The 454,259-nt window shown below is 70.5% G+C and carries 412 protein-coding genes, 1 tRNA gene, 1 other RNA gene, 27 pseudogenes and 3 riboswitches (2 of these 444 cut by a window edge); of the genes and pseudogenes, 239 read left to right on the top strand and 202 right to left on the bottom strand.

Annotated elements, in window-relative coordinates; all coding sequences use genetic code 11:
• Positions 1-269, bottom strand: partial view of a regulator gene (locus HJD23_RS31160; protein WP_171115549.1) — the 5' portion only. Its footprint begins 1,168 nt before the window's first position; 269 of the gene's 1,437 nt are visible here — the first part of the coding sequence; it begins with the start codon at positions 267-269; its stop codon lies off the left edge, out of view.
• Positions 270-517: 248 nt separating this feature from the next.
• On the opposite strand from HJD23_RS31160, the gene lipB reads away from it, so the two are divergent.
• The 6 genes from lipB (at position 518) to HJD23_RS31130 (ending at position 5,939) form a co-directional block, all read left to right on the top strand.
• A complete protein-coding gene (gene lipB / locus HJD23_RS31155) occupies positions 518-1,315 on the top strand; it encodes a lipoyl(octanoyl) transferase LipB (protein WP_171115550.1) in 798 nt (265 codons plus the stop codon).
• Positions 1,316-1,421: 106 nt separating this feature from the next.
• A complete protein-coding gene (gene lipA, locus HJD23_RS31150) occupies positions 1,422-2,387 on the top strand; it encodes a lipoyl synthase (protein ID WP_171115552.1) in 966 nt (321 codons plus the stop codon).
• Between the two features lie 276 nt (positions 2,388-2,663).
• Positions 2,664-2,864: a hypothetical protein gene (locus HJD23_RS31145; protein ID WP_171115554.1), complete on the top strand. Its 201-nt coding sequence runs from the start codon at positions 2,664-2,666 to the stop codon at positions 2,862-2,864.
• A 50-nt stretch (positions 2,865-2,914) separates the two neighbouring features.
• Positions 2,915-3,616, top strand: coding sequence for a DUF4191 domain-containing protein (locus HJD23_RS31140; RefSeq protein ID WP_171115556.1), 702 nt, complete (start codon positions 2,915-2,917; stop codon positions 3,614-3,616).
• A gap of 144 nt (positions 3,617-3,760) precedes the next feature.
• Complete coding sequence (locus HJD23_RS31135; RefSeq protein WP_171115558.1) at positions 3,761-4,843, top strand: right-handed parallel beta-helix repeat-containing protein; 1,083 nt, start codon at positions 3,761-3,763, stop codon at positions 4,841-4,843.
• 100 nt (positions 4,844-4,943) lie between these two features.
• On the top strand, positions 4,944-5,939 hold the full coding sequence (locus tag HJD23_RS31130; protein ID WP_171118923.1) for a methyltransferase: 996 nt from the start codon (positions 4,944-4,946) through the stop codon (positions 5,937-5,939).
• A 75-nt stretch (positions 5,940-6,014) separates the two neighbouring features.
• On the opposite strand, the gene HJD23_RS31125 is transcribed toward HJD23_RS31130, so the two are convergent.
• The 7 genes from HJD23_RS31125 to HJD23_RS31095 are packed head-to-tail and all read right to left on the bottom strand — an operon-like array spanning position 6,015 to position 11,221.
• Positions 6,015-6,347, bottom strand: a complete 333-nt coding sequence (locus tag HJD23_RS31125) for a TcmI family type II polyketide cyclase (RefSeq protein ID WP_171115560.1) — start codon at positions 6,345-6,347, stop codon at positions 6,015-6,017.
• Between the two features lie 21 nt (positions 6,348-6,368).
• The gene (locus HJD23_RS31120) at positions 6,369-6,848 is read right to left on the bottom strand and encodes an SRPBCC family protein (RefSeq protein WP_171115562.1); all 480 of its coding nucleotides are present in this window, start codon (positions 6,846-6,848) and stop codon (positions 6,369-6,371) included.
• A gap of 1 nt (position 6,849) precedes the next feature.
• Positions 6,850-7,104 (bottom strand): acyl carrier protein, encoded by a 255-nt coding sequence (locus HJD23_RS31115; protein WP_141313559.1) that lies wholly within the window; start codon positions 7,102-7,104, stop codon positions 6,850-6,852.
• 22 nt (positions 7,105-7,126) lie between these two features.
• Entirely contained in the window at positions 7,127-8,371 is a 1,245-nt protein-coding gene (locus HJD23_RS31110) for a beta-ketoacyl synthase N-terminal-like domain-containing protein (RefSeq protein ID WP_171115564.1), read from the bottom strand.
• A 7-nt stretch (positions 8,372-8,378) separates the two neighbouring features.
• The gene (locus HJD23_RS31105; RefSeq protein WP_171115565.1) at positions 8,379-9,638 is read right to left on the bottom strand and encodes a beta-ketoacyl-[acyl-carrier-protein] synthase family protein; all 1,260 of its coding nucleotides are present in this window, start codon (positions 9,636-9,638) and stop codon (positions 8,379-8,381) included.
• On the bottom strand, positions 9,635-10,099 hold the full coding sequence (locus HJD23_RS31100; RefSeq protein ID WP_229864854.1) for a cupin domain-containing protein: 465 nt from the start codon (positions 10,097-10,099) through the stop codon (positions 9,635-9,637). Before HJD23_RS31100 ends, HJD23_RS31105 begins: the two co-directional genes overlap by 4 nt.
• Positions 10,100-10,135: 36 nt before the next feature.
• Positions 10,136-11,221: a SchA/CurD-like domain-containing protein gene (locus HJD23_RS31095; protein WP_171115567.1), complete on the bottom strand. Its 1,086-nt coding sequence runs from the start codon at positions 11,219-11,221 to the stop codon at positions 10,136-10,138.
• Between the two features lie 200 nt (positions 11,222-11,421).
• Here HJD23_RS31095 and HJD23_RS31090 point away from each other — a divergent pair, with 200 nt between their 5' ends.
• Positions 11,422-13,068, top strand: a complete 1,647-nt coding sequence (locus tag HJD23_RS31090; protein ID WP_171115569.1) for an FAD-dependent monooxygenase — start codon at positions 11,422-11,424, stop codon at positions 13,066-13,068.
• Between the two features lie 89 nt (positions 13,069-13,157).
• Here HJD23_RS31090 and HJD23_RS31085 read toward each other — a convergent pair whose 3' ends face one another.
• Positions 13,158-13,625 carry an RDD family protein gene (locus HJD23_RS31085; RefSeq protein ID WP_171115571.1) on the bottom strand — a complete coding sequence of 156 codons (468 nt, stop codon included), beginning with the start codon at positions 13,623-13,625 and terminating at the stop codon, positions 13,158-13,160.
• A 207-nt stretch (positions 13,626-13,832) separates the two neighbouring features.
• Here HJD23_RS31085 and glnA point away from each other — a divergent pair, with 207 nt between their 5' ends.
• Complete coding sequence (gene glnA / locus HJD23_RS31080) at positions 13,833-15,242, top strand: type I glutamate--ammonia ligase (protein ID WP_171115573.1); 1,410 nt, start codon at positions 13,833-13,835, stop codon at positions 15,240-15,242.
• A 131-nt stretch (positions 15,243-15,373) separates the two neighbouring features.
• On the opposite strand, the gene HJD23_RS31075 is transcribed toward glnA, so the two are convergent.
• A complete protein-coding gene (locus tag HJD23_RS31075; RefSeq protein ID WP_171115575.1) occupies positions 15,374-15,625 on the bottom strand; it encodes a hypothetical protein in 252 nt (83 codons plus the stop codon).
• A gap of 181 nt (positions 15,626-15,806) precedes the next feature.
• Between HJD23_RS31075 and HJD23_RS31070 the strand changes: the two genes are divergently transcribed.
• From HJD23_RS31070 to HJD23_RS31060, 3 genes are all read left to right on the top strand, one after another.
• Positions 15,807-16,064 carry a hypothetical protein gene (locus tag HJD23_RS31070; protein ID WP_171115577.1) on the top strand — a complete coding sequence of 86 codons (258 nt, stop codon included), beginning with the start codon at positions 15,807-15,809 and terminating at the stop codon, positions 16,062-16,064.
• A gap of 152 nt (positions 16,065-16,216) precedes the next feature.
• Positions 16,217-17,134, top strand: coding sequence for a zinc metalloprotease HtpX (gene htpX, locus HJD23_RS31065; RefSeq protein ID WP_171115579.1), 918 nt, complete (start codon positions 16,217-16,219; stop codon positions 17,132-17,134).
• 2 nt (positions 17,135-17,136) lie between these two features.
• The gene (locus HJD23_RS31060) at positions 17,137-17,721 is read left to right on the top strand and encodes a hypothetical protein (RefSeq protein WP_171115580.1); all 585 of its coding nucleotides are present in this window, start codon (positions 17,137-17,139) and stop codon (positions 17,719-17,721) included.
• A 7-nt stretch (positions 17,722-17,728) separates the two neighbouring features.
• On the opposite strand, the gene HJD23_RS31055 is transcribed toward HJD23_RS31060, so the two are convergent.
• The gene (locus HJD23_RS31055; protein WP_171115583.1) at positions 17,729-18,010 is read right to left on the bottom strand and encodes a hypothetical protein; all 282 of its coding nucleotides are present in this window, start codon (positions 18,008-18,010) and stop codon (positions 17,729-17,731) included.
• 401 nt (positions 18,011-18,411) lie between these two features.
• On the opposite strand from HJD23_RS31055, the gene HJD23_RS31050 reads away from it, so the two are divergent.
• Entirely contained in the window at positions 18,412-19,602 is a 1,191-nt protein-coding gene (locus HJD23_RS31050) for a winged helix DNA-binding domain-containing protein (RefSeq protein ID WP_171115585.1), read from the top strand.
• A gap of 152 nt (positions 19,603-19,754) precedes the next feature.
• Here the strand turns inward: HJD23_RS31050 and HJD23_RS31045 are convergent, their stop codons facing one another.
• Positions 19,755-20,069: a hypothetical protein gene (locus HJD23_RS31045; RefSeq protein WP_171115587.1), complete on the bottom strand. Its 315-nt coding sequence runs from the start codon at positions 20,067-20,069 to the stop codon at positions 19,755-19,757.
• 392 nt (positions 20,070-20,461) lie between these two features.
• Between HJD23_RS31045 and HJD23_RS31040 the strand changes: the two genes are divergently transcribed.
• The 5 genes and pseudogenes from HJD23_RS31040 to HJD23_RS31020 all read left to right on the top strand — a co-directional run bounded on the left by HJD23_RS31040 (position 20,462) and on the right by HJD23_RS31020 (position 25,565).
• Complete coding sequence (locus HJD23_RS31040; protein ID WP_171115589.1) at positions 20,462-21,133, top strand: hypothetical protein; 672 nt, start codon at positions 20,462-20,464, stop codon at positions 21,131-21,133.
• Positions 21,134-21,444: 311 nt separating this feature from the next.
• A complete protein-coding gene (glnII, locus tag HJD23_RS31035) occupies positions 21,445-22,473 on the top strand; it encodes a glutamine synthetase (protein WP_171115591.1) in 1,029 nt (342 codons plus the stop codon).
• Between the two features lie 133 nt (positions 22,474-22,606).
• A pseudogene (locus HJD23_RS31030) lies at positions 22,607-23,630 on the top strand (SDR family oxidoreductase).
• 36 nt (positions 23,631-23,666) lie between these two features.
• Positions 23,667-23,836 (top strand): annotated as a pseudogene (locus HJD23_RS31025) (DNA-binding response regulator); the annotation flags it as partial.
• 223 nt (positions 23,837-24,059) lie between these two features.
• Positions 24,060-25,565, top strand: coding sequence for a DUF1996 domain-containing protein (locus HJD23_RS31020; RefSeq protein ID WP_171115593.1), 1,506 nt, complete (start codon positions 24,060-24,062; stop codon positions 25,563-25,565).
• 86 nt (positions 25,566-25,651) lie between these two features.
• Here HJD23_RS31020 and HJD23_RS31015 read toward each other — a convergent pair whose 3' ends face one another.
• A complete protein-coding gene (locus HJD23_RS31015; protein WP_171115595.1) occupies positions 25,652-26,044 on the bottom strand; it encodes a hypothetical protein in 393 nt (130 codons plus the stop codon).
• 114 nt (positions 26,045-26,158) lie between these two features.
• Here HJD23_RS31015 and HJD23_RS31010 point away from each other — a divergent pair, with 114 nt between their 5' ends.
• Together HJD23_RS31010 and HJD23_RS31005 are read left to right on the top strand one after the other, a co-directional pair.
• Entirely contained in the window at positions 26,159-28,078 is a 1,920-nt protein-coding gene (locus HJD23_RS31010) for a hypothetical protein (protein ID WP_171115597.1), read from the top strand.
• Positions 28,079-28,155: 77 nt separating this feature from the next.
• The gene (locus HJD23_RS31005; RefSeq protein ID WP_171115599.1) at positions 28,156-28,845 is read left to right on the top strand and encodes a TetR/AcrR family transcriptional regulator; all 690 of its coding nucleotides are present in this window, start codon (positions 28,156-28,158) and stop codon (positions 28,843-28,845) included.
• Between the two features lie 25 nt (positions 28,846-28,870).
• On the opposite strand, the gene HJD23_RS31000 is transcribed toward HJD23_RS31005, so the two are convergent.
• On the bottom strand, positions 28,871-29,227 hold the full coding sequence (locus HJD23_RS31000) for a 5-carboxymethyl-2-hydroxymuconate Delta-isomerase (RefSeq protein WP_171115601.1): 357 nt from the start codon (positions 29,225-29,227) through the stop codon (positions 28,871-28,873).
• A 44-nt stretch (positions 29,228-29,271) separates the two neighbouring features.
• Positions 29,272-34,680, bottom strand: coding sequence for a pullulanase-type alpha-1,6-glucosidase (gene pulA / locus HJD23_RS30995; protein ID WP_171115603.1), 5,409 nt, complete (start codon positions 34,678-34,680; stop codon positions 29,272-29,274).
• A 242-nt stretch (positions 34,681-34,922) separates the two neighbouring features.
• Between pulA and HJD23_RS30990 the strand changes: the two genes are divergently transcribed.
• The gene (locus HJD23_RS30990; RefSeq protein ID WP_171115605.1) at positions 34,923-35,666 is read left to right on the top strand and encodes a hypothetical protein; all 744 of its coding nucleotides are present in this window, start codon (positions 34,923-34,925) and stop codon (positions 35,664-35,666) included.
• Between the two features lie 13 nt (positions 35,667-35,679).
• Here the strand turns inward: HJD23_RS30990 and HJD23_RS30985 are convergent.
• The 7 genes and pseudogenes from HJD23_RS30985 to HJD23_RS30955 form a co-directional block, all read right to left on the bottom strand.
• Positions 35,680-36,048 (bottom strand): annotated as a pseudogene (locus tag HJD23_RS30985) (GNAT family N-acetyltransferase); the annotation flags it as partial.
• 178 nt (positions 36,049-36,226) lie between these two features.
• Positions 36,227-37,588, bottom strand: coding sequence for a transposase (locus HJD23_RS30980; RefSeq protein ID WP_240980861.1), 1,362 nt, complete (start codon positions 37,586-37,588; stop codon positions 36,227-36,229).
• A 171-nt stretch (positions 37,589-37,759) separates the two neighbouring features.
• The gene (locus HJD23_RS30975) at positions 37,760-39,130 is read right to left on the bottom strand and encodes an alpha-amylase family protein (protein ID WP_171115607.1); all 1,371 of its coding nucleotides are present in this window, start codon (positions 39,128-39,130) and stop codon (positions 37,760-37,762) included.
• Positions 39,131-39,265: 135 nt separating this feature from the next.
• Entirely contained in the window at positions 39,266-40,933 is a 1,668-nt protein-coding gene (locus HJD23_RS30970; RefSeq protein ID WP_171115610.1) for a glycoside hydrolase family 13 protein, read from the bottom strand.
• Between the two features lie 174 nt (positions 40,934-41,107).
• A complete protein-coding gene (locus tag HJD23_RS30965) occupies positions 41,108-42,016 on the bottom strand; it encodes an ABC transporter permease subunit (protein ID WP_171115612.1) in 909 nt (302 codons plus the stop codon).
• Positions 42,017-42,029: 13 nt separating this feature from the next.
• On the bottom strand, positions 42,030-43,034 hold the full coding sequence (locus tag HJD23_RS30960; protein WP_171115615.1) for a sugar ABC transporter permease: 1,005 nt from the start codon (positions 43,032-43,034) through the stop codon (positions 42,030-42,032).
• A gap of 109 nt (positions 43,035-43,143) precedes the next feature.
• The gene (locus HJD23_RS30955) at positions 43,144-44,412 is read right to left on the bottom strand and encodes an extracellular solute-binding protein (protein WP_171115617.1); all 1,269 of its coding nucleotides are present in this window, start codon (positions 44,410-44,412) and stop codon (positions 43,144-43,146) included.
• Between the two features lie 382 nt (positions 44,413-44,794).
• Between HJD23_RS30955 and HJD23_RS30950 the strand changes: the two genes are divergently transcribed.
• Together HJD23_RS30950 and HJD23_RS30945 are read left to right on the top strand one after the other, a co-directional pair.
• On the top strand, positions 44,795-45,829 hold the full coding sequence (locus HJD23_RS30950; RefSeq protein ID WP_277347782.1) for a LacI family DNA-binding transcriptional regulator: 1,035 nt from the start codon (positions 44,795-44,797) through the stop codon (positions 45,827-45,829).
• 206 nt (positions 45,830-46,035) lie between these two features.
• A complete protein-coding gene (locus HJD23_RS30945) occupies positions 46,036-46,887 on the top strand; it encodes a phosphatase PAP2 family protein (RefSeq protein WP_171115620.1) in 852 nt (283 codons plus the stop codon).
• A gap of 51 nt (positions 46,888-46,938) precedes the next feature.
• Here the strand turns inward: HJD23_RS30945 and HJD23_RS30940 are convergent, their stop codons facing one another.
• Entirely contained in the window at positions 46,939-49,932 is a 2,994-nt protein-coding gene (locus tag HJD23_RS30940) for a bifunctional [glutamine synthetase] adenylyltransferase/[glutamine synthetase]-adenylyl-L-tyrosine phosphorylase (RefSeq protein WP_171115622.1), read from the bottom strand.
• A 137-nt stretch (positions 49,933-50,069) separates the two neighbouring features.
• Here HJD23_RS30940 and HJD23_RS30935 point away from each other — a divergent pair, with 137 nt between their 5' ends.
• From HJD23_RS30935 to HJD23_RS30885, 12 genes and pseudogenes are all read left to right on the top strand, one after another.
• On the top strand, positions 50,070-50,606 hold the full coding sequence (locus HJD23_RS30935; protein ID WP_171115624.1) for a pyridoxamine 5'-phosphate oxidase family protein: 537 nt from the start codon (positions 50,070-50,072) through the stop codon (positions 50,604-50,606).
• The gene (locus tag HJD23_RS30930) at positions 50,606-51,055 is read left to right on the top strand and encodes a VOC family protein (protein ID WP_171115627.1); all 450 of its coding nucleotides are present in this window, start codon (positions 50,606-50,608) and stop codon (positions 51,053-51,055) included. Before HJD23_RS30935 ends, HJD23_RS30930 begins: the two co-directional genes overlap by 1 nt.
• 204 nt (positions 51,056-51,259) lie before the next feature.
• Positions 51,260-52,381: a sigma-70 family RNA polymerase sigma factor gene (locus HJD23_RS30925; protein ID WP_171115629.1), complete on the top strand. Its 1,122-nt coding sequence runs from the start codon at positions 51,260-51,262 to the stop codon at positions 52,379-52,381.
• Between the two features lie 141 nt (positions 52,382-52,522).
• Positions 52,523-54,010 (top strand): hypothetical protein, encoded by a 1,488-nt coding sequence (locus tag HJD23_RS30920; protein WP_171115631.1) that lies wholly within the window; start codon positions 52,523-52,525, stop codon positions 54,008-54,010.
• Positions 54,011-54,040: 30 nt separating this feature from the next.
• On the top strand, positions 54,041-55,324 hold the full coding sequence (locus HJD23_RS30915; RefSeq protein ID WP_171115633.1) for a hypothetical protein: 1,284 nt from the start codon (positions 54,041-54,043) through the stop codon (positions 55,322-55,324).
• Positions 55,325-55,352: 28 nt separating this feature from the next.
• Positions 55,353-55,700 carry a hypothetical protein gene (locus HJD23_RS30910; RefSeq protein ID WP_171115635.1) on the top strand — a complete coding sequence of 116 codons (348 nt, stop codon included), beginning with the start codon at positions 55,353-55,355 and terminating at the stop codon, positions 55,698-55,700.
• Positions 55,701-55,937: 237 nt separating this feature from the next.
• Positions 55,938-56,063 (top strand): annotated as a pseudogene (locus HJD23_RS44260) (DNA primase); the annotation flags it as partial.
• A gap of 576 nt (positions 56,064-56,639) precedes the next feature.
• Positions 56,640-57,281: an HAD family hydrolase gene (locus HJD23_RS30905; RefSeq protein WP_171115636.1), complete on the top strand. Its 642-nt coding sequence runs from the start codon at positions 56,640-56,642 to the stop codon at positions 57,279-57,281.
• A 64-nt stretch (positions 57,282-57,345) separates the two neighbouring features.
• Complete coding sequence (locus tag HJD23_RS30900; RefSeq protein ID WP_171115638.1) at positions 57,346-58,059, top strand: helix-turn-helix transcriptional regulator; 714 nt, start codon at positions 57,346-57,348, stop codon at positions 58,057-58,059.
• 44 nt (positions 58,060-58,103) lie between these two features.
• Positions 58,104-58,430 (top strand): DUF397 domain-containing protein, encoded by a 327-nt coding sequence (locus HJD23_RS30895; RefSeq protein WP_180686645.1) that lies wholly within the window; start codon positions 58,104-58,106, stop codon positions 58,428-58,430.
• Positions 58,411-58,932, top strand: a complete 522-nt coding sequence (locus tag HJD23_RS30890) for a hypothetical protein (RefSeq protein WP_171115640.1) — start codon at positions 58,411-58,413, stop codon at positions 58,930-58,932. The genes HJD23_RS30895 and HJD23_RS30890 overlap by 20 nt, the downstream gene beginning before the upstream one ends.
• Positions 58,933-58,951: 19 nt before the next feature.
• Entirely contained in the window at positions 58,952-59,848 is an 897-nt protein-coding gene (locus HJD23_RS30885; RefSeq protein WP_171115642.1) for a cupin domain-containing protein, read from the top strand.
• A gap of 74 nt (positions 59,849-59,922) precedes the next feature.
• Here HJD23_RS30885 and panB read toward each other — a convergent pair whose 3' ends face one another.
• On the bottom strand, positions 59,923-60,798 hold the full coding sequence (gene panB / locus HJD23_RS30880) for a 3-methyl-2-oxobutanoate hydroxymethyltransferase (RefSeq protein WP_171115644.1): 876 nt from the start codon (positions 60,796-60,798) through the stop codon (positions 59,923-59,925).
• Positions 60,799-61,014: 216 nt separating this feature from the next.
• Between panB and HJD23_RS30875 the strand changes: the two genes are divergently transcribed.
• From HJD23_RS30875 to HJD23_RS30860, 4 genes are all read left to right on the top strand, one after another.
• On the top strand, positions 61,015-62,643 hold the full coding sequence (locus HJD23_RS30875; protein WP_197973066.1) for an MFS transporter: 1,629 nt from the start codon (positions 61,015-61,017) through the stop codon (positions 62,641-62,643).
• Positions 62,640-63,269 carry a TetR/AcrR family transcriptional regulator gene (locus HJD23_RS30870; RefSeq protein WP_171115646.1) on the top strand — a complete coding sequence of 210 codons (630 nt, stop codon included), beginning with the start codon at positions 62,640-62,642 and terminating at the stop codon, positions 63,267-63,269. The genes HJD23_RS30875 and HJD23_RS30870 overlap by 4 nt, the downstream gene beginning before the upstream one ends.
• Before the next feature lie 184 nt (positions 63,270-63,453).
• Positions 63,454-64,506 carry an endonuclease/exonuclease/phosphatase family protein gene (locus tag HJD23_RS30865; protein ID WP_171115648.1) on the top strand — a complete coding sequence of 351 codons (1,053 nt, stop codon included), beginning with the start codon at positions 63,454-63,456 and terminating at the stop codon, positions 64,504-64,506.
• 88 nt (positions 64,507-64,594) lie between these two features.
• A complete protein-coding gene (locus tag HJD23_RS30860) occupies positions 64,595-65,809 on the top strand; it encodes an MFS transporter (RefSeq protein ID WP_171115650.1) in 1,215 nt (404 codons plus the stop codon).
• Between the two features lie 162 nt (positions 65,810-65,971).
• Here the strand turns inward: HJD23_RS30860 and HJD23_RS30855 are convergent, their stop codons facing one another.
• The 3 genes from HJD23_RS30855 to HJD23_RS30845 form a co-directional block, all read right to left on the bottom strand.
• On the bottom strand, positions 65,972-67,726 hold the full coding sequence (locus HJD23_RS30855) for an NAD+ synthase (protein ID WP_171115652.1): 1,755 nt from the start codon (positions 67,724-67,726) through the stop codon (positions 65,972-65,974).
• A gap of 161 nt (positions 67,727-67,887) precedes the next feature.
• The gene (locus HJD23_RS30850) at positions 67,888-68,514 is read right to left on the bottom strand and encodes a DUF305 domain-containing protein (RefSeq protein WP_171115654.1); all 627 of its coding nucleotides are present in this window, start codon (positions 68,512-68,514) and stop codon (positions 67,888-67,890) included.
• Between the two features lie 22 nt (positions 68,515-68,536).
• Positions 68,537-69,202, bottom strand: coding sequence for a DUF3105 domain-containing protein (locus HJD23_RS30845; RefSeq protein WP_171115656.1), 666 nt, complete (start codon positions 69,200-69,202; stop codon positions 68,537-68,539).
• Positions 69,203-69,499: 297 nt separating this feature from the next.
• Here HJD23_RS30845 and HJD23_RS30840 point away from each other — a divergent pair, with 297 nt between their 5' ends.
• Positions 69,500-70,861: a glutamine synthetase family protein gene (locus tag HJD23_RS30840; RefSeq protein WP_171115658.1), complete on the top strand. Its 1,362-nt coding sequence runs from the start codon at positions 69,500-69,502 to the stop codon at positions 70,859-70,861.
• Between the two features lie 228 nt (positions 70,862-71,089).
• Here the strand turns inward: HJD23_RS30840 and HJD23_RS30835 are convergent, their stop codons facing one another.
• Positions 71,090-71,494, bottom strand: coding sequence for a type II toxin-antitoxin system VapC family toxin (locus tag HJD23_RS30835; RefSeq protein WP_171115660.1), 405 nt, complete (start codon positions 71,492-71,494; stop codon positions 71,090-71,092).
• Positions 71,495-71,500: 6 nt separating this feature from the next.
• Positions 71,501-71,698 (bottom strand): hypothetical protein, encoded by a 198-nt coding sequence (locus HJD23_RS30830; protein ID WP_171115662.1) that lies wholly within the window; start codon positions 71,696-71,698, stop codon positions 71,501-71,503.
• 167 nt (positions 71,699-71,865) lie between these two features.
• Here HJD23_RS30830 and HJD23_RS45065 point away from each other — a divergent pair.
• Positions 71,866-72,045: pseudogene (locus HJD23_RS45065) on the top strand (site-specific integrase); the annotation flags it as partial.
• Between the two features lie 518 nt (positions 72,046-72,563).
• Entirely contained in the window at positions 72,564-73,019 is a 456-nt protein-coding gene (locus HJD23_RS30820; RefSeq protein ID WP_171115667.1) for an ankyrin repeat domain-containing protein, read from the top strand.
• Here the strand turns inward: HJD23_RS30820 and HJD23_RS30815 are convergent.
• Positions 73,013-73,582, bottom strand: a complete 570-nt coding sequence (locus tag HJD23_RS30815; RefSeq protein ID WP_171115668.1) for a DinB family protein — start codon at positions 73,580-73,582, stop codon at positions 73,013-73,015. The two genes, HJD23_RS30820 and HJD23_RS30815, sit on opposite strands and share 7 nt — an antisense overlap.
• 109 nt (positions 73,583-73,691) lie before the next feature.
• Between HJD23_RS30815 and HJD23_RS30810 the strand changes: the two genes are divergently transcribed.
• A complete protein-coding gene (locus tag HJD23_RS30810; protein WP_171115670.1) occupies positions 73,692-74,711 on the top strand; it encodes an ATP-binding cassette domain-containing protein in 1,020 nt (339 codons plus the stop codon).
• Positions 74,708-75,520, top strand: coding sequence for an ABC transporter permease (locus tag HJD23_RS30805; RefSeq protein ID WP_171115672.1), 813 nt, complete (start codon positions 74,708-74,710; stop codon positions 75,518-75,520). The genes HJD23_RS30810 and HJD23_RS30805 overlap by 4 nt, the downstream gene beginning before the upstream one ends.
• A gap of 5 nt (positions 75,521-75,525) precedes the next feature.
• Here HJD23_RS30805 and HJD23_RS30800 read toward each other — a convergent pair whose 3' ends face one another.
• Positions 75,526-78,879 carry a BTAD domain-containing putative transcriptional regulator gene (locus HJD23_RS30800; RefSeq protein ID WP_171118927.1) on the bottom strand — a complete coding sequence of 1,118 codons (3,354 nt, stop codon included), beginning with the start codon at positions 78,877-78,879 and terminating at the stop codon, positions 75,526-75,528.
• 164 nt (positions 78,880-79,043) lie between these two features.
• On the opposite strand from HJD23_RS30800, the gene HJD23_RS30795 reads away from it, so the two are divergent.
• Positions 79,044-79,844 carry a site-2 protease family protein gene (locus HJD23_RS30795; protein ID WP_171115674.1) on the top strand — a complete coding sequence of 267 codons (801 nt, stop codon included), beginning with the start codon at positions 79,044-79,046 and terminating at the stop codon, positions 79,842-79,844.
• On the opposite strand, the gene HJD23_RS30790 is transcribed toward HJD23_RS30795, so the two are convergent.
• The 3 genes from HJD23_RS30790 to HJD23_RS30780 are packed head-to-tail and all read right to left on the bottom strand — an operon-like array spanning position 79,834 to position 81,936.
• The gene (locus HJD23_RS30790; protein ID WP_171115676.1) at positions 79,834-80,079 is read right to left on the bottom strand and encodes a hypothetical protein; all 246 of its coding nucleotides are present in this window, start codon (positions 80,077-80,079) and stop codon (positions 79,834-79,836) included. The two genes, HJD23_RS30795 and HJD23_RS30790, sit on opposite strands and share 11 nt — an antisense overlap.
• Positions 80,080-80,083: 4 nt before the next feature.
• Positions 80,084-80,803, bottom strand: coding sequence for an NADPH-dependent F420 reductase (gene npdG, locus HJD23_RS30785; RefSeq protein ID WP_171115679.1), 720 nt, complete (start codon positions 80,801-80,803; stop codon positions 80,084-80,086).
• Positions 80,800-81,936 carry a sialidase family protein gene (locus HJD23_RS30780; protein ID WP_171115681.1) on the bottom strand — a complete coding sequence of 379 codons (1,137 nt, stop codon included), beginning with the start codon at positions 81,934-81,936 and terminating at the stop codon, positions 80,800-80,802. The genes npdG and HJD23_RS30780 overlap by 4 nt, the downstream gene beginning before the upstream one ends.
• 187 nt (positions 81,937-82,123) lie before the next feature.
• On the opposite strand from HJD23_RS30780, the gene HJD23_RS30775 reads away from it, so the two are divergent.
• Positions 82,124-82,726 (top strand): hypothetical protein, encoded by a 603-nt coding sequence (locus tag HJD23_RS30775; protein WP_171115683.1) that lies wholly within the window; start codon positions 82,124-82,126, stop codon positions 82,724-82,726.
• 112 nt (positions 82,727-82,838) lie between these two features.
• Positions 82,839-84,158 carry an MFS transporter gene (locus HJD23_RS30770; RefSeq protein WP_171115685.1) on the top strand — a complete coding sequence of 440 codons (1,320 nt, stop codon included), beginning with the start codon at positions 82,839-82,841 and terminating at the stop codon, positions 84,156-84,158.
• Between the two features lie 673 nt (positions 84,159-84,831).
• On the opposite strand, the gene HJD23_RS30765 is transcribed toward HJD23_RS30770, so the two are convergent.
• The gene (locus HJD23_RS30765) at positions 84,832-85,065 is read right to left on the bottom strand and encodes a hypothetical protein (RefSeq protein ID WP_171115687.1); all 234 of its coding nucleotides are present in this window, start codon (positions 85,063-85,065) and stop codon (positions 84,832-84,834) included.
• A gap of 59 nt (positions 85,066-85,124) precedes the next feature.
• Between HJD23_RS30765 and map the strand changes: the two genes are divergently transcribed.
• Both map and HJD23_RS30755 read left to right on the top strand, forming a co-directional pair.
• Positions 85,125-85,982: a type I methionyl aminopeptidase gene (gene map, locus HJD23_RS30760; protein ID WP_171115689.1), complete on the top strand. Its 858-nt coding sequence runs from the start codon at positions 85,125-85,127 to the stop codon at positions 85,980-85,982.
• Positions 85,983-86,112: 130 nt separating this feature from the next.
• Positions 86,113-86,760 carry a biliverdin-producing heme oxygenase gene (locus HJD23_RS30755; RefSeq protein WP_171115691.1) on the top strand — a complete coding sequence of 216 codons (648 nt, stop codon included), beginning with the start codon at positions 86,113-86,115 and terminating at the stop codon, positions 86,758-86,760.
• A 22-nt stretch (positions 86,761-86,782) separates the two neighbouring features.
• On the opposite strand, the gene HJD23_RS30750 is transcribed toward HJD23_RS30755, so the two are convergent.
• Positions 86,783-87,460 carry a PhzF family phenazine biosynthesis protein gene (locus HJD23_RS30750; protein ID WP_171115693.1) on the bottom strand — a complete coding sequence of 226 codons (678 nt, stop codon included), beginning with the start codon at positions 87,458-87,460 and terminating at the stop codon, positions 86,783-86,785.
• A 118-nt stretch (positions 87,461-87,578) separates the two neighbouring features.
• On the opposite strand from HJD23_RS30750, the gene HJD23_RS30745 reads away from it, so the two are divergent.
• From HJD23_RS30745 to HJD23_RS30735, 3 genes are all read left to right on the top strand, one after another.
• Positions 87,579-88,619 carry an iron ABC transporter permease gene (locus tag HJD23_RS30745; protein WP_171115695.1) on the top strand — a complete coding sequence of 347 codons (1,041 nt, stop codon included), beginning with the start codon at positions 87,579-87,581 and terminating at the stop codon, positions 88,617-88,619.
• A complete protein-coding gene (locus HJD23_RS30740; protein ID WP_171115697.1) occupies positions 88,616-89,440 on the top strand; it encodes a heme ABC transporter ATP-binding protein in 825 nt (274 codons plus the stop codon). The genes HJD23_RS30745 and HJD23_RS30740 overlap by 4 nt, the downstream gene beginning before the upstream one ends.
• A 101-nt stretch (positions 89,441-89,541) precedes the next feature.
• Entirely contained in the window at positions 89,542-90,543 is a 1,002-nt protein-coding gene (locus tag HJD23_RS30735; RefSeq protein ID WP_171115699.1) for a hypothetical protein, read from the top strand.
• A gap of 16 nt (positions 90,544-90,559) precedes the next feature.
• Here HJD23_RS30735 and HJD23_RS30730 read toward each other — a convergent pair whose 3' ends face one another.
• Together HJD23_RS30730 and HJD23_RS30725 are read right to left on the bottom strand one after the other, a co-directional pair.
• Positions 90,560-91,294: a bifunctional DNA primase/polymerase gene (locus tag HJD23_RS30730; protein ID WP_171115701.1), complete on the bottom strand. Its 735-nt coding sequence runs from the start codon at positions 91,292-91,294 to the stop codon at positions 90,560-90,562.
• A gap of 149 nt (positions 91,295-91,443) precedes the next feature.
• Positions 91,444-92,076 carry a TetR/AcrR family transcriptional regulator gene (locus tag HJD23_RS30725; protein ID WP_171115703.1) on the bottom strand — a complete coding sequence of 211 codons (633 nt, stop codon included), beginning with the start codon at positions 92,074-92,076 and terminating at the stop codon, positions 91,444-91,446.
• A 119-nt stretch (positions 92,077-92,195) separates the two neighbouring features.
• On the opposite strand from HJD23_RS30725, the gene HJD23_RS30720 reads away from it, so the two are divergent.
• Positions 92,196-92,390, top strand: a complete 195-nt coding sequence (locus HJD23_RS30720) for a DUF6243 family protein (RefSeq protein ID WP_171115704.1) — start codon at positions 92,196-92,198, stop codon at positions 92,388-92,390.
• A gap of 49 nt (positions 92,391-92,439) precedes the next feature.
• On the opposite strand, the gene HJD23_RS30715 is transcribed toward HJD23_RS30720, so the two are convergent.
• The gene (locus tag HJD23_RS30715; RefSeq protein ID WP_171115706.1) at positions 92,440-93,420 is read right to left on the bottom strand and encodes a small ribosomal subunit Rsm22 family protein; all 981 of its coding nucleotides are present in this window, start codon (positions 93,418-93,420) and stop codon (positions 92,440-92,442) included.
• A gap of 104 nt (positions 93,421-93,524) precedes the next feature.
• On the opposite strand from HJD23_RS30715, the gene HJD23_RS30710 reads away from it, so the two are divergent.
• The gene (locus HJD23_RS30710; RefSeq protein ID WP_171115708.1) at positions 93,525-93,896 is read left to right on the top strand and encodes a hypothetical protein; all 372 of its coding nucleotides are present in this window, start codon (positions 93,525-93,527) and stop codon (positions 93,894-93,896) included.
• On the opposite strand, the gene HJD23_RS30705 is transcribed toward HJD23_RS30710, so the two are convergent.
• Positions 93,872-94,441: a DoxX family protein gene (locus tag HJD23_RS30705; RefSeq protein WP_171115710.1), complete on the bottom strand. Its 570-nt coding sequence runs from the start codon at positions 94,439-94,441 to the stop codon at positions 93,872-93,874. The genes HJD23_RS30710 and HJD23_RS30705 overlap by 25 nt on opposite strands.
• A gap of 137 nt (positions 94,442-94,578) precedes the next feature.
• Here HJD23_RS30705 and HJD23_RS30700 point away from each other — a divergent pair, with 137 nt between their 5' ends.
• Entirely contained in the window at positions 94,579-94,905 is a 327-nt protein-coding gene (locus HJD23_RS30700) for a nuclear transport factor 2 family protein (protein ID WP_171115712.1), read from the top strand.
• Positions 94,906-94,980: 75 nt separating this feature from the next.
• Positions 94,981-95,967, top strand: coding sequence for an aldo/keto reductase (locus tag HJD23_RS30695; protein ID WP_171115714.1), 987 nt, complete (start codon positions 94,981-94,983; stop codon positions 95,965-95,967).
• A 258-nt stretch (positions 95,968-96,225) separates the two neighbouring features.
• Here HJD23_RS30695 and HJD23_RS30690 read toward each other — a convergent pair whose 3' ends face one another.
• Entirely contained in the window at positions 96,226-96,990 is a 765-nt protein-coding gene (locus tag HJD23_RS30690; protein WP_171115716.1) for an SDR family oxidoreductase, read from the bottom strand.
• A 134-nt stretch (positions 96,991-97,124) separates the two neighbouring features.
• Here HJD23_RS30690 and HJD23_RS30685 point away from each other — a divergent pair, with 134 nt between their 5' ends.
• Positions 97,125-98,768 carry an alkaline phosphatase D family protein gene (locus tag HJD23_RS30685; protein WP_171115718.1) on the top strand — a complete coding sequence of 548 codons (1,644 nt, stop codon included), beginning with the start codon at positions 97,125-97,127 and terminating at the stop codon, positions 98,766-98,768.
• Here HJD23_RS30685 and HJD23_RS30680 read toward each other — a convergent pair.
• Positions 98,755-99,791 (bottom strand): annotated as a pseudogene (locus tag HJD23_RS30680) (Gfo/Idh/MocA family oxidoreductase). The gene HJD23_RS30685 and the pseudogene HJD23_RS30680 sit on opposite strands and share 14 nt — an antisense overlap.
• Positions 99,792-99,902: 111 nt before the next feature.
• Between HJD23_RS30680 and HJD23_RS30675 the strand changes: the two are divergent.
• Entirely contained in the window at positions 99,903-101,189 is a 1,287-nt protein-coding gene (locus HJD23_RS30675; protein WP_171115722.1) for a multidrug effflux MFS transporter, read from the top strand.
• A complete protein-coding gene (locus tag HJD23_RS30670; protein WP_171115724.1) occupies positions 101,147-102,316 on the top strand; it encodes a serine hydrolase domain-containing protein in 1,170 nt (389 codons plus the stop codon). Before HJD23_RS30675 ends, HJD23_RS30670 begins: the two co-directional genes overlap by 43 nt.
• A 147-nt stretch (positions 102,317-102,463) precedes the next feature.
• Here the strand turns inward: HJD23_RS30670 and HJD23_RS30665 are convergent, their stop codons facing one another.
• Positions 102,464-103,111 (bottom strand): response regulator transcription factor, encoded by a 648-nt coding sequence (locus tag HJD23_RS30665; protein ID WP_171115726.1) that lies wholly within the window; start codon positions 103,109-103,111, stop codon positions 102,464-102,466.
• Positions 103,112-103,113: 2 nt separating this feature from the next.
• Positions 103,114-104,310, bottom strand: coding sequence for a sensor histidine kinase (locus tag HJD23_RS30660; RefSeq protein ID WP_171115728.1), 1,197 nt, complete (start codon positions 104,308-104,310; stop codon positions 103,114-103,116).
• 180 nt (positions 104,311-104,490) lie between these two features.
• On the opposite strand from HJD23_RS30660, the gene HJD23_RS30655 reads away from it, so the two are divergent.
• From HJD23_RS30655 to HJD23_RS30625, 7 genes are all read left to right on the top strand, one after another.
• Positions 104,491-105,006 carry a YceI family protein gene (locus HJD23_RS30655; protein ID WP_171115730.1) on the top strand — a complete coding sequence of 172 codons (516 nt, stop codon included), beginning with the start codon at positions 104,491-104,493 and terminating at the stop codon, positions 105,004-105,006.
• The gene (locus HJD23_RS30650; protein WP_171118929.1) at positions 105,003-105,932 is read left to right on the top strand and encodes an ABC transporter ATP-binding protein; all 930 of its coding nucleotides are present in this window, start codon (positions 105,003-105,005) and stop codon (positions 105,930-105,932) included. The genes HJD23_RS30655 and HJD23_RS30650 overlap by 4 nt, the downstream gene beginning before the upstream one ends.
• On the top strand, positions 105,929-106,738 hold the full coding sequence (locus HJD23_RS30645) for an ABC transporter permease (RefSeq protein WP_171115732.1): 810 nt from the start codon (positions 105,929-105,931) through the stop codon (positions 106,736-106,738). The genes HJD23_RS30650 and HJD23_RS30645 overlap by 4 nt, the downstream gene beginning before the upstream one ends.
• A gap of 128 nt (positions 106,739-106,866) precedes the next feature.
• Positions 106,867-107,334 (top strand): Asp23/Gls24 family envelope stress response protein, encoded by a 468-nt coding sequence (locus HJD23_RS30640; protein ID WP_171115734.1) that lies wholly within the window; start codon positions 106,867-106,869, stop codon positions 107,332-107,334.
• A gap of 88 nt (positions 107,335-107,422) precedes the next feature.
• Positions 107,423-107,839 (top strand): Hsp20/alpha crystallin family protein, encoded by a 417-nt coding sequence (locus HJD23_RS30635; RefSeq protein WP_171115735.1) that lies wholly within the window; start codon positions 107,423-107,425, stop codon positions 107,837-107,839.
• Positions 107,840-107,956: 117 nt separating this feature from the next.
• Positions 107,957-108,334 carry a hypothetical protein gene (locus HJD23_RS30630; protein ID WP_171115738.1) on the top strand — a complete coding sequence of 126 codons (378 nt, stop codon included), beginning with the start codon at positions 107,957-107,959 and terminating at the stop codon, positions 108,332-108,334.
• 153 nt (positions 108,335-108,487) lie between these two features.
• A complete protein-coding gene (locus tag HJD23_RS30625) occupies positions 108,488-108,892 on the top strand; it encodes a J domain-containing protein (RefSeq protein ID WP_171115740.1) in 405 nt (134 codons plus the stop codon).
• 38 nt (positions 108,893-108,930) lie between these two features.
• Here HJD23_RS30625 and HJD23_RS30620 read toward each other — a convergent pair whose 3' ends face one another.
• Positions 108,931-109,086, bottom strand: a complete 156-nt coding sequence (locus HJD23_RS30620) for a hypothetical protein (protein ID WP_171133952.1) — start codon at positions 109,084-109,086, stop codon at positions 108,931-108,933.
• 248 nt (positions 109,087-109,334) lie between these two features.
• Here HJD23_RS30620 and HJD23_RS30615 point away from each other — a divergent pair, with 248 nt between their 5' ends.
• The 3 genes from HJD23_RS30615 to HJD23_RS30605 all read left to right on the top strand — a co-directional run bounded on the left by HJD23_RS30615 (position 109,335) and on the right by HJD23_RS30605 (position 111,890).
• Positions 109,335-109,748: an SRPBCC family protein gene (locus HJD23_RS30615; protein ID WP_171115741.1), complete on the top strand. Its 414-nt coding sequence runs from the start codon at positions 109,335-109,337 to the stop codon at positions 109,746-109,748.
• Positions 109,749-109,767: 19 nt separating this feature from the next.
• Positions 109,768-110,076 carry a hypothetical protein gene (locus tag HJD23_RS30610; RefSeq protein WP_171115743.1) on the top strand — a complete coding sequence of 103 codons (309 nt, stop codon included), beginning with the start codon at positions 109,768-109,770 and terminating at the stop codon, positions 110,074-110,076.
• Positions 110,077-110,165: 89 nt separating this feature from the next.
• Complete coding sequence (locus HJD23_RS30605; RefSeq protein ID WP_171115745.1) at positions 110,166-111,890, top strand: RecQ family ATP-dependent DNA helicase; 1,725 nt, start codon at positions 110,166-110,168, stop codon at positions 111,888-111,890.
• A 9-nt stretch (positions 111,891-111,899) separates the two neighbouring features.
• On the opposite strand, the gene HJD23_RS45060 is transcribed toward HJD23_RS30605, so the two are convergent.
• The 3 genes from HJD23_RS45060 to HJD23_RS44250 form a co-directional block, all read right to left on the bottom strand.
• Positions 111,900-112,238 carry a hypothetical protein gene (locus HJD23_RS45060; protein ID WP_180686635.1) on the bottom strand — a complete coding sequence of 113 codons (339 nt, stop codon included), beginning with the start codon at positions 112,236-112,238 and terminating at the stop codon, positions 111,900-111,902.
• 117 nt (positions 112,239-112,355) lie between these two features.
• Positions 112,356-113,249, bottom strand: coding sequence for an alpha/beta hydrolase (locus HJD23_RS30595; RefSeq protein ID WP_171115747.1), 894 nt, complete (start codon positions 113,247-113,249; stop codon positions 112,356-112,358).
• Positions 113,250-113,316: 67 nt separating this feature from the next.
• Complete coding sequence (locus HJD23_RS44250) at positions 113,317-113,556, bottom strand: hypothetical protein (protein ID WP_232108008.1); 240 nt, start codon at positions 113,554-113,556, stop codon at positions 113,317-113,319.
• Between HJD23_RS44250 and HJD23_RS44245 the strand changes: the two are divergent.
• Positions 113,479-113,739, top strand: a pseudogene (locus HJD23_RS44245) (p-hydroxycinnamoyl-CoA synthetase); the annotation flags it as partial. The gene HJD23_RS44250 and the pseudogene HJD23_RS44245 overlap by 78 nt on opposite strands.
• 171 nt (positions 113,740-113,910) lie before the next feature.
• On the opposite strand, the gene HJD23_RS30585 reads toward HJD23_RS44245, so the two are convergent.
• Together HJD23_RS30585 and HJD23_RS44240 are read right to left on the bottom strand one after the other, a co-directional pair.
• Positions 113,911-114,252, bottom strand: a complete 342-nt coding sequence (locus HJD23_RS30585) for a hypothetical protein (RefSeq protein WP_240981003.1) — start codon at positions 114,250-114,252, stop codon at positions 113,911-113,913.
• 12 nt (positions 114,253-114,264) lie between these two features.
• A pseudogene (locus HJD23_RS44240) lies at positions 114,265-114,462 on the bottom strand (transcriptional regulator); the annotation flags it as partial.
• A 427-nt stretch (positions 114,463-114,889) separates the two neighbouring features.
• On the opposite strand from HJD23_RS44240, the pseudogene HJD23_RS30580 reads away from it, so the two are divergent.
• Positions 114,890-115,144: pseudogene (locus HJD23_RS30580) on the top strand (alpha/beta hydrolase fold domain-containing protein); the annotation flags it as partial.
• A 30-nt stretch (positions 115,145-115,174) separates the two neighbouring features.
• Here HJD23_RS30580 and HJD23_RS30575 read toward each other — a convergent pair.
• Together HJD23_RS30575 and HJD23_RS30570 are read right to left on the bottom strand one after the other, a co-directional pair.
• The gene (locus tag HJD23_RS30575; RefSeq protein ID WP_171133956.1) at positions 115,175-115,327 is read right to left on the bottom strand and encodes a hypothetical protein; all 153 of its coding nucleotides are present in this window, start codon (positions 115,325-115,327) and stop codon (positions 115,175-115,177) included.
• Between the two features lie 20 nt (positions 115,328-115,347).
• Positions 115,348-115,824 (bottom strand): MarR family winged helix-turn-helix transcriptional regulator, encoded by a 477-nt coding sequence (locus tag HJD23_RS30570; protein ID WP_171115750.1) that lies wholly within the window; start codon positions 115,822-115,824, stop codon positions 115,348-115,350.
• Between the two features lie 225 nt (positions 115,825-116,049).
• Between HJD23_RS30570 and HJD23_RS30565 the strand changes: the two genes are divergently transcribed.
• From HJD23_RS30565 to HJD23_RS30550, 4 genes and pseudogenes are all read left to right on the top strand, one after another.
• A complete protein-coding gene (locus HJD23_RS30565) occupies positions 116,050-117,174 on the top strand; it encodes an amidohydrolase family protein (RefSeq protein WP_232108001.1) in 1,125 nt (374 codons plus the stop codon).
• Positions 117,175-117,512: 338 nt separating this feature from the next.
• A pseudogene (locus tag HJD23_RS30560) lies at positions 117,513-118,280 on the top strand (IS256 family transposase); the annotation flags it as partial.
• Positions 118,281-118,335: 55 nt separating this feature from the next.
• The gene (locus HJD23_RS30555; protein WP_171116290.1) at positions 118,336-120,420 is read left to right on the top strand and encodes an ISAzo13 family transposase; all 2,085 of its coding nucleotides are present in this window, start codon (positions 118,336-118,338) and stop codon (positions 120,418-120,420) included.
• Between the two features lie 7 nt (positions 120,421-120,427).
• Positions 120,428-120,910 (top strand): annotated as a pseudogene (locus tag HJD23_RS30550) (transposase); the annotation flags it as partial.
• A 294-nt stretch (positions 120,911-121,204) separates the two neighbouring features.
• Here the strand turns inward: HJD23_RS30550 and HJD23_RS44235 are convergent.
• On the bottom strand, positions 121,205-121,336 hold the full coding sequence (locus HJD23_RS44235; RefSeq protein ID WP_240980860.1) for a MarR family transcriptional regulator: 132 nt from the start codon (positions 121,334-121,336) through the stop codon (positions 121,205-121,207).
• A gap of 88 nt (positions 121,337-121,424) precedes the next feature.
• Positions 121,425-121,889, bottom strand: a complete 465-nt coding sequence (locus tag HJD23_RS30540) for a MarR family winged helix-turn-helix transcriptional regulator (protein ID WP_171111195.1) — start codon at positions 121,887-121,889, stop codon at positions 121,425-121,427.
• A 157-nt stretch (positions 121,890-122,046) separates the two neighbouring features.
• Here HJD23_RS30540 and HJD23_RS30535 point away from each other — a divergent pair, with 157 nt between their 5' ends.
• The 3 genes from HJD23_RS30535 to HJD23_RS30525 all read left to right on the top strand — a co-directional run bounded on the left by HJD23_RS30535 (position 122,047) and on the right by HJD23_RS30525 (position 124,519).
• A complete protein-coding gene (locus tag HJD23_RS30535; RefSeq protein ID WP_171111193.1) occupies positions 122,047-122,991 on the top strand; it encodes an NmrA/HSCARG family protein in 945 nt (314 codons plus the stop codon).
• Between the two features lie 143 nt (positions 122,992-123,134).
• A complete protein-coding gene (locus HJD23_RS30530) occupies positions 123,135-123,515 on the top strand; it encodes a DoxX family protein (protein ID WP_171111191.1) in 381 nt (126 codons plus the stop codon).
• Between the two features lie 32 nt (positions 123,516-123,547).
• Positions 123,548-124,519 (top strand): pirin family protein, encoded by a 972-nt coding sequence (locus HJD23_RS30525; protein ID WP_171111189.1) that lies wholly within the window; start codon positions 123,548-123,550, stop codon positions 124,517-124,519.
• A gap of 133 nt (positions 124,520-124,652) precedes the next feature.
• Here the strand turns inward: HJD23_RS30525 and HJD23_RS30520 are convergent, their stop codons facing one another.
• From HJD23_RS30520 to HJD23_RS30500, 5 genes are all read right to left on the bottom strand, one after another.
• A complete protein-coding gene (locus HJD23_RS30520; protein WP_171111187.1) occupies positions 124,653-125,837 on the bottom strand; it encodes an XdhC/CoxI family protein in 1,185 nt (394 codons plus the stop codon).
• Positions 125,838-125,989: 152 nt separating this feature from the next.
• On the bottom strand, positions 125,990-128,179 hold the full coding sequence (locus HJD23_RS30515; protein WP_171111185.1) for a xanthine dehydrogenase family protein molybdopterin-binding subunit: 2,190 nt from the start codon (positions 128,177-128,179) through the stop codon (positions 125,990-125,992).
• Positions 128,176-129,156, bottom strand: a complete 981-nt coding sequence (locus HJD23_RS30510; protein ID WP_171111183.1) for a xanthine dehydrogenase family protein subunit M — start codon at positions 129,154-129,156, stop codon at positions 128,176-128,178. Before HJD23_RS30510 ends, HJD23_RS30515 begins: the two co-directional genes overlap by 4 nt.
• A gap of 12 nt (positions 129,157-129,168) precedes the next feature.
• Positions 129,169-129,807, bottom strand: coding sequence for a (2Fe-2S)-binding protein (locus HJD23_RS30505; protein ID WP_171111181.1), 639 nt, complete (start codon positions 129,805-129,807; stop codon positions 129,169-129,171).
• 184 nt (positions 129,808-129,991) lie between these two features.
• Complete coding sequence (locus HJD23_RS30500; protein ID WP_171111179.1) at positions 129,992-130,780, bottom strand: SDR family NAD(P)-dependent oxidoreductase; 789 nt, start codon at positions 130,778-130,780, stop codon at positions 129,992-129,994.
• A 109-nt stretch (positions 130,781-130,889) separates the two neighbouring features.
• Here HJD23_RS30500 and HJD23_RS30495 point away from each other — a divergent pair, with 109 nt between their 5' ends.
• The 3 genes and pseudogenes from HJD23_RS30495 (at position 130,890) to HJD23_RS30485 (ending at position 131,928) form a co-directional block, all read left to right on the top strand.
• Positions 130,890-131,339, top strand: a complete 450-nt coding sequence (locus HJD23_RS30495) for a MarR family transcriptional regulator (protein WP_240980859.1) — start codon at positions 130,890-130,892, stop codon at positions 131,337-131,339.
• 137 nt (positions 131,340-131,476) lie between these two features.
• Positions 131,477-131,656 (top strand): annotated as a pseudogene (locus HJD23_RS30490) (hypothetical protein); the annotation flags it as partial.
• A 125-nt stretch (positions 131,657-131,781) separates the two neighbouring features.
• Entirely contained in the window at positions 131,782-131,928 is a 147-nt protein-coding gene (locus HJD23_RS30485) for a hypothetical protein (RefSeq protein ID WP_171111178.1), read from the top strand.
• A 513-nt stretch (positions 131,929-132,441) separates the two neighbouring features.
• Here HJD23_RS30485 and istB (HJD23_RS30480) read toward each other — a convergent pair.
• The gene (gene istB, locus HJD23_RS30480) at positions 132,442-133,287 is read right to left on the bottom strand and encodes an IS21-like element helper ATPase IstB (protein WP_171111176.1); all 846 of its coding nucleotides are present in this window, start codon (positions 133,285-133,287) and stop codon (positions 132,442-132,444) included.
• Complete coding sequence (istA, locus tag HJD23_RS30475) at positions 133,287-134,546, bottom strand: IS21 family transposase (RefSeq protein ID WP_240981002.1); 1,260 nt, start codon at positions 134,544-134,546, stop codon at positions 133,287-133,289. Before istA (HJD23_RS30475) ends, istB (HJD23_RS30480) begins: the two co-directional genes overlap by 1 nt.
• Positions 134,547-135,205: 659 nt before the next feature.
• On the opposite strand from istA (HJD23_RS30475), the gene HJD23_RS30470 reads away from it, so the two are divergent.
• The 5 genes from HJD23_RS30470 (at position 135,206) to HJD23_RS30450 (ending at position 138,730) form a co-directional block, all read left to right on the top strand.
• Positions 135,206-136,525 carry a helix-turn-helix domain-containing protein gene (locus HJD23_RS30470; protein ID WP_171111174.1) on the top strand — a complete coding sequence of 440 codons (1,320 nt, stop codon included), beginning with the start codon at positions 135,206-135,208 and terminating at the stop codon, positions 136,523-136,525.
• A complete protein-coding gene (locus tag HJD23_RS30465) occupies positions 136,507-137,094 on the top strand; it encodes a helix-turn-helix domain containing protein (RefSeq protein WP_171111172.1) in 588 nt (195 codons plus the stop codon). The genes HJD23_RS30470 and HJD23_RS30465 overlap by 19 nt, the downstream gene beginning before the upstream one ends.
• A 189-nt stretch (positions 137,095-137,283) precedes the next feature.
• Entirely contained in the window at positions 137,284-137,997 is a 714-nt protein-coding gene (locus HJD23_RS30460; RefSeq protein WP_171111169.1) for a ParA family protein, read from the top strand.
• Positions 137,994-138,437: a hypothetical protein gene (locus tag HJD23_RS30455; RefSeq protein ID WP_171111167.1), complete on the top strand. Its 444-nt coding sequence runs from the start codon at positions 137,994-137,996 to the stop codon at positions 138,435-138,437. The genes HJD23_RS30460 and HJD23_RS30455 overlap by 4 nt, the downstream gene beginning before the upstream one ends.
• Positions 138,434-138,730, top strand: a complete 297-nt coding sequence (locus HJD23_RS30450; RefSeq protein ID WP_171111166.1) for a hypothetical protein — start codon at positions 138,434-138,436, stop codon at positions 138,728-138,730. The genes HJD23_RS30455 and HJD23_RS30450 overlap by 4 nt, the downstream gene beginning before the upstream one ends.
• A 123-nt stretch (positions 138,731-138,853) precedes the next feature.
• Here the strand turns inward: HJD23_RS30450 and HJD23_RS30445 are convergent, their stop codons facing one another.
• Positions 138,854-139,009: a hypothetical protein gene (locus HJD23_RS30445; protein ID WP_171111164.1), complete on the bottom strand. Its 156-nt coding sequence runs from the start codon at positions 139,007-139,009 to the stop codon at positions 138,854-138,856.
• A gap of 69 nt (positions 139,010-139,078) precedes the next feature.
• On the opposite strand from HJD23_RS30445, the gene HJD23_RS30440 reads away from it, so the two are divergent.
• From HJD23_RS30440 to HJD23_RS30430, 3 genes are read left to right on the top strand one after another with little or no spacing between them, the layout of a single operon-like run.
• Complete coding sequence (locus tag HJD23_RS30440; RefSeq protein ID WP_171134068.1) at positions 139,079-139,378, top strand: transposase; 300 nt, start codon at positions 139,079-139,081, stop codon at positions 139,376-139,378.
• The gene (locus HJD23_RS30435; protein WP_171133993.1) at positions 139,375-139,953 is read left to right on the top strand and encodes an IS3 family transposase; all 579 of its coding nucleotides are present in this window, start codon (positions 139,375-139,377) and stop codon (positions 139,951-139,953) included. Before HJD23_RS30440 ends, HJD23_RS30435 begins: the two co-directional genes overlap by 4 nt.
• A complete protein-coding gene (locus tag HJD23_RS30430) occupies positions 139,950-140,261 on the top strand; it encodes an integrase core domain-containing protein (protein ID WP_171133994.1) in 312 nt (103 codons plus the stop codon). The genes HJD23_RS30435 and HJD23_RS30430 overlap by 4 nt, the downstream gene beginning before the upstream one ends.
• A 320-nt stretch (positions 140,262-140,581) precedes the next feature.
• On the opposite strand, the gene HJD23_RS30425 is transcribed toward HJD23_RS30430, so the two are convergent.
• The 4 genes from HJD23_RS30425 to HJD23_RS30410 all read right to left on the bottom strand — a co-directional run bounded on the left by HJD23_RS30425 (position 140,582) and on the right by HJD23_RS30410 (position 144,969).
• Entirely contained in the window at positions 140,582-142,513 is a 1,932-nt protein-coding gene (locus tag HJD23_RS30425) for a hypothetical protein (RefSeq protein ID WP_171111871.1), read from the bottom strand.
• A complete protein-coding gene (locus HJD23_RS30420) occupies positions 142,510-143,076 on the bottom strand; it encodes a hypothetical protein (protein WP_171111873.1) in 567 nt (188 codons plus the stop codon). Before HJD23_RS30420 ends, HJD23_RS30425 begins: the two co-directional genes overlap by 4 nt.
• Positions 143,073-144,449, bottom strand: a complete 1,377-nt coding sequence (locus HJD23_RS30415; RefSeq protein ID WP_171111875.1) for a hypothetical protein — start codon at positions 144,447-144,449, stop codon at positions 143,073-143,075. The genes HJD23_RS30420 and HJD23_RS30415 overlap by 4 nt, the downstream gene beginning before the upstream one ends.
• A gap of 199 nt (positions 144,450-144,648) precedes the next feature.
• Positions 144,649-144,969 (bottom strand): hypothetical protein, encoded by a 321-nt coding sequence (locus HJD23_RS30410; RefSeq protein WP_171111877.1) that lies wholly within the window; start codon positions 144,967-144,969, stop codon positions 144,649-144,651.
• Positions 144,970-145,151: 182 nt separating this feature from the next.
• Here HJD23_RS30410 and HJD23_RS30405 point away from each other — a divergent pair, with 182 nt between their 5' ends.
• The 4 genes from HJD23_RS30405 to HJD23_RS30390 all read left to right on the top strand — a co-directional run bounded on the left by HJD23_RS30405 (position 145,152) and on the right by HJD23_RS30390 (position 148,083).
• Positions 145,152-145,322, top strand: a complete 171-nt coding sequence (locus HJD23_RS30405) for a hypothetical protein (protein ID WP_171111869.1) — start codon at positions 145,152-145,154, stop codon at positions 145,320-145,322.
• A 306-nt stretch (positions 145,323-145,628) separates the two neighbouring features.
• Positions 145,629-145,997 (top strand): BlaI/MecI/CopY family transcriptional regulator, encoded by a 369-nt coding sequence (locus HJD23_RS30400; protein ID WP_171111879.1) that lies wholly within the window; start codon positions 145,629-145,631, stop codon positions 145,995-145,997.
• Positions 145,994-146,908: a M56 family metallopeptidase gene (locus HJD23_RS30395; protein ID WP_171111881.1), complete on the top strand. Its 915-nt coding sequence runs from the start codon at positions 145,994-145,996 to the stop codon at positions 146,906-146,908. The genes HJD23_RS30400 and HJD23_RS30395 overlap by 4 nt, the downstream gene beginning before the upstream one ends.
• Before the next feature lie 146 nt (positions 146,909-147,054).
• Positions 147,055-148,083, top strand: a complete 1,029-nt coding sequence (locus tag HJD23_RS30390; protein WP_171111883.1) for a C40 family peptidase — start codon at positions 147,055-147,057, stop codon at positions 148,081-148,083.
• Between the two features lie 64 nt (positions 148,084-148,147).
• On the opposite strand, the gene HJD23_RS30385 is transcribed toward HJD23_RS30390, so the two are convergent.
• The 9 genes from HJD23_RS30385 to HJD23_RS30345 form a co-directional block, all read right to left on the bottom strand.
• The gene (locus HJD23_RS30385; protein ID WP_171133996.1) at positions 148,148-148,966 is read right to left on the bottom strand and encodes an IS5 family transposase; all 819 of its coding nucleotides are present in this window, start codon (positions 148,964-148,966) and stop codon (positions 148,148-148,150) included.
• A gap of 453 nt (positions 148,967-149,419) precedes the next feature.
• Positions 149,420-150,841, bottom strand: a complete 1,422-nt coding sequence (locus tag HJD23_RS30380) for an NADH-quinone oxidoreductase subunit N (protein WP_171111790.1) — start codon at positions 150,839-150,841, stop codon at positions 149,420-149,422.
• Between the two features lie 5 nt (positions 150,842-150,846).
• Entirely contained in the window at positions 150,847-152,355 is a 1,509-nt protein-coding gene (locus tag HJD23_RS30375; RefSeq protein ID WP_171111788.1) for an NADH-quinone oxidoreductase subunit M, read from the bottom strand.
• Between the two features lie 5 nt (positions 152,356-152,360).
• On the bottom strand, positions 152,361-154,211 hold the full coding sequence (locus tag HJD23_RS30370; protein ID WP_171110575.1) for a proton-conducting transporter membrane subunit: 1,851 nt from the start codon (positions 154,209-154,211) through the stop codon (positions 152,361-152,363).
• Positions 154,208-154,513 (bottom strand): NADH-quinone oxidoreductase subunit NuoK, encoded by a 306-nt coding sequence (gene nuoK / locus HJD23_RS30365; protein WP_171110574.1) that lies wholly within the window; start codon positions 154,511-154,513, stop codon positions 154,208-154,210. The genes HJD23_RS30370 and nuoK overlap by 4 nt, the downstream gene beginning before the upstream one ends.
• The gene (locus HJD23_RS30360; protein ID WP_171110573.1) at positions 154,510-155,079 is read right to left on the bottom strand and encodes an NADH-quinone oxidoreductase subunit J; all 570 of its coding nucleotides are present in this window, start codon (positions 155,077-155,079) and stop codon (positions 154,510-154,512) included. Before HJD23_RS30360 ends, nuoK begins: the two co-directional genes overlap by 4 nt.
• 7 nt (positions 155,080-155,086) lie before the next feature.
• Positions 155,087-156,028, bottom strand: a complete 942-nt coding sequence (locus tag HJD23_RS30355; RefSeq protein ID WP_171110572.1) for an NADH-quinone oxidoreductase subunit H — start codon at positions 156,026-156,028, stop codon at positions 155,087-155,089.
• Positions 156,021-157,454 carry a hypothetical protein gene (locus HJD23_RS30350; protein ID WP_171110571.1) on the bottom strand — a complete coding sequence of 478 codons (1,434 nt, stop codon included), beginning with the start codon at positions 157,452-157,454 and terminating at the stop codon, positions 156,021-156,023. The genes HJD23_RS30355 and HJD23_RS30350 overlap by 8 nt, the downstream gene beginning before the upstream one ends.
• Entirely contained in the window at positions 157,445-157,795 is a 351-nt protein-coding gene (locus tag HJD23_RS30345; protein WP_232107730.1) for an NADH-quinone oxidoreductase subunit A, read from the bottom strand. The genes HJD23_RS30350 and HJD23_RS30345 overlap by 10 nt, the downstream gene beginning before the upstream one ends.
• A gap of 149 nt (positions 157,796-157,944) precedes the next feature.
• Here HJD23_RS30345 and HJD23_RS30340 point away from each other — a divergent pair, with 149 nt between their 5' ends.
• Positions 157,945-158,163, top strand: a complete 219-nt coding sequence (locus HJD23_RS30340) for a heavy-metal-associated domain-containing protein (protein WP_171110570.1) — start codon at positions 157,945-157,947, stop codon at positions 158,161-158,163.
• Positions 158,164-158,457: 294 nt separating this feature from the next.
• On the opposite strand, the gene HJD23_RS30335 is transcribed toward HJD23_RS30340, so the two are convergent.
• Together HJD23_RS30335 and HJD23_RS30330 are read right to left on the bottom strand one after the other, a co-directional pair.
• Positions 158,458-159,222 carry a CbtA family protein gene (locus tag HJD23_RS30335; protein WP_171110569.1) on the bottom strand — a complete coding sequence of 255 codons (765 nt, stop codon included), beginning with the start codon at positions 159,220-159,222 and terminating at the stop codon, positions 158,458-158,460.
• A 16-nt stretch (positions 159,223-159,238) separates the two neighbouring features.
• Positions 159,239-159,460 (bottom strand): CbtB-domain containing protein, encoded by a 222-nt coding sequence (locus HJD23_RS30330; protein ID WP_171110568.1) that lies wholly within the window; start codon positions 159,458-159,460, stop codon positions 159,239-159,241.
• 61 nt (positions 159,461-159,521) lie between these two features.
• A riboswitch (cobalamin riboswitch) is annotated at positions 159,522-159,613 on the bottom strand.
• A 113-nt stretch (positions 159,614-159,726) separates the two neighbouring features.
• Here HJD23_RS30330 and HJD23_RS30325 point away from each other — a divergent pair.
• Positions 159,727-160,320 (top strand): histidine phosphatase family protein, encoded by a 594-nt coding sequence (locus tag HJD23_RS30325; protein ID WP_171110567.1) that lies wholly within the window; start codon positions 159,727-159,729, stop codon positions 160,318-160,320.
• A gap of 85 nt (positions 160,321-160,405) precedes the next feature.
• On the opposite strand, the gene HJD23_RS30320 is transcribed toward HJD23_RS30325, so the two are convergent.
• A complete protein-coding gene (locus HJD23_RS30320) occupies positions 160,406-161,044 on the bottom strand; it encodes a DUF3105 domain-containing protein (protein ID WP_171110566.1) in 639 nt (212 codons plus the stop codon).
• 172 nt (positions 161,045-161,216) lie between these two features.
• Entirely contained in the window at positions 161,217-163,115 is a 1,899-nt protein-coding gene (locus tag HJD23_RS30315; protein ID WP_171110565.1) for a copper resistance protein CopC, read from the bottom strand.
• 410 nt (positions 163,116-163,525) lie between these two features.
• On the opposite strand from HJD23_RS30315, the gene HJD23_RS30310 reads away from it, so the two are divergent.
• The 4 genes from HJD23_RS30310 (at position 163,526) to HJD23_RS30295 (ending at position 166,610) form a co-directional block, all read left to right on the top strand.
• The gene (locus tag HJD23_RS30310) at positions 163,526-163,966 is read left to right on the top strand and encodes a hypothetical protein (protein WP_171110564.1); all 441 of its coding nucleotides are present in this window, start codon (positions 163,526-163,528) and stop codon (positions 163,964-163,966) included.
• 488 nt (positions 163,967-164,454) lie between these two features.
• A complete protein-coding gene (locus tag HJD23_RS30305; RefSeq protein ID WP_171110563.1) occupies positions 164,455-165,108 on the top strand; it encodes a hypothetical protein in 654 nt (217 codons plus the stop codon).
• 372 nt (positions 165,109-165,480) lie between these two features.
• Complete coding sequence (locus HJD23_RS30300) at positions 165,481-165,852, top strand: hypothetical protein (RefSeq protein ID WP_171110562.1); 372 nt, start codon at positions 165,481-165,483, stop codon at positions 165,850-165,852.
• Between the two features lie 86 nt (positions 165,853-165,938).
• Positions 165,939-166,610: a DUF3784 domain-containing protein gene (locus tag HJD23_RS30295; protein WP_171110561.1), complete on the top strand. Its 672-nt coding sequence runs from the start codon at positions 165,939-165,941 to the stop codon at positions 166,608-166,610.
• Positions 166,611-166,634: 24 nt separating this feature from the next.
• On the opposite strand, the gene istB (HJD23_RS30290) is transcribed toward HJD23_RS30295, so the two are convergent.
• The 7 genes and pseudogenes from istB (HJD23_RS30290) to HJD23_RS30260 form a co-directional block, all read right to left on the bottom strand.
• Entirely contained in the window at positions 166,635-167,426 is a 792-nt protein-coding gene (istB, locus tag HJD23_RS30290; protein ID WP_171110560.1) for an IS21-like element helper ATPase IstB, read from the bottom strand.
• A pseudogene (gene istA / locus HJD23_RS30285) lies at positions 167,426-168,963 on the bottom strand (IS21 family transposase). Before istA (HJD23_RS30285) ends, istB (HJD23_RS30290) begins: the two are co-directional and overlap by 1 nt.
• A gap of 769 nt (positions 168,964-169,732) precedes the next feature.
• On the bottom strand, positions 169,733-170,953 hold the full coding sequence (locus HJD23_RS30280; protein WP_171110559.1) for a DUF1015 domain-containing protein: 1,221 nt from the start codon (positions 170,951-170,953) through the stop codon (positions 169,733-169,735).
• A gap of 82 nt (positions 170,954-171,035) precedes the next feature.
• Positions 171,036-172,337, bottom strand: a complete 1,302-nt coding sequence (locus tag HJD23_RS30275) for an MFS transporter (RefSeq protein WP_171110558.1) — start codon at positions 172,335-172,337, stop codon at positions 171,036-171,038.
• Positions 172,334-173,476, bottom strand: a complete 1,143-nt coding sequence (locus HJD23_RS30270) for a PLP-dependent cysteine synthase family protein (RefSeq protein ID WP_171110557.1) — start codon at positions 173,474-173,476, stop codon at positions 172,334-172,336. The genes HJD23_RS30275 and HJD23_RS30270 overlap by 4 nt, the downstream gene beginning before the upstream one ends.
• 141 nt (positions 173,477-173,617) lie before the next feature.
• Positions 173,618-173,809: a hypothetical protein gene (locus tag HJD23_RS44230; RefSeq protein ID WP_232107731.1), complete on the bottom strand. Its 192-nt coding sequence runs from the start codon at positions 173,807-173,809 to the stop codon at positions 173,618-173,620.
• 1,014 nt (positions 173,810-174,823) lie between these two features.
• The gene (locus HJD23_RS30260; protein WP_171110556.1) at positions 174,824-175,789 is read right to left on the bottom strand and encodes a hypothetical protein; all 966 of its coding nucleotides are present in this window, start codon (positions 175,787-175,789) and stop codon (positions 174,824-174,826) included.
• A gap of 174 nt (positions 175,790-175,963) precedes the next feature.
• Between HJD23_RS30260 and HJD23_RS30255 the strand changes: the two genes are divergently transcribed.
• The 5 genes from HJD23_RS30255 (at position 175,964) to istB (HJD23_RS30235) (ending at position 181,639) form a co-directional block, all read left to right on the top strand.
• Entirely contained in the window at positions 175,964-176,239 is a 276-nt protein-coding gene (locus HJD23_RS30255) for a heavy-metal-associated domain-containing protein (protein ID WP_171110555.1), read from the top strand.
• Between the two features lie 80 nt (positions 176,240-176,319).
• Positions 176,320-178,581, top strand: a complete 2,262-nt coding sequence (locus HJD23_RS30250) for a heavy metal translocating P-type ATPase (RefSeq protein WP_171110554.1) — start codon at positions 176,320-176,322, stop codon at positions 178,579-178,581.
• A 27-nt stretch (positions 178,582-178,608) separates the two neighbouring features.
• Positions 178,609-178,890: a metal-sensitive transcriptional regulator gene (locus HJD23_RS30245; RefSeq protein WP_171110553.1), complete on the top strand. Its 282-nt coding sequence runs from the start codon at positions 178,609-178,611 to the stop codon at positions 178,888-178,890.
• A gap of 332 nt (positions 178,891-179,222) precedes the next feature.
• The gene (gene istA / locus HJD23_RS30240; RefSeq protein WP_171111782.1) at positions 179,223-180,857 is read left to right on the top strand and encodes an IS21 family transposase; all 1,635 of its coding nucleotides are present in this window, start codon (positions 179,223-179,225) and stop codon (positions 180,855-180,857) included.
• On the top strand, positions 180,854-181,639 hold the full coding sequence (gene istB, locus HJD23_RS30235) for an IS21-like element helper ATPase IstB (protein ID WP_171134091.1): 786 nt from the start codon (positions 180,854-180,856) through the stop codon (positions 181,637-181,639). The genes istA (HJD23_RS30240) and istB (HJD23_RS30235) overlap by 4 nt, the downstream gene beginning before the upstream one ends.
• 83 nt (positions 181,640-181,722) lie before the next feature.
• On the opposite strand, the gene HJD23_RS30230 is transcribed toward istB (HJD23_RS30235), so the two are convergent.
• Both HJD23_RS30230 and HJD23_RS30225 read right to left on the bottom strand, forming a co-directional pair.
• Positions 181,723-182,370: a dihydrofolate reductase family protein gene (locus HJD23_RS30230; RefSeq protein WP_171134090.1), complete on the bottom strand. Its 648-nt coding sequence runs from the start codon at positions 182,368-182,370 to the stop codon at positions 181,723-181,725.
• Between the two features lie 130 nt (positions 182,371-182,500).
• A complete protein-coding gene (locus tag HJD23_RS30225; protein WP_171114384.1) occupies positions 182,501-182,749 on the bottom strand; it encodes a hypothetical protein in 249 nt (82 codons plus the stop codon).
• A 9-nt stretch (positions 182,750-182,758) separates the two neighbouring features.
• On the opposite strand from HJD23_RS30225, the gene HJD23_RS30220 reads away from it, so the two are divergent.
• Positions 182,759-183,331 carry a PIN domain-containing protein gene (locus tag HJD23_RS30220; RefSeq protein ID WP_171114385.1) on the top strand — a complete coding sequence of 191 codons (573 nt, stop codon included), beginning with the start codon at positions 182,759-182,761 and terminating at the stop codon, positions 183,329-183,331.
• A 153-nt stretch (positions 183,332-183,484) separates the two neighbouring features.
• Here the strand turns inward: HJD23_RS30220 and HJD23_RS30215 are convergent, their stop codons facing one another.
• A complete protein-coding gene (locus tag HJD23_RS30215; RefSeq protein ID WP_171114386.1) occupies positions 183,485-184,927 on the bottom strand; it encodes an MFS transporter in 1,443 nt (480 codons plus the stop codon).
• A 220-nt stretch (positions 184,928-185,147) separates the two neighbouring features.
• Positions 185,148-185,629: pseudogene (locus tag HJD23_RS30210) on the bottom strand (transposase); the annotation flags it as partial.
• 47 nt (positions 185,630-185,676) lie between these two features.
• Between HJD23_RS30210 and HJD23_RS30205 the strand changes: the two are divergent.
• Positions 185,677-187,164: pseudogene (locus HJD23_RS30205) on the top strand (ISAzo13 family transposase); the annotation flags it as partial.
• 269 nt (positions 187,165-187,433) lie between these two features.
• Positions 187,434-187,760, top strand: coding sequence for an HTH domain-containing protein (locus HJD23_RS44225; RefSeq protein ID WP_240980858.1), 327 nt, complete (start codon positions 187,434-187,436; stop codon positions 187,758-187,760).
• A gap of 15 nt (positions 187,761-187,775) precedes the next feature.
• Here HJD23_RS44225 and HJD23_RS30200 read toward each other — a convergent pair.
• Positions 187,776-188,542 (bottom strand): annotated as a pseudogene (locus HJD23_RS30200) (IS256 family transposase); the annotation flags it as partial.
• Between the two features lie 289 nt (positions 188,543-188,831).
• Between HJD23_RS30200 and HJD23_RS30195 the strand changes: the two are divergent.
• The gene (locus HJD23_RS30195; RefSeq protein WP_171110817.1) at positions 188,832-189,272 is read left to right on the top strand and encodes a TIGR03618 family F420-dependent PPOX class oxidoreductase; all 441 of its coding nucleotides are present in this window, start codon (positions 188,832-188,834) and stop codon (positions 189,270-189,272) included.
• A 74-nt stretch (positions 189,273-189,346) separates the two neighbouring features.
• Here HJD23_RS30195 and fxlM read toward each other — a convergent pair whose 3' ends face one another.
• The 12 genes from fxlM to HJD23_RS30135 form a co-directional block, all read right to left on the bottom strand.
• A complete protein-coding gene (fxlM, locus tag HJD23_RS30190) occupies positions 189,347-191,686 on the bottom strand; it encodes a methyltransferase, FxLD system (protein ID WP_171110819.1) in 2,340 nt (779 codons plus the stop codon).
• A 159-nt stretch (positions 191,687-191,845) separates the two neighbouring features.
• Positions 191,846-192,331, bottom strand: coding sequence for a DUF6082 family protein (locus HJD23_RS30185; protein WP_171110821.1), 486 nt, complete (start codon positions 192,329-192,331; stop codon positions 191,846-191,848).
• A gap of 123 nt (positions 192,332-192,454) precedes the next feature.
• Positions 192,455-193,507, bottom strand: coding sequence for a phosphotransferase (locus HJD23_RS30180; RefSeq protein WP_206326050.1), 1,053 nt, complete (start codon positions 193,505-193,507; stop codon positions 192,455-192,457).
• Positions 193,507-194,310: a class I SAM-dependent methyltransferase gene (locus HJD23_RS30175; RefSeq protein ID WP_171110825.1), complete on the bottom strand. Its 804-nt coding sequence runs from the start codon at positions 194,308-194,310 to the stop codon at positions 193,507-193,509. Before HJD23_RS30175 ends, HJD23_RS30180 begins: the two co-directional genes overlap by 1 nt.
• Positions 194,307-195,191 (bottom strand): aminoglycoside phosphotransferase family protein, encoded by an 885-nt coding sequence (locus HJD23_RS30170; RefSeq protein WP_171111821.1) that lies wholly within the window; start codon positions 195,189-195,191, stop codon positions 194,307-194,309. The genes HJD23_RS30175 and HJD23_RS30170 overlap by 4 nt, the downstream gene beginning before the upstream one ends.
• Positions 195,192-195,371: 180 nt before the next feature.
• Positions 195,372-196,616: a cytochrome P450 gene (locus tag HJD23_RS30165; RefSeq protein ID WP_171110827.1), complete on the bottom strand. Its 1,245-nt coding sequence runs from the start codon at positions 196,614-196,616 to the stop codon at positions 195,372-195,374.
• Positions 196,617-196,628: 12 nt separating this feature from the next.
• Positions 196,629-197,798 (bottom strand): cytochrome P450, encoded by a 1,170-nt coding sequence (locus HJD23_RS30160; RefSeq protein WP_171111823.1) that lies wholly within the window; start codon positions 197,796-197,798, stop codon positions 196,629-196,631.
• 62 nt (positions 197,799-197,860) lie between these two features.
• Positions 197,861-198,463: an ATP/GTP-binding protein gene (locus HJD23_RS30155; protein WP_171110829.1), complete on the bottom strand. Its 603-nt coding sequence runs from the start codon at positions 198,461-198,463 to the stop codon at positions 197,861-197,863.
• Positions 198,441-198,782, bottom strand: a complete 342-nt coding sequence (locus HJD23_RS30150) for a DUF742 domain-containing protein (protein WP_240980857.1) — start codon at positions 198,780-198,782, stop codon at positions 198,441-198,443. Before HJD23_RS30150 ends, HJD23_RS30155 begins: the two co-directional genes overlap by 23 nt.
• Positions 198,779-199,210, bottom strand: coding sequence for a roadblock/LC7 domain-containing protein (locus HJD23_RS30145; RefSeq protein WP_171110831.1), 432 nt, complete (start codon positions 199,208-199,210; stop codon positions 198,779-198,781). The genes HJD23_RS30150 and HJD23_RS30145 overlap by 4 nt, the downstream gene beginning before the upstream one ends.
• Positions 199,207-200,484 (bottom strand): sensor histidine kinase, encoded by a 1,278-nt coding sequence (locus tag HJD23_RS30140; protein ID WP_171110833.1) that lies wholly within the window; start codon positions 200,482-200,484, stop codon positions 199,207-199,209. Before HJD23_RS30140 ends, HJD23_RS30145 begins: the two co-directional genes overlap by 4 nt.
• Positions 200,485-200,619: 135 nt before the next feature.
• Complete coding sequence (locus HJD23_RS30135) at positions 200,620-200,814, bottom strand: hypothetical protein (RefSeq protein ID WP_171110834.1); 195 nt, start codon at positions 200,812-200,814, stop codon at positions 200,620-200,622.
• A 677-nt stretch (positions 200,815-201,491) separates the two neighbouring features.
• Here HJD23_RS30135 and HJD23_RS44220 point away from each other — a divergent pair.
• The 5 genes and pseudogenes from HJD23_RS44220 to HJD23_RS30115 all read left to right on the top strand — a co-directional run.
• A pseudogene (locus HJD23_RS44220) lies at positions 201,492-201,893 on the top strand (helix-turn-helix transcriptional regulator); the annotation flags it as partial.
• 150 nt (positions 201,894-202,043) lie between these two features.
• Positions 202,044-203,066 carry an XRE family transcriptional regulator gene (locus HJD23_RS30130; protein WP_240981031.1) on the top strand — a complete coding sequence of 341 codons (1,023 nt, stop codon included), beginning with the start codon at positions 202,044-202,046 and terminating at the stop codon, positions 203,064-203,066.
• Positions 203,063-203,791, top strand: a complete 729-nt coding sequence (locus HJD23_RS30125) for a haloacid dehalogenase-like hydrolase (protein WP_171110836.1) — start codon at positions 203,063-203,065, stop codon at positions 203,789-203,791. Before HJD23_RS30130 ends, HJD23_RS30125 begins: the two co-directional genes overlap by 4 nt.
• A gap of 226 nt (positions 203,792-204,017) precedes the next feature.
• Positions 204,018-205,376: a helix-turn-helix transcriptional regulator gene (locus HJD23_RS30120; RefSeq protein ID WP_240980856.1), complete on the top strand. Its 1,359-nt coding sequence runs from the start codon at positions 204,018-204,020 to the stop codon at positions 205,374-205,376.
• Positions 205,377-205,474: 98 nt separating this feature from the next.
• A complete protein-coding gene (locus HJD23_RS30115) occupies positions 205,475-206,248 on the top strand; it encodes a phosphotransferase (RefSeq protein WP_240980855.1) in 774 nt (257 codons plus the stop codon).
• Positions 206,249-206,650: 402 nt separating this feature from the next.
• On the opposite strand, the gene HJD23_RS30110 is transcribed toward HJD23_RS30115, so the two are convergent.
• Positions 206,651-206,914 carry a hypothetical protein gene (locus tag HJD23_RS30110; RefSeq protein WP_171110842.1) on the bottom strand — a complete coding sequence of 88 codons (264 nt, stop codon included), beginning with the start codon at positions 206,912-206,914 and terminating at the stop codon, positions 206,651-206,653.
• A 320-nt stretch (positions 206,915-207,234) separates the two neighbouring features.
• Here HJD23_RS30110 and HJD23_RS30105 point away from each other — a divergent pair, with 320 nt between their 5' ends.
• Both HJD23_RS30105 and HJD23_RS30100 read left to right on the top strand, forming a co-directional pair.
• A complete protein-coding gene (locus tag HJD23_RS30105) occupies positions 207,235-211,524 on the top strand; it encodes a hypothetical protein (RefSeq protein ID WP_171110844.1) in 4,290 nt (1,429 codons plus the stop codon).
• A 264-nt stretch (positions 211,525-211,788) separates the two neighbouring features.
• Positions 211,789-212,619, top strand: a complete 831-nt coding sequence (locus tag HJD23_RS30100; RefSeq protein ID WP_171110845.1) for an RNA methyltransferase — start codon at positions 211,789-211,791, stop codon at positions 212,617-212,619.
• A 10-nt stretch (positions 212,620-212,629) separates the two neighbouring features.
• Here HJD23_RS30100 and HJD23_RS30095 read toward each other — a convergent pair whose 3' ends face one another.
• From HJD23_RS30095 to HJD23_RS30040, 12 genes and pseudogenes are all read right to left on the bottom strand, one after another.
• Positions 212,630-213,631, bottom strand: coding sequence for a glycosyltransferase (locus HJD23_RS30095; RefSeq protein ID WP_171110849.1), 1,002 nt, complete (start codon positions 213,629-213,631; stop codon positions 212,630-212,632).
• Positions 213,628-214,527, bottom strand: coding sequence for a glycosyltransferase (locus HJD23_RS30090; protein WP_171110850.1), 900 nt, complete (start codon positions 214,525-214,527; stop codon positions 213,628-213,630). Before HJD23_RS30090 ends, HJD23_RS30095 begins: the two co-directional genes overlap by 4 nt.
• Entirely contained in the window at positions 214,524-215,279 is a 756-nt protein-coding gene (locus HJD23_RS30085; protein ID WP_171110852.1) for an HAD family hydrolase, read from the bottom strand. The genes HJD23_RS30090 and HJD23_RS30085 overlap by 4 nt, the downstream gene beginning before the upstream one ends.
• On the bottom strand, positions 215,276-216,298 hold the full coding sequence (locus tag HJD23_RS30080; RefSeq protein WP_171110853.1) for an NAD-dependent epimerase/dehydratase family protein: 1,023 nt from the start codon (positions 216,296-216,298) through the stop codon (positions 215,276-215,278). Before HJD23_RS30080 ends, HJD23_RS30085 begins: the two co-directional genes overlap by 4 nt.
• Before the next feature lie 110 nt (positions 216,299-216,408).
• Positions 216,409-217,632, bottom strand: coding sequence for a polysaccharide pyruvyl transferase family protein (locus HJD23_RS30075; protein ID WP_171110854.1), 1,224 nt, complete (start codon positions 217,630-217,632; stop codon positions 216,409-216,411).
• Positions 217,629-218,684, bottom strand: a complete 1,056-nt coding sequence (locus tag HJD23_RS30070; protein WP_171110855.1) for a glycosyltransferase — start codon at positions 218,682-218,684, stop codon at positions 217,629-217,631. Before HJD23_RS30070 ends, HJD23_RS30075 begins: the two co-directional genes overlap by 4 nt.
• Positions 218,681-219,682 (bottom strand): glycosyltransferase family 2 protein, encoded by a 1,002-nt coding sequence (locus tag HJD23_RS30065; RefSeq protein WP_240980854.1) that lies wholly within the window; start codon positions 219,680-219,682, stop codon positions 218,681-218,683. The genes HJD23_RS30070 and HJD23_RS30065 overlap by 4 nt, the downstream gene beginning before the upstream one ends.
• Positions 219,683-219,720: 38 nt before the next feature.
• Complete coding sequence (locus HJD23_RS30060; protein ID WP_171110857.1) at positions 219,721-220,431, bottom strand: phytanoyl-CoA dioxygenase family protein; 711 nt, start codon at positions 220,429-220,431, stop codon at positions 219,721-219,723.
• Positions 220,428-221,421, bottom strand: a pseudogene (locus tag HJD23_RS30055) (NAD-dependent epimerase/dehydratase family protein). Before HJD23_RS30055 ends, HJD23_RS30060 begins: the two are co-directional and overlap by 4 nt.
• A 603-nt stretch (positions 221,422-222,024) precedes the next feature.
• Positions 222,025-222,897 carry an aldo/keto reductase gene (locus HJD23_RS30050; RefSeq protein ID WP_171110859.1) on the bottom strand — a complete coding sequence of 291 codons (873 nt, stop codon included), beginning with the start codon at positions 222,895-222,897 and terminating at the stop codon, positions 222,025-222,027.
• Complete coding sequence (locus tag HJD23_RS30045; protein WP_171110860.1) at positions 222,831-224,042, bottom strand: cupin domain-containing protein; 1,212 nt, start codon at positions 224,040-224,042, stop codon at positions 222,831-222,833. The genes HJD23_RS30050 and HJD23_RS30045 overlap by 67 nt, the downstream gene beginning before the upstream one ends.
• Positions 224,043-224,130: 88 nt before the next feature.
• Positions 224,131-224,292, bottom strand: a complete 162-nt coding sequence (locus HJD23_RS30040) for a hypothetical protein (protein ID WP_171110862.1) — start codon at positions 224,290-224,292, stop codon at positions 224,131-224,133.
• Between the two features lie 502 nt (positions 224,293-224,794).
• Between HJD23_RS30040 and HJD23_RS30035 the strand changes: the two genes are divergently transcribed.
• From HJD23_RS30035 to HJD23_RS30025, 3 genes are all read left to right on the top strand, one after another.
• A complete protein-coding gene (locus tag HJD23_RS30035) occupies positions 224,795-226,228 on the top strand; it encodes a helix-turn-helix transcriptional regulator (protein WP_171110863.1) in 1,434 nt (477 codons plus the stop codon).
• A 99-nt stretch (positions 226,229-226,327) separates the two neighbouring features.
• The gene (locus tag HJD23_RS30030; protein WP_346770320.1) at positions 226,328-227,305 is read left to right on the top strand and encodes an asparaginase; all 978 of its coding nucleotides are present in this window, start codon (positions 226,328-226,330) and stop codon (positions 227,303-227,305) included.
• A gap of 34 nt (positions 227,306-227,339) precedes the next feature.
• On the top strand, positions 227,340-227,807 hold the full coding sequence (locus HJD23_RS30025; RefSeq protein WP_171110866.1) for a PPC domain-containing DNA-binding protein: 468 nt from the start codon (positions 227,340-227,342) through the stop codon (positions 227,805-227,807).
• Between the two features lie 51 nt (positions 227,808-227,858).
• Here HJD23_RS30025 and HJD23_RS30020 read toward each other — a convergent pair whose 3' ends face one another.
• Positions 227,859-228,707 (bottom strand): hypothetical protein, encoded by an 849-nt coding sequence (locus tag HJD23_RS30020; RefSeq protein ID WP_171110868.1) that lies wholly within the window; start codon positions 228,705-228,707, stop codon positions 227,859-227,861.
• 393 nt (positions 228,708-229,100) lie between these two features.
• Between HJD23_RS30020 and HJD23_RS30015 the strand changes: the two genes are divergently transcribed.
• On the top strand, positions 229,101-229,646 hold the full coding sequence (locus HJD23_RS30015; RefSeq protein WP_171110869.1) for a hypothetical protein: 546 nt from the start codon (positions 229,101-229,103) through the stop codon (positions 229,644-229,646).
• A gap of 121 nt (positions 229,647-229,767) precedes the next feature.
• On the opposite strand, the gene HJD23_RS30010 is transcribed toward HJD23_RS30015, so the two are convergent.
• From HJD23_RS30010 to gltX, 3 genes are all read right to left on the bottom strand, one after another.
• Positions 229,768-230,319: an ATP-binding protein gene (locus tag HJD23_RS30010; protein ID WP_171110871.1), complete on the bottom strand. Its 552-nt coding sequence runs from the start codon at positions 230,317-230,319 to the stop codon at positions 229,768-229,770.
• 194 nt (positions 230,320-230,513) lie between these two features.
• Entirely contained in the window at positions 230,514-231,188 is a 675-nt protein-coding gene (locus HJD23_RS30005; RefSeq protein WP_240980853.1) for a non-canonical purine NTP pyrophosphatase, read from the bottom strand.
• 259 nt (positions 231,189-231,447) lie between these two features.
• The gene (gltX, locus tag HJD23_RS30000; protein ID WP_240980852.1) at positions 231,448-232,815 is read right to left on the bottom strand and encodes a glutamate--tRNA ligase; all 1,368 of its coding nucleotides are present in this window, start codon (positions 232,813-232,815) and stop codon (positions 231,448-231,450) included.
• 216 nt (positions 232,816-233,031) lie between these two features.
• On the opposite strand from gltX, the gene HJD23_RS29995 reads away from it, so the two are divergent.
• From HJD23_RS29995 to HJD23_RS44210, 3 genes and pseudogenes are all read left to right on the top strand, one after another.
• Positions 233,032-234,015, top strand: a complete 984-nt coding sequence (locus HJD23_RS29995; RefSeq protein ID WP_171110875.1) for a phosphotransferase — start codon at positions 233,032-233,034, stop codon at positions 234,013-234,015.
• Positions 233,958-234,269: pseudogene (locus HJD23_RS44215) on the top strand (transposase); the annotation flags it as partial. The gene HJD23_RS29995 and the pseudogene HJD23_RS44215, both read left to right, overlap by 58 nt.
• 31 nt (positions 234,270-234,300) lie before the next feature.
• On the top strand, positions 234,301-234,459 hold the full coding sequence (locus tag HJD23_RS44210; RefSeq protein ID WP_240981030.1) for a hypothetical protein: 159 nt from the start codon (positions 234,301-234,303) through the stop codon (positions 234,457-234,459).
• 43 nt (positions 234,460-234,502) lie between these two features.
• Here HJD23_RS44210 and HJD23_RS29985 read toward each other — a convergent pair whose 3' ends face one another.
• The 3 genes from HJD23_RS29985 to HJD23_RS45050 all read right to left on the bottom strand — a co-directional run bounded on the left by HJD23_RS29985 (position 234,503) and on the right by HJD23_RS45050 (position 237,467).
• Positions 234,503-234,814: a hypothetical protein gene (locus tag HJD23_RS29985; RefSeq protein ID WP_171110879.1), complete on the bottom strand. Its 312-nt coding sequence runs from the start codon at positions 234,812-234,814 to the stop codon at positions 234,503-234,505.
• Positions 234,815-235,238: 424 nt separating this feature from the next.
• Positions 235,239-236,510 (bottom strand): tetratricopeptide repeat protein, encoded by a 1,272-nt coding sequence (locus HJD23_RS45055; RefSeq protein WP_346770319.1) that lies wholly within the window; start codon positions 236,508-236,510, stop codon positions 235,239-235,241.
• A 366-nt stretch (positions 236,511-236,876) separates the two neighbouring features.
• Positions 236,877-237,467, bottom strand: coding sequence for a hypothetical protein (locus tag HJD23_RS45050; RefSeq protein ID WP_346770318.1), 591 nt, complete (start codon positions 237,465-237,467; stop codon positions 236,877-236,879).
• A gap of 95 nt (positions 237,468-237,562) precedes the next feature.
• On the opposite strand from HJD23_RS45050, the gene HJD23_RS29975 reads away from it, so the two are divergent.
• Positions 237,563-238,371, top strand: a protein-coding gene (locus tag HJD23_RS29975; RefSeq protein ID WP_171111832.1) for an IS5 family transposase whose coding sequence is annotated in 2 segments (ribosomal slippage) — positions 237,563-237,905 and positions 237,905-238,371 — 810 coding nt in all. Because the reading frame shifts where the segments join, the coding sequence is not laid out codon by codon here.
• Here HJD23_RS29975 and HJD23_RS29970 read toward each other — a convergent pair.
• Positions 238,331-238,771 (bottom strand): helix-turn-helix transcriptional regulator, encoded by a 441-nt coding sequence (locus tag HJD23_RS29970; RefSeq protein ID WP_240980851.1) that lies wholly within the window; start codon positions 238,769-238,771, stop codon positions 238,331-238,333. The two genes, HJD23_RS29975 and HJD23_RS29970, sit on opposite strands and share 41 nt — an antisense overlap.
• An 82-nt stretch (positions 238,772-238,853) precedes the next feature.
• On the opposite strand from HJD23_RS29970, the gene HJD23_RS29965 reads away from it, so the two are divergent.
• A complete protein-coding gene (locus HJD23_RS29965) occupies positions 238,854-239,051 on the top strand; it encodes a hypothetical protein (protein WP_171110881.1) in 198 nt (65 codons plus the stop codon).
• A gap of 458 nt (positions 239,052-239,509) precedes the next feature.
• Here the strand turns inward: HJD23_RS29965 and rnpB are convergent.
• Both rnpB and HJD23_RS29955 read right to left on the bottom strand, forming a co-directional pair.
• Positions 239,510-239,922: RNase P RNA component class A (rnpB, locus tag HJD23_RS29960), an RNA gene on the bottom strand.
• Positions 239,923-239,955: 33 nt separating this feature from the next.
• The gene (locus HJD23_RS29955; protein ID WP_171110882.1) at positions 239,956-240,534 is read right to left on the bottom strand and encodes a Uma2 family endonuclease; all 579 of its coding nucleotides are present in this window, start codon (positions 240,532-240,534) and stop codon (positions 239,956-239,958) included.
• Between the two features lie 159 nt (positions 240,535-240,693).
• On the opposite strand from HJD23_RS29955, the gene HJD23_RS29950 reads away from it, so the two are divergent.
• A complete protein-coding gene (locus tag HJD23_RS29950) occupies positions 240,694-241,440 on the top strand; it encodes a MerR family transcriptional regulator (RefSeq protein ID WP_171110884.1) in 747 nt (248 codons plus the stop codon).
• A complete protein-coding gene (locus HJD23_RS29945) occupies positions 241,440-242,057 on the top strand; it encodes a hypothetical protein (protein WP_171110887.1) in 618 nt (205 codons plus the stop codon). Before HJD23_RS29950 ends, HJD23_RS29945 begins: the two co-directional genes overlap by 1 nt.
• Here the strand turns inward: HJD23_RS29945 and HJD23_RS29940 are convergent.
• On the bottom strand, positions 242,008-243,444 hold the full coding sequence (locus HJD23_RS29940; RefSeq protein WP_171110889.1) for an RNB domain-containing ribonuclease: 1,437 nt from the start codon (positions 243,442-243,444) through the stop codon (positions 242,008-242,010). The two genes, HJD23_RS29945 and HJD23_RS29940, sit on opposite strands and share 50 nt — an antisense overlap.
• Before the next feature lie 75 nt (positions 243,445-243,519).
• Here HJD23_RS29940 and yaaA point away from each other — a divergent pair, with 75 nt between their 5' ends.
• Both yaaA and eda read left to right on the top strand, forming a co-directional pair.
• Positions 243,520-244,302, top strand: coding sequence for a peroxide stress protein YaaA (gene yaaA / locus HJD23_RS29935; RefSeq protein WP_171110891.1), 783 nt, complete (start codon positions 243,520-243,522; stop codon positions 244,300-244,302).
• Positions 244,303-244,364: 62 nt separating this feature from the next.
• Positions 244,365-245,060, top strand: coding sequence for a bifunctional 4-hydroxy-2-oxoglutarate aldolase/2-dehydro-3-deoxy-phosphogluconate aldolase (gene eda / locus HJD23_RS29930; RefSeq protein WP_171110893.1), 696 nt, complete (start codon positions 244,365-244,367; stop codon positions 245,058-245,060).
• On the opposite strand, the gene HJD23_RS29925 is transcribed toward eda, so the two are convergent.
• The 3 genes from HJD23_RS29925 to HJD23_RS29915 are packed head-to-tail and all read right to left on the bottom strand — an operon-like array spanning position 245,035 to position 248,062.
• Positions 245,035-246,456, bottom strand: coding sequence for a bifunctional RNase H/acid phosphatase (locus tag HJD23_RS29925; protein ID WP_171110895.1), 1,422 nt, complete (start codon positions 246,454-246,456; stop codon positions 245,035-245,037). The two genes, eda and HJD23_RS29925, sit on opposite strands and share 26 nt — an antisense overlap.
• An 11-nt stretch (positions 246,457-246,467) precedes the next feature.
• Entirely contained in the window at positions 246,468-247,211 is a 744-nt protein-coding gene (locus HJD23_RS29920) for a C4-type zinc ribbon domain-containing protein (RefSeq protein ID WP_180686367.1), read from the bottom strand.
• Entirely contained in the window at positions 247,208-248,062 is an 855-nt protein-coding gene (locus HJD23_RS29915) for a Nif3-like dinuclear metal center hexameric protein (protein WP_171110903.1), read from the bottom strand. Before HJD23_RS29915 ends, HJD23_RS29920 begins: the two co-directional genes overlap by 4 nt.
• A gap of 267 nt (positions 248,063-248,329) precedes the next feature.
• Here HJD23_RS29915 and HJD23_RS29910 point away from each other — a divergent pair, with 267 nt between their 5' ends.
• Positions 248,330-249,559 carry a hypothetical protein gene (locus tag HJD23_RS29910; protein ID WP_171110904.1) on the top strand — a complete coding sequence of 410 codons (1,230 nt, stop codon included), beginning with the start codon at positions 248,330-248,332 and terminating at the stop codon, positions 249,557-249,559.
• 108 nt (positions 249,560-249,667) lie between these two features.
• Positions 249,668-249,823, top strand: coding sequence for a hypothetical protein (locus HJD23_RS29905; protein WP_171110906.1), 156 nt, complete (start codon positions 249,668-249,670; stop codon positions 249,821-249,823).
• A 67-nt stretch (positions 249,824-249,890) separates the two neighbouring features.
• Here the strand turns inward: HJD23_RS29905 and HJD23_RS29900 are convergent, their stop codons facing one another.
• The 3 genes from HJD23_RS29900 to HJD23_RS29890 form a co-directional block, all read right to left on the bottom strand.
• The gene (locus HJD23_RS29900) at positions 249,891-250,823 is read right to left on the bottom strand and encodes a 3-oxoacyl-ACP reductase (RefSeq protein ID WP_171110908.1); all 933 of its coding nucleotides are present in this window, start codon (positions 250,821-250,823) and stop codon (positions 249,891-249,893) included.
• Positions 250,824-250,914: 91 nt separating this feature from the next.
• Positions 250,915-251,991 (bottom strand): Zn-dependent alcohol dehydrogenase, encoded by a 1,077-nt coding sequence (locus HJD23_RS29895; RefSeq protein ID WP_171110910.1) that lies wholly within the window; start codon positions 251,989-251,991, stop codon positions 250,915-250,917.
• A gap of 30 nt (positions 251,992-252,021) precedes the next feature.
• The gene (locus HJD23_RS29890; RefSeq protein WP_171110911.1) at positions 252,022-252,921 is read right to left on the bottom strand and encodes a MaoC/PaaZ C-terminal domain-containing protein; all 900 of its coding nucleotides are present in this window, start codon (positions 252,919-252,921) and stop codon (positions 252,022-252,024) included.
• 243 nt (positions 252,922-253,164) lie between these two features.
• On the opposite strand from HJD23_RS29890, the pseudogene HJD23_RS29885 reads away from it, so the two are divergent.
• Positions 253,165-253,611, top strand: a pseudogene (locus tag HJD23_RS29885) (response regulator); the annotation flags it as partial.
• Between the two features lie 626 nt (positions 253,612-254,237).
• Here HJD23_RS29885 and HJD23_RS29880 read toward each other — a convergent pair.
• Positions 254,238-255,668: a DHA2 family efflux MFS transporter permease subunit gene (locus HJD23_RS29880; RefSeq protein ID WP_171110914.1), complete on the bottom strand. Its 1,431-nt coding sequence runs from the start codon at positions 255,666-255,668 to the stop codon at positions 254,238-254,240.
• A gap of 166 nt (positions 255,669-255,834) precedes the next feature.
• Here HJD23_RS29880 and HJD23_RS29875 point away from each other — a divergent pair, with 166 nt between their 5' ends.
• The 7 genes from HJD23_RS29875 (at position 255,835) to HJD23_RS29845 (ending at position 263,934) form a co-directional block, all read left to right on the top strand.
• Positions 255,835-256,407, top strand: coding sequence for a TetR/AcrR family transcriptional regulator (locus tag HJD23_RS29875; protein WP_171110916.1), 573 nt, complete (start codon positions 255,835-255,837; stop codon positions 256,405-256,407).
• 78 nt (positions 256,408-256,485) lie between these two features.
• A complete protein-coding gene (locus tag HJD23_RS29870; RefSeq protein ID WP_171134150.1) occupies positions 256,486-257,658 on the top strand; it encodes a GDSL-type esterase/lipase family protein in 1,173 nt (390 codons plus the stop codon).
• A gap of 129 nt (positions 257,659-257,787) precedes the next feature.
• Complete coding sequence (locus HJD23_RS29865; RefSeq protein ID WP_171110919.1) at positions 257,788-259,527, top strand: MFS transporter; 1,740 nt, start codon at positions 257,788-257,790, stop codon at positions 259,525-259,527.
• Between the two features lie 448 nt (positions 259,528-259,975).
• Complete coding sequence (locus HJD23_RS29860; RefSeq protein ID WP_171110921.1) at positions 259,976-260,626, top strand: class I SAM-dependent methyltransferase; 651 nt, start codon at positions 259,976-259,978, stop codon at positions 260,624-260,626.
• A 268-nt stretch (positions 260,627-260,894) separates the two neighbouring features.
• Positions 260,895-261,863 (top strand): N-acetylmuramoyl-L-alanine amidase, encoded by a 969-nt coding sequence (locus tag HJD23_RS29855; RefSeq protein WP_171110923.1) that lies wholly within the window; start codon positions 260,895-260,897, stop codon positions 261,861-261,863.
• 158 nt (positions 261,864-262,021) lie between these two features.
• Positions 262,022-262,828, top strand: a complete 807-nt coding sequence (locus HJD23_RS29850; RefSeq protein ID WP_171110925.1) for a DUF5336 domain-containing protein — start codon at positions 262,022-262,024, stop codon at positions 262,826-262,828.
• A 95-nt stretch (positions 262,829-262,923) separates the two neighbouring features.
• On the top strand, positions 262,924-263,934 hold the full coding sequence (locus HJD23_RS29845; protein WP_171110927.1) for an LLM class F420-dependent oxidoreductase: 1,011 nt from the start codon (positions 262,924-262,926) through the stop codon (positions 263,932-263,934).
• A gap of 4 nt (positions 263,935-263,938) precedes the next feature.
• On the opposite strand, the gene HJD23_RS29840 is transcribed toward HJD23_RS29845, so the two are convergent.
• From HJD23_RS29840 to HJD23_RS29815, 6 genes are all read right to left on the bottom strand, one after another.
• A complete protein-coding gene (locus HJD23_RS29840; protein WP_171110929.1) occupies positions 263,939-264,691 on the bottom strand; it encodes a hypothetical protein in 753 nt (250 codons plus the stop codon).
• Complete coding sequence (locus HJD23_RS29835) at positions 264,678-266,252, bottom strand: VWA domain-containing protein (protein ID WP_171110931.1); 1,575 nt, start codon at positions 266,250-266,252, stop codon at positions 264,678-264,680. Before HJD23_RS29835 ends, HJD23_RS29840 begins: the two co-directional genes overlap by 14 nt.
• Positions 266,249-267,520, bottom strand: a complete 1,272-nt coding sequence (locus tag HJD23_RS29830; RefSeq protein ID WP_171110933.1) for a hypothetical protein — start codon at positions 267,518-267,520, stop codon at positions 266,249-266,251. The genes HJD23_RS29835 and HJD23_RS29830 overlap by 4 nt, the downstream gene beginning before the upstream one ends.
• Positions 267,521-267,725: 205 nt before the next feature.
• A complete protein-coding gene (locus HJD23_RS29825) occupies positions 267,726-268,796 on the bottom strand; it encodes a prenyltransferase (protein ID WP_171110935.1) in 1,071 nt (356 codons plus the stop codon).
• Positions 268,793-269,539 (bottom strand): class I SAM-dependent methyltransferase, encoded by a 747-nt coding sequence (locus tag HJD23_RS29820; protein ID WP_171110937.1) that lies wholly within the window; start codon positions 269,537-269,539, stop codon positions 268,793-268,795. The genes HJD23_RS29825 and HJD23_RS29820 overlap by 4 nt, the downstream gene beginning before the upstream one ends.
• Positions 269,533-271,269, bottom strand: a complete 1,737-nt coding sequence (locus tag HJD23_RS29815; protein ID WP_240980849.1) for a glycosyltransferase family 4 protein — start codon at positions 271,267-271,269, stop codon at positions 269,533-269,535. Before HJD23_RS29815 ends, HJD23_RS29820 begins: the two co-directional genes overlap by 7 nt.
• A 231-nt stretch (positions 271,270-271,500) precedes the next feature.
• Here HJD23_RS29815 and HJD23_RS29810 point away from each other — a divergent pair, with 231 nt between their 5' ends.
• Complete coding sequence (locus HJD23_RS29810) at positions 271,501-272,142, top strand: TetR family transcriptional regulator (protein WP_171110940.1); 642 nt, start codon at positions 271,501-271,503, stop codon at positions 272,140-272,142.
• 48 nt (positions 272,143-272,190) lie between these two features.
• Positions 272,191-272,305, bottom strand: a riboswitch (TPP riboswitch).
• Positions 272,306-272,483: 178 nt separating this feature from the next.
• On the opposite strand, the gene HJD23_RS29805 is transcribed toward HJD23_RS29810, so the two are convergent.
• Positions 272,484-272,717, bottom strand: coding sequence for a ferredoxin (locus HJD23_RS29805; protein ID WP_171110942.1), 234 nt, complete (start codon positions 272,715-272,717; stop codon positions 272,484-272,486).
• 6 nt (positions 272,718-272,723) lie between these two features.
• Positions 272,724-274,181, bottom strand: a complete 1,458-nt coding sequence (locus HJD23_RS29800; protein WP_171110944.1) for an aldehyde dehydrogenase — start codon at positions 274,179-274,181, stop codon at positions 272,724-272,726.
• Positions 274,182-274,307: 126 nt separating this feature from the next.
• Between HJD23_RS29800 and HJD23_RS29795 the strand changes: the two are divergent.
• Positions 274,308-275,329 (top strand): annotated as a pseudogene (locus tag HJD23_RS29795) (MBL fold metallo-hydrolase).
• 55 nt (positions 275,330-275,384) lie between these two features.
• Entirely contained in the window at positions 275,385-278,129 is a 2,745-nt protein-coding gene (locus tag HJD23_RS29790; RefSeq protein ID WP_171110946.1) for a SpoIIE family protein phosphatase, read from the top strand.
• Positions 278,130-278,222: 93 nt separating this feature from the next.
• Here the strand turns inward: HJD23_RS29790 and HJD23_RS29785 are convergent, their stop codons facing one another.
• Positions 278,223-281,597 (bottom strand): pyruvate carboxylase, encoded by a 3,375-nt coding sequence (locus HJD23_RS29785; RefSeq protein ID WP_171110947.1) that lies wholly within the window; start codon positions 281,595-281,597, stop codon positions 278,223-278,225.
• Between the two features lie 184 nt (positions 281,598-281,781).
• Positions 281,782-281,882, top strand: a riboswitch (cobalamin riboswitch).
• Positions 281,883-282,014: 132 nt separating this feature from the next.
• On the opposite strand from HJD23_RS29785, the gene HJD23_RS29780 reads away from it, so the two are divergent.
• From HJD23_RS29780 to HJD23_RS29755, 6 genes are all read left to right on the top strand, one after another.
• Positions 282,015-283,253 (top strand): prenyltransferase/squalene oxidase repeat-containing protein, encoded by a 1,239-nt coding sequence (locus tag HJD23_RS29780; protein ID WP_171110949.1) that lies wholly within the window; start codon positions 282,015-282,017, stop codon positions 283,251-283,253.
• Between the two features lie 2 nt (positions 283,254-283,255).
• Positions 283,256-283,891, top strand: a complete 636-nt coding sequence (locus HJD23_RS29775; protein ID WP_171110951.1) for an SCO2322 family protein — start codon at positions 283,256-283,258, stop codon at positions 283,889-283,891.
• Between the two features lie 157 nt (positions 283,892-284,048).
• Positions 284,049-285,074 (top strand): energy-coupling factor transporter transmembrane protein EcfT, encoded by a 1,026-nt coding sequence (locus HJD23_RS29770; protein ID WP_240981000.1) that lies wholly within the window; start codon positions 284,049-284,051, stop codon positions 285,072-285,074.
• Complete coding sequence (locus tag HJD23_RS29765; RefSeq protein ID WP_171110955.1) at positions 285,071-286,789, top strand: ABC transporter ATP-binding protein; 1,719 nt, start codon at positions 285,071-285,073, stop codon at positions 286,787-286,789. Before HJD23_RS29770 ends, HJD23_RS29765 begins: the two co-directional genes overlap by 4 nt.
• A gap of 41 nt (positions 286,790-286,830) precedes the next feature.
• Positions 286,831-287,727 (top strand): ECF transporter S component, encoded by an 897-nt coding sequence (locus tag HJD23_RS29760; RefSeq protein WP_232107905.1) that lies wholly within the window; start codon positions 286,831-286,833, stop codon positions 287,725-287,727.
• Between the two features lie 260 nt (positions 287,728-287,987).
• Positions 287,988-288,404, top strand: a complete 417-nt coding sequence (locus HJD23_RS29755) for a transglycosylase SLT domain-containing protein (RefSeq protein WP_171110960.1) — start codon at positions 287,988-287,990, stop codon at positions 288,402-288,404.
• An 84-nt stretch (positions 288,405-288,488) separates the two neighbouring features.
• On the opposite strand, the gene HJD23_RS29750 is transcribed toward HJD23_RS29755, so the two are convergent.
• Together HJD23_RS29750 and HJD23_RS29745 are read right to left on the bottom strand one after the other, a co-directional pair.
• Positions 288,489-290,543 carry a serine hydrolase gene (locus tag HJD23_RS29750; RefSeq protein WP_171110962.1) on the bottom strand — a complete coding sequence of 685 codons (2,055 nt, stop codon included), beginning with the start codon at positions 290,541-290,543 and terminating at the stop codon, positions 288,489-288,491.
• 174 nt (positions 290,544-290,717) lie between these two features.
• On the bottom strand, positions 290,718-291,953 hold the full coding sequence (locus HJD23_RS29745) for a cytochrome P450 (protein WP_171110963.1): 1,236 nt from the start codon (positions 291,951-291,953) through the stop codon (positions 290,718-290,720).
• A 219-nt stretch (positions 291,954-292,172) separates the two neighbouring features.
• On the opposite strand from HJD23_RS29745, the gene HJD23_RS29740 reads away from it, so the two are divergent.
• Complete coding sequence (locus tag HJD23_RS29740) at positions 292,173-293,342, top strand: steroid 3-ketoacyl-CoA thiolase (RefSeq protein ID WP_171110965.1); 1,170 nt, start codon at positions 292,173-292,175, stop codon at positions 293,340-293,342.
• On the opposite strand, the gene HJD23_RS29735 is transcribed toward HJD23_RS29740, so the two are convergent.
• Together HJD23_RS29735 and HJD23_RS29730 are read right to left on the bottom strand one after the other, a co-directional pair.
• The gene (locus HJD23_RS29735) at positions 293,326-293,604 is read right to left on the bottom strand and encodes a DUF397 domain-containing protein (RefSeq protein ID WP_171110967.1); all 279 of its coding nucleotides are present in this window, start codon (positions 293,602-293,604) and stop codon (positions 293,326-293,328) included. The genes HJD23_RS29740 and HJD23_RS29735 overlap by 17 nt on opposite strands.
• A complete protein-coding gene (locus HJD23_RS29730) occupies positions 293,564-294,412 on the bottom strand; it encodes a helix-turn-helix transcriptional regulator (RefSeq protein WP_171110970.1) in 849 nt (282 codons plus the stop codon). Before HJD23_RS29730 ends, HJD23_RS29735 begins: the two co-directional genes overlap by 41 nt.
• Positions 294,413-294,504: 92 nt before the next feature.
• On the opposite strand from HJD23_RS29730, the gene HJD23_RS29725 reads away from it, so the two are divergent.
• The 3 genes from HJD23_RS29725 (at position 294,505) to HJD23_RS29715 (ending at position 297,895) form a co-directional block, all read left to right on the top strand.
• Positions 294,505-294,939 carry an ATP-binding protein gene (locus HJD23_RS29725; RefSeq protein ID WP_240980848.1) on the top strand — a complete coding sequence of 145 codons (435 nt, stop codon included), beginning with the start codon at positions 294,505-294,507 and terminating at the stop codon, positions 294,937-294,939.
• 298 nt (positions 294,940-295,237) lie between these two features.
• Complete coding sequence (locus HJD23_RS29720) at positions 295,238-295,717, top strand: hypothetical protein (protein ID WP_232107906.1); 480 nt, start codon at positions 295,238-295,240, stop codon at positions 295,715-295,717.
• 54 nt (positions 295,718-295,771) lie between these two features.
• Positions 295,772-297,895, top strand: a complete 2,124-nt coding sequence (locus HJD23_RS29715) for an FG-GAP-like repeat-containing protein (protein WP_240980847.1) — start codon at positions 295,772-295,774, stop codon at positions 297,893-297,895.
• A gap of 71 nt (positions 297,896-297,966) precedes the next feature.
• Here the strand turns inward: HJD23_RS29715 and HJD23_RS29710 are convergent, their stop codons facing one another.
• The 3 genes and pseudogenes from HJD23_RS29710 to HJD23_RS44770 form a co-directional block, all read right to left on the bottom strand.
• Positions 297,967-300,378 (bottom strand): ALF repeat-containing protein, encoded by a 2,412-nt coding sequence (locus tag HJD23_RS29710; RefSeq protein ID WP_240980846.1) that lies wholly within the window; start codon positions 300,376-300,378, stop codon positions 297,967-297,969.
• A complete protein-coding gene (locus HJD23_RS44775) occupies positions 300,306-301,235 on the bottom strand; it encodes an ALF repeat-containing protein (RefSeq protein WP_277347813.1) in 930 nt (309 codons plus the stop codon). Before HJD23_RS44775 ends, HJD23_RS29710 begins: the two co-directional genes overlap by 73 nt.
• A 22-nt stretch (positions 301,236-301,257) precedes the next feature.
• A pseudogene (locus HJD23_RS44770) lies at positions 301,258-301,310 on the bottom strand (hypothetical protein); the annotation flags it as partial.
• A gap of 694 nt (positions 301,311-302,004) precedes the next feature.
• On the opposite strand from HJD23_RS44770, the gene HJD23_RS43095 reads away from it, so the two are divergent.
• From HJD23_RS43095 to HJD23_RS29700, 3 genes and pseudogenes are all read left to right on the top strand, one after another.
• The gene (locus HJD23_RS43095; protein WP_180687208.1) at positions 302,005-302,247 is read left to right on the top strand and encodes a hypothetical protein; all 243 of its coding nucleotides are present in this window, start codon (positions 302,005-302,007) and stop codon (positions 302,245-302,247) included.
• Positions 302,190-302,450: pseudogene (locus HJD23_RS44200) on the top strand (IS1380 family transposase); the annotation flags it as partial. The gene HJD23_RS43095 and the pseudogene HJD23_RS44200, both read left to right, overlap by 58 nt.
• A gap of 23 nt (positions 302,451-302,473) precedes the next feature.
• Positions 302,474-303,115 carry a transposase family protein gene (locus HJD23_RS29700; RefSeq protein ID WP_171112110.1) on the top strand — a complete coding sequence of 214 codons (642 nt, stop codon included), beginning with the start codon at positions 302,474-302,476 and terminating at the stop codon, positions 303,113-303,115.
• Here HJD23_RS29700 and HJD23_RS29695 read toward each other — a convergent pair.
• Entirely contained in the window at positions 303,096-303,392 is a 297-nt protein-coding gene (locus HJD23_RS29695) for a hypothetical protein (protein WP_171112111.1), read from the bottom strand. The two genes, HJD23_RS29700 and HJD23_RS29695, sit on opposite strands and share 20 nt — an antisense overlap.
• Positions 303,393-303,539: 147 nt before the next feature.
• On the opposite strand from HJD23_RS29695, the gene HJD23_RS44195 reads away from it, so the two are divergent.
• Positions 303,540-304,259, top strand: coding sequence for an RICIN domain-containing protein (locus HJD23_RS44195; protein WP_240980845.1), 720 nt, complete (start codon positions 303,540-303,542; stop codon positions 304,257-304,259).
• A 30-nt stretch (positions 304,260-304,289) separates the two neighbouring features.
• On the opposite strand, the gene HJD23_RS29685 is transcribed toward HJD23_RS44195, so the two are convergent.
• Positions 304,290-306,326 carry a bifunctional glycosyltransferase 87/phosphatase PAP2 family protein gene (locus tag HJD23_RS29685; RefSeq protein ID WP_171112113.1) on the bottom strand — a complete coding sequence of 679 codons (2,037 nt, stop codon included), beginning with the start codon at positions 306,324-306,326 and terminating at the stop codon, positions 304,290-304,292.
• A gap of 375 nt (positions 306,327-306,701) precedes the next feature.
• Here HJD23_RS29685 and HJD23_RS29680 point away from each other — a divergent pair, with 375 nt between their 5' ends.
• Complete coding sequence (locus HJD23_RS29680) at positions 306,702-307,178, top strand: MarR family transcriptional regulator (RefSeq protein ID WP_171112114.1); 477 nt, start codon at positions 306,702-306,704, stop codon at positions 307,176-307,178.
• A gap of 56 nt (positions 307,179-307,234) precedes the next feature.
• On the opposite strand, the gene HJD23_RS29675 is transcribed toward HJD23_RS29680, so the two are convergent.
• Positions 307,235-307,885 carry an NAD(P)H-dependent oxidoreductase gene (locus HJD23_RS29675; protein ID WP_171112115.1) on the bottom strand — a complete coding sequence of 217 codons (651 nt, stop codon included), beginning with the start codon at positions 307,883-307,885 and terminating at the stop codon, positions 307,235-307,237.
• 139 nt (positions 307,886-308,024) lie between these two features.
• Here HJD23_RS29675 and HJD23_RS29670 point away from each other — a divergent pair.
• From HJD23_RS29670 to HJD23_RS29640, 7 genes and pseudogenes are all read left to right on the top strand, one after another.
• Positions 308,025-308,684, top strand: a pseudogene (locus tag HJD23_RS29670) (nitroreductase); the annotation flags it as partial.
• A 218-nt stretch (positions 308,685-308,902) separates the two neighbouring features.
• Positions 308,903-309,877: a patatin-like phospholipase family protein gene (locus tag HJD23_RS29665; RefSeq protein WP_206326247.1), complete on the top strand. Its 975-nt coding sequence runs from the start codon at positions 308,903-308,905 to the stop codon at positions 309,875-309,877.
• Complete coding sequence (locus HJD23_RS29660) at positions 309,874-311,097, top strand: macrolide family glycosyltransferase (RefSeq protein ID WP_171112117.1); 1,224 nt, start codon at positions 309,874-309,876, stop codon at positions 311,095-311,097. The genes HJD23_RS29665 and HJD23_RS29660 overlap by 4 nt, the downstream gene beginning before the upstream one ends.
• Positions 311,098-311,100: 3 nt before the next feature.
• Positions 311,101-311,586, top strand: a complete 486-nt coding sequence (locus tag HJD23_RS29655) for a hypothetical protein (protein WP_206326248.1) — start codon at positions 311,101-311,103, stop codon at positions 311,584-311,586.
• Positions 311,583-312,509 (top strand): hypothetical protein, encoded by a 927-nt coding sequence (locus HJD23_RS29650; protein WP_171112119.1) that lies wholly within the window; start codon positions 311,583-311,585, stop codon positions 312,507-312,509. The genes HJD23_RS29655 and HJD23_RS29650 overlap by 4 nt, the downstream gene beginning before the upstream one ends.
• Positions 312,510-312,535: 26 nt before the next feature.
• Positions 312,536-313,264: an NAD(P)H-binding protein gene (locus HJD23_RS29645; RefSeq protein WP_171112120.1), complete on the top strand. Its 729-nt coding sequence runs from the start codon at positions 312,536-312,538 to the stop codon at positions 313,262-313,264.
• Positions 313,265-313,393: 129 nt separating this feature from the next.
• Positions 313,394-314,065: an O-methyltransferase gene (locus HJD23_RS29640; RefSeq protein WP_171112121.1), complete on the top strand. Its 672-nt coding sequence runs from the start codon at positions 313,394-313,396 to the stop codon at positions 314,063-314,065.
• A 6-nt stretch (positions 314,066-314,071) separates the two neighbouring features.
• Here the strand turns inward: HJD23_RS29640 and HJD23_RS29635 are convergent, their stop codons facing one another.
• The gene (locus tag HJD23_RS29635) at positions 314,072-314,464 is read right to left on the bottom strand and encodes an FHA domain-containing protein (RefSeq protein WP_171112122.1); all 393 of its coding nucleotides are present in this window, start codon (positions 314,462-314,464) and stop codon (positions 314,072-314,074) included.
• A gap of 98 nt (positions 314,465-314,562) precedes the next feature.
• Here HJD23_RS29635 and HJD23_RS29630 point away from each other — a divergent pair, with 98 nt between their 5' ends.
• Positions 314,563-314,973: a DUF1992 domain-containing protein gene (locus HJD23_RS29630; protein WP_171112123.1), complete on the top strand. Its 411-nt coding sequence runs from the start codon at positions 314,563-314,565 to the stop codon at positions 314,971-314,973.
• A gap of 6 nt (positions 314,974-314,979) precedes the next feature.
• Here the strand turns inward: HJD23_RS29630 and HJD23_RS29625 are convergent, their stop codons facing one another.
• Both HJD23_RS29625 and HJD23_RS29620 read right to left on the bottom strand, forming a co-directional pair.
• Entirely contained in the window at positions 314,980-315,489 is a 510-nt protein-coding gene (locus HJD23_RS29625; RefSeq protein WP_197973497.1) for a hypothetical protein, read from the bottom strand.
• Positions 315,490-315,494: 5 nt separating this feature from the next.
• Complete coding sequence (locus tag HJD23_RS29620; RefSeq protein ID WP_171112125.1) at positions 315,495-316,166, bottom strand: hypothetical protein; 672 nt, start codon at positions 316,164-316,166, stop codon at positions 315,495-315,497.
• Between the two features lie 93 nt (positions 316,167-316,259).
• Between HJD23_RS29620 and HJD23_RS29615 the strand changes: the two are divergent.
• Positions 316,260-316,690 (top strand): annotated as a pseudogene (locus HJD23_RS29615) (GNAT family N-acetyltransferase).
• Positions 316,691-316,998: 308 nt separating this feature from the next.
• Here HJD23_RS29615 and HJD23_RS29610 read toward each other — a convergent pair.
• Positions 316,999-319,056: an MFS transporter gene (locus tag HJD23_RS29610; RefSeq protein WP_171112126.1), complete on the bottom strand. Its 2,058-nt coding sequence runs from the start codon at positions 319,054-319,056 to the stop codon at positions 316,999-317,001.
• 234 nt (positions 319,057-319,290) lie between these two features.
• On the opposite strand from HJD23_RS29610, the gene HJD23_RS29605 reads away from it, so the two are divergent.
• A complete protein-coding gene (locus HJD23_RS29605) occupies positions 319,291-320,205 on the top strand; it encodes a peptidoglycan-binding domain-containing protein (protein WP_171112127.1) in 915 nt (304 codons plus the stop codon).
• A gap of 56 nt (positions 320,206-320,261) precedes the next feature.
• On the opposite strand, the gene HJD23_RS29600 is transcribed toward HJD23_RS29605, so the two are convergent.
• Complete coding sequence (locus HJD23_RS29600) at positions 320,262-320,939, bottom strand: HAD-IA family hydrolase (RefSeq protein WP_171112128.1); 678 nt, start codon at positions 320,937-320,939, stop codon at positions 320,262-320,264.
• Between the two features lie 170 nt (positions 320,940-321,109).
• Positions 321,110-321,691 (bottom strand): TMEM165/GDT1 family protein, encoded by a 582-nt coding sequence (locus tag HJD23_RS29595; protein WP_171112129.1) that lies wholly within the window; start codon positions 321,689-321,691, stop codon positions 321,110-321,112.
• Positions 321,692-322,097: 406 nt separating this feature from the next.
• Between HJD23_RS29595 and HJD23_RS29590 the strand changes: the two genes are divergently transcribed.
• The 5 genes from HJD23_RS29590 (at position 322,098) to HJD23_RS29570 (ending at position 328,033) form a co-directional block, all read left to right on the top strand.
• Positions 322,098-322,742: an HNH endonuclease family protein gene (locus HJD23_RS29590; protein ID WP_171112130.1), complete on the top strand. Its 645-nt coding sequence runs from the start codon at positions 322,098-322,100 to the stop codon at positions 322,740-322,742.
• A gap of 152 nt (positions 322,743-322,894) precedes the next feature.
• The gene (locus HJD23_RS29585; protein ID WP_171112131.1) at positions 322,895-324,535 is read left to right on the top strand and encodes an alkaline phosphatase D family protein; all 1,641 of its coding nucleotides are present in this window, start codon (positions 322,895-322,897) and stop codon (positions 324,533-324,535) included.
• A gap of 295 nt (positions 324,536-324,830) precedes the next feature.
• Complete coding sequence (locus HJD23_RS29580) at positions 324,831-326,732, top strand: FAD/NAD(P)-binding protein (RefSeq protein ID WP_171112132.1); 1,902 nt, start codon at positions 324,831-324,833, stop codon at positions 326,730-326,732.
• 79 nt (positions 326,733-326,811) lie between these two features.
• The gene (locus HJD23_RS29575; RefSeq protein ID WP_171112133.1) at positions 326,812-327,279 is read left to right on the top strand and encodes a DoxX family protein; all 468 of its coding nucleotides are present in this window, start codon (positions 326,812-326,814) and stop codon (positions 327,277-327,279) included.
• A 124-nt stretch (positions 327,280-327,403) separates the two neighbouring features.
• A complete protein-coding gene (locus HJD23_RS29570) occupies positions 327,404-328,033 on the top strand; it encodes a VTT domain-containing protein (protein WP_171112134.1) in 630 nt (209 codons plus the stop codon).
• A gap of 581 nt (positions 328,034-328,614) precedes the next feature.
• Here the strand turns inward: HJD23_RS29570 and HJD23_RS29565 are convergent.
• Positions 328,615-328,848 carry a DUF2277 domain-containing protein gene (locus HJD23_RS29565; RefSeq protein ID WP_171112135.1) on the bottom strand — a complete coding sequence of 78 codons (234 nt, stop codon included), beginning with the start codon at positions 328,846-328,848 and terminating at the stop codon, positions 328,615-328,617.
• 156 nt (positions 328,849-329,004) lie between these two features.
• Here HJD23_RS29565 and HJD23_RS29560 point away from each other — a divergent pair, with 156 nt between their 5' ends.
• Positions 329,005-329,907, top strand: a complete 903-nt coding sequence (locus tag HJD23_RS29560) for a 2-dehydropantoate 2-reductase (RefSeq protein ID WP_171112136.1) — start codon at positions 329,005-329,007, stop codon at positions 329,905-329,907.
• 294 nt (positions 329,908-330,201) lie between these two features.
• On the opposite strand, the pseudogene HJD23_RS29555 reads toward HJD23_RS29560, so the two are convergent.
• Positions 330,202-331,324, bottom strand: a pseudogene (locus HJD23_RS29555) (MFS transporter).
• 399 nt (positions 331,325-331,723) lie between these two features.
• Positions 331,724-332,464: a DUF6193 family natural product biosynthesis protein gene (locus HJD23_RS29550; RefSeq protein ID WP_171112137.1), complete on the bottom strand. Its 741-nt coding sequence runs from the start codon at positions 332,462-332,464 to the stop codon at positions 331,724-331,726.
• A gap of 139 nt (positions 332,465-332,603) precedes the next feature.
• On the opposite strand from HJD23_RS29550, the gene HJD23_RS29545 reads away from it, so the two are divergent.
• On the top strand, positions 332,604-332,954 hold the full coding sequence (locus HJD23_RS29545; protein ID WP_171112138.1) for a hypothetical protein: 351 nt from the start codon (positions 332,604-332,606) through the stop codon (positions 332,952-332,954).
• 94 nt (positions 332,955-333,048) lie between these two features.
• Here the strand turns inward: HJD23_RS29545 and HJD23_RS29540 are convergent.
• Positions 333,049-333,123 (bottom strand) — tRNA-Val (locus HJD23_RS29540).
• 225 nt (positions 333,124-333,348) lie between these two features.
• Between HJD23_RS29540 and HJD23_RS29535 the strand changes: the two genes are divergently transcribed.
• The 4 genes from HJD23_RS29535 to HJD23_RS29520 all read left to right on the top strand — a co-directional run bounded on the left by HJD23_RS29535 (position 333,349) and on the right by HJD23_RS29520 (position 336,649).
• On the top strand, positions 333,349-334,185 hold the full coding sequence (locus tag HJD23_RS29535) for a DUF4097 family beta strand repeat-containing protein (RefSeq protein ID WP_171112139.1): 837 nt from the start codon (positions 333,349-333,351) through the stop codon (positions 334,183-334,185).
• Between the two features lie 74 nt (positions 334,186-334,259).
• Positions 334,260-335,651, top strand: coding sequence for a hypothetical protein (locus HJD23_RS29530; RefSeq protein WP_171112140.1), 1,392 nt, complete (start codon positions 334,260-334,262; stop codon positions 335,649-335,651).
• Positions 335,652-335,833: 182 nt separating this feature from the next.
• On the top strand, positions 335,834-336,418 hold the full coding sequence (locus HJD23_RS29525) for a DUF4383 domain-containing protein (RefSeq protein ID WP_171112141.1): 585 nt from the start codon (positions 335,834-335,836) through the stop codon (positions 336,416-336,418).
• A 9-nt stretch (positions 336,419-336,427) separates the two neighbouring features.
• Complete coding sequence (locus HJD23_RS29520; RefSeq protein WP_141312291.1) at positions 336,428-336,649, top strand: zinc ribbon domain-containing protein; 222 nt, start codon at positions 336,428-336,430, stop codon at positions 336,647-336,649.
• A 738-nt stretch (positions 336,650-337,387) separates the two neighbouring features.
• Here HJD23_RS29520 and HJD23_RS29515 read toward each other — a convergent pair.
• Genes HJD23_RS29515 through HJD23_RS29505 form a run of 3 tightly spaced genes read right to left on the bottom strand, consistent with a single transcriptional unit; the run spans position 337,388 to position 342,115 of the window.
• Positions 337,388-338,200: an HAD family hydrolase gene (locus HJD23_RS29515; protein ID WP_171112142.1), complete on the bottom strand. Its 813-nt coding sequence runs from the start codon at positions 338,198-338,200 to the stop codon at positions 337,388-337,390.
• Positions 338,200-340,890, bottom strand: a complete 2,691-nt coding sequence (locus HJD23_RS29510; protein ID WP_171112143.1) for a phosphoribosyltransferase — start codon at positions 340,888-340,890, stop codon at positions 338,200-338,202. The genes HJD23_RS29515 and HJD23_RS29510 overlap by 1 nt, the downstream gene beginning before the upstream one ends.
• A 55-nt stretch (positions 340,891-340,945) precedes the next feature.
• A complete protein-coding gene (locus HJD23_RS29505) occupies positions 340,946-342,115 on the bottom strand; it encodes an HpcH/HpaI aldolase/citrate lyase family protein (RefSeq protein ID WP_171112144.1) in 1,170 nt (389 codons plus the stop codon).
• A 209-nt stretch (positions 342,116-342,324) separates the two neighbouring features.
• Between HJD23_RS29505 and HJD23_RS29500 the strand changes: the two genes are divergently transcribed.
• Positions 342,325-343,212 (top strand): TerD family protein, encoded by an 888-nt coding sequence (locus tag HJD23_RS29500; protein ID WP_171112145.1) that lies wholly within the window; start codon positions 342,325-342,327, stop codon positions 343,210-343,212.
• A gap of 56 nt (positions 343,213-343,268) precedes the next feature.
• On the opposite strand, the gene HJD23_RS29495 is transcribed toward HJD23_RS29500, so the two are convergent.
• From HJD23_RS29495 to HJD23_RS29470, 6 genes are all read right to left on the bottom strand, one after another.
• Positions 343,269-344,006, bottom strand: a complete 738-nt coding sequence (locus tag HJD23_RS29495) for a Tellurium resistance (protein WP_171112146.1) — start codon at positions 344,004-344,006, stop codon at positions 343,269-343,271.
• Between the two features lie 122 nt (positions 344,007-344,128).
• Positions 344,129-345,265: a DUF475 domain-containing protein gene (locus tag HJD23_RS29490; protein ID WP_171112147.1), complete on the bottom strand. Its 1,137-nt coding sequence runs from the start codon at positions 345,263-345,265 to the stop codon at positions 344,129-344,131.
• Positions 345,266-345,424: 159 nt separating this feature from the next.
• On the bottom strand, positions 345,425-346,000 hold the full coding sequence (locus HJD23_RS29485) for a TerD family protein (protein ID WP_141312282.1): 576 nt from the start codon (positions 345,998-346,000) through the stop codon (positions 345,425-345,427).
• 101 nt (positions 346,001-346,101) lie between these two features.
• Complete coding sequence (locus tag HJD23_RS29480) at positions 346,102-346,677, bottom strand: calcium homeostasis/redox stress adaptation protein (RefSeq protein ID WP_171112148.1); 576 nt, start codon at positions 346,675-346,677, stop codon at positions 346,102-346,104.
• A 112-nt stretch (positions 346,678-346,789) separates the two neighbouring features.
• Positions 346,790-347,248 (bottom strand): peroxiredoxin, encoded by a 459-nt coding sequence (locus HJD23_RS29475; protein WP_171112149.1) that lies wholly within the window; start codon positions 347,246-347,248, stop codon positions 346,790-346,792.
• A 110-nt stretch (positions 347,249-347,358) separates the two neighbouring features.
• On the bottom strand, positions 347,359-347,796 hold the full coding sequence (locus HJD23_RS29470) for a DUF3052 domain-containing protein (protein WP_167529716.1): 438 nt from the start codon (positions 347,794-347,796) through the stop codon (positions 347,359-347,361).
• A gap of 385 nt (positions 347,797-348,181) precedes the next feature.
• Between HJD23_RS29470 and aceE the strand changes: the two genes are divergently transcribed.
• Positions 348,182-350,929 carry a pyruvate dehydrogenase (acetyl-transferring), homodimeric type gene (gene aceE / locus HJD23_RS29465; protein WP_171112150.1) on the top strand — a complete coding sequence of 916 codons (2,748 nt, stop codon included), beginning with the start codon at positions 348,182-348,184 and terminating at the stop codon, positions 350,927-350,929.
• A gap of 72 nt (positions 350,930-351,001) precedes the next feature.
• Complete coding sequence (locus HJD23_RS29460; protein ID WP_171112151.1) at positions 351,002-351,763, top strand: potassium channel family protein; 762 nt, start codon at positions 351,002-351,004, stop codon at positions 351,761-351,763.
• Between the two features lie 129 nt (positions 351,764-351,892).
• Here the strand turns inward: HJD23_RS29460 and HJD23_RS44190 are convergent, their stop codons facing one another.
• Both HJD23_RS44190 and HJD23_RS29455 read right to left on the bottom strand, forming a co-directional pair.
• A complete protein-coding gene (locus HJD23_RS44190; protein ID WP_232108188.1) occupies positions 351,893-352,198 on the bottom strand; it encodes a small hydrophobic protein in 306 nt (101 codons plus the stop codon).
• 266 nt (positions 352,199-352,464) lie between these two features.
• Positions 352,465-354,081 carry an MFS transporter gene (locus HJD23_RS29455; RefSeq protein ID WP_171112152.1) on the bottom strand — a complete coding sequence of 539 codons (1,617 nt, stop codon included), beginning with the start codon at positions 354,079-354,081 and terminating at the stop codon, positions 352,465-352,467.
• A 115-nt stretch (positions 354,082-354,196) separates the two neighbouring features.
• On the opposite strand from HJD23_RS29455, the gene HJD23_RS29450 reads away from it, so the two are divergent.
• From HJD23_RS29450 to HJD23_RS29440, 3 genes are all read left to right on the top strand, one after another.
• A complete protein-coding gene (locus tag HJD23_RS29450) occupies positions 354,197-354,856 on the top strand; it encodes a TetR family transcriptional regulator (RefSeq protein WP_171112153.1) in 660 nt (219 codons plus the stop codon).
• Positions 354,857-355,315: 459 nt separating this feature from the next.
• Positions 355,316-356,533 (top strand): alpha/beta hydrolase, encoded by a 1,218-nt coding sequence (locus HJD23_RS29445; RefSeq protein WP_171112154.1) that lies wholly within the window; start codon positions 355,316-355,318, stop codon positions 356,531-356,533.
• Positions 356,534-356,590: 57 nt separating this feature from the next.
• Positions 356,591-357,448 (top strand): DUF4429 domain-containing protein, encoded by an 858-nt coding sequence (locus HJD23_RS29440; protein ID WP_171118537.1) that lies wholly within the window; start codon positions 356,591-356,593, stop codon positions 357,446-357,448.
• Between the two features lie 97 nt (positions 357,449-357,545).
• Here the strand turns inward: HJD23_RS29440 and HJD23_RS29435 are convergent, their stop codons facing one another.
• Complete coding sequence (locus HJD23_RS29435) at positions 357,546-358,562, bottom strand: aldo/keto reductase (protein WP_171112155.1); 1,017 nt, start codon at positions 358,560-358,562, stop codon at positions 357,546-357,548.
• Positions 358,559-359,089, bottom strand: coding sequence for a MerR family transcriptional regulator (locus tag HJD23_RS29430; RefSeq protein ID WP_171112156.1), 531 nt, complete (start codon positions 359,087-359,089; stop codon positions 358,559-358,561). Before HJD23_RS29430 ends, HJD23_RS29435 begins: the two co-directional genes overlap by 4 nt.
• A gap of 138 nt (positions 359,090-359,227) precedes the next feature.
• Between HJD23_RS29430 and HJD23_RS29425 the strand changes: the two genes are divergently transcribed.
• Both HJD23_RS29425 and HJD23_RS29420 read left to right on the top strand, forming a co-directional pair.
• Positions 359,228-359,701, top strand: a complete 474-nt coding sequence (locus tag HJD23_RS29425) for a GNAT family N-acetyltransferase (protein WP_171112157.1) — start codon at positions 359,228-359,230, stop codon at positions 359,699-359,701.
• Positions 359,702-359,720: 19 nt separating this feature from the next.
• The gene (locus HJD23_RS29420) at positions 359,721-360,539 is read left to right on the top strand and encodes a serine hydrolase domain-containing protein (RefSeq protein ID WP_171112158.1); all 819 of its coding nucleotides are present in this window, start codon (positions 359,721-359,723) and stop codon (positions 360,537-360,539) included.
• A gap of 26 nt (positions 360,540-360,565) precedes the next feature.
• Here HJD23_RS29420 and HJD23_RS29415 read toward each other — a convergent pair whose 3' ends face one another.
• Positions 360,566-361,216 carry a pirin family protein gene (locus tag HJD23_RS29415; RefSeq protein WP_171118538.1) on the bottom strand — a complete coding sequence of 217 codons (651 nt, stop codon included), beginning with the start codon at positions 361,214-361,216 and terminating at the stop codon, positions 360,566-360,568.
• A 307-nt stretch (positions 361,217-361,523) separates the two neighbouring features.
• Between HJD23_RS29415 and HJD23_RS29410 the strand changes: the two genes are divergently transcribed.
• The 6 genes from HJD23_RS29410 to HJD23_RS29385 all read left to right on the top strand — a co-directional run bounded on the left by HJD23_RS29410 (position 361,524) and on the right by HJD23_RS29385 (position 368,973).
• The gene (locus HJD23_RS29410) at positions 361,524-362,729 is read left to right on the top strand and encodes a helix-turn-helix domain-containing protein (RefSeq protein ID WP_171112159.1); all 1,206 of its coding nucleotides are present in this window, start codon (positions 361,524-361,526) and stop codon (positions 362,727-362,729) included.
• An 89-nt stretch (positions 362,730-362,818) separates the two neighbouring features.
• Positions 362,819-363,730, top strand: coding sequence for an ACP S-malonyltransferase (locus HJD23_RS29405; RefSeq protein WP_171112160.1), 912 nt, complete (start codon positions 362,819-362,821; stop codon positions 363,728-363,730).
• Between the two features lie 34 nt (positions 363,731-363,764).
• A complete protein-coding gene (locus HJD23_RS29400) occupies positions 363,765-364,766 on the top strand; it encodes a ketoacyl-ACP synthase III (RefSeq protein WP_171112161.1) in 1,002 nt (333 codons plus the stop codon).
• An 81-nt stretch (positions 364,767-364,847) separates the two neighbouring features.
• Positions 364,848-365,096, top strand: a complete 249-nt coding sequence (locus HJD23_RS29395; RefSeq protein WP_141312265.1) for an acyl carrier protein — start codon at positions 364,848-364,850, stop codon at positions 365,094-365,096.
• A gap of 83 nt (positions 365,097-365,179) precedes the next feature.
• Positions 365,180-366,451 (top strand): beta-ketoacyl-ACP synthase II, encoded by a 1,272-nt coding sequence (gene fabF / locus HJD23_RS29390; protein ID WP_171112162.1) that lies wholly within the window; start codon positions 365,180-365,182, stop codon positions 366,449-366,451.
• Between the two features lie 143 nt (positions 366,452-366,594).
• The gene (locus tag HJD23_RS29385) at positions 366,595-368,973 is read left to right on the top strand and encodes a SpoIIE family protein phosphatase (protein WP_171112163.1); all 2,379 of its coding nucleotides are present in this window, start codon (positions 366,595-366,597) and stop codon (positions 368,971-368,973) included.
• A gap of 14 nt (positions 368,974-368,987) precedes the next feature.
• Here the strand turns inward: HJD23_RS29385 and HJD23_RS29380 are convergent, their stop codons facing one another.
• From HJD23_RS29380 to HJD23_RS29370, 3 genes are all read right to left on the bottom strand, one after another.
• Positions 368,988-370,349 carry a DUF1254 domain-containing protein gene (locus HJD23_RS29380; protein ID WP_197973500.1) on the bottom strand — a complete coding sequence of 454 codons (1,362 nt, stop codon included), beginning with the start codon at positions 370,347-370,349 and terminating at the stop codon, positions 368,988-368,990.
• Between the two features lie 155 nt (positions 370,350-370,504).
• Entirely contained in the window at positions 370,505-371,128 is a 624-nt protein-coding gene (locus HJD23_RS29375) for a hypothetical protein (protein WP_171112164.1), read from the bottom strand.
• 355 nt (positions 371,129-371,483) lie between these two features.
• On the bottom strand, positions 371,484-371,978 hold the full coding sequence (locus tag HJD23_RS29370; protein WP_171112165.1) for a DUF3145 domain-containing protein: 495 nt from the start codon (positions 371,976-371,978) through the stop codon (positions 371,484-371,486).
• A 247-nt stretch (positions 371,979-372,225) separates the two neighbouring features.
• Between HJD23_RS29370 and HJD23_RS29365 the strand changes: the two genes are divergently transcribed.
• Positions 372,226-373,119 (top strand): SGNH/GDSL hydrolase family protein, encoded by an 894-nt coding sequence (locus tag HJD23_RS29365; RefSeq protein ID WP_171112166.1) that lies wholly within the window; start codon positions 372,226-372,228, stop codon positions 373,117-373,119.
• A gap of 10 nt (positions 373,120-373,129) precedes the next feature.
• Positions 373,130-374,110 carry an aldose epimerase family protein gene (locus HJD23_RS29360; RefSeq protein ID WP_171112167.1) on the top strand — a complete coding sequence of 327 codons (981 nt, stop codon included), beginning with the start codon at positions 373,130-373,132 and terminating at the stop codon, positions 374,108-374,110.
• An 86-nt stretch (positions 374,111-374,196) separates the two neighbouring features.
• Here HJD23_RS29360 and HJD23_RS29355 read toward each other — a convergent pair whose 3' ends face one another.
• Positions 374,197-376,635, bottom strand: a complete 2,439-nt coding sequence (locus HJD23_RS29355; RefSeq protein WP_171112168.1) for a glycoside hydrolase family 3 C-terminal domain-containing protein — start codon at positions 376,633-376,635, stop codon at positions 374,197-374,199.
• Between the two features lie 102 nt (positions 376,636-376,737).
• Between HJD23_RS29355 and HJD23_RS29350 the strand changes: the two genes are divergently transcribed.
• Together HJD23_RS29350 and HJD23_RS29345 are read left to right on the top strand one after the other, a co-directional pair.
• Positions 376,738-377,313: a TetR/AcrR family transcriptional regulator gene (locus HJD23_RS29350; protein WP_171112169.1), complete on the top strand. Its 576-nt coding sequence runs from the start codon at positions 376,738-376,740 to the stop codon at positions 377,311-377,313.
• 111 nt (positions 377,314-377,424) lie between these two features.
• A complete protein-coding gene (locus tag HJD23_RS29345) occupies positions 377,425-378,678 on the top strand; it encodes a pyroglutamyl peptidase (RefSeq protein WP_171112170.1) in 1,254 nt (417 codons plus the stop codon).
• A 1-nt stretch (position 378,679) separates the two neighbouring features.
• On the opposite strand, the gene HJD23_RS29340 is transcribed toward HJD23_RS29345, so the two are convergent.
• Positions 378,680-379,468: an EI24 domain-containing protein gene (locus HJD23_RS29340; RefSeq protein ID WP_171112171.1), complete on the bottom strand. Its 789-nt coding sequence runs from the start codon at positions 379,466-379,468 to the stop codon at positions 378,680-378,682.
• A 186-nt stretch (positions 379,469-379,654) separates the two neighbouring features.
• Between HJD23_RS29340 and HJD23_RS29335 the strand changes: the two genes are divergently transcribed.
• The gene (locus HJD23_RS29335; RefSeq protein WP_240980844.1) at positions 379,655-382,216 is read left to right on the top strand and encodes a M14 family zinc carboxypeptidase; all 2,562 of its coding nucleotides are present in this window, start codon (positions 379,655-379,657) and stop codon (positions 382,214-382,216) included.
• A gap of 52 nt (positions 382,217-382,268) precedes the next feature.
• Positions 382,269-383,420 (top strand): serine hydrolase domain-containing protein, encoded by a 1,152-nt coding sequence (locus HJD23_RS29330; RefSeq protein WP_171112172.1) that lies wholly within the window; start codon positions 382,269-382,271, stop codon positions 383,418-383,420.
• A gap of 119 nt (positions 383,421-383,539) precedes the next feature.
• On the opposite strand, the gene HJD23_RS29325 is transcribed toward HJD23_RS29330, so the two are convergent.
• Both HJD23_RS29325 and HJD23_RS29320 read right to left on the bottom strand, forming a co-directional pair.
• On the bottom strand, positions 383,540-383,959 hold the full coding sequence (locus tag HJD23_RS29325; RefSeq protein ID WP_171112173.1) for an organic hydroperoxide resistance protein: 420 nt from the start codon (positions 383,957-383,959) through the stop codon (positions 383,540-383,542).
• 109 nt (positions 383,960-384,068) lie between these two features.
• On the bottom strand, positions 384,069-385,091 hold the full coding sequence (locus HJD23_RS29320; RefSeq protein WP_171112174.1) for an NADP-dependent oxidoreductase: 1,023 nt from the start codon (positions 385,089-385,091) through the stop codon (positions 384,069-384,071).
• 113 nt (positions 385,092-385,204) lie between these two features.
• Between HJD23_RS29320 and HJD23_RS29315 the strand changes: the two genes are divergently transcribed.
• Positions 385,205-385,645 (top strand): MarR family transcriptional regulator, encoded by a 441-nt coding sequence (locus HJD23_RS29315; protein WP_171112175.1) that lies wholly within the window; start codon positions 385,205-385,207, stop codon positions 385,643-385,645.
• A gap of 113 nt (positions 385,646-385,758) precedes the next feature.
• Positions 385,759-386,478 (top strand): class I SAM-dependent methyltransferase, encoded by a 720-nt coding sequence (locus HJD23_RS29310; RefSeq protein ID WP_171112176.1) that lies wholly within the window; start codon positions 385,759-385,761, stop codon positions 386,476-386,478.
• Positions 386,479-386,493: 15 nt separating this feature from the next.
• Here the strand turns inward: HJD23_RS29310 and HJD23_RS29305 are convergent, their stop codons facing one another.
• Genes HJD23_RS29305 through wecB form a run of 4 tightly spaced genes read right to left on the bottom strand, consistent with a single transcriptional unit; the run spans position 386,494 to position 392,303 of the window.
• On the bottom strand, positions 386,494-388,677 hold the full coding sequence (locus HJD23_RS29305; protein ID WP_171112177.1) for a glycosyltransferase: 2,184 nt from the start codon (positions 388,675-388,677) through the stop codon (positions 386,494-386,496).
• Positions 388,674-390,593, bottom strand: coding sequence for a hypothetical protein (locus tag HJD23_RS29300; protein ID WP_171112178.1), 1,920 nt, complete (start codon positions 390,591-390,593; stop codon positions 388,674-388,676). The genes HJD23_RS29305 and HJD23_RS29300 overlap by 4 nt, the downstream gene beginning before the upstream one ends.
• Positions 390,593-391,222 (bottom strand): class I SAM-dependent methyltransferase, encoded by a 630-nt coding sequence (locus HJD23_RS29295; protein ID WP_171112179.1) that lies wholly within the window; start codon positions 391,220-391,222, stop codon positions 390,593-390,595. Before HJD23_RS29295 ends, HJD23_RS29300 begins: the two co-directional genes overlap by 1 nt.
• Positions 391,215-392,303: a UDP-N-acetylglucosamine 2-epimerase (non-hydrolyzing) gene (wecB, locus tag HJD23_RS29290; RefSeq protein WP_171112180.1), complete on the bottom strand. Its 1,089-nt coding sequence runs from the start codon at positions 392,301-392,303 to the stop codon at positions 391,215-391,217. The genes HJD23_RS29295 and wecB overlap by 8 nt, the downstream gene beginning before the upstream one ends.
• Before the next feature lie 38 nt (positions 392,304-392,341).
• Between wecB and HJD23_RS29285 the strand changes: the two genes are divergently transcribed.
• The 3 genes from HJD23_RS29285 to HJD23_RS29275 are packed head-to-tail and all read left to right on the top strand — an operon-like array spanning position 392,342 to position 396,344.
• A complete protein-coding gene (locus tag HJD23_RS29285; protein ID WP_171112181.1) occupies positions 392,342-393,793 on the top strand; it encodes a glycosyltransferase family 4 protein in 1,452 nt (483 codons plus the stop codon).
• Positions 393,794-393,838: 45 nt separating this feature from the next.
• On the top strand, positions 393,839-395,146 hold the full coding sequence (locus tag HJD23_RS29280) for a nucleotide sugar dehydrogenase (protein ID WP_171112182.1): 1,308 nt from the start codon (positions 393,839-393,841) through the stop codon (positions 395,144-395,146).
• Positions 395,147-395,180: 34 nt separating this feature from the next.
• A complete protein-coding gene (locus HJD23_RS29275) occupies positions 395,181-396,344 on the top strand; it encodes a glycosyltransferase (protein WP_171112183.1) in 1,164 nt (387 codons plus the stop codon).
• Here the strand turns inward: HJD23_RS29275 and HJD23_RS29270 are convergent.
• Positions 396,300-397,106 (bottom strand): hypothetical protein, encoded by an 807-nt coding sequence (locus HJD23_RS29270; protein ID WP_171112184.1) that lies wholly within the window; start codon positions 397,104-397,106, stop codon positions 396,300-396,302. The genes HJD23_RS29275 and HJD23_RS29270 overlap by 45 nt on opposite strands.
• 257 nt (positions 397,107-397,363) lie before the next feature.
• Here HJD23_RS29270 and HJD23_RS29265 point away from each other — a divergent pair, with 257 nt between their 5' ends.
• The 8 genes from HJD23_RS29265 (at position 397,364) to HJD23_RS29230 (ending at position 407,673) form a co-directional block, all read left to right on the top strand.
• Positions 397,364-398,530, top strand: coding sequence for a mandelate racemase/muconate lactonizing enzyme family protein (locus HJD23_RS29265; protein WP_171112185.1), 1,167 nt, complete (start codon positions 397,364-397,366; stop codon positions 398,528-398,530).
• Positions 398,527-399,531, top strand: a complete 1,005-nt coding sequence (locus HJD23_RS29260; RefSeq protein WP_171112186.1) for an alcohol dehydrogenase catalytic domain-containing protein — start codon at positions 398,527-398,529, stop codon at positions 399,529-399,531. Before HJD23_RS29265 ends, HJD23_RS29260 begins: the two co-directional genes overlap by 4 nt.
• A gap of 135 nt (positions 399,532-399,666) precedes the next feature.
• Entirely contained in the window at positions 399,667-400,635 is a 969-nt protein-coding gene (locus tag HJD23_RS29255; RefSeq protein ID WP_171112187.1) for a hypothetical protein, read from the top strand.
• 87 nt (positions 400,636-400,722) lie between these two features.
• Positions 400,723-401,844: a multiple monosaccharide ABC transporter substrate-binding protein gene (gene chvE, locus HJD23_RS29250; RefSeq protein ID WP_171112188.1), complete on the top strand. Its 1,122-nt coding sequence runs from the start codon at positions 400,723-400,725 to the stop codon at positions 401,842-401,844.
• A 36-nt stretch (positions 401,845-401,880) separates the two neighbouring features.
• Entirely contained in the window at positions 401,881-403,431 is a 1,551-nt protein-coding gene (mmsA, locus tag HJD23_RS29245; RefSeq protein ID WP_171112189.1) for a multiple monosaccharide ABC transporter ATP-binding protein, read from the top strand.
• Complete coding sequence (gene mmsB / locus HJD23_RS29240; protein ID WP_171112190.1) at positions 403,428-404,672, top strand: multiple monosaccharide ABC transporter permease; 1,245 nt, start codon at positions 403,428-403,430, stop codon at positions 404,670-404,672. Before mmsA ends, mmsB begins: the two co-directional genes overlap by 4 nt.
• A 55-nt stretch (positions 404,673-404,727) precedes the next feature.
• Positions 404,728-405,876 (top strand): aldose epimerase family protein, encoded by a 1,149-nt coding sequence (locus HJD23_RS29235; protein WP_171112191.1) that lies wholly within the window; start codon positions 404,728-404,730, stop codon positions 405,874-405,876.
• Between the two features lie 102 nt (positions 405,877-405,978).
• A complete protein-coding gene (locus HJD23_RS29230) occupies positions 405,979-407,673 on the top strand; it encodes a histidinol-phosphate transaminase (protein WP_171134088.1) in 1,695 nt (564 codons plus the stop codon).
• A 117-nt stretch (positions 407,674-407,790) separates the two neighbouring features.
• On the opposite strand, the gene HJD23_RS29225 is transcribed toward HJD23_RS29230, so the two are convergent.
• On the bottom strand, positions 407,791-407,952 hold the full coding sequence (locus HJD23_RS29225) for an RICIN domain-containing protein (RefSeq protein WP_240980843.1): 162 nt from the start codon (positions 407,950-407,952) through the stop codon (positions 407,791-407,793).
• On the opposite strand from HJD23_RS29225, the gene HJD23_RS29220 reads away from it, so the two are divergent.
• The 10 genes and pseudogenes from HJD23_RS29220 (at position 407,940) to HJD23_RS29175 (ending at position 420,602) form a co-directional block, all read left to right on the top strand.
• The gene (locus tag HJD23_RS29220) at positions 407,940-408,272 is read left to right on the top strand and encodes a sigma factor-like helix-turn-helix DNA-binding protein (protein WP_171111889.1); all 333 of its coding nucleotides are present in this window, start codon (positions 407,940-407,942) and stop codon (positions 408,270-408,272) included. The two genes, HJD23_RS29225 and HJD23_RS29220, sit on opposite strands and share 13 nt — an antisense overlap.
• A gap of 103 nt (positions 408,273-408,375) precedes the next feature.
• Positions 408,376-409,566: a lycopene cyclase family protein gene (locus HJD23_RS29215; protein ID WP_171112192.1), complete on the top strand. Its 1,191-nt coding sequence runs from the start codon at positions 408,376-408,378 to the stop codon at positions 409,564-409,566.
• A gap of 19 nt (positions 409,567-409,585) precedes the next feature.
• Positions 409,586-410,314, top strand: a complete 729-nt coding sequence (locus tag HJD23_RS29210) for a methyltransferase (RefSeq protein ID WP_171112193.1) — start codon at positions 409,586-409,588, stop codon at positions 410,312-410,314.
• Positions 410,311-411,867 (top strand): FAD-dependent oxidoreductase, encoded by a 1,557-nt coding sequence (locus tag HJD23_RS29205; RefSeq protein WP_171112194.1) that lies wholly within the window; start codon positions 410,311-410,313, stop codon positions 411,865-411,867. The genes HJD23_RS29210 and HJD23_RS29205 overlap by 4 nt, the downstream gene beginning before the upstream one ends.
• 408 nt (positions 411,868-412,275) lie before the next feature.
• Positions 412,276-413,755, top strand: a pseudogene (locus HJD23_RS29200) (SDR family oxidoreductase).
• Positions 413,756-413,968: 213 nt separating this feature from the next.
• On the top strand, positions 413,969-415,342 hold the full coding sequence (locus HJD23_RS29195; protein WP_171112196.1) for a deoxyribodipyrimidine photo-lyase: 1,374 nt from the start codon (positions 413,969-413,971) through the stop codon (positions 415,340-415,342).
• Between the two features lie 487 nt (positions 415,343-415,829).
• The gene (locus HJD23_RS29190; protein WP_171112197.1) at positions 415,830-417,035 is read left to right on the top strand and encodes a polyprenyl synthetase family protein; all 1,206 of its coding nucleotides are present in this window, start codon (positions 415,830-415,832) and stop codon (positions 417,033-417,035) included.
• On the top strand, positions 417,032-418,585 hold the full coding sequence (crtI, locus tag HJD23_RS29185) for a phytoene desaturase family protein (protein WP_171112198.1): 1,554 nt from the start codon (positions 417,032-417,034) through the stop codon (positions 418,583-418,585). Before HJD23_RS29190 ends, crtI begins: the two co-directional genes overlap by 4 nt.
• Positions 418,582-419,598: a phytoene/squalene synthase family protein gene (locus HJD23_RS29180; protein WP_171112199.1), complete on the top strand. Its 1,017-nt coding sequence runs from the start codon at positions 418,582-418,584 to the stop codon at positions 419,596-419,598. The genes crtI and HJD23_RS29180 overlap by 4 nt, the downstream gene beginning before the upstream one ends.
• Positions 419,595-420,602: a DUF5914 domain-containing protein gene (locus tag HJD23_RS29175; protein WP_171112200.1), complete on the top strand. Its 1,008-nt coding sequence runs from the start codon at positions 419,595-419,597 to the stop codon at positions 420,600-420,602. The genes HJD23_RS29180 and HJD23_RS29175 overlap by 4 nt, the downstream gene beginning before the upstream one ends.
• Before the next feature lie 368 nt (positions 420,603-420,970).
• On the opposite strand, the gene HJD23_RS29170 is transcribed toward HJD23_RS29175, so the two are convergent.
• Positions 420,971-422,404, bottom strand: a complete 1,434-nt coding sequence (locus HJD23_RS29170) for a family 43 glycosylhydrolase (RefSeq protein WP_171112201.1) — start codon at positions 422,402-422,404, stop codon at positions 420,971-420,973.
• Positions 422,386-423,372 (bottom strand): arabinan endo-1,5-alpha-L-arabinosidase, encoded by a 987-nt coding sequence (locus HJD23_RS29165; protein ID WP_171112202.1) that lies wholly within the window; start codon positions 423,370-423,372, stop codon positions 422,386-422,388. The genes HJD23_RS29170 and HJD23_RS29165 overlap by 19 nt, the downstream gene beginning before the upstream one ends.
• Positions 423,373-423,379: 7 nt before the next feature.
• Here HJD23_RS29165 and HJD23_RS29160 point away from each other — a divergent pair, with 7 nt between their 5' ends.
• From HJD23_RS29160 to HJD23_RS29150, 3 genes are all read left to right on the top strand, one after another.
• Positions 423,380-424,039: a DUF4328 domain-containing protein gene (locus HJD23_RS29160; RefSeq protein WP_240980842.1), complete on the top strand. Its 660-nt coding sequence runs from the start codon at positions 423,380-423,382 to the stop codon at positions 424,037-424,039.
• A 65-nt stretch (positions 424,040-424,104) separates the two neighbouring features.
• Positions 424,105-424,410: a hypothetical protein gene (locus HJD23_RS29155; protein ID WP_171112203.1), complete on the top strand. Its 306-nt coding sequence runs from the start codon at positions 424,105-424,107 to the stop codon at positions 424,408-424,410.
• A 104-nt stretch (positions 424,411-424,514) separates the two neighbouring features.
• Complete coding sequence (locus HJD23_RS29150) at positions 424,515-425,612, top strand: hypothetical protein (protein WP_171112204.1); 1,098 nt, start codon at positions 424,515-424,517, stop codon at positions 425,610-425,612.
• Between the two features lie 20 nt (positions 425,613-425,632).
• On the opposite strand, the gene HJD23_RS29145 is transcribed toward HJD23_RS29150, so the two are convergent.
• The 4 genes from HJD23_RS29145 to HJD23_RS29130 all read right to left on the bottom strand — a co-directional run bounded on the left by HJD23_RS29145 (position 425,633) and on the right by HJD23_RS29130 (position 430,392).
• Complete coding sequence (locus HJD23_RS29145) at positions 425,633-427,144, bottom strand: alpha-N-arabinofuranosidase (RefSeq protein WP_171112205.1); 1,512 nt, start codon at positions 427,142-427,144, stop codon at positions 425,633-425,635.
• 136 nt (positions 427,145-427,280) lie between these two features.
• Positions 427,281-428,129, bottom strand: coding sequence for a carbohydrate ABC transporter permease (locus HJD23_RS29140; RefSeq protein ID WP_171112206.1), 849 nt, complete (start codon positions 428,127-428,129; stop codon positions 427,281-427,283).
• Positions 428,126-429,067 (bottom strand): sugar ABC transporter permease, encoded by a 942-nt coding sequence (locus HJD23_RS29135; RefSeq protein WP_171112207.1) that lies wholly within the window; start codon positions 429,065-429,067, stop codon positions 428,126-428,128. The genes HJD23_RS29140 and HJD23_RS29135 overlap by 4 nt, the downstream gene beginning before the upstream one ends.
• On the bottom strand, positions 429,064-430,392 hold the full coding sequence (locus HJD23_RS29130; protein ID WP_171112208.1) for an extracellular solute-binding protein: 1,329 nt from the start codon (positions 430,390-430,392) through the stop codon (positions 429,064-429,066). The genes HJD23_RS29135 and HJD23_RS29130 overlap by 4 nt, the downstream gene beginning before the upstream one ends.
• 243 nt (positions 430,393-430,635) lie before the next feature.
• Between HJD23_RS29130 and HJD23_RS29125 the strand changes: the two genes are divergently transcribed.
• The 3 genes from HJD23_RS29125 to HJD23_RS29115 are packed head-to-tail and all read left to right on the top strand — an operon-like array spanning position 430,636 to position 433,848.
• A complete protein-coding gene (locus HJD23_RS29125) occupies positions 430,636-431,211 on the top strand; it encodes a toxin-antitoxin system, toxin component family protein (protein ID WP_171112209.1) in 576 nt (191 codons plus the stop codon).
• Positions 431,212-431,228: 17 nt separating this feature from the next.
• Entirely contained in the window at positions 431,229-432,452 is a 1,224-nt protein-coding gene (locus HJD23_RS29120; protein WP_171118546.1) for an MAB_1171c family putative transporter, read from the top strand.
• Complete coding sequence (locus tag HJD23_RS29115; RefSeq protein WP_171112210.1) at positions 432,445-433,848, top strand: FAD-dependent oxidoreductase; 1,404 nt, start codon at positions 432,445-432,447, stop codon at positions 433,846-433,848. Before HJD23_RS29120 ends, HJD23_RS29115 begins: the two co-directional genes overlap by 8 nt.
• 32 nt (positions 433,849-433,880) lie before the next feature.
• Here HJD23_RS29115 and HJD23_RS29110 read toward each other — a convergent pair whose 3' ends face one another.
• The 4 genes from HJD23_RS29110 to HJD23_RS29095 all read right to left on the bottom strand — a co-directional run bounded on the left by HJD23_RS29110 (position 433,881) and on the right by HJD23_RS29095 (position 436,819).
• Positions 433,881-434,372: a tetratricopeptide repeat protein gene (locus tag HJD23_RS29110; protein ID WP_171112211.1), complete on the bottom strand. Its 492-nt coding sequence runs from the start codon at positions 434,370-434,372 to the stop codon at positions 433,881-433,883.
• Positions 434,373-434,382: 10 nt separating this feature from the next.
• Positions 434,383-435,228: an SMP-30/gluconolactonase/LRE family protein gene (locus tag HJD23_RS29105; protein ID WP_171112212.1), complete on the bottom strand. Its 846-nt coding sequence runs from the start codon at positions 435,226-435,228 to the stop codon at positions 434,383-434,385.
• Entirely contained in the window at positions 435,225-435,998 is a 774-nt protein-coding gene (locus tag HJD23_RS29100; protein WP_171112213.1) for an IclR family transcriptional regulator, read from the bottom strand. The genes HJD23_RS29105 and HJD23_RS29100 overlap by 4 nt, the downstream gene beginning before the upstream one ends.
• 200 nt (positions 435,999-436,198) lie before the next feature.
• A complete protein-coding gene (locus HJD23_RS29095) occupies positions 436,199-436,819 on the bottom strand; it encodes a TetR/AcrR family transcriptional regulator (RefSeq protein ID WP_171112214.1) in 621 nt (206 codons plus the stop codon).
• 74 nt (positions 436,820-436,893) lie between these two features.
• Here HJD23_RS29095 and HJD23_RS29090 point away from each other — a divergent pair, with 74 nt between their 5' ends.
• The 12 genes from HJD23_RS29090 to HJD23_RS44765 all read left to right on the top strand — a co-directional run bounded on the left by HJD23_RS29090 (position 436,894) and on the right by HJD23_RS44765 (position 451,058).
• Positions 436,894-437,631: an LmeA family phospholipid-binding protein gene (locus HJD23_RS29090; RefSeq protein ID WP_171112215.1), complete on the top strand. Its 738-nt coding sequence runs from the start codon at positions 436,894-436,896 to the stop codon at positions 437,629-437,631.
• 101 nt (positions 437,632-437,732) lie between these two features.
• A complete protein-coding gene (locus HJD23_RS29085) occupies positions 437,733-440,042 on the top strand; it encodes an MMPL family transporter (protein ID WP_171112216.1) in 2,310 nt (769 codons plus the stop codon).
• 355 nt (positions 440,043-440,397) lie between these two features.
• Positions 440,398-441,483, top strand: coding sequence for a 3-oxoacyl-[acyl-carrier-protein] synthase III C-terminal domain-containing protein (locus HJD23_RS29080; RefSeq protein WP_171112217.1), 1,086 nt, complete (start codon positions 440,398-440,400; stop codon positions 441,481-441,483).
• A gap of 69 nt (positions 441,484-441,552) precedes the next feature.
• The gene (locus HJD23_RS29075; RefSeq protein ID WP_171112218.1) at positions 441,553-442,680 is read left to right on the top strand and encodes a sulfotransferase; all 1,128 of its coding nucleotides are present in this window, start codon (positions 441,553-441,555) and stop codon (positions 442,678-442,680) included.
• Positions 442,677-443,225 (top strand): adenylyl-sulfate kinase, encoded by a 549-nt coding sequence (gene cysC / locus HJD23_RS29070; RefSeq protein ID WP_171112219.1) that lies wholly within the window; start codon positions 442,677-442,679, stop codon positions 443,223-443,225. Before HJD23_RS29075 ends, cysC begins: the two co-directional genes overlap by 4 nt.
• Positions 443,222-444,130: a sulfate adenylyltransferase subunit CysD gene (gene cysD / locus HJD23_RS29065; RefSeq protein ID WP_171112220.1), complete on the top strand. Its 909-nt coding sequence runs from the start codon at positions 443,222-443,224 to the stop codon at positions 444,128-444,130. The genes cysC and cysD overlap by 4 nt, the downstream gene beginning before the upstream one ends.
• Before the next feature lie 151 nt (positions 444,131-444,281).
• Positions 444,282-445,532 carry a GTP-binding protein gene (locus HJD23_RS29060; protein ID WP_171118548.1) on the top strand — a complete coding sequence of 417 codons (1,251 nt, stop codon included), beginning with the start codon at positions 444,282-444,284 and terminating at the stop codon, positions 445,530-445,532.
• Positions 445,519-446,673 (top strand): ABC transporter substrate-binding protein, encoded by a 1,155-nt coding sequence (locus HJD23_RS29055; protein WP_171112221.1) that lies wholly within the window; start codon positions 445,519-445,521, stop codon positions 446,671-446,673. Before HJD23_RS29060 ends, HJD23_RS29055 begins: the two co-directional genes overlap by 14 nt.
• A gap of 56 nt (positions 446,674-446,729) precedes the next feature.
• Positions 446,730-447,518, top strand: a complete 789-nt coding sequence (locus tag HJD23_RS29050) for an ABC transporter ATP-binding protein (protein WP_171112222.1) — start codon at positions 446,730-446,732, stop codon at positions 447,516-447,518.
• The gene (locus tag HJD23_RS29045) at positions 447,505-448,401 is read left to right on the top strand and encodes an ABC transporter permease (RefSeq protein ID WP_171112223.1); all 897 of its coding nucleotides are present in this window, start codon (positions 447,505-447,507) and stop codon (positions 448,399-448,401) included. Before HJD23_RS29050 ends, HJD23_RS29045 begins: the two co-directional genes overlap by 14 nt.
• A gap of 61 nt (positions 448,402-448,462) precedes the next feature.
• Positions 448,463-449,734 (top strand): helix-turn-helix domain-containing protein, encoded by a 1,272-nt coding sequence (locus HJD23_RS29040; RefSeq protein ID WP_171112224.1) that lies wholly within the window; start codon positions 448,463-448,465, stop codon positions 449,732-449,734.
• Between the two features lie 208 nt (positions 449,735-449,942).
• Positions 449,943-451,058 carry an MBL fold metallo-hydrolase gene (locus tag HJD23_RS44765; RefSeq protein WP_171112225.1) on the top strand — a complete coding sequence of 372 codons (1,116 nt, stop codon included), beginning with the start codon at positions 449,943-449,945 and terminating at the stop codon, positions 451,056-451,058.
• 252 nt (positions 451,059-451,310) lie between these two features.
• Here the strand turns inward: HJD23_RS44765 and HJD23_RS29030 are convergent, their stop codons facing one another.
• Together HJD23_RS29030 and HJD23_RS29025 are read right to left on the bottom strand one after the other, a co-directional pair.
• Positions 451,311-452,597 (bottom strand): helix-turn-helix domain-containing protein, encoded by a 1,287-nt coding sequence (locus HJD23_RS29030; RefSeq protein WP_171112226.1) that lies wholly within the window; start codon positions 452,595-452,597, stop codon positions 451,311-451,313.
• A 3-nt stretch (positions 452,598-452,600) separates the two neighbouring features.
• Positions 452,601-452,753, bottom strand: a complete 153-nt coding sequence (locus HJD23_RS29025; RefSeq protein ID WP_171112227.1) for a hypothetical protein — start codon at positions 452,751-452,753, stop codon at positions 452,601-452,603.
• 309 nt (positions 452,754-453,062) lie between these two features.
• On the opposite strand from HJD23_RS29025, the gene HJD23_RS29020 reads away from it, so the two are divergent.
• Entirely contained in the window at positions 453,063-454,214 is a 1,152-nt protein-coding gene (locus HJD23_RS29020; protein ID WP_171112228.1) for a glycosyltransferase family 4 protein, read from the top strand.
• Between the two features lie 5 nt (positions 454,215-454,219).
• Positions 454,220-454,259: the 5' portion of a class I SAM-dependent methyltransferase gene (locus HJD23_RS29015; RefSeq protein WP_171112229.1), read on the top strand. The gene runs 782 nt beyond the window's last position; the window shows 40 of its 822 coding nt (coding positions 1-40); it begins with the start codon at positions 454,220-454,222; the stop codon falls past the right edge of the window.

Here is a 454,259-nt window from a genome sequence, read left to right as displayed (position 1 = left end):
GCGCAGGCGTCCAGGCCCAGGTCCTGGGCGGTGAGGCGGCGGCCGAGCCGGCGGGTGAACACCTCGGCGATGAGCGCGGGCGTCGTCCCCCTGGGCTGCTGTCCGCGCAGCCAGCGGGTGACGGAGGTCTTGTCGTATCTGAGATCGAGTCCGTGTTCGAGGCCGAGCTGGTCCACGCGACGGGCGAGACCTGCGTTGGAGAACCCCGCTTCTGCGATGAGCGCGGCGAGCTGGCGGTTGGGAGTGCGCTGCGCGGGTCGTTCCGTCATCTGCGGTGCGGTCTCCTGCCTTCGGGCTTTCGGCGCTTACGCCGCCGTGTTGCCCGGATTGCCTGTGAGCAGCCCTTATGGCCTCGTGAACGGCGCGAATGTAGCGGAGAGTGAGCAGCTGATCGCACACTTCGACATTCATTCATCCGATCGTGTGAGGATTGCCACCAGGGCTGACGCACCTCGGGCAGTCGTACAGTGGCGTAGGCGCGTTTCATGCCTTACGACCTTCTAGGGAGGCGCTTGCCGTGAGTGAGTTGCGGTTCGTCCGTATGGGATTCGGTGCGGACGCCGTCGAGTACCAGGACGCGTGGGACGAGCAGCGCCGGGTGCACGCGGCGCGGTTCGCCGACGAGATCCCCGACACCGTCCTGCTGCTCGAACACCCCCCGGTCTACACGGCGGGCCGCCGCACGGCGGACAACGAGCGGCCCCTGGACGGCACGCCGGTCATCGACGTGGACCGCGGTGGCAAGATCACCTGGCACGGCCCGGGCCAGCTGGTCGGCTACCCGATCCAGAAGCTGCCGCGCCCGGTGGACGTCGTGGCACACGTACGGCGGCTGGAGGAGGCCCTGATCCGCACGTGCGCGGAGTTCGGCCTGGAGACCACGCGTGTGGAGGGCCGTAGCGGGGTGTGGGTCCTGGGCGACCCGGTCGAGCGGCGTCCGGCCCTCGGCGGACTGTCCCTGGACTTCGACCCGCGTCTCACCGACGAGGAGTTCGACCCGCGCCTGAACGGTCCGGAGTACGCCCCGTCCAACGCGGGCCAGCGCCGTGAGGACCGCAAGATCGCCGCGATCGGCATCCGCGTCGCCAAGGGCGTCACCATGCACGGCTTCGCGCTGAACGTGAACCCGGACAACAAGTGGTTCGACAAGATCATCCCCTGCGGCATCCGTGACGCGGGCGTCGCCTCCCTCGCGAACGAGCTGGGCCGCGACATCACGGTCGAGGAAGTGGTCCCGGTCGCCGAGCGCCACCTGAGGGACGTACTGGAGAACGCCGAACCGAAGCCGCGGGAGATCGAGAAGGCGACCGCCTGACGCCGGGAATGGGCCCTGCGGCGATGGGGTTGGCCTGACGGCAGGGCCGAGTAAACACGGGCGTACCCTGGTGTACGCCGAAGAATCGAAGCACAGGGAGCCGGTCGTGTCCGCAGTCGCACCCGACGGACGCAAGATGCTGCGCCTGGAGGTCCGCAACAGCCAGACCCCCATCGAGCGCAAGCCCGAGTGGATCAAGACCCGGGCGAAAATGGGCCCCGAGTACACGAAGATGCAGAACCTCGTGAAGAGCGAGGGCCTGCACACGGTCTGCCAGGAAGCCGGCTGCCCCAACATCTACGAGTGCTGGGAGGACCGCGAGGCGACCTTCCTCATCGGCGGCGACCAGTGCACCCGGCGCTGCGACTTCTGCCAGATCGACACCGGCAAGCCCGAGGCGCTCGACCGCGACGAGCCCCGCCGGGTCGGCGAGTCCGTGGTCACCATGGACCTGAACTACGCCACCATCACCGGCGTCGCCCGCGACGACCTGGAGGACGGCGGGGCCTGGCTCTACGCCGAGACCGTGCGCCAGATCCACCAGCAGACCGCGCACCGCGAGGCCGGCCGGACCAAGGTCGAGCTGCTCGCCCCCGACTTCAACGCGATCCCGGAGCAGCTCGAGGAGGTCTTCTCCTCCCGCCCGGAGGTCTTCGCGCACAACGTGGAGACGGTCCCCCGGATCTTCAAGCGGATCCGCCCCGGCTTCCGCTACGACCGCTCCCTGAAGGTCATCACCGCGGCCCGCGACTACGGCCTGGTCACCAAGTCGAACCTGATCCTCGGCATGGGCGAGACCCGCGAGGAGATCAGTGACGCGCTGAAGCAGCTGCACGACGCCGGGTGCGAGCTGGTCACCATCACCCAGTACCTGCGGCCGTCCGTGCGCCACCACCCGGTGGAGCGCTGGGTGAAGCCGCAGGAGTTCGTGGAGCTGAAGGAGGAGGCCGAGCAGATCGGCTTCTCCGGTGTGATGTCCGGCCCGCTGGTGCGCTCCTCGTACCGCGCCGGGCGGCTGTACCAGATGGCCATCGAGAAGCGCGGCACGTACATCGCGGCCCAGGCTGTCTGACACGGCGTCACCCGCCCTGCCCCGTACGGCGCCTGCCAAGCGTGTGAATTCGCGCACAAGTTGCTACCCACGAGTAGTGACCGATTCGACGCGGTCCTGACCGTCCTCGCAGATGAGGGCGTACGTCAGGGCCGCGTCGGCGTTCGGGGCCGTCGCATCAAGGCTTCATTGGTGTTTGACCGGTCGGACACGCCCTGGTAACACCAATCAGTGACGCTGGACTCACACCACGTACACCCGTCCCAGCAGCCGTCTCGTCGAGGGGGGACCTCCGCCATGCAGGCCGCGCCCGTTCGCGCCACCGCCATTCCGTCCTTCACCACCGCCCTGCGCGCCGTGGAGTCGCTGCTGATGAGCAGCGGCCAGCGCACCGCCCGTCGCAACGCCTGGACCTCCGTGCTGGAGGACCGCCGCCGGGCCAAGGACCGGATCGAGGCGCAGCGGATCGTGGAGCAGACCCTCGCCCGTCGCCCATGACAGCCGCACCGCCGTCGAAGGCGGTGCGCGAGCCACGTAGACTTCGTGGCATGGCGAGGAAGGAAACCGCAGCGGACGCTGCGAACCCCGGGCGACTGAAGCAGATCGCTCTGACCTACAAGATGACCCGCAGGGCCGACAAGAAGATCGGTCTTGTACTCGCGGCAGTCGGAATCGTCACCTTCGGTGTCTTCCTCGCGATCGGTTTCTTGATCGGTCACCCCATCTATCTCGGCATCCTGGGCCTGCTGCTCGCCTTCCTCGCGACGGCGATCGTCTTCGGGCGCCGCGCCGAGCGGGCCGCCTTCGGGCAGATGGAGGGCCAGCCGGGTGCCGCCGCGGCCGTGCTCGACAACATCGGCCGGGGCTGGACGACGACCCCCGCGGTGGCGATGAACCGCAGCCAGGACGTGGTGCACCGGGCGGTCGGCAAGGCCGGCATCGTGCTGGTCGCCGAGGGCAACCCGAACCGGGTGAAGTCCCTGCTGGCCGCCGAGAAGAAGAAGATGAACCGGGTCGTCGCGGACGTGCCGGTGCACGATCTGATCGTCGGCACCGGCGAGGGCACGGTCGAGCTGAAGAAGCTGCGCACGACCATGCTGAAGCTGCCGCGGGTGCTGACCGGCCCGCAGGTGACCGCCACCACCGACCGGTTGCGGGCGATGGGCGACCTGATGAGCAACATGCCGCTGCCGAAGGGGCCCATGCCGAAGGGGATGCGGATGCCGAAGGGCGGGCCGAAGGCCCGCTGAACCTCGGTCACGGATCATGAGTACGGGCTGAGCCCGGGCGCGCAGGGCGCCCGGGCTCAGCCCGTACTGACCTCCACGGAGTGACACGCCGTCGAACGGAGCATCCGGCCGGTAATCGGCTGATGCGCTCCTAGCCTTCGGCATGTGACAAAACGCCATATTACGTATCTCGCATGCACGACCGCGCTCCTCGGCGCGCTCGTCGGTACCGCCCCGGCCTCGGCCGCCCACCGGACCCACGTGGTGGCGCCGGGTGAGTCGATCCAGCAGGCAGTGAATGCCGCCCAGCCCGGCGACACGGTGCTCGTGCTGCCCGGCGTCTACCACGAAAGCGTCACGGTGAAGACGCCGGGACTCACCCTGCGCGGCGCGGGCCAGAGCACGGTGATCGAGCCGGCCCAGAAGAAGGCCACGTCCAAGGCGAAGAAGGCCACCATCAGCTGCGCCGAGGAAGGCAACGGCATCTGCGTGGTCGGGGAGAAGGACAAGGCCCTCCCGGACGTCACCATCGCCGACCTGAAGGTGACCAACTTCCCCAAGATCGGCCTGTTCTCCCTGGGGACCGACCGCCTGACCGTGAAGCGGGTGATCGCCGACAACAACGGGCAGTGGGGCATCGCCCAGGAGAACTCCACCCGCGGTGTGTTCCGCCAGAACACCGCCCGGGGCAACGGTGACGCTGGTCTCTTCCTCGCCAACAACGTGAAGGCCGAGGTGGGCGCCACGGACACCAAGGGCACCGTGATCGAGCGGAACGTCCTGGAGGACAACCGGATCGGCCTCACCGTCCGACGGCTGCGGAACCTGATCGTGAACCGCAACCATGTCGCCGGCAACTGCGCCGGCATGTTCGTCGTCGGCGACGAGAACAAGCCGAGGGCGGGCGCCATCACCGTCAGCCGCAACCACGTCGAGCAGAACAACAAGTACTGCGCGGAGACCGAGAGGCTGCCGTTCCTGCAGGGTTCCGGCATCGTGCTGACCGGCGCCGAGAACACCCTGGTCAGGCGGAACGTGGTCACCGGCCACTCGGGCGAGTCCCCGCTGTCGGGCGGCATCGTGCTGTTCAAGAGCATGGTGGGCGTCACGAGCGAGCGGAACCTGATCACCGGCAACTACCTGCTGGACAACGCCCCGGCGGACCTCGTCAACCAGGAAGCCACCGAGAGCGCCAACACCTTCAACGCCAACACCTGCGGGGCCTCCAAGCCCGCGGGTCTGTGCTGACCGGACGCCGTACCCCACCCACGCAAGGAAGGAAGGAAGGCGGCACATGACCGCACCATCCCCCGAGCTCTCGGCTCCTCCCCCACCCCCGCCGCCGTCGATGCGGCTGAGAGAGCTCGTGTTCGGGGCGGCGTGTGCCGCCGCCGTCCGCGCGGCCGCCCGGCTGGGCGTCGCCGACGCACTCGGGGACACCCCCATGACCGCGCAGGACCTCGCCGCCGCGGTGAAGACCGAGCCGAAGCCGCTGCGCCGGCTGCTGCGCGCCCTGTCCTGCTACGGCGTCTTCGCCGAGCGGCCCGACGGAACGTTCAGCCACACCGAGATGTCCCGGCTGCTGCGCGAGGACGACCCGAACAGCCTGCGTGACATCTCCCTGTGGTGCACCGAGCCGTGGACCTGGGACGCCTGGCCGAAGCTGGACGAGGCGGTGCGCACCGGCCGGAACGTCGTCGAGGACCTCTACGGCAAGGAGTTCTTCGTCTACCTCAACGAGGACGCCCCGGAGTCGGCCGACGTCTTCAACCGGGCGATGACGACCTCCAGCGAGCAGTCGGCGCGCGATGTCGCCGCGCTGCTGGACCTGTCCGGCGCCGCGTCCGTCGCGGACGTCGGCGGCGGCCAGGGGCATGTGGTGGCGAGCCTGCTGGACAAGTACCCGTCGATGCGGGGCTTTCTGCTCGATCTGCCGCGGGTGGTGGAGAACGCCGTGCCGCGGCTGCGCGAGGGCGGCGATCTCGCCGACCGGGCGCGCATCGTGCCCGGCGACGTCCGCGTGTCCGTCCCGGTCGCGGCGGACGTCTACATCATCAAGAACATCCTGGAGTGGGACGACGAGTCCACGGCCAGGCTGCTGCGCAACGTCATCGAGGCGGGCGGTCCCGGCACCCGGGTCGTGGTCATCGAGAACCTCGTCGACGACACCCCGTCGATGCGCTTCAGCACCGCCATGGACCTGCTGCTGCTGCTGAACGTCGGCGGGGCCAAGCACACCACCGAGAGCATGGTCGGGCGGCTGACCGACGCGGGCCTGACCGTCGGAGACATCCGGCCGGTCAACCCCTATCTGCACGCGTTCGACTGCACGGTCCCCGGGTGAGTGTCCCGCATCCGGAGAACACCGGTGCCGGGCCCGCGTCGGACGCGGGCCCGGCACCGGTGGCCGGACGGGGGGTCAGGCGCGGGCGTCGCGCTCCCAGAGGTAGAAGCGCTGCGCCATCGCGTCCTTCGGGGACCGCCAGGTCTCCGGGTCGTATGCGCTGACGTACGCCGAGAGGCGCTCGCTGACCTCCTTGAACTCGGGGTGCGAGGTGACCTTGGCGATGGCTGGTCCGGGTTCGCGTTCGGACTCGATGAGGTGCATGTACACATCGCCGAACTGGAAGAGGCTGCGCCGGACGACTCCGACGAGGTGGGGCAGCTCTCCCCGGTCGGACTCCGCGAACACCTTGGCGATGTCGGGGGCGGAACCCGGGGCCATGCGGGCGACGATCAGGGCCTGGTGCACGGTCTTCTCCTGTCGTCCGGCTCAGTCGGCCAGGGCCGGGGCGGGCCGGTGACCGGCGGCCGCCTGCTCGATCCTGTCCCGGATCAGGGCCATCTGGATCTTGGAGTTCTTGTTGATGTTGTCGGTCATCCAGGCGTCGTCGACGGGCGCGTCCGGCTTCATCGCGAAGTCCTGCGTCCAGACCATCCGGGTGCCGGCGGGGACCTCCTCGTAGCGCCAGTGGATGTTCATGTGGTCGAAGGGCCCGGTCTCCACCCGGCGCGCCTTGACGGTGAGGGTGTCGCGGTCCGGCTCGCGCTCGGAGACCCAGCTCCAGACGGTGCCGTTGTCGTCCGGGTGCATGGTCAGCCGGAACGTCGTCCTGTTCCCCTCCCGGGAGAGGATCTCGACGGACGCGTACTCGCTGAACAGCTGCGGCCACCGCTCCAGGTCGTTGGTCATGTCCCAGACCAGGTCCAGCGGGGCGGCGATGGTGATCTCGTTCTCGGTGTGTCCTGCCATCTCAGGCTCCTGCCATCAGGGTGCTGTTGACGAGGTTGAGGAACTGCTGGGGCGTCTTGCAGCGCTCCGCGTCGACCGGCAACGGGGTGCCGTGAACGTTCTCCAGCTCGCCGACGATGCCGAGCAGGCCCAGCGAGTCGACGCCGAGGACGTCGAAGCCGGTGTCCGGCTTCTCCTGGAGCTGCTGCGGGCTGACGGTGACCCCGGCGGCCTTCTTCATGAGCGCGGCGAGTTCCTCCACGGTGATCTGGGACATGTGCCTTCCTCCTTTGCTGTGCTCACTGCACGGCGCCGTGCCGCAGCACGAGCGCCGAGTTCGACCCCATGAGTCCGCGGCTGAGGACCAGAGCCGTGCGCAGCTCGGCGGCTCGGGCGCGGCCCGTCACGAGGTCGAGGTCGTGGCAGACGTCGATGACGTTCGGCGTCGGCGGGATCAGCCCGTGCTCCATCGCGAGCACGGCCGCCGCGGTGTCCAGCACGGGGGCCGCGCAGTACCCCCGGCCGATTCCGGTCTTCGGCGCCGTGACCGGCACCCGGGTGCCGTGCCCGCCGAGGGCGTCGGCGAGCGCCAGCGCCTCGGCGCGGTCCGCCTCCGGCACTCCGAGGGCGTCGGCGAAGACGACGTCGACCTCCTCGGGTGCGCAGCCGGCCTCCCGAAGGGCCTGCCGGATCGCCTGGGCGAGCCCCTCCCGGGACTCCGCCCAGCGGGAGGCGCCGGTGAAGGTGGCCGCGTGGCCCGCCACTACGGCCCGGACCTCGGCGCCGCGTTCCCGGGCGGCGCCCGCCGCCTCCACCACGAGCATCGCGCCGCCCTCGGCCGGCACGAACCCGCATGCCGCGTCCGTGAACGGGCGGTAGGCCCGGGTCGGATCCGTCTCGCGGCTCAGCTCGTCGTAGCCGAGCTGGCAGACCACCGAGTACGGCGCGAGCGGTGCCTCGGTGGAGCCGGCCACGATCACGTCGGTGCCGCGTCGCACCGCCCGTGCCGCGTGCGCGAGGGCATCCAGGCCGCCGGCCTCGTCGGAGGCGACGACGGAGCAGGGCCCCTTGAAGCCGCGGCGGATGGACACCTGGCCGGTGCTCGCGGCGTAGAACCAGGCGATGGACTGGTACGGCCCCACGAACCGGCTGCCCTTGCCCCACAGTCGCTGCAGCTCGCGCTGGCCGAACTCGCCGCCGCCGGAGCCGGCGGCGGTGACCACGCCGATGGAGTACGGCGCGTCGGGGGTGTCCGCCAGCCCGAGCCTGGCGTCGTCCAGCGCCAGGTCGGCCGCGGCCATGGCGTAGTGCGTGAACCGGTCGGTCTGGACGAGGAAGCGCTCCTCGATCGTCGCCGCCGGGTCGAAGGCGCGGACCTCGCCGGCCACCTTGAGGGGAAGGTGCTCACAGCCCTCGCGGGTGACCCGGTCGAGGACGCTGAGGCCTTCCCGGATGGCCTTCCAGAAGGTGTCGGGGTTGGTGCCGTTGGGCGCGACCACCCCGATGCCGGTGACGGCCGCACGCCGGTCCTGTGGTTCGCTCATCCTGTCCTCACTCCCTTGGCCGGGTCAGGACCACCGCTGACTGGAAGCCGCCGAACCCGCTGCCCACGGACAACACGCTGGTCAGCTTCCGTTCGCGGGCGACGCGTGGGACGTAGTCCAGGTCGCACTCGGGGTCGGGGATCTCGTAGTTCGCGGTCGGCGGTACGACCTGCTTGGCGAGGGCCAGCACACAGGCGACCAGTTCGATGGCGCCGATCGCCCCCAGGGAGTGCCCCACCATGGACTTGATGGAGCTCATCGGGGTGTCGTAGGCGTGGTGGCCGAGCGCCCGCTTCACGGCCGCCGTCTCGTGGCGGTCGTTCTGCCGGGTCCCGGAGCCGTGTGCGTTGACGTAGTCGATCGCCGTCGGGTCGAGCCGCGCCTGGTCGAGGGCGGTGTCGATGGCCCGTGCCATCTCCAGGCCCTCCTTGGTCAGACCGGTCATGTGGTAGGCGTTGCCGAAAGTGGCGTAGCCGCCGAACTCGCAGTACACGTGGGCACCGCGGGCCCGGGCGTGCTCCAGTTCCTCCAGGACGAGCACAGCGCCGCCCTCGCCCATGACGAATCCGTCACGGTTGTTGTCGAAGGGCCGGGAGGCGTGCGCGGGGTCGTCGTTGTTCGGAGAGGTGGCCTTGATCGCGTCGAAGCAGGCCATGGTGATCGGGGAGATCGGGGAGTCCGAGGCCCCCGCTATGCATATGTCGGCCCGGCCTTCCTGAACGGTGTGGAAGGCGTACCCGACGGCGTCCAGACCGGAGGTGCAGCCGGTGGACACGGTCTGCACGGGCCCCTGGGCGAAGAAACGTTCCGCCACCGCGGAGGCCACGGTGCTCGGCGAGAACGCCCGGTGCAGCTGTGGCTGCGCCTCGGTGTGGTCGACGTTCCAGCGCTGCCCGCGATGGCTGACCAGGACGTAGTCGTGCTCCAGCCGGGTGGTGCCGCCGACGGCGGTGCCCAGGGAGACGCCGACCCGCCAGGGATCCTCCCGGCCGAGATCGAGCCCCGAGTCCCGCACCGCCTCCTCGCCGGCGACCAGGGCGAACTGTATGTACCGGTCCGCCCGTTCGACCTGTTCGGCATCCAGGCCGTGCGCGGCGGGATCGAAGTCGCACTCGGCGGCGATCCGGGAGCGCAGCCCGGCCGGGTCGAAGAACGTGATGCCCCGCGTCGCGGTACGGCCGTCGGCGAGCAGCTTCCAGAACGCCGGTACACCGATCCCGCCCGGAGCCACTATGCCTATGCCAGTGACCGCCACGCGCCGGGTCATGACCGGACCTGACCTCGGTCGTGGGCGGCACCCGCCGCAGCGGGCTCCGTGGCCACCGCGGCGGCCCCGATGACCTCCGTCTCCTCCGTGTCGACGTGTCCCAGGCTCGGGCGTGGGGCCAGCGGTCCCAGGTGGAAGACGATGCGCGCCTCCACATTGCCCACGTTCCGGAAGCGGTGGCGCATGTGGGCGGGGATCATCAGCCCCTGCTCCGGCCGGAGCGGGTGCGGTTCGCCGTCCAGGTCCACCTCCAGCTGCCCGCAGACGACGTACACGAACTCCTCGGAGTATGGGTGGTAGTGCTCAGCGATGCGGTCGCCGGGCTGCACGATGGCCACGCCCATGAAGCCGCTGGTGGAGCCCACCGTGGTCGGGGTGAGCATGGCGCGCAGGTCGCCGCCGCGCCGGGTGTTGGGCTCGACCTCGCTGAGGTCCACGATCTTCGGAATGGGTTTGATCACGACGTTCCTCCGTGGGTGTGCTGCGCCTGACGGGGGTCAGGCATCCGGCGAGCGACGGTCGGTGATGAGCTCCATGCGGACGACGTCGCCGTCCAGCAGGGCGTGCAGCGGGGCCGGGGCCCCGGGCTTCGGCAGGGCGGTGTCGGTGCCCAGACCGGGGCGCACGTCGATCAGCCGTACGACGACGTCGTCCCGCTGGAAGATCGTGCTGCGCAGGACCGGGCCGGCGGGGTCATCCGCAGCCTGCTCGTCCTGCCGCGCGAGCGCCTCGGCCAGCTGCAAGCCCTGACCCGGCCGGGCCGGGTAGTACAGGGCGTACCGCTCGCCCTCGGGCAGTTCGTCCAGGCTGACGTGGTGCACGGCGGGCAGCGCCGCCCGGGTGAAGAACACCCGCGCGGACTCGTCGTCGCTGAGATCCCGCTCCTGCTCCAGGTACGGGTTGATGGCCTCCTCGACCGCCCGTACCTCGGGCTGCCGGGCGACGTGACGCAGTGCCACGAGCAGGTCGCCGCGGACCTCGATGGCCCGCACGACCCGGTTGCCGTGCATGAACAGAGAGGTGCGGACCAGACGGGTGGTCTCGTCGACCCGCGTCTCGGGCGAGGCGTAGTTCGCGAGGATCTTCGCGACCTCCGGCTCGCTGCCCGGTGTGACCGTGAAGGTGAGCGCGTGGCGGATCACGCCGTCGCCGATCCGGGGGGACACCTGCAGCCGACGATCTGCCGCCCCGGCCGTCGCCACCGCGCCGCCCGTCTCGCGGACGACCTGGAAGCGCAGTGAGCGGGTGTCCCGTACGCAGCTGTGCAGCGGTCGCACCATCTGCACGTGCTCCTCGCTGTTCACCCAGGCGAGGAACGGCGGGGCGCTCTCCCACTCACTGGTGATGAGCCATTGGGAGGGATTCTCGATGGACTGGCACAGCTGGTCGCTGATGTGACCGGGTGTGGAGGCCACCTGGCTGCACAGTTGCTCGTATGCCTCCAGGAACTGCTGCTGGGCACCGTCGTATACGTCGACCAGCAGGACGACCCGGAGGGGGGAGCCGTCGAACACGGATTGGGAGACCCGTTTCGACGCCTGTCGCGTCGGCTGCTGCGAAACCTTTTCCGGCGTGGTGGTCATGCTGCGCAATCTCCTTCTCTGGAGGCAGTGGCGAACGCCGGCCGCCGATGACGCGACGTCAGCGCTTCTTGATCCTCTGCCGGTCCCCCTCAGTGCGCGACTCGCGTGAACCACGCGGGTGATTGCGCACGCGGAACGCCTCCCAGAGGGCATGGAAACTCCAACGCTCCCCACACCCCCCACTGCCTCAGGAGTCCTTGATGCAGCAGAAAGCCGATCACCAGGTTCCCGTCCTCGTCGTGGGCGGCTCTCTGGTGGGCCTGTCCCTGTCCCTCTTCCTGGGTCGTCTCGGCGTACCCCACATGCTCGTCGAGCGGCACGCCGGAACCTCGATCCACCCCCGCGGCCGCGGCAACAACGTGCGGACGATGGAGCTGTACCGGGTGGCCGGCATCGAGCCGGACATCAAGACGGCGGCCTCCCTCCTCGCGGACAACCACGGCATCATGCAGACCCCGACCCTGGTCGGGGACGCCGGTGAGTGGCTGTTCAAGGAGATGGACCCCGGCGGCGGCCTAGCGCGGTTCAGCCCGTCGGGATGGTGCCTGTGCAGCCAGAACGACCTGGAACCGGTGCTCAGGAACGGGGCCCAGGCACTCGGCGGCGACCTTCGCTACTTCCACGAGCTGGAGTCCTTCGAACAGGACCCCGAAGGAGTGACGGCGTTCGTCCGGGACCGTGACAGCGACGAGCTCTACACGGTCCGCGCGGGCTACCTGGTCGCGGCCGACGGCCCGCGCAGCCCCGTCCGGCACAGGCTCGGCATCGGGCAGAGCGGCCCCGGCGACCTCTTCGCCAACGTGAGCGTCACCTTCCGGTCCAAGCTGCTCGCCGACGTCGTCGGTGACCGGCGGTTCATCTGCTGCTACCTCACCAACCCGGAGGCCGACGGCGCGCTGCTGCCCGTCGACAACAAGGAGAACTGGGTCTTCCACGCCCCCTGGCACCCGGAACACGGTGAGACGCTGGAGGAGTTCACCGAGGAACGGCTCCAGCGGCACATCCAGCAGGCCGTCGGTGTCCCCGACCTCGACGTCGAGATCACCGGAAAGGCGTCCTGGCGCGCCGCCGAACGGGTCGCCGACCGGTATGCGTCCGACCGGGTCTTCCTCGCCGGCGACTCCGCCCACGAGATGTCCCCGACCGGCGCCTTCGGCTCCAACACCGGCATCCAGGACGCCCACAACCTGGCCTGGAAGCTGGCCGCCGTCCTCGGCGGCTGGGCCGGCCCGGGACTGCTGGAGACGTACGAGGCCGAGCGCCGGCCCGTCGCCCTGGCCACCAGCGCCCGCGCCTCGGCCCGCTCGGTGGAGCACAGCCACCCCGGTTTCGCCCCGCCTCCCGGCATCGGCGGCGGCAAGGGCGGCGGCATCCTCAACATCGTCCTCGCCTACCGCTACCCGCAGGGCGCCGTCGTGGGCGCCGACCCGTCCCAGCCGGTCGTACCCGACGGGATGCGCCTGACCGCGGAGCCGGGCAGCCGGGCCCCACACATGTGGCTGCGCCGCGCGGGCGAACGGGTAACCACGCTCGATCTGTACGAGCGCTCACTGGTGCTGCTCAGCGACGCCGCGTCGAGCGAGGGCGCGGCCTGGCACGCCGCCGCCCGGCGCATCGCCGACACGGACGGCGTACGGCTGGACGCGTACCGGATCGGTGCGGAAGCGGATGCCGAGCTGGGGTACGACGCGGAGGGCGACGACTGGGCGGCGGTCCACGGCACGTCGGCCGACGGGGCGGTGCTAGTGCGGCCGGACGGGTTCGTGGCCTGGCGCTCGCCCGGTGCGGTACCGGATCCGGAGGGCGAGCTGCGGCAGGTTCTGGGGGCGGTCCTGCACCGCCGCTGAATCCGGCGCAATCCGACCGCTGAGGAGGCGAAGGCCACCCGCACCGGGCCGTGCAGGTGGCCTTCGCCGTGTTCGGGGACTCCCGGCCGTCAGATCCGTACTTCGACCGTCTGCGCGATCCGGTCGTGCAGCCCGCGGCCGTCCCGGTCCCAGACCAGGGCGGGGACGGCGAGGCAGAGCAGGACCGTGCGCAGCAGGGCGCGGCCCGGGTGGACGGTGCCGGTGCCGAGGGCGACCACACGCAGACCGAAGAGACGCTTACCAGGGGTGACGCCGATCGTGCCGACGGTCAGGACACTCATCACGAAGAAGATCAGCAAGGCCCAGTTCCCGGTCGTCTGGCCGTAGCCGTCCGTGATCAAGCTGTATGCGATCATGAGGCACAGCCCCCAGTCCACGGCCAGCGCACCGAGCCGCCGGCCCGGGCGGGCGATCGAGCCCGGCCCCTCCTCGGGGAGCCCCAGCTGCTCGCCCCGGTAGCCGAAGTCCGCACCGGCGTCCTCCATGGCCGCGCGGGGCCCGGAGAGCCATGATCCGATTGCTTGCCTCTTGTCCACCCGACTAAGGTACTGCGCCCGGATTTGACCGGGGTACGTCGGGGTCGGTCCGCGTTACGGTGGAACGGAGCCGGTTAACTTCTGCGAAACAAATGGGTCACGCACGAGAAATGACGCGTCCCTAGGGTCGAGGTCAGCGTGTGCCACCGCACTGGCCGCACGAACGAACTACCACCCCGGCGGGACGTCGGGAGTAGGAGGAGCTGGATGTTCCAGAACGCCGACGAGGCCAAGAAGTTCATCGCGGACGAGGACGTCAAGTTCATCGACGTCCGCTTCTGCGACCTGCCGGGCGTCATGCAGCACTTCACGGTGCCCGTCGAGGCGTTCGACCCGGACGACGAGCTCGCCTTCGACGGATCCTCGATCCGCGGCTTCCAGGCCATTCACGAGTCCGACATGGCCCTGCGCGCCGACCTGTCGACCGCCCGCGTGGACCCGTTCCGCCGCGACAAGACGCTCAACATCAACTTCTTCATCCACGACCCGATCACGGGCGAGCAGTACTCCCGTGACCCGCGCAACGTGGCGAAGAAGGCCGAGGCGTACCTGGCCTCCACCGGGATCGCCGACACCGCGTACTTCGGCCCCGAGGCCGAGTTCTACGTCTTCGACAGCGTCCGCTTCAAGACGTCCGAGAACGAGTCCTTCTACCACATCGACTCCGAGGCGGGCGCCTGGAACACGGGCGCGCTGGAGGAGAACCGCGGTTACAAGGTCCGCTACAAGGGCGGTTACTTCCCGGTCCCGCCGGTCGACCACTTCGCCGACCTGCGCGCCGAGATCAGCCTGGAGCTGAACCGCGCCGGTCTGCAGGTGGAGCGCCAGCACCACGAGGTGGGCACCGCCGGCCAGGCCGAGATCAACTACAAGTTCAACACGCTGCTCGCCGCCGCCGACGACCTGCAGCTCTTCAAGTACATCGTGAAGAACGTCGCCTGGCGCAACGGCAAGACCGCGACGTTCATGCCGAAGCCGATCTTCGGTGACAACGGCTCGGGCATGCACGTCCACCAGTCGCTGTGGAGCAACGGCGACCCGCTGTTCTACGACGAGCAGGGCTACGCCGGCCTGTCGGACACCGCCCGCTACTACATCGGCGGCATCCTCCGGCACGCTCCGTCGCTGCTCGCCTTCACCAACCCGACGGTGAACTCGTACCACCGCCTGGTCCCGGGCTTCGAGGCGCCGGTCAACCTGGTGTACTCGCAGCGCAACCGCTCCGCCGCGATGCGTATCCCGATCACGGGTTCGAACCCGAAGGCCAAGCGCGTCGAGTTCCGCGCGCCCGACTCCTCCGGCAACCCGTACCTGGCCTTCTCCGCCCTGCTCCTCGCGGGCCTGGACGGCATCAAGAACAAGATCGAGCCGGCCGAGCCGATCGACAAGGACCTCTACGAGCTCGCCCCCGAGGAGCACGCGGGCGTCCCGCAGGTCCCGACCTCCCTCCCGGCCGTCCTCGACTCCCTGGAGGCCGACCACGAGTTCCTCCTCCAGGGCGACGTCTTCACGCCGGACCTGATCGAGACGTGGATCGACTACAAGCGCACGAATGAGATCGCCCCGCTGCAGCTGCGTCCGCACCCGCACGAGTTCGAGCTCTACTTCGACGTGTGATCGACGCCGTGTGATCGACGCCTGATCGGCGTCCGATCGGCGTCCGAGACGCGGTGAGGGCCGCCACCTGGAGTGTTTCAGGTGGCGGCCCTCGGGCTTTCGCCCCCGGTCCGGTGGAGTCGCTACTGCCTTCAGCGGACCACGATCACGACGGGAACGCTGCCGAAGTGGTTGAAGGGGTCGAAGAAGCCGTGGCCGCCGAAGAAACCCCCGTAGCCGAACCGGTGGTGGCCCCACCAGTCGTCATCGCCCCAATTCGCGGGAACGTTGGTCGTGGTGGTGGCTGCCGATGCCGTGCCGGCTGTGCCGATCGCGGCGCCACCGGCCATCAGTACACCGATGGCGGACATCGCGAAGAGACGCCGAGCGCGTGGTGCTTTCATGAAGAAACCTTCCTTCCATCCCAGCGTGCGGGACACGAGCTGGACGGATGGCCGTGGATGCGCCCTACTGAAAAAGGCTAAGCCCGCCACCGATCATTCGGCATCCTGAACGGGCTTCCCAGGAGTCCGGCACAGGGGGGATGATCGACCCGGAGACTGTTGTTCGAGAGAGGTAACGGGGATGTCCGAACCGGACGACGCGGAGAAGGAGTTCGACATCAAGTGGGCGGACAGCGCCGAGCACAAGGAGCCCTCGGCGCGGGCCCGGATGCTTGCCGCGCGCTGGAAGCACAATCCGCCCGGGCCGGTACCGTTCCGGGCGGAACCGGAAGGGCGGGCACGGCCGCGGTCGGCGTGGATATCGACGACCGTGGTGCTGGGGTGCGTGGTCGCGGTGATCCTGTTGCTCGGCTACATCAACTTCCGGGCGCCCTACTGATCCTTTACCGGTCCGTGATCCTTTGCCGATCCGTGATCCTTTGCCTGTCCGTGATCCTTTACCGGTCCTGGGACTGATCACGACCGCCTCATGGGGTGGGGCGGGTGCACACTGGGCAGTGGGACGAGTGCCTGAGCGCAGGATGGTGTTCCATGCACAGCCGCTTCCGGAGTGACCCGAAGCTGACCGCGCGGATGACGGTCACGCTCTTTCTGCTCGGATTGTTGTACGTGGCGTTCATCGCCGCGTTGATCGCGCTGCTGAAGTCCTGGGTGCTGGTCGTGGTGATCGCGGCGGCGCTGCTGGGCGCGCAGTACTGGTTCTCCGACCGGATCGCGCTCTACGCGATGCGCGGGCGGGTCGTGGAGCGGGAGGAGTATCCGGAGCTGCACGGCGTGGTCGACCGGCTGTGTGCGGTGGCGGACATGCCCAAGCCGGTGGTCGCCGTGTCCGACATGGAGATGCCGAACGCGTTCGCGACCGGGCGGAACGCCGACCACGCGGTGGTCTGCGTGACCACCGGGCTGCTGCGGCGGCTGGAGCCGGCGGAGCTGGAGGGGGTGCTCGCGCACGAGCTGTCGCACGTGGCGCACAAGGACGTCGCCGTGATCACGGTCGCCTCATTCCTCGGGGTGATCGCGGGGCTGATCGTGCGGTTCGCCTTTTACTCTCAGCTCTTCGGCGGCGGGCGGCGCGACCAGAACACCGCCGTGGTCTTCCTGGGGATCATGGGCGTCTCCGCCGCCGTGTACGCGATCAGCTTCCTGCTGATCAGGGCGCTGTCGCGGTACCGGGAGCTGGCGGCCGACCGGGCGGCGGCGCTGCTGACCGGGCGGCCCTCGGTGCTGGCGTCCGCGCTCACCAAGGTGACCGGGGACATCGCGCGGATCCCGACGAGGGACCTGCGGACCGCGCAGGCCTTCAACGCCTTCTACTTCACGCCCGCGCTGGGCCGTGGTTCGGATGTCGCGCGGCTGTTCTCCACCCACCCGAGCCTGGAGCAGCGGCTCGAACAGCTGGGGCGGATCTCCGCCGAGTTGGGTGAGGCGGCGCCTCCCGGAAAGGCGTGAGCATGGGATTGCTGGACATCCTGCTCGGTCGTACGAAGCCGGTCGTACCCGATCTCGACCAGTTGTTCGCGCTGCCCTCGGCGGCGGTGACGCTGGAGGCGGCGGCGTCCTTCACCCCGACCGGGCACGGCGCGGTGTGCTTCGCGACGGTCGAGGGTGCCGCGTTCGACCAGACGCACCGTGAGGTGCGGGCGCTGCTGGACGCGGACACCGAGCGGACCGGGCCGCCGGTGGAGCTGGAGCGGGACGCGTACGGGTACTCCTGGCTGGTGTCCCGCCGCGCCCCCGACGAGTTGTCGCTGCTGGTCAACGATCTGCACGCGGTGAACAGCTCGATGGAGATCAACGGTTTCGGGCCGCAGCTGCTGTGCTCGCTGGCCGGTTTCCGGGACGATTCGGGGCGGTCGCTCGCGCTGGTCTATCTCTACAAGCGCGGCACCTTCTACCCGTTCGCGCCGCTGCCCGGTACGGGGCAGCGGCGCGACAACGCGCTGGAGCTTCAGGTGAAGGCCGCGCTGGCGGGTGATCTGCGGATCGAACAGGATCTGGGGCGGTGGTTCCCGGTGTGGGGTGCGCCAGGGCTGTGACCCTGTCCTACTTGCTGCGCTCGCGCTCCTGGCGGCGGGACTCCAGCGGCCGCTCGCGGCGGTAACGGCGCTCCCACTTGGCCTGCTGGTCGCGGCGCTCGCGGTATGCCTTGTAGGTCGTGGGCGCGGGCCCGGGCGACGAGGGGGTCGAGGTCGACGATGTCGAGGACGCGTCGCGCCCGTACTGCACGTAGAGGAAGAGCAGGGCGACGGCGGCGAGCCAGTAGAGGTGGTTTCCGAATCCCAGGACGACCAGGACGACCGTCCCGGAGATGACGATGGTGCCCATGACGGGACTCCCTGGGAGGTGTGTTGTTCGGTGCACCGAGAGTAGCGCCGGGGATATGGGTGGCCGCATCTCCTTTTTCGTGAGGTTCCTCTTTCGTGAGGTGGGGCCCGGGCCGCCGTGAGTGAATGGCGCCATGCATGCCCTCTCCCGTTTCACGCGTTTCACGTATGCCCACGACGGCGAACGACTCAGCGGAGTGAGTGGCGGCGCTGAGAATGTGCGCGCCCGCGGTGCGGTGCTGGCTGTACCGGGGACGGACGCGGTGATCCCGTCGGCGGTGACGGAGGTGGTCAGCGGGACGGGCGAGATTTCGCAGGTGGGGCCCGTTGTCAGTGGTGGTCGGCAGGATGGGTGACAGGACGTCGTCGGGCGTGGAGTGAGCGGAACGGGTGGAGGCCGGGATGGGTGCTGCGGGGTTGCCGTACGTCGGGGTGGTGGAGCGGCGGGCTCGGGTGGCGGTGCGGCATCGGCTGGCGGTGGGGGCGCGGGCCGGACGGCCCGAGGAGGTCGCTGACGCGCTGGTCGCCCTGCACGGTACGGATCCCGCGACGGTGTATCTGGCGGTGGGGGCGCGGCTGGCGGAGGCCGCGGGGACCGTGGCGGAGACCGAGCGGGCGTTGTACGGGGAGCGGACGCTGGTGCGGATGCACGGCATGCGGCACACCGTGTTCGTGTTCCCGACGGAGCTGACCGCCGTGGTGCACGCCTCGACGGGGCTCGCGGTGGCCGCGCGGGAGCGGGCCTCGTTGGTCAAGGACATGGCGAAGGTGGGGGCGCCGGACGCGGCCTGGCTGAAGGAGGTCGAGGAGTCGACGCTGGCCGTGCTGGGGCGGCGCGGGGAGGCCACGGCGGCCGAACTCGCCGGGGACGAGCCGCGGTTGCGGGAGCAGTTCGCGTATGCCGTCGGGAAGAGCTACGAGGGCGTCCACACCGTGTCGACCCGGCTGCTGCGGGTGCTGGGGGTGGAGGGGAAGGTCGTACGGGGGCGGCCGCTCGGCTCGTGGACGTCGAGTCAATTCCGCTGGGCCCTGGCGCCCGAGCATCCCGAGCTGGACATCGCCGAGGCGCAGGCCGCGCTGCTGCGCCGCTGGCTGACGGCGTGCGGGCCGGCGACCGAGGCCGACCTCAAGTGGTGGACGGGGTGGCGGGTGACCGAGGTCCGTAGAGCGCTGGCCGCGATCGGGGCGCAGGAGGTACGGCTGGACGAGGGCACGGGGTACGTCGTCGAGGGCGACGTCGAGCCGGTGGCGGGGCCCGTCGAGCCGTGGGCCGCGCTGCTGCCGGCCCTCGACCCCACGGCGATGGGCTGGCAGCACCGCGACTGGTTCCTCGCCCCCGAGCTGCGGCCCGCCCTGTTCGACCGCAGCGGCAACGTCGGGCCGACGGTGTGGTGGGACGGACGGATCGTGGGCGGCTGGGCCCAGCGGGCCGACGGGGAGATCGTCTGGCGGGTGCTGGAGGAGAAGGGCGTGGGCCGGGATGCGCTCACGACAATCGAGGGGGAGGCGGAGCGGCTACGGCAGTGGGTGGGGGCGACCAGGATCACACCGCGCTTCCGGACGCCGTTGGAGCGGGAGTTGGCGGCGGGGTGAGGGGGCGGCGGTGGGCGGCGGTGGGCGGCGCGGCGCCCCGCACCGCACCGCACGAGCGAACGGACTGAGACGTGCGCCGGACGACGCCAGTACGATCGGGCCGAGAGGTACGCCGGGTGCCGCCGCAAGCGGGCCGCGCCCGGCGCCTCGGCTCACCGCGTGTAGCGCAGCAGCGCCCGCACCATGTGGCACGTCGTGTCGGACGGCGGGTGGACGCCGATGAGCTCCGCGGTGTCGCGGATCGTCTCGTTGCGTGCCTGGTTCGGCACGTACACCCCCGAGTCGAGCAGCGCGATCGCAAGGCGCATCGCCTTGAGCCGGCGGTTGTGCGAGACGTACCACTCACGCGGACGCCCCGGCGGCAACGGCCGCTTCTCCACGGGTGCGTAGGGAAGGTCGAGCAGGACGGGGCGCTTCGCGGTGGACTGGGTCGGCAACGGCTTCGGCTTCAGTGCGGCAGCGGGCACAGGCATCCTCCTGTCGCGGTCAGGGCGCCGACCGGACACCCCGGCGACACCCTCGAACACTGCTTCTAGTTTAGTGCCCGGCACTGACATTCACGGCGTCAGAACGTCCAGCAAATCAGCTGGTCAGCACCGAAACTGTCGCCGTGTCACCCGCGGGCAGAGGCAGTTTCGCCCTTCACTCTGAAACGTTATAGGTACCCAACGCCGCGCAGGACTCCAAGACTGATCGGACACGCCTTCCGCATGGTGTGCCGGCCTAGTCCGCAATAGGCATTGAGTGACAACTCCCTTGTGACGCACGACACTTCAACGTACTCCTGTAACCACTGAGTAACCTCGTTCGGGATCTCGTACATAGCGGCGTACGCTCCCCGACCTCTCAGGAGGCGCGCATGTCGCGTAGGAGAACTCTCAGTACGAAGAAGAAGCTGGCCCTGCTGGTCAGCGCGGCGTCGGTGGCGGGCGGTGGTGCGTTCGTCATGGCGAGCACATCGAACGCCGCCCAGTCCGCGGCGGACTCGACGGTCTGCCAGGGCCTCGCCACCGCCCTCGGCAACAACCAGCGGTTCATCGAGGGCCAGCGGGCCAATCCGGACGCGCAGTCCGCGGCGCGGATCGCCAACCGCGAGGCCGTCATCGCCCAGATCCAGCGTCAGCAGGAAGCGTCCGGGTGCGAGGTTGGGGAGTCGGCTCAGGGCTCCCAGGCCGCGCAGCCCGGCCAGCAGGGCGAGGACGCGGGTCAGGGCGCCGGTGAGCAGGCCGCGCAGCCCTCCGAGCCCGCCGCCCCGGGCGACGGCGGTGGCGCCGCCGCCTCCGGGGAGCAGGTCTGCAACGGCTCCACCGTCACGCTCTCCGGCGAGGGCGGCGCCCCGGCCGCGTCGAGCAACCAGTTCCCGGCGGGTACGAAGCTGAAGGTCACCAACCTGGACAACAACAAGTCCACGACGGTGGAGGTCACTTCGGTCTCGGGCAGCTGTGTCCTGCTCAACAACGCGGCCTTCGAACAGGTCCGGGAGCCCGGCAAGTTCCTGATCCGCCGAGCCGTGATCGAGAAGGTGGGGTGAGGTAGGGGTTCTGCGGGTCCGGTCCTGCTGCTCGCGGCCGCGAGCAGCAGGACCGGCACGTTCCCGCCCCTCACCCCCAACCCCACTCCCAAGCCCATCGCATACAGCGCACTGCCGTCCCCCGCGCGCACGCGCCGCGGCCTCACAGCGTGAGGTGGGCCACACCACCACCAGGTAACACGGGGTTCACAAACGGGCAATGACCGGGAAATCGCCTGTTGACAGGCTCCCGGGCAGAAGGCGGCGTCCCGGCGCCGCAGCGCCGCCGCACCCGCAAGCGCGCCCAGACCCACCCCCGAAGGATGAGGCCCGTGACCTTCAAGGCTGAGTACATCTGGATCGACGGCACCGAGCCGACGGCCAAGCTTCGTTCCAAGACGAAGATCCTGGCCGACGACGCCAAGGGTGCCGAGCTGCCGATCTGGGGCTTCGACGGGTCCTCCACGAACCAGGCCGAGGGCCACGCCTCGGACTGCGTGCTCAAGCCGGTCTTCTCCTGCCCGGACCCGATCCGCGGCGGTGACGACGTCCTGGTGCTGTGCGAGGTCCTCAACACGGACATGACCCCGCACGCCTCCAACACGCGTGCCGCGCTGGCCGAGGTCGCCGAGAAGTTCGCCGCGCAGGAGCCGATCTTCGGCATCGAGCAGGAGTACACCTTCTTCGACGGCGCCCGCCCGCTCGGCTTCCCCGAGGGCGGCTTCCCGGCCCCGCAGGGCGGCTACTACTGCGGTGTCGGCGCCGACGAGATCTTCGGCCGCGAGATCGTCGAGGCCCACCTGGAGAACTGCCTGAAGGCGGGCCTGGGCATCTCCGGCATCAACGCCGAGGTCATGCCCGGCCAGTGGGAGTTCCAGGTCGGCCCGCTGGCCCCGCTGGAGGTCTCCGACCAGCTGTGGGTGGCCCGCTGGCTGCTCTACCGCACCGCCGAGGACTTCGGCGTCTCCGCCACCCTCGACCCCAAGCCGGTCAAGGGCGACTGGAACGGCGCCGGCGCGCACACCAACTTCTCCACCAAGGCGATGCGCGAGGGCTACGACGCGATCATCACCGCCTGCGAGGCGCTCGGTGAGGGCTCCAAGCCGCTGGACCACGTCAAGAACTACGGCGCCGGCATCGACGACCGCCTGACCGGCCTGCACGAGACCGCCCCGTGGGACAAGTTCTCCTACGGCGTCTCCAACCGCGGTGCCTCGGTCCGTATCCCGTGGCAGGTCGAGAAGGACGGCAAGGGCTACATCGAGGACCGCCGCCCGAACGCCAACGTCGACCCGTACGTGGTGACCCGCCTGCTGGTCGACACCTGCTGCTCCGCCCTGGACAAGGCCGGCCAGGTCTGATCCACTGCGCTGTGCCCGAGGGGGCGTCCACCGTCACGGTGGGCGCCCCCTTCCGGTCTGCCCACACACCTGATCGTCTGCTGTCGGCAGAACCCGGTTCCCTCCCGCCGTCCCCCCGGGGAGAGTCACCGGCATGAGACTGCTGATGCTGGGTGGGACCGAGTTCGCGGGACGGGCGGTCGTGGAGGCGGCGCTCGGGCGCGGTTGGGACGTGACCGCGTTCCACCGGGGACGGCACGCGGCCCCGCCCGGGGTGCGGGAGGTGCACGGCGACCGCACCGCGCCCGACGGGCTCGCCGCCCTCACGGAGGCGGACGGCGACTGGGACGCCGTCGTCGACACCTGGTCGGCGGCGCCCCGGGCGGTGCGGGACGCGGCGCGGCTGCTGCGGGACCGCGCCGGGCGGTATGTGTACGTGTCGAGCTGCTCGGTGTACGCCTGGGCCCCGCCCGCCGGGTACACCGAGGACGCGCCCCTGGTCGAGGGCGCCGAGGCCGGCGCGGACCACATCGACTACGCCCGCGACAAGCGGGGCGGCGAGCTGGCCGCCGTCGAGGCCTTCGGCGCGGATCGCTCGCTCCTGGTGCGGGCCGGCTGCTGCTCGGGCCGTACGAGAACGTCGGCCGCCTGCCCTGGTGGCTGACCCGCATCGCCCGCGGCGGCCCGGTGCCGGCGCCGGGTCCGCGCGAGCTGCCGGTGCAGTTCGTCGACGTCCGCGATCTCGCCGAGTGGATCCTGGACGCGGTCGAGCAGGAGCGCAGCGGGCCGTACAACCTGGTCGGTCCCCGTGGGCACACCACCATGGGCGAGCTGCTTCAGGCATGTGTACGGGTGACCGGCGCGGCGGCCGAGCTGCGCTGGACCGAGCCCGAGGTGGTGCTGGGGCGGGCATCGAGCCGTGGAGCCGGCTGCCGGTGTGGGTGCCGCCGGGCAGCGAGCTGCACGACGCCCTGCACGGCGCGGACGTCTCCCGCGCGCTCGCCGCCGGGCTGCGCTGCCGACCGGCCGGCGAGACCGTCGCCGACACCTGGCGCTGGCTGCGGGAGATCGGCGGAACGGCCCCGCAACGGCCGGACCGGCCGCCGGTGGGCCTGGACCCGGAGGTGGAGGCGAAGCTGCTCGCGGGCGGCGCGGGTGTACCTGGCACCACCCCTTGACAACTCCGGGCCCGCTGGGCCCGGCCGGGGCTGCAGAGCGAGCAGTTCGTGGACGCCGTACGACGGGTCGCGGCGGGCGGTACGGCGATGGATCCGCGATCGCCCAGCACACCTCCAACATCTTCGCCAAACTGGGCCTGGAGGTGTCGGACGACGACAACCGTCGCGTCCTGGCGGTTCTCGCGTATCTCGACCACGGTCGCTGATATTCGACCAGGGTCACCGAAAACGGCCCCACTCACTCACTCGCCGTGGACGATCAACAACTCCCGGTACTCCAGAGGCAGTTGGTTCCACAGTGCCCTCACGAACTTCTCATCAATTTCCGCGACGGCTGAACACCCCTGGGACGGACTCCGTATGGGAAGGAGCCGCTTCACTCCTGTCGGGCGCCTCGATGCTGCCCCGCAAGGAAGTCAGAGGAGTTCCATGGGACGCAATACAAGAAAACGCCGCACGCCGCTGGCCACCAAGGTCATTGCCGCATCGGCGGCCCTAGCGCTCGGTGGGGGCGGGCTGGTCTGGGCGAACTTCTATGCCTCGGCACACGAGGAGAACCGCTGGTCGAACAACACAAGGTCGGCAGGGGCCCAGATCGCCACGATCTCCTGCCCCGACGTCGGCCTGAAACTCAGGAACGTGCCCAGGAAGGCGCGCTACGGCGTCGCCCGGGAACTCGCCAACCTGGACAAGCAGATCACCGACGCGTACACCCGTCTCGCCTCCACGCGGCAGGCGCAGGCGGGCGATCCCGGATTCGTCCAGAACGCGATCCTCGGTCCGCTGAAGTCCAAGCGCGTCGCGGCCATCGACCGGATCAACATCAACATCCAGCGTGTAGGCGGCACCGCTCCGCGGGGACTGGAGAGGCTCGCCCAGTGCAAGGGCGTGCCGGCCGAGCAGCCGCAGCCCAATGACGGCAACGGCGGACAGGACAACGGCGGACAGGACAACGGCCAGGATCAGGGCCAGGACAACGGCCAGGGTCAGGACAACGGCAACGGTGCCGCCGGTCCGGTGGCCGACGACTTCGTCGACATCACCACCGTCCAGCCGAACACGCCCCCGTCGAACGGGAACGGGTTCAAGGCCAACGGTGACACCGGTTCGACGGGCAGCTTCACCACGTTCTGCGGCGTCAACGAGAACAACAACTTCAACACCGACAACCTGATCGTCGCCCCCGGTGTCGACAACGGCGCGCGTCACACGCACGACTACGTCGGCAACCAGGGCAACAACGCCTTCGCCAGCGACCAGGATCTCGCCAACGCCAATACCAGCTGCCAGAACCAGGACGACAAGTCGACCTACTACTGGCCGGTGCTGCGACTCCAGGACGGCACCGCGGAGTTCGACCAGAACGAGCTGGGCGGTGGCGCCGAGGGCAACCTCGGCCGGATCCTGAAGGCCGAGACGGCGGAGATCAAGTTCGTCGGCAACAAGCAGGGCGACGTCGTCGCGATGCCGAAGTTCCTGCGCATCATCACCGGCGCCGCCAACGCCTTCACCGGCGGCGACGCGAACGCCAACGCATCCTGGAGCTGCACCGGCTTCGAGGACAGGCAGCTGACGGACAAGTACCCGATCTGCCCCCAGGGCAGCAAGGTGGTCCGCACGGCCAACTTCCAGAGCTGCTGGGACGGCCAGAACATCGACAGCGCCAACCACCGCACCCACGTCGACTTCGTCGAGGCGGACGGCTCTTGCGCGAACGGCTTCCAGGCCATCCCCCAGCTGCAGATCCGTCTGGTGTACGACGTGCCGGCCCCGGTGATCGAGAACGGACAGGTGCGGACCCCGTTCGCGGTGGACGGCTTCCCCGAGGAGCTGCACAAGCCGATCACCGACCACAACGACTTCATCAACGTCATGGACGAGGACCTGATGAACCGGGTGGTCGAATGCATCAACAGCGGTCAGGACTGCCAGTGACGCGGTAGCCGGTGACCATGAGAAGGCCGGCGGTGGGAGATCCCACCGCCGGCCTTCTCACGTCCTCGCCGAAGAGCGCCGGAAAGTCAGTGGTGGCCGGAATGGTCGGCCCCGATCTCCAGCGTCCCCCCGAGTTCCCCGCCCAGGTCCGCCACGACGTCCTGGTGGCCGACGGCGACCCACTTGCGGCCGACGAGGAAGAAGCCCCCCATGCGCTTGGACTCGTTGATCCACTCGCGCTGGCCGCGGTCGGTGGCGAAGGTGGCGAGGATGTACTTCTCGTCGCCGTCCGTGCAGAGGGCCTGGCGGAGCTCGTCGGCGTCGATCTGGATGTTCGGCGTGCACTTCACCTCGGCGGCCAGCTGTTCCAGGCTGCCGGTCGCCGTCTCGGCCGCCTGGTCACCGTTGGAGCCGCAGCCCGCGAGCGCCAGCACCGCAACCGCGCCGCTCACGGCGAGCATCGGACGGGTGAACCTCATCTGTTCCTCCGGTCGGTCAGGGAGGGCACACACCTGTGCCCCCGTTCGATACGGCTGGGGATCGTTCGGTGCTCAATCCGGTGACCTCACGCTGATTCGCTCGTTCTGCTGAACGTGCAGTCACAGGATGTCGCCCCGCGCCCCACGTCTTCCGCTTCCGCCCCGGTCGTCGACGTCGAACAGGTCGAGGCCGCGCTCGTCGAGCACTATCCGCGGCTGGTCCGCCTCGCCTACTTGGTGCTGCCGCCCGGTCTGGGCCGCAACCGGCGTGTCCTGACGGCGCACGCGCTCACCCAGCGCGCGCTGCCCCGCGGCCGCGCCGCGGCGTCGGTGATCCCGGCCCAGTCCACCGGCCGCGACGGCGACCCGGGCTACGCCTTCGTCCGCCTCCAGGTGCTGCGTACGGCACTGGAGGCGGGCCTGCCGCTGCGGCGCAAGGCGTGGCCCAAGCGGTCCCAGCTGCCGCCGCTGCTGCCCCAGGTATGGGGCCTGCGCCTGTTCCCGCGCTCGGGCGGCGCCGAGGAACTCGCGCTGGACCAGCACCTGTCCGCGCTCTCCGCCCCCGCCCGCGCCGCCTACGTCCTGCGCGGCCTGGAGCGGCTCCCCGACAGCGATGTGCACCATGTCCTGCGCACCGCGGGTGTCGCCGACCCGGACGCCGCGCTCCAGGAGGCCGACGGCGTCCCCGCGCAGTACCCGCTGCTCGACTCCCCCGAGTTCGACCCCTGCTCGCTGCAGGCCCGGCCCACCGACCTGATGCGCCGCCGCCAGCACCTCAAGGCCGCGCTCGCCGCCGCCGCGGCCCTCGCCGTGTGCGGGGTGCTGCTCGCCCTCCCCGGCGACGGCTGGGGTCCCGACGGCGCCGCGGCTCCGCCGTACGCGCAGAACCCGGCCGCCCAGGCGGCCCTCGACCCCAGCAGGCTGCTGAAGGTCTCCCCCGGCGCCTGGCGGTCCGCCACCCGTACCGACTTCTCCGTGTGGCCCGCGCGCGGCGACCTCACCACCGACCGTGCGCTGCTGCGCCGCGCCCTCGCCGTCTGGGCGCGCCCGGGCGAGACGGTCCGGGTCTCGGCGACCCGCGGCACTCCGTCCGGCGGCCCGGCCGGCCCGCCCCAACTGCTCTTCGCCGGGAACGTCGACAACGCGCGCGTGGTGGTCTTCTACGACGGTCTGCGCATCACCCGCTACGCCGAGCCGAAGGACGGCACGGCCGGCGCCGCCCTCGACTTCTCCCGCGCCGACGGCGCGACCCGTATCGAGGCGAGCGCGGTGCTGGTGAGCCGGACCGACGGCAACGTCCGCTATCTGACCGCGCCGTGGGTGAAGAAGACGGCCGAGCGGGACCTGCTGAAGCCGGGCTCCGGCGCGATGAACCTCGCCCTCACCGACGGCATCACCGCACCGCTGGCCAGCCCCGTCGCCCAGACCGGCGGCTGCACCTCCTGGAACGTCCTGCAGATCACCGACGACTCCGGTACGCGGCTGATGGCCGACCTCGGTGAACTCCTCCCCGCCCGCCTCACCACCGGCCGCCCGGGCAAGACGCACGACGCGGCCGGGTCGGAGGCACTGCGCACCTGGGCGCCGTTCGGCTGCTCGCTGGCCGACCTGCGCGGGCACGGCGTACGGTCGGTGAACGCCTGGCAGTACGCCTCGCAGCCGCTGCCCGACGCGAGCGGCACGGCGGCATGGGTGTGCACGCGCGGGGAGACCTGGCGGGGCGGCGGCGAGCGGGTGCTGGCGCAGTTCCACACGCCGGGCGGGAAGTACGGGGCGGTGGCCGCGAAGGCCGAGAACGTGGCGGCCTGCGGGCCACGCGATCCTCATGTGCTGGCCGGGGTGCTGTGGAAGTCCGAGGCGGGCCCCTGGTATCTGCTGGCGGCGGGCAGCCGGGACACCGCGTCGATCAGCACGACGGGCGGGGTGGAACGGACCGCGCAGGGCAACGTGCTGGCCGCGAAGACGAAGCAGGGCGTCAAGGCAGAGCTGAAGGGAACCCTGACGGACGGGCGCTCGATCAACGGCCTGGGGTAGCCGGCCGGCGAGTGCTGCCGAACACCCCGGATCGGTTCTGTCCGTTCAAGGCTGGATCCGATCGGTAAGGTGTTCGTATGTCTACCGGGGTTCGCCGCAGGATGGGTGTCGAGGAGCGGCGGCAGCAGTTGATCGGCGTCGCCCTCGAACTGTTCAGCCGCCGTTCCCCCGACGAGGTCTCCATCGACGAGATAGCGTCCGCCGCGGGCATCTCACGCCCGCTGGTCTACCACTACTTCCCCGGCAAACTCAGCCTGTACGAGGCCGCGTTGCGGCGGGCGGCGGACGATCTGGCGGGCCGGTTCGTGGAGCCCCACGAGGGACCGCTGGGGGCTCGGCTGCTGCGCGTGATGTGCCGGTTCTTCGACTTCGTCGACGAGCACGGCCCCGGTTTCTCGGCGCTGATGCGGGGCGGCCCGGCGGCGGGGTCCTCGACGACGAACGCCCTCGTCGATGCCGTACGGCAGGCCGCGTATGACCAGATCCTTTCGCATCTGGGCGTCGAGGATCCGCCCGCGCGGCTGGAACTGGTCGTGCGGTCGTGGATCTCGCTCGCCGAGTCGACGGCGTTGATCTGGCTGGACGGCCGACGCATCCCGCGGGCCGAGCTGGAGTACCAGCTCGTGCACGACTTCGCGGCGCTGGCGGCCGTCAGCGCGGCCCACGACGAGGAGATGGCGATGCTGATGCGCCAGGTCCTCAAGGACGAGCCGTTCGACGGGCCGTTCAGCGATCTGGCGGCCCGCCTGATCGCGCTGGCGTCCTGAGAATCCCCTTTTTCAGGCGCCGAACTCAGGCCTCGAACTTCCGGTACGACGCATCGAGGTCCCGCACCTCGGCCGACGCGTGCAGGTCGAGACCCCCGTCGGGCTTCACGTACTGCCGCAGCAGCTCCAGTACGGCCTCGGTGAGTCGCGCCTTGGTCTCGTCGGTACGCCCGGCCAGGAGGCCGATGTGCACATGCACCACGGCGTGCCCCTCGGTGTCGGGGCCGACCGTGGTGTTCTCGGTCCGGCGGAACTGCGTCTTGCACGCCGGGGGCTTCGCCGCCGCGATGTCGACCACGGCCGCGTGCAGCGCCTTGGCGAATCCCGGCCGATCGAAGCCCTCGGCGAGCTGCTCGGAATAGTCGACGGTGATCTGCGGCATGGGTGCTCCTGTTTCTCCGGCGGACAGGAGCACCCTAACCGCGGTCAGCCGGCGCGGGTGAAGACGGCCACCGTGCGGGCCGGGACGGTGAAGGTTCCCGAGTCCGCCGCGTAGGCCGCATCCTTGACGGTGGCGTCCGCGCCCGTCGCCTGGACCGGGTGCAGGCGGTAGTCCGCCCCGGCCAGTGCCGCGACGCGCTGCTCCTGGCGTTCCGGCGTCGCGTTGAACACGACGACCAGGTCACCGAGCCGCATGGTGATCACGCCGGGCGTCTCGTCCCTGCCGGACAGCGGGAAGGAGAGCCGCTGCTGGACCTGCTCGGCCGTGTCGAGGGAGAAGGCGCCCTCCATCGTACGGATCTTCAGCAGATCCCGGTACGCGGCCGAGGCTCCCTCGATCTGCTCGCAGCCGACCTTCACCGTGCCCAACAGGGGTTTGCCGTAAGCCCACTTGGACGCGTTGTCGGCCGCCATCGGCAGCCCCCGTCCGAAGCCGTTGCCGTCGGCGCAGTTCCAGTGGATGGCGTTGAACCAGTCCCCGCTGTCGTACGAGTTGCGGTCCAGGGACTTGGAGCGCAGCAGGTCGGTGCCCGCCTGGGAGAGGGCCGGGCCCTGCGAGAGGGTGGCCGTGGCCATGGCGAGGACCTGCATCCGGGCGCGGTCGGCCGCGCTCGTGGAGGCGGGCAGCTTGAAGGCGAGCGCGTCGAACAACGACTCGTTGTCGTGGGCGTCGGCGTAGGCGAGGGCGTCACCGGGGGCCGCCGCGTATCCGGCGGGCCGGCCGTTGTAGTCGACCTCGGAGCCCTTGACCTGCCGGCCGGTGGTGTCGGTGAAGCGGTATCCGGCGAGGTTTCCGGAGAGGCCGACCTTGATGAGGTCCTGGTAGTGCAGGAGGCGGGCCCTCTGCTCGGTCGGAGTGCCGTTGTTCGCCGAGGAGTTGGGCTCGGTGTAGAGGCCGGACGCGAAGCCCTGGATGCCGGGGTCCTCGTCGAAGGGGCCGCCGCCGCGGACGGCGTCCCGGGCCCGGTCGGAGAACGTGGCGATCCCGGTACCGGCCATGTTCTGCTGCGTGGCCTGCTCGAAGCGGGCGTCGTCGGCGATCTCGCCGAAGTTCCAGCCCTCGCCGTACAGGATGATCCTCTTGCCGTCGACACCGTCCTTCTCCAGGGTCAGCGCGTCGAGAGCCGCGCGGACGGCGAGCATGTTGGCCTTCGGGTGGTGGCCCATGAGGTCGAAGCGGAAACCGTCCACCTTGTACTGCTTGGCCCAGGTGACCACCGAGTCGACGACGAGCTTGCCCATCATGGCGTTCTCGGGCGCGGTGTTGGCGCAGCAGGTGCTGTTGGCGACCGTGCCGTCCGCGAGGAGCCGCTGGTAGTAGCCGGGCACGATCCGGTCGAGCACGGAGGTCCGGGCCTGGCCGCCGGCCGCCGTGTGGTTGTAGACGACGTCCATGACGACCCGCAGGCCGTCCTCGTTCAGCGCCTTGACCATCTTGCGGAACTCGACGGTACGGGCCGTACCGTCCGGGTCGGTGGCGTAGGAGCCCTCCGGGACCGTGTAGTGGAACGGGTCGTAGCCCCAGTTGTAGGCGTCCTTGGCGGCGATCGCGGACACGCATTCCTGCTGCCGCTCGGAGTCCGCCGGGAAGGCGGCGAGGTCGCAGCCGACGGTCGCCTGGTCGGACTTCTTCTCCGGGATCGTGGCGATGTCGAAGGCCGGGAGGAGATGGACGTAGGAGGTCCCGGATTCGGCGAGCCTGCGCAGGTGCTTGCTGCCGTCACTCGCCCGGTCGGTGAAGGCGAGGTAGGTGCCGGGGTGCTCGGCCGTGCTGTCCTCGACGGAGAAGTCCCGGATGTGCAGCTCCTGGATCTGGGCGTCCTTCAGCGGTACGGCCTCGGGCTTCTTCAGGGTCGTCCAGCCGCTGGGCTTCAGCGACCTGTCGGCGAGGTCGACGACGAGGCTGCGCTCGGAGTCGGCGGTGAGGGCGAGCGAGTAGGGGTCGGTGACCTTGTTGGTGACGACCTCGCGGACGCTGGGGGCCCAGACCTTCACGACGTACCGGTACGGCTTGTTCTTCCAGGACGCGGGGCCGGTGACGGACCAGACGCCGGTGTGGTCGTCGCGCCGCATCCGCTTCAGCGAGCCGTCCAGCTCGAAGGAGACGGACTGGGCCGTCGGCGCCCAGACGGAGAGGGTGGGGCGGCCCTTGTGGAACGTCGGGCCGAGGTCCGCCTTCGTCGCGTCGTACAGATCGTCGAGTACGCCGGCGATCTGGACGCCGGTCGCGGCGAGCACGGCGCCGTTCGCGGCGCGCTGGGACGCGACGACCTGGCCGCGCAGGGCCTCGCGGACCCGGTCACGGTCGCGGGGGTCGACGGACCAGGCGGTGTAGTCCTTCAGGTGCGGGAACTCTGCCTTCTGGGCGTCGGTGAGGGTGGTCTTCGACAGGCGGAGCCACTGGGCGTCATCGCCGGTGAGCGTGCCGTTCTCCACCTTGATCGAGCCGTCGCGCGAGGCCAGCAGCTGCGTGGACGCGGCGGCGTCGGAGCCGTTCCAGGCCACCGTGTTCCGGTCGATCCAGATCGCCTTGGCGGTCGTCAGGTCGAGCGCGGCGGCACTGCCCGCGGGCTGCGGCAGCAGGTACTTCTCCTGGCCGCTCAAGAGCCACACCTCATGACCGTTGGCCTTGAGGTCGAGGGCCTGGTCGGCGGACAGGTCCTTCTCGTCGCCCTTGTGAATGATGTAGCTGAGGCTGGTGGCACCCTCGGTGAGCGGCACCTCGAAGACCGCGCCATAGGAATCAGTCTTCACCGGCATCAGCGGCTTCGACCAGTCGGTGGGCTGCGCGGCACCGCTCCAGACGTGGATGCCCCAGCCGTCGTAGGCGCCGTCGGCCCGGTGGTAGTGCAGTACCGCCTTGGACGTGTCCTGCGCCGGGTACTCCGGGCGCTCGGTACGGACGGTCTCCTTGCCCTGCTCGATCCAGACCTCGCCGGTCTGCGTCACATCGATCGTGCGGTCGGCGGCGACGTCCTTGTTGCCGTCCTTGTCGATGACCAGGAAACCGACGGTCGAGGCGCCGGGCTTGAGCTTGACGTAGGCGAAGGCGCCGTAGGCGTCGCGGCCGGTGAAGGGGTGGCTGTCCGGCCAGGTCGTCGACTCGCCGTCGGCGAGGTCGCCCCAGGCGTACAGGCCCCAGTCGGCGTAGTTCCCGTCGGGGCGGTGGTAGTGGACGATCGCGTAGTCGCGGGAGGAGGCGGTGGGGGGCTGCTCGGTGGGCGGGGTGCCGGTGGTGGAGGCGGCCGTGGCACTCGCCGTACGGCCCTTGGAGTCGATCACCACGGCCTTGTAGCGCAGGGCGGTGCCGGGCTCGACGTCCTTGCCGATGGTGTGGGTGACCTTGTACGGGGCGTGGTCGGCGGAGCCGAGGGTCTTCCACTTCCCGGTGCCGGTCTGGGCGGCGAAAACGACGCGGTTGAGCTGCCCGCCCTCGACGTCGGCCGTCAGCTCGACGGTGCCGGTGGCGCCGGGGGCCGGGGCCTTCAGGGTGAGGGTCGGCTCGGTGGCGGGGGCGGGGAGCTTGCCGGTGGCCTTGTAGACGACGGCGGAACCGGCCGGGACAGTGACGGTCATCTTCCCGTCGGCGTCGGACTTCAGGTTCTGGTCGGTTCCGTGGATCCCGGCGAAACGCATGTCGGCGGAGCCGGTCGCGAAGGTCGCCGTCTTCGCCTCGCCCGCGTTGTTGAAGGCGACGACGTATTCGGTGCGGGTCTTCGCGTCCGTGCGGGTGACGGCGTAGACGCCGGGGCCGTCGGCGGCGTACCGCTCGGTCTGGACTCCGTCGGCGAGGGCGGGGTGGGCCTTGCGCAGCTTGGCGAGCGCGCTGATCTGCCGGTAGAGCGGTGCTCTCGTGTCGTAGGCGTCGTCGGCGTGCGTACGGTCCGTGCCGAGCTGGTCGTCGTCGAGGTAGTCGGCGACCTCGGAGCCGAACATCGTCTGCCGGGCGTCCTTGTCGCCGCCCGCGCCGGTGAAGCCCTGCTCGTCGCCGTAGTAGATCACCGGGTTGCCGCGGCTGAGGAACATCAGCTCGTTGGCCAGCCCGGCCTTCCTGAGCAGCTCGGCGTCGGTCGCACCGGGGTTGTCCTGCTTGAGGAAGGTCCCGATGCGGCCCATGTCGTGGTTGCCGAGGAAGGTGACCTGCTCGTACGCGTTGGCCCTGCCGGTCGTGTACTTGTAGTCGTCACCGAAGACCGAGGCGAGCCGCTGGGCGCTGCCGCCCTGGGATGCGTACGCGCGGGCCGCGTCCTGGAAGGGGAAGTCGAGCGTGGAGTCGAGGCGGCCCTGGGTGACGTACGGGGCGGTGACGTCGGTGTCGGCGGAGTAGACCTCGCCGAACATGAAGAAGTCGTCCCGGCCCTTCTTGGCCGCGTACGCGTCGAGGGCGGTGGCCCACTGGGTCCAGAACTCCATGTTGACGTGCTTCACGGTGTCGATCCGGAAGCCGTCGATGTCGAAGTCCCTGACCCACCGCTGGTAGATCTTCTCCATGCCCTCGACGACCTCGGGACGCTCGGTCCACAGATCGTCGAGACCGACGAAGTCGCCGTACGTCGCCGACTCACCGGCCCAGGTGGAGTCGCCTCGGTTGTGGTACATCGCCGGGTCGTTGAGCCAGGCGGGGACCTTGAGCTTCCGCTTGGCGTCGGGGACGACGGGGGTGCGCGGGAAGGAACCGGTATTGGTCCTGGGGAACTTCCGGGTGCCGTCCGCGTAGTCGGCGTCGTCGAAGGGCTCGCCGTCCTTGGTCAGGTAGGGGAAGGCGCCTTTGGAGAGATAGTCGTAGGACTTCTCCTCGTAGTCGACGACGTCGGCGGTGTGGTTGGTGATGACGTCGAAGAAGACCTTCATGCCCTTGGCGTGCGCCTTGTCGATGAGGGTTTCGAGGTCCTTGTTGGTGCCGAAGTGCGGGTCGACCTGGGTGAAGTCGGTGATCCAGTAACCGTGGTAGCCGGCGGAGGCGTTGTCGCCCTCTCCCTGCACCGGCTGGTTCTTGAAGATCGGGGCGAGCCAGATCGCGGTGGTGCCGAGGCCCTTGATGTAGTCGAGCTCGCGGGTCAGGCCCTTGAGGTCGCCGCCCTGGTAGAAGCCCTTGTCGGTGGGGTCGTAACCGGTGGTGAGGCGTGAACCGGTGAGGCCGCCGCGGTCGTTGCGCTTGTCCCCGTTGGCGAAGCGGTCCGGGAGGACGAAGTAGAACTGCTCGCGGGTGAGGTCGTGCCGGGCGGGCTCGGCGGCGAGCTTGGCGTCGGACGGCGGCGGTGGCGGGGGCGGGGTGGCGGCTCCGGCGGCGAGGGGTTGGACGAGTGCTGCGGCGAGCGCGGCCACGGTGACGGCCGCGACTCGTCTGACATGGGCGGTACGGCGCGTGCGGGGCGCCGGCCATCTCGGTATCACGAACGTGAACTCCTTGCGATTGCGGCTCTTTTTGAGTCCTTGAGTCCGACCCCTGCGCCGCGGCACGGCTGCGTCGCCGGGCGCCCGGCGCGACCGTATCGCCGACGAAAGGTTTACAGCAAGAGTGTTGAAACACTTAGCAAGAAGTTTCAGGGGCGCCGGGAGGCCGGTGGGGCGGGGCTCATCCGGTCCGGGACCCCTCCCAGCACCGAACGGCTACGTTTCCGGGCATGTTCGCGGCCATGGGTGAATGGCTCCTCTTCCTGACGATGCTCCTGCTTTTGGGGCTGGGACTCGCGGCCGGACTTGGCCTCACTCAGCTGCTCTTCGAGCTGGTCGGCGACTTCCTCCTGTCCCCCTACGAGGCCCGGACAGTCTGGACGGCGTGGGTGGTGCGCCTCATCGCCGTGGTGCTGCTGCCCGTCCTGTGTGCGGCGTACGTGACGGCCGCGCTGTGGCTGGTTCAGGCGAGCACGGTGACACGCCTGCTGCTGACACTGCCGTTCATCGCCATCGCCCTACCGCTGTTCCTGTCTCCCTTGTTGCTCTGGGACGACCTGGGGTCGCTCCTCATGGCGGTGGCGGCGTACGCGCTGCTGTGCGCTGCCTTCGCCGGGGGCTGGGCAGTACAGCTGGGGCTGCTGGAGTGGCGGGGCAGCGAGACCGTGTGCACGGTGTCCGGCCGCGGCGAGCACATCACCCCCACTCCCGATGGTGGCGAGATGGCGCTGTACACCTATGCGTTGGACTGCGCGGCGGACGACGCCCCGGACGAGATGACGTCGTACACGCCGGTGCCGGACGGGCGTATCCCCGTCGTGTACGACCCCTCCGGTCTTGCCCGCGCCCTCCCGGCGGCCGAGCTGGACCAGCTCACGCTCACCGCGTGGATCGCGGGCGGAGGGGCAGTCCTGTGGACGCTGCCGAGCGTCGGCAACGTGCTGTTCGGCATCCCCCTCGCCCGAAACCCGAACGCCTGGCCATAGAGGCCCTTGCCGGTCAGCGCAGGTCGAGCCGCATCAGGATCCGGGGATGACCGGCCAGTACGGAGGTGGTGTCGGCGGCGTGGACGAAGCCCGCGCGCTCGAAGTTCCTGCGGAGCCCGGCGTACGCCATGGTCAGGTCGACCTTGGCGTCACCGTTGTCGAGGGGATAGGCCTCGATCGCCGGGGCGCCGTGGGCGCGGGCGAACTCGACCGCGCCGGCGATGAGAGCGTGCGTGATGCCCTGCTTGCGGTGGCCGGGGCGGACGCGGATGCACCACAGCGACCAGACGGGCAGGTCGTCGACGTGCGGGATCTTGCGGTTGCGTGCGAAGGACGTGTCCGACCGGGGCGCCACGGCGGCCCAGCCGACCGGCTCGTCACCGACTGCCCCGCGTTGCGGAAGGCGACCATGCGCTGGATTTCCGGCCAGGCGTGCTGACACTTCCAGCCGTGCCTGGCCCCCGTTGTTCGCCCGGTCCGCGGCGTCGACGTGCTTCGGAGCGTCGACGCGGTAGCCGTCCACGCTCAGCGAGCGAGAGCAGGTCGTTCATTTGACGTCCTCACCCACGTGAACGTGGGCGATTCCAGCCTGCCCCGCCGCGTGCAGCAACGGGGCTTCGGGTGGGTTCCTGCTTCACCGAGCGCTGCCCCGGCTTGCGAGGTCTGACGTGCTCTCCACAGGCGTTTTGACGCTCCGCTTCGTGCCGCATTTCAGCAGCACGTTTCCGTCCAGCGGCGCGTAGGTTGGCCTCAGCGTTCTCGTCACGGTCGTGCCTGGTTCCGCAGTCTGTGCACGTCCACACGCGGACGTTCAGCTGCTCGCGGCCCTTCGGACCAGTAAGGCTCCCGCACCCGGTGCGGGAGCACAGCTGGGTGGAGGGGAACCACCGGTCGATCCTGACGAAGGTCCGCTCGTACCGGGCGCACTTGGCCTCCAGGGTGCGGACAAACCTGCCGAGGGATTGGTCATGGACGCTCTTGCCGAGCCTGCCGCCGCGGGTGGCCATGCCCTTCACGTTCAGGCCCTCCACATAGACCGCTTGGCTCTCGCGAACGATGCGGGTGGTCTCCTGCTCGATGAAGTCGCGTCGCTGGTCCGCGATGCGGGCATGGACCTTCGCGACGGCCAGCTTGGCCTTGCGTCGATTGTTTGATCCTTTCTGCTTACGGGACACAGCCCGCTGAGCTCTTCTGAGCTTGCGCTCCTGACGGCGGAAGAACTTCGGGGAGGCGATCTTCCGGCCGCGCAGCACGGCATAGCAGGCCAGGCCTAGGTCGATCCCGGTGTCCGTCTCCTCCACGTCCAGCTCGGGCAGCGGCTTGTCGTCCGCCTCGACCACGAAAGAGGCGAAGTACCGGCCGGACGGATCCTTGATGATCGTCACCGACGACGGTCGTGCGGGCAGCTCGCGTGACCAGCGCACCTCGATGTCGCCGATCTTCGGAAGTCGAAGCTTGCCGGCCTTGGTGATGGACCAGCGGGCGTTCGCGGTGAACCGGATCGCCTGTCGGGCGGTCTTCTTCTTCGCCTTCGGCGGGCCCATCTTCGGGCCCTTGCGGGTGCCGTTCTTCGAGGCGAAGAAGTTACTGTACGCGGTCTCCAGGTCGCGCAGCGACTGCTGGAGTACCACGGCGGACACCTCACCGAGCCAGGCCCGTCCCGGAGTCTTCTTGGCCTCGGTGATGGCCCGCTTCGACAACTCGGCCGCCGTCGGGCGCGGCAGACCCTGCGCAGAGGCATCATGACGTAGTCGAAGGGCGTCGTTCCACACGACGCGGGCGCACCCGAACGCCCTCGCCAGACTGCCCCGCTGAGAAGCGCTCGGGTACACCCGGACGTTGTACCGGAGCTTCATACCGATCACCGTACGGGCACATGGTCGACCCACCGCGCCAAAGATCACATTCGGCCGAAGCTGCACGCACCATGAGCAAGTGCGTACCAACACCTGCGATCACACGACGGTTCGAATCCTCACTGGGCGCTGGATTCCTCATCGGCGCCCGGTCATCAAGCCCTCCGCCTCCAAGCCGACCAGGAGAACGCCTGGAGAACACTCCCACTTGGCCGGTTCGATATGCGCATCAGGGACTCAGCAGCTCGACTTCCCCGCGTAGAGCGCCAGGGCCGTGTTCGAGCCGAGGGTGGCCGTGAACTGCCCACCGGAGTTCACCGTCACGGTCGTGTTGTTCTGCACGTTGCAATAGGTCCCGGCAGGCAGCGACGTCTGATAGGTCCGGCTCAGCGAGCCCGACTCGTGGTTGATGGCCACGAAGCCTTTACTCCCCCGCCCGAACGCGATCGCATCGTTCCCGTTGTCCCACCAGTTGGTGACGGCCTCACCGCGCGCGGCGTTACGGAAAGCGACCATGGACTTGATCTCCGGCCACGCGTGCTGGCACTTCCAGCCGTCCTGCCAACAGGCGCTCACCGCACCGCCGTTGGGTGGACCGGCGTCCGAGTTGGACCACTCGTAACCCGAGTTGATGTCGGGTGCGCCGTACGGCCAGGCCAGCATGAAGACGTTCGCCAGCGTGTAGTTGGCGTTGTCCTGGTAGCTCAGCGTGGACCCGTTGCGCTCCGTGTCGTGGTTGTCGACGAAGACGCCCGCCACGCCGCTGCTCATGTAGCCCCAGCCCTCGCCGTAGTTCTTCAGGTACGCGAGGTTCTCGTTGTTGAAGACCCGCTTAAGGTCGTAGGCGTAACGGAACTCCTGGACGTCCCCGTTGCCGGTGTACTCCGTCGGCTGGACGGCTTCTCCGCTGCCGTAGATGACCTCCTGCTTCCAGTAGACGGACGGATTGCTCAGCCGCGACTTGATGTTGGCCAGGTCGGCCGCCGGCATGTGCTTGGCCGCGTCGATACGGAAACCGTCGACGCCGAGGGAGAGCAGCTCGTTCATGAAGCCCGCGATGGCCCCACGGACGTAGTCCTCACCCGTGTCCAGGTCCGCCAGGCCCACCAGTTCGCAGTGCTGGACGTTCCAGCGGTCCTGGTAGTTGGTGATCTCAGCCGTGCAGTCGTCGAAGTCGAAGGACGAGTACAGGCCAGGGTAGTTGTACTTCGTGTACGACGAGCCGCCCGTGCCGGTGCCGTTGCCTGCCGACATGTGGTTGATGACCGTGTCCACGACCACCTTTACGCCCGCCGCGTGGCAGGTGTTGACCATGTGCTGGAACGCCGCGCGGTCGCCGAGACGCCCGGCGATCTTGTAGCTCACCGGCTGGTACGACGTCCACCACTGCGCGCCCTGTATGTGCTCGGCGGGCGGGGAGACCTGTACGTAGCCGTAGCCGGCGGGGCCGAGGGTGTTGGTGCACTCGCGGGCGACCGAGGCGAAGTTCCACTCGAACAGGACGGCCGTGACGTCCTTGGCGCCGGGCGGGGAGGCCTCAGCGGCGGACGGGCTCATGACAAGGGCGGCTGCGAGTGCGGCGGCCCAGGGGAGGGTTCTGCGTGCCATGTGGGGTTTCCTTCACCGTTGAAGGCTCTTGCTGAAAACTTTCAACCAACTTGCGGTGACGGAGATGTTAAAGGCCCGCCGCCCGAAAGGGCAGCGGGCCGTACGAACTTCAATGAAAAATATTGCGGAGGGCTTTCAGGAGGCCGTCGTCCACCACACCGTGGTGTCGGCCGGCACCTTCACCTCGCCGTCCGCCTCGCTCACCTCGCCACTGGCGAGCAGCAGACGGCCGTACCCCGGAGTCGTCACCGACTCCCCGCCGGTGTTCGCGACGCACACGAACTCCCCGCGCCGGAAGGCGAGCACACCCTCGGGGGCCTTCAGCCACTCGACCGCCTCCCCCGCCCCGAGGTCTGGCTGCGTACGGCGCACGGCGAGCGCGGCTCGGTACAGCTCCAGCGTCGAACCGGCCACCCCCTCCTGCGCCTGAACACTCAGCTCGCCCCACCCTTCCGGCTGCGGCAGCCAACTGCCCCCGCTGCCGAAGCCGTACGACGCCCCGGTGCGCGTCCACGGGATCGGCACCCGGCAGCCGTCGCGGAAGCCGTCCTGGCCGGCGCCGCGGAAGTACGCCGGGTCCTGGCGCACCTCGTCGGGCAGGTCGACGACGTCCGGGAGGCCCAGTTCCTCGCCCTGGTAGATGTACGCCGATCCGGGCAGCGCCAGCATCAGCAGCGTGGCCGCCCGCGCCCGCCTCAGGCCCAGCTCGCGGTCGCCGGCCTCGCGGATCTGCGTGCCGAGGCCGGGCGGGTTGGCGAAGCGGGTGGCGTGCCGGGTGACGTCGTGGTTGGACAGCACCCAGGTGGCGGGGGCGCCGACCGGGCGCATCGCGTCCAGGGTGCGGTCGATGACCGTACGGAGCTCCTTCGCGTCCCAGTCCGTGCTCAGGTACTGGAAGTTGAAGGCCTGGTGCAGCTCGTCCGGGCGGACGTAGTTCGCGGTGCGCTCGACGGTCGGGGTCCACGCCTCCGCGACGAAGATTCGCTCACCGGCGTACTCGTCGAGGATCCGCCGCCACTGCCGGTAGATCTCGTGCACGCCGTCCTGGTCGAAGAACGGCATGACATCGTTGCCCAGCAGCTTCAGCTGGTCGTGGGCGCCGAGGTCGGGCAGGCCCTCCGCCTTCACCAGGCCGTGGGCCACGTCGATACGGAAGCCGTCGACGCCCATGTCCAGCCAGAAGCGGAGAATCGAGCGGAACTCGTCTCCCACCGCCGGGTGTTCCCAGTTGAAGTCGGGCTGCTCGGGGGCGAAGAGGTGGAGGTACCACTCGCCGTCCGGAACCCTCGTCCACGCCGGGCCGCCGAAGATGGACTCCCAGTCGTTGGGCGGCAGTTCGCCGTTCTCGCCCTTGCCGGGACGGAAGTGGTAGCGGTCGCGGAGCGGGGAACCCGGCCCCTCCGCGACCGCTCGCTTGAACCATTCGTGCTGGTCGGAGGAGTGGTTCGGGACCAGGTCGACGATGATGCGCAGCCCGTGCTCATGGGCGTCGCGGATCAGCGCGTCCGCGTCCAGCAGGGAGCCGAACATGGGGTCGACGGCACGGTAGTCGGCGACGTCGTACCCGGCGTCGGCCTGCGGGGAGGCGTAGAAGGGGCTGAGCCACACGGCGTCCACGCCGAGGTCGCGCAGGTACGGGAGTCGGGATCGTACGCCCTCCAGGTCGCCCATGCCGTCGCCGTTGCTGTCGGCGAAGCTGCGCGGATAGACCTGGTAGATCACCGCGTCGCGCCACCAGTCGCGGCGGCGGGCGACAGTGGCGACGGCGGAGGTCGGGGCCGGGTCGGTGGAGTACTGGCTCATGGCGTCCTTGATGCGTCAGGGAGTCATCGGGCGTGAGTGGAAGTGGCTGTCGGGGTCTCGGGGCGAGAGACGAGGCGGCCGCGGTACAGCGGGGTCTGGGGGTCCCCCCTCTGGGGGAGGCACCGCGGCCGCCGCCCGCGCGGCGAGGCGCGCGGGAGTTCCGGGGGACCGGCGTCAGCCCTTGGTGCCACCGGCGGTGAGGCCGGTCACCAGGTTCTTCTGCACGAGGTAGAAGAACGCGGACACCGGTATCGCGATCAGTACGGCGGTGGCGGCCATCAGGTTGCGCTGGGCGTCGTGCTCGCTGACGAAGCTCTGCAGACCGACCGCGAACGTGTACTTCTCGTCGTCCAGCAGGAACGTGGTGGCGAAGGCGACCTCGCCGAACGCGGTGATGAAGCTGTAGAACGCGGCCACCGCGAGTCCGGGGCGGGCGAGCGGCAGGATCAGCCGCAGGAAGGTGCCGAACGGGGAGAGCCCGTCGACGCGTCCCGCCTCGTCGATCTCGAACGGGATGGTGTCGAAGTAGCCCTTGAGCAGCCAGGCGCAGTACGGCACGGCCGTCGAGCAGTAGACGAGGATCAGGCCGAGGTAGGTGTCGATGAGCTGGAGCTCCGACAGGATCTGGTACATCGGCACGATCAGCACGGCGATCGGGAACATCTGGGTGACCAGCAGCACCCACATGAACTTCTTGTAGCCGGGGAAGCGCATCCGGGACACCGCGTAGCCGGTGGTGGCGGCGATGATCACGCCGATGGCCGTGGTGCCCAGCGAGACGACCAGCGAACTCTTCAGCCAGTCGAAGAAGTTCGTCTCCGTCAGGACGAACGCGTAGTTGTCGAACGTCATCTTCCCCCAGATGCGCCCGGGGTGCAGGTAGTCGTCCTTGTCCGGGCCGAGGGACAGGTAGACCAGCCAGGCGATCGGGAACAGCGCGATCAGGCTGCCGACGGTCAGGATGCCGTGCGCGGCGAGGGTCCCGACGAGGCCGCGCTCGCCGCGGCGGCGCGTGCTGCGCGGCGGGGCGGCGGCGGGGGCCCGGTCCGCGGTGGCGGACTTCTGAAGGGTCGTGGTGCTCATGGGGACTCCTGCCTCAGATCGCGAGCTGCTGCTCATTGCGGTTCAGCCAGCGGCGGTAGAAGGAGGTGAAGACGATCAGGATGGCCAGCAGCAGGATGCCGTAGGCGGCGGACTGCGCGAAGTCGCGCGGCTGCTGTCCGAAGCCGAGGTAGTACGCCCAGGTGACGAGGATCTGGGCATCCGGCGCAGTGGTGCCGAACAGCAGGAAGATCACCGCGAACTGGTTGAAGGTCCAGATCACACCCAGCAGGACGACGGTGGAGCTGACCGACCTCAGGCCCGGCAGGGTGACGTAGCGGAAGCGCTGCCAGGCGTTGGCGCCGTCCATCTCGGCGGCCTCGTACAGCGTGCGGTCGATCGACTGGAGCCCGCCGAGCAGCGAGACCATCATGAACGGCACACCGCACCAGGTGTTGACCATGATCGCGGCGAACCGCTGCCAGAAGGTGTCCTCCAGCCACTGCGGCGCCGGCAGATGCAGGGTCTCCAGGGCGGAGTTGATGATGCCGCCGTCGGCGAGCATGAAACGCCAGCCGAAGACGGTGACGAAGGTGGGGACGGCCCAGGGCAGGACCATGATCAGCCGGTAGAAGGTGCGGCCGCGCAGCTTCTGGTTGAGCAGCAGGGCGAGGCCCAGACCGATGGAGTAGTGCAGGGCGACGCAGGCGGCCGTCCACACGATCGTCCAGATGAAGTGCGACCAGAAGCGGTCGTAGGCGGTCTCGCCCCACAGGATGTCGGCGTAGTTGTCGAAGCCGATGAACTTGTAGGTGGCCTCGATCTCGTTGACGCCGATCGTGCGGGCCGTGTTGAGGCTGTTGGCGTCGGTGAGCGTCAGGTAGAAGCCGTACGCCAGCGGATACAGCACCAGGACGCCGAGCACGACGACCACCGGGGCGATCATCGCGTAGGCGTACCAGTACTTCCGGTAGCTGCGCCGCAGGCGCTGGACCGGCCCGGGCCGGGGCCCGCGGTCACCGAGTCGCTTTCCGGTCGCTCGATCGATGGCGACTGTCATGGTTCGACAACCTTTGTGAGGATCTGCGGATCAGGGGGTACGGCGCACAGGCCGACGGCCGCCGGATCCTTCCCCCCATGAGTCAGGAGGATCCGACGGCCGGTCGGGGTCACTTGCTGAAGTCCGGGACCAGCTTGGCGATCGAGGTCTCGGCGCTGTCGAGCCCCTCGTCCAGGGACTTCTTGCCGCCGGCGACGGCGAGCAGCTCGTCGTCGAGCGGACCCCACAGCGAGCTGTACTCGGGCAGCGCGGGGCGCGGCTGGGCGGCGGCGAGGACGCCCTGGTAGCCGGCGATGCCCGGGTCGGCCTTGACCTCGGCGGTGTAGGCGTCGTCGCGGGTGGGCAGCGTGGAGTTCTTCAGGGCGATGGTCTCCTGGGCCTTCGCCGAGGTCATGAAGTTGACGAACTTCAGCGCGGCCTGCTGGTGGGCCTCGTCGGAGCCGGCGTACACGGAGAGGTTGTGGCCGCCGGTCGGGGCGCCCGCCTTGCCGGTGGAGCCGGCCGGGACGGTGGCGATCCCGAGGTTCTCCTTGTCCTTGAACGCAGAGCCCTTGTAGAAGTTGGTGATCTCCCAGGGGCCCTGGATGATCGCGGCGACCTTGCCGTTGACGAACGCGTCCTGGATGTGGGCGTAGGCGTCGGCGGTGGTGTCGGCCTTGTGCAGGCCCTTGCCGTCGAAGAGGCTCAGCCAGGTCTCGTAGGCCTTCTTGGCCTCGGGCGACTTGACGGTGATCTTCTTGGCGTCGGCGTCGACGGTGTCGGTGCCCTCGCCGTGGAGGAAGGTCTGGGCGTAGTAGGCCTGGGTGGAGCCCCAGTAGCCGTCGACGCCGGTCTTGTCCTTGATCGTGGCAGCGGCCTTCTTCAGGTCGTCCCAAGTCTTGGGGACCTCGACGCCGGCCTTCTCGAAGAGGTCCTTGTTGTAGACGAGGGCCAGGGTGTCCGTGACGAAGGGCACACCGTACGTCTTGCCCTCGTACTTGGCCTGCTCGATCAGGCTGGGCTGGAACTTGCTCTCGTCGGCGAGGGCCTCGGTGCCGTCCAGCGGCAGGAAGTAGCCCTTCTTCGCGAAGGCGGGCGTCCAGCCGACCTCGGAGCGCAGCACGTCCGGGGCGCCCGAGGCACCGGCGGCCGTGTCGAACTTGTTCTGCGCCTGGTCGAAGGGGACGTTGACGTACTTGACCTTGATGTCCTTGTTGGCGGCCTCGAACTCCTTGACCAAGGCCTGGTACGTCGGCGCCTCGTTGGTGGCGTTCGAGGTGTCCCACCAGGTGATCGTGACCGGACCGCCGGCCGAGTCGCCGCTGTCGTCGCCGCCGCAGGCCGTCGCCGCGAGGGCGAGGGACGCCACCAGCGCGGTGGCCGCTATGCCACGCCGCATGAGTTCTCCTTGAGGGTGAAAAGCCCGAGCTAGCAGGGGGTGGTCCCGTCTACCGCCCCTGTCGGCTTGCCGACTGCGCCGTTGCGGCGGCCGGGCGACCGTGAACGTAACAGCGATGTAAGCGTTGCGAAAGACCTTGCAGAAAAAAAGTGCAAGGCATCACCGAAGTTATCCGCGCGTGACCTGTCGTCGATCGCTGTGAGACCGTTGTTCTGCGGGGTTGAGCGGGCACGGACCGTGTTGTGCAAGACTCTGCAAGCTCTTGCCATCCGTTTCACGAAGGGACGCCATGCCGCAGCAACCCGCAGCGCGCCGGTCAACCGCCCGCACCCGGCGTCCGATCGGTGTGCAAGGCGACATACGGCCGGTACAGTCCAGTGCCGTGACCACACGGCTTGCCGACATCGCTGCTCAGGCGGGGGTGAGCGAAGCGACCGTCAGCCGCGTCCTCAACGGGAAGCCGGGCGTCGCCGCCACCACCCGCCAGTCCGTACTGGCCGCGCTCGACGTCCTCGGCTACGAGCGTCCGGTACGGCTGCGGCAGCGCAGCGCCGGTCTGGTCGGTCTGATCACCCCCGAGCTGGAGAACCCGATATTCCCGGCGCTGGCGCAGGTCATCGGCCAGGCTCTGACCCGGCAGGGCTACACCCCGGTCCTCGCCACCCAGACCCCCGGCGGCTCCACCGAGGACGAGCTGACCGAGATGCTGGTCGACCGCGGGGTCGCCGGCATCATCTACGTCTCCGGACTGCACGCCGACACCACCGCCGACATGCAGCGCTATGAGCAGCTGCGCGCGCAGGGCGTGCCGTTCGTGCTGGTCGACGGCTTCTCCCCGAAGGTGCAGGCGCCCTTCATCTCCCCCGACGACCGGGCGGCGATGACCCTGGCGGTCACTCACCTCGTCTCCCTGGGCCACACCCGGATCGGCCTCGCCCTCGGCCCGAAACGGTTCGTCCCCGTGCAGCGCAAGATCGAGGGATTCGTGCGGGCGATGCAGGACCAGCTGGGCCTGAGCCAGGAGTCCGTCGAGTCCGAGCTCGTCCAGCACTCGCTGTACACCCTGGAGGGCGGCCAGGCCGCCGCCACGGCCCTCATCGGCCGGGACTGCACGGCGGTGGTGTGCGCCAGCGACATGATGGCCCTCGGCGCGATACGGGCGGCCCGACAGCTGGGCCTGAAGGTCCCGACGGACATCTCGGTCGTGGGCTTCGACGACTCCCCGCTGATCGCCTTCACCGACCCGCCCCTCACCACCGTCCGCAAGCCGGTCCCGGCGATGGGTCAGGCGGCGGTGCGGACGCTGCTGGAGGAGATCGGCGGGACGCCCGCGCCCCACAGCGAGTTCGTGTTCATGCCGGAGCTGGTGGTGCGCGGTTCGACCGCTTCGGCCCCTGGGGACCGGCATCGTCCCTAAGGTCCTGTCGTCAAATTCCCGCCTGCCCGGCGGGCGGACGACGGGAATTTGACGACAGGACCTAGGGCGGAGAACCGCCGCCCGGCCTGATACGCGGGTACGAGGCGAACGCATCTCGCGGCCCTCCCGCTGCCGTAGAACGTGCGTGCTGAATGCCACCAGGGGGTGATCGGAGCGCGAAGTCTTTTCTGGCAGACTCTGTGCCCATGGGTGACACGACCGTGACGACACTGGAAGGCCGGGAAGAGGCCGTTCCACATCCCGTCGCGGACGACACGGGGGCGGATTTCCTGGATCGGCTGCGCACTCCGAGTCGGCCGCGGCTGTGGTTCGAGATCCTGCTGATCGCGGTGAGTTACTGGACGTACTCACTGATCCGCAACGCGGTGCCGGAGCAGAAGGCCGAGGCGCTGCGCAACGCGGACTGGATCTGGAAGGCCGAGCAAGCCCTCGGCATCGCCGTCGAGCAGACGGTCAACCATGCCGTGAACTCGGTGACTTGGCTCATCGTCGGCATGAACTACTACTACGCGACACTGCACTTCGTGGTCACGCTCGGTGTCCTGGTGTGGCTCTACCGTGGCCATCCCGGCCGCTACGCGGCGATCCGCACGGTGCTGTTCGCGACGACGGGCGTCGCGCTGGTCGGTTACTACCTGTATCCGCTCGCCCCGCCCCGGCTGATGAACGGCGGCCACTTCATCGACACGGTCATGGTCCACCAGACCTGGGGTTCGATGGCCTCCGGCGACCTGAAGAACATGTCCAACCAGTACGCCGCGATGCCGTCCATGCACATCGGCTGGTCCCTGTGGTGCGGCCTGACGATCTTCGCGCTGGCGACCGTGCCCTGGGTCCGGGTGCTGGGCCTGCTCTACCCGACGCTCACCCTCGTCGTCATCGTCGCCACGGCCAACCACTTCTGGCTCGACGCGCTCGGCGGCCTGCTGTGCCTCACCTTCGGTTACGGGGTGGCACGCGTGTGGTACGGAACGCTGCCGTACGCACTGCCGCGCGTGGTTCCGAAGCGGAAGCCGCTGGTGCCGAGGCAGGCGTAGACGGCATAGACGGCGTAGATCAGGCGTAGACGGCGTAGCCCCCCTCAAGCACTACCCCTGGTAGAACAGCGACTCCACCACACCCCGGGCCCGCCGAGCCGTGCGCCGGTAGGCGTCGAGCATGTCGCCCACGTGACCGGGCCCGTAGCCCAGGTAACGCCCCACCGCCGCCAGCTCGCGCGCGTGCGACGGGAAGGTGTCCCCGGCCCGCCCGCGCACCAGCATCACGGCGTTGCGGACGCGCGTCGCGAGCACCCACGCCTCGTCCAGGATCCCGGCGTCCACCGTGGAGATCAGCCCGGCGTCCCGGGCCGCCGCGAGGGCCTCACGGGTCCGGGTGGTGCGCAGCCCCGGCACCTGCCACCCGTGCCGCAGTTGCAGCAGCTGCACGGTCCACTCGACGTCGGACAGGCCGCCCGGACCGATCTTGGTGTGCAGCTTGGGGTCGGCGCCCCGGGGCAGCCGCTCCGACTCCATCCGGGCCTTCAGCCGCCGGATCTCCCGTACGGCCTCGTCGCCGAGCCCCCGCTCCGGGTAGCGCAGCGGATCGATCAGCTCGACGAAACGCCGGCCCAGGCCCTCGTCGCCGGCCACCGGCTCGGCCCGGAGCAGGGCCTGCGACTCCCAGACCAGGGACCAGCGGCGGTAGTACGCCTCGTACGACTTGAGGGTGCGCACCAGCGGTCCGGACTTGCCCTCCGGCCGCAGATCCGCGTCGATCAGCAGCGGCGGATCCGCGCTCGGCAGTTGCAGCAGCCGGCGCATCTCGGCGACGACCCGGTTCGCGGCGTCGGCCGCCTCCCGCTCGTCGGCCCCGTCCTGCGGCTCGTGCACGAACAGCACGTCCGCGTCGGAGCCGTAGCCCAGCTCGTGCCCACCGAACCGCCCCATCGCGATCACGGCGAACCGCGTCGGCAGGGTGTCCCCCCAGCTGTCCCGCACCACGGCCCGCAACGTCCCCGCCAGCGTCGCCGCCGTCAGATCGGACACGGCCCCGCCGACCAGGTCCACCAGCGCACCCTGATCCGCCTCGGCGGGCTGGGCCTCGGTGCCGTAGGAGCCGACGATGTCCGCGGCGGCCGTACGGAACAGCTCCCGGCGCCGTACGCCACGGGCCGCGGCGACCGCCTGCTCGCCGCCCTCGGCGCGGCCGACCGCCGCGAGGATCTCCTGCTCCAGCTGGACCCGCGGCCGTGGCTCCAGTCCCCCGCCGTCCCCCTCCCCCAGCAGGGCCACGGCCTCCGGGGCGCGCATCAGCAGGTCGGGGGCGAGCCGCCCGGCGGACAGCACGCGGGCGAGGTTCTCCGCCGCCGCGCCCTCGTCCCGCAGCAGCCGCAGATACCAGGGCGTCTTGCCCAGCGCGTCGGACACCTTGCGGAAGTTGAGCAGTCCGGCGTCCGGGTCGGCGGAGTCCGCGAACCAGCCCAGCAGCACCGGCAGCAGGGTCCGCTGGATCGCCGCCTTGCGCGTGATCCCGGACGCCAGCGCCTCCAGATGCCGCAGCGCCGCCGCCGGATCGCCGTACCCGAGGGCGACGAGCCGCTCACGTGCCGCCTCGGGACTCAACCGGGCCTCGCCGGGCGCGAGTTGAGCGACGGCGTCGAGCAGTGGCCGGTAGAAGAGCTTCTCGTGCAGGCGGCGTACGACAGCGGCGTGCCGTTTCCACTCGCGGTTCAGCTCGGCGACCGGATCGGTGCGCAGGCCCAGGGAGCGGCCGAGGCGCCGCTGGTCGGCCTCGCCCTCGGGCACGAGGTGGGTGCGGCGCAGCCGGTAGAGCTGGATGCGGTGTTCCATGGAACGCAGGAAGCGGTACGCGTCCTCCAGCTGCGCGGCGTCGGCCCGGCCGACGTACCCGCCCGCGGCCAGCGCCCGCAGGGCCTCCAGGGTGGATCCGCTGCGCAGCGCGGCGTCCGCCCGCCCGTGCACCAACTGCAGCAGCTGCACCGCGAACTCGACGTCCCGCAGGCCGCCCGGCCCCAGCTTCAGTTCGCGTTCGATCTCGGCGACCGGGATGTTCTCGACCACCCGGCGCCGCATCTTCTGCACATCGGCGACGAAGTTCTCCCGTTCGGCGGCCTGCCACACCAGGGGTCCGACGGCGGCGACGTACTGCCCGCCGAGTTCGAGGTCGCCGGCGACCGGCCGGGCCTTGAGCAGGGCCTGGAACTCCCAGGTCTTCGCCCAGCGTTGGTAGTAGGCGAGGTGGCTGCTGAGGGTGCGCACCAGAGGACCGTTTCTGCCCTCGGGGCGGAGGTTGGCGTCGACCGGCCAGATGGAGCCCTCGACGGTGGTCTCGGAGCAGATCCGCATCATGTGCGAGGCGAGCCGGGTGGCGGCCCGCAGCGCCTTGCCCTCGTCGGCGCCCTCGACGGCCTCCCCGACGAAGATCACATCCACGTCGGACACGTAGTTCAGCTCGTTCCCCCCGCACTTGCCCATCGCGATCACCGCCAGCCGGCACAGCGCGGCGTCGTCGGGGGCGGCGGCGGACGCCAGGGCGAGGGCGCGGCGCAGGGTCGCGGTGGCCAGGTCGGCGAGCTCGGCGGCGGTCTCGGCGACATCGATCGTGGCGCACACGTCACGGGCGGCGATGGACAGCAGACAGCGCCGGTAGGCGACGCGCAGCGAGACGAGGTCGGCCGCCCCGGCGAGCCCCCGCTCGAACTCCTCGACCCCCGGATGCAGGTCCCGCGGCTCGTACGTCACCAGCGCCCGCCAGTCGCCGCAGTACCGGGCGAGGTGGTCGGCGAGGGCGGCGGAGGCGCCGAGCACACCGAGGAGCCGGTCACGCAGGGGCTTGGAGCCGGTCAGGGTGTCGAGCAGTTCACGGCGCGCGGTCGGGTCGGGCTGCGCCTCCAGCAGCCGTACCAGGCCGTGCAGCGCGAGATCGGGGTCGGCGGTGGCGCCCAGCGCGTCCAGCAGCACCGGATCGTCGCGGACGGCGCCGAGCCCGGCGCTCTCCAGCAGCCGCTCGGCGGCGGACGGGTCGGTGAAGCCGTGCCGCAGCAGCCGCGTGAAGGTACTGCTTCTGCGCCCCGGCGTCATCCTCGCCCTCCCGTCCGGATCAACGTGGTACGAGCCGAGCCTAACCGGCCCGCCGGTGGGAAGCGCCGATGAGTTCCGCCGCCGCCCGGGGTCTGCACTGGGAGGGGGCAGACCTGTGGCAGGAGGAGGCACCACTCATGACCGGTACACGACCCCAGACCCTGCTCGACCCGCGCTACAGCGACGAGACGGCCACCGCGGCGGCCTGGCCGGAGGCCGAGGCGCTGCTGAGCGAGGCCGAGCTGTTCTGGATCTCGACGGTACGTCCGGACGGGCGGCCGCATGTGACGCCGCTGCTCGCCGTCTGGTCGGCGGGCGCGCTGCACTTCTGCACCGGCCCGGAGGAGCGCAAGGCCCGCAACCTCGCCGGGAACCCGCATGTCACCCTGACCACCGGCACCAACACCTGGAACAAGGGATACGACCTGGTGGTGGAGGGCGAGGCGGTCCGCGTGACCGACGACGAGCGGCTGCGCGAGCTGGCGGCGGCGTGGGAGGCGAAGTACGGCGAGGTCTGGCGCTTCGAGGTACGGAACGGCTGCTTCCACCACGGCGCGGGACACGCGTTTGTCTTTTCGGTGGCGCCGCACACGGTTTTCGGCTTCGGTAAGGGGGAGCCGTTCAGCCAGACCCGCTGGCGTTTCCATTGGCGCTTCAATCCGGAGGACCACTGATGGACTACACGCTCGAAGTGATCCCGCTGCCGGTGAGCGACATCGACCGGGCCCGCGACTTCTACCGGGACAAGGTCGGCTTCCACGTCGACATCGACCAGGAGGTCATGCCGGGCATGCGCATCGTCCAGCTGACGCCTCCCGGCTCGGGCTGCTCGATCGCCCTCGGCGACAGCATCTGGGACATGCCCCAGGGCCAGACCAAGCCGGAGCCCGGCTCCTACCAGGGCCTCCAGCTGTGCGTCGCCGACATCAAGGCGGCCCGCGCGGAACTGGTGGAACGGGGCCTGGAGATCTCGGAGCCCGTCCAGTACGCCCCCGACGACGGCGCGACCTTCATGTACTTCACGGACCCGGACGGCAACGGCTGGTCGATCCAGGAGTACCGGCGACGGGCGACGGAGCCGTTGCATCGGGTGTTGGGGGACTTGGCGGACGGCCAGCGGTAGCCAACCCAGGGGCGCGGGGCTGTATCGATATTCGGCTCCGCAGCGTGGGCGCGATCAACCCCCACCGGCGCGCAGCCGAGAACACAACCCGCGCCCCGAACGGCGAATTAGCGGGCGGGGCCGAGCCCCTGGACGTCAGGTCACACGCGGTCCCGGGTTAGATTGCCGCCCAAGCTGGTCCGGGTTGAGAGCCGAGGGTGTCGTATGCGTCAGATTCCTGAATCCGCGCTGCCCGATACGCGTGTCGACCGATGGCAGCAGATCTGGAGCCACCGCGAGCAGCTGTTGAGGGTGGCGCGGCGCCGGTCGATGAGCCCGCAGGACGCCGAGGACGCGGTGCACGAGGCCATGGCCAGGGCTGCGGAGCGCCCGCACCTGGACGGCAACCGGCTCGGCGCGTGGCTGACCGCGGTGACCGTACGGCTGTGCGTCGATCAGCATCGGCAGCTCAGTCGGGACACGGGGATACGCCGGCGTGCCGGCTCGATGCTGAGCGCGCCCAGCGTCGTACCGCATGAGGAAATCGTGTGCGACCAAGCGGAGGCGCGGTGGCTCGCCCGTCAGAACACCGCGCTGCCGGAGAGCCAGCGGGTGGCGCTGCAGCTGAAGGCGCAGGACCTGGACGTGGCGCAGGTCGCGCAGCGGATGGGGCTGACCTACAAGGCCGCCGAGTCGCTGCTGGGCCGGGCGCGGCGGACTCTGCGGGCCGCACTTGCGGCGACGCTTGCCGCCGTCGCCGTGGGGCTGTGGCGGGGCCGTCCACGCATCAACGGGGGTACGCCGACGGCTGCGTCTCCTGCCGTCCTGGCGTCCGCGGGGACGCTGATGCTCGCGGGGCTTGTCCTGATGTTGTCTCCGGGAGCCGACGCAGAGCCCGCTTCCAGGCCCGATCGAGACGGGCGGTCGGACGTCGTGTTCGTGTCGTCGCCGCAAGAGCCGGGCGCTCGGCCCTCAGTCACTCCGGCCGCGGTCACCGGACAGGAGCGCCTTGGTGTGCGTGCTGTTGCAGAGACAGCAAGCCGGCCGGCCGGTGGCTCGGGCCGGGACGACGGGCCCGTTGAAGGCGGCGGCTCCGCACCCGATCAGGGGCCGCTGCCCGGCGTGCCCGGCATGCCCGCCGCCGAACTGCCGACGCTGCCGACCGTACCGGCGCTGCCACCCGTACCGGCCGTACCGGTCGTACCCCCTGTGCCGTCCCTGCCCTCGGTACCGGCCCTTCCCGTACCGGCGGTCGAGCCGGATCAGGTCGTACGGCCGAACGTCGACGTACCGGGTCTGCCCGGCCCGCTGTCGTCGGTGAATCCGCCACTCCTGCCGCTGGATTGATCCCGGCGGTCCCCTTCGCGCCCACGTGCGCGAAGCGTGGAAAAAACCTCGGCTTCTTCGCGAGGGAGCTGCCACCCGACTCCGTAGAGCAGGTGACAGCACCAGTGCACCATCTGGTGCGGCAGAAGAAGCGGAGAGTTGATGGGACACACAAGCCATGGTCGGCGGCAGCGCCGCCGTGGGCTGCTCGCGATACCGGTCGCGCTTGTCTGCGCTCTGAGTGCCGCGACGGTCGGCACCCCGCCCGCCCATGCGGCGGCGGTCGTGGAGACGAGCATCGGCATGCGGTTCAACGACGGTCTGGACACGCGACTCAGTGCTACGGCGTTTCGCGACGCGGCCCGCTCCGCCGGCTACACGGGCACCAGCCACACCGCCGGGCGTAGTGCGGACGACGCATGGATGGACGGGCTGGACTCGGGCGTCTTCGCGCTGTTCGGGCACTCGAACGGCGGCATCTTCCAGACCGACGAGGGGCCGTCGGACGACCAGGACCCGATCCTGGCTGCCGGCAGGACGCAGGATCTCGTGCCTCTCTACGCGAACCTGCGGTTCTTCACCGAGTACCTGCCGTACGCGGAAGTCGACGACATGCGGCTGCTGATCCTCGCGGGCTGCTACACCGCCCAGTCCGGGCAGCTCGGGAACTTCAACGAGGTCGCGGTCTCCCGCGGTATCGACTCGGCCATCAGCTTCTCCGGCCTGGTCATGTATCCGGCGACCGCGTACGGCACGGCGGCCAGTACGACGAACTACTCCGGCAACTACTTCTGGAGCCGGTTCTCGTACCACGCCACCACGGGCGTCACCGTGTCCACCGCGCTCGCCCGGGCTCGTACCGACCTCCTCGCCAAGGAAGGTGCGGCGGACGGCTGGGACCGTTATGTGATCCGGGGTGCCGCGGCCGCCCCCGGCTCGGTCAAGCTCAAGCCGGCGGGCGAGGGCGAGCCGTTGAACGGCCGGCCCGTCGCCACCCCGACGTTCACCACCGCCGCCGCCCTGACACCGGTCAGTACGACCACTACGCAGGGTCCGGCGGGGGAGCCCCTCACGACCGTTGAAACCGCAGAGGGAGTCGAGTACCGATCGGCCGCCGACGGCTCGCTGATCGACCTCGTGGGCACCCCGACGACCAGCGGTGACGTACGGCTCGGCGCGGACGAAACCCGCGCCGCCGCACAAGAGTTCGTCCAGCGCAATGTCACCGGATGGGACGGCGGCTGGCAGCTGGTGGCCGAAGAGCCGGTCAGTCACCTGGAGGGTGACGCCCTGACGCTCCTGACGTGGCGCCCCGTGGGCGACGACGGGCACGCGGACGCGCGCCAGGTGACGGTCGAGATCGACCGCCGTACCGGAGCCGTCACCTACCTGTCGACCACTCAGGGCGCGGCGGCCGGGAAGGCGTCGGCCTTCACGGTCGACCGCGACGAGGCGATCCGCGTGGCCCGTGCCGCGATCGGCGACGACCGGGGCACCGCCACCGCCGTGGCCGACACCTGGAACACCGACCGCTGGACGGTCACCGTCGACCGCGGCCTCGCCGGCCGTCCCGGGGCCGAAATGCCGGACGTGGAGCGTCTCGAGATCGACGCCCGCACCGGCTACGTGCTGTCCCGCACCAAGAGCTGACGACACCGACACACCGGAGCAGACACTCACATGAGACTTCGTTCCCTGACCATGTGGGCCGCAGCCACGGCCGGCTGCCTCACCCTCACCCTGCTGCCCGTCGCCGCGGCGACCGCCCAGACCACCGACGAACCGTCCCCGACGTCCGTCACGGTGACCGCCCCCCAGGTCCAGCCGAAGGTGACCCGGCTGCTGTTCGCCGTACCCCAGACGCTCGACGAGCTCAAGGTCTCTCTCGCCGGGCTCCAGCCGCTCCTGCTGCGCTACACCGGCGAGATCGGCGGCGGCGACCAGCCGGGGCCCGGTGTCCCCGCCGACCAGGCCATCGAAAGCATGCGCGAGAGCGTCGTCGGCCAGTACGGCGTGGAGCCGCTCGTCTTCCTGGTCGTCGTGGACGGCGAAGTGCCCGCCGCCCAGCTCACGGCGCTCGACCCGGTGCTCACCGAGGCCAGGACCTTCGACTCGGACTCGGAGTCCGTGGACCGCCTGCCCCTCGGCACCCTCGAACAGGCAGCCGACGCCACCCGGGCCAGAGAGGCCCTGCTGGGCCGCAGCGACGCCATGAAGGCGGCCGCCGAGGAAAGCCGCGAGGACGCGCCCTCGTCGTCATCGTCCTCCGCCGAGCAGCCGACGACTGCGGCGAACATCTCGAACGCCTGGGCTCCGTGGTACGGGACGATGCGGGCGTACAACAATCCGTACGAATCCCCCACGGACATGCCGCGCAAGTTCCGGCACTACCTCCGCTGGTACTCCGCAAGCGACATCGCCGCCTTCGGTGACGACTTCGCGTACGAGCACAACATGTCGCTCTACAACACCGATCTGTGGGACCTCACCCGTCCGTACTGCGCGGACAGCGCCTACACGGAGTTCTGGGCCGGCTGGTCGACCGGGTTCAAGTGGAACGCCGTGAAGTACGGCTGGAACTTCCCGAGCGCCGCCGCGGCCTACTGGGATTGGGACGACACCACCGACTCCTGCGAGAAGCTCGACTTCTCCGTCGGCATCGGCTACCCGAAGAAGCTCACCGCAGGGGTGGCGTACAACTTCTGGATCGCCGCCGAGAAGGGCACCAAGTCCAGCTCCCCGTACGACCTGGGCGCCCAGAAGATCAGCAACGACTGCAACGACCTCGGCATGGAGCCGGGCAGCTCCTGCACGGGCCTGAACTACGACCGGCCGGGTTCCGGCACCGAGCCACTGGTGGGCAAGTCCCGGGGCTGGCGCGTGCCGAGTTGCGCGGACTGGGTGCGGGGCGGCTCGCCCACCTACAAGGCGAACGGCACCTACGACTGCCCCGCCAACCGCTGACGTCCGAACCTTCGAGGATGATGCGCGCATGAACGCACACGAACACCCGGGCGCAGATCGCAGCCGGTCCCTTCGCAGAGCGGGCCTGGCGGGTGCGGTTCTGCTCGCCGCACTGGCCGCGGTGCTGTGGCTCGGGGCCAACGCCATCGGGTCCAAGCAGTGCAGGGAGGACGGCCATGGGCTGCTTGTCGAAGGCGGCGGCACGTCCATGACCGAGCGGGGCTGCGAGGTCACGGTTCCGACCACCGCGGGCCGGGTCACCGGCCTGCTGCCCACGCTCAGCGAGCCGGTCGCGGGCGCGGCACTGATCGCGGGACTCGCCGGTGCCGTACCGCCCAGCATCTGCCTCTGGCTGGCGACCCGACGTCCGCGCTGACGTGCCGGCCCTGTCTTCCCGGGTGTAAGAGATCTGCCACCCGTCCCGGGGCCCCGTCCGGGCCGGTGGGCGCGACAAACGCCCCACCGGCCCGCAATCGCCACGCGACCTTGCGCCTCCTCCTGGAAACGCGCGCCACGTTGGAACAACTGCTGAGGCGCGCGGGCGTACTCATGGCGAAGGTGGAGTCTCACCACCTGCCAGCCGCTCAAGGCGGTCAAGGCGTTCTCCGAGCACGCGGAAAAGGTACCGATCGGCAACTGCCTCCGCTGCAGGGGAGGCGCCTGCAGCGGCCGACCGAACATGAAGAGCGCAGGTCCCTGCCAGTGCCCGGCGCCCTGCCACGGATGGGCCGCAGCCACCATCGGCCTGCGACATGCCCACGTCGGCATGCGCCCCGTATTCGGTGAGCGCGGCGTGGAAGACCTCGGCCGCCGTGCGCCACGCGTTCCGCTGAGCGTCGTACGCCTCGCCATCAAGACCGGTGGGTTTCGCATGCTCCTCCATCGCCGATCGTTCCAGGCTGATCAGTCCATCGAAGGCCGTAGACGACCTGTACGAGAGCGCTGGCCCCCTCGTTCAAAGACCTCCGAATGAGGCAGGAGGCGCAAGCACCGCCGGGCGAGAGGCGCGCACCGCTGGCCCGGCTTTGAGGCTCGCAGGAGTTCCCGGCTCGTTCCGCCCGCGTCCGCCTGAAGTGCCTCCCGATCAAATCTCCTGGACGTGGCCCAGACGCGCGGGGCACCGCTGGCTGCGGTTCCGAAGCTGGTTACTGAGGTTGAAGTGAAGGAGATCGGTGAGCGGGACGGCATGACCAGCTCGGCATCCGTGCAACCAACTGGAGCAGCTCGAAGGGAAGGGCGCCATCGTCCGGGAGCCGGGTCGGCAGCGTGGCATCCGGCTCGTGCAGCAGCTACGGCAGCGCCATAGGCTCCCAGGGTGATTGAGACCATCGTGTTCGATGTCGGCGAGACGATCACCCGAGATGACCGGTACTGGGCTTCCTGGGCAGACTGGCTGAACGTCCCCCGTCATACCGTCTCCGCGCTCGTCGGAGCTGTTGTCGCCCAGGGACACGACAACGCCGAAGCCCTCCGGCTCGCGCGTCCAGGCATCGACGTCGCTGCCGAGTACCACGCCCGCGAAGCCGCCGGCCGCGGTGAACGCCTCGACGAGAGCGACCTCTACGACGACGTCCGCCCTGCCCTGTGCGCGCTCCGGCAGGCCGGCGTTCGCGTAATCGTCGCGGGTAATCAGACCTCTCGCGCGGCTGAGCTGCTGCGCGAGCTTGACCTCCCGGCGGATCTCGTCGCGACCTCTGGGGAGTGGGATGTGGCGAAGCCGCAGCCGGAGTTCTTCCGGCGGGTGCTGGAGGTGGCGCAGGCTGCTCCGAGCGCGACCTTGTACGTCGGCGACCACCCCGCCAATGACGTCTTCCCGGCAAAGGCTGCCGGGCTGCGCGTGGCGCACCTTCGCCGCGGACCATGGGGGCACCTCTGGGCAGACGACCCGGAGGTCGTGGCCGCGGCGGACTGGCGGATCGACACCCTGACCCAGCTCACCGAGATCGTAAAGGGCTGACCGCAACCACGCGGCGTCTCGGCGCGGGTACGGTTCGGAGTCGACGCACCGAACTGGAGCCAGTATGCCCGCACGCAGCAAGGGCGGAGTAGGCGCGCGGATCGCCTATTACCGCAGCGTCATGCGGCCGAAGCTGACACAGCAGCAGCTCGCCGACGCGGCACATGTGTCTCTTGGCGCCATCCGCAAGATTGAGCGCGGCGAGCGCGGCGTCGGCGACTCCACCCTCGAAGCCATCGCGGAGGCACTGGGAGTCGACCCCGCGCGCCTACTGGCCGACCGTGGAGCGGCCCACACCCGCGTGCACGAGGCGCTGCCTGCGCTCTCCGCCGCGCTCGCCACGTACGACCTCCCGGACGACGGCCCGGTCGGTCCCATCCATGAACTGCGGGCGGCCGTCATCGAGGCCGCCCGCTGGCGACTGGCCGCCCAGTACACCCGCATGGCCCGCAAGCTGCCCGACCTGCTCACCGAACTCGCCCGCGCCTACCACGCGGCTCCCGGCCCAGAGCGGCCTGAGCTGGCCGAACGGCAGCCCGGCCGGGCCCGCTGGCGGGAGGGGCGGGCCATGGCCGCCCACGCGACGGAGAGCGCGAGCCTGTCGGCGGAATGCACCCTCGCGAGGACGCCGGGATACAGGGGGCTCCACCGTGACTGTCGCCAGACGCAGGACATCCCGCTGCCCCACTGGACGGGCATCCTGCTCCAGCGCCGCTGCGGTTGTTCCTGCCACGCCTACAACAGACGGCCAGGCGCCTGGACGCCGGCCCCGGCATGAAGCCGGAGACCGTTTCTCCCACACCAGATCACTGGAGGTCACTGATGCAGAACCTGTACGAGCTGCCGGTAGCCGACGCGCCTGCCAAGAAGTGGTGCGGCGGCAACCTCGGTGGCGACAACGAGACCTGCGTGACCACCGTCCCACTCGCCGGTGTCGTGGACGCGTTCGCCGTCGGCGACTCCAAGGCCGAGGGACGCGGCAGCGAACTGCGCATGACCGGCGCGGAGCTCGACTCGTTCGCCATCGAGTGGGGCCGCAGCCGGGGCCTGGAACTCCAGGCTGACCGCCCACCTCACGCACACCACGGGCCGTCCCTGCGCGTGGGGCGGCCCGTCTCGGAAGGACACCATGACCACCACTGCACCTGAGCAGCAGAGACTGACCAGTCAGACCTGGTCCGGACACTGGCACGGCTTCGGTCCCTGGGTCGGCCCCCCGGAGACGTACGCCAAAGAGGGCAACCGACGGCCCGCACACTCCATCCAGCCCGCCCCCGAGTCGGACCACGCTTCCCGGTACCGGGAAGCGGCCAGTGAGTTCGCCACCGGCAGCGTGCCCCCGCTGATGACCGGGCACTGGCTGCTGAAGCGTGGGCAGGCCAATCGCGCCCGTACCTGGACGGATTGCGGTGACGCTGTCGGATGGCTGAAGCAGCACTACATCAGCAACCCGCCCTCCGAGCGAACCGACGGCTTGCGGGCCTACGCCGGTCTGGACGTCACGCTCGCCTACGCCCTCGATGTGCTCCCACGGGGCGTTGACGTCGCCTGCGTCCACTACACCCAGTCCCGCAGCCTGTTCTCCGCCTCGGTCGTGTGCTGCCCGAACCTCCACCACCCGGACCTTGCCTGTCCGCTGCCGCCCGCATGACCCGTGAGGAGACACCCTCATGTCGCTTGGCTTACTGCTGCCCCCGGAGGGGGTGGTTGACCTCCTCACCACCTGGCCCGACCGGCCTCGCGTGTACGAGCGCGGGCGGACTGCGGTGGACGAGGCCATGAGCCTTGAGTACTTCAACGAACTGATCGACACCGGCTGCGCGCCGCCGGACGAGATCGCCGTCGTCAAGGCCGGTCCCTCCAACCGGACTGCGTTCCTGACGAACGGCCGCACCGACGCGGCCAAACTGAGCCGACTGCGCGACCAGGGCTACACCATCCGCTTCGGCAACATGCAGCGCTGGCTGCCCGCCTTCCATCGCATCTCGCAGGGCATCCAGCAGGAGACCGGCTACTCGAACTACATGCACGCCTTCCTCACCCCTGGGGGCGAGCAGGGGCTGCTGTACCACTGGGACCAGCAGATGGCCGTCGTCGTGCAGGTGGCGGGCACCAAGACCTGGCAGTTGTGGAAGCCACCTGTCGAGGCCCCGATGCGCGAGTACCACGAGTCCTTCCGTGTGTGGCGCGAGGACTTCATCCCCGCGTGGGAGGCGGCCGGGCCGGACATGACGATCGAACTGGCCGCCGGGCAGACGCTGTTGCTGCCCCGTGGTTGGGTCCACAACCCGCACGCCCTGGGCTACGACGAACCCAGCCTGCACCTGACCTTCGCCATTCGGGAGCGCACACCGCTCTGGCTCGCCGAACAGCTCCTCACGCAGGCGATCGAGCAGCCGGACTTCCGTCGGGTGATTCTGCCTGCGGACCTGGAGCAGCCGGTACTCGTCGACCGGTTGAGCGAGACGAAGCAGGCGCTCGTCGCGTTCCTCGGCAAGCTGGACATGACCGAGATGGCGGGCCGGGTGCGTAAGGCGGCTGTGACCGAGCTGGAGTACACGACCTGACCGTTCAGGGGCGCGAAAAGACGGCAGCCCGCCGACGGGGGATGATCGGCGGGCTGCCGTGGTGCGGCGATGGCTCAGTGGACGGAGTGCTCCTCCAACGGGAACGCTCCGCCGACGACGTCCTCGGCGAACGCCTTCGCCGCGCTCCCCATCACCTCGCGCAGATTGGCGTACTGCTTCACGAACTTCGGCACCCGCCCCCCGGTCAGCCCGAGCATGTCGGTCCACACCAGGACCTGCGCGTCCGTCTCCGCGCCCGCCCCGATCCCGACCGTCGGGATGTGCAGCGTCCGCGTCACCTCGGCGGCGAGTTCGGCCGGTACCAGTTCCAGGACCACCGCGAACGCCCCCGCGTCCTGCACGGCCTTGGCGTCCCGCAGCAGCTGCTGCGCCGCCTCCTCGCCGCGCCCCTGCACCCGGTAGCCCATGGCGTTGACGGACTGCGGGGTGAGCCCGATGTGGGCCATGACCGGGATGCCGGACTCGACCAGCAACCGGATCTGCTCGTGGGACCGCTCGCCGCCCTCCAGCTTCACGGCCTGCACACCGGCCTCCTTCACCAGCCGGGTCGCCGAGCGCAGCGCCTGCGCGGGCCCCTCCTGGTAGGAACCGAACGGCAGGTCGCCGACGATCAGGGAGCGCCGGGTGCCCCGTACGACCGCGGCGGAGAGCATGGTCATCTCGTCGAGGGTGACGGGCACGGTGGTCTCGTACCCGAGGTGGCAGTTGCCCGCCGAGTCGCCGACGAGGATCACCGGGATACCGGCCTCGTCGAAGACGGACGCGGTCATCGCGTCGTAGGCGGTGAGCATGGGCCACTTCTCGCCGCGCTCCTTGGCGGCGGTGATGTCACGAACCGTGATACGGCGAGTGCCCTTGCCCCCGTACAGCGCCTTGCTGCCGTCGGAGGATTTCTGCGGTGCAGTCTGGGCAGCCGAAAGCTGCGTCATTGCAACGGCTCCTTACGTCATCTCGAGGCGCCCTGACGGCGTCCCCGGACCAGTCCCATGGTGGCACTTCGTGCCAGGGACGGCTAGGGGGACCCCCGTCACGTAAGGAGAGCCGTAAGGAGCCTCGTAGGGAGAGTCGTAAGGAGAGGACCAGAACAGGGTAAAAAGATTTCGATACGGTACCGTCTCGTATCGTAATTTCCTAGGGTCGGCGGCATGACTACTCCCGCCGTCCCCGGCGCCCGCGTCCCGGAAGCGGTGCACCGGCGCCGCTGGGCCATACTCGGCGTGCTCATGCTGAGCCTGCTGATCGTGGTGCTCGACAACTCGATCCTGAACGTCGCCATCAAGACGATCTCCACCCCGGCCCCCACCGGGCTCGGCGCCACGCAGAGCGAGCTGGAGTGGGCGATCAACGCCTACACCCTCGTCTTCGCGGGCCTGCTGTTCAGCGCGGGCCTGCTCGGTGACCGGCTGGGGCGGAAGAAGGTGCTGCTCGGCGGGCTCGTGGCGTTCGGCGCCGGGTCCGCGCTCGCCGCCTTCTCCGGGTCACCGGCCGAGCTCATCGCCTTCCGCGCGGTGATGGGCTTCGGCGCGGCCTTCGTCATGCCGGCCACGCTCGCCGTCCTGATGAACGTCTTCGAGCGGGACGAGCAGCCCAAGGCCATCGGCATCTGGGCAGGCGGCGTCGGCCTCGCCATCGCCATCGGCCCGATCACGGGTGGGGTGCTGCTGGACCACTTCTGGTGGGGCTCGGTCTTCCTGATCAACGTACCGATCGTGGTCCTCGCCGTCGGCCTGATGCTGTGGCTCGTGCCCGACTCGCGCGACCCCAGCCCCGGCCGGATCGACCCCGTCGGCGTGGCCCTGTCCGTCATCGGCCTGGTCCTGCTCGTCTACGGCATCATCAAGGGCGGCCAGCTGGCCGACTTCACGGACGTGACCGTACTGGCCACCATCGGCGCGGGGCTCGCCGTCCTGGCGGCCTTCGTGGTCTTCGAGAAGCGCAGCGACCATCCGTCCATCGACGTCGGCTACTTCAGGAACAAGGTGTTCTCGGCCGCGATCGCCGTCATCGCGCTGGTCTTCTTCGCGCTGATGGGCGTGACGTTCTTCGCCGTCTTCTACACCCAGAGCGTGCGCGGCTACTCGCCGCTGGAGACCGGCCTGCTGATGCTGCCCCTGGCCGCCGCCCAGATGATCTTCGCGCCGCGCGCCCGGCTGGTCGTCGACCGCTTCGGCAACAAGGCGACGACCACCGGCGGCATGCTGGTCATCGCGGCGACGCTGGCGGCGTTCGCCACGCTGGACGCGGACACGCCCATCTGGATCCTGGAGGTCGTCTTCTTCCTCATGGGCACCGGCATGGCGCACATCATGACCCCGACCAGCGTCGTCATCATGCAGGCCCTGCCCCGCGAGAAGGCCGGTTCCGCCTCCGCCCTCAGCAACACCTTCCGCCAGGTCGGCGGCGCCCTCGGCATCGCGGTGCTCGGCTCGGTCCTCTCCACGGCCTACCGCACCTCGATCGAGGACGAGCTGACCCAACTGCCCGCCGCCGCACGCCACACCGCCGGCGAATCCATCGAGGCCACCCTCGCCGCCGCGGCCCGCCTCGGCCCCGAGGGCCGGGCCCTGGTGACCCCCGCCAACGACGCCTTCCTGCACGCCATGCACGTCACGGCGCTGTGCGGGGCGGGCGTCGCCCTGGCCGGAGCGGCGGTGGTGGCGCTGTTCCTGCCGGGCAGGACGGCCCGTCAGCCCGCGGGCAGTGGTGCCGACGAGGACGAACCGTCCTACGCCGGGAAGAATGTCCCAGGACAACGAAGGGACACAGGACAGTGAGCCTCGCCGAAAGCCACCCCCGGCAAGAGGGTCCCGTCCGCGGCCGACCCCGCAGCGAGGCCGTGGAACGCGCCATCATCGAGGGCACGATGAAGCTGCTGGAGGACGGCGTCCCCCTCGCCGAGCTCTCCATCGAACGCATCGCCCGCACCGCCGGCGTCGGCAAGGCCACCATCTACCGCCGCTGGCGCGGCAAGGAGGAACTCTTCGTCGACGTCGTCCGCTCCACCGAACCCCCCGACCCCGAACTCCCCGGCACCTCCATGCGCGACGACCTCGTCGTCCTCCTCGAAGCCCTGCGCCGCCGCGGCCTCGCAAACCGCACCTCGGCGATCCTGCACAACGTGCACGCCCAGATGAAGACCAGCCCCCGTATCTGGGCCGCCTACCACCACGCCGTCATCGCCCCACGCCGCCGCCTCGGCATGGAAGTCCTGCGCCGCGGACAGCAGCACGGCGAACTCCGCGCCGACGTCGACCTGGAACTCGTCCACGACATCGTCGTCGGCCCCATGCTCACCCGCTCGCTGCTGCACCCCGACGCCGAACTCCCCGAAGGCCTCGCGGAACAACTCGTCGACACGCTGCTCGAAGGGCTACGCCCCGTCAGCTCGCCAACCGTGTAACCCGAATGTGCGCGTTTCGTCACAGAGGTCGCTTGCGGCTCCCGAAACCGGAACTGCCTGCGCCGACTTGTTCGTCCTATGTGCCCGTACGGCCGTCATGTGACGGCAGGATCGGAGCCGAACATCCCCTAGGGTCTTGTGCGAGGGGGACGACGGTGTGCACGGCAGGTAGCGAGGCGACGGTATGGCGCAGCAGGCGTACGTGACGGAGACGGCAAGCGGCGGCTCGGCACCCGAGCGGCGCGGATCTCGGCTTCGGCGCGTGGCGGCCCGTGTGACCGACGGCTGGCGCGGCGACCCCCGCATCTGGCGGCGCGGCCTGATCGTGGCCGTGCTCGCGGTGCTGCTCACCATCGTCATGGGCGCCCACGCCTACATCCCGAACAGCATCGGAAACCTCGGCAGCCTCACGGAGACGTTCCTGCCCTGGCTCGGCGTGTTCGTCCCGCTGCTGCTTCTGCTGGCCCTGGTCCGCAGGTCCGCCACCGCCCTGATCGCGGTACTGCTCCCGGCGATCGTCTGGCTCAACCTCTTCGGCGGCCTGCTCACCGACAAGGCCGCCGGTACCGGCGGCGACCTCACCGTCGCGACGCACAACGTCAACGCCGACAACGCCGACCCCTCCGGCACCGCCCGCGACGTCGCCGCGTCCGGCGCCGACGTGGTGGCGCTGGAGGAGCTGAGCGCGGCGGCCGTAACGACGTACGAGGCGGCGCTGGCGTCGACGTACAGGTACCACGCGGTGCAGGGCACGGTCGGGGTGTGGAGCAAGTACCCGCTCAGTGACGTCCGGCCCGTCGACATCAAGCTGGGCTGGACCCGCGCCATGCGGGCCACGGTGTCCGCGCCCGGCGGGCAACTCGCCGTCTACGTCGCCCACCTGCCGTCCGTGCGGGTCAAGCTGGAGGCCGGGTTCACCGCCCGGCAGCGCGACACCAGCGCCGACGCGCTCGGCGAGGCCATCGCCGACGAGGCGCTGGAGCGGGTGGTCCTGCTCGGCGACCTCAACGGCACCATGAACGACCGCGCCCTCAACGCCGTGACCGCGCAGATGCGTTCCACGCAGGGCGCGGTGGGCAGCGGCTTCGGCTTCAGCTGGCCGGCGTCGTTCCCGATGGCCCGGATCGACCAGATCATGGTCAAGGGCGTCGAGCCGGTGAGCTCGTGGACGCTGCCGCAGACGGGCAGCGACCACCTGCCGGTGGCCGCGCGTGTGGACCTCGCAACCGGGTCCTGACCCGCTGGAATACTGGGCCTGCGCGACTTTGTTCCGTCATTGAACATATGATGGAACGGAACTCGCTCTGAAAGGCAAAGGCCCCTTCATGCCCCTCGCCCTGCTCGCTCTGGCCGTCGGCGCTTTCGGCATCGGCACGACCGAGTTCGTGATGATGGGCCTGCTGCCCGATGTCGCGGACGACCTGCACATCTCGATCCCCACCGCCGGCCATCTGGTCTCCGCCTACGCGCTGGGCGTCGTCATCGGCGCCCCGCTGCTGGCCGCGGTCACCGCGCGGATGTCCCGGCGGACCGTCCTGATCGGCCTGATGGTCCTGTTCGTCGTGGGCAACGCCCTGTCGGCGTTCGCCCCCGACCACCACTGGCTGCTGGCCGCCCGTTTCCTCAGCGGGCTGCCGCACGGCGCCTTCTTCGGCGTCGGCGCCGTCGTCGCGACCACCATGGTCGCGCCCGAGCGCAGGGCCCGCTCCGTCTCGCTGATGTTCCTGGGCCTGACGGTCGCCAACATCGCGGGCGTCCCGGTCGCCACCCTCATGGGCCAGCACCTCGGCTGGCGGGCGACCTTCCTCGGCGTCAGCGCGATCGGCGTGGTGGCGATCGCGTCGCTGGCGCTGCTGATCCCGCACGACCATACGCACGCCCCCGCGAGCGGCCTGCGCGGCGAGCTGGCCGCGCTCAGGTCACTGCCGGTGTGGCTGGCGCTGGGGACGACGGTCGCGGGCTTCGGCGCGCTCTTCGCCGCGTACAGCTACATCACGCCGATGCTCACCGACTCCGCCGGGTACGCCGAGACCAGCGTGACGCTGCTGCTGGCGCTGTTCGGCGTCGGCGCGACGATCGGCAACCTGCTGGGCGGCCGGCTGGCCGACCACGCGATGCGGCGCACCCTCTTCGGCGGCCTGGCGTCGCTGGTGGCGGTCCTCGCCCTGTTCCCGGTGCTCATGTCGGCGCAGTGGAGCGCGGCGCTGGGCGTGGCCCTGCTCGGCACGGCGGCCTTCGTCACCGGCTCGCCGCTGCAGCTGATGGTCATGGAGAAGGCGTCGGCTGCGCCGTCCCTGGCGTCCTCCGCCAACCAGGCCGCCTTCAACCTGGCCAACGCCGGCGGCGCCTGGATCGGCGGCCTGGCCCTGGCCGCGGGCTTCGGTACGACGTCCCCGGCGACGGCGGGCGCGGCGCTGGCGGTGCTGGGCATCGCGGTGGCGGGGACGGCGTACGGGGTGGACCGACGATCCACTGGCGTGGGGCGGGAACGCGTGGTGGCGTCCGGCATCCCGGCGGAAACGGAACCGGTACGGCACTGAACCGCTGGGCGAGGGGTGGGGGCGAACCGGGGGCGACTGCAACGCCCTCAAGGGGCGCGGGGCTGTATCGATATGCGGCTCCGCCGCGTGGGCGCGACCAGCCCCCACGCACCCGCACCCGGCGACGTACAGCACCCAGCCGCGACCCACCCCGCCCCGGCGCTACGCCGTCTCGCGCCACCCGTTGGTGATCGGCAGCCGCCGGTCCTTCCCGAACCCCTTCGGCGAGATCTTCGTCCCCGGCGGATACTGGCGCCGCTTGTACTCGGCCGTGTCCACCATCCGCAGCGTCTTCGTCACCAACTCCCGGTCGAACCCGGCCGCCACGATCGCGTCGGCCCCCTCGTCCCGGTCCACATACCGCTCCAGGATCGCGTCCAGGACGGGATAGTCCGGCAGGGAGTCCGTGTCGACCTGCCCCGGCCGCAGCTCCGCGCTCGGCGGCTTGCTGATGGAGTTCTCCGGGATCGGCGGCGTCTCGCCCCGCTCCTCGGCCGCCCGGTTGCGCCACCTGGCCAGCCGGAAGACGGACGTCTTGTACACGTCCTTGATCGGCCCGTACGCGCCCACCGAGTCGCCGTACAGCGTCGAGTAGCCCACCGCCAGCTCCGACTTGTTGCCGGGCGCCAGCACGATGTGGCCCTCCTGGTTGGAGATGGCCATCAGGAGCGTGCCGCGCAACCGGGACTGGAGGTTCTCCTCCGCCAGCCCGGTCAGCCCCAGCGAGCCCATGTACGCGTCGAACATCGGCTCGATCGCGACGGTACGGAAGTTCAGCCCCGTCCGCCGCGCCAGCTCCGCCGCGTCGCCCTTGGAGTGCTCGGAGGAGTACTTCGACGGCATGGACACGCCGTACACGTTCTCCGCGCCCACCGCGTCGCACGCGATCGACGCCACCAGGGCGGAGTCGATGCCACCGGACAGACCGATGAGCACCGACCTGAAACCGTTCTTGCGCACATACGCCCGCAGGCCCGTGACCAGCGCGGAGTACACCTCCTCGTCGTCGTCGAGGCGCTCGGCGTACCCGCCCGTCCGCTGAGGTTCGTACGCCGGCAGCGGCTCCTCGGACAGCACCAGCCGCTCGATGCGCAGCCCGTCGTCCACCACGCCGGTGGGGGCGTCGGGGGCGGCGGCGGGCAGGTCGAGGTCCAGGATCAGGCACTCCTCCGCGAACTGCGGGCCCCGCGCCACGACCTCGCCGTCCCGGTCGACCACGATCGAGTCGCCGTCGAACACCAGCTCGTCCTGGCCGCCGATCATGGCGAGGTAGGCGGTGGTGCAGCCGGCCTCCTGGGCGCGCTTGCGGACCAGTTCCAGCCGGGTGTCGTCCTTGTCGCGCTCGTACGGCGAGGCGTTGATCGACAGCAGCAGTCCGGCCCGCGCCGAACGCGCCGCCGGCACGCGGCCGCCGTCCTGCCACAGGTCCTCGCAGATGGCCAGCGCGACGTCGACGCCGTGCACCCGCACGACCGGCATGGTGTCGCCGGGTACGAAGTAGCGGAACTCGTCGAAGACGCCGTAGTTCGGCAGGTGGTGCTTGGCGTAGGTGAGCGCCACTTCGCCGCCGTACAGCACCGCGCCCGCGTTCTGCGGGGCGCCGGCCGGCTGGCCGAACCTCGGCTGGGCGGTCTCGCTGCGGTCGAGGTAGCCGACGATCACGGGCAGCTCCCCGAGGCCCTCCTCGGCGAGCCGCGCCGCGAGGGAGCGCAGGGCGGCGCGGGAGGCCTCGACGAAGGAGGAGCGCAGGGCCAGGTCCTCGACGGGATACCCGGTCAGCACCATCTCCGGGAACGCCACGAGATGCGCTCCCCGCTCGGCGCAGTGCCGGGTCCGGCTAAGGATCGTCTCGGTGTTCCCGGCGAGGTCGCCGACGCGCGAGTCGATCTGGTTCAGGGCGAGACGTAGTTGAGGCACGGGCCCAGTGTAATCGTCAGACCGACGCGATGGGGGGTGGCGTGGTGTGGGCCACCCCACGCCGCAGCACCCGGCGCCGTACTACTCCCAGGCCTTCCCGACTACTCCCGGGCACTCGCGACTACTCCCAGGCCTTCCCGACTGCTCCCGGGCACTGGCGACTACTCCCGGGCCTTCGCGCCCCGCTCCTTCAGCATGTCCGCCATCAGCCGGATCTCCGACTCCTGCCCCTCGACCATGCCCTGCGCGAGCCGCTTCTCCACCTCGACCGAGCACTTGTCCACACAGCCCTCGGCCATGTGGATGCCGCCCTTGTGATGGTCCGTCATGAGCTGGAGGAAGAAGACCTCGGCCTGCCGGCCGCTCAGCCGGCCGAGCCTGTCCAGCTCGCTGTTGGTCGCCATCCCCGGCATCAGGGCGCCGTCCTCGCCGGATGCCATGCCGCCCATGCCCATCCAGCCCATCGGATCCGACGACACCTTCGGCAGCCCCCACAGGTCCAGCCAGCCCAGCATCATGCCGCGCTGGTTGGCCTGCGTCTGCGCGATGTCGTACGCGAGCCGCCGCACCTCCTCGTCGTCGGTGCGGTCGCGCACGATGTACGACATCTCCACGGCCTGCTGGTGGTGCACCGCCATGTCGCGGGCGAAACCGGCGTCCGCGGAGTCGGCAGCGGGCGCCCCGGCGTCCGAGCCGCCGTCCTGGGCGACCGCGTACGTGATCCCGCCGACCGCGACGAGCAGCGCCGCCGCGGCCCCGGCGATCCATCCGGCCTGCGCGTGCCTCACTGGTCCCGCCTCACCGCTGCCGTCACTTCGACAGCCCGCCCGTGCAGGCCGCGCCCGGCTCGGGGGTCTGCTTGCCCTGGACGTACGTCTCGAAGAACTTGTCGACGTTGGGGTCGTCCGCGCCGGTCACCGTGCGCTGGTGGCCCCACGCGGACAGCATGATCGGGTCCTTCTGCTGCTCGTCCGGGCTCATCAGCGTGTACGGCGTCTTCTTCACCTTCTCGGCCAGCGCGTCCACGTCGGCCTTGTCGGCCTTGCTCGTGTACGTCACCCAGACCGCGCCGTGCTCCAGCGAGTGCACGGCGTTCTCCCTCGGTATCTCCTTGGTGTAGACGTCACCGTTGCAGTTCATCCACACCTGGTGGTGGTCGCCGCCGACCGGGGGCTCCATCGGGTACTTCACGTCCGTGGTGACGTGGTTCTGGGTCAGCTTGCCCTGCCAGGTCTTCACACCGTCCGCGCCGGTGACGAACTTGCCGGTGGTCTTGGAGTCACTGGCGGCGGTGTCGGAGTCGTCGGACTGCGACTGGAGCAGCACCACACCGCCGACGACGAGACCGGCGACGACCACCACGCTGGCCGCGACGGTGAGGATCCGGTTGCGACGCTCGCGGGCACGCTCCGCGCGCCGCATCTCCTCTATGCGCGCCTTGCGCGCCGCACTGCTCTTGTTCTTGGCGGAACCCATGGGGCCGGCCCTTCTGGGAAGCGGAGGACGGACGGTGCGCTGATCGTAGTGGGCAAGGCCAACGATCTCGTAGGGGAGGGCACAGAAATGGCCGGGCATTACGGATGTCGGTCCGAGCAGGCAAGATGGGCTCAGGAGCCGTACACCTACCGTACGTGAGGCGTTCAGGCCGGGGACGGCCGGGCGATCAAGGTGCGCAACGCGCATGAAATGGTGTTGTGGTGGGATGCTCAGGTGCCCGACCGTCCCGTGCGCGGGAGACAGGCGGCCTGACCAGCAAGGATGGGGAATCGGAAGATGGACAAGCAGCAGGAGTTCGTGCTCCGGACCTTGGAGGAGCGCGACATCCGGTTCGTACGCCTGTGGTTCACGGACGTGCTGGGCTTCCTGAAGTCCGTGGCCGTGGCCCCGGCGGAGCTGGAGCAGGCCTTCGACGAGGGCATCGGCTTCGACGGCTCCGCGATCGAGGGCTTCGCCCGGGTCTACGAGTCCGACATGATCGCCAAGCCGGACCCGTCGACCTTCCAGATCCTGCCGTGGCGCGCGGAGACGCCGGGCACGGCCCGGATGTTCTGCGACATCCTCATGCCGGACGGCTCCCCCTCCTTCGCCGACCCCCGCTACGTCCTCAAGCGCGCCCTGGCCCGAGCCTCTGACCTGGGCTTCACCTTCTACACCCACCCCGAGATCGAGTTCTTCCTGCTGAAGAACAAGCCGGTCGACGGCACGGTGCCCACCCCCGCCGACAACTCCGGCTACTTCGACCACACCCCGACCAACGTCGGCATGGACTTCCGCCGCCAGGCGATCACCATGCTGGAGTCGATGGGCATCTCGGTCGAGTTCTCCCACCACGAGGGCGCTCCGGGCCAGCAGGAGATCGACCTGCGGTACGCCGACGCGCTGTCCACCGCCGACAACGTCATGACGTTCCGGCTGGTCATGAAGCAGGTGGCGCTGGAGCAGAACCTCCAGGCGACGTTCATGCCGAAGCCGTTCTCCGAGCACCCCGGCTCGGGCATGCACACGCACCTGTCGCTGTTCGAGGGCGACCGGAACGCGTTCTACGAGTCCGGCGCCGAGTACCAGCTGTCGAAGGTCGGCCGCTCCTTCATCGCGGGCCTGCTGCGGCACGCGGGCGAGATCTCGGCGGTCACCAACCAGTGGGTGAACTCCTACAAGCGCATCTGGGGCGGCTCCGAGCGCACGGCCGGCGCGGGCGGCGAGGCGCCGTCGTACATCTGCTGGGGCCACAACAACCGCTCGGCCCTGGTCCGCGTCCCGATGTACAAGCCGGGCAAGACGGGCTCGGCGCGGGTCGAGGTGCGGTCGCTGGACTCCGGGGCGAATCCTTACCTCGCCTACGCCGTACTGCTGGCGGCGGGCCTCAAGGGCATCGAGGAGGGGTACGAGCTGCCGCCGGGGGCCGAGGACGACGTCTGGGCACTGTCGGACGCGGAGCGGCGCGCGATGGGCATCGAGCCGTTGCCGCAGAACCTGGGGGAGGCGCTGTCGCTCATGGAGCGGAGCGACCTGGTCGCCGAGACACTGGGCGAGCACGTCTTCGACTTCTTCCTGCGCAACAAGCGGCAGGAGTGGTACGAGTACCGGTCCGAGGTGACGGCGTTCGAGCTGCGGAAGAATCTGCCGGTGCTGTAGCGCAGGTCAGGTCGGGTTTCTCGACCTGACGCCAAACCGGGCCAGCGGCGGTGAACTGCTGGCCCGGAGTTGTGAATGAGCACCGGCGTCTCGCGCGCCAGCACATGGTACGTGTGCCGGCCAACCCCTCCCTACCTGTGTTTTCGCAGGGTCAAGCGAGGTTTGTTTGTCCGCTGAGGTGCGTGGAAGTGCGGCGGTGTCGAGTCCGGTTTCCGTCAGACGCGGCCGTTACTCGGCGCCGAGGACGCGGAGGCCGTGGTGGAGGCGGAAGTCCTCGTAGTCCTTGAGGTTGAGGGTGGCCAGCGGCAGGTCGTAGGTGAGAGCGCAGGCGGCAATCCACATGTCGTTGGTCGGGCGGGGCCGGCCACGCTGTATCCCGGCGGCCGAGAGCCGTCCCCAGGTGGCGGCGACGGACTCGTCGCCGGGCAGGACGGGGATGTCGGCGAGCCAGTCGGCGAGTTCCTGGCGGCTGCGGGCGCCCCAGTGGCGGATCTCCATCCACTTGGTCAGTTCGCCGTAGGTCACGAAGGTGATCAGCGGCCTGCGGCCGATGAGGCGTGAGGCGAGCGGTCCGGTGAGCTTGCGCTTGTGGGACAGGGAGGCGACGTCGGTGTCCAGGATGACGGGTTGCATGCGGCCTCAGGCGACGTCTCGGTGGCGCTCGGCGTACGTGAAGGCAAGGAACTCCTCCAGTTCCTCGTCCGACTCGAACGTGTCGGCGGCGAGATCGTCCAGGGAGCGGATCGGTCGGGTGTTCTTCGCCGCCAGCATGTCCTCGACCGACAGGCGTGGCCGGGGTGGCGGGTAACTGAAGTCGTCCGGTGCGGGCGTACTCATCAGGACCTCCACCAGGGACGGGAACCGGCTCCGTGGCCCAGCATACGGGCGCCTACACCTGCTCACATCAAGGTTTCGCCCCACGAGCCAGGCCCTCTCCCCGGCACCACCCGGTTCAGGCTGCCCCCAGCTCCACCGTCCCGCTGCGACGGGATCAGCGGTCATGGGGCGTCGACCTCGTCGTGATCAAGGAGCTGTTGGGCCACGCTCACCTCGGCGTCACCGCTGGTGTCTATGCCCACGTGCGACTCCGCCTCCAACGCCAAGCCATCGACACCCTCGGCAACGCCCTTGGCCGGACCGACGGCGACCCTGACGACCCACCCGCCGTAGCCGTCGTCCACTGACGTTGCCGTCAGCGTTGCCGTCAAACACCTCAGAGGCGCTACAGCGGGATGGGCAGGAATAGCAGACGATTCACGCGTTCACGAAACGCCTTGTCTGAACTCACTCAGTTGCCGCGATCAAACGCACCAATCCTCCGCTTTCGGAGATTTCGATCGCGCATCTGGCATCAGGAGTGCACGGAATCTTGAGTCCACCGCTTCCACTTCTGCGCGAAGTAGCACAAGCTCGGGAAAGCGTTGCAGTTCCGCAGCATCCAGAGCTCGCGCCAGCGAATCCCTTGACGTCAGATCATTGAAGTAGTCTTCGGCGTCACCCCGGTAGCCCTGTTCGCAACTTTGGACGAACGAACTCCAGCGAGACAGGAGTGCCGACCAGACTTTCTGACGAAGCTGGAGAGCGCGTCACGGAAGTCCCCAGCGCCTTGAGTCATCGGGCCTCCTCTCTCCGGAAGTACGCGAGCGGATCATCTGGCCGGAAGACCGGTCCCACCCCGCCCGCGATCGCTAACCTCGCCCCCGTGAAGCAGCGACGCCAGAAGAAGCTCAGCCGCCACCTCCTCGAAGCAACCGTGGCGGCCGACGCCGCCCGCGTGAAGGCGCTGCTGCGGGCCGGTGCCAATCCGGAGGCACGGGACATGGACGGCACCACTCCCCTGTATCTGGCGGCCGTGCAGGGCGCAGCCGAGGTCGCGCGGCTGCTCATGGCAGCCGGGGCCTCCCCCGACGTCGAGAGCAGGGGGGTCGGGTCGGAGGGGACGCCGTTGTGTGCGGCCGCGTGCTGGGGGCATACCGAGACCGTGCGTGAGCTGCTGGCGCACGGTGCCGATCCGAACCTTCGGGAGGACTACGGAACGGGGTGGTCTCCCTTGGAGTGGGCGAACAACGGGCCCCACCCCGAGACCGCCCAGCTTCTCGTCGCCGCGGGGGCGAACCCCGTTTCAGCGCCCGTCACCGGCCCCGGCCCTCGTCACTGACCCACCCTTCCGTCGACGCACTCGCGCAACAGGTCGGCGTGCCCGCAGTGGCGGGCGTACTCCTCGATTCTGTGCACCATCAACTCCCGGACGGCGATCCCTTCCCTCCCCACACGCTCGCCCAGATCCGGGTGCCCGGCCAGCGCGGCGTCGGTCGCGGCCTGCTCGCGTTCCAGGTCGGCGTACGCGGCGTCGACCACGGCCTGGTCGGCGACGGCTCCGTCGAAGTCCGCGTCCCGCTTGCCGTACAGCTTCGGCAGCGGATCGCCGTCGGTGATCCAGTTGCGCCAGTCCCGTTCCACCTCGGCGAGGTGCCGGAGCAGGCCGAGCAGTGACATCGTCGACGGCGGAACCGAGCGACGGGCCAGCTGCTCCGCGTTCAGGCCCTCGCACTTCATCCGCAGGGTGATGCGGTAGCCCGTGAGGAAGTCCTGCAGCGTCGCCAGTTCACCGTCGGGACTGGCCCCCTCGGTGTTGCGGGGGTCGTCGTCCGGGTCAACCCACATGTCGGGGTAGACGGTTGCCTGGGTCCATCGTGCGGGTCGGTCAGTCATGAGGGTCATGGTCGGGCGTGACGGGCCGGGCCCGCCACCGGATTGTTGTCGGCCGGATGCCGGTGGCTGTCGGTGAGCTGTAGGCCGTTTGTCGGTCGGTGCTGGGACCGTCGGTGGCATGACACGAATCGACAAGAAACCCAGCAGCGCGGCCGTCACCGTGCGGGGGCTGGTCAAGCACTACGGCGAGACCAGGGCGCTGGACGGAGTCGACCTGGACGTGCGTGAAGGCACCGTGATGGGGGTGCTGGGGCCGAACGGGGCCGGGAAGACCACCCTCGTGCGGATTCTGTCCACGCTGCTGGCGCCGGACGCCGGGCAGGCCACCGTCGCCGGCTACGACGTCGTACGGCAGCCCCGGCAGCTGCGCCGGGTGATCGGGCTCACGGGGCAGTACGCCTCCGTCGACGAGAAGCTCCCGGGGTGGGAGAACCTGTACATGATCGGGCGGCTGCTCGATCTGCCCCGCAAGGAGGCCCGCGCCCGGGCCGACGAGCTGCTGGAGCGGTTCTCGCTCACCGAGGCGGCCAAGCGGCCGGCATCGACGTACTCGGGCGGTATGCGGCGGCGGCTGGACCTGGCCGCCTCGATGATCGGGCGGCCGGCCGTGCTGTTCCTCGACGAGCCCACCACCGGCCTCGACCCGCGCACCCGCAACGAGGTGTGGGACGAGGTGAAGGCGATGGTCGGGGACGGGGTCACCGTCCTGCTCACCACGCAGTACATGGAGGAGGCCGAGCAGCTCGCCACCGAGCTGACCGTCGTCGACCGCGGCAAGGTCATCGCGAACGGCGGGATCGAGGAGCTGAAGGCCAAGGTCGGCGGGCGGACGCTGCGGGTGCGGCCGGCCGATCCGGTGCAGCTGCGGCCGCTGGCCCGCGAGCTCGACGAGCTGGGCATCACCGGGCTGGCCACGACCACCGTGGACACCGAGGGCGGCACCGTGCTGGTGCCGATCCTGAGCGACGAGCAGCTGACCGCCGTGGTCGGCGCCGTCACCGCGCGCGGAATCACGCTCGCCTCCATCAGCACCGAACTGCCCAGCCTGGACGAGGTGTTCCTGTCCCTCACCGGCCACCGCGCCAGTGCCCCGCAGGACGCCGTGCCCGCCGACGACCGCGAGGAGGTCGCCGTATGAGCGCCGCCACCACCGTCAGCACCGCCGACGCACGCATCCCGCTGCGTGGGCACCTGCGCCACACCGGGGCGCTGGTCCGCCGCAACCTGCTGTGGATCCGGCAGGACCCGGAGTCGATGTTCGACGCGCTGTTCATGCCGGTCGTCTTCACCCTGCTGTTCGTGTACGTCTTCGGCGGCTCGATCGGGCAGGCCCTGGGCGGCGGCCAGGACGGATACGTGCAGTACGTGATCCCCGGCATGATCGCGATGATGAGCATGACGCTGTCCCAGGGCGTCGGCACCGGCTTCAGCCAGGACTTCAACTCCGGTGTCATGGACCGTTTCCGGTCCCTGCCGATCGGGCGGGGCTCGGTGCTGTTCGCGAAGATCTCGGTCGAGCTGGTACGGATGCTGTTCGCGACGGCCGTGCTGATGATCGTCGCCGTTCTGGTCGGCTTCGACATCGCCAACTGGCTCGGCCTGTTCGCCGCCGTGGGCCTGTCGACGGTGTTCGCCTCGTCGATCATGTGGGTGTTCCTCACCCTGGGCGTGGTCCTGAAGAACGCGCAGTCCGTGCAGGCGATGGGTTTCCTGGTGCTGTTCCCGCTGCAGTTCGGTTCGTCGATCTTCGCGCCGACGGATTCGATGCCGGGCTGGTTGCAGGCGTTCACCGACTACAACCCGCTGTCCACGCTCGCGGACGCGGCCCGCGGCCTGATGGTGGGCGGCCCGGTCGCGCACGACCTGTGGGTGACGCTGGGCTGGTCGGCGGCGATCACGGTGGTGATGGCGCCGGTCGCGATCCACAAGTTCAAGACGAAGAACTGAGCCGGTCAGATCAGGGCGGCGGCCTCCTTCGCGGTGAGGCCGCCGCCCTCGGCGTACGCCGTCTCGAACTGCTCGGCGTCCAGCGCGGCCCGTACGGCGGCCGTGGCGCGGTCGCGGGCCACGCGCTCCAGGGACGAGAACAGATGGCCGGGGGGCAGCAGCGCGTCGGCCGCGCCCAGACAGCGGGCGGCGTCGCGTCCGCCGTCGCAGCCGGCCAACGCCAGGGCGGCGATGACGAGGTACGAGGAGAGCAGTTGCGGGGCCATCGCCTTCGACAGCGGGTCGTCGGCCTGCGCGAGGCCTTGCCGGATCTTCTCCCTGGCCTGCTCGTAGCGGCCGTCGACGGCCTCCACCCACGCCTCCTGGCCGAGGATGAACGCGTCGAAGACGACGAAGTGCGCGATGGTGAACTCCTCGCGCAGCACCCGTAGATGCTCGCGCGCCTCGGCGGTCCGGCCGGTGCAGCTGAGCCATCCGGCGAGGAAGACCCGGGCGAACGGCATCGCCTCGTTGTGCGCGCCGCCCGCGTCGTCGAGCACCTCCCGCAGCAGGCGCTCGCCCCGCTCGGCGTCGCCCGCCTCCAGCAGCGCGGCGGCCAGCCGGGCGGTGAGGAGCGTGTGCTGGGCGTGGGCGCCGAGTCGCCGGGCCTGTGCCATGGCGGCCTCGTAGTCGGCGGCGGCCGCGAGGTAGCGGCCCTTGCGCTCGCGGGCCTCGCCACGCGCGGAGAGCGCCTCGGCACTGCCCCAGGCGTCGTCCAGCCGCTGGTAGATCTCCAGCGACTCGTCGGCATCCCGCTCCGCGTCGCCCGCCCGGTCGGGCCGGTTGGCGAGGATGTTGGCGCGGAGCTGGAGGCTGGCGGCCAGTTCCCAGTCGTAGCCCGGGGTACGGCGGCAGGTGGCGACGGCGGCGTCGAGGGTCGCGGCCAGCCGGTCCATGTCACCGGTCAGCATCACGGCGTAGAACGACAGCATGCCGGGGCTGCGGCAGGTCTGCGGCAGGCCCGGCTCGTAGGCCTCGGCTATCGCCCGCAGCTTGCGCTGGGCCTCGGGGGTCTGCCAGGCGTCCAGCTCGGTGTCCATGCAGGCGAGATGCCCCAGGTGGGCCCCGCGCCGGGCCTCCTCCAGGACCTCCCCCGTCATGGGTGGTGGCTCGGCGGTGCAACGCTCCCACACCGGGGCGGCCTTGCGGAGCGGCTCGGCGAAGGGGTCGGGGCCGAGCTCCATGACCGCGCGGCACCAGTGGCGGGCCTCAAGGCGCAGGTCGCGCATCTGCCAGTACCAGACCAGCGACAGCCCCAGGCACAGCGCCTCCTGCTCGTCGCGTTCGGCGACGGCGTGCCGCAGTGCCGTGCGCAGGTTCTCGTACTCGCGTTCCAGCCGTTCGATGGCGGCGAGCTGACCGGGGCCGCGCAGCAACGGGTCGGTGGTGCGGGCGAGTTCGCGGTAGTACGTCAGGTGGGCGCGCTCGGTGTCGCGGCGCCGGCCGGCCTCGTCGAGCCGTTCGACGGCGTACTCGGCGACGGTCTCCAGGAGCCGGTAGCGCATCTCGCCGTCGCCGGTGGGGGCGGCCACGACGAGCGACTTGTCGACGAGGGAGCCGAGCGCGTCCAGGGCGGTGGGCCCGCACACGGCCTCGGCGGCGGCGAGGTCGCAGCCGCCGGCGAACACCGACAGGCGGCTCAGGACGTCCCGCTCGTCCTCGTCGAGCAGGTCCCAGGACCAGTCGACGACGGCACGGAGTGTCTGCTGGCGGGGCAGCACGGTCCGGCTGCCCGAGGTGAGCAGGCGGAAGCGGTCGTCGAGCCGGTCGGCGATCTGGCGGGGCGTGAGCATCCGCAGCCGGGCGGCGGCGAGCTCGATGCCGAGCGGCAGGCCGTCCAGGCGGCGGCAGATCTCGGCGCAGGCCGCGCGGTCGTCGTCGATCCGGAACCCGGGCCGGGCGGCGGCCCCGCGGTCGGCGAGCAGCCGCAGGGCGTACGGCTCCGGCAGCGGCTCCACGGGCCGCAGCACCTCCCCCGGTACGCCGAGGGGTTCCCGGCTGGTGGCGAGGACCGTGAGGTGCGGGCAGCGCGCCAGCAGCTCGTCGGTCAGGCGGGCGGCGGCGTCGACGACGTGCTCGCAGTTGTCGAGGACGATCAGCATGCGGCGGCGGGCGCAGTGCTCGACGAGGCGTTCGACGGGGTCGTCGTGGCGGTCGCCCGTGGCGGCCCGGAACTCCTCGGCGCCGGCGCCGTGCAGCACGGTCTCGCGGGCGCCGATCGCGGTGAGCACGGCCTCGGGGACGGCGGCGGGGTCGTCGACCGGCGCCAGCTCGGCCAGCCACACGCCGTCGGGGACCGCGTCCCGTACGGTCTCGGCGGCCTCCTGCGACAGCCGGGTCTTGCCTGCCCCGCCGGGCCCGAGCAGCGTGACGAGCCGGGCGGTGGCGAGGTCGCCGCGGATGGCGTCGATGTCGTCGGCCCGGCCGACGAACGAGGTGAGGCGGGCGCGCAGATTGCCCGGGGGCGGGGTGCGGTCGCGGGACGGCGCGGCGGATCCGGCAGCCGCGGAGTCGGCGCCGGGGACGGGGACCGACGGGCCGGAGGGAAGGCCGGGCTTCCGGGCTCCGGCGGCCCGCTCGGCGGGCATCCCGGCCGGGCTCAGCAACTCCGCGTGCAGGCCCCGCAGCTCGGGTCCCGGGTCGGCGCCCAGCCGGTCCCCGAGCAGTCGTCGTACGTCCTCGTAGGCGGCCAGTGCCTCGGCGGTGCGGCTCGCGTCGCGCAGGGCGCGCAGGCGCAGGGCCTGGAGGGGTTCGTCGAGGGGGTGGCTCTCGCACAGGGCGGTCAGCTCGGGCAGCGCCTGCTCGGCCTGGCCGAGGGCGACGGCGGCGGCGAGCCGGGCGCGGCGGGCGTCCAGCCGGCGGGCGGCGCAGCGGGCCGCCTCGACGGTGCGGTCGGGCAGGTCGGCCAGGGCGGGGTCCTGCCACAGGGCGAGGGCGTCGTCGAGGAGGACGGCGGCCTTGGCGGGGTCGCCGTCGGCCAGCGCGCGCGTGCCCTCGTCGGCGAGCCGCTCGAAACGGTGCAGGTCGATGTCGTCGGGAGCGGCGGCCAGCCGGTACCCGCCCTCTGCCGAGCGGATCGCCTCCGCCCCCAGCACCCGCCGCAGCCGCCCCACGAGCGCCTGCAGGGCCCCGGCCGCGTCGGCGGGCGGCTCCCCGTCCCACACCTCGTCCACCAGCAGCCCGACGGGCACGACCCGCCCGGCCCTGAGCGCCAGCACGGTGAGCAGCGCACGCAGGCGCGCCCCGCCGATCGGAACGACCGAACCGTCGGGGCGGACTGCCTGTGTGGTGCCGAGAATGCGATAGCGCACGGAACCCATTGTCACCGGGGACGGCTCTTGGCCGCCTCCGGGTTTACGCACGCATGAACCGCGCGCGCCGGAACGGGGAGCCGGCGAGGAACCTCCGGTCCCCCCGCTGACGTTCCCCTGACGCCACCGGTACGGTCGACCCCACGCCACCCGACACCTCAGGGAGCCCTCCCATGACAACCGCCGCCTCCCGTCGCGCCGAGCGGCAGATCAGTCCCGTGTTCGTGGGGATTCTGGCCGTCGCGGCGGTGACCGGGTGGGCCACCTGGACCGGGTTCGCGCAGCAGCCGGGTGTGGCCGTCTTCCTCTTCGTGACCGCCGCCTGGATCGTCTCCCTCTGTCTGCACGAGTACGCGCACGCCCGGACCGCGCTGCACAGCGGGGACATCTCGGTGGGCGCGAAGGGGTATCTCACGCTCAATCCGCTGAAGTACACGCACGCGCTGCTGAGCATCGTGCTGCCCGTGCTGTTCGTGATCATGGGTGGGATCGGGCTGCCGGGCGGGGCGGTGTTCATCGAGCGGGGGCGGATCCAGGGGCGGTGGAGGCACAGTCTGATCTCGGCGGCCGGGCCGCTGACGAACGTGCTGTTCGCGGCCGTGTGCACGGCGCCCTTCTGGCTGGACGCGCTGGACGGGGTGCCGCGGGACTTCCGGTACGCGCTGGCGTTCCTCGCGCTGCTCCAGGTGACGGCCGCGATCCTGAACTTCCTGCCGGTGCCGGGCCTGGACGGCTACGGCGTGGTCGAGCCCTGGCTGTCGTACAGCATCCGGCGGCAAGTGGAGCCGTTCGCGCCGTTCGGGCTGCTGTTCGTGTTCGCGCTGCTGTGGATCCCGGCGCTGAACGGCGCCTTCTTCGACGTCGTCGACGCCGTGCTGCGCGGCCTCGGCATCGGCGACCTCGACACGTACTGCGGATACGAGCTGTACCGCTTCTGGCTCGGGACGAACGAGTACTGCTCGGTCAGCCCGTGACCGAGTCGCGCCGGGCGGCCCTGCCGCGCTTGAGGTAGTACCAGGCCATGTTCGACGACAGGCCCGCCAGCAGCACCCATACGACGCCCAGCCAGCTGCCCCGTACGAAGGACAGGACGGCCGCGGCGACCGCGAGGACGCAGACGACGAGGGCGTAGAGGGCGAGGCGGGGCATGGTGGTCGGCTCCTGTCGGGGGACACGGGTGGGGATGTGCTGACCACCAGTGTCCCCCATGGGGTCATACGTCCGTGACGCGCAGTCCCGCGTGTGCCTTGTAGCGGCGGTTCACCGAGATCAGGTTGGCGACCAGCGACTCGACCTGGTGGGCGTTGCGCAGCCGCCCGGCGAAGACGCCGCGCATGCCGGGGATGCGGCCGGCCAGCGCCTGCACGATCTCCACGTCCGCCCGCTCCTCGCCGAGGACCATGACGTCGGTGTCGATCTCCTCGATCCCGGGGTCCTGGAGGAGTACGGCCGACAGGTGGTGGAAGGCGGCGGCCACCCGGGAGTCCGGCAGCAGGGCGGCGGCCTGCTCGGCGGCGCTGCCCTCCTCGGGCTTCAGCGCGTAGGCGCCCTTCTTGTCGAAGCCGAGCGGGTTGACGCAGTCGACGACCAGCTTGCCCGCCAGCTCCGCGCGCAGCGCCTCAAGGGTCTTGCCGTGCCCCTCCCACGGCACCGCGACGATCACGAGGTCGCTGCGCCGGGCGCACTCGGCGTTCTCGGCGCCCTCGATGCCGTGGCCGAGTTCCTCGGCGGCGGCCTGGGCGCGCTCCGCGGCCCGCGAGCCGATGATCACCTTCTGGCCGGCCCGGGCGAGCCGGTAGGCGAGGCCCTTGCCCTGCGGCCCGGTCCCGCCGAGCACACCGACGACCAGGCCGGAGACGTCGGGCAGGTCCCAGGGGTCCTTGGCGGGGGCCTTCGCGGGCTTCTCAGCAGCAGCACTGTCGGTAGAGGTCATGGATCTGACTCTACGTCCGCTCCCGCCGGCCCGCCGGGTCGGGTGAGGCGCGTCACGGGCAGCCGCCGGAAGGCGATCCGTTCGTACGCCCCGAAGTCACCCGTCTCGTACAGCAGTCCGACCGTGCGGTCGTCCACGCGGACGAGGTCGGAGTAGGCGGCGGGCAGGCCGTCGACGGTGTAGGTGTCCCGCCAGGTGGTGCCGTGGTCGGTGGAGGCGCGGATGGTCATCAGGCCGCGGCCGGTGGGCGAGGCGGGGCCGGAGAAGAGCAGCACGTCGGGCTCGCCCAGGTGCAGGACGCTGGCCTGGCAGACGGGACCGGCGAGGCCCGCCTGCGGGCGGAAGGGCTGCACGAGCGTCGCGCCGCCGTCCTTGGAGAGGGCGTCGGCGCGGTTGCCGGGGGACAGGGAGGGCGAGCGGGAACCACCAGTGTCGTTGCGGGTGTTGAAGTAGACGCGGCCGTCGGGGAGTTCGGCGGCGGTGGTCTCGTTGGCGTTGACGTGGCCGTTGGTGTTCTGGTCGAGGTAGCCGAGGTACCAGGTCTCGCCGCGGTCGTCGCTGAGCAGGCAGTGGCCGCTGTTGTACTTCGCCTCGTCGCCGAGGTCGGTGCCGGTGGGCGGGAGGGTGTGGTTGCCGGGGACGACGACCCGGCCGGTGCTCAGCTGGAGGGCGTGGCCGGGGGTGGTGGCGTACCAGCGCCAGCCGGGGTGCTTGACCTGCTCGGTGATCTCCCTGGGCTCGGACCACGTCCTGCCGTCGTCGTCGCTGTGCTGCACCCACACCCTTCTGCCGTCGGCCTCGCTCACCTCGCCGCGCACGATGAGGTGTTCGGAGGCGAACGCGGCGGAGCGGACGTGGACGAGGAGGATGCGGCCGGTGTCGAGGACGACGGGGGCGGGGTTGCCCGCGAGGTCGGTGCCGTTGTCGGCGGCGACCTGCAACGGGCCCCAGGTGCGGCCGCCGTCCGTGGAGCGCTTCAGCACGATGTCGATGTGCCCCCAGTCCTTCGCGGAGTCGACCCGCCCCTCGCAGAAGGCGAGCAGCGTGCCTTCGTGCGTGCGGACGACGGCCGGGATCCGGTAACTGGCGTACCCCTCGCGGCCGGCGCGGAAGGGGACGGTGGCTGCGGGCATGGGCGGCTCCTTTTGCGGTGGCCGGTGTGGCCTCTTCGGTAGTTGCCGGTGTGGCCTCTTCTGCTGTGGCCAGTGTGCTTCGCCGGTGATCTCCGCGAACGGCAGTAATGCGGCCCTGTGCCCAGCTTGGGCGAATTCGCGGTGAACTCGGGGTCACGAGTGGTTGGTTGCGGCAGTATGCGGGGGCATGGATGCCGTACGGGTCGCGTTGTTGCGCGAAGTGCTAGCCGGGACAGAGTGGTTGGGGGCCACGCGGAGGTTCGCCGGGGTGCTGCGGGGGTCCGTGGTGTCGCACGGGGGTGGGTTACTGCTGGTCGGCACGCGGGAGTACGAGCCGTGGCATCTGGCGGCGCACCTCGTGGACGAGGCGGCCTGGTCCGGTACGCCGGAGCTGGCGCCGACGCTCGTACGCCATGACGCGCGTCCCTCGGACCCGGCGCACCTCGCGGTCGGGCTGGGGCGGATCGAGGCGGCCCGGCGGGGGGAGACGCTGCTGGTGGTGTCACCGGAGGGGCCGGGCGACGCGCTGCTGGAGCGGGTGCACGACGCGCGGCGGGCCGGAGCGACGGTACTGGCGCTCGGCGCGGCCGAGAGCGACCTCGCGGCGATGGCGCACGATGCGCTGGCCGTCGGGGCGGAGTCGGAGCTGGACCTGGACACCGTGCAGCACCTGGTGAGCGCGGCGGCGGGCGAGAACCCGCTGCCGGCGTCACGGGGCCGCCGCCGCTTCCGGGACCGCCTGTCCCGCCTCGCGGACGAACTGACGGCCCCGCCACCGCCCCGCTGGTGACCCCGGGGGCTCGGTCGGCCAGCTCCCACACGCCCACAGCTCCGCGCTGCCCGCCGCCGCCCCACGAAAAGCAGTTGCCTCGGTCACCCGCCCCGCCAGATCATCGCCTCTCGTGACCGACGACGCCCCAGCAGCAGCCCCCACCGGCCTGCGCGCCCTCCTCCCCGATCTCGCTCCCTGGCGGGCCTCCCCCGACTTTCGCAGGCTCTGGATCTCAGGGCTGGTCACGAACTTCGGCAGCTTTCTGACCTTTGTCGCACTGCCGGTGCAGATCAAGGAGCTCACCGGGTCCGCCGCGGCCGTGGGGGCGATCGGCGCCGTGGAGCTCGTGCCGCTCGTCGTGTTCGGGCTGTACGGGGGTGCGCTCGCCGACGCCTGGGACAAGCGGCGGCTGATCGTGTGGACGGAGGTGGGGCTCGGACTGCTGTGCGCGGCGCTGCTGGTGAACGCACTGCTGCCGAGCCCCGCCGTGTGGCCGCTGTATGTGGTCGCCGCCCTGTCCTCCGCGCTGGTGTCGGTGCAGCGGCCCGCGCTGGACGCGCTGACGCCCCGGATCGTGGCCCACGAGCACCTGCCGGCCGCCGCCTCGCTCAACTCGCTGCGCTGGCAGGTCGGCGGCATCGCGGGCCCGGCGCTGGCGGGCGTGGTGGTGGCGTACGCGGGGCTGGGCTGGGCGTACGCGCTGGACCTGGCCACCTTCGTCGTCTCCGTGGCACTGGCGGTCGGCCTCGCCGCCTCCCCGGCGTCCGCGGAAGCGGCGAAGCCGTCGTGGACGGCGATCGCGGAGGGCGCCCGGTACGCGTGGAGCCGCAAGGAGCTGCTGGGCACCTACACGATCGACCTCGCGGCGATGTTCCTGGCGATGCCGCTCGCCGTGCTGCCGTTCCTCGCGGACGAGCTGCACGCCGAGTGGTCGCTGGGGCTGATGTACGCGGCGATCCCGGCGGGGTCCCTGCTGGTGAGCCTGACCAGCGGCTGGACGTCACGGGTGCACCGGCACGGGCGGATGGTGGTGCTGGCGGCGGCCGGCTGGGGTCTGGCCATGGCCGCCGCGGGGATCGCCGGGAACGTGTGGCTGGTGCTGCTGTGCCTCGCCCTCGGGGGCGCCTTCGACATGGTCAGCGGCGTCTTCCGCGCGGCGATGTGGAACCAGACGATCCCGGACGAGCTGCGCGGCCGGCTGGCCGGGATCGAGCTGCTGTCGTACTCGGTGGGCCCGCAGCTCGGCCAGGTCCGCGCGGGCGGCACGGCCGCGTGGGCCGGGGTGCGGGCGTCGGTGTGGTCCGGCGGGCTGCTGTGCGCGGGCGCGGTGGGGCTGCTGGCGCTGTGCCTGCCGAAGCTGATGACGTACGACGTCCGCACGAACGAGCACGCCGTACGACTGCGCGACCAGCGCGCAGCCGCAACGGCGACGGCGACGGCGACGGCCTGATCAGCCGTCGGCTCGATCATTGCGCCGGGCCATTCGGACGCTGGGCCGATCAGACACCGAGCGGGTCCGGCACCGGGCTGGTCGGGCGCCGGGCTGGCGGCTACCGGGGCTGCTCCGGCACCGGCCTGCCCCTACACCGGGCTGCTCCAGCACCGGGCTGCTCCGGCACCGGCCTGCCCCTACACCGGGCTGCTCCAGCGCCGGGCTGCCCCGGCACCGGGCTGCCCCCGGCACCGGGCCCGGACGACCGCCTGACCCAGCGTCGGCCTCAGTGATCGGCGGCCTGATCAGGCCTCGGCCCTCCATCGACGGCGCAAGCCGGGAACCGACCCGGTCAGGCACCGGTCCGGATCAGTCGCCGCGCCAGTCAGGCACCGGTCCCGATCAGGCGCCGCGCCAGTCAGGCACCGGTCCCGATCAGGCGCCGACCCGATCAGACGCCGGTCCGATCAGACGCCGGTCCGATCAGTCGCCGCGTCGGACAGGCACCGCGTCGGACAGGCACCGCGTCGGACAGGCACCGCGTCGGACAGGCACCGCGTCGGACAGGCACCGCGTCGGACAGGCACCACGCCGGTCAAGCACCACGTCGCTCAAGCACCGCATCTGTCAAGCACCGCGTTCGATGAAGCGCCCCACCCTTCAGCCCAGCCCACGATCGAGCCTCGGTCCGTCAGTCCTCCTCGCGCTCCCCCCGCCCCACCGCGTCGTGCCATCGCGGGTCGGTCTCCCACTGGAGGTTTCGCTCGCGGGCCGTTTCCATCGCGTGTGCGGCCTCCTCGCGGCTGGCGTACGGGCCGAAGCGGTCCTTGGCCGGGCACTCCGGGCCCTCCTCGACCTTCTTGTGCTCCAGGCAGTAGTACCACTCGCCCGGCTTTCCGACCGTGCGCTTCTTGAACAGGGCCATGACCGGCTCCTTTCGCCAGGGGACATGGTCTCGTATGCCCGCTGGTTAGACTCGCTGGCATGTCTGGCCAGTCGCTGCTCGTACCAGGGGAGCTGTCTCCCACCCGTTCCGTGCCCGGAAACATCCGCCGGCCCGAGTACGTCGGCAGGCCCGCGCCGACGCCCTACACCGGCCCCGAGGTGCAGACCCCGGAGACCGTCGAGGCGATGCGGATCGCGGGGCGGATCGCCGCGCAGGCGCTGGCCGAGGCGGCGAAGGCGATCGCGCCGGGCGTGACGACGGACGAGCTGGACCGGGTCGCCCACGACTTCCTGTGCGACCACGGCGCCTACCCTTCCACGCTCGGCTACCGGGGCTTCCCGAAGTCCCTGTGCACCTCGGTCAACGAGGTCATCTGCCACGGCATCCCCGACTCGACGGTCCTGCGCGACGGCGACATCGTCAACCTCGACGTGACCGCGTACATCGGCGGGGTGCACGGCGACAACAACGCCACATACCTGGTCGGGGACGTCGACGAGGAGAGCCGCCTGCTGGTCGAGCGCACCCGGGAGTCCCTGAACCGGGCGATCAAGGCGGTCAAGCCGGGTCGGCAGATCAATGTGATCGGGCGGGTGATCGAGTCGTACGCCAAGCGGTTCGGGTACGGGGTGGTGCGGGACTTCACGGGACACGGGATCAACTCGTCGTTCCACTCGGGTCTGATCATCCCGCACTACGACGCCCCGCACGCGACCACGGTGATGCAGCCCGGCATGACCTTCACCATCGAGCCGATGCTGACGCTGGGGACGCACGAGTACGACATGTGGGACGACGGCTGGACGGTCGTCACCAAGGACCGCAAGCGGACGGCGCAGTTCGAGCACACGCTGGTGGTGACGGACACCGGCGCGGAGATCCTCACGCTGCCGTGAACCCTGGTCGTCGCAGGCCCGCTCTCTCCGGAGGGCGGGCTTTTCTCATGCCGCGAGGGGGTACACCTTTACCGACAGACCGTCGGCAAGGCTATTGACTTAGGTAAGCCTAACCTTAGAGGATCGGCTCATGGACTCCCTCTCCGCTCTCATCCGCACGGCCTCCCACGAGCAGCACGAGGAGGTCAGGACCTCGACGTTCATGAGCGACCTGCTGGGGCGCAGGCTGGGTGTGGACGCGTACGCGCGCTACACGGAGCAGCTGTGGTTCGTGTACGAGGCACTGGAGTCCGGCGCCGAGCGCCTGGCCCAGGACTCGGTGGCGGGCCCCTTCATGCGCCCGGAACTGTTCCGCATGCCCTCCCTGGAGGAGGACCTCGCGTACCTGCGCGGCCCCGCCTGGCGGTCGACCCTCACGGCGCTGCCCGCCACACGGGCGTACGCGGGGCGGATCACCGAATGCGCCCGCACCTGGCTGGCCGGCTACATCGCCCACCACTACACCCGCTACCTCGGCGACCTCTCCGGCGGGCAGATCATCCGTGACACGGCCGAGAAGGCGTGGGGATTCCCCAAGAAGGGCGACGGGGTCCGCTTCTACGTCTTCGAGCAGATCCCCAACCCGGCGGCCTTCAAGCGGGATTACCGGGTGCTGCTGGACGGGGTACGGGCGGACGAGCTGGAGAAGCAGCGGATCGTGGCCGAGTGCAGACGGGCGTTCGCGCTGAACTCGGAGGTCCTCCTGGCGCTCGGCGAGGAATTCGCCCTGTCGGCGTGAGCGGACGCTCCCCCGCGGTCGGTCACCGTTCCAGCAGGACCCGGCCCCCGATCTCCACCCACCCGTGCGGCTGCGGAGCGGTCAGGATCTGTGAACCGGCACCCTGCGCGATGTTCAGGGCCCGGTCCAGCTGGGCCGTGAGCAGCAGGGCGGCGGCGCCGGTCGCCTCGTCCTCGTCGATGCCGTCGCCCCGGCCGGGGAAGCCACGGGCCCGCACCCGCCCCGCCGCCTCGTCCTCCCACGCCCAGGCGTAGACCCTCCCCCACTGCCCGAAAGGCGTGGGAGGTGCCCCCACCCCTTGCGGCGGCACGGGCAGGTCGTCCACCTCGGCGGCGGTCGCGTACTGGCGCAGGGTGCGCGGCTCCGGCCACTCCGGCCGCGCCTCGATCCAGCTGAACTCCCCGTCCTGCCGGGCCCCCACCACCCCGGCGGGCGTGACCAGTTCGGGCACGTCGAGCAGCCAGGCCGCACCGACACAGGGGTGCCCGGCGAACGGCAGACGCGCGCTCGGCGTGTAGATGTCGATGACGCCGCGCTCGGGGTCGTCCACGAACACGGTCTCGCTGAAGCCGAGTTTCGCCGCGAACTCCTGCCGTTCGCCGCGCTCGGGCATGACCGAACCGTCGCGGACGACGCCCAGTTCGTTCCCGTATCCGCCGTTCGCCGCGCAGAAGACGCGCAGCACGTCGTAGTCAGTCACCCGGGCATTGAAGCATCACGCAGCGGATGACCCGACGTCAGCCAGCCAGAAAGGCAAGGCTAACCTAAGCTCCACGCGGGATTCCGGAAGGTCCGGGCGCGCGGAGGGGAACAGGACTGTGCGACGTATCCGCCGTGGCCCCGCCTGGCTGCTGACCATCGCCCTGGTCGCCGTCCTCCTCGCCCTGGTCCCGCTCGCCGCCGGTATCGGCGCCTACCCCGTCCCCGTCGGCGACGTGCTCTCCTCCGTGCAGCACAAGGCCGGGCTGGGCGGCACGGAGCTGGACCGGGTCGCCGAGTCGGTGCTGTGGAACGTCCGCTTCCCCCGGATCGTCCTCGCCCTGCTCGTCGGGGCCTCGCTGGGTTGTGCGGGGGCGCTGATGCAGGGCGTGTTCGGCAACCCGCTCGCCGAACCGGGCACCATCGGCGTCTCGTTGGGCGCGGCCGTCGGCGCGGTCGCCGCGATCGCGCTCGGGCTGAACTTCCTCGGCAACTGGACGCTCCCGGCGATGGCGTTCGTCGCCGGTCTCGGCACCGTCCTGCTGGTGTACGCGATGTCCCGGGCGGGCGGCCGTACCGAGGTCGTGACGCTGATCCTCACCGGGATCGCGGTGAACGCGTTCTGCGGGGCGCTCGTCGGGCTGTTCATCTTCCTCGCCGACACCGCCGCCGTGAACCAGATCACCTTCTGGCAGCTCGGCTCCCTCTCCCAGGCCACCTGGCCCAAGGTGCTGGCCGTATTGCCGTGCGCGGCGGCCGGACTGCTGCTGGCGCCGCTGTACTCGCGCCGCCTCGACCTGCTCGCCCTCGGCGACCGGCCCGCCCGGCATCTGGGCGTGGACGTGGAGCGGCTGCGGATCGTGCTGATCCTGGTCGTCGCGCTGCTGACGGCGGCCGCGGTGAGCGTCTCCGGCGTCATCGGCTTCGTCGGTCTCGTCGTACCGCATCTGCTGCGCATGGCCGCCGGACCCGGGCACCGCTTCCTCATTCCGGGCAGCGCGCTCGGCGGTGCGGCGGTGCTGCTCGGTGCCGACCTCGCGGCGCGGACGCTCGCCGCGCCCGCCGAACTGCCGCTCGGGGTCCTGACCGCCCTGGTGGGCAGCCCGTTCTTCTTCTGGCTGCTGCGCCGCACCCGCCGCAAGCAAGGAGGCTGGGCGTGATCCGCCTGCGCACCCGCGCCGTTCCCCCGCCGCCCGTCACGCCGGGCGACGTCCTCGCCGAGACCGAGGGGCTGCGCGTCCGCCTCGGCGCGCGGGAGGTGCTCGCCGGAGTCGACGTCACCGTCCGCGCGGGCGAGGTGCTGGCGCTGGTCGGCCCCAACGGGGCGGGCAAGTCCACCCTGTTGAGCGCCCTCGCCGCCGATCTGACGGCCGCCGAGGGGGTCGTGCGCATTCACGGCCGCCCGGCGGCCCAGTGGTCGGCGTCCGAACTGGCCCTGCGCCGGGCCATGCTGCCGCAGTCGGCCGCGCTGTCGTTCCCGTTCACCGTCGAGGAGGTGGTACGGATGGGGCGGGCGCCCTGGGCCGGGACGCCGCTCGCCGACCAGGACGACACGGCGGTGGCGGCGGCCATGGCGGCGACCGAGGTGACCGCCTTCGCCGGACGGCCGTTCTCCGCGCTCAGCGGCGGCGAACGCGCCCGCGTCGCGCTCGCCCGGGTCCTCGCCCAGCGTGCCCCGCTGCTGCTGCTCGACGAACCGACCGCCGCCCTCGACCTCAAGCACCAGGAACTGGTGCTGCGGCTGTGCCGGGAGCGGGCGCGCGCCGGGGACGCCGTGGTGGTCGTGCTGCACGACCTGGGGCTCGCCGCCGCCTACGCGCACCGCGTCGCCGTCCTGCACGCGGGCCGGATCGCGGCCGACGGGCCGCCGGCGGAGGTGTTCGACGAGCGGCTCCTGTCCGAGGTCTACGACCAGCCCGTCGAGGTGCTTCCCCATCCCCGTACCGGAGCGGTTCTGGTGGCGCCCCGGCGGGACCTGTGAAGTCCAGGTCACGGTGTGGCCGCGGTACCCGGTCCGGCCGTCCGCGCCCCGGGGTGCCCCGGTAGGGTTCGCCTCCGGGAAGGGGAAGGTGAAAGGACCCGATGAGCAGGGATCGCGGCCCTCGAAGGCTTCGCAGGCTGGACCGGAGTGTGCTCATGGCCGCTTCGTTGACCGCTTTGTCCTTGACGGCGAGCGGGTGCGTGGTGGTGCACGGGGAGCGGGAGGTGCTGCCGGGCGCGACCGAGGACGAGGCGGCCAAGGCGCTTCAGGACTTCACGAGCGCGTACAACGAGGCGGACAAGTCGTACGACAGTTCGCTCGACGCCGACCATGTCACCGGGCCCCTGGCCGCCATCGACGAGGCGCGGCTGAAGGCGGGCAACGTCAACAACCCGGGCGGCAACCCCAACCACTCGCCGCTGGAGTTCAGCGACGTCGAGTACACGATCCCGAAGAAGGCGGGCTGGCCGCGCTGGTTCCTCGCGAACGCGAAGGCCAACCGGGGCGGTGACGCGCGCTGGCTGCTGGTGTTCACCCGGGACGGGCTGGCCGACCAGTGGGAGGTGTCGTATCTGACCCTCGTGGCGCCCGACAAGGTGCCGGAGTTCAAGAAGGACAAGGACGGCTGGGCGGAGGCCCTCCCCGTCGACTCCGCCGAATTCGCCATGAAACCGGCCGAGTTGGGCAAGAACTACGTCACCTACTTGCAGCAGGGCGGGGACGGCTTCGCGTCCGGCGCGCACACCAGCTTCTGGCGCGATGAGCGGGAGAAGGACAAGGAGCGGCCGGGTCTGGTCACCCAGTACATCGACGAGCCGCTCGCCGACGGCGACTACGCGCCGGTCGCGCTGCGCACGGCGGACGGTAGTGCGCTGGTGTTCTTCACCACGCACCACTACGTGAAGCAGACCGCCGCAGCGGGCACCTCGGTGCCGGCGCCGGGTGCGGACGTGGAGGCGCTGACGACCGGTGAGATCAAGCAGTCGCTGACGATGGAGTTCGTCTCCAACCAGGTGGCACTGGACCCGAAGAAGGGATCCGGTGCACAAGAAGTGACCGTGCTGGGCCGGATTCAGGGGCTGACGTCGGCGAAGGGCGAGTAGGGCCCTGACGGAACGTTCAGTGCCGTAGGGGCCAGGCCGCGCTCGCGTGGTCGGGCTGGGCGCCCGCGTGCCGGGCGCAGGCGTCGGTGAGTACTTCCAGCAGGCTCAGCGGGTCGGGCAGCGAATGCTCGGGGCCGCGTACCCAGTGCACGGTCTGGTCGTCGCCGGGGAGCCGGGCCGGGGGGACGAGGACGTAGGAGCCACGGCAGTGCCAGCGCAGGCCCGGATGTTCGTCCATCGTCTCGGGGTGGCAGTCCAGTTCGCACGGCCACCACTCGTCCTCTTCCTCGGGGGTGCCGCGGGTGAGGGTGAAGAACAGCATGCGGCCGTCGTCGCTGGCGGCGACCGGGCCGACCTCGACGCCGGAGGCGAGCAGCCGGTCCAGGGCCTCCCGGCCGGCGTCCAGCGGGACGTCGAGGACGTCGTGCACCATGCCGGTGGCGGTGATGAAGTTGGCCTGCGGCTGGTGGCGGGCCCAGCGCTCGATCTGCGCGCGGTCGGTGGTGGACTGCGTCTGCCAGGCGAACGACACCGGGTGCCGGGCGGGGGTGGGACAGCCGACGCGGTCGCAGGAACAGCGGTAGCCGGGTGCCGGGTGCGCGGCGGGCGCCAGGGGCAGTCCCGCGGCGGCGGTGGCCAGCAGCAGGTCCTCCCGGCCGCCGTCGTCGGCGGCCTCCTTCGGGCGGCGTCCGCGCAGCCACTGGGAGAGTTTGCCCTGCCGGCCGGAGCGGCCGCCGAACTCCGCGCTCATCTATCCCCTCGCCTCGCCTGGTGAACAGTCAGCATGACCTATCGTCCCACCATCCTGCGCCTCGGAGGGCCGTAGTCCCCAACCGGGGCAGGGGGTACGAGACATACTCCACACGGAGATCACGGACAGCCACGGCGAGTCACGTGCGGTCAGCGGGGTGCGAGGCCGTGCAGCGCGTAGTCGACGAGGGTGTCGGTGTACTCGTAGGAGATGGGCCCCGTGTGCTGCAACCAGCGCTGGGCCAGCGGGGAGACGAAGAGTTCGAGGGCGATGCGCGGGTCGATGTCGGGGCGGACCTGGCCCGCGTCCTGGGCCGAACGCAGGCGCTGGACATAGAGCTGGAGCTGGGGTTCGAGGAGCTTGGCGACGAACTCGCGCCCGAGTTGCTCGTTGACGAGCCCCTCCGCGGCCAGGGCGCGGGACGGGGCCTCGAACTTGGGATCGAGGAGTTCGTCGACGGTGGCGCGCAGGACGTGCTTGAGGTCGGCGGCGAGGTCGCCGGTGTCGGGGATGGCGTACTCGGCGCCGGGCGGGGCGCCTTGTTCGGCCGCCTGTTCGGCAGCTTGTTGGCCGAGGTCGAGGAAGGCCTCCAGGAGTACGTCCGCCTTCGACGACCACCACCGGTAGATCGTCTGCTTGCCCACGCCGGCGCGGGCGGCGATGCCCTCGATGGTGGTCTTCGGGTAGCCGACCTCTCCGACGAGCGTGAGAGCGGCGTCGTAGATCGCGCGGCGGGACTTCTCGCTGCGACGGGTGGAGTCGGGGGTGGGCTTCTTGACCATGCGACGAATTTATCAGGTTGACAAGACGGCGCGTCTCGCCGCACGCTGAGGGACGTACGGGCGAGACGATACGTCTCGTGCACTCGATTAGAGGTCGTTGATCACCAGGGAGGCACACCATGACCCGAGGCGGAGCCGGAAACATGCTGGGAGTCGGCGGCACGCGTCAGAAGCTCGGCCGCAAGGCGCTGCGGGGCGGTGGCCGTGGCGGCCGCGTCGGCGGCCCGGACGCCCAGGCCCAGAAGCGGGAACTGCTGCGCAAGCTGCAGGAGAAGAACGCGGAACGGCGGGAACAGGCGGAGGAAAAGCGGTAGCCGCGGTGGCCGTCGGTTCAGGTTCGGCCCCTGCCCCCCTCCGACGGCGTCACGGGGGCCAGGGGTCGCCCCAGTCGGCGTCGCGGGCGGCCTTGTAGAGGTCGCCGTGGCGTTTGGTGACGGTCGTGCGGCGCAGCAGGGGTTCGGTTTCACAGAGGTCGAGGAGGACCTGGCCCTTGCGGATCTGGGGTTTGCGTACGACGCGGGAGGGCGCCGGGACGGGGCGGAAGCGGGTCGCGGCGACGTAGCTGAACTTCTCGTCCTCGTAGGCGAGGGAGCCGCCCTTGACCTGGCGGTGCAGGGAGGAACGGCTGACCCGCGCCGAGAAGTGGCACCAGTCCGTGCCGGGGGCGATGGGGCAGGCGGCGCTGTGCGGGCACGGAGCGGCGATGTGGAAACCGGCGCCGATGAGGCGGTCGCGGGCCTCGATGACGCGGGCGTAGCCGTCCGGGGTGCCGGGTTCGATGATCACGACGGCCTGGGCGGCGCCGGCGGCGGCGTCGACGAGGGCGGTGCGGTCGGGGGCGGTCAGCTCGTTGAGGACGTAGGAGACGGTGAGGAGATCGGTGCTCTCGATGGTGAGCGCCGCTCCGATACGAGAGCGCTGCCAGCGGGTGTCCCGCAACGCCGGGTTGGCCGCGGCGATCTCCCGGCCCAGGGCGAGCGCGGGCTCGGCCCAGTCGAGCACGGTGACCGGGCGGACCCCGTCCCAGGTGGCGGCGACGGCCCAGGTGGCGGCGCCCGTACCGCCCCCGACGTCGACGTGCCCGCCGGGCACCCATCCCGGCACGGCGTCCGCGAACGCGCCCAGCGCCGCCGACACCGCCTCGAAGGTGGCCGGCATCCGGTACGCGGCGTACGCGACCACGTCCGCCCGGTCCCGCAGAATCGGCGCGTCGGTCGGAGTGGCCCCTCGGTAGTTTCCGATCAGCCGCTCCACGGCCTGCGCGGCCTGTCTGGGCGGCAGCCCGTCGAGGAGACCGGCGAGGGCGGTGCGGAGGGTTTCGGCGGGGGGCAGGGGGGCGTGCACCTTGTGATTCTCGCAGAGGGCGGTCCCCAGGTCTTCGGCTGGTTCCGTCGTCGCCCGATCACGGTGTTCTGCATGGACACGCCGTGTCAGCCCTCCGTAGGCTGGTGATCACCTACGAAGGGGGCGGGGTGAACGGCAATCCGCTGTACCACTGGACAGCGCTGGCGGTGTCCACGGCGCTTGTGCTGCCGGTGTCGGTGGCGATACTGGCGGGCTGGACACCGCCGTGGATGCGGAAGCGGCAGGCCGGGATACGGTTTCGCGCCTACGGCCTTCTGTGCATCTACGGCCTCATGCTCGTCAACGGCATCCCCCGGATCGCCGACGCCTCCATCGATACGGTCATGACCTGCATGTACGTCGGTTTCGGCTGCATCGCCGGCGCTGCGGTCATGTTCCTGCTCGCGGAGCGCAAGGACTCAGCCGCCCGGACAGCCGGCCCAAGCACTGGCTACTCCTCGAACAACGCCTCCTGACCGGCCAGTTGCGCGTCCCGCCCACCCGGCCCCGCCTCCTGCCGCACTCGCCTGTTCCGCATCCCCACGACCACCGCCGTACCGGCCGCCGCCACGCCGAGGGCCGCCGGGACCATCCAGCCGCGGTCCAGGACGTGCCCGAGGGCGTGGTCGAGGGAGAGGCGGCCGGGGCCGGCGATGGCGATGCCGGTCGCGGCGAGGCCCAGGGTGGCGGCGTACTCGTAACCGCCCTCCTGGGCGAAGAAGCCGTTCGGGGCGTGCACCGTGGCCGCGCCCGCCATCCCGCCGGCCGCCGCCGCGCCCGCCGCCGGGGTGGCCAGACCGAGCGCCAGCAGGGTCCCGCCGCCCCACTCCGCGAGCCCCGACGCCGTGGCGCTCAGTTTGCCGGGCCGGTATCCGACGGACTCCATGAACTGCCCGGTCCCCTCGATCCCGGCCCCGCCGAACCAGCCGAACAGCTTCTGCGCGCCGTGCGCGGCCAGCACCCCGCCGGTGCCCAGCCGGAGCAGCAGCAGACCCAGATCACGTCGGTCGTAGCACGTCACGATGTCTCCCGGTGCAGAACGGTGCAGAACGGTGCAGAAGTGGACTCCACTCCACCGTCGCAGCCCGCCACCCACCCGGCCCTCCCGGGCAGCCGTTCGGGTGGCGCGCTACGGGGCGCGATGTGAGGGTGACTGGCATGACGATTCAGACGGCCAAGCTGAGTGACCCGGCGGTCCGCGCCTTCGTCACCGCTGTCAACTCCCACGACCGGGAGGGCTTCATGACCCTCCTCGCACCCGGCGCCACCATGGCCGACGACGGCACGGACCGTGACCTCGCGGACTGGATCGACCGGGAGATCTTCTCCTCCAACGGCCACATGGAGGTCGACAACGAGTCCAACGGCGGCCGCTCCCTCATCGCCCGCTACCGCAACGACACCTGGGGCGAGATGCGCACCCGGTGGACCTTCACCGTCGACGACGACGGCAGGATCACCCGCTTCGAGACCGGGCAGGCGTGAGCGAGACCCCGTGACGTGTGCCGTGCGCTGTGCCCCTTGTGCTGAAGTGCGCTCCAACTCCTAGCCTCACCAGGCATGGAGACCACCAGAACACTCGGGCGCAGCGGCATCGGCATCAGTGCTCTCGGCTTCGGCTGCTGGGCCATTGGCGGTGAGTGGAGCGACGCCGAGGGACAGCCGCTGGGCTGGGGCAAGGTCGACGACGAGGAGTCCGTACGGGCGATCCGGCGCGCCCTCGACCTCGGCGTCACCTTCTTCGACACCGCCGACACCTACGGCGCGGGCCACAGCGAACGCGTCCTCGGCCGCGCCCTCGGCAAGCGCCGCGCCGATGTCGTCGTCGCCACCAAGTGGGGCAACCTCTTCGACGAGGACACCCGCACCCTCACCGGCGGCGACGACTCCCCGGCGTACGCCCGGCGCGCGCTGACCGCCTCCCTGCGCCGTCTCGACACGGACCACATCGACCTGTACCAGCTGCACCTGTCCGACGCCGACCCGGACCGGGCGGCCGAACTCCGCGATGCCTGCGAGGAGTTCGTGCGGGAGGGGCTGATCCGGGCGTACGCCTGGAGCACCGACGACCCCGCCCGCGCCGCCGTCTTCGCCGAGGGCGCGCACTGCGCCGCCGTGCAGCACCGCCTCAACGTCCTCCAGGACGCGCCCGAGATGCTCGCGCTGTGTGCGAGGTCGGGGCTCGCCAGCATCAACCGCAGCCCGCTGGCGATGGGCCTGCTGACCGGGAAGCGGGCCGCCGGGCAGCCCCTCGACGCGGGTGACATCCGCAGTACGCCGCCCGCCTGGCTGCCGGGATTCGCCCCGGGCGTGGGTGCCGACCCGGAGTGGACGCGGCGGGTCGAGGCGCTGCGGGACGTCCTGACCGGCGACGGCCGTACGCTCGCGCAGGGCGCCCTCGCCTGGATCTGGGCACGCAGCCCGCACACGGTGCCGATCCCCGGCTTCCGTACCGTCGCCCAGGCCGAGGAGAACGCGGGAGCGCTCGCCAAGGGGCCGCTCACCGCGGAGCAGTTGGCCGAGGTCGACGACATCCTGGGGCGGTGAGCGGCGGCCGTGCGGGCGACGTGAACGCGGCAGCCGTTCCACGACCGACCGGTTCGTACCTCGCGGTCCCGCGCGAGGTCCCCCCTCCGGTCGCCGTGGAACGGCTGCCGCCCTCCCCCTGGGGTGTGGCGGGCGGGGAGCTCGACACTCCAAGTGTGAAGCCGGGGTGCGGAGTTCCTGTGAAGGAGAGTCGAGCATAAGCTCCCGACCGGCGGCGATGGGGCGGAAGTTCGTATTCCGCTTGTGCAGGTTGACCTTTCAGCCGCGCCCGATGTACGGCATCGTCGTCGCCAGCACCGTCGCGAACTGCACGTTCGCCTCCAGCGGCAGCTCGGCCATGTGCCGCACCGTGCGGGCCACGTCGGCGACGTCCATCACCGGCTCCGGCGCCACCGAGCCGTTGGCCTGCAGGGCGCCCGTCTGCATCCGCGCGGTCATGTCGGTCGCCGCGTTGCCGATGTCGATCTGGCCGACGGCGATGTTGTACGGCCGCCCGTCCAGCGACAGCGACTTGGTCAGGCCGGTCAGCGCGTGCTTGGTGGCGGTGTAGGCGACGGAGTGCGGGCGGGGCGCGTGCGCGGAGATCGAGCCGTTGTTGATGATCCGGCCGCCCTGCGGGTCCTGCTCCTTCATCTGCCGGTACGCCGCCTGAGCGCACAGGAACGCCCCGTTGAGGTTGGTGTCCACCACGTGCCGCCAGGCGTCGTACGGCAGCTCCTCGACCGGCACCCCGCCCGGCCCGAACGTCCCCGCGTTGTTGAACAGCAGGTCCACCCGCCCGAACCGCTCGACGGCCGCCGCGAACAGTGCGCCCACGTCCCGCGGCTGTGACACGTCCGTGCGTACGGGGATCCAGGCACCCTCGGGCACCAGCGCCCCCGTCTCCTCCAGGGCCTCCACGCGGCGCCCGGCAAGCGCCACCGACCAGCCCGCGCGCAGCAGTTCCACGGCGACCGCGCGGCCGATGCCGGAGCCCGCGCCGGTCACCACGGCGATCCTCGTGTCCGTTTGCCTGTCGTTCATGGGGCCGCAGCGTACGGGAGGGCCCGCCATCCGGAACTCATGAGTCCGCCATTCGGGTGTTGTGTACGCGCCAAGCGCATGTCGTCCCCGGCCACTCCAATGCCTCGTGCATCCATCAGCCAGGGGAGAACCGGATGACACTCGCAGCACGCCCCCAGCCCCAGCACGCCCCCGAACTACGCGCCGCCGCCCGGCACATCGGCCGCCGCCGCTTCCTCACCGCCACCGGCGCGGCCGCCGCCCTCGCCTTCGCGGTCAACCTGCCCACCGCGGGCGTCGCCGGCGCCGCCGAACTCGACGCCGCGCGGATCACCGACGACCCCTTCACCCTCGGCGTCGCCTCCGGCGACCCGGGGCCCACCTCGGTCCTGCTGTGGAGCCGCCTCGCCCCGGCCCCCTACCAGCCGGACAGCGGCCTGCCGGCCGAGCGCGTCACCGTGCACTGGGAACTGGCCCGCGACGAGAACTTCCGCCGCCCCGTCCGACGCGGCACCGCCACCGCGCACCCCGAGTTCCACCACACCGTGCACGTCGAGGTGGGCCACCTGGAGCCCGGCCGCGTCTACCACTACCGCTTCCGCGTCGGCCGCTGGGTCAGCCCGGCCGGCCGCACCCGCACCGCGCCCGCCCCCTTCGACCGGGCCTCGGCGCTCACCCTCGCCGCCGTCTCCTGCCAGGCGTACCACGACGGCTACTTCACGGCGTACGGCCATCTCGCCCAGGACGACGTCGACGTGGTCTTCCACCTCGGGGACTACCTCTACGAGTACGCCGTCAACTCGGTGGGCGGCCACCGCAAGTACACCGACCGGACCCTGCCCGACCTGTTCAACCGCGAGACCGTGACGCTGGAGGACTACCGGCTGCGGTACGCCCTCTACAAGTCCGACCCCGACCTGCGCGCCGCGCACGCCGCGCACCCCTTCGTCGTCACCTGGGACGACCACGAGACCGAGAACAACTACGCCGACGACATCCCCGAGAACTCCGTCCCGCCGGAGGAGTTCCTGCTGCGCCGCGCCTCCGCCTACCGCGCCTACTGGGAGAACCAGCCGCTGCGCCGCCCGCAACGGCCCGAGGGCCCGGACATGCAGCTCTACCGGCGGCTGCACTGGGGCCGGCTCGCCCAGTTCGACGTGCTCGACACCCGGCAGTACCGCTCCAACCAGGCCTACGGCGACGGCGCCGACGTGCCCGGCCCCGAGGTCGACGACCCGACGCGCACCATGACCGGCGAGACACAGGAGCGCTGGCTGCTCGACGGGTGGCGGCGGTCCGAGGCGCTGTGGAACGTCGTACCGCAGCAGGTCGTCTTCTCGCAGCGCGAGTTCGACCTGACCGAGCCGTCGCGGGTGTCGATGGACGCCTGGGACGGCTACCGGCCCTCACGCCGCCGGGTGCTGGACGGCGCGCAGGCGGCCGGTATCGAGAACCTGATGGTGCTCACCGGTGATGTGCACGTCGGCTACGCCTTCGACATCAAGGACGACTTCGACGACCCGGCGTCACGGACGCTGGGCACCGAGATCGTCGCCACGTCGATCGCCAGCGGCCGGGACGGCTCGGACAGGCCCGCCAACTGGGACACGTACATGACCGCCAACCCGCACATGAAGTTCTACAACGGCCGGCGCGGCTATGTGACGGTCGCGCTGGACCGGCAGCAGGCCCGGGCCGACTTCAGGACGGTGCCGTACGTGACCACGCCCGGGGCGCCGGTCACGACGGCCGCGTCCTTCGTGACTCAGGTCGGGGAGCAGGGGCTCAGGCAGGTGTGAGTTCCGCCGTGGGGTCCGCCTCGGGGGCCTCGCCCGGGTAGCGGACGCCGATGCGGTCCCGGATCGCGTCGAGCGTCCGCATCACGGCGAGGGTGCCGTCGAGCGGGACCAGCGGGGACTCGGTCTCGCCGGCGCGCAGGGCGCGCATCACCTCGCGGGCCTCGTGCTTGAGGCTGTTGTGCGCGGCGCCGGCGGCCGAGTCGTGGACGAACTCCTCGGGGTCGCGGCCGTCGCGGTGCAGGACGAAACGGTCGGGGTGGAAGAAGCCGGACGGGATGTCGATCCGGCCGTGGCTGCCGGTGACGGAGGCCGCCACGGGCGTACCGCCGACGATGGAGCAGTGCACCGAGGCGAGGGCGCCGCTCTCCCAGGAGAGCAGCGCTCCCGTCTGGAGATCGACGCCCTCGTCCGAGAGCACCGCCCTCGCCACGATGTCCGACGGCTCCCCGAGCAGCAGCTGCGCGAACGACACCGGATACACCCCGAGGTCCAGCAGCGCACCCCCGCCCTGCTGCGGGTCCCGCAGCCGATGCGAGGGCGGAAGGGCCCGGACAGCCCGAAGTCCGCCTGCACACTGCGCACCTCACCGACCGCGCCGTCGTCCACCAGCGCCTTCAACCGCCGCATCAGCGGACTGCAGTACATCCACATCGCCTCCATCAGGAAGCGCCCCCGCTCGCGCGCCAGCGCGACCAGCTCCTCGGCCTCGCGCACATTCAGCGTGAACGGCTTCTCCAGCAGCACGTTCCGCCCCGCCGTCAGACACAGACCGGCGGCCGCCCGGTGCGCCGAGTGCGGAGTGGCGACGTACACCACATCCACGTCCTCGTCCCGCGCGAGCCCGTCCCAGTCGCCGTACGCCCGGGGAATCCCGAACCTCTCCGCGAACGCCTTCGCCGAGTCCGAGGACCGCGAGGCCACCGCCACCACCTCGGCGTCCGGCAGATCCACCAGATCCGCCGTGAACGCCGCCGCGATCCCGCCCGTCGCCAGGATCCCCCACCGCACGCTGTCCGCGCCCATGCCGCCCCGCCCTCGTTCTCGTTCGATCTCGTGCGTTCTCGTTCGATGTCATCAGGCACCGTGTTCGAACTGAGAGCATAGGGACCGCACTGCTCGCAGAGGGAGGGGCCCATGCCCGAAGGGGCACCGATACCGGACCTGTCACAGGCGGCCGCGGCGGACACGCGGCCGCCCGTTCGTGCGCAGCGCCGCGCCGGCCTGCTCGTCACGCTCGTCCTCGGCGGACTGACCGCGACCCCGCCGCTGGCCATGGACATGTACCTTCCGGCACTGCCGGAGGTCACCCGGTCGCTGCACGCGCCCGCGGCGACCGTGCAGCTCACGCTCACCGCCTGCCTGGCCGGCATGGCGTTCGGCCAGCTGGTGGTCGGCCCGATGAGCGACCGCTGGGGCCGCCGCCGCCCGCTGCTCGCCGGGCTCGCCGTGTACGTCGTCGCCACCGCGCTGTGCGCGCTGGCGCCCACCGTCGAGACGCTGGTCGCGTTCCGGCTGGTGCAGGGGCTCGCGGGCGCGGCCGGGATCGTGATCGCCCGGGCGGTCGTCCGCGACCTGTACGACGGCATGGCGATGGCCCGCTTCTTCTCCACCCTGATGCTGATCTCCGGCGTCGCGCCGATCGTGGCGCCGCTGATCGGCGGGCAGATCCTGCGGGTGACGGACTGGCGTGGCGTGTTCGTCGTGCTCACCGTGCTCGGGGTGCTGCTCGCGGGGGTCGTGTGGTTCCGCCTCCCGGAGACCCTCCCCGCGAAGGAGCGGCACAGCGGCGGCGTCGGCGAGGCCCTGGGCTCGATGCGCCGCTTGCTCGCCGACCTGCCCTTCACCGGCTACATGCTCGCGGGCGGCTTCGCCTTCGCCGCGCTGTTCGCGTACATCTCGGCGTCGCCCTTCGTCGTCCAGGAGATCTACGGGGCCTCCCCGCAGACGTTCAGCCTGCTGTTCGGCCTGAACTCGATCGGCCTCGTCGCCGCCGGGCAGATCAACGGCAAGGTGCTGGTCGGGCGGGTCCGCCTGGACCGGGTGCTGGCCGTCGGCCTGGGCATCGTCGTGCTGGCCGCGACCGCGCTGCTGCTGATGTCGCTGGGCGTGTTCGGCGAGGTCGGGCTCGCGCCCGTGGCCGCCGCGCTGTTCGTGCTGATGAGCGCGATGGGCATCACCCTGCCCAACACGCAGGCGCTGGCCCTGATGCGGGTGCGGCACGCGGCCGGGTCCGCGTCCGCCCTGCTCGGTACGTCGTCCTTCCTCATCGGCGCGATCGCCTCCCCGCTCGTCGGGATCGCCGGTGAGCACACCGCCGTCCCGATGGCCGTCGTCCAACTGGCCGCGGCGCTGGTGGCGACCGCCTGCTTCGTGGGAATGTGCCGTCCCTGGAACAGCCGTGCGGAGGGAGCGGAGAGCTGAGCGCACCGAGACTGCGCACCGGCACCCCGGAGCGCGCCGGCCTCGACCCCGGCGAAATCCGCCACCTGGTCCGCGAGGTACGGCAGCTGACGACCGGGGACCGCCCGTGGGCACCGGGCGTCGTCGTGGCCGCCGGGCGGGGGCCGGTGCTCGCGGTGCACGAGGCGGCCGGGTACGCGGTGCGGTACGCGGCCTACGACGCGGAGGCGGACGCGGGCGTGGAGCTGCCGGAGTCCGCACGCGTGCCGATGACCGTCGACACCCCCTTCGACCTGGCCTCGCTCACCAAACTCTTCACCGCCGTCGCCGCCATGCAGCAGATCGAACGCGGCACGCTCGGCATCGACGGGCAGGTCGGCGCGTACCTCCCCGACTTCCGGGCCGCCGCCCGCCACGGCACCACGGTGCGCGGGCTCCTCACGCACACCTCGGGCCTGCGCCCCGAGCTGCCGCTGTACGACTGCGCGACGGACGCGGACCGCCTGGCCCTGCTCCGCGCGGAGGCCCCGACCGGCCCGCCGGGCGCCTACCGCTACTCCGACCTCAACCTGCTCCTCCTCCAGTACGTCCTCGAACGCGTCACCGGCCGCCCCCTGGACGTCCTGATCCACGACGGCATCACCCGGCCCCTGGGCATGACGTCGACCCGCTTCGGCCCGTGCCCGGACGCGGCGGCGACGGAGGACCAGCGCCGCCCGTGGGCGAAGGCGGACCGGGGGATGCTGCGGGGCGAGGTCCACGACGAGAACGCGTGGGCGCTGGGCGGGGTGGCCGGTCACGCGGGCCTGTTCTCGACGGCCCGGGACCTGGCGGTGTTCTGCCGCGCGCTGCTGGCGGGGGGTGCGTACGGCCCGGCGCGCATCCTGGGCCCGGACTTCGTGGACCTGATGCTGACGCCACCCGGGCTGGGCTTCGCGCTGGACCAGCGGTGGTTCATGGGGGCGCTGGCGGGGCGGGGAGCGGCGGGCCATACGGGCTTCACGGGAACGTCCCTGGTCGTGGACCGGGCGACGGACACGTTCCTGGTGCTGCTGGGGAACACGGTCCACCCCCGACGCCGGACCCCGGACAGCCGACCGCGGGCACGGGCGGGGTCGCGGGTGGCGTGGGCGGTGCGGGGGGTGTGAGCGCAGGACGTGGCGACTCCGCTGCCCCATCGCGGGTTCTCGCCGGGGCTGTCGGACACCGGAATCGACGATGGACGGCGGCTGGATGCTCCCGGCGGCCCTCGGCATGGCGGTGGCCGGTACGGCGGTGGTCGTGGGGATGCCGCGTCAGTCCACAATCCCCGCGTCATGGGCCAGCAGCCCCGCCTGGGTGCGGTTGACGCAGCCCAGTTTGTCCAGCATGCGGGAGACATGGCCCTTGATCGTGGCCTCCGACAGATGAAGGCGGGCCGCGATCCGGGCGTTGGACAGGCCCTCGCCCAGGCCCGCCAGGACCTGCGTCTCGCGTTCGGTGAGGGAGGCGACCAGTTCGCGGGCGCGGTCGCGGGCCGACAGGCTGTCCGTGGAGGCGGCGATCAGACGGCGGGCGGCGGAGGGCGAGAGGACCGTGTGGCCCTGCGCGGCCGTGCGGACCAGGCCGATCAGGTCCTCCGGCGGGGTGGACTTGACCAGGAAGCCGGTCGCGCCGGCCCGCAGGGCGCGCAGCACGTACTGGTCGGCGTCGAAGGTCGTCAGCACGACGATGTTCGGCGGGTCCGGAAGCTCGTTGATGTGCCCGATCGCGGTGAGGCCGTCCATGCCGGGCATCCGCAGGTCCATCAGCACGACGTCCGGGCCGCTGCGGCGGACCGCCTCGATGCCCGCCGCGCCGTCGTGCGCCTCGTCGACGACCTCGATGTCCGGGGCGGAGCCGAGGATGGTGCGCAGGAAGACGCACACCAGGGGCTCGTCGTCGACCACCACTACTCGGGCCACGCTCACACCGCCGATTCCGCGGTCGGGACGTACGAGGGCAGCGTCGCCTCGACGCCGAACCCGCCGTCGGGACGGGGTCCGGCACGCAACGTACCGTGCAGCAGCTCGATGCGCTGCCGCAGATGGGCGATGCCCAGACCGGAGCCGGTGCCGGTGAGGGCGCGGCTGGGTTCGCCGGTGGGCGGCGTGTTGTGGACGGTGAGCCGCACCTGCGTGTCGTGGTACTCCACCCGCACGGTCACCTCGGCGCCGGGCGCGTGCTTGCGCACGTTGGTCAACGCCTCCCGCAGCACCCGGTAGGCGGTGCGGCCGACCATTGGGGAGGCGAGCGCCGGGTCGCCCGACTCGATCAGCTCGGTCCGTACACCCACCGCGATCGACTCGGCGACCAGGTCGGGGAAGCCCGCCACCGACGGCGTCCGGTCGCCCTCGGGCGCGGTGCGCAGGATGCCGACCAGGTCGCGCAGTTCGTCCAGCGCCTGGCAGCCCGCGGCGCGCAGCTCCTCCGCCGCCTGCCGGGTCGACTCGTCCTGCGCGGTCACCCGCAGCGCCCCGGCCTGCAGCACCATCAGGCTCACCCGGTGGGTGACCACGTCGTGCATCTCGGCGGCGAGCCGGGCGCGTTCCTCGGCGCGGGCCCGCTCGGCCAGCAGATGGCGTTCCCGCTCGGCCCGCTCGGCGCGTTCGACCAGCGCCAGGACCATGCGCCGGCGGGCGTCGAAGTACAGCGCGAGCAGCGGCCCGAGCGCGGTGCGCAGCAGCCCGATCGTCATGACGGTGACGGACGGCTCCCAAGGCCGCATCACGACGAACGTCAGGGCGGCGAGGGCGACGTACGCCGTCCTGCGGTTCCGTCGGTAGAAGAGCGGACCGTAGGCGGCCACCACCGTCGAGTAGGGCGCCCACACGTTGCCGTCGTTGGCCGGTGTCAGCGCGCCGGCCGGGGCGATCAGCAGCGTCACCGCCAGCGTGAACACGCCGAGTACGGCGACGACGGTGAGCGGGGCGGCCCGGCGGACCGCGAGCGAGGCGCAGGCGAGCGCCTGCACCCCCAGCACGACCCAGGCGAGCGTGTCCGGGCGGTCCGGCCACCAACTGGCCCCGGCCAGCGTCGCGCCCGTGTCGAGCAGCACGAAGGCGACCGCGATCGCCACGTCCACGGCCACCCAGTGCCGTCGGTGCCAGGGTCCGTCAGCCATGCCGCTCACGGTAGGACAATCCACCGCGGCTCCCTCCCCGCGCCCGGAACAGAGCAAACGTCCTTCCCCCGGGGACCCTACGAAAGTCGCGTGCGGGCCCCGTACGACCCGCCGTTCGTCGCTCCCGGGACCGACCGCTCGCCCTACCGAGCACCAAGTCCGCCGCCGTGTAATGGCGTTATGGACGCGACAGGCAACGACGTCATCTCGATTCCCCGGCTCGGTCGGTACACGATCGACACCGGCCGTTCGTCCCTGACCTTCGGCACCAGGCACCGCTTCGGCCTGCTGCCGGTGCGCGGCACCTTCGCGGTCCGCGGCGGCACGATCGACGTCGCCGAGCCGCTCGCCGAGTCGAGCGTGCGGGCCGAGATCGATGCGACGGGCTTCCGCACCGGCAACGACCAGCGGGACACCGCCGTACGGTCGGAGCGGTTCCTCGACGCCGAGCGCCACCCCGTGATCACGTTCGTCTCCGACCACGTGGACCCGGCCGTCATCTCCGGGCAGCTCACCGTGCGCGCGGTGACGAGGCCCGTACGGCTGTCGGTCGTACGCTCCGAGGTCCTCGGCGGCTCCTTCACCGTGCGCGCCACCACCTCGGTCGATCGCACCGAGTTCGGGATCACCAGGTCCGGGCTACTGGCCCGACGCCACGTCGACCTGACGCTGGACGTCATGTGCGTGCGCATCTGACGCCCGCGGTTGTGGTCGAGGACCTGAGCAAGAGCTACGGCGAGGTACACGCCGTGCGCGGGGTGAGCTTCACCGTCGAGCACGGCGAGATCTTCGCGCTGCTGGGCCGCAACGGCGCCGGGAAGAGCACCACCATGGAGATCCTCGAAGGGTTCCGCGCCCGCGACGCCGGCCGGGTGGACGTGCTCGGCATCGACCCGGGCGAGAGGTCCACCGGGCGGGCGCTGCGGGAGCGGATCGGGCTGGTGCTGCAGGACATCGCGGTGGAGCCGTACCTCACGGTCCGCGAGACGATCGCCCGCAACGCCGGCTACTACCCGGACCCGCGGGACATCGACGAGGTGATCGGCCTGGTCGACCTCACCGGGCTGGAGCGGAAGAAGGTCCGCAGCCTCTCCGGCGGTCAGAAGCGGCGCCTGGACCTGGCGCTCGGCGTGATCGGCAACCCGAGCGTGCTGTTCCTGGACGAGCCGACGACCGGTTTCGACCCGAACGCCCGCCGGGGCGCCTGGCAGTTGGTCCGGGACCTGCGGGACGCCGGGGTGACCGTTCTGCTCACCACGCACTACATGGAGGAGGCGCAGGAACTGGCCGACCGGGTCGCGGTGATCGCCGACGGGCGGATCGTCGCCGAGGGCACGCCCACGACCCTCGGTGGCCGTGACACCGCGCGAACCAGGATCCGCTTCGCGCTGCCGCCCGGCTGCACGCCCGCCGATCTGCCGGTGGTCGCCACGGCGGCCGAGGACGGCCTGGTCACCGTGGAGTCCGCGGAGCCGACCGGGACGCTGCACCAGCTGACCGACTGGGCGCTGCGCCGCACCGGCGTGCTCGCCGGGCTGACCGTCGACCGGCCCAGCCTGGAGGACGTCTACCTGCGCCTGACCGACCACAGTGACGGCGCGCCGCAGGGGAGCACGCGGTGAGCGTCGCCGTCCGGAGCAGCACGGCCCGGCAGGGGGCGCGGCGCCGTCCGATCGCCCTGTTGTGGCATCAGGTCCGCTACGAGCAGCTGACGTTCTGGCGCAATCCGCAGAGCGCGTTCTTCACGTTCGTCTTCCCGGTCGTGGTGGTCGCGATCTTCGGCGGGCTGTTCGGCGGCATCGGCGAGAGCGAGTTCTACTACGGCCGCTCGGCCCTGCAGTACTACGTGTCCACCATCGCCGCGCTGTCCGTCCTGGGCTCCTGCTACAGCCAGTTGGCGATCGTGCTGGCGACCCGGCGGCAGAACGGCATCCTCAAACGGGTCCGCGCCACCCCGCTGCCGGCGGGCGTGTACTTCGTCGGGCTGCTGGCCCACTGCGTCCTGGTGAGCGTGGTCGACGTCCTGCTGATCTGCGCGGTCGGCCGACTGTACGGCGTCTCGCTGCCCGTCTCCTCGCAGTGGCCGGCGATCGTGCTGGTGCTCGTGCTGGGCGCGGCCGCGTTCTGCACGCTGGGGGTCGCGGTGGCCTCGCTGATCCGCAACGCGGAGGCCGCGCCGTCCGTCGTGCAGTTCGTGCTGTTCCCGCTGGTGTTCATCTCCGGCACGTATCTGCCGATCCACTCCGGGCTGCTGAACGCCATCGCCGACGTGCTGCCGGTGAAGCCGTTCAACGACGCCCTGCTCGCGGCGTTCACCACGGCCGACGCGGGCCTGCCCTGGCGGGACTTCCTGGTGCTGCTGCTGTGGGGTGCGGCCGGGGCGGTGGTGGCGGTGCGGCGGTTCCGGTGGGACCCGCGGCCGGAGTGACCTGACACCGCGCCAGGCCAGCGGTGGCGGGCTCGGTAGGGGCGGGGCAGGCTGGAAGAGAGGCATGAGCGGCGCGACGGGCCTCCTGTACGCCGGGGGTCTGCGCGCCCGGAGGAGGCGGGTTGGACATGACGGAGACGACCGGTGCGGCGGTACGCGCCACCGAACCCGGCGCGAGCGCGCGCGGAGGCGAGGGCGGGCCCGGAGGCCGTGGCAGGACCACCATCGCGGACGACGTCGTGGCGAAGATCGCCGGGATGGCCGCGCGTGAGGTGCCGGGCATCCACGCCCTGGGTGGTGGCCTCGCCCGCACCATGGGCGCGATGCGCGAAAGGGTTCCCGGCCGGCGGGCCGGCGTCACCACCGGCGTCAAGGTCGAGGTCGGTGAACGGCAGAGCGCCGTCGATCTCGATGTCGTCGTGGAGTACGGGGTGGCCATCCCCGACCTCGCCGCCGACGTGCGCGAGAACGTCATCGGGGCGGTCGAGCGGATGACCGGACTGGAGGTCGTCGAGGTCAACATCGCGGTTGACGACGTCCACCTCCCCGACGAAGAGGAGGAGGGGGAGGAGACGGTGGAGGGGCGGGTCCGGTAGCCGCCCACGCTGGGTCATATACCCCATTTGGGGGTATATGACATGCGAAGGTGCAGTGCGACAGACGGTGCTGGAGAGGAGAGTGACCATGGTGCTGATGCGTACTGACCCCTTCCGCGAACTGGACCGGCTCGCCCAGCAGATGTTCGGCACGATGGCCCGGCCTGCCGCGATGCCGATCGACGCGTACGAGCACGAGGGCGCGTTCTGGATCCACTTCGACCTGCCGGGCATCGACCCCGACAGCATCGACGTGAACGTCGAGCAGAACGTGCTGACGGTGCGGGCGGAACGCACCGCCCCGAAGGATGTGGAGATGGTGGTCGCCGAGCGGCCCAGCGGCGTCTTCAGCCGCCAGCTGTTCCTCGGCGACACCCTGGACACCGACAGGATCGAGGCCGGCTACGACGCGGGTGTGCTGACGGTGAAGGTGCCGATGGTCGAGAAGGCCCAGGCCCGCAAGATCGAGGTCGCCCGCGGTGAGCAGAAGGAGATCACCGGCTGACCGCTGCGGAGGGAGGGGTCCGGGCCGGGCCCCTCCCTTCGGCAGGCCGCGGCGAAGCGGATTGATTGAAGGACGACATAGGGCGACGTAGGGCGACGTGGGACGACGTGGGACGACATGGCGCGGCTGAGGGCGGACGGCGAGCGTCTGGTGGTCCGGCTGGCGTGGTGGGAGAAGGCGGCGTTGCGCCGCCGGAACGTACGGGTCGCGTTGTCCGCGGTGGAGCGGGTGACCGTACAGCCGGACTGGTGGCGACTGCTGCGCGGGACCCGGGGCCGGTGCCTGGTGGTGCCCGGCCGTCTCAGCCTGGGGACGTGGCGGCACGGCGAGGGTGAGGACTTCCTGGCCCTGCGCCCCGAGGACCCGGCGGTCGTCTGCGTGGACCTGCGACCCCCGGCGCCGTTCACGCGGATCGCGGTCAGTTCCCGGCATGCCGCGGAGACGGCGTCCGAGCTGGAGTCGGCACTCGGTCGGCGGGACGGGATCAGTCACTGACGTCGGTGCGGATCAGTCACCGACGTCGGCGCTGCATGACGGCGACCTGCCCCCGGCAGCCCGCCCTTGACAAGCCGCGGGCTCCCTCTCTATCCACGATGTCAGGGAGCGTTTCTCCATGCCCGCAGGTGACGGGCCGGGGAGGTGATCCGGATGGCAGAGCCCGCGCGCGACCACTACGCGGTTCTCGGCGTGGAGCCGACCGCCTCGGCCCGGCAGATCACCTCCGCCTTCCGCAGGCTCGTCCGCGCGCTGCACCCCGACACCAACCCGGACCGGACCACGGCGGACGGCCGGCTCACCGAGGTCATGGACGCCTACGGCACCCTCCACGACCCGGCCCTCAGGGCGGCGTACGACGCACATCGCACCCGCCGCACGCCGCTAGAACCGCAGAAACCGCAAGGCCGCCCCATCCCCGTGCGGGTCACGAGAACGACGGCGCCCCGGACATCCGACCTGCGGGCCAGTCCGCCGTACGCCGCGCAGCGCGTCCACCGGACCCCGGAGCCGTCCACGATCTGGGACCTGCTGTGGCAGTGGACGAATCGGTGGTGAGGAGAAAGGGCGGCGGGAGGCCGGGGCGGCCGACGCCGTCATCCGGCGTCGGCCGCCCCGGCCCCCGGGTCCTCGTCCAGCACGAAGACCTTGGTCCAGGTGGCACCGCACCGGCAGTACGTCTCCTCGGTCAGCGCCCCGTCCTCCGTGACGCCGAGACCGAGCCGCAGCCGGACATGAACGTGCTCGCTCATCGCGGGAACCATCCCCTCTCCCATCAGGTCCCGTCAGGTCGTGCGCCTCATGGAAGCGAGGGAGGGGACAGGTGAACCACCCGCATTCGCATATCGGACGACACCATCACGTACGGTCCCCGATCCGTCGCGTCCGGTCACCGCGAACGGCGGCGTGACCGATTCAGGATCCGAGCGGCTGGGTACCCGGCTCGGGGTCGCGTTCCGCCGTACGACACGGAGCCGAGGAAGCCGAGGACGGTACCGCCATGACCGAGTACGAGCGTTCCCGCACGATGCCCGCCCAGCCCGAGCAGGTCTTCGACGAGGCCGCGAATGTCGGCCGGCTGGAGACCTGGCTGCCGGAGGCGCTGCATGTGGAGTCCGTGGATCTGCCCGCCGTCACCGTGCACGAGGACCGTACGGACGAGGACACCGCCGCCCTGCTGCGCGCTCAGCGCGACCAGATGCGGCTCGAATGGGGCACCCGCGAGCAGGGCAGCTATGCGGGCTGGCTCCAGGTCGCCGGAATCGGCGCCGGAGCCAGTGAGGTGACGGTCCACCTCTCGTTCTTCGACGACAGCCACGACCCGGGCGAGGAGGCCGTGCGCGACGCCCTGGACACCAGCCTGCGGCGCCTTGAGGAGCAGGTGCGGCTGCGGGTCGAGCACGCGGCGGGCTGACCGGCGGCCACGAAGCGCCATGGCACGCGCCAAGTCGTACGCCGTCGCCGCCTCCGGGCAGTGGACCGACGAGGAGGAGGGGCGCCGCCGACTGCCCGCGGGCGAGGTGCACGCCTGGGAGCCGGGCCTGAACCAGACCGTCTGCGGGCTGTCCCTGAGCCGCTCCCACCTGGTCCGCTTCCCGCACGTCAGCTGGCCGGACACCTTCCCGGAATCCGGCGGCGCCGCCGACGAGGTGCGGCGGCAGTGCCCACGGTGCGCCTCCGTCGCCGGACGCCGCGACAGTGCCGCACGCCCGGGGTGGCGCCGTATCAACCCTCGCCCTTGAGCCGGGGTGCCGGCGTATCAGCCCGCGCACGTGAGCCGGAAGGCCGTCCACACCGGGAGACGGACGTGGAACGCGGGTAGTCGGACCTCATGGCGAGTGACCCCGGCGTTCCGGACCGTCTGCGGCGGACCGCCGCCGACGTGTTCGGCTGGCGGGAGCTGCGGCCGGGACAGCTGACCGCGATGGAAGCGGTCATGGCGGGCCGCGACACGCTGGTGGTCATGCCGACCGGCGCGGGAAAGTCGGCGGTGTACCAGGTGGCGGGGCTGTCGCTGCCCGGACCGACCGTGGTGGTCTCCCCGCTCATCGCCCTGCAACGGGACCAGATCGCCGGCCTGCTGAGCCACCGCGCCCCCGACGCCGTCGCGGTCAACTCCGCGCAGCCGGCCGGGAAGACGGCGGCCGCCTGGGATGCGGTGCGGCACGGCGACGCCGCGTATCTGTTCCTCTCCCCCGAGCAGCTGACGAAGGGCGAGGTGGTCGAGCGCCTCGCCCGCGCCGGGCCCTCGCTGTTCGTCGTGGACGAGGCGCAGTGCGTGGTCGCCTGGGGCCACGACTTCCGTCCCGACTACCTGCGCCTGGCCCAGGCGGTCCAGCGGGTGGGCAGGCCCACGGTCCTGGCCCTGACGGCCACGGCCGCGCCCCCGGTGCGCGAGGAGATCGTACGGCGGCTGGGCATGGCGGACCCCGCACTGGTCGTGGCCGGTTTCGACCGCCCGAACATCGCCTTGGAGGTACGCCGCTTCCAGGACGACGCGGACAAGCGCCGGGCGGTGGTGGAACGAGCCGCGACGGAGCCCAAGCCGGGCATCGTGTACGCCGCCACCCGCAGGGACACCGAGGAGTACGCGGCCGCGCTGGCCGGGCTGGGCCTGTCGGCGGCGGCCTACCACGCCGGACTGGCCGCGGGTGAGCGCTCCCGGGTGCACGACGCCTTCCTGTCCGGCGCGGCCGACGTGGTGGTCGCCACCTCGGCCTTCGGCATGGGCATCGACAAGGAGGACGTACGGTTCGTGCTGCACGCTTCCGTGCCCGGCTCCCTCGACGCCTACTACCAGGAGATCGGCCGTGCGGGCCGCGACGGCGCCCCCGCGGTGGCGGTCCTCCACTACCGGCCGGAGGACAGCGGCCTGCAACGTCTCTTCGCCACGCGCGCACCCGACGGGGAGACCCTCGGCGAGGTCGCGCAACAGATCCACGACCACACCGGCCCCGTCGCCCTGGACGACGTCGGTGAGCGCACGAACCTCTCCCATCGGCGTGTGACGGCCGCGGCCAACCTCCTGGAGCAGGCGGGAGCGGTGCGCACCGACGCCGCCGGGGAGGTGCGCGCCGTCCCCGGCGTGACGGCCGAGGAGGCCACCGCGCAGGCGACCGAGGCGGCGGACGTCCGCCGGAGGCTGGAGCGGTCGAGGCTGGAGATGGTGCTGGCGTACGCCGAGACGACGGGCTGCCGCCGCCGCTTCCTGCTCGGCTACTTCGGCGAGCCGTACGAGGCCCCCTGCGGCACCTGCGACGTCTGCCGCGACGACCGCTCCCCCACCTCGGCCGACGGCACGGTCGTCGAGGGAGCGGACGACACGGGCGAGCCCCCGCCGCCCCATCCGTCCGCCGCGTCCTACCCCGCGGGCACGCCGGTACGGCACAGCGAGTGGGGCGACGGCACGGTGATGAGCGAGGAGGGCGACCGGATCACTGTCCTGTTCGACGCGATGGGGTACCGGACGCTGTCCCTGGCCGCGCTCGCCGACAACAGAGTGCTGACCGTGCGCACGGGGAACGCCGACCGGTCGACTGATCCTCATCACCTGTGACCCCCGAGATCATCGATGAATCGGCCCCGTGCCCTGGGCCATCATGCGGGGGCGGGAGGCGTGGACGTGGATCAGGAGGGTGAGCGGTTCGGGGCAGCCGTCGCCGTTGCCGCCGACCGTGACGCGGGCGGTGCGGCCCGCTCGCAGCAGGGCCCGGGCTTCGTCCGCCACGAGCCGGTCCGCCGGCCTGCGGTGGCCGTCGATGATCAGCTCGCCGTCCTGCTCGTAGGCGTTGAAGAAGTGGGTGTTGGCCCAGTGGCCGGCGCGGCCGGCACACTGCCCCGAGCTGCACCCTGGACGACCGGACCGAGCTGGAGGAATGCCTGCTGCGACGGCCGCTGCCCGCACCGGTGAAGGCTTCCCGTCACCGGTCGCGCCGCTCCTGACCGGCGGGTCGCCAGCGATGGACGGCTGATCCGTCATCGTCGACCCTGAGCCTGACGCCACGCCGGCACGCCGGCAGTGTCAGCCGCTGAGTGCGCTGTGCAGGGTGGTGGCCATCAGATCGATGGCTTCTTTCCCTGCAGGCACCGGACCGGTGTGGGTGAAGTAGTGGTCGACGCCCTCGAAGACGCGGTGGGTCACTGGGACGCCGGCGACGTCCAGGGCCTTGGCGTAGGCGTCGCCCTCGTCGCGCAGGCGGTCGTTCTCCGCGGTGATGACCAGAGCGGGCGGCAGTCCGGCGAGGTCGTCGGCCAGGGCGGGCGAGACGAGGGGATGCGCGCGGTCGGCCGGGTCCGGGACGTAGGCGTCGGTGAAGATCCGCATGAGCTGAGGGCTGAGCAGCGGCTTGGCGATGAGGGACTGCTTGGTGGCGGGGTCGGCGAGCTGGTCGAGCGGTGCGGAGTCGATGATCTGGAGGCGGGGCGAGAAGGTGCCGCGGTCCCGGGCCAGGCGGCAGACCGCTGCGGTCAGGTTGGCTCCGGCGCTGTGTCCGCCCACGGCGAGTCGGGAACCGTCCCAGTCGTGGGCGGGGCCGTTCTCGGCGACCCACGCGGTGACGTCGTAGGCCTGGGTGACAGGTACGGGGAACTGCCTCTGCGGGGCGACGGCGTAGTCCACGTTGATCACAACGCAACCGGCCGTGGCGGCTATGTAGCGGCAGATGTGGTCGTCCTGCTCCGGGCGGCCGACCACGAAACCGCCACCGTGGAAGTTGACGTACACGGGGGCGAGGGATCCGGCCGTGGCCTGCGGGCGGTAGACGGTGCAGTTCACCGGGCCTGCGCCGGTATCGACCCGGAGGGATTCGGTGCGCTTGGGGATGTCGGTGAAGCGCAGGTCCTTGTGCACGCGGGCCATCATGCCGCCGAGCAGCAGCTGGACCCCTCTGGCCTTGACGCTTGAGCTGAATGACATGACGTCGGCCGCTCCTATAATCTTCAATTAACAGGTTTCCTGATAGTGGATGACCGCGCGGTGCGTGTCAACGGAGCAGCGACTTGCCGATGATCTCCTTCATGATCTCGGTGGTGCCCGCGAACAGGGTGCCGGCGCGGGTGTGGACGAAGTCCGGTGGCCGTCGGACGGCCGGCGACCAGTTCGGCTGAAGGGCAACGGCCGCGACAAAACTGCCATCGGCGAGCCCCGCCCCGACCTCTCCCCCGTCGGCCCCGGAGAGCCCGGCGAGATCCTGGTCAGCGGCCCCAACGTCATGGCCGGACACTGGGGACTCCCCAAAGAGACAGCCGCCGCTCTCATGAACGGCTGGCACCGCAGCGGGGACGTGGCCCGCCTCGACGGCGACGGCGACGGCGACGGCGTCGACCGCAAGGAGGACCTGATCATCTCCGGCGGCGAGAACGTCCACCCGGCCGAGGTCGAGGACCAGCTCCTCGACAGCCCCGACAACCTGCGCGCGGCACGCAGACGAGTCGGGCTGTACGCCGGGGGAGAATCACCACATCGCTATGACCTGCACAAACATGCAGAGATTGCGCTTCCGTGGCAACTTTGATGGCTACGTAACAAGGCGTCACCGTCCAGAGCGGCCTGGACGGGGACGTCGTCGCTCCTGAGGTCAGACGGTCCGCTCGATGCATTCGAAGATGTCCGCGTCCGTCTCCCGCTGCCAGGTCGGCAGGTCCGTCCAGTCGGCGACGTATCCGGGCTTCGGGTCCTCGAAAATCCGGTACATCTGGGCGGTCCAGCAGATCGCGACGAAGTGTCCCTTCTGCTCGCGGGTGAGCCGAGCCGCATGCCCCCCCCCGCTGACCTCGATGAAGTCGCGTACCTGTCCGCACACGGCGGCGGCCGCCTCGCGCTCCCACTCGGGCGTCTCGTCCCACGGCGTGATGTAGCCGGGCTTCGGTTCGCCGGGATAGTGCTTGTGCACACCGGCGATCCACGCCTCGCGGAAGATCCGAAATTCGGGGTCCCGCCGGTACGCCCCGAGGGCGGCGAGGTCGCTCAGAACGGCGGCGCGGCGACGCAGCGACAAGGGCTGGCCAAGTGCCGCGGTGAGCGCCTCCTCCGCAAGGTCGGGACGGCCCAGTTGGAGGTAGCAGGCCCCTCGTTCCTCGGCGAGACGCGAGCCGTCGAAGCGGAGCCAGCCGCCGTTGTGGGAGTGCCCGCCGTCGGCGCCGACACCCCGAACACCTCACCGCCCGCGACACCCTCGTCGGCGCCTGGGCCGCCTTCGCCGCCACCGGCGACCCGGGGTGGCCGCCGTACGCCCCGGAAGCCGCGGGCAACTCCCGGGCCATCGGCGGCTCCCCGGCCGATGCCGACCGGATGATCACCGAACCCCCGGCCGACGACGTCACCGCGCTCTGGCCCACCCGGCCGTCCTGACGCGCCCGGGAGCGAAGCGGCGGCCGGCTTTACGGCCGGCCGGCTTTACGGAAACGCCGTGAGAGCCCTGACGCGGTATGTCACGTATGGCGCGGAATGCTGTCTGCAGTCCCGAAGATCGCGCGAGCGAGAGGCATCCGAGGAGCAGGGCACCATGTCCTACGCCTTCGATGCCGCGCTGGCCCATGTTGTCCCGATGATCAACGATCTGCCGTTCACCGACATCGCCGCCGCCCGCGCGGTTCGGACTGCCGACCCCCTTCCCGACCGGACTGGAGGACTCCTACGTCGCGCTGCTCTGGACGGCCGGACACTCAGCGGAGCTGGGCATCGACCCGGCACGGCTGGCCGTCGGCGGCGACAGCGCCGTCGGCGGCGTCGCCACGGCCGTGGCCCTGCCGGCCCGGGACCGCGGCGGCCCGACGCTCTGCTTCCAGTACCTGGGGATTCCGATGCTGGACGACCGGCTGGAGACACCGTCGATGCGGGCTTCACCGACACCCAGTGTGGAACCGCCCCACCTCCGAGATCTGCTGGAGCCACTGATCCAATCCGCGGCGGGCGGACAGCCGCAGGCCGCGTTTGCTGAGCCGACGACGCAGGTGGTCGTAGTCGTCGCCCTTGTCGGCGTGGAACTCGGCCACTGTCCCGGGAGCAAACAGCGTTATCGGGTGGAAAGGTCGGGGGGGTCCGCTACCGCCGATTCCGGAGATCCCCATGGTTCCTCCAGTGCGGCCCGGAGCGCGGTGACGGTATCCGCGCCGACGCGCTCGGCGAGCGTGGCTTCGAGCCCGGCCAGGATCTGCATCGTCTCCTCGCGGCGCCGGACGCCGGCCGTCGTGAGGAGTACGCGCTTCGACCGGGCGGAGTGCGGATCGCTCTCCACGGTCACCACGTCCAGGGCGACAAGTTCATGGACCCACTGGTGCGCAGTCGGGGCGCTGACGCCCAGACGTCGAGCCAGCTCGGCGATGCTCACTCCCTCTGACGGGAGCTGACTGAGCAGGGTCACGTGTGCCGCGCTGATGGTCGCCCCGTCTCCCTCGGCCTCGAACGCGGTGGTCAGGGCGGCTCGGAACCAGTTGTGTGCGCGCCACAGCAGCCGGATGAGCGGCTCGGATTCAGGCGGGGAGGAGGCCATGGGGTTCTGCTTTCACGGTGAGGCGGTCGGTCCGGCGCGGTCTGCCGATCGTAGGCCGGTCAGACCTGGCGCCCAACACCACCGGGAGCTTCCGAGATCCGCATTCATTAGGTAGCCTACGATTAGGTTGCCTACGATTAGGTTTCTTAATTGTGAGCTCAAATCGATCCCGCCCCTCCGACCCATGCCCCTCGATTCCCGTCAAACCGATGGAAAGGCAGGACGATGACGACAGGATCGTCTGCATCCCCCCTCGCCGCGCACACCTCGCGGCGGCGTCTGCTGGCCGCCGCGGCCGGCGCCACCGCCGGCACAGCAGCCCTCGCGGCCCCGCCCGCCGCCGCCCAGGCCGCCACCTCCACCTCGGCCGGGACCGCCGCCGGCCGCCCGGGGCGCGGCATGAAGGTGATCGCGGTCGAAGAGGCGTTCTCCGTTCCGGAGCTGATCCCGTGGCCCGGCGAAGCCAGGATGCCTCCCGGCTGGGGGGAAGAGTGGGGGCGCCGGCTCGCCGACTTCACGGAGCTGCGGCTGGCGGACATGGACGAGCACGGGGTGGACATGCAGATCCTGTCGCTCACCTCACCCGGCGTGGAGGCCATCGAGGACCCCTCGGAGGCCGTGGCCACGGCCCGCCAGGTCAACGACCACCTGGCCGACGTGGTCGCCGCCCACCCGACACGGTTCGCCGGCTTCGCCACCCTGCCGTTGCAGGACCCGCAGGCCGCCGTGGCCGAACTGCGCCGGGCGGTGGAGCAACTCGGCCTCAAGGGAGTCCTGCACAACGACCACGTTCAGGGCCACTACCTCGACGAGCCGCAGTTCCGGCCGGTGTGGGCCGAGCTTGAACGGCTCGGCGTGACGCTCTACATCCATCCCGCGCTCTTCCCCGCCGATCAGTGGCGGGTGTTCCAGGGGTACCCCGTGCTGAGCGGGCCGTCCTGGGGATGGACAGCGCAGGTCGGCGCCCACGCACTGCGCCTGATCTACGGCGGAGTGTTCGACGAGTTCCCTCGGGCCTCGGTGACGCTGGGGCACATGGGAGAACTGCTGCCTTTCCAGCTGGCCCGGCTCGACAGCCGCTACCACCAGGCCGACCCCAGGAGCAGGCCACGACACCTGCCCTCCCACTACCTGCGGCACAACCTCTACGCGACCACCAGCGGCGTCTTCTCCCACGCGGCCCTCCTCGGAGCCGTCCACGCCATCGGCGCCGACCGGTTGCTGTTCGCCGTCGACTACCCCTACGAATCGACGGCCGAGGCAGTCGAGTTCCTCCGCACAGCGCCGTTCTCCCGCGCCGACCTCACGCGCATCGCACACCGCAACGCGGCACACCTGCTGAACCTCTGACCAAGACAGCAGCAGGTGGGGAATGCGGCTGGGCCGACGTCCCAGCACCGCGAGCACCGGCACCGGATGCTCGGCCCTGAGCCAGAGGCAAGGCACCGGCCACCGTCAGGACGCGGACGGCGAACCGCGAGCGCCAGGGCACGCGCATCACCCGCGCCGTGCCGTCCCGGCGGACGGGGGCGGGCCCATGGGATGGCGTCCCGCTTCGTGGTGTAGCCGATCAACGTTGGGGCGTACGCCCCGGGGCGTGTGTCGATAGGGATTCCGCTCCCTGCCCGGCAGGCGGGCCACCATGCAACTCTCCCTGGTAAACGGCCAGTTCAACCAGGAGGTGCATGATGGCCCTGTCCCAGCATGACTTACTTCGGCTGCTGGAGTCACTGCGTTCGGCGGACGGACTCGAACTCGTCCGTTTCGTGGCCGAGCGGATGCTGCAGGAGCTGATCGAGGCCGAGGCGACGTCGAGGATCGGTGCGGAGTGGAACGAGCACACCGAGACACGCACCGCGCTGCGCAAGGGGCACCGCGACAAGACGCTGACTACGCAGGCCGGTGACCTGGACCTGGCCATACCCAAGCTGCGCTCGGGCAGCTTCTTCCCGAGCCTGCTGGAGCGTCGCCGCCGCATCGACCAGGCTCTGTTCGCCGTCATCATGGAGGCGTACGTGCACGGAGTGTCCACCCGTTCGGTCGACGACCTGGTCAAGGCGCTGGGTGCGGACAGCGGGATCTCCAAGAGCGAGGTCTCACGGATCTGCGCGGACCTGGACACCCAGCTGACCGCGTTCCGCGGCCGGCCCCTGGACCACACCCGCTTCCCCTACGTCTACCTCGATGCGACCTACTGCAAGGCACGGGTCGCGCACCAGATCGTCTCGCGGGCCGTGGTGATCGCCACCGGCATCACCGAGGACGGCGGCCGCGAGGTGCTGGGAGTGATGGTCGGCGACAGCGAGACCGAGGTGTTCTGGACCCAGTTCCTGCGTCACCTGCGCGAACGCGGTCTGGGCGGTGTCCGACTCGTACTGGGCGATCACCACTCGGGCCTGGTCAAGGCGATCCGCAAGGTCATGATCGGCGCGGCCTACCAGCGCTGCCGGGTTCATTGAAGCCGTAAAGAATCAACCCGTTGCTTTCATAGGACAAGATCGTTGCTCTGGTATGAGCTTCGCCGCCGACGTTCTGGATCAGCTTGCGCTGCGGTTCCAGGTCGTCTTGCCGCATCTGAACGAGCGTCAGCGGCGTCTGATGCTGGCCCAGGAGGCTCGACTGCTCGGACACGGTGGGGTACGGGCCGTTGCGCGGGTGGCCGGGGTGAGCGAGAGCACGGTCCGTAACGGCGTGTTCGAGCTGGAGGCCGGTGGGGATCCGCTACCGGACGGCGCCGTCCGACGTCCCGGGGGCGGCCGCAAGCCCGCCGAGGAACAAGATCCTTCCCTGGTTCCTGCGTTGCTGAAGCTGGTGGAGCCGGACGAGCGGGGTGATCCGATGTCGCCGCTGCGCTGGACCACCAAGTCCCTGCGCAACCTCGCAGAGGAGCTGACCCGGCAGGGTCACCCGGTCTCCGCTCCGACCGTCGGGCGGCTTCTGAAAGTGCAGGGCTTCAGCCTGCAGGCCAGCGCCAAGACGCTGGAGGGCAAGCAGCACCCCGACCGGGACGCGCAGTTCCGCTATATCAACGAGCAGGTCAAGGAGCACCAGTCCAGCGGCCAGCCGGTGATCAGCATCGATGCCAAGAAGAAGGAGCAGCTGGGCCAGCTGCCGAACCCCGGGCGGCAATGGCGCCCTGCCGGCGATCCGGTGCAGGTGGAGGACCACAGCTTCTACTTCATCGGCCCCGACGTCGACGTGGCGATACCCTTCGGCATCTACGATCTGGCCCACGACAGCGGCTGGGTGAACGTCGGCACCGATCACGACACCTCGGTGTTCGCCGTCGAGTCGATCCGCCGCTGGTGGCGGGCCCGCGGGCGGATGGACCACCCGGATGCCGACAGACTGTTGATCACCGCGGACTGCGGAGGCTCCAACAGCTACCGCTACCGGCTATGGAAGGCCGAACTCGCCGCGTTCGCCGCCCAGATGGGTCTCACGGTGACCGTCTGCCACTTTCCGCCGGGCACCTCGAAATGGAACAAGGTCGAGCATCGGCTGTTCTCCCACATCACCATGAACTGGCGTGGCAGGCCCCTGACCAGCCACGAAGTCGTGGTCAACAGCATCGCCGCGACCCGCACCCGCACCGGCCTGCGCGTTCACGCCGAGCTGGACACCGGGACCTACCCGGTGGGAATCTCCGTCAGCCGCGAGCACCTGCGCTCACTCCCGATCACACCCCATGACCAGCACGGATCCTGGAACTACACGATCACCCCGGCTGGCGCCGCCAGCAACTGCGCGGTCAACACGAGCGATCGGGACCAGAGCAGGTTGCGGGTCCTGGCGATGCTCGCCGACCCGCGCCTGAGCGGCATGACCTCATCAGAGCTGGAGGCACTATGCGCCCGGCTGGCCCCTGCGCAAGCCGCCCAGGCCGAACAGCGCAAATTCCAGCAGCGCGGCGGCCGCCGTCTGAAGGCCCCCGGAGCACACGGCAGGCCCCTGCTCTCGAACGCCGACCGCATCCTGGTCACCGTGATCTATCTGCGCCGTGTCTGCTCCCAGAAGGTTCTGGTCGACCTGCTCGCCATCAACCCGGTCACGATCGGCCAGGTCATCGGCGAGACCCGCACACTCATAGACGCGCAGAAGATCACCGTCTCGCAGACCGCACACTACTTCTCCTCCGCCCAGGAACTACGCGACTGGGCAGAAGGTGGTGCGACCACCAGCCGAATGGATCTCTCACAGACCCTGTCCCACCCCGCACTCACCGGCATGCCCCGCCCGGACTTCCAGGCGCTGATCGACCGGATCACCGTGCCCTACCAGGCCACGATCGAACAACGTCGGCATCGCAAACGCGGCGGCGGCCGGCGCCCAGGAACCCGTGGCGGCGTCTTCCGTCAAAAGATCACTGACGCTGACCGGATCCTGGCGACGGTCCTTTCCCAGCGAAACCTATGTGACCAGCAGACCCTGGCCGACTTGTTCGGTGTCAGCCGCGGCACCATCCGCAACGCCATCGAGGATGTCCGTCCCCTCCTCGAACAGGACCCGTACATCCCAACGCTCGCCGAACGACGTTTCACCACGGCCGCCGACGTACTCGCATCCGTCACAAGAGACAGCGAAACACCATGTTGAATCCTTACGGCTTCATTTCCTGCGCAATGTCTTCGGCGTGATCCCCAAGGACGCCGCGGAAATGGTCGCCGCGACGATCCGCACCATCTTCGCCCAGCCCGACCAGGACGCCGTCCGCAACCAGCTCGACACGGTCGCCGACATGCTGGGCGCACAGTTTCCCCAGGTCAAGCAGATGCTCCTGGACGCCAAGGACGACCTCACCGCCTTCGCGGCCTTCCCGGAACGGCACTGGAAGAAGATTCAGTCCACGAACCCGCTGGAGCGGATCAACCGCGAGATCAAACGCCGCGTCGATGTCGTCCAGGTCTTCCCCAACGACGACGCTCTCCTCCGACTGGTCACCGCCGTGCTCTTCGAGATGCACGACGAGTGGATCGCCTTCCCCCGCCGCTACCTACCCGAAGGCAGCATGGACCAGATCTACCCCACCGAAGCCGGCGAAAGCGCCCCCGCACTCCCCAACACCACCAACACGACCGACGATTGATCGCCTACACCACGTCAAGGGACACGACCGCCCATGGTCTCTGCGATGACGGCGAAGGGCGATTGTCTTTCGGTCCGGACGACCGGCTTCAGGTGGCCATGCGGTTACGGCGCCCATCCTGCGCTGAGGGCATGCGCGTCCGCGCGGAACTTCACTCGTTGGCGTCGCGGAGCGTGCGCGGGATGCGCTCCAGGTGGCGGCGGTCCTCGGACGAGAGCGGTCCGGTGACGTGGCTGCGGAGATGGCGGACATGGGCGGTCAGGGCGCGGTCGAGCGCCTCGGCGCCCTGGTCGGTCAGCGCGGCGAGTGCGGCCCGCCGGTCGGCGGGTTGGGATCGCGGCGGATCAACCCCTCCTTCGCCATGCGGTCGGCGAGCCGCGTGAAGCCGCCCGAGCTGAAGGACACGGCCTCCGCCAGGTCCGTCATGCGCAGCCGGTGCCCGGGCGTGCGGCCCAGCCGCAGCAGCACCTCGAACCAGGTCGCAATATCCGCCCCTACTGATACGCGGCGAGGGTCACCGTGGCTCGTTGTCCAGTTGTTCCAGGATGCGGTTGGAGAGCCGTGCGAAGGTGGCGAGTTCGTCCGGGCTGAGGGCGTCGATGACCAGGCGGCGGACCGTGGCTACGTGGTGGGGTGCGGCGGCCTCGATGGTTTCGCGGCCGGTCGGTGTGATGGCGACGAAGACACCGCGTCCGTCCTCGGCGCATTCTTCCCGGGCCACCAGGCCGCGTTTGGTCATCCTGGCGATCTGGTGGGACAGGCGGCTCTGTTCCCACTCGATGGTGCTGGCGAGGTCCTGGAATCGTTGCCGACCGTCGGGGGTGTCGGTGAGGGCGACGAGGATCTGGAAGTCGGCGCCGGACAGCTTGTGCGCCTTCAGGTCACGCTCCAGCGTGGCCCAGAGCTTCTGGTGCAGGCGGATGAAGGCACGCCAGGCGTGCTGCTCGGCGGGGCTCAGCCACGCGGGTGTGTCGTTCATACGCAACGAGTTTACCTGGACACTTGACACGTCATACACCTGCACCTTAACGTACATGACACATCATATGACACGTCATGCACTTCGGACGTGGAGATGAATGACGTGTCATTCAACGGGGGTGTGTCGCCCCTGACCCGATGAGAAGGAGAAGGCCGTGGCGGAGAAGAAAGTGATCGCGGTGGTCGGCGCGACCGGTTCCCAGGGCGGCGGGCTGGCCAGGGCGATCCTGGCCGACGCCGACGGTGAGTTCGCGGTACGTGCGCTGACCCGCCGCCCCGACTCGGACGCCGCACGCGAGCTCACGGCCCTGGGCGCCGAGGTGGTGAAGGCCGACACCGGCGACCTGCGGAGCCTGACGGAGGCGTTCGACGGGGCGCATGGGGCGTTCCTGGTGACCAACTTCTGGGAGGACATGTCGCCCGAGCGGGAGAAGCAGCAGGCGGCAACCATGGCCCGGGCCGCCAAGGCCGCCGGCGTGGCCCATGTGATCTGGTCGACGCTGGAGGACACCCGCGACTACATCCCGCTCGACGACGAGCGCATGCCGACGCTGATGGGCGGCTACAAGGTGCCGCACTTCGACGCCAAGGCCGAGGCCAACCAGTACTTCACCGATGCCGGGGTGCCGACCACCTTCCTGCAGACCACCTTCTACTGGGAGAACCTGCTCGGCCCGATGGCGCCGCGGCGAGGAGACGACGGCCGGCTCGTGCTGGCCATGCCGATGGCCGACAGCCTGCTCGCCGGAATCGCCGCCGAAGACATCGGCAAGACCGCCTACGGAATCTTCCGCCGCGGCGGTGACCTCGTGGGCCGCACCGTGTCCATCGCCGGCGAGCACCTGACCGGCAAGCAGATGGCCGAGCAGCTCAGCGCGGCCCTGGGCGAAGAGGTGGCGTACGTGCCGGTGCCCTTCGACGTGATGCGGGCGCAGCCGTTCCCCGCCGCGGCCGAGTCGGGGAACATGTTCCAGTTCTACGCGGAAGTGCCGCAGTTCAACGCGGTCCGCGACCTCGACGTCGTCCGCGACCTGAACCCGCAACTGCAGACGTTCCAGCAGTGGCTGAACGCACACAAGCACGCCTTCGCCGGCGCCTGACGGGCGACCCGGCGGATCTTATTCCACACATCTGATCCCCAGGGGACCCGGCGTTCTCGCGAAATACCGCTTTCATCCCGCACATCGGGACGCATCACGAGAACGTCGGGGCCCTGTCTGCCTCCCCTCTGATTGGTCTACTCATGAACATCTTTTTGTGGATTCTGGCCGGCCTGCTCGCCGCGGTCTTCCTGGCCGCCGGCGGCGCGAAGCTGGCCCAGCCGAAGGAGAAGCTCGCCGCCTCGCCGAACATGGCGTGGGCCGAGGACTTCTCTCCGGGCACGCTCAAGCTGATCGGCGCCCTGGAGGTGCTGGCCGCGGTCGGGTTGATCCTGCCCGCGGCGCTGGACATCGTCCCCGTCCTGGTGCCGCTGGCCGCCGTCGGCCTCGTGCTGCTGATGGCCGGGGCGGCAATCACCCACGCCAGGCGCAAGGAGTCCAGCGCGATCGTGACGAACCTTGTGCTGATCGTGCTGGCCGGTGCGGTGGTGTGGGGCCGCTTCGGCCCGTACCCCTTCGCCTGATCGCCGGCAGCGTCCGTCCAGGGAGGAGCGCCATGCCCGCCATCACCGTCGAGGACGTCCTCGTCCTGCCCCGCCTGCCCACGCTCGCCCCTGGCAGGACCCGGGTCCGTGAGGTGCGCCGGTTGGTCACCGCACCGCGCGGCTACGAGGGTGAGGGCTTCCCGGTGCGCCGTGGGTTCGCCGACGTCCCCCTGTCTGAACTGGATCCCTTCGTCCACTTCGATCATCTCGGCGAAGTGGACCTGGGCCCCGGTGAGCCCAAGGGGACCCCGTGGCATCCGCACCGCGGCTTCGAGACCGTCACCTACGTCATCGACGGCATCGTGGACCACGAGGACTCCAACGGTGGCAGTGGGCGGATCGCCGACGGCGACACCCAGTGGATGACCGCCGGGGCGGGCATCCTGCACATCGAGGCGCCGCCGGAGAGCCTGGTGATGAGCGGGGGCGTGATCCACGGCACCCAGCTGTGGGTCAACCTGCCCCGGGCGAAGAAGCTGGTCCCGCCCCGGTACCAGGACATCCGCGGCAGCCAGGCGGCGCTGCTGACCACACCGGACGGCGGCGCGCTGATCCGGGTCATCGCCGGCGACATCGCCGGGTACGCCGGACCGGGAGTCACGCACACGCCGATCACGCTGGCGCACATCACAGTCGAGCCTGGCGCCCAGGTCGATCTGCCCTGGCACCCCGGATACAACGCGCTGGTCTACGCCCTGGCCGGCGCCGGCACGGTCGGCGCCGAGAACAGGCCGATCCAGGTCGGCCAACTCGCCGTGCACGGGCCCGGGGACGGCCTGCGACTCACCGCCGCGCCGCGGCAGGCTTCACACACTCCGAAGCTGGAGCTGTATGTCATGGGCGGGCAGCCGATTCGTGAACCGATCGCCCACTACGGCCCGTTCGTCATGAACACCCGCGACGAACTGGTCCAGGCCTTCGAGGACTACCAGGCCGGCCGGCTCGGCGTCATCCCCGCCACCCGGCTGCCGCACACCGGATAGCCGACCACCGAATCTCCTGGCCCGCGGCACGGACCTGGACGGCGGTGAACGCCTGCGCGTCGTCGAAGTACAGCTGCGAGAGCCGGCACCGCACCCGCCGCCGCGACGAGGGGCGCCCCCGATGTCGCCTCGGTCAGTCCTCGAGGTGAGGTGCTCCGTACGGGGTCCATGTCTGCAGCTCCTCTTCTCGCAGGCCCGTCGTCGTCCGGACGGGTTGGTGGATGGGGCCGGTGCGCTGCGACAGAGGCAGGCCCGTGCCCTGGTGGGTGTGGGCGACGATCTCGGCGGTGATGGAGATCGCCGTCTCCTCGGGCGTGTGCGCGCCGAGGTCCAGGCCGATGGGGGAGCGCAGGCGGGCCAGCCGGTCCTCGGGTACGCCGGCTTCGCGCAGGAGTTGCAGTCGGTGCTCGTGGGTACGGCGTGAGCCCATCGCGCCGACATGGCCGACCGGCAGGCTCAGCGCCAGGCGGAGCAGAGGGACGTCGAACTTGGCGTCGTGCGTGAGGGCACAGATCGCGGTACGCCCGTCCACCTCGGTGCGCTCCAGGTAGCGGTGGGGCCAGTCGGCGACGACCTCGTCGGCGTGCGGGAAGCGGGCCCGGGTGGCGAAGACGGGGCGGGCGTCGCAGACGGTGACGTGGTGGCCGAGGAACTGCCCGGCCCGGCTGAGGGCGCCCGCGAAGTCGACCGCGCCGAAGATCAGCAGGCGGGGACGGGACACGTGGGTGTGGATGAGGACGGACAGGCGCTCGGGGCAGGTGTCGGCGTCGCCGCCCACCTCGACACGGCGGGTGCGGCCGGCCCTGAGCTGCGCGCGGGCCTGCGCTGCGACAACCTGGTCCGCGTTCGTGTCGCCCACGGTTCCGCGGTGAGCACCCGTGCCCTCGGGGACGTGGAGGGTGCGGCCGAGGAGGTCGTCCGGGCCGTCCACCACCCCGGCCACAGCGACGGGCCGGCCTCCTACGACCGCGTCGAGGGCGTCGACGAGATGCGGCTCGGCGGCGGGCTCGACCCGCTGCACCAGGACGTCGATCTCGCCGCCACAGGTCAGGCCGACGGCGAAGGCGTCGTCGTCGGAGTAGCCGAACCGGGCGCGGGCGGGCTTGCCGCCGTCCCTGAGCACTTGGACGCACAGTTCGTAGACGGCTCCCTCCACACAGCCGCCGGAGATGCTGCCGACCATGTGGCCGTCCGTGTCGACCGCGAGGGCGGTACCGGGTGGCAGGGGTGCGCTGCCGCTGACGTCGACGACGGTGGCGAGGGCGAAGGGACGGGCCTCGCGGCACCAGTCGTACAGCGTGTCCGCGATGTTGAGCATGGGCGTGCGCTCCGGGTGATGGGGGGCTTGAGGACCGCCGCCGCACTGTGGGGGACAGGGTGCGACGGCGGCCTGGTGCCCGGGTGGGTCGTCGTCGACCGGCGGACGCCGGGGAGCCCGGGTGACCGGTGGTGGCGCGGCCACCCGGGAGTTCAGAGCAGGGCCTCGGGCTTGATCGGCAGTTCGCGGATCCGGCGGCCGGTGGCGTTGAAGACCGCGTTGGCGATGGCGGGCGCCACTCCGACGAGCACGATCTCACCGAGTCCCTTGACGCCGATGGGGTCGGCTTCGTAGTCCTCTCCGTCGATGTAGATCGCCTTCAGTTCGGGGATGTCGGCGTGGGTGGGCACGAGGTAGTCGGCGAGGTTGGCGTTGACGATCCGGCCGTCGCGGTGGTCGGTGACCGTGTGTTCCAGGAGGGCCTGGCCGATACCGCCGGTCATGGCGCCGAGGGCCTGGCTGTCGGCGAGTCTCGGGCTGATGATCCGGCCGGCGTCGTACACACCGACCATGCGCCGTACCCGTACCAGGCCGAGGCGGGCGTCGACGGCGACTTCGGCGAAGGTCGCTGCGTAGGCGTAGAAGGAGAACTTCGCCGATTCCGGCGCCCCGGCGTACGAGCCCATCGCTTCGAGGTGGGTGCGGTTGTTGCGGGCCAGGAGCCGCTGGTACGTCTCCCCGCGCGCGGGGTCGTCCTGCACGTGCAGTCGGCCTCCTCGTACGACGATGCCGGCGGGGTCGACGCCGTGCAGCGGTGACTCCTCGTCCCCGACGGCGAGTTCGATCGCCTGCCGCCGCAGCTTGTCGCAGCCGTCCTGGACGGAGGATCCGACGCTGGCCATGGTCTGCGAACCGAAGTGGCCGGCGGCCGGAGGCAGACGGGAGTCGCCGAGCCGGAAGGTCACCCGGCGCATGGGCAGGCCGAGGGCGTCGGCGGCGAGCTGCGTCATGGACGTGGCGGTGCCGGCGCCCATGTCGGCGGTCGCGGCCCGGAGCAGGGCGGTGCCGTCGGCGTCGAGCCGGACGGATGTCCGGGACTCGGACCGCAGGGTGTCGTAGACGCCGGCGGCCATGCCCATACCGATGAGCCAGTCGCCCTCGCGCCTTGAGCGGGGCTTGGGCCTGCGCCGCTGCCAGCCGAACTCGCGGGCGCCCACGCGGTAGCACTCGCGCAGGCGGCGCGTGGAGAACGGCAGATTGGTGGACTCGTCGTCGGCGGGCTCGTTGCGCAGCCGCAGCTCGATGGGGTCGAGTCCCAGTTCGTGGGCGAGCTCGTCCATCGCCGACTCGACGGGGAAGGCACCGCTGGCGTAGCCGGGGCCGCGCATCCACGTCGGTGTGTTCACGTCCAGCGGTACGTGCCGGTACGCCTGGCGGACGTTGGGGGTGCTGTAGAGCATCCGGCCGGGGACCAGCACGTCTTCTATGTGTGTCTCGTATCTGGAGGTCTCGGCGCGCACGTCGTGCGCCGACGCCGTGAGACGCCCCCGGCGGTTGCTGCCCAGGCTCAGTTCGTACTCGTACGCGGGCCGGTATCCCACGCCGAAGTACAACTGCTTGCGGGTGAGGGCGAGTTTGACGGGGCGCTGCACCTCGCGCGCGGCCACGGCGGCGATGACGGAGTGCGGCCAGGTGCTGAAGGCGTTGCCGAAGGCCCCGCCGATGAACGGGGAGATGACGTGGATGTCGTCCGGTGGCATGCCGAGCGCGCCGGACATACCGAAAGCGGCGAACTGCGTCGCTTGGCTCTTCTCCCAGAGGGTGAGCTTGTCGCCGTCCCAGCGGGCGACGAGGCCGGCCGCTTCCATGGCGTTGTGGTGGTTGCGGGCCGTGCGGTACGTCATGTCCAGCCGTACGGGGGCCGAGTCCAGGGCTTCGTCGGCGTCGCCGCGCGCATAGGTCTCGGGCTCGTGGGCGGGGTCGGCGGCGGCCAGATCGGTGGCGGGCTGCTGGGCGTCGTAGGAGACCTTCACCAGGCTCGCGGCGTGCTGGGCGGTCTCCAGTGTGGCCGCCACCACGACCGCGACGGGCTGTCCGAAGAACCGGATGCGGTCGTCCTGGAAGGGTTGCAGCGGCTTGCCCGGCGGGAATTGCCCTTCTACGGGCGGGAGTTCGGGCGCGTTGAGGTGGCTGATCACCTTCAGTACGCCCTTCTCGGCTTCGGCGGCGCGGGTGTCGATACCCGTGATGCGGCCGCGGCCGACGCTGCTGTCGACGATGACCGCGTGCACGACCCCGTCGGGGTTGTTGTCGGCGGCGTACTTCGCCTGCCCGGTGACCCTCAGCCGGGCGTCGACTCGGGGGACCGCCGCTCCGACGGCTGCCTGTGGCTGCGGGCTCACTTGCCACCTCCTACGACGCGCAGTTGGCGTTCGACGGTCCGTTTGAGCAACTCGATCTTGAAACGGTTGTGTTCGAGTGGCCGGGCCCCGTCAGCCGCCCGCTCGGCGGCCTTGGTCCACAGGGCGTTCGACGGCCGGTGCCCGATGAGCTCCCGCTCGACGGCGGGCAGTTTCCAGGGGACGGTGCCCACGCCTCCGGCGGCTACCTTGGCTTCGCGGATCACGCCGCGTCGGATGTGCAGGGCGACGGCCGCGGAGGTGAGCGCGAACTCGTAGGACTGCCGGTCGCGTACCTTCAGGTAGCCGGACTTCAGCGGGCGCGGGTAGGGCGGGATCTCCACTGCGGTGATCAACTCGCCGGGGCGCAGGGCCTGTTCACGGTGGGGCGTGCTGCCCGGCTTGAGGTGGAAGTCGGCGAAGGGCACGGTCCGCTCCCCGGCCGGGCCGAGCAGGTGGACGGTCGCCTCCAGCGCCGCGAAGGCCACGGCGGCGTCGGAGGGGTGGGTTGCCACGCAGTCGTCGGTGGTGCCCAGGATCGCGTGGCTGCGGTTGTAGCCGTGCAGCGCGGCGCATCCGGAGCCGGGCTCGCGTTTGTTGCAAGGGGCGGTCACGTCCCGGAAGTACGTGCACCGGGTGCGCTGCATGATGTTGCCGCCGATGGTGGCCATGTTGCGCAGTTGGGGCGACGCGCTCAGTTCCAGCGCCTGCGCGACGACGGGGTACAGGGCGTGGACCTTGGGGTGGGCGGCGGCCTCGGTCATGGTCACCAGGGCGCCGATGCGCAGGCCCCCGCGCGGGGTGACTGTTACCTCGCGCAGTGGCAGGGCGCTGATATCGACGAGTGTGCGGAGGTGTTCGACGGTCTCCCGCATCAGGTCGACCAGGGTGGTGCCGCCGGCGATGTACCGCCCGCCGCGCCGACCGGCATCGAGGGCTTCGCGCGTGTCCGCGGCCTTGGTGTAGGTGAAGGGATGCATGGGAACCGGCCCTCACTTCCCGCCCGCGGTCTGCTCGACCGCGCGCACGATCTTCACGTAGCAGCCGCAGCGGCACAGGTTGCCGCTCATCCACTCCCGGATCTCCTCCGCCGAGCCGGCGTGGCCCTCCTGGACGCAGGCGACACCGGACATGATCTGACCCGGGGTGCAGTAGCCGCACTGGAAGGCGTCCTGGTCGATGAACGCCTGCTGAAGCGGGTGGAGCCGGTCGCCCTTCGCCAGGCCCTCGATCGTGGTGACCTCGGCGCCGTCCAGCCGGACCGCCAGTGTCAGGCAGGAGTTGACCCGTCGGCCGTCGACCAGGACGGTGCAGGCGCCGCACGCACCGGCGTTGCAGCCCTTCTTCGAACCGGTCAGGTCCAGGTGCTCGCGCAGCAGGTCGAGGAGCGAGGTGCGGTTGTCGATCGTGACGGTGTGCCGGACGCCGTTGACCGTCAGGGAGACGCGGCTGCCGTGCAGCGCCTCGGCGGCGGCCGCTTCCCCGGAGCCGGGCAGGGGCGCCGCGACCAGGCCGCCGGCCAGGGCGGCCCCTCCGGCCACCGTGGTCGTCGCGATGAACGTACGCCGGGTCGGTGCCGAGCCGGACTCGGCGGGGGGAGACTCGGCTGGGTCGGGAAGTTCGGTGGACATGCCCACTCCTCGGTGCGGGGTACGGATGGTCCTGCTGATCGGCGCGAACCTGTCGGGGCAGGGCGTACGGGGCGTCTCCTGCCGCACCCTCGCCCCGCCCCGAGCCGGGCGCCGACCCGCGGTCTCGCGTGTGCGTCCGCCTCGGCCTCGGCTGTCGCGGCAAGGGCAGTGCGGGGACTGCTGCTCAGGCGACGGGCAGGTGCCCGTAACGGGCGGCCGGGGAAGAATGGTTGCCGGTCAGCAGGGCGGATTCGGCGGTCAGGAGGGCGTCGAGCGCGGCAGCCTGGTCCTCCAGACCGGGGAAGCAGACGGACTCCCCCAGGCGGACGCCGGCGAGACTGGCATGTGCCACACCCTCGGCCGTCATGGCGGAGGGGTAGCCGTGGCCGAAGCCGCCGTGGAACTCCGTCGCCACCACCCCCGGGCACACCACCTGGGCATGGACGCCGGTGCCGGCGAGTTCGTGTGTGAGCGTCCGCGTGAAGGTGACCGTGGCGGCCTTCGCGGCCGCGTACAGGGTGCGCGGCAACATCGGCATCTCCTGACCGGCGGTGAAGGCCAGCAGTGAGGCGAGGGTGATGACGGTGCCCTCACCGGCGGCCAGCATCCCGGGCAGGGCGGCCCGCACCAGACGCATGGGGCCGGCGGCGTTGAGTGTGAGGAGCCGGTCGATCTCGACGGCGTCGACGTCGGTGAGCGGTGCGAAGCCGCCGACTCCGGCGCTGCAGATCAGCAGCCGGACGTCTCCGGCAGCCAGGCGGTCGGTCACGGCGTCGAGGCCGTCGTGCGTGCTGAGGTCGGCGGGCAGAACGTCGACGGCGGCACCTGCTTCGCGCAGTTCGGCGGCCAGCTCGTTCAGCCGGTCCACCCGCCGGGCCACCAGGACGAAGTCGCAGTCGGACGCCAGGAGCCGGGCATAGGCAGCTCCTATGCCGGACGAGGCCCCAGTGATCAGAGCAAGAGTTCGGGACATGGGCCCAGGATTAACCAAGTGCCTGTCGAGAATCAAGCGTTTGACAGCAAGGTGGTTGGTACACGTGAAGCAAGGGTTTGCTATACGTGAATTCCCGTATCCTGCTCGCGTGACCACGGATGACGAGAAGATGCCTGGTGGCAATGTCGGAGCGATCTGGGCCCTGCGGAGGGCGGAACTCGCCGTGCAGGCGCTCAAGGGACAGCGGCTGCGCACCCTGGACATGGCGCCCGCGCACTACTCCCTGCTGTTCTGCATCCACGACGAACCCGGCCTCACAGGCGCGGAGGCCGCCCGCCGCCTGAACGTCACCCCCCAGGCCGTGGCATCACTGGTGACGCGACTGGAGGGGCGCGGTCAGCTGGAACGCCGGCAGCACGCGCTGCACCGCCATGTGCAGGAGCTCCACCTCACCGACGCCGGCCGTGAGGCTTTCGGCTCCGCCAGTGGCGTCGTCGCGGACATCGAGCGCCGCGTCGTCGAGCGGCTGGGCCCGGACGGCACTGCGCAACTCACCGCCTTGCTCGGGCAGGTGGTCGAGGCGGTCCGGGAGCCGTAGGTCACCGCTGCGGTCAGGTCAGCGGTACCCGGCCGGTGCCGCCGGGGATCGTCGACGTGTGGCGGGCGGCGAGAACGGCCGCGTGGGCGTCGTGGCGAGCCAGGAGGGGCCGGACGCGCTGGGGCGCGGGTGGGCCGAGGCGGGTGATCGCGCAGGGCGACCTGGTCGCGGTCCACCAGCACTTTATGGAAGCGCCGGGTGCGCGGGGTCAGGCGATTGTGGATCTGTTCCGGGTGCGGAACGGGAAGATCGTCGAGCACTGGGACGTGATCCAGGCCGTGCCGGAGACGTCGGCGAACGACAACACCATGTTCTGAACGGGGCCGAGGCCTCCCCCTCTCCGATCATCGGACCAGTCGCTCGGCGCCACGGCCGTGGGAGTGGCGCCGGCCTAGGGGCCTCCGCGACCGCGACGGCATCCCCGGCACCGGCGGCCGCACCGGTGACGTTCACACCCGGCCGGCCCCTCCTCTTCCGCCGGGCAACCGTGATCACCACGGCACCCCGCCGCAGGGTACTGCCCGACACCGACGTCCTGGTCCGCGGCACGGACCTGCTGGCCGCCGTCGGGCGTGGTGGTCTGTCATGAGCCGAAGGCGGTGGCACACGCCGTCCGGAGACACCCGAGCAGTCCTGCACGACTTGAGGGGCAAGGGCTTTGCCGGCGAGGCCGACCGTGCGGGCCTTGCGCTCCCCTCACCGCACACCGATGACCTTGCTTCAGCCGGCCGACGCGGCGATTGCGTCCCCGTCGCGTTCCTTCACGCCCACGCACACCCTGGCCCCCCGCCCCGGCGTGGAGCAGACGGGTGGTGCGCGCCCTGCTCGGACACCGCGCCCGTCCGGAGACGTCGACCGACCTTCACCGACCGGTACGCACATACCTGATCGAGCGAATTCACCGCACGACACTCTCTCTTGGAGCTGACAGTGATACACAGCCCACTTCAGGCGCTACGGGCAGGCAGACGAGCCGGGCTGTACGCCGGGTATTCCTGGAGCACCTTTCTGACCTGCGGTTTTACGGTGTCGGCGGCGGCTGAATCGTGACCCACCTTGGGCGGTTGAAATCTGACCCTTTGGGTCTTCCGTTGTGGGTTGCTCAGTCGTTGTCGTCGGCTGGGACGCGTCCGAGTTCGCGTCCTCGCATGCGGTAGGAGTCGCCTTTGAGGGAGTGGACCTCGGCGTGGTGGACGAGCCGGTCGATCATTGCGGCGGCCACGGTCTCGTCGCCGAAGACCTCTCCCCAGCGTCCGAAGGGTTTGTTGCTGGTCACGATCACTGAGGCCCGTTCGTATCTGTTCGAGATCAGCTGGAAGAACAGGTTGGCGGCCTCGGCCTCGAAGGGGATATACCCGACCTCGTCGACGACGATCAGCGGGTAGCGTCCGAGTTTGGTGAGCTCGGCCTGGAGGCGCCCGGTGTGGTGGGCGGCGGCCAGGCGGTCGACCCATTCGGCGGCGGTGGCGAATGCGACGCGGTGGCCGGCCTGGCAGGCCCGGATCGCGAGCCCGATGGCCAGGTGGGTCTTGCCGGTGCCCGGCGGGCCCAGGAAGACGACGTTCTCCTTGCCGACGATGAAGTCCAAGGTGCCCAGGTGCGCGAGTTGTTGTCGTGTCAGGCCGCGCAGGTGGGTGACGTCGAGTTCCTCGATCGTCTTGATCGCGGGGAACTTCGCGGCCCGCACTCGTGCTTCCCCGCCGTGGGACTCGCGTGCGGCAACCTCGCGCTGGAGACAGGCGACGAGGTATTCGGTGTGGGTCCAGGACTCCTTCCGCGCCCTGTCTGCGAGCCGTTCGGCGGCGTCCAGCAGGGCCGGGGCCTTCATCGCCCGGGACAAGAACGCCAGGTCGGCGGCGGTCTGCGTGCTGGTGCGGCGGGAAGCGGACGCAGCTTGGCCCTCCTGGCCGGCCCCGGGCGCTTCGAGGGCGGCGGCGCGGGCGGCCATCAGCTCTCCTCCTGGTCGTTGCCGCCGTTGATGACGGTGAACAGCCGGTCATAGGAGCCCAGCTCGCGCTGTTCGACTTCGACCAGAGCCGGCGGGGCGTCGGTGCCGGTCGCAGCCAACCGACCGTGCTGCCGGTCGCGGGCCTGACCACGCAGGACGGCGGCCGCGGCGGCATGGTCGGCGTCGGTGAGGGTCTGGTGGCGGGCCCAGCAACGCACATGCCGAGCGACCACATCGCCGCCAGTCGTGGTCACGATGATCTCCTCGGTGTCGGCACGGACGGTCACCGTCCTTCCGATCGCCCGCGGGTTCACCGAGTAGTCGCATGTGTCGATGCGGACGTAGTGGTCGCGGCCGATCCGCGTCGAGAACCGCCACCAGGCCGGCGGGTCGACCGGCGGCAAGGCGAGCATCCCGGCCTTGTCGGCTTCCCACCGGTCGACCGGACGGGTGCCCAGGATCCGGTGGACGCGGCGGTTGGCGACGGCCAGCCAGGCGGCAAGCTGGCGGTTGAAGTCGTCGGGTCCCGAAAAGTGCCGGCCGGGCAGGAAGCTGGTGGCCAGATAGCCATTGGCCCGTTCGACCAGCCCTTTGGCCTCCGGATCCCGTGGCCGACACAGGTGGATCTTCGTCGCGAGCAGCCCTGCGAAGGCGGCGAACTCAGAGGTCAGCTTGCCGCGGCCGACGCCGGCCTCGTTGTCCCAGACCAGCATCCTGGGGACGGAACCCCAGGCGGACAGCAGCCGCCAGTGCCCGTCAATCAGGTCCCCAGTGGTCTTCGACGGCAGCATCTTCGCCGTGATCATCCGCGAGTAGCCCGAGACGAGTACCAGCACCGGTGGCCTGCCGGTCTGCCCATAGCCGAGGGGCACGTCCACGTCCGGGAACCACAGGTCGCACTGGGCCAGCTCGCCCGGCTGATACGTCGTCCGCGAGACCGGGTCGGCCGGCAAGTACGCCGGTCTGAGCTCGCGCACTCGTTCCTTGAGGATGGTTATGCCGCGCTGCCAGCCGATCCTCTCTGCGATCACCGTGGCGGGCATCGTCGGCGTCTCGCGAAGAAGCTCGCGGATCTGCACCTCGACCGCGTCCACGACCGAGCCTTTCGCCGCCCGCTCGTACTTCGGCGGCCGGTCCGTGGCCAACGCCCGCTTCACCGTGTTCTTCGAGATCCCCAGGTGCCTCGCGATCGCCCGGATCGGCATCTGCTCGGCCCGGTGCAGCCTGCGGATCTCCGCCCAGTCCTCCACGCAGATCACCTCTTCCCTCCTGACCTTGATCGCCAAGGCCATGGTCAGAGGAAGATCACCAAGTGGGTCACTTTTGATCCGCCGTCAGAGGGTCAGGGTTCGCCCGTCGTCGAGATACGGGATCGGACCGGCTGTGACCTGCTAGGTCGGGTTGCAGAGGCGATCGGAGGCAGTCAGAGGAAACCGCTCTGATTCGACCCCGATTCGACCCGAGCTGCTCGGAGCCAGTCAGAGGCAATCGCCCTCTGCTTGGCCCCGAATCGGCCGAGGTCGGAGCGGTGCCGAACGGATCAGGACTCCTCTGGCGGCGCTCCGAGTCGATCTCGGTCGAGCCGCGATGGGGACGCCTGCCTCCGCCGAGGAGCCAGGCATACGAAGGCCTCCAGGACGGCCATCCTGGAGGCTTCGCCTGGCACCGATTGGAGGTCGGTTCCGGACACCACCCGTGGTTTTAGCGGGCCTGGGTGGCGTCCACGTCCCTGCGAGACGACCCCACAGTGCCACACCACACCCAGCAGACGGACTCACCCCGACGTCCAATTCACCCGAGCGAGCGACTGGGCCTTCACAGGCTGCCCCGAGCCGCGGCTGACCTTGTCCTGCTCGGAGACCTCACCGGCCGCTACGCGGCGGGAAGCTACAGCAGGCTCGGCTCCGACGGCCGGAGCGTGGTCCTGCGCGAGGACCGTCAGGGCGCAGCCGAGCATGGTCACAGGATCACCGCAGCCATCGCCTGCCACGTCGCCCGCGCCGGCGGAACCGTCGACGAGCTGACCCGGCTGCTGCTCCACCCCGACCACGAGGGCGGTCGACACGCCCGGCACATCGCGCTGCGCTCTGGGCAGGCGCGCGCCCTGGACTACATCCGTCGGGTGTGGGCCAGCGCCTCGGCGGTGGTGAGCAGCACGCGAGTCCTGGATTCGCGTCATCAGGCGCACGAGGTTCTCGCCACGCTGCGGGACCGAATCGAGACCACACCCTGGCGCGGCGAGCGGGGGCGAACCGCACTGCGCGTGCTGCGGGCACATCTGACCTTCGCGGAGATCGCCGGCGGGCCCCTTCACCACGCCAGTGAGCGGCAGACCGCCGAGGAGGCAGGCGTCTCCCGGACGACGCTGCGGGTCGTCTACGAGACGGTCCTCAAGCCGCAAGGTTGGCTGCGCCGCCTGCGGGTCGGCCATGGCCGGGAGGGCTCCACCTGGTACCTCGCCGACGGTAACGCCCCCGCTTCGCTGTCTCGTTTCCGGACCACTCAGTACCCCCCCGACCCGGCACTTGAGGAGTGGCCCACCCCTGAGACAGAGACGGCGGCCGACATCGATTCCACCGTCATCGGCCGCCTGATGGGCCACGACGCCTTCGCCCACCTCGGCCTCGGCAGCTCCGCCCTCATGGTCATCGGCGCGCTGCACGCCCGGCCGGCCCAGACCATCAGCGAGCTCGTCGGCTCAGCATCGGTATCCCGGGCCACCGCCTACCGGACCTTGCAACGCCTGGCCGACCACGGCCTCGTGCACCACAGCGGAGAGACCTGGAGCCTCGCGCCTCGCGCGCTGGAGGGCTTCGGTACCAGCCTGCCGGATGAGGTTCCCGCACCGACCGCGCCCCCGGCGCAGGGCTGGGACGCGGTCGCCCGGCACTACGGCACCGCAGGCGTCGCGTGCCGGCGCAAGGCGCTGCACGCGGCCGAGCGCACGGCCTACCGGGAGGCACTGGACCGGCTGGCCGAGCACCGCAGCAAGGCCATGGTGATCGTCCGCTACGGGCGCCGGGTCCTGATCCCGGCACCTCGTCCCGACGAGATCCCCTCTGCGTGGCACGTCCCGGGCGGGCGCGTCCTCGACCCGGTCACGGGCCGACCTGACGCCGAATGGCGCGTGGCCACCGACGGTCGGCTGATCCTCATCACCCCATCGGACCAGCGCAGTTACGACGAGCTGGCCGCCGCCCATGCCGAAGCCCTCAGCGAATGGGAGTCCGCCGCATGAACCCAGAGCCCCCAGTCACATCCGATGCGAGCGAGGCCGTGACGCCCGAGTCCCTGCGCAAGCAGTACGAGTCCGGTGCCACGGTCGACGAACTCGTCGCCGCCAGTGGGCTGTCGTACGGCACGGTCCTCAACCGGCTGCACGATGCCGGGACCGAGATGCGCACGTCGTGGCAGACCCGTCGGATGCGCCAGGATCCGCAGGCGCGCCAGCGTCTCGCGGCCCACCTGCGCACCCTGTACGAGAAGCATGGCGCGACCCTCACCGAGCTTGCCGCGGCGGGGGCTGGGACGAGGCGTGTTGCCCGGCGCCTGTTGATCGAGGCCGGCGGCGCTGTGCGCACCACGCAGCAGACGCTGCGGATGCGCGCCGCAGCGCGGGCCGCCGAGCGGCAGAAGCTCGCGCTGTCGATGCGGGCGCGGTACGAGGCCGGCGCCACGGTCCCGGACCTCGCCAAGGATTGCAACTACTCGGTCGCCACCGTCTACCGGCTCCTGCACCAGGCCGGAACCCGGATGCGTCCCCAGCACAACCACAGCCCGGCCCCTGATCCGAGGAAGCGGTCATGAGCGACCCCGCCGGGTCGGGTGTCCCCCGCCATGTTCGACAGATCAAGAGGTCGGCCGTGCGCCATCCCGGACGCAGCGCTGCCGCACGGGCCCCTCCGTCATCGGCAAGCAGCCGCCGCCGAATGTCGGCCCCTCTTCGCCGACGCACACAGGACAACTCACCTTCCAGTTTCAGGAGATCAAGCACACGTGAACGAGAACACCCGTATCAAGACCCTCGCGGCGGCCACAGCCCGCCCCTGGGACGCCTTCGTGATCGTCGTCGGCATGCTCAAGGGCGGCACCGGCAAGACCACCTCGGCCTGGTTCATCGCCCTCTACTACGCCGTCGTTCTCAACCTGCCGACGCTGCTGCTGGACGCCGACGCCACCAGCCAGTCCGCCTACGACTGGTTCAAGGTCGCCCAGGCCGAGGGCTTCGAGATCCCGGCCAACCTGGTGGTCGAGCGGTACCCGTTCGACGACATCGCCGAGTACATCCGTGAGAAGCGGTCCGAGTTCGGCGCGATCGTGGTCGACGCCGGAGGCGGCAGCGCCCGCATCTTCCACGAGGCTGTTACCGAGGCGAACCGGCTGCTCGTACCGGTCGCCCCCACCAAGATCGAGCGCCGCAAGCTCGTGGCCACCTTCGACGAGGCCGAGCGCGCCGCCGCCCGCAACGAGCGCGACGTCACCGCCCACGTGGTCCTCGTGAAGGCCGACGACCGCACCAGCCTGCCCCGCACAGCGAAGGACAAGCTGCTGGAACCCGAGAAGGGCGAGGGCATCGGCCCGGACCGCGACGAACCCTTCCCGCTCGCCGAGACCGTCATCCACTCCTGGGTGCACTACATGGAGGCCTTCGGCGAGATCCCCACCGAGCTGAGCGAGTACGCCGAACTGATGAAGGAGCTCACCGCATGAGCGAGCGCATGAAGCCCCCCACTCGCCGCACCGGCCGCCCCCTCGGCGGGGCCAAGAAGGCGACTCCGCCTCCCCCTCCCCCGGCCGCCGAGCTCACCCCCGAGCAGTACGCCGCCGAACAGGCCACCGCCCAGGGCGAAGGCCGTCCCACTGCGAGCAAGGCGCAGGTTCAGCCCGCTCCTTCCGCCGTTCCCGCCGAGGCATCGGCGCACGGCCGGACCGAGGCGGTGCCCGAAGTGGCGCAGACCTCAGCCCAGCCGACTGCCGAGGCGCCGAGCGGCCCGGTGCCGGAGCCGCAGCACCTGCCCTCCAGCCCACGCAGCCGACCGAACCCATTGCGCAACACGGCTCGTTCGCGGCTCCTGGCGCAGTCTCGGGCGCTGAGGTGGCGCTTCGCCCTGCAACTCCTCCGACGGCAGGCGGCAACGGGTTCCCGGTGAGGGCCGATGTTGCACGGGCTCACCAGGAACAGGAAGCACAATCGCAGGCAGCGCCCAGCGAGGGAACACCATGGGCTCAGGGATCCGGCCGTCCCAAGGACATTCCTGAGACCGCCGTCGTTCTCAACCAGCGCATCATCGCGCGCGAGAGTCTCGACTCGTCGGTCCCCGCCGCACTGAAGCTGAAGAAGCGGATCAAGCGCTTCGCGCTGGACAACGAACTCGATCACCTGCCCATCGGCGACATCGTCTCCGTTGCGCTGGACGAGTGGCTCACCGCCCGCGGGTTCTGATTCTGACTGCAGTGCACGAGGGGCGGCCGCCCCACGCTGGGGTGCGGCCGCCCGTCGCGCCGACTATTCCAATAGCCCAATAGGCGGGTAGCTATCCGCCTAGCCGGACCGACCGGAGCAGCTCTAGTGCCTGATCACTCCCCCTATGCCCGCCGACTGCGGGAAATCGCTGACGCGCTCGACGCCGAGTTCCAGCCCACCGACGACGCTCTTACGCCGCACCCGGACACCCTGAACGTCATCAAAGACCGGCACACCAAACGAGGGCAGCTCAACCACGCTGAAGCTTCCCCTTGATCGTGGACACCTGGAGACTGGGACCTGAGGTTCCAGAGGAAGTAGCACCAGGTGGGAAGCAAGTACACGAAGCGGTACACCGAGGAGTTCAAGCGGGACGCGATCGCGCTCGTCGACTCCTCGGGCAAGACGGTCACTGCGGTGGCCCGGGAACTCGGCATCAGCTCGGAGTCCCTGCGTGGCTGGTACCGCCGGGCCAAGGCGGACCGGGGCGAGGGCGAGCCCGGTGAGCTGACCAGCGCCGAGCGCGAGGAACTCAAGCGGCTGCGCAAGGAGGTCCGCGAACAACAGCAGACGATCGAGATCCTGAAAAAAGCGACCGCCTTCTTCGTGAAGGAGAACGACCGGTGAGCGAGCTGTACCGGTTCATCCACACGGAGAAGGCGAACTACCCGGTCGTTCTGCTGTGCCGGGTGCTGAAGGTCGCCCGCTCGTCGTACTACGCGTGGTGTGATGGCGAGGCGGCCCGCCGCGCCCGGGAGGCCGCGAACGACGCGCTCGGGCATGAGATCACGGTGCTGCACATCGCCTCCCGCCATACCTACGGTGTCCCGCGCATTCACGCTGAACTGCGACGCCTGGGGCAGCGGGTGAACCGCAAGCGTGTCGCCCGCGTGATGCGCGAGCGCGACATACGCGGCGTCACACGGCGCAAGCGCCGCTCGCTGACCCGGCCGGATGCGAAGGCGAAGCCGGCCCCGGACCTGATCGGCCGTGACTTCCACGCCGAGCGTCCCGGGATCAAGCTGGTCGGCGACATCACCTACCTGCCCACCGCCGAGGGCTGGCTCTACCTCGCCTGCTGGCTGGACCTGGCCACCCGCGAGGTCGTCGGCTATGCCATGGCCGATCACCACCGAGCCGACCTCGTCGTCGACGCCCTGGACATGGCACATGGCCGGGGAACCTGGAGCCGGGATGTGTGATCCACAGCGATCGCGGCAGCGAGTATACCTCGTCCCAATTCCGTTACCGGATAGAGGAGTTGGGACTCCGGCAGAGTTGCGGGCGGACTGGGTCATGTTTCGACAATGCCGCCGCGGAGAGCTTCTGGGCCCTCCTGAAGGAGGAGATCGGCACCCGGACCTGGCCCGACCGGGCGACCGCCCGCGCCGAGGTCTTCACCTTCATCGAGACCTTCTACAACCGCCGCCGTCTGCGCAAGCACAAAATCTTCGGCTACCTCACCCCGGCCGAGACCAGGCAGCGACACCAGCACGCCCTTGCGGCGTAACGATCACGTGTCCGAGATCACGGGGAAACTTCAACGCCGTCCCTGAAGTTCTTCAGTTCCAGCGCCGGATCCGCCGCTGCAACGCCGACACCGACATCCCTCACGGTGACATCGTCGCTCTCGCCCTTGACGCCTGGCTCCGTGCAAAGGGCTACCCGCCCGGCCTCGCCCCGACCGAGACGGAAACTCCATGACCGGGCAGCCCAAGTGCGACTCGAATCGCCCATCCCGCGCCCTGTGCCATCCCAAAACACCGTCAGCTCGTGCTGCTCGGTCACCCACGTCTAGCCGGCTGCCAACCGAGCTCTGGGCCCAGACCTCTACGAGGTTTCCGCAGGCTTACCGATTGTCCTGACATTCGACAAACCAGGGTGATGAATTGTTGAAACAGTTGGGCTGTCGTAGTCGAAGTCGATCTCAGAGTAGTGGCTTCGGTACTCAGCTGGCAGATTGTTATCGGCGACGATGAACTGCACCTTCCTTTGATTGGCGTCAGCCAGCGTTACAAGCCGCCGATACAGTGCGGCCGCTAGCTCGTCATTTGGAGTATTGAGAGCCAGTCGGGGTGTATCGATGAGAAGGAACGCCGGATAGGGGGTCTCCGGGTTTCTGAGCGCCACAGCCAGAAGCGAAGTCCAGTATGCGAGCTGCGTTGCCGTCATCATGCCGCCACCGGGAGGCATGAGGTCCGAGAAGACTTTTCCATTGAGTACTGGCAAATAGTTGGTGCGGTGGATTTCTACAGTCTGTACCCCTGGGATGCGAAGCGTTGTCGCTGCGGCCTGGAATTCTTCCGAGATCTCGTCGAGAATCTCGTCTCGCCGCAACCTAAGCGCTAGTGTCGCCTGGTCGATCCGGGCCTGGAGCCGATCCTGCTGAGTGCGTAGTTCCTGTACTGCGTTTTCCAGGTCGTTGACGCGGTCCCACTGGCGCAGCACTCCTTCGAGTTGCTTCTGCTGGGCCCGGGCTGTGGCCAGGCGCTCCGTGGCGTCGCTGTAGGCCTGAAGTCTGGGGGTGACGCGGTCAACGGTGCGGCTGTCGAGTTCTTCGGTGAGCTTTTGGACCAGGTTTTCCCTGCCCTCTGCTGCGTCGTTCGCTTCACTGATTCCCAGGATCAGGGAATCAAGTTGGTCGTCCATCTCTTCGAGTTGCTGGGTCAGCTGGCGCAGCTCGTACTGGTCCTCTTCGCCAGAGGCCTCCACGGGGTCCGGCTGGAGGCAGACGCGGCAGGTGTCTGCGGGCACCTCTCGGCCGGACACAGACTGCATGCACCGCGGGCAGACGAGAAATTCGATGTTGGCGAGTCGCTCGCCAGCGTCGCGCATTCTGTTGAGCCGGTCCAGATCCGACTGGACCCGCCGCCGCTCTTGAGCACATTCGTTTTTTTGGCGTTGCAGTTCTTTCACCGTAGCGCGGGTGTCGGCGAGGCTGCGCTCTGCCTCTGTGAGCAGGTCGCGCATGACTTGCGTGTGACGATCGACTACGGGATCAATTTCATCACGCAGAACAGTCCGCTCGGATTCTGCTTCATGTTCTGCAACAATCGCCCGCTCAAGGGCTGCCTCGGCCTCAATCCTTTGCGTGGTTGAGCTGTCACGAAGGAATTGGAGAACCGCATTGTACTGCTCAGTCGCTGCTGCGATTTTACCTTTGAGTAGATTCACCTGAGAGCGCATGTCCAGAATGGAGGAGTCCGTGAGCCCAAACATGAGCTCAAAGACGATCTTCCGTTTGGGTTCAAGATAGCTCTGTCGGCTGTTGGCGATGTCGATGTTGATTTCGTACTGCGGAAGGTACAGAACGGAGAAGACGTCGTTGAATGAGATTCGGCTGCCTGCTTTGGTGCTCTGTCCGGATGCCGCAGCCTTCATGTCGTCGGGGAGTCCCAGAGCGCTGAGCAGGAGGGTATTGAGGCTGGGCTGGGCCGTGCCGATGTGGTGGTCCGGGAGGCGCTCTTGCGCAGTGAGGTCGGTGACGCGGGCCTTCTTGCGCTTGGTGCTGTCGAGACTGCGCGCGATGTGCAGCCTTTGGTCGCCAATCGTGACGTCGAGGATGACGTCGTTGACGTGCTCTTGGGCGACGGTGGCCAGCCTCGCATCGCCGCCAAAGCCGAACTTGATGAGTTCCAGCAGGGTGGTCTTGCCGACGCCAGTTGGTCCGGCGAGTACGGTCAGGTCGGAAGGGAAGCTGTAGTTGACCTCTCCTTCCGTGGTTGCGAGAGTGACCGCATTGATCCGGAACTGTGTGCTCATCGGATCACCTGCCGGTGGGGGCGGTTCATGAGCGGTGCAAGTCGCTGGTAGATACGGTCCTTCAAGGCGTTCCCTGTGAGTCCGGTTGCTGCTGCGGCGACTGCGTGGCACCGATCACTGATCGGCGCCCACTGGTTCGTGGCAGACATGTCTCTGCTGAGCCGTTTGCCGGCGGCGGTGGGGGCGAGGGCGACGCTTCCTTGTCGGCCGCGCTTATAGATGAGAAGTCCGCGTCCGACGAGGGCACCGATCACCGAGTAGTAGCGATCGTCCCAAGGCCCGTATTTGTAGCGGGTCATGGGCGCTTCGACATCCGTGGGGTGCGCGTCCTCAGCCGGTGTGAGATGCAGCCGTGGATCTGCGGGCTGGAGTTCTTCAAGGACCTGCGGTGCGAGTGCGGGGTAGCGGACCAGAAAATCGAGCTTCGCCAGTTTGGTGAGGCCGTCGAGCTTGCTCTGATGCCCGGGCGTGGAAGCGACGGCCGTCACGAGGAGCAGGACTCGGGCCTGGTGGTAGGCAAGGTCTTCGCGCAATAGGGCCAGTTCGAAGGCATCGTGGCTCATGATGCATCTCCTCGCTGGGTTCGAAGGCGCGCGATTTCACCTTCGACGTCGAAGCGCTCACTGAACCACACCTTGCATTCGCTGGTGAGGTCGCAGATACCGCCGAGGGCCAGGTCAGCGTCCATGCCCACGGGCAGCGCCTCTTCGGGAAGGTCATCAACGCGCCGTTGCAGTTCTCGCCAGAGCGCGCTTCCTTGAATGGTGGGATTCGATGCCGCTGCTGCGGCCTCGTCACTCACGCGGTGCAGGCGTCGACGAAGTCTGGCCTGCTCGGCGCGGGCCGCAGGATCTCCACTGAGCCGTTGGCGCCAGTAGTCCCGGTACTCGCGGTGCAGTTCTTCTGCCCGTTCGATGCTGTTGTCGCCACATTGGCCAGCGTTCATCTTGACCGACAGGTGGCTGAGACGCGGTTGCGGGACAAGCGGTTGGAAGCCTCGCGGATGGGCTATCGCCGTTCTGATCGCGATATCGATATCTGCCATGGCAACGATGCGACTGACGTCCACGCGTTCCAGGTCCGCAGTGGTAGGCAGCGGAGTGCCTGGCCTGTAGGCCAGGACCGCCGGGAGCTTCCCGCGAGGCATGGGGCCGGCTGCCCTCATCCGGACGCGCATGAGGTCGTGGACGGCTTGCCACACTGGGTCTGGTGCCACCTGCGTGCGGAATCGTTCCAGTACGGGTTTGGCGTACATGTTGGCCGCTGCGTATGCGACGAAGCCCCGCGGGAGACGAGTGTGGTCGATGACCAGCATGGAGAGAAACCGGGCAACCTGGGCTTGTTCTTCCTCTGTCGGTTCCCTCGGGTTACTGGTTTGATTCCAGAGGACTGGGAGGCGCTCCGGTTTGGTGTGCTGCCGTATGCACCGGCACAAGTCCTTGATCGGCTTTTCGTACTCTTCGCCGGTGGCGAGGGGAAGGCCGCTCATGCGCAGTGTGCGGAGGTGCTGGATGGTGGCGGCCAGGTCTTGGGCAGTACCTGACAGTCCAGGAGTGGTCACCAGGCGGCAGGTGGGCTTCTCGCCCAGCGTGTGCCATCGGTTGAACAGGTGGGCGATTCCGCCATCGTCAGCGAGCTGGTTGATGGTGGTGTAAGCGCCGTAAGGGGCATCTCGATGTTTTGCTGAAACCAGCTCGACGTCGTCGTCGACCACGACTGCCCAGTCCTCGTGGCGTTCGCAGACGATGCGGCAGGTGTTATCTGCTGCAAGGAGGCCGTCGCTGTCGAGCGCCGTCTCGTAGAGGGACAGACCATCGGCGGTAGCCATCGCTGCTTGCCAGTCAAACAGGTCGGCCGTTTGCGCGCCTGCGTCGTCCGACTGCGGCACCGTCCAGAACAGCTCAACAGCGGTCGGGCCCGTTGCGTTCGCGTCCAATTACACCCCCTGGATCACAGGCGTAACTTTCCGTGTTCGCAAGCTCACGGTCAAGTCCTGCTGCGCGACCGGTGGGCCATGCACCTCGTGAGATGGTGCGCAGTGGCCCGGCATCGGTGCCCCTAACGCCGCATCCAGACCTTCTAGAGTCATCAGCAACAGGCATACCAAATGCCGCGTTTCTCGCGCCGAGGCACGGTTAGTGTGGCGGGCTGCTTGGCGAGTGTCCGTTGGCGGACTGCATCTGCGATGCGACGGAACGCAGACGGTCGGCAAGTTCTGGCTGGTCGTAGCGGGTGAAGATCTGGGCAAGGCTGTCGACGAGGTTCATGCGGGCGGGCGTGTCGAGGTCCTGCACGAAGGTCTGGAGCAGGTGGGCGACTTGGACCCAAACGGTGTGCGGACCGTAGGTGGTGATTTCGCGCGTCAGCTGGCTCAGGGCTTCGATGGTGTTCGGGTCGGCGGCTTGTGGCTGGTGGATGAGCCAGTAGGCGAGAGCCAGTGTGGGTGTTGTGGACAAGGCTCGGTGCAGCGCTGGGGTCGTGGTGTTGCCAGGCTGCGGGTGTTTTCTCCCATCGTCCGGTCAGGTGTGCGTGGAAGTTGTAGCCGGGGGCGTTGCTGCGCAGCGCGTACATGGTGTCGTTGTCGGTGAGGTGGCTGGCCCGCGGGGCGGGCCAGCCGGCTCGGTCACGGTTGCGGCGCATGAGCAACTACGCCGTCCCCGATGCCCTTCAGCTTCAGAAACGCATCCGCCGCTACAACGCCGATCACGACATGCCCCACGGCGACATCGTCGCCCTCGCCCTTGACACGTGGCTGCGTGCTAAGGGCTACCCACCCGACCTCACCTCGCCCAAAGCCGAAGCACGCTGATCACGCGGCCGACTTCACTGCCAGGTCCCGCCAGGGCGCCCCCGTCCGTACCCGCCAACGGATCCCGCCAAGCAACTCGCGGCCGGGCCAACGGCCTGCCCCTCACCGCGACCGGCAACAACGGCTCCAGCAGAGATCTCCTCATCCCACACCGAGATCATCACGGCGCAGGGACAGGAACAGGGCTGAGGAGAGTAGACGGAGGGACTACTCCTCGGCCCGGCGCCTCGGCGACATCGCGGAGGCCGGGCAGCCGAAGGCACGTTCTACTATGGCGCTGCGTATTGCAGTGGAAAGGGAGCGACGATGCGGCGGCTGGGGGATCTCGAGGCAGAGATCATGGATCGCCTTTGGCGGTGGCAGCGGCCGGCGACGGTGCGGGAGATCGTCGACGACATCAACGAGGAGCGCCCGCTCGCCTACACCACCGTGATGACCGTGACCAACATCCTCTACACCAAGGGCTGGCTGCTGCGGAGCAAGCAGGGGCGGGCCTGGCTGTACACGCCGGTCCGCAGTCGTGAGGAGTATGCGGCGGCGCTCATGGAGGACGCGCTCGGCGCGAGCGAGGACCGTCCCGCGGCTCTGGCCCACTTCGTCGAGCAGATGGGTCCCGACGAGATCAGCGCCCTGCGCAAGGCATTGCGCGCGGCGGGGCGGCAGGCCGAGTCGTGAACGCGGCGCCCGCGCTGCTCGGCTACGCGGCAGGAGTCGGCTTCCTCGCCCCGCGGCTGCTGCTGCGCAGCGCTTGGCCGCACCGCGCGCCGGTCCTGGCCGTGGCTGTCTGGCACGGGCTGACCGTGTCGTTCACCATCGCTGTCGCCCTGGCCACGTACCACCTCGCCAGCCCGACCGAGCACCTGCACGCCGACCTGATCGGCGTGCTGCATTCCTGCGGTCTGACCACCGCGACCGCCGCGCCCGACCCGACCATCATCGACCGCTTGGCGATCGGCCTCCCGCTCTCGGTGGTGCTCCTGGTGCTCGGCTGCTTCGTCTTCGAAGTGCTCCGTGGCCGACGCGCTCGAACCCGTCACCGGGAGGTTCTGGACATGGTGGGCCGGCGCTCGCAGCACTTGTGCGCCACGATCCTTGAACACGAACTGCCCGCCGCCTACTGCCTCCCGGGACACAACCCGCGTGTCGTCGTCAGTGCGGGCGCCCTGCGGCTGCTGTCTCCTGGGCAACTCGATGCCGTACTCGAACACGAGCGTTCACACATCGCGGGCCGCCACCATCTGGCACTGGCCGCCACCGAGGCGTTCGCCCGGGTCTTCCGACGACTTCCGCTCGCCCACCACGCCAAGGAGCAGACCGCAGTACTCCTGGAGATGATCGCCGACGACCGGGCACTGCGCCGCCAGTCTCGCGAGGCGCTGGCCACGGCCATGTACGAGATGGCGGCGGCCAAGGCCGCCCCCGTGGGCGCGTTCGCGATGGGCGGCCCGAGCGCGGTGGTCCGAATGAAGCGGGTACTCATCCCGCAGCAGCGACCGCATGTCGCGCTCCTTGGCTCGGTAGCCGCCGCAGCGGCGGTGGTGCCGGTGCTCCCGCTGCTGTTCGGCTGCGTACCCACCATCGGATAAACCGGGCGCAAACGCCCCTCTTTCCCGTCGTGGATTGCAACTCCATCTACGAATCTACTAAGTTTCTCGCGTATTTGATCGAGCCGACGGCACTGCACGGGGAGCGGTGCCTTGCCCGCGTGGGCACACAGAGGAGTTGTCGCCAGATGGGAACCCACCGCCGACCGAAGTCGCCGAGCCGTCCCCGGCTCGCCGTACTGGCCGCCTCGGCGGGAGCGTTCTCCCTGCTGTCCACGGCACAGAGCCAGGCCGAACCGAAGCCCTCCATCGAGAAGGTGCGCGAAGAGGTCGAGGAGCTCTACCACGACTCGGAGGCCGGCACCGAGGAGTACAACACCGTCCAGGGGAAGAAGGCGGCCCTGCAGAAGGCCGCCAACAGGGCACAGGAACGGGTGGCCGAGCAGCAGGCCGAGATCAACGAGATACGCAGCGAGATGGGCCCGATGGCCGCCTCACAGTACCGAGACGGTGGCCTGGACCCGAGCGTGCAGCTCTTCCTGTCGGCCGACCCCGATGACTACCTGGAGCGGGCGGAGCTGCTGGACCGTACGAGCTCCCGGCAGATCTCCCTGCTCAAGAGCCTTCAGCAGAAGCAGCGGGAGCTCGCCCAGACCCGCGCCGAAGCGTTGAAGAAGCTCGAGGCGGCCCGCAAGGCCCAGGAGCAGATGAGCGAGAAGAAGCAGGAGATTCAGAGCAAGCTTCGCAAGGCCCAGAAGCTCCTGAACAGCCTCACCGCCGAACAGCGGGCCGAGCTCAAGGCCGCGGAGGCGGAGGCCGACCGCGCCTCCGGCAGCAGCGACAGCGCCGCCACCTACGACGGTCCCGCCGGCGGACGCGCCCGTACCGCGATCGAGTTCGCCTACGCCCAGCTCGGCAAGCCCTACGAGTGGGGATCGACCGGGCCGAACTCCTACGATTGCTCCGGCCTGACCGGTGCCTCCTGGCGCGCCGCCGGCGTCTCCCTGCCCCGCACCGTCAACCAGCAGTACAACGCCGGCCGGCAGGTCGCCCGCTCCGACCTCCAGCCAGGCGACATCATCTACTGGTACAACAACAGCCAGCACAATGGCCTGTACATAGGCGACGGCAAGGCCATCCACGCACCGCGCACCGGCAAGAACATCGAGATCACCAACCTCGACTCAATGCCGTACTTCGCCGCCACGCGGCCCTGAACGCCGGACGGCGTAGCCGCCTCGTTCCCTCTCACCCACGCGCCCAGCGGTCTTAGGGGTCCTTTCAGAAAGCCGGATGCTTGCGGGCGAGGGTCATGCAGTGTGCGAGCTGAAGGAAGGCGTCATGCATGTCGTCTCGGGTTTCCCAGCGGGTCCGTAAGCGGCGAGGGCCGTGGAGCCAGGCGATGGCGGACTCGGCAACCCATCGCGCACGGCCCAGGCCCGAGCCGTGTGGCTGTCCGCGCCGGGCGATCTTCGGGACGATGCCGCGCTCGCGTAGACGGCGGCGGTAGCTGTCGTGGTCGTAGCCACGGTCGGCATACAGCGCGCGGGGCTTGCGCCGGGGCCGGCCCCGCTTGCCCCGCACCGGCGGCACGCCGTCGACCAGCGGCAGGAGCTGCGTGATGTCGTTGCGGTGTCCGCCGGTGTGCGATACCCGCAGCGGGGTGCCGTGCGCGTCGGTCAGCACGTGGTGCTTCGAGCCCGGCCGTGCACGGTCAACCGGACTCGGGCCGACTTTTGGGCTGCTTCGCCCCCGCTTGGCCGGCACGTGCGAGGCGTCAACGGTGACGCGGGAGAAGTCCAGGCGGTCCGCCGCCCGCAGCCGGTCCAGCAGCACCCGCTGGAGTTTCTCCCACACTCCGGCCTCCTGCCATTCGGCCAGCCGACGCCAGCAGGTAGGACCCGAGCCGAACCCCAACTCCTGCGGCAAGTACTCCCATTGGATACCGGTGTACAGGACGAACAGCACGCCCTGGAGCGTCTTGCGGTCATCGATGCGCTTGCGCCCCGGGTACCGGAACCGCCGCTCATGCTTCGGCAGCAGCGGCTCGATCACCGCCCACAGTTCGTCGCTGACCTCCCACGGCTTCCGCCGCGTCATGGTCACCCCCACAAAGCACGGGATCACGTCCATGTCCACCGTGCCACAAGAAGATCTTTCTGCAAGGACCCCTAAGCCGGTTCCTAGAACCGCGACCTAGCGGCTGGGCCCCGGCAGGCTCACGCCCATCGGCCATCCCTCTCCGGGACGCGATCTCCGTGCGCCAAGGCTCCCATCCTCTTTTGGTACTCGGCGGCATCGACGCGGCCATGCATCCGCAGACCGACGAGCCACTGCTCCGCGGCGGCCAGAGCGGCCCGCCGCCCCCGCAGCCTCGCCAGGGGAGGACACCGCGATTCCCCAGGCGTCACCAGCCGTGCCGTCTCGTAGAACACTGCCAAGAGGATCAGCCCGCCGATCAGTGTCGCCACCATCGCAGCCATGTCGCCTCACCAGCCCGGATGACAACATGCGCGTACCCCTGCTCAGCAGCGATGACGCGCAACGGGCCCGTCAGCGCGCGAGCGGTCCGCCCAGCACGTCCAGGACGGTCCCCCCGAGCACTCCGAGTACGACGGATCCGGTCGCCGCCCCGTAGGCGACGACGGCAGCTGATCTTGACGTCGCACCCGGATCACTCACGGGGCCACCTGCGAGAAACGCTGGGGCAATCCAGCGCAGGTAGTAAAAAAGGGAAGCCACCGTGTTGACGGCCGCGACGACCGCCAGCCATGCGTAGCCACCATCGAAGGCCGCACTGAAGGCTTCCAGCTTGCCGAGGAAGACGGCAGTCGGGGGCGTACCCACCAGGCCCAGCAGGCAGACGACGAGCGAGGCCAGCAGGGCCGGGTGCGTGCGCGCCAGGCCCCGGTAGTCGGCGATGGTGTGGGCTCCGGGGAGCGCGCAGACGACGGCGAAGGCTCCCAGGTTGGTCAGCGCGTACCCGGCCAGGTAGTACAGCAGCGCCTCCTGATCGAGGCCGGTGCGTCCGGCAACGGCCACCGGGAGCAGGAGATAGCCGACCTGGCTGATGGTGGAATACGCGAGGAGCCGTTTGACGTCCTGCTGGAAGAAGGCCGCCAGGTTGCCCAACGTCATCGAGGCGACCGAGAGCACGGCCACCAGGTCGGCCCACGGCAGGTCGGCGTCCGCAAGCGGCACGGCGGCGAGCCGGTAGAACGCCGCCAGGGCGCCGATCTTGGGGATCGTCGTGAGGAAGGCGGCCACGGGTGCTGAGCTGCCCTGGACAGCGTCCGGCACCCAGAAGTGGCCGGGCACACCTCCGGCCTTGAACAGAACACCGGCGAGCAGGGCGAGCGTGCCGACCGCCACCAGTCCCGCCGGGGCCTCGGCGAGTTCAGTGCGCAGCATGGGGTACGCCGTTGCCCGCCCGGCGGCGAGGAGGACGGTGATACCGGTGAGCATCACGACGCCGAGTAGCGCGCCGACGACGTAGAACTTCAGGGCCGCCTCGGTGCCGGGGCCGTCCTTGCGGAAACCGGCGAGCGCGTAGGCGGGCACGCTGGCCAGCAAGTAACCGGCGGCGAGGAGCAGCAGGTCCTGGGCTCCGGCCAGCATCAGGGCGCCGGCGGAGGCGAGCTGGAGCAGGACGTAGAACTCCGTCTCGCGCGGGTCGGCGTACAGGCGCGGCATGGCGAGCGCGAGGACCAGCAGCGTCGCGCCGAGGATGACGATCCTGCTGGTGGCCGTGAGCGTGTCCAGGGCGAAGGACTCGCCAAAAGCCGTCTCCACGGGCGTGGCCGCGGCCATCGCGGCGGCCACGATCCCCCCGGTGCAGGCCGCGCCCGCCAGAGCTCCGGTCAGCCACTGGCGGCGGCGCGGCAGCCACGCCCCGAGCAGTAGACCGAGCACGGCGGAGGCGGCGAGCAGGACCTCGGGCAGGAGGTCGAGGGGGTTCTCGTTCATCCCGGTCATCTCGTTCATCGCGCAAGCAGCTCCAGCACGGTGCGCGAAGCGGGTTCGATGACGTCGAGGACGAACCGGGGAGCGAGGCCGAGGACGACGCCGAGGGCTAGCAGCGGGATGATCGCGAGCCCTTCGTGGACGCGGATGTCGGGGAACGGCCGGTCGGCGCCGGGCGCGGCGACCGGCAGCCGCAGCGGGCCGAGGAAGACCTGTTGCAGGGCGCGCAGGAACAGGCCCGCGGTGAGCAGGATCCCGAGTACGGCCAGGGCGGTGGCGACCGGCTCCGGCCCCAGGCTCCCGGTGAGGATCTGGAACTCGGCGATGAAGCCGGAGAAGCCAGGCAGCCCGAGGGAGGCGAAGGCGGCGACGCCGGTCAGTGCGGCGAAGACGGGTGCCCGCCCGGCGACACCGGAGTACGCGGACATCTCGTACGTACGTCCGCGCTCGTACAGCACGCCGGACAGCAGGAACAGCGCCCCGGTCAGCAGGCCGTGGCTGACCATCTGAAAGACGGACCCGGTGACGGCGAGTCGGCGGGCCTCCTCCTGCCCGGCGCCGACGGCCCCGGCCGCGCCGATGGCAAGGATGATGTAGCCCATGTGGTTGACGGAGGTGTAGGCGACCATCCGTTTGAAGTCGGTCTGGGCGAGGGCGACCAGCGCGCCGTACAGCACGGAGACCACGCCGATGACGACGAACACGAGGGCGTAGTCGCGCCAGGCGTCGGGCAGGACGGGCATGGCGATGCGCAGGAAGCCGTAGGTGCCCATCTTCAGCAGCACGCCGGCGAGGATCGCGGACCCGGCGGCCGGGGCGTCGGTGTGGGCGGGCGGCAGCCAGGTGTGGAAGGGCACGGTCGGAGTCTTGACCGCCAGTCCGACGGCGATGGCGAGGAGGACGAGGGCGCCGTATGTCGCGCGTCCGGCCAGTGGGTTGGCGTCGGTCAGCTCGACGATGTCAAAGGTGTGGGGTTCGGCGGCCAGGTACAGGCCGATGAAGCCGAGCAGCAGGGCGAGGGAGCCGATGAAGGTGTAGAGGAAGAACTTCAGCGCGGCGCGGGCTGCCCCCTTGTGTCCCCACCCGGCGATGATGAAGTACATCGCCACGATGGACAGGTCGAAGAAGACGAAGAAGAGGATCAGGTCCAGGGCGACGAACAGGCCAAGGCACGTGGTCTGGAGGAACAGGAACAGGGCCGCGAACTCCCTGGGCCGCCGGGTCTCGCGCCACGCGTACACGGCGCAGGCGAGGAACAGCACGCAGGTGACGGCCACCAAGGGCAGAGACAGGCCGTCGACACCGACGTGGTAGCTGATGCCCGCGCTGGGGATCCAGCGGGCCCGGGTCTCGTACTGCATCCCTCCGCCGTGGTCATAGCCCGCCCAGACGATCACCGTCAGGACCAGGTCGGCTGCGGCGGTCGCCACCCAGGCCGTCAGGAACAGCACTCGGGGCGCGCTGCGCGGCACGCACAGCAGGAGGGCCGCCATGGCGGTCGGGAGCAGGACGATGGCCGTGAGCACGGCGGTCACCTCACGAGGACGAGGACGACGGCGAGGACGGTGAAGGCGGCGACCGCCTGAGCGAGGTACTGGTGCAGTTGCCCGGTCTGCGGCCGGCGGGCCCAGCGACCGAGGGCGCGGGCACCGCCCGCCACGCCCTCCACCGTGGCGTCGACGAGCCGCTCGGCCTGGGCGTTGGTCCACTGTGCCAGCCGGACCGAGCCGCGGGCCGTGCCCTCGACGGCGCGGTCCAGCACCCGGTCGTCGAAGGCGGAGAGGGCGTCGGCGAGGCGCATGACCGGGCCTACGAGGAGGGTTCGTGCCGCGTTCTCCAGGCGCAGCCAGTCGGACGCCCAGGCAGTGATCCGGCCCGGGAGGGCGAGGAGTTGGGGTCCACGCATCCAGACCAAAGCGGAGACGGCTAGCGCGAGCGCGCCGGACAAAACCAACTCCCAGGGCTCCGGGTCCGGTTGTCCCTCGCCGCCGAGCACCCGCTCGACCGCGTCCCGTACAGGCGGGAAGGACGTGACAGTCAGGGCGGCGCAAGCGACGGCCAGGGTGACCACCGGCAGCCGGGTCGCATACGGCAGCGGCTCCTCACTGTCGTCCGGTACGGGAGCGGGCTGCCAGACGAACCAGAGGGCCTTGGCGCTGTAGACCGCGGAGATCACCGCAGCGGCCAGCCCGACGACGTACAGCGCCGCGTTGTCTTCAAGGGCGCCGGCGAGGAGTACGTCCTTCGCCGCCCACAACGCCAAGGGCGGGACCCCGGCCAGGGCCAGGGCCGCAATGCTGAAGGGGATCCCGGCCGTACGATGCCGCCGGGCCGCGCCGCGCAGGGCGGGCAGGGCCTTGGTGCCGAGGGTGGTCAGCCAGGCGCCCGCGACGAGGAAGGCCAGGCTCTTCGCGCCGGCGTGCGCGATGAGCTGCAGGGTTCCGCCGGTGACCGCTCCGGCCCCGGCGGCGAGCACCATAAAGCCGATCTGTGCGCAGGTCGAGGCGGCGAGCAGCTGTTTGAGGTCGGTCTGCGCCACGGCGACCAGGCCGAGCACCACCGCCGTCACCGCACCCGTCCACGCCACGACGGGCCCGCCCCAGCCGGACTGCGCGAGCAGCGGCTCCAGGCGCAGCAGCAGATACGCCCCGGCCACCACCATGGTCGCCGAGTGCAGCAGGGCGGAGACGGGACTCGGGCCCTGCATGGCCCGGGACAGCCAGAAGCTGAACGGCAGTTGGGCCGACTTGCCGAACGCGGCCGCGATGACGCCAGCGGTGATGACCGCCGACCACGCGCCGGTCGCGTCCGGGAGCTCGTCGAGGGCGAGGGAGCCGACCTGCCCGCTTGCCAGTGCCGCCCCGGCGGCGAGGTAGAGGCCGAGGTCAGCGGCGCGGGTGGTGAGGAAGGCCGTATTGGCGGCATCGCCGCGCTCGGGGTCGCGCCACCAGTAGCCGATCAGCGCCCAGGAGGTGGCGCCCATCACCTCCCACGCCATCAGCAGGACCGGCAGCGTGGTCGCGGTGACCGTCGTCAGCATCGCGCCGCCGAACATCAGCATCAGCCCGAAGAAGCGGGCGCGCGCCTCGCCCGGTCCGATGTCCGCGACGCTGAACAGGAGGACGGCCGCGGTCACCGCCGTGACGGTCACGACCATGAGGCCCGACAGCCCGTCGACCGCGAGCCCGGCGGGAAGCCCTTCAAGCAGCGGCGCCTCGACCCGCGGGTGCTCGAACGCCACCGCGACGGCGAGGCCGAGCGCGGCGACGGCCGTGCCGACCGCGACCGCAGGGGCGTACCGGTCCGCCGGGCGTCCGACGACCGCGAGGAGCGTCCCTACGGTCAGCGGCAGCGCGACGAGCGCCCACAGCAGCGCGCTCACTCCTTCAACTCCGCCGCCATGTCGGTCACGTCGACCTCGCGGGTTCGGAACAGCGCGGTGACGACGGCGAACCCAATGGCCATCTCCACCGCCATGACCGTGACCGCCAGGACGACCAGAACCTGCCCGTCGGCCGCCGCCGGGGCGATGTAGTGCCACCCGGACGCCGCGCCGACGATGACGCCGCCCAGCATCAGTTCCAGCCCCATCATCAGCATCACGATCGACTGCTGGGTGAGCGCGCCGAACAGGCCGATGCTGAAGAGAGCCGCTGCGAGCAGCAGAAAGAGTTCCAGGCTCATCGGCCCATCCCTCCCCGTACCGGGTCGTCGGCGGTACGTGCCTTGAGGTCGTCGCCGAAGCGGTCGTAGCGGCCCCGGCGCGTGGCCAGGACGACGGTCGCGACGATGGTGGCGAACAGGGCGAGGCCCAGGGTCATCATGGTGAGCATCTGCGGCCCCATCAGCGACAGGCCCAGGTCCATGGTCGGATCGGCCGACGGCCTGCCGCGCCGGGACGGCCACGGCGCGAGCAGGATCCCGGCGGCGAGGACGGCGAAGACCGCCGCGCAGATCACGGCCGCGCCCTTCGTGTTGTGCACCATGGTCATCGGCATGAGCCCGGCCGGGTTCATCATGTACATCACCATGAACACGGCCATGATGGCCATCTCGATGGTCATCATCAGCACGATCACGACCCCGAGGTAGTCCAGCCCGAGCAGCAGCACTTCACCGCCGACGCACAGCAGAGAGGTGAGCAGCGCGTACGTCGCCCGGGCCATGGAGTCGAACCGGAACACCATGACCCCACTGGCCACCGCCAGCAGAGCCAGCACCCAGAAGACCACGTCGTCCAGCACGGGCATCACCTCCTCATCGGTTCAGGACGACGACGGCCACGAACAGGGCCTGAAGCAACGTCAGCGGCACCAGCACCATCCACGCCAGCTCCATGTACCGCTCCATCCGCAGCACGGGCAGCAGCCTGCGCCCGGCCACCAGCAGCGCCAGCACCGCCGCGGTCTTGAGCAACGTCCAGGCCCAGCCCGGCAGCAACGGGCCGTGCCCGCCGCCGAGGAACAGCGGCACGCTGAAGCCGGCGGTCACCACGAGCAGCATCCACCGGCCGCCCAGCAACACCAGCCGGTCCACGCCCGCCAGTTCGACGGCGGCACCCCCGGCCGCATCCCGCGTGAGCGGGTGCGCGAACGGCCCCCAGAAGGCCATCGCGAGCGCACTCAGCAGATAGACGACGAACGCGGCCGGCATCCACACCACGAACCACAGCCCGTCCTGAGCCGCGACCACGTCACCCACCCGGAGCGACTCGGCCCCCAGCGCGGCGGTGGTGATCGCGAACATGTGCGGCAGTTCGTACGCCAGCCCTTGGGCCAGAAACCGGTAGCCGCCGATCAGCGACAGCGCCGAGTTCGGCCCCCATCCCGCCAACCAGACCGCCGCCCAGGCCAGCGCCTCCATCGCGTTGAACCACACGACGCCGACGGACGGATCACTCACGGCACGGAAGCCCCACGGCAGTACGGCACCCGCGAGCACCGCCGCCACCGGGACCAGCACCACGCCCAGCCTTCCCAGAAGCCGGTCGGCGGCCGTCGTACGGCGCGGCTGCTGAACGAGCAGCCGCAGAGCCTCGCGTAACGGAGCCAGCGCCCGCAGCCCCGCCTCCCGGACACCGGCGGGACCGCGCTCGGCCGCCCCGGTCAGCACCGCGTCGAACCCAGCCGTGATCACGGCGGCCACGGCCAGGGCGACAGGAAGGACGACGGTCGCCCACAGCGGCGCTGCATCAGGCATGGGCCGCTCCCGGCAAGGGCGCGAGCGCAAGTTCCTCGATGTCGGGGTCCAGGCTCGCCACAATGATCCGCGTGCAAGCGAACTCCGCGCCGGTCAGCAACTCCGGAAGGACGTCGAGCAGCGCCTGCGACGGCGGCTGCGCTCCGTCCAGGCGTCCGCGCGGGCCGGTGAGCTCGTCCGGCGTCAACGGCCGTTTGTCGCCGAGCACTTCGAGGCCGCGCTCGATCTCGTCCAGCCAGATTCGCAGTCGGTCGTACGCGTCCCCGTCCGCAACGAGGGCCGGCCCGGTCACTCCTGCCTCGACCGCTCTGGAGGACGACAACTTCCCCAGCCCGGCGATCGACCAACGCAGGGTGCGTGACCGCCGCACTCTGCGCAGTACCCCGCCCAGTTCGCCTCCCATCCCCTCACGCGGCGCTCCCGACAGCAACTCGTCCCGCAGCCGACGGCACCGCCCTGCGACATCGTCCAGACCGACGACAAAGAGCAGCCGCCCCACACTGTCCAGATGCGCGGCACAGCGCCGACGCGCCGCACTTCCCCTGGTGACCTCCTCGCCCTGCGCCGCCCGCAGCCACGGCTCGTCCCAGAAGGGCAGGCGATGGCCGGACGGTACGGCGAGATGATCGACCTCGACGTCCTGCACGACGTCTCCTTGCAGAGTGAGTCGGAGAACGAGCCCCGTTGGCCAGTCGACCAGGCCGGGGCCGATCGGTACATGCAGCTGATCGAGCCTCAGCTCGTCCCGGTCGTCACCCCGTTCGGCCATCGGCAGGCCTGCCACCTCGCCCATCGCGTGCATGTCGTGGCCCATGTGGCCCATATGGCCGGAATGGCTTTCGTGCTCCATGTGGTCCATGTGCGGGGCATGGTCGTCGGGCCGGTGGTTCTCGTGACCCTCATGGCCTGGGTGCGCCGCATGGTCGTCGTGGCCGTGGCCCATGGAGTGGTGCGGATGGCCTTGATCGTCGGGTACTGGAGGCGGCGAGCTGCCGTGGTGCGCGCCGTGGCCGTGATCATCACCGTGCCCGCGGTGCTCCCCTTGCGCACGATCGCCAGGGTCGCCCGCCGCAGCCTCCTGCTGATCGTCTCCGTTGGCCTGTCGTGGAGTGACCGATCTGTCGGTCAGATCCCTCCGCGCCATCTCGAGCGCATGGGCGGCATGACCGGTCTCTTCGATCACGGTTCGCACGGCCGGCTCCGGCATCGATCGCTCGATGCCGTCCAGCCACTCCGCGTCCCGCGGCTCCGGGGTGCCGCAGACGACCAGCAGGTCGGCGTCGGCCGGGGCGCCCGCCACCGGCCACCCCCGCCGACGTACCTCTGCCTCCACCTCCAGCCGGATGTCCGTCGCTCCAGGTAGCGCGACCGCCAGCACCGCCGGGCGCTGCATCGCCGTACGCCGCAGAAGGTCTCTCAGGTCCATCGCAGGGCTCCCTCGCGCCAGGCGTACGCCACCGCGGCGAACAGGATCCCCAGGAAGAGGAACATCTCCACGACGGCCGTGGTGCCCACCTCCGAGACGACCTTCACCCACGGGTACATGAAGAGCATCTCCATGTCGAAGGCCAGGAAGATCATGGTGACCGCGTACCAGCGCACATGGAACCGGGACACAGCGTGCTCGCCCGGCTTGAGACCCCCGGCGAAAGGACCGGTTTCGAGGGGCGTCCGCCCTGCCGCCAGCCACAGGCCCAGTCCGTAGAGGAGAGCCAGCCCGGCAACGACTACACCGAGAAGGACCAGCATCGGCTGCCATGCGTCCATCCCGCCCGACCTCCGTTCTCGGCGTCATACGGTGAGCCACCGCGCAACTAAGGACCTTAGTGGTGGGAAGTCCCCAGGAACACTCCCACCTCAGGAGGAAATTACCCCCTGGGGGTATCATGGGGTCCCGATTGGGAAGGAGCAAGCACATGGTGCAGAAGGTGTACGGCGTCAAGGGCATGACATGCGCTCACTGCGTCCAGGCCGTGAGCTCCGAACTCAGCGGCCTCCCCGGAGTCGAGGACGTCCAGGTGGATCTGCCGTCGGGCCAGGTCACGGTGACGAGCGAGCAGCCGCTGGATCCCAGCGCCGTCGCCGCCGCGGTCGACGAGGCCGGCTACGAGCTCGTGGGTGGCGAGAGGCAGTGAACCGGCAGGCAGAACTGCTGCGCCGGGCAGTCGGTCATCCTGTCGTCAGGCTCACGGCCGCGGCGCTTCTCCATGCCGCGGCTTCCCGGCTCGCGGATCCCGGAGCCGTCCCGGCGCGAAAGCCCTGCGCGTGCGGCGACGCCGCGCGCACGCTTCGCTGAACTGCTGCGGTCACCCGGTCGAAACCGCGCGGCCGGGGCCAAGGCCGCTTCGCCCCTCGGTCCTGGAAGACGGCTGGACCCGCCGGGCGCGCCCCCGGCGGGTCCAGCCGCAGTGCCGTACGGCGCTGCGTCGTCAGGCAGCCGGTGCGGACAGCTCCGCGCCCCGGCCAGCCGGGGCGGTGGGCCTCGGCTCCAGGAAACGCTCGGCTAGGTAACCGAAGAGCAGGCCGAAGGCCGCCCAGAGCAGGGCCTGAACGCCGAGGGAGGCCATGCGGAACTCCCACAGATCCGTGGCCGGGAAGCCGTTGGGCACGTTGTCCCCAGACGGCAGGAACACCATCGCGACCGTCACGGCCGCCACGAAGGCCAGCCCGGCGGCTATGGAGGCGTTCCAGTTGCCCCAGCCGGGGGCGAGGCGGCGACCCAGCAGCACGGCCGCGATGCCGAGCAGGACGCTCAGCGCGATCATCAGGAAGTACAGGGCGGTCCGCTGGTCGAGGGTGTCGGGGTCACCGACAGCGGGCGGGTTCGCCGGGTACTTCAGGGTGGGCACCAGGTAGACGGTGAGGAACGCGGCGAGTGCGGTCAGGGCGGCCGTGGCCCGGGCGCCGAACCGGCCGATCCGGCCCAGCGCGAAGCAGAACGCGAGGGCGGCGATGCCGCCGACGGCCACGCCGAAGACGAGGACGCCGGTGGCCAGCCCCGCGGTCGACTGCACCGACCGGCTGACCAGCTCCTCCCCGCCGGCGGCGTGGTGAGAGTTCGCCTCCTCGAACGCGATCGCCGCGTCGACCGACCCCTCGCCGACGAAGTACGCGAAGGCGAAGGCCAGCATGCCGGCGCCGAGGCCCGCGAGCATGCCGCGCACCAACAGGGCACGCACAATGGCGGAGTTCATGGGTGTCCGCTCCCCGTCAGTGGCAGGGGAAGCCGAGCAGGTGACGGCCGTCGTGCACCCACTCGTGGACGCCCTCTCCGGAGAAGACGGCGAAGGCGCCCTGCTCGGCGCCGACGAAGTAGAGCAGGACGAGCATCAGGAGGCCGAAGAACACGGCCCAGGGCAGGATGGCTCGAACGGGCAGCGGGGCTGTGACGGGCAGGGCGGCGGGGGCAGGGGCGGCAGTGGACTGCGCCATGGCGAGACCTCCTCGGGAACACGCGTCCCGTGTCATGTGGAGCACTCGACGACGGCATCGGGTCTGACTCACCGCCATCCCCCTGCACCCCCTTGGGGGCAGGAGCCTGCGGCACACAGTGGCGCGACCGTGCCGGGCTTGCACCGGACTTCCGAGGCGCCGTCGTCCTTGTCGCCCAGATCGTAGGGGCACGGCGACAATCAGCCAACATGGCGTGCGCCACCTACCATGGGCCGGCCGGTGCGGACCCGGTGAAGGGGGCTCTCATGACAATCCGGCTCACGCTGTTGTGCGCCGCCGCGCCCACCGCGCGCGAGGTGCGCTTCGCCGACACCCCGCTCGACGAGCGGGCACTGCGGCAGGCGCGCACAGCCGCTGGATCCCTGCCCACAGCGACCGTCCGATACGCCGCGCCCTCGCAGCGGTGCCGCCAGACCGCCGAGGCGCTGGGATGGGACTCCGCCATCACCGAACCGGCGCTGCGGGACGTGGACATGGGCCGCTGGTACGGCCGTACGCCGGAGGAACTCGCCACCGCGGACGCCGCCGGGTTCACCGCCTGGCTGAGCGACCCAGAGGCCGCACCGCACGGTGGCGAGTCCGTGGCCGACGTGTGCCGCAGGGTCGCCGACTGGCTCGATGCGCTGTCGGCCGATGCCGGGCGGGTGGTGGCCGTGGTCGAGCAGGCGGTGGCGCGTGCCGCGGTGATCCATGCGCTTGACGCCCCGCCCGCGTCGTTCTGGCGCATCGACGTACCGCCCCTGGCCGCCGTCCAGCTCACCGGGCGGGCCCGGCGGTGGAATCTGCGGATGGGAACCGTCCTCGCCGGCTCGCCTGTAGGCGACGGCGAAGACGGCTAAACCGTCCTGCGGAAACGGACGTCGCAGGACGATGGCTGCGCCCGCCGTTTACCCACGTCGCGTCCCCGGTCGTCGTGCGGAGACTCTATGAGGACGTCCCTCCGGTGCAGGGGGCGCCCGGCTCGGGCGTCTGCGCGCCCTGGACGTACTTGTCCAGGAACTCGGCGACCCGCAGGTCGGATGCCTTGGCCACCTTCAGTTGGTGGCCCCACGCGGTCAGTGCGATCGGTGCCGACTGGTCCTTGTAGGGGCTCATCAGTGTGTACGGGGTTTTGGACACCCTCTCCTTCAGGGAGGCCACGTCGGCGTCAGTGGCTTTGTCGCTGTAGGTGATCCACACCGCTCCGTGCTCCAGGGAGTGCACGGCGTTCTCCTGGCGTATCTCCTTGTCGTACACGTTGCCGTCGCAGTTCTGGAAAACGGCGTCGTGGTCGCCGCCTGCGGCCGGGCTCATCGGATAGTCGACGTGGTTCCTGGCCAGTTTCGACCAGGTCTGCTCGCTCTGAACCGGGGCGGCCTGCTCCTGCTCTTTCTGTTCATTCGTGTCGAGCAGATACCAGCCGCCACCGACGATGCCGCCGAGGATCGCGACGGCCACGGCGATGGTGATGATTCTGGTGCGACGCTCGCGGGCATGGTCGGCGCGCCGCATCTCCTCGACGATGCGGGCCCGCCGAGCCGCCTTCTGTGTCGCCTTTGGCTTCTTGGGGTTGGCGGGTGCCATGGGATGTCCTTCGCTCCGCCGTCTGGGCAGGAACGGCGGTTCTGCGCGATGTGACCCGGGGATGTGATCGAGGGCCCGGACTGTCGGGGGCTGCGCGTGACGGCCTGGCCATGTCGTCTTCTCCCCGTCCTCCACCCAGCGCGACTACCGGTCGGCCGCCGCCCCGGACGGTCTACGGCTCGGGATAGGTGAAGGTGCGGCGGATGAAGTGGTTCGGAGCAACCAGGGTCTCCCGGGTAACGCGGTCCTGCTCATCCAGCGTAAGTTCGAGTGCGAGCCGTTCGCCTGGGTAGCCGAGCGCGAGCACGGTGTTGCCTTCGGCATCGGTGAACCGGGAGCTGAGCGGCGCCGCGCCGCTGGCGTACGGCTCAGAGTCCACGAACTGACCACCAGTGACCTCAAGCCGGGTCGGGGCGGCCATGGCCCGAGCGGCGTCGCTGGCCACCTGCTCGTGCAACGTGAACGTACCGGCCGCACGCATCGCCTTCACCGTGCGGGGGAGCAGGTCCGTGTCCGGGCGTACGGGCCACATCACACGCAGTGTGTCCCGGCCCCCGCCCCAGCCTTCTGCGCCGACCCGCACGGACAGCAGGTTGAGGCCCTTGCGCCAGGTCACGGGGGCGTAGAAGCAGCCCTCGCCGCAGCCGCGCGCGGCGAGCGGCCGACTGCGTCCCTCCGATGTGGTCAGGGTCAGTCCGGCTTCATACAAGAGGCCCGGCTCGGTGGCGTCCGAGAGGTCGGTGTCGGGAGCGGTCAGCCGCACCACCACCTGCCCTTGACTGGCGGTGGCGGCGATGCCGATCTGGTCGGCCCGCCCGCCCACGGTGATGGCGTTTCCGCTGGGTAGCGGCGCGAAAGGCAGAGCGGCGTTCTTGTCCCGCGGCGGCTGGGTCACGCCGAGCCACGCGGTGGCGCCGAGCACCGCCACCAGCGCCGATGCCTCCACCCGGGCCAGCAGGTGTGGGGCGGTGCGTGACAGACGCCGACGGGCGGCCAACGCCAGTGCGCACACGCCGACCACCAGGGCGAGCTTGATCGTGAGCAGCCGCCCGAAGTCTGTGTCCAGTAGTTCCGGCGGGGAGACCAGGAGCAGGCCGGAGAGCGCGCCGGTCGCCAGCACGACGATGACGAGTGCGAGGGCGAGGCGGGCGTAGGCGCCGAGAGCCGCCCGTGCGGGCGGCGCCCACCGCCAGGTCCGCCCCACGCGCAGCACGTGGACGAGGGCACCGATCCACACGGCCGCCGCTGCGAGGTGGACTGTGGTGAGTGCCGGTCCCCACACCGCGGACTCAGCCGCCGGATGCGCCCGCAGTCCCTCGGCCACCACCGCCCCGCACAGCGCGCCGACCGCCAGGCGCCACCGTCCGAGTCGCAGCGCAAACAGGGCGCCCAGCCAGCCCGCGACCTCGACCAGAGCCAGGATGCCCGGCCGACCGCCGAACACAGCGGAGGCGGATGGGGAGAGGAGCCCCCGCACCAGGCTGCCGCCCCCGGCGATGAGCAGCGCCAGCCCCAGCGACGCCGCCAGGCCGGCTACGGCACCGGGCAGCGCCCACGACCGGGGAGCGACAGCCCCTTCCGGGGCCTGCCGCCGTGCGACGATCCGCTCGCCGACCACCCCGCCCAGCGTCAGCCCGAAAGCCGCGAACAGCACCCAGCGCAGCACGGCGGTCGTCGGGGCCCCGGCAACCTGCTGCCCGCCCGAGGATGCCCCGGCTGACAGTCCGGCCGTGGCGGAGCCCACCGCGAAGCGGTATGTACCACTCATCACGTCGCCGTCTTCGGCTGCCGCCTGCCAGGCCACCGCGTACACACCGGGCTTCATCGCGGAGCGAACCGGCGCCGCCAGCTGCCTGCCGCCCTGGCTGCGGGCAACCGCGCCGAGGGTCACGGGCTTCCCGTCGGGTGCTGATACCCGTAGAGTCCTGGCCCCGCTCGGCTGAACCGGTTCGTCGAAGACGAGGGAAATCGCCTTGGGCGCAGCGGGCACGGCGCCCTCGATGGCGGGTGAGGCAAACAGCAGCACGGCGTGCGCCTGCGCCGACGGGGTCGCCGACAGCAGTCCGGCCATGGCCAGCAGAGCCGCAGCCGCCAGGCGAGCGGCCCAGCCTGCCCGCGCCGCACCACACATCCCAAGCACCTAAGTTCTCTAGTAGATCGTGGCGGTCAAGCTATCAGCCGAGACACGTTGACCTGGGGCCAGGTCCAGCCCGGAATCCGCGCGACCTGCCCCACGGCGCGTGGGGCAGCGAGCAGGTGTCCCGGTTGCCGAGGCGGGCTCCGCGATCAGCACAGGCGGGCGATACCAGAGCCCGGCGCGCTCCCTCGCGACAACCCCAAGCCGCGTCGCACGACGAGGGCTACTCACCACCACCCGGACCAGCACAGCTTGCCGCCCGGTCATCGAGCACCGGTACATTGATGCGCCGCGACAGTAGAGGGAAGGTGCCATATCGGCGCCACGGCGAGATGACGGAGCGTATGAGCTACAGGGCCAGGGCGGAGCGAGGCGTCGTCGGGCGCCTGTTCCTGCTGCTGCTCCTCGCCCTCGGCCTGATGCACCTCCTCGCCCACGCAGGCGACACCGGCGTCGGCCACGAACGCGAGACCGTCGCTCATGCTCACGCGGTTCAGTCCGAGCCGACCACACCAGGTAAGGCGATCCCGCTCGTCGCGACGGTGTCCGTCGAGCAAGACCATCACGGCACCGAGGGCACGACGGATCTCGGCCTCTGCGCGGCTGTCATCGGCTGCTGCGCTCTGCTGGCGATTGGCGGTAGGCGACTCCGCGGTCGCCGCATCGCCCTGCTCCCCCTGCGCAGGAGGCGAAGGCGAGCCGCGCGGTCCGGCCTGTTCCGACCACCAGATCCACGTCTCTCGCGAGGCGCAGGTATCGCGCAGCTGGCAGTCCTGCGGATTTAGGCCGCCGACACGGCGTGCAGGCCGTGTCCTTCCTCGTGCGACGTCGTACGACGCAATCAGGCACCACCCGGGGTCCGGCACCCTTCGCGGTCCGGGCCGGGCGGCGTACGCCTGGGCACTCCTGCCGCTGATCCGACGCATCCCTGCCACGCATGCCCTCGGCGGACCGGGCACGCCTTGCCGCGTGCCGGCCGACCCGCGAAAGGCCCCTCCTCGTGACTCAGCCCCACCTCGTCGACCGTGTCGGCGTGCCCGCCCAGCCGCAGGCACGCCACCCTCACCCGCAGCAGTACCAGCAGCAGCCCTCGTATCAGCCGCACCCGCCACGCCAGCAGCGGCCGCATGGCCATGTCCGACCGGATGTCCAGCCCGCTCCAGCTCCTACGGTCTCGGAGTCCAGCCCGCGTCAGCACCAGACGTCGGAATCCGACGCCCCTCCCCCGACCGGTGGCCGCCGGGCACGTCGGCGGGCGAAGAAGCGGACGCCGGTGATCGGCGACTACCTGGGGTATGCCACGACGTTCGTGGGTGCTGGTCTGATCAGTGGCGCGGTGGTGCACCATCCGCTGGACCCGGACCGGTACACGGTGATCGCGCTGGTCGGCGCGGCTGTCTTCCTGGGTGCGACCTTGCTGAACGAATTCCTCCTCAAGCGGCAGCGGCCCAGCGCCTCGAAGGTGGTCGCGATCGTGCTGGCCTCGCTGGCGCTGTCGTTCGGCATCGGCATGCTCAGTGGCGGGATGCAGCACTTCGAGGACTTCCCCGAGCGGGCGGCGATGCTGATCCCGTTCGGGCTGGCGCTGTCCTTCGTGGCGTACGTGCTGCGCTACGACCCCGCGCGCTGGCGCAGCATCATCGGCCCGACCGGGCTGCTGGTGCTGGTCACCGCGGCGGTCGCCTTCATCGGGCTGCGCGGTATCGCCGCCGACATGGCCGCCGAGTCCGGCGGTGGTGGACACAGCCACGGCGAGGAGACCACCAGCGAAACGGAGACGGCGAAGACAGACGACGGTCATACGGAGGACAGCCACACCGAGGACGCCGGAACGACGGTGCCCGAGGGCTCACCCGGCGCCGAAAGCACCGAAACCGGCGCAGGCGAGGAAGGAGCCGGCCATGCGGAGGACGGACACGCCCACTGAGTCGGGGCGCCCGTGGCCGGGGGCTGCAGCGATGGACACCCGCTGCGGCTCCCGGCACCGGTGGAGCGATCACTTGATCCGGTTGACCGTTCCTTCGACCGGGCCGGAGTTGCAGTCGGTGGTCAGCCCTGTGGTCACCGCGTCGCAGCGATGGCGGCCGGCCTCTGAGACCTCCGCTTGCTTCTACGCCCAGACGAAGGTCATCAACAGCCCCGACAGCAGGCCTGATGTGGCCTTCCTCCCAGTACGGGGTGGGCGCGCTCCCGCTGGCCATTTCGGCACCAAGCCCGCCTATGGTCGTGCAGCGTGATTTCAGGCCAGGTCCGTCGCGACGACCACACGGGAGCGTTGCTGCGGGCAACGCTCCTCGTGATGGTGCTTGCCGTATTCGCGATGCACGCCCTGGTCTCACACCAGCACGTCCACAGCGGGCACGCCGCCGCGTTCCCGCTCATCGACGCAGGGGAGAAGACTCAGCACGCTCACGCTGACGTCACCCCCGGGGACACCACCGAAACCCCGGACAGCCCGGACGACGAAGCCCCCTACAACCACGGCGGAGCCGGAGAGTGCTGCCTGGCGCTGCTGTGCATATTCGCCGCCCTGCTCGCGTTCACCCTCAGACACGGGGGCTCCAACCGCGTCCTCTACGCGCTCCGCCGATGGGCAGCACCCACGCATCCCTGGATCAGCCGCAGCGGCGACCCACCGTGCATACACCAACTTTCGATCCTGCGCTGCTGAGAGCCGGACCAGCGTGACGCCGCACCGCTGGTGTCGGCGCGCTTCTGCCTGCTCTCACCTACCAAGATCTGAAAGGCCTTACCCGCATGACGACCGTTCTCGAGCCCGAGCGCCACCAGACTTCCGCCTCGAAGCATCGCCGCCCCACCTTCGACAAGAAGTCGCTCCCGGCTCGCTACAGCGGCCAGATGCTCTACTTCATGGGCGCCGCCCTCATCGCCGGCGCCGTCGTCCACTACCCGATCGATCCGTCGCTGTACACGATCATCTGCGTCGTCGGCGCCTTCGTGTTCCTCCTCGGCACCATCGTCAACGAGTTCGTGCTGGCCGACGAGCGTCCGAAGCTGGGCCAGGCAGTCTCGCTGGTGGCGTTCTCCCTGTTGCTGTCCTTCGGTGTCGGCTTGGTCGGCGGCGGCATCCAGCACTTCGAGCAGTTCCCCGAGCGCAGCGCCTGGATGACCCCCATCGGCCTGCTCATGTCGTACGTCGCGTTCGTCGCCAAGGACTCCAAGGGCCGCTGGCGGCACCTCGTCAGCCCGTTCGCGGCCGTCGTCGTGGTCATCTCGGCCCTCACCTGGCTGGGCATGACCTCCCTCGCCGGCTCCAGATTCCCGCTGAGCAGGACCAGGCTCCCGCTGAGCAGGACCGCCCGGCCGAGGCACCCGCCGAGTGTCAACGGCCATTCCGTTCTCCCCGTAGGCGGCCAGGAGTTCGCCCCACTGGCGGCCATCGAGATGTCCCCGCTGGCGGCCAGATAATTCCCCGCCCTCGGGTCGGTCGGGTCAGCTGAAGGGCTTCACTCCCTGTCCGCTGGTGGCCTGGGTGAGCCGGTAGCTGTCACCCTGGGTGACGACGATGTGAGCGTGGTGCATGAGCCGGTCGACCGTCGCGGTGGCCAGGGTCTTGGGCATGATCTCGTCGAATCCGGAGGGGTGGAGGTTGCTGCTGACGGCGACCGAGCGTCGTTCGTAGGCGGCGTCGACCAGGCGGTAGAAGCCCTCGGCGGCGTCCGGCGAGACTGGCAGCAGGCCGATGTCGTCGACGATGATCAGGTCGGAGCGGATGATCTTCGCGAGGGCTCGGGCGATGGAGTCGTCCGCGCGGTGCCGGCGGACCAGGACTCCGAGGTCCTCGATGGTGAACCAGGAGACGGTCAGTCCGGCCTCGACCGCGGTCTGGCCGAGTGCCTCGGTGAAGTGGCTCTTGCCCGTGCCCGAGGGCCCGCAGATGCAGAAGTTCTCCCGACGCCCGATCCATTCCAGGGACTTGAGGGCGTCCTGGGTGGGCCGGGGAATGGCGGACTTGGTCTCGTCCCAGTCGCCGAAGGTCTTGCCGGTGGGGAAACCGGCCCGCTTGCGGCGGGTGTGGAGATTGGCCCGGTCGCGGCCGGCGGCTTCCTCGGCCAGCAGGACGCGGACGACCTCGGCCGGGTCCCAGCGTTGGGCCTTGGCGGTGGGGATCAGGTCGGCCAACACCCGCCGCAGGTGCGGGAGTTTGAGCCGCCGGGTCAGCTCGATGGCCTCGGCGAGCGGGTCGCCGTTGGTGCCGGGAACGGTGCGAAGTGGGGTGGCCATCAGGCGAGATCGCTTTCGTCGTACTCGGAGACGTCGGAGGCGGGCTGGGTGGGCAGGCCGAAGGAGGACCAGGCGGAGGTGCCGGGCTGCAGGGAGTGTTCCTCGCTGCGGCGGACGGGTTCGGTGTGCTCGCGGGTGGCCTGGTAGTCGACGATGGACAGCAGGTCCTTGTCCGCGAACCGGCCGGTGACCGCGGCGGTGCCCAGGGCCCGGTCGACCTCGGCCACCGAGTAGAGCTTGGACAGGGCGACGGCCTCGGCCATCTTCGCCTTGATGCGGCGGACCCCGCCGGCCCCGGCTTCGACCAGCCAGGACGCGGCCCCGGGACCGAGCTGGAGGAAGGCAGCCTCTTCCACCGAAGTGGCCTTCGGAGTGCGGTCGTTGTCCTTGTTCTCCCGCGGCGGGTAGTGGGCGTCATCCAGGACCGGGGTGCCCGGCTGGCCGCGGCGGTGGCGGGCGGCCTCGCGGGCCGAGCCGTCCTCACCGACGGCGGTGACGATCAGTTCGTCGCCGTGGAAGCGGGCCCAGACCCGGTTGTCGATCAGTTCGTGCGGAACGGAGTAGCGGACCCCTTCGACCGAGATCGTGGACTCCCAGTTCACCCGCCGGGTGGTGCCGAACGCAGCGGTGAACGGCCTCCTCGGCAGCGGGTGCAGTCGCTGCCGTTCCTCGGCGAGCCGCTCGGCCGGCTTGCGTCGAGTCGCCCGGTGAGGGCGGGAGTTGACCTCGTCGCAGAACGCGCGGCAGGCCGCCTCCAGCTCGCCGAAGGTCTTGTAGTGCTCGCGCAGGTTGACGTCCTTGGGCACCAGGTCGGCCTTCGCGATGCGGACCGTCGCCTCGGAACCGCCCTTCGTCTCCGGGTCCGCGGGCAGGCAGGTGCGTATGGTCGTGCCGTAGTGCCGGGCGACCTCGACGATTTCCGGGTTGCGGACCGCGATCCCGGCGACGTGGTCGGTGGTGACCGTCTTCTCGTTGTCCGTCAGGACGTAGGCCGGCACTCCGCCGATGCGGCGGAACGTCGCGTCCAGACACGAGGTGACCGTCGGCAGCGTCTTGTCCCAGATCGGGATCACGATCCGGAAGCGGGACCAGGCCAGCCAGGCGCACCACAGGATGGTCTTGCGGCCGGCGATGGTCGGTCCGTCGCCGAAGTCGTACTGGATCCACAGCCCCGGCTCGGTCACCCACGGCCGATAGACCCGCCGCCGACCGGCCCTGAACTGGGCTTTCGCCTCGGCAACGGTGCGGCGGGTGGTGCGTTCCCCGCCGGTGAAGCCCATCGCGACGATCCTCTTGTGCACCACGTCTGCCGGATCTTGCCGTGCGAACGGACCACCAGTTCCTCGATCTTCGGCAGATAGTCGTCGATCGCGCGGGCCCGGTGACGGCGCTGGTCGGGGTGCTGGCCGGCGGCCCGCATCTTCACATAGCGGGCCACCGTGTGGTGGTCGACGCCGGTCAGTTCGGCCGCGGCGCGGTAACTGCCCGTGAGGTCGTACGCCTCAAGGATCTCCATGATCTCCCTGCTGTTCTTCACCCGCCCGAGCCTCGCCGAGCGGGATGCGTCCAATGCGAGCGGGGAGATATCTGGCCGTACGTGGGGAAACCCTTGGCCATCAGTGGGGCGGTAAGTGGCCGCCTATGGGGAGCTTGTCATGGCCGCCGTCAGCCGAGCCGGCAGAGGATGGTCATACGTCCCATAGCCACTGACCCCGGTCCGGCACCTCGTAGCCGTTCTCGCGAGCCCACGCGGACCACGCTGGGCTCGTAGTCCCGCTCACGGCGCTTGCGCGTGCCGTCGGCGGCTCGGGATGCGGCGCGCTCTTGCGAGCGCGCCGCTCGACGAGGCGTTCCTCCAGCCGGTTCTCCTCGCTGGTGCTTCCCCAGCTCGCCGCGGCGGGTGCGGGCCTTGACCGAGTACGTGGCCTGGTCGGCTGCCTTGCGACCGCCGGGGGCGGCTTCTTCCGTGGCGCGGGCCACGCGGAGACCAAGGCTTCCCGGACAGTGCGCCGATGCCCTACTTGCGCGCGAGAGCGCGTACCGACAACCCCTCCATGCGGGAGTCCCGACAGATCGCCGCCCTCAACCCTGGTCTTCGGCGCCATCACCACAAGCACACAGGTGGGGCCAGCTCAATCCGCCCAAGCCACGCCGCTGCCCGACGCGGGTGGTCGGCAACGAAAGGCGCCGCGCACCGCTCGCTCTCGCAGCGTGACCAACCTCGATCGGTGATCGACCACTAACTGGCACTTCGGCGAGATGACGCGCACCTCGAACCTCCGGTCCGGCGAACGCCGGCGCAGCACTTACGACAGCCCGAGGACGCGCATGGCCAGACCGGCTGCCGGCTTGGGCCCGAACGATGTGGACTTGCGGGGCAACCGCACTCCGGCACCGGCCAGTTCCCACACCGTGTCCTCGCTGATCGCGGGCAGCAGAAGCGCGCTGCCACTGTCGGGTCCGGCCACGGCCGCAGTGGCCTGGCGGATGTCGTGGACATACGTCACGGCACCTGGCAGGTCGGGTACGGACCAGGTGTGGCGGAGCAGCAGGTGGTCGCTGACGGCAGCGGGGAGTTGCGCCCACCGACTCGGATGACCGGCCAGGGCTTCGTGCAGGGCCAGAGGGTCGGGATCGGTGATGGCCCACGCCTGCTCCGCACCAGTGAGTACCAGTTCACCGGGCTCGGGCGGACGCGGCCCTGTGGGAAGGGGCAGAACCCGGGCCACCTCGGACGCAGCCTTCGCCGCCTTCTCCGGTTCCAGTCCGGCCATCACACGGTGGATCGCGGAGAGCTGGAGGGGATACGTCGCGGTGTCGACGAGCAGGGTGAGGCTGCTGTCCCAGGGGCTGCCCGCGTCGCCGCTCAAGTGGAGACAGGCAGCGTGGCGGTGGTGGCCGTCGGCTATGAGGGCCTTACCGGTCGACAGGCCACTGGTCAGGAGCGAGACTTCCGTGGCGTCATCACAAGCCCACAGCCTGTGGGTGAGCTCTCCGACGCGGGCCACGGCGACCGGTGCGCGACGCGTCACGTGCTCCGCGACCTGCGCAGCCGTCGACTCCGCGCCTCGGCAGGCCAGCAACAGCGGCTCCAACTGGGCACGCAACCCCGCCATATGGGCAGCACGCTGCCGAACCCCGTGGGCGGACACGTCTTCGTGCGGCAGCAGCCGCCCTCCATGGCGTGGCAGCACCAGATCACCGATCAGGCCACGTTGCAGGATCCGGGCGCCCCGCTGCTGTTGGTAGACGTACAGGGCGGGCCGCTCGTCCCGGCGGAGCACGCCGCGTCGCAGCCAGCGCCCCAGTTCGCGGGCGGCGGCCTGCGGCGCGTCCGCGTACAGGATACGGGCCACGTGGTGCGGTTGACGACGGAGTTCGCGGGCGCGGGTGGCGCCGAGGTCGTCATAAGGCGGAGCGAGGAGGTCGGTCAGATCGCCGACGCGGTCCGTGTCATAGCGCACCGCCCGGAAGGGCCGGAGCTGCAACGGGGTCGGCTTCGCGATGGGCTCGGCAAGGGTGGGCATCAAGAACTCCAGGAAGAGGGCACGGCCCAGCAGGGGCGGGGCACCGTGTGGTGCCCCGCCCCTGGGCCAGCGGGCCGGTGGGTCAGACGGTCGCGGGCAGCGGCTCGGCGGCGGGCGGCGCCGCCAGTCGGCCAGTGCGGTGCAGGCCGTACAGGGCGGCCGCACACGCCAGGCCCAGCGCGAACAGCGTGATCCACGGGAGCGCGGGCATCCCGGCCGCGCGGGCGGCGTCGAGCGCGGCGCCCGTGCCCAGGTTCCCGACGGTGATACCGATACCGCAGATCGTGTTGTACAGCCCGTAGTGAGTGGCGACGAGACGGTCACGGGAAAGGCGGACGATGGTGTCCATCTCGAACGGGTAGGCGATCATCGTGCCGACGGCCAGCAGCAGCGCAGCAAGCGTCGGCGGAACCGCCGCGAGCAGCCACAGCCCGATCCCGGACTCCGGTACGGGCACGGCGGTGGCCAGCAGCAGGGGCACGAAGGCCAGGCCCATCGCCGCCAACCCACGCACGAGCGCCTGCCCGGGCTCGTACCGCGCCTTGCACCACGCCGTCACCCGCGTCTGACCGAGGATCGTGGTCAGGCCCGAGACGGCGAAGAGCATGGCCACCGCCGCCGTGCCGAACTCCCCGTCGCCGCCGAGCCGGCGCACCTCCAGCGGCAGCGCCAGGTAGACCTGGAAAGAGAGGACGTACGAACCGATCATGGCGACGGAGAAGAGCAGGAACGGCCTGTTGGCGAGGATGCCGCGCCACTGGGCGAGCACGCCCTGACCGCCGTCGCCGGCCGGCCGCTTGGCATCCTCGGGCCGCCGGGCGGGCAGCGCGCGGATCTGTACGACGCTCAGCAGCGCGAAGATCGCGGCGGACACCAGGCAGGTGACACGGAAGTCCACCCCCGTCAGCACCATGCCCGCCAGCGGGCCCAGCAGGATGCCCGCCTGGTAGAACACGTTGAACAACGCGAACGCCTCGACCCTGCGCTCGCCCGCGTCGGCCGCGAGGTACGCCCGCACGGCCGGGTTGAACAGCGCACCGGCCAGCCCGGTGGCCGCGGAGGCCGCGAGCAGAGCGGGCAGGGAATCGACCAGTCCGAGCGTCGCGAAGCCGAGGGTGCGCAGTACGCACCCGGCGACGATCATCGGCTTGTAGCCCAGCCGGTCGGCGAGCGTGCCGCCGACCAGGAACATGCCCTGCTGGCTGAAGTTCCGTACGCCGAGCACGAGTCCCACGATCCAGCCGGCCAGGCCGAGCGTGCTGGACAGGTGGGCGGCCAGATAGGGCATCAGCATGTAGAAGCCGAAGTTGATGGTGAACTGGTTCACCATCAACAGCTGGACGCTGCGTTCGTACGACCGAACCTGGGTGAGCAACCCCTTCACCGGCCCTCCTCCGCGGAGTCGGACCCGACGGCGGGAACGTTCTCGGCGACGTCCTGCTCCCTGCCTTGCAGGGTGAGGGGATCGACCACGGTGGTGCACCGGGTCCAGCGGGTGACCTCCTTCTCGTCCAGACGGCCGATCAGCTCCGGTTCGGGCGCCGGAGGCGAGTCCAGCAGGCCGTGGGCGGCGCAGTAGTCGTCGTCGTAGACCGTCCCCAGGTAACGCTGCGGGCCGTCGGGGAAGATCGCGACGATCCGTGCGTCCGCGGGCATCGTCCGGGCCATCCAGCCGGCCACCAGCGCGACCGCGCCGACACTCCATCCGCCGGTGGCGTAGTGGGAGGCGGCCAGTTGGCGGCATGTCCACACGGCCTCGTGCGGGGCGACCCAGTGCACCTCGGAGAACTGCTCGTAGGCGACGTTGCGGGGATAGATGCTGGAACCGAGTCCGCGCATCAGCCGGGGCCGGGCGGGCTGGCCGAAGATCGTCGAACCGGTCGTGTCCACGCCGACGACGGTCAGCTCCGGGTAGAGCTGCCGTAGCACCCGGGAGACGCCGGCCGAGTGGCCGCCGGTGCCGACGCTGCACACCAGCACGTCGATGTGGCCCATTTCGGAGGCGAGTTCGAGGGCCAGCGGGGTGTAGGCGGCGACGTTGTCGGGGTTGTTGTACTGGTCCGGGCACCACGAGCCGGGGTGCTGCTCCAGCAGGCGCTGGACGCGGTCGCGGCGGGCCTGCTGCCAGCCGCCCGTGGGATGCGTCTCGGAGACGACGTTGACCTGGGCGCCGTACGCGGTCAGCAGCCGGGTCATGGACAACTCCAGCCCCGGATCGGTGACCAGGGTGACCGGGTGGCCGTACACCATCCCGGCCAGCGCCAGCCCCAGGCCCAGCGTCCCGCTGGTGGACTCGATGATCCGTCCGCCGGGCCGCAGGTCGCCACGGGCCCGGGCCCGCTCCACCATGTGCAGCCCCGGACGGTCCTTGATACCGCCCGGGTTGAACCCCTCCAGCTTCGCCCAGAACCCACGCCCGGCCGGGGCCAGCGGCTCCGACACGCGGAGCAGCGGGGTGTTGCCCACCAGCCCGGACAGGGCGGACTGGCCCGAACCGGTCGCGGTCTTGGTCAATGAAGGCATGTCTGTGTTGTCACTCTCGCTCGATGAATGCACGGGTGCGGGTTCATCTCGCGCCCCATGGCGACAGAGCGGACCGTGGGTCCGCGCTCGGGCCATGAGTGCGCGGCAGCCGACGAGGTCGGTCGGCTGCGAGCGAGTGGTCTAGATCCGCCACCGCGACGTGACGACGAGCGCCACGCGGCCGGTGCGTGCCCTGCGACGTCTGCGGGATTCATGCCGTACGACAGGTCGTCTCCCCACCGCCACGGACATGGCGACGAGTACGACGACAGCCAGCGCGGCGAGAGGAAGATCCTCGATCGACTGGGCCGCCGTACGGATGACGACGTCCATCGCGCAGTCCTCGGCCCCGTGGGGAGCATGGGGCCCGTGAGGCTCTCCGCCCGCAGCCATCGCCGATGAAACGGTGGGGACGGGCACCGACCCGTGCGTCTCCTCGGGCACTCCGTGGATGACAGCGCACAGAATGAGCGCGATCACGAGGGTGCCGCGGATCGCCGAGAGGAGTCGGCGCCACCGGGGCGAGCCGCACGAGGCCCAGGGAGCGTGCGCGGGCGTACGGGAATGTGTCGGCACAGGTCCTCCGCGCTGCTGCCGCTCTCCGACGAGGACGGAGGGAGGCGCAGACATGGGTGGGGGCAGGACAGCTTCGACGAACGTGACCGGCCCATCATGGGCACGGAATCGGGAGCTCGTCGCGCGTGATCAGCCGAACCGGTGACAACCGGCAGGCCGGTTGGAGGACTCTCTACTCCTAGACCTGCTGCACCACGGAGGCTGCTCTCAGAGCCGCGGGTGACGCCCCGCCCATGGGCCCACCAGATGCAGGCACACGCACGACCGACGCATCTTGGGCACTGTTTGATTCGCGAACCGACGCTGCAAAGCAGGGCGCGGCCAGGGCAGGCCCCTGCTGAGGCTGCCCGGATACACACTGCTCGCCAGGATGCGACGACCCATGATCACCATGATGATCGGCCGCTTCCACCGTGAACTCGGTTACAGACTCGACACCTGGATGGCGAATGTCATCGGCCGGCAGTGCCGCAGAGGTTGATGCGCTGGTGGAGAGGTGTCCGTTGGCACTCTTCACGTATGCGCCGTGCGACACGAGGACGCCGAACAGGAGCACGGCCAGGGCCAGCACGCGCAGCAACGGACCCGCACCGGAACGGGTCCTGTCCATGCGCCAGGGCGACCAAGCCGTAACCATGCCGTGATCCTAGCGGCTCTTCGGCAGTGATCGACCACCAGTCCTAAAACATCGGGTTAACTCGTCAGGCGAATGGCTGGTTTGCTGCGGCGAGTATGCAGACGGCACCGGCACCGGCGCCGCAGCATCGCGCCTCAGTGTGCGTGCCCGGCCTCGTCCTCAGCGGGCTCGGCCTGTGAGGGCTTCTCGGGCTCATCCACCGCGCCGCGCGCATGCACCGTGAAGGCTGCCGTGCGCACCGTGCCCTCGTGCTGGAAGTCCAGGAACAGGCGGTACGTGCCGGCGCTGGGTGCCGTAGCCGTGAAGGAGACCTCGGGGCCGGGCTGGGTCTTGCCGTCGCCGGGCTCGCCGTTGGGGTGGACGTGCAGATAGGCGAGGTCGCCGGAGCGCAGGGCGACCAGGTGGCCGTAGGCGCCCAGGTAGGGCTGGAGGTCCCGGACCGGCTTGCCGTCCCGTTTCACCGTCAGCGTCACTTCACTGGCCTTGCCGGGGGTCAGGTCGCCGTCGAGCTTCACCTCGTAGCCATCGACCCTGGCGGTGGAGTTACGCTCAGGCAGTTCAGCGGGCTCGTACGTTCCGGAGGCCGCGAGGTCCGCGCCGAGGGTGAGCGCCTCGCCGCCCCTGGGCTGGAAGTCGGCGAAGACGCGGTAGCTGCCGGCCTTGGGCAGGTCCACCGGGGTGGACCAGGTGCCGTCCGCGGCGCGGGCGGGGTGCAGATGGCGATAGACGCTCATATCTCGCGAGGCGAGGATGAGGTGCAGCTCCTTGCCGTGTTCGCGCTGGTAGGCGGTGACCTTGCGGCCGGTGCTGTCCTGCACGACGGCGAAGCGCAGCTCGGCCTTCCTGCCGGCCTCGACGCGCGGGGTCTTCAGGTCGATTGTGTAGCCGCCTTGTGAGATCTCAAGGCCTCCCGGCGCTGCCGCCTCATGACCGCCACTGGTCTCCTCGTGCCCTGCGGCCACGTGACCGCCGGGCCCGCCGTGAGCACCACCCTTCGGTTCGGGCGAGATCGCGTCGACCGTGCCGCCGACACCGTAGGCGGTGCCGAAGGTCGCGGCGAGCGCGGCGGCGAAGACGGTGATCCGCAGTCCGGTGTTCATGACCCACTCCTCATCTCCGGGCCGCTCATCGGTACGGCCGATGCAGTTCAACATACCCCTAGGGGGTATAAAGCAAGCGACGATCAGCCCTTGCGAGGAATACGGGTGGGGGGTATACATGTAGCCGTTACCAGGTACCCCCCAGGGGTATAAGCGCTAGCTAGGGAGAATCCCATGTCGAACAACTGCTGCACCTCCGACGGAAGCTGCCACACCAGCACGGAGATCAAGACCACCTACAAGGTCGACGGCGTCGGCAGCGCCCACTGCCAGGGCATCGTCGCCAAGGCGGTGGGCGGTCTGGACGAGATCACCGCGGTCGACGTCGAGATCGGCACCGGCCTGGTCACCGTGACCACCGCCACCGCGCCCGACGAGGCGCTCGACGCGCTGATCGCCAAGACCGTCGACGAGGCCGGCTACGACTTCGCCAGCCGCGTGCCCGCCTGACCCACCAGCATCGGCGGGGCCGCCCTGCCCGACCGGCCCCGCCCCTCCCCCATCGAGTCCGTGAGCTGCGAGGAGCAGACATGACCACCACCACGCCCGGCGCCACCGAGGTCGAACTCGCCATCGGCGGCATGACCTGCGCCTCGTGCGCCGCCCGGATCGAGAAGAAGCTCAACCGCATGGATGGCGTCGAGGCCACCGTCAACTACGCCACCGAGAAGGCCAAGGTCACCTACCGCGAGGACATAGCCGTGGCGGACCTGATCGCGACGGTCGAGGCCACCGGCTACAGCGCCCGCGAGCCCGAGCCCGTACGCACCGAGCCGGAAGCCGGCAGCGGCCCCACGCAGGACGAGGGCGACGAACTGCGACCGCTGCGTCAGCGGTTGACCGCAGCCGTCGTCCTGGCCGTCCCTGTGATCGCGATGGCCATGGTCCCGGCGTTGCAGTTCGAGTACTGGCAGTGGCTGTCGCTGACGCTGGCGGCGCCCGTGGTGACGTACGCCGCCTGGCCCTTCCACAAGGCCGCCTGGACCAACGCCAAGCACGGTGCCGCCACCATGGACACGCTGATCTCGGTCGGCACCTCGGCGGCGTTCCTGTGGTCCCTGTGGGCGCTGTTCTTCGGCACGGCCGGAACGCCTGGCATGACGCACCCCTTCGAGCTCACCATCGCCCGCACCGACGGCGCCGGGAACATCTACCTGGAGGCCGCGGCCGGTGTCACGGCGTTCATCCTGGCCGGGCGGTACTTCGAGGCCCGCTCCAAGCGGAAGGCGGGCGCGGCGCTCAAGGCCCTGCTGGAACTGGGCGCCAAGGAAGTCACCGTCCTGCGCGACGGTGAAGAGCTCATTCCCGTCGGTGAACTCAAGGTCGGCGACCGGTTCCTCGTACGTCCCGGCGAGAAGATCGCCACCGACGGTGTGGTCGTCGAGGGCTCGTCAGCCGTGGACGCCTCGATGCTCACCGGCGAGTCGGTGCCGGTCGAGGTCGGCACCGGGGACGCCGTCACCGGGGCCACGCTGAACGCCGGAGGCCGCCTGGTCGTCGAGGCCACCCGGATCGGCGCCGACACCCAGCTCGCCCGCATGGCCAAGCTGGTGGAGGACGCGCAGAACGGCAAGGCCGCCGCCCAGCGGCTCGCCGACAAGATCTCCGCCGTCTTCGTCCCGGTCGTAATCGCCCTCGCACTCGGCACCCTGGGCTTCTGGCTCGGCAACGGCGCCGGACTGACCGCCGCCTTCACCGCAGCCGTCGCCGTCCTGATCATCGCCTGCCCGTGCGCCCTGGGCCTGGCGACCCCGACCGCGCTGATGGTCGGCACCGGGCGCGGCGCCCAGCTCGGCATCCTCATCAAGGGTCCGGAAGTCCTGGAGACGACGCGCAAGGTCGACACCATCGTCCTTGACAAGACCGGCACCGTGACCACCGGCAAGATGACCCTGCTCGCCGTACACGCCACCGACGGCACCGACGAGGACGAGGTCCTGCGCCTCGCGGGCGCCCTGGAGCACTCCTCCGAGCACCCGATCGCCCAGGCCGTCGCCTCCGGCGCCGCCGCCCGGGTCGGCACACTGCCCACCCCGGAGGACTTCGCCAACATCGCCGGCCTCGGCGTCCAGGGCATCGTCGAGGGCCACGCCGTCCTCGTCGGCCGCGAGAAGCTGCTCGCCGAGTGGGTCATCTCCCTGCCGGAGGAGCTTCAGCGCGCCAAGACCGAGGCGGAAGCGTCCGGACGTACCGCCATCGCGGTCGCCTGGGACGGCGAGGCCCGCGCGGTCCTGGAGGTCGCCGACGCCATCAAGGAGACCAGCCCGGAGGCGATCAAGCGCCTGCGCGCCCTCGGTCTGACCCCGATCCTGCTGACCGGTGACAATAAGGCGGTCGCCGAATCGGTCGCCGCGGAGGTGGGCATCGCTCCGGAGCACGTGATCGCGGAGGTCATGCCGCAGGACAAGGTCGACGCCGTCAAGCGCCTGCAGAGCGAGGGCCGTTCGGTCGCGATGGTCGGCGACGGTGTCAACGACGCCGCCGCACTGGCCCAGGCCGACCTGGGGCTGGCGATGGGTACGGGTACGGACGCCGCGATCGAGGCGGGAGACCTGACGCTGGTGAGGGGTGACCTGAGGGTCGCGGCGGACGCCATCCGCCTGTCCCGCAAGACGCTGGGCACCATCCGGTCCAACCTATTCTGGGCCTTCGCCTACAACGTCGCCGCCCTGCCGCTGGCCGCCGCCGGCCTGCTCAACCCGATGATCGCCGGAGCGGCCATGGCCTTCTCCTCGGTCTTCGTGGTCGGCAACAGCCTGCGGCTGCGCGGCTTCCAGCCCGCCGACCGCTGAACCGCCGACGAGGAAGGGGAGACCACCGTGCCCGGACACCACGCCCAACGGGACGACATAGTCCGACGGCTGCGCCGGATCGAGGGCCAGGTGCGAGGACTGCAGCGCATGGTCGAAGAGGACGCCTACTGCATCAACGTCCTCACCCAGGTCGCCGCCACCAATGCCGCGCTCCAGTCCTGCGCACTGGTCCTGCTGGAGGAGCACCTCAACGGCTGCGTCACAGAGGCGATCGTGAAGGGCGGCGAACAAGCCCAGGCGAAGGTCATCGAGGCATCCCAGGCGATCGCCCGGCTCGTACGGGCCTGACCACCGAGCTTCCGGGCCCGAGCGGATCATTCCGCTCGGGCCCGGTTTGCTGTTCAGCGCCCTTATGGGGGTTCTATGGGGTTCGATCACCCGCCGGCCTGGGCCCGATATTGGCCGAATCCACGTGCGGGTAACGACCACTAGGTGGGACAGTACGGGGATGCTCGTAAGCCCACTGTGGCTTTATTCACGAGTCGTGACGGCGGTTGTACACGGGTTTGGGAGGCGCCCGGATCCACGGTCGGGTGATGTTCACGAGTTTTGAAGGCAGTGGGGGGCTTGCCAGGCCAGCATCGGGGTGTTCCCGGTGAAAGGCCCTGGTCATGCCGCAGATGTCGAAGGTCGAGCTGTACGCGGCGATCCGGCGGGACCATCGCGGTGGTATGACGATGCGGGAGCTGGAGCGCAAGTACAACGTCGCCTGGCGGACGGTGCGCAAGGCCCTGGACTCCGCTTGGCCGGAGCCGCGCAAGAAGCTCCCGCCGCGGCCGTCGGCGCTGGATCCGTACAAGGCGGTGATCGACGGGATTCTGCGGGCGGACCTGGATGCGCCGCGCAAGCAGCGGCACACAGTCACGCGGATCTTCCACCGGCTGATCGAGGAGCACGGCGCCGACGTCTCCTACCCGATGGTCAGGCGCTATGTCGCCGACCGGAAGCCGCAGATCGCGGTGGAGGCGGGCAAGGCCCCGATCGAGGCGTTCGTCCCGCAGACCCACCCGCCGGGCATGGAGGCGGAGGTCGACTTCGGCGACGTGGCCGTGCGGCTCGCCGGCGAGCTGGTGACCTGCTACCTGTTCTCCTTCCGCTTGTCGTATTCGGGCAAGGCCGTCCACCGGGTGTTCGCCTCCTCCGGCCAGGAAGCCTTCTTCGAGGGCCACGTGCACGCACTGCGGGTGCTGGGCGGGGTCCCCCGGAGTCGGGTCCGCTACGACAACCTCAAGGCCGCCGTCGCCCAGGTGCTGGGGCTGAGCCGGGCGAGGGTGGAGACCGACCGGTGGATCGCGTTCCGCTCGCACTTCGGCATCGAGAGCTTCTACTGCCGCCCGGGGATCGACGGCGCCCACGAGAAGGGCGGGGTGGAGGGGCAGATCGGCTACTTCCGCCGCAACCACTTCACCCCGGTGCCGGAGGTCGCCTCGCTGGCGGAGTTGAACGAGATGGTCGAGCAGTGGGACCTGCACGACGGCCGGCGCCGGATCGGCTCCCGGCCGCGGACCATCGACGAGTACTTCGCGGTCGAACAGCCGCTGCTGATGCCGCTTCCGGAGGAGCCGTTCGAGACCGGGCGGGTGTTCACCCCGCGGGTCGACCGCTACAGCCAGATCGCGGTCCGCACCAACCGGTACTCGGTGCCGGTGAGGTTGATCGGCAAGCGGGTCCGCGTGGTGCTGCACGCCTCTCACCTGGTGGTTTACGACCAGAACGTGGAAGTCGCCCGGCATGAGCGGCTGATCGCCAAGGGCGGCTGCCGCCTGGAGCTGGACCACTACCTCGAAGCCCTGATCCGCAAGCCGGGAGCCTTCCCCGGAGCCACCGCCCTCGAACAGGCCCGCTCGGCAGGCAAGTTCACTCCGGTCCACGACGCCTGGTGGGCCCAGGCCCGCAAGATCCACGGCGAGCGGGACGGCACCCGGGCCCTGATCGAGGTGCTGCTGCTGGGCCGGCACATCCCGCACGAGCACCTGGTCGCCGGGCTGGCCACCGCCCTGCGGGCGGGTGCCTTGACCGCGGACGCGGTCGCGCTGGAGGCCCGCAAGGCCGCCCAGGCCGAGGACGAGCCCGTCCCTGGCCTGCCCACCACTGGCACGGGACAGCCGTCGGGGACCGTGACGTTTCTGCACGAGTGGAGGCTTGCCCACCTGCCGCCGGACACCAGGCCGCTGCCCTCGGTGACCCCCTATGACCAGTTGCTCCGACGCCGTCGCGCCAGCGGCGGCGCCCACCGAGAGGAAGAAGTCCAGTGACCCTGCCCCGCCAGCGAGGCTTGACCGAGCAGGCCATCGACACCGCCTGCCGCATGCTGCGGCTGCCGAGCATCCGCAACGAGTTCTCCGACATCGCCGACCGGGCGGTGAAGGACCAGATGACCTACCGCGGCTTCCTGGCCGAGCTGCTGATGGCCGAGTGCGACGACCGGGCACGCCGCAGGTCGGAACGGCGGATCAAGGCGGCCGGCTTCCCGCGGGAGAAGTCCCTGCGGACCTTCGACTTCGACGCCAACCCCAATATCGACCCGGCTACCATCCACACCCTTGCCTCCTGCGAGTGGATCAAGAAGGGGCAGCCGCTCTGCTTGATCGGCGACTCTGGCACCGGCAAGTCGCACATGCTGATCGCCCTGGGCACCGAGGCCGCCATGAAGGGCTACCGGGTCCGCTACACACTGGCCACGAAGCTGGTGAACGAGCTGGTCGAGGCCGCCGACGAGAAGCAGCTGAACAAGACGATCGCCCGCTACGGCCGCGTCGATCTTTTGTGCATCGACGAGCTCGGCTACATGGAACTGGACCGTCACGGTGCTGAGCTGCTGTTTCAGGTTCTGACCGAGCGCGAGGAGAAGAACAGCGTCGCCATCGCCTCCAACGAGTCATTCGGCGGGTGGACGAAGACGTTCACCGATCCCCGCCTCTGCGCGGCCATCGTCGACCGCCTGACGTTCAACGGCGCGATCATCGAGACCGGCACCGACTCCTTCCGGCTCGCCTCTACCCGGGCCCGGGTAGAGGAGCCCGCCAAGGTCGGCTGACCGCCCGAGGCACGACTCGACGGCCCGCCTCAGGGCAGCCCCGGGAGGCAAAACAGCCAGCCGGGGCCAACCCTGAGGGCCGGTCACTTTCGCCAGAACAGGTGATGCGTCACGCCACTCGGGCTGGGCACGACCTCCAGGTGGAACCGGTCGAGCAGCTCATCGGGTGACTCCCAGAGCCGTAGTCCGGACCCGAGCTTCACCGGCGAGACGGCCACATGCATGGTGTCGACGAGGTCGGCGTCGAGGAACTGCCGGATGGTGGTAACCCCGCCGCCGAGCCGGACGTCCTTGCCCTGCGCCGCCTGCCGCGCCTGCTCCAGGACCGTGGCCGGGTCGCCGTCGACGAAGTGGAACGTGGTGTCGGAGAGCGTGAACGAAGGACGCTTGTGGTGAGTCATAACGAACACTGGGGTGCGGAACGGGGGCTCGTCACCCCACCAGCCGCGCCACTCATGGTCATTCCAGGGCCCACGCTGGGGCCCGAACTTGTTGCGGCCCATGATCTCGGCACCGATGTTGCGCGTGTAGTCCCGCGTGAAGTAGTCGTCGAGGCCCCGGCTCCCCCCGGGATCGGTGCGCATGGGCCAGCTCGCCGTGGCACCGGCCCAGGCGAACAGCCTCGCCGGGTCGACGGCGTGGCCGAACGGACTCTCAAGGCTCTGGTCCTCACCGGCACCGATCCCGTCACTTGAGACGTTGAAGTTCTGGACTCTCAGCAGCTGAGCCACGTGCTCCTCCTGTGTGGTCGACAACGGTGGTGAGACTCTCCGGGCCGCGAAAACTCATCGCTGCATCTGTGACCGGTCAGAAACTGGGCCACCTGCTGTCACAGACTGCGGGCGACCCCAGGCAGTGACGTCATTTCTCGTGAACATTCAGGTCACCGTCGACAGCCAACCGGCGCCCGAACCGATGGACAATCGCTGCCGCTTGAAGTGAACGAAGCCAGGGACGACCCAACGCCTGGTCAACCAGCTGGTCAATGCTGAGCTCCGACAGCGAACTGCGGCGTTCACGAGAGTCGTTGAAACGCTTGCGCAGGAGTTGCAGCGGTGGCAGCTGCGTGGGCTGCCGGTTTTGGCTGATACCAGCTTCTACATCCAGCATCCAGATAAGTTGGAAGAAGCCGACTTTCCCGAGCTGTTGAGTGTGCAGAGCGCGTCCGTCCACCTGATGGTGCCGATAGTTGTGGTGGATGAGCTCGACCAGCTCAAGGAGAGCAAAGACAGACACGTACGGTGGCGGGCACGGTACACGCTGGCCGTGCTGGACCGGCTCTTCCAGCAGAGCACCGAGCAGGCCGTACTGCGCGCCCCCGATGCCGAGGAGCTGCGAAGAACCGGCCTCCGACGCGGTGAGGTGACCGTACAGCTCATGTTCGACCCGCCAGGGCATGTGCGCCTGCCGATCAACGACGATGAGATCGTGGACAGGGCACTTGCCATCAAGCCGCTGTCGGGGCGCGAGGTGACAGTGCTCACCTACGACACTGGCCAGGCGACCCGCGCCCGCGTCGCGGGCCTGCGCGACCTGAAGCTCAGCATGCCGTTGGACGACGAGCCGGAACAGCAGACGGCCAACAAGAAGAAGCCCCCGTCCGGTGAACGAGGGGTTCAGGTACCAGCTGGCCATCGGGATGGACAGGCGGAATCAACCGTCAACGGCTCCGCTCAATCACGACCTGCCTGAGAACGGACGGACGTGCGGCCTGAGAGCAAAGGGCCGTCCGGCACCGGTTGCCCGGTGCCGGACGGCCCTCGACGGTTCTCTTGCCCTGCTTCCTGGTGAACTGCGGCGTCGCGGCAATTGCCCCAGCTGCCCACCAGGCGCCGACACCGCATTTCAGACGCCGGCCCGCTCGCCCTGCGCCGTCGTAGTGGCGTCGACCTGCGGTGCGGCCGCGGCCTTGTCGCTCCGCATCACCAGCAGGGTGATCAACCCGCCCGCCGCGGCGATCGCGGCGGCCCAGACGAAGGCCGCGCTGAAGCCGTCCGTCAGCGCGGGCAGGTTGCCCAGCTGGCCCGCGCCTTGCGACGTGGCAACCGCGGTCAGCGCCGCGAGGCCCAGTGCCGAGCCCACCTGGTAGGTGGTGTTGACGATGCCGGACGCCAGACCCGCCTGCTCCTGCGGAGCCCCGGACATGGCGGCCATCATCGCCGGGATGTAGGCGAGCGACATGCCGAGCGCCGCGACCAGCGAGGCCGGCAGGACGTCGACCACGAAGGTGCCGGTGGGCTCGACGGCGGACAGCCACAGCAGCCCGGCGGCGAGGACCAGCAGACCACCGCCGATCATCGGCTTGGCGCCGAACTTGGCCATCAGCTTCGCCGTGATCGCCGTCATGAAGATCATCAGCAGACCAGTCATCGGCAGCAGCGCGGCGCCGGACGCGAACGCCCCGTAGCCGAGGACCTGCTGGAGGTACAGGTTGAGGAAGTACCACATGGGGATCCATGCGGCGCCGAGCAGGGTCATCGCGAGGTTGGCCGAGCCGAGCCGCGGGACGCGCCAGATGCCGAGCGGCATCAGCGGCTCGCGCACCATCTTCTGGATCACGAAGAAGAGCACGAGCAGCGCGACGGCACCGGCCAGCTGCAGCACGGTCCCGGTGGAGGTCCAGCCGACCTCCGGCGCGCGGACGATGGCGAAGACCGCGAGCGCCAGGCCGGCGGTGACCGCGGCGGCTCCCAGCACGTCGACCGAACCGCGGCGGCTGCCGACGGCGGGCAGGAGCTTGGTGGCCGCGAGGGTGGCGACGCCGATCGGGACGTAGATGATGAAGATCCACGGCCAGCTGAGCCACTCGGTGAACACTCCGCCGAGGAACACGCCGGCCGTGCCGCCCGCGGGGGCGGCGGCGCCGTAGAGCGCCATGGCCTTGCCGAGCTCCTTCGGGTCGTGCGCGAAGAGCATCATCAGCAGCGTCATGGCCGACGGTGCGATCAGCGCGCCGCCCACGCCCTGGACGGCACGGCCGACGACCTCCACCCACGCCGTCTGTGCGGCTGCGGCGACGACCGAGCCGGCGATCAGCACGACCCAGCCGGTGTTGAAGATCTTGCGGGCACCGATCAGGTCGGAGAGGCGGCCGCCGAGCAGCAGCAGTCCGCCGAAGGCGATGACGTAGGCGTTGAAGACCCACTGCAACTCACCCTGCGAGAAGCCGAGGTCCTTCTGCATCTCGGGGAGCGCCACCCCGATGATCGACGTGTCCATGATGACCATGAACTGAGCGGCGGCGAGCACGGCCAGTGCCCACCAGCGCCTGGGATTGACGGTCGACATGGTTCTACCCCTTTCCCGTATACCCCCTGGGGGTACCTGACGGCTGCACGGTAACATACCCGTGGGGGGTATGTAAGCGGGGATGGAGGCAACGTCGTCCGACCGGGCGGCTAGCCTCCCGTCGGGACGCTTTGCAGCGACACCCTGTATCGATACATCTCGGTTGCTCTGTAGCGGCGGACGCGGACAGAGGTCGTGTCCCTTGACGTGGTGTAGGCGATCAATCGTCGGTCGTGTTGGTGGTGTTGGGGAGTGCGGGGGCGCTTTCGCCGGCTTCGGTGGGGTAGATCTGGTCCATGCTGCCTTCGGGTAGGTAGCGGCGGGGGAAGGCGATCCACTCGTCGTGCATCTCGAAGAGCACGGCGGTGACCAGTCGGAGGAGAGCGTCGTCGTTGGGGAAGACCTGGACGACATCGACGCGGCGTTTGATCTCGCGGTTGATCCGCTCCAGCGGGTTCGTGGACTGAATCTTCTTCCAGTGCCGTTCCGGGAAGGCCGCGAAGGCGGTGAGGTCGTCCTTGGCGTCCAGGAGCATCTGCTTGACCTGGGAAACTGTGCGCCCAGCATGTCGGCGACCGTGTCGAGCTGGTTGCGGACGGCGTCCTGGTCGGGCTGGGCGAAGATGGTGCGGATCGTCGCGGCGACCATTTCCGCGGCGTCCTTGGGGATCACGCCGAAGACATTGCGCAGGAAATGAAGCCGTAAAGAATCAACCCGTTGCTTTCATAGGACAAGATCGTTGCTCTGGTATGAGCTTCGCCGCCGACGTTCTGGATCAGCTTGCGCTGCGGTTCCAGGTCGTCTTGCCGCATCTGAACGAGCGTCAGCGGCGTCTGATGCTGGCCCAGGAGGCTCGACTGCTCGGACACGGTGGGGTACGGGCCGTTGCGCGGGTGGCCGGGGTGAGCGAGAGCACGGTCCGTAACGGCGTGTTCGAGCTGGAGGCCGGTGGGGATCCGCTACCGGACGGCGCCGTCCGACGTCCCGGGGGCGGCCGCAAGCCCGCCGAGGAACAAGATCCTTCCCTGGTTCCTGCGTTGCTGAAGCTGGTGGAGCCGGACGAGCGGGGTGATCCGATGTCGCCGCTGCGCTGGACCACCAAGTCCCTGCGCAACCTCGCAGAGGAGCTGACCCGGCAGGGTCACCCGGTCTCCGCTCCGACCGTCGGGCGGCTTCTGAAAGTGCAGGGCTTCAGCCTGCAGGCCAGCGCCAAGACGCTGGAGGGCAAGCAGCACCCCGACCGGGACGCGCAGTTCCGCTATATCAACGAGCAGGTCAAGGAGCACCAGTCCAGCGGCCAGCCGGTGATCAGCATCGATGCCAAGAAGAAGGAGCAGCTGGGCCAGCTGCCGAACCCCGGGCGGCAATGGCGCCCTGCCGGCGATCCGGTGCAGGTGGAGGACCACAGCTTCTACTTCATCGGCCCCGACGTCGACGTGGCGATACCCTTCGGCATCTACGATCTGGCCCACGACAGCGGCTGGGTGAACGTCGGCACCGATCACGACACCTCGGTGTTCGCCGTCGAGTCGATCCGCCGCTGGTGGCGGGCCCGCGGGCGGATGGACCACCCGGATGCCGACAGACTGTTGATCACCGCGGACTGCGGAGGCTCCAACAGCTACCGCTACCGGCTATGGAAGGCCGAACTCGCCGCGTTCGCCGCCCAGATGGGTCTCACGGTGACCGTCTGCCACTTTCCGCCGGGCACCTCGAAATGGAACAAGGTCGAGCATCGGCTGTTCTCCCACATCACCATGAACTGGCGTGGCAGGCCCCTGACCAGCCACGAAGTCGTGGTCAACAGCATCGCCGCGACCCGCACCCGCACCGGCCTGCGCGTTCACGCCGAGCTGGACACCGGGACCTACCCGGTGGGAATCTCCGTCAGCCGCGAGCACCTGCGCTCACTCCCGATCACACCCCATGACCAGCACGGATCCTGGAACTACACGATCACCCCGGCTGGCGCCGCCAGCAACTGCGCGGTCAACACGAGCGATCGGGACCAGAGCAGGTTGCGGGTCCTGGCGATGCTCGCCGACCCGCGCCTGAGCGGCATGACCTCATCAGAGCTGGAGGCACTATGCGCCCGGCTGGCCCCTGCGCAAGCCGCCCAGGCCGAACAGCGCAAATTCCAGCAGCGCGGCGGCCGCCGTCTGAAGGCCCCCGGAGCACACGGCAGGCCCCTGCTCTCGAACGCCGACCGCATCCTGGTCACCGTGATCTATCTGCGCCGTGTCTGCTCCCAGAAGGTTCTGGTCGACCTGCTCGCCATCAACCCGGTCACGATCGGCCAGGTCATCGGCGAGACCCGCACACTCATAGACGCGCAGAAGATCACCGTCTCGCAGACCGCACACTACTTCTCCTCCGCCCAGGAACTACGCGACTGGGCAGAAGGTGGTGCGACCACCAGCCGAATGGATCTCTCACAGACCCTGTCCCACCCCGCACTCACCGGCATGCCCGCCCGGACTTCCAGGCGCTGATCGACCGGATCACCGTGCCCTACCAGGCCACGATCGAACAACGTCGGCATCGCAAACGCGGCGGCGGCCGGCGCCCAGGAACCCGTGGCGGCGTCTTCCGTCAAAAGATCACTGACGCTGACCGGATCCTGGCGACGGTCCTTTCCCAGCGAAACCTATGTGACCAGCAGACCCTGGCCGACTTGTTCGGTGTCAGCCGCGGCACCATCCGCAACGCCATCGAGGATGTCCGTCCCCTCCTCGAACAGGACCCGTACATCCCAACGCTCGCCGAACGACGTTTCACCACGGCCGCCGACGTACTCGCATCCGTCACAAGAGACAGCGAAACACCATGTTGAATCCTTACGGCTTCAATGAACCCGGCAGCGCTGGTAGGCCGCGCCGATCATGACCTTGCGGATCGCCTTGACCAGGCCCGAGTGGTGATCGCCCAGTACGAGTCGGACACCGCCCAGACCGCGTTCGCGCAGGTGACGCAGGAACTGGGTCCAGAACACCTCGGTCTCGCTGTCGCCGACCATCACCCCAGCACCTCGCGGCCGCCGTCCTCGGTGATGCCGGTGGCGATCACCACGGCCCGCGAGACGATCTGGTGCGCGACCCGTGCCTTGCAGTAGGTCGCATCGAGGTAGACGTAGGGGAAGCGGGTGTGGTCCAGGGGCCGGCCGCGGAACGCGGTCAGCTGGGTGTCCAGGTCCGCGCAGATCCGTGAGACCTCGCTCTTGGAGATCCCGCTGTCCGCACCCAGCGCCTTGACCAGGTCGTCGACCGAACGGGTGGACACTCCGTGCACGTACGCCTCCATGATGACGGCGAACAGAGCCTGGTCGATGCGGCGGCGACGCTCCAGCAGGCTCGGGAAGAAGCTGCCCGAGCGCAGCTTGGGTATGGCCAGGTCCAGGTCACCGGCCTGCGTAGTCAGCGTCTTGTCGCGGTGCCCGTTGCGCAGCGCGGTGCGTGTCTCGGTGTGCTCGTTCCACTCCGCACCGATCCTCGACGTCGCCTCGGCCTCGATCAGCTCCTGCAGCATCCGCTCGGCCACGAAACGGACGAGTTCGAGTCCGTCCGCCGAACGCAGTGACTCCAGCAGCCGAAGTAAGTCATGCTGGGACAGGGCCATCATGCACCTCCTGGTTGAACTGGCCGTTTACCAGGGAGAGTTGCATGGTGGCCCGCCTGCCGGGCAGGGAGCGGAATCCCTATCGACACACGCCCCGGGGCGTACGCCCCAACGTTGATCGGCTACACCACGAAGCGGGACGCCATCATTTGAGATCATTAGCCGGAGCATAATGCGCACATAGAGACATGAAAGGTGCAAACTCCAGCCACCCGTCGGCACGCATGCACCTGTGCGAGGGGTCACTTTCACGCCAACCTGCACACTGCTCCGCGTTACGCTCCTCGACATGCCTAGCGACATACTCAGCCAGACTCACGAGTACTCAGCGTTCTGGAACGAGTACCATTTGTGCACGCTGACAACTCTTCGTTCCAACGGAAGCCCGCATGTAGTACCCGTCGGCGTGACCCTTGACGCCGACGCGGGAGTCGCCCGGGTTATCACACGCAAATCAAGCAAGAAGGTCGCCAACATTCTGGCGTCCCGTCCGGGCGAAGCCCGCGTGGCCGTCTGCCAGGTCGATGGAGGTCGTTGGGCCACCCTGGAAGGCACGGCCGAAGTGCTGACCGATGCGGCAGCGGTCGAAGCTGCCGTGGCCCGCTACGCGGACCGGTACGGGCGGACGCCGGCTCCTGATCCGGAGCGCGTCGTCATCGAGATCACGATCGACCGGGCCATGGGCCAGGTGAACGTCACCCGGCCCAGGACTGCGAGTGATGCGAACTGACCGCCGACTCCATCGGTCACGATTCACGCGTCGCCGACATCCGTGAACTTCAGGCACATCTGGTTTCGGCGCCGTCAGTTGCCTGCCTCGGAGAGGCGTTGGCCTTTGGAAGCACCGGAAGTGCCCCAGTCGAAGACGAGGCAGCTATGGCCCTTCGTGACTACCTGCGTCATATCGGATGCGGGAAGATCGGCGTCGGCCGCATACACGGTCAGCTTCGGGCCGGCGCTGTCGCGTGCGTCGCGATCCCAGGCGATGACGAGGTCGGCCATCGTCTCGGCGAGTTCGTCGGCGCGAGGGCCGTGGGCATGGATACCGAACTCCCAGAGGTTCGTGCCGGATTCGTCGACCTGTAGTTTGCGGGCCAGGACGCGGGCAAGGGAGTCGTCCCGGACAAGAACAGCAGCGTCCCAGCCCCCGGGGCGGTGGATGATGCCGGTGTCGAGCTCGGGGTCGACCGCAACGCGGGCGAACCCCTCGTCAAGGTGGGTCGCGAGCCAGAGCAGGAGCATGTCGAATGGCACGTTGCCCGGGATGGTGACGCCTGTCCATCGCTCGATGCGGGGCATGTCGAGGGCAGCGTCGAGGCGGCTGGTGTCCGTGGGGATGCCGTCGGCGAAACGTACGGTGATCTCGCCGCCGCGGAGCTGGATGATGTGGTCTTCGCGATACCCGGGGCCCTGAAGGGGGACGAATCCGCACACGATGTACGTGTCCGCGACCAACGCTCCCCCGCGTTTGGTGAAAGGGATGACCCAGGTGTAGCCGTGGATGCGCAGAGGGACTACCAAACGCCCACCTTCTTCAAGGCAGCCGATCCAGGACGGCGAGATGTCGCGGGCCTCGACGGTGACGATCACCGCGTCCACGTTTCCAGGCGCCGCAAGCGCGGTTGGGATGGTCTCGCCGTCGCCGAGGTGGACGATGACCTGGTGGTAACCGGTGTCGTCGAGGAACCGGCGGGCGCGATCGGTGACCCATGGGTCGATGTCGATGCTCAACACGATGCCGTGCGGACCGACGACCTCCTTGGCGAGCGCAGCGTTGTAGCCGCCTGAGCCGACCTCGATCACCGTGTCGCCGAGGCGCAGGTCAGCGTCGCGCAACATGAGTGCCTGCAGCCAGGGTGCCGAAACGCTGCTGGTGGCCGCCCCGCTCGAGGTGCGCTTGGTGACGGGCGCCTTCTCGATGTCGTACGCGTCCTCAAGGGAGACTCCGGGCAGGAAGCAGTGGCGCGGGACGCGCCGGAAGGCGGCGTCGATCGGGCTGCCCGCATCCACCCGGTCGCCCTCGACCAGTTGGTCGGCCATCGCATGCCGCAATCTGGTTGCCTCCGCTGCCTGTTCGACCGGCTCGTGCGCCTTGGTCGAGGTGATCGGGTAACGGTGGACGGGTGGGAGGCCGGTCAGCAGACCAGGCCAGACGGTGTCGATGACGTGCGCACTCGGAGTGAACAGTGGCTGGGCAAGGTGGGGCAGGTCGGCGACCTCGTGCCACTCCCAGCGGCGGATCAAGTGCGGCTCGGTGACGGCTGGTTCACCGCTGTAGGCGGCAACGCGTACGGCGGCCGTCAGGCGCGGGATCCCGTGGGTGGAGTCCATCAGCAGGGCCAGCATTCGCGCACCCGCAGGGTCGGCCTTCAGTGCGGTCTCCTCCTGAAGCTCCCGTACAGCCGCGACGAGGAAGTCCTCGTCGGCGTCGTTCTTGCCGCCGGGCAGCTCCCAGACTCCGCGCTGTGCCGACCAGCCCAGCAGGATCCGCCCCGCCGGATCGGTGACGACGACGCCCGCGCCAGTCAGGGCGTGCGGGGCGGGACGTCCCTTGCCAGCGCACACGACCGGGGCAGGGGCAGGGTGGCGCAGGACGATGAAGGCGAGCCCGTCCACGTCGTGGCGCTCAGCGACCGTCCAGCCTGCGCACAGGAGGTCGATCTCCTCGTCGTCGAGGGCGATGTCGCGCTTGTTGTCAGGCAAAGCGGCGGCGACGGGCGTGATGACGCAGACGGCCCCGCCCCGGCGCAGGTGTTCGCGCAGGCGGTTCATGACGCGGGTGCGGTCGCGGATGAAGGCCCAGCTGAGGCGGAAGACGATCAGGTCGTAGGTGGGATGGGGCAGGCCGTCCAGGCCATCCCGCTCAATGTCGCGCACCTGGTAAGTAACCGTCGAAGCACCGGTGTTGTGGGCTTCGGCGTGGGTGAGTGCGGCAGGAGCGTAGTCGATGGCATCGACGGTGTAGCCGCTTGCGGCGAGGTGGCGGGCGAGCTCGCCTGTCCCGCAGCCGACATCCAAGGCGAGGCCGCCGTCGGGGGCCGCGGCGTGGTGGGCGAGCAGCTGGCGCTCGGCATCGCCGAGAGGCCGGAAGGACTTGCCGCTGGTGTAGTGCGCGTCCCACTCGTCGGGCGTGGTGTATTCCACCGGTATGGCTCCTTGCCTGGTCTATGGGCTTGAGGGGTGGTCAGATGAAGTTCCCAGCGGGTGTGCGCGACGTCCCGGCTGTCCTCGTTTGATGGCCTCCAGGGTGCTTCTGGAGGTCCGAGAGCGCGCGGCCGGCAGCACCAGCAGAGGAACGACGCCCTATGCGAGGTCGTCGGCTTCCCTTTCAGGGAACGCCGACGACAGGACCGTTCCGGTCTCGTCCTGGTACGCGGTGTCCATCAGGACGTGGAATCTGCGAGAGCGCGCGTCGCCCATGCCCCTGGCCCGTTCGTCACGAACCCGGGCCCACCAGTGCTGGCCCTCCGGTGTCGCGAAGACAGCGCGCGCTGCGCTGTCCACTCCGGCACGGGACAGGGCACCAACGCGGTACATCGTCTCCCACACGGAGACCCACGCGTTGCGGTGCAGGTGCAACCGGCGCTCGGCCGAGTCGAGCGGTGCCAGGCTTCCCCACATCACGCGGAGACCGGGCCGTTCCACCTGGGCAGCGAGCAACTGCTGGTGCATACGCGCGGTTTCCAGAACCACCTGATCACGATGGCGCCGTTCGCTGAGGACGACGCGGACGATGCCGGTGGTCGCCAGAGTGAGCAGCGCGGCGGCTGTCACACGGTTGCTGCGCATAGGGGATCCCTTCCCTCCGATATTGGTCGAGGCGTGCGGAAGTAGGCACGGAAAGCACGCCGGACGCGCGCGGGCACCCAGGCCGGCGAGCGCGATTTGACGCGATCGACTTACGGAATCCCGTCACGAGCAGCCCCCGCCCGCTGAAAGGTGGGAGAGCGCGTCGTCGAGTTCGTCGAGATGGTTCACCAGCAGGCGGATCGTCGTCTGCCGCTCCCGCCAGTGCTGCTTCAGATCGGCCTCGGCCGCCGGGGGAAGGCCGTACTCGCTGGTGGTGGCGCCGTAGAGGCTGAACAGCATGTAGAGGAGCGCGATCCGGGCGCAGGACCACACTTCCGCCATGGGAAGGCTCGGGTTCTCGGAGACGTATGCCTCGACCATCGCCAGGGCACATGCGATCCATCCCGAGCTGTTGGCGACGGTGCGTGGGTCGAATGCGGCCCGGCCCAACTCCCATGGCGGCAGGGCACGCGCGCCACGGAAGTCGATGACTCCGGTGACGGCATCGGCCAGGACGACCAGGTTGGTGCGGGTGAGGTCCGCGTGCAGGGCCTGCTCCGCCATCCCGTCCGGCAGCTGCTGACGCAGTCGGTGCACATGCTGGTGCAGATCCTCGCACCGCTGGTCGAGGTCGAGCCGTAGTTGGGCGAGACAGTCATGGCCTCGTCTGCGGGCCGTCGCCAGGACGCCGCCGCACCTCGCCACCGTGTCCTCCACAGTGGCGGTCCGCCAGCGGGACTGCTGTACCTGCTTCGGCATCGGGTAGGCGGCCAACACCCGGTGCATGCGCCCCATCACGACGCCGATGTGTTCCGCGAGGGCAACCGTCATCGCCGTGGTGGGCACCCGGCCGGGCGCCTCATCGATCACCGCCCAGGCGCAGCCCTCCGCAATGGTGACGAGTTCGCCGTCCGCGTCCGGCCAGACGCGCGGGATGGGGATGCGGGCGGCACGGCAGTACTCCGACATGTCCCAGGCGGTTCGTGCGGCATCCACATCCGCCGTAGTCCGATACTCCTTGACGTACAGCCGCAACCCGTCCTCGGTCAGGACCCGCCGGTTGATCGTGTCCGTGCCCATGTGCACCGGCTCGACCAGGTCGACGACGAGCCCGTAACGGTCCTCCAGCACGTCGGCCATCAGCTCCGCGCCTCGGTCTGAGTCGTTCAGGTCCATCACCGGTCCTTGGAATGTGAAGGGCGGTGTGCGATGAGCACGGTGAAGGCGTTCTCTTCCATGAGCAGCCCCTCGTCCGTGAGTGGGGCAAGGGTCTCGGTGAGACGCGTCTCGAAGGCCCGTCGTTTGTCGCCGAACAGGTGCGCTGCCGCGAACGAGGTCGAGTACAGGTAGCCGATGACCTGGGTCGTCGTCCACAGGCGGCGCACGGGGACAACGGCGCTGGACACGTCCGAGAAGGCGGAGTTGCGTAGCACCTCTTCGTACGGAGGGCCCGGCGGTCCGAACAGACCCGCCCCCGCGCGCCGTTCCTCACCGAGGAACTCCTGAACGACACTTCGCGCCGCCTCCTGCCAGGTGCTGCGCGAGGTCCACAAGCTGCGGTCGCTGAACACTGCGACGGCGCCCTCCGGGACAACGTACTCGTTGAGTCGTTCGAGGAAACGGGGCTGGTCAAGCCAGTGGAAGACACGTCCACAGGTCACGAGATGCGGCTTCCATCCGTCCGGGGGTAGGAAGTCCTCGGCAAGGGCATGCCGGATCTGCAGCCGATGGCCCGACGGGAGCATGGGGCGCAGCGCGCCTTCCGCCTCCGTGAGCATCGCCACGTCGGCGTCGACCGCAAAGACGTCGTCGAAGTAGGGCAGGAGGGCGTGGACGACAATCCCGGGTCCGGTTCCGACGTCCAGCAGCCGGCGCGGCGAGGCCTCAGGAGCCTCCTGGTCGAGCAGGACGGCCAGCTCGTCCGGGATTCCTGGACGGAAGCGACGGTAGTAAGAGGCGGTTCCGGAGAAGGTGTTCACGGTCGCCACCCACCCCACACACGGCTGTGGTTCTCCAGGCGGAGGTTCTCCAGCATGGTGTGGGCCTCGTCGACCAGGCCGAGGTCGCGGTGCTCGATCCCCCAGGCCAGGGAGTCGAGCGCGTCCACCGCGGCATACGTCTGGCAGGCGACTCGCTCCTCTTCGGTCAGCGGACGCCCGTATCCGTGGTGGAAGGCGGCGTCGAGGTTGGGCTGGTGGTGCAGGATCCGGTACCGCAGCCGGCTCATGTCCCGGTGGGCGGCAGGTTGCAACTCGGCCCGCTCGAAGTCGATGATCCGCAGCCGTTGCTCGGCCTCGTCCCACATCCAGTTCTTGGGCATGTAGTCGCCGTGCGCCGCCACCCGGGGCAGGCGTGGGGGCGCGTGTTCAGCGAGTGCGCGTACCAAGGCGATGTCGTGCGCCGGCACGTACCGGGCCACTCGCTCCAGCAACTTGGCGACCGTCGCCTCCCAGGCATCCTCATCTGTGTCCGGAGCTGGGTTATCGCCTGCGGCGGCATGAAGCCGGGCGAGGAGTTCGCCGGCCTGCCCGTAGGCCTTGCGCTCCTGCTCCGTCGGCAAGCGGAGCCTGTCGAGGTTGCGCCCCGGCACCGTCGTGACCAGTACGGTGCGCGCCTCGGGGTCTGCGGCGATCAGCTCGGGGGCACGGTCGGAGCCAAGCGAGGGGATCCACTTCTGGTAGGCCTCGACCTCACGCCGGTGCAGCTTCGAGCCCACGTGCTGCTTGGCGAACCACCGCTCGCCCCCGGGTCCTCTGACCTCCCACAGAGAGGGCCTTATGTCACCGGGGCGGGGATGCTCGGCTACCACTGCGTACGTCTCGGTCACCGACTCCACCAACTGGCGGAGTGCGCTAGGCATTTCGGTCACGTCGTGCGCCCTTTCGTTGGCCGAGCATCCAGCCTGGCCGCGTTATGTAGCTGACTAGATACTTTGGGTGTTCACGTGGAGTGGGTAGCTTGCCAGGACCCACTGACATTGGCGGATGAGCTGGTCGTTTCCGCGTCAGGTGCGGTGACGTACCGGCTGACGTGCCCCGGCTCAACCGGTCTGGCCGGTGGGCCGCAGTCGGACGGGCAGTGTGCGGTGCCCGTTGACGAGGAGGCTGGCGACCGGTTCGAGATCCGCGACGGGCACGCCGAGGTCCATTTCCGGGAAACGGTCGAAGAGGGCGGGGAGCGCGGTTCGGGCTTCGGCACGGGCCAGGGGTGCGCCGAGGCAGAAGTGCGCGCCGTGCCCGAAGGCGAGATGCTGTTTGTCCTTCCGCGTGACGTCGAACGTTCCCGCGGTGACGCCGTGCAGGTTCGGATGGCGGCCGGCGGCCCCGTACGAAGCGAGGATGGCCTCGCCCTGGCGGATGACCATGTCCCCTGGGAGAGGGATGTCCTCGACCGCGTACCGAAGGGGCAGGTGGCTGATGGGCGCGGCGTACCGGAGTGTTTCCTCGATCACGTCGTCCCATGACGCGCGCCCTGCGCGGACGTGAGCCAGCTGCTCGGAGTGGGTGAGCAGCGCGGTGACGGCCTGGTCGAGCAGGTTGACCGTGGTTTCGTAGCCAGCGCTGATGACCAGCAGCAGCGTGTCCAGAAGCTCCTGTTCCGAGAGGACGGAGCCGTCGCCCTCGTCGTCGCGGACGTCGATGAGCGCCGAGGTGATGTCCTCGCCGGGCGTGGTCCGCTTCGCGGCGACCAGTTCGGTGAGGATGCCGTACAGGGCCATGGTGTTAGCGGTGGCTTGCTCACTGCTGAGCGTGGTGTCGAAGACTCCGTCGACCACGGTGCGGAACCTGGGCCAGACCTGCTCGGGCAGGCCCATGAGGTCGCCGATGACCCGGATGGGGAGGGGGAACGCCAGGGTCTCCCGCAGGTCGACGACCTCACCGGACTCGGTCCGGGCCATCTCGTCGATAAGACGGCCTGTGATCTGTTCGATGCGCGGCACCATCTCGGCGGTGCGTCGCGCGGTGAACGCCTTACTGACGAGACGCCGCAGTCGTCGGTGGTTTTCCCCGTAGGCCGTGAACATGTTGTCCACGCCGACCCACAGGGCCAGCGGCCACGTCTCGGTGATCTCGCCGCTGATGAAGGCCGGCCAGTGCTTGCTGGCGTCCTTGGACACCCGAGGGTCGTTGAGGAGGCTCTTGAGGATGGCCGGGTCGCTGACCGACCAGGCGGCCACTCCGAGGATGTCCACGAGCGCCGCGGGACCGGCGGCGTGGAGGGCGGTCTCTTCGTTCGAGCGGGCACGGCCAGTGGGGTCGAGTACGAGGGGGAGGGTGAGCTCCATGTTCGGTTCTCCCTAGGTCAGGGTGAGGCGCGGCGATGGGGGGAAGTGGACCGGCAGCGCGGTCAGGGAGCGGTGGAACGGGCCGGGGCGGTAGGTGAGGCGGTCGACAGGGACGGCGAGTTCCATCTCGGGCAGGGCGTCGAGGATCTGCTCGATGGCTACTTGCGCGATCAGGTAGGCCAGGGGCTGGGCGGGGCAGACGTGAGGACCGGCGCTCCATGTGAGATGCGAGCGGTTGCCCGCGCGGTAGTCGGACGCGATGGCCGGGTCGTTGTTGCAGGCCGCCATGCTGATGACGACCGGCTGATGGGCCGGCAGAACCACGCCGTCCACCTCGACGGGGACCGGTGGATAGGAGACGCAGTAGTTGGCCAACGGCGGGTCGACGAAGAGGAGTTCGTCGAGGGCGTCGCGGACGCTGAGGCTCCCGCGCAGGACGTCGCCGGAGAACCGGTCGTCGCTGAGCATCAGCCGCAGGGTGTTGGCGATCAGGTTCGTCTGGGGCTCGATGCCGGCGCCGTAGAGGGTGACCAGCTGGTGCAGCATTTCCAGGTCGTCGAGCTGGGTCGGGTGCATCAGCAGCCCGGTGGCGATGTCCATGCCGGGGTGGCGGCGTTTGAGGTCGACGAGTTCGGTGAGCGCCTGGGCAAGCATGGCGTTGCCTTGCTCGGCGTTCACGCCTTCGAAGATGGCGGCCATCCCCGCTGCGACACGCTGTCCGATCCCGGGTGGGCACCCCAGGATCGCGTTGAGCACCTGGAAGGTCAGGGGGTGCGCGTACTGCGTGAGCAGGTCGGCCTGGCCGGCGACGCAGATCTGGTTGATCAGGGGCAGGGCGGCCTGCTGCACCGTGGAGTGCAGGACGTGCTGGCGCACGTTGTCCAGGGCGTCGACGTTGGCAGTGCGGTAGCGGGTGTGCGCTGCCCCGGCGCTGCGCAGGGCGTTGGGCCGGTACTCCATCATCGGCAGGATCGGGCAGTGGGCCGGGACGGTCTGCTGCCACATCCGAGGGTCGGCCGGGAACCGCTCGGTGTCGTGGAGGATTCGTACCGCCGCGTGGTAGCCGATCACCAGGGTGGCGGGGGCGTCCGGATCGAGGTACACCGGCGCCAGGGATCCGTACCGTTCCCGCATGTACGCATAGGCGGCGTACGGATCGGCCGCGAACTCGGGCGCGTACATCGGGAAGCGGTACTGCTCGGCGTGGGCGGGGCAGCCGGGAGGGGGTGGCGTCGGCGTCCTGTTCACGAGAGGTGCTCCAGTCGGCGGGATCGGTGGAGGTAGTCGACGAGGGCGATCAGCGCGTGGATCGAGGAGGTTTCGTCGCGGGCGTCGCAGGCCGTGAGCACAACGTCGTCCTCAAGGGCGAGGGCCTGCCTGATCTCGTCCAGGGAGTAGCGAGGAGCACCGTCGAACTCGTTGACGGCCACGGCGAAAGGGAGGGCACGTTCTTCGAACAGGCCGAGAACGCCGTCGGCGTCCTCCAACCGACGGGTGTCGACCAGGACCAAGGCGCCCAGCGCGCCGCGGAAGAGGTGCTCCCAGAAGGGAGTGAACCGGTTCTGCCCTGGTGTGCCGAAGAGATACAGAGCCAGATGCGGGCTGAGGGTACGACGACCGAAGTCGAAGGCAACCGTCGTCTCGGTCTTGCCGGACAGTCCCCTGAGGTCGTCTACCCCGACGCTCGCCTGTGTGATCGGCTCCTCGGTGCGCAACGGCCTGATCTCCGAGACGCTTCCGACCAGTGTCGTCTTCCCTGCCCCGAAGTGGCCGGCGACGAGGATCTTCGCCGACCGGGTCACCGTGGTGGGCAGGTAGACGTGCTCAGACGAGAGCACGGAGTCCATCGAGTACTTCCTTCAGAATGTCGATGCTCGGGGCGTCGGCCGGCGCGGGCGTGTCGAGGTGACCGGTGTCGAGGAGGCCGGAGACCACGATGAGCGCCACGGTCGGGGGCAGGTCCAGGAGCGCGGCGATCTCGGCGACCGACAACGGTCCGTCGCAGATGCGCATCACCCGGACCGCCTCGGCGTCGAGGCCCTGCAGCGGTCGGTCCGCGGCGCGCACCAGGGACGTCAGTTCCAGGTCGTCGCGGGACGGAGACGAGCGCCCTCTGGTTCTGACGTACGCCCGGATCATGTCCGGATCGCGCCGCGGACCGCTCACGGCCGAGCGCCGCCTTCGCCGCGCTCGCGCCGCGCCGGACTGGCCAGTTCCTCACCGACGCGTTCAGCCAGTCCGTTCATCCGGTGCGTGACGATCTCGGCGTTCACGAGGTCGGTGGTGGAAACGGCCAGCAGCGTGTTCTCGCCGGCTGTCTTGACGAAGAGGAACCCCTCGTCGAACTCGCTCACCACCTGCCGCAGACCGTTGTCCTTCCCGCCGCAGAAGGGAGCCAGCGCCACGCCGATCGAGTGGAAGCCGCTGGCCGAGGCGGCCACCTTGTCCGCCGTGTCGCGGTCCACCGACTCCGAATAGGCGATGGACATCCCGTCGGCCGCCAGCAGAACGACGAAGCGGACCTCCGGCATGTCCGCCAGCTCGTTCAGCATCCAGCCGAGCCGGTTGTCGGCACCGTTCACCTGCGTCGTCATGAGTCCGAGGACCTCGATTCCTGTGTCCGTGCAGCCGTCTCCCGGCTGCTTCTGCTGCTCTGCTGCCAAGCTCCGATGACGCCCGGACGGCCGGGCGCCGTGCTCACACGCCTCGCCGCCGTGGTCTGCTGCTGTCCGCCCGGGGAGCGGCGGCGCCGGATCTGCAGCCCGTTCTCCGTCACCGCGGACTCAGCGCTCGTTTCGATCTGAGCGGGCTGAGTCGTCGCAGGATCGTCCTGCACGCTGGTGAGCAGCGCCTCGGGAATGAACACCGAGGCGCGCATGCCGCCGTAGCGGTTGGGGCCAGTCAGGACGACCTGAATGCCGTACCGGCGGGCCAGCAGGGCTATCACCGGGAAGCCGACCTTCGGATAGGCCTCCATCGCCAAGATGTCGACCTGGCGGCGGCCCTCCAGGATCTGCCGCGCGCGCTCCAGTTGCTCATCGCTCATGCGCTTGCCGGCGTCGTCGATGAGGAGCGTCACCCCGTGGTGTCCGGGCTGGGTACTCACCTCGACGTACGTCTGCGGCGGCGAGTAGCGGGCGGCGTTGTCCAGCAGGTGGCTCAGGATGAGCCTCACCGGTCCGACCATCCGGCTGATGACGGCCCTGTCGGACGTGTAGGGCTGAACGCGTGTGTAGTCGCGGATGGCCCCCTGTGCCGCGCCCACGACCTCGGTCAGTGTGCTGGCCGGCCACCTCTGCCCGAGCAGTCCCCCACCGAGGACGACGTACGACTGGGCCTGGTGGAGCATCTGCTGTACACCGTGATCGATCCTGGTCAGCGTCGCGAAGACGGCGCTGTCGTGGTGCTGGCGGAAGGCCTGCGCAATCTCGCTGCTCACGTCGATACCCACGCTCACCATGGCCGTGGCGAAGGACTTGACCGCCGCCCGGGCCGCCTCACGGGCCTCGTCCTCGACCTGGCGCCTCGTCGAGACCGCTGTCTCCGTCTGCACTCGTTGCAGATCGGCGACATACCGCTCCCCGAGCACCCGCAGGTCGTTCACGAACCCCGAGTCGGCCAGGCAGTCGGAGACGTCGAACTCCGTCGCAGCGGGCAGCGGCATCTGCACAGAGGAGGCGACGGAGCCCAGGCCCTGGGCGACGAGACCGTGCAGAGCCTGGTCCCGTGCCACGACCTGTTCCTGCCAGTGGGCGGCCTGGGAACGTTGGCTACGGGACAGCCAGGCGAAGTATGCGGCCAGTCCTGCGACGGCGACGACCAGGGCGGCCGAGCCCAGGGACACCGCGACGGCTATCTCGTGACTCATCAGTTCTCTCACGGGGATCGAAGGGGCGGCGACAGCGGGGGAACGACGGGCAGTCGCACGAGGGCGGGCTGACGGCTGCCAGAGGGACGACCGAGCGATGTGGCCCGCGTTGGGTCGCGCGCCGTCGGCGGTCGGCTAGAACTTGATCCCGCTGATCATGTTGGCGAGGCTCGTCACGGCCTGCGAGACGGTCGGCGCGATCGAGGAACTCGCGAGGTAGAAGCCGAACAACGTGCAGACGACCGCATGACCCGCTTTCAGCCCGCCCTTCTTGATCAACAAGAAGGTGACGATCGCCAGGAGAAGGACGGCCGAGATGCTAACCGCCATACGGAACCGCCGAGTTGCGCGCTATGGCGGACCGTGTCACGGAGATCCCGTGAAGGAGGCTGGCGCTGTCGGTGAACACGTGACGACCCTCAGGGGGAAGCAGCCAGACCCCCATGCAGGTCGAGTACGCCGATCCCTGCCTGTCGACCGAGCACACCCACGTTTCCGCACGGCACACGGTCTGCGGAGCGTGCCACCTGTACGCCGTCCCCGGTTCGACGGGGATGTGAACGAGGGAGTGCTTGATACAGCAGAGAACCGGTCCAGCAGGAAGCCCTCGCTCGCGAACGCACTCCACCGCTCGCAGTCCCGACAGCAGCCCCGCCTGCACGACGTCGGCAGCGCCGAGCTGCCGAAGCAGACTCATCCCGAGCTGAAGCCTCCACGGCAGTGCGGTCTGCCTCGGGTCCGGTGACGTCGAACCCGCCAGCAGGGGACGGTAACAAGACGGGGACTCGCCGTACCCGGGCACGGCACGTAAAGCCGACGGCTGGGCGTCAAGCAGATCAGAGGCGGCTTCGAGCCGGCCTGGAGAGGCAATCACCGGGATCTCCCGTACGTCAGAACGCACTGACTGGGTCGTGGTCCAGGCGACTTCTGTCACCAGGACGCTCACTGATCCCCAAGACTGTTCACTGAAAGGTGATTACGCACATTCCGAGGGTGATATCACTTAGGTGATTCCGGTTCCGACAAGGGCCTGTCGGCCGCGCGCTCGGCCAGGGGAGGAAAGGGTGTTACAGCCGACGCAGCGACGTTGTGATCGATGCGGCTGCTCCCTGAGCCAGTACAACACGGACACGCTGTGCTCCGCCTGCGCTCGCTCACGAACATGGGAGGCGAGCATCCCCACCGTTCCGGAGCACGTCTGGTTCGACCAGGACGTCCGAAACGCCCTTTCTACATGGGACTTTGGACGAGCCAGCCGTCTTATTCGGCTCCGCGGCGGTCTCCGCCAAGAGGACATAGCCCAACTCACGGGCCTGAGTCAGGCATTCCTGTCCATGTTGGAATCAGGCAGCCGCCGCCTTACGAACATCGACAAAATCGTCGAATTCCTCACGGGCCTTGCCGTACCCGCCGAGCTGCTCCCGCTGCCCATCCCCCGGGCGCCTCTCCCGGCCCGGCAGGAACCCCTGGCGCAGTTCGCCGGCGACGCCGATCCGACCCTGCCGTGGACCACGGCCCGTATGGTGGCAGCACTGGATACTGCGGTAGGAGGGAGCGCAATGAAACGCCGACGATTCCTCACCGCCAGCGGCGTGGCACTCACCGCCTTCGTCAACCAGTGGGACCACGCGGAAGCCGAGCCTCTCCAACACGCCGCCGAGGGAAGCCAGCTCACTCTGGAGCTACTAGACAGCCTCCAGCGCACCACCGACGGCCTGCGGACCATGGACGCCAGCAGCGGCAGCGGCCCCCTGACCGAACTGGGCAACACGCACCTTAAGTTCCTCAGACACCTCGTGGACCACACTTCCTACGACATGGCCACGGGACGGCGGCTCGCGGCGATCATCGCCGACACGGCGACCCAAACGGGGTGGTTCGCCTTCGACTCCGGCGAACGCGAGCAGACCCTCGGTTACCTGTACGCCGCTCTGCGCGCTGCAAAAGCCTCCGGAGACATCCGGCTCGGAGCCGGGGCTCTCTCGTACATCGCCATCCACGCCTACTCCACCGAGGCACCACATCACGCAGTCACCGCAGCACAGACAGCACGGGAGAAGGTCAGGAAGCTCGGCACACCCGCTCTCGAAGCCATGCTGCTCACTCGACAGGCCCGCGGGCACGCGAAACTCGGCGAGCGGCAGGCCGCACTCGCCGCACTCGGACGCGCCTCGGAACTCTGCGCCCAAGGCCGCTCGGAACACGATCCGGAGTGGCTGTACTGGATCAACGAGGGCGAGATCCACGGACAGACCGGCAGCTGCCATCTCGACCTCGGTGATCCCCGGAGCGCGGTTGCCAGCTTCACCAAGGCACGCGAGGCCCTCAACCCCGGTGACCACCGGACCAGGGGTCTGTTCCTCTCTCGTGCCGCGACCGCCCACTTCGCCAACGGCGATCTCGAAGCCGGATCCGTCACGGCGCACGAAGCTCTCGACCTCGCTGACCAACTCCAGTCCGCCCGCCTGAACGACCACATCGACGTCATGCTCGGCCACCTCCGACCGGTGATCCACAGCCCGTACGCTCAAGACGTACTGGAACGAGCCGCCGGCGCGGCGGGAACAGGGAGCCGAACTTGACGGAGACCCCGAGGGTCCTTGTGCTGTGGGACATCGACCGCACGTTGGTGTATGTCGGCGACATCGACCGGCAGGTCTATCGCGAAACCTTCGCGGAAATCGTCGGGCGCCCCGCAGAACGCCTACCGGCACGGGGAACCGGCGTGACCATGCCCCTCGCCATCCGGTCCCTGCTCCTGGACAATGGCGTCCCGGAACCGGACGTCCCCCACCTGGTGCCGCGCATGGTGGAACTTCTGCCCAACCGTCTTGCGGCACACTCGAACGATCTGCGCGAGCAGGGCGTCCTCATGCCCGGCGCCGTCGCAGCCCTGGAGGCAGTCCACGCGCAGCCGAACCTCGTGCCCACTGTCGTCACGGGAAACCTCAAGCCCAACGCGGTCCTGAAACTGGAAGCGTTCGACCTCGACAGGTATCTCGACACGGAGATCGGCGGCTATTCCTCGGACGACGACCACCGCCCCGCTCTCGTCGCCGTCGCGCAGAAGCGAGCCCAGGCAGCCAAGTACGGGTCGACCTTCACCCGCTCCAACACCGTCATCATCGGAGACTCCCTCGAAGACGTCCGTACGGGACTCGAAGGAGGCGCTCCGGTGATCGGAGTCGCGTCCGGCAAGACAACCGCCGCCGAACTCGCCTCGGCCGGGGCCGACGTGGTCCTCGACAGCCTCGAGGACGTCCCGCGGCTCCTGAGTGCGATAGCTGCGACGGTCTCCGGCAGCTGAGGCGCGACGGACAGCATCAGGCGTCAACTGCGCGTATTACAGGTGTGATACCGGCCTACTCGCACCCCACGTACCCTGACGTGCGCAGACGAGAAACGGGGGTGCGATGCGACAGCACACTCGCGTGTGTGCAGACTGCGGATGCCGGTTGAGCCAGTACAACGACGAGGACCGGTGCGCCACGTGCGCACGTGGCAGGCGTCTTGGCTCCCGCTTGGAACCCCAGGTGCCGGACACCGTCTGGCGCGATGAGGAAGTCCAAAGGGCCATCGCCGCATGGGACTTCGGCCTCGCCAGTCGCCTCATCCGGGAGCGGGCCAAGCTCCGCCAGGACGACATGGCCGATCTGACCGGGCTGAGCCAGGGCTTCCTGTCCATGCTCGAAGCCGGAACCCGTCGCCTGACGAGCCTCGACAAAGTCGCCAGGTTCCTCAGGGGCATCGAGACGCCTGATGTCCTCCTCCCGCCGCCGTTCCGCGAGCATCACGAGGGTTCGACTCCCGTTCCCCTGCCGCACCGGGGACAATCAGTAACCGACCTTCAGGTTGCGACCTGCGAACGGACCGGGAACCTACATGAACTCGCGGCACAGGCCGCGGCACAGTCGCTGCAGTTCACGGAAGAGGTCACAAGGAGCAACGTAAGCGACGTCGAGCTTGAGGCGCTGGAATCCAAGATTGCCCGCATCGCGACGGACTACGTTCACTCTCCTCTGTACCCGCTCTTCCACGACCTGTTGTCCACGCGAGACCGGCTCTTCTCGCTCCTGAGCGGCCACCAGCCGCCGGGACAAACCCGCGAGTTGTACGTTCTCGCCGGCACGAGCTGCCTGCTCCTCGCTCACGCGTCGCAGAACCTCGGCGACCAGGACTCGGCGATCGCCCAGCTCCAGACGGCCTGGACGTTAGCCGATCACGCCGACCACAACGATCTCCGGGCCTGGGTCAAGGGCACAGCCGCGCTGATCGCGGAATGGTCGACTCACAGGTTCACAGCCCTGGAGTACACGCAGCAGGCGATTCGGCACGCTCCCGACGGCGAGACGCGGATCAGGACGGCAGCCATCGAGGCCAGGGCAGCGGCACGTATCGGGGACCGGGACACCGCACTGGCCGCACTCCAGGAACTCGAACGTGCCCGTGAGCAACACACAGACCCTGACGGACTCACGCGTTTCGGAGGGCTGCTCACCTTCCCGGAAGCCAAGCAGGAGTACTACATCGGCGGGACCTACACCCTGCTGGGCGAACACGAACTGGCCGAGCACCACGCCGCCACAGCGATCGAGCTGTACGCGACAGGCCCGGCGGAGCAGCGTTCGTACGGTGACGAGGCCCTGGCACGCCTCGACATCGTCACCGCGCGTATTTCGGCCGGCGAGATCGAGGGAGTCGGCGAACAGCTCCACCCCATCCTCGAACTGCCGGTGGACCGCCGCATCCGACAGCTCGGCGACGCGGTGCAAGGAGTGGCTAGGCTTCTGGAAGACCCACGGTTCGCCGGAAACCGCGCTGTGCGCGAGCTTGCCGACGCCACCCGCGGCTACCAGGCGATCGATACGAGAGCGAAGGCCCTCACCTCATGACAATGACGGTCTCTCCCGAGTCCGCCGCCCGCATGGCCTGCCGGGCATCAGGCCTGACAGACCGCTCCCTCGCCCCTCTTCACCACCACGCCACCTCCGTGTTCCTCGTCGACGTGGAAGACGTCGTGGTACGCGTGAGCCCCATCTCGCAGCAGCAGAACCTCGCGACGGCCGTCTCACTCACACGCTGGCTCGTCGCGAACGGGTTTCCGGCGACAGAACCCGCGGACGTGCCCCAGCCGGTGGCGTACGAGCCTTACGCCGTTACGTTCTGGCAGCACTATCCCCAGCCCACGCACGGCCGGCCCCCGACCGGCCGGTTGGGGGACCTTCTACGCGCCCTGCACTCCCTGCCAGCCCCGCCTGTGACGCTGCCGCAGTACCAGCCCCTTGCCTCGCTCAAGGCCACCGTGGAAGCCAGCACGTATCTTGGGCCCGACGTGCGAACGTGGCTCATGGAGCGCAGGCACGAACTCCTGAACACTTACGCGGGGCTCGAGTTCCCCTTGGGCTACGGCCACATCCACGGCGACGCCTACCCAGGCAACACCCTCTGGGACGATCGGAGCATCAGGCTCGGGGACTGGGACGAGGCAGCGGTCGGGCCTCGCGAGATCGATCTGGCCAACACGTTCCAGGGGGTACGCTTCGGGCGCACCTCCGCGGAACTGGATGACTTCAGCCTCCGATACGGCTACGACATCAGGGAGTGGCCGGGTCTCCCGATCCTGGTCGGCATCCGAGACCTGCACACGCTCGGCTCCTTCATTCGGCGTGCAGATCGCGGAGACACGGCCGCCGCCGACCAACTGTCGTATCGCATTGAGACCCTGAGGAACTTGGACGGCCAAGCGAAATGGGGCTCGGCTTGAAGAGTTTGTGTACTCCAGTCGCCGGCCTCTGAGGGAGTAACCGCTTCCGATCGGACTCGGAAGTGAGGCTCAGTAATACTCGCAGTAGCTTCCTTCTACTTGCCCTGAGCCACGCCGTATGCGACCACACCACCTGTCCCGTGTGGCGTCACAGATGCAGCATGGGAACGGATAGCTCCTCTGCTGCCGGGTGTTAATGGACGGGGACGGCCGTGCCGGGGTCCCCGGCACGTGATCAACAGGGTGCTGTGGCGGTCACCGACGCCCCGACCGGTGCCCGGTTCGCGGTGCACCTGCAGGAGCGGGAGGGCGATCGCGTACGACTCCGCCTCCGGCAGGCTCCGCGTCGTGCCAGGCATCGACGCGGAGCCCCTCCTCGTGCTCCGGCCCAGCCCGTGGGTGTCAGTTCCTGTGCCTCAGGCGCGCGTACCAGGCCTGGACGCGTGCCCGGACCAGGGAGGCGACGACAAGCACGGTGAGCCGGAAGCCCTTGTCCAGCAGGAGGTCCGTCACCAGCTTGGCGACGGGGTGAGTCCACAGCTCGGCGAGGGCCGGCGCATAGTCCAGCAGGCGGCGCAGAGCGGACGGCAGCGGCGAGCCGCAGACGGTGAGTTGACCCAGGGCCCCCGCGCACGCGGAGAGAACGGATCGGAACGGACGGAACATGAGTACCTCACCAGGTGTCGATCGGCGAGGCGTGGCCACACCCCGGTGGAAGCCGGCGTGCGTCTGATGCTGCTGAGGGCGTCGCGACGGGCGAAGCGATCCGAGGTGAGCTTCTGGGGAGAAGGAAAACCCGCTGGTCAGGGCCGGGAGGACCGAATGGGATCGAGGTCCACCGCAAACTGGGTGGCGCCGCGCGGCGGTTGCACTGCTCTACCCTGGCGTTCCGTCTCGCATGGGGGTTCTCGATGGCGTCAGGGAGCACACGGCGCACACCACGTCCGGCCGACCGGGACAGCGGACCCGGCACTGCGCCCGGCGTCGTGGCAGCACGGCTGCTGAAGGAGCTGATCGACCATCAGCTGCTGCTGTTGCGCAGCAAGCGGCAACTGGACGAACAGCAGGCGACGGACGCCCTGCGGGAACTGATCCGCCAGCAGCTCAGGAAGGACCGCGAGGCCCGCGAGCGGAAGGGCCTGCCCCGGCTGCTCGGCCGGATGACGGTCGTCCACCCGGTGACGTTCCAGCGGCTGTACACGGAACTCGAACGGCCGGACGCGGAACTGGGCAGCGACCGGCAGGCACTCGTCGAAGCCGTGGCCCACCTGTGCGCCGAACCGCCCTTCCGCGGCTTCATCTCAGGCTCCCTGGCCGGTGAACTGAAGAAGGCCGGCCAGCTGCTGCCGGCGTCCCGCCCCTCGGGTGACGGCGGCTGGGCGGGCAAGGAGGAGCTGGAGGCGGCCAGTTCGGCGGCACTGGGAGCGGCCGACCGGCTCGACGACGAGGCCGACGTCAGCCTGAGCCAGGTCTACATCACGCGGGGCTGTGAGGAGCGCCTCGCCCGGAGATTGCTCACCGGCCTGGCCCGAGCGCACCGGGCGCCCCGCGTGGAACTCGTGTTGGGCGAACCCGGCACCGGTAAGACCAGCCTGCTGTGGAACCTCACCACGCGGCTGACCGGCCGCTATTCCCTACCGGACCCGAGGGGCGGAGAGAACACCGAAACCCGGGACGGCGAACCGCGCGTGCGCAGTCAGCCGCTGCTGCTGCGCGCCGACGACCTGCTGCTGCCCCGCGAGACTACGGACCTGCTGACCCTCTTCGACGGGCTGCTGCACCAGCCGAAGTACCGCGCCTCGGTGATCGTCCTCCTCGACAGCGCGGACGTGCTGCTGGCCGACGACCACGGGCGGGCCGTTTGCCGCGAACTGGTCGAATGTTGCGCGGAGTACGAGGTGCCGCTGGTGATCTCCTGCCGCACCCGTGACCAGGACCTCCTGTACGACGTCCTCGGCACGACCCCGTCCGCCGTACAGGAGCTGGGCGACTTCCGCTTCGGCGGAGAGGCCGAACACGCCGTCGACGCGTACTGCGCGCACTACTACCGCGGTCAGGCAGCGGCACGCCGCCGCGAGGCGTACGACGCGGTCATCGGCGCCGCCGTCCGCGGTCTGCCGATGCGGGAGGTCGTGGCCCGGCCACTGACCCTGCGGATGCTGTTCGAGGTCTACGCCCCCCAGGTGCCCACCACGGAGATCGACGCCGCGGGCCTGTACGACGCCTACTGGACGAAACGCGTGGTCGGCGACCGGCGCCACGGCAGCGCCGGCACCATCGACGCCGACGATCTGTCACCGGCGGCCGAGGGCGTGGCGAGGATCATGCTCCGTGACGGCGGCGTCGCCGTCACCTCGGCGCACGCCGTCCGGCTACTCGGCACCGCGGCCCCGCGCCCGCTGCCGGTCACCGCCCCCGCCGCCCTGACGGCCCTGCACCGCCGAAACGTCCTGACCGGAAGCGGCGGCCACGACGGCTCGAGCACCCGCTTCTTCCACCAGACGCTGTACGAATACGCGGCCGGGCGCTGTCTGGTCTCCCTGGTGAACGCCCGTCAGCAGCCAGAGATCTTCGAACAGCTGGGCAAGCGGCTGGAGGCCACCCCGGATGACTTCCTGCGTTCCGTGATCGCGGAGCAGGCGATCGTGCAGGGCGTCCGGGACGATCGGGCGGCGCGCCCGGCGGCCGCCGATCTCATCAAGCGGCTCGTCACCAGCGACAACCAATACCTCCAGATCATCGCCCTGCGGGCCTACGCTCTGCTGCCCTCGGTACCGCACGCGGTCAAGGGGATGATGCACAGCTTCCTGCCCGGGGCGCCGCTCGCCCTCGTCACGACCATGATGGAGCTGCTGCCCACCCGCCGCCACACCGACGCCCGGCGCGTCACCGAGGACCTCTTCACCATCCTCAAGGACCGTCCACAGGTCCGGCGCAAGGCACTTGACCTGCTGTGCCGGTTCGCAGGCATGGACGGGCCAGACGACGGGACAGGAGCGGCCACAGCGGTCAGGGACCTGCTGCGGGACCTGTGCACCCGTCCCCAGGAGTGCGTCAACCGCGCACCCGGCACGGGCGCGTCACGGGGCTGCCCTGCGCACACCTGCCTGTGGTCCTGGCTGCTGGGCCTGCCCCTGCAGGAGGCCACCAGCCATGGCAATCACGCCGTACGCCTCGTCACTGCGATGGCTTCGGCCGAGCCGGACTGGGCAGCCGCGCGCATGACCGAGCTGCTGGACCTCGCCGAGCACCACCGTTCCGCGCGCTGGCTGTGGCAGTGCATCCCGCCCATCAGCGCCCATCGTCACCTCAGCGGCTGGGGTCCGCTCATCGAGCGCGCCGCCGTGCTGGCGGAGAGACTCGGCAATCCGGACCGGATCCGCCGCCAGAACCGCCCCGCGGCGTTCGTACGCAAGGCCGGCACCGCCTTCGGCACCGCGCCGGCGGGCCCCAGCAGGGACGCCGCCGGCGAGGGCTTCGAGAGCGAGGAGCACGAGCAGCAGGAGGCCCACGTCCTGCTCGCCGCGCACTGGGCCGCGACGCTCGCCGATGCGCCGCCCATCGCCGTGTTCGACCAACTCGTGGATGTCGGCGGTGTCTTCAGCGGCACGCAGATGCGGATCCGGGCACGCGTCGCCGCTCTCGGCGCCCGCCTGCGCACCGCCAAGAGCGGTGTGCCCGAGTTCCTGGACCATGCCGTGGCCCGCTGCGGGGACAGCGACCAGATCGACGACGTCGCGGAGACCCTGCTGCCCGCTCTGCTCCGCTCACCGGGCGACGAGCCCGGGACCCGCTCCGCTCGGGACTGGTGCGCGCGGCGGCTCAAGGAGATGAGCAAGCGGTCACCGGGCACTCGCCCGAACCGCGCGGCCCGTTTCGCCGCCAGCGGCCTGCACCCCCTGCCCGCCGCCGAGATCCGGGAGATCGTCAAGGGCGCCTGGGGCGGCGGCGCGGGCTGGCAACAGGCCCGTCTTGACCGCGTGTTCCTCGAACGCGACAGCGCCACCCGCCTCCTCGCGCCGATGGTGGCCACCGACACCACCGGCCGCGGGCGGGAGTCGAAGGCCCTACGACGATGGAGAGCCCTGGAACAGGAGCGGACCCGGCAAGTGTCCCTCGGGGCCAACGACTGGCCGTCCTACGGCGACGGCGGAACCTGGGACAAGCCGGAGCGCAATGCGGTCAACAGCATCCTGCGCGCCTCCCTGCGCGACCACGCCCCGGCCCACCCCGACCTCGTGGCGCACGCCCTGGCCGAGGAGGTCGCTCTGGCCGACATTCCATGGCTGGCCGAGCTGGTCAGCCAGGCCGCCGACCATCCCCACGTCGACATCGCCCACACCCTGCTGATGCGTCACGGTCCCGAACTGGCCGACTGGTGCGAACGGCTGTGGACCGGGCAACAGGCCTTCCCCGACGACAAGACCAGGAAGGCGGCGCTCCGGCTGTGGGGGGACCTGGTCTGGATGCGTGCTGCCGAGCGGCCCTCCCTCACCGCGCAGGCCGACCTGCTGACCGAGTACCTCAACCCGACGCAATGGCGGTCCGGCCTGGAGATCCTGGCCCGGTGGAACGCCCACGGCGTCAGCGAACTCGCCGGCCCTGCGGGCGAGGACGGCTGGGACAAGCTGGATGCCGCGCTGGCGGCGATCGCCCAGCTCCCCGCCGGCCACCCCCAGGCCGGCCGCTCGCCCACCGCCGCCGCGCTGCGCTTCCACTGCCTGTGCCGCTTCGCACCCATCGGCGAGGCGGTCGAACGCGCGCACACGATCGAGATGGCCACGGAAGCCGTCCACGCCGCCGACACGACGACCCTGATCTCCACCACCGGCTTCCTCGTGGAGCGCCTGTGCCTGGTGGACCCCTCCGCCGCGGTCACCCTGACCATCCTGGTCGCCGCCAGGACGGCGCAGCAGGGCAAGCACGAGGGCCATCACGTCAAGAGCATGGTGCATCGCTGGCCGCACCCCCTCAAACACCTGGTCCGCGCCACCGGCTACGCCGACCTCGAACGGCTCGTACGGGGTCTGTCCGGGGGCCCGGCGCGCATGCTCCTCAACGTCCTCGACCTGGCCGTGGCCCTGCGCCGCCACGACCCCGTGCGCGACGACGCGCTCCGGTGGCTCGCGGACAGCCCCTATCTCGCCCAGGCGACCATGCAGCTCCGCGACTCGGCCGTAAGACACCGCCGGACCCCGCTGACCGACCCCGCCTGGCCCGAGGCGCTGCCCGGCGCCGACGACCCGGAGTACGCGGACACCACCCTCAACCGGTGAGGTCCGGCCGCACCGTGTCGGTCGACTCCACGATCAGCCGGGCTCACCAGCACACTGCCGACGACCGCAACAAAAAAAGAGGGGAGCCGAGGCGGGGGACGAACCGGAAGATCCGGAACGCGCGACGGCTCAGACGAGACGCCTGACGCAAGCGAACGGAGACGCACTGCAACGATCTGGTCCGTGTAACCTTCAGGGTGCCCAGTGTTGCGTTTCACCTGGGACGACCGGGTTAGCAACAATCTTCTTCGGCTTGGAGGACGGGTGGCAGTCCAGCGGATCTCGACCCGCAATGCCCGTTTCCAGCAGCTGCAGACGCTGCTCAACAACCGCACCAAGCGAGGGCGTGCCAAGGAGTTCCTGGTCCAGGGCGTACGTCCGATCACGATGGCTGTGGAGCACGGCTGGATCATTCGCTCCCTGCTCTACGACGCCAGCCGCCCACTCTCCCGATGGGCGGAGGACCTGCTGCGCAGTGCCGGTGCCGAACGCGTGGCGATGGCGCCACAACTGCTAGCCGAGCTCAGCGAGAAGGCCGACGGGGCCGCGGAGGTCCTGGCGGTGGTCGAGATGGCACCGGACAGCCTGTCGCGGATCAAGGTCCGCGACGACTTCCTCGGTCTGGTCTTCGACCGGCCCACGCAGCCCGGAAACATCGGAAGCATCGTGCGCTCGGCCGACGCGTTCGGTGCCGACGGGCTCATCGTTACGGGGCACGCTGCGGACCCCTACGACCCCAAGTCGGTGCGTGCCTCCACGGGATCGTTCTTCGCCGTGCCCGTGGTGCGCAGCCAGTCGCACCACGAGGTCATGGAGTGGCTGGAGAAGGAGCGCGCCCAGGGGCGCCCGGTGGCCGTCGTGGGCACGGACGAGGACGGCGACGCCGACGTCTCGGAATTCGACCTGACCCAGCCGGTCCTGCTGCTCATCGGCAACGAGACCGCGGGCCTCAGTGCGGCCTGGCGTGAGCTCTGCGACCACGTGGTCAGCATTCCGATGACGGGCTCGGCCAGCTCCCTGAACGCGTCGAACGCCGCCTCCGTCGTTCTCTACGAGGCGCGCCGTCAGCGTCTCGCGAGGCAGCGTACGGCGTGATCTGCCGAGGTCACGTCCAGACCTTGCCGCTGACCGCTCTCTTGTAGACCGCGAGGTATTGGCGTGCGATGGTGTGGTGGCCCCATCGGTCCACCGCTGTTTCGCGCACGGCCTGTGCCGTAGGCAGCGATGCCAGCACCCGCTTCGCGTCTCGGGGCGTGATCTCTTGCCGGACCGGCAGAACCACGCCGACACCGGGGACGATCTCGGGCAGGCAACCGTTGTCGCTTGCGATGACCGGGGTGCCGCTGGCGGCGGCCTCCGAGACCACGGTGGCGCCGGGTTCGATCCATCGTCCGCTGAACGGTCCTCCCCAGGGCTGTGACAGCACGAGCTGCGCTCGGGCTCGTGCGATCAGTCGGGTACGGGCGCTGCCGCCGACCTCGCCCACGTAGCGGACGGTGTGCGGGAAGTCCGCCAGCAGAGCGTCCAGGTAGTCCTTCTCCCAGGCTGGTCCGGCGACCGTCAGCGGCAGGCCGGCGGCGCGCGCGAACGCGGCCGCCTCACGTACGCCCTTGTGTGCGGAGACGCGTCCCAGGAAGAGGAGGTAGTCGTCCTTCTCTTCCTGGAACGGATATCGCGAAGGGTTGACCGGCAGCCTGATCACCGGGGCCGACTCGGACCCTGCGGCGGTGCGTTGTGCCCGGGAGAGGTACACGCTGTTGATCTGACGCTCCGGCACGCCGTTGAGGTGGTGCGTGCTCACAGTCGGCCTGAGTCCGTCGGGTGGAAGTACGGCGGCGTTCGAATGGTCGTGGACGACGTCCGGGGCGAACGCCTCGATGGCGACGTGGATGTCCGTTGTCTCGACCGCGGCGGACACCGTGACACCGTCCTGTACCGGACTTCCAGGGGCTCCGAGCAGCAGGATCTCGCACCCGGCCTCCAACAGCCCGTCCATGAGCGTTGCAACGACCCATTGGATGCCGCCGTAGCTTTGGGGTGGCACGGTGATCCACTCGGTGGGGTTGGCCCCGTACCGGTAGGGCGGAATGACCATGGCCACCTTCATCGGTCGCTCCTGGACTCGGTGTCGGCGGCGCCGGCCCGGCGCCGCGTGATGGCCTCCCAACAGACGCCAAGGAGGACGCTCACGGTGTAGAGCACCGCGAGGGCGGCCCGCACTGGACGGCCACCGTCTCCCGACCGGTTACGGTCCCATTCCTTCCTGATACCACCCTGCGCGTCGTTGCGCCGTGTTTCGCTGCGCCCCTGCCAGAAGGCGCGGCGCAACAGATAGGCAAGGGTCAGCCGATGGGCGGGGATCAGGTGTCGGACCTCGGCGTCGTGCAGGACCGTCGCGGTGGCGCCGCGGGCGGTCATCTCCCGTACGAAGGTGGTGTCCTCGGCGGAAGTGAGGGAACTGCCGATCCGGCCGAGGCGTTCGTCGAAGGCGACTCCGAGCAGGCGGGCGTGCTCGGAGTCGATGGCGAAACTGCCGCCCCAGATCGTCGCCGGCCGGCCAGGGGCGTGGGACCCGAGGTAGTGCAGCTGACCAGAGGTGAGGAACCACGGGCGACGGCGCCCCTGAAGATGGGCGGTGATCCGCGTCCCGGTGACGTGTGCTCCGGCGGCCAGCGCGGCCCGCATCTGTGTCAGGGCCTCGGCGGTGGGGACTATGTCGTCGTCGAGGAAGACGAGGTGCCGCGTCGTGGCCTCCTTCATGGCCTTGTTGCGGCTGTAGGCGAGTCCCTGGTTCTCCTCGTTGCAGATGACGCGGATGCAGGACGGGGGCAGCGAGGAGTTCGCGGGCACCGGCGGAAGCTGCTGAACGGGCATGTCCGCGATGATCAGCAGGCGGTCTCGCGACCCGATCGCCGCGGCGGTACGAGCGACAGCTCCCGGCAGGCTGTCGGGGCGGTTGCTGCAGATGACGATGGTGAGGGGCAGGTCGGCGCCGAGACTCACGGGTGCACCTCCTGGCTCGGCCATGGGCAGCGCTCTTCACGACCCACGGCCGAGAGCACATCGGCCAGGTCTCCGAGGGCCGCGACAGTCCAGTACCTCGCGCTGCCCTCAGCGGTGTGGCTCTGACGGATTTTCAGTTCGCGGTAAGCGGCCACGATCTCGGGATCGACTCCCGCTGGCGCACGCCATCCGCCGTCGACGTTGACGATCGCTGCCGAGCAGCCGAGAGCGAGTGCCGGAGCAGCGTCGTGGTCGGTCCGGTCGCCGACGACCACGGTGTGTTCCGGCTTCCAGTTCAGACGGTCCAGGGCCCACTCGAAGAGCCGGGGGTCGGGTTTGGCGTAGCCGACGAGGGAGTCGAGTGCGACCAGCCGGACCTGTTGCTCGATGCCCATGGCGCGCAGGGCGGAGAGGCATTCCAGGGGCTGGTTGGCGACGATGCACACCTCGTACTCCCCGGCAAGTTGGCTAAGCGCGTCGACGGCTCCAGGGATGGGCTGGACGAGCGAGGTCCAGCGTTCACGGACGCATTGCCAGCTCTTCGTGCCGTTGGGCGGGAAGAGGCTGGGCGGGGGTGTTCCAGGCGTGCGGTGGCGGTAGAAGTCACGCACGGCTTGGAGGAAGGCGTCCATGGTGAGGGTGGGATCGTCCTCCTGCGCAAACTCCCAGACTCCCTGGAGCCAGGCGAGGTCGAAGGGTTCGTCGTAGTAGAGGACGCCGCCGACGTCGACGGCGAGCGTGCTGGCCGTCATGACGTGACCGCCCGTCCCAGGGCCCAGGTGAACCACTCGGGCTTGTCCGCGGTGTAGTTCTCGATGCTGAGGGACGTCGCGGGTGCCACGGGGCCGTGCTCGCGGGCCCAGGCCGCGGTGCGGCGCAGTCCGTCAGTGAGCGGGGTGTCGGTCCAGTCGCCGAGCGCCCTACGAGCGAGGCTGTTGTCGGTGTACGCGGCGTGGACCTCGTGGCGGGCCGCCAGGTGCTTGATCGGGTGGTCGGGGACGCCCATCGCGGCGCGTACGGCGTGCGCCATGTCCAGCACGGTGGTGGTCTGTGAGGAGCCGACGTTGAAGACCTGGCCCCAGGCGCTCGGCTGGTCGGCCGCGGAGAGGAAGGTGCCGACGATGTCCGGGGCGTAGGTGAAGGCGCGGACCTGGCTGCCGTCTCCGTACACGCTGATCGGCTCGTCACGCATGATCTGGTTGAGGAAGATGGCGACGGCGTTGCGGTAGGGGTCGCCCATGTTCTGCCGCTCGCCGTAGACGTTGTGCATGCGCAGCGCGAAGTACGGCAGGCCCTGCAGCTCCATGGTGACTGCGAGTTCGCGCTCCACGGCGAGTTTCGCGTTGCCGTAGCTGTCGGCCGGGACGGGGTGCTCGTCCTCGCGCATCGGGACGTGTCCGTGGCCGTACACGGCGACCGACGAGGCGAAGCCGAAGAACCTGACCTTGGCGGCCAGCGAGGCGTTGATCAGGTTGATGCTGCCGAGCACGTTGACGGAGTAGTTGTGGTGCTTGACGGCGTGGCTGATGCCTTCGGCGGCGAAGGCGGCCAGATGGTAGACGCCGTCGAAGCGGTACGAGGCGAAGAGTTCGGCGACGGTGGCCTGGTCGGCGACCGAGCCGACGACGAGGGTCCCGCCGGCAGGCACGTTCTCGGCTTTGCCGCCGTCGAGGTTGTCCAGGACTACGACGTCGTCGCCGCGTTCGATCAAGGATGCGACAAGGTGGGACCCGATGAAGCCGGCGCCGCCGGTCACCAAATGCGTGGGCATGGTTGTCGTGTCTCCCTTTTCATCAGTCGGTCCCCGCTGGTGTCCAGGAGCGGTTCACAGCGGGTCGTGCGGGATGCGGTGCAGACGAGCCGTGTGTGGAGCTGGGGAGTTCAGCCCGCGAGGAGCCTGTTGATCTGGGCGAAGTCGCTGCGGGCGCGGTCCGTGATCAGCGGGAGCCGCTGCTGCAGGGTGGTGCGCAGCACGGTCGTGTCGGTGTCGTGGACGATCCGGTCGATGACGGTGTTGTCCTGGGCGAAGGCCCGGACGTCTGCGTGGATGTCGTCGACGTCGACGGTGTCGCCGTAGGTCTCGGCGAGCACGCCGTTGAACTTGTGCGAGTGCCCGATCGCGATCGCCGGGACGCCGCCGGAGAGCGCACCGATCGCGGCGTGCAGGCGCTCGGAGATGACGAGTTCGGCGTGGGAGAGCACTCCCTTGTAGTCGGATGCTGTCAGTGCGCCGGGCAGTGCCATGACCTGGGGCATGCCGGCGGCCTCGGCGATGCGGGCCGCGAGGATCCGGTCGTCGTTGTGGGGCCGGGAGTCGTGGCAGTGCGGTACGAGGAGGACCGGCATCTTCCGGGTGCGGACGAGAGCAGTGGCCAGTCGGGTCAGTGCGGCTGCGTGCTGCATCTCCCCCAAGGCGCTGAACCGGGTGATGCCCTGGCTGGGGGCGAGGCATATGTAGGGGTCCTCGGGGGTGAGCCCCAGGGGTCTGAGCACGGCCGACGTCCGCTCGTCGGTGGCTGTCGGCAGCAGGAAGGCGGGGTCGGAGGACAGTTGCACGCGGTGCTCGGGAAGACCGAGCTTGCCCACGAGGTAGCGGTGGGAGACGCTCTCCCGGACGGTGAGCAGATCGCACCGGTCTGCGACCGTGAGCCATGCCTCGGCGTCGGCGGGATCGCCGAAGGGGCCGACGGACTGGCCGATCATCGCTGTCGGGATGTCCCGCTGCTGCGCGGCGGTCAAGGCCCGCAGGTACGGTGTGGAGACCCCGTAATCGGAGGTGTGCAGGTCACCCCCGGTGGCGATGACCAGATCGGTTTCGGCGAGCAGCTGTTCGCTGCGTGCGATCAGTTCGGCAGGGCTCTCCTGAGGGCGCATCTGCTGCCAGGAGCGGGAGACGACGAAGGGATCGGCCACGCAGCGCGCAGTGGTGGAGGCGAGGGCTTCCTCGTCGAGCGCCGGTGTCTGGGTGAGGACGGTGACCCTGTTGCCTCCTTCGCTGTTCAGTTGCTCGGCGATGGCGTGGGCCAGGGCCTCGACACCCCGGCTCTCGCAGCTGGTGATACCGGTGATCAAGACGCTGGACACAGCGGACCTCACAGTGGTCATCGGGTGAACCGCATGAGTTCGGCCAGGAGGGCCTGGTAGTTGAAGCGCTCGTGGACTCGGAGCTGGACGGCCGCCAGGCGCTCGCGGTATCGAGCCGGCTCGCGCATCATCCGGGAGAGGGTGTCGGCCGTATCGTCGCCGAGCAGGAAGAGTTCCACGTCGTCGCCGTAGAGTTCGGACAGGTAGTCCAGGCCCGGCCAGAGCGCGGTGATGCTCCCCGAGGCGAGGGTCTCGAACATGCGGGGGGTCAGGAGCCCCATCTGTGCGAGCAGCGGACGGGCCAGCACCGGTGTGATCGCAGCCTGGGACATGGCGGCGACCACGTGCCCGAACGGAACGGGCGGCGCCACCTCGACACCGTGATCCTGCATCCAGCCGGGCTCGTTGGTGGTGGCGGTCAGGTGGTCGGGATGCGGGTCGCCCGTCCACCAGCGTCCACACACCCGAATGCGCTCGATCGGTGGTTCGGCCGCGGCCGCGGCCCGGACAAGGCTGGTCATCGCCTCCCAGCGCCACCAGTTCGAGCCGACGTACTGCAGCTCGTACGCCAGGGACCGTGGGTCCGGGAGGTCCGTGGCGAGGCGGATGATGTCCGGCATGCCGAAGTAGCTGAAGAACTCGGCTCCGTCGGGGAGCCGTTCGGCAAGGCGGGGCTGCAGGATCACGTCGCTGAGGTCGGCATACAGCTTGTGCCAGGACTCGATGGTGTCCGCGCCCGCGTTGTCGTCCAGGTCGGCGGTGACGTACGGGCCCCAGTGGCCGTCGGGGTCCAGGATGATGCGCCGACAGCGCGGCACGGTCTCGCACAGCTCACGCTGCTCGGTCGAAAGGAACTGTCGGCCCTCGAAGACGAGGACGAGGTGGGTGGCCCAGGTGAGATCGTCCACGAGCGGCAGGTGGACGTTCACCGTGCCGTCCGGGCGTGACAGTTGGCTTGAGACGCCGACCTCGCATCCCGCCTCTGAGGCGACCCGGGCGTACTCGGCGATCATGTGACTGGAGCCCGCGTGCCAGTGGAATACACCGGCGAACAGAATCCGGGGTGTGGTCATCGCGCGCTCCTTGCCTGCGAACGACCGGCACTGACCGTCTGCCGGCCGAGCTGGCGGTGGGCGCGGCGGCGGGCCCTGATCAACGGTGCACGGCGCGCGAGCCAGCACACGGCTTCTGCGGTCTCCCACGTCCCGCGCCACCAGCTGGTCACCCCGCCCACGCCACGCCCACGCAGATCGTCGTTCAGCCACCGACCGGCCAGCCGCAGCATGGGCAACGCGTGCCAGTCGATGTCGGTGAGGAGGTAGTAGTAGCGATTGCGGCGCATCTGGATACGCCGGTAGTTGCTGCCCGCGGTTCCGCCGCCACCGAAGTGCTGTATCCCGACGTCGAGCACGAGGGCGACGCGCCACCCCGCCCAGCGGGCGCGACGGCACAGATCGGTCTCCTCGTAGTACGTGTGGAAGACCTCGTCGAAGAGTCCGACGGTGCGTAACAGCTCGGCGCGGACGAAGAAGGCTGCCCCTTGGACGTAGGCGTGCTCCAGGGTGTTCGGAGCACGGCCTTCGGGCGGGCTGGCAGGTGAGGGGTGGTTCGGCCAGTCGCCGGCGAAGGCGTGCTGCTCGCCCCAGCGCAGAGCTGTCTTCGACCAGTCGTTGTACGAGCCCAGAGCGGTGCCGCCCGACTCGTCGTACTCGTACTGCATGGGACCGACGACGCCGTAGTCGGCCCAGGCCTCCATGAACTCGGTCAGATCGCGTACCAGCGACTTCGGTGTCTGGGTGTCCGGGTTGACGAGGAACACGTAGTCAGCACCGTCGTCGAGCGCCGCCCGCATGCCGATGTTGTTGGCGCGGGCGAAACCGACGTTGCTGCGGTTCTGGATGACACGCACCTCGGGGAAGCGGTCCTCGATGAACGCCGTGCTGCCGTCGTTGGAGTCGTTGTCGACGTACCAGACCGTCAGGTCGATCCCGGGGGTGTCGCTGTCCACGAGTGTGGCGAAGCAACGCTCCAGCCAGCGGCGCTCGTTGGTGCCCACCGTGATGGTGGCCACCCTCACTCTCGGGCTCTGGCCAGCGGGGTTGGGGCTGGTCACGGCAGCTCCAGATCAGCGGGGGCGAACTCGATGACGATGCTGCGCCGGATCCGAGCCGAGCGGTTTCGGCGCGAGGCGTGGGCAATGCGCACGTCGTGTACGGCGACGTCACCGGCCGTCAGTGGGAGGGCGTGGACCGGGCCGCGGGCCTGGAGCTCCTCCGCCTCCTCGTCGTCGGGCGCCAGGTGTGAGCCGGGGATGAATTCGAGGCATCCGTTGTCCGCGTCGGAGTCGTCGAGGAAGACGCTCAGGTTGCACACAGTGTGCGGCGGAACGTCGGTACGGTCCCGATGCCAGGGCACCGGGGCGGCCACCCCGGGCAGTTTGACGATCATGGCGCACGCGGTGGCACGCACGGGACCGCCCAGGATGGAGGCGGCCATCAGGTGCAGGGGACCTTCGTCGGTGTAGAGCCGTGCCACGGTCGGGGAACCCTGGTTCTCCAGGTTGTGGATGCGGTAGAGGACGGGTGCGTCCATGCCGGCGGGCGTGAAGTACCAGTAGTCGTCCGAGCGGAACCCGTCCTGGGTGAAGCGCCGGATCAGGTCGTCGGCCTCGGTCCGCAGGGCCTCAAGTGCGTTCCCTGTGATCCTCTGGCGCAGGACCGCGTAGCCGTCCGTACGGAAGCCCTGGAGCCCGTCGTCAGGCCGGTGGTTCCGTAACGGCGTCTCGGCAGTCTCCGCCTGACGGAGTGCGTGTCGCGTCATCGTTCCCTCGCTGCGGTGTCGTTGAGCTGCGTGGCGAACCAGTCGATGGTGGTGCTCAGTCCTTTGCGGGGGTCGGTCTCCGGCTTCCAGCCGAACTGCTCCCAGGCGAGGGTGATGTCCGGTCTGCGGCGCCCCGGGTCGTCGACCGGTCGGGCGACGAACTCGATCGGGGCGGCGGACCGGCTCAGGTCCCGCACCAGATGTGCGAGGTCCAGGACCGCGGTCTCGGCGGGATTGCCCAGGTTGACGGGACCCGGGTGGCTGCCCGCGGCGACGGCGAGGATGCCCCGGACGGTGTCGTCGACGTAACACAGCGACCGCGTCTGCGAGCCGTCGCCGGTGACGGTCAGCGGCTCACCCGCTAACGCCTGGCGGATGAAGGTCGGTACAGCCCGCCCGTCCTCCGCGCGCATCCGCGGCCCGAACGTGTTGAAGATCCGTACGATCGCGGTGTCGACGCCGTGTCTGGTGCGGTAGGCGGTGGTCGCCGCCTCCGCGAACCGCTTCGCCTCGTCGTACACGCTGCGCGGCCCCACCGGATTGACGTTGCCCCAGTACGACTCCTGCTGCGGGTGCTGGAGCGGGTCCCCGTACACCTCGGAGGTGGAGGCGAGCACGAAGCGGGCCAGCTTCTGCCGAGCCAGTTCCAGGGCGTTGAAGGTTCCGAGAGAACCGGCCTGCAGCGTCTCGATCGGCAGACGCAGGTAGTCCTGCGGGGAGGCCGGCGACGCAAGGTGGAGTACCAGATCGACCTCACCAGGTACCGGGATCGGCTCCGTGACATCGTGGACGAGCAACTCGAAGGCAGTGCGCGACGTTGTCCCCGGTGCTCGTAAGGAAGTTGTCGACGCACACCACCTCGACACCGCTGTCGAGCAGCAGGTCACACAGGTGCGAGCCGACGAACCCACAGCCGCCGGTGACGACGGCACGCCGGATAGGGCCGCCCCAGTTCGAGTGCGGGCCGTTCCTCCATCGGGAGGTGTCCATAGCGCCTCATTCTTCGTAACCAGGTTGAAAAGTGGCATGACTTGCCTACGTGCTGGTGTGGCGAGAGGTGCGACGGGCTCAGCAGCGTCCTGCCGGGCAGGCTTCCGCGACGGCAGGACCGTCGGGTTGCGTACGGATCAGCGCCCACAGGGGCTTGCCGCGCGGGTCCGACGTCCAAGCCCGCTCCGGGGTAAGTTCACCGGCGGCTCGGCCAGCAACCCCGACGACGCCATCGTCATCGATCGGCCAGGCTTCGGACTCCACAGCGCCGAAGTCCCCCGGGGCCCCGTAACGGCGTTGCGGGCCAAGCCGGTTGTGACTGGACCATCGTCCGCGACGGTATCCGGGCCCCACTGGCCACTGAAGCAGCGGCCGATCGAGGCTGCTGGCCAGACTGACAGCGACCGACCCAGCCGTCAGAGAGCACCGGGATCGACACGTCCTCGTGAACTTCCCGGTGTTGAGCGTCAAGGTCATCGTCTGGCACTCGCCAGACGTGGTCCCTTGCCTGAGCACGGCTTCACCTCCGTCGGGAGCCACCGCGAGATGTGGAGCCTGCGCGGTTGGCCCGCACTCCACGATGACGGCGAACCGTCCACCTGCTTATGAGCGTTTATGAGCGTCCTGCCTTGCCCCGCTCAGCAGGAGGTCTCGGTACTGGAGGACCGCCTGTTCGTCCACCTCGAACGTCAGCGCGTCGACGAGTTCGCGAAGGTGGGCGGGGTCGTCCGTACCGACGGCGACCGCGCTTACCGTCGGGAGGTCGTAGGCGGCCCTGAAAGCTGCCTGCATCTGGGGGACGGGGCCGGGAGGGTCCCGAAGGAAGACGCGGGCGTCGAAGCTGCTCCATACAGGGTCGTGCGCGTTTCCGCTGAAGGGGCTCATGCCCCACACCTGGGTGTTGTGATGGCTCCACTCGCGTGCAAGCGACTCCGCCGCGCGGAGGGTGTGGACGCCAACGAGTAGGCCACACCTGACCATCAGGACGGCCGGCTTGGTCGCGGTGGCGTCGATCGCATCTAGCAGCGAATAGGGATCCCAGGTGGAGATGCCCCAGGCACCGCAGAGCCCCTTGTGCATGGCGTCTTCCAGTGCCGCGCACGCCTGGGCGAGAGTGTCGCGAGCAACCTCCGTAGCGGTGTCCTGGAGGCTGCACTCCGGGTTGTGCAGGAAGACGAGGTCGGGTGCGCGGCCCAACTCATGGTTCGTCTGTTCCAGCGCCCCGATCAGGCGGGCCGGATCGAGTGAGTGCTCGGCCCCGCCTGGCCGTGGGAAGAAGCCGACCTTGGTGGAGATCGTGAAGCGGTCGAGTAGGCCGCGCCCGATGTCCGCGAGGATCGTGTGAGAGGCGAACCCGCGGTAGCTGAAGGCCGTGTCGATCGCGGTGATCCCCAGGTCGAGCGCGTTGGTCAGTTGGTGGCGCTGGTGACGAGATCGGTGTAGCCCGAGAACAATTCTGCGGTCAGGGGCGCGCACAGCTCCTCCTCCGTCAGGATCTTCGCGACCTGTTCCACGTCGGCACCAACCTGGCTGGCTGCCTCCGCGATGTGCACCGGGTGGCCGCTCAGCAAGAGCCGCAGCGCAGGGAGCGCCTTGACCGCGAAGGTCAGCTTCTTGCGTGTTGCGACGACCTCGACCGCGTCGTCGTGCTCCACGATGCGCGGCGGGAAGTTGGTGATGCAGACGACGGACGTCAGGGGGCCGAAGAAGTCGACGTACGGCACGTGCCGGGGCGTAGCGACTTCCTGTTCGCGGGTGGCCAGGAAGTCCGCGGGGCTGCGTGACCCCATGAGCGAGACTGCGGCTTCGGCCAACTTCCGCTGCTGGGCCTCCTGTTCGTCCGTGCTGCCCCATCGGTCGAGGTCATGGCGGAAGATCTCGGTCTCGCGGGACCAGTCGGCGAGCCAGGACAGCCAGTTCACCCCGGTGCGCTTCTCGAACCCGAGCGTCATGTGCAGGCTCTGCCCGGAGCCGCTTCCGTTGCGGGTGGCCTGGTGCCAGTGGCCCCGCGGGATGTGCATGACGTCGCCCGTCTTCATGGTGCCGGCCCAGATGATCTCCTCGCTCGGGGAGTCGTTGCGTGCCGCGTCGCGGTACATCGGGTAGGGGCGTGAGATCCCACGGACCTCCCACTCCTTCTCTCCGGCGAGCTGGACGATCACGACGTCGTGGTCGTCCCAGTGGAGCCTGAAGCCGGCGGCCTCGTTCGTGGTGAGGTAGATGTTCGCCTGGACGTGCTCGCGGGCCCACCACTGCAGGGCCCGGCAGGCCACCTCCATCGTGGGATCGAACACGTTGGACTGGTCCAGGACCATCGTGGCACCCTCGCGGAGCAGGCCCGCCAGGAGCCGCATGTTCACCATGTCGACGCTCTGGCCGCGGCGGCTGACTTCCTGGTTGAGGTACCGGCTCGGGTGCAGTTCCTCTCCGTCGCGGAACATGCGGAACTGCGGGTGGGCGAGGGTCCGCCGCATAGTCATGTCCAGCAGTCGCTGTGGGGTCAGCATTCGCTCGGTCAGCGCGGTGTCCGTGAGGCTGCCGCGGGCGAAGGCTCCTCCGAGGCCCTCGGGGCCGTTCCACCCCAGCGCCTGCTCGATGCCACGTATCAGTCGGTGCTCCATGTTCTCCCCATTTTTCGGGTGGAAACGGGCTGCCCGGTACGGGGACCGCGCAGGATCACACGGTCCCCGTCCGGTCGTGTGCTGGCTGTTACACGGGATGGTTCAGGCCGTCGCCACCGGGCCACGGGCCGTCACCGCCGCCGCCCTGCGACGGGTCGGAGGCGCTGGTGTCGTTGCGGTCGTGTACGGCCGTCAGAACCTCGACGGCCACGAGCAGGCCACCAGGCGCCGGGGGTGCGTTCTCGTTCACCGCGTACTCCTTCCACTTCGTTGCCCACCGGGGGCTCCGATGGGCGGTCCTGGGGGTCAGGTCCAACCTGGGGAGCTGTGCGGCTGGAACTGCAGAGGTCGGGCCAACGCGTTGCCGGGCACTAGGCGTCTTCCTGCACCAGCCCTCGCTCACCCCCGTGCCCAACCTGCTTCAGGCGGCGGGCAGTCGCACATCACGGCCGTGATATCTCTTCGGTGATCCAGTGGGTTATGGACAGCGCCGAACAGCGGCGTCGGGCCTCCGCACCGGACTCCCTTTGGGCCGGGCAGAGTTCAACCGAGCCTCGGCTGGTGGGTTTGGACGCTGGGACCGCGCGGCAAAGTAGATCTGCGGGACGTTGAACAGCTGGAGATGCGCCTGATCACCTAGAGGTGAGACCGGGATGGCTGGCGAGGTGGAGCGGCACTGCTCGGTGTGCCGTGCGACGCTCAGCCGTTTCAATGCGGGAACGCGGTGTGGGCCCTGTCAGAGGGGCGGCGCAGTGCCCCGGGTCGAGGAGGGGTTCTGGGCGGATCCCGCAGTTGAGGCAGCAGTCCGGGCCTGGGACCTTGGTGTGGTCGTGCGGCTCTTCCGTCAGCACACCGGCCTCTCACAGGCAGCAGTCGCTCGGCTCGTCAACATTGATCAGGCCGAGGTGAGTCGGCTTGAGCGGGGCCGGAAGAAGATCCGTGACCGCCGCCAACTTGCCCAGTGGAGCGAGGCTCTCGGAGTGCCCGTTGGACTCCTGGGTGCGCTGCCCGACGCAGACCGACCCTCGTCAACCGCGGACAGCTCCCGTGGCCGCCTCGCCCTTCAGGAAGGACCGGGGCAGCTCCTCCTGCCGGCAGGGCGGAACCTGCCGCCCACGGCACTTCCCACGCTGACCGGGTCAGCGGCCTCCTTACAGAAGGACGCCCTCTGGCTCACGTCCAGCCGGGAGGCCGAGGCATGGAGTCGGATGCCGCTCAGGGCGCTGTTCGCCGTGCGCCACGGCGAAGTCGGGACAGAGCGGCACTTCGTCATGGACGTGCGCGGGGGCGACCGCGACCAACTGGGCAGCTCTTTCGCGATCCCCGTGGCATACGAACTCGACGATCTCACCTACGGAATCCTCTGGGCCACGGCAGGGTTCGACTCCGCAGTCCTCGGCGACGACGCAGCATTACACGGGAATCTCGCTCTTCTGTCCCAACCCCGGTTAGGAACTGACAGTCGGCCGATCGCTGCTGATGCCCTCACTGACGGTTCCCAGATGCTCGTCGGCTCGCGAGCGTGCGCCCGCTTCATCCTCGACCAGCGCGATGAGCTGGCCGGCGATCCGGTCTTCTGGACCCGCGAACAGCGGGGGGAGGAGGCTGCGACCTGGCTACTCTTCGAGCATAAGCACCGCTACCTCCGGACGATGGCTCCCACGCGTGCACACGACGGCGTCGGACGAGCCTTCTGTATCCCCCACCAGGAGGTCGTCGCCTCGCCCTTGTACGAGCGCGTGTTGTTGTTCCTTGCGATCGCGTTGATGGAGTCATACGGCGTCACGACCTGGGTGACCGACGAGGCGGACCTCCAGCAGACGGAGGGCTTCGCGCTTGTGCCGGGACACAAGGCCGCCATAGCGACCTGGGTACGGGCCGAAGGCGCTCCACAGACTGCTCTGATCGCCGGGGCGCGTTCGCTGCGAGCCTTCGCGGACATCACCGGGCACGCGCGAGCCCACACCGTCACCACGGGAACGACTCCCGGCGAACGCCTGGCGGCGACTTCGGACTATCTCGGCCTTGACCGTGCCTGGCTGATCCGCCGCTGTGGAGAGCTTGCCGCTGTGGGCACCACCGGGCTCGCCAGGCCACGAAGTCGCCACCTCAGCCTCGATGCCCTGGATCGGGCCTGCGCATACGTGGCAGTCGAGTTGCAGCGCCCGAAGCTGGCGCTCCTGTAGGGGCGACCCGATAGCCTGCTCGGAAAGATCTCCGAGGAAGAGATCCAACCAGGCTGAGCCGGATGGGAAGTTGGAGCAATGGCGGGCGTGACGCGAACGGTGGCTGTCTACTCTCTCGGTGGCACCATCGCGATGACCACCGACCCGGCGACCGGAGGGGTTGTGCCGGCGCTCTCCGCGCATGATCTCCTGGCTGCCGTGCCCGGCCTGGACCGTCACGGCATCGACCTGCGCGTGCATGACTTTCGCCGGGTGCCCGGCGCCTCGCTCACCTTCGACGACCTCACGGAGCTCGGCGCGGCGATCGACAAGACCCTCGACGGCGGCGACGTCGACGGCGTTGTGATCACACAGGGCACCGACACCATCGAGGAGACCGCGTTCTTCCTCGACCTCCACCACGGACACGACCAGCCGGTCATCGTCACCGGAGCCATGCGCAACCCCACCATGGCCGGCCCGGACGGACCGGCCAACCTGTACGCCGCCGTCCTCGCCGCAACCGACCCGCAACTGCGTGGCGCCGGGGTGCTGGTCGTCCTGAACGACGAGATCCACGCGGCACGCCATGTCCGTAAGTCCCACACCACCAGCCCGGCCGCCTTCACATCACCCGGCGCCGGACCAATCGGCCGGATCGCGGAGGACCGTGTACGGCTGGCTTCCCCGCTGCCCACGCGAGTCGCCCCCCTGGCGCCGGCTGCTCGTGACGCACGCGTGGGCCTCTACACGGTCAGCCTCGGCGACGACGGCACGCTGCTCGAGGCGTGGGACAGCCTGTGCGACGGGCTCGTCGTTGCCGCCTTCGGTGTGGGGCATGTCCCCCAGCGGCTCGTCGAGAGCCTCGAACGGCTGGCCGCACGCATCCCCGTGGTCCTCGCCTCGCGCATCGGCAACGGTCCGGTCCTGACCGGAACGTACGGCTTCCCCGGGTCGGAGAAGGACCTGATCGGCCGGGGACTCATCCCGGCCGGCAACCTCGGCCCGTACCAGGCACGCCTCCTGCTCCAGGCCTTGCTCGCCCAGGACGCGGACCACGAGACGATCACCTCGAAGTTCTCCGCCTTCGCGCGCTGACCCACGAACCTCAGCCCCATCCGAGAGGACCCAAATGCGTGCCCACGTGCTGAACACCGGCAGGACGTTCGGCGTCACCTTCGACCACGGCGAGGACTTCTTCGACGCGCTCTCCGCGTTCTGCCGTGACCACGGGGTGCGGCAGGGCTACATTCCCTCGTTCATCGGCGCGTTCGCCGAGGCCGAGATCGTCGGCGCCTGCGGGAAGCTCGAAAACCCGGACGCCCCGGTCTGGGACAGGACGCACGTCACCAACGTCGAGGCCTTCGGCGCGGGAACGATCGCCCACGATCCGGAGACGGGGGGCATCCTGCCGCACATCCACGTGTCGGCCGGGCTGAAGGCACTGTCCGCCGACGGCCGCACCAGCCACCTCCTGCGCGCCACGGTCCAGTTCCTGAGCGAGCTCTACGTCGTCGAGGTGATCTCGCCAGCCATGACCCGGCCTCGAAACCCTGAGTTGTACGACGTGCCACTGCTCACCTTCGGCGCGCCGGAGTGATGCCCTCGCCCGTCGAGCACCCAGCCAACAGATCCATCACGGGGCAAACCCTCAGTCCGCTCGGAGATCCGCCACGATTCGATCCGCCTCGATCCGGGCGAGCCCCATCCGGGGGTCACCCGCATCCGCATGCGGACCGAGGATCTTCGTGCAGAAGAACAACGACATAAGCTTGCCTTCCCGGCTCTCCAGGTCCCGCCGCCGCTCCCGCCGGACACGCTCGGCCAACTCCGGGAGAACGAGGGAGTTCCCCCACAGCCACGCGGCATCCAGGCCCCGCGGAGCCATCCCCCAGTCCTCCCAGTCGAACAGACAGAACTGCGGGGAGGTCATGTTCGCCCAGTTCAGATCCGCGTGCGCCGGCGCCCACTCCCCGATGGTCGTATCCGATACCCCCGGGAACGTCTCCTTGATCACGGCTGTAACTCCTGCCTGAGTGATCGCGACGGTATCCGGCGTCGCCACGCGTGTCGTGCGCTGTTCAGCGAGAGCGTCCAGCGAGCTGTTCAGCGCCTTCCACCACTCCTCTGACAGCGCCAACACCGAATCCGGACCCACTGGCTCCCCGGGAAGTAGCTCGGTCTCGTCGGCGCGCCACATCGCCGCTCCAGCCGTGTCGCTCCAGGACACACCCTGCAACCACGCGGGCTTCGCAACGCCGTCCAGAACGGCGGCGCACTCCGTACCGTTCCAGCCCTGCCCTTTGACCTTTTCGAGCGGACGCCGCTCGATCCGTACCCACGTTCCACGGTCCGTTCGCGCACCGACCGTTCGGCGCTTCCGGACCAGCGACTCCGGCTCCACTCTCACGTCGAGCGCACGCTCCACGCGTTCGAGTACCTCGTCAACCGGCTGAACGCGCAAATCGATGGAAGTGGCGGTCGGCAATGACGCTGTCATGGAGATCCTTGGCTACTGTGCCGCGATACTGACAAGAGGCAGCCCCACGCATGATCGCTCCTGCTCCGGTGCCTCTCCGTCCCACGGTAACGAACGCTGTCCAACTGCAATATCACGCACGTAATGTGCTCAGAGCAGCTCCGAGGTGCAGAGTTGGGCCGGCAGGGCACCGGACCCCACGATCGCGAAGCCGCCACCTCTCGACTACGTGAAGCGGCCGTCGTCCGCTCACCGTGACCGGCTTTGATGAAGCTGCCCTGACCTCCGGTTCCCCCGTAGCCGGAGGCCAGGGCTTTCTCTCCTGACGTACGGCCAGACAGATTCCCCACCCTGCGGTGACTTTCTGTAGTCTCACTCGGGGTCTGGCAACTGGTCCGAGGGGAGCAAGTCGGCATGGCACGCACGTGGTTGTCCATCCGCGTCGAGCTGGTCTCCGGTGATGGAGCGGATCTGTGGCCTCGCCCCGGCCGGATCCTCGCCGCAGCACGGGCCCACTCCTTCGCCCAGCTCGCGGAGGCCATCGATCGCGCCTTCGCCCGCTGGGACCTGGCCCACCTGCACATGTTCACGCTGGCCGACGGAACGGGCGTCAGCCCGCTGGACTGGTGGGACGGTGAAGCCCCGGACGGCACCCTGGACGGTCACACCGCCAAGCTCAGCAGGCTGCAGGCCGGCGAGCAGTTCGCCTACGTCTTCGACATGGGAGACGACTGGGCGCACCTGTGCACGGTGGGCGACAAGCGCATCAATCCGCTGGAGGAGTTCGGCGAGACGCCCGGCAGCCCGGTTCCGTACTGGGGCTGGGGAAGTCTTCCGGATCAGTATGGTCGCCGCTGGGACGGCGACGACGGCGAGTCGCCCATGCCCAAGCGGCCCGCCCGAGGGCTGAGCGATCTACCCCCGATCCTGCCTTGGTGGGGAGATCGGTGTCGCAGCTGAACTTCACACTGTGTAGGTGAAATGGCGGGACAGTGGGAATCGAAGTGGCCACGGCTAACTGGCCGCCAGCGCGCCGGAGGGTCGGAAACATACCCTCCGAATGTCAGGCATCGATGCGCCTTCAGGCCGCTTGGTACTCGGCTCGTGCTCGTGCACCGACTATTGGCAAGGGCTTCGCCGGCGCTGGAGGGGCGTTGCCTGTGCTGCTGGCCATCGCCTGCTCAGGCGGGACTTCACAACGTGAGGTCGCCATGGTCATGGTCGCTTCTGCTGAGGATGTCACTTCCAGTTCGAACCAGATCGTCTTCCCTGCAACGCAGGATTGCGAGCCCCACTCTGTTGCCAGTGCAGCAACGAGGAAGAGACCACGCCCGTGCTCGTCCACCGGCAGAGCTTGTGAGAGAGCCACCGGCGTGGGATCGATATCGGTGACTTCCACACGGAGCCGCTCTCCGGTCCACCGTACGCACACCACGCACGCGGCCTTCGTGTGCGTAACCGAGTTCGCGACCAGCTCTCCGGTGAGCAGCTTCAAGTCGTTGGTCAGTTCCTCGCCCAAATCCAGCCCAAGCCGCCGAGCACGGTCCGCGACGAGGTCTCGTGCTGCCGGCACCGCCTCGACCCGAGGCGGGACGGTGAACGCGTAGGGCGATTCCTCAAACGGGCGCGACATAGCTGGAACCTCTCAACGGGCAGGAGCTAGGGCGTCAACGCGATCTCCTGTAAGTGACGGATCGCTCGCCGACCTCACCGGGCAGCCCTGCAGGGCAACCGGGAGATCCGGTAAAGCCCGGCACTGGCGGATCACCACCATGAGCCACTGACCGTCCGACTCCCTATTCCTCCGGTGATATCACCATCGCGATGTCAATGAGACTGCGCCAGCCATTCACCCAAGGCCGCGACGACCGAACTCTTTCCCCACTCGTCGAACACACGGTTCTGCTCGTCCTCCGGTAGCGCGGCCAGCGTCGTGGCTGCGCCGTACGGCACGAAGATCGACCACAAGTCAGACCAGGATCGTGGACTGTTACCGCGGACGGGAACAGCCGCAATCGTTCCTGGGCTACGCGTGTCCTCTGCGAAGGTGTTCAACCGGCCGTCAGCGTCCGCGTAGACAGCGGCGCTCGCGAAACGGCAGGTCCGGTTCTGCGTGAGATCTGCGAGATGCGTAAGCCCGCTAGGTCCGAAGGCCTCGAGAGCCTGCTTCACCATCGGCCCGGGCCAACCGCCGAACTCCTCGATGTAGAAACCCGAGTCTTCGACGAACAACGGCCGCCCGAGAATCGCGTACGCCTGTCGAGCCTTATGTTGCGCAATCTCAACGACAGGCGTCGTCTGAATCTCGTCTAGCTCCAACGGCACCTGTTCCACTTCGACACCCCATGGAGCGAGATGCTCTTGGGCTGTGCGGAACTTACCGGCATTCCCTGTACACATTGCCACCTTGATATCCGGCATGAGCAGAAGAACCCCCTTCGAGAACATCTCCGCCCCGATGCGGCCATCGGCGAAGCGACTTCCCGCGGCACCACGGGACATAACACGGGAGTGTTCAGTCTCGTCCCGGCAGAGGGATCGACACAGCAGATATGCGCGTGATCGCCCTTGCGGAGATACACCGCGCTCGTAGCCGACGCACAACCGGCCACGAGCCTGTCCGAGTGCCTGTCAGCGAGGGGCCAACCCCATTCTCCGATACCTCACGGACAGCGTGATGCAGGGGCGTTCGGACCCCTCGCCACCGTTAAAGACATCGCGCTAGCCTCTTCCCGCCTGCGGGACCATGATCACGAAGTGATCAGTCGGCGAGCTTCGCCAGTGCCGCATCGATCCGGGCAAGCGTGCGGTCCTTGCCGAGGACCTCCAGGGACTCGAAGAGGGGCAGACCGACCGCGCGGCCCGTGGCCGCGACGCGCACCGGGGCCTGGGCCTTGCCCAGCTTCAGGCCGTGTTCCTCGCCGGCGGCCAGGACCGCCTCCTTGAGGGACTCGGGGCTGGTCCAGTCGGCCGTCTCCAGCTTGGCGCGGGCCGTGGCCAGGAGGGCCGCGGGGTCGCCCTTCATCGCCTTGTCCCAGGATGCCTCGTCCTCCACCGGTTCCTTCAGGAACAGGAAGTCGACGTTGGCCGTGATGTCCGACAGGACGGCCACGCGGGTCTGGGCATGGGGGGCGATCGCCTCCCATGCGGCCTGGTCGAAGCCCTCGGGCGCCCAGTTGGCATACGGGGCGCGCAACCACGGCTCGCAGGCCTCGACGAACCTCTCCAGCGGCAGGGCACGGATGTACTCGCCGTTGAAGGCGGTCAGCTTCTTGATGTCGAAGAAGGCCGGCGAGGTGTTCACGTCCTCGACGCGGAACTTCTCCTCCAGCTCCTCGTACGGGCGGAGTTCGACGTCGTCCCCGGGACCCCAGCCGAGCAGCATCAGGTAGTTGGTCATCGCCTCCGGCAGGTAGCCCTCGGCGAGGTAGTCCTCAAGAGCGACCTTGTCCCGGCGTTTGGATAGCTTCTGCCGCTTCTCGTTCACGATCACCGGCAGGTGGGCCCACACCGGGGGCTTCGCGCCGAGCGCCTCCCACAGCAGCTGCTGCTTCGGCGTGTTCGACAGGTGCTCGTCGCCACGGATGACCAGGGTGATCCCCTCGTCGAGGTCGTCGACCACGTTGGCGATCAGGAAGACCGGGGAGCCGTCGCCGCGGGCGATGACAAAGTCCTCGATCGCCGAGTTCGGGAAGGACGGCTCGCCCCGGATGAGATCCACGACGACCGTCTCGCCCTCGGTGGGCGTACGGAACCGCAGCGCCCGGCCCTCCACGTACTCCAGACCCCGGTCCCGGCAGAAGCCGTCGTAGCCGAGGTGCTGCGAACCGGTCCGCTCCTGGAGCTGCTCACGGGTGCAGTCGCAGTAGTACGCGCGGCCCTGCGTGTAGAGCTGCTGGGCGGCTTCGCTGTGACGGTCGGCGTTCCGCGACTGGAAGCACGGCCCCTCGAAGGCGGGATCGTCCTTGGAGATCCCGATGGACGCGAGCGCGCTGATGATGCCGTCGATCCACTCGGGCTTGTTGCGGGCCGCGTCGGTGTCCTCGATCCGCAGGACGAACTTGCCCCCCGACTGTCGTGCGACGGCCCAGTTGTAGAGAGCCGACCGGGCCCCGCCAACGTGGAACATTCCAGTCGGAGACGGAGCGAAACGCACGCGAGTGGAGGTCAGAGACATGCGTGCAAGCCTACTGATTGCTAGCGGTTGCTCGGCCGCATTTTGTAACCGACGGTTGTCAGTCCTGGAGAGCACGCGCGAGGTAGTGGCTGCTACCGGGTGGACTGGCCCGGACCCGTACTAAGAAATCTGTCGCACAGGGAGGATGGGTTCCCCCACTCTTGCAGAATGCCGAACATCGTCACCCCGCGCCTGCAGTACAACTCCACAGCGGTGCGTCCGCGCTGGGGCGACCTTCCACATGCCGTCCGGCAGCTGATCTCACGGCACTTGGGTGGTGTGGTGGACGCAGAGCCAAGTGCGGGGAGCGGCTTCACCAGTGGGTTTGCCGCGGTTGCCCACGGGAGCAGCGGCACTCAGTTCATCAAGGCGGTCAACGGCGGGGAGAACGCTGTGATCGCCGACTGTTACCGGAGGGAGGCGTTGATCAACCAGGCACTGCCCCCGGAGGTTCCGGCTCCCCGCTTGCAGTGGATCGAGGAGCAGGACGAATGGGTTGTCCTTGGCTTCGACGCGGTCGATGGCGGTCACATGCCCGCCGAACCCTGGCAGTCCAACGACCTGAACGCCACCCTGGACGCCTACGCCACCGCGGCGGAGGCGCTTGCGGTGGCTTCGCCACAACTACTGGAACTCGGTCTCAAGCCGATCGACGCCGGGGGCGACTTCACCGACTGGCGCGACCTGCAAGCCGGCAGGACCAGGCCGGAGCTTCTGCCTGCATGGATGCCGCTCGGGCTCACGCCGCAGCTGGCTGAGCTGGAGGGCCAATGGCAGATGGCCACAGCGGGCACCGCCGTCTTGCACCACGACCTGCGCCAGGACAACGTACTCATCGATACCCGCGGCGGCGCGTGGATCTGCGACTGGAACTGGCCGTGCGTCGGGGCCAGTTGGTTCGACCTGGTCCTCCTCTTGGCCACCGCGTTCGCTGACGGTCACGACGCCACGACTCTGTTCGCGGCGCATCCCACCGCCCTCGGGGTCGCCGACGAGCAGCTCGACGCCGCCCTCGCCGCGCTCTCTGGCTTCTTCCTGGTCTCCGGTGCACAGCCCCCGGCGGACTGGTCACCGCACCTTCGCCAGCATCAGACATGGTGCGGCGAAGTCACTCTGCGATGGCTGTCCGACCGGCGCAGCTGGTCGTTCTGATTGCCACGTGGGGACACCAGCACCGCACCTGGTGGAGCCCCACTACCCTGAAGGCCATCGTCATCAAGTTCGACAAGGAGACATGTCGCCCATGCCCGGTGCGCGACCCGTGCACCCGCTCGAAGACCAGCGGCCGGACCCTCTCCCTGCAACCCCGCGAGCTGCAAGAAGTCCTCGATCATGCCCGCCTCCAGCAGGGCGACGAGCTATGGCGAGCCAAGTACGGAACTCGCGCGGGCATCGAGGGAACCATCCGTCAGGCCGTCGCGGTCACCGGGATGAGACGTGCCCGATACCTCGGTCTCCAGAAGACCCCATCTGGAGCACGTCTTCTCCGCCGCTGCGCTCAACCTCATTCGTCTCGATGCCTGGTGGAACGGCCACCCGCTCGACCGCACCCGCGTCAGCCACCTTGCCCGCCTCGACCTCTCCCCCGCCGCATGACCGAATAAGCGAGCAGGATCGCCACCAGACGCAACCGGGTGATCTACTGCGCCCAGTCCCAGTCCCAGGTGGTGGTGCGAGGCTGGGCGCCGATCTCGGACATGAACGAGTCGGTGCCGTCCGACGGAACTGGGTTCTGCTTGGAGGCCAGCTCGGGCGCGCACACCTGCCAGTACAGGGTCCGGGACCCGTATGGGGCGATGCCCGCGTCCTGAGTGAGCATCTTTACCGGGCCGTCCACTTCGTCGGGGTACTCGCCGTCCGCGTGCTTGGGCGTGTACAAGGTCTGGAACTTCTGGGTGATGGAGATTACTGCGGTGTCGGAGCGATTCTCGTAGACGGTCATGACGTTCACGCACTTGTTCGTCGCGTCGCCGTCGTGCCATTCGGTCAGGGCGACCGATCCCTGCGGAGTGCCAACCGGGGCTGGCGCGGGCGCCGAAGAGACGGCCTGTGTGGGGGTGGCCGAAGTACGGCTGGTTACAGGCGTTGGTGTCGGTATGGAGGTGGGGGTGGGGGTGGGCGCGATGGTCTGGGTGACCGTGACCGTGGGGGCTGCCATAGCGGGCTGCTGGGCTCGGCCGCTACAGCCGACGGCAAGGAGTGCAGCCGCGCAGGCGGCTATGACAGGAAGGAACCGGCGGGTCATGTCTGCCTTTCACGTTCAGCAAGATGGACTGCGGCAGGCGCTGCTCGGCCGGTTTCTGTGGGGGACGAAAGCGGGGGTCGCCACCTGACATTCGGTACGACGCGGATCATAGCGACGGGTACGGCGGCCCCTACGACGTGCCAGGCGGTACGTATCGGTTGAGCGGAACAGGTACCAACGGCTGCCATGGAGGAGTCGGCATGCCGTCCGGCTCCAGACCGTGCGGCCACAACCTGCGGAGCGTCTCCCGCCTCCTGACCTGGCGCCACAGAGGCTTGGTAGCACCATGGTTCGCGACCTGTCGGGCCAAGGTCTCAGCGCCTTCCCGGTCCCCGGCCTCCTCACGCATCTCGGCCAAGCGCCACAGCGCGTTGATATCACCGTGGAGGGCGGCCCGCTGGACCAGGTTGTCGGCGCCTTCCCGGTCCCCGGCCTCCTCACGCATCTCGGCCAAGCGCCACAGCGCGTGGGTGTCGCCGTGGTCAGCGGCCTGCCGGTAGAGGGCTTCGGCGCCTTCCCGGTCTCCGGCCTCCTCTCGCATCTCGACCAAGCGCCACAGGGCGTAGGGCTCGCCGTGATCGGCGGCCTGCTGGGCCAGGGTCTCAGCGCCCTCCCGGTCCCCGGCCTTCTCCCGCATCTCGACCAGGCGGCGCAGGGCGTAGTGGTCGGCGGCCTGCTGGGCCAGGGCCTCAGCACCCTCCCGGTCCCCGGCCTCCTCCCGCCTCTCGACCAGGCGCCACAGGGCGTGGGTGTCGCCGTGGTCAGCGGCCTGCCGGTAGAGGGCTTCGGCGCCTTCCCGGTCCCCTGCCTTCTCCCGCACCGTGGCCAGCCGCCACAGGGCCTCGGTATCACCGTGGTCAGCGGCCTGCTGGGCCAGGGCCTCAGCGCCCTCCCGGTCCCCGGCCTCCTCCCGCCTCTCGGCCAAGCGCCACAGCGCGTGGGTGTCGCCGTGGTCGGCGGCCTGCCGGTAGAGGGCTTCGGCGCCTTCCCGGTCTCCTGCCTTCTCCCGCACCGTGGCCAGCCGCCACAGGGCGGCGGTGTTGCCGTGGTCGGCGGCCTGCTGGGCCAGGGCCTCAGCGCCCTCCCGGTCTCCGGCTTCCTCTCGTATCTCGGCCAGGCGGTGCAGGGCGGCGGTGTTGCCGTGGTCGGCGGCCTGCCGGTACAGGGATTCGACGCCCTCCCGGTCCCCGGCTCGCTCCTGCCTCGCGGCCAGGCTGACCAGGGCGCTGGCGTCACCGAGGTCGGCGGCGCGGCGGCGAAGGTGGTGGGCCCATAACAGGCGGTGCCGACTCTCGGCGGCATGGGTGAGGTTGTTGAGGTCGTTCGGGGTGGGTGAGGTGGGTGTGGGCGGCGTTCCAGAAGGAGGCGGGCGGGCACAGGTGTTTGCGGGTGGTGCGGCCATGTTGTTCGAGGTAGTCAGCAAGCCGGAACACAGGCCCCGCAGACGACGGGGCCGCGGTGTCAGCACTGGTGGTAGGAGCGGATGGGCGTCGTGGGGGCCGGGGGATGGTGCGGCGCAGCGGAGCCTGCTTGCCGTGGACCAGTGTGGCAAGTTCGGTGTAGGCGCGTTCCGCCCAGTCGTCGGTGAGCTGGTCGTAGTCGGTGTCGGTGAGGTAGTCGGAGGCGGCGGCGGTCAGAAAGACCTGCGGGAGGTGGAGTCCTACGCCGAGGCGGCGCGCGTCCATTGCCACTTCCAGCAGCGCTCTGGCGGCCGGGCCGGCCTGCTCGTAGCGGTTCAGGAGTTCCGGGGCTCCGGCCAGGTCCTGGGTCACCCGACCGCCGTCACGGGCACGGCTGAGGGCGTCGGCCAGCAACGGTCACCGCCCTCGGCGCGGGCCGTGGCGGTGGCGAGGGCGGCGGTGTCGAAGGCGTCCGGGACGGCCAGAGTGCGGCCAGCCAGCAGTTCCCGCACCCGGCTGTACGGATCTTGCTCGCCCGGTGTGGGCAGGGCGGTGTATTTGGCGGCGTACTCGGGCCACAGCGTGCCCAGGACCAGGACGGGCCCGCGCTCCTCATCGACCAGCAGCCGGTGCACGGCCGCCGCGATCCGCTCTCCGGCCGCCCGGCCGCCGAGGTAGTGCTGGGCCTCGTTCAGCCACACCACCGTCCGTGGCCCGACATGGTGCAAGTCCTCCAGCGCGGCCTCCGCGCGGGTCGGGTCGAAGGGATGCCACAGTCGCCACCCCTTCGCCGCAAGCGGCTGGACGGCCTCCCAGCACGCTCGGGTCTTCCCCGTCGAAGAGGTGCCCACCAATACCACGATCCGGCTACGGCCGGCAGCCGCATCCCGTACCGCATCGTCCAGTACCCGGTCGTGCTCGCGGGCCACGTACCCGGGTAGCGCCCGTACCACGGACATAGCCGGACTTAGAACTCCTAACGTAATGACGCTTCTTGGCTTGAAATGTTGGCGTCTGATGGAGCGTTAGCCTTCATGTGAGAAAGGGTGAGCAGCTGCCGTGGATCGTGTCCGATGAGCTGTGGGCGCGGATCGAGCCGTTGCTGCCGGTGGTGCCGCGCCGTCCGGATCACCCAGGGCGCAAGCGTCTGGACGACCGGAAAGTGCTGTCGGGCATCCTGTTCGTGCTGTACACCGGCATTCCGTGGGAGTTCCTGCCGCAGGAGCTGGGCTTCGGTTCCGGCATGACGTGCTGGCGGCGCCTGCGTGACTGGAACGACGCGGGTGTCTGGCAGCATCTGCACGAGTCGCTGCTGGCCGATCTGCACGCCGCAGGCGCTCTGGACTGGTCGAGGGCGGTGATCGACGGCTCTCACGTGCGGGCCATGAAGGGCGGCCCAAAACCGGACCGAGCCCGGTCGACCGTGCCCGAGCAGGCTCCAAACACCATCTGATCACCGAAGCGCACGGCATCCCGCTGGCAGTGTCACTGACCGGCGGCAACCGCAACGACGTCACCCAGCTCATGCCGCTGATCGAGGCCGTTCCACCGGTGCGCGGCCGACGCGGACGACCACGCCGCCGACCGGACACGCTCTACGCCGACCGCGGCTACGACCATGACAAGTACCGCAAGCAGGTCCGGGCGGTCGGCATCACCCCCGTCATCGCCCGCCGCGGCACCGAACACGGATCCGGACTGGGCATCCACCGGTGGGTCGTCGAGCAGAGCTTCGCGCTGCTGCACTGGTTCCGCCGATTACGCGTCCGCTGGGAGATCCGCGACGACATCCACGAAGCGTTCCTCAGCCTGGCCTGCAGCATCATCTGCTGGCGACGACTGAGGAACCTCCCACTTTGTTAGGAGTTCTTAAGGCGGCGTCACCGGGACCGGCGGGGTGCACTTCCAACTCGTGCGGATCCCACTGGCTGATCGGCCTGCCCGGCCCCACCTCCTGGCCTGTGGTCGTGCCCGACTCTTCGGCTGCAGCCCGCTGCAGATCCAAAAGCTCGCCCACCGGCAGCCTCAGAGCGCGGGCCAGCGCCGCCACCGTGTCCACCGACGGCACGTCCCCCTTGGGCGAGAGCGCCTGCGACACGGTCGTACGCCCCAGGCCAGCCTGCTTGGCAAGCTGCGTCTGGTTCAGCCGGGCCCGGGCCCGCCCAGCATCGAGTCTCCTGCGCAGTTCGGTGAGTGTCGAACCCTCAGCGCTCTGCTCGTCGTGCACGTGTTCCCCCGAGGTGATGTGTTCGCCAGTGTGCATCTTCGTCCCCGCGAACCCCGACGCACACCGATTCCGCGACCTTCGGCCACGTCAACACCCCACCGTGTACAGGGAGCCTGCCGTGACCGTCGCCGTCGTCCTCCTCAGCGCCGCACTCGTCATCGTCATCGCACTGCTAGTCGGCGCCGCCGCGGGCAAGCTCGCCCGCATGGACGGCGCCACCTACCCTGCCGCCCTGGCCCGTGCCGCGACCGCCTTCACCTCGGTCATCACCCTCGCCACCGCAGTGACCGTGGCCATCGCGGCCCTCCTCACCTAGAACCTGCCCGCACACCCCACCAGCGCGGGCAACGGGCCCGACCACCGACCGGAAACGCCAGGAAGGCCACCACCGCCTTGGCCAACGAACTCCCACACGGAATAAGCCAGCAGGATCGGAGACAGGCCACTCTCTCCTCTTCGCCAGGTGTATCCCATGCGGCGGCCGATCGTCAGTGCACCAACCCGACACCACAAGCACTCCATCGCAGACCACTCCCACCTCGCGGCAGTTGCAAACCCGCAGGGGCGGAGCAGCAGCGTCATACCCCAGCGATCCGAACCAGCTCAGAGGCCTCGCCCGCCCCTCCGCTCCAGGGACTTTTCAGGGACTTTCAGCGCTGTCTGAGGGACTTCCGAGGGACTTTCCGCCGCCTAACGCGGCAAGCCCCTGAAAGACCGGAAAGGGCCTCCGTCCCAGATCAGAGGCCCTTTCCAAGGCAAAGCCGCAGGTAGCGGCAGACGAGTCGGGCTGTACGCCGGGTTCTGTACTCCAGGGCCTCGCGGCCCGTGGAGTGACGGCCATCCATCTAGGACCGACGTTGCCGTCGGCCTCGTGCGGTCTACCCGCGGACTCGGGCGGGCAGCCCTCGAACGTCCGCGCAGAGACGCCCCTTCTTTCAAAGAGGCGGCTCCTCTTGACCTTGCTCCGGGTGGGGTTTACCTAGCTGCCCAGGTCACCCTGGGCACTGGTGGTCTCTTACACCACCGTTTCACCCTTACCGAGGGCCAAGACCCCCGGCGGTTTGCTTTCTGTGGCACTGTCCCGCGGGTCACCCCGGGTGGCCGTTAGCCACCACCCTGCCCTGTGGAGCCCGGACGTTCCTCGGGGAGATCCACAAGAACCTCCACGCGGCCGTCCGCCCGGCTCGTCTGCCGTGTCGACCATGGTACCGGGCGACTGCTCAGAGGAATTCCGCCGTGTCCAGTTCGAAGGCGAACGGTTCCGGAAGAGCGATCGGCTTACCGAAGGGGCGGGTGCAGTGCTCTCGGTAGTCGCCCTTCTCCGGGGCGCTGAAGAGTGTGACCTGGGAGGCGTCCCGGTCGGCCAGCAGGTAGAGGGGGATGCCTCCACGAGCGTAGCAACGGCGTTTGGCCTCGCGGTCGGCCTGAGGCTTGGTCGACGTCACCTCCAACACCATGACAACGCCGTCGCACGGCATCCAGGATTCGGCGCCCCCGAACAAGTCAACCTCGACGGGCGCGAAAGTGACGTCCGGGATCACGTAGTCCGTGGGATAGGCCTCCCCGCTCTTCAGCCTCAGCCCCTTGTTCCCGGAGAAGTCCATATCAGTCTTGGACCGCTTGATCACTTGCCTCACGATCCGGCTGATGTACTTCTCGTGATCCCTGTCCAGCGGCGGCGTCACAACGATCTCCCCCTCGATCAGCTCGGCCCGGAAACCCTCCGGGGTGTCCAGGGCGAGAAAGCCCTCCAGCAGGACCTCTTCCTGCGTGAGCGGCTCGTGGGCCATGGCAGTCATGTCACGCCCCTCCTTCTGTCGCTCGCCAGACTGGGACATCGGCTGATCACCTGTCCGAGAGATCGGGAACCGTTCCCTCGATCGTGGCACACGAGCACCCGCGCCGTCAGCGCACGGCTCGCTTGACCCTGCCGCAACGTCAACGTCTCTACTGAACACATGCGGATCGGAGAACTCGCCGTTGCCGTCGGCGTCACCACGCGGACCGTGCGGCATTACCACCACCTGGGGCTGCTGCCCGAGCCTGAGCGGCTGGCGAACGGGTATCGGGACTACACCCTGCGGCACGCCGTCGTGCTGGCGCGGATTCGGCGGCTGACGGAGTTGGGGCTGGGGCTGGCCGAGGTGCGGGACGTGCTCGCGGACGACGCGGGGCGGGACCTGGCCGAGGTGCTGGAGGAGCTGGACGCGGATCTGGCGCGGCAGGAGGCCGCGATCCGGGAGCGCCGGGCGCGGTTGCGGGCGCTGCTGGACGCGGCGGAGCTGCCCGCCGAGGGGCCGGTCTCGCCCGAGCTGGCCGAGCTGTTCGCGGGGCTGGCGCCCGCCTCCGACTCCCCCATGGCCGCCAAGGACCGCGAGATCTTCGCGCTGATGGAGACCGCGGCGGGCCCGGAGGAGCGGGAGCGGCTGCTGGCTGCCGTCGGCGGGGCCCTCAGCGGTCCCGACGCCGTCGCGCGGGCGCATGAGGCGTACGCCCTGCTCGACGCGCTCGCCGACGCGGAAACGGACGATCCGCGCGTCGAGGAGGCGGCACGAGCGCTCGCCGGTCTGCTGCCCCGCGAGATGCTCCCGGCGGAGCCTGTCGATCAGGGCCACGGTTTCCTGCGCGCGTTGTACGCGGACATGGCCCCGGCCCAGGCGGAGGCGATCCGCCGGGCGCTGCGGCTCGCCGGGGAGGACGAGTGATGAGGCCGGCGCACCGGCTGGTCCGGCACGAGCTGCGGCTGTTCGCGAGCCTGGTGCTGTGGGTGGCCCGACGGACCCACGGCACACGGCATGGCCAAGCTTTCGGGTATGCGCGCGGGCAGAGCGCGATCATGTTCGGGTTCATGTTCGTGTGCGTGGTCGAGACGGTCGTGATGTCCGTGCTGCTGTACCGGTGGCCGACCGTGCACCATGTGGTGCTGTTCATCGACGTCTACAGCGGCGTGTTCTTCATCCTCGGGATGCACGCCGCGTCCGTGGTACGGCCGCACGTGCTGGAGCCGGGGGTGCTGCGGATCCGCTACGCCGCCCACGTCGACGTGCGCGTACCGCTGGGGCGGATCGCGGCCGTACGGCGGGAGCTGCGCACGGCCCACGACAAGGCCGACGGCGAACTCAATGTCGCGGTCGGCGGGCAGACGACGGTCACGCTGGAGCTCGCCGAGCCCGTCACGCACGTCACCTTCCTCGGGCGGCGGCGCGAGGTGAGCCTGGTGCGCCTGTACTCCGACGAGACCGACGCCCTCGTACAAGCCCTCGGACCAGAGGTCACGCGGGCGCGAAGCGCACCTTCGCCGCTCCCGGATCTGCCTGCGTGAGGCGGACGCGGAGGCGTTCGCCGAGCGGGAGAGCGTGGTCGGCCTCGATGCGGCCGATCACCGCCGGGGACTCCAGGTGGACGGTGCCGACGGTCGGGCGGCGTTCCGTCACGTCCACCACGCAGCCCTCGAAGACCTCCCCGATCCGGTCCTTCAGCAGCGCGGCCTCCACGATGTCCACGCACTCCCGCTCCACCGTCCCCGCCCGCCGCGCGCCCTCCGCCATCTCGTCGGGCAGCGCGTCGAGCGCGGCGAGCACCCACTCCGGCGGCTCGTGTCCGGCTGCGGCGGCGAGGCACAGTTCGGCGGCGTAGCGGTCGGTCAGGCGGCGCAGGGGGGCCGTGCAGTGGGTGTAGGGGGCGGCCACGGCGGAGTGGGTGGTGATCGGCGGGAGGGCGCCGTCGCGGAAGACCGTGTAGCCGGCGCCGCGCAGCAGGGTCGTGCACTCCTGGAGGAAGGCCGCGTGCCGGGGGTCGTGCGGGTCGAGGGAGCGGACCAGGTCGGCGTACGAGACGTGGTGCGGCCAGTCGATGTGCAGGGCGGTCGCGGTACGGCGGAGGCGGCCGACGGCGCCGTCGGGCGCGGCGGGCAGGGTGCGCAGTACGCCGGTGCCGGCGGCCAGCATCAGATCGGCGGCCGCCATGCCGGTGAGCAGGGAGATCTGGGCGTTCCAGCCCTCGGCGGGCAGCGGGGCACGGTAGTGGAGTGCGTAGGTGTCGTCCCGCTCGACGATCTCCTGCTCGGGCACGTTGAGCGAGATGCCGCCGCGCTCGACCTCCAGCCGTTCCCGCAGCAGCCCGACCGTCCTGAGCAGCGCGAGCGGCTCCTCGGCGGTCCCGGCGTCGATCTCCTTCTGTACGCCGGCGTAGTCGAGCTGGGCGCGGCTGCGGACGAGGGCGCGGCGGACGTCGACGGCGAGGGTACGGCCGTCCGCGTCGAGGTCGATGGTCCACAGGACGGCCGGGCGGGGCCCGCCGGGCAGCAGGCTGGCCGCGCTCTCGCCGAGCTGCGCCGGGTGCAGGGGGATCTTCCCGTCCGGGAAGTACAGCGTCAGGACGCGGCGGTGGGTCTCCGCGTCCAGCGGGCCGCCGGGTACGACGAAGGCGGCGACGTCCGCGATGGCGTACCGGACGCGGTAGCCGGTGCCCTGCCGGGACAGGTGGAGGGCCTGGTCGAGGTCGGTGGAGGTGGGAGGGTCGATGGTGAAGAAGGGGATGTCCGTGGCGTCGTAGGACGGCAGGGCGGGGGACCCGGCGGCCCGTTCGGCCTCGGCGAGGGCCTCGGGCGGGAAGCCGTCGGACACACCGAGTTCCGCACGCAGCGCGCTGAGGGCGGCCCGGAGGGGAGCTTCGGGGGCGCCGGTCACGCGGATGGGGCGGCGGGGCATGACAACGAGCCTAGGCAGAACGGGGCGCGCGGCAACACGCCGTACGCTGTCGCGAGGTCTACCGAAGGAGAATCCGTGCTGGTCCTGCTGCCGCCCTCGGAGGGGAAGGCGTCCTCCGGCCGGGGCGCACCGCTGAAGCTGGAGTCGCTCGCGCTGCCGGAGCTGAACGGCACCCGGGAAGCCGTACTCGACGAGCTGGTCGAGCTGTGCACCGGCGACGAGGACAAGGCACGCGAGGTGCTGGGGCTGAGCGAGGGACTGCGCGGCGAGGTCGCCAAGAACGCCGCACTGCGCACCGCCGGGGCACGGCCCGCCGGGGAGATCTACACGGGTGTGCTGTACGACGCCCTGGGCCTGGCCTCGCTGGACGCGGCCGCCAAGCGGCGTGCCGCGCGATCCCTGCTGGTGTTCTCGGGGTTGTGGGGTGCGGTCCGGGTGACGGACCGGATCCCGTCGTACCGCTGTTCGATGGGGGTGCGGCTGCCCGGGCTGGGTGCGCTGGGCGCGCACTGGCGTACGGCGATGGCCTCCGCGTTGCCCGAGGCGGCCGGGGGCGGGCTGGTGCTGGACCTGCGGTCGTCGGCGTACGCGGCGGCGTGGAAGCCGAAGGGCGAGGTCGCGGGGCGGACGGCGACGGTACGGGTGCTGCACGCGCCGACGCGGAAGGTGGTCAGCCACTTCAACAAGGCGACGAAGGGGCGGATCGTGCGCAGCCTGCTCGCGGCGGGGGCGGCGCCGAAGGGGCCCGCGGAGCTGGTGGAGGTACTGCGGGACCTCGGGTACGTGGTGGAGGCCGAGGCGCCTGCGGGGGCGGGGCGGGCCTGGTCGCTGGACGTGCTGGTGGACGAGGTCCACTGAAGTCGTTGCGCTGTGCGCAATGCTCTTTGCGTATGGTGTATCGCCCCGGCACGATGAGGCGCATGACCGACTCCGTGCTCGATCTCGCTCCCGTCGTCCCCGTGGTCGTCCTCCCGGATGCCGCCGACGCCGTGCCGCTCGCGCGGGCGCTGGTCGCCGGAGGGCTGCCCGCGATCGAGGTGACGTTGCGGACGCCGGGCGCGCTCGACGTGATCCGGGCGATCAGCGGGGCGGTGCCGGACGCGGTGGTCGGGGCCGGGACGGTGATCACGCCGGGGCAGGTCGAGGACGCGGTGTCGGCGGGGGCGCGTTTTCTGGTGAGCCCGGGCTGGACGGACGTACTGCTGGAGGCGATGCGAGGGTCCGGGGTGCCGTATCTGCCGGGGGTGTCGACGACGTCCGAGGTGGTGGCGTTGCTGGAGCGCGGGGTGCGGGAGATGAAGTTCTTCCCGGCGGCCGCCGCGGGGGGTACGGCGTATCTGAAGTCGCTCGCCGGGCCGTTGCCGCAGGCGCGGTTCTGTCCGACGGGTGGGATCGGGCTCGCGTCGGCGCCGGAGTATCTGGCGTTGCCCAACGTCGGGTGCGTGGGCGGCAGTTGGATGCTTCCGGCGGACGCGGTGGCGGCCCGGGACTGGGAGCGCATCGAGCGGCTGGCCCGGGAGGCGGCCTCGCTCAACGCAGGTGATCTCGGCGCAGGTGATCTCAGCTCAGGTGATCTCGGCCCAGCTGATCTCAGCGCAGGTGAGAGGTGTCGTTGAGGAGGCGGACGCTGGCGTTGCCGTCGGCGTAGTACGCCACGACCGACAGGGAGGCCGCCGCGAGTTCCATCCGGAACAGGGACTCGGGCGGGGCGCCGAGGGCGAGGCGTACCAGGGTCTTGATCGGGGTGACGTGCGTGACGAGCAGGACCGTGCGGCCGGCGTACGCCGCGATCAGCTTGTCGCGGGTGGCGGCGATCCGGGTGGCGGTCGCCGCGAAGCTCTCGCCGCCGCCGGTGGGTTCGGCGTCCGGCGCGGCGAGCCAGGCGCTGAGGTCGTCGGGGTAGCGCTGGTGCACCTCGGCGAAGGTGAGGCCCTCCCAGGCGCCGAAGTCCGTCTCGCGCAGTCCGTCGTCGATGCCGACCTCCAGCCCGAGGCGCGCGGCGACGATACCGGCGGTCTCGCGGGTCCGGGCGAGCGGTGACGCCACGACGGCCTGGATCGTCCCGCGCCTCGCCAGCGCGACGGCCACCCGTTCGGCCTGCTCCCGGCCGATGTCGGAGAGGGCGGGGTCGCTGCCGCCACTGCCCGAGAAACGCTTCTCCGGGGTGAGGGGGGTTTCGCCGTGCCTCAGCAGCACGAAGGTGGCGGGCGCACCCAGGTCGGGGGCGCCCCAGCCGACGCGGGGGGTGGCGACGTTGCGGGCGGCGTTCACATCGGCGTCGGAAGAGGCGGCGTTCGCACCGACGCCCGAAGCGGCAGGCGCGGAAGCAGAAGGCTCCGGAGCGGACGACTCCGACGACGTACCCGCCGGGACGGAGACGGCCTCCTCCGAGGCGGAAGGCGAGCCCGCCGGGGACGACACGCGTTCCGAAGCGGAAGGCGCACCCGTCCGGGCGGACACAGGCCGCGAAGGCGAACCCCCCGAAGACCGCCCCGCCAACGCCGCACGCGCCCTCGCCGCCCCCGCCGCCGCATCCCCGGGCGGACCCTCGGGCTCGGGAACCGGCGCGGTCCCGGCGACCGGGGAAGGCGTCCACGCCTCTCCCCGCGCCCCCGCGTCCATCGCCTCGTTGGCCAGGCGGTCCGCGTGGCGGTTCTCCTCGCGCGGGATCCACTCGTACGTCACCCGGCCCACCGGGAACACCCGCCCCGCCTCCATGGCCAGCGGCTTCATGTCGGGGTGCTTGATCTTCCAGCGGCCGGACATCTGTTCCACGACCAGCTTGGAGTCCATCCGGACGCGCACGGACGCGGTGGGGTCGAGGGCATGGGCCGCGCGCAGGCCGGCCAGGAGCCCCCGGTACTCGGCGACGTTGTTCGTGACGACGCCCAGGTACTCCGCCGTCTGCGCCAGCGTCTCGCCGGTCGCCGCGTCGATCACCACGGCGCCGTAACCCGCGGGCCCGGGGTTGCCCCGGGAACCGCCGTCCGCCTCGACGATGAACTCCCGCACCGCAGCGGCTCCTACAGACCCGACTCGGCGGTCCGCACCAGGATGCGGCGGCAGTTCTCGCACCGCACCACCGTGTCCGGCGCCGCCGCGCGGATCTCGCTCAGCTCCGTGATGGCCAGCTCCTGGCGGCAGCCCTGGCAGGTCCGCTGGTAGAGCTTGGCCGCGCCGATGCCGCCCTGCTGCCCGCGCAGCTTGTCGTAGAGCTTCAGCAGATCCGCCGGGACCGCGCCCGCGACGACCTCGCGCTCCTTCGTCACCGACGCCGCCTCACCGTCGATCTCCTCGAACGCGGCGTCCCGGCGCGCGGTCGCGTCGTCGATCCTCGCCTGGACGGAGCCCACCCGCTCGGTCAGCTCGGCGACCCGCTCCTGCGCGGACTCCCGGCGCTCCATGACCTCCAGCACGACGTCCTCCAGATCGCCCTGCCGCTTGGCGAGGGAGGCGATCTCGCGCTGGAGGTTCTCCAGGTCCTTGGGGGAGGTGACGGCTCCGGAGTCGAGACGCTGCTGGTCGCGCGTGGCGCGCTGGCGCACCTGGTCGACGTCCTGCTCGGCCTTGGTCTGCTCGCGGGCGCAGTCGCTCTCCTCGGTCTGCGCGGCCACGAGCAGGTCGCGCAGCTGCGTGAGGTCCTTGGTCAGCGACTCGATCTCGGCGTGCTCGGGCAGCGACCTCCGCCGGTGTGCGAGCTGCTGGAGGCGGACGTCGAGGTCCTGGACGTCGAGGAGTCGGATCTGGTCGGCGGGCGCGGCGTTCAGTTGGGGGCTCCAGGAGTATGTGTCGGGTTGGACGCCGCGTGGGCGGTCCAGGGGTCGGTGACCGTCTTCGAGACATGGACGCGCAGGTCCCAGCCGTGGCGGTCGGAGATCTCGTCGAGCTGGGCGGCGGCCAGCTCGCACCAGGGCCACTCGGTGGCCCAGTGCGCCGCGTCGAGCAGCGCGAGGGGACTGTGGGCGACGGCCTCGGAGGTCGGGTGGTGGCGCAGGTCCGCGGTGAGGAAGGCGTCGGCCCCGGCGGCCCGTACGGCGTCGAAGAGGCTGTCGCCCGAGCCACCGCTCACCGCCACGGTGCGGACCGTCGCCTCCGGGTCGCCGGCCACGCGGATGCCCTGCGCGGTCGCGGGCAGCCGTTCGGCGGCGAGGGCGGCGAACTCGCGGACGGTCAGCGGGTGGTCCAGCTCGCAGATACGTCCGAGGCCGCGGCGTCCGTCGGGGTCGCTCGCGTCGGGCACCAGAGGCCGTACGACCCGCAGGTCCAGCGCCCCGGCGAGCGCGTCGCTGACGCCCGGGTCGGCGGTGTCGGCGTTGGTGTGGGCGACGTGCAGCGCGATGTCGTTCTTGATCAGGGTGTGGACGACGCGGCCCTTGAAGTGGGTCGCCGCCACCGTCGTCGTACCGCGCAGGTAGAGCGGGTGGTGGGTGACCAGCAGGTCGGCGCCCAGCTTCACCGCCTCGTCGACGACGTCCTGCACCGGGTCGACCGCGAACAGTACCCGGTTGACGTCCTGGCCGGGGTCGCCCACGACCGTGCCGACCGCGTCCCAGGACTCGGCCCGCTCGGCGGGCCACAGGTTCTCCAGCGCGGCGATGACTTCAGACAGACGGGGCACGAGGGAAAGGCTACCTGGCCCCTCTCTGCGCCTGAACCGGCGCCGCTCTCGCGGACGTGGTCGCTCGCCGCCGTGGTTCCTCAATTGATGGTTGCGGTGATCTTCGCGAGAAGTTTCGCAGCCGTCGACCGATGCCCCTCCCAGCACACCGACCCCCGTTTCCTCACGGGAACCGCCGGACCGCCACCCTTACGTGTGAAGCAGCCGTCGGCTGGTTCCCCGCCTGTGCGTACGAAAACTAGCTTCGTCGCTGGAGGTGACCGAACGATGACTGCCTGTGTTGTCGAGCCCGCCGCGGGGAACGAGGACGCCCCCTCCCCGCCACCGGGCTGCGTGATCACGGTGGACGGCGCGTACGCCGCACGCCTCGCCCGCAGCGGCGACTCCTGGTTCCCGGAGCGCTGGACCCTGGACGGCCCCGAGCCCTACGCCGTGCCGCTGCCCGGCAACCAGCCGGAGGAACCCGGCACCGAGGTCCAGCCGATGAGCGACGGCCGGGTGCTCATCCGCCGCCTCGCCGCCGGACGGCACGCCTTCTCGCTGCTGTACCCGACCGGCCCCGGCACCGGCGAACTGGCGCTCGGCGCGGTCGAGTGCCACGACCCCGGCACCCGGCTGCGGCTGCTGCCGCCCGCGCCGGGCGGCGACCACGCCTACGCCCTCGCCGTCGGCCGGTACTCCAGCACCGTGTGGCGGGTCGCGGGCGGCGCCTTCGGGCCGGAGCCTGTCGCCCAGATCCCGGGGCACTGCTCGGGCGGGGCGTGGCTGGACCGGGCGGGGCGGATGCTGGCCCTGGACCGGGAGTCCGGCGGCCGGACCAAGACGGTCGTGGTGGACCTCGGGCGCGGCGGCGAGGTGTCGCCGCTGCTGCAGATCGCCGCCGACAGCGACGACCGGCTGCTGCTCGCCGACCCCGACAGCGGGCTGCTGCTGATCCGCTCCGACGCGCCCTGCCCCGGCGACGGCGGGCGGCTGGGCTGGGGGGTGCTGGGCAGCACGCTGCCGGTGCGGTTCCCGGAGTGTCTGCGGGCGGGCGGGGACTGTGCGGTGACGCCGTTCGCGATCCAGCCGGGGCAGGTGCTGACGCCGGAGAGCTGCGGCGTGGCGCTGCGCATCGACGGTCCGGTCGGCAGCTGGGTCGGCGTGTGGCGGCCGGCCGAGCGTCAGGTACGTCATCTCCCGGGACCGCAGGGGTGGTTGGCGGGCGCCGGGGTGTGGACGAGGGACGGCGTGCTGCGGCTGCCGTACGCCACGGAGGGGGTGCCGTGCGGCGTGGCGGAGTGGGCGGTGCCTGCGGAGGTGCCGAGCGCCGGCACGGGGAACACACAGGCGGGGGGCGAGGGGGGCACGAGCCCGGGGGATCCGGTTCCGGACGGCGCGGCTTCGACGGCTGAAGCAGCCGCGGAGCCGTCGGAACCGGGTCCTCCGGAACCTGCCGCACCGCGTCCGGTGCCGTTGCAGCAGGCGCCGCTGGGCGGTCGTATGGCAAGTAGGTAACGAAGTAATGCCGGTTGGCGTGTGCGCCTGGATTCGGCCCGAGGTGTCCTGGTTAAACTCGCCCGGCTGTTGAGCAAAAGATCATGTTGACGGGGTGAATTTCTTCCGATGAGCGACGCCAGCACGTCCCAGCCGCTGCCCGACGTCCAGGACACCGCCGGCCACGGTCGGCACCGGGGTCCGGTCTCGACACAGGACACCGAGTCGGCTCCTCGCGGCCGGCACCGCAAGCCGGTGCAGCAGCAGACCGAGTCGGCGGCCTGACGTACGTCAGTCGACGGGACACGAGGCCCCGTTCACCGATGGGTGAGCGGGGCCTCGCCCTTGTCGCCTACTCGCGCCGGAGCCCCAGCACCTCCGCCGCCGCGAACGTCTCCCCCGGCCCCCGCTCGGCGAAGTGCGCGGTGAGCAGCGCCTCCAGCTCGTCGTACGTGAACGTGTCCTGCTTGCTGTCGAACTTGGCCCGCACCCGCGGCCGTTCGAGGACCGCGACCATCCCGCCGTGCACGACGAACAGCTGCCCGTTGATCCGCCCGGCGGCCGGTGCGGCCAAGCAGCCGACGAGCGGGGCGACATGCTCGGGGGCGAGGGGGTCGAGGCCGCTGGCCGGTACGTCGGTGAAGACGTCCTCGGTCATCCGGGTCCGGGCGCGCGGGCAGATGGCGTTGGCCGTGACGCCGTACTTGGCGAGAGCGTGGGCGGTGGACGTGGTCAGGCCGACGATGCCGCCCTTGGCCGCCGCGTAGTTGGGCTGTCCGGCGGAACCCGCGAGGAACGCCTCCGAGGAGGTGTTCACGATCCGCCCGTACACCGGCTGCCCGGCCGCCTTGCTCCGCTCCCGCCAGTGCGCGGCGGCGAAGCGGGTGGTGTTGAAGTGGCCCTTGAGGTGGACCCGTATCACCGAGTCCCACTCGCCCTCCGTCATGGAGAAGACCATGCGGTCGCGCAGGATGCCGGCGTTGTTGACAAGGATGTCGAGCTTGCCGAAGTGACCGATGGCCAACTCGACCAGCTCTTGCGCTTGTTGGAAGTCGGCCACGTCCCCGGTGTGGGCGACGGCCGTGCCGCCCGCCGCACGGATCTCGGCGACCGTCTCCTCGGCGGGACCCGCCGAGGCCTCGCCCGTGCCGTCCCGGCCGGGCTGCCCGTAGTCGTTGACGACGACGGCCGCGCCGAGCCGGGCCAGCTCAAGCGCCTCGACCCGGCCGAGACCGCGCCCGGCGCCGGTGACGATCGCGGACAGCCCCTCAAGTGGCAGTGACATACGACCCCTTCGGCTATGACATACGGCCCATCGGCAATGACATACGGCCCTTCGGCAGTGACATACGGCCCCCTCGCGCCTTCCTGTCGGCTCAGATCTCGATGCAGGTGCGCAGCGAGGTGCCGGTGCGCATCTGGTCGAGGGCCTCGTTGATCCCGGCGAGCGGAACGCGGTGGGTGATCAGGCCCGCGAGGTCGATCCGGCCCGCGCGCCAGAGCGCGATCGTCCGCTCGTACGCACGCAGCACGTCGCCGCCGCCGTACATCGACGGCAGGATCCGCTTCTCGTCGAAGAACAGCTCGAACATGCTGAGCTGGAGGAAGTCGTCCATGGCGCCCGCGCCGACGACGACCAGGGTGCCGCCGCGCCGGGTGGTCTCGTAGGCCGTGCGGGCGGTGGCCGACTTGCCGACGACCTCGAAGACGTAGTCGAAGCCCTCGCCGCCGGTGATCTGCTGCTTGGCGTCGGCCAGTTCGTTCGGCGCTACGGCCCTGGTGGCCCCGAACCTCAGCGCGGCCTCCCGGCGTCCGGCGACCGGGTCGACGGCGACGATCTCGGCGGCGCCCTTCAGCCGTGCGCCCTGGATCGCGGAGATGCCGACGCCCCCGCAGCCGATGACGGCGACCGACGCACCGGCCTCCACATCGGCGGTGTTGAGCGCGGCGCCGAGCCCGGTGGTGACCCCGCAGCCGATGAGGGCGGCGATGTCGAAGGGCACGTCGTCCGGGACGGGCACCGCGCAGCGGGCGTCGACGACGACCTCCTCGGCGAAGGTGCCGGTGCCCGCGAAGCCGAAGAGGTCTCCGGCGGGGCGCCGGTAGTTGGGGGTGCCCGCGTTCATGAAACCGGCCAGGCACAGGTGGGGCTGGCCGCGTTTGCAGGCGGGGCAGGTGCCGCAGGCGGGCAGCCAGCAGACGACGACCCGGTCGCCCGGGTTCAGGCCGCTCACGCCCTCCCCGACCTCGATGATCTCGCCCGCCCCCTCGTGGCCCGGCACGAACGGTGCCGGTTGCGGCAACACGCCGCTCATCGCGGACAGGTCCGAGTGGCACAGCCCGGTGGCGCGCACCCGGATCCTCACCTTGCCGGGGCCAAAACCCGTCGCCTCGACGTCGTCGAGGATCTCCAGCTTCTCCTGGCCGATCTCGTGCAGTACGGCTGCGCGCATGGTGCGGCTCCCCTCCAGAGTCCGTCGTCCTTACGTGTGCTGAACGATCGTGTCGGCCAGGACCGGCGCGTCGTCCCGGTCGACCGCGCTCACGGCGACCCGCACCGCCGTCTCCTGCTCCTGCTCCTGCTCCCGCTCCTGCTCCTGCTCCCGCTCCTGCCGCCACATCCGGATGCGCAGGGTCTCGCCCGGATACACCACCCCCGCGAACCGCGTGGCGTACGAGCGCACCCGGGTGACATCCCCGCCGAGCAGCGTGTCCACGACCGCCTTCAGCGTCATGCCGTAGGTGCACAGCCCGTGCAGGATGGGCCGCTCGAACCCGGCGACCTTGGCGAACTCCGGGTCGGCGTGCAGCGGGTTCCAGTCCCCGGAGAGGCGGTAGAGCAGGGCCTGGTCCGCACGGACGGCCCGCTCCACGGTCCGGTCGGGCTGCCCGGCGGGCGCTTCGAGGCGCGTGGACGGCCCGCGCTCGCCGCCCCATCCGCCTTCTCCCCGTACGAAGATCTGGGCGTCGTTGGTCCACAACGGGCCCTCGGCGTCGGCGACCTCGGTGCGCAGCACCAGGACAGCGGCCTTGCCCTTGTCGTACACGGCGGCGATGCGTGAGGTGGCGGTCGCGGTGCCCGTCGCCGGGATCGGCCGGTGCACCTGGAGTGCCTGGCCGCCGTGCAGGACGCGGGCGAGGTCGACCTCGACACCCGGCATGGACAGTCCGCTGATCACGCCGGGTGAGCCCGCGCCGGCGACGGTGGCGAAGCTCGGCAGGACGTGCAGACGGGACTCCAGGGTGTAGCGCAGCTCGTCGGGGTCGGTGGCCGGGAGGCCGGCGCCGATGCCGAGGTGGTAGAGCAGGACGTCCTTGGGGGTCCAGGCGATCTCTCCGGTCCGGGGTTCGGCGGCGAGCGCCTTGGCTGCGTCGATGGGCATGGGGCTCCTGAATGCTCGCGGGGCTGAGAACCTCGGTGCGACCGTCCGCACCGTCGGCCGCACCGAGGTCGTCACGAGGCCGTGAAACCCGCCCGTTCTAGAACGCGTTCCAGTACGGCGAACCTCTGTATAGCCGAGCCGTTCGGACTTGGGAAGACTGCTGACGGTATGTCAGGTGAGTGTTGTTCACCTCCTGGCAGGGCCGCGACCACACCCCGGGCCTACGCTGAGGAGGTGAACGAGATGCCCCGTGACCACCGGCCCGCCAAGTCCATCAGGGTGCTGCTCGCCGAGGACGGGTCGATGAGCCGCGGCGGGCTCGCCGTGCTCCTCGGTCTGGTGGACGACATCCAGGTCGTCGCCCAGGTGCCGACCGGGGATGCCCTGGTGGACGCGGCCCTCGTGCACCGCCCCGACGTGGCCCTCCTCGACGTCGAGCTCCCCGGCATCAGCGGCCTGGACGCCGCCGCAGGCCTGCGCGAGCAGGTACCGGACTGCCGGGTGCTGATCCTCACCACCTTCGCCCGTCCCGGCCTGCTGCACCACGCCCTGGCGGCCGGAGCCGCGGGCCTCCTGATCAAGGACGGGCCCGTGGAGGAGCTGACCACCGCGATCCGCCGCGTCCTGACGGGCGAAACGGTGATCGACCCGGCACTGACCGACGCTTCGGCGTCGACAGCCCCGAGGCCACCGGTCGCCTGAGCCACCCGAAGACCACGGGCTGCCGGAGCCATCCCCGAGACCACCCACGCCCGAACCTCACCGAAGCCGACGGTCGCTTGAGCCACCCCGAGACCACCACCGCCCGAGCCCCCCCAAGACCACCGGCAGCCCAAGCCACTACAAGACCACTGGCCGCCCAAGTCACCCCAAGACCGGCCGCCCGAACACCCCAAGACCACTGGCCGCCCCAGCCACACCAAAAACAACCGACGGCCCCAGCAACCCCCAAGACCACCGCCGCCCCAGGTTCAGCGAGACGACCGGCCGCCCACCGGCGGCCCCGGCCACCCCAGGACCACCGGCTGCCCCAGCGTCAGCGAGACGACCGGGGGCCCGAGCGTCACCGAGACCACCGGCTGCCCCACGCCAAGACCACCGTCGCCCAGCCGCCCAAGATCACCGCCGCCCCAGCATCAGGGACAGGACCGGCCCCGAGCCTCACCGAGACCACCGGCCGCCCAAGCATCACCAAGCCCACCCGCCGCCCAGCGCAAGACCACCAGCCGCCCAAGCCTCACTGAGGCCACGTTCGCCCGAGCCTCACCAAGCCCAGCCACCGCCGAGCCTCACCAAAGCCCACCCACCGCCGAGCCTCACCGCACCCCCGCCTTCCGCGGCAACCACACCGCCATCACCACCGCCCCCACCACCAGCACCCCCGCACTCGCCCGGAACGCCAAGGCATACCCCTCCGTGAGCGCCGCGGGCGTGCCGCTGCCCGCCGTTCGTGCCGCCGCGATCGTGGACATGGCGGCGAGTCCCAGCGAACCGCCCATCACACGGGAGGTGTTGATGAGCCCCGACACCAGCCCCGCCTCCCCCGGCTCCGCTCCCGACATGGCCAGCGTCGCCAGCGGCGTCGTCGCCAGCCCGGCCCCCAGCATCATCAGAATCCCCGGGAACATGATCGCCGTCGGATACGCCCCCTCCACACTGATCGTCGACTGCCACCCGAACCCGGTCGCGGCCACCACGGTCCCCAGCACGGCCACGTTCCGCGCCCCCGCACCCCGCATCAGCCGCGGCGCGAGCTTGGAGCCGACCACCACGGCCAGCGAGCTGGGCATCAGGGCCAGGCCGGCCTCCAGTGGCGTGTAGCCGAGCACGTTCTGCGCGTACAGCGTCATGAAGAACCACATGCAGAACATCGCCGACCCGCTCAGGAACATCGCCACGTTCGCCGACGCCACCGACCGCAGCCGCAGCAGCCCCAGCGGCATCAACGGAGCCGCAGTACGCGCCTCCACCAGCAGGAACGCCCCGATCAGCACCAGCCCCGCGACCAACGGAACCAGCGTCGCCGCCGCCGTCCATCCCGCGGCCTCGGTCTGCGAGATCCCGTACGCCAGCGCCCCCAGCCCCGCGGTCACCAGCACCGCGCCCGGCAGATCCAGCCGCCGCCCGTCCCCGGCCCGGCTCTCCGGCAGCCACCGCAGCGCGCCCAGCAGGACCACCGCCCCGACCGGCACATTGATCAGCAGCACCCACCGCCACGACAGCCCGTCCACCAGCAGCCCGCCGACCAGCCCACCCGCGGCCCCGCCCCCCGCGCCGACCGCCGTCCACGTCGCGATCGCCCGCGCCCGCGCCGCCCCCTCCGGCACCGCCGCCGTGAGGATCGTCAGCGTCGAGGGCGCCAGCACGGCCGCGCCCAGCCCCTGCGCCGCCCGCGCGGCGAGCAGTTCCCACCCCTCCCGGGCCAGCCCGCCGCCCAGCGAGGCCAGCGTGAACAGCGCGAGCCCGACCAGGAACATCCGCTTGCGCCCGTACAGATCACCGGCCCGCCCGCCCAGCAGCATGAACCCGGCGAAGGCGATCGCGTACGCGTTCACCACCCACTGCAACCCGGAGCCGCTCAGCCCCAGGTCGGCCCGCATCGAGGGCAGCGCCACGTTCACGACGGACACATCGAGGACGACGAGGAACTGCCCGGAACAGGCGAGCGCCACCACCAGCCACGTGGGGGCGGCGCCGGTACGACGGGATATGCGTGGGTCGGGTGCGGCTCGGAGCATGCGGGCCATGCTCTCAACCGTGCCACGGCCCCCGCATCGGGAATTGGCCCCACGATGCGTCGGCCCTACGGCCTAGGCACGCTCTCCCCGGCCCTTCCCATGCCTACATCCAAATCCATTTGCCTAAAAGCTTTAGGCAGATGCAGGATCGTATCCGGTATATGGAAGGATGCTTATGGCCGCCCGCGTAGGACTGACCCCCGAACGCCTCACCCAGGCCGCCGCCGAACTCGCCGACGAGGTCGGCTTCGACCAGGTCACCGTCTCCGCGCTCGCCCGCCGCTTCGACGTCAAGGTCGCGAGCCTCTACTCGCATGTGAAGAACTCCCAGGACCTCAGGACGAGGATCGCCCTGCTCGCCCTGGAGGAGATGGCCGACCGCGCCGCCGACGCCCTGGCCGGGCGGGCCGGCAAGGACGCCCTGACCGCCTTCGCCGACGTCTACCGCGACTACGCCCGCGAGCACCCCGGCCGCTACGCCGCCGCCCAGCTCAGACTCGACCCCGAGACGGCCGCCGCCGGCGCCGGGGTCCGGCACGCCGCCATGACCCGGGCCATCCTGCGCGGCTACGACCTCACGGAGCCCGACCAGACACACGCGGTCCGCATGCTGGGCAGCGTCTTCCACGGTTACGTCAGCCTGGAGCTGGCCGGCGGCTTCAGCCACAGCGCCCCCGACGCGCAGGAATCCTGGTCCCGGATCCTCGACGCCCTCGACGCCCTCCTGCGCAACTGGCCCCCGGCCTGACCCGCAAGCAAGCCCCCCGAACCAACAGGCGGAAACACGCCCCGAACCACAGGCAGAGGCCATGCACCCCACGCACCCCTGGATCACCACCCCCTCACCCCCGCCCTGCTGCGCGGCGCCCTCGACATCGAGCGCACCGCGCACGGCCTGCTCCCGCACCGGCTGCCCGCCGCCGCCCGCGCCCAGAACACCGACGCACAGCTCGCCATGGCCGAGGCCCAGCCCTCCGGCGTACGGCTGGCCTTCCGCACCCGCGCCACCGCCGTCGAGCTGGACACGCTCCCCACCAAGCGGGTCTACGTCGGCGCCCCACCGCGCCCGGACGGTGTGTACGACCTGCTCGTCGACGGCCGCCTGACCGACCGGGCCTCCGCGACCGGCGGCAACACCGTCACCATCGACATGGCCACCGGCACCGCCGAGCACCGCCCCGGCCCGCCCGGCACCGTCCGCTTCGGCGGCCTGCCCGACCGTGCCAAGACCGTCGAGATCTGGCTGCCGCACAACGAGACCACCGAACTCGTCGCCCTGCGCACCGACGCCCCCGTCGAGCCCGCGCCGGACCCCGGCCGCAAGGTCTGGCTGCATCACGGCAGCTCGATCAGCCACGGCTCGGACGCCGCGAGCCCCAGCACCACCTGGCCGGCCCTCGCCGCTGCCCTCGGCGGTGTCGAGCTGATCAACCTGGGCCTGGGCGGCAGCGCCCTGCTCGACCCCTTCACCGCGCGTGCGATGCGCGACACCCCCGCCGACCTGATCAGCGTCAAGATCGGGATCAACCTGGTCAACGCCGACCTGATGCGCCTGCGCGCCTTCACCCCCGCCGTCCACGGCTTCCTGGACACCCTCCGCGAGGGCCACGCCACCACACCGCTGCTGGTCGTCTCCCCCATCCTGTGCCCCATCCACGAGGACACCCCGGGCCCCTGCGCCTTCGACTTCAGCGCCCTCGGCGCGGGTCGACTCCGGTTCCGGGCGGCGGGCGACCCGGCGGAGACGGCCGCCGGAAAGCTCACCCTGAACGTCATCCGCACCGAACTGTCCCGAATCGTCCAGCAGCGCGCGGCCGACGACCCTCACCTCCACTACCTCGACGGCCGCGAGCTCTACGGCGAGGCCGACCACGCCGAGCTGCCGCTGCCCGACGACCTCCACCCCGACGCCGCCACCCACCGCCGCATCGGCGAACGCTTCGCCGGACTCGCCTTCACCGCCGACGGGCCCCTCGCCCCTGAGACACCACGGCACTGACGCCGCATCAGTTCCCCATGAGAGGGTCAAGGATTCCTTAGGGACTCGAAGGACCGGAATAGTTGCCCGAGCGCACGTGGTTCATCGTGAACGTATCCGCGATCTTCTTCCGGCCCGGAGGCCCCCGCAATGACGCTCACGACGACCGACCAGCCCTCCGGCAGAGCGAGCGGAGCCGTCGTCCCACTGCTCGCCTTCGCGGGCATCGTTGTCGCGGTGATGCAGACCCTGCTCGTCCCGGTCATCAAGGATCTGCCGCAACTGCTGGACACCTCGCCCAGCAACGCCACCTGGGTCCTGACCTCCACCCTCCTCTCGGGCGCCGTGGCCACCCCGATCATGGGCCGCCTCGGCGACCTGTACGGCAAGCGGCGCATGCTGGTCACGAGCCTGACGGTGATGGTGGTCGGCGCGCTGATCAGCGCGGTCACCAGCGCACTGCTCCCGATGATCGTCGGCCGCACGCTTCAGGGCTTCTCGATGGGCGCGATCCCGCTCGGCATCGGACTGATGCGCGACATGCTGCCGCGCGAGCGGCTCGCCTCGGCGATGGCGCTGATGAGCTCCTCGATCGGCGTCGGCGGCGGCCTCGCGCTGCCCGCCGCGGCCCTGGTGGCCCAGCACACCGACTGGCACGCCCTCTTCTACGGCGCCGCCGGCCTCGGCGTCCTCGCCATCGCCCTCGTCCTCCTCGTCGTACCGGATTCCCCGGTCCGCGCGGAGGGCGGCTTCGACCTGCTGGGGGCGCTGGGCCTGTCCACGGGTCTGGTCCTGTTCCTGCTCCCGATCACCAAGGGCAGCGACTGGGGCTGGTCGTCGGCCACCACGCTCGGCCTGTTCGGGGCCGCCGCCGTGGTCCTGGTCCTCTGGGGCCTGCTGGAGCTGCGCAGCTCCGCGCCCCTGGTGGACCTGCGCACCACCGCCCGCCGCGAGGTACTGCTCACCAACCTCGCCTCGATCATGGTCGGCGTCTCCTTCTACGTCGTCTCCCTCGTCCTGCCCCAGCTCCTCCAGCTCCCCGCCGCCACCGGCTACGGCCTCGGCCAGTCGATGGTCGTCGCCGGTCTGTGCGTGGCCCCGCTGGGACTGACGATGATGTTCACCGCGCCGGTCTACGCCCGTCTCTCCGCCCGCTACGGCCCGCGCACCACGCTGATCATCGGCCTCCTCGTCATCGCCCTCGGCTACGCCGGCGGCCTCGGCCTGATGAGCGCCGCCTGGCAGACGGTCGTCACCTCGGTGGTCCTCGGCGCGGGCATCGGCCTCGCCTACTCCTCCCTGCCCGCGCTGATCGTCGGCGCGGTCCCGGCCTCGGAGACGGGCGCGGCGAACGGCCTCAATACTCTGATGCGGTCCATCGGTACGTCGGTCTCCAGCGCCGTCATCGGCATGGTGCTGGCGAACACCGCGAACACCGTCGGGGGCGTCGAGATCCCCACCCTGCACGGCTTCCGCGTCTCCTTCCTGATCGCGACCGCCGCCGTCGCCGTCGGCCTGGTCCTCGCCCTGTGCCTGCCCCGCCGCCGCCCCGCCGGCAAGCCGCAGCTGCGGGCGAGCAGCGGGGAGGACGCGAGCCTGGAGCGCGCGATGGCGGCGCCGGCCGGTTTCCGCGGCCGGGTCCTGGCCGCCGACGGCACGCCGGTCGCCCGCGCCAAGGTCACGCTGATCGACCGCCGGGGCCGGCACGCGGGCGCGACGGTCTCCGCCGAGGACGGCAGCTACGCCCTCACGGTCCCCGCCGAGGGCCCCTACGTCCTCGCCGCCCAGGCCACCGGCCACGGCCCCAGCGCCCTGTCCGCAACCCACACCGGCGACACCCACCCGATCGCCCTGAACCTCTCCCTGCCGGGCAAGGCGGTGACAGCCTGAGCCCGCCGGCCCCCGTCTCCGCACGCCCGATCACGGCACCGACCGCAGGCACGGCAGCATGGGCCAGGCAGTCATGACCTGAGCCCCCCCCGAGCCCCCGGGTCACCGCACCAACCGCAGACACCGCAACCACGGCCCCAGCGCCCTGTCCGCAACCCCGACCGGGGGTGCGGCAGCAAGCACGAGGCGGCTACGCCCTCAACCGCCCGCACCCCCCGCCACCACATCGACCAAGGGCGCAGCCGCACGCGCCAGGCATGCACGACCTCAGTCACCCGCCCCCGTCCCCGCACCCCCGCCACCACATCGACCCAAGACCCCACAGCACACGCCAGCCCATCACGACCAGAGCCACCCGCCCCCATCCCCACACCCCCCGTCACCACGACGACCGGGGGTGCGGCAGCATGGGGCGCCCAGACATACGTACGACCGGAAGGCCCTGCCGATGACCGCGGTGCCCAAGCCCGAGATCCTGGCCGCGTTCGAGGCGGCGAAGGGGTTCATGCCCGCGGGTGAGGGCCTGGCCCTGTACTCGGCGGCCATGGAGGCCGCCCGGCTCGGGCTCCCCCTCCTTGAGGTCGGCACCTACTGCGGGCGCTCCACGATCCTGCTCGCCGACGCGGCCCGCGCGGCCGGCGTCACCGCGCTCACCGTCGACCACCACCGGGGCAGCGAGGAGCAGCAGCCGGGCTGGGACTACCACGACCCGGAGACGGTCGACCCCGAGGTCGGCCTGATGGACACCCTGCCCACCTTCCGCCGCACCCTGCACCGGGCGGGCCTGGAGGAGCACGTGGTGGCGTTGGTCGGCCGGTCCCCTCAGGTGGCGAAGATCTGGCGGACCCCTCTCGGCCTGGTTTTCATCGACGGCGGTCACACCGACGAGCACGCCACCGCCGACTACGAGGGCTGGGCGCCCCATGTCGCGGACGGCGGCCTGCTCGTCATCCACGACGTCTTCCCCGACCCGGCCGACGAGTTCACCGGCCAAGCCCCGTACCGCGTCTACCTCCGCGCCCTCGCCTCGGGCGCCTTCACGGAGGTCTCGGCGACGGACTCGCTGCGGGTGCTGCGGCGCACCGGCGCCGGGATCTGACCGACCGCCACCCAACGGCCGCCACCCATTGGGACGTGCATAGTCACGGTTGTCGCGGTCCCGGCCGCTAGGGCCTGTCCGGCGGATCAGGTCGGAGGCAAGCGGCGGCGCCTCATAAGCGCAGGTGAGCGGGGCGTGGTGCGTCCAACTGCAAGGCGGAGGAGGGAGTCGACGCGGAGCGTCGGCGACCGACGACAACGCGGCAGACGGGCGTGCCACGCCCCGCGTCTCCGACATGATCCGCCGGACAGGCCCTAGGGTGGCAGGCGTGTCGTACACAGGTCCGGAGTTCGATTCGCCCGCGCCCCGCCGCCGTCACCGCGGGGCGATGACCGTCGCCGTCACTGCCCTGGTGCCCGGCGCACTGCTCGGCTGGCTGGTGTACGAGGCGGTGGGTGACACCGGCGGACCGGGGTCGGGGCGTACGGAGGCCAAAGCCCCCTCGACGCCCCAGGTGTCCCCGTCACCCACGTCCCCGTCACCCGCGTCCTCGTCGAGCGCGAAGCCCACCGCCTCCTCCACGTCCCCCGCCGCCGAGCCCGCACCCGCCCCCTCCGCCGCGGCCCCGCTCAGCGGCAAGGTCGTCGTCATCGACCCGGGCCACAACCCGCACAACTTCCAGCACACGGCCGAGATCAACCGCAAGGTGGACATCGGGACGAACTGGAAGGAGTGCGACACCACCGGCACGGCGACCAACGCGGGCTACACGGAAGCCGAGTTCACCCTCGACGTCGCCCGCAAGCTGCGCGCTCTCCTTGAAGAGCAGGGCGCCACGGTGAAGCTGACGCAGAACGGCGACCGGACGTACGGGCCGTGCATCGACGAGCGGGCGCGGATCGGCAACGAGGCGAAGGCCGACGCGGTCGTCTCCATCCACGCGGACGGTTCCGGGACGGGCAACCGCGGGTTCCATGTCATCCTCCCGGCGTCCGTGCACGCGGGCGCCGCCGACACCCGGCCGATCGTCGCACCGTCGCGCGAACTCGGCGAACGCATCGCGGGCAGCTTCGTCCGCGTCACCGGCAGCGCGCCCGCCAACTACGTCGGCGGCGGCACCGGTCTCGTCACGCGTCAGGACCTGGGCGGTCTCAATCTGTCAACGGTTCCGAAGGTCTTCATCGAGTGCGGCAACATGCGCGATAGCAAGGACGCGGCCCTGCTGATCAGCGGAGCCTGGCGGCAGAAGGCGGCGCAAGGGATCTCTGAGGGAATCGTGAGTTTCCTGCGCGGGTAGTGATCGGCGCGATCATACCGGCGGACAGGTCGTTCGTACGGACGATAGTGTCATCCCCACGATGAGGGGCCACCCCCGCGCTTCACACCGGGGCCGTACGGCGACATGGTGACAGCGACGCCTCTACCGACGACGAGACGACCTACGAAGGACCTGAAGTGAATATCCGCTCCCTCACTCGAGGCGACGGCGTGGTGATCGGAGCAGCGGTGTTGCTGTTCATCGCGTCGTTTCTCGACTTCTACTCGTCCGACGGCGCGCCGGAGGGCCTGGACATGCCCAGCCTGTGGGGCAGCGGCCCGGTGCTGATGAGCGTCGTGCTGGCGGGCGTCATCGGCGCCGCACTCGTCGTCGTCGGCCGTGGGCTGCCGCAGGCCCCGAAGGTCGCGGGGCTCGACCTCGGTCAGTTCGGTGTCGCCTTCACGGTGTTCGCCGCGTGGAGCGCGCTCGGCAACGTCTTCGATCCGGCGAGCGCCGCCAACAACTTCGGCACCGGCTCCTCCGACGGCCCCGACGCCGGGATCGGCCTGATCCTCGCCCTGGTCGCCACCCTCGTCATGGCCGCCGCCGCGATCGCCACCCCGCTGGTCCCCGCCCTCAAGGGCGCCCTCATCCCGGCTCCCCGTCCCGCCGCCCCCCAGCCGCCCTACGGCGGCCAGCCGCAGGGCGGTTACGGCTACCCCGGCGCCCAGCAGCCCGCCGGCTACGGCCAGCCGCAGCCGGGCCAGCCCGGTCAGCCCTACGGCCAGCCGCAGCCGCCCGCCGCCGACTTCTCGCCGTTCTGGTTCGCCGTGCCGGTGCCGCGCCCGCTGTTCGCGGAGGACGGCTCGCCCACCCCGATCGCCGAACTGGCGCCGGGCACCTGGTACCTGGCCGTCGAGCAGCGCGGTCCGGCGCTGGTCGCGCAGACGCAGGACGGCCGCCGGGGTGTCCTGCAGGACACGACCGGTATCCAGCGCGGCTGACCTGCCCGCCGTACGTACGGCCCCTCGCCCTTCCGGGCGGGGGGCCGTTGTCGTACAGTCGACGCCTGTCAGCTGACGGACAGTCAGGAGGCGGCATGCGACTCGGTCTCGCGCTCGGCTACTGGGGCCGCGGCCCCTCCCCCGACCACGTGACGCTCGCGCGGGAGGCCGAGCGGCTCGGGTACGACTCCGTGTGGACCGCGGAGTCGTGGGGCTCGGACGCCTTCACCCCGCTCACCTGGATCGCCGCCCATACGTCAACCATCAAACTGGGCACGGCCGTTGCCCAGATGGCCGCCCGCTCTCCCACGACCACCGCCATGCACGCCCTCACCCTCGACCACCTCTCCGGCGGGCGGATGATGCTGGGGCTGGGGCTGTCCGGGCCGCAGGTGGTGGAGGGCTGGTACGGGCGGCCGTTCCCGTCCTCGCCGCTGACCGCGACCCGGGAGTACGTCGATGTCGTACGGCAGGTCCTCGAGCGGCAGGCCCCCGTCGAAGTCGACGGGCGGTTCCACCCACATCCGTACCGGGGCGCGGACGGTACCGGCCTCGGCAAGGCGCTCAAGCCGATCACCCATCCACTCCGCCCCGACCTGCCTCTCCTGCTCGGCGCCGAGGGCCCGAAGAACATCGCGCAGACCGCCCGGATCGCCGACGGCTGGCTGCCGCTGTACTGGTCGCCGCTGCGCACCGACGTGTACGAGCCCTCCCTCGCCGGCGCTCCCGAGGGCTTCCTCGTCGCCCCCATGGCGCAGGCCCGGGTCTGCCGGGACGTCGCCGAGGGGCTGCTGCCGGTCAAGGCGATGCTCGGCTTCTACATCGGCGGCATGGGGCACGCCCGGCGCAACTTCCACGCCGAGCTGATGGCGCGCATGGGGTACGAGGAGGAGGCCCGGCGGATCCAGGAGCTGTTCCTCGACGGGCGGCGGGAGGAGGCCGTGCGGGCGGTGCCGGACGCGTTCGCGGACGAGATCTCCCTCGTCGGACCGCGGGAACGCATCGCGCAGCGGCTGGAGTTGTGGCGCAAGGGCCCGGTGACCGACCTGCTGGTGCTGGCCCCGGACCCGCACACCCTGCGGGTGCTGGCCGAGCTGAACTCCTGACGGCTCAGCGGAAGATGGCGACCGGGTCGAGGGTCAGCTTCTTCTGGCCCTCGTCCCAGGCCAGGACCTTGCCCAGGCAGCGGGCCGTGAACTTGCCGGTGTAGTAGTGGTCCTCGTGGAAGTCGCCACGGCCCTGGGCCTCGAAGCACATGATCTCCACGTGCGCGCCGGTGCCGTACGGGGCACTGAGGCGGACGCCGTTCTCCTCCCGTTTCGCGGTGAAGCCGCCGGTGACGGAGACGTATGCCAGCCCCAGGGCGCTGAGGGGGATCTCCCCGTCGGGGTATCGGCGGCTCAGCCGGTCCGCGCTCTCCCGGTTGAGAACGAGGTCGCCCTCGATGAGGTCGGCGTCCACCACGCGGTCCTCCTTGCGCATGGCGTCCATGACGACGCCGATGACGTTCATGGGGTTGGCCTCGCGGAGGTAGGTGGTGACCTGCTCCCGGGTGACGCCGCGTTCCGCCTTGCCCATCCAGAAGAAGAGCCTGCCCCACAGCCCGTAGTTGTTCTGCACCTGGAGCCGGTGGGCGACCTCCTGGCTCAGGGACTGGGCGAAGCCGCCGACCTCGTAGATGTCCATGACGCGCTGCTTGTGCAGGTAGAAGCACATGTCGAGGTGCGTCCCGCCCGGCTTGCGCCGACTGCGCAGGCGCCGCCACCCGTATCCGAGCACGATGGCGAAGTTCGCCGCCGTGGCGGCCCAGACGAGCAGCCACGGCCACCACAGGCCCCACCACTGACCATCAATGACACCCACGGATCTCCTTGAACGCGTCGGAGAGGGAGGAGAGGCCCGCGTCGACCATGCGGCCGCCGGTCGCGGCGGCGGCGCGCTCGAGGGCCGCCGCGTCGGCCTCTCCGAAATGGACGGGGAAGGTGGGCACCGCGTCGGCGTCGCTGCCGAGGGAGTCGTGGCGGCGCAGGAACTCCTCGTAGGTGATGCCCGCGTTGTTCTCGCCGTCGGTCATCAGCACGATCGCGACGGGCCGTGCGGGGTCGTCGCGTACGGCGTCGGTGGCGATGCGGTAGCCCCGGTCGAGGGCGGTCCATACGGCGGTGGCGTCGTCGTAACCGCCTTCGGCGACCAGCTGGTCGAGGGTACGAAGGTCGGCGTCGCCGCGCACGGTCACCGTACGCTCCTGAAGTATCCGGCCGCCGAACCGGACGACGGTGAGCCGCTCGCCGCGGTAGAAGCGGGCGAACTTGCCGGTGGAGGTCTCGTCGGCGCCGCTCAGCCCCGCGAAGGCGGCCCGCAGCTCGGCCATCCGCTCGCCGCGCATCGACGTCGAGAAGTCGAGGACGAAGACGACCTGGTCGGCGGTGCGGCTCCGGGGGTCGCCGTAGTCGGTGATCAGCTGCTGGACGATGGAGAGGCTGTCGGGGAAGGAGAGCGCGTTGCCGACGTCCGTGCGCAGCGGCTCGGACGGCTCGACGTCGTGGCTGACCGGGCGCCGGAAGGTGCGTTCCATGAGCTCGCGTTGGGTGTCGTCGCTCAGCAGCCAGTCCACCACCCTGCGATACGCCGACCGCTGCTCCTGGTCGAGCAGCAGCAGCGGGAAGTCGGAGAGCACCATGCCGTCGTCGGGGTGCACGATCCGCAGGGGCTCGTCCCGCCGGTCGTCGGCGTTCAGCGACAGCAGCTCCGCCTCGTGCGCGATCAGCGCGTTGGTGCCGCCCGGCTTGCTCAGATAGGCGTCGATCAGGTCCCGGGAGCTGTCCGCGGTGAGGCTCTGGCCGGAGCGGAAGCCCCGCAGCCGGTCGCAGGAGACGTCCTCCTCGCGCAGCGCGCGCCCGGTGCGGGCGGCGGCGGTGGCGACGCCGACGAGCGCGGCGCGGCCGGTGTCGCTGCGCCGGGGGTCGGCCATCCCGAACCGTACGGTGCCGTCGGCGGCGGCGTCCGCCACGTCCGCCCACGAGATCCGGCCCTCGGGGGCGGCCTTGCTCAGCTTGTCGGCGACGTCGGGTTCGAGGCCGACGACGACGGGTGAGCGCATGACCGGGGTGGTCTCGGGCCGGGTCAGGGCGCCCTCGGAGGCCTGGACGCGGAGCGTGAAGGAGCGGTCCGAGGCGAGCCACGCCAGGTCGTACGCCGGGCTGCCCGGGTACTGCCCTTCGAGATCCGCGTTCGCCTCGTACTCCATCTCCAGCGCGACGCCCGTGTCCTCCTCCAGCTCGTCCAGCAGCGGCTCGATGTCGGCGAGTTCGGGGCTGGCGACGACCCGGAGGGTGACCGGGTCCTGGTCCTGGGTGCAGGAGGTGAGGCCGGCGAGGAGGACCAGGGTGAGCGAGGCCGTCAGGGCGCGTACGAGCCGTGTCATTCGGAGCCGCCCGGGTTGGGCGGTGGGCACTCGCCGACGTAGTTGATGATGTCCTGCAGGATGTCCAGGTCGGGTTCGAGCGCCTTGGTCTGGTCGGGGTTGGGGACCGGCTGCTGTATGCCGTGGTCCTGGAGGTACTTGTCCAGTTCCTCGCTGGCGCCGCTCTCACCGGAGAAGCGGATGCGGAAGCCCAGCTCCAGCGCCCGCCGGCGCAGTTCCTCGTCCTCCCTGATCAGCTCGACCAGCCGGTCGCCCCGGGGGCTCAGGGAGATGAGCTGCGGCTCGGTGAGCGCGTAGGGCCTGGGGTAGAGCAGAACGCGGTTGGTGTCCTGCTCGTCGTGCTTTTCGTGGTGGGCGATCTGGTGGGCCAGGAACTGGTGCTCGTAGATCACGGCGATGGAGGCGATGGATTCGCCGAGGGCGGAGAAGTAGCTGTCGGCCTGCTCGTCGGCCCACATGCCCTGCAGGCTGACGAGGGGTTTGATCTTCGCGGCGATCCGGTCCACCTCCTCCTTGGCGCGCCGGGGTTCGTTGGGGTGGCTGGAGCCCGGGGTCTTCGCGTTGTTGGCGACGAAGGCGAGCAGGCTCAGATAGGTGCCGGCGGAGTTGGACTCGCAGACGTTGGACGTGCGCACCAGGACGCTGCCGCTGTTGCTGCGGTTGCCGCCGGTGACGGTTTTGAAGCCGATGCCGTTCCAGGTGTCCGCCTCACTGCCCTCGCCGTCCCGGGGGTTGCCCTCGTCGTCGACGCCGTCGAGCAGGGTCATGAACTTCGCCATGTCGAGGTCGTAGTAGAGCGTCGGTTCCCCGCTCGTCGACCGCTGCGGTGTGGCCACGCCCGCCTTCACGAGGGTCTCCGCGTAGTCGCGGAAGCTGCCGAGGACCAGCGGGGAGACGAAGGGGCGCACCGACTGCCCGGTGTCGTCCGGCCGGTCCAGGATCAGCTTCGCGGCGGGCTGACCGGACGGGAAGACGACGTCCAGGCCCTTCAGGGAGCGGGTGGCGATGCCTCGGGAGCCGAGGCGGCGGATGTCCACGCGGATGCCGTGCTTGAGTAACAGCCGTTTCACTTCGGGGTCTTTGAAGTAGTCGGACTTGGACGCCATCCGCGACTCGATGACCGTGATGCGTTCGAACGGCCGGAGCGCGTTGCCGGAGATCAGCAGCGACAGCAGACCGGCGAGGGCGAGCGGCAGCGCGACGACGACGAGGCGCGGGACCCGGCGGTGTGTCGTTCTGCGGGTGGTGAGTCTGGGTTCCTCGGACAACGGCCCTCCTGCCGCTCAAGGGGGCAGGATCATCAGAGACCCCGTGGAACACCATTCCCCGGAGTGGTCAACTCCACCCGAACGTGGGGTAAATGAGCGGCAGTTGTGAGGGCGCGGCTTTCGGGTTTCGGCCACGGGTGCGCGGCAAGGCACTCGCCACTCGACGGATCCCACCGAGCTCTTGGGTGCCGTCAGCCACGATCAGTCAGCCGCAGCAGTCCGGGTCCAGCCCCGCCGGCAGGCGATCGCCGCCGAACACCGCGCAGGTCGCCTCGTGGCCGCCCAGCGCGGCGACCGCGAGCAGCAGCGAGCCCGCCGTCCAGCTGGTCAGCTCACGTGGCCAGATCGCGTCGTCCTCGAACACGTAGCCCGTCCAGTACAGGCCGGTCTCCGGATCGCGCAGGTGCTGGATCGACTGCAGGATGTCCAGCGCGCGGTCGGACTCGCCCATCGCCCACAGCGCCAGGGCGAGTTCGGCCGATTCCCCGCCGGTCACCCACGGATTGGGGACCACGCACCGCACCCCGAGGCCGGGGACGACGAACCGGTCCCAGCCCTCCTCCACCCGCGCCTTGGCCTCGGCGCCGGCCAGCGCGCCGCCCAGCACGGGGTAGTACCAGTCCATCGAGTAGCGGTCCTTGTCCAGGAACCGCTCCGGGTGCCGGCGTATCGCATGCCGCAGCATGCCCACCGCCAACTCCCAGTCGGGCTGCGGTTCTTCGCGCTGCTCGGCGATGGCGAGCGCGCAGCGCAGCGCGTGGTGGATGGAGGAGCACCCGGTGAGCAGCGCGTCCGTGACGGCCGTGCCGTCCTCCTGCTGCTTCCAGCCGATCTGCCCGCCGGGCTGCTGGAGCCGCAGCACCCACTCGATCGCCGCGTGGACGACCGGCCACATGCGGTCGAGGAAGGTGTCGTCGCCGGTGGAGAGGTAGTGGTGCCAGACGCCTACGGCCGTGTAGGCGACGAAGTTGGTCTCGCAGCCCCGGTCGGTGACGTCGTCGTGCGCGCCGTCGGCGTAGGCCGCGTACCAGGAGCCGTCCGGGTGCTGATGGGTCGCCAGCCACAGGTACGCCCGCTCGGCGGCCTCGTGCTCGCCCGCCGCGTCCAGCGCCATCGCGGCCTCGACGTGGTCCCAGGGGTCCAGGTGGTGCCCGCGGAACCACGGTATCGCCCCGTCCTCCCGCTGCACGGCGAGGATCCCGCGGACGGTCGCGGCGGCCTGCTCGGCGGTGAGGACCCCGGGCAGGACGAGGTGTTCTGTCCGGGAAGTGGTCACTGTGCGGCCGCCTCCTCGGCGACGCGCGGAAGGTGGGGCTTGGTCGCGTACGCCACGAAGCTCTTGCCGATCAGCGGGTTCAGCGCCTGCTCGGCGACGCGGGTCGCCAGCGGCTTCTTCATGATGTCCCAGACCAGCAGCTTGTGGTACGCCCGCACCGGCAGGGCCTTGTCGTTGTCGACGCCGAACGCGCACTTCAGCCACCAGTACGGGGAGTGCAGGGCGTGCGCGTGGTGGGTGCCGTACGGCTTGAGCCCCGCCTCGCGTATCTTCGCCAGCAGCTCGTCGGCCTTGTAGATGCGGATGTGGCCGCCCTCGACCTCGTGGTAGGCGTCGGAGAGGGCCCAGCAGACCTTCTCGGGCCCGTACCGCGGGACCGTGATGGCGATCCGCCCACCCGGCCTCAGCACCCGCACCATCTCGGCGAGGACGCCCTTGTCGTCCGGGATGTGCTCCATCACCTCGGAGATGATGACGACGTCGAAGGACTCGTCGGGGAAGGGCAGCGCGAGGGCGTCGCCCTCCATCGCGGTCGCGGTGGCGCCCTCGGGGACCTCGCCCGCCTCCTTCATCGCCGCGAACCACGTGGCGACCTCGCGGATCTCCTCACCGTTCCGGTCGAGCGCCACGACCTGCGCACCCCGCCGATAGCACTCGAACGCATGCCGCCCGGCACCACAGCCGAGGTCCAGCACACGATCGCCCGGGGCGAGCGGGAACCGGGAGAAGTCGACGGTCAGCACGTGGTCCTGCTTTCGCGGTAGACGCCGGTGGTACGGGTGGGGGTGGCTTCGGAGGGCGCGGGGGCGGGGGTAGGGGTAGGGGCGAGGCTCGGGGATACGCCGCCGGGGGCTCGGCCGGTGGGGTTCTCAGCCGGGGAGCCGCTGGACATGCCGCCTGTCGGGTTCTCGACCGGGGATCCGCCGGAGGCGCCGCCCGCTCGGCTTCCGGCCGGGGATCCGCCGGAGACGCCGCCCCCTCGCTCACCTGCCACGGAGCCGCTGAAAACGCCGCCCCCTCGCTCACCCGCCGAAGATCCGCCGGAAACGCCGCCCGCCCTAACTCCAGCCGGAGATCCGCCGGAGACGCCGCCCCCTCGCTCACCGGCCACCGAGCCGCTGAAAACGCCGCCCCCTCGCTCACCGGCCGGAGATCCGCCGGAGGCGCCCGCCCCCGAGCGGGCGATCGCCTCCCGGTAGCGGGCCGCTGTGCCCTCCGCGGCGCGTGCCCAGGTGAAGTGCTGTAGGACCCGCTCGCGTCCCGCCGTGCCGAGGCGGGCGCGCAAATCCGCGTCGCCCAGGAGTCGGCCCAGCCCGGCGGCCAGCGCGCCCGCGTCGCCCGGCGGCACCGCGAGGCATGTCTCCCCGTCCCGCCCGGCCACTTCGGGAATCGCCCCGCCGGTCGTGGCGACCAGCGGCGTCCCCGTGGCCATCGCCTCCGCCGCCGGCAGCGAGAAGCCCTCGTAGAGCGACGGCACGCACGCCACCTGCGCCGACCGCACGAGGTCGACGAGCTCGGCGTCGGAGATGCCCTTGACGAACTCGACAGCGCCTTCGAGCCCGTACCGCTGCACGGCCTGCGCCACCGGCCCCTCCGTGGGCCGCTTCCCCACGACGACGAGGTGGGCCTCGGGATGCTCGGTGCGCACCTTCGCCAGCGCCTCGACGAGGAAGACCAGCCCCTTCAGCGGCACGTCGGCACTGGACGTCGTAACGATTCGCCCCGGCACCTGCGGCACCGCCGGGTCGGGCGAGAACAGGTCGGTGTCGGCGCCGATGTGCACGACGTGGATACGGTCCGGGCGGACGCCGAGATGGTCGACGATCTCCTGCCGTGACGTACCGGAGACGGTGAGCACGGACGGCAGGCGCCGCGCCACCCGCTTCTGCATGCGCGTGAAGCCGTACCACCGCTTCACGGAGAACCGCCGCTGCCACCCCTGCGCCGCGTCCAGCTCCAACTGCCGGTCCACGGTGATGGGATGGTGGATCGTCGTCACGAGGGGCGCGCCGACGTCTCCCAACAGCCCGTACCCGAGCGTCTGGTTGTCGTGCACGACGTCGAAGTCGCCGCGCCGGGCGCGCAGATGGCGGCGCGCCCGCAGGGAGAAGGTGAGCGGTTCGGGGAAGCCGCCGGTCCACATGGTCGCGACTTCGAGGGCGTCGATCCAGTCCCGGTACTCGTCGCGCCCGGGCGTGCGAAAGGGGTCGGGCTGGCGGTACAGGTCGAGGCTGGGCAGCTCGGTGAGGCCGAGGCCGTCGTAGCCCTCGTCGAGGACGGGATAGGGCTGCGCGCCGATGACCTCGACGTGGTGGCCGAGGCGGGCGAGTTCGCGGGAGAGGTGCCGGACGTAGACGCCCTGGCCGCCGCAGAACGGGTTTCCCTTGTACGTGAGGAGCGCGATACGGAGCGGTCGCAAGCCGTCGGCCGCGGGTCCCGCCGGGGAGCCCGCCTGACTGGCCTCAGCGGTCACTCTGGGCCCCCTTCTCCCTGCACTGTCCCGCGACATTACGCCGGGACGCTAATCTAGAACAAGTTACAGACTTGATCGTTCAAGAGGCTCTGAATCTACCGGCAGGTAGGCCCGCTGGGAGCAGTGGATCAGGTGATTCACGCCACGGCACGCCGAGGCACGCGGCAGCGCCCCGGGCCTGCCATGCTGTCTGATCGCACGCCCTCACGGACTGTCACGAAACGGGACCTCATGCCAGCGGAAGCCAAGGCGGAAGCCAGAAGCGCGCGACCCGCCACCCCCGCCACGCCGCCCCTCACCGAGCGGCAGGAGGCACGCCGGCGCCGCATCCTGCGGGCGAGCGCGCAGCTGGCCAGCCGGGGTGGTTTCGACGCGGTGCAGATGCGGGAGGTCGCGGAGTCCTCGCAGGTGGCCCTCGGCACCCTCTACCGCTACTTCCCGTCCAAGATCCATCTGCTGGTCGCCACGATGCAGGACCAGCTGGAGCACATGCACGGCACGCTGCGCAAGAAGCCCCCGACGGGCGAGACGTCGGCGGAACGGGTCGCCGAGACGCTGATGCGCGCCTTCCGCGCCCTCCAGCGGGAGCCGCACCTCGCCGACGCGATGGTCCGCGCCCTCACCTTCGCGGACCGCAGCGTCAGCCCCGAGGTGGACCAGGTCTCCCGGCAGACCACGGCGATCATCCTGGACGCCATGGGCCTGGACGACCCGACCCCTGCCCAGCTCTCCGCCGTCCGCGTCATCGAGCACACCTGGCACTCAGCCCTGATCACCTGGCTCTCGGGCCGCGCCTCCATCGCCCAGGTCAAGATCGACATCGAGACGGTGTGCCGCCTGATCGACCTGACGACGCCCGGCACACAGAAGTGACCCCCCGGCACCCAGACACACAGACCCCGGCACCCGGACACACAGAAGTGACCTACGAGACGGGTTCCCTTCGCCGGCATTGCCCGGATCAGGTGGCTGGGGGTCGCCTTCCAGTCATAAGACCTCTCGGCCCTATGACCTTCGGGCCTCTCAGCCCGACCGTCGACGTCGGCACCAGCGGAAGCCGAAACTTCTCGCCGGAGTCGGCTACTCCGGTCGAACTCCCTCACTCGCCTCGTAGGCCTATTACCAGACTAGAACGCCTGCCCGCGAAGAACACCCCCTAGGTGTTGATTTTTACCAAAATGCCCCGTCGGTCCGGCAGCAGGTGGACTACTGAACTACTCCTCCGGCGGAAACACCGCCTCCCCGCTCCCCAGCACCATGATCGTGATCGCCTCGACGGGGCAGTTCTCGGCGGCCGCCAGGATGCGTTCGCCCGCGTCCGTCTCCGGGTCGGTGGGGTGGGACTGGCGGCCCGTGTCGAGGTGGAAGGCGTCCGGGGCCCGGTGGACGCACTGGGCGGAGCCGATGCACAGGGAGCGGTCGACCTGGACCTGCCAGCGATCACCCATGGCCCCTCAGCCCTCCCAACCGGCGGGCAGGTGGATCATCTTGTGCTCCAGGTACTCGCCGTAGCCCTCCGGACCGAACTCCCGCCCCAGCCCCGAGTCCTTGTAGCCGCCGAACGGGCCCAGCATGTCCAGGCTGAAGGTGTTCACCGAGTACGTACCGGTACGGACCTGCCGCGCGACCTCGATGCCGTGCTCGACGTCGGCCGTCCACACGCTGCCGCTCAGCCCGTACTCGGAGTCGTTCGCGATCTTCAGGGCCTCGGCCTCGTCGTCGTACGGCAGCAGGCAGATCACCGGGCCGAAAATCTCCTCCCGGGCGATCCGCATCGAGTTGTCGACGTCGCCGAAGAGGGTCGGCTCGACGTACCAGCCGCGCTCCAGGCCCGCCGGGCGCCCGCCGCCCGTGAGGATCTTCGCGCCCTCCTCCTGGCCGATGCGGATGTAGTCGAGGTTGCGCCGCTGCTGCCGCTGCGCGACCAGGGGCCCCACCTGCGTCGCCGGATCCAGCGGGTCCCCGACCACGAGCGCGCTCGCGGCCGCCGCGAACGCCTCCGCGAACTCCTCGTAGCGCGAGCGCGGCAGCAGGATCCGCGTCTGCGCCACACACGCCTGCCCGTTGTTCATCCAGGCCGCCGGCACGATCCCCGCCACGGCCGTCGCCACGTCCGCGTCCGGCAGCACGACCGCCGCCGACTTGCCGCCCAGCTCCAGCGTGACGCGGGTCAGATGGCGCGCGGCGACCTCCATCACCCGCTTCCCGGCCGCCACCGACCCCGTGAACGACACCTTGTCGATCCCGGGGTGCCCGACGAGGTACTCACTCACCTCGCGGTCGGCGGGCAGGATGGACAGCACGCCGTCCGGCAGCCCGGCGTCCTTCGCGATCTCGCCGAGCAGATACGCGTCCAGCGGCGACTCCGGCGACGGCTTGAGCACGACCGTGCAGCCGGTCAGCAGCGCGGGCGCGAGCTTGGCGGCGGCCACGAACTGCGGGACGTTCCAGGGCACGACGGCCGCGACGACCCCGACCGGCTCGCGCCGCACGAGGATCCGCCCGAGCACGCCGTCGCGCGTCTCCTCGTACGTGAAGTCCCGCGCGACCCTGATGGCCGCGTCCCAGACCATCATCGCGCCGAGCGCCTGCGCGAGGACGCTCCAGGAGTACGGCGACCCGTTCTCGGACGAGATCACGCGGGCGATCTCCTCGTGCCGGGCGGCGATCCCGTCCTTGATCCGCCCGACGACCTCGATCCGCTCGTCGAGGGACATCCGCGGCCAGGGCCCCTCGTCGAACGCCCGGCGGGCGACCGCGACCGCCCGGTCCACGTCCTGCGCGGACGCGTGCGGTACGCGCCCGATGACCTCCTCAGTGTGCGGGGAGACCACCTCGATGACGTCCTTGCCCAGGGGATCGGTCAACTCCCCGCCGATGAACAGCTGTCCGTGTTCCACGAGCTCGGTCATGGCGACTGCCCTCCCGGCCTGACGGTGTTTCAGAACTGATACCAGTTCTAGTTATAGTGGGCAATGGCGGTGGGGGCGTGGGGTGGAGGGCAGATGCGGATGACCAGCAGCCGGGACGAGGGACCCATGACACCGGTGTACGACCATGGCGGCGGCGTACGGTCCCTGCGGGTGCCCATCCCGGACAACCCCCTCGGCCACACCCTCGTCTACGTCGTCGACACCGACGCCGGCCCGGTACTGATCGACACCGGCTGGGACGATCCGGCGTCCTGGGACACCCTCGTCGCCGGGCTCGTGGCGTGCGGTACATCGGCCGCCGAGGTCCACGGCGTGGTCATCACCCACCACCACCCCGACCACCACGGACTGTCGGGCCGGGTACGGGAGGCGTCGGGCGCGTGGATCGCGATGCACGCGGCGGACTCGGCGGTGGTACGACGCACGCGTGAGGCCCGCCCCGAGCACTGGTACTCGTACATGGCGGACAAACTCACCGCCGCCGGCGCCCCGAGGCCCATGTGGCACCCCTGCGCACCGCCCGCGGGCCCCTCCCGGGCCTCTCCCCCGCCCTCCCCGACCGCGAGATCGTCCCCGGCGAACTGCTCGACCTCCCCGGCCGCCGCCTGCGCGCGATCTGGACGCCGGGGCACACCCCGGGCCACGTCTGCCTGCACCTGGAGGAGCAGCACCCGTCCCGGCTCCCCGGCCACGGCCGCCTGCTCTCCGGCGACCACGTCCTGCCCGAGATCACCCCGCACATCGGCCTGTACGAGGACCCGGACGACACGACCGTCACCGACCCCCTTGGCGACTACCTCGCCTCCCTGGAACGCATCGCCCACCTCTCCCCCGCCGAGATCCTCCCGGCCCACCAGCATCCCTTCACCGACGCCCCCGCCCGCGTACGGCAGCTGCTCACCCACCACGAGTCCCGCCTGACGGGCCTGGCCCTCCTCCTCACCGAGCCCCTCACCCCCTGGCAGCTCGCCGAGCGCATGGACTGGAACCGCCCCTGGCACCAGATCCCCTACGACTCCCGCACCATCGCCGTCTCGGAGGCGGAGGCCCATCTGCGCCGCCTGGTGAAACTGGGGCGCGCGGAGGCGGTGCCGGGGAGCGATCCGGTGAGGTACGTACGGAGCTAGTCAGAGGGACGTTCTTCCTGTAGGAATGACCCCAGTGGACGTATTTGGTCGTTTTATGGGGATACTCTCGCGGCTTCTGGGCACCAGAAGTCCGCGAAGCGTCGCTGGTCAGGTGTTCCTCCTGCAGGTGGCGCTGGTGGTGCTGCTGGTGACCGGCGCCGTGGTGGCGCAGGTGGTGCAGTCGCAGCGCGCCGACAGCGCCGAGGCCAAGCGCCGCTCCATCGCCGTCGCCCAGACCTTCGCCCACTCCCCCGGCATCCTGTCCGCGCTGCGGGCCCCCGAGCCGTCGAAGGTGCTGCAGCCGCTCACCGAGGCGGGCCGGCAGTCGGCCGGCGTCGACTTCATCGTCGTCATGGACACCCATGGCATCCGGTACACGCATCCCCAGCCGGACCGGATCGGCAAGCGCTTCGTGGGACAGATCGAGCCGTCGCTGGCCGGCCGGGTCTACACCGAGAGCGTGCACGGGCCGCTCGGCCACGAGGTACAGGCCACCGTCCCGGTGCGGGGCAGCGAAGGCACCGTGGTGGCGCTGGTCTCCGCCGGTCTGAAGGTCAAGACGATCACCAGCCACATGGAACGGCAGCTGCCGCTCATCCTGGGCGCCGGAGCGGCCGGACTGGCGGCGGCCACGGCCGGAACGGCGCTGGTCAGCAGGCGACTACGACGGCAGACCCACAACCTGGGCCCCAGCGAGATGACGCGGATGTACGAGCACCACGACGCGGTCCTGCACTCCGTGCGCGAAGGTCTGCTCATCGTCAGCGCGGACGGCCGACTGCTCCTCGCGAACGACGAGGCCGTACGGCTTCTCGACCTGCCCCCGGACGCCGAGGGCAGCCCGGTGACGGAGCTGACCGGCCTGCCCCGGGGCATCCGGGAGCTGCTGACCTCCGGGCGCACGGCCACCGACGAGGTGCACCTCGCCGGGGAGCGCCTGCTCGCGGTCAACCAGCGGCCCACGGCACGCGACGGCGGCTGCCCCGACGGCACGGTGGTCGCCCTGCGCGACTCCACCGAGTTGCGGGCACTCTCCGGCCGGGCCGAGATGGCCCGCGAGCGCCTGAAACTCCTCTACGACGCGGGTCTGGGCATCGGCGACAGCCTCGACGTGACGCGTACGGCCGAGGAACTGACCCAGATCGCCGTGCCCCGGTTCGCCGACTACGTGACCGTGGACCTGGTCGACGCGGTGCTGCAGGGCGAGGAGCCGATGGGCGCCGGGACGGGCCTGCGCCGTACCGCCGTCAAGGGCATCCGGGAGGACCATCCCTTCTACGACGTCGGCAGCCTGATCGACTTCGTCCCCTCGACACCGCACGCCCGGGGCATGGGCACGGGTCGTTCGGAGCTGGTGCCGGATCTGGCCGCCTCGACGGGACTGCATCTGCAGGACGCCGAGCAGATGAGGATGATCGAGGCACGCGGCATCCACTCCATGATCTCCGTCCCGATCCAGGCCCGCGGCATCATGCTCGGGGTGGCGGCCTTCTGGCGCTGCCGCAAACCGGAGCCCTTCGACGAGGAGGAGCTGTACCTGGCGGAGGAACTGGTCGCCCGCGCCGCGCTCAGCATCGACAACGCCCGCCGCTTCACCCACGAGCACACCCTCGCCGTCGCCCTCCAGCGCAGTCTGCTGCCGCGCGCGCTGCCCGAGCAGAACGCGCTCGAAGTCGCCTTCCGCTATCTGCCCGCGCAGTCCGGTGTGAGCGGCGACTGGTTCGACGTCATCCCGCTGCCGGGCGGCCGGGTGGCGCTGGTGGTCGGCGACGTCGTCGGCCACGGTCTGCACGCCGCGGCCACCATGGGCCGGCTGCGCACCGCCGTGCACAACTTCTCCACCCTCGACCTGCCGCCCGACGAGCTGCTCAGCCGTCTCGACGACCTGGTCGGCCGTATCGACCAGGACGAGTCGGATGCGGACCGCGACTCCGGCGTCATCGGTGCCACCTGCCTCTACGCCGTCTACAACCCGGTCGAGCGCCGTTGCACGATGGCACGGGCCGGGCACCTGGCCCCCGCCCTGGTGGGCACCGACGGCGACGTCACGTTCGCCGACGTGCCGGCGGGCCTGCCGCTGGGCCTCGGAGGGATGCCGTACCAGACCGTCGAACTCGACCTGGCGGAAGGCACCCGGCTCGTCCTCTACACCGACGGGCTCATCGAGGACCGCTCGCGGGATCTGGGCGTCGGCATGGACATGCTGCGCGAGGCGCTCGCCCGGCACCGCGACCGCTCGCCCGACGAACACTGCCAGGCTGTGGTGGAGGAACTCCTGCCCGAGCGGCCCAAGGACGACGTGGCAGTGCTCATCGCCCGCACCCTGGCCACCCCGGCCGACCGGGTCGCCGACTGGGACGTGCCCTGTGACCCGGCCGCTGTCGCCGGCATGCGCGCCGCTGCGGCGCGGAAGCTGGACGAGTGGGGTCTGTCCGAGCTCTCCTTCGGGATGGAACTCGTGCTCAGCGAGCTGATCACCAACGCCATCCGGCACGGCTCACCGCCGATCCACGTACGGCTCCTGTTCGACCGCACCGTGATCTGCGAGGTGTCCGACGGCAGCAGCACCTCGCCGCACCTGCGATACGCCACCACGACCGAGGAGGGCGGCCGCGGTCTGTTCCTGGTCTCCCAGGTGGCGGACCACTGGGGTACGCGGTACACCCCGCAGGGCAAGGTCATCTGGGCCGAGCAGGCCGTACCGACGCACACCGCACCACCGGCACAACGAGCCGGACCGCCCACACAACGAAAACCGGGCCACAGCGTGCACGAGGCGGACGTCCAGAGCGTGTGGTGACCAGCGGCCATTCAGCCTCCGACCGCTCCCCCTGCGACCGCTCTCCCTCCGACCGCCCCACTCCAACCGCCCAGGAGCGGTCGGCGTGTCGGCTCAGGTCAGTTCCACGAGGAGGTCGCCGCCCTCGACCTGTTGGATGCGGTTGATGGCCAGCCGGGCCACCGTGCCGGACTTCGGAGCGGTGATCGCGGCTTCCATCTTCATCGCCTCGATGGTGGCCACCGTGGCACCCGCCGCCACCTCGTCGCCCTCCGAGACCGCGAGCGTCACCACGCCGCCGAACGGCGCCGCGACATGGCCGGGATCGGCCCGGTCCGCCTTCTCGGTGACCGGGACGTCGGAGGCCGCTGCCCTGTCGCGGATCTGGATCGGCCGCAGCTGACCGTTCAGCGACGACATCACCGTACGCATGCCGCGTTCGTCGGCGTCGCCGATGGCCTGCAGCTCGATGAGCAGCCGCACTCCGGGTTCGAGGTCGACGCCGTACTCCTTGCCGGGGCGCAGCCCGTAGAAGAAGGCCTTGCTGTCCAGCACACCGGTGTCGCCGAACGTCTGACGGTGCGTGTCGAACTCGCGCGCCGGCCCGGGGAACAGCAGCCGGTTGAGCGTCGCCCGCCGGTCCTTCGCGAGCCCCGCACGGTCGTCGGCGCTCAGTTCCTGTACGGGCTTGGGCTCGGCGCGGCCCCGCAGCGCCCTGCTGCGGAACGGCTCGGGCCAGCCGCCGGGCGGGGTGCCCAACTCGCCGCGCAGGAAGCCGATGACGGAGTCGGGGATGTCGAACCGGTCCGGTGCCGCCTCGAAGTCCCCCGGGGACACACCGGCGCCCACCAGGTGCAGCGCCAGGTCGCCGACCACCTTCGACGAGGGGGTCACCTTCACGAGGCGGCCCAGCATCCGGTCCGCCGCGGCGTACATCGCCTCGATCTCCTCGAAGCGGTCGCCGAGGCCCAGCGCGATCGCCTGGGTGCGCAGGTTGGACAGCTGCCCACCGGGGATCTCGTGGTGGTAGACGCGGCCGGTCGGCGAGGCCAGTCCCGCCTCGAAGGGGGCGTAGACCTTGCGGACGCTCTCCCAGTACGGCTCCAGGTCGCCGACGGCCTTCAGGTCCAGGCCGGTGGGCCGGTCGGAGTGGTCGGTCGCGGCCACGATCGCCGACAGGGACGGCTGCGAGGTCGTGCCCGCCATGGACGCCACCGCTCCGTCCACGGCGTCCGCGCCCGCCTGGATCGCGGCCAGGTACGTGGCGAGCTGACCACCGGCGGTGTCATGCGTGTGGAGGTGGACCGGCAGGTCGAACTCCCGGCGCAGGGCCGATACGAGTTTCGCCGCGGCCGGTGCCCGCAGCAGGCCCGCCATGTCCTTGACGGCCAGGACGTGGGCGCCCGCGGCCACGATCTGTTCGGCCAGCCGCAGGTAGTAGTCCAGCGTGTAGAGCCGCTCGGACGGATCGGACAGGTCGGAGGTGTAGCACAGCGCCACCTCCGCCACAGCCGTTCCGGTCTGTCGTACGGCGTCGATGGCGGGCCGCATCTGCTCGACGTCGTTCAGGGCGTCGAAGATGCGGAAGATGTCGATGCCGGTGGCCGCCGCCTCCTCGACGAAGGCGTCGGTCACCTCGGTCGGATACGGCGTGTAGCCGACGGTGTTGCGCCCGCGCAGCAGCATCTGCAGGCAGATGTTCGGCACGGCCTCCCGCAGGGCGGCCAGGCGCTCCCAGGGGTCCTCCGCGAGGAAGCGCAGGGCGACGTCGTAGGTGGCACCGCCCCAGCACTCCAGCGACAGCAGCTCCGGCAGGGTACGCGCCACCACCGGAGCGACGGCGAGCATGTCCTTGGTGCGGACCCGGGTGGCGAGCAGCGACTGGTGGGCGTCGCGGAAGGTGGTGTCGGTGACGCCGATCGTCGGTGACGTGCGCAGCCCGCGGGCGAAGCCCTCCGGGCCGAGTTCGGCGAGCCGCTGCCGGGAACCGGCCGGTGGCTCACCGTCCGGCAGCGGCGGCAGCTTGGTCAGCGGGTCGATCAGGTCGGGCCGCTCGCCGTACGGCCTGTTCACGGTGACGTCGGCGAGGTAGGTCAGCAGCTTGGTGCCGCGGTCGGCGGAGTGGCGTGCGGTGAGCAGGTGCGGGCGCTGCTCGATGAACGACGTGGTGACCCGGCCGGCCTGGAAGTCCGGGTCGTCCAGCACCGCTTGCAGGAACGGGATGTTCGTGGCCACGCCGCGGATGCGGAACTCGGCCACGGCACGCCGGGCGCGGCCCACGGCGGTGGTGAAGTCCCGGCCGCGGCAGGTGAGTTTGACCAGCATGGAGTCGAAGTGCGCGCTGATCTCCGTACCGGCGTGGGTGGTTCCGCCGTCGAGACGGATGCCCGAGCCGCCGGGCGAGCGGTAGGCGCTGATCCTGCCGGTGTCCGGGCGGAAACCGTTGGCCGGGTCCTCCGTGGTGATACGGCATTGCAGGGCCGCGCCCCGCAACGTGACGGTCTCCTGGGCGAGTCGCAGGTCGGCGAGCGTCTCACCGGCGGCGATGCGCAGCTGCGCCTGCACGAGGTCGACGTCGGTCACCTCTTCGGTGACCGTGTGCTCGACCTGGATGCGCGGGTTCATCTCGATGAAGACGTGGTGTCCGTCGCGGTCGAGGAGGAACTCCACGGTGCCGGCGTTGCGGTAGCCGATCTGCCGGGCGAACCGCACGGCGTCGGCGCAGATCCGCTCGCGCAGCGCCGGGTCGAGGTTCGGCGCGGGCGCGAGTTCGATCACCTTCTGGTGGCGGCGCTGCACCGAGCAGTCGCGCTCGAACAGGTGGATGACGTCACCGTGCCCGTCGGCGAGGATCTGCACCTCGATGTGGCGGGGTTCGACGACGGCCTTCTCCAGGAAGACCGTGGGGTCGCCGAACGCGGACGCCGCCTCCCGGGACGCGGCCTCGATGGCCTCCCGCAGCTGGGCGGGATCCTCGACTCGGCGCATACCGCGCCCGCCACCGCCCGCGACCGCCTTGACGAACACGGGAAACCCGATGCCCTCGGCAGCGCGGACCAGCTCGTCCACGTCCGTCGACGGCGCCGAGGAAGCCAGCACCGGCACGCCGGCCGAGCGTGCCGCGGCCACCGCGCGCGCCTTGTTCCCGGTCAGTTCGAGGATGTCCGCGCTCGGCCCGACGAACGTGATGCCCGCCTCCTCGCACGCCCGGGCCAGATCGGGGTTCTCCGACAGGAACCCGTAACCCGGGTAGACGGCGTCCGCCCCGGCGCGGCGTGCGGCGCGGATGATCTCCTCCACCGAGAGGTAGGCCCGCACCGGATGCCCCGGCTCGCCGATCTCATAGGCCTCGTCGGCCTTCAACCGGTGCAGCGAGTTGCGGTCCTCGTGAGGGAAGACGGCGACGGTGCGCGCGCCCAGTTCAAAACCCGCGCGGAACGCGCGGATCGCGATCTCACCGCGGTTGGCGACCAGCACCTTGCGGAACATTCTGGATCCCTTCAGCCCGCCGGCAACGACCACCATGGTGTCGGGGACGGACCTGTCACGCCATGTGAGCCGGGCCACTCATGCGGACTCATGGGGCGAGCGCTCCACTACGTGGACTGACCGGCCCCTCGGGGCTTGCGCTACGGCCGGGTAAAGTGGCCGCGTCGTCATCACACCCGTACGGGGGGAAGCCGGTGCAAATCCGGCGCTGACCCGCAACCGTGTGCAGCCGTAGCCGTGCCCAGCCGAAGCTGTGCGCAGCCCGAGCTGTGAGCCGGAATGCCCCGCACGGACGTGACCGGCTCACGTGCACCGGCAACCGGCCGGTGTGCGGGCACCGTCGAGGTATACGGAGCCGAGCCGCCCGGGGGTGCCCCGTGCTGCCCGGCTCCCCGCAGGGAGAGGCACCCGCCGATCATGAACGTCGTACGCCACAGCGCCGCGGCCCTGGCCGCCGCCGTCGTGCTCGGCACCGTCGCGGCCCCGGTCGCGCAGGCCGCCGACCCGTCCCCGTCGCCGTCGGTGGCCCTGCCCTCCGGCCTGTACGGCACGTCCGACCCGACCTACGACGGCGTCTGGCGGCAGTCGCTCGCCCTGCTCGCCCAGCACACGGTGGGCGTCAAGCCCGCCTGGAAGGCCACGGACTGGCTGGCCCGGCAGCAGTGCGACGACGGCGGCTTCGCCGCCTTCCGGGCCGAGCCCGCCAAGGACTGCGACGCCAAGACCATGGTCGACACCAACAGCACGGCCGCCGCCGTCCAGGCCCTCGCCGCGGTCGGCGACTACGAGGCCGCCACCGGCAAGGCGGTCGACTGGCTGAAGTCCGTGCAGAACAAGGACGGCGGCTGGGGCTACACCCCCGGCGGCCCGAGCGACGCCAACTCCACCGCCGTCGTCATCGGTGCCCTCACCGCGGCGGGCGAGAGGCCGGACGCCGTCGTCAAGGACGGCGAGTCTCCCTACGACGCCCTGCTGAAGCTGGCCATCCCGTGCGGCGAGAAGGACGGCGGCGCCTTCGCCTACCAGCCCGACAAGAAGGGCACGTTGGCGGCCAACGCGGACGCGACCGCGGCGGCCGTCCTGGGCGCGCTGGGCAAGGGCCTCGCCCCCGAGGCGGGTAGCGAGGCGGGCCGGCGGGCGGAGCCCACCTGCGCCGACGCCAAGACCCCCGAGCAGGCCGCCGCCAACGGCGCCGCCTACCTCACCAGGACCCTCGCCAAGGACGGCCACCTCACCTCCGCCCTCCCCGGCGCCGAGGACCAGCCCGACTACGGCAACACCGCGGACGCCGTGGTCGCGCTGGCCGCGCAGGGCGGCGCCGCGCAGGCGGCCAAGCCGCTGACCTGGCTGGAGCAGAACGCCGCCGACTGGGCCGAGCAGAGCGGCCCCGCCGCCTACGCCCAGCTGATCCTCGCCGCTCACGCGACCGGCGCCGACCCGAAGGACTTCGGCGGCACCGACCTGGTGGCCCAGCTCAACGCGACCGGCCCGGCCCCGCAGCTCCAGGCCGAGGACCAGGCCGTGGCGAAGGCCGAGGAGGACAAGGACGACGAGGACGAGGGCTCCGTCTTCGGCGTGTGGTGGTACGTCGGTGTCTTCCTCGTCGTCGGCATCGGCATCGGCTTCCTGCTCAGCAACCGCAACAAGAGGCAGTAGCCGTGAGGTTCCGCCGTATCGCCGCCCTGCTCCTGGCCGCGCTGTTCCTCCTGCTGAACACCGGTCAGGCGCAGGCCGCCGGCTACCGCTACTGGTCGTTCTGGGAGCGCGACGGCGAGGCGTGGATGTACGCCACCCAGGGCCCCGCCACCGCCCGCCCGGCCGACGGCGACGTCCAGGGCTTCCGCTTCGCGATCAGCGAGGACTCCGCCGACGCGTCCCAGCCCCGCGGCACGGCCGACTTCACGACGATCTGCGCCGACACCCCGGCGCGGGACGGCACGAAGCGGGTGGCCCTGGTCATCGACTTCGGTACGGCATCGGACGCCCCCTCCGGCGAGACCCCGCCGCCCGCCCGCACGGCCTGCGCCCGGCTCTCCCCCGACGCGACGACGGCCGAGGCCCTGGCGGCGGTCGCCAAGCCCTTGCGCTACGACTCCAACGCCCTGCTCTGCGCGATCTCCGGCTACCCGGAGAAGGGCTGCGGCGAGCAAGTGACGGACGACAAGCAGTCCACGGCGGGCAAGGACGACGAGTCCGACGCCGGAGCTGCGGCGGGAGTGTGGGCGGGCATCGCAGCGATCGCCGTACTGGGGGCTGCGGCTGTGTGGCAGAACCGGCGCCGTCGACGTGGCTGAGCCGCATCGCCTTCCAGGGGCGCGGGGCTGTAATCGATCTGCGGCTACCGTCGCGTGGGCGCGACCAGCCACGCACGGCCCGCAGACGAACTACCACGCGCGCCGGCGGGCACAACTCCGGGCACAGACACACCCCGGCGCCTGGTGGCTCTGGTCCCTGGCCCTCGGCACCGCAGCCACCCGCACCACCAACCCCCTCCTCCTCACTCTCCTCATCACGGTCTCGGCCTACGTCGTCACCACCTGCCGCCCCCACACCCCCTGGTCCCGCTCCTACGGCGCCTTCGTCAAACTCGCCCTCGCCGTCCTCCTCATCCGCCTCCTCTTCGCCGTCACCCTCGGCTCCCCCCTCCCCGGCACCCACACCCTCCTCACCCTCCCCGAAGTCCCCCTCCCGGCCTGGGCCCAGGGCATCCGCCTGGGCGGCAAGGTCACCGCCGAGACCCTCGTCTTCGCCCTCTACGACGGACTGAAACTGGCCACGCTCCTGATCTGCGTAGGCGCCGCCAACGCCCTCGCCAGCCCCACCCGCCTCCTCAAGTCCCTCCCCGGCGCCCTCTACGAGACCGGCGTGGCCGTGGTCGTCGCCCTCACCTTCGCCCCGCACCTGATCGCCGACGCCCAGCGCCTCCGCGCCGCCCGCCGCCTGCGCGGCCGCCCGGACAGAGGCATACGAGGCCTGTTCCTCGTAGGCCTCCCCGTCCTCGAAGGCGCCCTCGAACGCTCCGTCGCCCTCGCCGCCGCCATGGACGCCCGCGGCTACGGCCGTACCGCCCAGGTCCCGCCCGCGATCCGCCGTACGACCGCCGCGCTCACCCTCACCGGCCTGCTCGGCGTCTGCGCGGGAACGTACGGCCTGCTCACCGCCGAAGGCGGCACCTACGGCGTGCCGGTCCTCCTCGTAGGCCTCGCCGCCGCCCTCGCCGGCCTCTGGCTGGGCGGCCGCCGCACCCCCCGCACCCGCTACCGTCCCGACACCTGGAACCCCCGTTCCTGCCTGGTGGCCGCGTCCGGCGTCGCGGTAGCCGCGCTCCTCATCCTCGCCGCCTCCATCGACCCCACCGCCCTGCACCCCGGCGTGATCCCCCTGGTCGCCCCCACGCTTCCCCTCTGGCCCGCGGCAGCCGTACTCCTCGGCCTGCTCCCGGCGTTCCTCACCGCACCACCCAAGGAACCGTCATGATCCGCTTCGAGGACGTCTCCGTGACCTACGACGGGGCAGCCGAACCGACCATCCAGGGCGTCGACTTCGAGGTCCCGGAAGGTGAACTCGTCCTGCTCGTCGGCCCGTCCGGCGTCGGCAAGTCCACCCTGCTCGGCGCGGTCAGCGGCCTGGTCCCGCACTTCACCGGCGGCACCCTGCGGGGCCGGGTCACGGTCGCCGGCCGCGACACCCGCACCCACAAGCCGCGCGAACTCGCCGACGTCGTGGGCACGGTCGGCCAGGACCCCCTCTCCCACTTCGTCACGGACACCGTCGAGGACGAACTCGCCTACGGCATGGAGTCGTTGGGCCTCGCCCCGGACGTGATGCGCCGCCGCGTCGAGGAGACCCTCGACCTGCTCGGCCTGGCCGACCTGCGCCACCGCCCCATCGCCACCCTCTCGGGCGGCCAGCAGCAGCGCGTCGCGATCGGCTCGGTCCTCACCCCGCACCCCAGCGTGCTCGTCCTCGACGAACCGACCTCCGCCCTCGACCCGGCGGCGGCCGAGGAGGTCCTCGCCGTCCTTCAGCGCCTCGTCCACGACCTCGGTACGACGGTCCTGATGGCCGAACACCGCCTGGAACGGGTCGTCCAGTACGCCGACCGGATCGCCCTCCTCCCGGCCCCCGGCGCACCCCCGGTCCTCGGCACTCCGGCGGAGGTGATGGCCGTGTCCCCGGTGTACCCCCCGGTCGTGGCCCTGGGCCGCCTGGCGGGCTGGACCCCCCTGCCGCTGACGGTCAGGGACGCACGGCGACGCGCGGCAGAACTCCGGGACCGACTCAAGGAACGGCACGACATCGCCGCCCAGGGGCGCGGGGAACTGCGCGACCAGCCACAGCAAACCCGCACCCGCCAACAATCAACACCCCCCGAGCTATTGGGCGCCACTCACCGCCGATGGTTCAGCCGCAAACGCACCCACACCATCTCAAAGCCCCCCTGTGCGGCCGAAATACAAGCCCTCACCGTCACCCGCGGCCGCATCCAAGCCCTCCGCCACATCAATCTCACCATCACCCCCGGCGAAACCATCGCCCTCATGGGCCGCAACGGCGCCGGAAAGTCCACGCTCCTCTCCGCCCTCGTCGGCCTGGTCCAGCCGACGTCCGGAAGCGTCCGCGTAGGCAACGCGACCCCACACCGCACGGCACCCCCCGACCTCGTACGCCGGGTAGGCCTCGTCCCCCAGGAACCACGCGACCTCCTCTACGCCGACACGGTCGCCGCCGAGTGCACGGCCGCCGACGCCGACGCGGGCGCCGCCCCCGGCACATGCCGGGCGCTGATCTCCGAGCTGCTCCCCGGTATCACCGACGACACGCACCCCCGCGACCTCTCCGAGGGCCAGCGCCTGACGCTCGCACTGGCGGTCGTCCTCACCGCCCGCCCGCCACTCCTCCTCCTCGACGAACCGACCCGGGGCCTGGACTACGCGGCGAAGTCCCGCCTGGTCACGTTCCTGCGCGAGCTGGCCGCCGAGGGCCACGCGATCGTCCTCGCCACGCACGACGTGGAACTGGCCGCCGAGCTGGCCCACCGGGTGATCCTGCTGGCGGAGGGCGAGGTGATCGCCGACGGCCCGACGGCGGACGTGGTGGTCTCGTCCCCGTCCTTCGCCCCACAGGTCACGAAGATCCTGGCCCCGCAGCAGTGGCTCACGGTCGCCCAGGTCCGGAAGGCCCTGTCATGAAGGGCCCTGTCATGAGGGGTCCTGTCACGAAGGGTCCTGTCATGAAGGGCCCCGTCCACCTGGGCCCCCGTTCCCTCGCCGCCCTCGCCTTCACCACCGCAGTCGGCGTGGCGGCGTTCTTCTGGCCCTTCCTCGCCCCGCCCACCTCGCAGGTCGCGGCCCATGCCCAGGACGCCCCCTGGCTCTTCGCGGGCCTGCTGGTCCTCCTCATAGCGGTGGTGGCGGCGACGATCTCCGAGTCGGGTCTCGGCCCGAAGGCCGTGGCCATGCTCGGTGTGCTGGCCGCGACGGGTGCGGCGTTGCGGCCGATCGGTGCCGGTACGGCGGGCATCGAGCCGATGTTCTTCCTGATGGTGCTGAGCGGCCGCGTCCTCGGCCCGGGCTTCGGCTTCGTGCTCGGCGCGATCACGATGTTCGCGTCCGCGCTGCTCACGGGCGGTGTCGGTCCATGGATGCCGTTCCAGATGCTGGCGATGGGCTGGTTCACGATGGCGGCGGGCCTGCTCCCGGCTGGGGACCGCCTCCGCGGTCGCGCCGAGCTGCTCCTCCTGGCGGCGTACGGCTTCCTCGCGGCCTTCGCCTACGGCACGATCATGAACCTAGCGGGCTGGCCCTTCATGAGCGCGCTGGCCTCGAACATCGCCTTCGACCCGGACGCGCCGGTCTCCGCAAACCTGGCCCGTTTCGTGGCGTACTGCCTGGCCACGTCCCTCGGCTGGGACCTGGGCCGCGCGATCGTGACGGTCGTCCTCACCCTCACGCTCGGCCCGGCGGTCCTCAGGGCCCTCCGCCGCGCCACTCGCCGCGCCGCCTTCGAGACCCCGGTCACATTCGCCCCGCCCACTCGGTCACCAGCGGGTGAGCCCTCGCGCGCGGACGGTCACCCGGACCGTGAAGCACCCCACATGACCTACGTCACCAACGATCCGCGATCGTAGATCCGACGCGCTGTCATGCACGCGGCATTCCACCCCCTGACCTGCGCATTGAGAGCCAGGTCACACAGGGAGCCTTCACCCCGGATACCACCACAACTAGTAAAAGGGGTCATTGCGGACACTTCACCCGGCTGCTTCTCTGGACGACGTCGCAAGGCGCCGATGAGCCCACAGGGCCGCGGCGCCGGCGCATGCCCCCGCCGCGCACCGCGTGGTTACGGCGTGCCGCGACCCCCCGTCCCCGACGAAAAGGTTCGCTCGTGTCCGTCTCCATCCTTCGCCGCATCGCCACCCCGAAGAAGGCCCTCACCGGCATCGCCGTCGCCGCCGCCACCGCCGGTATGGCGCTGTCCGCCGCCCCGGCCCACGCCGCGTCGGGCGCTTCCCCCGCCCAGGCCAAGGCGATCGCCAAGAAGATGATCCCGGACGCCGCCCAGTTCAACGCCTTCAGCAAGATCGTCCAGCACGAGAGCAACTGGGACATCGACGCCACCAACCCGTCCTCCGGCGCCTACGGCCTGGTCCAGGCCCTCCCCGGCAACAAGATGGCCGCCGCCGGCTCCGACTGGAAGACCAACGCCCAGACCCAGATCAAGTGGGGCCTGGACTACATGAAGTCCCGCTACGGCAGCCCGGTCGGCGCCTGGAACTTCTGGCAGGCCAACGGCTGGTACTGAGCCGACACCCACAGCCTCGGCTGGTGCTGAAAACCAGCCCCCAAGACGGCGGCGGCCCCCGATCCCCGGGGCCGCCGTCTTCTGCTACAGGTTCTGCCTCTCGGGCCAGGCATCCACCTGATCGTGTATGTCCCACATCAGTTTGTAGAGGGCTGCATCGGTGTTCTTTCCGACATCAGCCCGGTCATTGGCATCCGTCTTCCGGGTGTTGGCGAGGGCCGCCCAGCAGAAACCGTGCCTGGTACGCACCAAGACGGAACTGCTGCCCGGCACGCCCCCGGTGTGCCACCACGTCTCGGTGGCCGGGTGGGTTGCCCAACCTTTGGCGTAGCCATTCGCCCCCTTGGCGGTGGACGGTGTGGTCATGGCCCGGACCGACGCAGAGGTCAGGATGTCAGGCGGTGCAGCGAAGTGGTCCACTCGCGCGACGAAACGCATCAGGTCGACCGCAGTGGCCAACCACCCTCCCTCGGCGTCCTTCCTTGTGATCAGGATGCCGTACGGGTCCTCCTTGTTCTGGTCGTAATACGTGACCTCTCCAGGGCGCCGGTCCGCGCGGGTGTTCCCGGCAAGCCGCATCCCAGTGATCCCACACGGGGCCAGGATGTGTTGCCTGACGTACTCGTCGTAGCGCTGGTCGGTGACCCTCTCGATGATCCGCCCCAGTACGACGTATCCGAAGTTGGAGTAGTCGAACTCGGCACCCGGGGCGGTCCCCGCGGCGTTGTTCAGGGGGCGCTCGTTGAGCACCCAGGAGATGAGTTCCGCCTGGTTCATCTCAGGATGTTCCTGCACCGGATCAGGGGCTTTGTTGCTCCAGCCAGGTCCGGCCGTATGCTCGAGAAGATTCTGGACAGTGATGCTTTCGATACCGGCCCCGTAGGGCTGCGCACCGAATGTCGTTCCCAAGATTCCGCGCTCTCCGAAGACGGTGTCCGTCAGCCTGAGTTCGCGCTCTTCGGTCAACTGCATGATGGCGGCGGAGGTGATCGTCTTCGAAACGCTGGCAACCCGGAAAAGACTTGAGGGCGTGACCTTCTCACCGGTGTCTTTGTCCGCCAGACCGAAGCCCTGAGCGTAGACCAGTCCACCCTGCTGAGCGAACGCCACCGAAAGTCCCGGAACCTCCAACTCCTTCATGAACGCGTCCACCAGGTGCCGGACCATGCTGTCGGCCTCGCACCGCCTCCAGATCGGGCAGAACCCGGGCGTCGCGTTCTTGCCGCCCCCGTAGTCGGCCGTGAAACCACCCACGAAGACGGGCCGGTACGTCCGTCCTTGATGCTCGACCTCATGCTGGTACATGCGAGAGTCGATGCCGTGACGAGCGTAGAGAGGGCACCTCACGGACTTCTCCAGGGCTGCGGTGTAGTACGCCGTCTGCCCCGAGCCGCCGGGGAGGAACGCGCTGACCCGGACGGGCCGGTATTCCTGCTTCAGGACCTTTTCGAAATCCCTCTGGTAATACTCGCGCACCCGGGGTGGTATCCATCCCCAGCGCCGTCCGTCGGCCAGCTCCCAGATCATGGCGAACTGGGTGCCGCGGAAGTCCTGTCCGGGATACGCGCTGATGTCCACGAGCCGATAGCCTCTTGCCTCGCGTTCATTGATCACGGCATGGAGTTCGGACTGTGGGACATCGTGCCGTGACCACCATTTCGGCTCGGAATTCTTCTCCGACCACCACTTGAGTCCGGCCCCTGACCGTCCATCCCAGATCGCCGCGAAGAACACGTTCCCGGCGATGTTGTAACCGTTTAGCCGGACGAGTTGGAAATTCTCCTTGCGCAGGTCGAATTCTCTAGTGTATTCGGCGAGTGGAATAGCGTGCAGCGAGAACTGCTCGGGTCCTGCCCGCTGCTCCCAGATGGCGGCGAAACGGGCCTGGTCACCGGCTTGGTACCCGCAGACATCCATGAGTCGGTAGTTCTCGCGCTCGAGGCGGTGGAACTCCGCTCGGTACTGCGCGTCGGTCATGTTGTGCCTGGCGACCCACGGTTGGATGAGCGGCGCCTGGAGAGCCACACTGGTACCGCCGGGCAGCTCGGCCGACCGCGGGGCGGAGATTCCGCCGGGGAGTCCGGCGAGCCCCGCGGTCACGCCCAGCGAGCGAGCGATGAAGTCGCGACGCGTCGGCATGGGGAGATCGTGGTGTACCGGGCGTTCCGGAACCTCTGACGGTCCAGTCATGGTCTTTCCCCTGGACACTGCGGAGACGGACCCTCGCTCCGACTCGGAGCGCCGGCACCTCCATTGTGCGCGCCTGAGCAGCGTTTTTCCTGTCGAGCAGATCGGCGGTACCAGGCTATTGCCCTAGCCCGCCCTGATCCGCAGCTCCTTCACCCCGTTGATCCAAGCCGACCGCAGCCGACGCGGGTCGCCCTCCAGTCGAAGCTCCGGCATCGCGTCCGCGATCGCGTTGAAGATGAGGTCGATCTCCAGGACCGCCAGAGACTTGCCCAGGCAGAAATGAGGGCCGCCTCCGCCGAAACCGAGGTGGGGGTTCGGGTCACGGGTGATGTCGAAGGCGTCCGGGGAATCGAACACCTCGGGGTCGTGGTTCGCCGAGGAGTAGAAGAGGCCGACCCGGTCGCCCTTGCGTATCAACTTGCCGCCCAGCTCGGTGTCCTGCGTCGCCGTCCGCTGGAAGGACGCCACCGGCGTCGCCCAGCGCACGATCTCCTCCGCCGCCGTCGACGGCCGCTCACGCTTGTAGAGCTCCCACTGCTCGGGATGCGTGAGGAAGGCGTGCATGCCGTGCGTGATGGCGTTGCGGGTCGTCTCGTTGCCCGCCACCGCCAGCATCAGCACGAAGAATCCGAACTCGTCCGACCCGAGATTGCCCTCGTCCTCCGCCGCCACCAGCGTGCTGACGATGTCCTGCGCCGGGCACTGCTTGCGGTCGGCGGCCATGTTCATGGCGTACGCGATCAGCTCGGTGGCCGACTCCTTGCCGACCTCCTCCGTGATGGCGTACTCGGGATCGTCGTACGCGATCATTTTGTTCGACCAGTCGAAGAGCTTCGCCCGGTCGTCCTGCGGTACGCCGATCAGCTCGGCGATCGCCTGGAGCGGCAGCTCGCACGCGACCTCCGTGACGAAGTCGAACGGACCGGAGTGCGCGCGGGCGCTCTCGACTATGGCGTGCGCCCGCGCCCGCAGCCGTTCCTCCAGCGCCCGGATCGCCCGGGGCGTGAACCCGCGCTGCACGATCTGCCGCACCCGCGTGTGCTCCGGCGGATCCATGTTCAGCAGGATCAGCCGCTGCGCGTCGATCGCGTCCCGCTCGATGTGCTCGTTGAAGCGGATGATCGCGGTGTTGAGGTACGAGGAGTAGAGCTCGGGGTGGGTCGACACGTACTTGACGTCGGCGTGCCGCGTGACGGCCCAGTAGCCCTCGTCCTGGAATCCGGCCAGGCCCGGGGGCTGGGCGATCCAGGTGACCGGCTCGACGCGGCGCAGTTCGGCGAACTCCGGCAGGGGCACACGGTGGTGCAGCAGATCGGGGTCGGTGAAGTCGAACCCGTCGGGAAGCGCTGGACAGGGCATGGCGGCTCCAGCCATCTGACGGCCCATCAGGAAGTGCCGTGAACGTAACGGCGGACTCCGAAAACTGCAAGACCCTTGCGGTGACGGACGTCACGTCAGCAGACTGCACACAGAACTAGAACACGTACTAGTTCCCACTAGCTCTCCACTGGCTCCGCCAGTTCTTGCTGGTTCCTGCTGGTTCCTGCTGGTCCCGGTTCTGGACGAGAGGACTGCCTCATGGCCGCCGAACCCGTCATCGTCGAAGCCGTCCGCACCCCCATCGGCAAGCGCGGCGGCGCGCTCGCCAATCTGCACCCCGCCTACCTGCTGGGCGAGACGTACCGCGAACTCCTCGGCCGTACCGGCATCCCCGCCGACTGCGTCGAACAGGTCGTCGGCGGCACGGTCACGCACGCCGGCGAGCAGTCCATGAACCCCGCGCGTACGGCCTGGCTGACCATGGGCCTGCCCTACGAGACGGCGGCGACGACGGTCGACTGCCAGTGCGGCTCCTCGCAGCAGGCCTCGCACATGACCGCCAACCTCATCGCGGCGGGCGTCATCGACGTCGGCATCTCCTGCGGCGTCGAGTCCATGTCCCGCGTACCGCTCGGGTCGGGCTCGAAGCACGGCCCCGGAAAGCCGTTCCCCGACGAGTGGAACGTCGACCTCCCGAACCAGTTCGAGGCGGCGGAACGCATCGCCCGCCACCGCGGCCTGACCCGAGAGAACGTCGACACCCTCGGCCTGCTCTCCCAGCAGCGCGCCGCCAACGCCTGGTCCGAGGAGCGCTTCAAGCGCGAGACCTTCGCCGTGCAGGTCCCCACGACGGAGGAGGAGCAGCACGCCGGGCAGGGCATGTGGCGGCTCGTCGACCGTGACGAGGGGCTGCGCGATACGTCCATGGAGGCACTGTCGGGCCTGAAGCCGATCATGCCGACGGCCGTGCATACGGCGGGCAACTCGTCCCAGATCTCGGACGGCGCGGCGGCGATCATGTGGGCTTCGAAGCGGATGGCTCGCGCCCTGAAGCTGAAGCCGAGGGCGCGGATCGTGGCCCAGGCGTTGGTGGGAGCCGACCCGCACTTCCACCTCGACGGGCCCATCGACGCGACCCGCGCGGTGCTGGGCAAGGCGGGGATGACGTTGAAGGACATCGACATCGTGGAGATCAACGAGGCGTTCGCGTCGGTGGTGTTGAGTTGGGCGCAGGTCTTCGAGCAGGACCTGGAGAAGGTCAACGTCAATGGCGGTGCGATCGCGCTCGGGCACCCGGTGGGAGCGACAGGTGCCCGGCTCATCACGACGGCGCTGCATGAACTGGAGCGCGCGGACAAGGAGTTCGCGCTGGTGACGATGTGCGCGGGTGGCGGCTTGGCCACCGGCACGATCATTCAGCGGCTGTAGCCGCCGACCAGGAGACGAAGGTGGTGAAGGCGGCGGGGGCGACGGTGAGCATGGGGCCGGTCGGGGTCTTCGAGTCGCGGATGGCGATGGTGGCGCAGGGGGATTCGGCGATCTCGATGCAATCACCGCCCTGGTCACTGCTGTACGTCGACTTGCGCCAGGCCAGACCGACGGGCGCGCACTCGACGCACTGGCCGCCCTGGTCGCTGCTGTAGCTGGACTTACGCCACTGGGCCACCGTCGGAATCGCGTTGCTCGCCATAGCGTTCCTCCATTACGCGCCGGATCAACTCCGCCGAGTCCCTGAGGGAGAGAGCGGCGGCCTGGAGATGATCGTAACGGAGCGAGCAGTTCTTGACGGTGTCCGGATTGGCGGTCGGATGCCCGCTGCCGTACCCCTCGGTGTAGACGATGGTCGGATCGCTCGGGAAGCGGTAGAGGTTGAATGAGCCCGTGAGGCCCGCGTGCGCGCCCACCGAGAACGGCAGCACCTGCATGTTGATCCGGGGGTCACCCTCGAAGGACAACAGGTGGGCCAGTTGCTCCCGCATGGTCTCCGGGTTGCCGATCTGCTGGTAGAGAGCGGCCTCGCTGAGAATCGCCCAGAAGACCGGCGGCTCCTCCTTCTTGAAAATACGCTGGCGGGCGAGTCGTACAGCGGTGCGGTCGTCGAGGTTGCTCTGGTCCAGTGCGCCGAGGACGCCTCGCGCATAGGCCGCTGTTTGAAGGAGACCGTGCACCATATGCGTCTGAAAGGCGCAGATTTCCACGGCCCGCGCCTCAAGTTCCGCGACTTGCTGAAACCAGGCCGGAAGTTGGCTACGCAACACCAACTCGGTAAGCCGGGACAGCAGACCACCCGTCCCCAGCGCCGCATCCACCCGTTCGCTGAAGGCGGGCGTCGGCAGCTTGCGCGCGGTCTCGATCTGCCCGATCAGCGAACCGGTGTAGTTGACGATCTCCCCGAGCTGCCGCTGTGTCAGTCCCGCCGCTTCCCGGTGTCGCCGCAGCTCGTAGCCGTAGTAGTCCAGCGGCGAGGCACCCGGGTCGAGGACGTTGATGTGGGTCACGCACGGTCCCCTCTCACGCAACTCCGCCCACTGCGGGACGGGTTGTATCCGTTCCGTTGCCCAGAGTAGTCGCGGCTGGCCAGCCTCGTAGCGTGAACGAATACTTTCCCCCGGCCTACTTGGCCCCGCGCCCCGTCCAGTACCGCATGAGCCTGACCGTGGGCGAGCACTCGGCGCGGCACATCCGCCGTATCGTCCGCTCGCTCCTGACGGAGTGGGAGATGCCGGACCTGGCCGACGCGGTGGAGCTCGGCGTGACGGAGCTGGTCGCCAACGTCGTACGCCATGTCCCGGACCGCCGCTGCACGCTGCTGCTCGTGCGTCAGAAGACGGGCGCCCGGGTGGAGGTGTCTGACGGCTCGCCCCAACTGCCCTGCCCGTCCACCACCTTGTCCCCGGACGCGGAGAACGGCCGCGGGCTGGTGCTGCTGGACGCGGTGGCGGACAAGTGGGGCGTGGAGCCGAGATCGGGCGGCGGCAAGACGGTCTGGTTCGAGTGCGAGTCGGCTGACGCCCCTCTGCTGTGAGGAGGGCTCGGGAAGCCGCACTCGGCCCGCGAATGATCTCGTGGGATGAGCGTGCCTCGCGGGGCACTACGAGTTGCCGCTGAGTGCACTCAACGTCTCCTGATGTCACTCCAGTTGACATGAGGCTACCGCCCCGGGGCGGACCTGGCGGAATCCTGCGCATCGGGCGTCGCATGCTAACCCGAGGTGCCGATGTGCACACCCTGGAACCTTTCAGGGGAGAGGGACACAAGTGGGCTGATACGAGTAGGGCGCTACGCAAAGCCGAACGCTCGCTCGAAAAATGGAGGATCCGCCCATGAGACCCCTACTCGCGGTGGCCGGTGCGGCCACCGCGGCCGTCGCCGCCGCTGCCGCGCTGCTGTTCAACGGCGCCTCGATCGCCACCGCCGACGACGTGCCGCCGGTCGCCGTCGAGGACTTCGCCTATCCCGACGCCGACCAGATCTACGCCGACACCGGTATCCGGCTGATCAGCGGCGACGGTCACATCCTGCTCGCCGACTGCGGCCCCACCGGTCTGATCGAGGTCTTCGCGCGCAACATGGACATGAGCAAGTTCTGCTTCTCCGTGAAGGGCACGTCCGGCCGGATCGCCATGGAGGTGCCGCAGGTCTTCGGTATCAAGGGCAACGACTACCAGATCGTCGCCGACATGACGGTGGACGGCACCGAGACCTCCTACGAGATCACCAGGAACCAGTGGACCCCCGTCGGCGAGACCGCCGACCCGGAGGCCCGCGACCACACCCTGGTGGAACTGCGCGCCACCCAGTAGGCCGCGGAACCGACAACGCCGTTCCACCGAGAGGAAGCCCGTACACCCATGTCCTTGCCCCAGAGACACCTGCGCCGCGCCGCCCTGCTCGCCGTCGGCGCGGTACTGCTCGCACCCGTGCCCGTCGCCCAGGCCGTGGTCGGAACCCCGGCCCCGGACGACGGCACCTTCGCCTTCACCGCCCACCTGAGCATCGGCAACGGCGCACGCTCCTGCTCCGCCGCCCTGGTGGACCCCGAGTGGCTGGTCAGCGCCGCCTCCTGCTTCGCCGCCGACCCGCAGTCAGGCACCGCCCCGGCGGCCGGCAAGCCCGCGCTGAAGACCGTGGCCACCATCGGCCGCGTCGATCTGACCGCCACCGACGGTGGCCATGTCACCGAGGTCACCCACATCGTGCCCCGGGCGGGCCGCGACCTGGCCTTCGCCCGCCTCGCCACCCCGGCGACCGGCATCACCCCGGTGAAGCTCGCCACTACCCCGCCCGCCGCCGGTGACGAGCTGACTGCCCTCGGCTTCGGCCGCACCAAGACCGAATGGGTGCCCGACCGGCTCCACCAGGCCGACTTCAACCTGGACTCGGTCGCCGACGGCACCCTCGCCATGACCGGCAAGACCGCCGACGACTCCGTCTGCAAGGGCGACACCGGCGGCCCGGTCCTGCGCACGACCGGCAGCGGCTCGTACGAACTGGTCGCCGTCAACTCCCGCTCCTGGCAGGGCGGCTGCCACGGCACCACCGAGACCCGCACCGGCGCGGTCGCCGCCCGCGCCGACGGCTCCCCGGGCGGCGCGACCCTGACCGCCGGGCAGACCCTGCGCCCTGGCGACTCGCTGCTGTCGAAGTCGGCCAAGGTCACCATGGGCACCGACGGCAACCTGACCGTGGCGTCCAACGCCGGCAAGACCCTGTGGTCGTCGGGAACGGCCGGCCACCCAGGAGCCACCGCCACCTTCAGCGAGACCGGCAACCTCGCCGTGAAGGCGGCCGACGGCACCACCCTGTGGGAGTCGAAGACCTCCGCGCCCGGGGGCAGCGCCATCCTGGGCGACGTCGGCGACCTCGTCGTCTACAACGCCCAGAACCAGTCGCAGTGGTCCAGCAACAGCGCCCCGCGCCACGACTACAATGGCGACGGCCGCAGCGACATGGCCGCCTGGTACAACTTCACGGCCGGCACCGACAACATCTACACCTTCCTCGCCGCCACCGACGGAGGAATCAGCACTCCTAAGCGCGGGTTCACCTTCCCCGTCGGCGCCTGGGAAGCCAAGAACCACAAGCTCGTCACCGGCGACTTCAACGGCGACGGTCGCGGCGACATCGCCGCCCTCCTCGGCTACAGCGACACCACCGTCAAGCTGTGGACCTTCCTCGGGAAGCCCGACGGCACCTTCGCCGAACCCGTCGAAGCCTGGAGCAGCCCGGCCGGCGGCCCCTTCCACAAGACCTACATGACCCCCCAGTCCGGCGACTTCAACGGCGACGGCCGCGACGACATCGCCGTCTGGTACGCGTACCCCGACGGCACCACCAAGATCTGGACCTACCTCTCCACCGCCTCCGGCACCTTCAACGCCCCCACCAGCTCATGGTCCGCCCCCACCGGCACCTGGGCACGGACCCGCGCCAAGATCATCACTGGCGACTTCAACGGCGACGGCCGCGACGACCTGAGCGTCTTCTACGGCCAGGGCGATGACAGCATCAAGACCTACGTCTTCAACGCCCAGCCCAACGGCGGCTTCGCCGCCCCCACCGTGTGGTGGCGGACCCTCGCCCTCGACTGGAACCGCGCTTACCCGCACTCCGGCGACTTCAATGGCGACGGCCGCGACGACGCGACCATCTGGTACGACTATCCCGACGGCAGCGACAAGACCTCCACCATCCTGTCGGAGAACGTCGACGGCACCGACCGCTTCGGCTCGGCCAAGGTCACCCTCAACAGCCCCGGCGGCCTCGACATCACCCGGTCCCAGCTCGTCGTCGGCGACTACAACGGCGACGGCCGCGACGATCTCTCGATCATGCACCACCTCGCCGACGACGGCGTGAAGATGTGGACCTGGACCGCACGCCCGGACACTCTCTTCAACTCCGGCCTCGCCGGTTACACCGTTCCCGCCACCAGCTGGGACTACACCCTCTCCCGCTTCGCCAACACCTACAACTACTAGCCTGCGCGGGATAGACGATGGCCGGGCCGCGGAACGGATGTTCCGCGGCCCGGCCACCTGTCTCTTGCGCCTCACGGCCCCAGCGTGACGTTGAACTCGATGACCTGGGTCGTGCGTGACATCGGCCCCGAGTCGCCGACGACCTGGTCGACCAGCGAACCGACGGTGTCGCTCCACCAGTCCGTGTACCCGATGACGGGCGGGTGGGTCGCGGACTCGATGTCCGACTCGTTGTAAGCGGTGTACCGCCACACCACGGAGCCGTCCGGATTCTCCCGGATGGGGGTCATCCTGATGGCGTGCGAGCCCAGGTACGTGTACGCCAGGTTTCCGGTGAGCCCGGCCGTGGAGAGCGTCCCGAGGTCCGCGAGGTACTTCCCGACACCGCCGAAGCCTGCGAGGCTGTAGTCGTAATAGTAGGTGTGGCCCAGCTCGTAGTCCCCGGCCTGCGTGCGGTCGGCGAAGTAGGCGATGGTCTTCTGCGTCCACCAGTGATCACGGTAGATGGTGGTGAACTCGTCGTCCGGGCCGAAGCACTGCGATCGGGGGCCGTCCGCAGTGAGCCAACTCCACCCCAGTTCCCACGGGTTGGTGTTGTTGTCGGACTCGATGGGGTCGCCGAACGGCGTCAGGCAGCTCTCGGCGCCTTCCGGAAGGTCGGTCTCGCCGTCACCGATGGGAACGGTCGCGTTGTCCAGCGCGTTCTGGGCTGCCTCGCGTATCGCGGCCTGGATGACAAGGACCCTGGCCTCGAACGCGGCCTGGGCAGCGGCGGCGGCGTCCTTTCCCGCCTGGATCGACGCCTTCCGGGCAGCCGTCGCCGAGGACTGGGCGTCCGCGGCGTAGGACGCGGCGACCTCGGCGGACCGTACGGCCCGCGTCGCCGCCTGTCTCGCCACGCTGCTCGCCCGGCGAGCGGCGGCGGCTGCCTGACGTGCGGTCTCGGCGGACCGCGCGGCGTCGGCCGCGGAAGCTTCGGCGGCCTCGGCGTTCTTGCGTGCTTCTTCGGCGGACTGCGCGGCGTCGGCGGCGTAGCCCTCGGCTAGCTCGGCCCACTGGGTCGCTTCGGCAGCGGCCTGGCGTGCGATGGCTGCCGCTTCGGAGGCCCGCGCCGCGTCCTCCTGTGCGTCTGCGACGATCTTGGCCGCGCGGGCGATCTCCGCACGGATCGCGCTGATGTGCGTGGCGTGATCGTGGTCGATCCGCGCGAACTCGTGCTGCGTGGTCCTGATGAACTGGCGGAGCATGTGCGTGTTGCCCTCGAGCGCGATCCTGGCCGCCGCCTTGACGTAGGGGCCCCCGTTCGCCAGGAGGGTCATGGCCGCAACCCGGTCGTCCTCGCGGACGGCCGCGGTGCGTTCGACGTGCAGGAACGTGTGCAGGGCCTCGGCGGTTCCCGCGTCCAGCGCGGCCTCGGCCGCACGTCGCACCGCGGAACCGGTGTTGTCGTCGGCCAGGATCGCGAACACCTCGACCTGGTTGTTCTCCTTGGCCGCCGCGATCGCCCCGCTCTCGAGGAACACCTTGATCCTGGCGGCGTCCTCGGTCCTCAGAGCCTCTGCGGCCGCCTTGGCCACGTCCGTCGTCGACACCGCGGCCATGGCCGCGACGTTCTCGGCGTTGTCCTGCTGCAGAGCGATGACGCGGTCGGCTTCGATCCAGTGGACGACGTCCTCGTCCGAGCCGGCCAGCGCGAACTCCGCGGCCTCCCGGGTCCAGGTACCCGACCGGTCGATGAGCTGCACCGCCGCCTTGCGCCCGGCCGCCACGGCCTCGTCGGTCCTTCCGTCCCGAAGCGCCGACTCCGCGGAGCTGATGAGTGCTCGGTTCTCTTCGGACAGGCGCGCTTCCTGCGTCCGCTCCCGGTTGAACCGTTCGAGCTGATCCGTCTCCGCGCTCGCCTCGAGCCGCGCTCGCTCGATCGCCTCGTCGGTCTCCTCGGCCAGCCTGGCGAGTTCGGCCGCACGAGCCGCCTGCTCGACCTCACGTGCCTCGGCGACGGCGTCGGCGGCCTTGCTCGCCGCCTCGACAGCGGCCTTGGCGGCGGCCGTGGACCGATTGGCGTAGTCGACCGCCTCGCCGGCATGGTCAGCCGCTTCCACAGCGGCGGCAGCCGCCTTCTCGGCATGATCGGCAGCGCTGTTGGCCGCGTCACGCGCCAAGCGGGCAGCGGCAGCCGACCGTCCGGCCAAGGTCCGCGACCTGTTCGCGGCCTGAGTCGCCCTGGCCGCGGCGGCTTCTGCCACGGCAGCGGCCTGCTGCGCGGCGGCGGCCTCGGACTTCGCGGCGCCGGCGGCCACGGCCGCGTCGGCCGATGCGCGAGCGGCAGCAGCCGCGTTGATCGCCGAGCTGGCGGCAGCTGCGCCCGCCTGATCAGCCTGGTCGGCAGCCGCCGCCGCGATGTCGGCCTTCAAGGCCACGGAGCGGACGAAGCTGACCATCTTCTTGGCGGCCTCTGCTGCCGCTCTGGCCGCGGACGCCATCGATGCATCCTTGGAAGCGGCGATCGCGGCACGATACGCACCTGCCGCAGCGCGCCCTGCCGCTGCCGCCGCAGCGGCAGCCGCCTGTGCGGCCGCCACCGCACGCTGCGCGGCGGCCTGCGCCGTCCGCGAGGCCGAGACCGCGGTCGATGCGGCCGCGGCCGCACCCTGGCCGCCTCCGCCGCCTTGTTCGCCGCCCTGGCCGAGCGTTGGACATCCGCCTCGGCGGCCTCGGCCTCGGCCTTGGCCGCCAACGCCGCTTCTTTCGCCTTCTCGGCAGCCTCGACCGCCTGGGCGGACAGCTCGACGGCCTCGTCGGTCTTCCGGCCGGCGCGGAGCCCCTCCGTCTCCACGACCTTGACCAGCTGCTCGATCGTCGCCGATTCTTCGTCACGCGCCCGGGCGATGTACTGACCCGTCTCCAGGAACCACCGGATCGCCCTCGCTGACCCGTCTTCCAGTGCCCGCTCCGCGTACTCGCGCACCTGTGGTGACGCCGTCGTGAGGATGGACATCACCTGCACACGTTCGTCCTCCTCGTGAGCAGTGAACTGCCCGCCACTGAGGAAGGCGCGCAACGCGAAGTCCGAATCGGTCTCCAGCGCAGCGGATGCCTCACGTTTCACGGCACGACCACCGTGGGCCATGACCGTGGCCACTGCCACCTTGAGATCCTCGTGCACGGCAGTCTGGAAACCGCCCTTGAGGAAGGTCTCGATCGCCGCGTTTCCGCCGGACAGCGCCCCGCCGATACCTTCGCGAGTCGCCCTGCCCGCCGTGACCAAGGACCGCGTGAGCGTGAACCTGTTGTCCTCGGCCCGGGCCACGGGCAACTTCTGGTCGAGGAACGTCGTCACGTCCGCCGCGCTACCCACCAGCGCCGCGGCCGCCGCGGTGCGTACAGCCCGACCGCCCGACCTGTACGCCCACACAACCCGACCCCGCTCGGTATCCGGCAGGCCGTTGTACGTACCGCCCGGGTCGGCCTCGGCGGCGTGGGCGGGGCCGGCCGTCAGAGCGAAAATGGAGGGCAATGCGGGAGCTGCGGCAGCTCCGGCCAGCGACGCGAGTAAGCGACGTCTGCTCCATAGCGTAGGTGACAAGGCATAGATCCTTCCCGATTGACATATACCGACACCAAGCAGCCGATACGCACCGACTACCCTTTAAACGTGCAGAGTTGGGAGCCGCACGATAGCTCGCAAGACAAAGGGAAACGCCCTCGAACATTCGAGGGAGGAGTGGCGAGAGCTTCGTGATAAGGAGTCGCCCGTACGGCAGGGGGGAGCCGTGGCGGACGCCCGACGCCCCTGGCGTCGAACCGTTCGCGGACGTGCCGCCCGGCAAGCCGCGTCGCACCGGCACGCTTGCCCGAGCACGCGTTTCACAGACAGGACCCACTCGTAAGACGCATACTCCCGGCAGCCGCCACCACAGCAGCACTCGTGCGCGCCGACGCCCCTCAGGCCGCCGCGGATGGCCTTCCCCCGGTCACCGTCGAGGACTTCGTCCACCCCGACGCCGACAAGATCTACGCCGAGCGTGGCATCCTGCTCACCACAGGGGACGGCAAGTTCCTGCTGGCCGACTGCGACTCCGCCACCGGTCTGATCCAGATACTGGCCTGTGGCAAGGACCCCGTTCTGCTTCTCCGTGAAGGGCAACTCCGGACGCCTCGTCGCCGACATGACGGTGGACGGTACCGAGACCTCCTACGACATCGCGCCGAACACCTGGACCGCGGTCGGCGAGAGCGCCGACCCGGAGATCGGGTCACGTCCAAGCTCGTCGTCTCGTGTGACGGTCGCGGAGTGGTCAGCCACGCCGGGTCCCGCCTGCCGGCCGATCTCGCCGATGCCACTGGCCTGACGGACGCCTGCACCTGCGCGCTGCGCAGGCTGCGGCCTCGTGGCACCGGGCATGACCCAGCCCGGGCCGCGACCGATCTGCCAGTGATGCTCGCCGACGGTCGCGAGGCGATCGCGGACCTGGCCCTGCTGCGCGACCAAGCCGAGGCCTTCGGCCCGGACGCCTCCACCCCGACCGCGTGGCGGCTGCTGGCCGGCGTCGACCCTGGTTCCGAGAACACGGCTGCGTGCACTGCCTGGCCCGGGACGCCGGCATCTCGCAGGCCACGTGCTACCGCTACCTCCATGAGGGCATCGGCGTGCTGGCCGCCCAAGCTCCCGATCTGTACGAGGCGTTGGACCTCTGCCGCGCCGAGGGGATGACACACGTGGTGCTGGACGGCACGCTCATCGCCTGCGACAGGCTGGCCGGGGTCCGGGAGAACGGCAACGACCTGTGGTCCTCTCAGAAGCACAAGAGCTTCGGTGGCAACATTCAGTTCCTGGCCGCGCCGGACGCCACCCCGCTGTGGGTCTCCGATGTCGAGCCGGGTTCCACCCCGGACATCACCGCAGCCCCTATCCACGTGCTGCCCGCGCTGTACAAGGCCGCCGCCGACAGGCTTCCCACGCTCGCCGACAAGGGCTACATCGGCGCCGGCATCGGCATTCACGTGCCCGTACGCCGCCCCAAAGGCCACTCCGAGACCGCCCTGGACCGAGGAACCCCCGCCACGAATGCGCTGATCAGACACCTGAGGGCGCGCGGCGAGCGGACCGCGGCGGAACTGAAGGAACGCTGGCGAGCCCTCAAGCACGTCACCCTCAGCCCCAGCAGAATCGGCGACATAGCCCGTGCCGCACTCGTTCTCAACGGGCAATGGAAATGATCTCCACTGGGAAAACCTCACTGCCAGCCAACGAAAACCCCAGGACTATCCGTGCCGTCGTAGAGCTGGTAGCTGGTGGCGTACGAACGTACCGCAGTGTCTTGGTGGCCACGGCGTTCGCCGCCGTCTTGGAGACCTTGTACGTGTACTCGGCGGACGGCTGGCCGGCGTGGCCGGACTTGGACCAGCCCGGCAGCCATACCTTGATCACGCGTCCGAGACCGTCGTGAACGGCGTCGGTGCGCTTGCCGTTGGTGTCGACGGAAGCGGTGGTCACGCCGCGGACCGGGTCGTATTCGGTCGTGGTGACGTGGCCCAGTGCTCCGCGCGGCCGCGCCACCGACGGCGGCCGCGCGCCCGTATGAACTCTCAGCTGAGATCCAGGACGCGAACCGGTCGTCCCTTCCACACGTCCAGGGTCACCGTGCCGACAACGGCGCCGGAGATCCTGTCGGGGGTCGGACGGAGTGGGTGCCCAACCGGCTGCATACCGGCGCGTTCACCGTCACCGGCATCCGCGGCCTGGAGTTGGACATCGACGGCCAGGACGGCGCCGCGATCTGCAAGGGGTGACGCGGGCGGTCCGGTCGTTCGTGCCGGAACTGCCGGCGATGAGCTTGTCGGCGTCAGCAGCCGGTCCTGGCAAGGCGGATGCTTCGGCTCCGAGGAGACCCGAACCGGCGCGGTCGCCTCCCGCGCCGACGACCTGGCCACCTGGGTCACCACCGCCGTCACCGCCCCCCACACCCTCACCAACAAGGCGACCGGAAAGTGCCTGGCCGTCCCCCAGGCCAGCACGGACAACGGCACCAAGCTGATCCAGTGGACCTGCACCGGCAACAGCGAACAGCAGTGGCACCTGGAGAAGGTCGCGGGCGGAAACGGCGACCGTTACCGCGTCCGGAACCAGAACAGCAACAGGTGTCTCGCCATCCCCCAGGCCGGCCTGGACAACGGTACCCAGGCCATTCAGTGGACCTGCTCCGGCAGCAACGACCAGATCTGGATCAACGACAGCATCGGCCGACTGCGCAACCTGAACAGCGACAAGTGTCTCGCCATCCCTCAGGCCAACCCCGCCATCGGTACCGGAGCCGTTCAGTGGACGTGCTCGACGAACACCGACCAGAGGTGGACCTGGTAATACCCTGAGCGCCGAAACCGGAGCACACGGTCACCCGATCTTCCCGGCCGTGGGCTCCGGTTCCCGTTCCGGACTGGCCGCGACCGCCGTCACCGCCCGGGCCCGCGGCCCCTGGAACAGATACGCCAGCCCGAAACCCGCGCCCACCACCAGTGCGCCGCCCACCGCGTCCAGCACCCAGTGGTTGCCGGTGACGACGATCGCGGTCACCGTGAGGGTCGGGTGCAGCAGGCCCAGTGCCTTCATCCATCCCTTGGGCGCGACGATCGCGATCACGACGCCGCACCACAGGGACCAGCCGAAGTGCAGTGAGGGCATCGCCGCGTACTGGTTGGTGAGGGCGGTCAGGGTGCCGTAGTCCGGCTGGGAGAAGTCCTGGACGCCGTGGACCGTGTCGATGATGCCGAGGTCCGGCATCAGGCGGGGCGGGGCGAGGGGGTAGAGCCAGAAGCCGATCAGGGCCAGCAGGGTGGTCAGGCCCAGCGTCGAGCGGGCCCAGCGGTAGTCGACCGGGCGGCGCCAGTACAGGACGGCGAGGACGGTCAGCGGGATCGTGAAGTGGAACGACGTGTAGTAGAAGTCGAAGAACTGGCGCAGCCAGTCGACCTTCACTATGGCGTGGTTCAGCGTGTGCTCGATGTCGAGGTGGAGCACCCGCTCCAGCGACAGGATCTGCTCGCCGTGTTCCTCTGCCCGTTCCCGGCCGCCGGAGATCGTTCCGCCGGTGGCCGCCAGCCGGACCTTGGAGTACGCGGCGTAGGTGACGCGTATGAGGAGCAGCTCCAGGAGGAGGTTCGGACGGCCGAGGACCCTGCGCAGAAAGGGCAGGAGCGGTATGTGCTTCCAGCGGCCCGGGACCGGTGGGGCGTAATCCGTGGGGATCGGTGCGCGGTAGTAGGGGGAGGTGCGCGACAGGAACGGTACGGCCGTGGCGGCGGCGATCGCGGCGAGGAGGACGACGTTGTCGCGCAGGGGGTGCAGCGCGGCCATGTTCGGCAGGAGCATCTTCGCCGGGAGGGTCATGACCAGGACGACGGCCACCGGCCACACCAGGCGGTCGGAGGCGCGTCGGCCGACCCGGCCGACCACCGCGAGGAGCACCCACAGCAGCTGGTGCTGCCAGGCCGTCGGCGCGACGACGATCGCGGCGCAGCCGGTAATGGCGACGGCGAGCAGGAGCTGGCCGTCGCGGGCGTAGCGGACGGCCCGGCGCAGGCCCAGGGTGGCGACCGCCGCGCCCAGGACCAGGAAGAGGACGATCTCCAGCGGGCCGGACAGGCCCAGCCGGAGCAGCGCGCCGTGCAGGGACTGGTTGGCGAGGTCGTCGGCCCGGCCGCCGAGGCCGACGCCGGCCAGGTGGTGCACCCAGTAGGTGTACGAGTCCTGTGGCATCGCCGCCCAGGCGAGCGCCGTGCACGAGGCGAACGTGACGCCCAGGGAGGCGGCGGCCTTCTTACGCCCCGTGAACCACAGCAGCGGGGCGAAGAGCAGCACCGTCGGCTGGAAGGCGGCGGCGACACCGATCAGCGCGCCGCCGGCCCGCTCGCCGCGCACGGCGAAGCAGCCGAGGAGGACCAGCAGGACCGGGATGATGCTGGTCTGGCCGAGCCAGAACGCGTTGCGCACCGGCAGCGACAGCATCAGCAGGCAGATCGCGACGGGCGCGGCGACGAGGGACGTACGGCGGCTTATGGGGGGCGGGAGGGCGCGGGCGGCGACCAGGCCGAGGACGACGACCAGCAGCAGTGTGCCGAAGGTCCAGCCCCAGCCGAGCGCCTGCTCGGCGGAGCGGGTCAGGGGCTTGAGGACCAGGCCGCCGAAGGGCGTGCCGGTGAAGCGGGTGGAGTCGTAGAGCGAGCCCTCGACGTGCAGGACGCCGTCCGGGCCGACCCAGGTCTCCAGGTCGGTCAGCCGCTCACCGCGGGGGGTGCTGAGGACGACGGCGATCTGCCGTACGCCGAGGATCGTGGCGACCAGCCACAGGGCCAGGCGTGCGGCGCGCAGGCGTGCGCCGACCGTCGGTCCGAGGACTCCCACCGGTCTTCCGCTGTGCTCCGCATTCGCCACGCCTCGTCGGCCTCCCGCCCCGTTCGTCCCACGCGCCGTGCACGTGGGGAAGACGCAGGCAACCCTCGCTTCACCTGACGTCCCCCCTCCTTTTGTCCGGAAGACGATAGTCGCCGGGGGGTCGGGTTGCCTCGGGCGGGGGGCGAGATAGATCACAAGGCGATCCGGAACAGGCGGTCGGGCGCTCTCCGGTAGGCGAGCGAAGGGTCGAGGACGTCACCGTCACCGGTCCCGGTCGATGCCTGCGGCGGCCCGTCCGTCCTCGGTCTGCCGTTGGGTGGGCTTCAACGGTGCTGCTGCGGGTATCCGCCGGGGTGCGCGGAGTCGTTTTGGGTGAGACCGTATTGGACGAGTCGGTGTCGGTAGTGTTGCGCCATGACCGCCGATGTTCCGCACAGAAACGCTGCCTCGCGAGTGACCGACCGGCCCGGGGACACCTCGCCTTTTGCTCTTGGGCTGCTGCTGCGCCGGGCCCACTGGCGTGCGGCTGCCGTGATGGAGGAGGCGCTTCGGCCGCTCGGGATCGAGTTGCGGCACTTCGCCGTGCTCATCGTGCTGGTCGAGCGCGGGCCCACGGTGCAGCGGGATCTGGTGGCGGCGACCGGGTCGGACAAGGCGGGGATCATGCGGGTCGTGGACGACCTGGAGCGCAAGGGGCTGGCCGTACGCAAGAGCGTTCCGGGGGATCGGCGGGTGCGGGCAGTGGAGATCACGCCCGCGGGCGTCGAGCTCTTCGATGCCGCCCATGTGGCGGCGGAGCCGCTGGCCGAGCGCCTGGTCGCCGAGCTGGGGCCCGGCGAGGCCGAGCAGCTCAGGGAGCTGTTGACCCGGTTTGCCCATCCCGGGAGTTAGGGCCCTGGGTGTAGGCGCGCCCGCGCGGCAGTTGTGTGCTGCGCGGGCGCGCTTTTTCATGCGGCGAGGCGCTCCGCCAGTTCCTTGGCCTTGGTGGTCGCGTCCCTGAAGGCGCGTTCGCGGGAGGCCTCGTAGAGGGGGATCAGCTCGGCCATGTCCGGGTTGCGGGGGGCCATGGTGAGTTCCGCGACGATGAAGTCGACGTCCAGGCCGAGGGTGCGCTTGAGGACGGCCTCCAGGTAGTTCTGGACGAACTCGAAGTCCTCGCGCGGGGTGCCCGGCGCGTAGGAGCCGCCGCGGCTGGCGACGACGGTGACCGGGGTGCCCTGGGCGGAGGGGTTCTCGCCCCAGGTGCGGCCGAGCAGGATCACGTTGTCCAGCCATGCCTTGAGGGTCGACGGGATCGAGTAGTTGTACATGGGGGCGCCGATCAGGACGGCGTCCGCCTGCTCCAGTTCCTCGATGAGCCGCACGCGCGCCGCGAACGCGGCGGCCTGCTCCGGGGTGCGCTCGGACGGTGCGGTGAAGCCGGCGGACCAGGCGTCGGCGGTGATGTGCGGGACGGGGTCGGCGGCCAGGTCGCGGTGGATCACCGTGCCCTCCGGGTGCTGTTCCTCCCAGGCCTTGCGGAAGGCGGCCGCGACCGAGCGGGACGCGGACGCCTCGCCGGGGAGTACGGACGAGTCGATGTGCAGCAGCGTGGCCATGCGTTTTCTCCAAAGAAGCGTGCCCTGGGCGGGGAGCCGGGCTGAGGATTCGTACAGGTAGTTTAACCTGAGACGGTATTGCGTGATACTATCGTGAATGAAACGGAGGGGTCGCGTCGGAAGTGGGAGGTAGGCGACCGTGGACGTCTACGAGGCCGTCAGGAGTCGGCGGGCGGTGCGCGGATTCACCGACCGGCATGTCCCGAGGGAAGTGCTGGAGCGGGCGCTGTCCGCCGCGGCCTGGGCGCCGTCCGCATCGAACCTCCAGCCGTGGCACGCCTATGTGGTGACCGGCGCGCCGCTGGCCGAGCTCAGGAAGCGCGCCGCCGAGCGCCTGGCCGCGGGTGAACCCTGGGACGAGCCGGAGTACGAGCAGTACCCGCCCGCACTGAAGTCCCCCTACCGCGAACGCCGGTCCGCCTTCGGCGAGCAGCGCTACGGCGCACTCGGCATTCCGCGCGAGGACCTGGAGGCGCGCCAGCGGGCCGCAGCCGCGAACTGGGACTGCTTCGGCGCGCCCGCCGCGCTGTTCTGCTACATCGACCGCGACATGGGCCCGGCCCAGTGGTCCGACGTCGGCATGTATCTGCAGACCGTCATGCTGCTGCTGCGCGCCGAAGGGCTGCACAGCTGCCCGCAGATGGCGTGGGCCAAGTACCACAGGACCGTCGCGGAGGTGCTGTCACCGCCGGATGAGTTCATGCTGGTTTGTGGCATGTCGATCGGTTTCGAGGACATCAGGGTGGGTTGCACCCGTACGGGTCGGGCGCCGCTCGGCGACACGGTCACGTTCGTCGACACGGTGGACACCGCAGACCGAACTCGCTTGCCGACGGAGACGGCAGCGGCCTGCTCTCCCTCACGCGCACCTCACGGCCGACGCAGGCCCCGCGTTGTCGCACGTCTCGGTGACGGCTTCACCAGACACCTCGGGCGGTTGGCGTCGCAGATCGGGTTGCCGCCCGGAGCCGGTTGAGGAACCGATCGGATTCCGTGCCGTGGTGAGAAAGGTGGATCATGATGATTGCCCACGAGAGGCGTCGCACGATGCCCTCCGAGGCATCACCGTCCCGGGACTCCGCGTCGGCGGGCTTGCACGCCCTGCCCCGTCCCGTGGCCGTGGTGGTGGGCGCCGGTGGCGTACTCGGCGCGGCGCATGTCGGTGTCGGGTACGCGCTGGAGGAGCGCGGATTCGTCCCGGACATGATCATCGGCACCTCGGTGGGCGCCCTCAACGGGGCCATCGCGGCCGCCCACCCCGACAGGGCCGCGCCGTGGCTGGATCACGTGTGGACGCGGTTGCGTCGCCGTGAGGTGTATCCGCTCGGCTATCCGTCCTCACGGGCCGGCATCTTCACCGATCGCGGCCTGCGGCGGCTGATCGCCCGGTCCGGGCTGCCGTCGCGGATCGAGGAGCTGGCCGTCCCGTTCACCGCGGTCGCCATGGACCTGGGGACCGGCGCCGCGGCGCTGCTCGACCACGGAGACCTCGAGTCCGCACTGCTGGCCGGCGCGGCCATTCCCGGGATCCTGCCCCCGGTGGATCGCGAGGGCAGGACGCTCGTCGACGGCGGGGTGATCGCCTATGTCCCGGTACTGGCGGCCCGGCAGGCCGGCGCGGCCAGCGTGGTGGTGGTGGTGACCGGTCCGGAGAGCTCGCCCTTGAGCCCCACCGTCCCGCGCCGACGGGCCGGCGCGATCGCCGCCAGGGCCCGGCAGCTGATGTTGCACCACCAGATCGAGCGTGACCTGCACGAAGTGTCCCGGCACATCCCGACCGTCGTGCTGCCGACCGGCGTCGACACCTGGCCCGCCCCGTGGGACTTCGGCCATACCCGACGACTGATCAGCACCGCGTCCGGCACGGCAGGACGCTTTCTCGACGGGCTGCGTGTCTGTGGGCCGGGCCTGTATCGGGTCGAGGATGCCCCGGCGGTGCCGGCCGGGCCGGGCGAGCCATCGACGTCCTCCGCTTCGGGGGCTGCCCTGTGAGTACCGTCGCGTTCCTCAACATCGCCATGCACGGACGCGTCAACCCGACGCTGCCGGTGGTGGCCGAGCTCGTCCGGCGCGGTCACTCCGTCACGTACCACACCTCGCCCGCGTTCCGTGAGGAGATCGAGGCCGTCGGCGCGACGGTGTGCCTCTACGCCGGGGGCGACCAGCCGCTCCCCGATCCGCCGACGCCGGTCACGCTGATCGAGGGGCTGGCGGGCACCGCCGTTCGCCTGCTGCCCGCGGTGCTCGCCGATCTGCGTCGTATCCGGCCCGATCTGATCGTTCACGACAACGCCTGTCCGTGGGGCGCGGTCGCCGCGCGCGAACTCGAGGTGCCGGCGGCGTCGTCGTTCACCACATTCGCGTTCAACCGGCACGTGCCCAGTCCCACCCGCGGCTCGTGGGACCTGCTGGCGGCGGCGATGGCTCGACCACGCCGTGTCCAGGGCTACCTGCGGTCCCGGTGGGAGCTGCGGCGCCGGTTCGACGCGAGTGGGCTGCCCTGGGTCGACTTGGGGAACATCCGCCAACCGCTCAATCTGGTCTACACCTCGCGGGCTTTCCAGCCCGCCGTGGAGGAATTCGACCAGTCCTACCGGTTCGTCGGCCCGAGCATTGGCGCCCGCCCGGACGACCCGTCATTTCCGGCCGATCGGCTGCGGGACCCGGTGCTGTACGCGTCGCTGGGCACGGTGTTCAACGCCGACCCGAGGCTGCTGCGCAGTTTCGCCACCGGGCTCGCCTCACTGGGCGGCACGGTGATCGTCTCCACCGGGCAGACCGATCCCGCCGCGTTGGGTCCGTTGCCGGAGCATGTGCTCGCGCGCCGTTTCGTCCCGCAACCGGAGGTGCTGGCCCGTGCGGCGCTGTTCGTCACCCATGGCGGGATGAACAGCGTCAATGAGGCCATGTACGCCGGGGTTCCGATGCTGGTGGTCCCGCAGGGTGCCGACCAGCCGATGGTGGCCCGTCGCATCGTGGAGCTCGGCGCCGGCCTGTCCATCCGTACCGAGGACGTCACCGAGGGCTCCGTGCGTGCCCTCGCCGGGCACCTGCTCCACGAGCCCCGGTTCCGGGCAGCCGCGGCCACCCTGCGGGTCGCCCAGCACGAGGCGGGTGGACACCGGCGCGCCGCCGACGAACTCGAGCGGTATCTGCATGCGGCCGGGTCGGTCGGCCGGCCCGCTCCCGTCGATCCGTCACAGTGGGGCTGAGTGATGTCACTCGTCGTCTTCCTGCTGCTGCTCGCCGGGGTGTCGGAGGCCGCCGGGCGCATCGTGCCGCTGGCCGTGCGCCGGCCCGGCATGTCGCGGCCACTGGTGGCCGGGTTGCTGGTGGCCGGTGGCCTCGTCGAGGCTGCTGTGTTCACGCTGTGGCCGCTGACCGCGTGGACCCTGGCCGAGCTGGTGCTGCCCTCCGAGCCGCCGGGCGCCGGGTTGGCGTGGACACCGGACCTGGTCGCCCCGCTCGTGCTCGCCGCCGTCCTCGCGTTCCCGTTGCTCGGGCCCCTTCTTCACCTGTTGCTCTTCGTGGGGGTCGGCGCGGGTCTGGCCGGCCCGCTCGCCGCGGCGACCGGGCTGGGCTGGTGGGGCGCCGCTGGTTGCGTGGCCGTCGCCGGCGCCGGGCTCGGTGTCGCCGTGGAGGCCGTTCGGCGTCTGGTCGTGCGGATCAGCGCGACCGAGGGGCGGGAGTCGACGGCATGAACGATTTCCTGTTCTGGGGCGGCGGGCTCGGGCCGGCTCTGATCGCCGAGGCTCTGCTGGCACGCTACGAGGTGCTGGCCTACGGCGCGGGCTGGCGGGCCCCCGTCACCGAGCTCCCGGGGGGCCTGCCCTACGCCCGGGGCGCGGCTCCCGACCGTCCCCCGGCTGCCTACCTGGTCTACCTGGACGGCATCGGCAAACGCCGGGTCCGCGACAGCCGGGACGGCGGGCAGCTGGTCAAGGCCCTGCTCGCCGGGGCGCCGGAGCTGCGGTTGCTGGGTCAGGTGCAGCCCTACTCGCCGCTGGCCGAGCCGCTCGCCGATCGGCCGGTGTGGGCGTGGCTGCGCCGGCGCGTCGGGCTGCTGCTGTTCCTGCACAACGTCATGCAGATCTTCGTCGCCGCCGACCACCGCTACCGGCCCCTGTACAACCGTGCCGTCGGCTCCCAGATCGCCACTCAGCTCCGGCTCGCCGGCTACCGGCCCGGCAGCGGTGTCCCCGTGGTGCTGCTGAGCTACAGCGGGGGCGCTCAGGTCGCCACCGGCGCGGTCGACGAACTGCACACCCGGCTGCGCTCCCCGCTCCTGCTGATCACGCTGGGTGGGTTCCACAACGGCGCAAACGACATCACGCGTGCCGAGCACCTGCATCGGCTGACCAGTGCCGGCGACCGGATCGAGCGGGTCGGCACCTGGATCTTCCCTCAGCGCTGGCGGCTGTTCCGCGGGAGCGGATGGAACCGGGCCCGCCGCGCCGGGAAGATCACCGTCCATCGGCTCGACCCGGCCACCCATGTCGGGCCCGGCAGCTACATCAGCCCGACGGCTCGGCTGCCCGACGGCCGCAGCCACCTCGACCGCACCGCCGACACCGTGATCGGACTCATCCGCGCCCACATTCGGAATGAGCTGTATTCCGAATGAGCTGTATTTCGAACGAAAGGCACATTATGAAGATCGCAGTCATGGGCGGTACCGGGCTGATCGGCTCGCAGGTCGTCGAGAAGCTGAACGCCGCCGGGCACGAGGCGGTACCGCACGCGCAGTCCACCGGAGTCGACGTCATCAGCGGCCAGGGACTGGACGAGGCGATGGCGGGCGCCGACGTCGTCGTCAACCTGACGAACTCCCCGACCTTCGACGAAGCGTCCCTGGACTTCTTCCAGACCTCGATGGACAACCTTCTGGCCGCGGCCCGGAAGGCCGGCGTCGGCCACTTCGTCGTCCTCTCGATCGTCGGCGTGGACCAGGTGCCGGAGCTGGACTACTACCGGGCCAAGGCGCTCCAGGAGAAGATCCTCGCGGCCGGGCCGATCCCCTACTCGATCGTCCGGGCGACGCAGTTCATGGAGTTCATCGACGCGGTCATGTCCTGGACCGCCGACGACAACACCGTCCGGCTGCCCGCCACGCCGATCCAGCCGATCGCCGCCAAGGACGTGGCCGACGAGGTGGCACGGGTCGCCGCGGGCGCCGCGCTGAACGGCATCCGCAACATCGGCGGCCCCGAGGTCTTCGCCCTGGACGAGCTGGGCCGGATCACTCTGTCCCGCAAGGGCGACCACCGTACCGTCGTCACCGACCCCACCGCGGGCACGTTCGCCGCCGTCAAGGGCGACGTCCTCACCGACAAGAACGCCCACCTCGCCCCCACCCGCTACACCGACTGGCTCTCCTGACCCACCGCTCCGCGGGCGGTACGTCGTCACTCGACTCGGCCGAGGCAGTCACGGCGTGCCGCCCTCACGGCGGGACCGTCGTGGGACGATGAGACCCGTCGTGTGATCGGGACAGGAGAGGCAGACCGCATGAGTGAGTCGCAGATCTGGGACGCCGTCGACGAGTACTTCACCACCCACCTCTCCCGCGACGACGAGGTCCTCCAAGCGGCCCTGCGCGACAGCGAGGCGGCCGAGCTGCCGCCGGTCAACGTCACGGCGACCCAGGGCAAGTTCCTGCAGCTCCTCGCCCAGGTGCAGGGTGCGCGGAACATCCTGGAGATCGGCACGCTCGGCGGCTACAGCACCATCTGGATGGGCCGCGCCCTCCCCGCCGACGGGCGTCTGATCTCGCTGGAGTACAGCCCGAAGCACGCCGAGGTCGCCACGCGCAACATCGCCCGCGCGGGCCTCGACAAGATCGTCGAGGTGCGTGTCGGCCCCGCCCTGGAGTCGCTGCCTCAGCTCGCCGACGAGAATCCGCCGCCCTTCGACCTGGTCTTCATCGACGCCGACAAGGCCAACAACGCCCACTACGTGGAGTGGGCGCTGAAGCTCACGCGTGCGGGCAGTCTGATCGTCGTCGACAACGTCGTGCGCGGCGGCCGCGTCGCCGAGGCGGACAGCTCCGCTCCCGACGTCCAGGGCACCCGCAGCGCCATCGACCTCATCGGCTCCCACCCCAGGCTCACCGGCACCGCGATCCAGACGGTGGGCAGCAAGGGGTACGACGGCTTCGCGCTGGCGCGCGTCCTCGGGTGACGCCGTTCACGCCTCGTGGTAGTAGCCCACGTTCACGCTGCGCGGACCGGTGCGGTCCTGGATGACTATCTCGCCGTTGCCGCCCCTGGGCAGCGGCACCGTACCGCCGTACGCGAGCGGCTGGGCGTGCTCGCCGGACCTCAGCCGGACCTCGGAGGACGGGTCCGGCTGCGAGCCGCGCAGCCAGGTCACCTGCCAGTCGCCGTCCGGCCCGCACAGGAACTCCAGGTGCACCCGCGAGACGAACAGCCAGTCCTCGGGCGTCACGAGCCGGCACACGGTCTTGTCCCGGCCCACCCGCAGCACCGTCCCCGGCTCGCTGGGCGCGTCGGCCATGAGCATGCCGGCCGTGGCGCCCGCTTCCGTCCCGGAGACGGAGGCCATGGTCAGTTCGAGCACGTGCGCTCCCTTGCAATGTCCTTGTCCGGCAGCCCGGTTGGCCTGCCGCCGCCGCATGATAAATCGCCCGGCGTGGCGGCGTCCGGCACAATGGCCTCATGACCGAGCGAAAGCCACCGGGCGTCAGCTTCGAGTCCTGGACCGACAAGCAGATCCGTGACGCGGAGGCGCGCGGCGACTTCGCCCATCTGCCGGGCGCGGGCAAGCCACTGCCGAAGGACGTCGAGGAGACCTACGACGAACAGTGGTGGATCAAGCGGAAGTTGGCCCGCGAGGGCGTCTCGGTCCTGCCGCCCACCCTCGCCCTGCGCAAGGAGGCCGAGGACGCGCTGCTCGCCGCGATGCGGGCGCCGTCGGAGCGGCTCGTGCGGAAGATCGTCGAGGACATCAACGTCAAGATCCGCGACATCATGTTCAAGCCGCCGCCCGGCCCCCCGCTGGGTCTGAAGCCCTACGACGTCGAGGACGTCGTGGGGCGGTGGCGGGAGGGCCGGGCAGCGGCCGAATAGCCTCTGTCAGTGGCGCAGCAGCCGGTCCGCCAGCTCGCGGTAGTCCCGCAGAGCGATGCGGAGTTGCTCGGTGTCGCTGGTCGCGGGGGTGGCCTCGTCGGTTTCCTCCCAGGACCTGCGCAGGGTACGACGGCGCTGGGTCACGGCGTCCGTGAAGCGGGCCGCGATCTCCTCCAGCACATGGTCCGCCTCCTCGATGGCGGCCCGGGGGCCGTCCACGAAGGAGGACACCGCCTGCTGCATCCGCAGCTCGAACTTGTCGGTCTCCTCGCGCGGCAGCAGCGGGGCCATACGGGACGTCGGGGCGGAGGGGTCGGCCGGGCGCCTCGTCGTGGTCGGCGCTTCAGGAGACGTCTCCTGTGCCCCAGGAGTCTCCTGCGCCTCGGAAGTCCCATGAGCCGCACCAGTCGGCGGCACCGCACCGACCCCCGTCTCACGCCCGATGAGATCCTCGCGCCGCCCGCTGCGGTCGGGCTCGGGCGGCTCGCCGCCCATGGGCCGTGTCACGTCGGTCATGTGCCTCAACTTCCCTTCGCATGGCGCCCGAAGGTCCACGGCAGATGCAGGCGGCCGGGGCCCGCGTGGGCCAGTGTCTTGGTGCGTTCGGCGGGCGGGCGCCCCTGGTCGTCGTCGCGCGCCGGACGCAGCAGGTCGTCGAAGAGGGCACGGGCCTCGACCATGGCCTCGCGCATCTCCTCGGTGGCGGTGCGCCCCTCGGTTGCGCCGCTCGCCCGCGCGCGGGCGATGCGATGGACGTGCCGGTAGCCCTGCACGTGGTCCGCGTGGTGCACCGACAGCGCGGCGAGCTGCTCCTCGTACTGCCCGCCGTCCGGGAAACCCCGTACGGCGGCCAGCTCGGCCAGCAGCTGGTCCGCCTCGGTCACGGCGTCCTGCGGCGCTTCGACGAACCGCTCCTGGGCGGCCGTCCAGCGGGCCTCGAACCGCTCACGCTGCGCCGGTTCGAGCGGCCGCTCACGCAGCTCGCCGTGCCGCTCCACACGCTCGGCGAGCTCACGTTCGGCAGCCTTGGCATCCCCGTCGTGCCGGGACACGGCCCGGTCGTACTCGGGTCCGAAGCGCCGCCTCAGGTCCCGTCCGCCGCCCGCGCCACGGCCGCGCAGGGTCAGGGCGGCCACGATGAGGGCGACCGCCGCCACAATCACGATCAGAGCAATGATCCAGCCAGTGGACATGAATGCCTTCCGGGTTCTCGACCCGACCGGCCCATCGCCGAGCCGGTCACGCTGACCGGGTTGCCCACACGCCCCCACCCAAACGACGCCCCCGTGCCCGACAATGCCGCCGCCGACTCCCCCGACGCCGTCGCGCTCTGGCGGTCGTACTACACGGAGACCCGGCCGAACTGGAACGGGAGATCGCCGCCAACACGGGCAAGGACCTCGCCCTGCTCCTACACGCCCGGCACGACGGCACACCGGCGGACACCGCAGGCATACGCCGAACCCCCGACCCGACCACCACCGAACTCACCCGGGTGTTCCTCCTGCCGCACCTGCGCGGCAAGGGCGGAGCAACACACCTCGTCGCCGCCGCAGAGCAGGCCGCCCGCGCCCTCGGCGCCACCCGAATGATCCTGGACACCAGAAGCGACCTGGTGGAGGCCCGGGCACTCTACGCCCGCCTCGGCTACGAGGAAACGGAGCCGCACAACAGCGACCCGTACGCCGAGCACTGGTTCAGCAAGCGCCTCACCTGAAACGGAGCACGCACCCGCAGTCGCCCACGGCGGGAAGGGGCCGTGTCGGGGGGTGTCCGCCCGCAGCGGTTGGCGCGTCAACACGGGCACCTCTGCAAGAGACCGAGTCGCGCCGTTCCGAGGACGGACACCCCCCGGCGCGGCCCCGACGCACCCCGCACCGTAGGCGCTACAGCAACCACGCACCACAGCCACAGGCCGCCGCAGGCATGGCACCCGCACCCGCACCCGCACCCGCAGGCCCTACCCCCACCACGCACCCACAGCCCAAGGCCGCCGCAGGCACCCGCACCTCACCTGAACCGCACTCACCTGAACCGCCCCACCGCCCGCACATCATGCGGCTGCTCCCGATCCGACCCGCACAGCTCCTCGTTCAACTCCCGCACCAGCTGCACCAGATCGGTAGGCCGCTCCGCCCCCCACCAGTCACCGAGCAACTCGGCCAGCGACTCCTCCCGCGCCCGCGCCAACCGTTCGGCCACCACACGCCCCTGCTCGGTCAGAACAAGGTCGAGACCGTCGCGCACGGCAAGCCGACGCACCTCGACCTGCCGGGCCCCGTCGAGGATGACCCCCAGCGGCACGGTGCTGCGCTCGGCAAGCACCCCCGGCTCCACCCGCCCGTACCTCTTGATCCGCAGCAACAGCCAACTCGCCGCCGGCACCAGCTCGTCGTACCCCGCACGCGCCGCGATCCTCCGGTACACCTCCTGCCGCCCCTCCCGCGTCCCGAGCACCGACAACGCACGGCACACCTCGTCGTACGACGACCGCTCCACCGGATTGCTGGCCAGCGTCTCGCTGACATCGGGCGCCGTGACGGACACCCGCAGCCGGTCCTCCTTCAGGAACCACGTCAGCACGAAGGCGAGGAACGCGACAGGAGCGGCGTACAGAAACACATCCGTGATGGCGGACGCGTAGGCGTGCAACGCCGGCGCCCGCAGCTCCGGCGGCAGATCGCCGATCCCCCGCGGATCCGCCTCCAGCCCCTCGATGGACACGCCGCCGGGCAGCGGCACACCACGGAAGGCGGACGCCAGTTGATCACCGAGGCGCCCCGCGAAGACCGTGCCGAACACGGCGACGCCGAACGCCGCCCCGATCGAGCGGAAGAAGGTCGCCCCGGAGGTGGCGACGCCCAGATCCTCGTACGGCACGGCGTTCTGCACGATGAGCACCAGCACCTGCATGACCAGCCCGAGCCCGAAACCGAACACGAAGAAGGAGCCGCTGATCACGGCGTCGGAACTGTGCTCGTCGAGCTCGTCGAGCAACAGCAGCCCGATGGTGGTGACAAAGGTGCCCACGACGGGAAAGACCTTCCACCGCCCGGTCCGGCTGACGATCTGCCCGGATCCGGTCGAGGCCAGCAGCAGCCCCAGCACCATCGGCAGCATGTGCACACCCGACATGGTCGGCGAGACACCCTGGACGACCTGCAGGAAGGTCGGCAGATACGTCATCGCGCCGAACATCGCGAACCCGATGATCACGCTGATCGCGGCCGCGAGGGCGAACGTACGGGTGCGGAACAGCTTCAACGGCAGCACGGGCTCCGCCGCCCGCCGCTCCACGACGACGAACACCACGGCGAGCACGACGGCCACCACGACCAGCCCGACGATCTGCGGTGAGCCCCACCCCCAGGTGGTGCCGCCGAGCGAGGCGACCAGAACCAGACAGGTGGCGACGGCGGCGATGAGGAAGGTGCCGAGATAGTCGATGACGTGCCGGGTCACCGCACGCGGCAGCCGCAGCACGCTCGCGATCACGACCAGCGCGACGACCCCCACCGGAAGGTTGATGTAGAAGACCCACCGCCAGCTCAGATGCTCGGTGAACACCCCGCCCAGCAACGGCCCGAGCACGCTCGACGCCCCGAATACCGCACCGAACAACCCCTGATACCGCCCCCGGTCGCGCGGCGGAACCAGATCCCCGACGATCGCCATCGACAACACGATCAGCCCACCCCCGCCCAGTCCCTGCACCGCACGGAACGCGATGAGCTGCGGCATGTCCTGCGCGATCCCGCACAGCGCGGAGCCGACGAGAAAGATCACGACGGCGGCCTGGAACAGCCGCTTCCGCCCGTACTGGTCCCCCAGCTTCCCCCACAGCGGCGTCGCGGCGGTCGAGGCCAGCAGATACGCGGTGACGACCCAGGACAGATGCTGCAACCCGCCCAGCTCGCTGACGATGGTCGGCAGCGCGGTCGCCACGATCGTCTGGTCGAGCGCGGCGAGCACCATGCCGAGCAGCAGCGCGCCGATCGATACGAGCACGCTCCCGGACACCTGCTCCCGGTCCACGGCACCCGGCACCTGCGCGGCCCTGCCGCCGTGCGTCTCCCCGACCATGCACACCTCCGGAGGCTGCCTCGCCGGTCGTCACCTCCTCCATCGTGGGTGGTGTGCCCGGTTATGGCCTGTCGGGCCCTTTTGGAGGCGGTCGTTCCGGCGCGAGTACGGGGGCTTCGCGCACATGACGCACACGGGATCTGCATAATCTCTGGGACCACGGGCGGCATCTGCGGGGCCACGGGGGCGGCATCTCCGGGATCACGGGTCGGCCGCGAGGGGAGGGACGGACGCGTGGCGGAGCCGAAGGGGCACAAGTGCCCGGAGTGCGGGGCGCCCAGAGGGGCGGACAACACCCCGACCTGCGCCTGCGGCGAACGCGCCGCCGAGGCCCTGCGCGACGCGCGTACGGCGGAACAGGCGGCGGCGGAGGACTTCGACCCCCTGCGCATACGCCCCTACGTGGCCCTGGACGCGACCGCACCGGACACGCCGACCGAGGCAGCACCCCCGGCGCAGCCGACGCTGCCGCTCCCCCCGCCGCCCACTCCGAACAGCACGCAGGTCACGCAGACCATGCAGGCCACGCAACCCACGGAACCCGAAGCACGCCCCCGCACCTCTCGCCACCGCACGGCACTGCTGGCGGCGTCCGGCGTGGTGATCACGGCGGCCGCGGCGGCCGGCTTCGCGAGCGGCCTGTTCTCGTACGAGCCCCCGAGCCGGGACAGCGCGGCTCCGGAGTCGGTACGAGAGGCAGTCCCGGAGGCCCGCACGACGCAGCCGAGCCCGACCCCGACGGCAACCACGACACCGTCGCCGACCCCGACACCGGAATCCCCGTCCCCGACGCCCACACCAACCCCGGCCCGGACGCTCACCACGCCACCGGCGTCCCCGACGCCCTCACCCACTCCGACCCAGGCGCCCCCGCCCACGGCTCGCGCAACGGGCTCCCTGACCCCCTCCGACCGCGACGAGCCCGCCCCGACCCTCCGCCAAGGCGATTCCGGCCCCGAGGTGACGGAACTCCAACTCCGCCTGCACCAGCTGTACCTGTACAACGACGACCCGCACGGCCACTACACGCGAGAGGTCGAGAACGCCGTACGCAACTACCAGTGGGCCCGCGGCGTGCAGACCGACGAACTGGGCGTCTACGGCGAGGAGACCCGGGAGAAGCTGGAGTCGGAGACGTCGGAACCCTGACGCTCGACGCCAGGAAGGCCGCACCCCATCAAAACCCGGACCCGACACCCGGCCCCCTACCCAAACGAAACCCGAATCTCCCCACCCCCGACGGCCTCGACCCGCACCCCAGCCAAATCCCCCACCAGCACATCCGGCCGATGCACCGAGGCCCGCGGCCCCACCCCCACGACCCGCATCCCCGCGGCGCGCCCCGCCGCGATCCCCGCACCGGAGTCCTCGAAGACCAGGCAGTCCGCGGGAGCCACCCCCAGCTCGGCGGCCCCCTTGAGGAACCCCTCGGGGTCGGGCTTGCTCGCGCCCACGGACTCGGCGGTCACCCGTACGTCCGGCAGCGCCAGCCCCGCCGCGGCCATCCGCGCCGTGGACAGCGGTACATCCGCCGAGGTCACCAGCGCGTGCGGCAGCCCCCGCAGGGACGCCAGAAACGCCGCCGCGCCGGGGATCGCGACGACGCCCTCCATGTCGGCGGTCTCCTCCGCGAGCATCCGCGCGTTGTCCGCCAGGTTCTGCTCCATCGGCCGGTCCGGCAGCAGTACGGCCATCGACGCGTACCCCTGCCGCCCGTGCACGACCTTCATCACCTCGTCCCCGTCCAGCCCGTGCCGCTCGGCCCACCGTCGCCAGATGCGCTCCACGACGGCGTCGGAGTTGACGAGGGTGCCGTCCATGTCGAGCAGGAGGGCGCGGGCGGTGAGCACGGTGGGCACGGAGGGCACAGTGGTGGCCGTCATCGGCAGCTCCAGGACGCAGGTGGAGGGTGGCGCAGGCGCCGGCCCCGGGGAACAAGGCGGCCCCGCCCGCCGGTCAGGGAAAACGGGCGGGAGCCACTTTGTTCCCCCACGGTACAAAACAAGCGGCGACCCCGCCACCGCCGCAGCCAACCCTTCACCCACCGTTCAGCTCACCCGGTCACGGCCTCCCAGAGGCTCCACACCCCGAGGCCCAGCATCAGCAGCGCCGCGATCTTCGTGATCAGCCCCAGCGGCACCCGCTTCATCAGCGCCCTGCCGCCGACGATGCCCAGCCCGGCCACCGCCCACAGCGCCAGCACCGCGCCCAGGCCGACGGACAGCGGATCGTCGTAACGCGCCGCGAGATTCGCGGTCATGATCTGCGTGAGATCACCGAACTCGGCGACGAGGATGAGCATGAACCCGGCCCCGGAGACCTTCCAGAAGGACTGGTCCTGCGGCCTGCGGATCTCCTCCTCGCCGTCGCCCTTCTTCAGCAGCAGCATCGCCGCGCCGCCCAGGAAGAGCACACCGGTCAGCGCGTGCACCAGCTGCTGCGGCAGCAGCGTCAGCGCGCTGCCCGCCGCGACGGCGAGCGCGACATGCAGCGCGAAGGCGGCGGCGACCCCGGCGAAGACGTACGAGGCGCGGTAACGGGTGCCGAGGACGAGCCCGGCGAGTGCGGTCTTGTCGGGCAGTTCGGCGAGGAAGACGACGCCGAAGACGAGCGCCGTGACGGTAAGGCTGATCAAGGTTCCTCAATCGGTCGGGGCCACCGGCCGAGAGTCGTACGTCACATGTCGTAACAGGGATCGGACCTCGGCACGGCAGCACACGTGGCACCCGTGCCGTGCGGCACGGGCGTGCACTGCTTGCCGAAGGTCTCGCCGGCCGGCCTCGCGATCGAGGCCCGCCTCCGGGCGCCGGCTCGGATCCCTCGCGGGCTGAGCAGTATGTCGACGGTCCCGGCTAAGGGCTACTCCCCTTCTGCGCCCTCCATCGTACGCGACGGCTCGGAAGCCGAAAGTTCGGTCTTGAACCTTGTCGTGTCATGCACGCGTCATTAACTTCTCACCCGACACACACCTGTTCGCAACACGGCACCGACAGCATTCCCTCGCTCGCACCCCAACACCCCCACCCTCCAAGGGAGTTCGCATGCCCAGGTTCTACGCGCGTCGACGGCTGAGCACAGTCGCGGCGATCAGCGCCTTCGTGGCCTCCGTGGCCCTGTTCAACGCCCCCACCGCCTCCGCCGCCCTCCCCACCCCGGTCAGCGGTGCCACCGCCCGCAGCTACCTCGCCCAGCTCACCGTGCGCAGCGAGGACCGCACCGGCTACAGCCGGGACCTCTTCAACCACTGGATCACCATCAGCGGCTCCTGCAACACCCGTGAGACCGTCCTCAAGCGCGACGGCTCGAACGTCGTCACCAACTCCTCCTGCGCCGCCACCAGCGGCAGCTGGTACTCCCCGTACGACGGCGCGACCTGGTACGCCGCCTCCGACGTCGACATCGACCACCTCGTCCCGCTCGCCGAGGCCTGGGACTCCGGCGCCGACAGCTGGTCCTCCTCCCGCCGTCAGGCTTTCGCCAACGACCTGACCCGCCCGCAGCTCCTCGCGGTCACCGACAACGTCAACCAGTCCAAGGGCGACCAGGACCCGGCCACCTGGATGCCGTCCCGCACCGCCTACCGCTGCATCTACGTGCGCGCCTGGGTCCAGGTGAAGTACTACTACGACCTCTCGGTCGACTCCGCCGAGAAGAACGCGCTCACCAACTACCTGGCGTCCTGCTAGCAGGGCCTGTCGTACGTCGCGTAGGGCACGCGTAGGGCCTGGCTTTCTGGCGCGGAACCTACCCGCCGGCCTCCGTCGTTCCGTACCGTACGGGGCGACGGAGGAGGCGAGCCGGAAGGGGCGCGCCGGCCGGAGCAAAGGCGGGCGATGACGTGGCGGGACTGCGCCTGGGACCACTGCTGAGATACGTCGGCGACTCGACCGCGACCGTCTGGGTCGAGGCGAGCCGTCCGTGCACCGCCGAGGTGCGCTGCGCCGACGGCGCCCACGGCACGGCCCGCACCTTCCAGGTCGCCGGCCATCACTACGCCCTCGTGCCGGTGACCGGCCTGACGGCCGGGACGACGACGTCGTACGAGGTGCTGCTCGACGGCACACGCGTGTGGCCGCAGCCCGGCTCACCGTTCCCGCCCTCGGTGATCCGCGCCGGGTTCGTCGGCGACACCGTCAAGGTCGCCTTCGGCTCCTGCCGCTGGGCCGCGCCCCCGGCCGACGGCAAGGACCCCGTCGGCCCCGACGCCCTGGACACCCTGGCCGCCCGCATCGCGGCCGCCCCCACGGCCGAACGACCGGACGTCCTGCTGCTCCTGGGCGACCAGGTCTACGCCGACGAGACCTCCAGGGCCACCCAGCGCCGGCTGGCCGCCCGCCGTGACCTGAAGGAGCCGCCGGGCAGCGGAGTGGCGGACTACGAGGAGTACACCCAGCTCTACTACGAGTCCTGGCTCGACTCCCAGGTGCGCTGGCTGCTGTCCACCGTGCCCACCTGTATGATCTTCGACGACCACGACGTCATCGACGACTGGAACACCTCCGCCTCCTGGCTCGCCGACATGCGGGCCACCGACTGGTGGCAGGAGCGGGTGCTGAGCGGCCTGATGTCGTACTGGGTCCACCAGCACCTGGGGAATCTGTCCCCGGCCGAGCTGGCCGCCGACCCGCTCTACGCGGCCGTACGGGACACCCCGGACGCCACCGACCTGCTGCGCGCCTTCGCCCACGAGGCCGACGCCGACCCGACGTCCGTGCGCTGGAGCTACCGGCGCGACTTCGGGCGCGTCCGGCTGCTGATGGTGGACACCCGCGCGGCCCGCGTCCTGGCGGAGGGCAAGCGCGCGATGCTCGACGCCGGCGAGGAGGCGTGGCTGCGCAGCGAGGCGCTGGACGAGCCGGGATCGTACGACCACCTCCTCATCGGCGCCTCCCTGCCCTGGCTGCTGCCGCACCTGGCGCACGACGCCGAGGGCTGGAACGCCGCCCTGTGCCGGGGTGAGAAGGGCGAGCGCTGGGCGCGCTGGGGCGAGAAGATGCGGCGGGCGGCGGACCTGGAGCACTGGTCGGCCTTCCCGGAGTCCTTCGACGCGCTGGCGGCGCTGATCGCCGAGGTGGGCTCGGGCGACAGGGCACCGGCGACCGTGTGCGTGCTGTCGGGAGATGTGCATCACGCGTACGTGGCCGAGCCGACGTGGCCTTCCGGCGGGCCGCACGCGCGCGTGCTCCAGCTCACCTGCTCGCCGGTCCACAACTCCATCCCGGCGGTACTCAAGTGGGGCTTCCGCTTCGGCTGGAGCGGCGTCGCGCGTTTCCTGGGCCGCCGGATCGCGGGGCACGGCAAGGTGCCGCAGCCGTCGATCGACTGGCGGTGCACGGGCGGGCCCTGGTTCGGCAACCAGCTCATGACGCTGACGATGACGGGGCGTTCGGCGCGGCTGCTGCTGGAGCACACCCGGGACGACGGGCGGGGCGGAGCGCGGCTCACGACCGTGGAGGAGTCGGTCCTCACCACCGCGTGAGGTACGGCCGGGACCTGTGGGACGCCGTTGGCTTCTGGTGTCCCCGACGGCATGATGAGGCGGGCCGTCCGCTTCGCGCGGGCGGTTCGCCGCACTGTGCCGCACCTGCCCGGGAGTCACCGCTTTGTCTGCACCGACCGCGGAATCCATACCGGAGTCCTCCCTGTCGGAGCCCCCGATAGGGGAGCCCCCCATATTGGAGCCCTCCCTTTCGGAGTCCTCTGTATCGGAGTCCTCTGTATCGGACGCTCCCTCGGAGGCGGCACTTCTGCGGGGGCCGTCCTCGACGCCGTCGTTGGCCATCGCCCTGGTCGGAGCCGGTCCGCGCGGCACCAGCGTGCTGGAGCGGCTGTGCGCCTCCGCCAGTGAACTCCTCCCACCCGGGACGCCACTGACGGTGCATGTGATCGACCCCGCACCGCCCGGCCCCGGACGCGTGTGGCGCACCGCGCAGTCGGCCGAGCTGCTGATGAACACGGTCGCCTCGCAGGTGACCTTGTTCACGGACGAGAGCGTGGACTGCTCGGGGCCGATCCGCCCGGGCCCGAGCCTGTACGAGTGGGCGGACGGCGCACTCGGGCCTGACGACTACCCGACCCGGGCGCAGTACGGCCGCTATCTGGAGTGGGTGTTCGCGCAGGTGGTGCGGGACTCGCCGCCCGGGGTGCGCGTCGAGACCCACACGGCCCGCGCGGTCCGGCTCGACGACGGTTCCGACGGCTGCCAGGTCCTCACCCTGGACGACGGCCGGGTACTGACCGGGCTCGCGGCCGTCGTCCTGGCACAGGGCCATCTGCCGACGGCACCGGACGCTGAGCAGCGGCAGCAGACGTCGTACGCCGCCCGGAACGGCCTGCGGTACATCCCGCCCGCCAATCCGGCGGACGTCGACCTCGCCCCGCTGTCCCCCGGCGAACCGGTGCTGCTGCGCGGTCTGGGCCTGAACTTCTTCGACCACATGGCCCTGCTGACCACCGGCCGCGGCGGCCGCTTCGTCCGCACCGGGGACGTGCTGCGCTACCTCCCCTCCGGCCGCGAGCCCCGCCTGTACGCCGGCTCCCGGCGCGGCATCCCGTACCAGGCACGCGGCGACAACGCCAAGGGCCCGTACGGCCGCCACGAGCCCCTCGTCCTCACACCGGAGGTGATCGCGGGCTTCCGCAAGCGCGCGGACTCCGGGGAAGCTCCGGACTTCCTGGCGGAGGTATGGCCGTTGGTGGCGAAGGAGGTTGAGACTGTTTACTACGCGGCGGTGCTGGGCGGGGACGCCAGGCTGCCGGACGGAGATGCCACGCCGCTGGGCGGGCCGCGGGAATTCGTCGAGCGCTATCTCGCCGTTCCTCATGGCGATCCTCTGGAGGCGCGGCTGCTGGACGAGTTCGGGGTTTCGGTCGCCGACCGATGGTCGTGGGAGCGGATCTCCCGGCCGTTCGCGGGGCGGGCGTTCGACGGGCCCGGCTCCTGGCGGGACTGGCTGCTGTCGTATCTGCGCGAGGACGCCGCGCAGGCCGCCCTGGGCAATGTGCGCGGCCCGCTGAAGGCCGCGCTCGACGTGCTGCGCGACCTGCGCAACGAGATCCGGCTGATCGTCGACCACGCCGGACTGAGCGGCGTGTCCCGCCGGGACCACCTGGACCGCTGGTACACCCCGCTCAACGCCTTCCTCTCCATCGGCCCGCCCCGGCGCCGCATCGAGGAACTGACCGCGCTGATGGAGGCCGGGGTGGTGGAGGTGCTCGGGCCACGGCTGGAGGTGCGGTGCGCGGAGGGGGCGTGGGTGGCGCACTCCCCGGAGGTGCCGGGGTCGGCCATGCGGGTGACGACCCTCATAGAGGCCCGGCTCCCGGAACCCGACCTGCGCCGCACCGCCGACGAGCTGCTCGCCCGGCTCCTGCGGACCGGGCAGTGCCGACCGCACACGATCGACGGATACGAGACGGGCGGGCTGGACGTGACCGGGCGGCCGTATCGCCTGATGGACCGTCAAGGTCAGCCGCACGAAGGACGGTTCGCGTTCGGGGTGCCCACCGAGGGGGTGCACTGGGTGACGGCTGCGGGGGCGCGGCCCGGGGTGGACTCGGTGACGCTGTCGGACGCGGATGCGGTGGCGCGGGCGGTGCTGCGGGTGGCGGCGGGGCCGGAGGCGGGAGCTGGGCCGCACCAACGAGAGAATGTTGAAGTTGCAAGTATCGATTAGGGCTGCCTAACGTGAGAGGGCCACTCGGTTCTGTCCCCGACGGGTCCGCACCGACCCGCCCACCGAAGGAGCCCCCCACATGACCGAACGCCTCCACACCGCCCAGCCCTATGCAATCGGCCTGTTTCGCATTGTGACCGGCCTGCTCTTCCTCTGCCACGGCGCCGCCTCCCTGTTCGGCGTCCTCGGCGGCGCCGCGGGCACCGACGGCGGCACGATCCCCGCCGGCACCTGGCCGGGCTGGTACGCCGCCGTGATCCAGCTGATCGGCGGCGGCCTGGTCATGCTGGGCCTCGGGACCCGCGTGGCCGCGTGCGTCGCATCGGGTTCGATGGCGTACGCGTACTTCTACGTGCACCAGCCCGCGGGCCTGTGGCCGATGGCGAACGGCGGCGAGGCCGCGGCCATGTTCTGCTGGGCCCTCTTCCTGCTGGTCTTCACCGGTTCCGGCGCCCTCGGCCTGGACGCACTGTTCGCCCGGCGCGCCGAGGCCAAGCGGAACCCGGGGGCGTCGACGGAGGCGCAGGAGTCGCCGGTCGCGGCCTGACGGGACGCCGTTTCTTTGTATGAGAAGTGAATATCCCGCACCGAACACATGAGCCCCCCGCGAACCTCCTGTCACACCCCGGGCGTACGCTGTATGGCTTACGGGGGAATGACGGGGAGTCGCGGTGCTGGAGAGTGTGGGGTCACTGACGGGCAGCCCATGGATCTACGCGATGGTGGCGGCGTCGATCCTGCTGGACGTGTTCGTTCCGGTGCTGCCGAGCGGGGTGCTGGTCATCATGGCGGCGACGGCGGCCGCCGCGGGCTCCGGCGCGGCGACCGGGCAGGTCCCGACCGACGTCCCCGACATCCTGCTCCTCACACTCTGCGCCACCACCGCGTCCGTGCTGGGCGACCTGGTGGCCTACCGCCTCGCCTGGCGCGGCGGCGCCCGCCTGGACCGCGCGCTGGCCCGCTCACCCCGCCTGAGCACCGCGCAGGAACGTCTCGGCACGGCGCTGGCCCGAGGCGGCGGCGCCCTGGTCGTCCTGGCCCGCTTCGCCCCCGCCGGCCGCTCGGTCGTCTCCCTCACCGCCGGCGCCGCCCGTCGCCGCCCCCGGGACTTCGTCCCCTGGTCGGCCCTGGCCGGCCTCACCTGGGCCACGTACAGCGTCGCCCTCGGCTACTTCGGCGCCCACTGGCTGGGCACGACGTGGCTGGCAACGGCCGTCTCAACCCTGGCCCTCGTCGGCGCAGGCGCCGCGGCGACGTACCTGATGCGCCGCCCGAGGACGTCGGAGGGGGATCCGGCGTAGCGGAGGGCCGCGGACGTGCCACTGAACCGCGGCCGCAGCTCCCGCACCGACGCCCAACCACACGCCGACAAGCCCACCCAGCTACGACCCGACAGCGCCCCGCACAGCAGCGGGCAGCCAAAACGGCGCAGCTACGACCCGTCACCAACCCCACACAGCGCGAACGGCAAACAGCGCAGCTGGGCCAGCCCAACCACCCAACCGCAACCTGCCACCAACCAGCGCAGCTGCGGACACGCAAACGCGCGCAGCTGGCCAACCACCCAACCGCAACCTGCCACCAACCCACGCAGCCGCAGACACACGAACCCGCGCAGCTGGGGCAGGCCAACCACCCAACTGCGCCCTGCCACCAACCAGCGCAGCCGCAGACACACAAACCCGTGTCGCTGGAGGCAGGCAAACCGGCGTGGCTGCGGTGGCCCCCGCCCAACCCGCGTAGCTGCGGGCAGTCGTGCCGCTGGGGCGGCACGGGTGGGCGCAGCGGCACCCCGCCAGCGCGGGCGAGCGACCCGACCCCCGCCCAGCACGAGCACCGACCCGCCCCGCGCCCAACGCCCGCCGGACCCACCCAGCGCTCCCTACCCCGCCTTACGGGCCACCCCCTGCCCCCGCACCTCCAACCCACCCAACAACTCCGCCGTAGCCTCGGCGATCACATCCACGGCCCGATCGAAAACCTCCCGATTGTGCGCGGCAGGCTCCCGAAACCCGGAAACCTTCCGCACATACTGCAGAGCGGCAGCCCGGATCTCGGCCTCAGTGGCCTCCTCGGGCAATACAGGCGGACGAAGCGTCTTGATACTGCGGCACATACCCCCAGTCTCCCGCCCACCCCGACGCCCGCCCACCCCGCAAACCGCTGCCCTCAAAAATGCCCCAGCCCCCCTCTCGTCCCCTCCCACTCCCCCTGGGATGATCCACTCCAAGGCGGCCACCTCCCCGGGGCCGACCGACGAGAGGAACCACGCATGGCGCACAACAAGCTCACCGTCGCCGTCCTCGGCCCCGGCGGCGTAGGCGGCCTGCTCGCTGCCCTCCTCGCCCGCGCCGGCCACCGCGTGATCTGCCTGGCCGGCGACACCACGGCCCACACCCTCCGCACCACCGGCATCCACGTCCGCAGCCCCCGCTACGGCGACTTCACCACCCCCGTCGAAGCCGACACCGAACTCCGCGAACCGGTCGACGCCTGCCTGATCACCGTCAAGCACACCACCCTCGACGCCGCACTCCCCCGCATCCCCGCCCCCACCCTCGGCGACGCCCTGCTCGTCCCGTTCCTCAACGGCGTTGAACACCCCGCCCACCTGCGCTCCCGCTACCGCCCCCACCAGGTCGCCCCCGCCGTCATCCGCGTCGAGTCCTCCCGCGTCACCCCGGGCGAGATCGAACACACCAGCCCCTTCGCCGAGATCGACCTGACCGGCGACCTCGTCCCCCGGCACCGCCTCGACACTCTGGCCACCGCCTTCACGACCGCCGGCCTCACCACCCGCGTCCTGGACGACGAGGCGGCCGCCCTCTGGGCGAAGATGTCGTTCCTCGCTCCCTTCGCCCTGCTGACCACCCGCTACTCCCTCCCCCTCGGCGACATCCGCACCCACCACCGCGACGAACTCACCGCCCTCGTCGCGGAATCGGCGGCCGTCAGCCGCGCGTGCGGCGGCCCCGCCGACCCGGCCGAGGCACTCGCCCGCTTCGACGCCTTCCCGCCGGGCACCAAGTCGTCCATGCAACGCGACGCCGAGGCAGGCCGCACCCTGGAACTGGACGCCATCGGCGGCGCGTTGCTCCGCGCGGCCGAGCAGCACGACGTACCCACGCCCGTGGCGGCAAAACTGGTACGGGAGTTGAGGGAAGCAGGCCACTGACCAGCCGATCTCTACGTGGCCTGCGGCCAGGATGCGCGCCCGCGATGGCTACCGCTCAGCAGACCTGCCCGGGCCCGCCGGCCGTTGCCTTCAGCAGTCGTGGAGGTCGATGCGGTCGGGGTAGCCGCGCATGTAGTCGGCGACGGCGGCCTTGCCCTCCAGCCGCCTCGGTCACCCCTCGGGCGCGAACGGGAATTCGAACGCTCCGTCGTCGTCCCACAGGTCGACCAGGCGGAGATGTTCTGTAGGCACCGCCCGCACACCGTTGTGACTGAGCGCCTTGGTTGGTTGCCGTCACGCAGACGGGACCGGAGTCTCCGGTGGGGCGGGAAGCGTTCGTCCCAGGCGGGCGAGTGGGGACAGGGCCATCAGCGCCGGCGACAGCAGCATGCCAGCGGCTGTTACCAGGAGGCTGGTGCGCGTCCCCCACGCTTCCGCGAGAACGCCGCCGAGCAGCGAGCCGAGCGGGGTCAGCCCCATGCCGACGAAGTTGATCGTCGCGGCCACGCGGCCTTGCATCCCGTCCGGCGTGACGGTCTGCCGGACGGCCATGACCGTGACATTCACCAGCTGGCTGAAGGTCCCGAAGACGAAGTTGACCGTAAGGAGTGCGGGAACCGTCACCGCAGGGGAGCCGTGCAGTGCGGGCACCAACAGGAACACGCCGTCGCCGAGTGCTGCCGCGGACACGAGCACAGTGCCGTATCCGAAGCGGTTCGGCAGGCGGGCGGCCAGCAGCGAGCCCAGGAGCGCGCCCGGTCCCGTCGCCGCGAGTGCCAGCCCGACGGCGGTGCCCGACAGGTGCAGGTCCCGTGGCAGGAACAGCAGATAGACGGTCATCACAGCCGCGAAGAAGAACTGGAAGGCGGCTGACGCAAGGCACACAGTCCGCAGCGAGGTGTCACCGGCGACAAAGCGAAGGCCCTCATGGATCCGCCGCCAGAGCCGGGCAGGACGTTCCGAGCATTCTGGTTCCGGGATGGTCTCTTGGCGCCCGATCCGTCGGATCGACAGGAACGACAGCGCGAAAAACGCTGCGCTGGAGGCGGCGGCGATGGGCCCCGACAGCACTGACACCAACGCACCGCCGAGGGCGGGACCGCCGATCTGCGCAGCGGACCGACTGCCCTCTAGCGCGCTGTTGCCCCGCACCAACTGATCGCGTTTCACCAGCCTTACGAGAGACGCCTGGTATGCCACGTCGAAGAAGACGGACAGGGCCCCGACGGCGAAGGCGACCACCAGCACCGGCGTTGAGCGTCAGGACGGCGAAGAGCGGCAGAACCATCAGACTTACATGTTCGCCCAGTTGGGAGGCCGTCTGGCCCGCCCATAGCCTGCGGAAGTCGCCGTCCCGCCACAGGCTTGACGGAACAGGTCGACCGGAATCGGATACAGCGGAGGAAGAGGACGGCACAGGGACCCCTCGGATGACCGAAGACGAGACCCGCCAACCGACGCACGCCAGGTGCACCGACCATGTCAGGCAGCGGGAAAGGAAGGCTCGCTGTGCCGCGCATCAAGGGCAGCACGCGATGACAGGCCGCTCACGGCCTCAAACGTCAACGCGTGCTCGGACGACCGACCATGTCTTCACTCCTCGTGAGTCACTCGCTGCACGAACACTACCTCCGGCTCGGCAGGTGAGCCCTGGCAGCACTACGACCTCGGCCACCCCGAAGGACTCCAGCAAGGCCAAATACCGGACTCCACGCGCAACCGGGCGCCGGACCCGCGGGCGTGCAGTGCTGGGACCCGGCAGACGATCGCCGGCGCTGTAACACGGCACCGGCACCGGCACCGGCACCGGGCAGAGTTATACGCCGAGCGTGACTGGGCCGAGGCCGGACGGCAACTGGCGCACGGCCAGCGCCACAGCCTCATGCACCGAGGTGAATCGGCCAAGGTCATCGCTGATGAAGCCCCTGCCCACCCCGTACGTGCCGTCGGTGTTCGCTGTCAGGCAGGGTCCGACGACGGTCAGGCGCGGGCGCGTGGTGGTCGAGAAGCGCAGCGCCCAGTGGCTCGTGAACGGGTAGAGGGCCAGCAGCGTCGGCTCGGCGTGCGCCGCCTCGATCATGGCTTGGTACGTCCCCTGCCAGTCGTACTCCAGTTCGCCCGCCTCCTGGCGCATGCCCTGCCACTCGGATTCCGTCAGGCGTACGGGATCGAGGTCGGGCACCTCGAACCGTCCGGTGCGGTGCACGAAGGGTGCCGCCCGGCGGATGTCGTCCAGGGCCGCCCCGTCGCGCCAGGCCCGGGCGGCCCTGGCGACCTCCGCCAGGTCGTCCGTCCTGCCATCGATGAGAGGCATGCCCTGGAACGACTCCGTGCCGCGGATCGACCACCGCCGTTCGTGCGACCATGCGCTGATCTGCAGCGGCTCGCGGTGCCGCAGGGTGCTTGCGACGGTCGCGTGGAGCAACGGAGCGAAGCCCGGGGATGTGACGGGGACGGCGCCGAGGCAGCTTTCCGCTTCGGCCTGGAGCGCTGCGGCAAGGCTGCCGGAGGCCACGACGTCGGAGTACAGGACAGCCGGGTCAGGAGGGGCGGGCACGGCTCCTGATTGTGCCCGAGCCGCTGACTCCCGGGGGCTCCATGCGCTCAAACCGATCGGAGCGCTCAGTCACACCCGTTCGCGTGAACCACCGTAAGAAACTCGCCACTACAAATCGAACAGGCGTAGCATTACGGCCGTGGCTACGACCTACGACTTCCCTAGCGACCTCCGCGCCGGTCAGGAGGAGCTGCATCAGGTCCGGGCCGAACTGTCGGCCCTGCTGAAGCGGCTCCCTTGGTCGGTCGAGCCCCTGGACGGCTTCAGCGACGCAGGCGGCTGGCGCAAGATCGAACGCCCCGCCTCCCCCGGCTGGACCACCGACGAGCAGGCCGAGGTCGAGAAGCTCCGCCGCCGCGAACGCGAACTCGCGATCTTCGTCAGCACCCACCGCTACTGGTCGGAACTCACCGGCCCCGACCACGTCGACGCCCGCGCCAAACTGAAACACGCCGACGAGACACCGCCGGACCCCGAACGGGACGCGTGAGGCGCGGTGTCTGAGGCACGGGGTGTCTGAAACCGAACAAGGCCCAGATCTCCGGGTTCCCCCCGGTGACCTGGGCCTTGCTGTGTCCTGCGACTGGTGGGCGCGGACGGTTTCGAACCGCCGACATCCGCCTTGTAAGGGCGGCGCTCTACCGCTGAGCTACGCGCCCAGGACGAGTCGACAGCCTACCTTGCCCGGGGCAGTGCCCTGCAAACCCGTATCGCGGGGGAGGTGTGCGGGGGTGGGATGGGATCGGGGTTAACCCCACCCCGGATCCGGGAGTGGTCCGGATCCCCTGGTGGAGGCCGGGTCCGTACGGTCGAGTAGTCGCCTTCCCCGCCGGTTCCGGCCCCTGCGGGAGGCGTCCCGCAGCCTGTCCCAGGGGGGATCCGTCATGGCCCGTACCGCTTCCGCTTCCGTGTCCGCCCGCGCCGCCGCCGTCGCCGGTGCCGTCGTGGTCGTCGTCGCGGGTATCACCGGCTGCGGTGCGGCCGCCGGGGACGACCAGGAGCCCGAGCGGCGGTCCTTCCCGCTGCAGGGCTCCACCCTCACCGTCGACTCCGACGACTCCGCCCTGGAACTCGTCGCCACGGACGCCCACCCCGAGGGCCGTATCCAGGTCACCCGCTGGTTCGAGGGCTCGGTCGTCCTGGGCCAGGACCCCAAGGTGACCTGGGCCATGGACGGCGACCGGCTGGTGCTGCGGCTGAAGTGCTCCGGTTTCGTCGCCGACTGCTCGGCCAAGCACCGCATCGAGGTGCCGCGCGGCGTCGCCGTCGAGGTCAAGGACGGCGACGGCAGCGTGCACGCCCATGGCTTCGAAGACGCGCTGAACATCCGTACCGGCGACGGATCCGTCCGCGTCAACAACACCACCGGCGCCGTGAACGTCCACACCGGCGACGGTTCCGTCCGCGTCGATGCCGCCACCGGACCGCTTGACCTGCGCACCCAGGACGGTTCCATCCGCGCCGACGTCACTTCCCGCCAGGTCCGCACCCACACCGCCGACGGCTCCACCCACCTCGAACTCGGCGCCGTACCCGACCTGGTGGACTCCCGCAGCGGCGACGGCTCCGTCACCGTCTCGGTGCCCCGGGCCACCTACCGCGTGTCCACCGACACCGGCGACGGCGCGGTCAAGGTGTCCGTGCCCCGCGACGACTCCAGTCGGCACATCGTCTCCGCCCGCACCGGCGACGGCAAAGTCACGGTACGGACGGCGAACTAACGGCCCCGTGTGTTCGTCCTTAACCGGTGGGAGAATGACACCGGTCAGGGCGGATGACAGCACGGGAGAGGGATGTGACGGCGACACCACCTCAGCCGGACTCGCCGTCGATGCCGCGTGCGCACCGCTCACCACGGGTGTCCACCGCGATACGTGACACCCTCACCCTCCTCTCTGTGCCGCTGGTCGCCGCCCTTGTACTGCCCGCCTCGTTCGCCGGCGGCGGCACCCGGCGCTGGTTCGGCGGGCGTGCCGAGAGCCAGCGTGCCGAGGCGCAGGCCGCGAAGGACGCCGCCGCGGCCGCGTTCTACGAACTCGACACCGCCCAGCGCGATCTGCGCATCTCGATCGAGACGATCGCCGCCGTCGACGCCTCCCCCGCCGCCCGCCGCGCCGCCGCCGACTTCGAGGCGCTCGGCCGCCGCATCGACGAGGTCAGCCACCGGTACATCAACGCCGTCGACGCCCACGACCTCGACCGCGACGACCTGGAAGCCTCGGCCGCCACCCGCGCCCGCACCGAGCTCACCCAGGCCAAGGACGAGCTCGGCCGGGTCAAGCAGGACCTGGACCGCTTCGCCGACGGCCTCGGCCCGCTGCTCGGCAAGGCCGAGACCCAGCTCGCCCGCCTGGCCCCCGCCGTCGAACGAGCCCGCCAGTCCCTGCTCGCCGCCTCGAACGCCCTGGACGCCGTACGAGGATCAGGGCTGAAGGCGGACGACCTCGCCGCCCGTCTCGCCGCCCTCGCCCCCGAGCTGACCAAGCTGAACCAGGGCGCCGGCCAGCACGGGGTCCCCCAGACCCTGGAACGGGCCGAGCGGGTCGCCCGAGAGGCCGAGGCCATCCGCGCGGAGGCCGAACGGCTTCCCGAGCGGGCCGCCGAGATCGACCGCCGCCTGGTCTCCCTGCGCACTCGCGCCCAGGCCCTGACCACCCGCGCCGGCCAGGTGGAACCGGTGCTCAGCGAACTGCGCCGACGGTTCACGGTGGCCTGCTGGCAGGACCTGCAACGCGTCCCCGAGCAGGCCGCGGAAAGCGTCCGCCAGGCCGAGCTGAAACTGACCGAGGCCCAGACGGCGCGCCAGGCCCAGCGCTGGCCCGACGCGACCGCCCTGCTGTCGACGGCCCGGGCCCTGCTGAACTCCACCGACGAGGCCGTCTCGGCCGCCGGCGACCGCCTCAAGCGGCTGAACGCCGTCCAGAAGGACCCCCAGCAGGAGATCGAACGGACCCGGTTCGCCATCCGGGACGCCCAGCGGCTCGCCATGGCCGGCCGCAACACTCCCGATCCCCGTCACGCCCGCCCCCTGGACGACTCCGTCGGCCGGCTGGAGCGCGCGATCGCCACCCTGGACGGCCGTCACCCGGACTACTGGCACTTCCTGACCGAGACGGAAGCGGTCCGGCAGACGGTGGCCCGTGTCGTCGCGCAGATCCGGGAAGAACGCGGAACCACCGCCCACTGACCCACCCGCTTTGCCCCCGCTGAGCTGGGCCGAAGCCCGGATGTCACCTCCTTGTGAAGCCCGGATGTCACCTCCTTGTGAAGCCCGGATGTCACCTCCCTGTGTTGCCCACCCGGGTTGGGCGGGCAGATATTGAAGAGAAAGGGACGCACGGCCTCCGCTATCGCCCTGAGGGAGGCGACATGGCCACACACGCAGCGCACGGGGGAGAACGGCGGCGGATCCGGTTCGACGAGCATCTCCCCGTCGACCACCGCCTCAACCAGGTCTACCGCTTCGGCGCCGGACTGATGGGTCTGGTACTGATCGCTTTCGGCATCCTCGGTCTGATCGGCAAGGTGGGCTTCTTCGACACCCGCGGTGACCAGGTCGCGGGCCTCAACACCAACGGCGCCCTGAGCGTCCTGTCGATCTGCGTGGGAGTGCTCCTCTTCGTGGGCATGGTGATCGGCGGCAACTTCGCCTCAACGCTCAACATGGTGGTCGGCATCGCCTTCATCCTCAGTGGCTTCGTGAACCTGGGGCTCCTGGATACGGACTACAACTTCCTGGCCTTCCGCATCCAGAACGTGCTGTTCAGCTTCGTCTTCGGTGTGGTCCTGATGTTCTTCGGGATGTACGGGAGGGTCGGCTCGGCCCTGCCCCACGACAACCCCTACTGGCGGGCCCGCCACCCCGACCTGGTCGAGCCCGAGCCCCGCGAGCAGGGCCGTGGACGGGCGGTGGCGCTCGACGAGTCCCGACGGCCACAGGAGGACACCCGTTAACCTGTGGGCATGCCTCGCTACGAGTACCGCTGCCGGACCTGCGGCGACACCTTCGAACTGAGCCGCCCCATGGCGGAGTCCTCCGCCCCGGCCACCTGCCCCACGGGCCACGACGACACGGTGAAGCTCCTGTCGACCGTCGCGGTGGGCGGCTCGGCCTCGGCCCCGGCACCACGCGCGGGCGGCGGGGGTGGCGGTGGCGGGTGCTGCGGCGGGGGTTGCTGCGGCTGACGCCGCCGGCGTCGCTGCAGATCACCGCCCGCCTCAGGTCCCCAAGTAGCGCAGCACCGCCAGCACTCTGCGCGAGTAGCCCTCCCCTCCCGTCAGTTGGCGGCGGCGTGGGGAGGCGCAGTCGCGGCGGTGTGTCGGGGGCGGTTTCGGCGGGAGGTGCGGATGCGGACGGGAGTACCGGCGGGATAGCAGGTGCCGACGGGAACGCAGGCCGGATAGCAGCAGCAGACAGGAGTACAGGCGGGGCTGCGAACCGCACGCAGTGGCGTGAGCCCGGATGCGGGCGTGCCAGCGCAGGCGGAGACGCGAGCTGGGAGGGCTTGAGCCAGGTCACGGGCCCGCATGCGGAAGCGCCCTCACCGCCTGGCGTGGGCGTGGACGCAACGCGGGCACGAGCACGGTGGGGCGCGAGCGCGGATGCGGGCTTGGCACGAGGCGGGTTCAGGCGGGCGCGAGTACGGGTGCGGGCAGGCGCGAGCGCGGGTGCGGGGGGGGCACGAGTGCGAGTGCGGGCGGGCACGAGGCGAACGCGAGCGCCGGTGCGGACCGGCACGAGGCGAACGCGAGCGCCGGTGCGGACCGGCACGAGGCGGGTCTGGGGTCGGCCGACGCTGCCGCGTCCCTATCGGCGCCGCGTCCCCAGCGGACCCCATGGCTAGCGGAGCCCCGTCCTTACGGAGCCCCGTCCCTGACGGAGCCCCGTCGCCGGCTTCGCCCCGTCGTCGGCGGCCCCCGTCGCTACGGGCGATCCCCCGACGCGTGCAGGAACTCACGCAGGATTCGTTCGCCCGCCAGTACGCCCCGCTCGGGCAGGGAGGTGATATCGGGGGCGGTCCAGCCGCTGTCGGCCAGTTCGCCGTGGCTCGGGCGCCAGCCCTTGTCCGCGGCGAGCAGGAGGTCGGCGTCGAGGAGGGAGTCGCCCGCGGCGAGGGTGAGGTCGGCGCCGGTGCGGCGGGCGACCTCGTGCACGGCGGCGCTCTTGGTGAGCGGCTTCGGCACGGCGTAGATCTTGCGGCCCTGGAGGGAAACCGTCCAGCCGCGGTTCTCCGCCCACACCGCCAGCTCCTTCACCCAGTCCTCGGGCAGCAGCTCGCGCTCGACGACAAGGTAGGCGAAGAGGTCGTCGGCGACCCGGTGCTTGCGCACCCAGACCGGGTCAGCGGCCCTCAGCAGGTGTTCCTGCACCTCGGCCAGCGACGCGCACTCGTCGGCCAGCCGCGCCGTGACGCTCGCGTGCCAGTCGGGGTCGGAGACACCGTCCACCAGCAGGTGCCCGCCGTTGGCGCAGATCGCGTACCTCGGTGGCGGGCCGGGAAGGTTGATGCGCTGGTACTGCTTGCGGGTGCGGGTCGTGGTCGGCACGAAGACCGCGGCGTCGGCGAGGTCGGTGAGCAGCCCCGCCGCCGTCTCGGTCATGTACGACAGCGGCTTGCTCTCGTGCACCTCGACACACAGCAGCCGGGGCGCTCGCGCGTCCGGCATGGTCAGCGACAACGCGGCGGAGGAGTAGATGAGCGTACGGTCGAGGTCACTCGCCACCAGCACCGGCATCAGACAGCCACCGCCTTTCCGTCGGCGCCCGTCGCGCCACGCGTGTACTTGGGATGGATCAACCCCACGCAGGTGTAGGGGAGTTCACCGACCTCTTCGACCGGCACGCCGCGTTGCTCGGCCAGCAGCCGGACGTGGTCGAGGTCGGGGCCCGCCCCGGCCCGGGCCAGGATCCTCCAGGGCACGCGGCGCAGCAGCACGCGGGTGGTCTCGCCGACGCCGGGCTTGACGAGGTTCACGTCGTGGATGCCGTACTCCTCGCTGATGCGCTCGACGGCCGCCCAGCCCTCCCAGGTGGGGGTGCGGTCGGCGGACAGCAGTTCCTTGGTGGCCGCGTCCACCGCGTCGGTGACCTCGTCGAAGCGGGCGGAGATGGCGTCGAGGAAGGCGGTGGAGACGTCGGCGCCGGCGAGTTCGCGGTAGAACTTCGCACCGTGGTAGTCGTGCGGGCCGACCAGGTCGGCGCGCAGGACCGTGCGGGATATCAGGCCGGACACCGTGGAGTTGAGGCAGGCGGACGGGATGAGGAAGTCCTCGCGGGTGCCGTAGGTGCGGACGCATGAGCCGGGGTCGGCGAGTACGGCGATCTCGGGGTCGAAGCCGGTGATGCCCTCGGACTCCTCGAACTCGCGCAGGCCGGCGGCCAGTTCACGGGTAATGGCGCCCTTGCCGGTCCAGCCGTCGACGAAGACGACGTCGCGCGGGTCGTGCCGGTCGGCCAGCCAGCGCAGCGCGTTGGCGTCGATGCCGCGGCCGCGCACGATGGACACGGCGTAGTGCGGCAGGTCGAGGCCGTGCCGGTGCTGGGCCCAGCGGCGCATCAGGACACCGACCGGGGTGCCGGCCCGGGCGAGGGAGACCAGGACGGGGCGAGGGATGGGGGTCCCCCCGCCCGAGCGAAGCCGGGAGTGGGGGAGCTCGGCCAGGACGGTTTCGGTCACGACGCCGACGGCGTGGGCGATGCGGGCCGCGGAGGTCTCCAGGGCCGCGTGGAACAGCGCCTGGTACTGCTCGCTGGGCTGGTACTCGACGGGCAGCGACTCGGCGTAGTGCGCGCCGCCGCTCTGGATCGCCTCCTCGCGCTCCTCGGTCGGCGCCTCCAGGGTCACGTCCGACAGGTCCTGGAGCAGCCAGCCGACCTCTTCGGGCGCGTAGCTGGAGAAGGCGGGGCCGCGAAGGGGCTCGGGCAGCATGGCGGGCCTTTCGGGGGCGGGCGAGGCCGCAGGGACGTATGACGGGACGACCGCGAGCAGGATGTGCGGGGTGTGCTGCGCGAGCTGGGCGAGGAGCCCGTCGGGGGCGTGCAGGGCGGGAGTGTCCGCGGTGGAGTCGACGACGGCGACCACGGCGTCGAAGGCGCCGCCGGCGACGTTGTAGGCGTAGCGCTCACCGGGGCCGTCGGCGGGGTTGTCGTGGGCCGGGAAGACGAGGCGGGTGCGGATGGCGTAGCCGGGGTCGTCGACGGCGAGGACGGGAGAGCGGGTGGTCGTGGAGAAGCGGATGTCCGCAGGAGAGACGAGGTGTTCCAGCTCGCGGGCGAGGCGCAGCGGGGCGTACATCAGCTCCTCGCAGCCGAGGACCAGCACACGCCGGGCCCCGGGCGGCAGCGCCTCGGCGAGGCGGGCGCCCATGGCGGGCAGGGCCGTCTCCAGACGTCGGCGATGAGCGGCGGTGAAACCATGCCGACCGCCGTCGGGCACCCCTACGGGCCAGCGCAGATCGACCCGGGTAACCCACCCGCGCTCGGCCACCACCGGCCCGACCTGCTGCTCAGCCCCGGCCACCACGGCACCGGCCGAATCTGCTCCGGCCACCACGGCACCGGCCGCATCTGCTCCGGCCACCACGGCACCGGCCGGATCGGGCTCCCCCGCAACCGCGACGGACTGCCCGACCTCAGCCACCCCGACCGCACCCCGCTCATGCGCGGCGACCAAGGCCTGCCCCTTCTCCAGCACCCCGTCCGGCAGCCGTACCGTCCCCCGCGCTGCCGTGACGAGGTCGATGCGGGTGCCGATCTCGGTGGCGAAGTCGGTCAGGCGGTTCTGGTCGGCGGTGGAGCGCATGTCGACCAGGGCGACCACGACGTACCGGTCGCGGGGGTGGCGCTCGTGGAGGGCGCGGATGGTGTTGAGGATGGTGTTGCCGGTGGAGAACTCGTCGTCGACCAGGACCAGCGGGCCGTCCCCGGAGAGGAGGTTCGGGTCTTCGGGCAGGAGGAGGTGGGACGTGGCGTGCGAGTGGGACTCCTCGAAGCCGCCGGCCCGGGCGACGCCGGGTACGGGACGGCGGGTGGAGTGGAGGTAGGGGGCGTGGCCGAGGCCGTCGGCGACGGCGTGGCCGAGGCCGGTGGCCGTCTCGGCGTAGCCGACGACGACGACGGAACGCGCCCCGGTGGCGCCCAGCAGCTCCCGCACCCTGCGCCCGAGGGCGAAGCCGGAGCCGTACACGACCGACGGGGACTGCGGGACGTGCTTGCCGAGCACGTTCGACACGAGGAGGTGAGCGCGCTTGGGGTTGCGCCGCAGGGCGAGGCCCAGCAGGTCGGTGAGGGAATCGTCGCCCAGGAGTTCGACCCCGAGCCGCTCGGCGACCCAGCTCCCGGACCAGATCCCACGGCTCTGGCCGACCTGGTTGGCTCCGCTGGCTCCATTGGCTCCGTTGACTCCGTCGTTCACTGCCTTGTCCATGCGTTCCTTGTGTTCAGCGTGTTCAGCCGAGTTCAGCGTTCTTCAACAGTGGCGTTCAGCCGGGGATCCCCGCGGCGAGCAGTTCGACGAAGCCGATGTCCTCGTTGGCGACGCCGAAGACCTCGGCGCGCAGCAGGGTCCGCTCGGCCCAGGCGCGGTGTGGCTTCACCTCGTTCATCTTGTTCGTGTACGCCGACCTCAGCACTCCGCCGCCCAGCCGTTCCGGCCGCAGGATGTCCTGGGCGTCGCTGAACTCCTCGTGACTGACGACCGACAGCGCGTGCACCGGCAGGACGTGCGAGGGGTGGATGCAGGTCTTGCCGAGCAGACCGTTGGCCTGGTCCAGCGTAATCTCCCGCAGCAGCCCGTCCATGGCGTGCTCGATCAGGGCCTCACGGAGTTCCTCGGCCTGGCCCTCCAGGAAGGGGCTGCGCCGCAGCTGAGGCTTGAACATACGTTCCTGCACACGGAAGTACTCCCACACCGGCCCGGTCACCGTGAATCCGGTGCCGTCGGCCCGACCCAGCATGTTCACCACGTCGGCGATCACGGAGGCGACGATCTGGACGTCGTACGCGGTCATGTCGGGGGCTCTGCGCAGCCCGTACGACGAACAGAAGTCGGTGACGCCGAGCCGCAGCGCCAGCACCCGGTCCCGGTACTTGTCGACGGCCCGGAAGATGCCCTCCAGGGTCTCCACCCGGGACTCCCGGTACAGCAGCTCGGGGGACTCCAGGACCGGCATCGCGAAGAGTCGCCGTCCGCTGGCCGTCTCGGTGAGGGCAAGGGCCTCCAGGAACGGGATGCCGCGCTCCTCGGTGAACTTCGGCAACACGAATCCGGACAGCAGCCGGACGGCGGGGCCGAGGCGGCGGACGAGGTCGGGGATCTGCTCGGGTGTGCGGACGCGGATGAACAGCAGGGGCAGCTCGGCGCCGGAGGCGCGCTCGGCGAGGTCGGAGAACTGGCGTACGAGGTTCTCCTCGCCGGCCGGGACGTCCCCGTCGCCGATCGAGTCCTCCAGGCACAGCACCATCGAGACCACACCGCGGTCGGTCTGCTTGACGATGTCCTCGGCGAGCCGCGGCCTGGTGGCCGGGCTGTACAGCGTGGCACCCAGGGCCGCGGAGAGGAGCCGGGCCGGGGAGTCGGCCGTGAACTCGCACGGCTCCCGGTGGAAGAGGCGCTGCCGCACCTCAGGGGCGATGTGCCCGAAATGACGCATATGGCTTCCCCGTGGTGTTCGAGCGGCCTGGGTTCCGGCTGAAGGTGGCCGGTAATAGTACGTAGAAGTCCATGTCATGGGTTCCCGCCAGGCATGAATTTCAAGTAACGCAGGGATGGGCAGCGCTGTCTCGGCGGCGCTGCGGGGCGGGTCCGGGACCCGCCGACCCCGCGTTGTCGTGAGCAGGACCGAGAGGGCAGGATGACCGCATGACGCACGCGATGTTGAAGGGGTCGAACGTCCCGCTCGAAGCCACGACGGTGCGCGCCGTGCTGCGCTGGACGCCCGGGCAGGGGGTCCCGGATGTCGACGCCTCGGCGCTGCTCCTCGGCCCCGACGGTCGTGTGCGCTCCGACGAGGACTTCGTCTTCTACAACCAGCCCCGGCACCCCTCCGGGAAGGTGTGGCGGCTCGGCAAGAAACGGGTTGCCGAGGGCCTGACCGACACGATCCAGACAGATCTGTCCGGTGTCGAGTCCGACGTCAGCCAGATTCTTCTGGTCGCTTCGGCGGACGGAGTCACGTTCGACCGCGTACGGGCACTGCGCATCATGCTGTACGACGCGGCGGCGCCCGAGGCGGAGCCGCTGGCGTACTTCGAGGTCAAGCCGGAGACCGGGCAGGAGACCGCGCTGATCTGCGGGGAGCTGTACCGCCGTGGGGAGGGGTGGAAGTTCCGGGCCCTCGGGGAGGGCTATTCGAACGGGCTGAAGGGGCTGGCCACCGACTTCGGGATCTCCGTGGACGAGTCGGAGGCCGCAGCGGAGGAATCGGCCGACGCCGACGGTACGTCCGCCGCTGCTCAGGCGGGGCCCGAGGTGTCGCGGCCGCTGCCGCCGGAGCAGCCGACGGCAGTGGTGCCGCAGCAGACCACGCAGCCGGCATACGGCTATCCACAGCAGCAGCAACAGCCGGCGGCGACGCAACCGGCGTACGGCTACCCGCATCCGACCAGCCGGCCCGCCTACGGCTACCCGCAGGCGTCGCCGGAGACCGCCCAGTCCGGGTACGGCTACCCGCCGCCGGTCCCGGTGCCCGCGGCCCCGGATCCCGACTTCCGGCTGCCGCCGCAGGGACCCCAGTTCATCGGCCGATAGCACCCACGCCCGCAGCGGCGCGCCCCTCTGCGGCAACCGCCCAGGCCACCACCCCTTCAGCGCTGCGACTTGACCTTGTGCCCCCTCCCCCACTGCAACCCCCACCCGTACAACCGGTCCAGCTCCGCCTGGAAGCCGTAGACGAACTTCACCTCGCGCCGCACCCACACCTCGTTCTTCACGTTCTCGATCATCACGACCGCGCACGAGCGGGCCTGCGGATGGCGTTCGTCGAGGTGGATCTCGATGCGGGGGCCGTTGCTGGGGTAGAGCGTGACGATCGCGTGGGTGCGGTCGAACGCGGGGGTCTGGTCGTAGATGTAGACGAACACCAGTAGGCGCTTTATCGCCTCGCGTTGGTCGAGGTTGACGTAGATCGTCTCACCGGACGCCGAGCCGAACCGGTCGTCGCCGCTGAGTTTGACGTACGGCGGTGCGTTGACGTCGCCGAGGTAGCCGCCGAGCGGCTGTACGACGCCCTTGGTGCCGTCCTGGAGCTCGTACAGGCAGCCGAGGTCGAGGTCGACATTGACCATGCTCTGGCTGTGGCCCAGGACCTCCGGTGGTTTGAGGGCCCTGAAGGGATGCCTCAGCAGGCTCTCCCGCTGGGGCCCGCCGATGTCGGAGCTGCGCATCCGCCACGCCAGGTTGATGCGCAGATTCCCGGTCGCCGCCCCCTGTTTGGTGAGCGACACCTGGCTGTGCCGCTTGGTCAGCTCGATCGCGTTGCTGGCCGCGCTGCCCGAGTCGAACTCGGTCGTGCGCCCGCGCCAGAGCCCGTCAAACAAGCCCATTCCCGCCCCCAGACTCCCCACTCACCATGCCGTGCCCGACAACACCGACGGGGCGGCCTTCGAGGACATCGCGTCATCCTCGACGGCCGCCCCGCACAGAGCGTTCCTCACCCGGACGGGCGTCACACCCCGGACGCGACCTCAGTCTTGTCGTCCGAGCCGGCTTTTCCCTCGGCGGCCGCCAGCGCGCGGTTGCGGCGGACGGAGGACCAGAAGGACCAGGCGATCAGGACGACGCCGATCAGACCGGTGATGATCTCGGAGATCTCGTACTGGATGGTGACGAGCAGGATCATCGCGAGCGCACCGATGGCGTAGTGCGCGCCGTGCTCCAGGTAGACGTAGTCGTCGAGGGTGCCCTGGCGGACCAGGTAGACGGTCAGCGACCGGACGTACATGGCGCCGACGCCGAGGCCGAGGGCCATCATCACGATGTCGTTGGTGATGGCGAAGGCGCCGATCACGCCGTCGAAGGAGAAGGACGCGTCCAGGACCTCCAGGTAGAGGAACATGAAGAACGCGGCCTTGCCGGCCAGCAGCATGACGGGCTTGCCGGTGCGCCTGGCCTCTTCCTCCTGCTCGTGCTCGCGCTCCTCCTCTTCCTCCAGCTTCTCCTCGAAGTAGCCGGAGAGACCACCGACGATCATGTACGTGATGAGGCCGGCGACACCGGAGAGGAGCACCGTCGCCGACTTGTCCGCGGGCCCGGCGTGCAGGTGGGCGTGGGTCGCGAAGGTCATCGCGGTGATCAGCAGGACGATCAGGGCGATGCAGACCGACAGCATGTCGATCTTGCCGAGCTTGGCCAGCGGGCGTTCCAGCCAGCCCAGCCACTTGATCTCCCGCTCCTCGAAGATGAAGTCCAGGAAGATCATCAGCAGGAACATGCCACCGAAGGCCGCGATCGCCGGGTGGGCGTCGGTGACGAGCTCCTGGTAACGGTCCTTGTCGGTGAGCGCGAGGTCGACGGCCTCGATCGGACCCAGCTGCGCGCTGACGGCGACGATGACAACGGGGAAGACCAGCCGCATACCGAAGACGGCGATCAAAATGCCGATGGTGAGGAAGATGCGCTGCCAGAAGGCGTTCATCTTCTTCAGAATTCCGGCGTTGACCACTGCGTTGTCGAACGACAGCGAGATCTCGAGGATGCACAGGATCGCCACGATGCCGAAGGCGGTCCACCCCCCGTAGAAGACCGCCGCGACGAGGCCGAGCGCGGTGACCGCGAACGACCAGCCGAAGGTTTTCAGAACCACTGGCTACCCAATCCTCTGTGTACGGGGCTCGCCCGCGACACGCTCGGCTTTACGAAACTTTGAAGCCGAAGTCTAGTCGGCCGCCCCCAGCGGCCCACACGGCCCCGGTTTTTGCTCATATCGCGCTGGGAGACGTATCACGCTATGAGACGTATCGCGCTATGAGACGTTGACACCGAAGTCCAGGGCGATGCCCCTCAGCCCCGACGCATAGCCCTGTCCCACCGCCCGGAATTTCCATTCGCCCTGGTAGCGGTAGACCTCGCCGAAGATCATGGCGGTCTCCGTGGAGGCGTCCTCGCTGAGGTCGTAGCGTGCGAGTTCCTGGCCGTCGGCCTGGTTCACCACGCGGATGAAGGCGTTGCTGACCTGGCCGAAGGTCTGGCCGCGCTCGTCCGCCATGTGGATCGAGACCGGGAAGACGATCTTGTCGCACTGGGCGGGCACCTTGGAGAGGTCGATCAGGAGCGACTCGTCATCGCCGTCGCCCTCACCGGTGAGGTTGTCACCGGTGTGCTCCACCGAGCCGTCCGGGCTCTTGAGCTGGTTGTAGAACACGAACCACTCGTCGCCGAGCACCCGCCCGCTGCTGCACACCAGGGCGCTGGCGTCGAGGTCGAACGGGGCTCCGGTGGTGGAGCGCGCGTCCCAGCCGAGCCCGATCATCACCTGTGTGAGGTTCGGCGCGGCCTTGGACAGGGAGACGTTGCCCCCCTTGGCGAGCGTGACGCCCATGATGCTGGTCCTCCCCTGGGTGCTGCCTGATGTGGTTGTCCTGCGCGTCCGGCGCCGCACGCAAACGTGCGGCGCCGGACGGGCGGAGCGGACACGAGGGCTCAGACGTTGACGCCGAAGTCCTGCGCGATGCCGCGCAGGCCGGAGGCGTACCCCTGGCCGATGGCGCGGAACTTCCACTCCGCGCCGTGCCGGTACAGCTCGCCGAAGACCATGGCGGTCTCGGTCGAGGCGTCCTCGGAGAGGTCGTACCGCGCGATCTCGGCGCCGCCGGCCTGGTTGACGACGCGGATGAACGCGTTGCGGACCTGGCCGAAGGACTGCTGACGGTTCTCGGCGTCGTAGATGGACACCGGGAAGACGATCTTCTCGATGTCGGCGGGGACGCCGGCCAGGTTGACCTTGATCTGCTCGTCGTCGCCCTCGCCCTCACCGGTGAGGTTGTCACCGGTGTGCTCGACCGAGCCGTCCGGGCTCTTGAGGTTGTTGAAGAAGACGAAGTTCTGGTCGCTGCCGACCTTGCCGGAGTTGTTCAGCAGCAGCGCGCTCGCGTCGAGGTCGAAGTCCGTGCCGGTCGTGGTGCGCACGTCCCACCCCAGACCGACGATGACGGCGGTCAGGCCCGGGGCCTCCTTGGTCAGCGATACGTTGCCGCCCTTGCTGAGGCTGACTCCCACGAGTCCTCCATTGATGTCCGGGGGCGGGGTGCCCCGTCGTGCGTTGGTATCGGATCAAACGAGTCGATCCTAGTGACGGGTTCCCGGCCGTCCCAGGCCTTGGGACCGACAATCACAGGGTGTCGAGCGCCTTGACGTACTCGTTCAGGTCACGGGCGTCCGGCAGGCCGTTGACAACGGTCCAGCGGACCACGCCCTCCTTGTCGATGACGAAGGTGCCGCGCACCGCGCAGCCCTTGTCCTCGTCGAGGACGCCGTACGCGCGGCTGACCTCGCCGTGCGGCCAGAAGTCGCTGAGCAGCGGGTATTCGAGGCCCTCCTGCTCGGCGAAGACGCGCAGGGTGTGGATGGAGTCGTTGGAGACGGCCAGCACCTGGGTGTCGCGGCCCTCGAACTTCGGAAGGTTGTCCCGGACCTCGCACAGCTCGCCGGTGCACACGCCGGTGAAGGCGAAGGGGTAGAAGAGCAGCACCACGTTCTTCTCGCCGCGGAAGTCCGAGAGCCGCACGGCACGGCCGTGGTTGTCCTTCAGCTCGAAGTCGGGGGCCTTGTCGCCGACCTGGATCGCCATCGTCGTCCCTTCGGTGGGGCTGTTCGGGTGGACACCCACCCTACGCAGCGAGCACCGACGGCCGACGGACGGGCTGACCGAGGTCAGCCCGTCCCACGTTCAACGAACGGTCACCGCTTGGACTTCGCGGCCTTCGGCGTCGCCAGACGGCTGCCACTCCAGTCCTTGCCGACGCTGACGCTCTTGGACGCGGTCAGCCCGGCCGTGGTCGCGGCTTCCGAGATGTCGCTCGGCTCCACGTACCCCGACCGGCCGGTCTTCGGCGTGAGGAGCAGGATCGCGCCGCCTTCCTCGATGTACGTGGTGGCATCCACCAGCGCATCCGTCAGGTCGCCGTCGTCGTCACGGAACCACAGCACAACGGCGTCGGCCACGTCGTCGTAGTCCTCGTCCATGAGGTCGCCCTCGATGGCTTCCTCAATGGCCTCGCGGAGCTCCTGGTCGACGTCGTCGTCGTAGCCGATCTCCTGGACCACCTGCCCGGGCTGGAACCCCAGCCTGGCGGCAGGGTTCGTCCGCTCCTCCGCGTGGTCCGCGGTCGCGCTCACGGGTTGCCTCCTGATCATGTCTTGGTGAATTTCTCAGCCACGCGCGTGCGCGAAGCATTGGCCGTAGTCCACACGGGCGGGGCGGATCGCGCAAGTACCCGGCGTTTCAGACCGCCGAAACGGTGACGATCCGGGCCGTGTCGCCGCAACTCCAGGCATGCCGTCGGCACCGATGGTGACGTACACCACACCTATCTGCCCCGTATGTACGTTTGGGAATCATCCCTGGGTACGAGATTCGAATGGCTCTGCACCCAGGGCCGACCAAGGACCTTCGTTACCTCTCGGTAGAGGTGACGATTGGAGCCCCGAGGTACACGATGGGGAACGGTGCAGGCATACCGCAAACCCTCGATAATCGGCCCTCTGACAGGTAAGGAACAGCGTGGCTTCCGGATCCGATCGCAATCCGATCATCATTGGCGGCCTTCCGAGTCAGGTTCCTGACTTCGATCCCGAGGAGACCCAGGAGTGGCTCGACTCCCTCGACGCCGCCATCGACGAGCGCGGCCGTGAGCGGGCCCGCTATCTGATGCTGCGCCTGATCGAGCGGGCCCGCGAGAAGCGCGTGGCCGTGCCCGAGATGCGCAGCACGGACTACGTCAACACCATCCCCACCAAGAACGAGCCGTTCTTCCCGGGCAACGAGGAGATCGAGCGCGCGATCCTCAACGCCACCCGCTGGAACGCGGCCGTGATGGTCTCCCGGGCCCAGCGCCCCGGTATCGGCGTCGGCGGCCACATCGCCACGTTCGCCTCCTCGGCCTCCCTCTACGACGTCGGCTTCAACCACTTCTTCCGCGGCAAGGACGAGGGCGACGGCGGCGACCAGGTCTTCTTCCAGGGGCACGCCTCACCGGGCATCTACGCGCGCGCGTTCCTGCTCGACCGCCTCTCGGAGCAGCACCTGGACGGCTTCCGGCAGGAGAAGTCCAAGGCGCCGTACGGCCTGTCCAGCTACCCCCACCCGCGGCTGATGCCCGAGTTCTGGGAGTTCCCGACCGTGTCGATGGGTCTCGGCCCGATCGGCGCGATCTACCAGGCGCGGATGAACCGCTACATGCACGCGCGCGGGATCGCGGACACCTCGAAGTCGCACGTGTGGGCGTTCCTCGGCGACGGCGAGATGGACGAGCCGGAGTCGATCGGCCAGCTGACCATCGCCGCCCGCGAGGGCCTGGACAACCTCACCTTCGTCGTCAACTGCAACCTGCAGCGCCTCGACGGCCCGGTGCGTGGCAACGGCAAGGTGATCCAGGAGCTGGAGTCGGTCTTCCGGGGCGCCGGCTGGAACGTGATCAAGCTCATCTGGGACCGCACCTGGGACCCGCTGCTGGCGCAGGACCGGGACGGCGTGCTGGTCAACAAGATGAACACCACGCCGGACGGCCAGTTCCAGACGTACGCGACCGAGACGGGCGCCTACATCCGCGAGCACTTCTTCGGCGACGACCACCGGCTGCGTGCGATGGTCGAGAACATGACAGATCACCAGATCCTGATGCTGGGCCGCGGCGGTCACGACCACCGGAAGATCTACGCGGCGTACAAGGCGGCCGTCGAGCACAAGGGCCAGCCGACGGTGATCCTGGCCAAGACGGTCAAGGGCTGGACGCTCGGCCCGAACTTCGAGGGCCGCAACGCCACGCACCAGATGAAGAAGCTGACGGTCGACGACCTCAAGCGTTTCCGGGACCGGCTGCACCTGCCGATCTCCGACCGGGACCTGGAGTCCGGCCCGCCGCCGTACTACCACCCGGGCCGGGACTCGGAGGAGATCCAGTACATGCACGACCGCCGCAAGTCGCTCGGCGGGTACGTCCCCACGCGCGTCGTCCGCTCCAAGCCGCTCGCACTGCCGGACGACAAGGCGTACGCGACCGTGAAGAAGGGCACGGGCCAGCAGTCCATCGCGACGACCATGGCCTTTGTCCGGCTGCTCAAGGACCTCATGCGGGACAAGGAGATCGGCAGGCGGTTCGTGCTGATCGCGCCGGACGAGTACCGCACGTTCGGCATGGACTCCTTCTTCCCGAGTGCGAAGATCTACAACCCGCTGGGCCAGCAGTACGAGGCCGTGGACCGGGATCTGCTGCTCGCGTACAAGGAGTCGCCGACCGGGCAGATGCTGCACGACGGCATCTCCGAGGCCGGCTGCACGGCCTCGCTGATCGCGGCGGGGTCGGCGTACGCCACGCACGGCGAACCGCTGATCCCGGTGTACGTCTTCTACTCGATGTTCGGTTTCCAACGCACCGGCGACCAGTTCTGGCAGATGGCCGACCAGTTGGCGCGTGGTTTCGTACTGGGTGCGACCGCGGGGCGTACGACGCTGACCGGTGAGGGCTTGCAGCACGCGGACGGGCACTCGCAGCTGCTCGCCTCGACGAACCCGGGCTGTGTGGCGTACGACCCGGCCTTCGCCTACGAGATCGCGCACATCGTGCGGGACGGGCTGCGCCGGATGTACGGCGGTACGCCGGAGCACCCGCACGGCGAGGACGTCTTCTACTACCTCACCGTCTACAACGAGCCCATCCAGCACCCGGCCGAGCCGGAGAACGTGGACGTCGAGGGCATCCTCAAGGGCGTCTACCGGTTCAGCGAGAGCACGTCGGGATCGATTCCGGCGCAGATCATGGCGTCGGGCGTGGCGGTGCCGTGGGCGGTGGAGGCGCAGCGTCTGCTCGCCGAGGAGTGGAACGTACGGGCCGACGTGTGGTCGGCGACCTCCTGGAACGAGCTGCGGCGGGAGGCCGTGGCGTGCGAGGAGCACAACCTGTTGCATCCGGAGGAGGAGCAGCGGGTGCCGTACGTCACACGGAAGCTGAGTGGCGGGGAGGGTCCGTTCGTGGCCGTTTCCGACTGGATGCGGTCGGTTCCGGACCAGATCGCTCGGTGGGTGCCGGGGACGTACCAGTCGCTGGGGGCGGACGGGTTCGGCTTCGCGGACACCCGTGGGGCGGCTCGTCGCTTCTTCCACATCGACGCGCAGTCGATCGTGGTGGCGGTGCTGGCCGAGTTGGCGAAGGAGGGGAAGGTGGATCGGTCGGTGCTGAAGCAGGCGATCGACCGGTACCAGCTCCTTGACGTCTCGGCGGCGGATCCGGGGGCCGCGGGCGGCGACGCGTAGGCGTACGCCGGTGGACGCGAGGGCGGTGGGGCCTGGGCCTCGCCGCCCTCGTGCGTTCCCTACGATGCGGGCATGAAGGAGCAATCGGCGCAAGTGCGGTGGGAGCGGCGTACCCAACGGCCGCTGTTGGTGTTGGCCGTGGTGTTCGCCGTCGCGTACGCGGTGCCGATCGTGGACGGTTCGGCGGGGCGGACTCTGACGACGGCTTGTCTGGTCGTGGAGTGGATGGTGTGGGCGGCGTTCGCGGCCGACTACGCGGTGCGGCTGTGGTTGGCGCCGGATCGGTGGAATTTCGTACGGCGGCATTGGCTGGACCTGTGTGCGGTGCTGCTGCCGCTGCTGCGGCCGTTGCGGTTGCTGCGGCTGGTGTCGACCCTGCTGCTCGTGGGGCGGCGGGCGCGGATGGCGTCCCAGGTCCGGCTGACGACGTATGTGGCCGGCGCGGTGGTGGGGCTGCTGATGTTCGGGTCGCTGGCCGTGCTGTCCGTGGAGCGGGACGCGCCCGGCGGGAACATTCGGACGCTGGGTGATGCGGTGTGGTGGTCGTTCACGACGATGACGACCGTGGGGTACGGGGATCATGCGCCGACGACCGGGGTGGGGCGGTTGCTGGCGGTGGGCTTGATGCTGTCGGGGATCGCGTTGCTGGGTGTGGTGACCGCGAATATCGCGGCGTGGTTCATATCGCGGTTCGAGATGGATGATGCGGAGGAGCGACGGCAGACGGAGGCCATCGCGGCGCTGACGGAGGAGGTACAGGCGTTGCGGGCGCAGGTGGCTGCGTTGTCGGGGTCGGTGGCGGTGCCGGGGCCGACTGAGGAGCAGCGGCGCTAGAGAGGGTGCCGGCGTTGCGCTGTGGGGGTCGGGTCGCTCGCCCGCGCCGGCGGGGTGCCGCTGCGGAGTCACCCGCGTGAGTGGGGCCCCCGGTGGCGTGCCGGAGGCCCACTCCTCACTCCCCCCGGTTCAGAACAACCCGTAGCCAGGAGATGTCGCCCCCGTCAGTCGGATGAGGGCCAGGAGGGTGTCTATCGTGCCCAGGACCAGGGCTGTGAGGGCCGGGAGCGAGCGGGAGCTCGTCCAGGTTCGGCCCATCGAGAGCCAGCCACAGGCGATGGCCACTGGGCCCAGGATGATGCCCAGCACGAAGAAGCCGGCGATCGCACAAATGGCGCCGATGATCCCGAGCTGCGCGCGATCCGGCCCGGTCCGTGACCACCTCCGGCCACGTGAGCGGGGGTACCTGCGCGTTCCCTGCCCGAAGCCCGCCATCGACTCATCAACTCCCTGAACCTCGCGGTTCGTTCGGGTCGATGTGGCGAGTACCCCCGCTGCGCGTTCCATGCCTGACGGTCTGTCGGCGCGCCGCCCCCCTCCGGCAGCGCGCCGCAGCCCGGGCCGCCCTCGTCGTCGTACGAACTTGCCACAGGAACATGCCGTACGGAGGGCTTGGCCCACTGTGACCTGCGACGCGTGCCGAGTGGGAGGGATCTTCGGCACGTCACCCTGATAGGTGACTTCCCCCCAGGTGTACGCCGCTAAATGTGCGCCGCCCCCGCGCCCGCCTCCGCGTTCTCGCCGCGCTTCGTCAGGAAGGCGACCAGCACCGCCACCGCCGCGACCCCGGCCGCGACCAGCGACGCCAGGCTCATGCCGGAGATGAAGGTGTCGTGGGCGACGTCGGTGATCTTCCCGGCGATGGCGTCCGGCGTGCCCGGCGGCACCGGCGCGACACCCTGCTGGACCGCTTCGGCGGTCTGCGCCTCCTGCTCCGCGGTCAGCGGCGGAAGCCCCGCCTCCGCCCAGTTGCCCGGCAGGTCGCTGTCCACCTTGGAGGCCATCACGGCGCCCAGCACGGCCGTACCGAGGCTGCCGCCGATCTGCATCGCCGCCTGCTGGAGACCACCGGCCACACCGGACAGCTCCATGGGCGCGTTGCCGACGATGACCTCGGTGGCACCCACCATGACCGGCGCGAGGCCGAAGCCGAGCAGGGCGAACCAGAGCGACATGATGCCGCTGCCGGTGTCCGTCTCCAGCGTGGACATGCCATACATGGCGAGCGCCGTGCACGCCATGCCGAGGGCCAGCGGCAGCCGCGGGCCGAACTTGGTGATCATCGCGCCCGCGAGCGGCGAGCCGACGATCATCATGCCGGTGAGGGGCAGGAGATGCAGGCCCGCGTCGATCGGGCTCATGCCGTGCACGTTCTGCAAGTAGAACGTCACGAAGAACAGGCCGCCCATGAACGCGATGGCCATGAGCACCATGAGCACGACACCCGCGGACAGCGGGACCGAACGGAACAGGGCGAGCGGGATCAGCGGCTCACGGACCCGCTTCTCCCACAGGGCGAAGAGCACGAAGCCCACGACCGACGCGGCTATGAAGGTCCACGTCCGGCCGTCGCCCCAGCCCCACTCGGGCGCCTTGATGAGCGCCCAGACCAGGCAGAACATCGCGCCCGACAGCAGGGCGATGCCGAGGATGTCGAAGGAGCGCGGGGCGTTCTCCGCGCGGTGATCGGTGAGGATCAGCAGGCCCAGGACGACGGCGAGGACGCCGACCGGCACGTTGATGAAGAACACCGACTGCCAGTTGACGTGCTCGACCAGCACACCGCCGAGGATCGGGCCACCGGCGGTGGAGGCGCCGATGACCATGCCCCAGATGCCGATGGCCATGTTGAGCTTCTCGGCCGGGAAGGTGGCCCGCAGCAGGCCTAGCGCGGCCGGCATCAGCAGGGCGCCGAACAGGCCCTGGAAGACCCGGAAGACGATGACCGCGGCGATCGAGTCGGACAGGCCGATCGCCCCGGACGCGGCGGCGAAGCCGACCACACCGATCAGGAAGGTCTGCCGGTGGCCGAAGCGGTCACCGAGCTTGCCCGCGGTGATCAGGGAGACCGCGAGGGCGAGGAAGTAGGCGTTGGTGATCCACTGGACCTCGGCCAGGCTGGCCTTCAGGTCGGTGGCGATGGCCGGGTTGGCGATGGCGACGATCGTGCCGTCGAGGGCCACCATCATGACGCCCACGGCGACGGTGATGAGGGTGAGCCAGGGATGGCCGCGCAGGCCCTTGACCGGCGTGGTGTCCGACGGGGCGGGTGCCTTGTCCCCCGGCCCCGTCTTGTCGATGGTGGTCTGACTAGTCATGCGATCGAGGCTAATGACAGCCTCTGACAGTTGACAAACCAATTCACAAGTCGGTAACTGTCACGACACTCACATATAGCCTGATCAGGCAGAACAGTTCGCAGGAGAGGCCCCCATGGACACGGTCGGCAACACACGGACAGGGCCGCGGCCGGGTCTGCGCGAACGCAAGAAGCAGCGCACCCGGGACGCGCTGCTGCGCGCGGCGGTGGAGCTGTTCACCACCCGCGGCTACGACCACACCACCGTCGACGAGATCGCCGCGGCCGTCGATGTCTCGCAGCGCACCTTCTTCCGCTACTTCTCCGGCAAGGAGGAGGCCGCCCTCGCCCTGCAGGCGATGACGGTGGCGCACTTCGTGGCGGCGGTGCGCGCCCGCCCCGCGCACGAGCCGCCGATGGAGGCGCTGCGCCGGGCGGTGCTGGACGGCTGGGACCGGATCAGCGAGGTCATCGAGGCGGTCGTCCCGGTCGAGCTGTATCTGCGGATGTACCGGGTGATCGAGTCGACGCCCGTCCTGCTCGCCGCGCATCTGCGCCGGTCGGCGGAGACGGAGGAGGAACTGGCGCGGCTGATCGCCGAGCGGGAGGGCCTGGACGTGGACGCCGATCCGCGACCGCGGGTGGCGGTGGCGGTCTTCGGCGGGGTCATCCGGGTCACCGAGCGGCTGTGGAGCACGGGGCCGGACGTGAGCCTGGAGGCGATGCGCACATTGACGGCGGCGTACCTCGATCAGGTGGGCCCGGTCCTGGCGGGCGACTGGCGCAGGCACTGAGCCGGGCACCGGCGGCGAGCGGGCACAAGGCCACCACACGAGCGGGGCACAGGCCACGACGCGCACGGCGCAAGCCACGACACCAGCGGGCACAAGCCACCACACGAGCGGGCACGAGCCCACCACACGAGCGGGCACAGGCCACCACACCCTGGCACAGGCCACCACACGAGCGGGCACAGCCCGCCATACGACGGGCCCAGGCCACCACACGCACGGGCACAAGCCACCACACGAGCGGGCCCAGGCCACGACACGCACGGGCGCAGGCCACGACAAAAGCGAGCAGAGGGCCACGAGAACGGCGGACGCAGGACACACGACAAAAAGGGGAGCAGGCCAGAACAAAGGGGGCGCGGTGCGGTCAGCCCCCCACTGCAATCAGGTGACCTTCCTCAAACGTGATCCACGACACACGGTTCACGCGAGACCCTCCCGTTCTCCTAGTGTGGCCTCCCAGTGACTTCCTTCGACACCTCCCCCTCACTCAACGTCTGGCGCGCCCTGCTCGCGCTGGCCGTGGTGTTCGTGATGCTGGCGACCACCGGCTGGACCGCGCTGCGCAACCACCGGTCGGACACGCCGCTCCAGGCCTCCCTCTCCGCCTGGGAGCACGGCCGCATCGACGGACACCGGCTGCCGGACCCCGACACCGCACCCGCCCGGCTCGCCGCCTTCTTCGCCTCGCTCACCGACGGGCAGCGCGATCACCTGACCCGCCGCTATCCGCTCGCGGTCGGCAACATGAACGGCGCCCCCGTCCAGCTGCGCTACCGAGCCAACCGCATCGCCCTCGACCAGGCCCGCAAGGTCGAACTCGAACGTACGCACGACAACCGGCTCAGCCCCACCGGGCAGCACGAGGCGGGCCGCCGTATGCACCGCTTCGAGTCGCTGATGCGCGCGGACCGGCACATCCTCGCCTTCGACCCCGACGGCTCCGGCCGGGTCGCCGAGGTGTTCGGCGACCTCGACCGGGCGGAGCGGATCTCCGTCGTCGTCCCCGGCGTCGACACCGACCTGCTCACCTTTCAGCGCACCAACCGTAGATACACCGCCCCGGTGGGCATGGCGAAGTCCCTCTACGCGGCCGAGCGCGCCGCCCGCCCCGCGACGCGCACGGCCGTGATCGCCTGGGCCGACTACACCGCGCCCAGCGGCCTCGGCATGGAGTCGGCCACCGCGATGCGTGCCGAGGACGGGGCCGTGCGGCTGAACGCGATGGTGCGCGCGCTGCCCGGAGACGCGCCGGTCTCACTCTTCTGCCACAGCTACGGCTCCGTCGTCTGCGGGGTCGCCGCGCACGCGCTGCCCGGCCGGGTGGCCGACATAGCGGTGGCCGGCAGTCCCGGCATGCGGGTCGCCAAGGCCTCCCATCTGCGCACCTCCGCACGGGTGTGGGCGATGCGGGACGCCGACGACTGGATCCAGGACGTGCCGTACATGGAGTTCGGCGGGCTCGGGCACGGCGCGGATCCGGTGTCCGCGGCGTTCGGGGCGCGCGTACTGTCGGCGCGCGGCGCCCGCGGGCACGCCGGGTACTTCGAACCGGGCACGGAGAGCCTCGCCAACTTCGCCGAGATCGGGGTTGGCGCGTACCGCTCGGTGGACTGCGCCGACGATGCGGGCATGTGCCGGGCGGGTTTGTCCGGCACGACGACGGCCGGACGCGCGTAGAGGCGCAGAAACTGCGGTCTGCCCAGGGAGGGGACGAAAGAGCGCGTGCCGCATACGATGAGCCGCATGGGTGACGTACTGGCCGGATTTCATGCCGCCTGGGAGTTCCAGTCCGACTCCGTGCTCATCCGCTACGAACGGGGGATTCGAACACCTAAGCTCTTCCAGGCGCTCGGTGAGCGGCGGGTGCCGCTGTCGGCGTTGCAGGGTGTGACGCTCTCCCCCGGGCGGCGCGGGACCGTCGTCCTGCGTGCGGAGCCCCGGCCGGGGGCGGATCCGTTGATCGAGGCGGCGGCCGGGCAGCTGAAGGAGAACAGTGATCCTTACCGGCTGGTGCTGCCCGCCGAGCGGGAGACGCTGGCCGAGTACTACGCCGATGAGCTACGAGCCCTGCTGACCGAGTCGGGGCCCGCGGAACGCCATCTTGTCGCGGCGCCCGAAGCCCCGCTGCACTTCAAGGCGTACGACGGGAAGGCGTCCTTCGACGGTACGTCCGTGTCGTTCCGGTGGTTCTGGACGGGGGCGTCGTCGGCGAAGTGGAAGGCCGGGGACCAGAAGTTCGCCGTGGCGGAGCTGAACGGGGTGGAGTGGCGGTCGCCGGAGGTCTTCGAGGGGCATCTGCGGTTGCTGCGGCGGGCTGCCGGGGAGCAGCCGGCGCAGGCCGATCAGGATCCGGCGGCCGTGGTGTTCGGGCTGGGATACGGGCCGGTGCACGAGTCGTTGCCGTTCGCGGCGGCCGTGTTGGCGGCGGTGCGCTCCGCGGGTCCGGCGGGGGCTGTCGTCGCCGCCGCTCCGCGGAGGGATCCTGCGGATATCGCGGAGCGGATTCGGCATCTCGGGGAGCTGCATCGGGCCGGGTTGGTCACCGATGAGGAGTTCTCCGTGAAGAAGGCTGAGTTGTTGGCCGAGCTGTGATGTCGGGTGCGGGTTGTTCGGGTGCGGGTTGTGGGGGCTGGTCGCGCACACGCGGCGGAGCCGCACCTCGATACAGCCCCGCGCCCCTTGGGGACGTCTACTCCCGGCCCGCAGATGTGAACGTCATGTCCGCGTAGCGGGTGCCTGCCACCTTCCCGGCCACCGGGTCCAGCAGGGCGAGTTCCTCCTGCGTCAAGGTGATCCGCGTAGCCGCCGTGTTCTCCTCGACTCGGGTCGGCTTGCGCGTTCCCGGGATCGGGACGACCGAGAGGTCGTGTACGGCCGCCTGCTGCTGGGCCCAGGCCAGGGCGATCTGGCCGAGTGAGGCGCCGTGTGCCTCGGCGACCGTCCGGATCGGTTCCAGCAGCGCCGCGTTCGCCGTGGCGTTGGCGGCGGTGAAGCGGGGCTGCTGGCGGCGGAAGTCGTCGGCGGCGAGGTCCTGCTCGGCGTTCACGAAGGAACCGGTGAGGAAGCCCCGGCCGAGCGGGGAGTACGGGACCAGGGCGACGCCCAGTTCGCGGGCGGCCGGTACGACCTTCGCCTCGATGTCCCGGCTGAACAGCGACCACTCCGACTGCACGGCGGCGATGGGGTGCACGGAGTGCGCGGCGCGCAGTTCGTCGGCGGTGACCTCGCTCAGGCCCAGGTACTTGACCTTGCCCTCGCGGACCAGCTCGGACATCACGCCGGCCGTCTCCTCGATCGGCACGTTCACGTCCCGGCGGTGCATGTAGTACAGGTCGATCACATCGACGCCGAGGCGCTTGAGGCTCGCCTCGACGGCCTGGCGGATGTACGGCGGGTCGTTGCGGATGACCCGCCGGGTCGGGTCGTCCGGCGGGATCGACAGGGCGAACTTGGTCCCGATCACGACCTCGTCGCGGTGCGCCGTGAAGAACGGCGACAGGAACCGCTCGTTCTCACCGGCGCCGTACGCGTCCGCCGTGTCGTACAGCGTGACACCCAGCTCCAGCGCCCGCTCCAGCGTCGCCCGGGACTCGCCGGCGTCGGAGGGGCCGTAGGCGAAGCTCATGCCCATGCAGCCGAGGCCCTGCACACCGACCTCGGGCCCGCCGTCGCCGAGCCGTACCGTCGCTATCGTGCTGTCGTTCATCGGGTCCTCTCCCCTTCCTGCGAAGCCTCGTGCGAGGTTTCGTGCGATGCGTGCGCGCGGCCGGCGTCGGCGTAGAAACTGATCTTTCGGTCGAGGACGGCGAGCGTGTCCTGGAGTTCGGCGATCCGCTCCAGGACGTCCTGGCGGGTCGTCTCCAGCAGCTCGCGGCGCTCCGCGAACGTGCCGTCGCCCGCGCGCACCAGCTCCGCGTACCGCACCATGTCGGCGACCGGCATACCGGTCAGCCGCAGCTTGCCGACGAGGTCCAGCCAGTCCAGGTCGCGGTTGGTGTAGCGGCGCTGGCCGGTGTGCGACCGGTCGATGTGGGACATCAGGCCGATCCGCTCGTACCAGCGCAGGGTGTGGGCCGACAGGCCGGTGAAGGCGACGACCTCGCTGATCGTGTAGTGGTCCTGGCCGTCGGGCCGCGGGTGCCGACGGGGCGGGGCGGAGCAGAGGTCGGTGCGGTTGGGGCCCTCCTCGTGGGCCTTTTCGGTGGCTGCTGCCGTGGTCTGCATCACCGTCATGCGCTCCACGCTATGACCTTGGAGTGCACTCCAAGCAAGCGCGGCCCGGTAAGAGCCGGAAAGAGGCGGTGAGAAGCGGTGGAGAAGCGTAGGAAATCGGCGGGACGTGCGGGGGGTGCGGTGGCTAGCGTGCGGGTCATGAGTCTCGTACGCCGTGCCCTGCCGGACGATGCCGACGAAGTACTGCGCCTGCGCCAGGTGATGATCGATTCCGTCTTCTCCGGGGACTCCTCCGCCACCGACTGGCACGTCGAGTCCCTGCCGGTGCTGCGGGAGCGGCTGGCCGAGCCGGACGGGGACTTCGCGGCGTTCGTGGTGGACCGTCCGGACCGGCCGGGGGCCCTGGCGGCGCTGGCGGCCGGGACGCTGGAGTACCGGATCGGCAAGGCGGGCAATCCGCGTGGGCGGGTCGGGTACGTCTTCAGCGTGGCCACGGATCCGGACGCCCGCAGACGGGGGTACGCGCGCGCGTGCATGGCGGAACTGCTGGAGTGGTTCCGCGAGCGGGAGGTCGGGCAGGTCGACCTGACCGCGTCCGCGGAGGCGCAGCCGCTGTACGAGTCGCTGGGCTTCGCGCGCACCGGGGACCCCTTCATGCGGTTGATGCTCTGAGCGGGATTAGGCTCGGGGCATGTCCTTGCAGAGCTTGGCGTTGATCGACAATTGGCCGGTTCCCACCGCTGCGGCGGGGGTGGTACGGGCCGACGGTGCCGTGCTGGGGGTGCGGGGGCCGGTCGGGCAGCGTTTCCCGCTGGCGTCGGTGACCAAGCCGCTGGCCGCGTACGCCGTGCTGGTCGCGTACGAGGAGGGCGCGATCGACTTCGAGGAGCCGGCCGGGCCGCCCGGGTCGACGGTACGTCATCTGCTGGCGCACACCTCGGGGCTGGCCTTCGACGAGCACCGGGTGACGGCGCCGCCCGGGGAGCGGCGGCTGTACTCCAACGCCGGGTTCGAGCAGCTCGGGGACCATGTCGCCAAGGCGACGGACATCCCGTTCGCGGAGTATCTGCGGCAGGCGGTGCTGGAGCCGCTGGGGATGACGTCCACCAGCCTTGAGGGTTCCCCGGCGAAGGACGGGGTGTCGACGGTCGAGGATCTGCTGCGGTTCGCCGCCGAGGTGCAGGCGCCGCGGCTGCTCGACCCGCGCACGGTCGCCGAGGCGATGAGCGTGCAGTACCCGGGCACGAAGGGCGTCCTTCCCGGGTACGGTCACCAGAACCCCAACGACTGGGGGCTCGGCTTCGAGATCCGCGACTCCAAGTCGCCGCACTGGACGGGCGGTTCGTCGTCACCGCGTACGTTCGGGCATTTCGGGCAGTCCGGTACGTTCCTGTGGATCGACCCGGACGCGGGGCTGTCCTGCGTCGCCCTGTCGGACCGGGCGTTCGGACCCTGGGCGATCGAGACGTGGCCGACGTTCACGGACGCGGTGCTGGCGGAGGCGCGCTAGTCGGACAGGCCCTGGCCTGAGGGCCGTCAGGTCATCTCCCACATCAGCAGCTCGGTCGGCGTCACCCCCACCGCCTCCACGTCCTTCGCGTCCGTGATGCGGGCCGCGTCACCGGGGCCCAGGTGCTCGGCGTCCACGGTGACCTCGCCGTGCACCACGTGGACGTAGACGTACGGGGCGTCGGGGACCGCCGTGCGTTCGCCCGGGGCCAGTCGGCGTACGTGGAGCATCGCGCCGGCCTCCGGGACCGCGTACGGCGTCGCGTCCGCGATGCCGTGGACGATCTCGTACGCCGGGTCGCCGCCCGGCGACAGCGGGGCCAGCCACATCTGCACGAACGTCAACGGGCGCTCACCGTCGTTGCGTTCGACGTGCCGCACACCGGACGCGGCGCTCAGGCGCTGCACGTCACCGGCGCGGACGACCGTCTCGCGCCCCGTGGAGTCACGGTGCGTCAGCTCGCCCTCCGCGACCCACGTGACGATCTCGGTGTGGCTGTGCGGGTGCTCCGCGAAACCGGCGCCGGAGGCCAGGCGCTCCTCGTTGCAGGCGATCAGGGCGCCGAAGCGCAGGTTGTCGGGGTCGTAGTGGGGGCCGAAGGAGAAGGCGTGACGGGACTCGATCCCGGCCTCCGGGTCGCCTCCGGGGTAGCGCTCACCGGCGCGCCGTACGTCCATCACGCCCACCACCGTAGACCCGCCCCGCCCCGGTCAAGGACCGCACCACGCACCCCGGCGGTCGCCCTTCGGCGACTCGACCGCGAACCTCACCGACAGCCCACCCCGGACCTCACCCGCAACCCACCCCCTACCTACACGCACCCTCAGCCCGCCCCGCGCCACACCAGCACACCACCCCGGACCTCCCCCACCCCGCCCGAACCCCCACCGCAAACCGCACCCGCAAACCCCCGAAACCCCCACCCCCGCACCCCACCCCCACCCGGCCACACGCCCCCGCGTCCCGATAAGGCAGTCTTGTCCCGTGCCCGAACCCGAAACCAGCGACGCCCGTACCGTCTCCCACGGCGTGCATCCGCACTCCGCGACCCTGAAGCGGCTGGAGCAGTCCTCCGGCAGTCTCGCCGCCCAGGCCATCGCGCGGATGGACGAGACGCTGCCGTGGTACCGGGCCATGCCCCCGGAGAACCGTTCCTGGATCGGGCTGGTCGCGCAGGCCGGTATCGCCGCGTTCACCGAGTGGTTCCGGCGCCCCGACGCCCCGCAGGCGATCTCCACCGATGTGTTCGGAACCGCGCCGCGCGAGCTGACCAGGGCGATCACGCTGCGGCAGACCGTGGAGATGGTGCGCACCACCATCGAGGTCATGGAGAGCGCGATCGACGAGGTCGCCGCCCCCGGCGACGAGGGCATCCTGCGCGAGGCGCTCCTGGTGTACGCGCGGGAGATCGCCTTCGCCACCGCCCAGGTGTACGCCCAGGCCGCCGAGGCACGGGGTGCCTGGGACGCCCGGCTGGAGTCGCTGGTCGTGAACGCCGTGCTGAGCGGCGAGGCCGACGAGGGCGCGGTGTCGCGGGCGGCGGCGCTGGGCTGGAACGCGCCGGAGCATGTGTGCGTGGTGCTGGGGACGGCCCCCGACGGCGACTCCGAGCTGACGGTGGAGGCCATCCGGCGCGCGGCACGGCATGCCAAGCTGCAGGTGCTGACCGGGGTGCTGGGCGATCGGCTCGTCGTCATCGCGGGCGGCAGCGACAACCCGCTCGCCGTCGCCAGGTCGCTGATCGGGCCCTTCGCCGCAGGTCCGGTGGTCGCGGGACCGATCGTGCCCGATCTGCTGGCCGCGACCCGGTCCGCGCAGGCCGCCGCCGCGGGGCTGAAGGCGTGTTTCGCCTGGCAGGACGCGCCTCGGCCGGTGCTGGCGGACGACTTGCTGCCGGAGCGCGCGATCGCCGGAGACCCGAGCGCGCGCGAGCAGCTGGTGGAGGAGATCTACAGGCCGCTGGAGGAAGCCGGTTCCGCACTGCTGGAGACGCTCAGCGTCTATCTCGAACAGGCCAGCAGCCTCGAAGGCGCCGCCCGGATGCTGTTCGTCCATCCCAACACCGTGCGCTACCGGCTTCGACGTGTGACTGACGTCACCGGCTGGTCGCCATCCGATGTACGCTCCGCGTTCACGTTGCGCATCGCGCTGATCCTGGGGCGTCTGGCCGATGGGGATCTCCAGCCCTAGTCTTTTGTCGAGGGCCAACAAAACCCCTTCCTGTTCTTCGTCCTTGTCCCCACGGGCGGCCATGCCCGTAACCAAGAGAGAGTGTGAGAGTGCTCGTACTCGTCGCTCCCGGCCAGGGCGCCCAGACGCCCGGCTTCCTGACTCCCTGGCTCGAACTGCCCGGTGCCGCCGACCGCGTCGCCGCCTGGTCGGACTCCATCGGACTGGACCTCGCCCACTACGGCACGAAGGCCGACGCGGACGAGATCCGCGACACGGCCGTGGCGCAGCCGCTGCTCGTCGCCGCCGGGATCCTCTCGGCCGCGGCACTGGGTGACATCACGCCCGGCGCGGTCGCGGGCCACAGCGTCGGTGAGATCACCGCCGCCGCCTTCGCCGGCGTCCTCGACGACACCACCGCGCTGACCCTCGTACGCAAGCGGGGCCTGGCCATGGCCGAGGCCGCCGCGATCACCGAGACCGGGATGTCGGCGCTGCTCGGCGGCGACCCCGAGGTGACCGTGCCGCATCTGGAGAAGCTGGGCCTGACCCCGGCCAACGTCAACGGCGCCGGGCAGATCGTGGCCGCCGGAACGCTGGAGCAGCTGGCCGCGTTGAACGAGGACAAGCCGGAGGGCGTGCGCAAGGTCGTCGCGCTGAAGGTGGCCGGCGCCTTCCACACCCACCACATGGCGCCCGCGGTCGACAAGCTGGCCGCGGCCGCCCAGGAGCTGACGCCCGCCGACCCGAAGGTCGCCTACGTCTCCAACCGGGACGGTCAGGCGGTCGCCACCGGCGCCGAGATCGTCGAGCGGCTGGTCGGCCAGGTCGCCAACCCGGTCCGCTGGGACCTGTGCATGCGGACGTTCCAGGAGCTCGGCGTCACCGCGCTGCTGGAGGTGTGCCCCGGCGGCACCCTGACCGGCCTCGCCAAGCGCGCCCTGCCCGGCGTGAAGACGCTGGCCCTGAAGACCCCCGACGACCTCGACGCGGCCCGCGAGCTCGTCGCCGAGCACGCCTGACGCCCTGCTGACGCCCTAAGGAGCCGACTGCAACATGTCGAAGATCAAGCCCAGCAAGGGCGCCCCGTACGCGCGGATCCTCGGCGTGGGCGGCTACCGGCCCACCCGGGTCGTGCCGAACGAGGTGATCCTCGAGAAGATCGACTCGTCCGACGAGTGGATCCGTTCGCGCTCCGGCATCGAGACCCGGCACTGGGCGAACGACGAGGAGACGGTCGCCGCGATGTCCGTCGAGGCGTCCGGCAAGGCGATCGCCGACGCCGGGATCTCCGCCGAGCAGATCGGCGCGGTGATCGTCTCGACCGTCACGCACTTCAAGCAGACCCCGGCCGTCGCCACCGAGATCGCCGACAAGCTGGGCACGGCCAGGGCCGCGGCGTTCGACATCTCGGCCGGCTGCGCGGGCTTCGGCTACGGCCTGACCCTCGCCAAGGGCATGATCGTCGAGGGCAGCGCCGAGTACGTTCTGGTCATCGGCGTGGAGCGGCTGAGTGACCTGACCGACCTGGAGGACCGGGCGACGGCCTTCCTGTTCGGTGACGGGGCCGGCGCGGTCGTCGTCGGCCCGTCGAAGGAGCCCGCGATCGGCCCCACGGTGTGGGGCTCCGAGGGCGACAAGTCCGAGACCATCAAGCAGACCGTGCCGTGGACGGACTACCGGTCCGGCGAGGTCGAGCGGTTCCCCGCCATCACGCAGGAGGGCCAGGCGGTGTTCCGCTGGGCCGTGTTCGAGATGGCGAAGGTCGCCAAGGAGGCGCTGGACGCCGCCGGACTTGATGCGGCCGACCTGGACGTCTTCATTCCGCACCAGGCCAACGAGCGGATCATCGACTCGATGGTGAAGACACTCAAGCTGCCGGAGTCCGTCACGGTCGCCCGCGACGTACGGACCACCGGCAACACCTCGGCCGCCTCGATTCCGCTCGCGATGGAGCGGCTCCTGGCGACCGGCGAGGCGAAGAGCGGAGACACCGCGCTCGTCATCGGATTCGGGGCGGGTCTCGTGTACGCAGCGACGGTCGTTACTCTCCCCTAGGCACTCCGTGCCGGATCATGCGATCCGGTGCGGGAAGCAGCACCGCCACACCCTCTGGAACACTACGAAGGAGCGCCTGACATGGCCGCCACTCAGGAAGAGATCGTCGCCGGTCTCGCGGAGATCGTGAACGAGATCGCCGGGATCCCCACCGAGGACGTCCAGCTGGACAAGTCCTTCACCGACGACCTGGACGTCGACTCGCTGTCCATGGTCGAGGTCGTCGTCGCCGCCGAAGAGCGCTTCGACGTGAAGATCCCGGACGACGACGTCAAGAACCTCAAGACCGTCGGCGACGCGACCGAGTACATCCTCAAGCACCAGTCCTGAGGCCCCCTGGGCCGGGTCCTTCCGGCCCCGCCACCCGGCGGTGGCGCCGCTGAATCCTCGTATCCGTTGGAGAAAGAATTCCCGTGAGCCCGACCAATCGCACCGTGGTCGTCACCGGTATCGGCGCAACCACACCGCTGGGTGGCGACGCAGCCTCTACCTGGGAGGGCCTGGTCGCCGGACGTTCCGGCGTCAAGCCCCTGGAGCAGGAATGGGCCGCCGAGCAGGCGGTCCGCATCGCCGCGCCGGTCGCGGTGGAACCCACCGAGACCATCCCGCGGCCGCAGGCCCGCCGCCTCGACCGCTCGGCACAGTTCGCGCTGATCGCCGCGCAGGAGGCGTGGGCCGACGCCGGTTTCACCGCCAAGGCCGGTGAAGGCGCCGAGGTCGACGCGGATCGTCTGGGCGCGGTCATCGCCTCCGGCATCGGCGGTGTGACGACCCTGCTCGATCAGTACGACGTGCTCAGGGAGAAGGGCGTACGCCGGGTCTCCCCGCACACCGTCCCCATGCTGATGCCGAACAGCCCCTCCGCGAACGTGGGTCTGGCCGTGGGCGCCCGGGCGGGCGTGCACACCCCGGTCTCCGCGTGCGCGTCGGGCGCCGAGGCCATCGGCTACGCCATCGAGATGATCCGCTCCGGTCGCGCCGACGTCGTCGTCGCCGGTGGCACGGAGGCGGCGATCCACCCGCTGCCGATCGCCGCGTTCGGCAACATGATGGCGATGTCCAAGAACAACGACGACCCGCAGGGCGCTTCGCGTCCCTACGACGTCGACCGCGACGGCTTCGTCCTCGGTGAGGGCGCCGGTGTCGTCGTCCTGGAGTCCGCCGAGCACGCCGCGAAGCGCGGGGCGCGGGTGTACGCCGAGGCGGTCGGGCAGGGCATCTCCGCCGACAGCCACGACATCGTGCAGCCGGAGCCGGAAGGACGTGGCATCAGCCACGCCCTGCAGAACCTGCTGGAGCGGACCGACCTCGACCCGGCGGAAATCGTGCACGTCAACGCGCACGCCACGTCGACGCCGGCCGGTGACATCGCCGAGCTGAAGGCGCTGCGGAAGGTGTTCGGTGACGACGCCGATCACATCGCGGTGTCCGCGACGAAGTCGATGACCGGGCATCTGCTGGGTGGTGCGGGCGGTGTCGAGACGGTCGCGACCGTGCTCGCGCTGTACCACCGGGTGGCTCCGCCGACCATCAACGTCGAGAACATCGACCCCGAGGCCGAGGCGAACGCCGATGTGGTGCGGGGTGAGGCGCGGAAGCTGCCCGTCGAGGGCCGTATCGCCGCGTTGAACGACTCGTTCGGGTTCGGTGGGCACAACGTGGTGCTGGCGTTCCGGACGGTCTGATTTTCGGTTGATCCGGGCACGCCGTGACGTCGGCCTCCAGGACCCAGTCGTGGTCCTGGAGGCCGACGTTGTCGTGTGCCCTAGCCGAGCACGTCAATCACCGCCGATTGCGAGGCAGTAGCCACTGTGGGCAAATAGGAATAGTGAGTGCACGGCCGCGCGACGCCGCGCTCGTCCTCGACGAGCGGGGCACCGTCGCCCAGTGGAGCCCGGAGGCCGAGCGGCTCCTCGGCTACTCCGCGGAGGAGGCACGGGGCCGCCACGTCACCACGTTCCTGGAGCGGCCACTGGGCGACACGGAGACTGCCGGACAGATCGCCGCGCGCCACCGCGACGGCCGCCGGGTGGCAGTCGGTGCGGCGATCAGCCCGCTGCCCCGACCCGGCGGGGCCTGGCACTGGTCGGTGCGGTTGATCACCGCGTCGGACACCGCTCAGGAAGAGATCGACGCCGCACTGCTCCGGGCGCTGCTGACCGATTCCCCGCTCGGTGTTCAGGCTGTCGACGGCGACCTGCGGCTCATGCGCCTGAACCTGTCCGCCCCGGGAGTCCGCGGTGTCGTGGGTACGGAGGCCATCGGCCGCCATATCCGCGACATCGCGCCGGGCCTGATCGACGAGGGGGTCGAGCAGAAGGTCCGTCACGTGGTCGAGAGCGGTCGGCCCCTGACTTTCCTGCACAGCGGCCGACCTCCCGCCGATTCCACCCACGATCATGTCTACTTGGTGACCCTGCTGCCCCTCAGGGACTCGGTGGGGCGCGGCATAGGGGCCCTCGTGACCTCCCAGGACGTGACCGAGCAGGAAAGGGCGCGGGCACGCCTGGACTTCCTGGCGGAGGCAGGTACCCGGATCGGCACCACGCTCGACGTCCTCACCACGGCGGAGGAGTTGGCTGCCGCCGCGGTTCCGGCCATCGCCGACATCGCCACCGTCGACGTCCTGGACGGCGTGCTCCAGGGCGAGGCGCCCCGACCGGGCCCCGTCAGCGAGCGGACCAGACTGCGTCGGGCGGCCTTCAGGAGCGCTCGGGTGCTCGGCGCCCGGCCCGCCTACGACACCGGGGAGCTGGTCGAGTACCTGCTCCCGTCTCACATCGCCGGCCTGACCGAGATGCGCCCCATCTTGGTACGGCACCTTCAAAGCGGCGATATGCCCGCCGACGACCGTCGCACGGCGCGCATCCACGCCGACGCGGCCCACTCCCTGATGGTCGTGCCCCTCGCCGCCCGCGGTGTGGTCCTCGGCCTGGCCAGCTTCTACCGGGCACGGGAGCCGGATCCGTACGGTGCGGAGGACCTTGTTCTCACGTCCGAACTCTGCGCGCGGGCAGCCGTGTGCATCGACAACGCACGCCAGTACACCCGCGAGCGCAACGCCGCCCAATCCCTGCAGCGCGCCCTGCTGCCGCGGTCCGCGCCGCCGCAGAGCGCCGTGGAGGTGGCCTGGCGCCATGAATCGGCCTACAGTCCCGGGGACTGGTTCGACGTCATTCCCCTCTCCGGCGCGAGGGTTGCGCTGGTCGTGGGCTGTATGGCCGGCCAGGGCATCGACGCCGCCGCCGCGATGGGACAGCTGCGCATGGCCATCAATACGCTCGCGGCCCAGGACCTTGCCCCCGACGAACTGCTCGGTCAACTTCACGACCTGGTGATGGGATTCAGCGACGAGCCCGCCGACGATCCCCACGTGGCATCGGCCAGGAACCACATGCAGGGGGCGACCTGCCTGTACGCGGTCTACGACTCCGTCTCGCGCCGCTGCACGCTTGCCCGAGCCGGCCACCCGTCGGCGGTGGTCGTCAGCCCGCGGGGCAAGGTCGAGATCCCCGACGTCCCGGAGGGTCCCCCGCTGGGCACCCGGCACCCGCCGTACCGGACCGCAGACATGGAGCTGCCGGAGGGAAGCACGCTTGCGCTGTTCACCAACAGTCGGACACCGGCCGGCGACTCCGACCGGTCACCTGCGGCCCACATCCTGTATCAAATCCTGAGCAGCAACCCGTACCGCACCCTGGGGGACAGCTGCGACGCGTTCATCCGTGCCTACGAACCCACCACAGGCGAGGGTTTCCTCCTGCTGCTGGCACGTACGCGGGCGCTGTCCGCGGACCGGGTGGCGACCTGGACCCTCCCCCCGGACCCCGCGGTCGTCACCACCGCCCGCGCATTGAGCCTTCGGCAGCTCGCCAACTGGGGCCTGGACGACCTGGACTTCACCACCGAACTGATCGTCAGCGAGCTCGTCACCAACGCCATCCGCTACGGGACCGGGCCTGTCGGCCTCCGCCTGATCCACGACCGCGGGCTCATCTGCGAGGTCAGCGACGGCAGCAGCACTGCCCCGCATCTGCGGTACGCCTACGAGACCGACGAAGGTGGCCGCGGCCTCTTCCTGATCGCCCAGCTCGCCCACCGCTGGGGCACCCGCTACTCCGCTCGGGGAAAGACCATCTGGACCGAGCAGACCATTCCGAGCGCGGGCACGGTCGGCCCAGGAGGAGGATCCGGCGGCCCCTTCTGATCCTTCTCGTACCGCTACTGGGCCTTGGTGACGGCGGGCGGCGTCCAAGTGCCGTCGATCACGCTCTCCTTCGGCCAGTACATGCGCAGCATCACGTTGAACTGGCCGGACGGGGTCGGGAGCCAGTTGGCCTTCTTGTCCGCGGCCGGGGCATCGTGCTGGAGGTACAGATCCACCGAGCCGTCGGGGTTCGCGGTCGGTTCGGCGGTGTGCCCGACCGCGTATCGGTCGATCGGGTTGGGGACGAGGAAGCCGTCCGGGTTGTACATGGTCACTGACCAGAAGGCGTTTGCCGGAGGGGTCTGGCCGGGTGGGAAGTGGATGGTGTACTTGTTGGCGCCGGTGAGCTGCTGGCCCGTCTTGTCGACGAAGCTGATCGGGTAGATCGCGTCCTGCGGGAGGTTGGCGCCGAGCCCTTGCCAGTCGGTGGCCGCGCGCAGTGTGTAGTTCGTGCCGTAGGTACCCAGGTCGGTGGCGACCCGCCAGCCGTTGACTTCCTTGCCGAGATTCGCGACGGCGGCCTGGATCTGCTTCTGGCCCTCGGACACGGACTGCTGCAGCGCCTTGGCGACATCGGGAGACACGTCGTTGATGTCGAACGCCTTGCCTGGGCGGATGCCCAGCCGGGCGAGCTTGGCGACCATGGGGGCGTCGGCCGCGGCCGGGGGGTTGGCAGCCATCGCGGCGGCCAGGCGTGAGTAGAAGGCCTGGGCGTCCATCTGCTGCACCAGGCTCTTGGGCGCTGTGCTGGGGACGTCCGGGTCGACGTGCCCCTCGGGGGGCTTGTACGACTCGTCACCGTAGGCACTCAGCGGGCGGACGTCGTACTTGCTCACCAGCTCCTGCACCGCGGGCAGATCCGAGGGTCCGTTGAGCTGGGTGCGGCCGAGGATCCACGCGGTGTTGGTGGGGGACTTGATCTGTTTCACGCCGTCCGGCAGTCGGCCTTGCCAGTCGGGGCCGGTGATGGCGTAGTCGCCTGCCTGCGTACCGGTCGTGCGCTTGCCCACCGAGTCGATCACGTTGGTCCAGGCGCTGAGGATCGGCATCAGGTAGTAGCGGCCGTCGGTGTCGGGTACGTGCAGCACGATCGGCTCGGCCGACAGATCCAGCCAGGCGTTCGTGTAGAGCGTGTCGACGTTGGGCGAGACCACGGACTTCTGGTCGGGGCCCGGGATGTCGTTCGCCTTCGCGAACTGGTTGATCGGCGCCCTGATGGTCGAGGGGTCCGGGGCGGTGACGTTGGTCGACGACTGCTCCGTGGCCTTCATCAGCACCAGCGGGTAACCGTATATGTATGCCTGGACGGCGTCGTCGGTGAGGTCGGCCTGGGCGGGTGCGGCGCCCGCGGGGGCGGCCATGAACAGGGCGAGCACCGTCGCGACCGCGGAAGCGATCGCGGCGTGAGCCCGGGTTCCGCGGCGTGGAAGGTGTGCCCTGGGGGCATGGTGTCTGCGGGTGCCCGCAGTCGCGAATGCGCGACGCTCGGTGACGAACGACATCCTGCTACCTCCTAGTCGCACCTGCGGCGTCAGCGCGCGGTGGCCCGGGGACGCATTGCCGCTTCGTCGTAGGGCGGAAGCGGCTTGATCAGGGGTTCGAGGATCGTGCGGGCCTCCGGCGCCGTGATGACGTCGGCGGGGTCGAGTTTGATGATCTCGGCCTTGTCCGGGTCGACCTCCCACACGTCCTCGCCGATGAGCCGGCAGCGGTCGTCGTAGGGCCAGACCATCTCCTCGGACGCCTTGTAGATGTACATCGCGTTCTCGTCGTCGACGTCGATCCCGACAGCTGCCAGGACCTTTCCCGGTTTGAACTGGTAGCCGGTCAATTTGGAGGCGATCATGTGGTCGCTGACGGCGACTTCCTCGTCTTCGGCGTACATCACGCACTCGCCCGTCTCGGACCACTCCCGGTACAGGTTCTTGATCGCGTCCTGGCCCTCCAGCCGGACGCTCAGGCCCAGCGCGTGGAAGTGGTAGACGGGATTCTCCACCATCATCTCGGGCGCGAAGATCTCCTCGTAGCGCCCGGCGATCTCCAGGTAGCGGTGGCGATAGTACGCCTGGAGCATGAACCGGTGCCGGGGGTTCTCCGTCGTCTCCCGCAGGTCCTCTATCGCGCGGTTGGTCCTGGTGATGTCCAGCTTCGTCATGGCGATCCGGCCTCTCCCGGCTCTTCGCTTGCCCTGCGGCCCTTGGCGCAGTGGGCGAACGGGCAGCTTGCGGCGGCGCTCCGGGCCGGACGGCCCCTTCTGGGACCGGCAGTGAGCGAGCAGGGAGTGGGGCGACGACGGGGTGGTGGAGCGGGTTTGCTCGGAAGTCCGGCCCAGGCTGGGGTCGAACACGGATCGGGAGCTCTCGCTGATTCGCAACGGCACCTGCCCCTGGGATGCCGGCTCATCCGGCCCGTCGTGCTCGACGCGACAGACCATCCCAGCATGTGATGCGTGCCCATGACCTGCAACTTGAGCAGACGGCGCCCCTCAGGGGCGTCACCTGAAGGTCGGTTCAGACCACCTGATGGAGCCAGCGGACCGGTGCTCCCTCACCCGCGTACCGGAACGGCTCCAGTTCGTCGTCCCACGGCTTGCCCAGGAGTTTGGCGATCTCGGCCTCCAGGTCCGTCTCCCCGCTCTGGCTGCGCAGCAGCGCCGCGCGCAGGCGGTCCTCGGGGATGAGGATGTCGCCGTGGATGCCGGTGACGGCGTGGAAGATGCCCAGGTCGGGGGTGCAGCTGTAGCGTTCGCCCTCGGCGGTGGGGCAGGGTTCGGCGGTGACCTCGAAGCGCAGGAGATGCCAGCCGCGCAGTGCGGAGGCCAGTTTGGACGCGGTGCCGGGCTCGCCCTGCCAGGAGAACTCCGAGCGCCAGGTGCCGGGCGCGGCCGGCTGCCGGATCCAGTCGAGGCTGACGCGCGTGCCGAGCACCCCGGCGACGGCCCACTCGACGTGCGGGCACAGCGCGCGCGGCGCGGAGTGCACGTACAGGACTCCACGTGTCGTCACCGGGACCTCCGGGCTGAGCGGGCGTGTTGCGGCTGGCTGGGCGGTGGTGACCGGTCGGCCACGCTGATGGCGAGGCTACCGTGCGGCGGCGCAAGGAGTGTGACGTACCGTCGGTCCCAGTGCCCGGAAACTCCCGCCATTCACCCAGGGGGACGCTTGTACGGGCGTGACCCGTTGCACGCCGCGCGCCGGGAACCCTCGCGCGTTGTCATGGAGGGGGCCGAAGCGAGCGAGGGGTTGGCAGACGATGCGGAAGACCGGACAGCGGGGGCGGGCCGCGGTCGCCGTGTGCGCGGCGGCCGTGCTGGGTGTTGCGGGGTGCGATGCGGTGGGGGGCGACGCGTCGGCCCCGTCCACGACCGAGGCGCAGCGGGCGAAGCCGAGTCAGGCGCCGGTGTGGGACCCCAGCCCGGAGTCGATCGCCGCCGTCGGTGACTCCATCACCCGGGGTTTCGACGCCTGCGAGGTGCTGTCGGACTGTCCGCAGGTGTCGTGGGCGACCGGCAGCAGTCCTGACGTGAACAGTCTCGCCGTACGGCTGCTGGGCAGTGCGCGGGCCGCCTCGCACAGTTGGAACTACGCCGTGACCGGGGCGTCGATGGCGGATCTCCCGGCGCAGATGGCGCGTGCGGCGGTGGCCGAGCCGGAGCTTGTGACGGTGATGGTGGGGACGAACGACGCCTGCCGGAGCTCGGCGTCGGCGATGACTCCGGTGGCCGATTTCCGCGCCGACTTCGAGGACGCGCTGCATACGCTGCGCAGCGCTCTGCCCAAGGCTCAGGTGTATGTGGCGAGCATCCCCAATCTGATGCGGCTGTGGTCCGAGGGCCGTACGCATCCGCTCGGCAAGCTGGTGTGGAAGCTGGGCGTCTGCCCGTCGATGCTGGGCGACGCGGACGCCGTGGACGCGGCGGCCAACCAGCGACGCGAGACCGTGCGGCAGCGGGTGGAGGACTACAACGGTGTGCTGGAGGAGGTCTGCGGGGCCGACGAGCGGTGCCGGTACGACGGCGGGGCGGTGTACGAGTACCGGTTCGGCACCGAGCAGTTGAGCGACTGGGACTTGTTCCACCCGAGCAAGGACGGTCAGGCACGGCTGGCGGAGATCGCCTACCGGGAGATCACCGCCGAGAAGCCTTAGGGTTTCGCTCATGAGCGAACACTTCGGCACACTTTCCGACGGCACGGCCGTGCACCGCTGGACCCTGGAGCGCGCGGGCGTACGGGTGCGGATTCTTTCCTACGGCGGCATCGTGCAGTCCGTGGAGGTGCCGGACCGGGACGGGCGGACCGCCGACGTGGTGCTGGGGTTCGGCGAGCTGGACGGCTATCTGGAACATCCCGGGCCCTACTTGGGCGCCCTGGTCGGGCGGTACGCCAACCGGATCGCGGGCGGCCGCTTCCCGCTGGACGGGCGGACGTACGCGCTCGCGCGGAACAACGGGCCGAACTCGCTGCACGGCGGTGAGCGCGGCTTCGACAAGCGGGTGTGGGACATGACGCCGGTCGAGCACGGCGTCCGGCTCAGCAGGGTCAGCCCGCACGGCGAGGAGGGCTTCCCGGGGCGGCTGGAGGTCTCGGCGACCTACCGCCTCGACGCCACCGGCGCGCTGCGGATCGCGTACGAGGCGGTCACCGACGCTCCCACCGTGGTGAACCTGACGAACCACTCGTACTGGAATCTGAGCGGCAGCGGCAGCGGCTCCGGCGACGCGGGCGGGCATGAGCTGCGGATCGCCGCCGGGCGGTACACGCCGGTGGACGACGACCTGATCCCGACCGGGATCGCCCCGGTCGAGGGAACCCGGTTCGACTTCCGGACGGCCCGGAAGACCGGCTCCGGGTACGACCACAATTTCGTGCTCGACAAGGGCGTGACCGACACGGCGGTCGAAGTCGCGGAGCTGTTCGACCCGGCGTCCGGGCGGGCGCTGACGGTGGCGACCACCGAACCGGGGCTTCAGCTGTACACCGCCGACCATCTGAGCGGGCCGTTCGCGCCCGGGGACGGCATCGCGCTGGAGACGCAGCACTTCCCCGACTCGCCGAACCGTCCTCAGTTCCCGGGCACGGTACTGCGGCCGGATGAGGTGTTCCGCTCCGAGACGGTGTACGGGTTCACCGCACGGTGATCCGGTGAGCCCCGGTCCGGAGGTCAGGTCCCGGACCGGGGCTGCTCGGTGGGAGGAACCGCCCTGGATTCAGACGGTCCCCTGGCTCAGACGGTAGTCGTCAGCGTGATCCTGCGGTCCGCGATCGAGCGGCCCGCCTGGATCTCGTACGAACCCTTCACAAACGACCACGAGTTGGTCATCTCGTCCCAGATCTCGAACGCCCGGCGCGGGAGCTCGACGACGGCCTCGACGCTCTCCCCCGGCCCCGCCTCGACGCCCGCGAAGCCGGCCAGCCGGCGCGCCGGGCGCTCGGGGTCGGGCTCGGTGGGGGCGACGTACAGCTGCACGACCTCGCGGCCGGGGCGCCCGCCGGTGTTGCGGACGCGCACCTTCACCGTCGTACCGTCGATCTCGACGGATTCGTACGACCAGTCGGTGTAGCCGAGGCCGTGGCCGAAGGGGTACGTCGGTGTCCTGCCCTCCTTCTCCCAGGCGCGGTAGCCGATGAAGACGCCCTCGGTGTACGGCAGTTCGCCGTCGGTGGGGGCGACCCGGGTGACCGGGGCGTCCGCCAGGGGGCCCCAGGTGGTGGGCAGGCGGCCGCCCGGCTCGTGCGTCCCCGTCAGCACGTCGGCGAGGGCGGCGCCGCCCTCCTGGCCGGGGAACCAGGTCAGCAGCACGGCCGCGACCTGGTCGCGCCAGGGCAGTTCCACCGGGGAGCCGGCGTTGACGACCACGACGGTGTTCGGGTTGGCGGCGGCTACGGCGCGGACCAGGTCGTCCTGGCGGCCGGGCAGCCTCAGGTCGGTGCGGTCGAAGCCCTCGGACTCCACGCGTTCGGTGGTGGCGACCACGACGACGGCCGTGTCGGCGGCGCGGGCGGCCTCGACGGCCTCGGCGATCAGCTCCTCGGGGTCGCGCTGGGGCTCCTGGTGGGCGAGGGCGAAGCTGACGACCTTCATGGGGATGCCCTCGGGCAGGTCGATCACATGGGTGAGGGAGACCTCGACCGGCTCGCCCGCGCTGAGTTCGGGCCGGGCGCGGGGCACGGGGGCGCCGAAGAAGGCCTCGAAGGGGTCGTCCTTGGCGGGGCGCTGGATGTCGTCGTAGGACGTGGTGCCGTCGATGGTGAGGGTGAAGGCGCCCATGCCCTTCACGCCGAAGGTGTGCGGGCCGGTCTCGCGCGGGGTGAAGGTGCCGGTCAGTTCGACGGTGTGGAGGGTGTCGTGGGTGACGCCCTCGGGGAGGTCGCTGCCCATCCACTGGATCTGGCCGTTGGGGGCGAAGGCCGTGCCGATGATCTCGCCGGACGCGTCGCGGCAGATCGCGCGCAGTTCGAAGCCCTTGTCGGCGACGGCCAGTTCGGTGGTGGGGTCGGCGCCCACGGCGTAGCGCACCGAGCCCTCGGGCAGCGCGGCGGTGAGGCCGTCGAGCGGGGAGACGACGTGGTCGGGGAAGACGGTGGCGGAGCCGCCGCCGAGGACGCGGGCGTCGCGTGCGGCGGCGCCGATGAGGGCGACCGTGCCGGGCTTGAGGGGAAGAGCGCCTTGATTGCGTACGAGGACGAAGGAGCGGCGGGCGATCTCGCGGGCCAGCTCACTGCCGTCGACGGGGACGGGGAGTTCGGTGACGGCCGGGTCGGCGCTGTCCAGGATGCCGACGCGGGCGGCGAGGCGGAGCACGTTGCGTACGGCGTCGTCGACCTTCGCCTCGTCGACCCTGCCGTCCCGTACGGCCTGCGCGAGGGCGTCGCCGTAGACGGTCTGCGGGCCGGGCATCGCCACGTCGAGGCCGCCCTCGACGGCGCCGGTGGTGGAGCGGGCGGCGGTCCAGTCGGAGACGTTGAAGCCGTCGAAACCCCATTCGCCGCGCAGGATCTCGTTCACGAGGTGGTGGTGCTCGGTCATGGTCGTGCCGTTGACCGAGTTGTAGGCGGTCATGATGCCCCAGGGGTGGGCGTTTTCGACGATCGCCTCGAAGGGGGCGAGGTAAAGCTCGCGCAGGGCGCGTTCGCTGACGACGTTGTTCACCGTGAAGCGGTCGGTCTCGGCGTCGTTGGCGACGAAGTGCTTGACGGTGGTGGCGACGCCGCCCGACTGCACCCCTTGGACGTAGCCGCTGCCGATCCGGCCGGTGAGGTACGGGTCCTCGCTGTAGGCCTCGAAGTGGCGGCCGCCGAGCGGGGAGCGGTGCAGGTTGACCGTGGGGGCGAGCAGGACGTGGACGCCTTTGCGGCGGGCCTCCTGGGCGAGCAGAGTACCGGCGCGGCGGGCCAGGGCGGGGTCCCAGGTGGCGGCGAGGGCGGTGGGCGAGGGCAGGGCGACGGACGGGTCCGCGGCGGTCCAGCGCACGCCGCGTACGCCGATCGGGCCGTCGGACATGACGAGGGAGCCGAGGCCGATCTCGGGGAGGGCGGGCAGGGTCCAGGCGTCCTGTCCGGCCAGGAGGCGGGCCTTGGTGTCGAGGTCCAGCTTGCGCAGGGCGGCCTCGACGGCTGCCTCGCGGGCCTGGTCGGCCGGGGTGGTGCTCGGGGATCCCGCCATGGGATGCCTCCTCCTCGAAGTCCGTGCGGTGCCCCTATCGTGCATCCACCACCTGGCGACCGGTAGGTTTCGTTATCTCTCCGTTATTTTTCAGTGGGGTCGATGTCGTACGGTGACGCCATGAGCGCGCGGGTCAGGAGCGAGGAACGGCGGGCCGAGATCGTGCGGGCCGCGCTGGAGGTGATCGCCGAGCGCGGTTACCGGGGCGCGAGCCTGGCCGCGGTGGCGGAGCGGGTGGGGCTGACCCAGCAGGGGCTGCTGCACTACTTCCCGACCAAGGACGCGCTGCTGGTCGCCGTGCTCAAGGAGCGGGACCAGTGGGACGCGGTGCCGGACACCCAGTGGCGGGTCGATCTGCTCACCTCGCTGGTCGAGTACAACGCGATGCGCCCCGGCATCATCCAGACCTTCTCCGCGCTGCTCGGCGAGAGCGTCACGGAGGGGCACCCGGCGCGCGCCTACTTCACCGAGCGCTACACCCGGGTCCGCGACAGCATGGCGGCCGTCCTGCGCGCCGAGTACGGCGACCGCCTCCCGAACGGCCTCACCCCGGAACGCACGGCCCCCCTGCTGGTGGCGGTGATGGACGGGCTCCAGTACCAGTGGCTGCTGGACCCGGAGTCGGTGGACATGCCGGGGGCGTTCCGGGACTTCCTGGCACTGCTGGGCGAGAACTGACCCGGCGCGGGCACACCCCCGCGTCACACACCATGGCGTGGACGTCTTCCGTCACGGGATACTGCGGCAGTCTCGGACCGCACCCCACTGCGACGGAAGGACCCAAACACCTTGAATTCCATACGTGTTGGCATCGGTGTGCTCGGACTCGTGCTCGTGGCCGGGCTCGCCGCCCCCGCCACCGCGACCGCTTCGGCGGAACCGGCGTTCACCGTCGAGGAGCAGCGGCTGGAGCGGGCCGTGCCGCAGGAGATTCTGCGGCGGTCCGGATTCGACGCGGTGGCGCCGGAGTTCGCCGAGGCGCTGGACGAGGCCCGCTCGTACGCGCAGGCCCACCGGATCGTCGTACGGGAAGGGTCGGCGCTGTGGCGGCGGGCGGTGGACCGGGCGCAGGGGCGGGGGCCGGCCGAGGGGGATCTCAGCCGGGACGACGATCGGCCCTTGTACTGGGCGCGGTTGGGGATGACCCGGGAAGTGCGCGGCTGGGAGCCGGAGTTCGGGCTCGGTGAGCGGGGGCGGGCGGCGCTGCTGGACGCGCTGGAGCGGACCTCGCGCGGGCAGAGCGACATCCACTACCGCGGCAAGGGCATGAAGCGGATCCTGGTCACCGGGTTCGACCCGTTCACCCTGGACCGGGACGTGCGGATCTCCAATCCGTCCGGTGCCACCGCGCTCGCGCTCGACGGCACGGTGATCCGCACGGCGGACGGCCCGGCGCGGGTGGAGACGGCCGTGTTCCCGGTGCGCTGGCAGGACTTCGCTGGGGGCACCTCCCAGGCTTTCGGCACTGGGGGAGGCATGGTGGAGCGGACGCTACGGCCGTATCTGCCGAGGGTCGATCTCTTCGCGACCGTCAGTCAGGGCCGCGTCGGGCGCTTCGACGTCGAGCGGACCAACGGGGCCTGGCGGGGCGGCTTCCCGGACAACGACAACGTCAGCCGGACGGAGACCATCCCGGTCACCGACCCGGCCTCGCAGCCGCAGTGGACGTCGACGACGTTGCCGTACGAGCGGATCGTGGCCGCCGGTACCGGGCGCTTCCCCGTGTACGACAACACCGGCGTGACCGAGATTCCGGCGGGCGGCACCGAGGCCGTGGTACGGCCGGACGGGCCGACGCCCGGGTCGACGGCACGCGCCGGAGGCGGCGGGAACTACCTCTCCAACGAGATCGCCTACCGGGCGACCCTGCTGCGCGACCGGCTCGGACTGCACGACACCCTGCCCGGCGGGCATGTCCACACGCCCGTACTGCAGTTCGGCGCGGGCAACACCACCGAGGTCACCGACCCCGAGTTCGTGCGGAACCGGCTGGACATCATCGCTCAGGTACGGGCGATCGTGACCGTCGCGGCAGGGGCGTGACTCAGACGCCGGAAGCGCTGATGGGGTCCTCGGCGTCCAGGACGATCTCCTCGCCCCGCAGGTCGCGGGCCAGCAGTGTCGCGCCCGCGACCGCGCCCGGCATCAGGAACACGGCGACGAAGGGGACGAGGAAGGCGAGCGCGAGGGGCGTGCCGAAGCCCCAGATCAGGGTCTTGCGGGAGCGCAGGAGGGCGAGTCGGTCGCGGAGTTCGACGCCGCGGCGCTGGAGGGCGACGGCGGTGAGTTCCTCGGTGAGGAAGAAGCCGGTGACGAAGAAGCCGATCACGGGTACGACCGTCTGACCGGCCACCGGGACGAAGCCGAGGGCGAACAGCAGCACGCCCCACACGGCGGCGCGGACCAGGATCCGGAGGCTGTCGCGGGCCGAGATCCACAGCTCCTTGTACAGGGGCAGGTCGGAGACGGGGGCCGTGCCGTCCGGGGAGACGTCACGGTCGACCGACTCGGACAGGGCCTCGTAGAAGGGCTGGCCGATCAGCAGCGTGACCGCCGTGAAGGTGAGGACGGCGAGCAGCAGGGCGAGGGCGAAGAGGACGGCCGTGAGGAAGCCGCGGAACAGGCCGAGCCAGGGGCTGGACCAGTCGTCGGCGAAGGGGGTCGCCCAGGCCACGAAGTCCTCGCCCCACAGCGCCAGTGCCAGCAGAGCCGCCGCGTAGAGAACGAGGGTGATCAGGCCCGGGAGCAGCCCGAAGCCGTACTGCTTGCCGTGCCGGGCCGCCCAGCGCTGGCCCTTCAGGAGATAGCTGAAACCCGCCCCAAGATCGCGCATGGGGGAACCCTATCGAGCTGTCTCCCGTGGGCGGTCACCCGGCGTAACGGCCACCACGATCCTGGCGTCCGCCGTGCGCCATCCGGGGCAACGGCCGGTGTGGGCGACACCAACACCCTCTTGTTGCGGTTGAGTCGAACAGGTACACCTCGCCGTACCGATCTCAGGAACCCGGAGGAGGTACGCGTGCGCATCACGAGAACGACCTCTGCGAGACCCGTCCTGACCGTCCTGATGGCCACCCTCACCCTCACCACGGCCGGTTCACTCCTGCCGGCCGCCCCCGTCCCGGCCGTCGCGGACACCGACCCCGTCACCCGGCAGGAGGCGGAGGGCACCGCTCTCGACCAGCGCCCCGCCAAGTCCCCGGCGAGCACCGCCCGTCGGGCGTTCACCGCGCCCGTCCCCGATCTCGCGGACACCTCCCGTGGTTACCCGCGTGAGCAGCAGCTCTCGCCGGACCCCGTGAACGCGGCCGACAAGTCCCTCAAGCTGGGCCTCACCCCGTACCACGCCATCGCGCCGAAGCTCAACGCCCTGCAACGCCTCGGCGACCGGGTGAGCGTGGAGATCGCGGGCCGCTCGGCCGGCGGTCACCGGCTCTATCTCGTCACCGTCACCGCCCCGGAGACGGCCCGTCAGACCCGCGAGCAGACCCGGATGCGCGAGCTCATCGAGAACGCGCCGGCGGCGGCCGCGAAGGACCCGCGCATCAAGGCCGCGTACAAGACCCCGGTCTTCTTCAACAACAACATCCACGGCAACGAGTGGGAGGGCACCGACGCCTCCCTGAAGCTCATCGAACGGCTCGCGACCGCGAACGACGCGCGCACCAGGGAGCTGCTCGCGCGCAGCCGCCTGTACTTCAACATCACCGCCAACCCGGACGGCCGTATCGCCGGAACCAGGGCGAACGCCAACGGATTCGACCTCAACCGGGACTTCGTCACCGCCTCCCAGCCGGAGGCGCGGGCGATGCGGCAGATCATGGTCGACAAGCAGCCGGCCGTCCTGCTCGACCTGCACGGCTACGTCAACGGCACCCTCATCGAGCCCACCACGCCGCCGCACGGGGAGAACTACGAGTACGACCTCTTCCTGAAGCACACCTACGCCAACGCCCTCGGCATGGAGGCCGCCGTCAACGGCCTCGGCTACACGCCAGGGACGGACGGCGTCGAGCCCGCGCAGATCCCGTTCCGCGACCAGGAGGAGGGCTGGGACGACTGGCCGCCCATCTTCACGCCGCAGTACGCGGCCTTCCACGGCACGGTCGCCGCGCACACGATCGAGATCCCGCTGCGGGTGAACAACAACGCCTACGACACCCTGCCGCAGGCCGAGCTGCGCCGCCGCGCCGCGATCAACGTCGCCGTCGCGGGCGCCACGCTCGACGCGACCCTCGACTACGTGCAGAGCAAGCGCCGTTCACTGGTCGCCGACCAGATCGAGGTCTTCCGGCGCGGTGCCGCGGGGGCGGCGCAGGTGCCGGTGTCCGAGGAGACCGTGCCCGGCGTCCCCGGCATCGGCCCGGAAGACGTCTACACCACCACCTTCCCCCGCGCCTACGTCATCCCGGCGGGCGCCGCCCAGCGCTCCCCCACCGCCGCCGCGCGCCTGGTCGACCAGCTGCTCGCCAACGACGTCCGCGTCAGCCGTGCGGTGCATTCCTTCCGCCTCTCCGGCCGCTGGTACGCCAAGGGTTCGTACGTCGTCGACATGCGCCAGCCCAAGCGCGGGCTGGCGAACGTGCTGCTGGCCGACGGGCGGGACATCAGCGACAAGGTGTCGGTGATGTACGACATCTCCGGCTGGAGCCTGGGCCGACTGTGGGGTGCCACGGTCGAGCCGGTGCAGGGGCTGTCCCACGTCCTGTCGCACCCGGTGCGCGAGGCCGCGCGCGTGGGGTACGTCGCCCCGCGCGGCGACCTCCGGCTGCGCCTCGACGATCCGCGCGAGGTGGCGGCCCTCAACTCCCTGCTGACGCAGGGCGTCCGGGTGCGGCAGGCGGCCGACGGCAGTGCGCTCGTGCCGGGCTCGGCACGGCGGCAGGCGGCGGCCGCGGCACGGACGTACGACGTCGCCTTCGACGCCACACGGCTGACCGGCGGCACCCCGCTGACGCGCGTGCGGGTGGCCGCGGCCGTCACGTCGGGTGAGCTGTTCGCGCTGCGGGAGATGGGCTTCGAGGTGACGCCGGTGTCGGCCGGGGTGCTGAACGCCGGGTTCGACTGGTCGGCGGTGGATGTGCTGTTCGTGTCGGCGGGGCTGGCGTACGACGACCTGAACCCGGCGGCGCGCACGGCCCTCGACCGCTTCCTCGACGGTCACGGCCTGGTCGGGCGCGGGGCCGCCGGAGCGGCGCTCAACGCCGACGCCGGGCTGCTGCCGGTCAAGCCCGTCGAGGGCAACGGGGACGCCAACGGGGTGGTGCGGGTGGTGAATTCCGGCGGCCGGATCACCGGCGGTGCGCCGGAGCACTCCTTCGTCTACGCGCCGGTGTGGTTCACGGACCTCGGACGCGGGGTGCGGGTGGAACAGTCGTACGCGAACGGGAACCCGCTCGTGTCCGGGCACTGGCGTGCCCTGCCGGACGGCACCGGCGGGCCCGCCGCCGCGGCGGGGCGCGCGTCGGTGGTCAGCGGCGCGCACGCGGTGCTCTTCGGCACCGAACCACTCTTCCGTGATCACCCCAAGGGGGCATTCGCTCAGGTCGGGCGGGCATTGTTCACCTTGGCGACCAGGTAAACCACGGCACACACGCGAGCAGCGGACGGCCGAGGAGGCAAAGGGAGATCGGATGACGCAGGAGATCCACGGCACCGTCGCCGACGGCTACGAGGAGGTGCGCGCGGAGTTCGCCGCGTTCGTGACGCAGGAGCGGCCGGACTACGAGGGGCAGTTGTGCGCCTACGTGCGCGGGCGGCGGGTCGTCGACCTGTGGGTGGGTCCGGACGGCGCCTCGGCCGAGTCGCTGTACGGCGTCTTCTCGTCCACCAAGGGCGCCGCCCACCTCGTCGTCGCGCTCCTCGTCCAGGACGGCACGCTGGAACTGGACCGCAAGGTGACGTACTACTGGCCGGAGTTCGCCGCCGAGGGCAAGGGCGCGCTGACCCTGCGCGAGCTGCTCACGCACCGGGCGGGGCTGATCGGGCTCGACTCCGGGTTCACCGAGGAGGAGTTGGCGGACGACCGGGTGATCTCCGAGCGGCTCGCGGACCAGCGGCCGTTCTGGCGGCCCGGCACGGCGTTCGGCTACCACGCGCTGGTGCTCGGCGCGCTCGCCGGTGAGGTGGTCCGGCGGGCCACGGGCCGTACCCTCCAGGAGGTGTACGAGGAGCGGGTGCGGGCCCCCTACGGGCTGGACTTCTACCTCGGGCTGCCCGCCGCCGAGGAGGTCCGTTTCCGGTCCGCGCAGCCGATGCTGCCGACGCCCGAGCAGCAGGCGGTCCTGGACGCTCGGCCGACCGGGCCGCACACGCTCACCGCGATCGCGTTCAACTCGCATGTGTCACGGGCGGGAGAGGCGGTGGACCACGCCAATTCCCGCCTCGTCCGCGCCAAGGGCCCGGCGTCGGCGGGCGGCGTGGCGGCCGCGCGCGGGCTCGCCGGGATGTACGCGGCGGCGATCAGCGAGGTGGCCGGGCGGCCGCCGCTGCTGAAACCGGACACGGTCGCCGAGGTCGGGCAGATCCACTGCGTCGGCTACGACCTGGTGGCGCGGGCCCACAAGGCGTACGGGCTCGGTTTCCAGGCGACGGCCGAGAACTGGTACCCGTTCCTGGGCGCGGGCGCCTTCGGGCACAGCGGTGCGGGCGGTGCGCAGGCCTTCGCTGATCCGCGCAGCGGGCTGGCGTACGGCTACACCCGGCGGCGCGGTGCGTTTCCGGGTGGGGCGGCGCCGGAGAACGAACGGTTCGTGCGGGCGGTGCACAGGGCCGCTGTGCGGTGACGCGGGGGCGAAGGCTCGGTGCCGGAGAAGGGTGCGGCCGCAGGGCGAAGGCCGCACCCCACGTCCAAGGGTGCGGCCTTCGTCGTACGCAACGAGTGCCGTCAGAGGTGCGTCACGGCTCAGACGAGTGTCACGGTGATGTTGCCGCGGGTCGCCTTGGAGTACGGGCAGACCTGGTGGGCCTTCTCGACCAGCGCCTTCGCGGTGGTCTCGTCGACGTTGGGAATGTCCGCCGAGATCTCGACGATGATCCCGAAGCCGTCGTCGTTCTTGCCGATGCCGACCCTCGCGGTGACGGTGGAGCCGGAGATGTCGGCGTTCTCCTGCCGGGCGACGACGCCGAGGGCGCCCTGGAAGCAGGCGCTGTATCCGGCGGCGAACAGCTGCTCCGGGTTGGTGCCGGAGCCGCTGCCGCCCATCTCCTTCGGCGGGTTCACCACGACGTCGAGCTTGCCGTCGTCGGTGGCGACCCGGCCGTCGCGGCCGTTCTCGGCGGTGGCGACCGCCGTGTACAGGACATCTGACTGCTGGATGGGCATGCGGTGCTCTTCCTCCTAGGACGCCCGGGACTCGCGCCCACGATCCCGGACGATTTCGGAAAGAAGTTACCGCATGCCGGAAAGTCAAGAAAGGCGCCGCGCCGTCGGCTCAGAGTTTGACGATCATCTTCCCGGTGTTGTCGCCGCGCAGGACGCCGAGGAAGGCCTCCAGGTTGTTCTCGATGCCCTCGACGACGGTCTCGCGGTACTTGAGGGCGCCCGAGGCGACCCAGGGGCCGACCTCCTGGACGAACTGCGGCTGGAGGTCGTAGTGGTCGCCGACCAGGAAGCCCTCGATGCGGCCGCGGGTCTGGATGAGGCGGGCGAGATTCCTCGGGCCGGGGGCGGGCTCGGTGTTGTTGTAGACGGAGATCATGCCGCAGACGGCGATCCGGCCGTCCCGGTTGAGGGAGCCGATGGCCGCCTCCAGGTGATCACCGCCGACGTTGTCGAAGTAGACGTCGATCCCGTCCGGCGCGGCGGCCCGCAGCTGCTCGCTCACCGGCCCCGTCCTGTAGTTGAAGGCGGCGTCGAACCCGTACTCCTCGACCAGCAGCTTGACCTTCTCGTCGGACCCGGCGGACCCGATCACCCGGGAGGCGCCCTTGAGCCTCGCGATCTGCCCCACCTGGCTGCCGACGGCACCGGCGGCCCCCGACACGAACACCACGTCGCCCTCCTTGAAGGCGGCGGTGCGCAGCAGACCGGCGTACGCGGTGAGCCCGGTCACGCCGAGGACGCCGAGGTACGTCGACAGCGGCGCGGCCTGCGGGTCGACCTTGACGGCGTTCTTGGCGTCGACGGCGGCGTACTCGCGCCAGCCGAAGAAGTGCAGGACGTGGTCGCCGACGGAGATGCCCTCGGCGTTGGAGGCGACGACCTCGCCGACGGCGCCGCCCTGCATGACCTTGCCCAGCTCGAAGGGGGCGACGTAGGACTTGGCGGCGCTCATGCGCCCGCGCATGTAGGGGTCGACGGAGACGTACAGGTTCCGCACCAGCACCTGCCCCTCACCGGGGACCGGCATCGGGGCCTCGACCAGGGCGAAGTCCTCGGGCTTGGGCCAGCCGACGGGGCGGCTGAGGAGGTGCCATTCGCGGTTGACGTCGGGGAGGGCGGGGGTGTCGGTCATGGCGGGCGCCTTTCCTCGTAAATGTACGGATGTACTGGCGGATACTTCAGGACATGAAACAACCATGCTCTTGAACATTTCATGCTGTCAAGTAACCGGGTACCCTGGAGACCATGGCCACACCTCACACCGCCCGCCCGGACGCGCTGACCATGGAAGTCGTCGACCTGATCGGCTCGGTCGTGGCCCGCTACCACGAGGAGTACGAGGCGGCGGCCGCCGACCACGCCCTGACCGGCGCCCAGGCGAAGCTGCTCAGCCTGCTCTCCCTGGAACCCCTACCCATGCGCAAGCTGGCGCACAAGCTCAAGTGCGAGCCCTCGAACGTCACGGGCATCGTCGACCGCCTCGAATCCCGGGGCCTGGTCGAGCGCCGCCCGGACCCCGCCGACCGCCGGGTGAAGCTGGCGGCCGCGACGGACGACGGCCGCCGGGTGGCCCGCAGCCTGCGCGAGTCCCTGCGCTTCGCCCGGGAGCCGCTGGCGGGGCTGAGCGAGGAGGAGCGGCTGACGCTGCGGGATCTGTTGCGGCGGATGGTGGGGGTGGAAGGCTGAGGCCGGTTCCTGCGGGTCTGGTGTCCTGCGCCGTCATGCTTCCGGGTGGCGGCGGTGGCGAACCGCCGGACGGGTCCTGGGCCGCGAGTGCGGCCCGTCCTTAGCCTCGGCGCATGGCGACCCTGTGGGACCTCATGCGCGACTGCATCCCCGACGACCACGCCCGCCAGGTCACGTCCCGCTACTACCTCGACGAGGTCATGTCCTCGCCGGGCGCGCCGGGCCGGGTGGTCGACCTGGGGTGCGGGCGGGGCACGTCCGCCGCGCTCTTCCGCGGCCACGATCCGAAGGTGCGGTGGGTCGGTGTCGACATCCGGGACTCTCCCGAGGCCCGGCAGCAGCAGCCCGGCGGTGCTCCGCTGGTCCACTTCGACGGTGTCCACCTGCCGTTCCGCTCGGACGCCGTGCCGCTGATCTACTCGCACCAGGTCTTCGAGCACGTCTCGCGCCCGCGTGAGCTGCTGGCGGAGGTCGGGCGGGTGCTGCGGCCGGGCGGGCTGTTCATCGGCAGCACGTCCCAGTTCGAGCCGTACCACTCCTTCAGCCTGTGGAACTACACGCCGTACGGGTTCCGGGTGCTGGTCGAGGAGGCCGGGCTGGCTCTGGAGGAGATCCGGCCGTCCCTGGACGGGGTGACGCTGATCATGCGCTCCTACGACCACGGGCGGAGGACCGAGTACGGGCGGTACTGGGACGAGGAGTCCCCGCTCAACGCCGAGATCGACAGCTGGGCGAAGGCCACCAGGCGGCGGACGGCACTGGTGAACCTGCGCAAGCTCACGTTCTGCGGCCAGTTCGCGTTCCGGGTCGCCAAGCCCGAGCGCCGGGCCTGACCATCAGTCCGGACATCAGCCGGACACCAGCAGCTCCGTCCAGTCCCGGGCCACCCGGTGCAGCGAGAACTGTTCCCGCACCTGCGTGCGGGCCAGTTGCCCGGCGTCCCGCCAGCCGTCCTCGTCCAGTTCGGCCAGCGCGTTCGCCATCGTCTCCGGGTCCTGGTGGATCCACCGCCGGTCGTAGATCTCGTCCGCGCCGGGCCACGGCAGCAGGGCGGGGACGGCGGCTGAGGCCATGCCCTCGGCGGGCGCGAGGTGGAAACTCTCGTCGTCGCTGGTGGACAGGACGTGTCCGACGCGCCGCAGCCAGCCCGCCACGTCCGCGCCGAACTCGTCGAAGACGACGGCACCTTCGAGCAGCGGCGAGGACTGCATGCGGCGCAGTACGGCGTCGTAGTGCGCTCGTTCCTCGGGCTTGTTCCAGATCCACCAGTACTCCCAGGGCGGCTTGGACTTCACCGAGAGATGCCAGCGGCGGTCCCGGGCGCGCAGCACCTCCAGCACGTCGAGGCCGAGGTCGAGGCGTTTGCGGCTGGGCGCGATGCCGATCATGCCGAGGCGGAAGCGGGCGCCGGGCGCCTTGGGGCGGTCGAGCTGGTCGGTGTCCACCCAGTTCGGGATGACCGTGACCTTGGACTCCGGCCAGCCGGTGTGCGCCAGGGTGCGGCGGGCGTAGTACGAGCTGACGCAGATCACCTGGTCGACGGCGTCGATGGCGACCTGCCCGGGCCACTCGGCGTCCAGTTCGAAGCGGTGCAGCCGGATGATCAGCCGGCTGCCCTGCCGTTTGTGGCGGCTGTACCAGACGGCGGCCGGACCGCACCACTCGACGACCACGACATCGGCCCAGTCGGCGAGTTCCCGGCTCGCGGCCGGATCGTGGCGGGCGAGCGCCGGCCAGGCGTCGACACGTACGTCGAGACCGGGCAGCGTACGGAAGTGGTCCAGGAGCCGGGAGAGGAACTTCAGGTCGTGGCCCGCGATGCCGACGCGCAGGGGCCGCGTCCGGGCGGCCACGGCGGCCGGTGTCTCGGGGAAGGCCTGGTCGAGCTGGGTGCGCCAGCGTTCGGCTGCTGCCCGGAGGGTGTACCGGGCGGCGGCGTCCCGGCAGCGGTCGGCGGCGAGCCGTCGGGCCTCGGGCTCGCGCACGGCACGGGCGACGGCCTCGACCGCGTCGTCGAGTCCGGCGCGTCCCGGCACGTACAGCGGATAGTCGGCGCCGAGCAGCGTCTCGTGGGCGGGGGTGCGGTTGAGGACGACGGGCAGTCCGAGGGCGCCGAACTCCAGGACTTTGGTGGACAGTTCGAGGCTGGCGTCGAGGGCGGGCTCGCGCCAGCCGAGGCCGAGGTCGCAGTCGGCGGCGATCCGCATGGCCTCCTCGCGGGGCTGCCCGCCGTGGTGTTCGACGCCCGGGGTGACGGCCAGCGCACGGGCCATGTCGGTGTGGAAGTCGGGGCGGGCGGGGTCGTGGTGGATCTTGTCGCCGACGGCGTGCAGCTCCGCCCGGACACCCCGTTCGGCGAGCAGGGCCGGCAGGCGGGTCATGGGCAGGGTGTTCCACAGGGGGGCGAACTTGCCGGTGTAGACGAGCCGGAAGGGGTCGTGCGGGCGCTCGTGCTCCGGCACCGGGAAGTCCGGCTCGGGCACGGCGGGCGGGCTGAGCACGCACTTGCCGCAGGCCTGGGGCACCCAGGTCTCCAGCAGGCAGCGCAACTCCTCGGTCTGGCACAGCAGCCGCTGGGAGGCCTCGGCGATGCGGGTGAGTTCCGCGCGGGCCCCCTCGGTCATCTCGGCGGCCGACTGGGGGATGTCGGTGAGGTAGGCCCAGATCCGTCCCTGGAAGTCGCCGTCGGCGACCACGCGCCCGACCAGTCGCCGTCCGCGCAGCACCAGCAGGTCGCAGGGCTCGTCCGCGTCGAGCCCGGCGAGCACCTGGGAGGCCTGCACGGGCGACAGCGGCCGGTCGGCCTGTCCGGGCAGCAGCCGTTCCTCGTAGGGGCGGACCACCGTGACGCCGGGCAGCCCGGCCAGCGGGTCGATCAACCGCCCGGTGCGCACGGGGGCCTTGAGGACGAGCCGGGTCCGGCAGCCCGCCCGCGACAGTGCCTGCACCGTCGACTGGGCCCAGACGGCGGAGCCGTCGATGAGATTGAGGTCAACGTCGCCGTAGACGAGCGCGTTCAGTGTCCGGCTCATGTCGGCTCCTTCCCGCACCAGGCGAACAGGCGGTGCCCCTGCCGCGCCCAGGTCTCGGGCGGCGCGCCGGACGCCAGCAGCGACCGGCGTACCAGGAGGGGGCGCAGTTCGGGGACGAAGGTGTAGTCGTCGGCGGCGGGCGTGCTGCCCACCGCGTCGGCGCCGGAGTACTCCTGCGCGCACATCAGGTCGAGCAGCAGCGTCTCCGGGCGGTCCTCGGTGAGGTCGGTCCAGTCGGCGACCCAGGGGGCGAGGGGTGCGCCGGTGCGTACGGTCACGCCGGCGGCGGTGAGTTCGTCGAGTCCGGTGGGATCGGGAACGACGACCTCGGCGGGCCGGTGTTTCTGGCCCAGCACCTGGGCGGTGAGCCGGGCGATGTCGGCCCGGTCCCGTGGGGCGGCCAGCACGCAGACGCGGCGTTCGTCCAGCGGGTCGGGGGCGCCGATCCGGCGGGCCAGCTGCGACAGCCGTACCCGGGTGCTGTCCGCCCGGAACGCCTCACGCAGCCGCTGCCTGCCGTCCGCCGCCGGGTCCAGGCTCGCCAGCCGCACACCGGCGTCCGCGTCGAGGACGGCGTCCCAGGCGAGCCGGGTGAGCCCGGGGGCCGCCGAGGCCGGGCCGTCCCGCCACAGCACGCAGGAGCGGCCCGCCGCCCGGGTCTCGATGATCAGTTCGGCCAGCCTCCGGTCGAGGTCGGGGGCGAGTCCGGTGCCCGTGAGCGCCCAGGGGCCCTCGCCCGTGCACGCGCTGAGCTGCACGACCAGGGCGTCCGGGTCGGTGCGCTGCACGACCAGCCGCCCGTCGTGCGGCAGCGCCCGGTTGACCACGGCGTCGGCCGCGAGGTCCGCGGCGGTGGCTTCGGTGAGCACCCCGGCGATCACCGGCCGGTCGCGGGGCATGGAGGCGAACGCGCGGTAGGCCAGGTGCAGCCGCGCGTCCGACACCGCCTCCCGCGCCACCGTCTCCGACGCGGTGCCCCGGGACGCGGGTCGTGACGCCGCCCGCCCCTTCAACGCCGTACCCGGGGGCACGGAGCGCGATGCGCCCCGCCCCCGCAACCGCACGTACAGCTCCCGGGCCCCCGCCGCCGCGCCCGTGGACACCTGGCGCGATGTCGCCCGTGCCCGCCACAGCCCGTACAACTCCCGCGGCAGCCGCGTCGCCTCGCGCCGGGGCGAGCGGGCCGCCGACACCAGGGCCCGCCCCACCCGCAGCGAGGTGGAGCCCTCCAGCATGGCCACGCGCGCCTCCAGCAGGCCGACCCGGTCGCGGGCCCTGTGCAGGGCGGCCGCCAGCCGGTCCTTCTCCCGTACGGCGGCGGCGAGGCGCTCGGCGAGGCCCTCCTCGTGGGCGGGCCCCCGGGCGCGTTCCGCCTCCTCGGCGTCGCGTTCCAGGTCCAGCACGCGGGCCCGCAGCGACCGCGAGACGAGGTCGGCGAGGACGTACTCGTCGGCGATCCGCAGCGCGGTGGCGAAGCCCTCCGCCGGGACGGGCCTGCCGGACCAGTCGTGGGGCGGCAGGAGTTCGTCGGTGCGGACGAACACCGCGCCCGCGTGCAGGTGCTCGTAGTCGAGCGGGGCGGCGCGCAGCACCTGGCAGTGGTGGGCCACCAGGGCGTCCAGGAGCCGGTGGTAGGGCAGTTCGGGCCCGTGGTGGCCGAAGAGGATCAGGCCGCGGCCGCCGGGACGCATGCGGTGCAGTACGGCGAGACAGTCGGTCTCGGTGCCGTGCAGCGCCGGATCGGGGCCGTACGACACGAGCACCAACTCGCTCTCGCCGATGTCCCGTTCGCCCTGGTGCAGGGTGACATGGCCGGGGAGGTGCAGATAGGGCTCCAGGTTGAGCCCGCCGTCGGTGGCGTCCACGACGGTGGTGACGCCGTCCAGGTGAGGGTGGAGCAGATCGGTCAGGCGCATCAGCGGGTCCTCGTGAAGACGTGGAAGCCGACCTCGTTCTCGCGGAAGCCGTACGGGGTGAACAGGGTGTGCCGCAGGCCGAGGGGTTCGAGCAGCGCGGTGTACTCGGCGGTCGGGCGGTGCAGGATGTAGTCGCCGCGCGGCCGGCGGGTGCCGATGTCCTCGTCGGTGAGGATCAGCCGTCCGGTGATCCGCACCAGCGAGGCGAGGTTGCGCAGGCCGGTCGCCCACTCCTCGTCGTCCAGGATGTGGAAAAGGACGTCGACGCAGAGCACGACGTCGTACGCCCAGGGGCTGCGCCACTCGTCGAGGGCGGCGACGGCGTAGCGCGGGCGGCCGCCCTGGGCGCGGGCGTGCGTGACGGCCTCCTCGCTCGCGTCGAAGGCGTCGACCCGGTGGCCGCAGCGGGCCAGGGCGCGGGCGAAGTGGCCCTTGCCGCAGCCCGCGTCGAGTACGAACAGCGGGGCCGACTCGTCGGCCAGGTCGCCGATCAGCGGGAGCAGGATGCCGAGCCGCAGCGCGTAGAAGATCTCGTTGCCCGCGCGGTCCAGGCCGATGTGGCCGCCGGACGCGAGGTCGTCGTGCACGCGGTGGCGGGTGTCCCAGTAGTCGCGGGTGATCTCAGACATGGTGGTCCAGCCAGCGGGTGACCTCGGCGGCGATCCGGGCCCCGGCCCGTCCGTCCCACAGCGGCGGGCCCTCGTCGGGCGGCGGCTGTCCGCCGTCCAGCACCTTGCGCAGCGCGGGTACGAGTTCGGCGTGCCCGACGAGCCGGTTGGTGCCGTGGGTGACGGTGACCGGGCGCTCGGTCGTGGTGCGCAGGGTCAGGCACGGCACGCCCAGGACGGTGGTCTCCTCCTGCACGCCGCCCGAGTCGGTGACGACGGCGGCCGCGCCGCGCACCAGGCTCATGAACTCGACGTATCCCAGCGGGTCGAGGACGTGGACGCCCGGTGCGCCGTCGAGGCCCGCCGCGCCGAGTGCCGCCCTGCCGCGCGGGTGCAGGGGCACGGCGAGGTCGAGCAGCCGGGCCGCCTCGGTGAGGGCGCGGGCGGCCGCCTCGGCCGCCTCGGGATCGTCGACGTTGGCGGGGCGGTGCAGGGTGACCACGCCGTAACGCTCCGGCAGTCCGTACGCGGTCCGGGCGGCGGCCGGGTCGAAGTGGTCCAGATGGGTGAGTAGCGTGTCGATCATGGGGTTGCCGACGAGATGGACCCGGGCGGGATCGACGCCCTCCCGGGCGAGATGGCCGACCGCCTCGGGGCTGGTGGCGAACAGCAGCTCGGCCAGCTGGTCGACCAGCCGCCGGTTGACCTCCTCCGGCATCGCCATGTCGAAGCTGCGCAGGCCCGCCTCCACATGGGCGAGCGGCATGCCCAGCTTGGCGGCGACCAGGGCTGCCGCCAGCGTCGAGTTGACGTCCCCGTACACCATCACGAGGGCGGGATCGCGCGCGGTCAGCTCACCTTCCAGGGCGACGAGGAGGTCGGCCGTCTGCCGGGCGTGGCTGCCGGAGCCGACGCCGAGATCGGTGTCCGGCTCGGGCAGGCCGAGTTGCCGGAAGAAGATGTCCGACATCCGTTCGTCGTAGTGCTGACCGGTGTGCACCAGGACCTGGTCGCAGCCCGCCGTGCGCAGTGCGGCGACGACCGGGGCGGCCTTGACGAAGTTCGGTCGGGTGCCGACGACGTGGAGTACACGGCCGTTCATGTCGTACCTTCTCCGCTCTAGCCGCCTAACGTGACGGCATGTCGCGTCATATCCCCCGTGCGCTCAGTCTGGCCGCATCCGTGGCGTGGGGCGAGCTGCGCCATGACCCCCTCCGGGCGGCACTGCTGGGGGTGCGGCTGCTGCCGTCGCCCGTGCGGCGCCGGGTGAGGGCGCTGGAACGGCGGCTCGCCGACCGGGCCCGGACGGCCGGTCCGGCCGCTGCTCCATCCGGGGTACGGGTGCCCGCGCCGCCCGCCCGCCGGGTGCGGCCGGTGCCGGGCCGGGTGCTGCATCTGGTCACCAACGGGCTGCCGTTCAAGCACGCCGGCTACACCGTGCGCACCCAGCAGATCGCCGAGGCGCAGCGCGCCGCCGGGCTCGATCCGCACGTGGTGACGCGGATCGGGTTCCCGGTGGCGCAAGGGGTGCTGGACGCCCGGCCGGTGCAGACGGTGGGCGGGGTGCCGCAGCACCGGCTGCTGCCGCCGTGGCTGCCGTACGGGCAAACGGCGGTGCTGGCCCGCAACGCGGAGCTGGCGGGCCGCCTGGTCCAGCGGCTGCGCCCCGCCGTGCTGCACCCGGCCACCGACCACGGCAACGGGCGGGTGGCGCTGGCGCTGCGCGCGGCCTACGGGCTGCCGGTGGTCTACGAGGTGCGCGGCTTCCTGGAGGACACCTGGCTGACCCAGGCCCCGGGCCGGACCTGCGCCGACCCGACGTACCGGGCGCGGCGCGAGCTGGAGACGCACTGCATGCGCGAGGCGGACCTGGTGCTGACGCTGGGCGCGGCGATGAAGGCGGAGATCGTGGCGCGCGGGGTGCCCGAGGAGCGGGTGCTGATCGTGCCGAACGCGGTGGGCGAGGAGTTCCTCGCCCCGCTGCCGGACGGGGCGGCGCTGCGGGCCCGGCTCGGCTTCGCGCCGGACGATTTCGTCGTCGGCACGGTCAGCAGCCTTACTCCACACGAGGGAATCGGCACATTGCTCCATGCGGGTGCCGAGCTGAGGCGTCGCGGGGTGCCGTTGCGGCTGCTGATCGTGGGGGACGGCCCGGAGCGCGCGGCGCTGCTGCGGCTGGCCGGCGGGCTCGGACTGGCCGACGGGGCGGCCGTGTTCACCGGCCGGGTGCCGTACGCCCAAGTGCGGGAGTTCCACGCGGTGTTGGACGTGTTCGCGGTGCCGCGCACCGACGAGCGCGTGTGCCGGCTGGTGACACCGCTGAAGCCGGTCGAGGCGATGGCGAGCGGGCTGCCGGTGGCCGCCAGTGACCTACCCGCACTGCGGGAGCTTGTCCAGCCAGGAGTGACCGGACTCCTCGTCCCACCCCCCTCCCCGCAAACTTGGGCAGATGCGATCGAAACCCTGCTTTACAGTCGAAACCGTCGGGCCGAATGGGGAGCGGCCGCCCGCGAGTTCGTGGCGCGTGACCGCACCTGGGAGCGCGTCGCCGCGACCACCCGCGAGGCGTACCGCGCCCTCGGCTGCGCTTGAGATGCGGGCCCGGCAGGTCCCGCGACGAGGCAGGGGTGAAGCCCTATGCAGGTCCAGCAGACTGAACCACTCGGGGAATCAGCGATATCCGGCACCGTCGAACTGGCGGTGATCGGGCTCGGCTACGTCGGGCTGCCGCTCGCGCGGGAGGCGGCGACGGTCGGCCTGAGAGTCGTGGGCCTCGACCGGGACCCAAGGGTCGTCGACGGGCTCAACTCCGGCCGCTCCCATGTCGACGACGTGTCCGACGAGGACGTCCGCCGGATGCTGGCGGCCGGCTTCACGGCGTACACCGACGACGACTGTCTCACCCGCGCCCAGACCGTGGTGATCTGCGTGCCGACCCCGCTGAACGTGGACGGCGGGCCCGATCTGAGCGCGGTCACCGCAGCCGTCCACGCGGTGGCGGGACGGCTGCGGCGCGGACAGCTCGTCGTACTGGAGTCCACCACCTATCCGGGCACCACCGAAGAGGTCGTGCGGCCGCTGCTGGAGCTGGAGTCCGGGCTGCGGGCCGGACAGGACTTCGCCCTCGCCTTCTCGCCGGAGCGCATCGACCCCGGCAACACCGGCCACGGGCTGCGCGACACCCCCAAGGTCGTCGGCGGCTGCACCCCCTCCTGCGCCGCCCGGGCTGTCGCCTTCTACGGCAAGCTCGTCGACACCGTCGTCCAGGCGAAGGGCACCCGCGAGGCCGAGATGGCCAAGCTGCTGGAGAACACCTACCGGCACGTCAACATCGCCCTCGTCAACGAACTCGCCGTCATCAGCCACGAGCTGGGCGTCGACCTGTGGGACGCGATCCGCTGCGCCAGCACCAAGCCGTTCGGCTTCCAGGCGTTCCGGCCCGGCGCCGGAGTCGGCGGGCACTGCATCCCCATCGACCCGAACTACCTCTCGTACAAGGTGCGTTCCTCGCTCGGCTACGAGTTCCGGTTCGTCGAACTGGCCCAGGAGATCAACCGGCGGATGCCGGAGTACGTCGTCCGCCGCGCCCAGGACCTGCTCAACACCGCCGGCCGGCCACTGCACGGCTCCCGGGTGCTGCTGCTCGGCGTCACCTACAAGCCCGACGTCGCCGACCAGCGGGAGTCCCCGGCCGTGCCGGTGGCCCGGCTGCTGCGGCAGCGGGAGGCCGAGATCCTCTTCCACGACCCGCATGTCACCGAGTGGTGCGTGGACGACGTGCCGGTCCCGCGCGTCGACGACCCGATGGCCGCCGCGGCCGAGCACGACCTGACGATCCTGCTCCAGGACCACTCCTCCTACGACCTGCCCGCCCTCGCCGACGCGGCCCGCCTGCTGTTCGACACCCGGGGGCGGATCTTCCGGCCCGGGGTCGAGGTGCTGTGACGACCCCTCTTCGGGGACGAAAGGTGCTGCTCTGATGCGGATACTCGTGGTCACCGTCGTCCACCATCCCGAGGACGCGCGCATACTGCACCGGGAGATCGCCGCCCTGTCGGAACGCGGCCACCGGATCGTGTACGCCGCTCCGTTCAGCGCCCGCGGAGTGGCACCGCGCCCGGGTGTCGAGGGCGTGGACCTCCCCCGGGCCGCCGGCCGGGACCGCCGGGCGGCACTGCGCGCGGCGCGCGCCCTGCTCGCCGAGCGCGGCCCGGAGGCGGACGTGGTGCTGCTGCACGACCCGGAACTGCTGCTCGCCCTGCCCGGCACCCTGCGCCGGTGGCGGCGCGCGGGCCGGGCCCCGGTGACCGTGTGGGACGTGCACGAGGACACGGCGGCGGCGCTCACGATGAAACGCTGGGTGCCGGCGGCGCTGCGGCCACCGCTGAAGCTGGCGGTACGGGCGGCGGAACGCCTGGCGGAGCGGCATGTGCGGCTGCTGCTCGCCGAGGACGCCTACCGGGCGCGTTTCCGCCGGCCCCATCCCGTCGTACCGAACCTGCCGACCGTACCGCCCGGATCACCGCAGCCGCCCGGCACGGACCGGGTCGTCTACCTGGGGCACCTGTCGCATGCGCGCGGCGCACTCGACCTCATCGAGACAGCCCGGCTGCTCGGGCCGGACGTACGGGTCGAGGCGATCGGCGCGGCCGACCCCGACGTACGCGGCGCGCTCACCGCGGCCGACCGCGACGGCGTCCTGCACTGGCACGGCTACCTCCCCAACGACCGTGCTCTCGCGCTGCTCTCCGGCGCCCTGGCCGGGCTCTCCCTCCTCCACGACCAGCCCAACTACCGCCACTCACGCCCCACCAAGGTCGTCGAGTACATGGCCCACGGCGTCCCCGTCGTCACCACGCCGAACCCCTTGGCGGCCGGTCTGGTGACGCGGCACCGCTGCGGTCTCGTCGTCCCGTACGGGAACCCGGCGGCAGCAGCGGAGGCGGTACGACGGCTGCGCACCGACACGGCCCTGCGCCAGGGCACCGCCGAACGCGGCCGGGCGGCGGCACTGGCCGAGCTCGACTGGGCGGAACGGGCAGGGGACTTCACGGACCAGCTTGAGACGTGGGCGAAGGAGGCGGCCGCCCGACAGGCCTCAGGTGCACCACCACAAGAACCGGTCGCACGTCTCCGAGGGTGACGGGTCCGGAGTCGGTACCGAAGTCGTCGGGTCCGCGGTCGGGGTCGGCGTCGGGTCCGGTGCGGGCTGGGCCGCCGGGGTGGAGGTCGACGGGTCGGGGGCCGTGTCCGACGGGGTGGACTCGTCCTCCTCCGTCGGGCTCGGCGACTCCTTGTCGTCCTTGTCGTCCTTGTCGTCCTTGTCCGACTCCGACGGGGACGGGGACGGGGACGTCGAGGCGTCCGGGGAGGCCGTGCCCTTGCCCGGGGTGACGCCCGTGGAGGCGTCGGTCAGCGGGTCGGTCGTCTCGTCCGACCTCTCCGACGCGCCGCCGTCCGCCGAGGTGTCCCCGGCCGCCGCCGGATTCGGGGCCGACTCCGGGGCGTCCAGGCCGAGTTCGGCGAGGCTCAGAGCACCGGCGGCCAGCACGAAACCCGCCGTGATCAGCAGGGTGCGGCGACGCCGGCGGCGGTGGGCCGCGGCCTTGCGGTCGCGACGGCTGATGTTCGACTGGCGGCGCCGGGACCCGCGCCCGGGGCGGTCGTCGTCGAGGTCGTCGTCGCGGTCGTCGGTGTCCTCGTCGTGCGGCTCGTACGGCTCGTGCGGCTCGTCGGGCTCCGCCGTCCGCACCACCGTGACGACGTCCGTGCGCACATCCGTCCGTACGACGGTGTGCACGACGGTCTCCTCCGCGTACGCGCGAAGCTGTTCGGCAGGCGTTCCGCAGCCGGGGCAGGCGAGGGCGCCATTCAGGTGCCGTCGGCACGGGTGGCAGTAGTCCATGACGCGGGAAGGTTAAGTTTTTGATCGGTAACGTTCCTAGTCGCCGCTGTGAATGTTCTGTGCGGAACAAGCCCTTCCGGCGCGTCGACTTGAGGGCAAGCCACTCGCATCATCCCGAAAGCGACCGTCGAAAGTGTCGAAACCGTTATGCGTTCGACCCATTGACACCCCCACCGCCGCATCCTTACTGTCACGCCAGCATTTCGAACGTGTGACGAAATTTCGAACAGAGCCGACGTTCACGAGGGGCAACTGCCGTGCGCATCACCGGAATCAGCACGCACGTGGTCGGGACGCCGTGGCGCAACCTGACCTACGTCCAGGTGCACACCGACGAGGGGATCACTGGAGTCGGGGAGACCCGGATGCTGGGCCACACCGACGCCCTCCTCGGCTACCTGAAGGAGGCCGAGGCCAACCACATTCTCGGTTCCGACCCCTTCGCCGTGGAAGACCTGGTACGCCGTATGAAGTACGGCGACTACGGGAGGGCCGGCGAGATCGTGATGTCCGGGATCGCCGTCGTCGAGATGGCCTGCTGGGACATCAAGGGCAAGGCCCTCGGCGTGCCGGTGTGGCAGCTGCTGGGCGGCAAGGTCACCGACAAGGTCAAGGCATACGCCAACGGCTGGTACACCACGGAGCGCACGCCCGAGGCGTACCACAAGGCCGCCCAGGAGGTCATGGCGCGCGGCTACCGGGCGCTGAAGATCGACCCCTTCGGCACCGGCCACTTCGAGCTGGACCACCAGCAGACCCTCTACGCCGTCTCCCTCATCGAGGCCGTGCGGGACGCCATCGGTCCCGAGGCCGAGCTGATGCTGGAGATGCACGGCCGCTTCTCCCCCGCGACCGCCGTCCGGCTCGCCCATGAGCTGGCGCCCTTCAAGCCGGCCTGGCTGGAGGAGCCCGTCCCGCCGGAGAACCTCAAGGCCCTGGAGAAGGTCGCCGCCAAGGTGGACATGCCCGTCGCCACGGGTGAGCGGATCCACGACCGGATCGAGTTCCGCGAGCTGTTCGAGAGCCAGGCCGTCGACATCATCCAGCCGGACGTCGGCCACATCGGCGGCATCTGGGAGACCCGCAAGCTCGCCGCCACCGCCGAGACCCACTACATGCTGGTCGCGCCGCACAACGTCGGCGGGCCGGTGCTGACGGCCGCGTCCCTGCAGGTCGGTTTCACCTCCCCCAACTTCAAGATCCTTGAGCACTTCAATGACTTCGCCGACGCGGAGATCAAGAAGGTCGTGAAGGGCGCCCCGCAGGTGAACCCGGAGGACGGGTGCTTCCACCTCTCCGACGCCCCCGGCCTCGGCGTCGAGCTGGACACCGACGCGGCGGCCGAGTTCCCGCAGCAGCAGGCCCGCTTCGACCTGTGGGCCGAGGGCTGGGAGCAGCGCAAGCCGAAGGGCACCCGGAAGTGAGCACCGCCGTCGTCATCGAGGCGCCCGGCGAGCACCGGCTCGTCGAGCACTCGCCTCGCCCGCCCGCCGCCGGTGAGGCGCAGGTGCGGGTGCACGCCGTCGGCATCTGCGGCAGCGACCGCGAGGTCTACCAGGGCAACCGCCCCGAGGGGTACGTCCGTTACCCGCTCACCCCCGGCCACGAGTGGTCGGGGACGGTGAGCGAGGTCGGCCCCGGTGTCCCCGCGTCCCTGGTGGGCCGCAAGGTCGTCGGTGAGGGCTTCCGCAACTGCCAGGTGTGCGACCGCTGCCACGCCGGTGAGACCACGTTGTGCAGCGCGGGGTACGAGGAGACCGGGTTCACCCAGCCCGGCGCCATGGCCGCCACGCTCACGCTCCCGGCCCGGCTGCTGCACGTCCTTCCGGACGACTGCGACCTCACCGCCGCCGCCCTGCTGGAACCGGCCGCCTGTATCGCGGCCGCGGCGATCAAGGCCAACGCCCTGCCGGGCGAGCGGGTGGCGGTCGTGGGGACCGGGACGCTCGGCATGTTCGCCGTCCAGTTCCTGAAGGCGGGATCGCCGTCCGAGCTGCTCGTCGTGGGCACGCGCAACGACCGGGAGCAGTTGTCGCGGCAGTACGGCGCCACCGACTTCCGCACCAAGGACCAGGAACTCCCCGACGACTTCGACGTCGTCATCGAGACCGCGGGGTCCGCCGACGCCGCCCGCACCTCCGCCGCGCTGCTGCGGCGCGGCGGGCGCCTGGTTCTCACGGGGATCCCGGCGCCGGGTGCCGACGGTCTGGACCCGACGGATCTGGTGGTACGGCAGCTGGAGGTGCACACCGTCTTCGGGGCACCGCCGGACGCCTGGGCGCACACGGTGCGGGTGTTCGGCGCCGGGCTGCTGGATCCGGTGCCGCTGGTCACCCACGAGCTGCCGCTGACCGAGTTCTCGCAGGCCATCGAGCTGGTCGGAGCAGGCGACCCGAAGGTCGGCAAGGTGCTGCTCCGCCCCTAGTCGTACGCCGGTACGGGGGCGACCTGACGGCCGCCGTACCGGCGTACCCCCAGCCTTTCGCAGCTCCAGTGCCGCGAACCTCGTATTCCCTGTGCCGCGAACCTCGTCCGAAATACCGAACATGAAGGACAGCTTGTGACCGACGATTCCGCCACGGCAGCCCGCAGGCCCGGTGAGCAGGCGCTCACCGCCCTCGGTCTGGGCGCGCCCGCCCTCGACCCCGCCGACGCCTCACCGCACAGCTTCCCGGGCGGTGGCCGCTGGCGCACCGAGATCCCCTCGTGCGAGGGTCCCGAGGCGCTGGCGGTCGTCCTCAAGGAGTCCTCGCGCCTCGATGTGCCGATCCACCGGATCAGCCAGGGCAGCGGGGTGTGGATGCTGACCGACGCCGAGATCACGGAGATGGTCGAGGCGACCGGTGAGCGTGACATCGAGCTCTGCCTGTTCACCGGCCCGCGCGGCACCTGGGACATCGGCGGGTCGACCCGTACCGACTCCCGGGGCGCCGGACTGCGGGCGCGCGGCCACGACGCCGTCGCCGGATGCGTCGAGGACGCCGTACGGGCCACGGAGCTGGGCGTCAAGTGCCTGCTCGTCGCGGACGAGGGCGTGCTGTGGACGCTGCACCGGGCGCGCACCCAGGGCATCCTCCCGGCCGACACCACGCTCAAGGTGTCGGCGCTGATCGGGCCCGTGAACCCGGCCTCGTACGCGGTGTACGAGCACCTCGGCGCCGACTCGGTCAACGTGCCCAGCGATCTGACACTGGATCACCTGACCGAGATCCGGCGGGCGTCCGGCGCTCCCATGGACATGTACATCGAGGCCCCCGACGATCTCGGCGGCTATGTGCGGATGTACGAGGTCGCCGAGCTGATCCGGCGCGGCGCACCGCTCTATCTGAAGTTCGGCCTGTCCAAGGCACCCGGGATCTACCCCTACGGGCACCACTTGCGGGAGCTGACGCTGGCCACGGCCAAGGAGCGGGTGCGGCGCGGCCGGCTCGCCCTCGATCTGCTCGCCCGCCATGGAGCGGACGCCGACATGGCGCCGCTCGGCTCCCGGCTGCCGGGCCAACTGCGCCGGTTCGAAACCTCGTCATAACGTTCCGGAAAACGGGCTTACAAAACAAGACACAGCCGCGCACAATCCCACACACCCCATCTCGGTTCCTCACCGCACACATCAAGGATGATGATCATGCGTAACCGCAGAGCCGCACTCTCCGCCATAGCCGCAGCCGCCTCCCTCGCCCTCACTCTGACCGCCTGCGGCCAGAGCAGTGAGGGCGGCAGCGAGGAGGACTCGGGCAGCACCGAGGGCGCCACCATCGGCATCGCGATGCCGACCAAGTCCTCCGAGCGCTGGATCGCCGACGGCAACAACGTCAAGGCGGACCTGGAGTCCAAGGGCTACAAGACCAGGCTCGTCTACGGCGAGGACGACCCCGACCAGCAGGTCTCGCAGGTCGAGAACCTGATCACGCAGGGCGTGAAGGCCCTGATCATCGCGGCCATCGACAACAAGTCGATGAACAACGTCCTGCAGCAGGCCAAGGACGCGAACATCCCGGTGATCTCCTACGACCGCCTGATCCTCGGCACCGAGAACGTCGACTACTACGCGTCCTTCGACAACGAGAAGGTCGGCGAACTCCAGGGCGACTACATCGTCGAGAAGCTCGGCCTGAAGGACGGCAGCAAGAAGGGCCCCTTCAACATCGAGCTGTTCGCCGGCTCCAACGACGACAACAACACCCGCTACTTCTTCCAGGGCGCGATGAACGTCCTGCAGCCCTACATCGACAAGAAGCAGCTCGTCGTCCGGTCCAAGCAGACCGACCTGAACCAGGTCACCACCCTGCGCTGGGACGGTGGCACCGCCCAGAAGCGCATGGACGACATCCTGACCTCCGCCTACCGGAGCGAGCGGGTCGACGCGGTCCTCTCGCCGTACGACGGCATCTCCATCGGCATCCTGTCCTCGCTGAAGTCGGACGGCTACGGCACCAAGAGCAAGCCGCTGCCGATCGTCACCGGTCAGGACGCCGAGGTCGCCTCGGTGAAGTCGATCATCGCGGACCAGCAGTCGATGACCGTCTACAAGGACACCCGCGAGCTCGCCAAGGTGGCCTCGAACATGGTCGACGCGGTGCTCAACGACAAGGAGCCCGAGGTCAACGACACCAAGACGTACGACAACGGCGCCAAGGTCGTCCCGGCCTACCTGCTGGAGCCGGTGGCAGTCGACAAGGCCAACTACAAGGAGACCGTCGTCGACTCCGGCTACATCAAGGAAAGCGACCTCAACTAACTCACCGCCGCACCCTAGGGATTGGAAGGCACGACCATGGCGGGACCCGTCCTGGAAATGCGCTCGATCGTCAAGACCTTTCCCGGCGTCAAGGCGCTGTCGGACGTCACGCTGACCGTCCGGCAGGGCGAGGTCCACGCCATCTGCGGGGAGAACGGCGCCGGAAAGTCGACCCTCATGAAGGTCCTCTCCGGCGTCCACCCGCACGGCACGTACGAAGGGGAGATCCTCTTCGAGGGAGAGGTCTGCAGCTTCAAGGACATCCGGGCGAGCGAGCACCACGGCATCGTCATCATCCACCAGGAACTCGCACTGGTGCCGTACCTCTCCATCGCCGAGAACATCTTCCTCGGCAACGAGCACGCCACGCGCGGGATCATCAACTGGACCGAGACCCTGAAGCACGCCACCGAGCTGCTGCGCCGGGTCGGGCTCAGCGATCACCCGGACACCCGTGTCGCCGACATCGGCGTGGGCAAGCAGCAGCTCGTCGAGATCGCGAAGGCCCTGTCGAAAAGGGTGAAGCTGCTCATCCTGGATGAGCCGACCGCCGCCCTGAACGACGAGGACAGCGGCAAACTCCTCGATCTCATCCTGGAGTTGAAGAAGCAGGGCATCACCTCGATCATCATCAGCCACAAGCTCAACGAGATCCGCAAGGTCGCGGACTCGGTGACGATCCTGCGCGACGGGCGCACCATCGAGACGCTCGACGTGAAGGCCCCGGAGACCACCGAGGACCGGATCATCAGCGGGATGGTCGGCCGCGACCTGGAACACCGCTTCCCCGAGCGGACCCCGCACGAGGCGGAGGCGGACGCCGCGCCCGCGCTGGAGATCCGCAACTGGACCGTGCACCACCCGATCGACCAGCAGCGCAAGGTCGTCGACGATGTGTCGATCCAGGTGCGGCGTGGCGAGATCGTCGGCATCGCGGGCCTCATGGGCGCCGGGCGCACCGAACTCGCGATGAGCGTCTTCGGCCGCACCTACGGCCGGTACGCGGGCGGTTCGGTCGTCAAGGACGGTCGCGAGATCCGTACGAAGACCGTGGCGGAGGCGGTGAAGAACGGCATCGCGTACGTCACCGAGGACCGCAAGCACTTCGGCCTCAACCTCATCGACACCATCAACCGGAACATCTCGCTGACCGCGCTGGGCAAGGTCGCCAAGCGGGGCGTGGTCGACGAGCACGGGGAACGGCAGGTCGCCGAGGGCTTCCGCAAGTCCATGAACATCAAGGCGCCGACCGTCTTCGAGCCGGTGGGCAAACTGTCCGGCGGCAACCAGCAGAAGGTCGTCCTCAGCAAATGGATCTTCGCGGGTCCGGATGTGCTGATCCTGGACGAGCCGACGCGCGGCATCGACGTCGGCGCCAAGTACGAGATCTACACGGTCATCGACCAACTGGCCGCCCAGGGCAAGGCGGTCGTCTTCATCTCCTCCGAGCTGCCGGAGCTGCTCGGCATGTGCGACCGCATCTACACGATGGCCGCGGGCCGGCTGACCGGTGAGTTCTCGCGGGCCGAGGCCTCACAGGAAACGCTGATGCGTCAGATGACGAAGGACAAAGAGGTAACCCGATGAGCACGGATGTGACCGCCAAGACGCCGGCCCCCGCGCCACCCGGCAAGGGCGGTACGACCTCGGGCGCCGGACTGCTCCAGTTGCTGCTGGACGGCATGCGCCGCAACATGCGGCAGTACGGCATGCTGATCGCGCTCGGCCTGATCGTGGCGCTGTTCGCCGTGTGGACCGACGGCGACCTGCTGCTGCCGCGCAACGTCTCCAACCTGGTGCTGCAGAACAGCTACATCCTGATCCTCGCGATCGGCATGATGCTCGTCATCATCGCGGGACACATCGACCTGTCGGTCGGCTCGCTGACGGCGTTCATCGGCTCGATGGCCGCGGTGTTCATGGTCAAGAACGACATACCGTGGGTCCTCGCCGTGGTGCTGTGCCTGGCCGTCGGCGCGGCCGCGGGTGCCATGCAAGGCTTCCTCATCGCGTACTTCGGCATACCGTCGTTCATCGTCACGCTGGCGGGCATGCTGCTGTTCCGCGGTCTCACCGAGATCTTCCTGGAGGGCCAGACGCTCGGCCCGTTCCCGCGGGGCCTGCAGAAGGTCGCCAACGGATTCCTGCCCGAGGTCGGCCCGGAGACCAACTACCACAACCTGACGCTGCTGCTGGGCTTCGTCCTCATCGCGTTCGTGGTGCTCCAGGAGGTCCGGGACCGCAAGCGGCAGCAGGAGTTCGCCCTGGAAGTGCCGCCCACCCAGCTCTTCCTGCTCAAGCTGGTCGCACTGGTCGCCGCCATGCTCACCGTCACACTGCTGCTCGCCAGCTACAAGGGCGCCCCGATCGTCCTGCTGATCCTCGGCGTGCTGGTCGTCGGCTTCGGCTACGTCATGCGCAACGCGATCATCGGCCGGCACATCTACGCCATCGGCGGCAACCTGCCGGCCGCCAAGCTGTCCGGCGTGAAGGACAAGAAGGTCACCTTCCTGGTCTTCCTGAACATGGGCATGCTCGCTGCCCTGGCGGGTCTGGTCTTCGCCGCCCGCTTCAACGCGGCCTCGCCCAAGGCCGGCCTCAACTTCGAGCTGGAGGCGATCGCGGCCTCGTTCATCGGCGGCGCGTCGATGAGCGGCGGTGTCGGCACCGTGCTCGGCGCGATCATCGGCGGTCTGGTCCTGGGCGTGCTGAACAACGGTATGAACCTCGTCGGCATCGGCACCGACTGGCAGCAGGTCATCAAGGGCCTGGTGCTGCTGGCGGCGGTCGGCTTCGACGTGTGGAACAAGCGCAGGGTCGGTTCGTAAGTCCATCAGGGCCCCGCTCTCCAGAGCGGGGCCCCTCCATTAACAGGAGCCGCACATGGAACTGAACAGACGAACGGTCATCGCGGGAGCCGCGGCGGCGGGCATAGCCGCCACCACGCTTGGCGGCACCGCACACGCCACGGGAGGCAGGAGACCGGTGAAGTCGCTCTTCGGGAAGCTCGCCGACGGAACGAAGGTGTACAGCTGGGCGCTGGAGAACGGCGGCACCCGGCTGAAGGTCCTCTCCTACGGCGGGATCGTGCAGTCCCTCGAAGTCCCGGACCGACGCGGGCGCTACGCCAACGTGTCCCTCGGCTTCGACAACATCGAGGACTACGTCTCCTCCAGCCCCTACTTCGGCGCCCTGATCGGCCGTTACGGCAACCGCATCGGCAAGGGCCGCTTCACCCTGGACGGCAAGGCCTACCAGCTCTCCGTCAACGACGGCGAGAACAGCCTGCACGGCGGCGCCAAGGGGTTCGACAAGGTCGTCTGGGACATCGAGCCGTTCACCAAGGGCTCCGACGTCGGCCTGCACCTGTACTACACCAGCGTCGACGGCGAGATGGGCTACCCCGGCACGCTGAAGACCAAGGTCACCTACACCCTCACCCGGCACGGCGACTGGCGCATCGACTACGAGGCCACCACCGACAAGGCCACCGTCGTCAACCTGACCAGCCACGTCTACTGGAACCTGGCCGGCGAGTCGAGCGGCACGATCTACGACCACGAGCTGTCCATCGCCGCCTCCCGCTACACGCCGGTCGACTCGGGGCTGATCCCCACGGGCGAGCTGGCGCGGGTCTGGGGCACCCCCTTCGACTTCCGCCGCACCAAGACCGTCGGCGAGGACATCCGCGTACCGCACCAGCAGCTGCTGTACGGCAAGGGCATCGACCACAACTGGGTCCTCGACAAGGGCCTCACGGCCCGCCCGGAGCACATCGCCACGCTCCGCGACCCGTCCTCCGGCCGCACCCTGAAGATCGCGACCACCGAGCCGGGCCTGCAGTTCTACTCCGGCAACTTCCTCGACGGCACCCTCGTCGGCACCGGCGGCACCGTCTACCGGCAGGGCGACGGGCTGTGCCTGGAGACGCAGCACTTCCCGGACTCGCCGAACAAGCCGTCGTTCCCGTCGACCGTGCTGCGGCCGGGACAGACATACCGCACGACGACGGTCCACTCGTTCAGCGCGTGACTTCATACTTTCGTCACATGTGCTGAACGGGGTCACCCCGGCCTCCGTATGTAAGGGCGGCCCGTGCTCCCCCGCACGGGCCACCCATGGACGGAGGTTCCCTTGGCTGACAACGTCACCTCGCTGTTCCGCAGCACTGCGGCGCACAGCCCGTCGATGGCGGCGCTGACGCGGGAGAGCGACGGGTCGGGCCCGGTGGACTTCTGCATCCCCTGCAACCCGTACTTCCCCACCCCCGCGATGTTCGACGAGATGGCGGGCAAGCTGCGGGACATCATCACGTACTACCCGAGCAGCGCCGACACCATCACCGCCGAACTGTGCGGCCTGCTCCAGCTCCCGCCGCAGTGCGTGGCCATGGGCAACGGCTCCACGGAGCTGATCACCTGGATCGACCACCTCCTGGTCCGCGAGTCCCTGGCCGTGCCCGTCCCCACCTTCGGCCGCTGGACCGACCAGCCCATGGAGACCGGCAAGCGGGTGGACATGTTCCCGCTCCAGGAGTCCAGCGGCTTCGCCCTCGACCTCGCGCAGTACGCCGAGTTCATCCGCGCCCGCGGCACCCGGGTCGCCGTGATCTGCAACCCCAACAACCCCGACGGCGGCTTTCTGCACAAGCACGCGATCGTGCAGTTCATGGACGCGATGGCGGACCGGGACCTGGTCGTCATCGACGAGTCGTTCCTGGAGTTCGCCGACGCCGAGGCCGAACCCAGCGTCGTGCAGGAGGCGATGATCCGTCCCAACGTCGTCGTCCTGCGCAGCCTCGGCAAGAACTTCGGCCTGCACGGCGTCCGCTTCGGCTACCTGGTGGCCAACCCCGCCCTCGCGGGCCGGGTGCGCTCCATGCTGCCGAAGTGGAACCTCAACTCCTTCGCCGAACACGTGGTGTTCATGCTGAAGGAACACGGCACGGAGTACGCCCAGTCCCTCCAGCAGGTCCGCCGCGACCGCCTGGAGATGGCCAGCCAGCTCTCCGCCCTCCCCGGCCTCACGGTCTACCCCTCACAGGGCAACTTCCTCTTCGTGCGTCTCCCCGTGGGCGCCGAGGGCACCGTGGTCCGGGACCGGCTGCTCACCGAGCACCGGATCCTGGTCCGTGAGTGCGGCAACAAGATCGGATCCTCCAGCCGCTTCCTGCGACTCGTGGTGCGCCCCCAGGTGGATGTGCGTCGCCTGGTGTCCGGCCTGGAACAGGTGCTCTACGGGACCAGGAGGGGAGCCGCCGTGCCCGAGCTGGGCACCGGGACCAGCTACAGCTCGGGTACGGCGGCGGTGGACCGGCTGGTCAGTGCCACCAACGGGGCCGGTGTGCAGGGCCTTGCCGCTCAGGCCGTCGCTGCCGCCGGTTCCGTTGGCGCGGTCGGCGCCGGTATGCCGGGGTCGGCAGCCGCCCCGGCCGCCGGCGCCGGCATACCGATGCCGATGCCGGCGGCGGCGCAGGCGTTCCCGCAGCCGCCGGTGCCTCAGCAGGTCCCGCAACCAGCGATGCCCCGGCCCGCGATGCCCCAACCCGCGATGCCCCAGCCCGCGGTCGCCCAGCCCGCGGTGGCCCAGGCGGTCCCCCAGCCGACCCCCATCCCCGTCCCCGTCCCCGTCCCCGCTCCTGCCCCCGCTCCCGCTCCCGGCCCCACCCCGCCCGGCGTCCCCGCGCGCGGCGGGCTCACCGCGGCCCAGGTCCGGGGCACCACGGGCCCGGGCAGCCCGAGCGCCCCGGACCTGACCCCGGCCGCGGCGACCGGCTGGCCGGGGGCGACCAGCTGGCCCAACGCGGCGGGGATGGGGCAGGCCGGGTAGCGCCTCATCGCCGTAGGAGGTGTTGTGCGCGGGTGACTGCCGGACCAGTGTGGCTGGTCGCACCCACGCGGCGGAGCCGCATGTCGAGACAGCCCCGCGCGCCTTGGGTGGGCTGCACTACGCCGGGTTCAGGCGCCACTGTTGGCAGGTGTTGTGCAGCCAGGACCACTGGCGCAGGTCGGCCCCGTCTGCGGCGGAACAGTCGGCGGTGTCGAGAACCTTCCCGGTGGCAACGCTCACCAGCCGGTGGGTGTCGTCGCCGAGGGTTGTTCCCGCCATGGCAGGTCGCCGACGCGCTCGCGGCCAGGTACCGGCGTAGCGAACTGGCCGAGGCCGCCGGGTCGACGCTGGTCACCCGCGCCGCGCGGGCGGCGGAGCCGGAAGCGGCCATGGACCGGGTACTGGTGGCCACGGAACTGGCGAAGCTGTCCGTGGCGCAGCGGCGGGTGCTGCGCCTGGCCCTCTACGACGACCCGGCCCAGGCCCAGATCGCCGACCTCACCGGACGGCCCCCGGGCACGGTCAAGAGTCACGCACAGCGCGGGCTGCACCGGCTCGCCCGCTGCCTGCGCGAGGACGCGGGCACGGCGAACGCGTGAACCCCGTGCTCCAGCGGGGCGGAAGAGGCAGGCGGTGCATCCGAGAAGGGTGTTTGGTGCGGAATCACCAGCATAGGACCGGCACGGCCGCAAGGGAGCCAGGGTGCGGGACGCAGACGTGGTCGTCATCGGTGGCGGCGCCGCCGGGCTGTCCCTGGCGCGGCGGCTCACCACGCCCCGGGTGCGGGCCCACCGGCCCCTGACGGTCGCTCTGGTCGACGCCCCGCGCGGCGCGTTGCGGCCCGGGCCCCGGACATGGTGCTACTGGGAGGCGGCGGGCGGTGAGTACGACGGTGTCGTCCGCGCCGACTGGAGTCACTTGCGTGTCACGGGGCGGGACGGCACAGCCGTGACGGGGAGCCCCGGCCCACTGCGCTACAAGATGATCAGGTCTCCGGACTTCGAGAGGTGGGCGGGCGTGGAACTGGACCGGTCCGGGTGCCCGCGGCACGAAGCCGTGGTCGAGAGCGTGCGGGACGTTCCCGGCGGGGCCGAGGTGTGCGGGCGCGACGCCCGCGGGGCGCCCGTGCGGCTGCGGGCCCGCTGGGTGTTCGACTCACGGCCGCCGGGGCGGCCGGGACCGGCCCGGACCACGCTCCTCCAGCACTTCCGGGGCTGGTTCGTGCGCACCTCCCGGCCAACCTTCGACCCGGGCGTCGCCGACCTGATGGACTTCCGGGCCCCGCAACCACGGCACGGGCTCGCCTTCGGCTACGTCCTGCCGCTCGGCCCACGAGAGGCGCTGGTCGAGTACACGGAGTTCTCCCGCGCGGTCCTCGACAGCGACGGCTACGACCGGGCGCTCGAGCACTACGCCACTGAGGTGCTCGGGCTGGGGGACTTCGAGGTCACGGCGGTCGAGCACGGGGTCATCGCGATGACCGACGCCCGGTTTCCGCGCCGTACCGGCAGGTCCGTCTTTCCCATCGGAGTGGCGGGCGGGGCGACGCGTCCCGCGACCGGCTACTCGTTCGCCGCGTCCCAGCGCCACACGCGAGCGATCGCGGCGGCGCTGGCGAACGGTCGTACGCCGCTCGTCCCCGCCCCGCACGGGGCGCGGGCGCGCGCCATGGACGCCGTGCTGCTGCGCGCCCTGGACACCGGGCGGGTCGACGGGGCCGCCCTGTTCACCGGGCTGTTCGGGAAGGTGCCGACGGAACGCCTGCTGCGCTTCCTCGACGGCCGGACCAGCGCGTTCGAGGACTTTGCGGTCGGGCTGCGCACCCCGGCGTGGCCCATGCTGCGCACCGCCCTGGAACTGCCGTTCGTTCCCCGGCACCCGACCGGATCATGACGTACCGAGGAGATCCTCCATGTCACTCCTGCGCGATGCCGACCTCTCGGCCGCGTTCGACCACGCGGCACCGTCCTACGACTGGATGGTGGCCGCCAACCCCGGCTACCACGGCCAGCTGCGCCGCTCCGCCCGCCGACTGGCCCTGCCCGACGGTGGCAGCGGCCTGCGCCTGCTCGACCTGGGCTGCGGCACCGGCGCCTCCACGGCCGCCCTCCTCGCCGCCGCGCCCCGCGCGGACGTCACCGCGGTGGACGCGTCGGCGGGCATGCTCGCCAAGGCGCGGACCAAGAGCTGGCAGGCCCGTGTCCGGTTTGTGCACGCCCCGGCCGAAGGGCTGGCCGCGGCCGGGGTCACGGGCCCGTTCGACGCCGTGTTCGCCGCGTATCTCTTCCGCAATGTCGCCGATCCGGACCAGGTCCTCGTGGGCGTGCGGGACCTGCTCGCCCCGGGCGGGCGGCTCGCGGTGCACGAGTACACCCTCTCCGGCCGGGCGGCACACCGCGCGGTGTGGACGGCGGTGTGCAACGGGCTGGTCCTTCCGATCGCCCGGCGCACCGGGGACGGCGCGCTGTACGAGCACCTGCGGCGCAGCGTAGTCGAGTTCGACACGGCGGACGCCTTCGCGGCGCGCCTGGAGCGGGCGGGGTTCGCGGATGTGCGGACGCTGCCGCTCACGGGCTGGCAGACGGGGATCACACACACGTTCGTGGCTCGGGCGCCCAGCACCCGAGCAAGGCGGGCATGAGGACGGCGGACCACGCGGCCGGGACCTACGGACGGGACCGCAGGAGACGGCTGCTGACGGACCGTACAGGCGTGCCGCGCTTCGAGGGCGTCGGGCCGGCGGTCGCCGTCGTCGGCGGTGGCATCGCGGGGCTCGCGGCGGCCACCGTACTGGCGGAGCGCGGCGCGCGGGTGACCCTGCTGGAGCGGGAGGGCGAACTCGGCGGGCGGCTGGCGGGGTGGCAGGTGCGGCTGGCCGACGGCTCGTCGGCCACCATGACCCGGGGTTTCCACGCCTTCTTCCGCCAGTACTACAACCTGCGTGCCCTGCTGCGGCGGACCGATCCGGGCCTGCACGGGCTGACGCCCCTGCCCGACTACCCGCTGCGCCACAGCGCCGGGATGCTCGACCGCTTCGCCCGGGTGCCGCGCACTCCCCCGCTGAACGCCCTGGGGTTCGTGGCGCTGAGCCCGACGTTCGGATGGCGGGACCTGACGGCCATTCAGGCGCGGTCCGCGCTGCCGCTGCTGGACGTCCGCGTGCCCCAGGTCTACGAGCGGCTGGACGGGGTCGGCGCGCACGACTTCCTGTCCCGGATCGGGTTTCCGGCGGCCGCCCGGCACCTGGCCTTCGAGGTGTTCTCGCGCAGTTTCTTCGCCGATCCGAGGGACCTGTCCGCGGCGGAACTGGCGTTGATGTTCCACATCTACTTCCTGGGCTCCAGCGAGGGGCTGTTGTTCGACGTGCCGCGGGAGCCATTTCCCCAGGCGCTGTGGGAGCCCCTCGGGAACTATCTGCAGGCGCGCGGGGCGACGGTCCTCTTGGCCAGTGCGGTGGACGCGGTGACCCCGGCCCCCGACGGCACGGTACGTGTGTCCGCCGCGGGCCGGACGCGGTGCTTCGACGCCGTGGTGCTGGCGATGGACGTACCGGGACTGCAGCAGGTCGCGGCCGCCTCGCCGGACCTGGTCGACCGGACCTGGCGCGACGGGGTCGCCGGGCTGCGTACCGCTCCGCCCTTCCTGGTGTCCCGGCTCTGGCTGGACCGTCCGGTCCACGCCGACCGCCCGGCGTTCCTGGGCACCAGCGGATACGCGGAACTGGACAACATCAGCGTCCTGGACCGCTGGGAGGGCGAGGCCCACCGCTGGTCGCTGCGCACCGGTGGGTCCGTGGTGGAACTGCACGCCTACGCCGTCCCGCCGGGAGCCGACCGCAAGAACGTGCAGGAGCGGCTGGTGCACCAGCTGCACCGGGTGTATCCGGAGACCCGCGACGCGCAGGTGATCGACTCCCGCCACGAGTGGCGGGCGGACTGCCCGCTGTTCGCGGTGGGCGGCTACGATCGCCGCCCGCGCGTCCGGACCGCGGACCCGGCGGTCGTCGTGGCGGGCGACATGGTCGCCACGGGCCTCCCCGTCGCGCTCATGGAACGCGCGGCGACCAGCGGATTCCTGGCCGCGAGCGCCCTGTTGCGCCGGTGGGGGGTACGGGCCGAACCCCTGCGGACGGTACCGGACCGGGGCCGGTCGGCGGTGCTGCGCAACCTCGCAGCCCTGCTCGCGGAGCACTGACCGCGTCCCGGCGGCCCCTACCGCCCGCGGCTGAGCCGGCCCGGCCACCGCACCGGAGCCCGACGTCCCGCGCCGGCGCGGGCACGAGCAGGGACCTGACCGCCAGACTGTCCAGCAGGACACCGCAGGTTACGATGGAGACGATCTGTACGAAGGTCACGGCGGGCACGACATCGACGGAGGCGCTGACGCCTCCTGTGACGAGGAGCCCGTGCAGCACGCCCGCGGACGACGTGCCGCAGCGGCCCGGCGTCATCGGCTCCCCGGCGTCCGGGATCGCCACCCGTTCTCACCGTGCATCCGCCACAGCCCTGTTCGGCCACCTGATCAGGCCAGGGGAAGCGGCACCGCATCCAGCCGGCCGCGATCGCGGAAGGTGTCCCAGACGCGCCGACGCGAAGGTACGGCATGAGCCAGCACACCACCGCGGCCACCGCACCGGGACCGCACAGCCTCGTCACCGGCACCACCGGCTACATCGGCGGCCGGCTCGTCCCGGAGCTGCTGGACGTCATGGACGCCGCGTCGGTGGGCCGGGCGTTGCGTGGCATCGACGTCGCCTACTACCTGGTGCCCTCCCTGGGAACGGGCCGCGACTTCGAGGCGGCCGACCGGCGGGCGGCGCGCGTCTTCGCCGACCAGGCACGCGCCGCCAAAGTGCGCCGCGTCGTCTATCTCGGCGGCCTGACACCCGCGGGCGTCCCCGACCGCGCCCTCTCCCCCCACCTGCGGTCCCGTGACGAGGTCGGGCGCATCCTGTTACGTCGGGTGTGCCGACGACCGTGCTGCGGGCCGCCGTCATCATCGGGTCGGGCTCCGCCTCCTTCGAGATGCTGCGCTATCTCACCGAACGGCTGCCGGTGATGGTCACGCCCAGCTGGGTGCGCACCCGGATCCAGCCCATCGCCGTACGGGACGTGCTGCGGCTGCTGGTCGGCAGTGCCGGCATGCCCGCCTCGGTGAACCGCGCCTTCGACATCGGCGGCCCGGAGATCCTGACGTACCGCGACATGATGCTCCGGTACGCGGCGGTCGCGGATCTGCCCCGTCGGCTGATCCTGCCCGTGCCGTGCTGACGCCCCGGCTGTCCAGCTACTGGGTGGGCCTGGTGACGCCCGTTCCGCCCGCCATCGCCCGGCCGCTGACCGAGTCCCTGCGCCACGAGGTGGTCTGCCGCGAGCACGACATCGCCCGGTACGTCCCCGACCCGCCGGGCGGACCGATCGGGTTCGACGAGGCAGTACGGCTGGCCCTGCAACGCGTCCGGGACGCCCGAGTCACGACGCGCTGGTCGTCCGGGGCGCTGCCCGGCACGCCCAGCGATCCCCTGCCCACCGGCCCCGACTGGGCGGGCGGAAGCCTCTACGAGGACAGGCGGGCGGTCCCCGTGGCCGCCTCGCCCGAGGCGCTGTGGCGGATCATCGAGGGCATCGGCGGTGACAACGGCTGGTACTCCCTGCCGGTGGCCTGGTCGGTGCGCGGCTGGCTGGACCGGCTGATCGGCGGGGCGGGACTGCGCCGCGGGCGCCGGGACGCCGGCCGGTTGCGGGTGGGCGACGCCGTCGACTTCTGGCGCGTGGAGGACATCGAGCCGGGGCACATGCTGCGGTTGCGGGCGGAGATGCGGCTGCCCGGCCTGGCCTGGCTGGAGATGTACGCCGAGCCGCTCGGCGCCGGTCGCGCCCGCTACCGCCAGCGCGCCCTCTTCCACCCGCACGGCCTGCTCGGACACCTGTACTGGTGGAGCGTCTCGCCCTTTCACGCGGTCGTGTTCGGCGGCATGGCCCGCAACATCGCCCGCGCGTCGGCGACGACCGGAAGCGGAGGCGCCGCGTGCGAGGAGGCCGTGCCGCGCGCGACCGGCGCGCGGGACGGTGAGGCCCCGTGACCGGGTCCGCCCCGGAGCGCCCCGTACCGCGCACGGGGCCCCGACCGCCCGTCCCGCCGAGCCGCCCTCCCCCGTGCCCTGGAGCCATCCCTCCTCGCCCGTGCTCCGGGCCCGCCGCCGATCCGCCCGGTGATTCGTCGCAATCCGCCCCCGCTCCGTCGCGGTCCGCCGACCGATCTCCGCGTCCCTCGCTCTCCCTCCTGGAGCACGACCATGAACGTATCCGTCGTCCTGTTCACCGCCGACCTGCGGCTGCACGACCACCCACCGCTGCGCGCCGCCCTCGACAGCTCCCGTCAGGTGGTCCCCCTGTTCGTCCGCGACCGCGGTGTGGCGGACGCCGGGTTCGCGGTGCCGAACCGGATGGCGTTCCTGGCCGACTGTCTCGGCGACCTGGACGCAGGACTACGGGCCCGGGGCGGACGGCTGGTGGTCCGCTCCGGCGACGTCGTGCAGGTGGTCTGCAAGGTGGCCGCCGAGGCCGACGCCGACGCGGTGCACATGACGGCCGACGTCAGCGCCTACGCCCACCGTCGCGAGGAGCGGCTGCGCGCAGCGCTGGAGGCCGACGGCCGCCGACTGCACGTGCACGAGACGGTCACGGCGACGGTGGCACCCGGCGCGGTCACCCCGGTCGGCTCGGACCACTTCGCCGTCTTCACGCCGTACTACCGCCGGTGGTCGCAGGAGGAGCTGCGCCGCCCCCTCGACGCGCCGCGCTCGGTGGGCGTCCCCGACGGCGTCGGATCCGAGCCGCCGTCCTCCCGCCACACGCTCGCGGGCGTCTCCGCGGGACTGGCCCGCGGCGGCGAGACGGACGGCCGGAAACAGCTGACCGCGTGGTTGAACCGGCACGTGGACGCCTACGAGGACCGCCATGACGACCTGGCCGGCGACGCCACCTCCCGGCTCTCGCCGCACCTGCACTTCGGCACCCTCTCCCCCGTCGAGGTCGTCCACCGGGCCCGCCGGGCGGGTAGCAGGGGTGCTGAGGCCTTCGTACGGCAGCTCGCCTGGCGGGACTTCCACCGCCAGGTCCTGGCCGCCCGGCCCGACGCGGCCACCGCCGACTACCGCGGCCGTGACGACCGCTGGCGCCGCGCGCCTGAGGCCCACGACGACATCGAGGCCTGGCGCGAGGGCCGTACCGGCTATCCGATCGTCGACGCGGCGATGCGCCAACTGCGCCACGAGGGCTGGATGCACAACCGGGGCCGGCTGCTGACGGCGTCATTCCTGGCCAAGACGCTCTACGTCGACTGGCGGGTCGGCGCCGACCACTTCCTGTCGCTGCTCGTCGACGGAGATCTCGCCAACAACCAGCTCAACTGGCAGTGGGTCGCCGGGACCGGCACCGACACCCGGCCCAACCGGGTCCTCAACCCCATCGCCCAGGCCAAACGGCACGACCCGGACGGGGCGTACGTGCGGCGCTGGGTGCCCGAGCTGGCAGAGGTCGAGGGCGCCGCCGTCCACGAACCGTGGAAGCTGAAGGGGTCGGAGCGCGCCGCGCTCGACTACCCGGAGCCCCTGATCGACCTCTCCGAGGGGCTCGCCCGGTTCCAGCAGGCCCGCGCACGCGGCTGAGGAGCACCCGGACGGCCGTACCGCACTGGCTGTTCGGGGCCGGCTCGGCCCGCGCCGCCGGCGCCCGGAGACGACGGGCCGGACCGTGTGGCGCCGGTCGTGCCGGCCGAGGCGCGGTCGGGCCGCCGCACTCGGCGACCGGGTCGGGTACGTGCGCGCCGAGACCCACCGTGAGGGGCTGCGCGAGGCCGTCGGCGACGGTCCGGTGACGGACGGTCCATCATCCGGAGCGCCTCGGCGAGCGGGCCTGCCCCTACACCGCCGGCCACCGGGCCCTCCTGCACCGGCACCGGGGCCGGCCGACGGGCAACCTCACATGCGGCGGGCCGTACGGGGCTGGAGCGGCCGGCGGAACTTGCGGAGGTCGTACGCCGATAGCGGCGGCGCGGTGACGCCCCTGCGTGACGCACCCCATTGGCGCATCCGTTCCGGTGGCTCGCGCGGAAGGCATGGAGACAGTGCCGTGCCATCGAGGAGAGGACCTGGCATGAGTGCCAGCCGCACCAGGGACCACCGTGCCGACGCAGCGGCCGTCGACCGGGACGTGACCGCCGCCGTCGACCGGGTGCTCGCGCACGCCCTGGCCGAGAACCTCACCCGCGCCGCCTCCTTGGACCCGCTCTTCACCCGCGACGTCGCCCAACGGGTCGCACGTTTCACCCTGAGCGGCAGGCGGTTCCGCTCCCGGATCGTGTGGTGGACGATGCGCACCTGTGGCGGCCGGGACGACGCCGCCACGCGGGCTGCGCTGCGGATCGGGGCCGCCCTCGAACTCGTCCAGACCTGCGCGCTGGCCCACGACGACGTGATGGACGGCGCGCGCGTGCGCCGCGGCCGGCCCGCCCTGCACACCGCAGTCGCCGCCCAGTACCGGCACGCCGCGCCGGGCGGCAGGGCCGAACGGCTCGGGGAGGCCACCGCGATACTCGCCGGGGACCTGGCGCTGGCCTGGGCGGACGACCTGATCGCCGACACCGTGGTGCCGGAGCACGGCTCCCGCCGGGTGCGTCAGCTGTGGCGGGACATGCGCACCGAGATGGTGGCCGGACAGTACCTGGACGTCCAGGGACAGGCCACGCGCTCGCACGCCGTGCCGCAGGCGGTCCGGGCCGCCACTCTCAAGAGCGCCCTGTACTCGGTGGAGCGGCCGATGGCACTCGGCGCCGCACTCGCCGATGCCGACGGGGCCACCGCGACGGCGCTGTCGTCCGCCGGGCGCTGTGCCGGCCTCGCCTTCCAGCTGCGCGACGACCTCAACGACCTGTTCGCCGATCCCGTCCGCACCGGGAAGCCATCGGGCGGCGACCTGCGCAACGGCAAGCCCACCTACGTCTTCGCCGTCGCCCGGGCACGGGCCGAAGCGGCCGGTGACCTGAGCGCCCTCGCCGTGCTGGACGAGACGCACGGCCGCGCCGATCTGCCGGACTCCGCACTCGCCCCGGTGCTGCAGGTCCTGGTCTCCACCGGGGCGCGCGCGGCCGTCGAGGAGAAGATCGACCAGCTCGTCCGGTGCGGCGTCCGTCATCTGAGGAGCGTCCGCCTGGATCCGGCGGGCGCCGCCGAGCTGGAACGGCTGCTGCTGCTCGTGGCGGGCGCGCCCGCGGAGCGACCGGCCGACGGGTCGCGCTCACCGGCCGACGCCGAGGCGCCCTCTTTCGCACACGCCGCCGGAGCCGAGGGAGCCGGCCGATGACGCGGACCCTGCCCGGCCGGACCGATCACGTCGTGGTCGTCGGCGCCGGCCTGTCGGGCCTGTCGGCCGCCCTGCACCTGCTCGGCGCCGGGCGCCGGGTCACCGTCGTCGAGCGGGACGCGCTGCCGGGCGGACGCGCCGGGCGTCTGACGCGCGCGGGTTACCGCATCGACACCGGGCCCACGGTGCTGACGATGCCGCACCTGGCGGACCAGGCCTTCGCGGCGGTCGGGGAGCGCCTCGCCGACCGGGTCGAACTGATCCAGCTGCGGCCCGCCTACTGCGCGCACTTCGCCGACGGCAGCTCCCTGGACGTGCACACGGACGGCCCGGCCATGGAGGCCGAGGTCGAACGGTTCGCGGGCGCGGCGGAGGCCGCCGGTTACCGTCGGCTGCGCCGCTGGCTGGAGCGGCTCTACGAGGCCCAGATGCGGCGTTTCATCGACCGCGACTTCGACTCGCCGTTCGATCTGCTCAGCTGGGACCTGGCGCGCCTGGCCGCCCTGGGCGGTTTCGGCCGGCTGGACGCGGCCGTCGGCCGTCACCTGCGGGACGAGCGGCTGCGCCGGGTGTTCTCCTTCCAGGCGCTGTACGCCGGCGTCCCACCGCGGCGGGCGCTCGCCGCCTACGCGGTGATCGCATACATGGACACCGTCGCCGGCGTGTACTTCCCGCGCGGCGGCATGCACGCCCTGCCGCGGGCCATGGCGGACGCCGCGGCGACGGCGGGCGCCGAGTTCCGGTACCGGCAGGAGGTCGTCCGGCTGGAGCGGCGCGGCAGCCGGGTGACGGCGGTGGTGACCGCCGAGGACCGCATCCCCTGCGACGCGGTCGTCCTCACCCCCGACCTGCCCGTGGCCTACCGGCTGCTGGGGCGGACGCCCCGCCGCCCGGCACGGCTGACGCACGCTCCGTCGGCCGTCGTCCTGCACGCGGGCACCGACCGCACCTGGCCCCAACTGGCCCATCACACCCTGTCCTTCGGCGCCTACTGGCACCGCACCTTCGACGAACTCACCCGCGCCGGCAACCTGATGTCCGACCCGTCCCTGCTGATCACCCGCCCCACCACCACCGACCCGAGCCTGGCCCCGCCCGGCCGCCATCTGCACTACGTCCTCGCTCCGTGTCCCAACACCGACATCGGACCGGGCGCTGACGACTGGCGTGACCTGGCCCCCCGTTACCGCGACCGGATCCTCACCGAACTCGAACGCCGGGGGCTGACCGGCCTCGGCGCGGCCATCGAGCAGGAGTGCCTGGTCACCCCTGCCGACTGGCAGGCACAGGGGCATGCGGCGGGCACCCCGTTCTCGGTCGCCCACACCTTTCGCCAGACCGGGCCCTTCCGGCCCCGCAACCTGGTCCGCGGCACGGACAACGCCGTCCTCGCCGGTTGCGGCACCACACCCGGCGTCGGCGTCCCCACGGTGCTCCTGTCGGGCAAGCTCGCCGCCACCCGCGTCACCGGCCGCACGACGTCGTCCCCCCACGTCCAGAGCCGGGCGACCGACCTCCACAGCCAGGCAACCGGAGGGATCACCTCATGACCGGCCGAGAGCTCGACGCGGCGGGCATCACCGACCCGGACCTGCGCGCCGCCTACGCCCGGTGCCGGGCCCTCAACGCGCGGCACGGAAAGACGTACTTCCTCGCCACCCGGCTGCTGCCCCCCGAACGCCGGCCGGCCGTGCACGCCCTGTACGGGTTCGCCCGCTGGGCGGACGACATCGTCGACGCCCTCGGCTCCGGCCCCACGCGCGCCGACCGCGCACGACGTCTCGCGCTGCTGCAGGACCGGCTGGAACGCGGGCTCAGGGAGGGGCACAGCACCGAGCCCGTCGTCCACGCCCTTGCGGACACCGCCCGCCGCCACGCCATCGACCACCGGCACTTCACCGACTTCATGGCCGCCATGTGCAGCGACCTGCACGTCACGGACTACGCCAGCTACGCCGACCTTCGGGCCTACATGCACGGCTCCGCCGCGGTGATCGGTCTGCAGATGCTGCCCGTCCTCGGCACCGTGGTGCCGCGCGCCGAGGCCGCCCCGCACGCCGCCGCGCTCGGTGTGGCCTTCCAGCTCACCAACTTCCTTCGGGACGTCGGCGAGGACCTCGACCGGGGACGGGTCTACCTCCCCGCCGACCTGCTCGCCGCGCACGGCGCCGACCGCGAGCTGCTGTTGTGGAGCCGCCGCACCGGCCGCGGCGACCGCCGGATCACCGGGGCGCTGCGGGCCGCCGAGGACCTCACCCGCGGTGTCTACCGGCAGGCCGCGCCCGGCATCGCCATGCTCGACCCGCTGGCCCGTCCCTGCGTCCGCACCGCGTTCGTGCTGTACGGGGGGATTCTCGACGCCATCGCCGAGGACGGGTACGCGGTCGTCCACCGGCGTGCCGTGGTGCCGCTCCGGCGGCGGCTGACGGTGGCCGGCGACGGTCTCGCTCGGGTGCTACAGGCCTGGATGGCGGCGGGCGCCGCTCCCCGCCGTCCCGAGCCGCCACCCCCGGGTCCGCCGGCCATCACCGCGGCCGGCACCGTCTCCGAGGAGGCCGAGTGACCGCCGACCGCCGGGCCCGGTTCCCGCTGAGGCTGCGCAAGGACCCAGTGGCCTGGACGCACCAGCGGCCCACCTGGTGGGACGCCCGGCCCGCCGTGATCGCCGCAGCACTGAAACGGGCTCAGGCACGACCGTCCGGCAACTGGTACGTCGTCGGGGCCACCCGCGACCTACCCCGTGACCGGCCGCTGGCGCGGACCGTGGCGGGCCGGGAGGTGGTCGTGTGGCGCGACCGCGCGGGCCGGCTGGTGGCAGGGCCCGGCAGCTGTCCGCACCTCGGGGCACCGCTCGGCGACAGCCCCGTGCGCTGCGGCACCCTGATCTGCCACTGGCACGGCCTGGCCCTGGACGGCGGCCCGGCGGCGGGCTGGGAGCCACTGCCCGCGCATGACGACGGCGTCCTCTTATGGGTCCGTCTGGACGAGGTGGGCGGCGAGCGGCCGCGCGAGGCACCCGTGGTGCCCGCCCGGCCCGCTCTCGCCGACGCCCTGCACGCCGTGTACACCGGCACCGGTGCCTGTGAGCCCGAGGACGTGGTCGCCAACCGCCTCGACCCATGGCACGGTGCCTGGTTCCACCCGTACTCCTTCGTGGACCTCACCGTCGTCGAGGCGCCGGGCGTCACCGACGCGAGCGACGGCGACGGTTTCGCCGTCGATGTGTCGTTCAAGGTCGCCGGACGGCTGGTGGTGCCGGTACGGGCCGTCTTCACCGCTCCCGAGCCGCGCACCGTCGTGATGCGCATCGCCGAGGGCGAGGGCCGCGGCTCCGTCGTCGAGACCCATGCCACCCCGCTCGCTCCGGACGACCGGGGCCGGCCGCGCACCACGGTGATCGAGGCGGTCGTCACCGTCTCCGACCGCCGGGGTTTCACCGTGGCCCGTGCCATGGCGCCCGCGCTGCGTCCCCTGATCCGCGCCGCCGCCGGGCGCCTGTGGCGCGACGACCTGGCGTATGCCGAGCGCCGGTGGCTGCTGCGGTCCACCGGGCGTTTCCCCGGCTGACCGGGCACGGCGGCCGTAGAGTTTCCGCATGACACGGGAGGTGGAGCCGGTCCCCGAGGCACGCGCCAGCCGGTCCCCCCGCTCCCGCCGTGCCGGCTGTCGACGATCCCACCAGCCGAAGATCACCGCGGACCCCCTCCAGGAACGTGTGCGGCACGTCCTGCGCGGCGGCAGGTGTCTCCACCTTCACCGGGTCGCCGCCGCCCTGCCGTATGGCGGGTTCCGGTATCGCCCCTGGGCCAATAGGACTTTGCTGTCTGACCCGGGGCGCTTCCGGGCGGCTGGAGTACCTGGGCGTGTTTCGAAAGTCCCGTCCGGCGCCCTTCGGCGGACGGGACTACTTTCGGAACACGCCCAGGTGGGCTGCACTACGCCGGGTTCAGGCGCCACTGTTGGCAGGTGTTGTTCAGCCACGTCCACTGGCGTACGTCCGTTCCGTCCGCCGTCCCGCAGTTGGCGACGTCGGCTACCTTGCCCGTGGCCTGGTTGACGATCCGGACGTAACCGCTGTCCGTGGCCAGGAAACGGAACCGCTGGCAGGTGTTGTTCAGCCAGGACCACTGGCGCAGGTCGGCCCCGTCGGCGGCGGAGCAGTTCGCAGTGTCGAGCACCTTCCCCGTAGCGACATTCACCAGCCGGTGGGTGTCGTCGCCGAGGTCTTCGAGCCGCCACCGCTGATTGATTCCGCCATGGCAGGCGTACTGCTGCACATTGGCCCCGTCGGCGCTCGAACCCCCGGCGACATCGAGGCACTTGCCGCTGTTCCGATTGACCACGGTGTACGTCGTCGAGGCGGCCGCCGGTTCCCCGGACGGCCCGGCGAGCGAGGCGCCCAGCCGCACCGGCGTGCCGAAGTTCGGGGTGCCGTCGGCGTTCCAGGTGAACCTCTGCGCCCGCGTGGTACGGCCGTTGTCGCAGCCCTCGCTCGCATTGTCGTTGGCGTGGTAGACGATCCAGCTCTCGCTGCCGTCCGGCGAGGTGAAGAACCCGTTGTGACCGGGCCCGTACACCCCGTTTCCGTCGCTGCGCTGAAAAACGGGCGTGGACTTCTTGCTCCAGGAGGAGGCGGAGAGCGGGTCGGACCCGGTCAGCTCCAGTTGCCCGAGCTTGTAGTCGGGTGTCCAGCAACCGCTCGCGGAATAGATCAGAAACGTCCGCCCGCCCCGCTGGAGAATCTCCGGCCCCTCGTTGACCGTGCCGCCCTGCCGCTCCCAGTCGTAGGTGGGCGTGGAGATGGTGGAGAAGGACCCGCTGACGGTGTACGGATTCGACATCCGGGCGGCGACGAGATTCTGCGTCCCGCCACTCGCACTGCCGAACAGATACAGCTGACCGTTGATGGTCCCCACCGTCGGATCCAGCATCCAGGCGGAGTTGAGCTGCCCCCGGTAGGTGTACGGCCCCATCGGATCGGACCCGGCGCTCTCCAGCACATGGCTGCGCTGCGTCGGGATGTAGTCGGAGACGTTCTGACCGGCGACGTAGTACAGATACCAACGCCCGTTGAGGAGGTGCAGCTCGGGCGCCCAGATGTTGCAGCACCGCGAGGCCGCGTCACCCTTCCACACCTGCACGCTGGGCGCGGTGGCGAGCCCGGCGAGGGTGGCGGACCTACGGATGGTGATTACGTCGGTCCAGCTCGTACTGACCAGGTAGTAGTTCCCGTCGTGGTACGAGATCCAGGGGTCGGCGCCCTTGACGGACTTGACCGGGTTGGTGAACGAGGCCGCGCTCGCCGGGGACTGTCCCAGCCCGAGCAGGAAGACGAGCGCGGCGAGCATCATCAGTAGGCGACGGGCCATCCGCTGCTCCAGTCGAGAAGGTTGATGCCGAGCTTGGGGGCGCCGTTGTCGTTGCCGTCGTAGTAGTGGTAGACGATCAGGTCCCCGTCGACGTCGTTCATGATCGACTGCCCGCCGGGCCCGATGACGCTGCCGTGCGATTCGAGGACGGCCGTGCCTCCGTTGTTCATCATCGAGACGCCGTTCCTGTCGTAGTACGGCCCGGTGACCCGCGTGGCCCGTCCGACCTTGACCTTGTACGTGGAGCTGGTGCCGGCGCAGCAGGTGTCGTACGAGGCGAAGAGGTAGTAGTAGCCGTTGCGTTTGACGATGAACGGCGCTTCGACGGCCTTGGTCCCGGTCGGGCGGGAGGCCAGCGAATACCGGGTGGTGTTGCCGGCGAGCTGCTTCCCGGTGGACGGATTGAGCTGGATCATCTTGATCCCGGTCCACCAACTGCCGAAGGACAGCCACCACTTGCCGTCGGAGTCGACGAAGAGGTTGGGGTCGATGGCGTTGTAGTCGCTGGAGGAGCTGGAGGAGTAGACGATCCCCTGGTCGGTCCAGCTGCCCGGCTGGCCGGTGCCGGAGGTGGCGAGGCCGATGGCGGAGGTGTTCGAGCCGAACTTCGAAACGGAGTAGTACAGCAGGTACTTGCCGCCGTGGTACGAGATGTCCGGCGCCCAGGCCTCCGGCACGGACGAGTAGCGCGACCACCAACTCGGCCGCGAGGAGAAGGCGTCCGCGCCTGCACTGAACGCGATGCGGTCGGTGGAGGTCTTGTTGGCGATGCCACCGCCGGTGGCGTAGAGCAGGTACTGCCCGGAGGGGGTGCGGATCATCGAGGGGTCGTGGGTGATGACGGAGCCCGTGACGCGGCCGGGGTTGGGGTAGGCGTTCGCCGTACTCGGGACGAGGGCGAGGAGGGCGGCGGCGGGGATGGCGAGGAAGGTGATCCTTCTGCGGCTGATGCGGCTCTTGCGACTCATGCGGCTCATGCGGCTCAAGGGGACGCTCCCGTTCTATATATCGAACAACGATCGTCACTGCGAACGGAACGTAGAATCGAACCACTTGCGCGTCAATGGCCTCGACAGGCCGATCTCGGCACGGCCGGTGCGGAGTTGGGCGGCTGCCGGGATTTACATGGACGAAACGGCAGGTCAGACGTATCGTGCATCCGCACGCGATCTTCCGCGGGCCAATGCGTTCCGTTTCCTTGCCCGTGGGGGCTCCGTCGTGTCCGTGTTCGAGAATCCACACCCGTCTGCCCTGCTGCCCAGACCGATCCCGCGCCCGTCGCGCTGGGTGCCCATCACGGTGTCGGCGTTGCTCGCGGCGGCGGCCCTCAGTGGTGTGTTCGCCGTGTATGCGGGCGTCCGCCTGTACACCCTGATCGAGGGCGACTTCGGTTTCGCCACCGCACCGCAGGCGCAACTGGACGCCGCTTTCTCGCGGTACGAAACGGCCGGAATAATCCAGGGCTACGCGTACGTACCCTGTGCCGTCATGTTCATCGTCTGGTTCTTCCGGATGCGCCGCAGCACCGGGCCGCTGGCACCGGACCGGTTCCGCAACGGCCCGGGCTGGGCCATCGGGGCCTGGTTCATCCCGATCGCGAACCTCTGGATGCCGTCCGCTGAAGCAGCCACTTGATCTCAAGTCCACTTGAGATTCTAGGGTCGGGTCCACTGATGCCGATGTACAGGAGAGGAACGGCCATGAGGACACTGGTGCTGGGAAGGACGCCCGCCAGGGTGACGGCGGTGCTGGCCACACTGCGCGAGGACGGCTTTGACGCGGAGGGAGTGAGCACCGACGAGGAGGCCCGGAAGCTGTTGGAGACCGGGGAATTCGGGGTGCTGATCATTGGCGGGGGTGTGGGGCCCGACTCCCGCGCAGCGTTCAAGGAGCTTGCGACGGAGTACCAGGTGCGGCGGGTGATCGACGGCGCGCTGACGGAGCCGTTCGACGTCTACGTACGGCGTGAGTTCGAGCCGCTGATCCGGGAGGCCGCCGAAGGGTGACGGCTCGCTTGAGCTGACCGAAAACGGGCTGTCTCCCGGCATTGCCTTCTTCCGCGCTCTGGTTCACGGTGTCCAGCAGGTCCGGCTGAGGAGGGGGAAACGCCGTGCGGAGACGGAGATTTCTGGGTGGGGTGGGGGCGTTGGTGGGCGCGGGGGTCCTCGGCACCGCAACCGGCGCCGGCACCGCTGTCGCGCGGGAGGGCGCCGTGCCCCGGGAGTGGGAGGCCGTCGGTGCGCCCGAGTGCACGCCCGCCGCGCAGCTGATCGACGTGGCCGCCGCCGGGGGCGGGCTCGCCTGGGCGGTGGGTGAGGAGGGGCGCAACGGCAGTACCCGGGGCACGCCGCTCGCCCTGGTCCAGTCCGGCGGGGCGTGGACGCGGGTCGACCTCGCTCACCTCGGCTTCGGCGGGGCCCTGCACTCCGTCGCCGGGACCTGCGCCCGCTCCGCCTGGGCCCTCGGCACCGGCGCTCATCTCCTCGCCTGGGACGGCAGCACCTGGCAGGAGGCCGACTTCCCCGGGCGCGGCCAGTCCGGCACCACCCTCACCGGCGTCGCGGTCGCCCCCGACGGCGAGGTGTGGTGCTCCGGCCGCGACAGCGAAGGCTCGGTGCTGATGCAGGGCGCGCGGAGGTGGCTGCCCCCGCTGCCCAGCGGCAGCACCGCCACCCCCTCGGGCGTCCGCGTGGCGCCCGACGGCCAGGTCTGGGTCTACGGCCCCGGCATCGTCGCCCGCTGGAACGGCGCCGCCTGGACCGAACTGCCCGCCTACACCGGCATCCGCCTCACCGTCACCGGCCTGCTCCCGGTCGCCCACGACGACATCTGGCTGACCGGCTACGACTACGGAGTCGGCGGTCCGCCCGGCAAGCCCCCCGGCGTCACCCTCCTCCACGGCGACGGCACCACCTGGCAGAGCGTCACCGCACCCTTCACCGTCGGCATGCTCACCGGGATCGTCGCCGACGAACGGGGACGGCCCGACCGTATCTCCGGCTGGGACTTCTGGGACCAGAACCGGGCGCACCACCTGCGCTGGGACTGCGACGCGGCCGCGTGGGTGAGCGAGCGGGGGGCCGCGTCCGATACGCCGGTGGTCATCAGCTCCCTTGTGTCCGTGCCCGGTTCGGCCGGTTCGTACTGGGCGGTGGGTACGACGTCCACCTCGCCGTACCCGCCCGCCCAGGTGCGCATCGAGCGGTGACGGTTTCTACGCCACGGTTTCTACGCCAGCCGGATCACGTTCCAGGACAGCGGCTCCAGGACCGCCGTCAGACGGCCGTCCTCCACAGTCGTGCCCTCGACGGGGTGCGGCGTGACGCGGTCCGGGTCGGTGAGCGTGTTGCGGGCGTCGGGGTCGGCGTCCGCGAGCGCGCTGTGTTCGACGACCCGCGTCACGTCCAGGGCGCCGAGGGCGACTTCGAGGGGCAGCGGGTTCGTGCGGTCGCGGTTCACCGCGAAGACAGTGACCGAGCCGTCGTCGGCGCGTACGGCCGTGGCGTGCAGCAGGGGGGTCTCGCCGTACTTCTGAGTCACGTATGTGGGTGCGTCCACGCGGACGTCGAGCACCTCTCCCCGGCCGTACTTCGACGCCTGCGCGAAGGGGAAGAACGTCGTCTGCCGCCAGGCGGGGCCGCCGGGCTCCGTCATGATCGGGGCGATGACGTTGACGAGTTGGGCGAGGCAGGCGACGGTGACGCGGTCGGCGTGGCGGAGCAGTGCGATGAGCAGGGAGCCGAAGACGACGGCGTCGGTGACGCTGTAGTTGTCCTCCAGGAGGCGCGGGGCCTCCGGCCAGTCGAGGGGGTCGGTTTCGCTCTGCTCCTGGTGCTTCGACATGTACCAGACGTTCCACTCGTCGAAGGAGAGGTTGATCTTTTTCTTCGACTTGAGTTTCGCGCCCACGTGGTCGCAGGTGGCGACGACGTTCTCGATGAAGGACTCCATGTCGACGGCGGAGGCGAGGAAGGAGTCGATGTCGCCGTCGTGGGGTTCGTAGTAGGCGTGGAGTGAGATGTAGTCGACCAGGTCGTAGGTCTCCTTGAGGACCGTGGCCTCCCATTCGGCGAAGGTGGGCATGCCCTGGCCGGAAGAGCCGCAGGCGACGAGTTCGACGGCGGGGTCGATCTGGCGCATGGCGCGGGCGGTTTCGGCGGCGATGCGGCCGTATTCCTCGGCCGTTTTGTGGCCGGTCTGCCAGGGGCCGTCCAGTTCGTTGCCCAGGCACCACATGCGGATGTCGAAGGGGTCCTTGTCGCCGTGGGTGATGCGCAGGTCGGAGAGGGCGGTGCCGGAGGGGTGGTTGGCGTATTCCTGGAGTTCCAGGGCCTCTTGTACGCCTCGGGTGCCGAGGTTGATGGCCATCATGGGTTCGGCTTCGGGGCCGAGTTTCTTGAGGAAGCGGATGTACTCGGAGAGGCCGAACTGGTTGGTTTCGGTGGAGCGCCAGGCCAGGTCCAGGCGGCGGGGGCGAGTCTCTGCGGGGCCGACCGAGTCCTCCCACTTGTAGCCCGAGACGAAGTTGCCGCCGGGATAGCGGATGGTGGTGACGCCGAGTTCGCGGATCAGGTTCAGGACGTCGGTGCGGAGGCCATCGGGGTCGGCCGTGGGGTGGGTGGGTTCGTGGATGCCGGTGTAGACGCAGCGGCCCAGGTGTTCCACGAAGGAGCCGAAGAGGCGGGGGTTTACCTTGCCGATGGTGAAGGTGGGGTCGAGGGTGAAGCGGGCGGTGGGCATGGGGTCCTTTCGCCGTGGTGGTTTGTGTGGGTGGGTGCGTGCAGGTTGTGGTGGGCTGGTCGCGCCCACGCGGCGGAGCCGCATATTGATACAGCCCCGCGCCCCTAAAAGGCAGGTCGGCCACATAACCCGCGTTTTATTGGCCTGCCAAACCGGTGTGCGCCACGCCTGCGACTATCTGACGCTGGAAGAAGACGAAGACGATCACCAGCGGGAGGCCTGCCATCAGGCCGCCCGCCATGAGCTGCGCCCACTGGATCCCGTAGGAATTCATCACCGTCGCTATACCGTTCGGCATCGTCATCAGGTCCGGATTGTTCGTCACCATGTACGGCCAGAGGAAGTTGTTCCACGAGGCGATGAAGGTGAAGATGCCGACCGCCGACAACGACGGGCGGGACAGGGGGAGCACGATCGTGAAGAAGACCCGCCAGCGGCCCGCGCCGTCGATGAACGCGGCCTCCTCCAGTTCCTTCGGGATGCCCTGGAAGAACTTGTAGAGGATGTAGACCATCGCCGCCGGCGCGCACTGCGGCAGGATCATGCCCCAGTAGGTGTCGACCATGCCCATCGCCTGGACGGTCGTGAAGAGCGGTACGCCCAGCACCGCCGGGGAGATCATCAGGCCCGCCATCACCAGGCCCAGCAGCGCCTTCTTGCCGCGGAACTCCGTGCGGGCGAAGCCGTATCCGGCCAGGGCGCTCACCAGGACCACGATGAAGGTGACGCAGACCGAGACCGCGACCGAGTTGACGAACCAGTTGGTGATGTTGCCGGTCTCGAAGATGTTCCGCCAGGCCTGGAGGGTCCAGTCCTCCGGCAGCCAGTGGGTGGGGACGGCCACCGCCTCGGTCTCGGTCTTGAGGGAGGTGAGGAGGGTCCAGACGATCGGTGCCGTCATCACCGCGGAGACGACGGCACCGAGGGCGGTGAGGGCGATCTGGCTCGGGGTCCAGCGGCGGCGTATTCCGGTGGCGGCACTCATCGGACGGCCTCCTCACGCTTGCGCAGCAGCCACATCCGGCCAACGGCCACGGCCGCGATGATCAGGAAGAAGAGGATGGAGATCGCGGAGGCGTAGCCCACGCGGTAGCTGGTGAAGCCCTGTTCGAGGGTGTACTGGACGAGCGTGCGCGTCGATTCCTCGGGGCCGGGGCTGAACTCGTACATCACCACCACCTGGTCGAAGACCTGGAGCGAGGCCAGGACCTGGAGGGCCACGACCAGGCCGGTGACGTTGCGCAGCATGGGAAGCGTGATGTGGAGCGCGCGGTGCCAGGCGTTCGCGCCGTCCAGGGCCGCGGCCTCGTAGAGGTGGGGCGGGATGTTCTGGAGGGCGGCCAGGTAGAGCAGGAAGCTGAAGCCGACCGTCCACCAGAGCGTGGCGATGACGACCGCCGTCATCGCCGTCGACTTCTGGGTGAGCCAGGCCGTTTCCAGGTGGAAGACGTGGTCGATCAGGCCGGTGTCGGGGTTGAACATCCAGCGCCACATGTTGCCGACGACCGTGGAGGGGAGGAGGAACGGCGCGAAGAAGCAGAGGCGCCAGAGCCACTTCGCGTGCTCGATGTGGTGGGCCAGCATCGCCAGGAGGAAGGCGAGCACGGTGATGCAGGGGACCACGAGGAGCGTGAAGTAGGCGCTGTGGCCGAGGGAGCTCCACACCAGGGGGTCGCCCAGGGCCTCCGTGTAGTTGTCCAGGCCGACGAAGCTCGTGCCCTCGCCGGTGATGTTGGCGTCCGTCAGGCTCAGCCAGAGGCCGCGGGCGACGGGGGTGAGGACGAACAGGGCGTAGAGGAGCAGGAAGGGGGCGACGAACCAGCCGCCGCGCTGGAGGGAGCGGCCGAGGCGGGCGCGGGCGCCGGTCACGCCGACGGTGGCGGCGGGGCGTACGACGGAGGCCGTGGTGTCGATCGTGGTCATGCTGTGGCGCCTCCCATCGGGTTGCTCGTCTCCAGGAGTTGGGTCAGGACCTGGCGCATCCGGCGGGCCGCGGCGTCCGGTGTCGTGGAGCCGAGGTTGGCGGCGACGACGACCGGGCCGATGCGCTGGGCGAGGGTGCCGGAGGAGCCCGCGAACCAGGCGGGGGGTTCCAGGGCCATGTGGTCCATCGCGGAGGCGTACTCGGACTGCGGCGTGAGTTTCCGGTACGCGGGGTCGGTGAGGGTGGGGGTGTACGCCGGGATGTGGCCGCCCTTCGCCCAGTCCACGGCGTGCCGCACGACGTACGCGGCGAGTCGGTGCGCGGCCTCGTTGGCGGCGCCGCCCCGATCGGACTGGTGGGGCAGGACGAAGGCGTGCGACTCGGCCTGCGTGGCGGGCTTGCCGAAGAGCGGCGGCAGCGGGGTCGCGCCGTACGGGATCTTCGGGGCGTCGTAGACCGGCACCGACCAGCCGCCCTCCCAGACGAAGGCACCGCCGTTCACGAAGTGCTCGGCGTCGGGGCTCCCCACGATGTTGTAGCCGTCGGTGATGTGGCGGCGGAGGAACTCCAGGATCTCGGTGGCCTTGCCGGTGTCGAAGGTGACGTCGGTGAGCTGCTCGTCGTAGTAGGTGCCGCCGGCCTGGGCGTAGAAGGACATGAAGAACCACCAGGCGAAGTTCTGGTCGAAGGCGTGCAGGCCGATGGTCTGCAGGCCCTTCTTCACCGCCTTCTTCGCCTCCTTGAGGGCGTCGAACCAGTCCTCGGGGGAGGTGAGGGCGATCAGGTTGCCGTCGTCGCCGATGAGGCCCGCCTGTGCGCAGATGTCCTTGCGGTAGAAGTTCAGCTGGGGGTGGATGTCGAGGGGCAGGGCGTACAACTGGCCGTCGATGAGTGAGCGTTGCCAGAGAGTGGGGTTGAAGTCCTGCTCCCGTACGCCGTATTCGGCCAGGAGGTCTGTGTCGAAGGGGTCCAGCTGGCGTTCGGGGGCGAAGCCCGCGAGGCGGCCCAGGTGGAGGACGGCCAGGTCGGGAGCGCGGTTGCCGGAGGCCGCCATGGCGAGCTTGGTGTAGTAGGGGTTGCCCCAGCGCAGGGTGGAGTCCTTGACGTCGACGCCGGGGGTGGCGGCGCGGAAGGCGTCCAGCATGTCGATCATGTTGACGCCGTCGCCGCCGCTGAAGAGGTTCCAGTAGCGGACCCTGGTGCGGGCATCGGAGGCGAGGGCGTCGGCGCCCGTGCCGAGGGCGGCGAAGCCGAGGCTGCCGGCCACGGTCAGGCCGCCCAGTGCGGTGAGCAGTTGCCTGCGGTTCAGGCCAGGTTGTCCCATTCCCTGCCCTTGCTTTCGAGAGACGGTTGGCGAATCCCTGCCAGGCGTTCGACATTTCGAATGTCGCCCGTAACTTCGAACGGGACCGTAAAATCGAAGGTCTTGCGCGTCAATGGGTTGCGCACGACTTTCGGCAGCGAGTGATCGTTTCTATTTGAACAACGGTCGCCGGACCACATGACGCGGACAGTTCCGGCCGCGTACTCTCGAACCGCCCGCCGTGCGGCGGTGGAAGGGGGTGCGATGGATCTCGCGGCGCTACGGCGGTGGCGGCGCGGCTGGGCCATGCGCACACTGGTCGCCCAGCTCGACACCGCCCTGCGGACCCGCCCCCGTCCCCCCGCCGACGTGCGCGAACTGTGCCGGGCGCTGTGCGGGGCGATGAGCGCGCAGCGCGGCGGACGGCCCATCGAGCTGCGCTTCGAACGGTTCCCCGACGAGATCGAAGTGACCGGTCTGTGGGTGGAGTTCCAGGACTTCGACCTCGTCATCGTCGAGGAACGCGCCGAAGCCCTGCAACAACTGGTCATCCTCGGGCACGAGTTGTGGCACCTGCACGCCGGACACGATCATCAGCACGTCGCCGGGACGGCCGCCGCGCACGCCCTCGCGGACCCGTCCGGCCGGAAGGGCGCCGCCCTCGCCGTCGCCGCCCGCAACGGCTCGCGCAGGCGGGAGGAGGCCGAGGCCGACGACTTCGGCCACCGGCTCGCCGCGCTGTTCCGGCCCCTCGTCTGCGGCGAGGACAGCACCGACGCCTCGCTCGACCCCGTACACCGGTCCATGGGCTACCGCGGACGAAGGGGTATGCGGCGGTGACGTACGCCTCCGGCGTCGTGGGCGGTCTCCCGACCGCCGGCGACCTCTTCAGCCCGGTGCACCTGACGTTCTGGGTGCCGACCGTCGTCCTGACCGCCGCCCTGGCGATCAAACTGCCCAGCATCATCAAGATGTGGCGGGACCCGCTGCTGCGGGCCGTCGGTGGTCTGCTGCTGTTCGCCTGCGCCGTGTTCGTCTTCGCGGCCCCGCAGACCATCGCCTGGACGAACCGGGTCACCGGAGTGCCGAACATCTCGGCGCCCTGGGTGTACTCCCTGCTCACCGCGCTCTGCGCGTCCTGGCTGCTACTGATCATCGCCTGGCGCAACGGCCTCACCGACCGCGCGGACCGCACGCGCCGCGCGGTCCGCTGGGTCGTCTCCGTCTACGCCGGTGTCATCGTCGCTCTGTGGCTGCTCTTCTGGCTGGCGGACGCGCCCGTGGAGCGGCTGCGCGACCTGGACACGTACTACGCCACCACCCCGTTCATGCGCGAGCAGATCCTGCTCTACCTGACCGCGCACACCGTGGCCTGCGCGATCACGGCCCGGCTGATCTGGAACTGGATCCGCACCGACGGCCTCGACGCCTGGCTGCGCTGGGGACTGCGGCTGCTGGGCGTCGGCTACGCGACGAACCTGTTCTTCGACGCGTCCAAGCTCACCGCCATCGTCGCCCGCTGGACCGGCCACGACCTGGACTGGCTGAGCACCGACGTGGCGCCGTTGGCCGCCTGCGTCTCCGCCACCCTCGTGGCGATCGGCTTCATCGTCCCGCACGCCGGCCAGTACCTCCAGGAGCACTGGCGGGTGCGGGCCCGCCACCGGCGACTGCGCCCCCTGAGCCTGCTGATGCGGACCGTCACCGGCGACCGCGAGCCCTTCGCCCCGCACGCCCCCGCCGAACTGCGCCTCATCCGCCGCGAGACGTTCATCCGTGACGCACTCCTGCAACTGTTCCGCCATCTCGACGAGGAGCTGAGCAGGCGGTCCTACGAGGCCGCGCTCGCCCTCGGCCATCCCCCCGCGCGGGCGCAGGCGCTGGCCGCCGCCGTCGCCCTCCAGGACGCCGTCGAGCGCAAGCGGCGGGCGCCGGACAGCGACGGCACCGGCGACCCCGACACCACGTACCTCCTCCGGGAGATCCACGCCGTGTCCCAGGCCCTTCGCAGTCCCGACGAGATCAAGGCGGTCCGCGCCCGCGCCGCCGCCCCGGCAGAGAGTGTTTCCACGCATGACTGAACCGTCCGTCCCCGCCAGAACCGCCGTCGTGCTGGGGGGATCCCACACCGGCATGCTCGCGGCGCGCGCCCTGGCCGAGTTCGCCGACCGGGTCGTCGTCGTGGAGCGGGACGTGCTGCCCGAGGGCCCCGCGCCCCGCAAGGGGCTGCCGCAGGCGCGGCACGCCCACATGCTGTGGTCGGGCGGTGCGCGGGCGCTGCAGGCGCTGCTGCCGGGCGTCACCGACGCCCTGCGGGACGCCGGGGCGCACCGGCTGCCCGTCACGACGGAGGTGGTCGCCCTGTCGCGGCAGGGCTGGTTCCGCCGCTGGCCCGAGTCCCACCACGTGATCCTGGCCGGCCGTGACCTGCTGGACGCGACGATCCGCGCACAGGTCCTCGCGGACGACCGGGTCGAGGTCCTCCAGGGCACGCAGGCGGTGGGTCTTGAGGGCACCGCGGCGGCCGTCACCGGGGTCCGCGTGCGCGGGCGCGACGGCGGCGAACGCGTCATCCGCGCGGGCATGGTCGTCGACGCCACCGGGCGGGGCTCGGCGGCGGCCCGATGGCTGACGGACCTCGGGCTGCCCGCGGCCCGGCTGCAGAAGGTCGACTCCGGGCTGGCGTACGCCAGCCGCCTCTATCTCGCCCCCGAGAACGCACGGTCCGGCTTCCCGGTCGTCAACGTGCAGCCCGACCCGCGCGACGGCGGACCGGGCCGGGCGGGCTTCCTGCTGCCCATCGAGGACGGCCGGTGGATCGTCACCCTGTGCGGCACCCGCGGCGGCGAACCCTCCGACGCCGACGACGACTTCGTCCGGTACGCCCGCGAGGACCTCCGGCACCCGCTGATCGGCCACCTGCTGGAGCAGGCCGAGCCGCTGTCCGGCGTCTCGTACACCCGCACCACCGTCAACCGCCGGTACTTCTACGAGCGGATGCCGGCCTGGCCCGAGAACTTCACCGTCCTCGGCGACGCCCTCGCCGCCTTCAACCCGGTCTACGGCCACGGCCTGGCGGCCGCCGCACGCAGCGCCCTGATCCTGCGCGACCTGACCCGGCGCCACGGATGGGGCACGCCGGGGCTGTCCCGCCGGGTCCAGAAAGCGGTGGCACGCCCGGTCGGCGCCGCCTGGGACATGGCCATCGGCCAGGACGTCTTCTACCCCGGCGCCACCCCTGACGGCCCCTCGCTCAGGGACCGCCTGGTGGCCGCGTACGTCGACCGCCTCATGCACACGGCCACCGGCAACGGCCGCATCGCCCGCCGGGTGACCGACGTGACGTCCCTGGAGCGGGGCGCGGAGGCACTGCTGGCGCCGGGCATGATCCTGGCGGCACTGATCGGCCCACTGAAACCGCCACTGCCCGGCCCACCCCTGACGACAGAGGAACGAAAGGCGGCGGGGCTGTCGTAGCAGGCGGTCCGGCAACGCCCCACAGCGCGGCACTACCGCCGAAGCGCCTCCCTCGCGTAATTGGCCAACGACCGGTTGTACCGCGGCAAGTGCTTGGAGAGCGCCCCCAGCGCCAGCGAGGCGGCCTCCCGCTCCCGGCCCACGTCCATCAACGCCAGGGCAAGAAAGGCGGTCACCGCGTCGTCGAGATGGTCGGAGCCCTTCTCCCGTTCCGCGGTGAGCAGTTCCACGCCGGTCTCCGCCTCCCCCAGCGCGCGCAGGGTACTCGCCAGCTGGATCACGGCGCGCCGCCGCCGCTCACCGCTCAGGCCGCTCTCCAGCGCCTTCCGGTACAGCGGCACGGCGGCCTCGCCCTCACCGGTCGAGTCATGCGCCGACGCCCGCTCGAAGCACGCGACCGGTTGCCCCTCGGGGAGCTCATCGGCCAGCGCCCCGATCTTCGCGCGGAAGTCGGCGGCGTCGTAGTCGTCGATGGCGGCCCACAGGTCGGCGGAGCGGCGCTCCCATTCTGGTGTGGTGGTCATCGGCACAGCCTCACAGAGCGAACGCCGGTTGGGCCAGCCCTTTCCCGGCCCCCCGCACCACCAGCAGCGAGCCCGACAGCGGCGTCGGTGCCGTCAGGCCGACGCGGGCCGTGGTGATGTACAGGTCCGTCAGGTCGGGGCCACCGAAGGCGCACGCCGTGGGACGGGGCACCGGGAGTTGAAGGACCCGGTCCAGTTCGCCGGTGGGCGTGTAGCGGCGTACCGCGCCTCCGTCCCACAGCGCCACCCACACACAGCCGTCGGCGTCGACCGCGAGGCCGTCGGGGAAACCGGCGCCCTCCTCGATCTCGGCCAGGGGGCGGCGGTTGGCCACGCGGCCGTCCACGGCGTCGAAGACGTCGATACGGCGGGTCGGGGAGTCGATGTAGTACATGAGGCGGCCGTCGGGGCTCCAGCCCGTGCCGTTGCTCACCGCCACGTCGTCGAGGACGACCGACACCGAGCCGTCGGGCGCGACGCGGGACAGCGTGCCGCCGCCCGGTGCCTCGTCGTAGCGCATGGTGCCCGCCCACAGCGCGCCGTCCGGCGCCACTGCGGCGTCGTTGGCGCGGCGGCCGGGGACCGGGTCGTGGTGCAGCCAGCGGAAGGTGCCGTCCGGGTCCAGCAGGCCCACGCCGTCCCGGAGGTTGAGGACCAGGCCGCCGTTCGCGCGGGGTTTGGCCGCGCCGACGTGCTGGGGCGTGGTGCGGGTGGCGCGGCGGCCGGTGGCGGGGTCGTAGGTGTGCAGGCGGGAGCCGAGGATGTCGATCCATATCAGCCGTCCGGCCGCCGCGTCCCACGTCGGTCCCTCGCCCAGCGTCGCCTCGGCGCGTACCGCCACCTCGTACGGCGTCATACGGCGCTCCGGTGGCCCAGGCGCTCCGACAGCTCGGCCGCGCCCTTCACGGCGAGCTGCTCCAGCTCGGCGCGGCGCTCGTCGCTCCAGCGGATCATGGGCACGGAGATGGAGAGGGCGGCCACCACCCGGCCGGTGCGGTCGCGGACCGGCGCGGCGACGCAGGAGACGTCCGGGTTGGACTCGCGGTTCTCCACCGCGATGCCCCGCTGCCGGATCCCGGCCAGCGCCTCGCGCAGGGCCACCGGGTCGGTGATGCTGTTCGGCGTCATCGCGACCAGCTCCGCGCCGTCCGGGATGCGGGCCCCGAGTTCCTGCTCGGGCAGCGATGCCAGCAGCATCTTGCCGACGGAGGTGCAGTGGGCGGGCAGGCGGCGGCCGGCCGCGGAGACCATGCGCACGGCGTGCGTGGAGTCGACCTTGGCGATGTAGATGACGTCCGTGCCCTCCAGGATCGCCACGTGCACCGTCTCGTCGCAGGTCTCGGCGACGGACCGGGCGACGTGCTGGCCCTCGGCGGCGAGGTCGAGCTGCTCGGCGTAGCGGCTGCCGAGCTGGTACGGGCGCACGCCGAGCCGGTAGCGGCCCGGCTGGCCCGGGACCTGGACGATGTACGACCGGGCGGCGAGCGTGGTGACCAGCTCGTGCACGGTGGTGCGCGGCAGCTGGAGCTTGCGCACGATGTCGGGGGCGGAGAGCGTGCCGTCCCCGTCGAGGAAGAGCTCCAGGATGTCGAGAGCCCGGGTCACGGCAGGTACGAGGCGTCCCACGACCGGCCCCCTCCCTTGCGTTCTGAGACGTGTGTCTGTTGGCTAGAGCGTTGGTCCGAGTTGGTCTGACGGCTTGTGTGTCGATCCGAGCCGCAGTGTTCGAAATTTCAACACGCGGTCGGAATGGCGAACACAGGCTACTCATGGAGTGTTTGCCTGGGCAATGGCTCTGCACGGGCCAGGTGAGACCGTGAGCGCCCTCAGTCCGCGCGCAGATGCCCGAAGGCCGTGCGCAGCAGCTCCTCGGCGACGGCCGGCGTGCGCTCCTCCTCCGGCAGGGCCGCGTACGCGAACAGCGCGGAGCGCATCGCGCCGACGGCGGCGCGGGCGAGCACCGCGGCGCGCAGGGGCGTGGCCGCGCCGGGGTCGTGCCGCGCGAGCCGTTCCCGTACGGCCTGCGCGAGCTCGTCCTCGAACTGGCTGAGCACCGGCAGGAACTGACGCACCGGCTGGCCGGGGAAGCGCTGCGGCGGACCGCTGAACATCAGGCCGACACCGCCGTCGGCGATGACGTCGAGGGCCGCGCCCAGCACGGCGGAGTACGGGTCCTCGCCGACGGGGCGGGCGACCACCCGGGCCCGCATGACCGGGATGAGGTCCAGGGTCTCGTCGAGGACGAGGTCCTCCTTGGACGGGAAGTAGCGGAAGAACGTCCGCTCGGTGACCCCGGCGGCCGCCGCGATGTCCCGCACGGTGGTCCGGGCGTACCCGCGCTCCTCGAACATGCGGTGCGCCGCCTCCTGGAGCGCCTTGCGCGTGGCCGCCTTGTGCGCCTCGCGCCGGCCGCGGGGCGCGGCGGGGGGAGTGTCGAGGGTTGCCATGTGAGGAGTATCGCAGGCGGAAAACCGACGGTACACAATCTGTCAGTCATGACACTTTCGCTATGCTGTCAGTCATGACACTTTTTCGGAGGGGGCATGCGGTCCGGCGTACGGTCCGCGGGCGGGTCTCCCGGCGGGCCCGGCTGGTCACCCTGGGCGCGGCGGGCGCGGTGCTGGCCGCCGGGGGCGTCGCCGAGGCGGTGGCACGCGACCGGGCGGCCGACCGGCTCGCGGACCGTATGGAGCGCCGGCTGCACACCGCGCTGGACATCGGGTTCGGCCCGACACCGGTGATGGTGCAGCTGGCCCGCGGGTCCTTCCCCCAGGTGGAGGTCTCCGGCGAGGGCGCGACCTTCCGCCGGTTCACCGGAGTGGATCTGCACGCCGAGCTGGCCGACGTGGTGCGCACCGGCGACGGACTGTCGGTGGCCGACTCCCGGGTCAGCGCCGAACTGGCCGACGCCGCCCTCGCGGACGCCGTCGCCACGATGACCGGGGGCGCGCTGGGCGCCGCCGCCGTCAGCACCGACCCCGGCGCGGGCGAACTCGTCGTGCACGCCGGGCCTGCCGGGCGGATCGCCGTCGGTTTCCGGCCGGTGCTCCAGGAGCAGGGCATCCGCTTCGAGCGCACCACCGTGCAGGTGGGTGACCGCACGATCCCGGACGCCCTCGCCGCGCAGCTGCTCGGCGACGCCCCGCAGGAACTGGACCTGTCCGGACTGCCGCTCGACCTGACGCCGCAGCGGCTCGCCGTGACGTCGAGCGGGCTGCGGCTGGAGCTGACAGGGGGCAGTACGACCGTGCAGGCCTGAGCCCGGCCCACGCCGACCGACGGAGCGCCGCCGACCCCACCTTCGTACCCCCCTCCCGAAGACCCCCACCGCACTGCCACTACTGCACGAGGAGCATCTCCGTGGCGACTTGGCTCTATCGGCTCGGTCTCGGCGCATACCGCCGCCGGCGGCTCGTCCTGGCGGCCTGGCTGGCCGTGCTGGCCGGTGCCGTCTGCGCGCTGGTCGTCGTGGGCGGCAAGCTCGACAACGAGTTCACGATCCCCGGCTCCGAGTCCCAGCGGGCCCAGGACACGATGGCCGAGGACTTCCCGGCGGCGGCCGGGACCAGCGCGCAGCTCGTGTTCACCGCGCCCGAGGGACGCAAGGTGAGCGATCCGCAGGCGGCGCAGGGCATCCAGCGCACGCTCGCCGCCGCGCAGGACGCCCCGCAGGTGGCCGCGGTGATCCCGCCGGACCGGGCCGGGACCGTGACGCCGGACGGGCGGACCGCGCTGGCGCAGGTCAACTACGACGTGAGCCGTTCCGCCCTGGACGACGGCACGCTCGACGCACTGGAGGACACCACGCGGGCCGCCGAGGAGACGGGGCTGGAGGTGTCCGTCGGCGGGCAGGCGTACGGCAACGGTGTGCTCACCCCCAGCGTGCTCGAACTGCTCGGCGTGGTGGTGGCGTTGGCGGTGCTCGCCCTCACCTTCGGCTCGCTGCTCGCCGCCGGGATGCCGCTGCTGACCGCGTTCGTCGGCATCGGCACCGGGCTCGCGGCGCTGCTGGCGGTGTCGTCGGGGGTGACGGTGTCGTCGACCGCGCTGAGCCTGGCGCTGATGCTGGGGCTGGCCGTCGGCATCGACTACGCCCTGTTCGTGCTGTCCCGGCACCGCACGCAGCTGGCCCAGGGGATGGACCCGCGTGAGTCGGCCGGGCGGGCGGTCGGTACGGCGGGCAGCGCGGTGGTGTTCGCGGGGACGACGGTCATCATCGCCCTGGTGGGTCTGATGGTCGTCCGCATCCCGTTCCTGACCGTGATGGGCCTGAGCGCGGCGGCGACCGTGCTGATCGCGGTGCTGGTCGCGGTGACGCTGCTGCCGGCGCTGTTCGGCGTCGCGGGCGCACGGCTCGCGCCGCGTCCGGGGTCGCGGGCGGCGCGGCGGGCGGTGGTGGTCGCGGGGGACACCAAGGAAACCAAGAAAACCGAGGACATGAAGGGCACCAGGAACACCGAGGCCGCGGAGGGCACGGAGGAGACCGGGGACACCGAGGAGTCGCGCACCTCCGTCATGGGCCGACGCTGGGCCCGCCTGGTCACCCGCCGCCCCCTCCTCGTCGTTCTCGCCACCGTCGCCGCCCTGGTCACCGTCGCCGTCCCCGCCGCCGAGCTGCGCCTCGCGCTGCCCGACAACGGCTCGGCCGCGCACGGCACGTCGCAGCGGGAGACGTACGACACCGTCGCCGACGCCTTCGGGCCGGGGTTCAACGGGCCGCTGCTGGTGCTCGCCGAGGCGGACACGCCGGGGCAGGCCGGGCAGCGGCAGGCGGCCGCCGTGGCGGGGCGGTTGCAGCAGCTGCCGGGTGTCGTGAAGGTCGGGCAGCCGCAGTACGCGCCGGAGTCCGGGCGGGCGGTGATCCAGGTCGTGCCCGAGGGCGGCCCGCAGGACGAGTCCACGCAGGATCTGGTGGCCGCCATCCGTGACGACGCGGCCACGATCGAAAGGGAGACCGGCGCCGCCGTCTCCGTCACCGGCACCACCGCGATCGGCATCGACGTCTCCGACCGGCTGAGCGCCTCGCTGCTGCCGTTCGCGGCGGTGGTCGTGGGCCTGTGCCTGGTGCTGCTGCTGCTCGTCTTCCGGTCGCTGGTCGTGCCGGTGAAGGCGACCGTCGGCTTCCTGCTGTCGGTGGCGGCGTCCTTCGGCGCGGTGGTCGCGGTGTTCCAGTGGGGGTGGCTCGCCGACGCGCTGGACGTGGCCAGGACCGGACCCGTCGTCAGCTTTCTGCCCATCGTGCTGATGGCGGTGCTGTTCGGACTGGCGATGGACTACGAGGTGTTCCTGGTCTCCAGCATGCGCGAGGAGTGGGTGCGCACCGGGCGGGCCCGGGACGCGGTGGTCGACGGCGCCGGGCACGCCTCGCGGGTGGTCACGGCGGCGGCGCTCATCATGTTCTTCGTCTTCGCCAGCTTCGTGACGACCGAGGACGCCATCGTCAAACCCATCGCGTTCTCCCTGGCGTTCGGTGTGCTGGTGGACGCCTTCGTGGTGCGGATGACGCTGGTGCCGGCGGTGCTGGCCATGGTGGGCCGCGGCGCCTGGTGGCTGCCACGAGGACTGGACCGGCTGCTGCCCGACCTGGACATCGAGGGGGCCCGGCTGCACGACGGCACCCACAAAGAACCCGTACGGCCGCTGACCGAAATCAAAGCGGGAACTGGCTGAAATTCCCCGGGAAACACACCGCCGGCCTGCCTCTCGGGCTCACCGAGAGGCGGGCCGGTATCTTTTTCCGTTAAATTGTTTCCGCTGCGGAAATTAACAGCGGAACATTTGATTCCGCTGAAGCTCTTGTGTTTGACTGGGGGCATCGAATCGACATCCGGTTCGAACGGGGGGAGAGCTGACCACTCTCTCGTCACCTTTCGTACGCCCACCTGGCGTATCTTCACTCGGCGTCACTCCCAAGGTCTGGCCTGCGCAAAGAGGCGCGGCCGGATGTCCTTTGGCACGCACGATTCCCTCTCCCGTCTTTCGCCCGAGCGGTCGTTTTCCGCTGCCCTGAGCAAAGGAATCACGCATGCACCTCGAAGAGAAAATCGCCCCTGCCCGGCGCGCCCTGCGTACCGCCGCACGCCCTGTCATCACCGGCTCCTCGCATTCTTTTCCGGCCACCCGGAGCAGTCAGGACGACCTGTGGCAGGAATTTTTCCTGGACCACTACGACGGTTTTCCGCTGGCCCGCCGGATATTCGAGAATTCCGGCATCAGCTCCCGCTCCACGGCCGTCGACCCACGCGCCGAGAAGGAAGTGTCCGGCTGGAGCACCGGGCAGCGCATGGCCCGCTACATCGACGAGGCCGTGCCGCTCGGCAAGCGCACCGTCGCGGACGCCCTGGAGTCGGCGGGCCTGGCCCCGCAGGACGTCGGCCTGCTGGCCGTGGCCTCCTGCACCGGCTACACCACACCCGGCCTGGACTTACGGCTCGCCGACGAGCTGGGCATGAGCAGCAGGGTCCAGCGGCTGTTCGTCGGCCACATGGGCTGCTACGCCGCCGTCCCGTCCCTGGGCGCCGTCTCCGACTTCGTCGCCTCGCGCGGCCGCCCGGCCGTGCTGCTGTGTCTCGAACTCACCTCGCTGCACGTCCAGCCGCCCTCCCGGGACATCGAACAGATCGTGGCGCACGCCCTGTTCGCGGACGCGGCCGCCGCCGTCGTCCTCGAACCCGACGCCGACTCCGGCTACGAGGTGATCGACGTCGTCGCGGTCACCGACCACTCCACCGCCGACCACATGAGCTGGCAGATCACCGACCTCGGCTTCAAGATGGGCCTGTCGCCCAAGGTCCCGGACGTGCTCGCGCAGCACGTCGGCGAGGTGGTCCGCGACCAGCTGCTCGCCCCGCACGGGCTCACCCCCGAGGAGGTCACCGGCTGGGCCGTGCACCCGGGCGGCAAGCGGATCCTGGAGGTCGTCGGCGAGCGCCTCGACCTGCCGGCCGGCGCGCTGGACGCGTCGTACGGCGTCCTCGACGAGTGCGGCAATTGCTCCTCGCCCACCGTCCTGATGGTCCTTCAGCGGCTGCCCCGCACCGACGGCCCGGTCGTCGCCATGGCCTTCGGCCCCGGCCTCACCCTCTACGCGGCCCTGCTGCGCCGGTCCTGACCCCGGCCGGGCACCTTCCCGCACGACCCACGGACACCACCCCAGGACGCACGGAAGGAACAGCTGCGCATGCCCACCCCGACCTCACCGGCACCGGGCCAGGTCTTCGTCACCGGCACCGGCCGCTGCGGCTCCACCCTGGTCTCCGAACTGCTGCGCGAGCACCCGCAGGTGCTCAGCCTCTCGGAGCTGTTCAACCACCTCACGGACATGTACCGGATCACCGCCCGGGTCTTTCCCGAAGGCCCGCTCACGGCGGCCGAGTTCTGGCGGATCCTGTCCTCCCGCAACACCGTCAACAGGCTCCTGACCGCCCACGGACTGGCCCCCAAGGAAGTCCTCTACCGCCCCTCGGCCACCACCCGCTTCCAGGCCGACACCGGCGTCCCCGCCGTCCTCCTCACCACGCTCCCCCACCTCACCGACACCCCGGACGAGCTGTACGACGAACTGGAGGCGGCCGTCGCCGGGTTCCCGGACGCCGGGGTGGGCGAGCACTACCACCGCCTCTTCGCCTGGCTGTGCGCCCGCTTCGGCAGGACCCTGTGGGCCGAGCGCAGCGGCGGCTCGCTGATCCTCGCCTCGCAGTTCCGCGAACACTTCCCCGACGCCCGTTATCTGCACATCGTGCGCGACGGCCGCGACACCGCCCTGTCCATGAGCCGCCACACCGGCTTCCGGATGGCCGCCGTGGTGATGGCGCTGCACCTGACGCTGGGCCACGACCCGTACGCCGAGCAGCCTTCGCTCGACACCGAGCGCGATCTGGGCTTCGTACCGGAGGAGCTGCTGCCGTTCCTGCCGGAACGTTTCGACGCCGATGCCGTGCGCGACTACCAGGTCCCGGTGTCACTGTTCGGCACGTACTGGGCGGACGAGATGCAGCGCGGCATGGCGGCGCTGTCCGCGCTGCCGCGGGAGAACGTGCTGCACCTGTGGTACGAGGACCTGCTCGCCGCGCCCGAGGAGTCCCTGCACCGCATCGGCGAGTTCCTCGGCGCCGACTTCGTGGACGCCGACTGGGAGCGCCGCTGCGCGGCCAAGGTGGGTGCGCCCTCGTCGTCCTGGCGGGATCTGCCCGACGCCGAGCGGGAGGAGCTGGCGCAGGCGTGCGCCCCCGGCTTCTCGGTGCTCGCCGCGCACGGGGTCGTCCCGCTGTCCGATGTGTCCGCCTCGGTTGCGAGGAGCGGCATATGAGGACCCCGCCGACCCGGGGCGCCACGGTCTGGCTGACCGGGCTGCCCAGCTCCGGCAAGACGACGCTGGCGCAGGCGCTGGCCAGCCGCCTCACCCGCGAAGGGCACCGGGTGGAGGTGCTCGACGGCGACGAGATCCGCACCTTCCTCAGCGCCGGCCTCGGCTTCACCCGCGAGGACCGCGACACCAACGTGCAGCGCATCGGCCTGGTCGCCGAGGTACTGGCCCGCAACGGCATCCTGGTGCTGGTCCCGGTCATCGCGCCGTACGCCGACAGCCGCGAGGCGGTCCGCAAACGGCACGAGGCGAGCGGGACGCCGTATCTGGAGGTGCATGTCGCCACCCCGCTCCAGGTGTGCGCGGTCCGCGATGTGAAGGGCCTGTACGCGCAGGCCCGCGCCGGGCGGCTGTCCGGGCTGACCGGCATCGACGACCCGTACGAGCCGCCGCAGGCGCCGGACGCGCGGGTGGAGACGCAACTCCAGTCCGTCGGCGAGTCGGTGGACGTCGTGCACGCGCTGATGGCGGATCGGGGGCTGCTGTGACCGCCGTGGCCGCCCGGCTCACGCACACCGACGTGCTGGAGTCGGAGGCGGTGTACATCTTCCGCGAGGTGGCCGGCGAGTTCGAGAAGCCGGTGCTGCTGTTCTCCGGCGGCAAGGACTCCGTGGTCATGCTGCATCTGGCGCTCAAGGCGTTCGCGCCGGCGCCGCTGCCGTTCCCGCTGCTGCATGTGGACACCGGGCACAACTTCCCGGAGGTGCTGGCGTACCGGGACCGTGTGGTGGCCGCACATGGGCTCACCCTCCATGTGGCCTCCGTACAGGACTACATCGACCGGGGTGTGCTGCGCGAACGTCCCGACGGGACGCGGAATCCGTTGCAGACGCTTCCGCTGCTGGAATCCATCAGCGGCGGCGGCTTCGACGCGGTGTTCGGCGGCGGGCGGCGCGACGAGGAGAAGGCCCGCGCCAAGGAGCGGGTGTTCTCGTTGCGGGACGAGTTCGGTACGTGGGACCCGCGCCGCCAGCGGCCCGAGCTGTGGCAGCTGTACAACGGCCGCCATCTGCCCGGCGAGCACGTGCGGGTGTTCCCGCTCAGCAACTGGACCGAGCTGGACGTGTGGCAGTACATCGCCCGTGAGGGGATCGAGCTGCCGTCCATCTACTTCGCGCACGAGCGTGAGGTGTTCCTGCGCTCCGGCATGTGGCTGGCCCCGGGCGACTGGGGCGGCCCCAGGGACGGCGAGCCGGTGGAGAAGCGCCGGGTGCGTTACCGCACCGTCGGCGACATGTCCTGCACCGGCGCGGTCCTGTCCGAGGCGTCCGGCGTCGCCGAGGTGATCGTCGAGATCACCGCCTCCCGGCTCACCGAACGCGGCGCCACACGTGCCGACGACCGGCTGTCGGAGGCCGCGATGGAGGACCGCAAACGCGAGGGGTACTTCTGACATGACCGCCGACCTCACGGCCTTCGGCCTCCCCCACCACGTCACCCACCCCCCGCATGTCACCGCCGCCCTGATGATGCGCGGCATCTTCCAGGAGGCCCGGTCCCGGCTGACCGTCGGGACCGGCGCACAGGAGGGACACGTGAATCCCATGCCCACCCAGCCTCTTGAGGCCCCGGCGGCCGAGGCGGACCTGCTCCGCTGGGCCACCGCCGGCTCGGTGGACGACGGCAAGTCCACCCTCGTGGGACGGCTGCTGCACGACTCCAAGTCGGTCCTCGCCGACCAGCTGGAGGCCGTGGCCCGCGCGTCCTCCGGGGAGGGACCCGACCTGGCCCTGCTCACCGACGGGCTGCGCGCCGAGCGCGAGCAGGGCATCACCATCGACGTGGCGTACCGGTACTTCGCCACCCCGCGCAGGCGGTTCATCCTCGCCGACACCCCGGGCCATGTGCAGTACACCCGGAACATGGTCACCGGCGCCTCCACCGCCGCCCTCACCGTGATCCTCGTCGACGCCCGCAAGGGCGTGGTCGAGCAGACCCGCCGGCACGCGGCCGTGGCGGCGCTGCTGCGGGTGCCGCACGTGGTGCTCGCCGTCAACAAGATGGACCTCGTCGGCTACGAGCAGTCCGCGTTCGCCCGGATCGCCGGGGAGTTCACGCACCTCGCGACCGGGCTCGGCATTGCCGAGGGCACCGCGATCCCGATCTCCGCGCTCGCCGGGGACAACGTCGTCGAGCCGTCCACCCGCATGGACTGGTACGGCGGCCCGACCGTCCTGGCCCACCTGGAGAACGTGCCCGTCACCGAGGAGGCCGCGGACACGCCCGCCCGCTTCCCGGTCCAGTACGTCATCCGCTCCGGCGACCGGCGCCTGTACGCCGGTCAGCTCGCGACCGGCGAGCTGCGGGTCGGCGACCGGGTCACCGTGCTGCCGTCCGGGCGGACCACCACCGTCACCGGCGTCGACGTCCTGGGCGCCCCGGCCGAGCTGATGCGCTCCCCGCAGTCCGGCGCGCTGCGCCTCGCCGACGACCTGGACGTCTCCCGGGGCGACCTGATCGTCCCGGCGGCCGCGCTGCCGGAGGTGTCCCGGGATGTCGAGGCGGCGGTGTGCCATCTGCACGAACGCCCGCTGCGGCCCGGGGACCACGTGCTGCTGCGGCACACCACCCGGACCGTGCGCGCGGTGGTCCGGCGGATCGCGGGTGCCGGGCGCCTCGACCTCAACGAGATCGGTCAGGTGGCGCTGCGCACCGCCGAGCGGCTGGCGTTCGACCGCTACGAGGACAGCCGCCGCACCGGCTCCTTCGTGCTGATCGACCCGGCCGACGGGGCCACACTGACCGCGGGCATGGTCGGCGCGACCGCTCCGGGGACCCCCGATGCCGCTGCCTGAGCGCCGCCGCACCTCCCGCCGCTCCCGGCGTCCGCTCCGCGCGGCCCTGGCGCTGCACCTGCTGCTCCTGCTGATCGTGGGCGCGGCGGGCTGCGGCTACGGGTCCCGGGCGCCGGGCTCGGCGGCCGTCCCGACCGTCGGCACGGGTCCGCCGCTGTCGGCGGAGTCGGTGTCCGTCGGCTACTTCGCGGGCGTCACCCACGCCACTCCCCTCGCCGCCGTCCAGGAGGGCTACTTCACCCGCGAGCTGGGCGGCACCCGGCTGCGCACCCAGGTGTTCAACGGCGGCCCGTCGGCGCTGGAGGCGCTCAACGCGGGCGCGGTGGACATCGCGTGGATGGGCCCGTCGCCCGCGATCAACGGCTTCCTGCGCTCGGAGGGCCGTGGCCTGAGGATCGTCTCGGGTGCCGCCTCGGGCGGGGTCGCGCTGGTCGTCGACGCCGACACCGAGGTGCGCGGCACGGACATCCGGGGGCTGCAGATCGCGACGCCGGAGGCGGGCAACACGCAGGACGTGGCGCTGCTGCACTGGATCCGGCAACAGGGCTGGCAGGTCGACCCGCGCACCGGTCGCGGTGACGTGACGGTCGTACGGCAGTCCGTCAAGGAGATCCCGACCAGCTTCCGGCGCGGTGCGATCGACGGGGCGTGGGTGCCGGAGCCGGTGGCGGCACAGCTCGTCGCGTCCGGTGGGCGGGTGCTTCTCGACGAGGCGGACCTGTGGGACGGCGGCGGGTTCGTCACCACGCTCGTGGTGGTCGACCCGTCGTTCCTGAAGGACCATCCGGACGTCGTCGAAGCCGTGCTGCGGGGGGCGGTGCGCACCAACGCGTGGCTGCGGAGCCGCCCCGCCGAGGGACGGGCGGCCGTCAACCGGGCCATCGAGAGGCTCACCGGCCGCCCGCTGCCGGACCGCGTGCTCGACGCGGCCTGGCCGCACGTCCGCCTCACCGCCGATCCGCTGGCCGCGACCCTCGCCGCGCAGGCCGAACGGGCCGAACGGCTCGGGCTGCTCGGCGGCAGCCGCAACGCCCTGGACGGAATCCTCGATCTGCGCCCCCTCAACCGGGTCCTCGCCCAGCGGGGCGAGGAGGCCGTGGACGACGCCGGGCTCGGTGTCGCGGCCACCCCGACCACCTGAACCCAAAGGCTGAACCCAGAGCTGAACCCAAAGGCTGACCCAAAGGATTTGATCCCATGTCAGAAACGGTGCTGCGGGCCGGCGCACCGGCCCGCCCCGTCCTCGTGGCCGAGGCGGAGCGTCCCGCCGTACGCCTCACCCACGTCTCCAAGTGGTTCGACACCGCCGGGCGCCGCCAGACGGTCCTCGACGACATCGGGCTGACCGTCGGCCGCGGCGAGTTCGTCTGTGTGCTGGGCGCCTCCGGCTGCGGCAAGTCCACGCTGCTCAACCTGGTCGCGGACCTGGACCGGCCGTCCACGGGCGCCATCGACGTGCCCGGCGGTCGGCGGCCGGCGCTGATGTTCCAGGACCACGCCCTGTTCCCCTGGCTCACCGCCGGGCGGAACGTCGAACTCGCCCTGCGGCTGCGCGGGGTGCCCCGGCGCGAACGGCCCGAACGGGCGCGGCGGCTGCTCGACCTGGTCCGGCTGAAGGACGCGTACGGCAAGCGGATCCACGAGCTGTCCGGCGGGATGCGCCAGCGGGTCGCCCTGGCCCGCGCGCTCGCGCAGGACGCCGACGTGCTGCTGATGGACGAGCCGTTCGCCGCGCTCGACGCCATCACCCGCGATGTGCTGCACGAGGAACTCACCCGGATCTGGGCCGAGAACAACCTCACCGTCCTGTTCGTCACCCACAACGTCCGTGAGGCGGTGCGGCTCGGGCAGCGGGTCGTGCTGCTGTCCTCCCGGCCGGGCCGGATCGCCCGCGAGTGGGCCGCCACCGGCACCCCGGAGGCCGCCCTGACGGCCCGGGTCACCGACGCGTTACGGGAGGAGATACGCCGCCATGGCCGCCGGTGAGACGGTCGCGCCCCGCCAGGTGCGGGAGACGGCGGCCGTCGAGGCGGGCCTGGACGCGCTGGACAGCGCACCCGCCGGGTCCGCCCGGAGGCCCGTCGGACGGCTGCTGCGACAGCGGCTGCTGCCGCCCGCGGTGGCGGTCGTCCTCGTCCTGCTCGCCTGGCAGGCCGCGTACGAGGCCGAGCTCAAGCCGGACTATCTGCTGCCGTCCCCCGCCGACGTGGGGCGGGCGCTGTCCGACCAGTGGTACGAGGGGACGCTGTTCTCGACGGTGTGGACCAGCATGGAGCGCGGCGCGCTCGGTTTCGCCGCGGCCGTGCTCCTCGGGACCGCGCTGGGCCTGCTGCTCAGTGCGGTACGGCCGCTGCGGGTCGCCGTCGGGCCGGTGCTGTCCGGGTTGCAGTCGCTACCGTCGGTGGCGTGGGTGCCGGCCGCGGTGGTGTGGTTCGGGCTGACCGACGCCACCATCTACGCCGTGATCCTGCTCGGCGCCGTGCCGTCCGTCGCGAACGGGCTGCTGGCCGGGGTCGACCAGGTGCCGCCGCTGTATCTGCGGGCCGGCCGGGTGCTCGGCGCCACCGGGGCCGCCCGGGTGCGGTACGTGCTGCTGCCGGCCGCGCTGCCCGGCTACCTGACCGGGCTCAAACAGGGCTGGGCGTTCGCCTGGCGGTCGCTGATGGCGGCCGAACTGATCGCCAGCTCCCCGGAGTTGGGGCTCGGCCTCGGGCAGCTGCTGGAGAACGCCCGCTCCTACCAGGACATGGCGCTGGTGCTGGCCACCATCGGGGAGATCCTCGTCGTGGGCATCGCGGTGGACCTGCTGCTGTTCGCTCCGCTGGAGCGGCGGGTGCTGCGGTCCCGGGGGCTTGCGGGGGCCCGGTGAGGGGGCGGCGGGGTCGGCCCAGGGGGGCGCCGGGGCGGGCCGTGTCTGCTGTACTGGCCGGGTGAGCGGGTCGTCGTGGCTGTTGCGGCTGGCGCCCTCGGCGGCGGCGCCGGAGCCGGTGTGCTCGCCCGAGACCCTGGCCGCGGCGCGCGGCCCGCTGGGGCCGGGGCCGGTCGGCTGGGCCGTCGAGGTCGCCCGGGACATGGCGGCGCACATCGTGCGGCACGTGCCCGAGCACGGCGGACCCGGCGCCTACCCGCCGTTCCACCGGGCGGTGGAGGCGACGGTGCTGCAGGCGCTGCGCGGGCTGCTCACCGAACCGGAGCCGAAGGGCTCGCTGGTGGTGCCCGAGGCGATGGCGAGCAACGCCGAACTGGCCCGCCGCAACGTCCCGTTGGAGCGGGTGCTGCGCGGAGTGCGGCTCGGGCACGCGTATCTGCACGGGCGGCTGATGGAGGCGCTGGACAAGGAGCCGGACGACGTCCGGATCCAGGAGAGCCACCGGGTCAGCGAGCTGCTGTTCGTCTACGCCGACGTGCAGGCCAGCCGGCTCGCCGAGGAGTACGTCGCCGAACGGGACCGCTGGCGACGCGGCCGGGAGGCGGCACGCCGCCGGATCGTGGACGACCTGCTGGCCGGGCGGCTGGTCGGCGGGGCGGTCGCGCTCCGCACGCTCGGCTACGAACTGGCCCGCCATCACGTGGCGTTCATCGTCACGTCCGGTTCGCCCGACACGTCCGTGGAGGAACTGCGGGCGCTGGCCGGGGAGCTGAGCCGGGCGGCCGGGGCGGAGAGTCTGCTGAGCGTGGCGGCGGGCAGCGCGGAGCTGTGGGCGTGGGCGAGCTGGCCGACCGAGCCCCCGAGGAAGGCACTGACCCGGCTGCCAGGACTGGTCCCCGAGCGCCATCCGCTGTTGGCCGCTCTGGGACCGGTGGGGTACGGCGTGGAGGGCTTCCGGCGCAGTCACCGCGGCGCCCGCGAGTCACAGCGGGTGTCCCACTTCGGCCACACCGGCTGGCTGTGCGACTACGCCGACGTGAGTACGGCGGCCCTGCTCACCGCCGATGCGGAGCACGCCCGGTGGTTTGCGGCGCGGGTGCTCGGGGGGCTGGGCGCCGACGATCCGCGGGTGCGGGAGCTGCGGGAGACGCTGCGGGTGTATCTGGCGGAGGGGCGCAGCCCGCAGGGGGCGGCCGAGCGGCTGTTCGTGGCGCGGAACACGGTGACGTACCGGGTGCGGCGGGCGGTGGAGCTGCTGGGGCGGCCGTTGGAGCAGGACGCGCTGGAGCTGCGGATGGCGCTGGAGATCGTGCGGTTGCTGGGGCCGGGGTAGCGGGCCGCATGAGGCCCGTGTCCCAAATATCCGGCGGAGTTTGGGACGCCGTACCAAAGCCCGGAGGGCCTTGCGGTCGTTGACTGCTTGACGAGGTCGAACTCCCGGGGCCCGGTGGGGCAACGGGAGGACAACAGCACCCGACATCGCTTCCACAGCGCGTACCCGCAGCCCCGTACACCGCCCCCTCAGCATCCCGGGATCCGCCATGCCCACCTTCCCCGCGCCCACTCGCCGCACCCTCCTGCGTACCGCCGCCGTCGCCTCCGGTGCCGGCGCGGTCGCCGCGCTCCCCCTGCGCCCCACCCCGGCGGTCGCCGTACCGCACCAGGGCACCCGGCTCGTGCTGCTCGGCACCAGCGGCGGCCCCGTCCCCATGCACGGCCGGGCCGGGATCGCCTCCGCGCTGGTCGTCGACGGGCGGGTCTACCTCGTGGACTGCGGGCCGGGCACGTTCGGCCGGTACGCGGAGGCCTGGCTGACGGCCGAGCAGCTCACTGCGGTGTTCGTCACGCATCTGCACTCGGACCATCTGTCGGACCTGTACCCGCTGCTGTGGCTGCGGTTCGGCGGTTTCCAGCCGCTGGGCGGGCCCGTGCACGTCTACGGCCCCGGTTCCGCCGGGACGCTCCCCGCCGTCCACCCCGCCGGGCGCCGCGTCCGTACCGTGTGCCCGTCCGAACCCGCCCCCGGCACCAAGGACCTGATCGCCGGTCACCTCGCCGCGACGGCCTACGACATCAACGTCCGGATGCGCAGCGAGGGCTGGCCGGACATCCGGGAGCTGATCGTGCCGCACGACATCCGGTTCCGCCCGCCGAAGGGCGCCGGGCCGCGGAAGCTGATGGCGCCGCCGATGGAGCCGTTCGAGGTGATGCGGGACGAGCGGGTGCGGGTCACGGCGGTGCTGGTGGAGCACCCGCCGGTCTACCCGTCCTTCGCCTACCGCTTCGACACCGCCGACGGGTCGGTCGTGTTCAGCGGCGACACCGCGCCCTGCGGAAACGTGGCCCGGCTGGCGCGCGGCGCGGACATCCTGGTGCACGAGGTCATGGACCTGGACACCCTCGCCCTGGGCGGGCTGAATCCGGCCCAGCAGCGGCACATGGAGATCAGCCACACCGACGCCACCCGGGTCGGCCCGCTCGCCGAACGCGCCGGCGTACCCACGCTGGTCCTGAGCCACCTCGTCCCCGGCGCCACCAACATCGTCCCGGACGCCACATGGCACGCCAAGGCGAGCCGGGGCTACTCCGGACGCGTGCTCGTCGGCCACGACCTCACCCACCTGCCGCTCGGCACCGCCACCGCCCGCCGAAATTAGCGCCTGCCGCCCGCCGGGACTGGGCCCTGCCGTCCACGCCACCGCCCGCCGGGACGAGCGCCGACCGTTCACGCCCCCCCGCCCGAACGAACGCCGACCGTTCACGCCACCCCCCGCGGGATTACGTCTGCCACGCGCCCGGCCGCCCCGGTTGACGCCCACCGTCCACGCCGCCCCCGGCGGGATCAACGCCCACCGTTCACGCCCCCCCGCCCGGACGAACGCCGACCGTTCACGCCACCCCCGCCGGGGCTAACGCCTGTCGTTGCCGCCGCCCCGGCCGATTTCGCCGCGCAGGCGCTGGGCGCGCAGGACCAGTTCCAGTTCGAAGCGGCGGTCGGGGTTGTCGATCTCGTCGCCCCACAGCTCCCGTATCTGTCGTAACCGGTACCGGACGGTCTGAGGATGCACACCGAGCCGCGCCGCCACCTCCGGCGCCCCGCCTCGCGTCTCCAGCCAGGCCAGCAGCGTCTCCGCGAGCCGCCGGGCGTGGGCGGGCCCGCAGTGCGTGAGCGGGGCGAGGCAGCGCAGCGCCAGGTCGTCGAGGAGTTCCTCGGGCTGGAGCAGCACCAGCGCCTCGGTGTGCTCGGTGCAGAACAGCACCTCCCCGGCGGGCAGCAGCCGCCGCTCCATCAGGCGTACGGCGGCTTCGGCCCAGCGCAGCGACTTCGCGGCGTCGGCCAGCGGCACCGGCGGCCCGATCGCGCCCGCCCAGCCACCGAGCGCCCGTTGCAGCAGTTCGCCCCGGCCGGCGGCGTCCGGCTCGGGCACGACCATGCGGGGCTGCTCGTACTCCAGGTCGAGCAGCACCCCCTGCCCGACCGCCGGCGCGACCGCCTCCCGCGCCGGGCGCAGCAGCACCCCGACGGCGACCTTCTCGGGCAGCTGCCAGCCGATCCGGGCGGCGCGTTCGGCGAGGGCGTCGGCGGGGTCGCCGCGGTGGCGTTCGGTGAGCAGCAGCTCCATGAGGCGGCGTTGCAGACGCAGCCGTTCCCCGGCCTGGCGGGCGGCGGCCTCGGCGTAGCCGCGTACGGACTGGTCGACCAGGCCGTCGAGGTACTCGTAGCCCGCGTCGACCAGCTCGTACATCGCGGGCGGCGGGATCTGCACGCGCTGGCCGATGTCGGCGAAACGGCGCCAGGCCAGTCGTACCCCCATCCGGTAGATGGCCTGGAGGGAGTCGAGGGTGCGGCCGTTGTAGCCCTCGCCGCGGCCGAAGTCCTGGAAGACGCCGGGCGGCACGGTGGGGCGGCCCGTCGAGTAGTCGGCGTGCTCCAGGTGCTGCACGAACACCTCGATGGCACGCCGGATGCCGACCAGCGCCATCGGCTCGCCGTTCTCGTCGAGCACGAGCGGCAGCTGCGGGTACTCGCGGCGGATCTCGCGCAGGATCTCCTCGGCCAGCTCGGGCGCCTCGGCCATGGCGATCGCCGCGAACCGGCGCACCTGGAGCCGGGGCACGTCGTGCCAGGCGGAACGGGGCGTACCGGCCGTGCCGGTGCGGGCGGCCGGGGTGACGGTGGCCGGGCGGGCAGTCACCGGTCAGCCCCCCTGACCTGCTTGTTCGTAGGTGATCAGTGGGCTGTTGGGCTGCTCGGGGGTGGCTTCGAGCAGCGCGACGATGCCGAGCGCGGCGCCCACGGCGAGGGCGGCCGCGACCACGACGGTCACGGTGGCGGCGATCAGTCTGGACATGCAGGGTCAGCCTCTCTCGTCCAGAGTCCGGAGGTCGTCCCCACCCCGGCATGCCCGCCCTGCCCGTCGGCCCAGTGTCGACGTGTGTCCGAGTGCCGTCAAGGGCCGGAATCGGACCGACGCTCACGTTGTGACGTGACGTCAGGTACAACAAGCGCCGAAATTGTCATGCCGGTGAGTAGCCGTGACGAACGCGTGGGCGAAAACTGTCCAACCCCACCCCGAGCACAGCCTGTCCACAGCCCCGGCTCAAGAGGTACCCCCTTCCCCCACATCGAGTACCGCACCCCGAGACGAGTTGGAGCACCCATGCCCCAGCACGTGCCGCCGCCGCTGCGCACCGCGCTCCCCCGGCCGCAGCAGCACCCCTCGGCGCTTCCCCCGACCCCGCGCCGAATCGTTTTCCTCGCCCACCGGGACCTCGGCAACCCGGCCGCCGGCGGCTCCGAGCTGCTCGTCGACCGGCTGGCAGAGGGCCTGACCCGCCTCGGCCACCAGGTCACCCTGCTGTGCGGCGGCCCCGCGGCCTTCCGCGACTACCGGGTCGTCTCGGCGGGCGGCCCCTACGGCCACTATCTGCGCGCCCGCTCGGCCTTCGCCCGCCAGGTCGGCGACTGCGATCTGCTGGTCGAGGTGTGCAACGGCATGCCCTACCTCGCCCCCCTGTGGCATCGCGGCCCCACCCTCTGCCTGGTCAACCACGTCCACTCCGACCTGTGGCGGATGCGGTTCGGCGGGCCGCTCGCGCCCGCCGCCCGCATCGGCCGAAGACTCGAACACTGGGCGCTGACCGGGGTGCAGTCCCGCGGTCTGCTGGTCGCCGTCTCCCCCTCCACCGCCCATGCGCTGCGCGCGCTCGGCGTGGAACGCGAACGCATCCGGGTCGTCCACAACGGCGTCGAGGAACCCGGCCCGCGCGCCGACCGCTCCGCCGAGCCGCTGTTCGTGGCGGTCGGCCGGCTCGTCGAGTACAAGCGCATCGACCTGCTGCTGCGGCTGTGGGAACGGGTCCGGCCGGTCACCGGTGGCCGACTGGTGATCGTGGGCGACGGGCCGGAACGTGAGCGGCTCGCTGCGCTGGCTGGGCGGGGAGTCGAGTTCACCGGGCATGTTTCCGAGGCCGAGAAGCACCGGTTGCTGTGTGCGGCGTGGCTATTGCTGCATCCGTCGGCGGTGGAGGGCTGGGGGCTGGTGGTGACGGAGGCTGCCGCCCGTGAGACGCCGACCGTTGCCTTTGATGTGCCTGGGCTCAGGGATTCCGTGGTCGATGGTGAGACCGGGTTGCTGGCCGCGGGTGAGTCTTCCTTTGCGGCGGCCTGGTGCACGCTTGCGTTGTCCGGGCGTCGGCGGGAGCTGATGGGGAAGGCTGCGCGGGATCGGGCGGCGGGGTATCGCTGGGACCGGACCGTGAGGCAGTTCCGTGCGGTTGCCTCCGAGGCGGTGAGGGGCTGGGTGCCGTGACGCCCATGCGCCGTGCTGGTGAGGTCGTTCGGCGGCTGCGGGTTC

Source organism: Streptomyces sp. Z423-1, from assembly GCF_013009255.1.
Taxonomy (GTDB): Bacteria; Actinomycetota; Actinomycetes; order Streptomycetales; family Streptomycetaceae; genus Streptomyces; species Streptomyces gossypiisoli.
Note: the sequence above shows the minus strand (reverse complement) of the source record. Positions and strands in the feature narration are given on the sequence as shown.

Coding starts and splice junctions, on each gene's coding strand:
- HJD23_RS30940 (WP_171115622.1), bottom strand. CDS start 49,932: ATGACGCCGGGGCGCAGAAGCAGTACCTTCACGCGGCTGCTGCGGCAC.
- HJD23_RS29880 (WP_171110914.1), bottom strand. CDS start 255,668: ATGGCCCGCATGCTCCGAGCCGCACCCGACCCACGCATATCCCGTCGT.
- HJD23_RS29805 (WP_171110942.1), bottom strand. CDS start 272,717: ATGGGTGATCGCTGGCAGGTCCAGGTCGACCGCTCCCTGTGCATCGGC.
- HJD23_RS29055 (WP_171112221.1), top strand. CDS start 445,519: ATGCCGCTGCCTGAGCGCCGCCGCACCTCCCGCCGCTCCCGGCGTCCG.
- HJD23_RS30675 (WP_171115722.1), top strand. CDS start 99,903: ATGCCCGAAGGGGCACCGATACCGGACCTGTCACAGGCGGCCGCGGCG.
- HJD23_RS29665 (WP_206326247.1), top strand. CDS start 308,903: ATGATGATTGCCCACGAGAGGCGTCGCACGATGCCCTCCGAGGCATCA.
- HJD23_RS29630 (WP_171112123.1), top strand. CDS start 314,563: ATGACCGAGCGAAAGCCACCGGGCGTCAGCTTCGAGTCCTGGACCGAC.
- HJD23_RS29680 (WP_171112114.1), top strand. CDS start 306,702: ATGACCGCCGATGTTCCGCACAGAAACGCTGCCTCGCGAGTGACCGAC.
- HJD23_RS29650 (WP_171112119.1), top strand. CDS start 311,583: ATGAACGATTTCCTGTTCTGGGGCGGCGGGCTCGGGCCGGCTCTGATC.
- HJD23_RS31060 (WP_171115580.1), top strand. CDS start 17,137: ATGGGATTGCTGGACATCCTGCTCGGTCGTACGAAGCCGGTCGTACCC.
- HJD23_RS29340 (WP_171112171.1), bottom strand. CDS start 379,468: ATGCGCGATCTTGGGGCGGGTTTCAGCTATCTCCTGAAGGGCCAGCGC.
- HJD23_RS29425 (WP_171112157.1), top strand. CDS start 359,228: ATGAGTCTCGTACGCCGTGCCCTGCCGGACGATGCCGACGAAGTACTG.
- HJD23_RS30970 (WP_171115610.1), bottom strand. CDS start 40,933: ATGAGCCAGTACTCCACCGACCCGGCCCCGACCTCCGCCGTCGCCACT.
- gltX (WP_240980852.1), bottom strand. CDS start 232,815: ATGTTCCACGTTGGCGGGGCCCGGTCGGCTCTCTACAACTGGGCCGTC.
- HJD23_RS29625 (WP_197973497.1), bottom strand. CDS start 315,489: ATGACCGACGTGACACGGCCCATGGGCGGCGAGCCGCCCGAGCCCGAC.
- HJD23_RS30335 (WP_171110569.1), bottom strand. CDS start 159,222: ATGAACTCCGCCATTGTGCGTGCCCTGTTGGTGCGCGGCATGCTCGCG.
- chvE (WP_171112188.1), top strand. CDS start 400,723: ATGATGATCATGCGTAACCGCAGAGCCGCACTCTCCGCCATAGCCGCA.
- HJD23_RS29655 (WP_206326248.1), top strand. CDS start 311,101: ATGTCACTCGTCGTCTTCCTGCTGCTGCTCGCCGGGGTGTCGGAGGCC.
- HJD23_RS29675 (WP_171112115.1), bottom strand. CDS start 307,885: ATGGCCACGCTGCTGCACATCGACTCGTCCGTACTCCCCGGCGAGGCG.
- HJD23_RS30455 (WP_171111167.1), top strand. CDS start 137,994: ATGAGCGAGCGCATGAAGCCCCCCACTCGCCGCACCGGCCGCCCCCTC.
- HJD23_RS29280 (WP_171112182.1), top strand. CDS start 393,839: ATGCAGGTCCAGCAGACTGAACCACTCGGGGAATCAGCGATATCCGGC.
- HJD23_RS29155 (WP_171112203.1), top strand. CDS start 424,105: ATGAGGACACTGGTGCTGGGAAGGACGCCCGCCAGGGTGACGGCGGTG.
- HJD23_RS31040 (WP_171115589.1), top strand. CDS start 20,462: ATGTCGCGTAGGAGAACTCTCAGTACGAAGAAGAAGCTGGCCCTGCTG.
- HJD23_RS31000 (WP_171115601.1), bottom strand. CDS start 29,227: ATGCCGCAGATCACCGTCGACTATTCCGAGCAGCTCGCCGAGGGCTTC.
- HJD23_RS30775 (WP_171115683.1), top strand. CDS start 82,124: ATGGATGCCGTACGGGTCGCGTTGTTGCGCGAAGTGCTAGCCGGGACA.
- HJD23_RS29500 (WP_171112145.1), top strand. CDS start 342,325: ATGACGCACGCGATGTTGAAGGGGTCGAACGTCCCGCTCGAAGCCACG.
- HJD23_RS29995 (WP_171110875.1), top strand. CDS start 233,032: ATGCCGAACATCGTCACCCCGCGCCTGCAGTACAACTCCACAGCGGTG.
- HJD23_RS29020 (WP_171112228.1), top strand. CDS start 453,063: ATGCCCCAGCACGTGCCGCCGCCGCTGCGCACCGCGCTCCCCCGGCCG.
- HJD23_RS29430 (WP_171112156.1), bottom strand. CDS start 359,089: ATGACGGTGATGCAGACCACGGCAGCAGCCACCGAAAAGGCCCACGAG.
- HJD23_RS31105 (WP_171115565.1), bottom strand. CDS start 9,638: ATGACCCGGCGCGTGGCGGTCACTGGCATAGGCATAGTGGCTCCGGGC.
- HJD23_RS31130 (WP_171118923.1), top strand. CDS start 4,944: ATGCGGCTGAGAGAGCTCGTGTTCGGGGCGGCGTGTGCCGCCGCCGTC.
- HJD23_RS30425 (WP_171111871.1), bottom strand. CDS start 142,513: ATGAGCACACAGTTCCGGATCAATGCGGTCACTCTCGCAACCACGGAA.
- HJD23_RS29045 (WP_171112223.1), top strand. CDS start 447,505: ATGGCCGCCGGTGAGACGGTCGCGCCCCGCCAGGTGCGGGAGACGGCG.
- HJD23_RS29620 (WP_171112125.1), bottom strand. CDS start 316,166: ATGTCCACTGGCTGGATCATTGCTCTGATCGTGATTGTGGCGGCGGTC.
- HJD23_RS29515 (WP_171112142.1), bottom strand. CDS start 338,200: ATGCCGGTGCTGGTGGCGAGTGACCTCGACCGTACGCTCATCTACTCC.
- HJD23_RS44190 (WP_232108188.1), bottom strand. CDS start 352,198: ATGGCGGGCTTCGGGCAGGGAACGCGCAGGTACCCCCGCTCACGTGGC.
- eda (WP_171110893.1), top strand. CDS start 244,365: ATGACCGACTCCGTGCTCGATCTCGCTCCCGTCGTCCCCGTGGTCGTC.
- HJD23_RS30095 (WP_171110849.1), bottom strand. CDS start 213,631: ATGAAGGTGGCCATGGTCATTCCGCCCTACCGGTACGGGGCCAACCCC.
- HJD23_RS29525 (WP_171112141.1), top strand. CDS start 335,834: ATGGCCACACACGCAGCGCACGGGGGAGAACGGCGGCGGATCCGGTTC.
- HJD23_RS30910 (WP_171115635.1), top strand. CDS start 55,353: ATGAACGCACACGAACACCCGGGCGCAGATCGCAGCCGGTCCCTTCGC.
- HJD23_RS29350 (WP_171112169.1), top strand. CDS start 376,738: ATGTCGTACGGTGACGCCATGAGCGCGCGGGTCAGGAGCGAGGAACGG.
- HJD23_RS30380 (WP_171111790.1), bottom strand. CDS start 150,841: ATGACCGGGATGAACGAGAACCCCCTCGACCTCCTGCCCGAGGTCCTG.
- HJD23_RS29860 (WP_171110921.1), top strand. CDS start 259,976: ATGACCGCGGTGCCCAAGCCCGAGATCCTGGCCGCGTTCGAGGCGGCG.
- HJD23_RS30310 (WP_171110564.1), top strand. CDS start 163,526: ATGAGCTACAGGGCCAGGGCGGAGCGAGGCGTCGTCGGGCGCCTGTTC.
- HJD23_RS29325 (WP_171112173.1), bottom strand. CDS start 383,959: ATGCCCATCCAGCAGTCAGATGTCCTGTACACGGCGGTCGCCACCGCC.
- HJD23_RS29750 (WP_171110962.1), bottom strand. CDS start 290,543: ATGCCGACGCGTCGCGACTTCATCGCTCGCTCGCTGGGCGTGACCGCG.
- HJD23_RS29170 (WP_171112201.1), bottom strand. CDS start 422,404: ATGGCCCGTCGCCTACTGATGATGCTCGCCGCGCTCGTCTTCCTGCTC.
- HJD23_RS30320 (WP_171110566.1), bottom strand. CDS start 161,044: ATGGCACCCGCCAACCCCAAGAAGCCAAAGGCGACACAGAAGGCGGCT.
- HJD23_RS29905 (WP_171110906.1), top strand. CDS start 249,668: ATGAGCGACGCCAGCACGTCCCAGCCGCTGCCCGACGTCCAGGACACC.
- HJD23_RS29510 (WP_171112143.1), bottom strand. CDS start 340,890: ATGGACAAGGCAGTGAACGACGGAGTCAACGGAGCCAATGGAGCCAGC.
- HJD23_RS29535 (WP_171112139.1), top strand. CDS start 333,349: ATGGCCCGTACCGCTTCCGCTTCCGTGTCCGCCCGCGCCGCCGCCGTC.
- HJD23_RS30895 (WP_180686645.1), top strand. CDS start 58,104: ATGCAGAACCTGTACGAGCTGCCGGTAGCCGACGCGCCTGCCAAGAAG.
- HJD23_RS29165 (WP_171112202.1), bottom strand. CDS start 423,372: ATGAGTCGCAAGAGCCGCATCAGCCGCAGAAGGATCACCTTCCTCGCC.
- HJD23_RS31005 (WP_171115599.1), top strand. CDS start 28,156: ATGTCTACCGGGGTTCGCCGCAGGATGGGTGTCGAGGAGCGGCGGCAG.
- HJD23_RS29135 (WP_171112207.1), bottom strand. CDS start 429,067: ATGACCACGATCGACACCACGGCCTCCGTCGTACGCCCCGCCGCCACC.
- HJD23_RS29600 (WP_171112128.1), bottom strand. CDS start 320,939: ATGACGGCCACCACTGTGCCCTCCGTGCCCACCGTGCTCACCGCCCGC.
- HJD23_RS29320 (WP_171112174.1), bottom strand. CDS start 385,091: ATGACCGACACCCCCGCCCTCCCCGACGTCAACCGCGAATGGCACCTC.
- HJD23_RS30900 (WP_171115638.1), top strand. CDS start 57,346: ATGCCCGCACGCAGCAAGGGCGGAGTAGGCGCGCGGATCGCCTATTAC.
- HJD23_RS30780 (WP_171115681.1), bottom strand. CDS start 81,936: ATGCCCGCAGCCACCGTCCCCTTCCGCGCCGGCCGCGAGGGGTACGCC.
- HJD23_RS30135 (WP_171110834.1), bottom strand. CDS start 200,814: ATGGCGGTTAGCATCTCGGCCGTCCTTCTCCTGGCGATCGTCACCTTC.
- HJD23_RS29450 (WP_171112153.1), top strand. CDS start 354,197: ATGGACACGGTCGGCAACACACGGACAGGGCCGCGGCCGGGTCTGCGC.
- map (WP_171115689.1), top strand. CDS start 85,125: ATGTCTGGCCAGTCGCTGCTCGTACCAGGGGAGCTGTCTCCCACCCGT.
- HJD23_RS29740 (WP_171110965.1), top strand. CDS start 292,173: ATGGCCGCCGAACCCGTCATCGTCGAAGCCGTCCGCACCCCCATCGGC.
- HJD23_RS30790 (WP_171115676.1), bottom strand. CDS start 80,079: ATGGGGGACACTGGTGGTCAGCACATCCCCACCCGTGTCCCCCGACAG.
- mmsA (WP_171112189.1), top strand. CDS start 401,881: ATGGCGGGACCCGTCCTGGAAATGCGCTCGATCGTCAAGACCTTTCCC.
- HJD23_RS29520 (WP_141312291.1), top strand. CDS start 336,428: ATGCCTCGCTACGAGTACCGCTGCCGGACCTGCGGCGACACCTTCGAA.
- HJD23_RS30655 (WP_171115730.1), top strand. CDS start 104,491: ATGGACGCGACAGGCAACGACGTCATCTCGATTCCCCGGCTCGGTCGG.
- HJD23_RS31050 (WP_171115585.1), top strand. CDS start 18,412: ATGGGTGCTGCGGGGTTGCCGTACGTCGGGGTGGTGGAGCGGCGGGCT.
- HJD23_RS30280 (WP_171110559.1), bottom strand. CDS start 170,953: ATGCCCACCCTTGCCGAGCCCATCGCGAAGCCGACCCCGTTGCAGCTC.
- HJD23_RS29845 (WP_171110927.1), top strand. CDS start 262,924: ATGCGACTCGGTCTCGCGCTCGGCTACTGGGGCCGCGGCCCCTCCCCC.
- HJD23_RS30755 (WP_171115691.1), top strand. CDS start 86,113: ATGGACTCCCTCTCCGCTCTCATCCGCACGGCCTCCCACGAGCAGCAC.
- HJD23_RS30465 (WP_171111172.1), top strand. CDS start 136,507: ATGGGAGTCCGCCGCATGAACCCAGAGCCCCCAGTCACATCCGATGCG.
- HJD23_RS30170 (WP_171111821.1), bottom strand. CDS start 195,191: ATGCCTAGCGCACTCCGCCAGTTGGTGGAGTCGGTGACCGAGACGTAC.
- HJD23_RS31090 (WP_171115569.1), top strand. CDS start 11,422: ATGCAGCAGAAAGCCGATCACCAGGTTCCCGTCCTCGTCGTGGGCGGC.
- HJD23_RS30400 (WP_171111879.1), top strand. CDS start 145,629: ATGCGGCGGCTGGGGGATCTCGAGGCAGAGATCATGGATCGCCTTTGG.
- HJD23_RS30795 (WP_171115674.1), top strand. CDS start 79,044: ATGACAACCGCCGCCTCCCGTCGCGCCGAGCGGCAGATCAGTCCCGTG.
- istB (WP_171110560.1), bottom strand. CDS start 167,426: ATGGCCACCCCACTTCGCACCGTTCCCGGCACCAACGGCGACCCGCTC.
- HJD23_RS29945 (WP_171110887.1), top strand. CDS start 241,440: ATGAGGCCGGCGCACCGGCTGGTCCGGCACGAGCTGCGGCTGTTCGCG.
- istB (WP_171111176.1), bottom strand. CDS start 133,287: ATGGCCGCCCGCGCCGCCGCCCTCGAAGCGCCCGGGGCCGGCCAGGAG.
- HJD23_RS29110 (WP_171112211.1), bottom strand. CDS start 434,372: ATGACCACCACACCAGAATGGGAGCGCCGCTCCGCCGACCTGTGGGCC.
- HJD23_RS30520 (WP_171111187.1), bottom strand. CDS start 125,837: ATGCTCAACATCGCGGACACGCTGTACGACTGGTGCCGCGAGGCCCGT.
- HJD23_RS29970 (WP_240980851.1), bottom strand. CDS start 238,771: ATGCACACTGGCGAACACATCACCTCGGGGGAACACGTGCACGACGAG.
- HJD23_RS30185 (WP_171110821.1), bottom strand. CDS start 192,331: ATGCGCAGCAACCGTGTGACAGCCGCCGCGCTGCTCACTCTGGCGACC.
- HJD23_RS31110 (WP_171115564.1), bottom strand. CDS start 8,371: ATGAGCGAACCACAGGACCGGCGTGCGGCCGTCACCGGCATCGGGGTG.
- HJD23_RS29285 (WP_171112181.1), top strand. CDS start 392,342: ATGTCGCGTCATATCCCCCGTGCGCTCAGTCTGGCCGCATCCGTGGCG.
- HJD23_RS30255 (WP_171110555.1), top strand. CDS start 175,964: ATGTCGAACAACTGCTGCACCTCCGACGGAAGCTGCCACACCAGCACG.
- HJD23_RS31095 (WP_171115567.1), bottom strand. CDS start 11,221: ATGACCACCACGCCGGAAAAGGTTTCGCAGCAGCCGACGCGACAGGCG.
- HJD23_RS30155 (WP_171110829.1), bottom strand. CDS start 198,463: ATGGACTCCGTGCTCTCGTCTGAGCACGTCTACCTGCCCACCACGGTG.
- HJD23_RS30920 (WP_171115631.1), top strand. CDS start 52,523: ATGGGACACACAAGCCATGGTCGGCGGCAGCGCCGCCGTGGGCTGCTC.
- istA (WP_171111782.1), top strand. CDS start 179,223: ATGTCGAAGGTCGAGCTGTACGCGGCGATCCGGCGGGACCATCGCGGT.
- HJD23_RS29140 (WP_171112206.1), bottom strand. CDS start 428,129: ATGAGTGCCGCCACCGGAATACGCCGCCGCTGGACCCCGAGCCAGATC.
- HJD23_RS29115 (WP_171112210.1), top strand. CDS start 432,445: ATGACTGAACCGTCCGTCCCCGCCAGAACCGCCGTCGTGCTGGGGGGA.
- HJD23_RS29050 (WP_171112222.1), top strand. CDS start 446,730: ATGTCAGAAACGGTGCTGCGGGCCGGCGCACCGGCCCGCCCCGTCCTC.
- HJD23_RS29865 (WP_171110919.1), top strand. CDS start 257,788: ATGACGCTCACGACGACCGACCAGCCCTCCGGCAGAGCGAGCGGAGCC.
- HJD23_RS30195 (WP_171110817.1), top strand. CDS start 188,832: ATGCCTAGCGACATACTCAGCCAGACTCACGAGTACTCAGCGTTCTGG.
- HJD23_RS29810 (WP_171110940.1), top strand. CDS start 271,501: ATGCCAGCGGAAGCCAAGGCGGAAGCCAGAAGCGCGCGACCCGCCACC.
- HJD23_RS44230 (WP_232107731.1), bottom strand. CDS start 173,809: ATGGACGTCGTCATCCGTACGGCGGCCCAGTCGATCGAGGATCTTCCT.
- HJD23_RS29395 (WP_141312265.1), top strand. CDS start 364,848: ATGGCCGCCACTCAGGAAGAGATCGTCGCCGGTCTCGCGGAGATCGTG.
- HJD23_RS29275 (WP_171112183.1), top strand. CDS start 395,181: ATGCGGATACTCGTGGTCACCGTCGTCCACCATCCCGAGGACGCGCGC.
- HJD23_RS30930 (WP_171115627.1), top strand. CDS start 50,606: ATGGACTACACGCTCGAAGTGATCCCGCTGCCGGTGAGCGACATCGAC.
- HJD23_RS30960 (WP_171115615.1), bottom strand. CDS start 43,034: ATGACAGTCGCCATCGATCGAGCGACCGGAAAGCGACTCGGTGACCGC.
- HJD23_RS30385 (WP_171133996.1), bottom strand. CDS start 148,966: ATGACGCGGCGGAAGCCGTGGGAGGTCAGCGACGAACTGTGGGCGGTG.
- HJD23_RS30070 (WP_171110855.1), bottom strand. CDS start 218,684: ATGACCACACCCCGGATTCTGTTCGCCGGTGTATTCCACTGGCACGCG.
- HJD23_RS30605 (WP_171115745.1), top strand. CDS start 110,166: ATGGCGAGTGACCCCGGCGTTCCGGACCGTCTGCGGCGGACCGCCGCC.
- HJD23_RS29495 (WP_171112146.1), bottom strand. CDS start 344,006: ATGGGCTTGTTTGACGGGCTCTGGCGCGGGCGCACGACCGAGTTCGAC.
- HJD23_RS29075 (WP_171112218.1), top strand. CDS start 441,553: ATGCCCACCCCGACCTCACCGGCACCGGGCCAGGTCTTCGTCACCGGC.
- HJD23_RS30840 (WP_171115658.1), top strand. CDS start 69,500: ATGGACAAGCAGCAGGAGTTCGTGCTCCGGACCTTGGAGGAGCGCGAC.
- HJD23_RS30570 (WP_171115750.1), bottom strand. CDS start 115,824: ATGGCCTCCTCCCCGCCTGAATCCGAGCCGCTCATCCGGCTGCTGTGG.
- HJD23_RS29025 (WP_171112227.1), bottom strand. CDS start 452,753: ATGTCCAGACTGATCGCCGCCACCGTGACCGTCGTGGTCGCGGCCGCC.
- HJD23_RS29310 (WP_171112176.1), top strand. CDS start 385,759: ATGGCGACCCTGTGGGACCTCATGCGCGACTGCATCCCCGACGACCAC.
- HJD23_RS29745 (WP_171110963.1), bottom strand. CDS start 291,953: ATGCCCTGTCCAGCGCTTCCCGACGGGTTCGACTTCACCGACCCCGAT.
- HJD23_RS30330 (WP_171110568.1), bottom strand. CDS start 159,460: ATGGCGCAGTCCACTGCCGCCCCTGCCCCCGCCGCCCTGCCCGTCACA.
- HJD23_RS30730 (WP_171115701.1), bottom strand. CDS start 91,294: ATGAGCGCGGAGTTCGGCGGCCGCTCCGGCCGGCAGGGCAAACTCTCC.
- HJD23_RS30915 (WP_171115633.1), top strand. CDS start 54,041: ATGAGACTTCGTTCCCTGACCATGTGGGCCGCAGCCACGGCCGGCTGC.
- HJD23_RS29910 (WP_171110904.1), top strand. CDS start 248,330: ATGACTGCCTGTGTTGTCGAGCCCGCCGCGGGGAACGAGGACGCCCCC.
- HJD23_RS30595 (WP_171115747.1), bottom strand. CDS start 113,249: ATGTCATTCAGCTCAAGCGTCAAGGCCAGAGGGGTCCAGCTGCTGCTC.
- HJD23_RS30830 (WP_171115662.1), bottom strand. CDS start 71,698: ATGAGTACGCCCGCACCGGACGACTTCAGTTACCCGCCACCCCGGCCA.
- HJD23_RS29565 (WP_171112135.1), bottom strand. CDS start 328,848: ATGTGCCGCAGTATCAAGACGCTTCGTCCGCCTGTATTGCCCGAGGAG.
- HJD23_RS30540 (WP_171111195.1), bottom strand. CDS start 121,889: ATGAACGACACACCCGCGTGGCTGAGCCCCGCCGAGCAGCACGCCTGG.
- HJD23_RS30180 (WP_206326050.1), bottom strand. CDS start 193,507: ATGGACCTGAACGACTCAGACCGAGGCGCGGAGCTGATGGCCGACGTG.
- HJD23_RS29190 (WP_171112197.1), top strand. CDS start 415,830: ATGAGTGCCAGCCGCACCAGGGACCACCGTGCCGACGCAGCGGCCGTC.
- npdG (WP_171115679.1), bottom strand. CDS start 80,803: ATGACCTCTACCGACAGTGCTGCTGCTGAGAAGCCCGCGAAGGCCCCC.
- HJD23_RS29440 (WP_171118537.1), top strand. CDS start 356,591: ATGAGCCGCATGGGTGACGTACTGGCCGGATTTCATGCCGCCTGGGAG.
- HJD23_RS30110 (WP_171110842.1), bottom strand. CDS start 206,914: ATGTTCCGTCCGTTCCGATCCGTTCTCTCCGCGTGCGCGGGGGCCCTG.
- HJD23_RS29330 (WP_171112172.1), top strand. CDS start 382,269: ATGACGCAGGAGATCCACGGCACCGTCGCCGACGGCTACGAGGAGGTG.
- HJD23_RS30405 (WP_171111869.1), top strand. CDS start 145,152: ATGAGCAACTACGCCGTCCCCGATGCCCTTCAGCTTCAGAAACGCATC.
- HJD23_RS29270 (WP_171112184.1), bottom strand. CDS start 397,106: ATGGACTACTGCCACCCGTGCCGACGGCACCTGAATGGCGCCCTCGCC.
- HJD23_RS30620 (WP_171133952.1), bottom strand. CDS start 109,086: ATGAGCGAGCACGTTCATGTCCGGCTGCGGCTCGGTCTCGGCGTCACG.
- HJD23_RS29235 (WP_171112191.1), top strand. CDS start 404,728: ATGGAACTGAACAGACGAACGGTCATCGCGGGAGCCGCGGCGGCGGGC.
- HJD23_RS29435 (WP_171112155.1), bottom strand. CDS start 358,562: ATGAACGACAGCACGATAGCGACGGTACGGCTCGGCGACGGCGGGCCC.
- HJD23_RS29225 (WP_240980843.1), bottom strand. CDS start 407,952: ATGGCGGGAACAACCCTCGGCGACGACACCCACCGGCTGGTGAGCGTT.
- HJD23_RS30250 (WP_171110554.1), top strand. CDS start 176,320: ATGACCACCACCACGCCCGGCGCCACCGAGGTCGAACTCGCCATCGGC.
- HJD23_RS30270 (WP_171110557.1), bottom strand. CDS start 173,476: ATGCCTTCATTGACCAAGACCGCGACCGGTTCGGGCCAGTCCGCCCTG.
- HJD23_RS30005 (WP_240980853.1), bottom strand. CDS start 231,188: ATGTCCCGTGGTGCCGCGGGAAGTCGCTTCGCCGATGGCCGCATCGGG.
- HJD23_RS29800 (WP_171110944.1), bottom strand. CDS start 274,181: ATGACCGAGCTCGTGGAACACGGACAGCTGTTCATCGGCGGGGAGTTG.
- HJD23_RS29315 (WP_171112175.1), top strand. CDS start 385,205: ATGGCCACACCTCACACCGCCCGCCCGGACGCGCTGACCATGGAAGTC.
- glnA (WP_171115573.1), top strand. CDS start 13,833: ATGTTCCAGAACGCCGACGAGGCCAAGAAGTTCATCGCGGACGAGGAC.
- HJD23_RS30555 (WP_171116290.1), top strand. CDS start 118,336: ATGAGCTTCGCCGCCGACGTTCTGGATCAGCTTGCGCTGCGGTTCCAG.
- HJD23_RS30505 (WP_171111181.1), bottom strand. CDS start 129,807: ATGTCCACCGAACTTCCCGACCCAGCCGAGTCTCCCCCCGCCGAGTCC.
- HJD23_RS29090 (WP_171112215.1), top strand. CDS start 436,894: ATGACACTTTTTCGGAGGGGGCATGCGGTCCGGCGTACGGTCCGCGGG.
- HJD23_RS29645 (WP_171112120.1), top strand. CDS start 312,536: ATGAAGATCGCAGTCATGGGCGGTACCGGGCTGATCGGCTCGCAGGTC.
- HJD23_RS30735 (WP_171115699.1), top strand. CDS start 89,542: ATGAGCAGGGATCGCGGCCCTCGAAGGCTTCGCAGGCTGGACCGGAGT.
- mmsB (WP_171112190.1), top strand. CDS start 403,428: ATGAGCACGGATGTGACCGCCAAGACGCCGGCCCCCGCGCCACCCGGC.
- HJD23_RS29610 (WP_171112126.1), bottom strand. CDS start 319,056: ATGGTCGGGGAGACGCACGGCGGCAGGGCCGCGCAGGTGCCGGGTGCC.
- HJD23_RS29295 (WP_171112179.1), bottom strand. CDS start 391,222: ATGTCTGAGATCACCCGCGACTACTGGGACACCCGCCACCGCGTGCAC.
- HJD23_RS29780 (WP_171110949.1), top strand. CDS start 282,015: ATGAACGTCGTACGCCACAGCGCCGCGGCCCTGGCCGCCGCCGTCGTG.
- cysC (WP_171112219.1), top strand. CDS start 442,677: ATGAGGACCCCGCCGACCCGGGGCGCCACGGTCTGGCTGACCGGGCTG.
- HJD23_RS30500 (WP_171111179.1), bottom strand. CDS start 130,780: ATGTCCCGAACTCTTGCTCTGATCACTGGGGCCTCGTCCGGCATAGGA.
- HJD23_RS31075 (WP_171115575.1), bottom strand. CDS start 15,625: ATGAAAGCACCACGCGCTCGGCGTCTCTTCGCGATGTCCGCCATCGGT.
- HJD23_RS30865 (WP_171115648.1), top strand. CDS start 63,454: ATGGCGCAGCAGGCGTACGTGACGGAGACGGCAAGCGGCGGCTCGGCA.
- HJD23_RS44765 (WP_171112225.1), top strand. CDS start 449,943: ATGCCCACCTTCCCCGCGCCCACTCGCCGCACCCTCCTGCGTACCGCC.
- HJD23_RS30510 (WP_171111183.1), bottom strand. CDS start 129,156: ATGCATCCCTTCACCTACACCAAGGCCGCGGACACGCGCGAAGCCCTC.
- HJD23_RS29355 (WP_171112168.1), bottom strand. CDS start 376,635: ATGGCGGGATCCCCGAGCACCACCCCGGCCGACCAGGCCCGCGAGGCA.
- HJD23_RS31020 (WP_171115593.1), top strand. CDS start 24,060: ATGGGACGCAATACAAGAAAACGCCGCACGCCGCTGGCCACCAAGGTC.
- crtI (WP_171112198.1), top strand. CDS start 417,032: ATGACGCGGACCCTGCCCGGCCGGACCGATCACGTCGTGGTCGTCGGC.
- HJD23_RS29765 (WP_171110955.1), top strand. CDS start 285,071: ATGATCCGCTTCGAGGACGTCTCCGTGACCTACGACGGGGCAGCCGAA.
- HJD23_RS30925 (WP_171115629.1), top strand. CDS start 51,260: ATGCGTCAGATTCCTGAATCCGCGCTGCCCGATACGCGTGTCGACCGA.
- HJD23_RS30990 (WP_171115605.1), top strand. CDS start 34,923: ATGGGTGAATGGCTCCTCTTCCTGACGATGCTCCTGCTTTTGGGGCTG.
- HJD23_RS30340 (WP_171110570.1), top strand. CDS start 157,945: ATGGTGCAGAAGGTGTACGGCGTCAAGGGCATGACATGCGCTCACTGC.
- HJD23_RS30890 (WP_171115640.1), top strand. CDS start 58,411: ATGACCACCACTGCACCTGAGCAGCAGAGACTGACCAGTCAGACCTGG.
- HJD23_RS29305 (WP_171112177.1), bottom strand. CDS start 388,677: ATGAGCCGGACACTGAACGCGCTCGTCTACGGCGACGTTGACCTCAAT.
- HJD23_RS29365 (WP_171112166.1), top strand. CDS start 372,226: ATGCGGAAGACCGGACAGCGGGGGCGGGCCGCGGTCGCCGTGTGCGCG.
- HJD23_RS29785 (WP_171110947.1), bottom strand. CDS start 281,597: ATGTTCCGCAAGGTGCTGGTCGCCAACCGCGGTGAGATCGCGATCCGC.
- HJD23_RS29710 (WP_240980846.1), bottom strand. CDS start 300,378: ATGGCGTCCGCGGCCAGAGCGGCAGCAGAGGCCGCCAAGAAGATGGTC.
- HJD23_RS30300 (WP_171110562.1), top strand. CDS start 165,481: ATGGTGCTTGCCGTATTCGCGATGCACGCCCTGGTCTCACACCAGCAC.
- HJD23_RS31055 (WP_171115583.1), bottom strand. CDS start 18,010: ATGGGCACCATCGTCATCTCCGGGACGGTCGTCCTGGTCGTCCTGGGA.
- HJD23_RS30835 (WP_171115660.1), bottom strand. CDS start 71,494: ATGCAACCCGTCATCCTGGACACCGACGTCGCCTCCCTGTCCCACAAG.
- HJD23_RS30810 (WP_171115670.1), top strand. CDS start 73,692: ATGACACGAATCGACAAGAAACCCAGCAGCGCGGCCGTCACCGTGCGG.
- HJD23_RS30815 (WP_171115668.1), bottom strand. CDS start 73,582: ATGACCCTCATGACTGACCGACCCGCACGATGGACCCAGGCAACCGTC.
- HJD23_RS30875 (WP_197973066.1), top strand. CDS start 61,015: ATGACTACTCCCGCCGTCCCCGGCGCCCGCGTCCCGGAAGCGGTGCAC.
- HJD23_RS29105 (WP_171112212.1), bottom strand. CDS start 435,228: ATGACGCCGTACGAGGTGGCGGTACGCGCCGAGGCGACGCTGGGCGAG.
- HJD23_RS44235 (WP_240980860.1), bottom strand. CDS start 121,336: ATGACGGACCTGGCGGAGGCCGTGTCCTTCAGCTCGGGCGGCTTCACG.
- HJD23_RS29460 (WP_171112151.1), top strand. CDS start 351,002: ATGAAGGAGCAATCGGCGCAAGTGCGGTGGGAGCGGCGTACCCAACGG.
- HJD23_RS29890 (WP_171110911.1), bottom strand. CDS start 252,921: ATGCCCATCGACGCAGCCAAGGCGCTCGCCGCCGAACCCCGGACCGGA.
- HJD23_RS30025 (WP_171110866.1), top strand. CDS start 227,340: ATGCGTGCCCACGTGCTGAACACCGGCAGGACGTTCGGCGTCACCTTC.
- HJD23_RS30345 (WP_232107730.1), bottom strand. CDS start 157,795: ATGGACGCATGGCAGCCGATGCTGGTCCTTCTCGGTGTAGTCGTTGCC.
- HJD23_RS29400 (WP_171112161.1), top strand. CDS start 363,765: ATGTCGAAGATCAAGCCCAGCAAGGGCGCCCCGTACGCGCGGATCCTC.
- HJD23_RS29420 (WP_171112158.1), top strand. CDS start 359,721: ATGTCCTTGCAGAGCTTGGCGTTGATCGACAATTGGCCGGTTCCCACC.
- HJD23_RS31070 (WP_171115577.1), top strand. CDS start 15,807: ATGTCCGAACCGGACGACGCGGAGAAGGAGTTCGACATCAAGTGGGCG.
- HJD23_RS30690 (WP_171115716.1), bottom strand. CDS start 96,990: ATGAACGACAGGCAAACGGACACGAGGATCGCCGTGGTGACCGGCGCG.
- HJD23_RS29415 (WP_171118538.1), bottom strand. CDS start 361,216: ATGGACGTACGGCGCGCCGGTGAGCGCTACCCCGGAGGCGACCCGGAG.
- HJD23_RS30045 (WP_171110860.1), bottom strand. CDS start 224,042: ATGGAGCACCGACTGATACGTGGCATCGAGCAGGCGCTGGGGTGGAAC.
- HJD23_RS29575 (WP_171112133.1), top strand. CDS start 326,812: ATGACCGAACGCCTCCACACCGCCCAGCCCTATGCAATCGGCCTGTTT.
- HJD23_RS29640 (WP_171112121.1), top strand. CDS start 313,394: ATGAGTGAGTCGCAGATCTGGGACGCCGTCGACGAGTACTTCACCACC.
- HJD23_RS30010 (WP_171110871.1), bottom strand. CDS start 230,319: ATGTCGCGCCCGTTTGAGGAATCGCCCTACGCGTTCACCGTCCCGCCT.
- HJD23_RS29145 (WP_171112205.1), bottom strand. CDS start 427,144: ATGCCCACCGCCCGCTTCACCCTCGACCCCACCTTCACCATCGGCAAG.
- HJD23_RS30635 (WP_171115735.1), top strand. CDS start 107,423: ATGGTGCTGATGCGTACTGACCCCTTCCGCGAACTGGACCGGCTCGCC.
- HJD23_RS30725 (WP_171115703.1), bottom strand. CDS start 92,076: ATGGTCAAGAAGCCCACCCCCGACTCCACCCGTCGCAGCGAGAAGTCC.
- HJD23_RS30360 (WP_171110573.1), bottom strand. CDS start 155,079: ATGCCCGTGCTGGACGACGTGGTCTTCTGGGTGCTGGCTCTGCTGGCG.
- HJD23_RS30565 (WP_232108001.1), top strand. CDS start 116,050: ATGACGACAGGATCGTCTGCATCCCCCCTCGCCGCGCACACCTCGCGG.
- HJD23_RS31140 (WP_171115556.1), top strand. CDS start 2,915: ATGGCGAGGAAGGAAACCGCAGCGGACGCTGCGAACCCCGGGCGACTG.
- HJD23_RS30015 (WP_171110869.1), top strand. CDS start 229,101: ATGGCACGCACGTGGTTGTCCATCCGCGTCGAGCTGGTCTCCGGTGAT.
- HJD23_RS29205 (WP_171112194.1), top strand. CDS start 410,311: ATGAGGACGGCGGACCACGCGGCCGGGACCTACGGACGGGACCGCAGG.
- HJD23_RS30140 (WP_171110833.1), bottom strand. CDS start 200,484: ATGAGTCACGAGATAGCCGTCGCGGTGTCCCTGGGCTCGGCCGCCCTG.
- HJD23_RS29160 (WP_240980842.1), top strand. CDS start 423,380: ATGCGGCTCAAGGGGACGCTCCCGTTCTATATATCGAACAACGATCGT.
- HJD23_RS30660 (WP_171115728.1), bottom strand. CDS start 104,310: ATGGCTGACGGACCCTGGCACCGACGGCACTGGGTGGCCGTGGACGTG.
- HJD23_RS30325 (WP_171110567.1), top strand. CDS start 159,727: ATGACAATCCGGCTCACGCTGTTGTGCGCCGCCGCGCCCACCGCGCGC.
- panB (WP_171115644.1), bottom strand. CDS start 60,798: ATGACGCAGCTTTCGGCTGCCCAGACTGCACCGCAGAAATCCTCCGAC.
- htpX (WP_171115579.1), top strand. CDS start 16,217: ATGCACAGCCGCTTCCGGAGTGACCCGAAGCTGACCGCGCGGATGACG.
- HJD23_RS45055 (WP_346770319.1), bottom strand. CDS start 236,510: ATGGCCGCACCACCCGCAAACACCTGTGCCCGCCCGCCTCCTTCTGGA.
- HJD23_RS29180 (WP_171112199.1), top strand. CDS start 418,582: ATGACCGGCCGAGAGCTCGACGCGGCGGGCATCACCGACCCGGACCTG.
- HJD23_RS30215 (WP_171114386.1), bottom strand. CDS start 184,927: ATGTCGACCGTCAATCCCAGGCGCTGGTGGGCACTGGCCGTGCTCGCC.
- HJD23_RS30610 (WP_171115743.1), top strand. CDS start 109,768: ATGGCACGCGCCAAGTCGTACGCCGTCGCCGCCTCCGGGCAGTGGACC.
- HJD23_RS29375 (WP_171112164.1), bottom strand. CDS start 371,128: ATGACGAAGCTGGACATCACCAGGACCAACCGCGCGATAGAGGACCTG.
- HJD23_RS30085 (WP_171110852.1), bottom strand. CDS start 215,279: ATGACGGCCAGCACGCTCGCCGTCGACGTCGGCGGCGTCCTCTACTAC.
- HJD23_RS29455 (WP_171112152.1), bottom strand. CDS start 354,081: ATGACTAGTCAGACCACCATCGACAAGACGGGGCCGGGGGACAAGGCA.
- HJD23_RS29760 (WP_232107905.1), top strand. CDS start 286,831: ATGAAGGGCCCCGTCCACCTGGGCCCCCGTTCCCTCGCCGCCCTCGCC.
- HJD23_RS30945 (WP_171115620.1), top strand. CDS start 46,036: ATGGGTGACACGACCGTGACGACACTGGAAGGCCGGGAAGAGGCCGTT.
- HJD23_RS29060 (WP_171118548.1), top strand. CDS start 444,282: ATGCCCACCCAGCCTCTTGAGGCCCCGGCGGCCGAGGCGGACCTGCTC.
- HJD23_RS30955 (WP_171115617.1), bottom strand. CDS start 44,412: ATGCGGCGTGGCATAGCGGCCACCGCGCTGGTGGCGTCCCTCGCCCTC.
- HJD23_RS29835 (WP_171110931.1), bottom strand. CDS start 266,252: ATGACACGGCTCGTACGCGCCCTGACGGCCTCGCTCACCCTGGTCCTC.
- HJD23_RS29790 (WP_171110946.1), top strand. CDS start 275,385: ATGGGGATACTCTCGCGGCTTCTGGGCACCAGAAGTCCGCGAAGCGTC.
- nuoK (WP_171110574.1), bottom strand. CDS start 154,513: ATGAGCCTGGAACTCTTTCTGCTGCTCGCAGCGGCTCTCTTCAGCATC.
- HJD23_RS29095 (WP_171112214.1), bottom strand. CDS start 436,819: ATGGCAACCCTCGACACTCCCCCCGCCGCGCCCCGCGGCCGGCGCGAG.
- HJD23_RS29125 (WP_171112209.1), top strand. CDS start 430,636: ATGGATCTCGCGGCGCTACGGCGGTGGCGGCGCGGCTGGGCCATGCGC.
- HJD23_RS30295 (WP_171110561.1), top strand. CDS start 165,939: ATGACGACCGTTCTCGAGCCCGAGCGCCACCAGACTTCCGCCTCGAAG.
- HJD23_RS30060 (WP_171110857.1), bottom strand. CDS start 220,431: ATGACGCGACACGCACTCCGTCAGGCGGAGACTGCCGAGACGCCGTTA.
- HJD23_RS30145 (WP_171110831.1), bottom strand. CDS start 199,210: ATGACGACGCAGGTGAACGGTGCCGACAACCGGCTCGGCTGGATGCTG.
- HJD23_RS30685 (WP_171115718.1), top strand. CDS start 97,125: ATGACACTCGCAGCACGCCCCCAGCCCCAGCACGCCCCCGAACTACGC.
- HJD23_RS29360 (WP_171112167.1), top strand. CDS start 373,130: ATGAGCGAACACTTCGGCACACTTTCCGACGGCACGGCCGTGCACCGC.
- HJD23_RS30355 (WP_171110572.1), bottom strand. CDS start 156,028: ATGCCTGATGCAGCGCCGCTGTGGGCGACCGTCGTCCTTCCTGTCGCC.
- HJD23_RS30315 (WP_171110565.1), bottom strand. CDS start 163,115: ATGGCCGGACTGCTGTCGGCGACCCCGTCGGCGCAGGCGCACGCCGTG.
- HJD23_RS29195 (WP_171112196.1), top strand. CDS start 413,969: ATGAACGTATCCGTCGTCCTGTTCACCGCCGACCTGCGGCTGCACGAC.
- HJD23_RS30800 (WP_171118927.1), bottom strand. CDS start 78,879: ATGGGTTCCGTGCGCTATCGCATTCTCGGCACCACACAGGCAGTCCGC.
- HJD23_RS29130 (WP_171112208.1), bottom strand. CDS start 430,392: ATGGGACAACCTGGCCTGAACCGCAGGCAACTGCTCACCGCACTGGGC.
- HJD23_RS30020 (WP_171110868.1), bottom strand. CDS start 228,707: ATGACAGCGTCATTGCCGACCGCCACTTCCATCGATTTGCGCGTTCAG.
- HJD23_RS30225 (WP_171114384.1), bottom strand. CDS start 182,749: ATGCTGGATGTAGAAGCTGGTATCAGCCAAAACCGGCAGCCCACGCAG.
- HJD23_RS31145 (WP_171115554.1), top strand. CDS start 2,664: ATGCAGGCCGCGCCCGTTCGCGCCACCGCCATTCCGTCCTTCACCACC.
- HJD23_RS29210 (WP_171112193.1), top strand. CDS start 409,586: ATGTCACTCCTGCGCGATGCCGACCTCTCGGCCGCGTTCGACCACGCG.
- HJD23_RS30075 (WP_171110854.1), bottom strand. CDS start 217,632: ATGACCACTGTGAGGTCCGCTGTGTCCAGCGTCTTGATCACCGGTATC.
- HJD23_RS31120 (WP_171115562.1), bottom strand. CDS start 6,848: ATGGCAGGACACACCGAGAACGAGATCACCATCGCCGCCCCGCTGGAC.
- HJD23_RS30420 (WP_171111873.1), bottom strand. CDS start 143,076: ATGAGCCACGATGCCTTCGAACTGGCCCTATTGCGCGAAGACCTTGCC.
- HJD23_RS31015 (WP_171115595.1), bottom strand. CDS start 26,044: ATGAGGTTCACCCGTCCGATGCTCGCCGTGAGCGGCGCGGTTGCGGTG.
- HJD23_RS45050 (WP_346770318.1), bottom strand. CDS start 237,467: ATGTCCGTGGTACGGGCGCTACCCGGGTACGTGGCCCGCGAGCACGAC.
- HJD23_RS30965 (WP_171115612.1), bottom strand. CDS start 42,016: ATGAGCACCACGACCCTTCAGAAGTCCGCCACCGCGGACCGGGCCCCC.
- HJD23_RS29475 (WP_171112149.1), bottom strand. CDS start 347,248: ATGGCGATCCAGGTCGGCGACAAGGCCCCCGACTTCGAGCTGAAGGAC.
- HJD23_RS30805 (WP_171115672.1), top strand. CDS start 74,708: ATGAGCGCCGCCACCACCGTCAGCACCGCCGACGCACGCATCCCGCTG.
- HJD23_RS30700 (WP_171115712.1), top strand. CDS start 94,579: ATGACGATTCAGACGGCCAAGCTGAGTGACCCGGCGGTCCGCGCCTTC.
- HJD23_RS30350 (WP_171110571.1), bottom strand. CDS start 157,454: ATGGACCTGAGAGACCTTCTGCGGCGTACGGCGATGCAGCGCCCGGCG.
- HJD23_RS30885 (WP_171115642.1), top strand. CDS start 58,952: ATGTCGCTTGGCTTACTGCTGCCCCCGGAGGGGGTGGTTGACCTCCTC.
- HJD23_RS30975 (WP_171115607.1), bottom strand. CDS start 39,130: ATGGCACGCAGAACCCTCCCCTGGGCCGCCGCACTCGCAGCCGCCCTT.
- HJD23_RS30130 (WP_240981031.1), top strand. CDS start 202,044: ATGAAACGCCGACGATTCCTCACCGCCAGCGGCGTGGCACTCACCGCC.
- HJD23_RS30720 (WP_171115704.1), top strand. CDS start 92,196: ATGACCCGAGGCGGAGCCGGAAACATGCTGGGAGTCGGCGGCACGCGT.
- HJD23_RS30165 (WP_171110827.1), bottom strand. CDS start 196,616: ATGGAGCTCACCCTCCCCCTCGTACTCGACCCCACTGGCCGTGCCCGC.
- HJD23_RS30860 (WP_171115650.1), top strand. CDS start 64,595: ATGCCCCTCGCCCTGCTCGCTCTGGCCGTCGGCGCTTTCGGCATCGGC.
- HJD23_RS30160 (WP_171111823.1), bottom strand. CDS start 197,798: ATGTACGCGCCCGAGTTCGCGGCCGATCCGTACGCCGCCTATGCGTAC.
- HJD23_RS29720 (WP_232107906.1), top strand. CDS start 295,238: ATGAGACCCCTACTCGCGGTGGCCGGTGCGGCCACCGCGGCCGTCGCC.
- HJD23_RS29735 (WP_171110967.1), bottom strand. CDS start 293,604: ATGGCGAGCAACGCGATTCCGACGGTGGCCCAGTGGCGTAAGTCCAGC.
- HJD23_RS31115 (WP_141313559.1), bottom strand. CDS start 7,104: ATGTCCCAGATCACCGTGGAGGAACTCGCCGCGCTCATGAAGAAGGCC.
- HJD23_RS30530 (WP_171111191.1), top strand. CDS start 123,135: ATGAACATCTTTTTGTGGATTCTGGCCGGCCTGCTCGCCGCGGTCTTC.
- HJD23_RS30695 (WP_171115714.1), top strand. CDS start 94,981: ATGGAGACCACCAGAACACTCGGGCGCAGCGGCATCGGCATCAGTGCT.
- HJD23_RS29875 (WP_171110916.1), top strand. CDS start 255,835: ATGGCCGCCCGCGTAGGACTGACCCCCGAACGCCTCACCCAGGCCGCC.
- HJD23_RS30080 (WP_171110853.1), bottom strand. CDS start 216,298: ATGCCCACGCATTTGGTGACCGGCGGCGCCGGCTTCATCGGGTCCCAC.
- HJD23_RS30615 (WP_171115741.1), top strand. CDS start 109,335: ATGACCGAGTACGAGCGTTCCCGCACGATGCCCGCCCAGCCCGAGCAG.
- HJD23_RS29955 (WP_171110882.1), bottom strand. CDS start 240,534: ATGACTGCCATGGCCCACGAGCCGCTCACGCAGGAAGAGGTCCTGCTG.
- HJD23_RS30260 (WP_171110556.1), bottom strand. CDS start 175,789: ATGAACACCGGACTGCGGATCACCGTCTTCGCCGCCGCGCTCGCCGCG.
- HJD23_RS29505 (WP_171112144.1), bottom strand. CDS start 342,115: ATGCGTCATTTCGGGCACATCGCCCCTGAGGTGCGGCAGCGCCTCTTC.
- HJD23_RS29560 (WP_171112136.1), top strand. CDS start 329,005: ATGGCGCACAACAAGCTCACCGTCGCCGTCCTCGGCCCCGGCGGCGTA.
- HJD23_RS30525 (WP_171111189.1), top strand. CDS start 123,548: ATGCCCGCCATCACCGTCGAGGACGTCCTCGTCCTGCCCCGCCTGCCC.
- HJD23_RS30765 (WP_171115687.1), bottom strand. CDS start 85,065: ATGGCCCTGTTCAAGAAGCGCACGGTCGGAAAGCCGGGCGAGTGGTAC.
- HJD23_RS29300 (WP_171112178.1), bottom strand. CDS start 390,593: ATGCGCCTGACCGATCTGCTCCACCCTCACCTGGACGGCGTCACCACC.
- HJD23_RS30630 (WP_171115738.1), top strand. CDS start 107,957: ATGGCGCGGCTGAGGGCGGACGGCGAGCGTCTGGTGGTCCGGCTGGCG.
- HJD23_RS30935 (WP_171115624.1), top strand. CDS start 50,070: ATGACCGGTACACGACCCCAGACCCTGCTCGACCCGCGCTACAGCGAC.
- HJD23_RS30390 (WP_171111883.1), top strand. CDS start 147,055: ATGGGAACCCACCGCCGACCGAAGTCGCCGAGCCGTCCCCGGCTCGCC.
- HJD23_RS29590 (WP_171112130.1), top strand. CDS start 322,098: ATGCCCAGGTTCTACGCGCGTCGACGGCTGAGCACAGTCGCGGCGATC.
- HJD23_RS29485 (WP_141312282.1), bottom strand. CDS start 346,000: ATGGGCGTCACGCTCGCCAAGGGGGGCAACGTCTCCCTGTCCAAGGCC.
- HJD23_RS29900 (WP_171110908.1), bottom strand. CDS start 250,823: ATGTCACTGCCACTTGAGGGGCTGTCCGCGATCGTCACCGGCGCCGGG.
- HJD23_RS29080 (WP_171112217.1), top strand. CDS start 440,398: ATGCACCTCGAAGAGAAAATCGCCCCTGCCCGGCGCGCCCTGCGTACC.
- HJD23_RS30640 (WP_171115734.1), top strand. CDS start 106,867: ATGACGGAGACGACCGGTGCGGCGGTACGCGCCACCGAACCCGGCGCG.
- HJD23_RS30845 (WP_171115656.1), bottom strand. CDS start 69,202: ATGGGTTCCGCCAAGAACAAGAGCAGTGCGGCGCGCAAGGCGCGCATA.
- wecB (WP_171112180.1), bottom strand. CDS start 392,303: ATGAACGGCCGTGTACTCCACGTCGTCGGCACCCGACCGAACTTCGTC.
- HJD23_RS29895 (WP_171110910.1), bottom strand. CDS start 251,991: ATGCGCGCAGCCGTACTGCACGAGATCGGCCAGGAGAAGCTGGAGATC.
- HJD23_RS30625 (WP_171115740.1), top strand. CDS start 108,488: ATGGCAGAGCCCGCGCGCGACCACTACGCGGTTCTCGGCGTGGAGCCG.
- HJD23_RS29940 (WP_171110889.1), bottom strand. CDS start 243,444: ATGCCCCGCCGCCCCATCCGCGTGACCGGCGCCCCCGAAGCTCCCCTC.
- HJD23_RS29950 (WP_171110884.1), top strand. CDS start 240,694: ATGCGGATCGGAGAACTCGCCGTTGCCGTCGGCGTCACCACGCGGACC.